346 protein-coding genes, 2 tRNA genes and 2 pseudogenes (1 of these 350 running past the window's edge) are annotated in these 362,875 nt (G+C 34.4%); 179 read left to right on the top strand and 171 right to left on the bottom strand.

Annotation, left to right across the window (positions count from 1 at the left end):
• A partial coding sequence (locus H5V42_RS03595) for an HYR domain-containing protein (RefSeq protein ID WP_185781749.1) occupies positions 1-1,758 on the top strand: 1,758 nt, incomplete at its 5' end.
• Here H5V42_RS03595 and H5V42_RS03590 read toward each other — a convergent pair.
• The 3 genes from H5V42_RS03590 to H5V42_RS15190 all read right to left on the bottom strand — a co-directional run bounded on the left by H5V42_RS03590 (position 1,755) and on the right by H5V42_RS15190 (position 3,484).
• Complete coding sequence (locus H5V42_RS03590) at positions 1,755-2,498, bottom strand: tyrosine-protein phosphatase (protein ID WP_185781748.1); 744 nt, start codon at positions 2,496-2,498, stop codon at positions 1,755-1,757. The two genes, H5V42_RS03595 and H5V42_RS03590, sit on opposite strands and share 4 nt — an antisense overlap.
• A gap of 322 nt (positions 2,499-2,820) precedes the next feature.
• Complete coding sequence (locus H5V42_RS03585; protein ID WP_185781747.1) at positions 2,821-3,183, bottom strand: helix-turn-helix domain-containing protein; 363 nt, start codon at positions 3,181-3,183, stop codon at positions 2,821-2,823.
• Between the two features lie 4 nt (positions 3,184-3,187).
• Positions 3,188-3,484, bottom strand: coding sequence for a type II toxin-antitoxin system HigB family toxin (locus tag H5V42_RS15190; RefSeq protein ID WP_185781746.1), 297 nt, complete (start codon positions 3,482-3,484; stop codon positions 3,188-3,190).
• Positions 3,485-3,568: 84 nt separating this feature from the next.
• On the opposite strand from H5V42_RS15190, the gene H5V42_RS03575 reads away from it, so the two are divergent.
• From H5V42_RS03575 to H5V42_RS03565, 3 genes are all read left to right on the top strand, one after another.
• Positions 3,569-3,718: a hypothetical protein gene (locus tag H5V42_RS03575; RefSeq protein ID WP_185781745.1), complete on the top strand. Its 150-nt coding sequence runs from the start codon at positions 3,569-3,571 to the stop codon at positions 3,716-3,718.
• Positions 3,719-3,853: 135 nt separating this feature from the next.
• Entirely contained in the window at positions 3,854-4,465 is a 612-nt protein-coding gene (locus H5V42_RS03570) for a hypothetical protein (RefSeq protein ID WP_185781744.1), read from the top strand.
• Positions 4,466-4,500: 35 nt separating this feature from the next.
• Positions 4,501-5,550 (top strand): helix-turn-helix domain-containing protein, encoded by a 1,050-nt coding sequence (locus tag H5V42_RS03565; RefSeq protein WP_185781743.1) that lies wholly within the window; start codon positions 4,501-4,503, stop codon positions 5,548-5,550.
• A 146-nt stretch (positions 5,551-5,696) separates the two neighbouring features.
• Here the strand turns inward: H5V42_RS03565 and H5V42_RS03560 are convergent, their stop codons facing one another.
• The 4 genes from H5V42_RS03560 to H5V42_RS03550 form a co-directional block, all read right to left on the bottom strand.
• Positions 5,697-6,152, bottom strand: coding sequence for a DUF6730 family protein (locus tag H5V42_RS03560; protein ID WP_185781742.1), 456 nt, complete (start codon positions 6,150-6,152; stop codon positions 5,697-5,699).
• Positions 6,153-6,156: 4 nt separating this feature from the next.
• Positions 6,157-7,029, bottom strand: coding sequence for a relaxase/mobilization nuclease domain-containing protein (locus tag H5V42_RS03555; RefSeq protein WP_313792120.1), 873 nt, complete (start codon positions 7,027-7,029; stop codon positions 6,157-6,159).
• A gap of 5 nt (positions 7,030-7,034) precedes the next feature.
• A complete protein-coding gene (mbpA, locus tag H5V42_RS15330; RefSeq protein WP_313792119.1) occupies positions 7,035-7,331 on the bottom strand; it encodes a mobilization protein MbpA in 297 nt (98 codons plus the stop codon).
• Positions 7,332-7,550: 219 nt separating this feature from the next.
• Entirely contained in the window at positions 7,551-7,838 is a 288-nt protein-coding gene (locus H5V42_RS03550) for a helix-turn-helix domain-containing protein (RefSeq protein ID WP_185781740.1), read from the bottom strand.
• Between the two features lie 1,273 nt (positions 7,839-9,111).
• Between H5V42_RS03550 and H5V42_RS03545 the strand changes: the two genes are divergently transcribed.
• The 13 genes from H5V42_RS03545 to H5V42_RS03485 all read left to right on the top strand — a co-directional run bounded on the left by H5V42_RS03545 (position 9,112) and on the right by H5V42_RS03485 (position 25,382).
• Positions 9,112-9,534, top strand: a complete 423-nt coding sequence (locus tag H5V42_RS03545) for an HYC_CC_PP family protein (protein ID WP_185781739.1) — start codon at positions 9,112-9,114, stop codon at positions 9,532-9,534.
• 103 nt (positions 9,535-9,637) lie between these two features.
• Positions 9,638-13,417 (top strand): efflux RND transporter permease subunit, encoded by a 3,780-nt coding sequence (locus H5V42_RS03540; protein WP_185781738.1) that lies wholly within the window; start codon positions 9,638-9,640, stop codon positions 13,415-13,417.
• Positions 13,414-14,628, top strand: coding sequence for a TolC family protein (locus H5V42_RS03535; RefSeq protein WP_185781737.1), 1,215 nt, complete (start codon positions 13,414-13,416; stop codon positions 14,626-14,628). The genes H5V42_RS03540 and H5V42_RS03535 overlap by 4 nt, the downstream gene beginning before the upstream one ends.
• 4 nt (positions 14,629-14,632) lie before the next feature.
• A complete protein-coding gene (locus H5V42_RS03530; RefSeq protein WP_185781736.1) occupies positions 14,633-17,017 on the top strand; it encodes a multicopper oxidase domain-containing protein in 2,385 nt (794 codons plus the stop codon).
• A gap of 39 nt (positions 17,018-17,056) precedes the next feature.
• Positions 17,057-17,653 (top strand): DUF3347 domain-containing protein, encoded by a 597-nt coding sequence (locus H5V42_RS03525; protein WP_185781735.1) that lies wholly within the window; start codon positions 17,057-17,059, stop codon positions 17,651-17,653.
• Complete coding sequence (locus H5V42_RS03520; protein WP_185781734.1) at positions 17,654-18,112, top strand: heme-binding domain-containing protein; 459 nt, start codon at positions 17,654-17,656, stop codon at positions 18,110-18,112.
• Positions 18,113-18,137: 25 nt separating this feature from the next.
• Positions 18,138-18,656, top strand: coding sequence for a YybH family protein (locus tag H5V42_RS03515; RefSeq protein ID WP_185781733.1), 519 nt, complete (start codon positions 18,138-18,140; stop codon positions 18,654-18,656).
• Positions 18,657-18,662: 6 nt separating this feature from the next.
• Positions 18,663-19,220: a helix-turn-helix domain-containing protein gene (locus tag H5V42_RS03510; RefSeq protein ID WP_185781732.1), complete on the top strand. Its 558-nt coding sequence runs from the start codon at positions 18,663-18,665 to the stop codon at positions 19,218-19,220.
• 74 nt (positions 19,221-19,294) lie between these two features.
• On the top strand, positions 19,295-21,796 hold the full coding sequence (locus tag H5V42_RS03505) for a heavy metal translocating P-type ATPase (protein WP_185781731.1): 2,502 nt from the start codon (positions 19,295-19,297) through the stop codon (positions 21,794-21,796).
• 46 nt (positions 21,797-21,842) lie between these two features.
• On the top strand, positions 21,843-22,400 hold the full coding sequence (locus H5V42_RS03500) for a DUF2911 domain-containing protein (protein WP_241731820.1): 558 nt from the start codon (positions 21,843-21,845) through the stop codon (positions 22,398-22,400).
• A gap of 3 nt (positions 22,401-22,403) precedes the next feature.
• Positions 22,404-23,120, top strand: a complete 717-nt coding sequence (locus H5V42_RS03495) for a PepSY domain-containing protein (protein ID WP_185781729.1) — start codon at positions 22,404-22,406, stop codon at positions 23,118-23,120.
• A gap of 17 nt (positions 23,121-23,137) precedes the next feature.
• The gene (locus H5V42_RS03490; protein WP_185781728.1) at positions 23,138-23,629 is read left to right on the top strand and encodes a DUF305 domain-containing protein; all 492 of its coding nucleotides are present in this window, start codon (positions 23,138-23,140) and stop codon (positions 23,627-23,629) included.
• Entirely contained in the window at positions 23,619-25,382 is a 1,764-nt protein-coding gene (locus tag H5V42_RS03485) for an efflux RND transporter periplasmic adaptor subunit (RefSeq protein WP_185781727.1), read from the top strand. The genes H5V42_RS03490 and H5V42_RS03485 overlap by 11 nt, the downstream gene beginning before the upstream one ends.
• Positions 25,383-25,415: 33 nt before the next feature.
• On the opposite strand, the gene H5V42_RS03480 is transcribed toward H5V42_RS03485, so the two are convergent.
• Complete coding sequence (locus H5V42_RS03480) at positions 25,416-26,543, bottom strand: tyrosine-type recombinase/integrase (protein ID WP_185781726.1); 1,128 nt, start codon at positions 26,541-26,543, stop codon at positions 25,416-25,418.
• 183 nt (positions 26,544-26,726) lie between these two features.
• A complete protein-coding gene (mnmE, locus tag H5V42_RS03475; protein WP_185781725.1) occupies positions 26,727-28,085 on the bottom strand; it encodes a tRNA uridine-5-carboxymethylaminomethyl(34) synthesis GTPase MnmE in 1,359 nt (452 codons plus the stop codon).
• A gap of 84 nt (positions 28,086-28,169) precedes the next feature.
• Between mnmE and H5V42_RS03470 the strand changes: the two genes are divergently transcribed.
• Entirely contained in the window at positions 28,170-28,529 is a 360-nt protein-coding gene (locus H5V42_RS03470; RefSeq protein WP_185781724.1) for a DUF4870 domain-containing protein, read from the top strand.
• 48 nt (positions 28,530-28,577) lie between these two features.
• On the opposite strand, the gene dnaN is transcribed toward H5V42_RS03470, so the two are convergent.
• The 4 genes from dnaN to H5V42_RS03450 all read right to left on the bottom strand — a co-directional run bounded on the left by dnaN (position 28,578) and on the right by H5V42_RS03450 (position 33,328).
• On the bottom strand, positions 28,578-29,696 hold the full coding sequence (dnaN, locus tag H5V42_RS03465; RefSeq protein WP_185781723.1) for a DNA polymerase III subunit beta: 1,119 nt from the start codon (positions 29,694-29,696) through the stop codon (positions 28,578-28,580).
• Positions 29,697-29,816: 120 nt separating this feature from the next.
• Entirely contained in the window at positions 29,817-32,198 is a 2,382-nt protein-coding gene (gene gldG / locus H5V42_RS03460) for a gliding motility-associated ABC transporter substrate-binding protein GldG (RefSeq protein WP_185781722.1), read from the bottom strand.
• Positions 32,199-32,201: 3 nt separating this feature from the next.
• Positions 32,202-32,498 carry a putative quinol monooxygenase gene (locus tag H5V42_RS03455; RefSeq protein WP_185781721.1) on the bottom strand — a complete coding sequence of 99 codons (297 nt, stop codon included), beginning with the start codon at positions 32,496-32,498 and terminating at the stop codon, positions 32,202-32,204.
• A complete protein-coding gene (locus H5V42_RS03450) occupies positions 32,498-33,328 on the bottom strand; it encodes an SAM hydrolase/SAM-dependent halogenase family protein (RefSeq protein ID WP_185781720.1) in 831 nt (276 codons plus the stop codon). The genes H5V42_RS03455 and H5V42_RS03450 overlap by 1 nt, the downstream gene beginning before the upstream one ends.
• 120 nt (positions 33,329-33,448) lie before the next feature.
• On the opposite strand from H5V42_RS03450, the gene H5V42_RS03445 reads away from it, so the two are divergent.
• From H5V42_RS03445 to cls, 11 genes are all read left to right on the top strand, one after another.
• The gene (locus tag H5V42_RS03445; protein ID WP_185781719.1) at positions 33,449-34,408 is read left to right on the top strand and encodes a PhoH family protein; all 960 of its coding nucleotides are present in this window, start codon (positions 33,449-33,451) and stop codon (positions 34,406-34,408) included.
• On the top strand, positions 34,409-35,368 hold the full coding sequence (locus H5V42_RS03440; RefSeq protein WP_185781718.1) for a phosphoribosylaminoimidazolesuccinocarboxamide synthase: 960 nt from the start codon (positions 34,409-34,411) through the stop codon (positions 35,366-35,368).
• 144 nt (positions 35,369-35,512) lie between these two features.
• Positions 35,513-35,926: an IS1/IS1595 family N-terminal zinc-binding domain-containing protein gene (locus H5V42_RS03435; protein WP_185781717.1), complete on the top strand. Its 414-nt coding sequence runs from the start codon at positions 35,513-35,515 to the stop codon at positions 35,924-35,926.
• A 95-nt stretch (positions 35,927-36,021) separates the two neighbouring features.
• Positions 36,022-37,233 (top strand): hypothetical protein, encoded by a 1,212-nt coding sequence (locus H5V42_RS03430; RefSeq protein ID WP_185781716.1) that lies wholly within the window; start codon positions 36,022-36,024, stop codon positions 37,231-37,233.
• Positions 37,234-37,244: 11 nt separating this feature from the next.
• Entirely contained in the window at positions 37,245-37,508 is a 264-nt protein-coding gene (locus H5V42_RS03425; RefSeq protein WP_185781715.1) for a DUF4212 domain-containing protein, read from the top strand.
• 26 nt (positions 37,509-37,534) lie between these two features.
• On the top strand, positions 37,535-39,229 hold the full coding sequence (locus H5V42_RS03420) for a sodium:solute symporter family protein (RefSeq protein WP_185781714.1): 1,695 nt from the start codon (positions 37,535-37,537) through the stop codon (positions 39,227-39,229).
• 262 nt (positions 39,230-39,491) lie between these two features.
• Positions 39,492-42,146, top strand: coding sequence for an ATP-binding protein (locus H5V42_RS03415; RefSeq protein ID WP_185781713.1), 2,655 nt, complete (start codon positions 39,492-39,494; stop codon positions 42,144-42,146).
• Complete coding sequence (locus H5V42_RS03410) at positions 42,143-42,508, top strand: response regulator transcription factor (protein WP_185781712.1); 366 nt, start codon at positions 42,143-42,145, stop codon at positions 42,506-42,508. The genes H5V42_RS03415 and H5V42_RS03410 overlap by 4 nt, the downstream gene beginning before the upstream one ends.
• A 9-nt stretch (positions 42,509-42,517) precedes the next feature.
• Positions 42,518-44,425: an acetate--CoA ligase gene (locus H5V42_RS03405; RefSeq protein WP_185781711.1), complete on the top strand. Its 1,908-nt coding sequence runs from the start codon at positions 42,518-42,520 to the stop codon at positions 44,423-44,425.
• A complete protein-coding gene (gene acs / locus H5V42_RS03400) occupies positions 44,422-46,332 on the top strand; it encodes an acetate--CoA ligase (protein ID WP_185781710.1) in 1,911 nt (636 codons plus the stop codon). Before H5V42_RS03405 ends, acs begins: the two co-directional genes overlap by 4 nt.
• A gap of 184 nt (positions 46,333-46,516) precedes the next feature.
• Complete coding sequence (cls, locus tag H5V42_RS03395) at positions 46,517-47,923, top strand: cardiolipin synthase (protein WP_185781709.1); 1,407 nt, start codon at positions 46,517-46,519, stop codon at positions 47,921-47,923.
• On the opposite strand, the gene H5V42_RS03390 is transcribed toward cls, so the two are convergent.
• The 18 genes and pseudogenes from H5V42_RS03390 to H5V42_RS03305 form a co-directional block, all read right to left on the bottom strand.
• Positions 47,918-48,925: a 2-hydroxyacid dehydrogenase gene (locus H5V42_RS03390; RefSeq protein WP_185781708.1), complete on the bottom strand. Its 1,008-nt coding sequence runs from the start codon at positions 48,923-48,925 to the stop codon at positions 47,918-47,920. The genes cls and H5V42_RS03390 overlap by 6 nt on opposite strands.
• Positions 48,906-49,568 carry a hypothetical protein gene (locus H5V42_RS03385; RefSeq protein ID WP_241731818.1) on the bottom strand — a complete coding sequence of 221 codons (663 nt, stop codon included), beginning with the start codon at positions 49,566-49,568 and terminating at the stop codon, positions 48,906-48,908. The genes H5V42_RS03390 and H5V42_RS03385 overlap by 20 nt, the downstream gene beginning before the upstream one ends.
• Positions 49,569-49,601: 33 nt before the next feature.
• Positions 49,602-50,084: a hypothetical protein gene (locus tag H5V42_RS03380; protein WP_185781707.1), complete on the bottom strand. Its 483-nt coding sequence runs from the start codon at positions 50,082-50,084 to the stop codon at positions 49,602-49,604.
• Positions 50,085-50,184: 100 nt separating this feature from the next.
• On the bottom strand, positions 50,185-50,604 hold the full coding sequence (locus tag H5V42_RS03375; protein WP_185781706.1) for a hypothetical protein: 420 nt from the start codon (positions 50,602-50,604) through the stop codon (positions 50,185-50,187).
• A gap of 70 nt (positions 50,605-50,674) precedes the next feature.
• Positions 50,675-52,045, bottom strand: coding sequence for an MBL fold metallo-hydrolase RNA specificity domain-containing protein (locus H5V42_RS03370; RefSeq protein ID WP_185781705.1), 1,371 nt, complete (start codon positions 52,043-52,045; stop codon positions 50,675-50,677).
• Position 52,046: 1 nt separating this feature from the next.
• Positions 52,047-52,892: an ATP cone domain-containing protein gene (locus H5V42_RS03365; protein WP_185781704.1), complete on the bottom strand. Its 846-nt coding sequence runs from the start codon at positions 52,890-52,892 to the stop codon at positions 52,047-52,049.
• Between the two features lies 1 nt (position 52,893).
• On the bottom strand, positions 52,894-53,793 hold the full coding sequence (locus H5V42_RS03360; protein ID WP_185781703.1) for a mechanosensitive ion channel family protein: 900 nt from the start codon (positions 53,791-53,793) through the stop codon (positions 52,894-52,896).
• A gap of 29 nt (positions 53,794-53,822) precedes the next feature.
• A complete protein-coding gene (locus H5V42_RS03355) occupies positions 53,823-54,227 on the bottom strand; it encodes a hypothetical protein (RefSeq protein ID WP_185781702.1) in 405 nt (134 codons plus the stop codon).
• Positions 54,228-54,242: 15 nt separating this feature from the next.
• Positions 54,243-55,085, bottom strand: coding sequence for a universal stress protein (locus H5V42_RS03350; protein ID WP_185781701.1), 843 nt, complete (start codon positions 55,083-55,085; stop codon positions 54,243-54,245).
• 62 nt (positions 55,086-55,147) lie between these two features.
• On the bottom strand, positions 55,148-55,996 hold the full coding sequence (locus tag H5V42_RS03345; RefSeq protein ID WP_185781700.1) for a universal stress protein: 849 nt from the start codon (positions 55,994-55,996) through the stop codon (positions 55,148-55,150).
• A gap of 10 nt (positions 55,997-56,006) precedes the next feature.
• On the bottom strand, positions 56,007-56,843 hold the full coding sequence (locus H5V42_RS03340) for a universal stress protein (protein WP_185781699.1): 837 nt from the start codon (positions 56,841-56,843) through the stop codon (positions 56,007-56,009).
• A gap of 336 nt (positions 56,844-57,179) precedes the next feature.
• Positions 57,180-58,016, bottom strand: coding sequence for a universal stress protein (locus tag H5V42_RS03335; protein ID WP_185781698.1), 837 nt, complete (start codon positions 58,014-58,016; stop codon positions 57,180-57,182).
• Positions 58,017-58,220: 204 nt separating this feature from the next.
• On the bottom strand, positions 58,221-59,066 hold the full coding sequence (locus H5V42_RS03330; protein ID WP_185781697.1) for a universal stress protein: 846 nt from the start codon (positions 59,064-59,066) through the stop codon (positions 58,221-58,223).
• A gap of 18 nt (positions 59,067-59,084) precedes the next feature.
• Positions 59,085-59,930: a universal stress protein gene (locus H5V42_RS03325; protein ID WP_185781696.1), complete on the bottom strand. Its 846-nt coding sequence runs from the start codon at positions 59,928-59,930 to the stop codon at positions 59,085-59,087.
• A gap of 98 nt (positions 59,931-60,028) precedes the next feature.
• Positions 60,029-60,880: a universal stress protein gene (locus H5V42_RS03320; RefSeq protein WP_185781695.1), complete on the bottom strand. Its 852-nt coding sequence runs from the start codon at positions 60,878-60,880 to the stop codon at positions 60,029-60,031.
• Positions 60,881-61,077: 197 nt separating this feature from the next.
• Entirely contained in the window at positions 61,078-61,911 is an 834-nt protein-coding gene (locus H5V42_RS03315; protein WP_185781694.1) for a universal stress protein, read from the bottom strand.
• A gap of 490 nt (positions 61,912-62,401) precedes the next feature.
• Positions 62,402-62,785 (bottom strand): annotated as a pseudogene (locus H5V42_RS03310) (response regulator transcription factor); the annotation flags it as partial.
• A gap of 12 nt (positions 62,786-62,797) precedes the next feature.
• A complete protein-coding gene (locus tag H5V42_RS03305; RefSeq protein ID WP_185781692.1) occupies positions 62,798-63,937 on the bottom strand; it encodes a PAS domain-containing sensor histidine kinase in 1,140 nt (379 codons plus the stop codon).
• An 89-nt stretch (positions 63,938-64,026) separates the two neighbouring features.
• Here H5V42_RS03305 and H5V42_RS03300 point away from each other — a divergent pair, with 89 nt between their 5' ends.
• Positions 64,027-64,431, top strand: coding sequence for a hypothetical protein (locus tag H5V42_RS03300; RefSeq protein WP_185781691.1), 405 nt, complete (start codon positions 64,027-64,029; stop codon positions 64,429-64,431).
• Between the two features lies 1 nt (position 64,432).
• On the opposite strand, the gene H5V42_RS03295 is transcribed toward H5V42_RS03300, so the two are convergent.
• Positions 64,433-65,257 (bottom strand): universal stress protein, encoded by an 825-nt coding sequence (locus H5V42_RS03295; protein WP_185781690.1) that lies wholly within the window; start codon positions 65,255-65,257, stop codon positions 64,433-64,435.
• A 1-nt stretch (position 65,258) separates the two neighbouring features.
• Positions 65,259-65,570 carry an HPF/RaiA family ribosome-associated protein gene (locus H5V42_RS03290; protein ID WP_185781689.1) on the bottom strand — a complete coding sequence of 104 codons (312 nt, stop codon included), beginning with the start codon at positions 65,568-65,570 and terminating at the stop codon, positions 65,259-65,261.
• 122 nt (positions 65,571-65,692) lie between these two features.
• On the opposite strand from H5V42_RS03290, the gene H5V42_RS03285 reads away from it, so the two are divergent.
• From H5V42_RS03285 to H5V42_RS03260, 6 genes are all read left to right on the top strand, one after another.
• The gene (locus tag H5V42_RS03285; RefSeq protein ID WP_185781688.1) at positions 65,693-66,145 is read left to right on the top strand and encodes a DUF2267 domain-containing protein; all 453 of its coding nucleotides are present in this window, start codon (positions 65,693-65,695) and stop codon (positions 66,143-66,145) included.
• A gap of 56 nt (positions 66,146-66,201) precedes the next feature.
• Positions 66,202-66,837: a WG repeat-containing protein gene (locus tag H5V42_RS03280; RefSeq protein ID WP_185781687.1), complete on the top strand. Its 636-nt coding sequence runs from the start codon at positions 66,202-66,204 to the stop codon at positions 66,835-66,837.
• Between the two features lie 3 nt (positions 66,838-66,840).
• Positions 66,841-67,602 (top strand): SDR family NAD(P)-dependent oxidoreductase, encoded by a 762-nt coding sequence (locus tag H5V42_RS03275; protein ID WP_185781686.1) that lies wholly within the window; start codon positions 66,841-66,843, stop codon positions 67,600-67,602.
• Positions 67,603-67,887: 285 nt separating this feature from the next.
• Positions 67,888-68,355 carry an Hsp20/alpha crystallin family protein gene (locus tag H5V42_RS03270; protein WP_185781685.1) on the top strand — a complete coding sequence of 156 codons (468 nt, stop codon included), beginning with the start codon at positions 67,888-67,890 and terminating at the stop codon, positions 68,353-68,355.
• 505 nt (positions 68,356-68,860) lie between these two features.
• Positions 68,861-70,477, top strand: a complete 1,617-nt coding sequence (locus tag H5V42_RS03265) for a sensor histidine kinase (protein ID WP_185781684.1) — start codon at positions 68,861-68,863, stop codon at positions 70,475-70,477.
• A gap of 10 nt (positions 70,478-70,487) precedes the next feature.
• On the top strand, positions 70,488-71,558 hold the full coding sequence (locus H5V42_RS03260; protein ID WP_185781683.1) for a response regulator: 1,071 nt from the start codon (positions 70,488-70,490) through the stop codon (positions 71,556-71,558).
• A 699-nt stretch (positions 71,559-72,257) separates the two neighbouring features.
• Here the strand turns inward: H5V42_RS03260 and H5V42_RS03255 are convergent.
• Entirely contained in the window at positions 72,258-72,635 is a 378-nt protein-coding gene (locus H5V42_RS03255) for a response regulator transcription factor (RefSeq protein ID WP_185781682.1), read from the bottom strand.
• Positions 72,636-73,124: 489 nt separating this feature from the next.
• Between H5V42_RS03255 and H5V42_RS03250 the strand changes: the two genes are divergently transcribed.
• The 7 genes from H5V42_RS03250 to H5V42_RS03220 all read left to right on the top strand — a co-directional run bounded on the left by H5V42_RS03250 (position 73,125) and on the right by H5V42_RS03220 (position 78,830).
• Positions 73,125-73,679 (top strand): nicotinate-nucleotide adenylyltransferase, encoded by a 555-nt coding sequence (locus H5V42_RS03250; protein ID WP_241731816.1) that lies wholly within the window; start codon positions 73,125-73,127, stop codon positions 73,677-73,679.
• Positions 73,680-73,699: 20 nt separating this feature from the next.
• Positions 73,700-73,912, top strand: a complete 213-nt coding sequence (locus H5V42_RS03245) for a dodecin family protein (protein ID WP_185781681.1) — start codon at positions 73,700-73,702, stop codon at positions 73,910-73,912.
• A gap of 95 nt (positions 73,913-74,007) precedes the next feature.
• A complete protein-coding gene (locus tag H5V42_RS03240; RefSeq protein ID WP_185781680.1) occupies positions 74,008-74,472 on the top strand; it encodes an archease in 465 nt (154 codons plus the stop codon).
• A 147-nt stretch (positions 74,473-74,619) separates the two neighbouring features.
• A complete protein-coding gene (locus H5V42_RS03235; protein ID WP_185781679.1) occupies positions 74,620-75,702 on the top strand; it encodes an efflux RND transporter periplasmic adaptor subunit in 1,083 nt (360 codons plus the stop codon).
• A complete protein-coding gene (locus tag H5V42_RS03230) occupies positions 75,699-76,961 on the top strand; it encodes an ABC transporter permease (RefSeq protein ID WP_185781678.1) in 1,263 nt (420 codons plus the stop codon). Before H5V42_RS03235 ends, H5V42_RS03230 begins: the two co-directional genes overlap by 4 nt.
• Positions 76,961-77,647, top strand: a complete 687-nt coding sequence (locus tag H5V42_RS03225; protein ID WP_185781677.1) for an ABC transporter ATP-binding protein — start codon at positions 76,961-76,963, stop codon at positions 77,645-77,647. The genes H5V42_RS03230 and H5V42_RS03225 overlap by 1 nt, the downstream gene beginning before the upstream one ends.
• Positions 77,648-78,008: 361 nt before the next feature.
• Positions 78,009-78,830, top strand: coding sequence for a universal stress protein (locus tag H5V42_RS03220; RefSeq protein WP_185781676.1), 822 nt, complete (start codon positions 78,009-78,011; stop codon positions 78,828-78,830).
• Between the two features lie 365 nt (positions 78,831-79,195).
• Here H5V42_RS03220 and H5V42_RS03215 read toward each other — a convergent pair whose 3' ends face one another.
• The 4 genes from H5V42_RS03215 to H5V42_RS03200 all read right to left on the bottom strand — a co-directional run bounded on the left by H5V42_RS03215 (position 79,196) and on the right by H5V42_RS03200 (position 81,956).
• The gene (locus tag H5V42_RS03215) at positions 79,196-80,173 is read right to left on the bottom strand and encodes an MlaD family protein (protein ID WP_185781675.1); all 978 of its coding nucleotides are present in this window, start codon (positions 80,171-80,173) and stop codon (positions 79,196-79,198) included.
• Positions 80,174-80,177: 4 nt separating this feature from the next.
• A complete protein-coding gene (locus tag H5V42_RS03210) occupies positions 80,178-80,960 on the bottom strand; it encodes an ABC transporter ATP-binding protein (RefSeq protein WP_185781674.1) in 783 nt (260 codons plus the stop codon).
• Entirely contained in the window at positions 80,957-81,739 is a 783-nt protein-coding gene (locus H5V42_RS03205) for an MlaE family ABC transporter permease (protein WP_185781673.1), read from the bottom strand. The genes H5V42_RS03210 and H5V42_RS03205 overlap by 4 nt, the downstream gene beginning before the upstream one ends.
• A 143-nt stretch (positions 81,740-81,882) precedes the next feature.
• Positions 81,883-81,956, bottom strand: a tRNA-Met gene (locus H5V42_RS03200).
• Between the two features lie 128 nt (positions 81,957-82,084).
• On the opposite strand from H5V42_RS03200, the gene H5V42_RS03195 reads away from it, so the two are divergent.
• The gene (locus H5V42_RS03195; RefSeq protein WP_185781672.1) at positions 82,085-82,468 is read left to right on the top strand and encodes an START-like domain-containing protein; all 384 of its coding nucleotides are present in this window, start codon (positions 82,085-82,087) and stop codon (positions 82,466-82,468) included.
• Positions 82,469-82,521: 53 nt separating this feature from the next.
• Positions 82,522-83,349 carry an aminotransferase class IV gene (locus H5V42_RS03190; RefSeq protein ID WP_185781671.1) on the top strand — a complete coding sequence of 276 codons (828 nt, stop codon included), beginning with the start codon at positions 82,522-82,524 and terminating at the stop codon, positions 83,347-83,349.
• Here H5V42_RS03190 and H5V42_RS03185 read toward each other — a convergent pair.
• The 5 genes from H5V42_RS03185 to H5V42_RS03165 form a co-directional block, all read right to left on the bottom strand.
• On the bottom strand, positions 83,346-83,906 hold the full coding sequence (locus H5V42_RS03185; protein WP_185781670.1) for a YqgE/AlgH family protein: 561 nt from the start codon (positions 83,904-83,906) through the stop codon (positions 83,346-83,348). The genes H5V42_RS03190 and H5V42_RS03185 overlap by 4 nt on opposite strands.
• A gap of 111 nt (positions 83,907-84,017) precedes the next feature.
• Positions 84,018-84,290, bottom strand: a complete 273-nt coding sequence (locus tag H5V42_RS03180) for an HU family DNA-binding protein (RefSeq protein ID WP_185781669.1) — start codon at positions 84,288-84,290, stop codon at positions 84,018-84,020.
• Positions 84,291-84,460: 170 nt separating this feature from the next.
• Complete coding sequence (gene fmt / locus H5V42_RS03175; RefSeq protein WP_241731813.1) at positions 84,461-85,438, bottom strand: methionyl-tRNA formyltransferase; 978 nt, start codon at positions 85,436-85,438, stop codon at positions 84,461-84,463.
• Positions 85,410-87,305, bottom strand: coding sequence for a RecQ family ATP-dependent DNA helicase (locus H5V42_RS03170; RefSeq protein WP_185781667.1), 1,896 nt, complete (start codon positions 87,303-87,305; stop codon positions 85,410-85,412). Before H5V42_RS03170 ends, fmt begins: the two co-directional genes overlap by 29 nt.
• Complete coding sequence (locus H5V42_RS03165; protein ID WP_185781666.1) at positions 87,305-87,865, bottom strand: AAA family ATPase; 561 nt, start codon at positions 87,863-87,865, stop codon at positions 87,305-87,307. Before H5V42_RS03165 ends, H5V42_RS03170 begins: the two co-directional genes overlap by 1 nt.
• 85 nt (positions 87,866-87,950) lie before the next feature.
• Between H5V42_RS03165 and H5V42_RS03160 the strand changes: the two genes are divergently transcribed.
• The 3 genes from H5V42_RS03160 to murA all read left to right on the top strand — a co-directional run bounded on the left by H5V42_RS03160 (position 87,951) and on the right by murA (position 90,285).
• A complete protein-coding gene (locus H5V42_RS03160) occupies positions 87,951-88,238 on the top strand; it encodes a DUF493 family protein (RefSeq protein WP_185781665.1) in 288 nt (95 codons plus the stop codon).
• Positions 88,239-88,309: 71 nt separating this feature from the next.
• Positions 88,310-88,954 (top strand): DUF4290 domain-containing protein, encoded by a 645-nt coding sequence (locus H5V42_RS03155; protein ID WP_185781664.1) that lies wholly within the window; start codon positions 88,310-88,312, stop codon positions 88,952-88,954.
• A gap of 23 nt (positions 88,955-88,977) precedes the next feature.
• Positions 88,978-90,285, top strand: coding sequence for a UDP-N-acetylglucosamine 1-carboxyvinyltransferase (gene murA, locus H5V42_RS03150; RefSeq protein WP_185781663.1), 1,308 nt, complete (start codon positions 88,978-88,980; stop codon positions 90,283-90,285).
• Here murA and H5V42_RS03145 read toward each other — a convergent pair.
• The 7 genes from H5V42_RS03145 to H5V42_RS03115 all read right to left on the bottom strand — a co-directional run bounded on the left by H5V42_RS03145 (position 90,282) and on the right by H5V42_RS03115 (position 96,501).
• A complete protein-coding gene (locus H5V42_RS03145) occupies positions 90,282-90,734 on the bottom strand; it encodes a BLUF domain-containing protein (RefSeq protein ID WP_185781662.1) in 453 nt (150 codons plus the stop codon). The genes murA and H5V42_RS03145 overlap by 4 nt on opposite strands.
• A gap of 617 nt (positions 90,735-91,351) precedes the next feature.
• Positions 91,352-92,350: a pirin family protein gene (locus tag H5V42_RS03140; protein WP_185781661.1), complete on the bottom strand. Its 999-nt coding sequence runs from the start codon at positions 92,348-92,350 to the stop codon at positions 91,352-91,354.
• Between the two features lie 12 nt (positions 92,351-92,362).
• Entirely contained in the window at positions 92,363-92,524 is a 162-nt protein-coding gene (locus tag H5V42_RS03135) for a Lacal_2735 family protein (RefSeq protein ID WP_185781660.1), read from the bottom strand.
• 17 nt (positions 92,525-92,541) lie between these two features.
• Complete coding sequence (locus tag H5V42_RS03130) at positions 92,542-93,969, bottom strand: amidohydrolase (RefSeq protein WP_185781659.1); 1,428 nt, start codon at positions 93,967-93,969, stop codon at positions 92,542-92,544.
• Between the two features lie 40 nt (positions 93,970-94,009).
• A complete protein-coding gene (locus H5V42_RS03125; RefSeq protein ID WP_185781658.1) occupies positions 94,010-95,314 on the bottom strand; it encodes a cryptochrome/photolyase family protein in 1,305 nt (434 codons plus the stop codon).
• Positions 95,314-96,006, bottom strand: a complete 693-nt coding sequence (locus tag H5V42_RS03120; RefSeq protein ID WP_185781657.1) for an SDR family NAD(P)-dependent oxidoreductase — start codon at positions 96,004-96,006, stop codon at positions 95,314-95,316. The genes H5V42_RS03125 and H5V42_RS03120 overlap by 1 nt, the downstream gene beginning before the upstream one ends.
• Before the next feature lie 3 nt (positions 96,007-96,009).
• Positions 96,010-96,501, bottom strand: a complete 492-nt coding sequence (locus tag H5V42_RS03115; protein WP_185781656.1) for an SRPBCC family protein — start codon at positions 96,499-96,501, stop codon at positions 96,010-96,012.
• Positions 96,502-96,627: 126 nt separating this feature from the next.
• On the opposite strand from H5V42_RS03115, the gene H5V42_RS03110 reads away from it, so the two are divergent.
• Positions 96,628-97,785, top strand: a complete 1,158-nt coding sequence (locus H5V42_RS03110; RefSeq protein WP_185781655.1) for a T9SS type A sorting domain-containing protein — start codon at positions 96,628-96,630, stop codon at positions 97,783-97,785.
• A gap of 86 nt (positions 97,786-97,871) precedes the next feature.
• The gene (locus H5V42_RS03105) at positions 97,872-98,717 is read left to right on the top strand and encodes a DUF2911 domain-containing protein (RefSeq protein ID WP_185781654.1); all 846 of its coding nucleotides are present in this window, start codon (positions 97,872-97,874) and stop codon (positions 98,715-98,717) included.
• A 74-nt stretch (positions 98,718-98,791) separates the two neighbouring features.
• On the opposite strand, the gene H5V42_RS03100 is transcribed toward H5V42_RS03105, so the two are convergent.
• The 7 genes from H5V42_RS03100 to H5V42_RS03070 all read right to left on the bottom strand — a co-directional run bounded on the left by H5V42_RS03100 (position 98,792) and on the right by H5V42_RS03070 (position 106,642).
• Positions 98,792-100,495 carry a sodium:solute symporter gene (locus H5V42_RS03100; RefSeq protein WP_185781653.1) on the bottom strand — a complete coding sequence of 568 codons (1,704 nt, stop codon included), beginning with the start codon at positions 100,493-100,495 and terminating at the stop codon, positions 98,792-98,794.
• A 99-nt stretch (positions 100,496-100,594) separates the two neighbouring features.
• Positions 100,595-103,135 (bottom strand): PIG-L family deacetylase, encoded by a 2,541-nt coding sequence (locus H5V42_RS03095; protein ID WP_185781652.1) that lies wholly within the window; start codon positions 103,133-103,135, stop codon positions 100,595-100,597.
• Positions 103,136-103,208: 73 nt separating this feature from the next.
• The gene (locus H5V42_RS03090; RefSeq protein WP_185781651.1) at positions 103,209-103,751 is read right to left on the bottom strand and encodes a mechanosensitive ion channel domain-containing protein; all 543 of its coding nucleotides are present in this window, start codon (positions 103,749-103,751) and stop codon (positions 103,209-103,211) included.
• A 4-nt stretch (positions 103,752-103,755) separates the two neighbouring features.
• Positions 103,756-104,712 (bottom strand): septum formation inhibitor Maf, encoded by a 957-nt coding sequence (locus H5V42_RS03085; protein WP_185781650.1) that lies wholly within the window; start codon positions 104,710-104,712, stop codon positions 103,756-103,758.
• Between the two features lie 86 nt (positions 104,713-104,798).
• Positions 104,799-105,392, bottom strand: a complete 594-nt coding sequence (locus H5V42_RS03080) for a Maf family nucleotide pyrophosphatase (RefSeq protein WP_185781649.1) — start codon at positions 105,390-105,392, stop codon at positions 104,799-104,801.
• Positions 105,385-105,912 (bottom strand): KdsC family phosphatase, encoded by a 528-nt coding sequence (locus H5V42_RS03075; RefSeq protein ID WP_185781648.1) that lies wholly within the window; start codon positions 105,910-105,912, stop codon positions 105,385-105,387. Before H5V42_RS03075 ends, H5V42_RS03080 begins: the two co-directional genes overlap by 8 nt.
• A complete protein-coding gene (locus H5V42_RS03070) occupies positions 105,896-106,642 on the bottom strand; it encodes a Rossmann-like and DUF2520 domain-containing protein (RefSeq protein WP_185781647.1) in 747 nt (248 codons plus the stop codon). The genes H5V42_RS03075 and H5V42_RS03070 overlap by 17 nt, the downstream gene beginning before the upstream one ends.
• A gap of 96 nt (positions 106,643-106,738) precedes the next feature.
• On the opposite strand from H5V42_RS03070, the gene H5V42_RS15325 reads away from it, so the two are divergent.
• Positions 106,739-106,876: a hypothetical protein gene (locus H5V42_RS15325; RefSeq protein WP_313792117.1), complete on the top strand. Its 138-nt coding sequence runs from the start codon at positions 106,739-106,741 to the stop codon at positions 106,874-106,876.
• A gap of 345 nt (positions 106,877-107,221) precedes the next feature.
• Positions 107,222-110,395, top strand: a complete 3,174-nt coding sequence (gene ccsA / locus H5V42_RS03060) for a cytochrome c biogenesis protein CcsA (RefSeq protein WP_185781646.1) — start codon at positions 107,222-107,224, stop codon at positions 110,393-110,395.
• Positions 110,396-110,425: 30 nt separating this feature from the next.
• Here ccsA and H5V42_RS03055 read toward each other — a convergent pair whose 3' ends face one another.
• A complete protein-coding gene (locus H5V42_RS03055; RefSeq protein WP_313792116.1) occupies positions 110,426-111,586 on the bottom strand; it encodes a M14 family metallopeptidase in 1,161 nt (386 codons plus the stop codon).
• A gap of 307 nt (positions 111,587-111,893) precedes the next feature.
• Between H5V42_RS03055 and H5V42_RS03050 the strand changes: the two genes are divergently transcribed.
• From H5V42_RS03050 to bshB1, 3 genes are read left to right on the top strand one after another with little or no spacing between them, the layout of a single operon-like run.
• Complete coding sequence (locus H5V42_RS03050) at positions 111,894-113,300, top strand: MATE family efflux transporter (RefSeq protein WP_185781645.1); 1,407 nt, start codon at positions 111,894-111,896, stop codon at positions 113,298-113,300.
• A gap of 43 nt (positions 113,301-113,343) precedes the next feature.
• Positions 113,344-114,510, top strand: a complete 1,167-nt coding sequence (locus H5V42_RS03045) for a trans-sulfuration enzyme family protein (RefSeq protein WP_185781644.1) — start codon at positions 113,344-113,346, stop codon at positions 114,508-114,510.
• Positions 114,510-115,232 carry a bacillithiol biosynthesis deacetylase BshB1 gene (gene bshB1 / locus H5V42_RS03040; protein ID WP_185781643.1) on the top strand — a complete coding sequence of 241 codons (723 nt, stop codon included), beginning with the start codon at positions 114,510-114,512 and terminating at the stop codon, positions 115,230-115,232. Before H5V42_RS03045 ends, bshB1 begins: the two co-directional genes overlap by 1 nt.
• On the opposite strand, the gene H5V42_RS03035 is transcribed toward bshB1, so the two are convergent.
• The 3 genes from H5V42_RS03035 to H5V42_RS03025 all read right to left on the bottom strand — a co-directional run bounded on the left by H5V42_RS03035 (position 115,229) and on the right by H5V42_RS03025 (position 121,474).
• Positions 115,229-117,319 carry a tetratricopeptide repeat-containing sensor histidine kinase gene (locus H5V42_RS03035; RefSeq protein ID WP_185781642.1) on the bottom strand — a complete coding sequence of 697 codons (2,091 nt, stop codon included), beginning with the start codon at positions 117,317-117,319 and terminating at the stop codon, positions 115,229-115,231. The genes bshB1 and H5V42_RS03035 overlap by 4 nt on opposite strands.
• A gap of 145 nt (positions 117,320-117,464) precedes the next feature.
• Positions 117,465-119,453, bottom strand: coding sequence for a tetratricopeptide repeat-containing sensor histidine kinase (locus H5V42_RS03030; RefSeq protein WP_185781641.1), 1,989 nt, complete (start codon positions 119,451-119,453; stop codon positions 117,465-117,467).
• The gene (locus H5V42_RS03025; RefSeq protein WP_185781640.1) at positions 119,450-121,474 is read right to left on the bottom strand and encodes a tetratricopeptide repeat-containing sensor histidine kinase; all 2,025 of its coding nucleotides are present in this window, start codon (positions 121,472-121,474) and stop codon (positions 119,450-119,452) included. The genes H5V42_RS03030 and H5V42_RS03025 overlap by 4 nt, the downstream gene beginning before the upstream one ends.
• Positions 121,475-121,605: 131 nt before the next feature.
• On the opposite strand from H5V42_RS03025, the gene H5V42_RS03020 reads away from it, so the two are divergent.
• Positions 121,606-121,681, top strand: a tRNA-His gene (locus tag H5V42_RS03020).
• A gap of 43 nt (positions 121,682-121,724) precedes the next feature.
• Here H5V42_RS03020 and H5V42_RS03015 read toward each other — a convergent pair.
• Both H5V42_RS03015 and H5V42_RS03010 read right to left on the bottom strand, forming a co-directional pair.
• Positions 121,725-123,290 (bottom strand): M28 family peptidase, encoded by a 1,566-nt coding sequence (locus H5V42_RS03015; RefSeq protein ID WP_185781639.1) that lies wholly within the window; start codon positions 123,288-123,290, stop codon positions 121,725-121,727.
• 45 nt (positions 123,291-123,335) lie between these two features.
• Positions 123,336-124,190, bottom strand: coding sequence for an AraC family transcriptional regulator (locus H5V42_RS03010; protein WP_185781638.1), 855 nt, complete (start codon positions 124,188-124,190; stop codon positions 123,336-123,338).
• A 131-nt stretch (positions 124,191-124,321) separates the two neighbouring features.
• On the opposite strand from H5V42_RS03010, the gene H5V42_RS03005 reads away from it, so the two are divergent.
• From H5V42_RS03005 to H5V42_RS02980, 6 genes are all read left to right on the top strand, one after another.
• Positions 124,322-125,230: a dihydrodipicolinate synthase family protein gene (locus H5V42_RS03005; protein ID WP_185781637.1), complete on the top strand. Its 909-nt coding sequence runs from the start codon at positions 124,322-124,324 to the stop codon at positions 125,228-125,230.
• Positions 125,227-126,810 carry an aldehyde dehydrogenase (NADP(+)) gene (locus tag H5V42_RS03000; RefSeq protein ID WP_185781636.1) on the top strand — a complete coding sequence of 528 codons (1,584 nt, stop codon included), beginning with the start codon at positions 125,227-125,229 and terminating at the stop codon, positions 126,808-126,810. The genes H5V42_RS03005 and H5V42_RS03000 overlap by 4 nt, the downstream gene beginning before the upstream one ends.
• A 40-nt stretch (positions 126,811-126,850) precedes the next feature.
• Positions 126,851-128,563 (top strand): DUF885 domain-containing protein, encoded by a 1,713-nt coding sequence (locus tag H5V42_RS02995; protein ID WP_185781635.1) that lies wholly within the window; start codon positions 126,851-126,853, stop codon positions 128,561-128,563.
• Positions 128,560-129,567, top strand: a complete 1,008-nt coding sequence (locus tag H5V42_RS02990; RefSeq protein ID WP_185781634.1) for a 4-hydroxyproline epimerase — start codon at positions 128,560-128,562, stop codon at positions 129,565-129,567. Before H5V42_RS02995 ends, H5V42_RS02990 begins: the two co-directional genes overlap by 4 nt.
• Positions 129,568-129,569: 2 nt before the next feature.
• Positions 129,570-130,820: an NAD(P)/FAD-dependent oxidoreductase gene (locus H5V42_RS02985; RefSeq protein ID WP_185781633.1), complete on the top strand. Its 1,251-nt coding sequence runs from the start codon at positions 129,570-129,572 to the stop codon at positions 130,818-130,820.
• 85 nt (positions 130,821-130,905) lie between these two features.
• On the top strand, positions 130,906-131,835 hold the full coding sequence (locus H5V42_RS02980) for a hypothetical protein (protein ID WP_185781632.1): 930 nt from the start codon (positions 130,906-130,908) through the stop codon (positions 131,833-131,835).
• Here the strand turns inward: H5V42_RS02980 and H5V42_RS02975 are convergent.
• Both H5V42_RS02975 and H5V42_RS02970 read right to left on the bottom strand, forming a co-directional pair.
• Positions 131,822-132,379, bottom strand: a complete 558-nt coding sequence (locus H5V42_RS02975; RefSeq protein WP_185781631.1) for a GNAT family N-acetyltransferase — start codon at positions 132,377-132,379, stop codon at positions 131,822-131,824. The two genes, H5V42_RS02980 and H5V42_RS02975, sit on opposite strands and share 14 nt — an antisense overlap.
• On the bottom strand, positions 132,376-133,020 hold the full coding sequence (locus H5V42_RS02970) for an alpha/beta hydrolase (protein WP_185781630.1): 645 nt from the start codon (positions 133,018-133,020) through the stop codon (positions 132,376-132,378). Before H5V42_RS02970 ends, H5V42_RS02975 begins: the two co-directional genes overlap by 4 nt.
• A gap of 59 nt (positions 133,021-133,079) precedes the next feature.
• Between H5V42_RS02970 and H5V42_RS02965 the strand changes: the two genes are divergently transcribed.
• The 9 genes from H5V42_RS02965 (at position 133,080) to H5V42_RS02925 (ending at position 142,352) form a co-directional block, all read left to right on the top strand.
• A complete protein-coding gene (locus H5V42_RS02965) occupies positions 133,080-133,505 on the top strand; it encodes a PaaI family thioesterase (RefSeq protein WP_185781629.1) in 426 nt (141 codons plus the stop codon).
• A complete protein-coding gene (locus tag H5V42_RS02960) occupies positions 133,483-134,532 on the top strand; it encodes a chorismate-binding protein (RefSeq protein ID WP_185781628.1) in 1,050 nt (349 codons plus the stop codon). Before H5V42_RS02965 ends, H5V42_RS02960 begins: the two co-directional genes overlap by 23 nt.
• A 38-nt stretch (positions 134,533-134,570) precedes the next feature.
• Positions 134,571-136,310 (top strand): 2-succinyl-5-enolpyruvyl-6-hydroxy-3-cyclohexene-1-carboxylic-acid synthase, encoded by a 1,740-nt coding sequence (menD, locus tag H5V42_RS02955; protein ID WP_185781627.1) that lies wholly within the window; start codon positions 134,571-134,573, stop codon positions 136,308-136,310.
• 31 nt (positions 136,311-136,341) lie between these two features.
• Entirely contained in the window at positions 136,342-136,683 is a 342-nt protein-coding gene (locus H5V42_RS02950) for a DUF2853 family protein (RefSeq protein ID WP_185781626.1), read from the top strand.
• A 61-nt stretch (positions 136,684-136,744) separates the two neighbouring features.
• Positions 136,745-137,575 (top strand): CvfB family protein, encoded by an 831-nt coding sequence (locus H5V42_RS02945; protein ID WP_185781625.1) that lies wholly within the window; start codon positions 136,745-136,747, stop codon positions 137,573-137,575.
• Positions 137,576-137,672: 97 nt separating this feature from the next.
• Positions 137,673-138,266: an SPOR domain-containing protein gene (locus H5V42_RS02940; protein ID WP_185781624.1), complete on the top strand. Its 594-nt coding sequence runs from the start codon at positions 137,673-137,675 to the stop codon at positions 138,264-138,266.
• Entirely contained in the window at positions 138,266-139,174 is a 909-nt protein-coding gene (gene menA, locus H5V42_RS02935; RefSeq protein ID WP_185781623.1) for a 1,4-dihydroxy-2-naphthoate octaprenyltransferase, read from the top strand. Before H5V42_RS02940 ends, menA begins: the two co-directional genes overlap by 1 nt.
• Before the next feature lie 32 nt (positions 139,175-139,206).
• On the top strand, positions 139,207-139,965 hold the full coding sequence (locus tag H5V42_RS02930) for a LytR/AlgR family response regulator transcription factor (RefSeq protein ID WP_185781622.1): 759 nt from the start codon (positions 139,207-139,209) through the stop codon (positions 139,963-139,965).
• A 431-nt stretch (positions 139,966-140,396) separates the two neighbouring features.
• On the top strand, positions 140,397-142,352 hold the full coding sequence (locus tag H5V42_RS02925; RefSeq protein WP_185781621.1) for a sensor histidine kinase: 1,956 nt from the start codon (positions 140,397-140,399) through the stop codon (positions 142,350-142,352).
• Here the strand turns inward: H5V42_RS02925 and H5V42_RS02920 are convergent, their stop codons facing one another.
• Positions 142,353-143,147, bottom strand: a complete 795-nt coding sequence (locus H5V42_RS02920; RefSeq protein ID WP_185781620.1) for an SDR family oxidoreductase — start codon at positions 143,145-143,147, stop codon at positions 142,353-142,355.
• Positions 143,148-143,178: 31 nt separating this feature from the next.
• Here H5V42_RS02920 and H5V42_RS02915 point away from each other — a divergent pair, with 31 nt between their 5' ends.
• The 8 genes from H5V42_RS02915 (at position 143,179) to H5V42_RS02880 (ending at position 153,373) form a co-directional block, all read left to right on the top strand.
• On the top strand, positions 143,179-144,231 hold the full coding sequence (locus tag H5V42_RS02915) for an o-succinylbenzoate synthase (RefSeq protein WP_185781619.1): 1,053 nt from the start codon (positions 143,179-143,181) through the stop codon (positions 144,229-144,231).
• A complete protein-coding gene (locus tag H5V42_RS02910) occupies positions 144,222-145,184 on the top strand; it encodes a CPBP family intramembrane glutamic endopeptidase (protein WP_185781618.1) in 963 nt (320 codons plus the stop codon). Before H5V42_RS02915 ends, H5V42_RS02910 begins: the two co-directional genes overlap by 10 nt.
• Positions 145,162-146,211, top strand: a complete 1,050-nt coding sequence (locus H5V42_RS02905; RefSeq protein ID WP_185781617.1) for an AMP-binding protein — start codon at positions 145,162-145,164, stop codon at positions 146,209-146,211. Before H5V42_RS02910 ends, H5V42_RS02905 begins: the two co-directional genes overlap by 23 nt.
• A gap of 104 nt (positions 146,212-146,315) precedes the next feature.
• Positions 146,316-148,433: a VWA domain-containing protein gene (locus H5V42_RS02900; RefSeq protein WP_185781616.1), complete on the top strand. Its 2,118-nt coding sequence runs from the start codon at positions 146,316-146,318 to the stop codon at positions 148,431-148,433.
• A 67-nt stretch (positions 148,434-148,500) separates the two neighbouring features.
• Entirely contained in the window at positions 148,501-149,847 is a 1,347-nt protein-coding gene (locus tag H5V42_RS02895) for a M24 family metallopeptidase (RefSeq protein WP_185781615.1), read from the top strand.
• Between the two features lie 80 nt (positions 149,848-149,927).
• Complete coding sequence (locus tag H5V42_RS02890; protein WP_185781614.1) at positions 149,928-151,724, top strand: carboxypeptidase-like regulatory domain-containing protein; 1,797 nt, start codon at positions 149,928-149,930, stop codon at positions 151,722-151,724.
• A gap of 4 nt (positions 151,725-151,728) precedes the next feature.
• Entirely contained in the window at positions 151,729-151,917 is a 189-nt protein-coding gene (locus H5V42_RS02885; protein WP_185781613.1) for a hypothetical protein, read from the top strand.
• 310 nt (positions 151,918-152,227) lie between these two features.
• Positions 152,228-153,373 (top strand): carboxypeptidase-like regulatory domain-containing protein, encoded by a 1,146-nt coding sequence (locus H5V42_RS02880; protein ID WP_185781612.1) that lies wholly within the window; start codon positions 152,228-152,230, stop codon positions 153,371-153,373.
• Positions 153,374-153,376: 3 nt separating this feature from the next.
• Here the strand turns inward: H5V42_RS02880 and H5V42_RS02875 are convergent, their stop codons facing one another.
• Positions 153,377-155,005, bottom strand: coding sequence for an acyl-CoA carboxylase subunit beta (locus H5V42_RS02875; RefSeq protein WP_185781611.1), 1,629 nt, complete (start codon positions 155,003-155,005; stop codon positions 153,377-153,379).
• Positions 155,006-155,114: 109 nt separating this feature from the next.
• On the opposite strand from H5V42_RS02875, the gene H5V42_RS02870 reads away from it, so the two are divergent.
• Together H5V42_RS02870 and ettA are read left to right on the top strand one after the other, a co-directional pair.
• A complete protein-coding gene (locus tag H5V42_RS02870) occupies positions 155,115-155,291 on the top strand; it encodes a CAL67264 family membrane protein (RefSeq protein ID WP_229665654.1) in 177 nt (58 codons plus the stop codon).
• Between the two features lie 45 nt (positions 155,292-155,336).
• A complete protein-coding gene (gene ettA / locus H5V42_RS02865) occupies positions 155,337-157,028 on the top strand; it encodes an energy-dependent translational throttle protein EttA (protein WP_185781609.1) in 1,692 nt (563 codons plus the stop codon).
• Position 157,029: 1 nt separating this feature from the next.
• Here the strand turns inward: ettA and H5V42_RS02860 are convergent, their stop codons facing one another.
• On the bottom strand, positions 157,030-157,614 hold the full coding sequence (locus tag H5V42_RS02860; protein WP_185781608.1) for a hypothetical protein: 585 nt from the start codon (positions 157,612-157,614) through the stop codon (positions 157,030-157,032).
• A 184-nt stretch (positions 157,615-157,798) separates the two neighbouring features.
• Here H5V42_RS02860 and H5V42_RS02855 point away from each other — a divergent pair, with 184 nt between their 5' ends.
• Complete coding sequence (locus H5V42_RS02855; protein ID WP_185781607.1) at positions 157,799-158,686, top strand: hypothetical protein; 888 nt, start codon at positions 157,799-157,801, stop codon at positions 158,684-158,686.
• Positions 158,687-158,758: 72 nt separating this feature from the next.
• Here the strand turns inward: H5V42_RS02855 and fumC are convergent, their stop codons facing one another.
• A complete protein-coding gene (gene fumC / locus H5V42_RS02850; RefSeq protein ID WP_185781606.1) occupies positions 158,759-160,156 on the bottom strand; it encodes a class II fumarate hydratase in 1,398 nt (465 codons plus the stop codon).
• A 158-nt stretch (positions 160,157-160,314) separates the two neighbouring features.
• Here fumC and H5V42_RS02845 point away from each other — a divergent pair, with 158 nt between their 5' ends.
• Both H5V42_RS02845 and H5V42_RS02840 read left to right on the top strand, forming a co-directional pair.
• Positions 160,315-161,205: a DUF2167 domain-containing protein gene (locus H5V42_RS02845; protein ID WP_185781605.1), complete on the top strand. Its 891-nt coding sequence runs from the start codon at positions 160,315-160,317 to the stop codon at positions 161,203-161,205.
• A 57-nt stretch (positions 161,206-161,262) separates the two neighbouring features.
• Positions 161,263-161,451, top strand: coding sequence for a hypothetical protein (locus H5V42_RS02840; protein WP_185781604.1), 189 nt, complete (start codon positions 161,263-161,265; stop codon positions 161,449-161,451).
• A gap of 55 nt (positions 161,452-161,506) precedes the next feature.
• Here H5V42_RS02840 and H5V42_RS02835 read toward each other — a convergent pair whose 3' ends face one another.
• The 3 genes from H5V42_RS02835 to prfB all read right to left on the bottom strand — a co-directional run bounded on the left by H5V42_RS02835 (position 161,507) and on the right by prfB (position 165,741).
• Entirely contained in the window at positions 161,507-163,942 is a 2,436-nt protein-coding gene (locus tag H5V42_RS02835) for a TonB-dependent receptor domain-containing protein (RefSeq protein WP_185781603.1), read from the bottom strand.
• Between the two features lie 164 nt (positions 163,943-164,106).
• The gene (locus H5V42_RS02830; protein ID WP_185781602.1) at positions 164,107-164,592 is read right to left on the bottom strand and encodes a hypothetical protein; all 486 of its coding nucleotides are present in this window, start codon (positions 164,590-164,592) and stop codon (positions 164,107-164,109) included.
• A gap of 53 nt (positions 164,593-164,645) precedes the next feature.
• A protein-coding gene (gene prfB, locus H5V42_RS02825) for a peptide chain release factor 2 (RefSeq protein WP_185781601.1) occupies positions 164,646-165,741 on the bottom strand; the annotation gives its coding sequence in 2 pieces (ribosomal slippage) (positions 164,646-165,677 and positions 165,679-165,741; 1,095 coding nt in all).
• Between the two features lie 84 nt (positions 165,742-165,825).
• On the opposite strand from prfB, the gene H5V42_RS02820 reads away from it, so the two are divergent.
• The 3 genes from H5V42_RS02820 (at position 165,826) to H5V42_RS02810 (ending at position 170,608) form a co-directional block, all read left to right on the top strand.
• The gene (locus H5V42_RS02820; RefSeq protein WP_185781600.1) at positions 165,826-168,207 is read left to right on the top strand and encodes a zinc-dependent metalloprotease; all 2,382 of its coding nucleotides are present in this window, start codon (positions 165,826-165,828) and stop codon (positions 168,205-168,207) included.
• 4 nt (positions 168,208-168,211) lie between these two features.
• A complete protein-coding gene (locus H5V42_RS02815; protein WP_185781599.1) occupies positions 168,212-169,234 on the top strand; it encodes a threonine aldolase family protein in 1,023 nt (340 codons plus the stop codon).
• Between the two features lie 273 nt (positions 169,235-169,507).
• The gene (locus H5V42_RS02810) at positions 169,508-170,608 is read left to right on the top strand and encodes an OmpA family protein (RefSeq protein ID WP_185781598.1); all 1,101 of its coding nucleotides are present in this window, start codon (positions 169,508-169,510) and stop codon (positions 170,606-170,608) included.
• A 50-nt stretch (positions 170,609-170,658) separates the two neighbouring features.
• Here the strand turns inward: H5V42_RS02810 and H5V42_RS02805 are convergent, their stop codons facing one another.
• Positions 170,659-171,102: a thioredoxin family protein gene (locus H5V42_RS02805; protein WP_185781597.1), complete on the bottom strand. Its 444-nt coding sequence runs from the start codon at positions 171,100-171,102 to the stop codon at positions 170,659-170,661.
• Between the two features lie 21 nt (positions 171,103-171,123).
• Positions 171,124-171,450 carry a YbaB/EbfC family nucleoid-associated protein gene (locus H5V42_RS02800; RefSeq protein ID WP_185781596.1) on the bottom strand — a complete coding sequence of 109 codons (327 nt, stop codon included), beginning with the start codon at positions 171,448-171,450 and terminating at the stop codon, positions 171,124-171,126.
• 128 nt (positions 171,451-171,578) lie between these two features.
• Between H5V42_RS02800 and H5V42_RS02795 the strand changes: the two genes are divergently transcribed.
• The 3 genes from H5V42_RS02795 (at position 171,579) to H5V42_RS02785 (ending at position 176,114) form a co-directional block, all read left to right on the top strand.
• The gene (locus H5V42_RS02795) at positions 171,579-173,636 is read left to right on the top strand and encodes a S9 family peptidase (RefSeq protein WP_229665637.1); all 2,058 of its coding nucleotides are present in this window, start codon (positions 171,579-171,581) and stop codon (positions 173,634-173,636) included.
• A 60-nt stretch (positions 173,637-173,696) separates the two neighbouring features.
• Entirely contained in the window at positions 173,697-174,737 is a 1,041-nt protein-coding gene (locus tag H5V42_RS02790) for a PLP-dependent cysteine synthase family protein (protein WP_185781594.1), read from the top strand.
• A 117-nt stretch (positions 174,738-174,854) separates the two neighbouring features.
• Positions 174,855-176,114 carry an aminotransferase class I/II-fold pyridoxal phosphate-dependent enzyme gene (locus H5V42_RS02785; RefSeq protein ID WP_185781593.1) on the top strand — a complete coding sequence of 420 codons (1,260 nt, stop codon included), beginning with the start codon at positions 174,855-174,857 and terminating at the stop codon, positions 176,112-176,114.
• A 32-nt stretch (positions 176,115-176,146) separates the two neighbouring features.
• Here H5V42_RS02785 and H5V42_RS02780 read toward each other — a convergent pair whose 3' ends face one another.
• Both H5V42_RS02780 and H5V42_RS02775 read right to left on the bottom strand, forming a co-directional pair.
• The gene (locus H5V42_RS02780) at positions 176,147-177,265 is read right to left on the bottom strand and encodes a GTP cyclohydrolase (RefSeq protein WP_185781592.1); all 1,119 of its coding nucleotides are present in this window, start codon (positions 177,263-177,265) and stop codon (positions 176,147-176,149) included.
• A gap of 67 nt (positions 177,266-177,332) precedes the next feature.
• Positions 177,333-178,277, bottom strand: coding sequence for a transporter (locus H5V42_RS02775; RefSeq protein ID WP_185781591.1), 945 nt, complete (start codon positions 178,275-178,277; stop codon positions 177,333-177,335).
• Positions 178,278-178,358: 81 nt separating this feature from the next.
• Between H5V42_RS02775 and H5V42_RS02770 the strand changes: the two genes are divergently transcribed.
• Genes H5V42_RS02770 through H5V42_RS02755 form a run of 4 tightly spaced genes read left to right on the top strand, consistent with a single transcriptional unit; the run spans position 178,359 to position 183,814 of the window.
• Positions 178,359-178,619, top strand: coding sequence for a DUF4834 family protein (locus H5V42_RS02770; protein ID WP_185781590.1), 261 nt, complete (start codon positions 178,359-178,361; stop codon positions 178,617-178,619).
• 25 nt (positions 178,620-178,644) lie between these two features.
• Positions 178,645-181,095 carry a YfhO family protein gene (locus H5V42_RS02765; RefSeq protein WP_185781589.1) on the top strand — a complete coding sequence of 817 codons (2,451 nt, stop codon included), beginning with the start codon at positions 178,645-178,647 and terminating at the stop codon, positions 181,093-181,095.
• Positions 181,095-182,378, top strand: a complete 1,284-nt coding sequence (locus H5V42_RS02760) for a glycosyl transferase family 1 (RefSeq protein ID WP_185781588.1) — start codon at positions 181,095-181,097, stop codon at positions 182,376-182,378. Before H5V42_RS02765 ends, H5V42_RS02760 begins: the two co-directional genes overlap by 1 nt.
• Positions 182,366-183,814 carry a lipopolysaccharide biosynthesis protein gene (locus H5V42_RS02755; RefSeq protein ID WP_185781587.1) on the top strand — a complete coding sequence of 483 codons (1,449 nt, stop codon included), beginning with the start codon at positions 182,366-182,368 and terminating at the stop codon, positions 183,812-183,814. Before H5V42_RS02760 ends, H5V42_RS02755 begins: the two co-directional genes overlap by 13 nt.
• Before the next feature lie 61 nt (positions 183,815-183,875).
• On the opposite strand, the gene H5V42_RS02750 is transcribed toward H5V42_RS02755, so the two are convergent.
• Both H5V42_RS02750 and uvrA read right to left on the bottom strand, forming a co-directional pair.
• Positions 183,876-185,063 (bottom strand): hypothetical protein, encoded by a 1,188-nt coding sequence (locus tag H5V42_RS02750; protein ID WP_185781586.1) that lies wholly within the window; start codon positions 185,061-185,063, stop codon positions 183,876-183,878.
• A 197-nt stretch (positions 185,064-185,260) separates the two neighbouring features.
• Positions 185,261-188,041: an excinuclease ABC subunit UvrA gene (gene uvrA, locus H5V42_RS02745; protein ID WP_185781585.1), complete on the bottom strand. Its 2,781-nt coding sequence runs from the start codon at positions 188,039-188,041 to the stop codon at positions 185,261-185,263.
• Between the two features lie 255 nt (positions 188,042-188,296).
• Between uvrA and H5V42_RS02740 the strand changes: the two genes are divergently transcribed.
• Positions 188,297-188,878: an RNA polymerase sigma factor gene (locus tag H5V42_RS02740; RefSeq protein WP_185781584.1), complete on the top strand. Its 582-nt coding sequence runs from the start codon at positions 188,297-188,299 to the stop codon at positions 188,876-188,878.
• A gap of 241 nt (positions 188,879-189,119) precedes the next feature.
• Here the strand turns inward: H5V42_RS02740 and H5V42_RS02735 are convergent, their stop codons facing one another.
• Positions 189,120-189,785 (bottom strand): endonuclease III domain-containing protein, encoded by a 666-nt coding sequence (locus H5V42_RS02735; protein ID WP_185781583.1) that lies wholly within the window; start codon positions 189,783-189,785, stop codon positions 189,120-189,122.
• 40 nt (positions 189,786-189,825) lie between these two features.
• Here H5V42_RS02735 and bcp point away from each other — a divergent pair, with 40 nt between their 5' ends.
• Positions 189,826-190,281: a thioredoxin-dependent thiol peroxidase gene (gene bcp, locus H5V42_RS02730; protein ID WP_185781582.1), complete on the top strand. Its 456-nt coding sequence runs from the start codon at positions 189,826-189,828 to the stop codon at positions 190,279-190,281.
• Positions 190,282-190,288: 7 nt separating this feature from the next.
• Here the strand turns inward: bcp and H5V42_RS02725 are convergent, their stop codons facing one another.
• The gene (locus H5V42_RS02725) at positions 190,289-191,764 is read right to left on the bottom strand and encodes a TonB-dependent receptor (protein WP_185781581.1); all 1,476 of its coding nucleotides are present in this window, start codon (positions 191,762-191,764) and stop codon (positions 190,289-190,291) included.
• Between the two features lie 74 nt (positions 191,765-191,838).
• Here H5V42_RS02725 and H5V42_RS02720 point away from each other — a divergent pair, with 74 nt between their 5' ends.
• Together H5V42_RS02720 and H5V42_RS02715 are read left to right on the top strand one after the other, a co-directional pair.
• Positions 191,839-192,615 carry an MBL fold metallo-hydrolase gene (locus tag H5V42_RS02720; protein WP_185781580.1) on the top strand — a complete coding sequence of 259 codons (777 nt, stop codon included), beginning with the start codon at positions 191,839-191,841 and terminating at the stop codon, positions 192,613-192,615.
• A 2-nt stretch (positions 192,616-192,617) separates the two neighbouring features.
• Positions 192,618-193,112, top strand: a complete 495-nt coding sequence (locus tag H5V42_RS02715) for a hydrolase (RefSeq protein WP_185781579.1) — start codon at positions 192,618-192,620, stop codon at positions 193,110-193,112.
• Here H5V42_RS02715 and H5V42_RS02710 read toward each other — a convergent pair.
• The 9 genes from H5V42_RS02710 to H5V42_RS02670 all read right to left on the bottom strand — a co-directional run bounded on the left by H5V42_RS02710 (position 193,109) and on the right by H5V42_RS02670 (position 201,763).
• Entirely contained in the window at positions 193,109-193,768 is a 660-nt protein-coding gene (locus tag H5V42_RS02710; RefSeq protein ID WP_185781578.1) for an alpha/beta hydrolase, read from the bottom strand. The two genes, H5V42_RS02715 and H5V42_RS02710, sit on opposite strands and share 4 nt — an antisense overlap.
• 9 nt (positions 193,769-193,777) lie before the next feature.
• Positions 193,778-194,107, bottom strand: a complete 330-nt coding sequence (locus H5V42_RS02705) for a hypothetical protein (RefSeq protein WP_229665638.1) — start codon at positions 194,105-194,107, stop codon at positions 193,778-193,780.
• Positions 194,104-195,360, bottom strand: a complete 1,257-nt coding sequence (locus H5V42_RS02700) for a dihydroorotase (protein ID WP_185781577.1) — start codon at positions 195,358-195,360, stop codon at positions 194,104-194,106. The genes H5V42_RS02705 and H5V42_RS02700 overlap by 4 nt, the downstream gene beginning before the upstream one ends.
• Positions 195,357-197,273 carry a BatA domain-containing protein gene (locus H5V42_RS02695; RefSeq protein WP_185781576.1) on the bottom strand — a complete coding sequence of 639 codons (1,917 nt, stop codon included), beginning with the start codon at positions 197,271-197,273 and terminating at the stop codon, positions 195,357-195,359. The genes H5V42_RS02700 and H5V42_RS02695 overlap by 4 nt, the downstream gene beginning before the upstream one ends.
• A gap of 62 nt (positions 197,274-197,335) precedes the next feature.
• Positions 197,336-198,331, bottom strand: coding sequence for a glycosyltransferase family 2 protein (locus tag H5V42_RS02690; protein WP_185781575.1), 996 nt, complete (start codon positions 198,329-198,331; stop codon positions 197,336-197,338).
• Positions 198,332-198,355: 24 nt separating this feature from the next.
• Positions 198,356-199,048, bottom strand: coding sequence for an SGNH/GDSL hydrolase family protein (locus H5V42_RS02685; RefSeq protein ID WP_185781574.1), 693 nt, complete (start codon positions 199,046-199,048; stop codon positions 198,356-198,358).
• A 20-nt stretch (positions 199,049-199,068) separates the two neighbouring features.
• Complete coding sequence (locus H5V42_RS02680) at positions 199,069-199,695, bottom strand: CatA-like O-acetyltransferase (RefSeq protein ID WP_185781573.1); 627 nt, start codon at positions 199,693-199,695, stop codon at positions 199,069-199,071.
• Positions 199,695-200,273, bottom strand: coding sequence for a hypothetical protein (locus H5V42_RS02675; protein ID WP_185781572.1), 579 nt, complete (start codon positions 200,271-200,273; stop codon positions 199,695-199,697). The genes H5V42_RS02680 and H5V42_RS02675 overlap by 1 nt, the downstream gene beginning before the upstream one ends.
• 2 nt (positions 200,274-200,275) lie before the next feature.
• The gene (locus tag H5V42_RS02670) at positions 200,276-201,763 is read right to left on the bottom strand and encodes a S10 family peptidase (protein ID WP_185781571.1); all 1,488 of its coding nucleotides are present in this window, start codon (positions 201,761-201,763) and stop codon (positions 200,276-200,278) included.
• Positions 201,764-201,862: 99 nt separating this feature from the next.
• Here H5V42_RS02670 and H5V42_RS02665 point away from each other — a divergent pair, with 99 nt between their 5' ends.
• From H5V42_RS02665 to H5V42_RS02655, 3 genes are all read left to right on the top strand, one after another.
• On the top strand, positions 201,863-202,996 hold the full coding sequence (locus tag H5V42_RS02665) for a Gfo/Idh/MocA family protein (protein WP_185781570.1): 1,134 nt from the start codon (positions 201,863-201,865) through the stop codon (positions 202,994-202,996).
• 224 nt (positions 202,997-203,220) lie between these two features.
• Positions 203,221-204,771: a phosphatase gene (locus H5V42_RS02660; protein WP_185781569.1), complete on the top strand. Its 1,551-nt coding sequence runs from the start codon at positions 203,221-203,223 to the stop codon at positions 204,769-204,771.
• A gap of 77 nt (positions 204,772-204,848) precedes the next feature.
• A complete protein-coding gene (locus H5V42_RS02655; RefSeq protein ID WP_185781568.1) occupies positions 204,849-206,681 on the top strand; it encodes a cytochrome-c peroxidase in 1,833 nt (610 codons plus the stop codon).
• On the opposite strand, the gene H5V42_RS02650 is transcribed toward H5V42_RS02655, so the two are convergent.
• The 3 genes from H5V42_RS02650 to H5V42_RS02640 are packed head-to-tail and all read right to left on the bottom strand — an operon-like array spanning position 206,678 to position 208,664.
• Positions 206,678-207,442 carry a TIGR02757 family protein gene (locus tag H5V42_RS02650; RefSeq protein ID WP_185781567.1) on the bottom strand — a complete coding sequence of 255 codons (765 nt, stop codon included), beginning with the start codon at positions 207,440-207,442 and terminating at the stop codon, positions 206,678-206,680. The two genes, H5V42_RS02655 and H5V42_RS02650, sit on opposite strands and share 4 nt — an antisense overlap.
• Complete coding sequence (locus tag H5V42_RS02645; protein WP_185781566.1) at positions 207,439-208,008, bottom strand: CPBP family intramembrane glutamic endopeptidase; 570 nt, start codon at positions 208,006-208,008, stop codon at positions 207,439-207,441. Before H5V42_RS02645 ends, H5V42_RS02650 begins: the two co-directional genes overlap by 4 nt.
• Positions 208,005-208,664 (bottom strand): ABC transporter ATP-binding protein, encoded by a 660-nt coding sequence (locus H5V42_RS02640; RefSeq protein ID WP_185781565.1) that lies wholly within the window; start codon positions 208,662-208,664, stop codon positions 208,005-208,007. The genes H5V42_RS02645 and H5V42_RS02640 overlap by 4 nt, the downstream gene beginning before the upstream one ends.
• Before the next feature lie 142 nt (positions 208,665-208,806).
• On the opposite strand from H5V42_RS02640, the gene msrA reads away from it, so the two are divergent.
• The 3 genes from msrA to H5V42_RS02625 are packed head-to-tail and all read left to right on the top strand — an operon-like array spanning position 208,807 to position 210,324.
• Positions 208,807-209,370 (top strand): peptide-methionine (S)-S-oxide reductase MsrA, encoded by a 564-nt coding sequence (msrA, locus tag H5V42_RS02635; protein ID WP_185781564.1) that lies wholly within the window; start codon positions 208,807-208,809, stop codon positions 209,368-209,370.
• A 1-nt stretch (position 209,371) separates the two neighbouring features.
• On the top strand, positions 209,372-209,971 hold the full coding sequence (gene folE, locus H5V42_RS02630) for a GTP cyclohydrolase I FolE (RefSeq protein WP_185781563.1): 600 nt from the start codon (positions 209,372-209,374) through the stop codon (positions 209,969-209,971).
• Positions 209,972-210,021: 50 nt separating this feature from the next.
• Positions 210,022-210,324, top strand: a complete 303-nt coding sequence (locus H5V42_RS02625) for a hypothetical protein (RefSeq protein WP_185781562.1) — start codon at positions 210,022-210,024, stop codon at positions 210,322-210,324.
• Between the two features lie 34 nt (positions 210,325-210,358).
• Here the strand turns inward: H5V42_RS02625 and H5V42_RS02620 are convergent, their stop codons facing one another.
• The 9 genes from H5V42_RS02620 to H5V42_RS02580 form a co-directional block, all read right to left on the bottom strand.
• Entirely contained in the window at positions 210,359-210,922 is a 564-nt protein-coding gene (locus H5V42_RS02620; protein WP_185781561.1) for a type 1 periplasmic binding fold superfamily protein, read from the bottom strand.
• 16 nt (positions 210,923-210,938) lie between these two features.
• Entirely contained in the window at positions 210,939-213,338 is a 2,400-nt protein-coding gene (locus tag H5V42_RS02615) for a TonB-dependent receptor (RefSeq protein ID WP_185781560.1), read from the bottom strand.
• 41 nt (positions 213,339-213,379) lie between these two features.
• The gene (locus H5V42_RS02610; RefSeq protein ID WP_185781559.1) at positions 213,380-213,682 is read right to left on the bottom strand and encodes a hypothetical protein; all 303 of its coding nucleotides are present in this window, start codon (positions 213,680-213,682) and stop codon (positions 213,380-213,382) included.
• Positions 213,683-213,736: 54 nt separating this feature from the next.
• A complete protein-coding gene (locus tag H5V42_RS02605; protein ID WP_185781558.1) occupies positions 213,737-214,252 on the bottom strand; it encodes a DUF6787 family protein in 516 nt (171 codons plus the stop codon).
• Between the two features lie 28 nt (positions 214,253-214,280).
• Positions 214,281-214,733: a DUF6146 family protein gene (locus H5V42_RS02600; RefSeq protein WP_185781557.1), complete on the bottom strand. Its 453-nt coding sequence runs from the start codon at positions 214,731-214,733 to the stop codon at positions 214,281-214,283.
• Positions 214,734-214,805: 72 nt separating this feature from the next.
• Entirely contained in the window at positions 214,806-215,438 is a 633-nt protein-coding gene (locus H5V42_RS02595) for a DUF937 domain-containing protein (protein ID WP_185781556.1), read from the bottom strand.
• Positions 215,439-215,506: 68 nt separating this feature from the next.
• A complete protein-coding gene (locus tag H5V42_RS02590) occupies positions 215,507-216,454 on the bottom strand; it encodes a D-2-hydroxyacid dehydrogenase (RefSeq protein ID WP_185781555.1) in 948 nt (315 codons plus the stop codon).
• A 3-nt stretch (positions 216,455-216,457) separates the two neighbouring features.
• Positions 216,458-217,522, bottom strand: a complete 1,065-nt coding sequence (gene serC, locus H5V42_RS02585; RefSeq protein ID WP_185781554.1) for a 3-phosphoserine/phosphohydroxythreonine transaminase — start codon at positions 217,520-217,522, stop codon at positions 216,458-216,460.
• 72 nt (positions 217,523-217,594) lie between these two features.
• Complete coding sequence (locus tag H5V42_RS02580) at positions 217,595-218,641, bottom strand: acyl-CoA reductase (RefSeq protein ID WP_185781553.1); 1,047 nt, start codon at positions 218,639-218,641, stop codon at positions 217,595-217,597.
• Between the two features lie 67 nt (positions 218,642-218,708).
• Between H5V42_RS02580 and H5V42_RS02575 the strand changes: the two genes are divergently transcribed.
• The 6 genes from H5V42_RS02575 to H5V42_RS02550 all read left to right on the top strand — a co-directional run bounded on the left by H5V42_RS02575 (position 218,709) and on the right by H5V42_RS02550 (position 227,086).
• On the top strand, positions 218,709-219,062 hold the full coding sequence (locus H5V42_RS02575) for a 4Fe-4S dicluster domain-containing protein (protein WP_185781552.1): 354 nt from the start codon (positions 218,709-218,711) through the stop codon (positions 219,060-219,062).
• Positions 219,063-219,381: 319 nt separating this feature from the next.
• Positions 219,382-220,476, top strand: coding sequence for a redox-regulated ATPase YchF (gene ychF / locus H5V42_RS02570; RefSeq protein ID WP_185781551.1), 1,095 nt, complete (start codon positions 219,382-219,384; stop codon positions 220,474-220,476).
• A gap of 67 nt (positions 220,477-220,543) precedes the next feature.
• Entirely contained in the window at positions 220,544-221,455 is a 912-nt protein-coding gene (locus H5V42_RS02565) for a DMT family transporter (RefSeq protein WP_185781550.1), read from the top strand.
• A 103-nt stretch (positions 221,456-221,558) separates the two neighbouring features.
• Positions 221,559-223,412, top strand: coding sequence for a DNA topoisomerase IV subunit B (locus H5V42_RS02560; protein WP_185781549.1), 1,854 nt, complete (start codon positions 221,559-221,561; stop codon positions 223,410-223,412).
• A 29-nt stretch (positions 223,413-223,441) separates the two neighbouring features.
• Entirely contained in the window at positions 223,442-226,069 is a 2,628-nt protein-coding gene (locus H5V42_RS02555) for a DNA gyrase/topoisomerase IV subunit A (protein WP_185781548.1), read from the top strand.
• Positions 226,070-226,129: 60 nt separating this feature from the next.
• Positions 226,130-227,086, top strand: coding sequence for a sterol desaturase family protein (locus H5V42_RS02550; RefSeq protein ID WP_185781547.1), 957 nt, complete (start codon positions 226,130-226,132; stop codon positions 227,084-227,086).
• Position 227,087: 1 nt separating this feature from the next.
• Here H5V42_RS02550 and H5V42_RS02545 read toward each other — a convergent pair whose 3' ends face one another.
• From H5V42_RS02545 to H5V42_RS02535, 3 genes are read right to left on the bottom strand one after another with little or no spacing between them, the layout of a single operon-like run.
• On the bottom strand, positions 227,088-227,906 hold the full coding sequence (locus H5V42_RS02545; RefSeq protein WP_185781546.1) for a TerC family protein: 819 nt from the start codon (positions 227,904-227,906) through the stop codon (positions 227,088-227,090).
• A gap of 2 nt (positions 227,907-227,908) precedes the next feature.
• Positions 227,909-228,289, bottom strand: coding sequence for a DNA topoisomerase IV (locus tag H5V42_RS02540; protein WP_185781545.1), 381 nt, complete (start codon positions 228,287-228,289; stop codon positions 227,909-227,911).
• Between the two features lie 26 nt (positions 228,290-228,315).
• Positions 228,316-228,711 (bottom strand): helix-turn-helix domain-containing protein, encoded by a 396-nt coding sequence (locus H5V42_RS02535; protein WP_185781544.1) that lies wholly within the window; start codon positions 228,709-228,711, stop codon positions 228,316-228,318.
• A 270-nt stretch (positions 228,712-228,981) separates the two neighbouring features.
• On the opposite strand from H5V42_RS02535, the gene H5V42_RS02530 reads away from it, so the two are divergent.
• Both H5V42_RS02530 and H5V42_RS02525 read left to right on the top strand, forming a co-directional pair.
• Complete coding sequence (locus tag H5V42_RS02530) at positions 228,982-229,461, top strand: Lrp/AsnC family transcriptional regulator (protein ID WP_185781543.1); 480 nt, start codon at positions 228,982-228,984, stop codon at positions 229,459-229,461.
• A complete protein-coding gene (locus H5V42_RS02525; protein ID WP_185781542.1) occupies positions 229,451-229,990 on the top strand; it encodes a DinB family protein in 540 nt (179 codons plus the stop codon). Before H5V42_RS02530 ends, H5V42_RS02525 begins: the two co-directional genes overlap by 11 nt.
• Here the strand turns inward: H5V42_RS02525 and H5V42_RS02520 are convergent.
• Together H5V42_RS02520 and aroB are read right to left on the bottom strand one after the other, a co-directional pair.
• On the bottom strand, positions 229,987-230,283 hold the full coding sequence (locus tag H5V42_RS02520) for a hypothetical protein (protein ID WP_185781541.1): 297 nt from the start codon (positions 230,281-230,283) through the stop codon (positions 229,987-229,989). The two genes, H5V42_RS02525 and H5V42_RS02520, sit on opposite strands and share 4 nt — an antisense overlap.
• 93 nt (positions 230,284-230,376) lie before the next feature.
• Positions 230,377-231,417, bottom strand: coding sequence for a 3-dehydroquinate synthase (gene aroB / locus H5V42_RS02515; protein ID WP_185781540.1), 1,041 nt, complete (start codon positions 231,415-231,417; stop codon positions 230,377-230,379).
• 104 nt (positions 231,418-231,521) lie between these two features.
• On the opposite strand from aroB, the gene H5V42_RS02510 reads away from it, so the two are divergent.
• Positions 231,522-232,688 carry a proline dehydrogenase family protein gene (locus tag H5V42_RS02510; protein ID WP_185781539.1) on the top strand — a complete coding sequence of 389 codons (1,167 nt, stop codon included), beginning with the start codon at positions 231,522-231,524 and terminating at the stop codon, positions 232,686-232,688.
• 5 nt (positions 232,689-232,693) lie between these two features.
• Here H5V42_RS02510 and H5V42_RS02505 read toward each other — a convergent pair whose 3' ends face one another.
• The 5 genes from H5V42_RS02505 to porX form a co-directional block, all read right to left on the bottom strand.
• Entirely contained in the window at positions 232,694-233,056 is a 363-nt protein-coding gene (locus H5V42_RS02505; protein ID WP_185781538.1) for a DUF4258 domain-containing protein, read from the bottom strand.
• Positions 233,057-234,256, bottom strand: coding sequence for an alanine dehydrogenase (locus tag H5V42_RS02500; protein ID WP_185781537.1), 1,200 nt, complete (start codon positions 234,254-234,256; stop codon positions 233,057-233,059).
• A gap of 30 nt (positions 234,257-234,286) precedes the next feature.
• Positions 234,287-234,766, bottom strand: a complete 480-nt coding sequence (locus H5V42_RS02495; protein ID WP_229665639.1) for a hypothetical protein — start codon at positions 234,764-234,766, stop codon at positions 234,287-234,289.
• Between the two features lie 454 nt (positions 234,767-235,220).
• Positions 235,221-235,640 carry a tRNA (adenosine(37)-N6)-threonylcarbamoyltransferase complex ATPase subunit type 1 TsaE gene (tsaE, locus tag H5V42_RS02490; RefSeq protein WP_185781535.1) on the bottom strand — a complete coding sequence of 140 codons (420 nt, stop codon included), beginning with the start codon at positions 235,638-235,640 and terminating at the stop codon, positions 235,221-235,223.
• A 4-nt stretch (positions 235,641-235,644) separates the two neighbouring features.
• Complete coding sequence (gene porX, locus H5V42_RS02485; RefSeq protein ID WP_185781534.1) at positions 235,645-237,189, bottom strand: T9SS response regulator signal transducer PorX; 1,545 nt, start codon at positions 237,187-237,189, stop codon at positions 235,645-235,647.
• A gap of 42 nt (positions 237,190-237,231) precedes the next feature.
• Here porX and H5V42_RS02480 point away from each other — a divergent pair, with 42 nt between their 5' ends.
• The 21 genes from H5V42_RS02480 to hisIE all read left to right on the top strand — a co-directional run bounded on the left by H5V42_RS02480 (position 237,232) and on the right by hisIE (position 256,566).
• The gene (locus tag H5V42_RS02480) at positions 237,232-238,449 is read left to right on the top strand and encodes an HD domain-containing protein (RefSeq protein WP_185781533.1); all 1,218 of its coding nucleotides are present in this window, start codon (positions 237,232-237,234) and stop codon (positions 238,447-238,449) included.
• A 28-nt stretch (positions 238,450-238,477) separates the two neighbouring features.
• The gene (gene lpxD / locus H5V42_RS02475; protein ID WP_185781532.1) at positions 238,478-239,509 is read left to right on the top strand and encodes a UDP-3-O-(3-hydroxymyristoyl)glucosamine N-acyltransferase; all 1,032 of its coding nucleotides are present in this window, start codon (positions 238,478-238,480) and stop codon (positions 239,507-239,509) included.
• The gene (locus H5V42_RS02470; protein WP_185781531.1) at positions 239,493-240,905 is read left to right on the top strand and encodes a bifunctional UDP-3-O-[3-hydroxymyristoyl] N-acetylglucosamine deacetylase/3-hydroxyacyl-ACP dehydratase; all 1,413 of its coding nucleotides are present in this window, start codon (positions 239,493-239,495) and stop codon (positions 240,903-240,905) included. Before lpxD ends, H5V42_RS02470 begins: the two co-directional genes overlap by 17 nt.
• Positions 240,906-240,911: 6 nt before the next feature.
• Positions 240,912-241,697: an acyl-ACP--UDP-N-acetylglucosamine O-acyltransferase gene (gene lpxA, locus H5V42_RS02465; RefSeq protein ID WP_185781530.1), complete on the top strand. Its 786-nt coding sequence runs from the start codon at positions 240,912-240,914 to the stop codon at positions 241,695-241,697.
• Between the two features lie 3 nt (positions 241,698-241,700).
• The gene (gene efp, locus H5V42_RS02460) at positions 241,701-242,267 is read left to right on the top strand and encodes an elongation factor P (RefSeq protein WP_185781529.1); all 567 of its coding nucleotides are present in this window, start codon (positions 241,701-241,703) and stop codon (positions 242,265-242,267) included.
• A 5-nt stretch (positions 242,268-242,272) separates the two neighbouring features.
• On the top strand, positions 242,273-243,208 hold the full coding sequence (locus tag H5V42_RS02455; protein ID WP_185781528.1) for a UDP-3-O-(3-hydroxymyristoyl)glucosamine N-acyltransferase: 936 nt from the start codon (positions 242,273-242,275) through the stop codon (positions 243,206-243,208).
• A 60-nt stretch (positions 243,209-243,268) separates the two neighbouring features.
• Complete coding sequence (gene sucD / locus H5V42_RS02450; protein WP_185781527.1) at positions 243,269-244,141, top strand: succinate--CoA ligase subunit alpha; 873 nt, start codon at positions 243,269-243,271, stop codon at positions 244,139-244,141.
• 101 nt (positions 244,142-244,242) lie between these two features.
• Complete coding sequence (gene fabG / locus H5V42_RS02445; protein WP_185781526.1) at positions 244,243-244,989, top strand: 3-oxoacyl-[acyl-carrier-protein] reductase; 747 nt, start codon at positions 244,243-244,245, stop codon at positions 244,987-244,989.
• Positions 244,990-245,000: 11 nt separating this feature from the next.
• Complete coding sequence (locus H5V42_RS02440) at positions 245,001-247,022, top strand: vWA domain-containing protein (protein WP_185781525.1); 2,022 nt, start codon at positions 245,001-245,003, stop codon at positions 247,020-247,022.
• An 11-nt stretch (positions 247,023-247,033) separates the two neighbouring features.
• Positions 247,034-247,846 carry a prohibitin family protein gene (locus tag H5V42_RS02435; protein ID WP_185781524.1) on the top strand — a complete coding sequence of 271 codons (813 nt, stop codon included), beginning with the start codon at positions 247,034-247,036 and terminating at the stop codon, positions 247,844-247,846.
• A 221-nt stretch (positions 247,847-248,067) separates the two neighbouring features.
• Positions 248,068-248,922: an ATP phosphoribosyltransferase gene (gene hisG, locus H5V42_RS02430; protein ID WP_185781523.1), complete on the top strand. Its 855-nt coding sequence runs from the start codon at positions 248,068-248,070 to the stop codon at positions 248,920-248,922.
• 1 nt (position 248,923) lies between these two features.
• Positions 248,924-250,210: a histidinol dehydrogenase gene (gene hisD, locus H5V42_RS02425; protein ID WP_185781522.1), complete on the top strand. Its 1,287-nt coding sequence runs from the start codon at positions 248,924-248,926 to the stop codon at positions 250,208-250,210.
• A 2-nt stretch (positions 250,211-250,212) separates the two neighbouring features.
• On the top strand, positions 250,213-251,259 hold the full coding sequence (gene hisC / locus H5V42_RS02420) for a histidinol-phosphate transaminase (RefSeq protein WP_185781521.1): 1,047 nt from the start codon (positions 250,213-250,215) through the stop codon (positions 251,257-251,259).
• Complete coding sequence (gene hisB / locus H5V42_RS02415) at positions 251,260-252,396, top strand: bifunctional histidinol-phosphatase/imidazoleglycerol-phosphate dehydratase HisB (RefSeq protein ID WP_185781520.1); 1,137 nt, start codon at positions 251,260-251,262, stop codon at positions 252,394-252,396.
• The gene (hisH, locus tag H5V42_RS02410; protein WP_185781519.1) at positions 252,393-252,971 is read left to right on the top strand and encodes an imidazole glycerol phosphate synthase subunit HisH; all 579 of its coding nucleotides are present in this window, start codon (positions 252,393-252,395) and stop codon (positions 252,969-252,971) included. The genes hisB and hisH overlap by 4 nt, the downstream gene beginning before the upstream one ends.
• Before the next feature lie 2 nt (positions 252,972-252,973).
• Positions 252,974-253,393 carry a GNAT family N-acetyltransferase gene (locus H5V42_RS02405; RefSeq protein WP_185781518.1) on the top strand — a complete coding sequence of 140 codons (420 nt, stop codon included), beginning with the start codon at positions 252,974-252,976 and terminating at the stop codon, positions 253,391-253,393.
• Between the two features lie 43 nt (positions 253,394-253,436).
• The gene (locus H5V42_RS02400; RefSeq protein WP_185781517.1) at positions 253,437-253,787 is read left to right on the top strand and encodes a four helix bundle protein; all 351 of its coding nucleotides are present in this window, start codon (positions 253,437-253,439) and stop codon (positions 253,785-253,787) included.
• A gap of 52 nt (positions 253,788-253,839) precedes the next feature.
• Positions 253,840-254,619 (top strand): 1-(5-phosphoribosyl)-5-[(5-phosphoribosylamino)methylideneamino]imidazole-4-carboxamide isomerase, encoded by a 780-nt coding sequence (hisA, locus tag H5V42_RS02395; RefSeq protein WP_185781516.1) that lies wholly within the window; start codon positions 253,840-253,842, stop codon positions 254,617-254,619.
• Positions 254,609-255,133 carry a DinB family protein gene (locus H5V42_RS02390; RefSeq protein WP_185781515.1) on the top strand — a complete coding sequence of 175 codons (525 nt, stop codon included), beginning with the start codon at positions 254,609-254,611 and terminating at the stop codon, positions 255,131-255,133. Before hisA ends, H5V42_RS02390 begins: the two co-directional genes overlap by 11 nt.
• Before the next feature lie 23 nt (positions 255,134-255,156).
• The gene (hisF, locus tag H5V42_RS02385; protein WP_185781514.1) at positions 255,157-255,912 is read left to right on the top strand and encodes an imidazole glycerol phosphate synthase subunit HisF; all 756 of its coding nucleotides are present in this window, start codon (positions 255,157-255,159) and stop codon (positions 255,910-255,912) included.
• 57 nt (positions 255,913-255,969) lie between these two features.
• Positions 255,970-256,566 (top strand): bifunctional phosphoribosyl-AMP cyclohydrolase/phosphoribosyl-ATP diphosphatase HisIE, encoded by a 597-nt coding sequence (gene hisIE / locus H5V42_RS02380; protein ID WP_185781513.1) that lies wholly within the window; start codon positions 255,970-255,972, stop codon positions 256,564-256,566.
• A gap of 2 nt (positions 256,567-256,568) precedes the next feature.
• Here hisIE and H5V42_RS02375 read toward each other — a convergent pair whose 3' ends face one another.
• Positions 256,569-257,369 (bottom strand): DUF1853 family protein, encoded by an 801-nt coding sequence (locus H5V42_RS02375; RefSeq protein WP_185781512.1) that lies wholly within the window; start codon positions 257,367-257,369, stop codon positions 256,569-256,571.
• 166 nt (positions 257,370-257,535) lie between these two features.
• Here H5V42_RS02375 and H5V42_RS02370 point away from each other — a divergent pair, with 166 nt between their 5' ends.
• From H5V42_RS02370 to H5V42_RS02350, 5 genes are all read left to right on the top strand, one after another.
• The gene (locus tag H5V42_RS02370) at positions 257,536-258,702 is read left to right on the top strand and encodes a vWA domain-containing protein (protein ID WP_185781511.1); all 1,167 of its coding nucleotides are present in this window, start codon (positions 257,536-257,538) and stop codon (positions 258,700-258,702) included.
• A 67-nt stretch (positions 258,703-258,769) separates the two neighbouring features.
• On the top strand, positions 258,770-260,233 hold the full coding sequence (locus H5V42_RS02365; protein WP_185781510.1) for a magnesium chelatase: 1,464 nt from the start codon (positions 258,770-258,772) through the stop codon (positions 260,231-260,233).
• 35 nt (positions 260,234-260,268) lie between these two features.
• Complete coding sequence (gene corA, locus H5V42_RS02360; protein ID WP_185781509.1) at positions 260,269-261,351, top strand: magnesium/cobalt transporter CorA; 1,083 nt, start codon at positions 260,269-260,271, stop codon at positions 261,349-261,351.
• A 171-nt stretch (positions 261,352-261,522) separates the two neighbouring features.
• Positions 261,523-262,023, top strand: a complete 501-nt coding sequence (locus H5V42_RS02355) for a Dps family protein (protein ID WP_185781508.1) — start codon at positions 261,523-261,525, stop codon at positions 262,021-262,023.
• A gap of 38 nt (positions 262,024-262,061) precedes the next feature.
• Positions 262,062-262,583: a hypothetical protein gene (locus tag H5V42_RS02350; RefSeq protein WP_185781507.1), complete on the top strand. Its 522-nt coding sequence runs from the start codon at positions 262,062-262,064 to the stop codon at positions 262,581-262,583.
• Positions 262,584-262,634: 51 nt separating this feature from the next.
• Here the strand turns inward: H5V42_RS02350 and cysM are convergent, their stop codons facing one another.
• Both cysM and epsC read right to left on the bottom strand, forming a co-directional pair.
• Entirely contained in the window at positions 262,635-263,519 is an 885-nt protein-coding gene (gene cysM, locus H5V42_RS02345; RefSeq protein ID WP_185781506.1) for a cysteine synthase CysM, read from the bottom strand.
• The gene (epsC, locus tag H5V42_RS02340) at positions 263,512-264,303 is read right to left on the bottom strand and encodes a serine O-acetyltransferase EpsC (protein ID WP_185781505.1); all 792 of its coding nucleotides are present in this window, start codon (positions 264,301-264,303) and stop codon (positions 263,512-263,514) included. The genes cysM and epsC overlap by 8 nt, the downstream gene beginning before the upstream one ends.
• A gap of 97 nt (positions 264,304-264,400) precedes the next feature.
• Between epsC and H5V42_RS02335 the strand changes: the two genes are divergently transcribed.
• A complete protein-coding gene (locus H5V42_RS02335) occupies positions 264,401-265,072 on the top strand; it encodes a DUF2461 domain-containing protein (protein ID WP_194336933.1) in 672 nt (223 codons plus the stop codon).
• On the opposite strand, the gene H5V42_RS02330 is transcribed toward H5V42_RS02335, so the two are convergent.
• On the bottom strand, positions 265,069-265,476 hold the full coding sequence (locus tag H5V42_RS02330; protein WP_185781504.1) for a glyoxalase: 408 nt from the start codon (positions 265,474-265,476) through the stop codon (positions 265,069-265,071). The two genes, H5V42_RS02335 and H5V42_RS02330, sit on opposite strands and share 4 nt — an antisense overlap.
• A gap of 271 nt (positions 265,477-265,747) precedes the next feature.
• On the opposite strand from H5V42_RS02330, the gene H5V42_RS02325 reads away from it, so the two are divergent.
• Positions 265,748-266,179, top strand: a complete 432-nt coding sequence (locus H5V42_RS02325) for an acyl-CoA thioesterase (protein ID WP_185781503.1) — start codon at positions 265,748-265,750, stop codon at positions 266,177-266,179.
• On the opposite strand, the gene H5V42_RS02320 is transcribed toward H5V42_RS02325, so the two are convergent.
• Positions 266,157-267,440 carry a dipeptidase gene (locus H5V42_RS02320; protein ID WP_185781502.1) on the bottom strand — a complete coding sequence of 428 codons (1,284 nt, stop codon included), beginning with the start codon at positions 267,438-267,440 and terminating at the stop codon, positions 266,157-266,159. The two genes, H5V42_RS02325 and H5V42_RS02320, sit on opposite strands and share 23 nt — an antisense overlap.
• 157 nt (positions 267,441-267,597) lie before the next feature.
• Between H5V42_RS02320 and H5V42_RS02315 the strand changes: the two genes are divergently transcribed.
• From H5V42_RS02315 to H5V42_RS02290, 6 genes are all read left to right on the top strand, one after another.
• Positions 267,598-269,355 carry an ATP-binding protein gene (locus H5V42_RS02315; protein ID WP_185781501.1) on the top strand — a complete coding sequence of 586 codons (1,758 nt, stop codon included), beginning with the start codon at positions 267,598-267,600 and terminating at the stop codon, positions 269,353-269,355.
• Complete coding sequence (locus H5V42_RS02310) at positions 269,345-269,722, top strand: response regulator transcription factor (protein ID WP_185781500.1); 378 nt, start codon at positions 269,345-269,347, stop codon at positions 269,720-269,722. Before H5V42_RS02315 ends, H5V42_RS02310 begins: the two co-directional genes overlap by 11 nt.
• Positions 269,723-269,872: 150 nt before the next feature.
• Complete coding sequence (locus tag H5V42_RS02305) at positions 269,873-271,720, top strand: HEAT repeat domain-containing protein (protein ID WP_185781499.1); 1,848 nt, start codon at positions 269,873-269,875, stop codon at positions 271,718-271,720.
• On the top strand, positions 271,713-273,146 hold the full coding sequence (locus H5V42_RS02300; RefSeq protein ID WP_185781498.1) for a glycosyltransferase family 2 protein: 1,434 nt from the start codon (positions 271,713-271,715) through the stop codon (positions 273,144-273,146). Before H5V42_RS02305 ends, H5V42_RS02300 begins: the two co-directional genes overlap by 8 nt.
• The gene (locus H5V42_RS02295) at positions 273,143-275,464 is read left to right on the top strand and encodes an alkaline phosphatase family protein (protein ID WP_185781497.1); all 2,322 of its coding nucleotides are present in this window, start codon (positions 273,143-273,145) and stop codon (positions 275,462-275,464) included. Before H5V42_RS02300 ends, H5V42_RS02295 begins: the two co-directional genes overlap by 4 nt.
• A gap of 5 nt (positions 275,465-275,469) precedes the next feature.
• Positions 275,470-276,678 (top strand): YaiO family outer membrane beta-barrel protein, encoded by a 1,209-nt coding sequence (locus tag H5V42_RS02290; protein ID WP_185781496.1) that lies wholly within the window; start codon positions 275,470-275,472, stop codon positions 276,676-276,678.
• A 414-nt stretch (positions 276,679-277,092) separates the two neighbouring features.
• On the opposite strand, the gene H5V42_RS02285 is transcribed toward H5V42_RS02290, so the two are convergent.
• Positions 277,093-277,956 (bottom strand): sigma-70 family RNA polymerase sigma factor, encoded by an 864-nt coding sequence (locus tag H5V42_RS02285; protein ID WP_185781495.1) that lies wholly within the window; start codon positions 277,954-277,956, stop codon positions 277,093-277,095.
• Positions 277,957-278,200: 244 nt separating this feature from the next.
• Here H5V42_RS02285 and H5V42_RS02280 point away from each other — a divergent pair, with 244 nt between their 5' ends.
• Positions 278,201-279,712, top strand: a complete 1,512-nt coding sequence (locus H5V42_RS02280) for a DEAD/DEAH box helicase (RefSeq protein WP_185781494.1) — start codon at positions 278,201-278,203, stop codon at positions 279,710-279,712.
• 1 nt (position 279,713) lies between these two features.
• A complete protein-coding gene (locus H5V42_RS02275; RefSeq protein WP_185781493.1) occupies positions 279,714-280,949 on the top strand; it encodes a glycosyltransferase in 1,236 nt (411 codons plus the stop codon).
• A 15-nt stretch (positions 280,950-280,964) separates the two neighbouring features.
• On the opposite strand, the gene H5V42_RS02270 is transcribed toward H5V42_RS02275, so the two are convergent.
• The 31 genes from H5V42_RS02270 to H5V42_RS02120 all read right to left on the bottom strand — a co-directional run bounded on the left by H5V42_RS02270 (position 280,965) and on the right by H5V42_RS02120 (position 307,935).
• Positions 280,965-281,801, bottom strand: a complete 837-nt coding sequence (locus H5V42_RS02270; RefSeq protein ID WP_185781492.1) for a formate/nitrite transporter family protein — start codon at positions 281,799-281,801, stop codon at positions 280,965-280,967.
• Positions 281,802-281,947: 146 nt separating this feature from the next.
• Positions 281,948-284,017, bottom strand: coding sequence for an ATP-binding protein (locus H5V42_RS02265; protein WP_185781491.1), 2,070 nt, complete (start codon positions 284,015-284,017; stop codon positions 281,948-281,950).
• Positions 284,017-285,288: an SIR2 family protein gene (locus H5V42_RS02260; protein ID WP_185781490.1), complete on the bottom strand. Its 1,272-nt coding sequence runs from the start codon at positions 285,286-285,288 to the stop codon at positions 284,017-284,019. The genes H5V42_RS02265 and H5V42_RS02260 overlap by 1 nt, the downstream gene beginning before the upstream one ends.
• 399 nt (positions 285,289-285,687) lie before the next feature.
• A complete protein-coding gene (locus H5V42_RS02255) occupies positions 285,688-286,251 on the bottom strand; it encodes an NADPH-dependent FMN reductase (RefSeq protein WP_185781489.1) in 564 nt (187 codons plus the stop codon).
• Positions 286,252-286,268: 17 nt separating this feature from the next.
• Positions 286,269-286,910: a hypothetical protein gene (locus tag H5V42_RS02250; RefSeq protein ID WP_185781488.1), complete on the bottom strand. Its 642-nt coding sequence runs from the start codon at positions 286,908-286,910 to the stop codon at positions 286,269-286,271.
• Positions 286,911-286,954: 44 nt separating this feature from the next.
• On the bottom strand, positions 286,955-287,557 hold the full coding sequence (locus H5V42_RS02245; RefSeq protein ID WP_185781487.1) for a Crp/Fnr family transcriptional regulator: 603 nt from the start codon (positions 287,555-287,557) through the stop codon (positions 286,955-286,957).
• Positions 287,558-287,594: 37 nt separating this feature from the next.
• Positions 287,595-288,377, bottom strand: coding sequence for a DUF6090 family protein (locus H5V42_RS02240; RefSeq protein ID WP_185781486.1), 783 nt, complete (start codon positions 288,375-288,377; stop codon positions 287,595-287,597).
• 98 nt (positions 288,378-288,475) lie between these two features.
• Positions 288,476-289,243, bottom strand: a complete 768-nt coding sequence (locus H5V42_RS02235) for a DUF6090 family protein (RefSeq protein WP_185781485.1) — start codon at positions 289,241-289,243, stop codon at positions 288,476-288,478.
• Positions 289,236-290,006, bottom strand: coding sequence for a DUF6090 family protein (locus H5V42_RS02230; RefSeq protein ID WP_185781484.1), 771 nt, complete (start codon positions 290,004-290,006; stop codon positions 289,236-289,238). The genes H5V42_RS02235 and H5V42_RS02230 overlap by 8 nt, the downstream gene beginning before the upstream one ends.
• Before the next feature lie 286 nt (positions 290,007-290,292).
• Positions 290,293-290,760, bottom strand: a complete 468-nt coding sequence (locus H5V42_RS02225) for a DUF2306 domain-containing protein (RefSeq protein ID WP_185781483.1) — start codon at positions 290,758-290,760, stop codon at positions 290,293-290,295.
• A gap of 187 nt (positions 290,761-290,947) precedes the next feature.
• Positions 290,948-291,886 carry a DUF5694 domain-containing protein gene (locus tag H5V42_RS02220; RefSeq protein WP_185781482.1) on the bottom strand — a complete coding sequence of 313 codons (939 nt, stop codon included), beginning with the start codon at positions 291,884-291,886 and terminating at the stop codon, positions 290,948-290,950.
• A 487-nt stretch (positions 291,887-292,373) separates the two neighbouring features.
• Entirely contained in the window at positions 292,374-293,258 is an 885-nt protein-coding gene (locus tag H5V42_RS02215) for a DUF4382 domain-containing protein (RefSeq protein WP_229665641.1), read from the bottom strand.
• Between the two features lie 172 nt (positions 293,259-293,430).
• Positions 293,431-294,135: a hypothetical protein gene (locus tag H5V42_RS02210; RefSeq protein WP_185781481.1), complete on the bottom strand. Its 705-nt coding sequence runs from the start codon at positions 294,133-294,135 to the stop codon at positions 293,431-293,433.
• 10 nt (positions 294,136-294,145) lie between these two features.
• Positions 294,146-294,352 (bottom strand): hypothetical protein, encoded by a 207-nt coding sequence (locus H5V42_RS02205; protein WP_185781480.1) that lies wholly within the window; start codon positions 294,350-294,352, stop codon positions 294,146-294,148.
• Positions 294,353-294,621: 269 nt separating this feature from the next.
• Positions 294,622-295,314, bottom strand: coding sequence for a DUF2490 domain-containing protein (locus tag H5V42_RS02200; RefSeq protein ID WP_185781479.1), 693 nt, complete (start codon positions 295,312-295,314; stop codon positions 294,622-294,624).
• Positions 295,304-295,888, bottom strand: coding sequence for a hypothetical protein (locus tag H5V42_RS02195; protein WP_185781478.1), 585 nt, complete (start codon positions 295,886-295,888; stop codon positions 295,304-295,306). The genes H5V42_RS02200 and H5V42_RS02195 overlap by 11 nt, the downstream gene beginning before the upstream one ends.
• A gap of 70 nt (positions 295,889-295,958) precedes the next feature.
• A complete protein-coding gene (locus H5V42_RS02190; RefSeq protein WP_185781477.1) occupies positions 295,959-296,543 on the bottom strand; it encodes a hypothetical protein in 585 nt (194 codons plus the stop codon).
• Positions 296,540-296,746, bottom strand: a complete 207-nt coding sequence (locus H5V42_RS02185) for a VOC family protein (protein ID WP_185781476.1) — start codon at positions 296,744-296,746, stop codon at positions 296,540-296,542. Before H5V42_RS02185 ends, H5V42_RS02190 begins: the two co-directional genes overlap by 4 nt.
• A 120-nt stretch (positions 296,747-296,866) precedes the next feature.
• Positions 296,867-297,223, bottom strand: a complete 357-nt coding sequence (locus H5V42_RS02180) for a helix-turn-helix domain-containing protein (protein ID WP_185781475.1) — start codon at positions 297,221-297,223, stop codon at positions 296,867-296,869.
• Between the two features lie 149 nt (positions 297,224-297,372).
• The gene (locus H5V42_RS02175) at positions 297,373-298,242 is read right to left on the bottom strand and encodes a YitT family protein (protein ID WP_185781474.1); all 870 of its coding nucleotides are present in this window, start codon (positions 298,240-298,242) and stop codon (positions 297,373-297,375) included.
• 12 nt (positions 298,243-298,254) lie between these two features.
• On the bottom strand, positions 298,255-298,674 hold the full coding sequence (locus H5V42_RS02170; protein ID WP_185781473.1) for a DUF2147 domain-containing protein: 420 nt from the start codon (positions 298,672-298,674) through the stop codon (positions 298,255-298,257).
• A gap of 54 nt (positions 298,675-298,728) precedes the next feature.
• Positions 298,729-299,478 carry a DUF6090 family protein gene (locus H5V42_RS02165; RefSeq protein WP_185781472.1) on the bottom strand — a complete coding sequence of 250 codons (750 nt, stop codon included), beginning with the start codon at positions 299,476-299,478 and terminating at the stop codon, positions 298,729-298,731.
• Positions 299,479-299,654: 176 nt separating this feature from the next.
• Positions 299,655-300,206: a hypothetical protein gene (locus H5V42_RS02160; RefSeq protein ID WP_185781471.1), complete on the bottom strand. Its 552-nt coding sequence runs from the start codon at positions 300,204-300,206 to the stop codon at positions 299,655-299,657.
• Positions 300,196-300,684 carry an RNA polymerase sigma factor gene (locus tag H5V42_RS02155; RefSeq protein ID WP_185781470.1) on the bottom strand — a complete coding sequence of 163 codons (489 nt, stop codon included), beginning with the start codon at positions 300,682-300,684 and terminating at the stop codon, positions 300,196-300,198. Before H5V42_RS02155 ends, H5V42_RS02160 begins: the two co-directional genes overlap by 11 nt.
• Positions 300,685-301,536 (bottom strand): alpha/beta fold hydrolase, encoded by an 852-nt coding sequence (locus tag H5V42_RS02150; protein ID WP_185781469.1) that lies wholly within the window; start codon positions 301,534-301,536, stop codon positions 300,685-300,687.
• A gap of 172 nt (positions 301,537-301,708) precedes the next feature.
• Positions 301,709-302,191: a hypothetical protein gene (locus H5V42_RS02145; protein WP_185781468.1), complete on the bottom strand. Its 483-nt coding sequence runs from the start codon at positions 302,189-302,191 to the stop codon at positions 301,709-301,711.
• A gap of 21 nt (positions 302,192-302,212) precedes the next feature.
• The gene (locus H5V42_RS02140; protein ID WP_185781467.1) at positions 302,213-304,480 is read right to left on the bottom strand and encodes an aminotransferase class III-fold pyridoxal phosphate-dependent enzyme; all 2,268 of its coding nucleotides are present in this window, start codon (positions 304,478-304,480) and stop codon (positions 302,213-302,215) included.
• A 57-nt stretch (positions 304,481-304,537) separates the two neighbouring features.
• The gene (locus tag H5V42_RS02135; protein WP_185781466.1) at positions 304,538-305,029 is read right to left on the bottom strand and encodes a GNAT family N-acetyltransferase; all 492 of its coding nucleotides are present in this window, start codon (positions 305,027-305,029) and stop codon (positions 304,538-304,540) included.
• Entirely contained in the window at positions 305,030-306,427 is a 1,398-nt protein-coding gene (locus H5V42_RS02130) for a serine hydrolase domain-containing protein (protein WP_185781465.1), read from the bottom strand. It abuts the gene before it with no gap.
• 168 nt (positions 306,428-306,595) lie between these two features.
• Positions 306,596-307,276 carry a type 1 glutamine amidotransferase domain-containing protein gene (locus H5V42_RS02125; RefSeq protein ID WP_185781464.1) on the bottom strand — a complete coding sequence of 227 codons (681 nt, stop codon included), beginning with the start codon at positions 307,274-307,276 and terminating at the stop codon, positions 306,596-306,598.
• A gap of 74 nt (positions 307,277-307,350) precedes the next feature.
• Positions 307,351-307,935: a Crp/Fnr family transcriptional regulator gene (locus H5V42_RS02120; protein ID WP_185781463.1), complete on the bottom strand. Its 585-nt coding sequence runs from the start codon at positions 307,933-307,935 to the stop codon at positions 307,351-307,353.
• Positions 307,936-308,032: 97 nt separating this feature from the next.
• Here H5V42_RS02120 and H5V42_RS02115 point away from each other — a divergent pair, with 97 nt between their 5' ends.
• Positions 308,033-308,875 (top strand): 1,4-dihydroxy-2-naphthoyl-CoA synthase, encoded by an 843-nt coding sequence (locus H5V42_RS02115; RefSeq protein ID WP_185781462.1) that lies wholly within the window; start codon positions 308,033-308,035, stop codon positions 308,873-308,875.
• 48 nt (positions 308,876-308,923) lie between these two features.
• Here H5V42_RS02115 and H5V42_RS02110 read toward each other — a convergent pair whose 3' ends face one another.
• Both H5V42_RS02110 and H5V42_RS02105 read right to left on the bottom strand, forming a co-directional pair.
• The gene (locus H5V42_RS02110; protein WP_185781461.1) at positions 308,924-309,325 is read right to left on the bottom strand and encodes a hypothetical protein; all 402 of its coding nucleotides are present in this window, start codon (positions 309,323-309,325) and stop codon (positions 308,924-308,926) included.
• 951 nt (positions 309,326-310,276) lie between these two features.
• Positions 310,277-311,611: a serine hydrolase domain-containing protein gene (locus H5V42_RS02105; RefSeq protein WP_185781460.1), complete on the bottom strand. Its 1,335-nt coding sequence runs from the start codon at positions 311,609-311,611 to the stop codon at positions 310,277-310,279.
• A 53-nt stretch (positions 311,612-311,664) separates the two neighbouring features.
• Between H5V42_RS02105 and H5V42_RS02100 the strand changes: the two genes are divergently transcribed.
• Positions 311,665-312,321 (top strand): peptidoglycan recognition protein family protein, encoded by a 657-nt coding sequence (locus H5V42_RS02100; protein WP_185781459.1) that lies wholly within the window; start codon positions 311,665-311,667, stop codon positions 312,319-312,321.
• 4 nt (positions 312,322-312,325) lie between these two features.
• Positions 312,326-313,795, top strand: a complete 1,470-nt coding sequence (locus H5V42_RS02095; RefSeq protein ID WP_185781458.1) for a M14 family metallopeptidase — start codon at positions 312,326-312,328, stop codon at positions 313,793-313,795.
• A 69-nt stretch (positions 313,796-313,864) separates the two neighbouring features.
• On the opposite strand, the gene H5V42_RS02090 is transcribed toward H5V42_RS02095, so the two are convergent.
• Both H5V42_RS02090 and H5V42_RS02085 read right to left on the bottom strand, forming a co-directional pair.
• Entirely contained in the window at positions 313,865-314,701 is an 837-nt protein-coding gene (locus tag H5V42_RS02090; protein WP_185781457.1) for an OmpA/MotB family protein, read from the bottom strand.
• Positions 314,702-314,838: 137 nt separating this feature from the next.
• Positions 314,839-315,945, bottom strand: a complete 1,107-nt coding sequence (locus H5V42_RS02085; RefSeq protein ID WP_185781456.1) for a vWA domain-containing protein — start codon at positions 315,943-315,945, stop codon at positions 314,839-314,841.
• Positions 315,946-316,118: 173 nt separating this feature from the next.
• On the opposite strand from H5V42_RS02085, the gene H5V42_RS02080 reads away from it, so the two are divergent.
• From H5V42_RS02080 to H5V42_RS02040, 9 genes are read left to right on the top strand one after another with little or no spacing between them, the layout of a single operon-like run.
• Positions 316,119-316,373: a MoaD/ThiS family protein gene (locus H5V42_RS02080; RefSeq protein ID WP_185781455.1), complete on the top strand. Its 255-nt coding sequence runs from the start codon at positions 316,119-316,121 to the stop codon at positions 316,371-316,373.
• 2 nt (positions 316,374-316,375) lie between these two features.
• Positions 316,376-317,014 (top strand): transglutaminase-like domain-containing protein, encoded by a 639-nt coding sequence (locus H5V42_RS02075; protein WP_185781454.1) that lies wholly within the window; start codon positions 316,376-316,378, stop codon positions 317,012-317,014.
• Between the two features lie 9 nt (positions 317,015-317,023).
• Positions 317,024-318,010, top strand: coding sequence for a GTP 3',8-cyclase MoaA (gene moaA / locus H5V42_RS02070; RefSeq protein WP_185781453.1), 987 nt, complete (start codon positions 317,024-317,026; stop codon positions 318,008-318,010).
• A 24-nt stretch (positions 318,011-318,034) separates the two neighbouring features.
• Positions 318,035-318,625: an NTP transferase domain-containing protein gene (locus H5V42_RS02065; RefSeq protein WP_185781452.1), complete on the top strand. Its 591-nt coding sequence runs from the start codon at positions 318,035-318,037 to the stop codon at positions 318,623-318,625.
• Positions 318,618-319,691: a HesA/MoeB/ThiF family protein gene (locus tag H5V42_RS02060; RefSeq protein ID WP_185781451.1), complete on the top strand. Its 1,074-nt coding sequence runs from the start codon at positions 318,618-318,620 to the stop codon at positions 319,689-319,691. Before H5V42_RS02065 ends, H5V42_RS02060 begins: the two co-directional genes overlap by 8 nt.
• A complete protein-coding gene (locus tag H5V42_RS02055; protein WP_185781450.1) occupies positions 319,681-320,454 on the top strand; it encodes a sulfite exporter TauE/SafE family protein in 774 nt (257 codons plus the stop codon). Before H5V42_RS02060 ends, H5V42_RS02055 begins: the two co-directional genes overlap by 11 nt.
• Positions 320,451-321,647: a molybdopterin molybdotransferase MoeA gene (locus tag H5V42_RS02050; protein WP_185781449.1), complete on the top strand. Its 1,197-nt coding sequence runs from the start codon at positions 320,451-320,453 to the stop codon at positions 321,645-321,647. Before H5V42_RS02055 ends, H5V42_RS02050 begins: the two co-directional genes overlap by 4 nt.
• Positions 321,648-322,655: an XdhC family protein gene (locus H5V42_RS02045; protein WP_185781448.1), complete on the top strand. Its 1,008-nt coding sequence runs from the start codon at positions 321,648-321,650 to the stop codon at positions 322,653-322,655.
• On the top strand, positions 322,648-323,229 hold the full coding sequence (locus tag H5V42_RS02040; protein WP_185781447.1) for a nucleotidyltransferase family protein: 582 nt from the start codon (positions 322,648-322,650) through the stop codon (positions 323,227-323,229). Before H5V42_RS02045 ends, H5V42_RS02040 begins: the two co-directional genes overlap by 8 nt.
• Positions 323,230-323,379: 150 nt before the next feature.
• Here H5V42_RS02040 and H5V42_RS02035 read toward each other — a convergent pair whose 3' ends face one another.
• The gene (locus tag H5V42_RS02035) at positions 323,380-324,063 is read right to left on the bottom strand and encodes a GntR family transcriptional regulator (RefSeq protein WP_185781446.1); all 684 of its coding nucleotides are present in this window, start codon (positions 324,061-324,063) and stop codon (positions 323,380-323,382) included.
• Between the two features lie 257 nt (positions 324,064-324,320).
• On the opposite strand from H5V42_RS02035, the gene H5V42_RS02030 reads away from it, so the two are divergent.
• From H5V42_RS02030 to H5V42_RS01955, 16 genes are all read left to right on the top strand, one after another.
• Positions 324,321-325,244 (top strand): EamA family transporter, encoded by a 924-nt coding sequence (locus H5V42_RS02030; RefSeq protein WP_185781445.1) that lies wholly within the window; start codon positions 324,321-324,323, stop codon positions 325,242-325,244.
• A gap of 23 nt (positions 325,245-325,267) precedes the next feature.
• The gene (locus H5V42_RS02025) at positions 325,268-326,362 is read left to right on the top strand and encodes an adenylate/guanylate cyclase domain-containing protein (protein WP_185781444.1); all 1,095 of its coding nucleotides are present in this window, start codon (positions 325,268-325,270) and stop codon (positions 326,360-326,362) included.
• Between the two features lie 43 nt (positions 326,363-326,405).
• Complete coding sequence (locus H5V42_RS02020) at positions 326,406-326,942, top strand: DUF4251 domain-containing protein (RefSeq protein ID WP_185781443.1); 537 nt, start codon at positions 326,406-326,408, stop codon at positions 326,940-326,942.
• Between the two features lie 92 nt (positions 326,943-327,034).
• Entirely contained in the window at positions 327,035-327,826 is a 792-nt protein-coding gene (locus H5V42_RS02015) for a hypothetical protein (RefSeq protein WP_185781442.1), read from the top strand.
• 109 nt (positions 327,827-327,935) lie between these two features.
• Positions 327,936-329,114, top strand: a complete 1,179-nt coding sequence (locus H5V42_RS02010; protein WP_185781441.1) for a PQQ-dependent sugar dehydrogenase — start codon at positions 327,936-327,938, stop codon at positions 329,112-329,114.
• 134 nt (positions 329,115-329,248) lie between these two features.
• Positions 329,249-331,186 (top strand): hypothetical protein, encoded by a 1,938-nt coding sequence (locus H5V42_RS02005; RefSeq protein WP_185781440.1) that lies wholly within the window; start codon positions 329,249-329,251, stop codon positions 331,184-331,186.
• 3 nt (positions 331,187-331,189) lie between these two features.
• Entirely contained in the window at positions 331,190-332,014 is an 825-nt protein-coding gene (locus tag H5V42_RS02000) for a DUF2490 domain-containing protein (protein ID WP_185781439.1), read from the top strand.
• A gap of 13 nt (positions 332,015-332,027) precedes the next feature.
• Positions 332,028-332,948, top strand: coding sequence for an MORN repeat-containing protein (locus H5V42_RS01995; RefSeq protein ID WP_185781438.1), 921 nt, complete (start codon positions 332,028-332,030; stop codon positions 332,946-332,948).
• A 66-nt stretch (positions 332,949-333,014) separates the two neighbouring features.
• Positions 333,015-334,655, top strand: a complete 1,641-nt coding sequence (locus tag H5V42_RS01990; RefSeq protein WP_185781437.1) for an N-acyl-D-amino-acid deacylase family protein — start codon at positions 333,015-333,017, stop codon at positions 334,653-334,655.
• 6 nt (positions 334,656-334,661) lie between these two features.
• Complete coding sequence (locus H5V42_RS01985; protein ID WP_185781436.1) at positions 334,662-335,792, top strand: NAD(P)/FAD-dependent oxidoreductase; 1,131 nt, start codon at positions 334,662-334,664, stop codon at positions 335,790-335,792.
• Positions 335,789-336,496 (top strand): class I SAM-dependent methyltransferase, encoded by a 708-nt coding sequence (locus H5V42_RS01980; protein ID WP_185781435.1) that lies wholly within the window; start codon positions 335,789-335,791, stop codon positions 336,494-336,496. The genes H5V42_RS01985 and H5V42_RS01980 overlap by 4 nt, the downstream gene beginning before the upstream one ends.
• Positions 336,493-337,548, top strand: a complete 1,056-nt coding sequence (locus H5V42_RS01975; RefSeq protein WP_185781434.1) for a type III polyketide synthase — start codon at positions 336,493-336,495, stop codon at positions 337,546-337,548. Before H5V42_RS01980 ends, H5V42_RS01975 begins: the two co-directional genes overlap by 4 nt.
• A complete protein-coding gene (locus H5V42_RS01970; RefSeq protein WP_185781433.1) occupies positions 337,542-338,327 on the top strand; it encodes an SDR family NAD(P)-dependent oxidoreductase in 786 nt (261 codons plus the stop codon). Before H5V42_RS01975 ends, H5V42_RS01970 begins: the two co-directional genes overlap by 7 nt.
• Entirely contained in the window at positions 338,327-338,776 is a 450-nt protein-coding gene (locus H5V42_RS01965) for a 3-hydroxyacyl-ACP dehydratase FabZ family protein (protein ID WP_185781432.1), read from the top strand. The genes H5V42_RS01970 and H5V42_RS01965 overlap by 1 nt, the downstream gene beginning before the upstream one ends.
• Positions 338,769-340,040: a beta-ketoacyl-[acyl-carrier-protein] synthase family protein gene (locus tag H5V42_RS01960; RefSeq protein WP_185781431.1), complete on the top strand. Its 1,272-nt coding sequence runs from the start codon at positions 338,769-338,771 to the stop codon at positions 340,038-340,040. Before H5V42_RS01965 ends, H5V42_RS01960 begins: the two co-directional genes overlap by 8 nt.
• The gene (locus tag H5V42_RS01955) at positions 340,041-340,286 is read left to right on the top strand and encodes a phosphopantetheine-binding protein (protein ID WP_185781430.1); all 246 of its coding nucleotides are present in this window, start codon (positions 340,041-340,043) and stop codon (positions 340,284-340,286) included.
• Between the two features lie 30 nt (positions 340,287-340,316).
• Here the strand turns inward: H5V42_RS01955 and H5V42_RS01950 are convergent, their stop codons facing one another.
• From H5V42_RS01950 to H5V42_RS01890, 14 genes and pseudogenes are all read right to left on the bottom strand, one after another.
• A complete protein-coding gene (locus H5V42_RS01950; protein ID WP_185781429.1) occupies positions 340,317-342,542 on the bottom strand; it encodes a carbohydrate binding family 9 domain-containing protein in 2,226 nt (741 codons plus the stop codon).
• Positions 342,543-343,634: 1,092 nt separating this feature from the next.
• Entirely contained in the window at positions 343,635-344,003 is a 369-nt protein-coding gene (locus tag H5V42_RS01945) for a VOC family protein (RefSeq protein ID WP_185781428.1), read from the bottom strand.
• Complete coding sequence (locus H5V42_RS01940) at positions 344,003-344,212, bottom strand: GDCCVxC domain-containing (seleno)protein (RefSeq protein WP_185781427.1); 210 nt, start codon at positions 344,210-344,212, stop codon at positions 344,003-344,005. The genes H5V42_RS01945 and H5V42_RS01940 overlap by 1 nt, the downstream gene beginning before the upstream one ends.
• Positions 344,212-344,799, bottom strand: coding sequence for a mercuric transport protein MerTP (gene merTP, locus H5V42_RS01935; RefSeq protein ID WP_185781426.1), 588 nt, complete (start codon positions 344,797-344,799; stop codon positions 344,212-344,214). Before merTP ends, H5V42_RS01940 begins: the two co-directional genes overlap by 1 nt.
• Entirely contained in the window at positions 344,796-345,176 is a 381-nt protein-coding gene (locus H5V42_RS01930; protein ID WP_185781425.1) for an ArsR/SmtB family transcription factor, read from the bottom strand. The genes merTP and H5V42_RS01930 overlap by 4 nt, the downstream gene beginning before the upstream one ends.
• Before the next feature lie 162 nt (positions 345,177-345,338).
• Positions 345,339-347,291 carry a heavy metal translocating P-type ATPase gene (locus H5V42_RS01925; RefSeq protein ID WP_185781424.1) on the bottom strand — a complete coding sequence of 651 codons (1,953 nt, stop codon included), beginning with the start codon at positions 347,289-347,291 and terminating at the stop codon, positions 345,339-345,341.
• Positions 347,288-347,650, bottom strand: a pseudogene (locus tag H5V42_RS01920) (DUF3703 domain-containing protein). Before H5V42_RS01920 ends, H5V42_RS01925 begins: the two are co-directional and overlap by 4 nt.
• 56 nt (positions 347,651-347,706) lie before the next feature.
• On the bottom strand, positions 347,707-348,120 hold the full coding sequence (locus H5V42_RS01915; RefSeq protein ID WP_079738441.1) for a Fur family transcriptional regulator: 414 nt from the start codon (positions 348,118-348,120) through the stop codon (positions 347,707-347,709).
• A gap of 2 nt (positions 348,121-348,122) precedes the next feature.
• Positions 348,123-350,309 (bottom strand): TonB-dependent receptor, encoded by a 2,187-nt coding sequence (locus H5V42_RS01910; RefSeq protein ID WP_185781423.1) that lies wholly within the window; start codon positions 350,307-350,309, stop codon positions 348,123-348,125.
• Between the two features lie 49 nt (positions 350,310-350,358).
• Positions 350,359-350,676: a DUF6660 family protein gene (locus H5V42_RS01905; protein WP_185781422.1), complete on the bottom strand. Its 318-nt coding sequence runs from the start codon at positions 350,674-350,676 to the stop codon at positions 350,359-350,361.
• Positions 350,677-351,417: 741 nt separating this feature from the next.
• The gene (locus H5V42_RS15280) at positions 351,418-351,543 is read right to left on the bottom strand and encodes a hypothetical protein (protein ID WP_262889901.1); all 126 of its coding nucleotides are present in this window, start codon (positions 351,541-351,543) and stop codon (positions 351,418-351,420) included.
• 213 nt (positions 351,544-351,756) lie between these two features.
• Complete coding sequence (locus H5V42_RS01900; protein WP_185781421.1) at positions 351,757-355,305, bottom strand: SIR2 family protein; 3,549 nt, start codon at positions 355,303-355,305, stop codon at positions 351,757-351,759.
• A gap of 539 nt (positions 355,306-355,844) precedes the next feature.
• Entirely contained in the window at positions 355,845-357,146 is a 1,302-nt protein-coding gene (locus tag H5V42_RS01895; RefSeq protein WP_185781420.1) for an aspartate aminotransferase family protein, read from the bottom strand.
• 57 nt (positions 357,147-357,203) lie between these two features.
• The gene (locus H5V42_RS01890; protein ID WP_185781419.1) at positions 357,204-357,929 is read right to left on the bottom strand and encodes an AraC family transcriptional regulator; all 726 of its coding nucleotides are present in this window, start codon (positions 357,927-357,929) and stop codon (positions 357,204-357,206) included.
• 296 nt (positions 357,930-358,225) lie between these two features.
• Here H5V42_RS01890 and folE (H5V42_RS01885) point away from each other — a divergent pair, with 296 nt between their 5' ends.
• On the top strand, positions 358,226-358,930 hold the full coding sequence (folE, locus tag H5V42_RS01885) for a GTP cyclohydrolase I FolE (RefSeq protein WP_185781418.1): 705 nt from the start codon (positions 358,226-358,228) through the stop codon (positions 358,928-358,930).
• A 105-nt stretch (positions 358,931-359,035) separates the two neighbouring features.
• On the opposite strand, the gene H5V42_RS01880 is transcribed toward folE (H5V42_RS01885), so the two are convergent.
• The 3 genes from H5V42_RS01880 to H5V42_RS01870 all read right to left on the bottom strand — a co-directional run bounded on the left by H5V42_RS01880 (position 359,036) and on the right by H5V42_RS01870 (position 360,988).
• Positions 359,036-359,494: a cold-shock protein gene (locus H5V42_RS01880; RefSeq protein ID WP_185781417.1), complete on the bottom strand. Its 459-nt coding sequence runs from the start codon at positions 359,492-359,494 to the stop codon at positions 359,036-359,038.
• Positions 359,495-359,592: 98 nt separating this feature from the next.
• Entirely contained in the window at positions 359,593-359,784 is a 192-nt protein-coding gene (locus tag H5V42_RS01875) for a cold-shock protein (RefSeq protein WP_185781416.1), read from the bottom strand.
• A 151-nt stretch (positions 359,785-359,935) separates the two neighbouring features.
• On the bottom strand, positions 359,936-360,988 hold the full coding sequence (locus tag H5V42_RS01870; protein ID WP_185781415.1) for a leishmanolysin-related zinc metalloendopeptidase: 1,053 nt from the start codon (positions 360,986-360,988) through the stop codon (positions 359,936-359,938).
• Positions 360,989-361,181: 193 nt separating this feature from the next.
• Between H5V42_RS01870 and H5V42_RS01865 the strand changes: the two genes are divergently transcribed.
• Entirely contained in the window at positions 361,182-362,084 is a 903-nt protein-coding gene (locus tag H5V42_RS01865; RefSeq protein ID WP_185781414.1) for an EamA family transporter, read from the top strand.
• Between the two features lie 4 nt (positions 362,085-362,088).
• On the opposite strand, the gene H5V42_RS01860 is transcribed toward H5V42_RS01865, so the two are convergent.
• Positions 362,089-362,875 carry the 3' end of a hypothetical protein gene (locus tag H5V42_RS01860; RefSeq protein WP_185781413.1) on the bottom strand. Its footprint extends 818 nt past the window's final position, so the window shows 787 of its 1,605 coding nt (coding positions 819-1,605); its start codon lies off the right edge, out of view; the stop codon is at positions 362,089-362,091.

The raw sequence follows: 362,875 nt of genomic DNA, 5'->3' as shown, positions 1-362,875 counted from the left end.
TTGTTCATAGGCATAGATGGTAATGATGGCACGGGTAATGCCCGAGTAGAAATTGTACAAAACAACACGCCCAATAGTGCCTTAGGTTCATCAAATTTTGGAAGTAGTTGGAGCAGGTATGAGACCACGATAAGCGTACCATCCGGATTAAGCAGTATAGATATTTGGATGTACAGTAACTATTTGTCAAGTGGTTCAGGCGGAACAGCGTACTACGATAATTTGGTTGTTCGCAATTTAAGTGCAGTTCCACCGAGTAGTTGTAAAGACGTTACCTTAAGTTTGGGTGAAGATGGTACTGTAGGGCTATCGCCAACAGCAGTATTGGCAGACGGATTAGATGCCTCAGATTACAGTAGTATAGTTTTAGATGTATCGGAGTTCGATTGTAGTTCACTAGGAGCCAATACGGTAAATGTGACTTTAACAGCCACCGATGGTAGTGTAACAAGTTGTAGTTCTGTAGTTACTGTAGTAGACACTATAGCACCAGTAATCAGCTGTGTTGAAGATATAGTGGTATCAGTATTACCAGGAGAATGTACAGCAGTAGTAGCAGTAGCTGAACCGAGTTTTAGTGATAACTGTGGTTCAGGATTAAGTATAAGCAGTAGTGGTTTACCAACAGATGGTATTTTTCCCGTAGGTAGCACTGTGGTTACTTATACCGCAACAGATGCATCTGGTAATAGCAATAGTTGTAGCGTAACGGTTACGGTAAATGATAGTGATGTACCAACAGCAGTTTGTACTGATATAAGTTTAGAGGTATTCCCAGAGGGTAGTGTAAGTATCACGGCTTCAGATATTGATGGCGGTTCAACAGATGCCTGTGGTTCGGTAAGTTTATCAGCAAGTAAGTTAAGTTTTAGCGCAATAGATGAGGGAGCCAACGCAGTAGAATTAACTGTGACAGATGCCTCAGGTAACACTAGTAGTTGTACAGCTACAGTAACAGTAACGGTAAGTGATGTACCGTTAAGTTGTCCAGATTATTTAGAAAATGATGACCCAATTATAGTATTACCAGAGGGCCAATTAGTAGCAGGCATGGATGAGGTATCAGGTACTAATGAAGAGACCAATGGTAGTTATTGTGGAGTAGTGGTAACCAATACAGACACCGGTCAACCATGGTCACGTTATCGTTTACCTATAGTATTAGCCGACCATGGCATAAGTGCTGGAGATGAGTTGTTCATAGGCATAGATGGTAATGATGGCACGGGTAATGCCCGAGTAGAAATTGTACAAAACAACACGCCCAATAGTGCCTTAGGTTCATCAAATTTTGGAAGTAGTTGGAGCAGGTATGAGACCACGATAAGCGTACCATCCGGATTAAGCAGTATAGATATTTGGATGTATAGTAATTACATTGATTATGGTAATGGGGGCACAAGCTATTATGATAACTTAACTGTTATCAATTTAAGTAATACCATAGTTCCTCAACGTATGGAACAACCAAATACCAATTTGAATTCTAATCTTCAAACAGATTTTATTAATCTAATAACGGTTTCACCAAACCCTGCAAGTGAGTTTATAGAAGTTGCTTTGAATGCTTCGATAAGTAGTGGTAGTTTGACAATTTTTGATTACACCGGACGACGTATTACTGAAATACAATATACTCAGAATCAATCTAATCCGATTAGAATTGATGTAACCGATTATCAAGATGGTATTTATATGATTAATCTAAATTCTGATGGATATCAAGAAACGAAACAATTTATAATTAAAAAAAACTAAATTTTCTTAAAATCTTGAATAGTATTTAATAGGAGAGGTTTTATCTGCTGTATAAGTTTTGATGAAACCTTTCCTTCTTTTAAACTACTTACGTGTCTTAGATTATGCGCATCAGAAGATATGTAATCAAACATATTTTCATTTAGTAATGTTTGCGCACATTTTTGAATTCCTTTACCATAGTATCCTAAAATAGAAAGCATGTTTAGTTGAAATTTGATTCCTCTATTTTTGTATTCTATATATTTTGAAAAATCGTTATGTAAATAACCATAGCGTTCAGGATGAGCTAATACCGGGAAAACTTGTTTGTCTAAAATTTTGCCAATCGAAGAGTCAAAATTAATTGAAGGTTGTAAATAAGACATTTCAACCAAGATATGCTGCTCTCCAAGTTGTAAAGCTTCATTTTTCTCAAACAAATGTTCAAAATTATCATCAATCATATGCTCAGCAGCATAATTGATGGCTATAGATAGCTCAGTATCAGCTAACTCTTCTTCTAATTCTTTGAAAGCCTTAGAAATTGTTTTTTTAGTATTCTCATAATAGTTGTGCATTATATGAGGAGTACAAACAAAATCTGTAACACCAAATTCTCCAAAAGCCTTAATTATTGCAATAGATTCTTTTACGTTTTTGGCACCATCATCTATTCCTGGTAAAATGTGATTATGAATGTCAATAAAACCATCTAAGTGGTCAACCAAAAATTCCTTTTTGGTGAAGAATTGAAGCATAGTTCAAAATTTGGATATGCGAATATATGAATTGGAAACAGTTTATGTTGTTTATTTCCCGATACAGTATTTTCTTTTTCCCGTAAACATTAGAGGGGCCTTCGGGGTGGAAAATAGGTGAAAACCTTTGGTTTCTTTTGATAGGATTTTGTTTTCCAGAAATTATTTATTGGTATTTAGAGAACGCCTTTTTGAATCAATAATATCTTGGACAGTTCTATTACTTTTACCACTGTTCCACCCTTTTTCGATTTCTTCTCTAAGCTTTTGAAGCTTCTCTTCGTTTGAGTTTGAGTCTTTCTTTTCGGCCATAGTTCAAATATTATTGTAAAATTATATCGCTGTCTATGTTCAATTTTTGATGTAAAGCTTTGGCAACATTTAAGGTTATTTCTCTTTTTCCGTTCAAGTAATCGCTGATTCTTGAAGCACTTGTATCCAATAATGCAGCTAAATCTTTACGTTTCAGACCCATCTCGAACATACGTAGCTCAATCATTTCCTGTAAGGTAGGTAAACCGATAGGGAAATGGATTTCTTCATACTGCTCAATAATATCGGTAATCTCAAGAAACTCTTTTGCTAATGGGTCATCAGTTGGGGTATTATCATCCACGACATCTATCAACTCTTCTAAGCGAAGATTCGCTTTTACATATGCTGCGTGTGTTATTAATTTTCCCATAATCTTATAACTTATCTATATTCTTTATTTTGTCGTAATCCCGGTGATTGCCCACCCATCGTATCAATACTTTCTTGAACTTAAATCGTACTATGGCAATAATTCGGTAATGGTTTCCCTTGACGTTAAAAACGAATCTACCATTTCCAACGCTGTCAGCTGAATTGAAAGTGTTCTTTAAATCGGCAAAACTATTCCATTCAGCTTTATTTGCTTTTTTATACCAATCTTGTAAGGCCACTTTAGCATTGGTTTCTTTCGAAAAATACTCTCTTAATTTCTTGAATGAAATTACATGCACTAGATGATTGGTATTTATTTAGAACGTAAAGATATGATAAAAATTACATATAATGTAAAATTATTTCATTATATGTAAATCGAAATGAAGTTGTTTGATAGACTTAGAGACACCTATCAGAATGATTTTAAGTTTTTGGTTTATGGTGAGTTGCCCGATGAAGAAAGCGTTTTAACTTCTATTTTGAAAATATCAACTCAATTGGCTGCATTAAAATGGACAATAGTGTCTTAAAATGGACAATAGTGCCTTAAAGTAACTAGAAGAATAGTACTAAGTATTCAAAATAAAATACAATTATTTTAAAAAATTATATACAATAAAAATTAATTATTATATATTTGCTTTATGAATGTATATAATTAGAATATGACCCAGAATCCACAAAGACCCCGTGTAAAAAGAAAGTTGGCAACCAAAGAAGGTGTTGAGTACGACCTTTCAGAGTATTTATCCAAGCTATTCATGGCCTTTTCAGGAGCTGTTAAAATGTTTGAAGAGGAAATAGTAAAAACGCCTCCACAATCAAGAGCTAGAGCTTTTGAAGCTTCGTTACTTAATTCTAAAATGATTCAATCTATTCAAGAGCATTTTCCTAGTAATTGGAAGTTTGGAAAATATAAAAGATTTCTTTTGAATCTAAAAGGATATACCGTTCTATTCAAAAAACTGAATAATAAAAATATGCCGATGAATATTAAGACTTCACACACGTTGGCAATTTCAAACCAAATGCAAACGTCGCTATTTGACAATGAAAGTATTTCCGTAGACCCAATTTTATTTTTTGGATACAGAAAAGATAAAACTGGTCGTATATTTGACCCAAAATTGGTATACATTGACGAAAACAAAATTCAATGGACACTTACCGATGAAAATGAAGAAGTTACTGTTACACCTAGTCTAATCACTCAAAAAGCAGAAAAAGCTGTTCCAGTACTAAAAGACGGTTTAAAAAAAGACAAAAAAACCTCTTAAAACTTACTCCCAACTATATGACAATTTAATTATTGATGCGCTTTAACCATAAACAAATAACCTTTGCTCGTGAGTACAGAGGTTATTCTCAATCTGACCTAGCTTCTAAAATATCAGGACTTTCGCAACCTAACTTATCAAAGCATGAGAAAGGCTTTGATGTCTTGTCGGAAGATATGGTCGTCAAGGTAATAGAGTATTTAGGCTTTCCAAAAGATTGGCTATTTAAGAATATTTCTAATTTTTCAGAAAACACACATTATAGAAAACGAGCAACTTTAACCAAGCGAGACAAAACATCTATTGAACTTGGAAACCGTTTGATAGGGTATTTGATAGATCAAATGTCAGATTCTTTGGAGTGGCCTGAATTTAAGCACGTCCCTTTAGATATTCAAGAAGGTCATACTCCTAAAAGTATTGCTCAACACGCCAGAAAAGTGCTAGGTCTCAACAATGGTGTTCCTGTTTTAAATATCTTTTCTTTATTAGAATCGAAAGGTATTGTGGTGGTCGAGATAAACGCTCATCCTAAATTTGACGGTGTCTCATTTATCACGGACGGGGGAACTCCCATTATAATAATTAACAAAGGTTTTAGTAATGACCGAAAGCGAAGGACATTGGCTCATGAATATGGGCATATATTAATGCATTGCTATTTTGCAATACCTTCGCATAGAACCGAAAAGATACGAGAACAAGAGGTTGAAGAATTTACCTCAGAATTTCTTATGCCTGAAAAATATATCGGTCCAATGATAAGAAATTTGCGTATTGGTGATTTAGCAGAACTCAAAAGGTATTGGCTTACTTCAATGTCATCAATTGTTAGAAGTGCAAAAGAATTGGGTTTTATTACTAATGACCGATATGTTTATTTCAATATAGAACTAAGTCGAGGAGGTAGAAGTGACGATAAGTTAAGTGTGTTTATAGATGAGCCAAACTTATTTGCAGAGGCATATAATATTCATAAAAAATCTTTGGGCTACTCTAAAGAGGAATTGGCAACTGCTTTTAGTTTGCCAATAGATATTGTTCAAGAATTTTTAGAACCTAATACTTTTAGGATCATAAAATGAATAAGCCACTTTTGATTCATAAAGTTCTTGGTATGTTGTCGGAATTTTGCCCCAAATCTTACCCAAAAACTTTGCGCGTGGATCCTGTCCGGTTTTTGTAGTGTTCCGGCAGATAAGCGTGAAGCAAAAACCGGATAGGGGGCACCCTACTTTTTGGTTTGGGGTTTTCGCCACTTTTCGTAAAGATCACTGGCCTCCGGGCTAGCCTCGAAGAATGCCCTAAAATGGGCAACAGCTTTTTCCTCTCCCTTTCCATAAGCTTCTTGCTTGATATCGGAAATTCGAGAAACTTTGTAAATAGAGAAGCCCAGAATCAAGAAGATACAGACCAGTAGCCCCCAGAACAACTTAATTGCCCATTTCGGAAAAGTCATGGAATTCTTGATATAGTATACCACATTAGCCATTAATTTATGCTGTTCCTCAATAGCCTTTTTCTGATGGTCGTTGTACCGTTTCAGGATAAAATCAATGCCCGAGGTGTCCGGTTCTATTCGAAAGGTTTTTAGTTCACCTTGTAATTTTTCCAACCGACCGACCGAGTTTTCAAAACCTCTGATTTCCTCGGTCAACAATTCCGCTATTTCGTCCAATTTTGCCATTCTTCTAGATTTCTATTCCGATACCCATTCCTTTATCGATGGTTCTTTTAATAACTTGTTTTAAAACTTTGGTTGCAATTTTGGCCGCAAGATTTGGTGTAACATTTACCGTTTTACCTAAAAGCTTCATCACATTTTCTGTCTTGGCCCGTTGAATGGTGTTCTTATCAAATCCCATTTGTTCTGCAATCCTTCCCATTGACATGGAGCGGTGTACTTCGCTTCCCTTTAGGTTCTGTCCTGCAAACTCAAACCGGAATCCCTGTAACCGGTTCTGTTTGTTGATACTGGGAATGACCTTAACAGGATAAGCCTCCATGGTCTTGATATAGTGGTCAAAATTTTTAGGCCGCACCTCATCGATAACTCTATCGTGGATACGTTTGAGTATCATCCTGACCTCCTTGGTCTTGTCCAGCTTTTGTTGTTGTACTTCACGAACCGTTGTTAGGCCCATTTGCTTGGCAACCCTTTCGGCCACCTGTTGGCTTCGTTTTCCGATAAAACTGTCTTTGTAGGCTTGGCCTTGAAAATTGATGCGGTTTACATATAAATGGATATGAGCGTGTTCTCTATTTCGATGCACAAATGCAACGGCCTGGTTTTCCCGGAGCTTCATTTCCTTTAGAAAGCGTTCCGTGATTTCTTTAAGTTTCTTGTTATCAAGTTTCTTTCCATCTTCAATGGTCGGACTCAATACAAAGCTCAAAGTATTTTTCTGGCATTTGTGATTCTGCTGTTGGATGGTCTTGAACTCCTGTGCAATTTGTCTTGGGGTATCCCCGGCCACATATTGGCTATGGATAATCTCCGGTTTCTTTTCTTTCCGAAGACCATAGGCCATTGAAGCCGATGTGTGCGATATGGATTTTCCCATTCCTATCATTTTCTGAAATTCAAAAGATGTTGTCGTATCTCGTTTGCCAACCTGACCACTTCATCCGAAAGCTTGGGGTTTCTTTTTCGGAACATGTTCCCGATAAGCTTAAAATTGTTCTGATACTTGGAAAGCATTTTATATATCTCGATTTGTTCTTCCGAAAGACGTTCCACTATCCGATCGTTAAAGGCAGCTCGCCGACAATATTCGCTTATGGAAAGTCCGCTCTTTTTGGCCTTGACCCTGAGCAGTTTCTTCTCATAAACAGAACATCTGAATTGTACGAACTCCTTTTTCACTTTCAGTATTTCTTTAATCTGAACAAGTCATTTTTTAAATAATCACATCAAAGACCTCATTTTAAATCGCACCTCGAAAACTCGATTAACAGTTCCTACCCTTTTGCGACCGAAGGGAGCAAAAGCAAGATTTGTCATGACAATGACACATCTTGAATTCTTACTCAGACGGATTTTTTCGCTTCACTTCATTTCGCTCTTTTTTCTCCCTATCCATAATTAATTTTTCTTATTTCTAAGGCTATGTTTGAGTGCTTCCGTTTCAATCTCGGCTTTTGATTTTCTCCTGTTCTGCAACAACCAAATATTGATTTTCTTCTTTTCAAAGTATATCATTTTACCATTGGGTTTTGAATGTGGAATTTGTCTTCTGGAGGTAAGCTTGTATAAAAAGCTTCTTGATACTCCCATGTATTCGCAAGCCTCCTCAAAAGTTAACACGTCCTTGCTATTGGTCAATAACCGTTCTATACGGTCAAGCCGTTCTTCAATTTTGAAATAATCCATTATCTGTAATTTTCTAGTTTAACAATGGGCACCTTTTGTACTTTTTGGTAGAATTCTTGAACTAATCTATAAAGGGAAAGAAAAGGAAATGTGTGCATTGCAAGCAATGCATACTTTCTGGCACAAAATGCAAACAAACGAAACTAGAGAGTGGAAAAGATATTCTTCAAGTCATCACTGCGCTTGGAAATTGGGGTTCTCGATTTGGCATCCTTCACGGTGGAATAGGTGTAAGGGCTACCGTCTTCTCTCCTTATGGTATCGGACCGCTCGAAGAAATCAATCAATGTCAGTGAATTGTTAGGGAAATTGATTTTGAACAATTCATAGAATTCCCTACAATTGGGTGCATCAAGCTTGAAATATATCTTGGAATCATGGGAGCCCCAGTCAGCCGTAAAGACCTTTATGAAATCATTTCTTTTTGTTCTTTCGCCGATAATCAGATCATAACGCGACAATCCATTATAAAGGATTTTCAATTGTTCGTCGGTAATCGAGACATTGAAGTTTTTCTTGCGCTTAAGCTTTTCTTGAATTTTGGGAATAAAAACATTTTTAAATTTTTTAGTCCAGGTCAATTGAGTAAGGGCAATGCCGCAAATAAAAACGAACCAATTGAGTGCATAGAAAAGTTAGGGCAAGATCTCTATTTGCTCCAAAAAAGTCGGATAACTTCCATGCATCAATGCCAGACCAAGTCCATAAAATACCAATCGGGGTTTCTCAATGTACTTGTCCCATCCAACACGTTCGTTGAACATGAATCGAGTAAAGAATCCGATATAGGGAATCAACAACCGTACATAGACATATGCGAAACTGGCCGGCAATAGATATTTAACAAGGATTTCCATGTTTCTAAATTACTACTTTACAAGGGTTAAGGCACGAATTGTAGATGTATTGAGAGATTTCCGGGTTATGGGGACAGTCTGATACTTATTCCAATTGTGGGTAGGGAGAAGAAAGGTCAAGCGGCCTTTCGCCGCTTGTGCTTTTGCGTGGTCGCGAGGGGGTCGGGAAAACCGCAACGGAAAGACTTTCCTAGCGGACCGGCGAAGCGTGTCCGAAAGGGGAGGAGTGGAGTGAAAGGTTTGCCCGACTTCCGCAGGGCTTGGGCTAATTTATTGGTCACATATATAAAGAATGCAATGCCCTAATATTCTTTTCATAAAACACCCCATTCTATTTTTCATTTTACTAAATGAATTACTTAAACATTCCTTAAAGCTCATATACGAATCTTTAAATTTTGTAGTTTTACATTTAGATGAAGGAACTTCTTCACCGTATATCATCTTTTTTAATGGCACTTTTAGTGCTGTTCTCCACTATGTCTTTTAGTGTAGATATGCACTATTGTGGTGACCACTTAGTTGATTTCAGTTTTTCCGATAGCGCAGATACCTGTATGATGAAGGCCGAGATGTCCAAATCATCAACAGAATGTGCGGTAATGGAGATGAAGATGGATTGTTGTACCGATGTTCAAATCGTTTTGGAAGGTCAGGACGACTTAAAGGTTTCATTCGACCAACTCACCATTGACCAGCAACTTTTCGTTGCCTCTTTCGTTTACTCCTATATTAACCTTTTTGAAGGATACGATGATATCATAATCCCCTTTAAAGACTATTCTCCTCCTCCCCTGATACGGGATGTGCAGTTACTGCACCAGACCTTTTTAATTTGATTTTTAGATAACTACAAATGTGCCCAGCGGTTGACCGCATTGGGCCGAACGTGCTATGCGCTATTTCTGAGAAGTACTTGTAATTATCTAATACTCGAATTATATGCTGAACAAAGCAATCAAATTCTTAATAGAAAACAAATTGGTGGCAATCTTGCTACTGGCCCTCTTTGTAGGCTGGGGTATTGTACATGCCCCCTTTAAATGGGACACGGGTGTTTTACCGAGCAATCCCATTGCCGTGGATGCGATACCCGATATTGGTGAGAACCAACAAATCGTCTTTACCAAATGGGATGGCCGCTCCCCTCAGGATATTGAAGATCAGATTACCTATCCGCTTACCACATCATTATTGGGAATACCGGGTGTAAAAACCATTAGAAGTTCCTCGATGTTCGGTTTTTCCAGTATCTATATCATCTTTGAGGAAGATGTGGAATTCTACTGGTCACGAAGCAGGATTCTCGAAAAACTGAATTCCCTTCCCGCTGGACTGTTGCCCAATGGGGTGAATCCTTCATTGGGTCCTGATGCCACGGGTCTTGGACAAATATTTTGGTATACCCTTGAAGGTCGCGATGAAGACGGAAACGTCACCGGAGGTTGGGACTTACACGAACTGCGGAGCATTCAAGACTACTATGTGAAGTATGCGCTGTCATCAGCAAGTGGGGTCTCTGAGGTGGCCTCTATCGGCGGATATGTTCAGGAATACCAAATTGATGTCAATCCTGAGCTGATGCGCCAATACAATATTGGCCTTCACCATATCGTAAAAGCAGTAAAGCAATCCAACCAAGATATTGGGGCACAAACCCTGGAAATGAACCAAGCGGAGTATTTGGTCCGTGGCTTGGGCTATGTAAAATCGATTGGGGATATTGAGAATGCGGTTGTCGATGCGGAGAACTATACTTCCATCCGTATAAAGGACGTTGCCAAAGTGAGTTTGGGTCCAGCGACCCGTCGTGGCCTATTGGACAAAGAAGGTGCCGAAGTGGTCGGTGGTGTGGTGGTAGCCCGATACGGTGCAAATCCCATGGAGGTCATCAATAATGTCAAAGACCAGATTGCGGAGCTTTCTTCGGGCCTCCCTTCAAAACAGTTGTCAGATGGAAGAACCTCTCAGGTAACTATTGTTCCTTTTTACGACCGAACCGAACTTATACAAGAGACCTTGGGAACCCTCAATGAGGCACTTACCCTTGAAATTCTGATTACCGTATTGGTCATTATTGTCATGGTATTCAATTTACGAGCTTCCATTTTGATTTCAGGTTTGTTACCCGTTGCCGTGCTAATGGTTTTTATTTCCATGAAATTATTTGGGGTCGATGCCAATATTGTTGCCCTTTCAGGTATTGCCATTGCCATAGGTACCATGGTCGATGTTGGGGTCATACTTTCAGAAAATATCATTCGTCATCTGGAGGAGAACGATACTAAACCAGAAAATGAACGGTTACACACCAATGACGTGGTCTACAATGCCACTGCCGAAGTTTCAGGAGCCATTCTGACAGCCGTACTCACCACTATCATCAGTTTTATCCCCGTGTTTACGATGGTGGGTGCCGAAGGGAAATTATTTCGCCCATTGGCATTTACCAAGACCATGGCGTTGACTGCATCCATAATCGTTGCCCTTTTCTTGATACCACCTTTTGCCGCTATTTTCTTCAAAAAAAGAAGAAGCAAAAGTATCGTGGGGTATGTTTCTAGTGCAGTATTGATTATTACAGGAGTAGCGGCTGTTTTCTATGGTTATTGGCTAGGCTTGGTGTTAATAGCCTTTGGAACCATAACATCCCTAAAGAACAAAGAACTGGCTTCTCGTCTGTTCAATGGATTTTCGCTTTCTGAAAAACAGGCGACACGTCTAAACATTATTATTTCAGCAACAGCTATCATCTTCCTTTTGGCCACTTACTGGCGACCTTTGGGATTTGATAGAAGTGTCTCGATGAACCTGCTTTTTGTGGGAATAATTAGTTTCACTCTTTTGGGCACTTTTTGGGTATTTAGAATGTATTACACCCGAATACTCCGTTGGGCATTGGGGAACAAGCTTTTATTTCTTTCCATCCCCACTGTGATTGTGGTTTGTGGAGTTCTCATAATGAACAATACGGGAAAGGAATTTATGCCTTCCCTAAATGAGGGCTCTTTTTTATTAATGCCCACATCATTGCCACATTCTGGTGTAGCTGAAAACAAACGGGTCTTGCAGCAGTTGGATATGGCCGTAGCCAGTATCCCAGAAATCAAAACTGTGGTGGGTAAGGCTGGACGAACCGAATCTGCCCTTGACCCTGCGCCGCTATCCATGTATGAGAACGTTATCCAATATCGTTCGGAATATGAATTGAACGGGGAGGGCGAACCACAGCGCTTTAAGGTAAACAAAGACGGTCTGTTTGAACTGAAGAACGGGAAGTTGGCAGCCAATCCGAACCTAGCGTTTGCCGAGAACGCTACTTATTCCGAAACCAAAGTAACGGATCCCTATCAGATTGAACGAAGTCAATTGATTGCAGATGAGGATGGGGAATACTTTCGCAATTGGAGGCCTGAAATTGAATCACCCGATGATATTTGGAATGAAATCGTAAGGGTGACCAAGTTGCCCGGGGTTACCTCCGCACCTAAGCTGCAACCGATAGAAACCCGACTTATCATGCTTCAGACTGGAATGCGCGCACCCATGGGCATCAAGGTAAAGGGACAGGACTTAAGAGAAATAGAAGCTTTTGGCCTACAATTGGAAGGGATATTAAAAACAGCTGAAGGTGTTAAGGAACAGGCTGTTTTTGCCGATCGTATTGTAGGAAAACCATATCTGCTTATTGATATAGATAGGGAACAATTGGCACGTTACGGCATTACCATTGAAGACGTGCAAAGTGTTTTGTCGATTGCGGTGGGAGGAATGCCTTTGACCCAAACCGTTGAAGGTAGGGAACGTTACGCGGTCAGGGTTCGTTATCCAAGGGAGTTACGTGCCAATCCAGATGATTTAAAAAATATCTATGTGCCCGTTTCCAAAGGGAGTCCGGTACCGCTGGATGAACTGGTTACCATACGTTACGAGCAGGGTCCACAGGTCATCAAAAGTGAGGATACATTTCTTGTGGGCTATGTCTTGTTCGATAAGCTGGACGGTTACGCGGAAGTAGATGTGGTTGAAAATGCACAAGCTGCGATTCAGGCCAAGATTGATAGTGGCGAGCTCCTAGTCCCCAAAGGGATAAACTATGCTTTCACGGGTACTTATGAAAATCAGCTACGGGCTGAAAAGACCCTGGGTGTAGTGGTGCCCTTGGCACTGGCAATCATCTTTCTGATTCTGTATTTCCAGTTTAGGAGTGTGGCCACTTCGTTGATGGTATTTACCGGGATTGCTGTCGCTTTTGCAGGTGGATTTATTATGATTTGGCTATATGGACAGGATTGGTTCTTCAATTTCAATCTATTTGGCGAGAATTGGCGGGACCTTTTTCAGATGGATGTCATCAATTTAAGTGTTGCCGTCTGGGTAGGCTTTATCGCCCTCTTTGGCATAGCCACTGATGATGGGGTGGTAATGGCCACCTATCTGACACAGACTTTCGATAGAAATAAACCGATGGATCTAAAAGGGGTCCGCGATTCCGTGGTTGAGGCCGGTGAAAAGCGTATTCGACCTTGTTTGATGACCACGGCGACCACTATACTGGCCTTGTTACCAATCCTAACATCCACGGGGAGGGGAAGTGATATTATGATACCGATGGCCATTCCATCTTTTGGGGGAATGCTCATTGCCTTGATTACGCTCTTTGTTGTTCCAGTGCTATTTGGATGGCGGAAGGAAGTTCAACTTAAAAAGGTAAGCAAATGAACAAGCTGAAAATTATTATCGGTCTTTCGTTGGTTTCCGCTATGGGAAATGCACAAGGATTGCAGTCATACATTGAGGAGGCACAGGCCAATAATCCGAAAATTCAAGCCTACGAACTGCGATATACGATTGCTAGGGAAAAGGAAAACGAGGCCAACTGGCTACCCAATACCGAATTCGGGGCGGGGTATTTTGTCAGTGAACCGGAAACCAGGACGGGGGCGCAGGTTGCCCGTTTTTCCGCCAAACAAATGCTGCCTTGGTTCGGGACAGTTGCTACACGTCAAAAGTACGCCTCTGCAATGGCCGAAACAGATTACGTGGACTATGTCGTTGCAAAGCGAAAATTGGCACTTGCCGTGGCCCAATCGTACTACGAACTCTATAGCTTATGGGCCAAACAAGGGGTCTTGGATACTAACATTGAACTGCTCCACACCTATGAGACCTTGGCCTTGACTTCGGTGGAAGTGGGCAAAGCAAGTGCCGTGGATGTGTTGCGACTGCAAATTCGTCAGAATGAATTGGAGCAACAAAAGCAAATGCTCAGGGAGCAATTTAAAGGAGAGCAGGTCAACTTCAATAATCTATTGAATCGAGATACGGATCTCACAGTTGATTTGACCGTAGCTATGGACATCCCTGATAGGGACCCTGTCACTATGGACAGTCTTGAGTTGAATCCTGAACTTCTTCGTTTTGATAAAATGTACGAATCGGTGACCCAGGCGGAATTGCTCAACCAAAAAGAGGGAGCACCAATGTTGGGGTTTGGGTTGGACTACGTTCCCGTCCAAGAGCGACCCGATATGAGCTTTAACGACAATGGCAAAGACATTGTAATGCCAATGGTCTCGCTTTCCATTCCAATTTTCAATAAGCGGTATACTTCAAAAACCAAGCAGAACGAACTTCGTAAGGAGGAAATTACATTTCAAAAACAAGAACGTTTGAATGTATTGGAGTCCGCTTTTGCCAAAGCGATAGCACAGCGAAATGAAGCCCGCATAGCCTACGATACCCAATCAAAAAACCTAAAACAGGCCAAAGATGCAGAAGACATTTTAATCAAAAGCTATGAAACAGGAACGATTGATTTTAATGATGTATTGGATATTCAAGAGTTGCAATTAAAGTATCAGTTGAACCAAATAGAATCTGTAAAGACGTACTATGTACAAAGCACGGTAATTAACTATTTAATTCAGTAAAACAATGAAAACATTTAAAACAATACTTCTCTTGTTCCTAACTTCAATGGCATTTGCCCAAGTAGGTACAAATGGTGAAGACAGAAAAGAAGAAGGACGCCCAATTAGAGAATATAACCTTACCATAGAAAAAAATGAAATGACGCTTGGAGGTGTCACCGCCAAAGCAATGACTGTAAATGGTAGTATTCCTGGGCCAACGTTAGAATTCAACGAAGGAGACCTTGCCATAATTAACGTAACTAATAAAATGGATGTGGAAACATCGGTACATTGGCACGGGTTAATACTTCCAAATTTCTATGATGGTGTTCCTTACTTAAATACACCACCAATAGAACCTGGAGAGACGTTTCAGTACAGAATACCTATTAATCAATCGGGTACATATTGGTACCATTCCCATACAATGTTACAAGAACAAAAGGGAGTTTATGGTTCAATTATCATTCAACCCAAAGAAAAAACATTGGATTATGACAAAGATTTGGTTGTAGTGCTATCTGACTGGACCAACGAAAAACCAATGAATGTGTTGCGAAACCTTAAACGGGGAAACGAATGGTATCAGGTTAAAAAAGGGACAGCAGTACCATTAAGCAGAGTTATAAAAGAAGGAGCATTAGGCGCACAATTTAAGTTTTGGCGTGATAGAATGGAAGGTGCAGACATTGCGGACGTCTATTATCCTGCTTTTTTATCCAATGGTGAAAAAGTTGCAGAATACCCAGAGTTTAAAGCAGGCGAAAAAGTAAGGCTTCGATTTATCAACGCCGCTGCATCTACTTATTATTGGATGGATTTTGGTAGTGGCAATCCAATGATAGTTTCTAGTGATGGTATAGATGTAGAGCCTGTATTTAAAAGTAGATTTCTTTTTGGAATTGCCGAAACCTATGATGTTATAGTAACTATCCCAGAAGGTACATTAGAGATTACAGCCACAACGCAAGATGGTTCTGGTAATACTTCAATCCTTTTGGGAAGCGGACAACTTTTTCCAGCTGCAGTAATAAACAGACCCAATAAAGTGGCTATGATGAAGCAAATGGCAAAAATGGATATGAAGATGGGCGCACCTGCAATGGTGGGAAATCAAAAGAAAAAAACGCCGGAAGTTTTAATGCAAAAATATGGGATGAAGATGGATATGAAGAATGGGCAGATGAAAATGAACAATAATATGTCGATGGATGAGGATTCAATGAAGAAGCAAATGGTTATGAAGGGGAACAAAATGAATATGAGCAGCACGATGGAAATGAAAAAAGATTCGATGCCTATGAACCATAACGAAACATCGGGCATAATGAAAGACCATATGAATCACGATATGTCCAAGATGGAAAAAGATTCAACAGCATTTGATTACAATACACGTAAAACCTATTTCAACTATGATTTTCTAAAGGCAAAAGAAAAAACCACATACAAGGCAGATATACCTGTAAATGACATTCTTCTCAACCTCACCGGAAATATGCAACGCTATGTTTGGAGTATGAATGGCACACCTTTATCCGAAACAGATAAGATTAAAATTAAAGGTGGAGAGGTTACAAGAATTACTTTGAATAACATTACAATGATGCACCACCCAATGCATTTACACGGACATTACTTTAGGGTAATCAACGAAAATGGAGAGCGTTCGCCATTAAAACATACCGTAAATGTACCACCGATGAAAAAAGTAATTATAGAGTTCTATAATGAAGAAGTTGGAGATTGGATTTTTCATTGTCACGTACTATATCATATGATGGGTGGTATGGCAAGAGTATTTAGCTATGATACACCACGAGATGAAAGGATGAAACCTTATCCAGTACAAAACCTAATTGACGAGACAGACCATTACTATTCGTGGGGAATGCTTCGTGGAGGTTCAAACTTTAATGAACTTTTATTGATGTCGAGCAACATTCGTAACGAATTTGGACTACGTGCCGAGTTTGATTATAACCAAAATGCCGAGATAGAAGTAAATTATAATCGATACCTCAATGATTGGGTACGCGTGTATGCAGGCGTAAATACCGAAACTTCAACACCAGATTCTTATGATACATTTAATACTGTTGGATTGGTTGGAGTTAAATATTTCACGCCTTATAGGTTTAATGTGGATGTGAGTATGGATAATCAACTACGCCCAAGAATACGTTTGGACAGAGAACTATTGATTTTTCCTAGAATTTTTCTCGAAGGAGAATACGAGTATAGAGCGGATTTTGGATGGGTCAATGATTTAGAAAATAACAAATCTTATCAAGGAGAAACGCAATGGTTAATTGGAGCATCGTACATCTTATCTAGAAATTTTTCAATACAAGGTAATTATAACAACCGATATGGTTGGGGTGGTGGACTTTTAGCCAGATTTTAAATAATAATTAATACATAATAATCTTTAAAACCAAAATTTATGAAAACAGTACAAAGAACAATAGGTACAATGGCACTTGCTGCCACAATGATGCTAACAATTTCCTGTAAAGATGGAAATAAAAATGAATCTGTTACAAATGATAATAATCAGGTAAATCAAGAATCTGTAGGTGACAAGGAGGATATGGCAATGATAGACAATCAAGACACAAGAGCAGAAGCAATTTTAAAAGATTATTTCAACTTAAAAGATGCCCTCGTAGGCGATGATAATGATAAAGCAAAGGAATTGGGAGGCATATTGGTTAAATCTCTTAAATCTTTTGATGCATCAAAATATTCTGAAAGTGAAAAATCAGAATTGAATGACATTATCGAAGATGCTACGGAACACGCAGAGCATATTTCAGAAAGTGACATCAAGCATCAGCGTGAGCATTTCAAAGTATTAAGTAAAGATGTTACAGATATGGTTGCCATTACGGGAACAGGGATGAAGATATATGAGCAATTCTGCCCAATGTATGATAACAATAAAGGTGGTGCTTGGTTAAGTATGAACGAAGAAATTAGAAACCCTTATTTCGGTGACCAAATGTTGAAATGTGGTAAAGTACAGCGAGAAATTAATTAAATGAAAATTGTAAAAATCATAGCAATAGTATTGTTGGTGGCGTTTGTGGGTATTCAATTTATACCCACAACACGTAATCATAGTGAAGTTGTTCCAAAAACCGACTTTATATTGGTAAATGATGTTCCAAATGACATCAAGAACAAATTGCAAGTCTTTTGCTATGATTGTCACAGTAACAATACAAAATACCCTTGGTATAATAAGGTGCAACCGGTAGCCTGGTTTCTTGAAGACCATATCAAAGAAGGCAAGGCAGAATTAAATTTTAATGAATGGGATGATTATTCAAATAGAAGGAAGAACAGTAAGCTAAAATCCATCATCAATCAAATTGAAAATGGCGAAATGCCTTTGAATTCCTATACAATAATTCACGGAAACGCAAAATTGTCTGAAAGCGAAAAGAAATTACTCATAGAGTTTATGTCAGATTTAAAAGAAATTTTAAATAATTAAAAGTCAAACATCAAAATATTCGATTATGAAACCACCCTTATTTGTCTTACTACTCACGATTTTAATTGTGAGTTGTAAAGAAAGTAAACAACATGATACAACTATCGAAACTCAAAAAAAGGTCGTTGTTGACAACAATAATGAAAAAGAGGAAGTGTTGAAAATTATGAAGTCTTATAAAGATGCCATTCAAAACTTAACAACCGAAGGCACTTTTCAACTCTTTACGCAAGATGCCACAGTTTTTGAGCAAGGTAAAGTAGAAGGAACTTATAAAGATTATATAGATGGTCATTTAGGTCCAGAACTTGGGCATTTTAAAAGTTTTACATTTTCAGATTATGAGATTGATGTAAATGTAAGTTTACCCTATGCATATACAACTGAAAATTATTTGTATACAATAGTTTTAAAGGCAGATGGAGCTAAAGGAACAAAAGAACGAACCATTGAAAGTAAAGGCGTAGCAACTTCAATTTTAAAAAAAATAGATGGAGATTGGAAGATTATTCATTCACATACTTCATTTAAAAAATTGAATTAAAAAGAGATGAATCAGATTCTTCATATAAAAAATATGGTCTGTAATCGCTGTAAAATGACGATTATAAATCTGTTGGATGATGAAGGCTATGAATTGGAATCTATACAATTGGGTAAAATTGTTGTTAAAGAACAGTCTAGTAATGATTATGCTCAGCTAGAAACACAGTTGAATGCTTTAGGATTTGAAGTAATTAAGGATTCTACAAAGGCATTGGTTGAAAAAATAAAAATTAATCTTATTCAACATATTGAAAAAAATGATACAGATGAAATTCTTGGTAAACTTGAGAATGAAATAGGCAAAAGTTATTCTACATTGAGTAAAACGTTTAGTAAATCAGAAGGGATAACACTTGAAAAGTATTTTATCAACTTGAAAATAGAAAAAGCTAAAGAGTATATTCAATTGTGGCAGCTTAATTTTTCAGAAATAGCCTATAGCCTTAACTATAAAAACAGTAGTCATTTATCGAAACAGTTTAAACAAGTTACTGGAATGTCAATGACAGACTATAAAAATTTACAATATGGAGACAGAAAATCCTTGGATGAAATTGTATAAAAATTAGCCAGAATTAGAATAATATCACAAGGTAAGCCCTTGTATTTTAGCCTAATAAATCTAAAACTAAAAAAATGAAACACACATATCACATACACGGAATGACCTGTAATGGTTGTCGTAGTAACGTTGAGGAAACACTCTCTAAAGTAGAAGGTGTTTTAAAAGCAACAGTTGATTTAGATAAGGCAGAAGCAACCATCGAAATGGAATCTCATATTCCTATTAAAACTTTTCAAGAAGCATTAAAAAAGGATGGTGACAGATACAGTATTCATAAACAAGGTGAACAGCATCACCATTCCGAAATTAAAAAGAAAGAACAACCCAAAGGCAAAGGTACAGGCACATTTTATTGTCCTATGCATTGCGAAGGCGATAAAACCTATAACAAACCTGGTGATTGTCCTGTTTGCGGAATGGATTTGGTGGAAGAACAAAATCTATCCACATCAACAGCAGAACAATGGACTTGTCCTATGCACCCAGAAATCATTAAAGACGAAGCAGGTTCGTGTCCAATTTGTGGGATGGATTTAGTACCGATGGAACCCGACCTGTCCGCAGAGGAAAAGACCTATAAAACACTACGCAAAAAATTCTGGATTGCAGTCGTATTTACATTGCCCATTTTCATAATTGCAATGTCTGAAATGCTGACCAACAATCCCTTATACGATATTCTGGAACAGGATTATTGGAACTGGATTCAGTTCGTGCTTTCCATTCCAGTAGTGTTTTATGCTACTTGGGTGTTTTTTGAACGTGCCTACCGCAGTATAAAAACCTGGAACCTCAATATGTTTACGCTCATAGGCATTGGTGCTGGTGTCGCATGGTTATTCAGCGTAATAGGTATGCTCGCACCCGATTTTTTCCCAAACCAGTTTAAGACCGAAGCAGGTGCTGTCCACGTCTATTTTGAAGCAGCAACGGTAATTCTAACCTTAGTGCTTTTAGGTCAATTATTAGAAGCTCGTGCGCATAGTAAAACCAATTCGGCAGTGAAAGAACTGTTGAAATTAGCACCCAATAAAGCCATAAAAATTGTAGATGGTGAAGAAGTTGAAGTCAGTATTGACGAAATAGAACTTAATGATATTCTAAAAGTGAAACCGGGTGATAAGATTCCTGTAGATGGTGTCATCACGGAAGGCAATACCAGTATTGACGAATCGATGATTACAGGGGAACCTATTCCTGTAAATAAAGCTGAAGATGATAACGTAAGTAGCGGAACAATCAATGGGAATCAATCCTTTTTAATGAAAGCTGAAAAGGTGGGTAGTGACACTTTGCTATCTCAAATCATTCATATGGTGAATGATGCCAGTAGAAGTCGTGCACCAATTCAAAATTTAGCAGATAAAGTTTCGGGTTACTTCGTGCCAGTCGTAGTAATCATATCGGTAATCACATTTATTGTATGGGCAATTTGGGGACCAGAACCTGCTTACGTCTATGCGTTGGTCAATGCAATTGCAGTCCTAATTATAGCCTGTCCTTGTGCTTTAGGTTTAGCAACACCAATGTCTGTAATGGTTGGTGTGGGTAAAGGTGCTCAAAATGGTGTATTGATTAAAAATGCAGAAGCACTTGAAAAAATGGATAAAGTAGATACGCTTATCGTTGATAAAACAGGAACAATTACGGAAGGAAAACCAACGGTAGAAACCGTTGGTGCTTTTAATGGTGTTTTAAGCGAAAAAGAAGTGCTACAGTATATTGTTTCATTAAATACGAATAGCGAACATCCTTTGGCAGAAGCAACGGTTAAATACGGAAAGGAGCACAATGCCGAAATTCTAAAGTCTGAAGATTTTAGTGCTGTTACGGGAAAAGGTGTTGAAGCTAAAATAGAAGATAAAAATGTTGCATTGGGGAATTCCAAAATGATGGAATATGCTAATGCAAGCATTACATCTAAAATGAAAGATGAAGCCAAAACTTTCCAAAAACAAGGTAAAACAGTTTCTTATTTAGCGATAGATAAAACCGTTGTAGGCTACGTGGTCATTGGCGATAAGATAAAAGAAACAAGTGCCAAAGCTATTAAAGCACTTCAAGATAAAGGCATTGATGTAATAATGCTTACAGGCGATAATCACGATACCGCACAAGCAGTAGCATCAGAATTGAATCTGGCAGACTTTAAAGCCAGTATGTTACCAGAGGACAAACTCAAAGAAGTTGAAAAATTACAAGAAAACGGAAAAGTAGTTGCTATGGCGGGTGATGGTATTAACGATGCACCAGCATTGGCTAAAAGTGATGTGGGTATTGCTATGGGAACAGGAACAGATGTAGCAATTGAAAGTGCTATGATTACACTGGTAAAAGGTGATTTACACGGCATTGTAAAAGCAAGAAATTTAAGTGATTCAGTAATGAAAAACATCAAGCAAAACTTGTTTTTCGCACTTATCTACAACACATTAGGCGTACCTATTGCAGCAGGTGTTTTGTTTCCATTTTTTGGAATATTACTCTCGCCAATGATAGCAGCTTTAGCAATGAGTTTTAGCTCTGTTTCGGTAATAGCAAACGCATTACGATTAAGAACAATTAAAGTATAACACAAAAAACAAACTAATGAAAAATCTAACCCTATTACTTGTAACAATGCTTACTATAGTCAGTTGCAAAAACGAAAAATCAAGTTCGGAAGAGCAAAATCACAATCATAACAACGCAACTGAAAAAATAGAAGAGCCAAAGAAAAAATCGTTAAGTCCACATACCGAAACAATGGCAATGATTGGTGATGCTCATATTCATATTGATTATTCATCACCAGGGGTAAGGGGTAGAATCATCTTTGGTGGTTTGGTTGGTTATGACCAAGTATGGCAGGCTGGAGCGCATATGGCTACTTGGATGGAAACGAATAAAGATTTAATCATAAATGGAGAAACGCTTCCTAAAGGGAAATATGGTTTTTTTACAATTCCATCAAAAGGGGACTGGACTGTGATGATTAATAAAAACTGGGAGCAACACGGTAAAGATGAGTATGACGAAAAAGACGATGTTATTCGATTCAAAATCACACCAACATTATCAGAGGAAATCGCAGAACATTTAGAATATAAGGTCAACAAAATAGATGATAAAAGAGGAACTATTTCGATGGCTTGGGAAAAAGTTAAACTCGAGTTTCCTTTTGCAATTAAAAATTAGAAAATGGTAAACAGGCATACAGCTTTAAAAATTAGAAAAACCCACAGGTATTTGGGTCTCTTTTTAGGGATTCAATTCCTGTTTTGGACCATTAGTGGTTTATACTTCAGTTGGACAGACATCGATGAAATACACGGAGACCAATTTAAAAACTTGGAGTATCAACCTAAAGCCTTTAGTAATTTAATAAGTCCTTCAGAGATGGATGTTCCAAATGGTATAAAGACTATTGAATTAAGAGATATTGATAATGCACCGTACTATTGGATAAATAAAGAGCAATTGTACAATGCTTTAGATGGAATGCCAAAAAATAGTATTACGCAGGATGAGGCACTCTATATTGCCAAAAACCATATGAAGAGTGGTTTAGAGGTAGAATCTGTTGAGCAAATTACTGAAACTGGAAAACACCACGAGTATCGAGAAAAACTACTACCTGCTTATGTTATCTCATATAAAACAGATGAAGCACTAAAAGCATACGTTTCTGTAAGCGACGGAAAATTTCAAACCGTAAGACATCGTTCTTGGCGTTGGTTTGATTTTTTATGGATGACACATACTATGGACTATGAAGGCAGAGACAATTTTAATACCCTTGTTTTGAGAGCATTTTCACTATTAGGGTTAATAACCGTATTAAGCGGTTTCTTATTGTGGTTTACCTCTTCACCTTCAATTAGAAAAATATTTAAAAACAGAAAAAGTAAAGTTTAACTATAAAACCAAAGATTATGAATTCAAATGAACACACTAATAACGACAAAGGAATGAGCAATTACACAAAGTTCTTTTTAATGCTAGGGTCATCATTTATAGCAATGTACATTACTATGTATCTCAATACCTATGAATTTGACCATGTCTGGTTTAGCTTAACCAGATTTTATATGGTTTGTCTGGGTATTTCGACTATGGCATTAATCATGTTTTTCTTTATGAAAAATATGTATAATGATAAAAAGAAAAATATAGGCATTGTAATAGGTAGCATTGTGCTCTTTCTTGGCGCATTGGGACTGGTACGAGACCAAAAATCAACTGTTGGCGATATCCTTTGGATGAAAGGAATGATACCACATCATTCTATTGCTATTTTAACAAGTGAACGCGCAGATATTAAAGATCCGGAAGTTAAAAAATTGGCAGAGGACATTATAAAAGCTCAAAAGAAGGAAATAGAAGAAATGAAAGCAATGATAAAACGATTAGAGAATGAAAAATAATAAAATAGTCATATACGCAGGTTTACTGGTAGTAGGCGTGGTATTGGGGTGGTTGCTTTTTGGTGGCTCATCAAATAAAGAAACAGACCATAATCACAATGCGGTTGCAGAAACCAATCAAATGTGGACGTGTTCTATGCATCCACAAATTATGAAACCAGAACCGGGTGACTGTCCTATTTGTGGAATGGACTTGATTCCTGCTGAAGTCGATACTGGAGGTCTTTCGCCTGAACAATTCTCAATGACGGATAATGCGCTTGCCTTGGCGAATGTACAGACCATTGTGGTCGGCACTAAATCCGCAGGTGACGACAATTCCATTTCCCTATCGGGTAAAATTGCAGTAAACGAAGAAGCTGTTGCCGTACAGGCCAGTTATTTTGACGGAAGGATTGAGCGATTGAACGTTAATTATGAAGGGCAAGAAGTTCGAAAAGGACAATTACTGGGAACTATCTATTCTCCTGAACTGGTAGCGGCACAGCAAGAACTATTGACCACGGTATCTTTAAAGCAGTCGCAACCGCAATTGTACCAAGCTGTCCGTAATAAATTGAAGCTCTGGAAATTATCGGAAAATCAAATCAACGCCATAGAAAGCTCCACTAAGGTAACGGAATACTTTCCTGTTTATGCAACGGTTTCCGGTACGGTTTCCGAGGTCATGAGCGCGGAAGGTGATTATGTAAAGAAAGGGCAGCCTATTGTAAAGGTGAGTAATCTGAATACGGTTTGGGCTGAGTTTGATGCCTATGAAACTCAGTTGTCGCAATTAAAAAAAGGTCAAAGAATGAGTATAACCACCAATGCTTATCCAAATAAAACGTTTAATGGTACAATTTCGTTTGTGGACCCTGTACTTAACAATACCACTAGAACCATAACAGTACGTGCAACACTTGCAAATCAAAATGAACAGTTCAAGCCGGGGATGTTCGTAACTGGGAAGATTCAGAACGATAAAAATTTTAGTGATGAATCGAAACTGTGGGTCCCTTCCTCAGCTGTGATGTGGACAGGAGAACGTTCTTTGGTCTATATAAAAGTAAAACCAGATGAGCCGGTCTTTAAAATGAGGGAGGTAATGTTAGGGGTAAGAAATGGAGAACAATTGGAAGTTATTTCTGGCCTTAATTCAGGCGAAGAAATTGTCGCAAATGGAACTTTTTCAGTTGATGCTGCTGCCCAATTACAGGGCAAAAAAAGTATGATGAACAAAACGGGCGGAAAGACAATGACAGGTCATGAAGGCCATATCGGAATGCAGGAAAACAACGTTTCAGATAATTCAAGTGCAATATTGAAAATGGAATTTTCAGATTCATTTCAAGAACAATTCGAAATGGGTTTATCTGCTTACCTTAAGTTGAAGGAAGCTCTGGTTGCCAGTGATACCAAACAAACTTCCATGGAAGCAAAAGCGATGACTGAAGTATTGCAGAAAATGGACAATTCTAAACTAGGAAATATGGAAAAGGCCCATTTGAGCAAAATAATTGAAATGCTAGAGGCAATTGCCGAAAATCAGGATATAGAAAATCAACGAACCCATTTCGTAATCCTAAACGAAAATATGGTGGCTATCACAAGCAATTTAAATTCTTTGGACAAGATCCTTTATATACAGCAATGTCCTATGGCTAACAGTAATAAAGGGGCGGTTTGGTTAAGTGCAGAGGAAGAAATTAGGAACCCCTATTATGGGGATGCCATGTTGACCTGTGGAAGTGTGATTGATTCCATTAAATAACTCTTGGTTCAATCCAGCTTCAAAGAGTGGTTTTTAAAAATCAAGTTCAGGTATCATATTGGCAGCCTCTTTCATTTTCTTATCTATAATCTTGGTGTAGATCTCAGTAGTTCGAATTTCTCGATGTCCTAATCTTTTAGATACCGTATAAATATCTGCTCCGTTTTCAAGAAGTAATACGGCATTAGTATGCCTCGCACTGTGGAAAGTTATGTGTTTAGTAATTCCGGCCTTCATACACCACCTAAGGATTTCAGTATTATAAACAGCACCATATTTTAGTCCTTTAAAAACCCTTTCATTTTTAAGGGTTCTTTTTCCTAATAAGTTTCTAGCCTGCTTGGAAATATAAAGGTATTCAAGTCCATCAGTTTTTTTCTGCCTAAAAATAACCCTCGAGGTTCCATCTTCATCCCGGACTTCTGCCCAGGTCAATTTATTTATTTCGCTCCAGCGCAATCCAGTAAGACAGCTAAAAATAAAGGCGTTCTTTAAGATGGGGTATTTACACTCGGTTTGTGTTAGAGCTTGCAATTCAGAATAGGTCAAATATTCCCTTTGTGATTCTGCCTGTTCAAAACCTTTGACCGACTTGATAACATTGATGTCTATGTAATTCTCATTATAGGCTTCCCTAAGTGCAGCTTTCAGTTTATTGAAGTAGGTGTATTTGGAATTTTGTGATAGGGGAGTATTACTCTTGGTTCTGGCCTTAGAATCTAGGTATCGTCTGAATCCCTTAACGAAATCTGTATCAATATCCTTTAATTGAATATGTGCAGGAGCATATTTTTTTAAGTGTTTAAAAGCGGCGTCCCAATTACCATAATTTCCTTTTGATTCATAACGTTCTTCTTGAAGCGTTTTATAAAAATCCAAAAGCGGTATATTCCCTTTTTTGTTGTCCTTTAGTTTATACTTACCCTGATAGAATTCTGATTTGCGTATGGAAAGGATTTTCTCGGCCAGTTCATAAATCTCTTTGTTCTTTCTTTTTTCATCTGGTGTTGATGGATTTTCTAAAGGGTACATCTTTAAATACTCAAAATCCCTATTGTACTTGTTGATTCCATTTTTATCAATAAAGTGGCCTTTATAGTATTCTATAAAGAGACTCAACTTTCCATTTTTAATCTTTTTACTTTTTAGACTTATTTTCATTTCGAGGTGAAATTTTTTTCACCTCGAGGGTAAAAAATAGTGTCGAGGTGAAAATTAGGTGAAATAAATGTATGAAAATAGGTTATCAAAAGAAACCAAGAAAAGAAATAGTTTTCAACAACTTATTGATAATCAATTAAATGAAAATAAATGAATTCAAATGAAATTAAAAAATTAACTTATTTATTTCCCAATACAAAAGTTTGAAAATATATTACCTAAAAGGTCATCAGTTGTGACATTTCCGGTGATTTCACCTAGGTGATAAAGCGCTTGCCTTATATCAATAGCAAGTAAATCACTACTTAAATCTTCATCTAAACCTTCTTTAACCTTTTCAATTTCTTCTAAAGCAGATTGCAAGGCTCCAAAATGCCTACTATTAGTCACAATAGTATTGCCATCATTAATATTGGTAGCAACAGATTTATTTAACAACGCTTTTTTTAATTCTTCTATACCATGACCTGTTTTTGCGGAAATCTGTAAGATATTGTTATGTTCTGCAACAATTTTTGAGGACTCTTTATCTATCTTATTTAAGACAAATAACAACTCCTTTTTAGAGAATTTCTCCTCTAATTCTTTAAAAGGTATATTCTCGATATTTTCTGCATCAAACATATATATAATTAATGATGCTTCTTCAATTTTCTTGAAGGTACGCTCTATGCCTATTTTTTCAATTGTATCTTCAGTTTCTCTAATACCTGCGGTATCGATAAATCTAAAGGCAATACCATTAATTACAATTTGGTCTTCAACGGTATCTCTTGTTGTTCCTGGAATATCACTAACAATAGCTCTTTCTTCATTAAGCAAAATATTTAGTAACGTAGATTTACCAACATTGGGTTCACCAACTATAGCTACAGGTATACCATTTTTAATTACATTACCAAAGGCAAAAGAATCAATTAAATTTTTTAAAACTTCTGTAATTCTGTTGAGTAATTCATAAAATTGTTTTCTATCTGCAAATTCAACATCTTCTTGAGAGAAATCTAATTCTAACTCTATAAGCGATGCAAAATTGAGTAATTCTTCACGCAATGAATTTATCTGATTACTAAATCCACCACGCATTTGTTGAATAGCAATTTTATGAGCGGCCTCGTTTTCACTAGCTATCAAATCAGCAACTGCTTCGGCCTGACTTAAATCCATTTTTCCGTTTAAAAAAGCTCTCAAAGTAAACTCCCCAGATGTTGCCATTCTACACCCGTTTTTTAAAAATAATTGAAGAATACGCTGTTGAATATACTGCGAACCGTGGCAAGAAATTTCCACAACATTTTCACCCGTGTATGAGTTTGGATTTTTGAATATTGACACTAAAACTTTGTCAATTATTGTATTGTCATCTACTATATGACCTAAATGTATGGTGTGCGATTTTTGTTGCTCTAAATTCTTTCCAGAAATGGACTTAAATTGTTTACTTACCAAAGAAATAGCGTTCTCTCCAGATATTCTAATAACTGCAATTGCGCCGGTTCCTGAAGGTGTAGCTAATGCAATAATGGTTTCGTCATTCATCATGCTGCAAAAATACAAATTACCGAAGCTGTAACAATTTGCATAAAGTTGCGACGTATTAGGTACATCATTCAAAAAAATAAAATCATGGAATTAGTAAATCAAAAAGTTTTACGTAAGGATAGTTCTTTACTGGCGATTACCCATTTAACACAATTATTATACTATGTTACCGGCTTTGGAGGATTTTGGGTGCCATTTGTTATTTGGTTAACCTCTAGAAATTCAGTAGAAGGTATGAACGAACATGGTAAAGCAATCGTAAATTTTCAATTGAGCATGTTACTTTATATTATTTTGAGTATTCCGGCAATTCTTTTATTAGGCTTAGGAATACTAACGCTGATAGGTGTTGGTATTTTGGGTTTTATTATGCCAATCGTAAATGCTGTTAAAGCGGCTAACGGTGAGTCACCAAGTTATTTTTTAACTATACGATTTATATAAAAAAAGCCAGTTCAAAAGAACTGGCTTTTTTAATTCAATACTGATATTTTAGTTGTTAAGCATTACAGGCATTACTAACATCGTAACTTTTTCACCTTCATCTAACCCATCTGTTGGTGTTAAAATTCCAGCTCTATTTGGTAAACTCATTTCTAAAGAAACATCATCAGAAGAAAGGTTACCTAACATTTCTAGTAAAAAACGAGAGTTAAAGCCAATTTGCATATCATCACCTTGATAATCACAAGTAAGTCTTTCCTCAGCTTTGTTGCTGTAATCAACGTCTTCGGCAGAAATGTTCAATTCTGCACCAGCTATTTTTAAACGTATTTGATGGGTTGTTTTATTTGAAAAAATTGAAACTCTACGTACAGAGCTTAAAAATTGATTTCTTGCAATTGTTAGCTTATTTGGATTTTCTTTCGGAATTACAGCTTCGTAATTAGGATATTTACCATCAATTAAACGGCAAATTAATTCTGTATTATCAAACGTAAATTTGGCATTACTTTCATTGTATTCTATGGTAACGTCTGATTCTGATCCAGCCAAAATTCCCTTTAACAAGTTTAAAGGTTTCTTAGGCATTATAAATTCTGCTACTTCAGAAGCTTTTAAATCTTCACGCTCGTATTTTACAAGCTTATGTGCGTCTGTTGAAACAAACGTTAGTTTTTCTGGTGAAAATTGAAAGAATACTCCGCTCATTACGGGCCTTAAATCATCATTACCAGCAGCAAAAATTGTTTTAGAAATTGCAGTTGCTAAAACATCACCCAAGATAACCGTAGAACTAGGATTGGCTAATTCAACTGCTTTCGGAAACTCATTACCATCCGCATAGGCTAAGGCATATTTACCATGGTTAGAGCTTATTTCAATAGTGTTATTATCTTCAACCGTAAATGTTAAAGGTTGTTCAGGAAATGTTTTTAAAGTATCTAATAATAATTTTGCAGGAACTGCGATTAGTCCCTCAGCATCTGATTCTACTTCCAATTCAGAACTCATAGTACTTTCTAAGTCTGAAGCAGATACCGTTAATTTGGTCTTTTGTAAATCAAAAAGGAAATTATCTAAGATAGGCAGCGTATTGCTGCTATTTATAACCCCTCCTAATACCTGAAGGTTTTTCAACAAATACGTGCTTGATACGATAAATCTCATTCAACTAAATTTTAGCTTACTATTTTGCTTTATAAAGATAAGTGTAAACTACGCCAAGGCAAAACAGTTAAACACAAAGATATTTTAAATGCGCTTGCTTAGAAAACTTATTTATTAACACTACTTTGCATATTTGCGTTTACGAATGGTATTAAAAGTTAGGCCTAAAACTAAACTTAAAACTATTGGTAATAAGACGGTTATTAGCTGCCATTTGGTTTTTTGTTCACTTATTTTTTGAGGGTCTAGCATTGGTATTTCAACATTCTTCGACCTAATGTTTATAAGTTGATCATCATCTAGCAGATAGTTTAGGCTGTTCATCAAAAATTCTTTGTTACCATAAAAGCTATTGGTCCATTTATCGTAGCCAAGTTCAAGGGGTTGACCATTTCTAATTTGATTTTTTATAACATCACCATCAGCAATCAGAATCATTTTATTTAGCCCGCCTTCTTCTTTTGCTTCACTGTATTGAAAAGGTTTAATTCGATTCTTAAAGGCTGAAGAAAAGGCACCTTCAATTAGAACAGCTAAAGGTAAATTTCCTTTTCCTACATAGGTTTCTTTAGGGTTGGGATTAGAAATGGTTTCTAATGAAATCTCAGTAGGTATACCTTCTGCCATCGAAAGCGGTGAAGATTCTAAAAGCACAGTTTTTTTATTGGTGTTACTTAGCGTGTCTATAATATTGGCAAATTGAAATTGGACAGCTTCAATATTTGTATTTATGGGATGATTGTTTTTTGAAAACACCATAGGATGATAGGGCCAAGGTAACGGATTATACGTAGCGCTTTGGTCCTCACCAGATGCCAAAACTATTGGCGTATTGTATAAATCATTTACTAAAACAGGATTAATTCGAACACCGTACTTAAAGAAAAAGTCGTTTAAATTTAAGTTTATACGCGTAGCAATGTTGGAACCTGTTTCGTTGAACAAACTATCCAACTCCATGGCAACTTGGTCTATTAACCAAATAGATTTACCACCATTTATTATGAATTGGTCTAAAACATATTTTTCTTTATCTGTAAATGCGTTATTGGGTTTAGCAATTAATGCTAAATCATAGTTACCTAATTGTTCAAGGGTTTGTTGCGGATTTGTAGCGACTGAATCAAGTGTAAAAGCTCCAATATTATAGTAGTCTTTAATACTCGTAAGAAAGTCTGCTAAATAAATATCTTCTAATTCATTATTACCTTTTATAACGGCAACTTGTTTTTTGGTAGTGATAGCTAATTTAGAGAAGGCGTCTGCAAAAACATATTCCAATTGCTGTACAGAATTATTTACTCTATCTGCTGTGGTAGCACCAAGTTTATTTTTGAGTAAAGGAACTTTTACGGTTCTACTCCCTGTATTAACCATTGCCCATGGGAATACCAATTCTTGAGAAACTTTACCGTTCTCTTGGGTAGTAATATTTGCTGGTGTTAAACCAATATTTTGTAATTCGGTAACTATCTGTTGCTGGTTTTCACCTTCTAATGGGTTTATTAGATTGAAAGAGATTTTATTATTTTCAGCCTTAAACTGTTCTAATAACTGAAGCGTTTCATCTTGTAAACGAGCAAATTCTGGTGGAAGTTTCCCATCTAATAAAATATCAACAATTACAGGAGTTTCTAAATTTTTAGCTGAATTTTTAGACTGTTCTGACAACGTGAATCTTTTATCTTCTGTAAAATCAATACGATAATCTAAAAATTTAGCGCCTGTTACAGTCAAAAATAAGGTTAGTAAAATGGGTAAAAACGCTTTTTTATGCAGTTTACCATCTATTACTAATTTGGTAAGCAATAAAAATGTTAAGGTCAGTCCAACAAAATAAATACTGTCTTGTATTTTAAAAACACCTTTTGCAATACTTTCAAAATGGTAGAGTGCTCCAAACTCTTTTATTCCCCTTTGTGTTGAACCATTAGAAACTAAAGAACTTACAGCATCAAATCCATAAAAAAAGCAAAAACTTAATAAAACAGCTAAAAGGAAAGCTAAAATTTGATTTCTTGTTATGGAAGAAGAAAAGACTCCGATAGCGGTATATAACGCCATTAAAAATACCAATCCAAAGTAAGAACCAAGAACAACACCAGAATCAAAATTTCCTTTGGTAGTACCAAGATTAGAGATAGCCACCACATAAATTAATGTTGGCAGTATGGCAAAAATGCATAAAACTAAAATTCCCCAAAACTTGCCCATCACCAATTGTAATGTGGAGATGGGTTTTATTTTTAATAACTCAAGTGTACCAAGACTTTTCTCTTCAGAAAAACTCTTCATACTCAATGCCGGAATTAAAAATAAAAACACCCAAGGTGCCAATAAAAAGAATGGTGTTAGGTCAGCAAAACCATAATCAAAAAGATTAAAAGCCCCCTTAAATACCCATAAAAAAAGGCTTGATAGTAATAGAAATAAACCAATTATTACGTATCCTAATGGTGATGAAAAAAAAGACTGAATTTCTTTTCTAAAAATTGCTAACATAAATCAATCTAAAATGAATCTTTTTTGAACACTCCAAGCATTTGGTTTATCTGCAAACAAAGCTTTGGTTTTTGCCCATGTTTTTTGAAAAAAGTCAGAGTTTCTATAACTATTTAGTGCTTCCTCATTATCCCAATAACTGTAGGTAAAAAAAATAGCATTGTTATGAGTGTCTTGAAAAAGCTCTAAACGATTACAACCTTTAAAATTTCGAATTTGCGCTTTACTTTCTTCAAAAATGGTTTCAAAGCTAGAAATATTTTCAGGTTTAAAGGTCAGTTTTACAATTCTAACAAGCATTATAAAAAGTTTATAGTAATAAGATCTTGGTATTTAAGGCCAATTAATGTAGCTGCACTACCGGCTCCTTGTAGATTACTTTTGTAAATAGCCAATTCAATCATTCCAGTAGTATTAAAAAGGGCAATAAAATCACCGTCCCCTTTTCTTTGGTTGGTTGATAAATCAAAATCTATAAATTCATTATAGCTATTATAAATCTTTTTCAATTTTTCTCGCCTAGCAATGATTTCAAATTCGCGACCATTTCTATAGGCCTCAAATAGTGTTTTGCTAATGTTAGTAACTACGTTACCGTACGCATCTATATAAATAATATTTCCACTAATACTATTGCCATTATTGGTGATTCTAGGTTCAAAATCTTTAACATCTTTAAGCTTAGTTATAGGTTTACCCACAACTTCTAATTTTCCGCCCCTGGCCAAATGGCACGCTACCACACAAAAATTGTTTAATACTGGAAATGAATTACGAACTAAGTTAGGAACATTAAATTCTGCTATATTATCTGGTGAATTATTCTCTGCAATTAAGGAGATAATACCATTATCTCCACCAATAAAATAATGCCCATTTAAGGCTACTATTAACGATTTATTTTCAGGAGAAGGTTCTGAATCTACTCCTATGATATGTATAGTTCCCGCAGGAAACTGGTGGTAGGCATTTTTTAGAATATATGCCGCTTCTAAAATATTAAAGGGCGATATGTTATGTGAAATATCAACAATGGTAACCGCTGGCATTTCACTTAAAATACGCCCTTTAACCGCGCCTACTGAATGGTCTTTGGTGCCAAAGTCAGTTGTTAAAGTAATGATTGCCATTAAACAGTGTTGATAGTTTTTTCAGTTCTCGTACCGAAATTTGGTTAAGTTTGTTTGTAAAAGTAGCTAAAAAGCAGCAACTGAAATGTCAAAATGTAAACAACTAAAACACAAGTTTATTTGAACGAATTAATAATAGAACTTACAGAAATAAGTCCACGTGAATTTTTTGGACTTCAGAACGAGAATATTGAGCTTATAAAAAAATATTTTCCAAAACTTAAAATAGTTGCAAGAGGTAATAAAATAAAGGTCTATGGCGATGAAGAACGTTTAGAAGAGTTTGACAAACGTTTTGATATGATTACCGAGCATTTTGCCAAATACAACAAGTTAGATGAAAACGCCATAGAACGTTTACTTACAGTGAATGGTGCTGAAGACGTTAAGGCATCGGCTGTTAGCAGTGAAGTCTTAGTTCATGGAGTAAGTGGCCGTTTAATAAAAGCGCAAACTGTAAACCAAAGAAGGTTAGTTGATGCGGTATTGAAAAATGATATGGTTTTTGCTATTGGGCCAGCAGGTACTGGTAAAACGTATACGGGAGTTGCTTTAGCCGTAAAAGCATTAAAAGAAAAACAAGTCAGAAAAATTATTTTAACAAGACCAGCTGTTGAGGCTGGAGAAAATTTAGGTTTTTTACCGGGCGATTTAAAAGAGAAATTGGACCCTTATATGCAGCCATTATATGATGCTTTAAGAGATATGATACCATCAGAAAAACTAGAGAAATATATAGAGGATGGTACTATACAAATAGCTCCTATGGCATTTATGCGTGGGCGAACTTTAGATAACGCTTTTGTAATTCTAGATGAAGCGCAAAATACCACGCACGCCCAAATGAAGATGTTTTTAACTCGTATGGGTAAAAACGCAAAGTTCTTATTAACAGGTGACCCAGGTCAAATTGATTTACCAAGGAGAGTAATTTCTGGACTAAAAGAGGCGTTACTCGTACTTAAAAATATTAAAGGCATAAGCATTATTCATTTAGATGATAAAGACGTAATTCGTCATAAATTGGTAAAGAAGGTAATTGATGCTTATAAAAATATAGAACACCAAAATCAATTTTAAATGGCGACAAATACGTTAATGGAGACCAATTTTCATTTCCCTGGTCAGAAATCAGTGTATCGCGGAAAAGTAAGAGAAGTATACCAATTAAAGAACGATATTTTGGTGATGGTGGCTACAGACCGGCTCTCAGCCTTTGATGTAGTAATGCCAAAAGGTATACCTTACAAAGGGCAAATTTTGAATCAAATTGCCACGAAAATGATGCAGGTTACCGCTGATATTGTACCTAATTGGTTAACAGCAACACCTGACCCTAACGTTGCGGTTGGTAAAGCCTGTGAACCATTTAAGGTAGAAATGGTTATCAGAGGTTATTTATCAGGGCACGCAGCTAGAGAATATAAAGCTGGTAAACGCTTACTTTGTGGAGTACCCATGCCTGAGGGTATGATTGAGAATGATAAGTTTCCTGAACCTATAATTACACCTGCTACTAAAGCAGAGAAAGGTGACCATGACGAAGATATCTCAAGAGAAGATATACTAAAGAAAGGTATTGTTTCTGAAGAAGACTACTTAATTTTAGAAAAATATACTCGTGCTTTGTTCGAAAGGGGAACAAAAATTGCAGCCGAGCGCAATTTAATTCTTGTGGATACTAAATATGAATTTGGTAAAACAAAAGAGGGTAAAATTGTATTGATAGATGAAATACATACTCCAGATTCTTCACGCTATTTCTATGCTGAAGGTTATGAAGAGCGTCAAAAAAACAAAGAACCTCAAAAGCAACTTTCAAAAGAATTTGTACGTCAATGGCTCATAACTAATGGTTTTCAAGGGTTAGAAGGTCAATCGGTACCAGAAATGTCAGATGACTATATTACTTCTGTTTCTGAACGTTACATAGAGCTTTATGAAAATATTACGGGAGAAAAATTTCAAAAAGCGGATGTTTCTAACATACATGAAAGAATAGGAAACTCCATTTCAGAATTTATAAACAAAAACAGCTAAATTTTATCGATAATCTAAAGTAAAATGCTGTGTAGATATGATATTGTCATATTTATACAGCACTTTTTTTTAAATTAATAATTGATAGATTGTTTGAATAATAATGCTAAATAGATATATTTATGCTAAATAAATATATATTTAATGAAACAGTGTCCTAATTGTAGTTCAGAAAAATATATTAAGGCTGGTATTGTAAGCAACAGACAGCGTTATAAATGCAAAATATGCAACTATTATTTTACGGTTGATAAAGTTGGTAAACAAATAGATGATTATTATGTGAATAAGGCATTACAGCTGTATTTAGAAGGACTTACCTATAGAGAAATTGAACGAATTCTAGGGGTTTCTCACGTGTCTGTTTCTAATTGGGTTAAAAAATACGGAATCAAAAGACCTTACAGCGCAAAGTACCATCCTACTTACAAAATTCTAAATCATAACGAACTGCAAAATTATTTCTTAGATACTAAAAATATTACCGGTGCTGGAGTGTTGGTAACTGAATTGGGTGATAAGTTTATGCTTATTAAATGGGAGCGATTCAGAGATTAAGTATATTAATTTAACAAATAAGTATATTAACTTTTTGTTATGAATACTTTTTTTAGAAGTTCGTAGTGCATGCAACTAACTATAAACTTCTAAAAATGAGAAAACTAAATTTTAGTATAACAGTATGTTTGTTATCCTGCTTTTTCACTTTTTCACAAGGTAACACTGAATACACGGGTGGTTACAAGGTAAAGCTGAATGAAGAAGGTACAAAATACATGCGTTTTATTGCTTGGGGCCAATTTTGGGCTCAATACAATGATAACTTGCCAGATGATGCAAGTGCTCTTAATATGAGTATAAGAAGAGCTAGATTTCTAACTTTTACACAGCTTAATAAGAAATTTTTAATACTCACCCATTTTGGATTAAATAGTTTAAATGGTGGTAATACTAGTCCAATTGGTACTGGAGAACGTTCTCAACTATTCTTTCATGATTTTTGGGGAGAATGGAAAGTTGCAGATGATTTTCATGTAGGTGCTGGGTTACATTATTGGAATGGTATTTCTAGATTGAACAATCAAAGTACACTTAATATGATGACCCTTGATAATAACAGACAATCTTGGGCTACTATTGGTTTGTCAGACCAATTTGCAAGACATATAGGAATTTATGCAAAAGGTAAAATTGGAAAACTACAATATAGATTCGCAATAAATGAGGCTGGCACTAGTACTTTAGATAATAGAGACCCTGTTGCAGATGGTGTAACCGTATACGGAGGCAGAAGAATACTAGGCTCTGCCGATGCAGGAAAAGTATTTCAAGGTTATGTAGATTATAATTTTTTAGACCAAGAGTCCAATTTCTTACCCTATAAGGTGGGAACTTATTTAGGTAGTAAAAAAGTCTTTAACATTGGTGCTGGGTTTTTTACCCATAAAAATGGTGTTGTGGAAGCTGATGGGGAAGGAGCAAATGTTAACATTTTTGCTATTGACGCATTTTATGATGCACCCTTGGGACAAGATGGGTCTGCTATTACTGCATATGCAACGTATCAAAATAATGATTATGGTGAAAATTATAATCTTGGTGCTTATGGTACTGGTAATATGCTCTACGGGCATTTAGGTTATTTGGTACCTGGGCCTTCAGATAAATGTCGTTTTCAACCTTATTTGTCATATCAAAATAGGTCAATAGATGCAATTGACGATAGTGCCAATAGAGTTGGTCTTGGTGCAAACCTATTTATGACGGGTCATCATTCTAAATTGAGTCTAGAATATTCAAATACCAAAGTTGGTGATGCTGACGGTACAGGTATATTAACCCTTCAAGCAATGATTTATTTATAAAACACAGGAATATGAGCGAAAAACAGAAAAAGGCAACAGCCTATTGGAAAGAAAATTTAAGATATCTGGTCATACTATTAACTATTTGGTTTTTAGTATCCTATGGTGCTGGAATTCTTTTTAAAGATGCACTTAACTCCATAAGAGTCGGTGGTTTTAAACTAGGATTTTGGTTTGCACAACAAGGATCAATTTATGTTTTCGTAATACTCATTTTTGTCTACGTAAGGTTGATGAACAAACTGGACAAGAAATATGGATATGATGAAGATTAAACTAACTAACTACAAAAAATAAAATTATGAGTGTACAATTATGGACATGGATAATAGTGGCCTTAACTTTTAGCCTATATATAGGTATTGCTATATGGTCTAGAGCTGGTTCAACTAAAGAATTTTACGTTGCAGGTGGCGGAGTTTCGCCATTGGCTAACGGTCTTGCTACCGCGGCTGATTGGATGTCGGCAGCTTCATTTATGGGTATGGCAGGTATTATTGCTTTTGCAGGTTATGACGGCTCTGTTTATCTAATGGGATGGACAGGAGGTTACGTTCTATTGGCCTTGCTTTTAGCTCCTTATCTAAGAAAGTTTGGAAAGTTTACCGTTCCAGATTTTATTGGTGAAAGATATTATAGTAAAACTGCACGTGTGGTAGCCGTGGTTTGTGCTATAATCGTTTCATTTACCTATGTGGCGGGTCAAATGAGAGGAGTTGGAATTGTTTTTTCTAGATTTTTAGAAGTTGAAATCAATACTGGGGTAATTATTGGTATGATAATCGTTCTTTTCTATGCCGTGCTAGGTGGAATGAAAGGAATTACATACACTCAGGTTGCACAGTATTGCGTATTGATATTCGCTTTTATGGTTCCAGCCATATTTATTTCTATACAAATGACTGGTAACCCGGTACCTCAATTAGGTTTTGGAAGTTCATTGACTGATGGTTCAGGTATGTATTTACTAGATAAATTAGATGGTTTATCAACAGAATTAGGCTTTACAGAGTATACTAATGGTTCTAAGAGCTTGATTGATGTTTTTGCTATAACCTTTGCTTTAATGGTTGGTACAGCAGGTCTACCCCATGTTATTGTAAGATTCTTTACAGTTAAACGTGTAAAAGATGCTAGAAAATCAGCCGGCTTAGCTTTATTATTTATCGCTATTCTTTATACCACTGCACCAGCAGTAGCAGTTTTTGCTAGAACAAATTTAATTGAAACTGTTAGCAATAAAGAATATGCAAATATGCCAGAGTGGTTTAAAAAATGGGAAACTACAGGTCTAATAGCTTTTGACGATAAAAATGAAAATGGTACCATACAATATGTTGGTGATGCCGAAAAAAATGAACTTACTGTCAATAGAGATATTATGGTTTTGGCTAATCCTGAAATTGCAAATCTACCAGCTTGGGTTATTGCATTAGTTGCAGCTGGTGGTTTAGCTGCTGCACTTTCAACTGCAGCTGGTTTATTATTAGTAATTTCTTCAGCTGTTTCTCATGATTTAATCAAGAAAGTTATAAATCCAGAACTATCTGAAAAAGGTGAATTAGTAGCGGCAAGAATTTCAGCAGTTGGAGCTGTAGTAATTGCAGGTTATTTTGGAATTAACCCGCCAGGTTTTGTGGCTGCGGTAGTTGCACTAGCGTTTGGTTTGGCTGCGGCATCATTTTTCCCAGCTATTATTCTTGGCATATTCTATAAGAAAATGAATAGTAAAGGTGCAATCGCTGGAATGATAGTAGGTATTACCTTAATGCTTTTCTATATGTTAAAGTATAAACTACAATTATTTGGTGGAGGCACACAAGAAGATTGGTGGTTTGGTATTTCACCAGAAGGATTTGGTACAATAGCCATGATTGTAAACTTTGTGGTTTCGTTAGTAGTAAATGCTTTTACTGAAGAACCTCCACAAGAAGTTCAAGATATCGTAGAAGATATTAGAATTCCGAGTGGTGCTGGTGATGCTGTTTCACATTAAATATTAGTTGGTTACGCAAAGTGGTGCGTTTTTAAACGCACTGCTTTGTATTTTTAAGAGCATGTAATTATGAATATGAAAAAAAGGCATCAACAAAAGCTATTTTTAATTTCCATATTTCTTTTTGTTTTATGGAATGTGCCTTTGGTTACTATTTATAATTATCCGGATTCTATTCTAGGAATTCCCATATTCTACTTGGTTATTTTTTGTAGCTGGTTAGTGGCGGTAATTATCTCATATATCGTATTAAAAAGATTTTATGAGTAACTATCTGCTTTTTACCATTATTATTTGCTATTTAATAATGCTCTTTATTTTAGCTTATAGAGCAGAGTTAAAAAGACATAGTAAATGGATTAACAACCCCTACGTATACACTCTTTCTTTAGCGGTTTATTGTACCGCATGGACCTACTACGGTAGCGTGGGTATTGCTTCAAAATCAGGTATAGATTTTCTTCCTATTTATCTTGGGCCAGTAATAGCATTGCCACTTTGGATTGTGCTAATGCGAAAGATTATCAGAATTTCAAAACAACATAAAATTTCAAGCATAGCTGATTTTATTTCAATGCGTTATGGCAATAATAGGGCCATTGGGGCTCTTGTTACAATAACATGTTTGATTGCAGTTATTCCTTATATAGCTTTACAACTAAAAGCCGTTTCAGAAACTTTTTCTATAATGTCAAGTGAGGAAAGCTATGTGTCAACTGGTTTTTTAGATGATTCTACATTCTATATAGCTTTAGTTATTGCCATTTTTGTAGCTTTTTTTGGAACCTTATCTACAGATACTTCACAACGTAGAAAAGGCATTATTGCAACAGTTGCTATTGAGTCTATTATTAAGTTAACCTTCTTTTTAATAGTGGGTATTTATATAACCTTTTATCTATTTGATGGTACAGAGGACATTTACCAACAAGCCTCTGCATCAGTAAATTTTAAACAATTAGCAACTTTTGGAAAATTAGAAGATGGTTTTAATTGGTTATTCACCATTTGTTTGTCATTCTTCGTCCTATTTTTATTACCAAGACAGTTCCATGTGGCTGTGGTGGAAAATGATAATCAAAAACACCTAAAAACCGCAATTTGGTTATTTCCACTTTATCTTTTGTTATTTAATGTTTTTGTGATTTTTATTGCTTGGGCTGGTAACATTCGCTTACCTAGTTCTTTAAATCACGATTACTATACGTTGTTATTACCGCTAAGTAACCAGCATTTAATTTTGAGTGCTTTAGTATTCATAGGTGGTTTTTCTGCCGTTATTTCAATGATTGTGGTTTCTACTTTAGCCTTGTCAACTATGGTTAGTAATAACATTATTATTCCTTACGGGTTTATAAAAAAGTTAGTTGAAGGAAACCCTCTTGAAAATGAGAAAAGAATCAAAGCAATTAGACGTCTATCTATATTTATTTTAATAATAGTATCTTATTTTTTCTATGATACGTTCTCTAAAGAACTTTCACTGTATTCTATTGGACTTATTTCTTTTGTTATAATTGCGCAATTGGCTCCTTCGTTTTTTCTCGGTTTGTTTTGGAGAAGAGGTACAGCTAAAGCAGCTATTTTAGGAATACTTATAGGGCTTTTAATTGTTTTTTATAAACTATTGTTGCCCATTATGAGTCAAGTAATAGGTATTGCTAATATAACTTCAGACTCCATTTTTTCAATACAATTTCTCTCTCCAGAAAGTAATGCTTTTATGTGGAGTATTCTTTTTAATGGATTTGCTTTTGTCACATTTAGTTTGTCAGCTAAAGGAAATTATAGAGAAAGAAATTATGCAGAACTTTATGTAAATGACCAGAACTATGCTAATCTTCAAGAGGGAGCATTTGTTTGGAAAGGAGAGGCCTATGTAGACGATATTAAACGATTATTAAATCGTTTTTTAGGGGAGACAAGAACCAATAGAGCGCTCAATATTTTTAATAAAAAATATAATATTTCAGAAACTGAAGAAAAAGCAGATTCCCGTTTAATAAATTTTTCTGAAAAATTACTTACCGGAAGCATTGGAAGTACGTCAGCAAAAATATTGCTCTCCTCAGTTTCGAAAGAAAAGCCCATTGGTTTAATTGAGGTTCTTAATATTTTAGAAGAGAGTAAAGAAACCAAAGCTTCGAATAAACTTTTGGTTGAAAAATCTGAAGAATTGGCTAACTTAACTAGTAAGTTGAGAGAGGCTAATGAAGAGTTACGTAAACAAGATAAACTTAAAGATGAGTTTTTAGACACCGTTGCACACGAATTAAAAACGCCCATTACTGCCATAAAAGCTGCTTCTGAAGTTTTAGAAGATACAGATATGCCAGATGTTTTAAGACAGCAGTTTTTAAAAAATATTGAACAAGATACAGAAAGACTAAGTACCTTAATTAACAATATTCTTGATTTAGAAAAGCTATCAAATGACCGAACAGAATTAGAAATAAAAAGTTATTACATCGATAGTACAATAAAGAAATCTATTAGTGCAATTTCTCATTTAGCCAACAAAAACACCATAAAAGTTATTTATGATAAAAATGAGGATATAATTGCTGAATATGATGAAGACCGCATAATACAAGTACTAATAAACCTATTATCAAATGCATTAAAATTCACCAAACCAAAAAAGGGAATTATAAAAATAAGCACAATAATTTTTAAGGATTTTATAGAAGTTTCTGTGGCAGATAATGGGAAAGGAATACCAAAAGAAGACCAAAATTATGTGTTTGAAAAATTTTATCAATCAAAAGGTCAAAATACCAAAAAACCACAAGGCAGCGGTTTTGGATTAGCCATTTGCAAAAAAATTATTGAAAGTCACAAAGGTGATATTTGGATAGATAAGAAATATAAAAAAGGAGCTCGTATAGCGTTTACAATTCCAAAAAAGGTGAAATGAAAAAGAAAATTTTAATAGTAGATGATGAGCCAAACATAGTAATGTCTTTAGAATATGCATTTAAAAAGAAAGACTTTTTGGTTTATATAGCTAGAGACGGATTTGAAGCATTAGAAATAACAAAAAAGCACATTCCGGATGTAATATTATTAGATGTTATGATGCCACAAGTAGACGGGTATGAAACTTTGAAAATTTTAAAATCTAATAATGATTTTAATAAAACTAAAATCTTTTTTCTTTCGGCTAAATCTAAAGAATCAGATATAGAAAAGGGTCTGCTTTTAGGTGCCGACGGATATTTTACTAAACCTTTTTCAGTTAAAAAGATTATACAAAATATAGAAGAACAAATAGCGTAAAACCCTGTCATGAGTTACCAAGATTTATACAAAGAAAGTATCGACAATCCTCAAAATTTTTGGAAAAAACAAGCGCAGCAGTTGAACTGGTATACATTTCCAAAAAAAATATTGAAGGCTAATGATAAAGGCAGTTTTGATTGGTTTTTAGATGGTGAACTTAACATGAGCTACTTGTGTATAGATAAACATGTTAATGAAGGATATGGTAATCAAGTTGCTATTTATTATGATTCTCCAGTAAGTGGACGTAAGGAGCAAATTACCTACCAAAAACTGTTGGAAGAAGTATCTAAATTAGCTGGAGGTTTAATTAGTCTTGGCTTAAAAAAGGGAGATACGGCAATCATCTACATGCCAATGATACCACAAGCAATATATGCTATGCTTGCTTGTGCAAGAATAGGTGTAACCCATTCTGTAGTATTTGGTGGTTTTGCCCCTCATGAATTGGCTATTAGAATAGATGATTGTGAACCAAAATTGATAATTACTGCTAGTAACGGTATCGAAATTGAAAGAATAATTCCTTACAAGCCTTTTGTAGATCAAGCTATAGAACTCGCAAAATATAAACCAGAAAAAGTTGTGGTTTATGATAGAAAGCTTGGAGTAACTTACACTACAAATAAACGTGATTTTGATTATGAAAATTTGGTTAAAAATGCCCAAGCTACGCCACCAGTAAAATTAAACGCTAATCATCCTTTATATATTCTATATACTTCTGGTACAACAGGTACTCCTAAAGGTATTGTAAGAGATACCGGTGGATATGCAACTGCATTAAAATTTTCTATGAAAAATGTTTATGCTGTTAATGAAGGTGATGTGTATTGGGCTGCCAGTGATGTAGGTTGGGTTGTTGGGCACAGTTACATTGTTTACGGTCCACTTTTGAACAGAAATTCTACTGTTCTCTTTGAAGGCAAACCTATTAAAACACCAGATGCTGGAACTTTTTGGAGAGTTATACAAGACTATGCTGTTAATGTAATGTTCACGGCACCTACTGCTATAAGAGCAATAAAAAAAGAAGACTCAGAAGGAGAACTAATTAAAAAGTATGATTTATCTAGTCTTAAGTATCAATTTTTAGCCGGTGAACGCTGTGATGTTGCTACCCTTAGATGGACAGAACAAAAACTCAAAGTACCTGTAATTGACCATTGGTGGCAAACAGAGTCTGGGTGGCCAATGTTAGCAAATATGGTGGGTGTAGAACCTTTACCAGTTAAACCCGGTTCAGCTAGTTTTCCAGTATGTGGTTATGATATAAAAATTATAAATGAACAAGGAAAAGAGTGCAAGCCTAAACAAGAAGGTTATGTGCTTGTTAAATTACCTCTTCCGCCTGGTTGCTTATTAGATATTTGGAATAACACGGAACGCTTTAAGGCGGGTTACTTAGAAAAATTTCCTGGTTACTATTTCTCAGGTGATGGAGGATATTTTGATGAAGATGGATACCTATACATTACCGGTAGAGTAGATGATGTTATAAATGTGGCTGGCCACCGTTTGTCAACTGCAGAAATGGAAGAAATCGTAGCCTCGCATCCTCATATTGCTGAATGTGCTGTCTTTGGTGTTCACTGTGATATTAAAGGACAAAAGCCTATGGGGCTTGCGGTACTAAAGTCAGGTATTTCTAATGATGTTCAAAAATTATCAGAAGAGGTTGTTCAAATGGTTCGTAATGAAATAGGTGCGGTTGCCTCATTCAAAGATGTATTGGTAGTAAATAGATTACCAAAAACACGTTCAGGTAAAATTTTACGAAAATTATTGAGAAATATCGCTGACAAAACAGAATATGCAATTCCATCGACAATTGACGATGTAGCAATTATAGAAGAGATTAAATCAATTTACATATCAAATAATATAGGAATACATAAAAACCAATTAACATGAGTAATTACCATATTAAACATTTAGAAGAATACTTTCAGGTTTATCGTAAATCAGTTCGTAATCCAGAAAGTTTTTGGGAAGAAGTTGCTGAAGAACACTTTTTATGGCGAAAAAAGTGGGATAAGGTTTTAGATTGGGACTTCTCTAAACCAGAAATTAAATGGTTCCAAGGGGCTAAATTAAATATTACTGAAAACTGTATAGACAGACATTTACACGTTAGAGGTGATAAAACTGCCATTTTGTTTGAGCCTAATGACCCAAAAGAAGAAGCTGAACACATTACTTATAGGCAACTACACGAAAGAGTGAGCAAGTTTGCTAATGTTCTTAAAGAAAAAGGTATTAAAAAGGGAGACAGGGTAATTATATATCTTCCAATGATTCCAGAATTAGCAATTTCAGTTTTGGCTTGTGCACGTATTGGAGCTATCCACTCTGTTGTTTTTGCAGGGTTTTCTTCAACCGCATTGGCAACAAGAGTAAATGACTGTGAGGCAAAAATGGTAATTACATCAGATGGGTCTTATAGAGGCAGTAAATCAATTGATTTAAAAGGTATTGTTGATGATGCTTTAGAACAATGTAAAACGGTAGATAAAGTATTAGTGGCAAAGCGTATCAACTCTGATATTTCTATGAAAGAAGGCAGAGATGAATGGTTACAACCTTTACTTGATGCTGCTTATGGCGATTGTGTGCCTGAGGTTATGGATGCAGAAGACCCCTTGTTTATATTGTATACCTCTGGATCTACAGGTAGACCCAAAGGCATGTTACATACTACAGGTGGGTACATGGTTTATACAGCATACACCTTTAAAAACGTATTTCAATATAAAGAAGAAGATGTGTATTGGTGTACTGCAGACATTGGTTGGATTACTGGTCACTCTTATATAGTGTATGGTCCATTGGCAAACGGTGCCACCACAGTTATGTTTGAAGGTGTGCCTTCTTATCCAGATTATGGTCGTTTTTGGGAAATTGTAGAGAAACATAAAGTAAATCAGTTCTATACCGCACCAACAGCAATTAGAGCTTTAGCTAAAGAGAATATTGATTTTGTAACCAAGTATAATTTAGATAGTTTAAAAGTTCTAGGTACAGTAGGGGAACCCATAAATGAAGAAGCATGGCATTGGTACAACGACCATATTGGAATGAAACAAAGCCCTATTGTTGATACTTGGTGGCAAACAGAAACAGGAGGCATACTAATTTCTCCAATTCCGTTTTCGACGCCTACAAAACCAACCTATGCAACCTTACCTTTACCAGGAATTCAGCCGGTATTAATGGATGAAAATGGAAATGAAATAAAAGGAAACCCTGCTGATGGTAGACTTTGTATAAAATTTCCATGGCCATCTATAGCTAGAACAATTTGGGGTAATCATCAACGCTACAAAGACACTTATTTTTCTGCATTTGAGAATAAATATTTTACAGGTGATGGTGCTTTAAGAGATGAGGTAGGCTATTACAGAATAACTGGTAGAGTAGATGATGTAATCATAGTTTCTGGTCATAATTTAGGTACAGCACCAATTGAAGATGCTGTTAATGAACACCCAGCCGTAGCAGAATCTGCAATTGTTGGTTTCCCTCATGATATAAAAGGTAACGCTCTTTATGGTTATGTAATCTTAAAAGAAACTGGTGAAGTTCGAAACAGAGAGAATTTAAGAAAAGAGATAAATCAACAGATTTCTGATAAAATTGGACCTATAGCTAAATTGGATAAAATTCAGTTTACTCCAGGCTTACCAAAAACAAGAAGTGGAAAAATAATGCGTAGAATTTTACGTAAAATTGCTTCTAATGATACGGGTAATCTTGGTGATACTTCAACGCTACTAAATCCGGAAGTTGTTGAACAGATTATGAAAGAAGTCATAAAATAAAAAAAGGCCGTCTGAAAATGACGGCCTTTTTCTTTTTATAAAGAATAGTATAACGCTAACCTAAAGGTTATAATTTTATACTAGTCCTATTTTTTCTTCCCTTACAAAACTGATTAAAATCATATTGAAAGATTAAATGATAAGGTAATTTGTAACATCATTCTTTTGTTAAATAGATTTGCGCGTGACATGGCTCGTAATAATTCTAATTTTTTATTCCACCCTAGCAATTGCTATTGTCATTAGTCTATTGATTTATGGTGCTAAACCTTCAAAAACACTTTCTTGGCTGTTAGCCATTTTCACTATACCTGTAGGAGGCATTCTTCTGTATTTGGTCTTGGGAAGAAATAGACGGAAGAACAAGCTATTAAGACTTAAAAAAGACTTTTTAAGGCTACCCCAACCAGCTATATTTAATTCAGAATTTACAGACAATACGTATCAAAAATTAATCAACCTTGTTCAAACCAACACAAATTTATCTCTGACTTATAATAATACTTTAGAGGTTTTAAATGATGGCAAATCCACATTCGAATCTATTTTCAAAGCCTTAAATGGAGCCCAAAAATTTATTCACCTGCAATATTACATTTTTGAAGATGGTGAACTTGCGAACAAACTACTTTCTTTATTTAAACAAAAAATTGACCAAGGTGTAGCTATACGGTTGATTTATGACGGTATTGGTAGCTTTTCATTAAGCAAAAAATATTTAAAAAAGCTCAACGATATTGGTGTAGAGGTCTATCCTTTTCTTCCTTTTAAGTTTGGAAGATTTCTTGCCTCGTTAAACTATAGAAATCACAGGAAAATAATAGTTGTAGATAACAAAATTGCATTTACAGGAGGTATTAATATTTCTGATAAATACCTAAAGGGCGACCCCAAACTTGGTAATTGGCATGATATGCACTTAAGAATAGAAGGTAGTGCTGCTGCACAGCTTAACTATGTTTTTGCAATGGATTGGTATCTTGTAAGTCAAAAGGTTATCACATTTTCCTATGTTCCTGATACTAATTTAAACGGTAAGGCAAAGAAACTTGTTCAAATTGTTTCAGGAGGCCCAGATGATGATTTTCCGGTTTTAGAACAGACCTATTTAAATATCATCTATAGTGCAAAGAAGTATCTGTACATTATCAACCCTTATGTAATTCCAGGTCAAGCCTTGTTGCAGGCATTACTTATGGCTGCCTTAAGTGGGGTAGATGTTCGAATGCTGCTCTCTGAGAAATCAGAAAGTAAAATTGTCAACTGGAGCGTACAATCATATTTTGAAATCTTCCTTAAATCGGGTATTAAAATATACATATACCCTGATGGCTTTTTACATAGCAAGATGATAGTGAGTGATGATGCAATCTCGACCATAGGCTCTGCTAATTTAGATGACCGAAGCCTTGAACATAACTATGAAGTAAATGCTTTGGTTTATGATGAAGAATTTGCTAAAGCATTAAGAAAGGACTTTTTGAAGGATGTATCTCTTAGTAAACAGCTTTCTTTAACTGAACATAAATCTAGGTCATCAAAAGAAAAACTAAAGGAGGGTATAGGTAGAGTATTAAGTCCAATATTATGATTCTATAAGCTCGAGACCTAGTTCATTTTGGCAAATACCTACTTCTTCCCAATCATCTATGTTTTCAAAGGTGATTTGAGCAATATTTTCTAAAGCTTCTTCTGTAGCAAAACCAGTATGGGGTGTAAGAAGCACATTTGGTAAAGAAAGTAGTCTTATGAGTTTTTCATCTGTAATTCCTTCAGTTGAGTGGTCTTTAAAGAATATGCCTTTTTCCTTTTCATAAACATCTGTGCAATATCCTGCTATATTTTTGGTTTCTAACGCTTTTAGTAGCGCATTGGTTTCTACGATTGCTCCACGTGCAGTATTAATTAAAATAACGTTTTGCTTCATCATTATAAACTTACTTTTATTAATAAGCTGGTAATTTCTGCTATTTAGAGGTATGTGTAAGCTTATTATATCTGCTTTTCTGCAAATGTCATCTAGAGAAGTATATGTTACACCGCAGTTCTCTACAAGGTCATCATCTGGTTCAAGATCATTGCCTAGTATGTTGCAACCAAAACCATGCATAATTTTTGCCATAATACTACCAATTCTGCCTGTACCAATAATACCCACAGTTTTGCCATGCAGGTTAAAACCAATTAAATTATTCTGTTCAAAATTGTATTGGTGTGTTTGAGTATTGGCCGTTATTAGCTTACGATTAAATGTAAGCAGCAGAGCAACAGCGTGTTCTGCTATGGCATGTGGGGAATAATTTGGGGTATTGGCAACTTTAAAACCAAGACTTTTTGCCCTTTTAAGATTGATGTTGTTATAACCCGAAGAGCGTAACGTAATGTAACGAACTCCTAAATTCCATAAGATTTCTAGTACAGTAACCGAAGCATCATCACCAGAAAAAATAGAAATTGCCTTATGGCCTACTGCATTAATTGCGGTTTCACTATCAAGAGCTTCGTTACAAAAGGCTATTCTATGACCTTTCTCGTTTGCTTTTTTAAGATAGGGTATCTCAAAATCTTTTGCACTATAAACCAGTAATTTCATCTTCAGAATCTTTGTAAAATATTAAGTCTTGCTCTTCTAATGCTAATACGACAAGCTTAATGTAGTCGTTTACAGATTTTTCTATATTACTGGGATCGGTAACATCTAAACTACCCCTCCAAATCATGGCCCGTTCTTTACCTTCACAAATACAATAGAGGGTTGTTTGGGCATGATATACCTTAAAGGTCTCATAATAACTCTCATCGTAATAAATGTCTTGACTTTCATAGTAGTCTTCATTGAACCTACCTTTGTAATTATCCCATTGAGAAAGGTTTTTTATAAAACTCTGACGGTCTTCTGAACCTATTACTTTGGTAAACAAAATAGCGTCAAAATCTTTGTCTAAAAGGCTCTGTTCAACCTCGTTTAGTTCTTCTTCGGTTCTTTTAGTATCTGTAAATTCTACATCAAAAATATCGAGGCTACGCATTGCTTCGACATTTCTTTTGGTAAATTCTTTTTTTAGATTGGTCTCAAAACTTTTCCGTGCCTTTTCATTTTGTGTCATACCCACAATCAATACTTTATTGGCATGAAACTGTACAATCTCAGGGTTTTTCCAATTTTCAACCAAACTGGCCGATGAGCATCCCATGAAGGCAACTGTAGCTAATAGAATTAGTTTTCTCATTTGCATTACATCAATATTTTAAATAGTTATGTTTTAGCGTTACTTTTCTTCTTGAATCTTACTTAATTTATATTCTGGATTACCAATAAAAAATCTTCCTTGCTCTTTCTTTAAAATTGATGATAAATTCATAAAACCCTTTTCTTTAACTGAGCTATAGTTCAAGAGATATTTATTGACATTGCTAAGTAGTTTTTTGTGAAGCTTTGTATAGGTCTTTTCCTTTTCCAATTCATCAACCTTATCTATCATAATTTCAAGTTGGTTCATTTGTTTTTGCACTTGCTTAATAATAGGGTTTAACATTTTCTGGGTTTCAACTAGTGCTTTTTTAAATTCTTTTATTTTTTCAAATTCTTGTTTCCTAAGCGTTTTAATTGCAAAAGATTGTATGAGATTGTTCAAAAACCGATGCTCATCTTTTACAAATGAAAGTTGAGAAAACCACGTTTTTAAGTTTTCGTGCATTTCCTCTTTTGTAAACCATTCTGTGTATGTGTATTTTGGAACCTTGGTATTCATAATTTTTAAATATTCTTTAAGCTATAATAAATTTATACTACACACTTAATAGTAAAAATGATATTAATCACCTGTAATACAATGTGTTATTTTTTTTAATTTAAGGCCTTCGGTTTTTTAAAATACCTTGAGCATAATTAAAAACACTAGACTTTAGTTCTCGAAATTTGTTGATAATTTCATCAACTTCACCTTTTAAGGTAGTATGTTTTTGGTAGGACCATTTATCACAAGAAGAGTTAATAGAATCATACATTCCGGCTAGATTATTCTCGTGTTTAGAGATATTGTTAATTAACTCTAATCTAATTTTATCAATTCTTGTAAGCTCTCTTTTAAAAACTTCAAAACGTTTAAAAAGCTTAAGTGTATTAGGTTCAAAAACATAAGATTCTAACAGTCTTTTCAAAAAAAGAACCTCATTATCTAAAAACTGAATTTTTGACTTTAAATGCTGAATCTCCCAATGCAGGTCTTCAACCTTTTGTACTTGATTAGTATTAGTTACGACTTGCCACATTGTACTTATTATTTAATGTAAACTACATTACAATTAGTGAGGGTACAATGATATAGGTCATACCAGAAAGCTAAACCACTATAGTTTTTATTTCTTTAAGTTTTGGAATATGTACATGCCAGCCAAAAACATCTTTAACTTTAACTCGTAAAGTGTCTAATGCTAAGGGCTCACCGTGAACAAGAAATACCGATTCAGGAATATTTTTAATATTTTCTATCCAAGACAATAACTCGTTCTGGTCTGCATGAGCAGAAAAACTATCGAGGTGCCTAATTTTAGCCTTAACGGGCACATATTTTCCAAATATCTTAAGTTCATGTGCGCCTTCTAATAATTGTCGACCCCTTGTGCCTTCTGCTTGATAGCCAACCAACAAAACGGTGGTAGTAGATTTATGCATGAGTTGTTTTAAATAGGTCAGCACTCTACCACCCGTAACCATACCACTACCAGCAATGACTATTTTGGGTCTAGGGTCGTCTATGGTTTTCCAAGTATCAGCATAAGAGCCTATGATGTTAAAATGTTCACGCATTGAACGATATTCGTTCATAGACAATTGATGCCATTCTGGAAATTGCTCAAAAACCTTTAACACATTATTACCCATTGGGCTATCTATGAATATGGGAATATTTGGTATCTTATTTTGTTTGTATAATTGCCATAAAGTATACATTAAAGTTTGTAAGCGTTCTACTGCAAATGATGGTATTATAAGGGTTCCTTTTTCATTTACCGTATTTGCTACAAGCTGGGCAATGATTTTATTAACGTTTTCTACAGGGTGTAATTTATTACCGTAAGTGCTTTCTAGAAAAAGATAATCAGCCCAATCTGGTTTATCTGGTGGTGCCAACAACACATCAGCTGTTCTGCCGATATCTCCAGAGAAAACAAATATTTTTCCATAGCTATTCAACTCAATAAAAGTAGCTCCTATAATATGGCCATTAAAACGAAATTTAAACTGAATATTTTCGGAAAGCGAAATCCATTCGTCTTTATTTTGGTACTGAAACTTTTCTATAGTTTTTTCAGCTTCTTTAATGGTATAGAAGGGTAGGGCAGGCTGGTGCTTGCTATACCCTTCGGCATTTGCCCGTTCTGCTTCTTCTTCATGTATTTTGGCACTATCTAACAAAATAATACGGGCTATTGCTAGAGTTGGTGCTGTGCCAATAATTTTACCGCCAAAACCTTCTTTGACCAATCTGGGAAGGTAACCGGTATGGTCTAAATGCCCATGAGTAAGCAATACAACATCTAATTTTGAAACATCAATAGGTAAGGGTTTCCAGTTCAATTCTCGAAGCTCTTTTAAACCTTGAAACATACCGCAATCAACCATTATTTTTAACTCGGGCGTGTCTAGATAAAATTTGGAACCCGTAACGGTACCCGAAGCTCCTAGAAAATGAATTTTAACCGTGTTCATATTATTGGTAGCAAAGTTGTTGTATCTCGTTCATAATTTTTTCTTTTCGCGTTTGCGAAATTCCTAAATGGTCTAAGAAAAATTTGTCTTTCCAAAGCTGTCTGCACAACACCACATCACGACTAAGTAAAAATTGTTTTTCTCTATTGTTTAAAAGGGTGGATACTGTAATAGGATATAGCCCCAAACGGTCTATACGGTCTTTTATGCCATCGTTAGTGGGATAATCCCAACTTAATAAATAAAGACCTACACATTTGCCATACGTAATGGCATCTTGTGTAAAACGTGTATTGGTAACCACCCAACCCACATCTAGCTTTTTAGATTGGTTCTTCTTGCTTTCCCAATGGGCCTTTATATCATTGTAACGGGAATGTATATACAGTGGAATTTTTACATTGCAATTACGGCCTTCCTCACTATGAAATTTACATTCCATTAGAATTACGATATCGTTTTTTTCAGCCATCACATCAATTTCGTGGGATACGCAATTACCATTAACCGTTTTATCTACACTTACACTGTAGCCTGAGTATTGAACTAGCGCACTTATAAACCGTTCGAACGGAAATCCTGTTGGGCCTAATTCGTAAATTGCTTTTTTTAGTTTGTATTTAGAGGCAAATACCGATTTCTTTTTCTTTAATAGGGCAAAGGCTCTGTTATAAATTTCTTTTGTAGAGATACCTTCATAAATCTCTTCATTTACCTTATCTACTATTTGTTCCACTAAATCATGGTCGGCACCGCTATGTTTTAAAGAGTTTCTTAGTTTTTCTAAAGAAAACATGGCCTTTTCACCAGATGACTTTATAATCTTTATTAGTTGTTCTTTGCCCATATCATTTTTTTAGTTGTACATCAATTTCTGGTATTTTTAGTAGTTGAAGGGTTTGTGAGGCTAAGGTTACTGTACCCTGGGTCTCTAAAATGGCTTTTTTTATCTGTTCAAATAATTGGTGTTTGGTATTTCTTCTTAATTTATAATCAGTGATATATCTTAGGTTTAATGCTACCCAATTATCAGTGAGGCCTACGGCTAAAGTTGGTTCTAATTGGGCATTTTCTATGTAATACCTTTCTACCATTTCTTTCCATTTAGTTGCAGAATTTATAGTGTATGCTGATAAAAGTTCGTTTGCCTTAGCAACTACTATTTCTTTGGCAATCTCAATGTTAGAGTCATAGGTTATAAGAATGTTTAATTCGTCCCAAACAAAAGGGAAGTCCATAGAATAATTTTTAATTGGACCCTTGAATACAAAAGCATTGCTGATTTTCACTATGCGTCCAGAATAATTATCACTGCTTACCCATTCTCCCATTTCCATAAGGGTTGTATAAATACTGTCTATGTCGATAACATCTCCTTTAATACCATTGATTTCAATTCTATCACCTGGTTTATAGACACGTACAAAAAAAATATAAAAAGATCCGGCAATGCTAAGTATTAACTCTTGTAGTGTAAATGTTATACCTGCAGTAAAAAGGCCTATGATTATGGTATAGTCTTCTAAATTTTTTACGGTGAACGATAGTAAAACCATTAGTACTATAAGTACATAACCGGCAACTTCTACACCTTTTTGAGCTTTGTAGCGTATGGCTGCATCATTTATTCTTTTTTTAAGAAGTTTACGCAGAAAGGCTATAGCCACAACAATAATGATAATCCACCCCAGTAGTATTAGTACTTTGATAATCAATGGGTCTTTTAAAAAGTCTAGGAGTGAGTTCATGTATTAGCGTATTTAGCCAATTAAACTTGCTATTGAAAAAAGTCTCGTACTAGTGCAATAGTTTGCTTTTCTGTCATACTATCTGCTTTGTTGATTGCTATTACTTTCTCGGCAAGTTCTTTATGGTTTTGCAGTAATTCTTTGTGATACTTTTCACAGGTTTCAGCAGGGCCAAAAAGGGCTATAGAATCAGCGTTGCTGATTACTTTAGATAGTTTATCAAAATAGTTTTTTAGCTGATGCTTTTCTCGCTCTAAATATTTACTGTCTTGTACAACGTCTTGCGGACCCCATTTTGCGGAGGGGGTTCTAGATCCACCCTTTGGCTTAAAAAACTCCAATTCAGAGTTTATGGTTTCAAATTCTTCTCCTTCTTCTTTTAGATGAATTATGTGTGCTTTTTGCTTGTCCATCCAAATACCTATTTTTTTCATTTTTTCTGTATTTATTTAGTGTAGGGCCAATATTGGCACTGTTGTATCATAACCAATTTCTTTGACTAATGGTTTTGAGAAAACACTTCCAAAAAAGAAATGTTTTCGGTTTATAAAGGCAATCATATCACTCTTTCTACTTTCAACAAAAGCGGTAAGCCCTTCAGCCACACTGTTGTTGGTGAGGGTATGAAAACTATGGTTTAAATCACCTAAAATTTCTTGTAGTAGTATTTTATTGTCTTTTTGTTTTGTATTGAGTGAAGCATCCTTCTTAGAAACATGCAATACGCTAACGGCAGCATTATGCCATTTAGCAATTTCCATGAGATACTGTAACTCTTTACGTTTAAAAACATCTTTAAAATCTGTAGGAAATACTAATTCTTTCAGCGTGGTAAATTGGTAATCTGCTGGAACGGCAAGTATGGGGCATTCTCTAATTTTTTCTATGGTAAGCACGGTATTGCTTCCGAAAATTATTCCTTTAGAACTTGTTGCGCCTTGGGTTCCCATTACGACCAAATCAATGTCTTTTTTTGCGATTAAATTTTTCATTGATTCAGAGAGATAATTGAATTCTATAATGGTTACAAAGGTTTTGTTAGAGCTACTACCATGTAATTTTAGCATCTCAATAAACTTTTTCATTCCATTTTCTGCTTTGCTTTTGGCCGTTTCGTATTCTTCACTACCTACTTCAGGTATAAATAGCTTACTTGTGGTAAAGTTTCTTGGATAAAAAACATGTAAAAAATAAAATTCACACTGCTGATTCAGATACAAGTCTAGAGCAAATCTGGCGGCATTCAAGGCATTTTTTGAAAAGTCGGTAGGTATCAATATTCGCTTTGTCATGTTTAGGTTATTAAGATTTTTAATAAATGTTTACGCCTTTAAAAAAGTCAAAAAGACTATTGTTAATCCATATTGTTTAGAATAAGAAAAGGAATGTGAGTATATAGGTTCACATTTTTAATTACAGGTTCTTTAACCAATTTTTCGAATAAACTTCTTTTATGATATATCATGGCGAAAAGGTCAATATTCTCTTTCTCTAAAAAGGTGTTGATTACCTCTGCTTTATTTGCATAGTCTTGTACTTTAATAAATTTGAACTTAAAATTAGCAAGGCTTAGGGTCAACAATTTCTTATAAGATTCTTGTAAGCTGCTTAATATTTCTTCTTCGTTAATATGCATTACAACTATAGTTGCATTGGTAAGCGATGCCAAAAAAAGTAATGGTTTAAGAGTTTCTTTACCACACCCATTTTTAAAGTCTGTTACAAAAGCAATGGTCTTTGGAGTCTTATAATCTATTTGCTTAGGAACTGCCAGAATAGGGCATTGTGTTATGTTCTTGGCTACTTTAATAGTGTTACTTCCTAAGAAAATTTCAGCTGCACCTGTAGTACCTTTACTGCCCATTACTACCAAATCAATAGCATAGGCGTCAATAATATTTTTTATAACCTTAGTTAAATTTCCATATTCAGAAATAATTTCTAATTGATGTTTAGAATTACCATTTTCTAATACTATTTTATGTCTTGTTTCTGTCAGCATTTCTTTTGACTGTATTTGCAGAAACGTTAGATTATTTTTACTTCCAAATAGTTTTGATTTTTTATTTTTCAATGTTTTGTTCTCTTCATACACATTTAAAATGTAAAGAGTGCAAGGGTTCGATGCCATTAATCTGGTAATATAGAAAAGTGCGTTGTAGGCATCGTATGAGAAGTCTGTAGCAACTAATATGTTCTTCATTACTTCAATATTACAGATGAGGTATTACCATAAAAGGTACATTAATATGAAACCCTATTTTCTTAATTACAGGCTCAATGAACATTCGCTCAAAAAACGTATGCTTGTTTTGAACCATAACCAAAAGGTTAATTTTTTCCCTTAATTGAAAAGTATTTATCGCTTGTATAATCTCGTTATTGGGCAAATCATGGAATAGTCCTTTATCGCCTAACAATTGCTGGAGACTTTCTCTATTTTTAACTTGTTTTGGAGAAAGTTCGTAGCCAGTGGAAACATGCATTACATTGATTCTTGATTTAAATTGATTTGCAAGTTGGAGTAAAGGGTCAAATTTTCCTTTAGGGTATTTAATTTCATAGTCTGTAGGAAATAATATCTCTTTTGGAGCTTCAAATGAAAAATTAGGTGGTATTGCTATCACAGGCCGTTTAGCCCTTTTAATAACATGAACAGTGTTTGTGCCAAACAATATTTCTTTTGCTCCTGTAGCACCTTTGGTGCCCATAATTACATAATCAATATTCTCATTTTCTATAGTTTCTTCTATTTCATTAACTAGGGTGTTGAAGGCAGAACGAACAATAAATTGGTGTTTAGGGTTTTTAAAATTCTGGTCAAGCTTTTTCTTTAACTTATCTAATTGGGTTAATGAGGCCTCTTTCAATATATCAGCCAATTCTAATTGGTTTGGGCTACCCATTATATATTCCATTTGGTATATAGGTGGCGTATAAATATTTAATAAGAAAAAGGTACATTCTACATCTTTAAAGAGTTCTAAGGCATAGTTAATAGCGTTAAAGGCATTATCTGAAAAATCAGTAGGCAACAGAATGCGTTTCATAGTCATTCATTTTTAAATTTGATTGTTAAATCTACTAGAGGAAGACCATTTAAACCATGATATAGGTCAGTAGGTAACTACACCTATTATAAAAGCCTTGAGAATTGATTTACTTTAAAAGAAGAAAGAGGGTTTTGCAGACATCACTGCTATAAATATCTTTTTTGAGCCTATGAATTTTACACTGGTACGGTCTGCATGCGTAATACTAATCAGGTTTGGTGATTACTATTAATGTTTAAAATGAAAGATATTTCTAAAAGTGTTAGAATAGCAAAGAAACGGATATTAAAAAACCATTAAATCGTTTAAATTTTCATAGTCCTATAAACATCTTTATTCATGTACTACAAAAAAAGGAACATTAGTGTGGTAACTAATTTTTTCCACCGTTGGTTTAAATAAAATCCGTTGTAAAAAGTTGAGATTTTTGGCAACCATAACTATAATATCGATATCTCTACTTTCAGTAAAACATTGTACTGCAGTTTCTAGTTTTTCACTGGTAACTTGGTGAAACGTGCTCTCAAACTCTGAAAAATAATCGTACAAGAACTCTTTGTTCTTTAGTTGTAGTTCAAGAAGTTCTTCTCCCTTTTTAGAAATGTAAAGTACCCTTAAAGAAGCATTGTGTGTAACTAGTAATTCTTTTATGTCATCCAATACTTTTAAATCGTAGTTCAAGTTAAAGTCTGTAGGAAAAGCAATTTCTTTTGGTTTTTTATAGTGGGCATTTTCAGGTATGGCTAAAACAGGACATTTAACTTTGGTAAGTACATTGCCTGTATTACTACCTATGATTGTAGCTTTTAAACCGCTGGCCCCTTTTGTGCCCATAATTATTAAATCTATTTTCTTTGCTAAAACCACTTGCTTTATGGTATCTGAAAAATAGCCATAATGAACTAAGGTCTCAAAAGTATGTTTTGTGTTGAACGGAAGACTTTCAATTTTGTGTAAAACATTTTCTATTTTTTCCCAGCTATCTTTCAATAGGTTATCATCTAAAACCTCTTTAGGTGCATGTTTAGCGGCCTCACCAATATTTGGCGAAATTGGACTAACATGCAATAAATAAAAAGTACACTTCGACTTTTTAAACAGCTCCATTCCATAACGGATTGCGTTCCATGCGTTATCGGAGAAATCTGTGGGGATTAGAACATGTTTCATCTACGTTGGTTTTAAATTTTTTCTAAAAGTAAACTTTGAGTCTATGACTACTTATGATTTAAATCATACAGGCAACAAAGCGGGTACTCAATTTACTCTAATTTCAAAAATTAATGACAAAACACTAGCATCATAAGCATTCTCAGAGAAATCTGTACACACTAAAATATGTTGTGTTTTTATTTTAAATAATGTAATTACTCTTTAATCTTCAGGAAGCATTAAAACGGGCACTGAGGTATGAAATGCTACCTTTTTTATTACGGGTTCGCCAATGAGCTTTTCCCAAAATGAATGATGGTGTCTTATTATGGCCATCAACTGTGTTTCATTATCTACCAAATATTTCTCTAGGCTATGAGCAATATTAGAATTAAACGCTACATTTTCGAAGCTGTTTTGTAAAGAAAACAAACGCTCTTGCAAGATTTTCTTATTCGTTTGTTGTGTGGCATTTAATACATTTTCACTTGTAATGTGAAGAATATGCAGTTTTGACTTCCAAAGGGTTACTAGTTCTATTAGTGGATGCAAAGCAAACTTTTCGTAGCTCTTAATATAATCTGTAGGAAAGATTACCTTTTTGAGCTTTTGAAAATTGTAAGCTTCGGGTACTACTATGATAGGAAGTTTATTTATTTTTTTAAGCACTTTCACGGTATTGCTTCCAAGAAATATTTCTTTTGCGCCTGTTGCACCTTGTGTGCCCATTATTATCATGTCTATATCGCTATTTATTGTACTATTAACCACAGCTTCTTCTAAAGAACTTGCAGTTGAAATAGATTCAAATGTATGTTTTGCATTCTTATGATTTTCATGTAAATAGGCTAAGATTTTTTTTAACTCTTTTTCAGAACTCTGAGAAAGTGAGTCATAGATAAAACCTAATCTTTTTTGGCTTTTTCGCCCCAACAGGTTAATTGACTTTGGTTCATAGGCATGTAAGAGATAAAATTGACACTCCATGTTAGCATATAGCTTTAACGCCGTAAAGATGGCGTTCCAGGCATTGTCTGAGAAATCTGTTGGTAGTAAAATTCGTTTCATAATGGAATGTTTTAATTGCTAGCGGGGTAAATTTTGCATCACTAGAAACGGAGTTTTTATATTCAGGCCCAATTCATCTACTGTAGAGCGGTATAGCATATCTTCTAAAAAAGAATGACGAGAATTAATCATTACCAAAATGTCTATTTCTTTGTTTGTAACATGCTTTAATATTGCTTCAACCCTATGTTTTGATGGAATTCGGTCAAAAAACAGGTTGGCATCATACAACACATCTAGAATATACTTTTGGTTTTTTAATTGTCGCTGACTCAAATTCTCAAAGTCTGAGATATAAAGGCAGTGTACTTCTGATTTAAATGCTACCGCAATATCACGTAACAATTTTAGTTCTCTAAGCTTATAGGGTAACATATAATCTGTTGGGAATAAAACTTTTTTAGGTTGTTCAAAAATGTAATCTTCTGGAACTGCTAATACAGGGCATTGTACGTACTTAAAAACCTGTACGGTGTTACTGCCAAAGGTTATTTTTTTGTTACTCGTTTGGCCTTGAGTACCCATGATTATTAAATCTACATCGATTTGTTTTACAAAATCGTTTACCACATCAACTAATGACTCAAAAGCTAAAACAGCTTCATATGTATGTTTTGGATTATTTGTCTTTGATTTAATTTCGGTTACTAGCTTATTTAACTTAAGCTCTGTATGTTGCTTAATTACTTTTTTCTGTGTTACTATATTACCATTTCCATCACTTTTTAAAGTGCTGTAGACTTTGTCTGCATAAGCATGCAAAAAATAAAAAATAGTTGGTTCATTCTTATGTAAAAGCAGTGCATAATCAATAGCATGTCTAGCGTTGGTGGAAAAATCAGTAGGAATCAAAACTGTTCGCATATGCGTTGATATAGATTTAACCAAATGTATTTTGTACTTAACAGTTATACTATGACGTATATCAGTAGAAGGCTTCTGGGTCAGAGAAATATCTTAAATCATGATTGAAGAGATAGCAAAGGAATTTTAGTTTCAAAACCTACCTCTTCAACCGTAGTGTCTAAAAATTGTTTCTGGAAAAAACCATAATTTTTAGATACCATTACTATGAGATTTGCATGCACACTTTGAGAAAAAATACGGATGGCATCCTCTACATTTTTATGATAAACAGTGCTAAAATTGACCGTTTTATTGAAAAGGTTTGATAACCTATCAATTATTGCTGCTTTGTTAAGATTTTGTTTGTTTGTTAAGGTTTTGTTTGGGTAACTTACATGTAATAAATGAATATCTATTTCTTTGGAATCTAGAAAATTCTTCAGGTTTTCATAAATTTTATCAGGATAATCTAAGGTTAAATCTGTTGCAAAGACCACAGTAGTAAACCTTTTGAAACTTACTTTATTTGGAATTGCCAAAACATTGCATTCTACTTTAGTTATAACATCTCCTGTTGAACTTCCCATAAATAATTCTTTTAGTGTTGAAGCTCCTTTTGTACCCATTAAAATAAGGTCAATTTTATGGGTATTTATAAGATTTCGAATTGAATTAAGAAAGGTATTCTTTATCTGAAAAACAGACAATTGATGATTTTTATGCAATGTAGGTAGCGTTTTTAAATCGGTTTCAAGTTCTAACAACATTTCATCCACAGAAATTGAGCTTTTTTCAACCAATAAATTGGTACCAAGAAGATGAACTGGTTTCTGAAAATATTGCAGACCATTACTATTTATAAATACTATAAAGAAATTACAGGGTTTATTAGGGTATAATTTTGTGGCGTAGATTATCGCATTTTTTGAAGTCTCTGAAAAATCTGTAGGTAAAAGAATGTTAATCATAATTAATAATCTTAAAGAATTCTATTTGTTATTCTCCAAGACCTAAATGAATTTCTCCCGGCAAATAAGCAATGATTACATTTTTATTTTTGGTCTAGGTAATTTTTAAGCTTTTCAATAGAATTTAGTGTAAATCTATATAGCCTAACATTTATAGATTATGATTAGGGTCAGTTAGATTACCCTTTTGATAGTATTTATTCATGCAATACCCATAAAGGAATCTTAATTTGAAAACTTAATTTTTCTATGGTAGAGTCAAAAAATAATTGTTGTAGAAAATTTAGGTTTTTTGCTGCCATAATTAACAGACCAATGTTGTGCTCAGCCATAAACTCTTGAATTCCCTTAATGGTATTTTCGTTGGTGATTTCATGACTTGTTATTTTAGGCACCGTTTCATTTAGAAAATTGAAAAGAAAGTCTTTGTTTTCCTTTTGGTTTTTTAAAATGGTTTGTCCAGATTTTAGAATTTGAAGCACTTGAAGTTGTGCGTTTGTTGTATTCAAAATATCAGTCAAGCATTCAAGAATTGCATTGGTATAAAACAAGTTGTAATCTGTAGCAAAGGTAACTTCTTGTATTAGGTTGAATTCTGCTTTTTCAGGAATTACAAGAACATTACATTGTATCTTGGTGATAACATCCCCTGTGTTACTACCAACAACAGTTTTTTTTATGCCAGAAGCTCCTTTAGTGCCCATTACAATGAGGTCAATTTTCTTATCTGACACTACTTTTCTTAAGGCATTAACAAAATTGCCATATTCCTGTAAAGCTATAAATCGATGATTTTTATTTTTTGGTAGTTTACGTATTCGCTGAAACAAGGCATTCAACTTTTTTCGTAAATCAGGCGATATAGGTTCGTTAGGAAAAGCGAAGGAATTACCTAATGTTGATGATTGAGCTATAGAGCCCACATGAAGTATGTAAACTATACATTCATAATCTCTGAAAAACTTAAGGGCGTATACCAAGGCATTCCATGAGTTTTCAGAAAAGTCTGTAGGGATTAGTATGGTTTTCATGCTTAAAATTGCACTTCGCTACAAATTTATTAGCCTCATTAACGATTATCCATGACATTAATCATAAACGAAAAATAAAATAATTTTCAATTATTTCGTATTGTTACCTTAAATATTTTATAATCTATTTTTTGATTATTAAACTTTTTTAAATCTTCTTTGATTTTCGCTATTAAGCACAAATGATACTTCTGAGAATTAGGATACTTAATTTGGTTGGGTAATACCGTAAAGTGAATGCGGGTTTTTCGTTTATACGGTTAAAGTGCGAAGAAATTGTAATTACGTTTTAGGTTTTTTTTGCGATGCGTTGAGGCTATTGCTGTAGTTGACACTTTATATTAAAAATGCTCTTATAGCGTACATCTTTCACACTTACCTAAAGCCTTTTCTTAAGTTTTATTAAATAGTAGGTTAGTTAAAAGACAATTTCAATTTATTAAATGTGCTAATTTCTTTAGAGAATTACTTTGAAGGGTAGCTGTTTTAATTTTTTTGATAAAAGTTTTGTTTTGGATAAACAGTTTTCAATGGCATTAAGTAAGTCGTTTTCATCAAACGGTTTAGTTAAGTAGTCGTCTGCGCCTAAGTTTATTCCTTTTCTAATCTCTTTTAGCTCTGTTTTTGCAGAAAGAAAAATGAACGGAATATGTCTAGTATTATTATCAAAAGCTAACTCTTGCAATACACTGTAACCATTCATTTTGGGCATTAAAATGTCACATAAAATAATATCTGGAGGTGATTCTTGAGCATACTTTAAACCATCCATCCCATTCGCTGCTGTACGTACCTTGTATCCATAAAGTTCTAAGAGTTCAGCCGTGTTTTCTCGTAGGGCACGGTCATCTTCTATCAACAGAATTTTTTTCATTTTCCCAAAGGTTTAAATTTCTAGTGGAATAGTAATGGTAAATGTAGAGCCTTGGTTTTCTACGCTAGAAAAATCAAGTGTTGCGTCAAGATTTTTCAAATGCTGTTTTGCAATGTTTAAACCAATACCAGTACCTTGTGTTAGAAGAGCGTTTTCTGCTCTAAAATACCGGTCAAAAATGTGTTTCTGGTCTTTTTTGGGGATACCAATACCTTCGTCTTTTACACAGATTTCTAAGTTTGTTGTTTTCCTGTTGACGATTACTTCTATCGTGGTATCTTCAGGAGAATATTTTATGGCGTTGTAAATAAGATTTGACAACCCCAATTCTAAGGTTTTTTCGTCAAATTTGATTATTAAGTCGTCTATGTTTTCAGGATACTTAATTTGCTGCCCCGGTTTAAGTAACATGTTGGCATCATAAATAACTTCGTTGACCAATTTACTCAATGGAAATTCTTCTAACTTGTAGTGCATTTTCCCTGAATCTAATCGTTCTATAGAAAGAAAGTCGTTTAAAATAGTATCTAGATACATGACCTTATTACGAATGGTGTTAACATGTTTATCACGCTTTTTTTGTTCATCGGTTTTGGTGTATTTGCCTAATAAAGTAACAGAGGTTAAAATACTACTTAGCGGTGTTTTAAATTCATGAGAAACCAAAGACAGAAAACGGGTTTTTAGTTCACTGAGCTCTTTTTCTTTGGCTAAGGCTTCAGTTAGTTGTTTAGTGCGTTCTTGAACTATTCTCTCTAGATTTTCTGTGTAATTTTTGCGCTCGGTTATATCTGTTATTAACGCCATAACATAGGTAGAGCCATAGAGTTTAAAAGGGTTTAACCCAGCCTCTACAGGGAATTCTTGTCCATTTTTTTTTACCCCGTAAAGTTCTCGGCCTTGCCCCATTGAACGCTTTTCACTTTTAAGAATAAATTTATCTACGTGTTTGTTATGGTCTGTATGGTATCTTTTGGGAATAACGGTGTCTATAGATTTGTCTAATAGTTCTTCTTTTTCATAGCCAAACATTTCGTTGGCAGATGAGTTAGTGGCCACAATTTGTTGTTTGGTGTTTACCACTATAATGCCTTCAGATACCCCTTCTGATAGCAAATGAAAAATATTGCTGTTTTTCTGAAACACATGCATAGTTTAAAGTTAAGGTTAATTACTGATTTTAATCATATTGAGGCTAATAACATCATCTTATTTTTGAGTAGTTTTTAAACATATCAGTTATGGAGCATTTTCAAAAAGTAGGTATTGAACTTTACCAAAATCTCGGCAAATTGTTCTTTGCAGTTGCTATGGCTGATGGTACAGTTCATAAAAAGGAGCTCGAAAAACTTAGACTGATTGTAAGAGACAATTGGCTTGATGTTGATGATATTGAAGACCGTTATCATTCTGATGCTGCCTATCAAATAGAAACCGTTTTTGATTGGGCTATGGAATATGACATGAGTAGTGCACAAGGTTTTGAATTTTTTAAGGAGTTTTATAAAGACCATCCCAAGCTTTTTCCAGTACATATCAAGAATTTAATTCTATACACGGCAGATGCTATTGCAAATTCTTTTTCTAAAACCAATAAATCTGAATTAGTTCTTTTAGGAAACATTAAAATTTTATTTAGAGATTAATTTAGATTTTAATAGTCAAAACTGGTAAGGTGGCGTGGTTTGCTACATCTTCACCAATACTTCCCACGAAAAAATGTGAAAGGCCTTTACGACCGTGCGTTGGTATAGCAATAGCATCAATACCATTTTTTTGACTGTAATTAAATAGGCCTCTCTCTACATTGTAATCGTTATAAATTGCAACAGTTGTATCTGATTCACCAGCCTTAAATAGGAAATCAGATATGTGCTTTTCACTTTCTAAAGTACTTTTAAAACCTTCGCTTGGTAGATTAATGTAAATGGGTTTAAAAGCTGCAGAGAACAGTTTAGCAAGTTGCTTAGCTTTTTTAAAAGCGAGTATGTTTTCCTCATCAAAATTGCATCCAAACAATATCTTATTTAAGTTAAAGTCTGGCATTTGCTCTTTAATAACCAATACGGGTACATCAGAAGTTCGTACAACTTTCTCTGTATTGGATCCCACAAAAAAGCCACTAAAACCACTTGCACCGTGTGATCCCATTACTATAAGATCTATTTTATGTTCTTTGGCTACATTATTTAGTTCACTAAATATTTTGTAGTTCTGTACTATTTCATAGACTTTAAGACCTTTTAAATAGGGCTTATTTAGAAATTCTTTAAATCTTTTTTTAGCAAGCTCCATATAATATTTGGCCTCATCATATTCTTGTGTTTCGTCTTTAGTAAGTACTGCTTCAGAAAGACCTAGCATGTGTATTACAGAAAGGGTCGCCTTTTGTTTTTTGGCTATTGTAGCCGCTACTTCAAGGGCGTATGCAGAGGTTTGCGAAAAATCTACAGGCACTAGTATATGTTGCATGTTAATTAATTTTTTTCTTTTTGCTGAACGTTTCTTTTCGTTTTCTCAATTGCCTTTCTAATTCTTTTAGCGTTTCGGCGGCAGCTTTTTCAAAATCATCAGTATCTGATTTGGCAAATAGTCTTGGACCGGGTCCGCTTAGCTCAATCTCACATATTTTTCCTTTTCCTTTTGAATTGTTCTCTTGCTTAAACAATACTTGAGCATTAATTATAAAACTATATCTATTAGCCAGCTTCTCTAAGTTTAGCATTATGCGATCTCGTAAAGATTCACTTTCCGGCATTTTTTGGAATTGAATATTAAAGGTCATTCTTCTTAATTTTTAAATTAAAACTCTAAACTATTATGGATTTACTTTTTTTAAAATGATCTAGGTCATTTCAGCTTGCATATTGGTTCACCAATTTTATAGGTACTTTAAAAGCAGTAGTTATGGCACTTGATTTTAATCAATATGCAACGCAGGGAAATACCTTTTTAAAGGATTATGCCAAAGAAATGAACTTTGGTGAAGACACTGAAAAAGCAGGTAGAATATTCATTGCAATTATGCATGCCCTTAGAGAAATTATTCCGCCAGAAGAATCACTACAATTTATTGCACAACTACCAATGTTTATTAAAGCTATTTATGTGAACGGTTGGAATATGACAAAGAAAAAACCCAAGGTTAAAAATATGGCAGACTTCCTCAATTTGGTAAAAGAACGCGATTGGCCAGTTGCCGTCAATGATTTTGGGTATACTAATGAGGCAGCCGAACTTTATGTGAATACCACCTTTATTTATTTGCGAAAGTATGTATCGTTTGGTGAATTAGAAGACATCCGAAGTGGACTTCCAAAAGACTTGAAAAGAATGATTTATCCAGATGTAAAGTTTTAATCAAAGCCAACATTATATAATATCTATAATAACTTTTTTACGAAAAATAAAACATCATGAAAAAAATACTTCTCCTTTCAATTACAATTGTAATCTCTGGTTTTTTACAATCACAAACTTTAGATGGTATTGAACAAATAGCTCCTTTTAGTGAGGGTATGGCCGCCGTTCGTAAGGGAAATCAATGGGCCTTTATTAATAAAGATGGTAATATGGTTATCGATTTTAGAGATGATATTTACTGGACCAAGAATGCGGATTCAACAAAAACAGATGTTTCTGCAATTGCCTACCCAATGTTTAAAGATGGTAGATGTATCATCACCAAAAAAGTTGAAGATGGCGTTTCTGTATTTGGTTTTATAGACACAGAGGGTAATGTTATACTTGAACCTACATTATTGAATGTTTATCACTTTAAAGACGGTTACACTACTGGTGTTTTATTTGATAAAACACTTAGAGGCCAAAATGAGTTTAAATTGAATATTTATGATTTTAAGTTCTTTGATGTGTTACTCAATACCTCAGGAGAAATAGTGGAGTATTACGACAGAAGACAAGGTATTCAAATGACCAAAAAACGTTACAAGCTCCCTTTTATTGGTGCCAAAATGCTGAATGCAGGACTGGTAGCCGTTTATCATGTAGACAGCGGATGGGAAATTAGAAAATTGACATTAAACAACTAGAGTATGAATAGCTTAAAAGGTAAAGTGGCCATTATAACTGGTGGTGCTAATGGTATTGGGTTGGCAACAGCAAAACTATTTTTAGAAGAAGGTGCTAATGTAGCCTTAGTTGACATTGATATCAAAGGCTTAAAAAAAGCAGAAAAATATTTTAATACATCTAAACTTCTAACCTTTAAGGCTGACGTTTCTAAATGTTCAGAGGTAAAAAAATATGTTAGTTATGTACTGGATGCCTTTGGTAAAATTGATATTTTTTTTAATAATGCCGGGATAGAAGGAACATCAAGACCAATTTCTGAATATCCAGAAGAAATATTTGATAGGGTAATGGCAATTAACTTAAAAGGAGTGTGGCTGGGTTGCCAAGAAGTAATTCCTAAAATGAATGATGGGGGTAGTGTAATCATCACTTCATCTGTAGCAGGTTTAAAGGGTTTTGAAGGTTTAGCACCCTATGTAGCAAGTAAACATGCTGTTGTTGGTATAATGCGTTCTGCAGCTCTAGAATTTGCATCCAGAAAAATACGTGTTAATACCATACATCCAGGTCCAGTGAATAATGAGATGATGAGGAGAATTGAAAAAGATATTTCTCCAGAAAATCCTAATCAGGCAAAATCGGGCTTTGAGTCGGCAGTACCTTTTGGGCGTTATGCAGAATCAAAAGAAATAGCCCAAACCGTACTATTCTTAGCTTCTGAGCAAAGTAAATTTATAACAGGATGCACTCACTTGATTGATGGTGGAATGTTGGCCGGATAATGAAATTAGATAATAAGCAACAGTAATTATCTACTATAGATACTTAGAGTAAATTTTATTCGATTTCAAAAATCTATGACCACGGTGAAAACCATTTACAATACAGTTGCACCTAATTTGTTTAACTCATATGGTTTTGGTACTAATAGTATTTTACATAAGCTTTTAAGGCCTAAAAATTAGCACTAAACAATGTTTTCTACTGACCCAAATCATTGTTGTGCCTATTACTCAAACGTACATTAGACATAATAAAAATATGTTTAACCTTTAAATAATACTGTTATGTCACTTGTAAAATTTAAAAGGAGAAGACCTTTTAGCAATCTAATTTCTCAAGATTTTTTTGATGTGGATAACTTCTTTGATAATCGTGGTTGGGGGCAAGATATTTTGCCAGACGGTTTTTGGAACGGAAACGTTTCTGAACCCGCCTTAAATATTAAAGAAAGTAATGACAAATTTGAAATTGAATTAGCGGCCCCCGGATTTGCCAAAAAAGATTTTGAAGTGACCATTGATGATGGTTGCCTTAACATTACGGCAGAAAGATCAACTTCTGAAGAAGAAAAAGATGAAAATTTTACTCGTAGAGAGTTTAGCTACAATTCTTTTGAACGCTCTTTACAACTGCCTAAAAGTGTAAAGCAAGAAGCTATTGAAGCCTCTTATAAAGACGGTATCTTGAGTTTTAATTTAGAAAAGAAAAAAGAGGCTAAAAAGTTACCTCCCAAAAAAGTACCGATTGTATAAAAGCAAAATGGTATAACGCTATAGCAAACCCTCCAACCAATTGCCTCAATTTTCCATATATCAAAGCAATTGGTAGAGGGCTTTGTTTTTAAAATTTTTAGTTCAGGGACGCCTAGTTTACTGTAAAAAATTGTAAACCTCTTTTGTTTTAAAAACGTAATGCTATGCCATAGAATGGGTATTTAAAAAACCAAAGTTTCAGTATTTTTAAATAATCAATTTTTCGAGAGAATTTTCTTAATAAACTCTTCTTGTGGTACTATACTTTTTGAGAAAAATATTGCTGCAAAGCGTTAAATAAAGTTTTTTATTGCTATTGAAGATAGCCTGACAAATGTCATATCAATACTACAATAATTAAATTATCTTTAAAGGAATACCACCGATTATAGACACTCCACGTATTTAAAATTACAAAAAACGGTATTCGTAATATAACTCGTCATTGTAGAAAGAGAATTGAAATACTATTTATTCATGAAGCCTAAGGGTAATATTCGTAGCAATGGAAATAGAAGACCGTACGCTTTTTAGTTATTTAGATACAGCAGCCTGTTTATTTGTGGTAATTAATTCTGATTACGCTGTAGAATTAATTAACCAAAAGGGCTGCGATATTCTTGGATATGCGCGCCATGAAATCTTGGGTAAGAACTGGTTTTATCATTGTATTCCAAAAAATGAGCAAAAGAAACTGACCTTTCTTTTTGATCAAATTATAAAAGGCATAATTAAGCCACCGGCTATTTATGAGAATTGGATAGTAACAAAAGAAAACAATTGTAAACTAATTCAGTGGAGCAACTCTTTACTTAAAGATGTAGACGGCAACGTTAAGGGTATTATATGTTCTGGGACAGATATTACTGAATTAAAGAAAAACCAAAAAAAGCTCGATAGATTACCAAAAACATTAAAAGCAAAGGTTAAATACCACACTCAAGAACTACAAGATACCATTAAAAATTTGGTCGAAACTAATCTAGCTCTTGAGAGCCAAATGGCCATTACTCAGAAAGCGGAAAGTAAGATGCATGAAAGCAGAATGTTTTTGACCGCAATTGTACAGAAATTTCCTCGGAGCGCAATTATGGTATTTAACAACAGTCTAGAACTTATTTACATTGATGGTGAAGAGCTTGATAGAATGGGACTCAAGAAATCTGAATTCATTAACCATAATTTGAGCCAAATCACAATATTTTCAAACATAGAACTTGCAAAAATCAAAAGAGATGTTGAAGCTACCCTTAAAGGAGAATTGGTTGAGGATGAAGTATCGTTTCGAGGGCAGCATTACTCTTTACAAACAACCCCGCTGCAGACTCAAGAAAAAGAAAATCAGCGGGCACTTTTGGTTTTTAATAACATAACTCATCAAAAAAGACTTCAAGAGAAATTAGAAGCGGCCTTGTATGCTGAACAAAATTTAAACGAATTAAAATCACGATTTATCGCAATAGCTTCTCATGAGTTTAGAACGCCTTTAAGTGCTATACTATCGTCAGCTATTCTTATAAGTAAACAAAATGAAACCGGTAAAGAAAAAAGAAGACTTAAGCATGTAGAACGTATTCGATCTAACGTAAACTATCTGGTTGTAATTCTCAACGATTTTTTATCGCTTGATAAATTAGATGAAGGCATTATCCGCGCAAAACCAAAATCTTTTGAGTTATTTAATTTGGTAAAATTGGTCATACAAGAGGTTTTGCCTACAAAAAAGTTAGGACAACAGATTCAATTAAAACACAGCAATACAGAACTTATGTTGTTTCAAGATTCTAAACTTTTAACGCATATTCTTATTAATCTTTTATCTAATGCTATTAAATACTCTGAAGAAGGACAAAAGATTTTTATCAAAATACGGCAACAACTAGATAGGGTTTTAATTACCATTACAGATAAGGGTATGGGTATACCACAAGATGAACAATATCATTTATTCGAGCGGTTTTTTCGTGCATCTAACGTTATTAACTTACAAGGTACCGGCCTTGGTTTGCACATTGTAAAGCAATATACAGAGTTGCTAGGGGGAAAAATTACATTCAAAAGTGAAATAGGTACAGGCAGTTCATTTCAACTGGCTTTGCCGTTATCACTGAACACGCCATAATATTATTATCATGAAAAAAATATTACTAATTGAAGACAATATTGATGTTAGAGAGAATACGGCAGATATTTTAGAACTTGCAGACTACCAGGTATTCACGGCTGAAAATGGTAGTGTAGGTGTTATTCGCGCTAAACAATTCAAGCCTGACTTAATTCTTTGTGATATTATGATGCCAGAAATGGATGGTTATGAGGTTTTGCAAAATTTAAGTCTAGACGATGGTACGTCTAGTATCCCTTTTATTTTTTTAACCGCAAAATCTAACCCTTTTGATATTAGAACAGGAATGAATCTTGGGGCTGATGATTATTTAACCAAACCTTTTCAAGAGAAAGAATTGCTTAATGCTATTTCGAGCAGATTAAAAAAGAATGAGTCTTTAAAAAAGACAATTACAAGAACACTTAAAGGTCTTAATTCATTTCTTGAAACGGTATCTGATTACGTTGAATTAGAAGATCTTTCTAAAGATCACGAAGTAAAATCTTATGAAAAAAAAGAAATAGTATTTTGGGAAGGTGACCGTGCTAATGCTCTATATTTTATTGAAAGTGGCAGTGTTAAGACTTATAAGGGTACAGAAGCTGGAAAGGAATTGGTAACCGGACTCTTTGGACCAGGAGATTTTATTGGCCAATTATCACTTTTAAATACCAATGGCCAATATGTTGAAAATGCTGTTATTTTAGAGCATGCAGAGTTATGTGCCATTCCAAAAGAAGATTTTTTAAAATTACTTTATAGCAGCCCAATGGTTAGTAAGAAATTTATTGAAATGGTCTCTAACAATCTAATAGATGTGCAAAAAAAATTAGTAGCTATGGCCTTTGCACCAGTAAGACAAAGGGCAGCCAGAGCACTATTAGATCTTTATGATAAGGGTATTATATTAGACACACCTGACGGAGGAGCCGGAATACCGCGAGAAGATTTTGCCGGTCTCATAGGTACTGCCACAGAAACAGCAATTAGAACTTTATCTGAATTTAAAGATGAAGGTATCATAACCACAGACAAGGGTAGAAAAATTATTCTATTACGTAAAGATGATTTAGAAGCGATTGCCGAATTTGGATAAGGTTTTCTTAGTTGCAGAATAGTTCACCAATACCTTTCTATTTAAAGGTAAAGTTCAAGTTATGTTGTTTTCTAGGAGAAGTTAAAATATACAACTACATAATTCAATAAAGGGTTTACTAAAAATATAAAAAAAAACAGGAAGTTTCAACTTCCTGTTTTCCATAAAGCGTTAGAAATTGTCAATGCGTTCAATTAAGCCTTTACGACAAATTATTGCTAAAATATTATAAAAGTTCAATAGGTAGATTGCCAAAACTACTCGCTTTACTTAGCCTACATGCCTAATGGTATATAAACTTATATTACTTAGTTTTTTGAAAAGAAACCAGGGCTTAAATGCCCTGGTTCCAAGAAGGTATTGCATTTGTATATTTCACTTAAAGTAGCTCACTCAAATCACCTATTGCTGGGTAAACTGGCTTACCACAAGATTATACACATTTGTGATACCTTCTTTGGTGCTTCAGGGTATTGCTACATTAAAACACCTATTTTTTATTTTCAAAGAACTAATACTTTAATAACTATAGAGCGAATATATGCCATGTATACAACCTAAAAAATGACCTAGGTCATTTTTGGAGTTTTTTTCTTTGAATAGTGTTAAATAAGAGTAATAATTAAAATTGGTTTACATACATGTAGATTCAAGTAGAATGTAGCGTATTTTCTATTTATACATGTATTAGTATACTACTTAACTAATTTGGTTTTGTTGGAAACATTTTTTTATTGAAGCTAGTAAATCTTCTAAATCAGATGGCTTAACTATATAATCATAAGCACCAAAATCCATACCTTTTGAAATATCCATTTTCTCGCTTTTAGCACTAAAAATTATTACTGGTATATGTTTAAGTTCAGTATGAGAGCCCAATTTCGTAAGTAATTCTAATCCTCCCATTTCAGGCATTAGTAAATCACAAACAATTAGATCAGGCTTATATTTACATATTTTGTCAAAACCATCTTTACCATTATTGGCTGTAATAGCGTAAAAGCCTTCCATTTCTAGAAATTCAACTGTATTCTCCTGTATGGTTCTATTGTCGTCAATAACCAATATAGTCGGCATAATTACGATATCAAATTTCGGGTTACTGAAAGTACTAAATTTTTCACATAATCTCTGTAAGAAAAGTATTTCAAAATAGTTGACAACTACCTATTTTTTTTAGCATAGATTAAACTAGATGAATTCAAAAATCAATTTTAAAACTGAGCATATTTAGAGCAAATTATGTATTCATTTTTAACATGAATAATTAACTCTAGAAGAACTAAATAACTCAAATTTAAAGTGATGTAATTAGAATTTTTATACGCTACTAGAGCTGAGGAATTGATTGAAATCAGAAGATTTTTTCAATAACAATTTTCACTATCCACATACTTGAAATATTCCAATGTTAATTTTTTAAAATAAAAGATAAAATTAAACATGAGGTACTGCTAACCAACACTATTTAAGTCAATTACTCTCATAATTTCTTCCTAATGTCTGACTGATTCAAGTCATTGTAGTGCCAGCTCGTTAGCGATAATTTAGCTTAAAAGAACCAGTATGGGTTCTATGTTACGTCTAATTATTAATCTAAATATTGAAATAATGAAAAAAATGGTTTTAGGTCTTATTTTACTTGGGCTGACCACTCAAACTTTTGCACAAATCATAAAAACTGAACAGTTATCGGAGGTTACGGTTTATGCTACGAATTACAAATATTTGAATAATATGAACACGGGTGAGGTAGCTTCACTTCCGGTTGAACTATTGCAGCGTAAAGTTGCTGCTTTTAATGTTAAAGACTCAGAGTTCTATCAAGATGACTACGATTTATACCAGATTAATTTCTTTATTCCTGAAGGTAAAATTCTTGCCGCCTATGATAAAGATGGGAAGTTGCTACGTACAGCCGAAAAATACAAGAATGTCAACCTTCCTGATGTAGTAAAGAAAGCTGTATTAGATCGGTTCCCAGAGTGGACAATAACTAAGGATATTTACTTAGTACAGTATCATGATACAAAAGGCTCTACTAAGAAGTATAAGCTTAAACTAGAGAATGGTGACAAAGTATTAAGGGTCAAAGTGGATGAAACAGGAACATTTTTATAATCAATAAAAAACTAAAAATCATGTCAGTATTAAAAGTAATAGAGGTCATGGGTAATTCAAAAATCAGTTTTGAAGACGCCGTAAGAAACGTTATTAAAGAGGCCTCAAAAACTGTAAAGAACATAAAATCTGTCTATGTACAAGATATGCAGGTAGTGGTAGAAGAAAATGTCATTGTTCAATACCGGGTAACTACTAAGGTTACTTTTGGTATAATGGATCCACATATTTAATTAAGCTTTTAATAAGAATATTCGTGAAATTGTTTTTCACGAATATTCTCTTTGTATACACAATTTTTAAAGGCACCATATAAAGTTTTAATAAGATGGGTAATAAAGCCATTACAAAACCAAGTTTTAAGAAACGTAGGTTGCATCAGCATCGAAAATCTAAATTACCTTTACTACAAATTGAAATTGGAGGTAACACCTTACAGCATCTTTTTAATAGGGCACTGGAAGAAATGGCTCAAATAATTAAACCCGGTGCTTGTAGTGCGGCTTGCCACTCAGATTGTATTGTTAACCTAGAACTAACCGCAAATAATCCGGAAGGCTTATTAATATCCTTATTAAATGAGGTGTTAAAGATAAATACGCTATATAATTCTATTTTTTATTATATAAATATTAAAGAGATAAATAGTAACAGACTTGTAGGGCAACTATTCGGAATTTGGTATGATAACGTTGCTACTAGAATACAACCTGTTACTAGCAAGGATTGCAACTTAATAGCCAAAAATGGTGAATGGAAATGCACGCTTATTTTTCATAGAAAAATTAACTAAGCACAAGCTTGAAAATTTAAGTTTAGCAATTTCACCACAATAATACCTCAGCTTCGAGTACCTAAATGGTAAATTTTGGTAGCATGATTTTGCTCATAGTTTTTAAAAAAGGTTTTGTCGTATTTTGATTTTATATCACACCATTTTATGACTAAAGTCTTTTTTGTCCTCTTTATAGTGTTTTTAGTTTCCTGCGGAAATGCTGAAGAAAGTATTTATCCCACCAGAACCAGATTGGTAGAATCTGTTTACGCTTCGGCTACCATTCAACCAGATAGTTTATATCAGGTACACTCAGCTGTGGCAGGTATTTTAGATAAAATATATGTGGAGGAAGGAGATACCATAAGTAAGGGGGCACCACTTTTTCAAATCATAAATACTACTCCAAAACTCAATACAGAAAATGCGAAACTTGCCTTGCAACTTGCTCAAGAAAACTTTAGTGGTAATGCTGCGGTATTAAGTTCTTTAGAAGATGAAATTAAAACAGCATTATTGTCGCTTACTAACGATTCGTTGAATTTTTACAGACAGAAAAGATTGTGGGATCAGCAAATAGGCTCAAAAACACAATTTGAAAATCAAAAACTCGCTTATGAAATTTCTCAAAACAATTTAAAGTTGCTGAAAAGCAAATATGAGCGAACCAAGAATGAACTTTCTACGCAGATAAAACAGGCGCGCAATAATTATTTAACAAGCCAAGTGAACACCCAAGATTTTACCGTTACCAGTAAAATTAGTGGAAAGGTTTATGCTATAAATAGAAATCCTGGAGAATTGGTAAGCACTTTAGAACCCATAGCTATTATGGGTAGTGCCAATCAGTTTATAATTCAACTATTGGTAGATGAGGTAGACATAGTTCGCATTCGTAAAGGTCAAAAAACACTTTTAGTATTAGATGCATATGTTAATCAGGTATTTAGGGCAACAGTGCATAAAATATATCCTAAAAAAGATGAACGCTCCCAAACCTTTACTGTAGAGGCTGTTTTTGACAACCCACCCAAAATTCTATATCCTGGTTTGGCAGGCGAGGGAAATATTATTGTTGCAGAGAAAGAAAGTGTACTCACCATACCAAAAACTTATATTATCGGGGGTACACAGGTAAAAACAGAAAATGGATTGGTCGAAGTGCAATTAGGACTTCAAGATCTGGAAAGCGTTGAGATAGTTGCAGGTATAGACGAAAACACAAAGATTTTAAAACCCAAAGAATGACGAATTGGAGTGTGATACTAAACATAGCCAAGACCCATCTTATAACCAAGATGAAATCTACTGTAACCGCTTCTTTGGGAGTTACCTTTGGTATTGGGGCCTATATTACTTTGGTAAGTTTTATGACCGGACTCAATGAAATGCTAGACGACCTTGTTTTAAATCAGACTCCTCACATACATCTTTATAGCGAAATAGAACCCACCCTAAACCAACCTGTAAGCCGTTACCAAGCATATGAAGATGCTTTTAACATTGTACATTCTGTTAAACCAAAACTGAGTCAAACAAAAATCCATAATGCATTACCTATACTAAATTATTTAAATACAGATGAAAACGTTTTAGGGGCTACTCCAGAACTAAGGGCACAAATCTTCTATCTCTCAGGTTCTTTAGAACTGGGCGGTAATCTGGTAGGTGTAGATATTATGGAAAGTGTACGGTTGTATAATATGAGAGACTATATTGTAGAAGGTACGCCTGAGGCTTTAAAAAATACTGAGAACGGTATTCTTCTGGGGGCTGGTTTGGCAAATAAAATGTCACTTTCTATTGGAGACCGCGTTCAAATTAGCACCGTAAAAGGAGATATATTTCCTTTAAAAATTGTGGGAATCTACCAGAGTGGTATTGCAGAAATTGATGATATACAAAGTTTTGCCAATTTAAATACCGTGCAGCGCATACTGGGCGAACCTCAAAATTATATTACAGACATTAATATAAAATTATACAACTTACAATCCGCACCCACCATGGCAAGGTCACTTGAAAAGCAATTTGCAGTAAAGGCTACCGATATAAACGAAGCCAATGCACAATTTGAGACCGGATCTAATATTAGAAACCTAATCACGTATGCCGTATCCATAACCTTATTGATTGTTGCCGGTTTTGGTATCTATAACATTTTAAATATGCTTATTTATGAGAAAATGAAAGATATTGCCATTTTAAGAGCCACTGGATTTTCGGGAAAAGATGTGCAGTTGGTTTTTATGAGTCAGGCAATGATTATTGGAGCCGTTGGTGGAATTTTTGGACTTATTATTGGATACGGGCTATCGCGTTTAATAGACAATATAGCCTTTGAAACACAAGCATTACCTACCATAACCACGTACCCCATCAATTATAATCTTGGATATTATCTTATTGGTATCACATTTGCCTTAGTATCAACCTTTATTGCAGGTTACCTGCCTTCTAATAAAGCCAAGCACATTGACCCAGTACGAATTATAAGAGGAACATAATGGAAGGGGACAATTTTGTTTTAGAAACTAAAAATATCAATAAATACTTTAGAAAGCCTGTAGATTTCCATGTGTTAAAAGACATATCAATTAGCATAAAAAAAGGAGAATTTGCCTCCATAATGGGCAAATCAGGTTCAGGAAAATCAACTTTACTTTATATACTATCAACTATGGATAGGGACTATACCGGTGCGTTATATTTAAATAACGAGTTGGTTACCGGTAAGTCTCAAAAAGAATTATCCAGAATACGAAATAAGCATATAGGCTTCGTATTTCAGTTTCATTATTTGCTGTCTGAGTTTAGTGTTTTGGAAAATGTAATGTTACCCGCTAAAAAACTAGCTGAAAAATCATATATCCAAATAAAAAAAGATGCTCTTGAAAAATTAGAAATGTTACATATAGGACATTTGGCAAAGCAGCGGGCCTCCCGCATTTCTGGTGGTGAAAAACAGCGGGTTGCCATTGCTAGAGCGTTAATTAATAACCCAACAATTTTAATGGGAGATGAACCTACCGGAAACTTAGATAGCCATAATTCAGAAAACGTATTTAGTATTTTCAAACAATTAAAAGAAGAAGTTGGTCTTTCGCTATTGGTGGTTACCCATGACGAGGATTTTGCCAAAAGAACAGACCGTATTATACAAATGGAGGACGGCCGAATTGTAAAACAATGATTGATTACCCAAACGAGCCCATTTCTATTTTAAATTGAATGCTAAAAATTGTGGTAAATTTTTAAACAACATACTACGCTCTACTTCTTCTTTTAAGTATTTATAAATTATTTACTTCGGTACACTAATGACGGATGTCATTGTAAAGGTAAATGTTGTTATGTAGTTTCCATATTGTATTCTAGAGCACCATAGATGATATCCTTATTTTAATGAAGAAGTAACCAGATGAATTTCATTTAATTAATCGGTAAAAAAGGGATAAGACCAGTGTACACATTTTTAGCCTTTACAAAATTGTAAAGGTACAAGTGCTCTACTTTATAGATTGATGTATTAAACAATTCTAAAAATTTGCATAATGAAAATAATGGTTCCCACAGATTTCTCAAAGCTTTCTAGAGTAGCCGTAGATTATGCCATAGATATGGCCAAAGCAATAAATGCCAACATAATACTCTTACAGGTGATTGTATCTGATACTCCAGGAATGGTTTCTATGGCTAGACACAGGTTGCATGACGCTGTCAAAAAAAGTAGTAAGGTTAAGATGGAAAGACTCTTGAAAGAACTTAGTGATTATGTTGGTGATGAGGTAAAGATAACGGATGCCACAGTAGCAGGAGATTCTTTCGAAAAGGTAATTGAAAACTTTGGAGTTAAGAACAGTGTTGATTTAATTGTGATGGGTACTAAAGGTGCTACAGGTCTAAAAAAGACATTGTTCGGCAGTAATGCTGCTGCCGTAATGGAGAATAGTACCATTCCTGTAATTGTTATTCCAGAATTAGCTAGGTTTAGAGGTATTACAAATACGGTACTGGCAACTGAAACTATAGACCACTTTGAACAGCTAGAAAAAATTAGGAATTTTTTGGTTGCTTTTAAGACCAAATTGCACCTATTGCATGTGTTTAATTCGAGTACTAAAGGTTTAGATGTTGAGGGCATCAAATCAGAACTAACAAAAACTTTTAAGGATAATAACTTCACTATAACCGTGCTTCAAAATGAAGACGTTGTTGAAGAAATAGAAGATTATTGTGCCGATATTAACGCTGATATTCTTGTGCTGTTCACAAGAAAGCATACAATTTTCGATAAAATATTTAATAAAAGTGTGGGAAGAGAGCTAGTAATGCATGCCAGAATACCTTTGCTAGCCATTGCAAACCAATCCTAAATATTGAGACAGTTTTTTAGAGAAAATGTCAATTACTCAACTTACTAGGGTAGGAGGTAAGAGACATTACTACAAGAAATGTTTAATCAATTAAGTTTTCTAGGCAATACTATTAGGTAAATATCTATGTATTGAAGAAAACCTTGTAGTAAAAGCATTGGTGAGTAAAATAATTATGGTAGTGAGAATTGAATTGAAGTAGAAAAAGTAGCGTGCTAAGCCATAAGAATTGGGTTAGAAAATAAACTCCTTCGGGGTTATTAAAAAAAGAAAGACCTTATTACTTAGTCTGCTCATACCCTTAGTTATTCCCATGCTTTTTAAACGTGGTAAAATGTTTTTTGAAATCTGTAGATAGCAGTTCATTAATTATCTTTCTTTTTATTTAATTTTTCCTGTTTTTTAAAATAGCCACGGGTTAGAAAATTATGTTTTAATGCTTCCATATTTTCATTAAAACGCTCTGTTCCTTGATCAATATGTTTCATAGTGTTTTTTAGTTGTTTGACCAATACGGTATCTTTAGCAACATAGTACAACATTCCTTTTTCATCATTTAAATCACTGATAATACTACCCAATTCTTTAGACATGTTATTAATTTCAATACTAGAAGCTTCTAGATTATAGATGACAGTCTTTATTTTTCTCGCAGATAACGTATCGTTAAGCAATACCCCAGCCGCGCTTTCTTGTAAATTAATCTGACCAAGAATGTTATTTATCTGATACATAGAGGTATTTGCTTTTGAACTAACTTGGTTTAGATTTGCCATAGTTTGTTGCAAGTTTTTTGCCATTGTAGTATTATTTAGTAAGCTACCTAATGTACCATCACTTTTTGTTAACGATTGTGTTACTTGCAATAAATCGGCTGTTAAAAGAGCGGCATTCTCGTTAGTTACATTTAAAGTATTAAGCATGTCTTGTGTTGCAATTTTGCTGAAAGATTGTAATTCATCACCCGCTTTAATAAGTGGTGCCTCCCCTTGTCCTGGTACAATATTTACAAGCATACTACCTACAAGACCATCAGAGCCAATAGTTGCCACGGCATTATTTTTAATATGGCTTTGCATTTTTTCTTGTATAGCCATAAAAACTTGTATAGTAGTATCATTAATCATTTCTATTTTATTAACGGTACCTACATTAATTCCTGAAAATCTTACGTTGTTTCCATTTTGAAGTCCATTGGCGTTTTTAAATATTGCTGTTATTGTGAAGTTTTTAGTAAACATGTTCTGACGATTGCCAATGAGATAGGCCGCAATTAGCAATAACAAGGTTCCAAGAATTACGAAAATGCCTAATTTTAAATTTTGTTGGGCCGTTTTTGCCATGATATTACTTTTTAAAAAATGCTTCTACTTTTAAATCTTTCGATGCTGATAGCTCGGCGTAAGTACCTTCTGCGTAATTAATACCATCGACCAAAAGAATCATGCGTTCAGATATGACCCGTGCGCAATCTACATCATGAGTTATAATCAATGATGATGTACCATATTTTTTCTGTATGGTACGCATTAGTTCAATGATTTCTTTAGAGGTAATAGGGTCTAGGCCACTTGTTGGTTCATCATATAAAATAACTTTAGGCTTCAAAATTAATGTTCGGGCTAAAGCAACCCTTCTTTTCATACCCCCAGAAAGTTCAGCAGGCATTAAATCTAGGGTATGAGCTAAGCCCACATTTTCTAAGGCTTCTAGTACTAAAGGTTCGGTATTGGTTACTTTACCCAATTTTTGTTGATGTCTACGCATTGGAAACTCTAAGTTCTCACGAACAGTCATTGAATCGTAAAGGGCGCTACCTTGAAATAGAAATCCAATATTTGCGCGCAACGCATCTAGAGACTTTTGATTCAAAGTTGAAATATCTTTTCCAAGTACCTCAACATATCCGCTATCTGGAGCAATTAGCCCCACTAAACACTTAATCATAACCGATTTTCCTGAACCTGATTTGCCCATAATAACCAAATTCTCACCCTCATAAAGGGTCATGTCAAACCCCTTAAGAACGTGGTTTTCACCAAAACTTTTTCGAAGCCCTTTAATTTTTATAATTACCTTGTTATTGGTTTGTTTTTTTCCATTTGCATTAGTGTTATTGGGTACTTTCATAGCTCATAAAAAATATCAGAAATAAAAACCGCAATAAAATCTACCATAAATAACAGTAAAGAAGCCATCACAACAGCTGTATTAGCAGCTAATCCCACGCCTGCTGTACCTTTTTTACTGTTGTAACCCTTGTAACAACCTACCAGTCCAATGACAAAACCAAAAAAGAACGATTTCACCGTCGCGGGTATTAAATCACCAAATGATAGTGCGCCGAAAACCGTGTTAAAATAAAGTTGAAAAGACACATTTCCTTTAAGGTTTTCAACTAAGGCCGAACCGTATAGCGCAATTAAATCACCAAAAACAACCAGTAATGGCAACATTAGGGTTGTAGCTAAAATTCTGGTTACCACTAAGTATTTAAAAGGGTTGGTGCCTGAAACTTCCATGGCATCAATTTGTTCTGTAACACGCATTGAACCCAGTTCTGCTCCAATACCAGAAGCTATTCTACCTGCACATATTAGGGCAGTAATTACAGGACCAATTTCTCTTACTATGGATATTCCAACCATATTAGGCATCCAAGAAACAGCACCAAACTCAATTAGGGTTGGTCTAGATTGCAAGGTCAAAACTAGGCCTATGATAAAGCCAGTCAGACCAACCAAAAATAGTGAGCGTACCCCTAATTGATAGCATTGTCTTAGTAGTTCTTTAAATTCAAAGGGCGCTTTAATTACTTCTTTGAAGAAACGACTGGCAAATGTAGAAAGCTCTCCAATCTCTATAAAGAATTGTTTTGTTCTGTGTAACGCCTCTGTTGCAACAGCCATTTACTAAATTCTTGGTTTTTCCCTTAAATATAGTTAAGGTGTACAATGCTGAAAATGATTTTGGTCATACATAGTTTTAGCTGAAGCAAAACATAAAATCAAAAAAACCCAAGGTAAATACCTTGGGTTTTTAAAATATAAAGTAGCGAGAGGGGGACTTGAACCCCCGACCTCAGGGTTATGAATCCTGCGCTCTAACCACCTGAGCTACCTCGCCGTGGTTTTTTTAGCGGCTGCAAATATACGAGTAAATTTTCTGCACTTCAAAATTCATTTTAATTTATGTAATGCGATTAATTTTTTTATATTGACGGCTTATTAATGAAAAACACAATATTTAATTAGATGGGGGATAGGATTAAGTTTGAAATAGAGTTTGTTATTCAATCTTCACCTCAATTGTTGTATCAATATATTTCCAACCCTTCAGGTTTGTCTGAGTGGTTTGCTGATAATGTTAACTCAAGAGGAGAAAAATTTATATTTATTTGGGATGGCACCGAAGAAAACGCCAAACTTTTAAAACGCAAATCAGACGAATTTGTTCGCTTTGCTTGGGAAGGAAGTGAACCAGGTAATTATTTTGAAATGAGAATAATTGTAGATGAAATTACCAAAGATGTTTCTTTGTTTATTACTGATTTTGCAGAAGAAGACGAAATAGATGAAGCTAAAATGCTTTGGGAGAATCAAATAACCGATTTAAAACAAGTTTTAGGTTCAACCTAAGTAAACAACTGCTTTAACGTATCTTTGCCCCGAATTTATATTCGGGGTTTTTTATGGTCAATTTTGACGGCAAATTAATAGACACAACAGGTTCATTTTTATCTACGAATAATCGTATTTTTTCTCATGCTGATGGTGTAAAAGAAGTTGTTCGTTACAGCGGTGGTAAACTCTTTTTTTGGGAAGACCATTATTTTAAATTAATGTCAGCTATGCGTATTATGCGCATGAAAATTCCTATGTCTTTTACCATGGAGTTTTTAGAAGAAGAAATTCAGAAAATTATTCCGAAGGCAGAAAAAAACAACACCTATTTAATAACGTTAACCACTTTTAGAAAAAACATAGCAAATGAAGTTGGTTATGTTATTGAAAATAAGGTGGTAGAAAATCCATTTTATAGTTCACAAGAACAATTCTTTGAAGTTGATTTGTTTAAAGACTTTTACGCAAATGCAGGTCTGTTTTCAACTATAAATGTCTTAGATAGAACATTAGAAACCGTTGCGAGTGTTTACGCCCAAGAAAATGGTTTACATGCTTGCTTATTGGTTAATAACCTTAAACATGTAATAGACGCTACATTAGGAACATTATTTTTAGTAAAAGATAATAGTATAAAGACACCACCTTTGAGTGACGGCTGTAAGAATAGTATACTCAGAACAAAGCTTATTGAAGTTATAAATAAATCGGAAGACTTTTCAATTGAAGAAGCAAGTATTTCTCCTTTTGAGTTACAAAAAGCAGACGAGATGTTTATACTAAACCAAGAAATTGGAATACAAAGCGTATCTAAATACCGTAAAAAACAGTTTACTAGTGAATGCGGAACAAAATGGATAGGTAAGCTAAATACTTTAGCACGTTTGGGTAGCTAGTTTAAAATAGGGTTTTCTGGTGCGTTAGACCATATAAGATAATCGCCTCCAAGTTCCATCATCTTTTCTTTCCAAAATGCAGAAGAAGATTTTTGAATGATATCACTCTGATAAGCGTTTGGTACCACCACCCAAGATTTTGAATCTAATTCTTTATCTAATTGTAACGATGACCATCCAGAATAACCTAGAAAAAAACGTATATCAGTTTCATCTATAACTTTATCATTTAAAAGGTTTACTATTTTTTGGAAATCTCCTCCCCAAAAAATACCATCAGATATTTCAATACTATCGCTTATAAGGTGTGGTACTTTATGAATAAAGTAGAGGTTATCTTGTTCTACAGGGCCGCCATTAAAAACTTTAAATGGAACAGATATATCATTAACCAAATCGTTTATTTTATAATCAAGAGGTTTATTTAAAATAAAACCCACAGAACCTTGATCATTGTGCTCCGCAAGAAGAATTACTGATCTATTAAAAGAAACATCGCCTGTAAGCGTTGGTTCAGCAATTAATAGAATACCTTTCTGTGGGTCTAAACGTGTCAATTAATGATTGTTTTTATCTAATGTAGTATTTAAACTGATAAAAACAAAAGGCTATAAAAAAATAAAGCGCCCTTAAAAAAGGGCGCTTTTAAAATTTTGTTCTGTAAAAGTTTAGTTTACAGCATCAGCCAATTCAGCTCCGGCTTTGAATTTTACTACATTTTTAGCAGCAATTTTGATAGTTTGACCAGTTTGAGGATTTCTTCCTTCTCTTGCATTTCTTCTTGAAACAGACCATGATCCAAAACCTACCAAAGAAACTCTGCCACCTTTTTTTAGGGTGCCTTCAACATTACCCAAAAAAGATTCCAATGCTTTTTTAGCAGCTGCTTTAGTGATACCGGCATCTGCTGCCATAGCATCGATTAATTCTGTTTTGTTCATAATTGAATTTAATTAATTGTTAAAAATCTTTAGTGCTGGACAAATTTATACGTAAAACATAACGATGCAAGTAAAACCTACTGAAATCAGGGTTTTTGTTGATAACTTGGGTGGTTTGTTAATAAAGAAGGCATTTTCTGATACTTCCAAAAGACCAATAAACAATGGGCCTAGCAAAATTTTGCATTTTCAGCCAAAGACAAACCGTTTAAAATTTGACTCACTTTCATTCGTTTTTTACCCGCTAATTGAATTTCTAATAAATTCAGATATCCATCAGCAACAGCAACTTTTAAACTTTTTTTAGAACCAATTAAAACACCATTAGGGTGATTATGGTCTTTAAGTTCTTTCTCTACTGAGAAAATTTTTAATGTGGTAAGTACATCTCCATTTTCAAATGCTGTCCAAGCCGCCGGATACGGGCTCAAGCCTCTTATGTGATTATATATTTTTTCTAAAGGCCAAGACCAATCTATCTTACAGGTGTCTTTATGAATCTTATGTGCAGGTTTAAGTTCACCTTTTTCTGATTGTAAAGTAGTGGATACAGTATTGTTTTCAATTTGCTTAACTGTAGACAAAATAGCATTTGCACCTAATTGCATTAATTGGTCATGTAATTCGCCAGCTGTTGTTGTTGAGCCAATTTTAATTTTTTCTTGTAAAATCATTGCTCCTGTATCTATTTTTTCATCAATAAAAAAAGTAGTTACTCCTGTTTCTTCTTCGCCATTAATTATAGCCCAATTTATAGGTGCCGCTCCACGATACTGCGGCAAGAGAGAGGCATGCAAATTAAAAGTGCCATATTCTGGCATTTGCCAAACCACTTTTGGTAACATTCTAAAAGCTACAACCACTTGTAAATTGGCTTTTAAGCTTTTTAATTCTTCAACAAATTCTTGAGCTTTTAAATTGGTTGGTTGTAATACCTTAATATTGTTTTTTAAAGCAAATTGTTTAATTGCTGATTCTCTTAATTGTTGACCTCTACCTGCTGGTCTATCTGGTGCCGTAATTACACCTACTACATGGTAATTATGTTCTAATAACGATTTTAAGCCAGCAACTGCGAAATCTGGCGTGCCCATATATACTATTCGTAACTCTCTTTTTTTACTTTCTGACATATTGATTTTTTTCATCAATTGTTATTAATTCATCTTCAAGCAATTCTCTTATTATTTGTAAAATTCTATCTCTAGAAAAACCAGTTAATTCAATTATTTCCTTAGAACTAAGTGGCTTTTTAATCAATAAATCAAGAATACTTTTTTTATAGGTTTTGGGTGAAATATTAGTCAATGATTTTGATAGGCAAACATCACAAATACCACAATCTTTTGAGCTAACTTCATCAAAATACAACAACAATTGTTGACTTCTACAAATAGTAGTATTTGAAATATAGTCTAGCACGGCATTGAATTTATCTGATTTTAATTGATTTAATTGTTCAAGTTTTTTGGTGATTGTGTTTATAGTATTATCATCTTCTCTTGGTACTAAATAAGTAATCTCTAAATCTTCGTTTCCGAAAGCAAATTCAGCTAATCCCTGAACTTGAAGATTTTCAAAAGTCTTATGTATCAAGTTGTAAGTGCTTCCAGTTTTTCTTACAATTAAATCTAGGTTAATCTTAGTTTCAAAATCAAAAAGTCCACCGTACGTTCTTAAGGTGGTTTTTATAATATTTTCAGTGTTCGGGTTCTTAGTAAAATAGTTAAAAAGTTGCTCCTTAGTTGCCGTAAACATTAAAGTGGTTTTAACTTTTAAGTTATGTGACAAGCTTATAATACTGTTTTGGTCCAAGATTTTAAAAACTTCAAAAGTGGTACCCTTATTAAAATTGTATTTGGTACAGAACTCTCCAAAGTTTAATTGATATATTTCTCCAAAACCATCACCATAGGCTATTTGTAAATGATTGTTAAGTTTTTTATACACCTCTTTAACTAGTTTTGAAGTAGGAAGGTTGTCTACAAATTGTTTTTTACCAGCAAACTTATCTTCTTCATTGGTTAATAAAATGGCTAATGCCTTACTACCATCTCTACCAGCTCTCCCAGCTTCTTGAAAATAATTTTCAATATTGTTAGGAAGTTGATAATGAATAACCACTTGTACATTTGCCTTATCTATTCCCATACCAAAGGCATTGGTAGCCACCATCACTGGTTTTTTACCAGAAATCCAAGCATCTAATTGTTCTTTTTTTTCTATCTGTTGCATGCCGCCATGATAAAATGCAGCGCTAATTCCAATAGCATTTAAATGGGTACTTAATGTTTTTGAAGCTCTTCTATTTCTAACATACACAATTGCACTTCCTTTTAATTTTTTAAGTTGATGCTGAAGTATACTGTACTTGTTTTCTGTATGAATTACTTGATATGAAATGTTATGACGAGCGAAAGAATCTTTGAAAATTTTGACCGATTGTAACGTTAGATTTTCAATAATTTCTTCACTAACTTTTTTAGATGCTGTAGCTGTTAAAGCTAGAATAGGCACTTTTGGTTTGAGCTCTCTTAAGATATTACATTCTAAATATGACGGTCGAAAATCATGACCCCATTGCGAAATGCAATGTGCTTCATCTATAGCAATGAGGTTTACATTCATTTCTAAAATTCTATTTCTAACAATTTCTTGTTGTAATCTTTCGGGTGATAAGTATAGAAACTTGTAGTTACCAAAAACACAATTGTCTAATAAATCAATTAATTGGTTTTCACGAATGCTGCCAGTTAAGCCAATTGCTTTAATACTTTTTTCTTTTAACGCAGAAACTTGATCTTGAATTAAGGCAACTAAAGGAGAAACTACAATACAAATACCTTCTTTTGCCATAGCCGGAATCTGAAAACAAATAGATTTTCCTCCTCCTGTTGGCATTAAGGCTAAAACATCTTTATTGTCGAGTACACTTGAAATAATAGCTTCTTGAGACCCTCTAAAAGATGTGTGGCCCCAGTATTTAGTTAAGATGTTCAGGGCATTTAAATACACTAATTACCTAAGTTTTCTAATACAAAGTTAACTCTATCTGTAATACTTGCAGGGGGCACAACTAGGGGATTATAATTGAATTCCTCATAAGTATCAAACAAATGTTTGTGTAACTCTTGAGCTTGAGTAAAAGTTTCTAATCGCTCATTATCTCTTACATAAATTTCTTTCCATGGCGGAAGTATAAAAACCTGATCGTACCTATAATTTTTACAGGTATCTATAAACGTTTGCCCATATTCTTGGTTAAAAAAATTCATGTAAGCCAATACATCAGGGGTACCGCGATCAAAAAAACTTACTGGTTCTGTAATGGTTTTTGCTTTTTGATGATGTTTTAAACGTTCTTCTAACAAAAATGTATTAAACGCCATAGGGTCATCAACAAAAACTAAAGGATTTGATTTTATCTCTTTAGTAGTGCCCGTTTCTTTTGCCTCAGCAGTCATAGTTCGAATAACTTCATGAAAACAAACATACCCTTGCTCTTCTAAAGCTTTAACAACAACTGTTTTGCCGGTACCAGGCGCTCCTGTAATAACAATTCTTTTCGTAGTCAATATTTTACTAATTGTTTGCAAAGTAAAGAAATCAAAGTAGTAGAAAAAAAGTAATGCAAAAGCTATCTTTGCATAAAACATTCAAATGGATAATCAAAAGCCAGAAGAGTTTTACACTAGGCTTAAAGAACAATTAGAAACTACAACAACTTGGCCTTCCAATTATTTATATAAATTTATAATACCTACCAACGAGGCTAAAAGTGCTGAAATAAATAAAATTTTCGATAATTCTGGAGCTGTAATTGAGTCTAAACTATCTAAAAACGGAAAGTATACAAGTCTTTCAATAACGGTAAATCTTAAAAACCCAGATGAGGTTATAGCCAAGTATAAAGAAGTTGGTAAAATAGATGGTGTAATTTCACTTTAAACAAGAGTAACATATTTTTAGTATTTTGCGTACAATTACTACACGCTAACATTTAGTAAAACCCCTACATTTTGACAGGATTAGATATTTTAGAGTACAATACAGAAAGATCACATTTACATATTCCAGAATATGGTCGTCATTTTCAAAAAATGGTTGATTATGCCGTAAGTATTGAGGATAGAGACGAACGTAATAAAGTAGCTAATAGTATTATTAGTGTAATGGGTAATCTTCAACCACACTTAAGAGATGTACCTGATTTTCAGCATAAATTATGGGATCAATTGTTTATAATGTCTGATTTTAAATTAGATGTAGATTCTCCTTTTCCTATTACTGCTAAAGAAGTCTTACAACAACGCCCTGAGCCATTAGATTACCCCCAAAATCATCCTAAGTATAGATTTTATGGTAACAATATTAAAAGAATGATAGATGTTGCTGTAAAGTGGGATAAAGGTGATCTTAGAGACGGTTTAGAATATGCCATAGCAAATCATATGAAGAAGTGTTATCTAAACTGGAATAAAGATGTTGTAGATGATGCTGCTATTTTTGAACATTTAAAAGAACTGAGCAACGGTGAAATAGATTTGGCCCCAGACGGTGAAACGCTAACCGAGAGTACTCAATTTTTGAAAAATCGTAATCAGAAGTCAAACAGGGCTGGCAAAAAGAACCACAGAAGCAATAATCGCAAAAAGCGTTATTAACCAATTTACCTTTCAAAAAACTTATGGGAACATTTAGAATTGAAGGAGGTTTACCATTACAAGGTGAGATTACTCCTCAAGGCGCCAAAAATGAAGCGTTACAAATACTTTGTGCCGTATTGTTAACACCTGAAAAAGTTACTATACATAACATTCCAGATATTGTTGACGTAAATAAATTAATAGCTCTTTTAGAGGATTTAGGTGTTAAAATTCAAAAGAAAGGTAAAGGTTCTTACACTTTTAAAGCTGACGATGTAAATCTAGACTATTTACAATCAGACCAATTTAAGCAAGATGGTAGAGGATTAAGAGGATCTATTATGCTAGTAGGCCCGCTCTTAGGTAGATTTGGGAAAGGTTATATTCCAAAACCTGGTGGAGATAAAATTGGTCGCCGCAGACTAGATACACATTTTGAAGGTTTTATAAAACTAGGTGCTAATTTCAGATACAACAAGGAAGAATACTTCTATGGTGTTGAAGCTGAAAAATTAAAAGGCACTTATATGCTACTAGATGAGGCTTCTGTAACGGGTACAGCTAATATTGTAATGGCTGCAGTTTTAGCAGAAGGTACAACTACAATTTATAACGCAGCATGTGAACCATACTTGCAACAACTTTGTAAGATGTTAGTTAGAATGGGAGCAAAAATTTCTGGTATTGGTTCTAATCTTTTAACTATTGAGGGGGTTGATAGTTTAGGAGGAACAGAACATACCATGTTGCCAGATATGATTGAAATTGGTAGTTGGGTTGGTTTAGCGGCAATGACTCAAAGTGAGTTGACTATTAAAAATGTGAGTTGGGAAAATTTAGGTCAGATTCCCGCTGCATTCAGAAAATTGGGTATTACCCTTGAACAGAAGGGCGACGATATTTTTATTCCAGCTCATAAAAATGGGTATGAAATTCAAAATTACATAGATGGTTCAATACTGACCATTGCAGATGCTCCTTGGCCAGGTTTAACACCAGATTTGTTGAGTATATTATTGGTTGTTGCTACACAAGCTAGAGGAGAGGTAATTATTCATCAAAAAATGTTTGAGAGCCGCTTGTTCTTTGTTGATAAATTATTAGATATGGGGGCAAAAATTATTTTATGTGACCCGCACAGAGCAACGGTTATTGGTCATGATTTTAAATCTACCTTAAAGTCAACTACAATGACTTCTCCAGATATTAGAGCAGGAGTTTCGCTATTAATTGCTGCATTGTCAGCAAAAGGAACTTCTACAATTCATAACATAGAACAGATTGATAGAGGTTATGAAAATATTGATGAAAGGTTAAGAGCTATCGGTGCTGATATAGTTCGTGTTTAGTTTTTTGTAAAGAGTATATCGTTTACATTTTTAAAAAAATCTAGAGCCATATCACTTCCTTTATCAAAGGCTGAAGATTGTTCAAATATTTGATCAATCTTTTTTAGCTTTTGATGCTTAGCATTTCCGTTTTGTTGAAAGTCATGAAAAGCCATGCTCCAATCTAAAAAAATAGGTGCATTTATCTGCTTTTCTTTTATAGTGGCTATGTTTCTATGTCTTGAATCTTTAAGGATTTTCTCATAAAGAGAAGTAATCACATTTTTCTCTCCTTCTAAGAGTTGAATAAATTGATTCTGATGATACAATAGACAGCCAGTTACACCATTTTCTTGATTGTTGTCTCTTGATCTACTAAGCATTTGGTAAATGTCTATAGTTGAAAAATCTGGGTCCGCAATGGACCGGTAAATAATCGAATACATATTGATTGGTAGGTAATTACTCAAATATATCGATTTTGTTTAACTTAAAAAATGGTGATTTTATGAGAATTTGATGATATATCCTCAAATACCAGTGATTTAGGTAGTTAATCGATGATTTTAACTATTAATTACTAGTTAAACAAAATACTTTTACCAGTAAATTGAATCTATTTTTAGAAAAAATAAAACTCGCCAAGGTTTAGCACGTCAGAACAGTTTAAATGATTTGTACTTTAAAAAGACAAAATTCAATAAGAATATAATAGTCCACAAAGCTGTTCTTAGCCAATTGAGTTTAACTAAATTTTCCAATGTTGACTGTTCAATTACCCCGGAACTGAGTTGGTTATGTATTGGAACAAATATTAAAAAAGTAAGTAACCAAACCATTAGTACGCAACCCAAACTTAAAAAGCCATATAACTTTTTAACTTTCAAGAATTGCATACCAACAATTGTTAATTGAGCTAGCATTAAAGGTATTACTAGTATTGATATGGCTTTAGTGTATACTGGGTGCCAAATTTCTAAATCAGCAGTAGTATAATATTGGAAACTAGGATAGATAATTAGTTGAACCATCCAAATAAGAACAACTAACCCAAAATCGAACAGAAGGCGTAGCAAGAAAAGTTTTCTCACTTCTCAATTAAATTTCCGTTCGGATATTTTGCAAACCGCCCTTTATCTTTAGCATGCACATTGTCTGTATATGGCCAAGGCCAGCCTCCAAACTGGGTTAAACGGTATTCTTCAAATGCTTTTTGTAACTCCTCATGTGAATTCATCACAAAAGGTCCTTGTTGAACAACAGGTTCATTAATAGGTTTTCCTTGCAACAACAAAAATTTAGCTTCAACATTTTCGGTTTTAATAATGGTAGGTAGTGAAGCATCTAAATCTACTCCAGATTCTAAAGGAATAGTTGTTTCATTAATAGTAACTTTCTCACCTTCAAAAAAGTATAAGTTTCTATTTACATGATGTGTAGTTGTTGGCAGTTCAAAAGTAGAATTTGGTTTCACCGTAATAATCCATATTTGAACTTGATTAACTTCAGTATTGGCCCAAGAATCTGGAGCAGGATTAATGGCCTTATTATCGTTAAATTGCCCTGCAATTAGTTGAATTCTACTATTATCATCTGCTATTACAGGAATGTCTTCGTGCCACAACATTTTAAAATGTGGGTCTACAAATTTATTTGCTTTAGGAAGATTTAACCAAATTTGAAATAACTCAAGGGTGTTTTCATCTTCAGTATTTACTAAAGGAAACATTTCTGAATGTTGCACACCACTACCTGCTGTCATCCATTGCACATCACCTTCACCAAACCTACCCGCTGCCCCCAAGGAGTCACTATGGTCGCAGTATCCTTTATTTACAATAGTAATGGTTTCAAACCCTCGATGCGGATGTGCTGGAAATCCTGGTATGGTTTGACCATGATACATGCGCCAACCATCTTTTTTTACAAAATCATTACCAAGTGCTCGACCTTTTAACAGTGAAGGTGAAGGCCCCATATTCTCTTCACCTTTTGGATAGTGATCTAAATGGTAAACACAAAACAAAAATGGGTCTTGGGTTTGCCAAGGAAAACCAAGTGGAAAAATATGTTTTATTGGGTTCATTATTTGCTGTAATTACAAGGCATCAATTTGCTGTTGTATAGCGTCTGCTTCTGCATATTTGCTATCACTTTTACTTCTGTCAATTTTAGAAAGCTCAAAGGCTTCTTTCATTAACTTTTGATATTTTTCTTGTAATTTTTCTTTTTCAGTTTTCTTTTTAAATAACTTAAACATAGCAATTTTTTTAGTATTTAATTCTTTCCAATTGGTGGCGGACCATCAATCATAGCTTCATATTTCTCGTCTCCTTTTCTTGTAGTAAATTCTTCTTTTACCTTGTCGATAAGTTTTTGATTTTCAAATAAATCTGTCATGGTCATTGCCATTGCTTTTGAGGCATAGACCATACCTTTATGACCAACACTCATACCGCCACATGCTACAACTGCCCAAGAGTGCCATGGTGTATCTTTAGGAGCAACAGTTACACTAAGGTTGATATTAGGAACATTCCAACTAACATCGCCAACATCTGTAGAACCCCCACCCGGAAATTCTTGTGTAGGTAATAACGGATTAATTTCACTGTCAAAACCAACCTCTGGTTTACCAGTTGCTTTTTGTATAGCTTTACCAAAAGCAATTTCTTCATTAGTGTAGGTAATAGGGCCGAGTAATTCTAAGTTACCCTGCATAATTTCACCGCCAGCTCTGTTAACCAATGTTTCATAAATACCAGAAACTAATGATATTTTATAGTCCACATTGGCCATGATTGCAGCACCTTCTGCCATTTTTTTAACTTGTTCATAGGTAGGCAGCATTACTTTTCTTTTTGGGTCTCTAACTCTTACCCAAATTTTAGAATAATCTGGTACTACATTTACTACCTGACCCCCATCTTGAATGTGATAATGAATTCTAGACGTTGGTTTTATGTGTTCACGATAATAATTTATACCTGTGGTATAAAGTTCTAGAGCATCAGAAGCACTTCTACCATTCCAAGGGTCTGCAGATGCGTGTGCAGCCTGGCCATAAAACTCAACTACAAAATCTATAAGTGAAAGCCCACTTTGTACGTCAGCTTCAATATTTGCACCAGGATGCCAACTTATGTTTACATCAACATCATCCCATAAACCAGCTTCTACCATCCATACTTTTGCAAAGTATTTTTCTTCTGCAGGTGTACCTAAGAATTTAACCGTTCCTTTTAAGTTACCTGCTTCTATTTGTTCTTTAATAGCAATTGCAGCTCCTAAACTTGCAGCACCAAACATGTTATGACCACAGCCATGACCCGGTGCTCCTTGTTCTAAAGGATTTTTTGTTGGTTCTGTTTTTTGTGATAAACCAGGGAGTGCATCAAATTCACCAAGTATACTTATAACTGGGGAACCAGAACCATACGTTGCAGTAAAAGCTGTAGGTATATTGGCAACACCTCTTGTAACTTTTAACCCATTTTTTTCTGCATAGCTGGCTAAAACTTCAGCTGACTTTGACTCATCAAATGCGGTTTCTGCATAAGCCCATATAGAGTCACTAATTTTTATCAGGTCTTCTTTATGATTATCAACAGAATTAATTACTGCTTTCTTGTTTTTGCTCATTTTCTGAGCCATACCAGTAAAACAAAGAGAGAAACCTAAAATTGCTAAAAAGAGTTTTTTCATTTTTAAAGTTATTTAGTTGAATACTCTAATGTACAAAAGATTAGTCTAAGGCTTTTTTGTAAGTTTCTAAGCAACGTTCACGTGCTTCTTTATGTGCTACAATTTTATCTGGATATGATGCTGAGTCAACTTCTTTAACCCATTTTTTGATATAGTTTCTATTCTTATCAAATTTATCTATTTGAGTAATGGGGTTGAAAATTCTAAAATAAGGTGCTGCATCGACTCCGCTGCCTGCTGCCCATTGCCAATTACCTACATTACTGGCCATTTCATAATCCAATAATTTTTCAGCAAAATAAGCTTCTCCCCAACGCCAATCTATGAGTAAATGCTTACATAAAAAACTAGCTACAAGCATGCGAACTCTGTTATGCATATAACCCGTGGCATTTAATTGTCTCATGCCGGCATCAACAAATTCATAACCAGTTTTACCATTTTTCCATTGGTCAAATTGCTTTTCGTTATTTATCCATTCTATTCTATCATACTTGGGTTTAAAGGCATTATCAACCGTTTTTGGAAAATGCCAAAGTATTTGCATAAAGAACTCTCTCCAAATAAGTTCACTCCAGAAAACTTCATTTTCTGAATCGATTGCTTTTTTAACCATTTTACGAATACTTACCGTTCCAAAGCGTAAGTGCGGTCCTAACCTAGAGGTTCCTGGATCTTTAGCAGGAAAGTTTCTGGTATCCTCATAGTTTTCAATTAGGTCTTTAGTTACCGTATAGTCTGGAATTTTGATAGATGATTTCTTAAAACCTAAATCTGACAAATTTAAATTTGGTAATCGTGTATGTTCAATAAAATTGCTGCTATTTAATTTAAAATCAATTAGATGTGTGGAGGGGTTAAAGTTTTCTTTCCATTTGCGCATGTAGGGAGTATAAACCACATAGGGGTCACCGTCATCTTTTACAACTTCATTTTTTTCAAAAATTACCTGGTCTTTGAAAGTTTTGAAACCAATGTTATTTTTCTTTAGAACATCAGCAACCGTGGTATCTCTTTCTTTTGCGTATGGCTCATAATCATGGTTGGTAAAGACCGTTTCAACGGCATGTTCCTCAATTAAGGTTTTAAATATTTTAAGTGGTTTACCATTATAAATTGCTATTGAACTATCATATTTATCTTGAAGCGTTTTACGTAGGTGTTGAAGGGTTTCATAAATGAAGGTAACTCTTGCATCATCTTCTGGAAGATGGTCCAAAATTTCAGTATCAAAAATAAAAATTGGTAGTACGCTCAAATCTCCTTTTAGTGCATGATGTAGCCCTACATTATCTTCTAAACGCAAATCTCTTCGAAACCAAAATACATTTATTTTCTCTGCCACTAGTTTACATTTAAAGTAGATATACCGCCGTCAACGCCAATAATCTGACCAGTAATCCAAGAACTTTCATCGCCTAATAAATACACCGTAACATTTGCGATATCTTCCGGTTTTCCAAACCTTTTTAAGGGGTGACGCTCTGCCATTTGTTCACGCTTTTTATCATTGTTTAATAAGCGCCCAGCTAAAGGGGTATCTACTAATGATGGGGCCACACAATTAACTCTAATTTTTGGTGCATATTCAGCGGCAAGAGATTTTGCAAATCCTTCAACGGCCCCTTTTGCCGCGGCAATACTGCTGTGAAAAGGCATACCAGTATTTACGGCAACAGTACTAAAAAAAACCATACTAGAACCTTCTGCCATTCTAGAAATAACTGATTTTAATGCAGTTACCAACCCAAAGAAATTAATCTCCATGTCTTCTTTAAAATGATTTATAGAAAGCATTTTAAAGGGTTTTAGGTTTATACTTCCTGGACAATAGACAAAACCGTGAATTTCATCGGGCATATCGTTCTCGTCAAGTGTGTCTGTAATGGCATCAAAGTTGATGTAATTAACATCTAAATTGCCTAACTTTTCATTGGTTCTAGAGGCTACATAAACTGTATTTTCTTCATGTAATTTTTTGGCTATTTCAAAGCCAATACCATGAGAACCACCTATCAATAATATATTTTTTGTCATTTCTTATTGGAATTTTATTTCTGTTGATACATCGTTAATTTGGCCAAAACGTTCCATTAATTTTGACTCACGATATTTAAATATTGTCTGTAATTGTTTTTTAACCAATAAAGGGTGAGCTAATTGACCCAACCATCCTAACGGCAGTTTGTAATCAATGATATCTTCCATTAAAACTCCACCATCAATTTCAGTAATAAAATGCTTATGGTGCCATAGACTGTAAGGTCCAAAACGTTGTTCATCAACAAAGTATTCACCTTCTTTAACATGTGTAATTTCTGTGACCCATTTTGTGCTAAAACCAGGAAACGGTTTTACAATGTATTGAATTATTTGACCTTGATACATAGGTCTATCTGTTCCTGATAGTATAGTGAAACCCATATGTTCAGGCGTAATTTCTTTTAAGTTCTTTGGGTCAGATAAAAACTTCCATGCCTTCTCTTTGGAAATTGGTAATCCTTGCTTAGCTTGTAGTCGGTATATTTTCATTTATTGATTTTAACAAAGGTAAAAGTAATAGTGTTTAATTAATAATAAAAAAAGTTAAACAAAAATTAATTCATTACAGATAACATTCTAATACTATCTTTCGTTTTATAGGTATTGATATAAAAAATGAAGAATAATTTTATCACCATCTTTTTCGTATTCTTTTTTTCTGGGGCAATTGGTCAATCAGATATTATCTCCTTAGGTAATTTGCCAGCTGAACTACCAGAAAGTTCGGGTTTAATTTTGATAGGCGATAAAGTAATTACGCATAATGATTCTGGTGATGCTCCAGTTTTGTATGAGTTAGATACAACTAGTTTACAGGTTACAAGAACGGTTGAGATACAGAATGAGAGCCAAATAGATTGGGAAGATATTGCACAAGATGATAACTACATTTACATTGGTGATTTTGGAAACAATAATGGCGACCGAAGAGATTTAGCTATTTTAAGAGTTTTAAAAAGCGAATTTTTATCTAGTACAACGGTAAATGCTGATAGAATTGATTTTGCTTATGAGGACCAAGAAATTTTTCTAACCTCAGAACAAACAGATTGGGATGCCGAGGCGTTGACTGTTCAAAATGATAGTCTTTTAATTTTGACTAAACAGTGGGTAAATAATGGTACAGTTGCTTATAAATTGCCCAAGACGCCAGGTCAATACCTTGCTAAGCGTAAAGATTCTTATGATGTTAATGGTTTGGTTACCGGTGCAGACTTTAATGCAGCAACCAACGAGTTGTATTTGTCAGCATACACCACTTTTTTAACTCCTTTTTTCGTTAAAATTGAAGAGGTGCAAACAGATACCATATTCAATGGTGCTAAGGCTAAAACTAGCTTAGATATTGGTTTTGCCCAAGTGGAAAGTATTGTGAATTTTACGAATAACAAGTTCTATGTCTCTTCTGAAACATTTAATCGAACTTCACCAAATATTAATTCACCAGCCCAACTCTACTATTTTACTCTTGATACAGAATTTAATGAGGAGGAAGAAGAAAATGAAGAAACACCAGAGTTGCCAGAGGATCAACAAGAAGCATTATTATTGTTTAAGGAATTTGGTTCCAATCAACTCAACTTTCAATTAAATACTAGTGAGCCTATTTTTGGTCTTGCCATTTACAATATTAGCGGGCAGCGTGTTTGGTATAGACCGCTAGAATTTATGCCTCAAGAATCTGTTGATATATCAACATTATCTCCTTCCATTTATTTTTTAAGTTTTAGTCTTAAAGATGGGTTTTTGTCTAAACCGTTTGTAAAAAATTAGGTTTTGTTTTTAAGGGTTTCTTAACAAATCTGGGATAGCAATATCAGTAGTTTTGTTTTCTAACATTCAAATTAAAAACACTGATAATGAAAAAAGTAATCCTTTTTGTGGCTGTAGCATTTTCTTTTGCTCTAGTTTCAGCTCAGCTGCAAACACCAGCACCTAGCCCGGCAGCAACTTTAACCCAAGTTGTTGGTTTAACAGATGTATCTGTAGAATATTCAAGACCTGCCATGCGTGGCAGAACCATTTACGGGGATTTAGTTCCTTATGGCAAATTATGGAGAACTGGTGCAAACGCTAGAACAGCAGTAACATTTAGTGATGATGTAAAAGTTGCTGGTAAAGACTTAAAAGCTGGTACATACGCTATCTTTTCTATTCCACAACCAAATACTTGGGAAGTTATTTTTTATACTGAATATCAGGGTGGTGGTGCTCCTGCTAAATTAGACGAAACCAAAGTAGCCGCAAGAGTAACGGTTGATGTTCAAGAAATTCCTATGAACATTGAATCTTTCACCATCACAGTTGATGATATTACCTCTAGTGAAGCTGTTCTAGGTATTATGTGGGAAAAAGCCTATGTTGGTGTACCATTTACAGTGCCAACAGAGAAAAAGGTTTCTACAGCTATAGACAAAGCTTTGAGCGGGCCTGGTTTTGGGGAATACTATGCCGCTGCTACTTATTATTTAGCTGAAGGTAAAGATGCCAAACAAGCTAAAGAGTGGATAGACAAAGCAATGAGTATGACAGATAAGCCTCAATTTTGGCAATTACGTCAGCAGTCTTTAATCTATGCCGCTGCTGGTGATAAAAAAGGTGCTATAGCTATTGCTAAAAAATCGTTAGCAGCTGCGGAAACTGCGGGTAATGCTGACTATATTAAAATGAATAAGGATTCTTTAAAAGAATGGGGTGCAATGTAAGTTGTAATTACCCTTACAAAACAGAACCCTAGCTTTACGGCTAGGGTTTTTTATTTTCAATTTTGATTTAATGTCTAGTTTTCTTGAACTCCTTTCATCATTCTATCAAAACCTTCAATTAAGATAGCAATAAGAATTACCAAACTACAACCAAATGCATTAAGCCATAAATAAGACATCCAGTCTTGATACCATCCTATAATCACAATAACCTGGGTGAATATGGCCGCAATAAAAACTGCATTACCTTTTACGAATTTTATAAAAAAGGCTAGTAAAAATATGCCTAATACGTTGCCATAAAATATAGAACCAATAATATTTACCAACTGTATTAAATTATCAAACAAATTTGCTACACAGGCAATTAAAATAGCTATTATACCCCAAAGAAGAGTAAATGCTTTGCTCGCGTTTACATAATGCTTTTGAGTAAGGTCTTTTTTTACGTTTCGTTTATATAAATCTAATGCGGTAATAGTACCTAAAGCATTCAATTCTGAAGCTGTGGAAGACATTGCTGCAGAAAGAATTACCGCTAATAAAAGTCCAATAAGGCCTTTAGGTAAATTGTTTAATATAAAATGAATAAACACATAATCTTTGTCATTAGTTTCAATAACCGGGTCTGCTTTTTCGATAAGTACTCTCGCCGCTTGTCTATTTTGTTCTTCTTTTTCATTAAGCGAAACCATTTCTAATCTGGCTTGTTCAATAGCATCGTAATCTTTAAGATTAAGCGCCGTAGAGAAATCATTTTTAACCATGCGCTTTTCTCTCAAAATAGCATTGTGTTCATTTTCAAGAATTACAAAATCTTCTTTAAATTCAGAATTTTCTATTGCTTCTGTTGCAGCCGGATTAAAATTAATAGGTGATGAATTATACTGATAGAAGACAAATACCATTACACCAACCAACAGTATAAAAAATTGAAGTGGTATCTTAAGTAGGCCATTAAAAATTAGCCCTAACTGACTTTCTCTTATGCTTTTACCCGATAGATAACGTTGTACTTGACTTTGGTCTGTACCAAAATAGGAGAGGGCTAAAAAGAACCCACCAGTAATTCCGCTCCAAAATGTATATCTGTTTTTGGTGTCAAAATCAAAATTGAGAATGTTTAGCTTTTCATTTGCCCCTGCAATTTTTAAAGCTTCTGAAAAAGAAATATCAGAGGGTAAACTACCTAGAATAAAAAAGAACGTAAAAAACATTCCCAAAAGAATTACAAACATTTGTTGTTTTTGGGTCACGCTTACGGCTTTTGTTCCACCAGAAACCGTATAGATAATAACTAGCACCCCAATTATTATGTTTAGTGTTCTTAAATCCCACCCTAAAACGGCTGATAGTATTATTGAAGGTGCAAAAATGGTAATGCCTGCAGCTAATCCACGTTGAATTAAAAACAGAATAGCAGTTAAGGTTCTCGTCTTTAAATCGAATCTTTTTTCTAACAATTCATAGGCTGTAAATACCTTTAAATTTTTATAAATAGGTATAAATACCATACAAATGACTATCATGGCTAAAGGCAATCCAAAGTAGAATTGCACAAACCCCATACCATCATGAAAAGCTTGACCGGGAGTTGATAAAAATGTAATGGCACTGGCTTGAGTTGCCATTACAGAAAGGCCGATAGTCCACCACTTAGCATCATTGCCGCCAAGAACGTAATCATCAACACTTTTGCTACCTCTAGTTTTCCATACCCCATAGACAACAATAGAAACTAATGTAACCTGAAGAATTATCCAATCAAGAGTTTCCATAGTTAGCTATTTCCCTTCATTATAAAATAAAACGCGATTATATAAAGGGCGTTTAACACAAGAACAAGGGTATATTCTTTTTTCCAAATGTATTTTGAACTATGGTCTTCCTTTGCCATTAGTGTTAGTATTGTTTGATGAAAGCCCAATTGACAGCATGTTTGCAAATAATTTATATGCACCTGGTACTCCTGCTGGCAATTCTCTAAAAAAACTAAGTCCTGTATATATATAGTTTCCCTTACCATAAGGGGCCACTAAAAGACTTCCTTTTTTAGGACTTTCACCTTTATCATTCATTGCAAAAATAGGTGTAAACTCTTTACCCCATTCATTTGGAAAATATAGCCCTCTTTCTTGAACCCAATTGTCAAAATCAGATACTTCAATTTTATTAGGATAATTAACTAACGGATGAGTAGGGGCAATAAACTCTACTTCTGCAAATTCATTAGTAACTCTATCTCTAGAAATAGTTAAAGAATATGGTGCAATATTTTCAAATTGGCCTCGCCATCTATTGGCCGTGTTGTACTGTACAATTAAATTGCCTCCATTTTTTACGTATTCTAATAAAATTGCTTGTTTAAACTTTAGGGCTTCCACAACGTTATATGCGCGTATACCCATAACTATACCATCGTATTTAGATAGTTGACTTAATTGTAGGTTATCAACATCAATAGTCTCAACGGTATATCCAATCTGAGCTAAACTTTCTGGTACTTTATCACCAGCTCCCGCGATATACCCTATTAGCTCTCCTTCTTTCTTAATGTTTAATCGAACTATTTTGGCTTCCGCTGGTAATAAAACAGATTGTTTTGGAATATGGTCATACTCAATTTCTACCAAAGATTTTGAGAAGGTTTTTCCATCAATTTCAGCCATAACAGCTATGGTGCCAATACTTTCATTTTCTGGCGGAGTTATTTCAAAATAAAAGCTTCTAAGGTCACCTTTCTTGATATTTGAAAACGGTATTTCTTTTGGGTTAGCTACCCAGCCTTCGGGTAATTGTGGTTTTAGGTAACCTTGTACATTATCTCTACCTGGTTTTAACTGTACCTCAAGCTTTTTTGAAGAATCATCAGAAAAAACAAACACATCTTCATTAAAAGACAAGGTAATTTCTGGAAGCATTACAAAAGGTTCATTAAGCTCTCCTTTGTCGGGTCTTGAAAATGTTCTAACTACTGGTTTTTCAAAATCTATTTTTATTCCGTCGACATTTAATGAAAATGTAGCTGTCATAGCTACTGGTGTTTCTGGTAAACCAATAAGGTTTTCATTGGTTACTTTGTATACTCCTAAATCTCCTTTTTCCTCTAGCCAATAAGGAGATGTATATGCCATTTTTTTTGCGGTTTTTAACTGAATATCAAAATTTATTTTTTGATTCTCTTTTAAGTCTGTATTGTACATTTTAGAGAACAATCCATCACTTAAAGCTATTCTATTCAGTGTTACTGGGGCATTACTTCTGTTTAAAATTTCAATAGCCAATTGTAAAGAGTCCCCTGGAATTACCGCTGCTTGAGCAGGATTAGCATTTAAATAAATGCCCCCACACCAAAGAATTATATCTTTTAAATGTTTTGATTTTAATTTTTTCCAGTGTTCATCTTCAATATTTTGAAGTAATTGATAAGCTTCAGTCAATTTTTTAAGGTGTATAGCAGGATTTGAAAAGTTGAAGTTTTCTTCAATTTCATTTAAAATAGCCCCAATTTCTTCACCACCCTTAACTCTGCTCCAAGTGGTAGTAATGCCTTCAAATAAATTTGACTTGTTTTGTAGTGGTTCTCCTTTTAAAAACTCTAGATATTCTTCTGTTGAGCCTCTAGAGGTTAATTGTCCAAATCCTTGACATTTATGTTGACTACGCGCCATTGCGGCAATTTCATTATTAGACAAACCTAATTCAGGATAAAAAACACCAATATCGACTGCAGAAAGATTTGACTTGTCAGCATTTTCAAATTTTTCTCGGCTACCATAGAACCACCAAGATGTGTTGAAAAATATTCTCTTAGGTTGCCAAGGTGCCAACGTATTTAGCTGGTCAGGATATACATTATTATTATTTGATAAATCAAAAGCTTCATAACTTAACATAGCCGAGGAGGTATGATGGCCGTGCGTTGATCCAGGGCTTCTATGGTCAAATCTATTTATTATAATATCTGGCTTTATTTCTCTTATAACTCTAATAACATCTGACAATACTTTTTCTTTATCCCAAATTTCTAAAGTTTCATCTGGATGTTTTGAATATCCAAAATCAACTGCCCTAGTGAATCGTTGTTCCCCACCATCAATACTTCTGGCTTGTAATAATTCTTGAGTTCGTAATACACCTAATAATTCTTTTAATTCTGGACCAATTAAATTTTGACCGCCATCTCCTCTTGTAATTGAAAGATATACTGTTCTTGCTTTTAGATTATTATCCAAATAAGAAATCATTCGTTGATTTTCATCATCTGGGTGTGCAGCAACGTATAATGCGGTTCCTAAAAAGTTAAGTTTCTGAATCTCATGATGAATCTCTGCAGAAGTTTTAACATGAGTATTTTGGGCACTTAGGCCTAGTACTACTAAAAAAAATAGTGTAAAAAGAGCGTTTGCTTTACGCATAGTTGGTTAATTTGAATCTCAAATATAATAAGTTTAAAACGGGATTATTTTTGTTTAGAACTTCTTTAACACCCTAAAGATGAGGCTCAAAATCTTCATCTGTAGCTACTTGCTTTTGTATAAGTACTACACCTTTTTGCAAAAGAAGGTTGTTGGGGTAGATTAACAATTCGCCATTCTCTTTTAAAAGATTAACGTTAAAGGCTTTAATGTCTACGATTATAGCTTCTTCTGGAAAGTCTTTGTCTTGTATACGTATTCGGTCTCCTATTTTATAGGGAAAATAAAAAAACAATATTATCCCTGAAGTAATATTACTTAATACTGACCAGGTAGCAAAAAGAGCTACACCTAAGACCGCAAATATGGAGGAAACTATTAAACCAATTTCCCTAATATTTACGCCCCAAATGAGAACAATTACAATAACCAAAATGGCAAATAGTGCAAAGCTGATATAAGTGATAACCAAACGGGTACGAACTTGGTTTAAATCACTTATTCGTCCTATTCTCCTAATGGTTTTAACGGTTATAAACCTTAGAATTAAAAAAACTGCTAAACAAATTAATGTGCCTAGCAGTTCAGATTGATATTGAAAAACGTATTTTTCCATGTATTTACAAATCCAAGTCTTTTCTCAACTTAGTGTCAATTATGCTGTTTTGTCTCCAATACGGAGTTTTTAGGCTTTTTAATTTAGTAGCTGTTGACTTCATTAGTTTCGCCTTTGGACCAAATCCGCTTATGTATTCTTCTGTCCACCCTTCAATTTCATATGGAAAGTTAGAAGAAAATGTAATACTAAGCTTTCTTTCTATGTTTTTATAATCTATGGTATATGTGGTTAATCCGTTTACTTCTTCTAAGTTGGCAAGAGCTTCTTGTGCTTGAATTTTTACATGTTTTAACCTAAAAAATTCTAATGAGGGTAAAAGTTTAATATTTCCTTTAGGTAGGTCTTCTGGGTTTATTCTAATCTTATTCCAAATTTCGTTTTCTAATACTACTTTATCTAAATTTAAATTTTGGTCCGCTTCATTCTCAAAATACGAATGCGAAGTTATCTCAAACTGTTCTCTATTGTTGAGTTGCGCATATACATGACCACACCATTCTTGCATAGATAAGCTTGTTTTAATGGCATGTTGATTATCATATACTGGGTAAAACGTACTGCTCATTATTGAGTACGGATAAATACCTGTTAGAAAATTCTTTGTAGCATTTAGTTTGAGTACTGGAATATTAGTTTTTGAAGCCTTGTCTGCTTTAACTTGAATTTCTGGTAAGAAAGGCTCAGTAACATAAATAAGTACAGCATTGCCTTCTCGAAGTTCACCATAGCGGGCTTGCTCCAATTTATAAGATGTTATTTCAGCTTCACCCGCATACCAATATGATTTAAATTCTTTAGAAAGTGGTTTTTTGGGCTCTGTTTTCTCTTCAACTTTGAGAATTTCGGCAGATGCTATTTCTTTATGCTCTTCCTTCTTTTGCTCCATGCAACTACTTAAAAAGGTAACTACAAAGCTTAACACTACTAATTTGATAGTTAATTGTATATGGGTTTTCATAATTCAGTTTTTAACAAAGTTAGAATAGCCTTCCCAGCAATGAATACATCTTAACGTTTTATAACATTTGCATGAACTTTACAAAATTAAAGCTCTAGTAAGGTTTTGTAAACAAGATGGGTAGGTAGACCAACAACTGTATTATAGGCACCATTAATTTCTTCTATACCTATAGCACCTATCCACTCTTGTATGCCATATGCACCTGCCTTATCAAAGGGTTTATACTTTTCAATATAAAAGTTGATTTCTTGGGTAGTTAAGACTTTAAACTTAACTTTTGTTAAAGCATTTACGGTTTGCCGTTTTGTAGTTGTTGTAAAACATACTGACGTAATTACCTGATGCCATTGCCCAGATAGTTTATGGAGCATCTTAATAGCTTCTTGTTCATTCGAAGCTTTTGCCAAAGATTCGCCATTATGCCACACAACAGTATCAGAGGTGATGAGGATTTCATTTTTTTTTAATGTTCCTTCGAAAACAGATGCTTTTAATTCTGCAAGAAAATCAGAAATTTGAGCAGCTTTTAAATTTTCTGGATAAACCTCTTCAACAGATTTTAGTCGAATTTCAAAATCAACGCCAAAATCTTCAAAGAATTTTTTTCTTCGAGGAGAACCAGAAGCAAGTATTACTTTCTTACCTTCTAGGTGTTTTGCTAATGGGTTTTTAGTCATTTTTTGCACTAAAATTTGCATTCCAGTCGCCTCTAACTTTCATTACTTGTTCTATGATATCTCTAACACAACCATCGCCTCCATTTTTATGCGATACATAATCACAGATTACCTTAACTTCAGGTATAGCGTTTTGCGGGCAAGTGGCTAATTTTACCATCTTCATGGGCGGTATATCAGGCATATCATCACCCATGTAAACCACATTTTCTGGGTTAATGTCGTAGATATCTAAATATTCATCTAACTGGTCTTGTTTGTGGTGGGCACCCATGTAAATATCGGTTACGCCAAGACCCTTAAGTCTTGTTTTTACACCTTCATTAGTACCACCAGTAATTATGCAAACATTATATCCTTTTTGAATTGCAGTTTTTAGCGCATACCCGTCTTTTACGCTCATTTTTCGTAACAATTCTCCCGTTTCTGTAATTAATACTGAACCATCTGTAAAAACACCATCTACATCAAATACAAATGTGGTAATGTCTTTTAGATATTCTTTATAGTTTTTCTTCATAGGTTTTTTGAATAGACTGGCTTAAAAGCTGGTATATTTTCTTATTATTTTCTGCTGTTAATTGCTGTAAATGCCGATGCATTGTTTTTTCGTCATTTCGTTTTGCAGGACCGGTTTGGGCTTTTTTAGGAGATAAATCCTGAATTTTTGCCACTGTTTCTTCTATAAGCGGTTTCAGCAAATTAAATTCAATTGCATCTTGTGCACAAATTTCTTCTGCTAAATAAAAAAGATGGTTACTAAAGTTATTCACAAATACCGCTGCAACATGCAAGGTTTGACGCTGCTTGGTAGAAATTTTTCGAACTAAATTAGAAATACTACCACCTATTTTTTCCAATAACTCATAATCTTCTATACGTTGTGCTTCAATACAAAGAGGTATGTTTTTAAAATCTAGCTTTTTACCTTTAGTAAAGGTTTGCAACGGATAAAAAACGCCTTTTCTAGAAGTAACAATAGCGTTTATGCTAACACTACCCGAAGTATGAACAACTAGACCAGATTTTGAGGTTAGGAGTGTAGAAACCTCTTCTATAGCATCGTCATTTACCGCAATAATGTATACATCGGCATCGGCAATTTCATTCTTTTTAGTAGTGGTTTTTACTTGTGAAAAAGACTTTAGATTTTCTGCATTTCTTGCATAAACCTGTATAATATAAGGTTGTAATACTGCAAATAGGTGATGTGCAACATTTCCTGAACCTAATAAAACAATTGAATGCATGCTCAAATGTAAAATTTGTTTTGAGAGTAGGTAACTTTTTTCAACACTAAAACACGTTAGTTAGTAAATTTAATGCGCCAAGAAAGCAAGGATACTATGTTGAAAGACCTAGAAAATAGAGCGGATGTTTATAAATTGGTGAACACTTTTTACGCTGAGGTTAGAAAGAATGATTTGGTGGGGCCAAATTTTAATAAACACATAAATAATTGGCCAGAACATTTGAAGGGTTAGACTGATTTTTGGGAAACCAATTTATTTTTTGTAGCTAAATTTTAGGGTAATCCCTTGCAAGTGCACAAAAAAGTAGATGCTGCAGAAAATTATACGATAAATGAAATGCACTTTGGAGTTTGGTTAAATCTATGGTTTAAAACACTAGACTCCCTTTTTAAGGGTGAAAAACCAATATCGCCAAAAATAGAGCTCGCATTGTGGGCACCTTTTTTTATATCAATCTTTTTCAAGCTAGACCTCACTAATTTAAAGGTCTCAAATAATTTAAATTTCTTTTATATAATTTGGTATTAAGAACTATCATTCTATGCCTTATTTTTGCATGCTGATAGAACAAATGTCATGCTTGATTTTCTGAAGAAGTACCTTTTCTCTACACGTTTAATGGCCCTGCTTTTTATTGTTTTTGCTGCTGCAATGGGTATAGGCACATTTATAGAAAGCAAATATAGTACTGAAACTGCAAGAATTTTTATCTACAACGCAAAGTGGTTCGAAGCTATAATGCTCTTTTTTGTAATCAATTTTCTAGGTAATATTTCTAGATATAAATTGCTGCAATGGAAAAAATGGCCAGTACTAGTACTACACCTCTCATGGATTTTAATAATACTTGGGGCATTTGTAACCAGATACATAAGTTATGAAGGCGTAATGCCAATACGTGAAGGGCAATCAGAAAACATTTTTTACTCTGATAAAACCTACATTTCTGCTTTTATTGATGGTGATATAGATGGGCAATTAATGCGTAAAACACTACCCGAGCAACCCGTTATTATTACACCAGAAGGTAAGCGTGCTAATTTTCCGTATAAAGGTGAGTTTAATGGTATTGACTTTAGTATAGACTATGTAGATTTTATAGAAGGCGTAAAAAAAGGAATGGTGCCCAAAGAAGGCGGCAAAAAGTATCTAAAAATTGTTGAGGCTGGTGATGGTCAACGTCATGAACATTATTTAGAAGATGGTCAGGTAAGTTTAATCCACAATATTTTATTTGCTCTAAATAATGAAACTCAAGATGCCATAAATATTTTTACTTCTGATTCTATTTATCAAATTAGAGCCCCATATCAAGGTGGTTTTATGCGAATGGCAGACCAATTTCAAGGAGAAGTTATTGCAGATAGTTTACAAACGCTACAGCTACGTTCTTTATACAATATGGCCGGTATGCAATTTGTAATTCCTGAACCTGTAGTTGAAGGAGAATACGGTATAGTTGAAGTTCCTAAAAATGAAATTACTGAGGAGACAGCAAATGGTTTAGTGGTAAATGTTACTGTTGGTAATGAATCTAAAGAAGTTACCATTTTAGGCGGCAAAGGTCCGGCAAATTTTACTGATAAAATAAAAGTTGGTGGGCTAGAGGTAGCATTGAAATATGGTTCTAAAGAATACGAATTGCCTTTTAAGGTAAAATTGAACGACTTTATTGCAGAGAAGTATCCAGGTACAGTAAGTAGTTACAAGTCTTTTATGAGTAAGGTTACCGTTGAAGATGAGCGTTCTTTTGATTATGATATTTTTATGAATAATATCTTAGACCATAGAGGGTATCGTTTTTTTCAAGCTAGCTTTATGCCCGATGAAAAGGGAACGGTACTATCTGTAAATCACGACCAGTGGGGTACTTGGATAACCTATGTAGGCTATTTTTTACTTTACATTGGCTTAATGGGTATTATGTTCTTTGGAGATACTCGTTTTAGAAAACTAGCAACATCTTTAGAAAAAGTAAAATCTAAAAAAGCAGTTTTAGGTGTTATGGCCTTTTTGTTTTTTGGAATTACAATTGCACAACAAGGTGATGGCGTAGAGGCACATAATACCATGCCTACAGATGTTCAAATTGATAGCATTTTAAAAGCAACCACGGTTAGTGAAGAACATGCAGATAAGTTTGGTGCTTTAGTTGTTCAAGATGAAGGTGGTAGAATGAAACCGCTGCATACGTTTACTTCGGAATTGTTACGAAAGTTAAGCGGTAAAGACAAATTCAAGAATATGAATTCTGACCAAGTTTTTATCTCTATGATGATGAATCCTGCTGCTTGGTATAACACTAAATTTATTAGTATAGATTTTAGACAGAATGATAGTATTAGAGAAATTATAGGAGTTGATAAAACTGAAAAATTTATAAAGGCTACCCAACTTTTTGATGCCACAGGTATGTACAAATTAAAGCCTTATTTAGAAGAGGCCACTGCAACTACAAACCCAAGTAAATTTCAAAAAGATTTCATTAAAACACATGAGCGTTTTAGCTTATTGAATATGGCGCTTAGCGGAGAAATTTTAAAAATATACCCGCTATTAGATGATGAAAATAACAAATGGATATCCCCGATTGAGTATCGTTCGGGCCAATATACAGTTCAAGATTCATTGTATGCCAACTTTATGCAGAATTCCATTCCTTATTATTTAAACTCTGTACAAGGGGCAATTAATAGTAAAAATTACGCAACACCAGATAAGCTTTTAGAAGCGTTTAAGCAAAATCAAAAAAATCATGGTGCTGAAGTTTTACCTTCAGATAAGAGGATACAAACAGAAATACTATATAATAAGCTAGATATCTTTAATAGACTTTATCGCTATTATGGTTTAATAGGGGCACTTCTATTTTTTGTTCTAGTATTTAGAATTTTTAAGGATAGAGAGTTGTGGAAAGCAGCTACCTATGTTTTAAAAGGAACAATAGTACTCTTCTTTATTTGGCATACCGCCGGATTACTGCTTCGTTGGTATATATCTGGGCACGCCCCTTGGAGTAATGCTTACGAGAGTATTTTATATGTTGCTTGGGCCACAATGGGTATGGGCTTACTTTTTATGAAGAAAAGTGATTTAACCCTTTCTGCTAGTGCCTTTGTTGCTGCAATGTTGTTATGGATTGCTCATCAAAGTTGGGTAGACCCTGCGATTGCAAATCTTGTTCCTGTTTTAGATAGTTATTGGTTAATGATTCATGTAGCTGTAATTGTAGGTAGTTATGGTCCACTTACCGTAGGTATGATATTAGGGGTTACAGCGCTCTTACTTATAATTCTTACCAATAAAAAGAATAAAAAACGAATGGATTTAAACTTACAAGAATTAACCATTATCAATGAGCTTTCTTTGACTATTGGTTTGGTTATGTTAACTATTGGTAACTTTCTTGGTGGACAATGGGCCAACGAAAGTTGGGGCCGTTATTGGGGTTGGGATCCAAAAGAAACCTGGGCATTAGTCTCTATAATGGTTTACGCTTTTGTTATTCACATGCGTTTTGTTCCTGGACTTCGCGGAAAGTGGATTTACAATTTTATGAGTGTAGTTGCCTATGGTAGTATTATGATGACGTATTTTGGAGTAAACTTCTATCTGGTTGGTTTACATAGCTATGCCCAATCTGGTTCTGCTGCTATTACGCCTGACTATGTAAAATACATTGTTTTAGGTGTATTAATTCTAGGAGGAATTAGTTACTGGCGATATAAAGCCAATTACGTTAAGAGCTAGAAGATTATTACTTCCATTTTTAACGTTTTATTACTCCATAAGTAAGCGCATAAGTTCTTCCGCTGCTACTTTTCCCTTTTCTTTCAAAAAGTCTCTTGGCGTATTATCCCCCAGTTCAAAGACTATTGCGGGCATTTCATGTGCAGCATAAAAGTGATTACGAGATACCATAGTTGGGTGTAATTTAGAAGAAGCACTCACATTTGTTTGTTTTTTTGGTAATCTACTGCTAATACTAGTAATCCAATCAAATACTATTTGTCCTTTCTGGCCAGTGATGGTCGAATCTAAGGGATAATAAATGTCATCCCACGTTGAATGAAAGTCAGCTCCAAAAACAAATTCAACTCCTTCATCGGCTTTGGAAGCTAAAAAATCTCTAACCGCCCTTGTCTCAGGTTGATTAAATTTAAACCAATCTCTGTTTAAGTCAATTCCACCCATATTATGGCGCCAATTACCATTGTCAACGCCATCAGGATTCATCAGTGGTACATTATAAACCGTAAACTTTTTTCTAAAAGATATAGCTTGTTCAGAATCACCAGCTAAGGTTTCTACAAATGATTTCATGGCTAAAAACCCTGTAACTTCTGGTGGGTGTTGGCGAGAAATAATAACCAAAGCTTGTTTGGTATCGCTTTCAGAAATCTTCATTAAATTCATAGGTCTACCTTCTCTACTTTTTCCAATTTCATAATTAGAAATAAATTCTTTTTGAGAAAGTGTATCTATCCATTGCTTTACTCGTGATGAGGTGTATAATTCTTGAGCGGAAACCAAAAGAGGTTTTTTATTTACTGCTAAGCTAATTTCAATTTGTTCAGGAGCAGCCTTTATACCAAATTCGCCTTCACCAGGATTGATAATTTTATATTGCGTACTATCCAGTTTTTTAAAATTAATACCATCAGAACTTATTTTAGGATAGTACCTACTTCTACTTTCTTGATAAGTAAAATTTACCGTTATATCCTTAGCTTCTTTGCTCCAAACTTTAAATGCATACCAAGGACTTGGATTAATTGGGGTATTTTCGGCTGTTATCCAAATAGTGTAAGAGTTACCACCATTATGAGCCACCCCGTTTAGTCTAGCTCCATCAAAGGTATTACTAAAGAATACAGTACTATCTTGAAATGCCCAAATACCTTTCCACTGCTTTTGTACCGGTTTAGTTTTTGTCGACACAATAGGGTTTGGCCCTTGGCCTTGATAGCCACTAACGTTTTTACTGTTTTTACATGCTAAAATTGAAATGAATACTAATAAAATGAGGGTAAATCGAAGTTTCATGATAGGAGTACAGCTAAATTGAATTTTGAAATTTATCCATTTTTGTAGCAATGGCATGAATTTTTTTTGCATTTTTATGTCATCATGAAGTAAAAAAATTATGTACAGCAGCGCAAACATAGCACTGGACCTATAAAACCAGAACTTGAGTTTTGGTTTTGAGTTTGCACTTTTCTTTCATTAATTACATAATTTACACATCATGTCATCACAACCTTTTTCAATAAAAAAACTATTCAACTATTTCTGGATTGCCGTTACAGGCAAAGAACAAGAATTCACTAAAGGAAGCATTAGGAAAGCAATTTTTATGCTTTCAATACCAATGATTTTAGAAATGCTGATGGAAAGCATTTTTGCCTTGGTAGATATTGCTTACGTTTCTCAAGTAAGTGTTAACGCAGTAGCAACAATAGGTTTAACAGAGTCGGTAATAACCTTAGTCTACGCTGTTGCAATTGGTTTAAGCATGGCTGCAACAGCTATTGTAGCTCGCCGGGTAGGAGAGAAGGATTTAATGGGTGCCCAAACAGCAGCTGTGCAGGCTATCTTGTTAGGAGTATTAGTTGCAGTTAGTGTTGGTGTTATTGGTTTTATCTACAGTAAAGAAATCTTGGGGTTAATGGGTGCTGAATCTGATTTAATTGCAGAAGGCTATGGGTACACCAAATGGCTTATAGGTGGTAATATTACCATTCTATTACTCTTTTTAATTAATGCAATTTTTAGAGGAGCTGGTGATGCTAGTATTGCTATGTGGGCATTAGTGTTGTCTAATGGATTAAATATTATTCTTGATCCTATTTTTATTTTTGGCTGGGGTCCCATACCAGAATACGGTGTTATGGGTGCAGCAATTGCAACCAATATAGGGCGTGGAACAGCGGTAATATTTCAACTTGGAATTTTGTTTTTTGGATGGAGTAAAATTCGTTTAGCCCTATCAAATTTTGTTCTGAATTTAAAAGTGATGAATAATCTAATAAAAGTTTCAATAGGAGGTATTGTTCAGTTTTTAATTGGTACTTCTAGCTGGGTTTTTTTAATGCGAATAATGTCTGAGTTTGGTAGCGAGGTCTTAGCTGGTTATACAATTGCCATTCGTGTTATGATGTTTACTTTAATGCCCTCTTGGGGAATGAGTAACGCAGCTGCCACGTTAGTTGGGCAAAACCTTGGTGCTAAACAACCTTCTAGAGCAGAAAAGTCTGTCTGGCTTACGGGTAAGTACAATGCTTTTTTTATGGGGTTAGTATCAATCATCTATCTATTACTAGCAAAACAAATAGTAAGTATGTTTAATGATACCCCAGCAGTTGTAAATAATGGCGCGTTGTGTTTACAAATTATTGCTGCGGGCTACATTTTTTACGCTTATGGTATGGTGGTAACCAATGCCTTTAATGGTTCAGGTGATACAAAAACACCCACTAAGATTAATTTAATTTCATTCTGGCTTTACCAATTACCATTGGCGTATATTTTAGCGCTTGTACTTGAACTAGGAGCGGTAGGTGTTTTTATAGCTATTACAACAGCTGAAGTTTTACTCGCAATTTTAGCCATTGTGTGGTTCAAAAGAGGAAAATGGAAAACGGTTGAGGTTTAAGATTGCTTTCATTTTTCTTACTTTTAAAAATCAATAAAATTTCATGAAAAAGACTAAAGGAATTAATACCATATGCACTCATGTTGGTGAGGTAAAAGACGAACAGTTTAAAGGGGCAGTTTCTCCAATTTACATGTCTAGTTCATATGCATTTGAAGATGTAGATGTAAAGCGATATCCTAGATATTACAATACGCCAAACCAAGAGGCATTAGGTAAGAAAATTGCTGCGTTGGAACATGCAGAAGCAGGAATGTTATTTGGTAGTGGTATGGCAGCTATTAGTCACTGTTTAATGGCGTTTTTAAAGGCTGGTGACCACATTGTTTTTCAACAAACGCTATACGGAGGCACTTACAATTTTGCGGTTACACAGCTCGAAAAATATGGGATATCGTATTCGTTTACTAACGGCTGGAAAGTTGAAGATTTCGAAAAAGAAATAAATTCAAATACAAAAGTTATTTACATAGAAACACCGTCTAATCCTTTACTAACGGTAACTAATATTGAAGCTGTGGCTAATTTAGCTAAGGCCAATGGTATTGTTAGTATGATAGATAATACATTTGCCAGCCCTGTTAATCAAAACCCAGTTGATTTTGGAATTGATATTGTTTTACACAGCGCTACCAAGTACATGGGGGGGCATTCAGATATTTGCGCAGGTGCAGTAGCTTGCTCTGAAAAACATATGAAACAAATTTGGGAATCTTCTATTTGTTTTGGAGGTAGTTTAAGTGATCAAACCGTATGGCTTTTAGAACGTAGTTTAAAGACTATGGGGTTACGAGTAAGAGCACAGAATCAAAATGCCTTACAAATGGCTAGCTTTTTAAATAAGCACACAGAAATTGATGCTGTTTATTACCCTGGTCTAGCAGCGCATCCAGAGCACGATTTAGCTAAAAAGCAAATGAATGGTTTTGGAGGAATGTTATCTTTTGAGTTGAAAGAAGGTTTAGATGCCTCTTTGTTTTTAAGTTCCTTGAAATTAATTAAACCGTCAATGAGTTTAGCTGGTGTAGAAAGTACTATGTTACTACCTGTTAAAACTTCACATTCGCTAATGAGTCCAGAGGATAGAGCTAAACAAGGAATCAAAGATGGTTTAATACGCTTTTCTGTTGGTATTGAAGAAACAGAAGACCTTATTTACGATATTGAGCAAGCCTTAGAGGTGGTAACTGCTAAAACAGCTTTAGTTTAATGAAATTAGATATTCTTGTTTTTGGAGCGCATCCAGATGATGCCGAATTAGGTGCTGGTGGTACTATTGCCAAAGAAGTAGCTAATGGTAAAAAAGTTGGGGTTGTTGATTTAACCAGAGGAGAATTAGGAACCAGAGGTTCGGCGGCCTTAAGAGATAAAGAAGCAAAAAAGTCAGCAGAGATTTTAGGTTTGACCATACGTGAGAATTTAGAATTTGCCGATGGTTTTTTTAGTAACGACCGTGAACATCAATTGCAAATCATTAAAATGGTTCGTAAATACAAACCAGAAATTGTTCTCTGTAACGCTGTTGATGATAGGCATATAGATCACGGAAAAGGGTCAAAATTGGTGAGTGATGCTTGTTTTTTAAGTGGCTTAATTAAAATTGATACCAAACTAGATGGTGATGATGAATGGCAAAATCCTTGGAGACCAAAGTTGGTGTATCATTACATACAATGGAAAAATCTAAAACCTGATTTTGTTGTAGACATTAGCGGATATATTGAAAAGAAAAAGGAATCAATTTTAGCCTACAGTTCTCAATTTTTTGATGCAGATAGTGAAGAACCTGAAACACCTATTAGTAGTAAAAACTTTTTAGATAGTGTGTCTTATAGAGCTCAAGATTTAGGAAGATTAGTAGGGGTAGACTTTGCAGAAGGTTTTACAGTAGAAAGGTTTGTTGCCGTGGATTCGATAACAAACTTAATTTAACTAGCTTTTTTAAGTTTTTCTTTTTTAACCTTTTGCAATGTAAAAAAGAATGCTGTTCCGTGGTTAATTTTACTTTCTACCCATATTTTACCATTATTGCGTTCTACCATTTGTTTGCAGAGTGATAAGCCTAAGCCGGTACCTTTTTCATTATTAGTACCAAAAGTGGTGACATTGGTATCGGTATTAAATATTGATTCACGAATATCATCTGTCATACCAACCCCAGAATCTTTTACTTGAATTTCCCAACCAGTATCACTGCAACAAGCACTTACGCTAATATTTCCGTTGTTAGGAGTAAATTTAATAGCGTTACTAATTAAGTTTCTAATAATAATATCTAGTTGGTTGCTATCTACCCAAACGTAGGCGTTCTCTGGAACCAAATTGGTTAGTTTAATCTTTTTTGCTTTTGCATTTTCAGCTAAAAGCTTAATACTGTCTTCTACTTGATTTTTTAACGGGATAATAGCTGGCTGCGTAATATCATTCTTTAATTGTGATTGGCCCCAAGAGAGCAGATTATTCAAAGAAAAAAGAATATGGTCTACATCTGTCTTAAGCTTAGGTACATATTTTACAAATTCATTTGTTGGAATATCATTATTGGCAAATAAACGCAGTAAACCTTGTAACCCACCAATTGGACCTCTTAAGTCATGACCTATGATTGAAAACAGTTGGTTTTTAGTTTTATCAATTCGTCTTAATTCTTCTTCTCGCTCTTCGAGTATTTTAGTATTAACCTTTAATTCTTTATAAAGTCTAACTAATTTCTTTTGATTAAAATATAGAGGTATGCTAGTACCTAGAAGAATAATAAAAACAATGATGGCTGCATAAATGTAATTTCGCTGTTTTGCCAATTCTTCTTCGTTTTTAGCAATAATTTCAGCTTTTTGTTTTTCATATTGCATTTCTGTCTTGAGTAGATTTATACCATTAGTTAAATCATCTTGAGAAAGGCTATCTGATAGTTGTTGATGTATTTCTAGAAAAGTAACGGCTTGTTCAAAGTCTCCTTGATTTTTATATATTTTATATAAAGTTTCTGAAGAATTTTTTTGACCTTCAAGTGCGGCAATTTTCTTTGAAACGTTAAAACATTTACTGGCGTAAATCTCTGCTAGCGAGTCTTCTTCTACAGCTAAATAAGCTTTTGAGAACCCATCAAAAATCTCAATACTATTTCTAGGGTCATCAATAGTTTTATCTAATTGAGAGGCTTGGTCATACCAATACAAAGCCCATTTAAATTTATTTTGTTTAAGGTATATTTTTCCTTTTACGCCGTAAGCAAAGCTCAACCAGTCACTTATATTGTTTTTCTCAAAAATGGCTATACTTTGATTAACATTAAACATGGCGTGTTCAAATTTTCCTAAATCAGCATATAAAGAAGCTATGTTACTCATTGTTTCGGCTGAAATAAGGTCATTGTCTAACCGTTTATTTATTTGTTTTACCTTTTCATAGAAAGTTAGCGCATGTGTAAAATCGTTTTGTTCAATATAAAGGTTAGCAACATTTTCATTTAAGATGGATAACATATTATCATCTTTATACTCTGTACTTATATCAATTGCTTTTAAGTATAGATTTAGTGCTTTAGAAAATCTACTAGCATATTGGTGCTCTAAGGCTAAACTATTCATTATTAGCGTAACCGTTTTTATATCTTTTCTTTTTTGAGCTAATGCTAGCGCATCGTTATAATAGGTAATAGATTGTTTGGTATTACCAGAATTGGAGTAGTAATCACCCATGCTTCCTAAGGCTAACATTTTTCCTTTTTCAAATTGCGTAAGCTCGCTGAGAGTTAATGCTCTGGATGCGAAAAAATGAAGACTATCAGAATTAAAATATCTATACTCCTTGGCTAAATCACAGTGATGTAATATGTAAGTAGTATCTCTTTCGTTAAAAGATTTTTTGGCTTCAAATGTTCTGATTTTTTTTAATAAATCAGATTTAAAGTTATTTTGAGCACTTACTGAAAAAAAGGTAAGAAATAACCATAGGTATGTTACCTTAGTTAGAAATGGGACGGCTTTGAACCAGTAAGATTTTTGTTTAGTAGGCATTATCTATTCAAAAACAATATCAAAGAAAAAATAGAATAGTCTGAATTCTTAATTAATGTTGTGAACAGATGAAAAATGTGTGTTTTACCGATTATACAATGCATTTTGTCGATAAAAGGAAAGAAATTCTAAGAATTATATTGAGTTAGGATTTTACAAACGTTAGGGTAATTTTGGTGCCAACCTTGCTATTATTTTCAATTTGTAATTGACCACCATTAAGTTCAATAAGCTCTTTACAAAGTTGTAACCCCAAACCGGTTCCTTTTTCATTAAGCGTGCCCCTTTTGGTAGGAACTGTCTCTTTTTTATTTAATGAATTAATAACAGCATCAGATATTCCGATGCCATTATCTTCTATTGACAGTGAAAGATTTTCCTGTTCTTCTTTTGATTTCAAATAAATACGCCCATTCTTATTGGTAAATTTAATTGCATTTGACAACAGGTTTCTAAGAATTATTTTTAAATGATTAGAATCTATTAAAACAAAGTGTTTTGAATAAATTTCTTGGGTTAACATAATGTTCTTTTTTTCAATATTTTCTAAAAATATGCTGTGAACATTTTCAAAAGTTTCTAGCAAATTTGTTTTAACTGGTGTAGCCGTAAAACCATTCATTTGTGAATTTGCCCAGATTAACAAATTACTCAGCATGTAAGAATTCTGGTCTACATTATCTTTTAATCGTAATGTGATTTTCGCAATTTCTTGGTCAGAAATCTCCTTCTCTTTGTAAAGTTCTAAAAGCTCTTGTAGGGTACTAATAGGGGAGCGTAAGTCGTGCCCAATAATAGTAAATATTTTGTCTTTAGTTGAGTTTAACTCTTGTAATTTAAGATTCGCCTTTTTTTGATTTTTTACATTATTCTTTATTAACCATAAGATTGCTAATAAGGCTATAATTAGCAGAAGTGTTATAGTTATGATTTGATTTCTGCGAGCTAACTTTTTTTCGTTTTGAATAGTTATCAAAGCTCTTTCAGAATCAAACTGTTGCTTAGCACGTAAAAATTTAAGTTCCCTGGCGGCCTCTGATTCATTAAATATTTCTTTTAAATTATCTGATAAATCAAAATATTCTAACGCCTTATCAAATTGCTGTTGTTCAACTGCTATTGTTTTTAAATTGTCTAGTGCTGCAATTGTTTTAGAAGTATCCTTTAATTCTTCTGATTCTGTATAACTTAAAGTTGAATAGTGTAAAGCTTCATCATAATCTTTTTTAGCTAAAGCAATTTTAGATTTTAAAAGATAGACCTCTAGATTTTCTCTTCTGTTTACTAAACCACCAATTATACTATCAGCTTTTTTCATCCAACTAGTTGCTTTAGAATAAGACTGTTTTGTTAAATAATATTCTGCTCTAGCCCTATATATTCTAAAAGCCCAAAGTGGGTCTATTTTTGGATTTAAAATCTTAATTCCCAAGTCATTATATTTAATAAAATCCTCATATTTTTGAGCTCTTAAAGAATTTAATGACATATTAGAAAGTGCAGAAACACGTCTGGTATTTTCTTGTAGTAAATTCCAAATACTATCTGCAATAATGTACTCGGCTTCAGCTTCATCAAAAAGACGATAATTGGAATATAAAAAGCCTAAGTTTTGTCTTAAAATAGCTTCATCTTTAATTAATTTATTTTGTTGAGATAGCTCAATTGCTTCGTAAGTATTTCGCAACATATTGTTCAATCTACCTTCAAAATAGCTATTGATAGCTTTGGCTTTTAATAAGTCAATTTTAACTTTAAACTGCTCTGGTTGAGTTATTAAACTATCAGCAGTTTTATATAATTTATCTACTTGTGTTTGATTGCCTTTTTCTATATAGTAATCTGCTTGCTTTATTAAAGAGTTTATATATCCATCTAGATAGGTTTTATTACGATTTAGCTTAATAGCTTCATCAGCATAAAACTTAATACTATCAGGATTTCTGAATATGTAAAGGCTGGCAATATTATTTAGAATGTCTATTCTTTGTTTAACTGGGAAACCTTCAAAAGTTTCAGAATCTTGATAAAGGGTTAATAGGCTATCTTTTTTGTTTTGTTGTGAAATAACATCCTCTGGTAACGCCAAAATGAGTAACGTTAAGAAGGTACTTATAACTATGCTAACTCTCATTTAAAATTTGGAAATTTAAGGGTAACGGTAGTTCCATTTTCATCATTACTTTTGATATCTATTGAACCTTTATTAAGTTCCACTAAGGCTTTAGTTAAGTGTAAACCAATACCAGTTCCTTTTTCATCATTGGTTCCTAACTCTGGTTCAACTACTTGGCCATTTTCTATGGCCTCTAACGTTTGTGTGCTTATAACAGGACCAACATTGGAGATGGAAATAAAGGTATAATTTCCTTCTTTAAAAGAACTAAATTTTATTGTTGAATTCGTAGGCGAGAATTTTAAGGCGTTAGAAACAAGGTTTTTTAAAATTATTTTTAAGTGTTCAGCATCACTGTAAACTGTAGCACTTTCTTCAACTTGTTTTCTACATAGTTGTTTTTTCTCTCTATTTAAATTATTAAAAGAGTCGCATACAGTATTTATTGTCGTTAGCAAATACACTTCTTTTGGATTGGTTGGTAAACCATTCATTTGAATTTTTGCCCATAACAAAAGGTTATTCAACATAAACGAATTGAGTTCAACATTTTCTTTTAGCTTTGGCGTCATTGAATGAATATCTTCATCTGATATATTGGTGTTTTTATAATGCTCTAAAATTTCTTGAAGCGTATTTATTGGAGCCTTTAAATCTTTACCAATAATTGAAAAAATTCGGTCTTTAGTAAAATTTGATTCTTTTAGTTTGTTAAAGGCTTTTTTCTGATTTCTTGCATTTCTACTTATTAAATAAAAGAGTAATCCGAGGACAATTAAAATACCTATAGAGAATATTAAGACTATATTTCTTAGGCTAAGTTGTTTTTCATTTTCTAGCTTTAATCTTTCTTTATTTAATAGATGTTGGTTTTGCGTTTCTAAAAGTAGAAATCTGGTTTTGTTTTCAGATTCTAAAATTGAGTCAGAAAGGTGGTTTGCTAACTGTAAATTCTCTAAGGCCTCAACGGTGTTATTTTGTTTTGATGCAATACGATATATAATTTTTGAAGCACTTACAATACCCTGATGATAATCAATTTCAGAAGCTGCTACCTTAGCTTTTTTGGCATGTTTATAACTCTCATCCAAGTTATCTAACTCAAAGTAAACTTTGGCATACCCAATTTCATTTTCAGCAAGTCTTTGATTATCTCTTACATTTTTGAGTAAATTACTTGAAGCATCAAAATTTTCTAGTGCTTTTGAATATTTTTTTTCTTTAATATGAACCTCTCCAAGTGTGGTCCAAGTAAAAGCTTCCCATGAATAGAAATTAGTCTTTTGAAATGTTTTAATTGCTTCTTTACTGTAAGCCTTTGCATTTTTTAAATTTCCGGTTTGTAGATTCAAATAACCAAGATTGCTTAATACCTCTGCTTTAAGTTCTTCGTCTTTATAACTTTCTAAAACGGCAAGTGCTTTTTGGTAATAGGGCTGTGCTTGTTCATGGTCTTTTAAAATAGAGAAACTTGTGGCTAAATTCATTGCAAAAAGAGCTTGCATTTGTTGATTTTTTGAGCTATCTGCCTCCTCTTCTCCTTGTTTGCATAGGAGATAAGCTTTAGGAAAATCACCCATCATAAAACGCCCCATGGCATTTGAATTTAGACTTTTTAATTTAATAGTATCAGCACCTACACCTCGTGCTAAATTTTCAGCCTTACTTACCAGTTCAAACCCTTTTTCAAACTCTGCATTTAATATATGATACTCACCAACTGATAAGTTACCACCCGCTAAACCTTTTTGGTAGTTGATTTCTTTACTTAACTCAATAACGCGGTTTCCATAGAACCTTAAGCTATCATGGTTGTGATAAATGTAGCTTCTAGAAATTTTAAAGAGTAAATCAATGTAGTTTGTATTTTGAGGGTTAAAATTGTCTTGTAACTCAATGGTTACAATCTTCTGATGTAAACTGTCTATCAGATTTTTTTGTCCGAATGCAGAAATTGAAATACAAAAAAATACAAGAAAAAATATCAGGTATAAACATGAGAATTTTCGCTGCAAAATGGGGATGAATCTGCTTGTCAAATTAGTGGTGTTGATTGAATATTCTTAATTAAGTTACTTAAAATTCTTTATAGTTGATTTAAAAAAGAAATTAGTGAATTTAACTTTGACAGGTTTAATAAAAAGAATTACCTTTGCATCCGCTGAAAAACGGTGGTTGTAGCTCAGCTGGTTAGAGCGCCGGATTGTGGTTCCGGAGGTCGCCGGTTCGAACCCGGTCTTCCACCCAAATAAAAAGCCGTTCATTTGAACGGCTTTTTTTGTTTTATCTTCAGTTTATAACGGGTTTATCTACAACAATTTTGTTAGCTCTATTGGCTACTTCCCAGGCTGTATGAAAAACTAACCTTGTTCTATTCTGTAGTAAATCGTAATTTATTTTATCAGGGGTATCTCCTGGTCTATGATAATCTTCGTGAGTGCCATTAAAATAAAAGATTATAGGAATATTGTTTTTAGCAAAATTATAATGATCACTACGGTAATAAAACCTATTGGGGTCGTTCTCATCATTATACGTATAATCCAATTCCAATTGGGCATATTTACTATTAACTTCCTCCGATAATTCATGTAGTTCAGTACTTAATTTATCTGAGCCAATTAAATAAATGTAATTTCTATCTCCTTCTCGGTTTGGGTCAATTCTACCTATCATATCTATATTCAAATTGGCTACCGTTTTTTCTAAAGGAAAAATGGGTTCAAAGTCAGTATAATACTTAGACCCTAAAAGACCTTTTTCTTCACCTGTAACATGCAAAAATACTATGGAACGTTTTGGCCCATTTCCTTCATCTGCCGCTTTTTTAAAGGCTTCGGCAATCTCTAAAAGAGCAACGGTTCCAGAACCATCATCATCTGCACCATTATTTATTTGGCCATCGTTAGATATACCTATATGATCTAGGTGAGAAGAAATTACCACATACTCTTCTGGCAACTCATTCCCTTTTAAAAATGCCACTACATTTTCAGAATTTATTTTCTTGTTACCGCTTTTAATATTTAAGTCAAGGTCTACCTCAATTTCTTTAGAAGAAGTAGCAGAACCTACTATCTTTTTAAATTGATTTCCAAGATTTTGGTTAACCATAATCATTGGTAAATCTGCACTACTATTAGTAGCTAATTTTAAAATTTCTCTTGAACTATTGGCAATGTATTCAAATCTTGATAATAATCTGGAATAATTATTATTTTTAATAAGTAGTATGCCTTTCGCCCCTTTGTCGTAGGCTATTTTTAAACGGTCAGATAAAGATTCATTAAAATTGCCCCATTTAGACGGTAGCGCAGTGCCACTAATTACGTACGTTCCATCTGTATTTTTAGGCTCACCAAAGTTGATAAGAACTACTTTGTTAGTAACATCAATAGTTGAATAATCAGAATAGCCATCAGTTTCAATTCCAAAATTGGCGTAAACAATTTTGTCTAAACTGGTTTCCATACTAGAAAATGTAATAAAATCAGTTCCTATCTTATATTCTTTACCATTCAAAACTATAGTGCCTGTAGGGACTTTACTTATTTCTAAAGGAACATCTTGAAAATAATCTCCATCTTCTTGAGCCGGTTGTATATTCAAACTTTCATATTCATTTTTCAAATATTCCACAGCCAATTTTTGCCCTTTGGAACCGGTATTTCTACCTTCAAATTCATCAGAAGCATAGGTGTACAAATGTTCTTTAAGTTCAGTTTCAGTTATAGTGTTTGCATAAACTATAGGTGAAACCGTTTCTTTTTCTGTTTTTGAATTTTCTGTAACGGATTTTTGAGAAGAGTTACATGCCAGAAACCCTAGGGTTACTGCTAGAAGAATTTTCTTCATTTACTTATTTTTTATGTTATAAAAATAGGTATAAGATGTTAATAATCAATTCAAATAATTAGAGGCCGATTTTCTGTAGTAGATTGGATTCTTACCGGTAATTTCTTTGAACTGTTTATTAAAATTAGATATAGAGTTAAATCCACAATCTAATGCAATTTGGTTGACACTTTTATCTAGTTGTGTAATAAGTTTTTGTTTGGCATGGTGTATTCTAACTTCACTTAAAAACTCGAAAAACGTTTTGTTGGTACGCTGTTTAAAAAAACGACAAAATGCATTTTTACTCATATGCACTTTATTAGATACCTCTTCTAATTTTATGGGATTTGCATAATATTCTAGTACATAATTCATAACAGTTTGTAGGCGTTCACCTTGATTTTTTGGTATTTTGGATAAACCTCCAAATAACTGTATTGATTCGCTTTGAAATTCGGCAATACTATTTAGTAATTGTAAAAGACCTAAAACGTTTAGAAATTTTGAATTCGTTGTAAATGAAGTAAAGATTGCCTTTATTTCTTTGGAGGGATTAGCGCATTTAAATCCGTTTTCAATATAGTTAAAGCTATTTTCTACTACTTCCATTTCTTCAAGATTGAAAAAAGATGTTCCGAATCCGTTTTTTAAAAAGAATATGGTAATCATATGACTTTGCTTATCCTTACCATCACTTTTGAATAAATGTGGAAGATTAGAACCAATACCAATTAAATCCCCTTTAGAAAAGGTACTTACGTTGTTCCCAATCAACAGTTGACCAGAACCTGAAACAATTAGACTTAATTGAATTTCTTCATGCTGATGATACCTATCATAAAATTCTGGAACCTTGTCTATTTGAATTGTAATGTTCTGATGCGGTGGTTTAGGAATGGTAAACGGATATATCTTCATTGACTATAAAATTACCTCAATATTTAAAATTATGATTAAATAATGGGTAATATAAAGGCAAAAATGGCGAATATCTATTTATCTTTTTATTTAGAAGCAGTATAATTTTATACCAATTCAAATTAGAACTTATGAAATGGAAAGGTGTAATGCCCGCAATCACTACAAAGTTTACAGAACAAGATGAGTTAGATTTAGAAATGTTTACTGTAAATCTCAACGCTCAGGTTGAAGCAGGAGCAAGTGCAATTATTTTAGGAGGAAGTTTGGGAGAGGCAAGTACCTTAACTAGGTATGAGAAACAACAATTGGTTGAACATACCAAAGCGCAATTAAATGGCGCTGTACCTGTAATTATGAACATTGCTGAACGCTCAACTAAAGCGGCAATTCAACTTGCTCAAAATGCTAAAGATTGGGGTGCTGAGGGTTTAATGTTATTGCCTCCAATGCAATATAAAGCCACAGATTTTGAGGTGGTAGCATATTTTAAAGCTATTGCTAGCAGTACAGACTTACCTATCATGATTTATAATAATCCTGTTGATTATAAAATCATGGTAACACTAAAAATGTTCGAAGAATTATTGAAATGCAAAAATATTACTGCGGTTAAAGAGTCTACCAGAGATATTTCTAATATTAACCGCTTACGAAACGCTTTTGGAAACAATTTAAGTATTCTTTGTGGGGTAGATACCTTAGCTTTAGAAAGTTTATTAATTGGTGCAGACGGTTGGGTTGCAGGTTTGGTTTGCGCTTATCCTAAAGAAACGGTTGCCATTTATAAATTAGCAAAAGCAGGTAAGGTTAAAGAAGCTATAGCAATTTACAGATGGTTTTTACCTTTATTAGAATTAGATATAAATCCTCAACTTGTACAAAATATTAAGTTAGCCGAAGTAGCTACGGGAATTGGTACTGAAAATGTGCGCTCACCAAGATTACCATTACAAGGAGAAGAAAGAAAACGAGTTCAAAAAATTATTAATGATGCTATGGCCTCTAGGCCTGTATTACCAGATTACAAATCTTTATGATAACAGGAAAAAATTATATAGGGAATGCTTTAAAAGGAAGTGGTTCTAAAACTTTTAAAACGTTTAATCCACAGCTAAACAAAGAAACCAGTTGGCAGTTTATTGAAGCTACTGAAGAAGAGCTTAAAGAGGCCGTTACCTTAGCTTGGGATGCTTTTAAAGAATTTCAGAAAACAACTGGAACTCAAAAAGCAACATTTTTACGTGCAATTGCTGATGAAATAGAAGCTCTGGATAACGAGTTAATAGAAACCTATTGTGCCGAATCTGGATTGCCAGAAGGTAGGGCAAAAGGGGAAAGAGGTAGAACCTGTTTTCAACTTCGAATGTTTGCAGATTTGGTGGAAGACGGTTCTTGGGTTGATGCTTCAATTGATATAGCTAATAAGGACAGGCAGCCAAATCCTAAACCTGATTTGCGTAAAATGCTAATCCCAATAGGACCCATAGCTGTTTTTGGAGCAAGTAACTTTCCTTTAGCCTATAGTACTGCTGGTGGAGACACCGCCAGTGCTCTGGCGGCTGGTTGTCCTGTGGTTGTTAAAAGTCATCCCATGCATGCTGGTACAGGTGAACTTGTGGCCTCTGCAATACTAAAAGCTGCTAAAAACACAAAAATGCCGAATGGCGTGTTTTCTAATTTAAACAGTAGTGGCATTGAAGTGGGTAAATTATTGGTAAACCACCCTTTAATTAAAGGAGTTGGATTTACAGGTAGTATAGGTGGTGGTAGGGCCCTTTTTAATATGGCTGCAGAGCGAGAAGAACCTATTCCTGTTTTTGCTGAAATGGGAAGTATCAATCCGGTTATAGTGTTACCTAAAGCTTTAAAACAAAAGGGAAAAGAGTGGGCTAAAAAGTATGCTTCTTCAATAACCCTAGGTACGGGTCAATTTTGTACCAATCCAGGATTAATCCTTGGAATTGCGGGTGAAGAGTTAGAAGATTTTATTTCAACTTTAGGTGAAGAAATTGAAAAGGTGGAGCCCATGTGCATGTTAAATCCGGGTATTCTATCTCGTTATGAAGAGAACAAGAAAAAAATGTTAGCAGAGAATGATGTGAGCATTGTTACAGATTATTCTAGTAATGTTCCTCAAAATTATGCTAAGCAGGCTGTTATAACGGCAGATGGAGAAAGTTTTTTAAAGAACCCTCAACTACATCAAGAAGTTTTTGGACCATTTTCTCTAGTGGTTAAGTTCCAAAATAAAGAGCAATTAACAGAAGCAATAGCAAATTTAGAAGGACAATTAACAGGAACTTTTATTTCAGAAGATAATGAAGTTGAAGACTACGGTGATGTTGTGCACGCTTTACAAAATAGGGTAGGACGTGTAATTTTTAATGGAGTTCCTACTGGGGTTGAAGTTTGTACCGCAATGCAACATGGCGGCCCATATCCTGCTTCTACAGATAGCAGGTTCGGAGCTGTTGGTGTTCAAGGTATTCAACGTTGGGTAAGACCGTTAAGTTTTCAAGATTGGCCAAACCACCTGTTACCCGATGCTTTAAAAAACGATAATCCCTTGCAGATTTTAAGAACTGTAAATGGCGATAAAACAAAAGATGCAATCTAGGTTTTGAATTATATGTGGTTAACTAGCTAAATTCCGATAAATGAAAAAGATTGTTCTTACGTTAGTGGTCTTGTTACTTTTTCAAGGTGCCTTTTCTCAAAGTAAGGTGCTTAAAGAACTGGTATCAGAATATGAATCTTTTAGCGCGTACGATACTAACGTATTTCCATTAGGATTACATACAGATAGTATTGAGCTCATAAAGGCAAATTTTGCTCAAAATTTGCTATCAAAACTTAAGACTGTAACCGTATCATCTTTATCCGAAACTGAGCTGATTACAAAGGAATTATTGCAATTTAGATTACAGAATCAAGTTGATTCGTACAAGTATGGTATGCATTTGAATCCACTATTAGCAGATGCTGGTTTTCACTTAAATTTAAATTATCGAATAAGGCCATTGTTAAATAAGAAAAATGCAGAACAGTATTTAAAAATGCTGAAATCCATACCAGATTTTACAGAGCAACATTTTAAACTTATAAGACAGGGGGTAGCTCAAGGTATTTCGCAACCAAGTGTAATATTCACTGGTTATGAAAGCACCTATAATGACCATATTGTTTCTGAACCGTCTGATAGTCCATTCTTTCAGCCTTTTAAAGATTTACCAAATACTTTTTCAGAAATAGAGAAAAAACAAATGCAAACAGAGGCAAAAGCCATAATTGCACAATACGTGATACCCTCTTTTAAAAAAATTCAGCAATTTTTTGAAAAGGAATACCTACCACAAACGCGTAAAAACATTGGTGTATTTAACACACCAAACGGTGAAGCCTTTTATCAAAATAGAATTAACTATTACACTACTAGCAAAGCTTACACCGCTGATGATATTCATAAAATAGGACTTAAAGAAGTAGCAAGAATTAGAGCTGAGATGGAAAAGATTATTTCAGATTTGAATTTTGAAGGTTCTTTTGATGACTTTCTTGTTTTTCTACGTACAAATGAACAATTCTATGCCAAAACAGGTGAAGAATTGTTAATACGAGCTCGTGATATTGCCAAACGAATAGATGCCGAATTACCCAAATTTTTTAAAACCTTACCTAGAACTCCGTATGGAGTTAAAAAGGTTCCAGATGCGATAGCTCCAAAGTATACAGGTGGGCGCTATTCAGGACCAAGAAGTAAAACAGAACCGGGCTATTACCTAGTTAATACGTACAAATTGAGCAGTAGACCGCTTTATGTATTACCATCCTTAACAGCTCATGAGGCTGTACCTGGGCATCATTTACAAGGTTCTTTAAATAGAGAGTTAGGAGACAGTATACCAAATTTTAGACGCAGAACTTATCTTTCAGCTTATGGCGAAGGCTGGGCTTTGTACACTGAATTTTTGGCAAATGAATTCGGTATCTATACTACACCTTATGAGGAGTTTGGAAAACTAACCTACGAAATGTGGAGAGCATGCAGATTGGTTGTAGATACGGGTATACATGCTAAAGGTTGGTCTAGACAACAAGTAGTTGATTACATGTTAAAAAATACCGCTTTATCTGAGCACGAAGTTAATACGGAAACGGATAGATACATTTCTTGGCCTGGTCAGGCATTATCCTATAAAATGGGCGAACTTAAAATTAGAGAGCTTCGAAAGAAAGCCGAAAAAGAATTGGGTGATAATTTTAATATTCGTGCCTTTCATGAGGTTATTTTAGAACAAGGAACAGTTACCTTACCTACTCTTGAAAGGCGAATTAACGCATATATCAACAATAACAAATCTAAAAATTGAAATATACATTTGATTGCATAGATGCCCATACTTGCGGTAACCCTGTTAGACTTGTAAAAACCAATAAACCTGAACTTATTGGGGTAACTATGAATGAAAAAAGGCTCCATTTTATAAAGGAATTTGATTGGATTAGAACAGGATTAATGTTCGAACCCCGTGGGCATGATATGATGAGTGGTAGCTTACTTTATCCTCCCCATAATCCGGAAAATGATGTTGCTGTTTTATTCATAGAAACTAGCGGATGTTTACCTATGTGCGGCCATGGAACTATAGGCACCATTACTATTGCTTTAGAAGAAGGTCTAGTAAAGCCTAAAGTTGAAGGTAAGTTAAAAATGGAAGCTCCTGCTGGTTTAGTAGAAATAACGTACCAAATGAAACATGGGAAAGTGGAATGGGTAAAGCTAACTAATGTAAAGAGTTATTTAGCGGCAGAAAGTCTTATCGTAGAAAATTCTAAGCTTGGACCATTAACATTTGATGTGGCCTATGGGGGTAATTTTTATGCAATTATTGATCCTCAAGAAAACTTTTCTGGGTTAGAAAATTATACGGCAGACATTTTGGTAAGTATGGCAAGAGAAATTAGGACTAAAATAAACGCTAAATACCCAAATAAATTTATACATCCGGAAGAAAGTTCTATAAATGGAATTTCTCACATAATGTGGACGGGTAAAACAATTGATAGTAATTCTTCTGGCAGAAATGCTGTTTTTTATGGTGATAAAGCAATTGACCGTTCCCCGTGTGGTACAGGAACTTCGGCAAGAATGGCTCAATTATTTGCTAAAAACGAACTTAGAGTTCAAGAAGAGTTTATTCATGAAAGTTATATAGGTTCCAAATTTGTTGGAAAAATAGAATCAATTACAAAATTGGGTAACAAAGAAGCAATTGTACCAAGTATTCAGGGTTGGGCTAAAATATATGGTCATAATACCATAACCATAGATACAGAAGATGACCCGTATGCTCACGGTTTTCAAGTAATTTAATTATGGCAAAGAAGGTTGTAGTTATCGGTGGTGGCATAATTGGTCTTTGTTCTGCGTATTATTTACAAAAAGAAGGTCACCAAGTAACGGTTATTGATAAATCTAGTATGGATGCTGGTGCTAGTTATGTAAATGCCGGTTATCTTACTCCAAGCCATATTATTCCATTAGCCTCACCTGGAATGATTTCGAAAGGATTGAAATATATGTTCAATTCGGCAAGTCCGTTTTACATGAAACCTAGATTAGATTATGACTTTTTAAAATGGGCTTGGGCATTTAAAAAATCATCAACGCCTAAAAAAGTAGATAAAGCTATGCCGTTAATTCGAGATATTAATCTACTGAGCAGAGATTTATATGATGAATTAAAAACGGATATAGCCTTCAAAGATTTTCATTATGAGCGTAAAGGTTTACTCATGTATTTTCAGACCCAAAAAGAAGGCGACCACGAAATTAAAGTAGCAGAAAGTGCAAAAAGGTTAGGTTTAGCTTCTTCGATTTTAGATATGGAAGGTATTTCAAAGGTTGAAACTGGTATTTCAGTTAATGCTTTAGGTGCAGTTCACTACCATTGTGATGGTCATACCACTCCGCTTAATTTTATGAAATTATTGAAAGCTAACTTAACTAAAAACGGAGTAAAAATTCTGAAAAACGAAGCTGTCATTGATTTTAAAATTACCAAAGATAAAATCAAATCGATTCAAACTACAACTACAAATTATCATTTTGATGAGGTGGTTCTAGCCACAGGTTCATGGTCTGGAAATTTAGCTAAAAAGCTCAAACTAGATTTACGTATTCAGGCAGGCAAAGGGTATTGTATAGATGAATTAAATCCAACAAATATTACCATGCCTGCCATTTTGTTAGAAGCTAAAATGGCAGTTACTCCAATGATTGGTTTTACCCGTTTTGCTGGTACTATGGAGTTTTCTGGTATAAATCATCAAATCAATAAAAAACGCGTTAACGCTATAGCTGATGGTGCTAAACGTTTTTATAACGGTTTACAAATTAACAGGGCTAGTAGTGCTAATGCTTCTTGTGGATTGAGACCGGTTAGTCCAGATGGTTTACCTTACATTGGTCGGGTTAAACACTTAAATAATTTATCAATAGCTACAGGGCATGCTATGATGGGTTGGAGCTTGGGTCCGGCAACAGGCAAACTAATTGCTGAACTAATTTCTGATAAAGTTACCTCTTTAAACATCTCTTCTTACAGTCCATTACGTACATTTTAAAGGTTACTGCAATTATTTTCTACATTTTCGATAACTAGACATGCGTAATGTTTAAAATAGTAGATAAACCAACTAACTTTGTACTATGATGAAATTTTACGGCTGTATACTATCATTTTTGCTAATAAGTTTGAGTTTTCAGGCTCAAGAAATAAGTACGTTATCTACGAAAGATTTCGACTTAAATGGGCAAGTAAAAACCTGTACTGTAGTTACAGATTATGGTCGTGAATTGTTTGAGTTTACTAAGGATGGTAAACTAACTAAAATAGTTACGCAGTACAATGAAGAAGATCAAGATATTACACACTTTGTATTTACGAATAATCTGTTAATAGAAAAGCGCGTAGAAAGCTATAAAAACGGTAAAATAGACATGAAAACCTCTATGGGTAATTTTTATGAGTATGATACTACTGGAACACAGCCTAAAATAGTTGAAAAAATAATTTCTTACGATAAAGCATTCTTTGAGAAACAGGAGCATTTGTTAAATGAAAATGGTGATATTTTTAAAATCATAGTTTCTCATGAAGATGGAGTGGATGAAAAACGTATTGAAAAATCAGAGTACAAGGGAGAATCAACCACAACATATTTTACAAATGAGGTAATCGAAAAATCAGTTCGGGTGTCATCTCAAAAATTAAAATCTGGTAAAACCTTAAAAATAGAATTAACCAAAGATTTTGTTGACGGTCAGCCAAGTGAAGCAAAAGAACTGCGTTATGCGGAAAACGGAAATTTACTATCCGAGGAACAATTTATATTTGATACCAAAACAGAACAGTTTGCATCTGAGATTAAAAGAACGTTTGTTTACAATAAAGAAGGTGTTTTGGAAAAAGAAATTATTCAACGCCAAAATTCAAAGTCAGAAAAAGGATATATTTTTCAGTATGATGCTAATCTTCAACCAAATTGGGTTAAGAAGATAATTACTCCTGATAATTCTTTTGTAACTAGAATTATCGAATATTACGAAGACCAGTCCGCTGACATTAAAGTTGAGTAGCTTGCCATTCTCGTTTTAGTAAACCATAACAACAGGTATTTCGTTTAAAACCATCGAGTAGGTAGACATCTTCTCGTAAAATACCTTCTAATTGAGCGCCCAGTTTTTCAACGGCTTTTCTAGATTTTACATTACGTTCATCCACCCTAAATTCTACCTTTTCAAATTCCATAGCTTCAAAAGCATGGTCTAGCATTAGCTTTTTCATTTGAGTATTTAAACCTGTGCCTTGAAAACCGCTTCCTATCCATGTAGAACCTATATGTAGTACCCTGTTTTTCCAGTTAATATTCATATACCGTGTACTGCCAGCATATAAGTTTAGTTGCTTGTCATATATTAAAAAAGGGATTGCAGCTTTCTTCTTTTTTAATTTTAAGGCAACCTCTACATAGTTTTGTAGCGCATCAACAGTTTCAATAGCTGAGGGTGAGAATTGGACCAATTTATGCTCAGAAGCCACAGGTATCAATTCTTTAAAGTTTACCAATGAGAGAGGAGTTAATTTAACTCGTTCGTTTTCTAACGTAAAATCTAGTATCATTTAAGTAAGGCATTAATAATTTCTGGCTTCATCTCATGACCTCCATCAAATTTTATGATTTCAGTTTCATTGGGAAAAAAGTTCTTTATTTTTTTTGTCTCGCCTACTAATCGTTCTTCATTTAAAAATACATCTTCGTTTCCATAAATAACTTTAACAGTGGTCTTGTTTTTAAGATGTAAAAAATCATCTGCCTTAAGTTCGTTTGGAATACCTCCGGCATATAAAAACAAATAGTCTATAACTAGCTTTCTTCTTGCGACCCAACGTGTAGCAATAGAAACGCCCTGAGAAAAACCAAAAAGAACTAATTTCTTATCCTTAGGTAAATTTTCTTTAATAAGAACAGCTTCTAAATACGCCAGCACATTTAAAATTTCTTTTTCGGTATTTTCTTTGGTCAACCAAGAAGCGCCAACATATTTATATTCATCTTTTAAGTAGTATTTAGAAGGTGCTTGCGGGGCAATTATATAGTGTTTATCTGACGGTAACGATTTAAAATGTCTAAGAAAATATTTTGATAAATAGCCAATACCGTGTAAAACTATCCAAATATGTGTGGTGTTTTTGGTTAATTCATTTAAAGTCTCATAAGTATTGGTAGTGGTATAACTCACTTGTTTGATTACCTGCTGCATTAAATGTGGTTTGGTTTCTGCTAAATTTTTCTATGCGTAACTTTGGTAAAAATATAAGAATGGAAGAACACAAGGCAAAGATTTTAGAAGTTTGTAATAGCATTTGTAAAGGCACCTTAATGGAAACCTTAGAAATAGAGTACGTTGATGTCGGCGAGAACTTTTTAATTGCTAAAATGCCTGTAAATTCTAGAGTATATCAACCAGATGGTGTGCTACATGGTGGTGCTACTGTTGCACTTGCCGAAAGTGTAGGTAGTGCAGCATCTTATATTTTTTTAGATAGAAACAAGTATGAGGTTCGGGGTATTGAGATTGCAGCTAATCATGTTAAGGGTATACGAGAAGGTTTTGTGTATGCAAGGGCTTCATTACTACATAAAGGAAGAACTACACAACTCTGGGAAATAAAGGTTACCAATGAAGAAGGTGCGTTAATTTCTAACTGTAAACTTACTACAATTGCACTTGCAAAAAACGAGTAATATTTTAGAACAGGCAGTTAAACATTCTGAAAGAAAACTGCCATTTGTTTTGTTCAGAAAACCTGGAGAAGAATTGATTCTTGGTGTGTTTCAAGATTCTAAAGAATTGTTTTTTTTTAATGATTACAATGCATCAGGATTCATTTTTGCACCCTTTGATATTGATGAAGCCGCTATTAAAGTTTTACCCGATAGGGTTTTACAAGAAAAGTATAAAGAAGTTGCGCCTTTAACGTTGAATGCTATAAAAGTTAACCAAGATGGTAAAGCCTCTTATTTGCAAAAAGTTGACAAGGCAATACATCAAATTGCTAATGGAGCCTTTAAAAAAGTTGTCTTTTCTAGAAGAATCGATGTTAGTACAAAAAGAAAATCTTCTGAACTCTTCCAAAACCTTTTGGCAAACTACGGCAATGCTTTTTGTTATTGGTTTTATCATCCTAAAGTAGGAGAGTGGTTTGGTGCAACTCCAGAACGTTTTTTACAGATAAAAGAACAAAAGCTACAGACCACTTCTTTGGCAGGAACTTTGCCCTTTAAAGAAAATGAGCTGCCAGATTGGTCTTCAAAGGAATTGGATGAACAACAAATTGTCACTGATGATATTGTTGGTAAACTTGCTAAACTAAATCTTAAGGCAACTATTAAAGGTCCCGTAAATACTAAAGCTGGAAAATTATGGCATTTAAAATCTACAATAGACGTTGATTTAAATTCAGAAGAAGATATTGCTGAAATAATTAAAAGCTTACATCCAACTCCAGCGGTTTGTGGTATGCCCACCCAACCTACAAAAGCATATATTTTAGAGAATGAAGGCTACAATAGAGGTTATTATACTGGTTTTCTAGGAGACTTGAATGTATTCAATAATACTGTTGATTTGTATGTTAATTTAAGGTGTATGTCTAAACACGATTCAAAAGTGAATATTTATGTAGGAGGCGGTCTCACCAAAGATTCTATTCCAGAGAAGGAGTGGCAAGAGACAGTTAATAAAAGTAAAACTATGTTGACACTTCTTTAATATAGTTTTTAAGACCCACAGGTTGTATTTTTGCAATAATGAAGTATTCTACTATTCCCACAGCTAAAAACTTAGTACAGCTTTTTAAATTAAAGGGAATTAAAGACATTATTATTTCTCCAGGTTCTAGAAATGCGCCTTTAATTTTAAGTTTTACAGCAGACCCTTTTTTCAATTGTTTTAGTATTGTAGACGAACGCTCGGCGGCTTTTTTTGCAACAGGTATTGCACAAAATCAACGTAGACCTGCTGCTGTTTTGTGTAGCTCGGGTAGTGCACTGTTAAATTACTATCCGGCAGTTGCCGAGGCATTTTACAGTGAGTTACCATTAATAGTAATTTCAGCAGATAGACCGCCTTACAAAATTGATATTGGTGATGGTCAAACTATACGGCAAGACAACGTTTTTTACAGGCATATTGGGTATTCTGCCAATTTAAAGTTAGATGTATCTCACGCTTATAATACCATAGCTCAATTTTCTCCTGAATTATTGGCAGAAAGTCAAGATGAGATAGACAGGTTTAACAAAAATCAAATTCTTGAAGCTTTGGGTACAGCATGCAGCAAATCGTTACCTGTACACATAAACATTCCGTTTGAAGAGCCTTTATATAACACTATTGATGATGATTCACCAATACTAGACACCGCTATTGTTACTGATAGCATTCATTTAGATGTTTCTGAGATTGAAGACTATAAAGCAATCTGGAATACAGCCTCAAAAAAATTGGTTTTGGTAGGGGTGAGTCACCCCAATGAAATTAATGTTGAGGTTTTAAATTCATTAATTGCAGACCCTTCTGTTTTAGTTTTTACAGAAACTACTTCTAATCTAAATCACCACGAAGTAATTTCAAGTATTGATAGTGTTATTTTTCCTATAGAGAAATCTACAAATAGTGAACATAGATTTAAAGAATTACAACCTGAGATTTTATTGACTTTTGGCGGATTGGTGGTCTCAAAAAAAGTAAAAGCATTTTTAAGAAAATATAAGCCTAAGCATCATTGGCATGTAGACATCACAAGAGCTTTTGACACCTATTTTTCGTTAACAAAACATTTTAAATGCCCGCCTCAAGAATTTTTGGATGCCATGCTAACCAATTATTCTTACGTTTCCAGTGATTATAACCCCAAATGGAAAAAAGTCAAAGAAAACTATTTAAAAAAACAACAAGAGTATCTTCAACAAATACCTTTTTCAGATTTCCTTGCATTTGATTTAATATTTAAAGCAATACCGAATAATTACCAAATGCATCTTTCTAACAGTTCTACCGTTAGGTATGCGCAATTATTTCCTATTAAGTCGAATCTAAAAGTTTATTGCAATAGAGGTACAAGCGGAATAGATGGTAGCACCTCTACGGCGGTTGGAGCTGCTTTTTATGAAAAAAAGCCAACCTTGTTAATATCTGGTGATTTAAGTTTTTTCTATGATAGCAATGCTTTATGGAATTCTTACGTTAAAAAAAATTTTAGAATAATTCTTATAAATAATTCAGGAGGTGGAATTTTTAGAATTTTACCAGGTAATGATGGTTCTGAAACTTTTGAAAAATATTTTGAAACAAAGCAAAACACCAATGTAGAGCATTTATGTCTACAGTTCGGAGTTGAATATTACGCTGCAAAAACTAAAGTTGAATTAGAAAATAATTTATCCGGATTTTTCAAAAATTCGGATGCTACTAGACTTTTAGAAGTATTTACACCTAGAGAAGTAAATAACAAAATTTTGCTTGGTTATTTTGATTTCATATCTTAGACCAAACACTAAACTCTAACATTATTTTATTATGAGCAAGAGAGACGAATTAATTGAAAAATACGCTGCCGATATCAAAGAAAAATTTGGCGAAACTCCAGACATGGATTTATTAACAAAAGTAGCAATAGGCTTGGGGCCAGCTATTTATAACGTTGACGCTTCTAAAGTTTCTGGAAGTGATGAAAAAGAATTAGAAACTGTTAAAAAGAATTACCTAATGAAAAAGTTAGGTATGGATGATAGCCCAAAATTAATGGAAGCTATCAATACAGTGATTGAAAAGTATGGTAAATCTGAAAGAAATAAGCATAGAGCTGTTGTGTATTACCAACTTTGTAAACACTTTGGTAAGCAGTCTATTTACAATTAATAAGTAAAATATTATTTTAAAACCGCTTGGTTCTTAAACTAAGCGGTTTTTTTGTTTTTGAATGATAGCATTAGGAAAATACAATAAACTTAAACCTGTGCGCAATACAAGCGTAGGTGTTTTTTTATCAGATAAAGAAGGCGTAGAAATTCTATTGCCTAATAAATACGTACCCAAAGAACTGGATTTTGATGCGGATTTAGAGGTGTTTTGTTATTTAGATCATGAAGAAAGACCAGTAGCTACAACTTTAACACCAAAAATATGCAGAGATGAGTACGGGTTTCTAGAAGTTGTTGATGTAAATGATTACGGGGCCTTTCTAGATTGGGGGTTAGAAAAACATCTTTTTGTGCCGTACCGAGAACAGGTTGAAAAAATGCAAGTTGGCAACTCTTATTTGGTTCATTGCTATTTAGATGAAAAAACGTTTAGGTTGGCTGCTTCATCTAGGTTAGAAAAGTTTCTTCAAAAACATGAAAATCAATTAGAGGAATTAGAAGAAGTTAATCTGAACATATGGCGTAAAACGCCATTAGGCTGGGAGGCCATAATAAATGACACCTATAAGGGATTACTTTATTCAGACACTATTTTTAAAGCAATTAAGGAAGGTGATACTCTTACTGGTTATATTCAAAAAATAAGAGAAGATGGTAAAATAGACCTTTCACTGCAACCACTTGGGGCAAAAATGTTGGAGCCTACAGCAGCGTTAATTCTTAATGCTTTAAAAGAAAACAATGGTTTTTTAGCGCTACACGATAAATCTTCACCAGACGAAATAAAACAGCGTTTAGGCTTAAGTAAAAAGGCATTTAAAAAAGGGGTAGGTGTATTGTATAAAAGTAAAAAGATTACGCTAGAAAATAATGGTATAAAACTTACCTAAGTAGCTTATTTAAAATACTTTATGCATACTTGTTTTGTCAAATTACTTTTATCGATTAGATTTGTTGAAATACATTTAAAATTTAAAAAATCAACATATGCCGTTTATTGATGAGAATGATTTATTGGATTTGCATAAAGACGTTGAAAAAGCACAAATAATAAACGAAAGATTACTAGACCAAATAAACTTTAAAAATAAAGACTTAAAACGTTACAAAATTCAGCGTAACGTTCTTCTAGGTGTTTTGGGTTTAATTATAATTGGTGTTTTAGGTATTGGTTCGTATTCTGCTGGTGTAAATACTAGTGTAAGTTCACAAGACAATTATTTGGTTTCTATTGACAGTTTAGAGGCCATTAAAGCACGAATAAATAACCTTAAACAACAGAATCAGGAGTTGAGTTTGGTTAAAGAGTTTTATTTAGCTAAACAATTTTTAGAAAAAGATAAAGTATATTCTGTGCAGATAAAGTCTTTTGTTGATAATAATGTTTCTTTGGCTTCTAATGCATTAACAAATACCTTGTTTTCCAAAGCTAATCCTTACTATTCATATTCTATAGGTACGTATTCTACTTTAGAAGAAGCACAAGAATTGCGAAAGGTATTAATCGATGCCGGAATTAAAGATGCATTTGTAGCTAGTTATAAAGACGGTAAAAGACTTAAAATAGAACCTGCTAATTAGTGAGTAAATTCAAGGTTTGGTTAAATGCGGCAAGACTACGGACGCTTCCGTTATCTTTGGCAGGTATTATTATGGGTACTGCTATAGCCAATTATAAGGGTTTTTCAAACACTTTCGTTTTTGGTTTAGCACTCTTAACAACCGTATTATTTCAAATTACTTCCAACTTTGCCAACGACTATGGTGATGGTACCAAAGGTACAGATAGCACAGACAGAGTTGGGCCAAATAGAGCATTACAATCCGGACTTTTATCGCAAAAGGAACTTAAAAAGGGAATTATCCTGTTTAGTATACTCAGTTTACTAGCTTCAATTTTATTATTAATAGTTGCTTTTGGTAAGGCATATACCCTTTACTTTATATTCTTTTTAATTTTAGCTGTATTGGCTGTTATAGCTGCTATAAAATACACCATGGGTGATACGCCCTACGGATATAAAGGGTTGGGAGATGTATTTGTTTTTATATTTTTTGGATTAGTGGCTGTTTTAGGAACTGAATTTTTATATACCAAAACTTTTGATGTAATATCTATATTACCAGCTATTGTAATAGGATTGTTAAGTGTTGCAGTGTTGAATTTAAATAATTTACGTGACCACGTATCAGATTTTAATCATGGTAAGATTACGCTTGTAGTTAAGATGGGTTTCCAAAAGGGAAAGGTATATCATTTTTTAATTGTTGGTTTAGCAATTGTTTTACTATTATGGTACAGTTTTTTATTAAAGCAGCCAATTACTAACCTGTTCTTTCTACTTTCATTACTCCCTTTAATCTTTAATTTGATAAAAGTTCAACGTACTAAAGAACCAAAAAATCTTGATTCTGAACTTAAAAAGGTTGCGTTAAGTACTTTTTTGCTCGCAGTAACGTTCTATATAGCAATAAATTATTTTTTTTAATTTTGAAGTTATAACTCAAACCCAAAACCATTTTGGAACACCCCATAAAAATTTTAATCGTTGAGGACAACGTCATTATCGCTGATGATATGCAGTCTATGTTGGAGGAAATTGGCTATGAAGTAGTCGATAACGTAATTGTTTATGAACAAGCAATTGAAGTTTTAAAAAACAATCACGTTGATTTAGTGTTGATTGATATTATTCTTGCTTCGGATAAAACAGGTATTGATTTAGGTAGACATATTAGAGAAACCTATAATATACCTTTCATATTTGTTACTTCAAACTCTGATAAAGCAACTGTAGAAAATGCGAAACTAGTTAAGCCAGATGGTTATTTAGTTAAACCTTTTGAGCAGCAAGACTTATATACGTCTATAGAAATAGCATTATCAAACTTTAATTATTCTCAAAAGAGTGGTAAAACTCCAGAATATGAAAATAATGAGGTTGATGAGATTACATCTAACTCCGTTTTAAAAGATTCAATTTTTGTTAAGAAACAACATTTATATTATCGCATTCAATTTACAGATATACAATTTATTAAAGCGGATAATGTATACTTAGAAGTTAATACAGTTGACAAAAAGTTTCTTGTTCGTTCGCCATTAAAAGATTATTTAGAAAAATTACCTAAGAATAAATTTTACAGAGCCCACAAGTCGTACATTGTAAATGTTGACCATATAGAAGCAATTAATTCTAAAGACATTTTAATAAATGATACGTTGATTCCGATTTCTAAAGATTTTAAAGAATTTATTATTTCATCTATGAATTCTTAAAAGTAATCTCCTTAAATAATGAAATAAAAGTGCCCCTTTCGGGCACTTTTTTGTTTTTAAAGCTCTCTAGTTTCAAGCTTTAATACCTACACCACACTTTTTATCACTTTCACAACATTAATTACTCATAGGCCTAATGTAGATGTACATTTATATTGTATTTGATTTAGCTATTAATACAAAACAAAGAGTAATTTTTTCATTTTCATATAGTGTTCTCGTAGAAGGGCCTTGTTTTCAGAACAAGGCCTTTTGATTTTAAACCAAACATTTTAAAACGAGTACAAGTTTTAACTAATTACTGTATAGTTGAATTCAAATCAAATAAAAATGAGATAATTTAGTGCTGATTTTTATGGGTAACGGTAAATTAAAATCTAGGATTTAACGTTACATATTCAGTGCGAAAAAAGAAGACACTATTTAGACCAATGACTAAAGTAAGTTTTGTAATACTTTTCTTTTTTTTGACCCATTCTTTTGGTCAAGATATCGATTCAATTGTGGTAAAAGATGATCCACTAATTGAGTTTCAGGAAAAACAAACTTCTAAAGCAAAATTCGATTATTTTAATAATACCCCAAATCCGTTTTCTGAAAGCTCCGCTTACGACTGGCTAGAAACTGTTACAGTTTACAAAAATTCTGCTGAGAAAATGAGAGATTCATTAACACTACGCAGATATCAATTAATCGAATCTAAAATTTATCAGCATCTCGGAGATTATCCAATGAGCCTTTCTTTAGCAAAAGAGGTATATGTAGATAAAAGTAAATTAGATAGTGCAGAACTTGCCGAAACCCTAAATATTTTAGATGATAATTATCATGCGCTCCGTATGTTTGATAATCAAATTACCATTAGAACAGAAAAGAAAGAGAATGGTTTTTCTGATAAAGTAGAGTTCTATGATGTTTATGAAGATATGGGTATGTACCGCCGTGCTATGGAAGAGTACATTATTTCAGAAAAGAGCAAAATAGATGAGAACAACTTTTTTGAAAAAGCCCAATACCACAATAAAATTGGTAATTACTTAAGATTAGACAATTCTGCATCAACAGCTATTGCTGAACTTAACAAAGCGAACGGATTTCTAGAAATTTACAATAATGATATTGAAATTGAACGTACTGAGCAGATAGAATTTGATACTAAATTATTAGCTGCAAAAATTAAAGGAAATATTGGTAAAGCAATGGTTTCTTTAAAGAGTTACAAAGAATCTATAACGTATTTAAACCACGCTATCTCAGCATTTAAAGAATTATCTCCTTTAGCTTACAATGCTATGATTACAGATAATGAGTTAGCATTGGCTGAAGCACATTTAGAATTAAATAATTTAAATACGGCACGCCGTCTACTTAACAGTGTTGATAAAAATCTAACCATCTCTCAAGAAACATTACACAATAGATTGTTGGGCAATTATCATGATAAAACCGGAAATTTTCAAAATGCTTTACAGTATTATAAGCGTAACGACCAAATTGCAGATTCTTTAAAGAAAAATGAACAGTCTATTATTAAGCAGCAACTTGCGGTTACCATTGGTAGTTCAAATCTTGAAAATCAACTACGTTTATTTGATGAACAAAAAGCCGAAAATGATGAGATAAGAAGCCAACTACAGACAAAAAGTGAGAGCTTCAATTTAGTTATTATTTCTTTGGTCTTTACCTTATTAGGTTTTGCTGGTTTAATTTATGCTTACCTCAATAGTATAAAAAACCAACGTTTAATCGAACGTCAGAAATACATAATTGAAGATTCTTTAAAAGAAAAAGAATCGTTATTAAAAGAAATTCATCATCGTGTAAAAAATAACCTTCAAATGGTATCTAGTTTGTTAAGCTTACAAACAAAGAACACCAAGAGTAAAGCTGCAATTCTTGCTTTAGAAGAAGGCAAAAGTAGGGTTAAAGCTATGGCTTTGATTCATCAAAAATTGTATCAAAATGATGATTTGTCGGTTATAGAAATGCAAGGCTATATAGAAAGTTTAATTAATAGTGTACAGTCTGTCTACAAAAAGGGCGGTCATAATATTTCTATTACTATTGATGCAGAAGGAACAGAACTAGATATTGATAGAGCCATACCTTTTGGACTTATTTTAAATGAGCTTGTTTCGAACACCTTCAAATATGCTTATCCAGATTCTGATGAAAACGGTAAAATCTATATTCATTTAAGAAAAAATGGAGACCAAGGTTATTTTGAATACACAGATAACGGTATTGGTCTACCAGAAGAAATAGATGAACGCACAAACGCCTCTATGGGTATACGCTTAATTAATAGATTGGTAAATCAATTACAATCAAAATTGAATATTGATAAGAGTGTTCAAGGAGTGCGTTTTTGGTTTACGTTTTCTTAATTAACGTACAGCACTTTTCATGACTACATTATGCAGTAATTTGGGAAAAAATCGTTTTAGATAAATTCCAAAGCGTTCAGATTTACCTATGTAAGCTTCAAATTTTCGTTGTTCCATAGCTTTTATCATTTGCTTTGAAAACTCTACAGTAGTTAGTCCATTTTGCGTTTTTTCATCATCTATATTTTGAGCATTACCGTCAGCAGTTAAGGCATTTTTGGCTACGTTAGTTTGAACAAAACCTGGACAGATTAGCGTAACCTCTATGTTATCTTTTTGGTGCTCCATACGCAATACATCAAAAAAACCGTGTAGCGCATGTTTTGCTCCACAATATCCAGAACGATAAGGTGAACCAAACTTACCCATTAAGCTAGTAATGGTAACAAAATATCCTTTCTTATTCGCAATAAAATAGGGTAGTAGCGCCTTTGTTAAGGCCAAAGTTCCTATATAATTAATATCCATTAACTTTTTATAGACTTCAAGAGTTGTGTTTGCGATTAATGAACGTTGACTTATTCCAGCATTATTTATCAAAATATCAATACCATCAAAGCTTTCCCAAGCTTTTTGTGCTAACAAAGACATTTCTTTATGGTTTGCTAAATCCAAGGGCATAATAACAACGTTTTTAGGGTTTTTACAGTTGTTTTTAACTACTAATAGTTCATTTTCTCTTCTTGCAGATAAAATTAATTTGCAATCTAAATTAGCAAGTTGTAAGGCCAATTCTTTACCTATACCAGAAGAAGCTCCAGTAATCCAAATGGTTTTTTCGTTTAGTTTTCCCATAGTTTGAAATATAGCTAATTTTGATGTCTTCATGGAAGCACGATATAAAAAGTATATGCTAAACTTTAAACGTCCAAGTGGAACATCACGGGGCGTAATGACAACCAAGGAAACCTGGTTTATAACAGTTAATGATGGTAGCAAAATAGGTATAGGAGAATGTGGAATTTTACGTGGTTTAAGCGTTGATGACGTTGATGATTATGAACAAAAAATACATTGGGCTTGTAAGAACATTGCTAAGGGGCTAAGTTTTTTGTACGAGAATTTAATAGCTTATCCTTCTATACAATTTGGTTTAGAACAGGCTTTTCTTTCATTAAACTCAGACAATTCTTTTCAGTTATTTTCTTCTGACTTTGTAGAGAAGGAAAAACCAATTCCTATCAATGGCCTTGTTTGGATGGGAGACGAAATTTTTATGCAAGAACAAATTCAGCAGAAATTAGAAGCCGGATTCAACTGTATTAAAATGAAAGTAGGTGCTATAGATTTTGAAAAAGAATACAATCTTTTAAAAGTCATTCGGAAAACATTTTCCAAAGATAATATTGAATTGCGTGTTGATGCTAATGGAGGTTTTACGGCTAAGGATGCCTTATACAAGCTCAAAAAACTTGCTGAACTGGACTTACATTCAATTGAACAACCCATTAAGCCAAAACAATGGAAAAGTATGGCAAACTTGTGTTTGGAGTCTCCACTACCTATTGCTTTAGATGAAGAACTAATTGGGGTGTTTGCCATTGCCGATAAAAAGGAAGTTCTAGAACAAATTCAACCACAATATATAATTCTAAAACCGAGTCTCGTGGGCGGTTTTAAAGGTTCAGAAGAATGGATTTCTATTGCCAATGAACTTGGTATAGGTTGGTGGATTACTAGTGCATTAGAAAGTAATATTGGGCTCAATGCAATAGCACAGTGGACAGCTACATTAGATAGTACAATGCCGCAAGGTCTAGGCACAGGGAGTTTATTTACTAATAATTTTGAATCTCCTTTGCAAGTTGCTGACGGTCAATTGTTTTATAGAAAAAACCTATCTTGGCAACCAAATTTAATTGAAGACTTATGTTCATAGAACAAGCGTATAAAGGTTTACATGAAGGGTGGCGCTATATAGTTGGGTTTATAACAGTTTTTTTTGCTTGGCAATTTTTAGGAGGTATTCCCTTGATTGTAGCAGTTATTTTTAAAACCAAAAACTTTGATTCTTTTTCTGCTGACTTAGGTGTAATTGCACAAACTTTAGGTCTAAATTATTTTTTCTTCTTAATTATGTTGACCTTTTTAGCTGCAATGGTTGCATTGTATGTTGTGGTCAAATACCTGCATAAACTATCGTTTAAAAACTTTACTACTTCTAGAAAGAAGGTTGATTTTGGAAGAATATGGTTTGCCTTTATTTTATGGGGTGTAATTTCTTCTTCTATTGCCATTGCAGATGTGTTTCTTACACCAGAAAATTATGAATATCAATTTAAACTCATGCCTTTTTTGGTATTATTAGGCCTGTCAATTTTATTGTTGCCAATTCAGACCAGTTTTGAAGAATATTTTACACGAGGCTATCTTATGCAGGGCATTGGTGTAGCTGTTAAAAATAGGTGGGTACCTTTAGTGATTTCATCAAGTTTGTTTGGTTTATTACATTTATTTAATCCAGAAGTAGAAAAACTGGGTTATGGTATCTTGGTCTATTATATTGGTACTGGTTTTTTTCTAGGTATTCTTACTTTGATGGACGAAGGTTTAGAGTTACCCATAGGTTTTCATGCTGCAAATAACTTTTTTACTGCCATTTTAGTAACTGCAGACTGGACAGCTTTTCAAACACATTCTATCTACAAAGATATTTCTGAACCCGTTTTAGGTTGGGACGTTTTAGTTCCGGTATTAGTAATTTATCCTATTTTACTTTTTATAATGGCCAAAAAATACAAATGGTCTAATTGGAAAGAAAAACTTTTTGGTAGCGTTAAAACCGAAGCAGAGTTTTTAGCTTTGCAAGATGCTGATTCATCCGAAATTTAAACTAAACGGTCAATCCTATTCTAAAAAGGAATTAATAGCTCATGCGACTGATTTAAGTTTAAAAGACCAAGCTTTTGAAAAAAGTATAGGTAAGTTTATTTTAGATTTTTTATCAGAGAGTTCTACCCTAAGCGTTTTTACATCGGGCTCTACAGGCACCCCAAAAAAAATTATATTAAAAAAGGCCCAAATGGTGAATTCTGCCATGGCAACAGCTTCTTTTTTTGATTTAAAAGAAGGCCATACGGCGCTCCTTTGTTTACCTGCTGAATTTATTGCCGGTAAAATGATGATAGTGCGGGCTTTAGTAATAGGTTTAGCGTTAGATTATGTGGCACCTAATGTTTATCCCCTGAAAAATGTGGAGCGTACCTATGATTTTTGCGCTATGGTGCCTATGCAAATTCAAAATTCACTAGCAGAATTAAAAAAGCTAAAAATACTAATCATAGGAGGTGCACCACTCCCCAATAATTTAAAGGAGCAGTTACTAGATGCTCCCACCCGTTGTTTTGAAACCTATGGTATGACAGAAACCATAACCCACATTGCCATTAAACCAATACAAGTTGATTATTTTGAAGCCTTACCACATGTTGACATTTTTCTAGATGAACGTGACTGTTTAGTTATTGATGCACCACAAATAGCGGACGATAAAATAGTTACCAATGATATGGTAGAGCTTATCGACAGAAAAAGATTTAAGTGGTTAGGTAGGTATGACAATATTATAAATTCTGGAGGTATAAAATTGATTCCAGAAATTATCGAGGCTAAGCTAGCAAAGAGCTTTAAGGAACGTTATTTTGTATACGGTACACCAGATGAACAGTTAGGTGAGAAATTGGTTTTGGTAATTGAAAGCAAGTTAAGTGTACAAGAAATTCAAAAGAAACTGGCAATAAACGCTAAGCTAAAACGGTTCGAAAAACCCAAAACTATTCTAACTACTCCTAAATTTATACTAACCGATTCTGGTAAGGTAGATAGGCATAAAACAATGGCTAGCTTAATTAAAAACTAATTCATATTGGCATTTCCCTAATTACATTTATTAGATAACTCATTAACATTTTTAGTACGCAGTATTGATAATTAGGTTTGAAAATAACCTAAAAATCAACTGTTATGAAAAGTCTATTTTCTTTTTTCTTTTTACTATTATTTATTCATTTACAAGCACAAACGGTTACAATTTCTGGAACGGTAACTGATTCTAGTGGGCCTTTACCTGGGGTAAGTGTTGTAGTTGAGGGCACCACAAATGGTACGCAAACAAACTTTGATGGCCAATATAATATTCAGTCCAAAAAAGGACAGACTCTAGTATTTACATATTTGGGATATGAGTCCGAAAAAATTAGAATTAATGATTCAAAAGTAATAGACGTTGTTCTTACAGTAAGCTCTGAAGCCTTAGATGAAGTTGTTGTAACTGGTTATGCAACTAAAACGGTTAAAGCGTTAACAGCTTCAGTAACAACTGTAGGCACTCCTACCAAAGCGCAATTGGCAAGAAATAAACGTAAACAGTACCATAATTCAATTACCCATGCTTTACAAGGTAAAGCTGCTGGTATACAAATTACAGGCGCTAATGGTCAGGTTGGAGCTTCCACAAATATTACAATTAGAGGCGTTAACTCTATAAACGGCTCATCACAACCGTTGTATATAGTAGATGGTACGCCTATCCATACCATTAATAATACAGTAGTGGCTAATTTGAAACCAGAAACTATCGAAAAAATTAACATATACAAACCGGCTAAGGCTAGAAAGCTATTTGGTGTTTCAGCTAAAAATGGTTGTGTAGTAATCTCAACTAAATCTGGTAATTATCAAATACAAAAAGACGAGCAGTATGCGCAAATAACCGAGAATAAATTTGAAAGAGTTCAACTTAGTCCATTATCTACTTTTTCTATTGATGTGGATAAGGCAGCTTATAGCAACATAAGACGAATGATTAATAATGGACAGCAAGTTCCTGTAGATGCTGTGAAAATTGAAGAAATGATTAATTATTTTGATTACCAATATCCTCAACCAGCGAAACATCCTTTTTCTATAAACACTGAAGTCGTTCAAACCCCTTGGAATTCAGCTACTCAACTAGTTCGAATTGGTTTGCAAGGTAAAACCTATGAAAATACAGACTTGCCAGCCTCCAATCTAACATTTTTGATAGATGTTTCTGGTTCTATGAGTAGTGCAAATAAACTTCCATTATTAAAATCTGCATTTAAATTATTGGTAAATCAACTTCGAGAAAAAGATAAGGTTTCAATAGTGGTTTATGCAGGTGCGGCAGGTGAAGTTCTATCACCAACTAACGGAACTAATAAAGAGCAGATTCTTGCAGCCTTAGACAATTTGAAAGCTGGCGGTTCAACAGCTGGTGGCGCCGGTATTAAGTTGGCATATCAATTAGCACAAAAAAATTACATTAAAAATGGTAATAACAGAGTAATACTTGCTACTGATGGAGATTTTAACGTTGGTGCGTCTAGCGATAAGGCAATGGTTGAACTCATAGAGGAAAAAAGAAAAAGTGGAGTTTTCTTGTCAGTTTTAGGATTTGGTATGGGAAATTATAAAGATTCTAAACTTGAAAAACTTGCAGACAAGGGAAATGGAAACCACTCTTACATAGACACCATGCAAGAGGCGCAAAAAGTATTTGGAAAAGAGTTTGGTGGAACACTTTACACTATTGCAAAAGATGTAAAAATCCAAGTAGAATTTAATCCTTCAGTGGTTCAAGCTTATCGTCTAATTGGTTATGAAAATAGAATATTGAATGATGAAGATTTCATTGATGACACGGTTGATGCTGGTGAATTAGGTAGCGGTCACACGGTTACTGCCCTTTATGAAGTAATTCCCGTTGGCGTATCAAGCCCTTATTTAAAAGATATTAATAGCCTTAAATACACTGTTAAAAATGAAGGAATTGCTACAAATGAATTACTTACGGTAAAATTTAGATATAAAAAACCAAATGGAAATAAGAGTATCGAAATTGAAAGTGTTGTTGCCAACCAAAATACAACCATATCAGCCGATGGTTCTTTTGCAGCTTCTGTTGCTTTGTTCGGATTACATTTAAGAAAATCTCAATATTTAAATAATTCAAATATTGAAGACATTTTAAAATTAGCAGAAAATGGCTTACAGCAGGATATAAATGGGTATAAAGCTGAATTTATTCGGCTAGTAAAATCTTATACAAATGTTTTATAGAAAAGTGCCTTAGGGCACTTTTTTTTATGCAACGCTTAACGTAATTTAAGCCAAACAAATTAGTTAAATGAAAAATTTACTTTCTATTCTATTTCTTACCATTTTTATTCAAGTTAATGCACAACAAATTTTACCTGAAATTGAACGAGCTAGAGTCATAGATGAAATTCTAGCGGAGCGATTTAACGACTTATTACCCAAATTAATGGATCAAACTAATATTGATATGTGGGTAGTTATTTCTAGGGAGTATAATGAAGACCCAGTTCTAAAAACAATGCTGCCTGCTACTTGGTTAAATGCGCGTAGAAGAACAATTCTTGTTTTTTATCGAGATAAAAAGAAGAATACCATTGAAAAATTAGCAGTGGCAAGGTATAATGTGGGAAAAAACATTGTATTGGCATGGAATAAAGAAAAAGAACCTGACCAGTGGAAACGATTAATTCAACTCATAGAGGAACGTAAACCAGAAAAAATTGGTTTGAATTTTTCTAAGGATTTCAACATAGCAGACGGATTGGTAAAAACAGATTATGAAGAATTTTTATCCTATTTACCTAAAAAATTTCATAAGAAAGTAGTTTCTGCAGAACAACTCGCGGTTAGATGGATAGAAACTCGCACTACTAGAGAAATGATTATTTACAATCAGTTAGTAGATATTACGCATGACATTATCGCCGAAGCATTTTCTGAAAAAGTAATTACTCCCGGTGTAACCACAACTTCTGAGGTAGAGTGGTTTATGCGCCAAAAGGTAACAGATTTAGGTTTAGAAACTTGGTTTCACCCCACAGTTGATGTGCAACGAACAAGTGAAGAGTTGGTTTCTTATTTATATTCTTTTTCTGGAAGACCAGATGATATGGTAATTATGCCAGGTGATTTAGTTCACTGTGATTTTGGAATTACATATTTACGTTTAAATACAGATTGCCAAGAATTAGCCTATGTACGAAAACCAGGAGAATTAGCTCCTCCTAAATTTTTGGTAGATGCTTTAAAAGATGGTAATCGTGTTCAAGATTTACTCACTACAAATATGATTGCAGGTAGAACTGGTAACCAAATTTTGGCGAAAGCTTTAGCAGATGGTAAAGCTGAAGGATTAAGACCTGCAATTTATACACATCCTTTAGGTTTATATGGTCATTCTGCAGGTACTACCATTGGCATGTGGGATGCTCAAGGAGGTGTCATGAAAGATGATGGAGAAAACTACCCTTTAAACCCTAATACGGTTTATGCAATTGAATTAAATACTACGGTAACAATTCCAGAATGGAAAAGAGATATTAGAATTATGTTAGAAGAAGCAGGATTCTTTGGTGAAAATGGGTTTAGATACGTTAATGGTCGTCAGACAGAGTTATTAGTCATACCTAGGGTTAAAACGCATCAAGGCAACTAGTTAGCTTTTAAATATTTGTGAATATTGTATTTAGTAATTCATTTTTTTAGTAACTTAAGAGAAAATAAAATTATGCTGCTATGAAAAATGTGTTACTCCTCTTTACCCTTTGTTTTTCCTCCTTTTTAATAGGACAACAAACAGAATCTAAAATTATTTCAGGAACTATTACTGATGGTAGGGCTCCAGTAGATAATGTTACCATACGTATTTCAGACAAAGCAGCTAATGCGGTTTCTGATAGTAATGGTAAATACCGTATTGAAGCACAAACAGGTGATGTAATAACCTATTCATATCAAGGTCTTAAAACGGTTCGTATTCGTGTTGAAGATGTAACTCGAATTTTAAACATCACTATGGTTCCAGATATTCAAGAGTTAGAAGAGGTTACTGTAGAAGCAAGCAAAAGACGTTCTCAAAAAGACCTTAAGGCAGACTACGTAATTAACAAAAATATAATACGCACCGCTTGGGGCTTTTTAGATGCAGAAAGGGCTTCTGGTAATATTCGTATTCTTAATGAAGAAGAAATAAATCCTATATCCTTGTGTATTTTAGATTTATTAAGAAATAGATTTCCTGGTGTACAAGTGACAGGTTCTTGTCTAACAGGTGCTACAACACCCGGTATAGGAGCTGTTGGTAACTTGCCGCTTCAAATAGGCGGCCAAGTTAGAATTAGACCTGGGAATAGCTTAACAAGTGCATTACCTGCAGTTTTTGATATAGATGGGCAAATTTTTACTGATACACCAATTTGGCTTGATGTAAATAGAATTAAAAGAATTGCAATTCTAAATAATTTAGCTACTACTGCATCTTATGGTAATCTTGGGGCAGGAGGAGTGGTTGTTATAAATACAATAAATGGTAGTCCTAATAACAATGATTTTGTTGATCGCGCTCGATTAAAGAACAATTACGCTGATGGTAAAGAACTCAGTAGGGCGGAGGTCGCTACAAATGCACCCACCTATTTGAAGGAATTTATGGCAAGTTCTTCATTTGAAGACTCTAAGGCCATTTTTGAAAAGTACCACAAGATATATTCGAATTCCCCCTACTTTTTATTGGATGCCTACACCCATTTTGCAGAAGCCCACAACGAATTAGATTATGCAGATACCATAATCGAAGATAATTTTCAGCCTTATACTAACAATCCTGTATTGATGAAGGCCTTGGCCTACACCTATGAATCACAGCAGCGATTTGAAATGGCCAACGAGGCGTACAAAGAAGTATTTATTCTAAGGCCAAACTATGTACAAAGCTATATGGATATGGCCAATAGCTATCGTAACATCAGGGAACCAAAACAAGCGGCTTCAATGTATGCACGTTATGAATACTTGATTGATGAAGGATTTTTAGAGCTGGACACCATCGACTTTGGACCGATTATTTCGAGGGAATTTAATAATTTACTAATGTTAGAGAGGGATGCTGTAGTTGATAAAAGAAAGGCCAAAAAATTGTTCATCGCTCAAGAAGAGTTTAATGGTAACCGTTTGGTTTTTGAGTGGAACGATGGAGAGGCCGAATTTGACTTGCAGTTTGTAAATCCAGAAAACCAATACTATAAATGGAAGCACAATATGTTCGATAGTCCAGATGCCATAGAGCGTGAGAAGGACTTTGGATATAATGTAAAAGAGTATCTTGTTGACGGCTCTTTGCCCGGCACATGGCAGGTAAACATTAACTACCAAGGCAATAAAAGCCTAACACCAACGTATTTAAAGGCCACCATTTATTACGATTATGGCTCTAGAACACAGCGAAAAGAAGTTAAGGTCTTTAAGCTCACGCTCAAAAATGTCAACCAAGTGCTGTTTAAGTTAAAGTCTTCTTCAAGGGTGGCGATGCAATAAGCCATTGAAAAGCATTTCCATAATATTGTTACTTTTTGCTGCTCATGTTTTTGGGCAGCAAGACTTTATGGGTAAAATTATTGATTCAAAAACTGAACGACCAATACCCTTAGTCAATATAGGATTTGTTGACAAAGGTATCGGGACAACGACTAATGATGAAGGTGAATTTATTCAGAATTTTAGGTTGTGAGAGTTAGGCGATGAGGCAATTTTACAAATTGAATCTTTAGGGTATCTTACCAAAACATTTCTCTTCAAAGAAATCAAAATTTTTGCTTGTAATACAATGAACATTTATTTAAAGCCATTAGAAATTCAAATTATGGTGGTGCAGCTAAAAAAAGGAAGTAAAACTTTTTAATCTTCGTCTTACTAATGTCAATCAAAAACTATTCACCGTTTGGAATTCGGGCCGTATCATATCTAATTAGCCTAAATTGAAAACATTTTTGTTTATCAAGTTTTTTGATTAAAAACGTGATTTTAAAAAAATTGAATTCATGAAGAATAGTATTATACCGTATGTGTTACTACCTATATTTCTTTTTACAATTGCGGTTAGCGCACAAAAAGACTATAAAGGTCGAGTAATCGACGGTAAATCTAAAGAGCCAATACCTTATGTCAATATTGGGATAAAGGAAGCTGGTGTGGGTACAGTCAGTGACGAAGATGGACTTTTTCACCTATACTTAGACCTCAACAAATACGAACCTACTGCCAAAATTCTTTTTTCAGCTTTGGGGTATGAAACCTTGTTTATTCCTATTGCTGATATTAAACTGGTTTATAATGAATATCCAGATATTGTCTTGAAGCCCAAAACTGTAGAATTAAGTGAAGTGGTGGTTTCCAATAAAGGTGAGCGCTTTATACCGGACAATATTGGCTATCGAAATTATGGTGATAAAATATATGGGTATTGGAAAGATAATATAGCCTTGGGAGGTGAGTTGGCTACACGAATTATTGCTAAAAGTGGATTAAGAAAACTGAACGAGTTTGAATTTGAAGTATGGTATAACCCATCTGATAGTCTTTTGGTAAGAATCAATATTTATGAAGATGATGGTAAAATTGGTAAACCGGGAACCAATTTGAATACATCAGGGAAAAATATTATCACGACCATTCGTAAAGATGATAGAATGGTAAGGGTTGATTTACGACCTTATGAAATTTATACGAAAGACGATTTTATAGCTAGTGTCGAACTTATACAGGTATATGGAGAAGAGGATTTAGGTCTCATTCTGTCTGCTACAATTGCCAGAAATGGTTCATATCGCAAGTATGCAAGTCAAGATGCCTGGGAATACTTATCACCTACTAATATGGCATATAATGTGAAGTCAGATTTAATGGTCTCTGAGAAACAAGCCCAGCGTTTTGAACGTAGAACGGAGAAAAAGAAGATGAAACAACCTACACTTTCTGGCTTTGTAATAATGCGTGGTAGAATGATTTCTGAGGTCAATGTTTTGAATAATACCACCAAAGAATCCGTAGTATCTGATGCAAATGGCCGTTATGTAATTCGTGCTAAAAAAGGAGATATACTTACCTTTTCAAAAGATGGGTTGAAAGATTTTAGTTTTAGGGTAACTGATAAAATCACCCAGAATGCAGTCATGAAAAGCAAGTAGCAACTACACTTGCAATACCCCTAAATTAAATTGCTTCTCAATTGGTGCATGATTGGCTGCATCAATGCCCATTGAAATCCATTTTCTCGTATCTAACGGATTAATAATAGCATCGGTCCATAAACGAGCGGCAGCATAATACGGAGATACTTGATTATCATAACGGGACTTTATCTTATTAAAGAGCGCTTTCTCTTTCTCTTCATCAAAGGCTTCGCCTTTTTTCTCTAAAGAAGCTTTCTCTATTTGCATTAAAACTTTTGCTGCCGAATTACCACTCATTACCGCCAATTCAGCGCTTGGCCAAGCAAAAATTAATCTTGGGTCGTAGGCTTTTCCGCACATAGCATAATTGCCGGCTCCATAACTGTTACCAATAACCACAGTAAACTTTGGCACTACTGAATTACTTACCGCATTTACCATTTTTGCACCGTCTTTTATGATACCTCCATGTTCACTCTTACTACCTACCATAAATCCGGTAACATCTTGTAAAAACACTAGGGGTATTTTCTTTTGATTACAATTAGCTATAAAACGGGTGGCTTTGTCTGCAGAATCTGAATAAATTACCCCACCAAATTGCATTTCGCCTTTACCACTCTTAACCACTTTTCGTTGGTTAGCTACAATACCAACAGCCCATCCATCAATACGTGCGTAACCAGTTAGCAGCGACTTACCGTAATCTTCTTTGTATTGGTCAAATTCTGAATTATCCACTAATCGATGAATAATCTCTAACATATCATATTGGTCACTTCTTGATGCTGGAAGAATTCCAAATATCTCCTCCTGTTTTTTAGAAGGCATAGCTGGTGTTTTTCTATTGTAACCCGCTTTGTCAAAATCACCTATTTTATCCATTATTTTTTTAATGGTGTCTAAGGCATCTTTATCATCTTTTGCTTTATAATCTGTCACTCCACTTATTTCGCAATGGGTTGTGGCACCACCTAGAGTTTCATTATCAATACTTTCACCAATTGCCGCTTTAACCAAATAACTACCTGCTAAAAAAATGCTTCCGGTTTTATTTACTATTAGGGCCTCATCACTCATAATAGGCAAGTACGCTCCGCCAGCAACACAACTGCCCATTACAGCTGAAATTTGTGTGATACCCATACTACTCATCACAGCGTTGTTTCTAAAAATACGACCAAAGTGTTCTTTGTCTGGAAATATCTCATCTTGCATGGGTAAGTATACCCCTGCGCTATCAACTAAATAAATAATAGGGAGCTTGTTTTCAATAGCTATTTCTTGGGCACGTAAGTTTTTCTTTCCAGTTATGGGGAACCACGCTCCAGCTTTTACAGTAGCATCATTAGCTACAATTATGGCCAATTTACCTTGAACTTCTCCAATTTTTATGACCACACCACCAGAAGGACAACCGCCATGTTCTTCATACATACCTTCACCTGCAAAAGCTCCAATTTCAATAGCATTTTCTTCATCATCTAAAAGATAATTAATGCGTTCTCTAGCCGTCAATTTTCCTTTAGAATGATGTTTTTCAATACGTTTTTTACCGCCACCCAATTTTACTTGGGCAAGTCTGCGCTTAAGTTCTGAAAGTTCTAGTTTGTTATGGTCTTCGTTCTTGTTAAATTTTAAATCCATTCAATTAGTTGCTTTGCGAGCCTAAAGATACCATTAGAAAACCGAATGTATGCGGTAGTAAAGTTCATTTTTACGATATTTGACTCCCACAAAATTTTGGATTATGTCGATGACTAAAAATACGGTTCTGGCTTACGCTACAATTATTATGATACTTGTTGGTATTGGAATGATTGCTTTAGGAGCTTTTAAATATGATGAAGTAGCAGGATATGGATTTGCAGCAGTTGGTGTTGGTTTTTTTGCTATTGCTTGGGTTTTTAATGCTTTAAAAGGTAGAGTGTAAACTTATCGTAAAACTATTTTATAACTCTTAACTCACTAACAAAATATGTCTGATGATAAGAAAGTAATCTTTTCAATGTCTGGGGTTACTAAAACGTATAAAAACGCAAACACCCCTGTTCTTAAGAATATATATTTAAGTTTTTTCTACGGTGCTAAAATTGGTATTCTTGGTTTAAATGGTTCAGGTAAATCTACCTTATTAAAAATTATAGCTGGTGTTGATAAAAATTACCAAGGCGATGTGGTTTTTTCTCCAGGATATACCGTTGGTTATTTAGAACAAGAACCAAAACTAGATGAAGAAAAAACAGTTTTAGAAGTAGTAAAAGAGGGAGTTGCTGAAACTGTCGCCGTTTTGGATGAATACAACAAAATCAACGATATGTTTGGTTTGCCAGAGGTTTATGAAAACCCTGACAAAATGCAAGAGTTGATGGACAAGCAAGCCAAGCTTCAAGACCAAATTGATGCTAGTAATGCGTGGGAATTAGATACCAAGTTAGACATTGCTATGGATGCCTTGCGCACACCAGATGGCGATAAGAAAATAGCTGTATTATCTGGTGGTGAGCGTAGAAGAGTTGCACTTTGTAGACTCTTATTAAAAGAACCAGATGTATTATTGCTAGATGAGCCAACTAACCATTTAGATGCTGAATCTGTTCATTGGTTAGAACATCATTTAGCCCAATATAAAGGTACAGTTATTGCTGTAACACACGACCGCTATTTCTTAGACAATGTTGCTGGTTGGATATTAGAATTAGATAGAGGAGAAGGTATTCCCTGGAAAGGAAATTATTCAGGTTGGTTAGACCAAAAGGCAAAACGTTTAGCTCAAGAATCTAAACAAGCTTCAAAAAGACAAAAAACACTCGAGAGAGAGTTAGATTGGGTAAGACAAGGCGCAAAGGGTAGACAGGCCAAACAAAAAGCGCGTTTAAAAAATTATGATAAGTTAGCGAGTCAAGACCAAAAGCAATTAGAAGAAAAATTAGAAATCTACATTCCAAATGGTCCCCGTTTAGGTACCAACGTTATTGAGGCTAAAGGAGTAAGTAAAGCTTTTGGTGATAAATTATTGTATGAAGATTTAAATTTTAATTTACCACAGGCAGGTATAGTGGGTATAATAGGTCCAAATGGTGCTGGTAAAACCACCATATTTAGAATGATAATGGGCGAAGAAACTCCAGATAAAGGAGAATTTACAGTAGGTGAAACTGCTAAAATTGCTTATGTAGACCAAACCCATTCCAATATTGACCCTGAAAAAACTATTTGGGAAAATTTTAGCGATGGTCAAGAATTGGTGATGATGGGGGGTAAGCAAGTAAATTCAAGAGCCTACTTAAGTAGGTTTAATTTTTCCGGTAGTGAACAAAATAAAAAAGTAAATATGCTGTCTGGTGGTGAACGTAACCGTTTACATTTGGCAATGACATTGAAAGAAGAGGGTAATGTTTTGTTACTAGATGAGCCTACCAACGACTTAGATGTAAATACGTTAAGAGCGCTCGAAGAAGGATTAGAAAATTTTGCTGGCTGTGCGGTTATTATTTCTCACGATAGATGGTTCTTAGATAGAATTTGTACGCATATACTAGCTTTTGAAGGTGATTCACAAGTGTATTTCTTTGAAGGTTCTTTCTCAGATTATGAAGAGAATAAAAAGAAACGCTTAGGTTCAGATATTATGCCTAAACGTATTAAATACAAAAAATTAATACGTTAGACTATTTTTCAAGCTTTAGTAACGCGGCTTGCAAAAGTGCTTTGGTTTTTTCTTGATAGATATCTTGTTGCGCTTCTGTTAGATTAAGATTAGAAGGTTCTTGAAGTAACTCAATGATTTGGTCAACAGAGGTGTTTAAGGCTGCTAAGTTTTTATTCATTTCTGTTGATTCTTTAGTGTTTATAGATTGCACTGTTGGTTCTACATAATTTTCGCTTGAACAATTATCTAGTGCTAATAGAAGTTCATCAATTTCTGAAAGAGCTTTTTGGGTATAAAATCGGCCTGCTTTCCAATCCTGGGGGTCAACAGCCTTTTTTAAATTTTCTTTGGCTTGATAACTTTTTTCTTCTGCAACTAAACAGCCGCAATCTGCTATTTCGTTCTCAACATTTTCAAACATAGCTAATGAACGTTCTGAATAGTATACCTGATGGTCAAACCCAGTTACTTTAAGGGCTTTTTTAGCATGCGCTAGTGCATAGGTTGTGTTGTTATACAATTTTTCGCAAGCGTCAAGGTTTATTTGCGCCTTTACAACTGTAGTTATTGAGAATAGAAATATAAATAGATATGTAGGTTTCATAATAAGGTAAATACTAGGGATTTGGGAATCTAAATATTCATAATGCAAACGTCTAAAAATGTGTATTAGTGCTATTTATGAAAAAAAAATTAACAAGAAAAACAATCTGAAAAATCCAAATGTCTAGATAAGACGTATATCTGGTATATGCAATCCAACTAAAGGCATTATTAAATTAAAAATTATGACAGAAACAAAAAGTAACAACGGGTTAAAAGTAATAGCTGGCCTTTTAGGGGTTATCTTACTTGGTACAATAATCTACACTGTTAGTTTATATCAAGACAAAAAGAAAACCACTAATGCACTAAAACAAGAAAAAGATTTAGTGGTTGAAGATTTAAATAGTCTTAAATCTGAATACGATAAAGCTATTTTAGAAAGTAACGCAACTAATGAAGAATTAGTAGCAGCAAGAGACAATATTGCAAAGTATATAGACTCTGTAAATACTATGAAAGCAGATATTTCTTCTTTATCTAGATATAGAAGACAAGTTTCTGTTTTAAAAGCAGAAAGAGAAGCATTATTAAAGAAAGTAGATTCACTTTCGCAGTCTAATACTTTGTTAGCCATGGAGCGTGATAGTACGTACGCCGAATTAGAAAAACAGACTGTTTTCAATGATTCTTTGGTAGTACAAAACACACAATTAGCAGACGCAGTAGAAAGAGGTTCAACTTTAGGCTTAACTAAGCAAAGCGTTGATGCTGTTAAGGAAAGAAACAGTGGTAAACTGGTTTCTACTTCTCGCGCAAGAGCTACAGATAAAATTAAAGTATGTTTTACTGTTGGTCCAAATAGTATTGCAAACGCTGGGGATAGACAATTCTTTATAGAAGTTTTAGACCCACAGGGTAACGTTTTAGGTGATAGCATGACAAAGTCTAACGATGATGGTGCTTCAATTACGTATACTAAAGAGACAAACTTTTACTATGAAAACACTTCTTTAGATGTTTGTGATTATGTAAACAAACCAACTTCTGATTTTAAGGAAGGTAACTACATGGTTAATGTTTATGATGATAGTTTAAAATTATTGGGAACTTCTAAGTTCGCATTAAAATAAAAAGGGAATTCCCCCCGAACAAAAAAAGGGCGAACCATTTGGTTCGCCCTTTTAATATTGTAGCTTTTTAATTTATTTAAGACTACCCACCATATCTTTTGGTTGTACCCAAGCATCATATTCTTCTGCGGTAACATAACCTAAATTAATAGCTTCTTCTTTTAAGGTAGTTCCATTTTTGTGAGCTGTATTAGCTATTTCAGCAGCCTTATAATATCCTATTTTAGTATTTAATGCCGTTACCAACATTAAAGAGTTATTTAATAACTTATTTATAGTTTCATGATTTGGCTCAATACCTGAAGCACAATTATCATCAAAACTAATGCAGGCATCACCAATTAATTGAGCAGACTGTAGAATGTTTGCCGCCATCACTGGTTTAAAAACATTTAGCTCATAATGTCCTTGAGTTCCTCCTACTGTAATAGCCACATCATTACCCATTACTTGGGCACAAACCATAGTAAGAGCCTCACATTGAGTTGGATTTACTTTGCCAGGCATAATTGAACTACCTGGTTCGTTTGCTGGTATTATGATTTCTCCAATACCAGAGCGTGGCCCAGAAGCCATTAATCTAATATCGTTAGCAATTTTGTTTAATGAAACTGCTAGTTGTTTTAATGCTCCATGACTCTCAACTATAGCATCATGTGCAGCTAAAGCTTCAAATTTATTTTCAGCAGTTATAAAAGGTAATTCTGTAAATTCTGCAATATACTTAGCAACTAACACATCATACCCTTTTGGTGTATTTAAACCTGTACCAACAGCAGTTCCGCCCAATGCCAGTTCTGATAAATGTGGTAAGGTGTTTTTTAGTGCCTTTAAACCATGATTAAGTTGCGATACATAACCTGAAAATTCTTGGCCAAGTGTAAGTGGTGTGGCATCCATTAAATGCGTACGACCAATTTTTACGACATCTTTAAATTCTTTAGATTTTTTTTGTAAGGTATCTCGTAATTGTTCTACACCAGGTATTGTTACTTCAACTATTTTCTTGTAGGCGGCAATGTGCATACCCGTTGGAAAAGTATCGTTTGATGATTGTGATTTATTTACATCATCATTAGGTTGAATGGTTTTTTCACCTTCACCAATAGTTTTACCAGCTATTTCGTGAGCTCTATTAGCAATAACTTCGTTTACGTTCATATTGCTTTGTGTTCCAGAACCTGTTTGCCAAATAACTAATGGAAATTGGTCATCATGCTTGCCTTCAAGAATCTCATCACAAACCTGTGCAATTAAATCTCTTTTATCTTCACTTAAAACACCTAATTCAGCATTGGTATATGCAGCTGCTTTTTTAAGGTATGCAAAGCCATAAACCACTTCTAAAGGCATAGATGCCGGTGCTCCAATTTTAAAATTGTTTCTAGAACGTTCTGTTTGCGCTCCCCAATATTTGTCGGCGGGTACTTTTACCTCACCCATGGTATCTTTTTCTATTCTAAAAGCCATTTGTAACGTACATTTTTAGGTGGTTAAAGATACGAGAACACAAAAACATAACCGTTTTTAAGGAGCAATAAATCTCAATTTATTAAGAATTATACTTATTCGATAAACGGTTAAATAAAATCTGAAAGTAGCACGTTTACTTAAACAAACCTTTACTTATGAAAAACCTAACTATTTTATTTCTCTTTTTAACCTACACATTTGGTTTTAGCCAACAAGATAGCCTAGCTATTGAAGAATTTTCAGAAGCCGACATTCAAATTCTAACAGACAGCATTAATAACTCGTACCAATTTGAACGTGGAACTATTGCTATCGCCGACGGATTAGCCACCATTAACGTTCCTGAAGGATTTAAATATTTAAACCAAGAGCAAAGTAAAGAAGTACTTACAGACCTTTGGGGTAATCCACCAGCAGAAACATTAGGAATGTTGTTTCCTGAAGATTCACCTGTCATAGGTGAAGATTTTACCTATGCTATAGAAATTACGTACTCGGAAGAAGGGTATGTAGATGATGAAGATGCTAAGGATATTGATTATGACGACTTATTAGATGAAATGAAGTCTGATATGGTAGAAGCAAATAAAACACGAACCGCCATGGGTTATGAAACCGTAGAAATGGTAGGTTGGGCCTCAAAACCTTATTACGATGAAAGTTCAAAAAAATTACACTGGGCTAAAGAATTACATTTTGAAGGGGAAGATGAAAATACGTTAAACTATGATATCAGAATTTTAGGAAGAAAAGGTTATTTAAGCATGAATGCAATTAGTGAAATGAATCAACTTCCATTAGTAAAAGAAAACATTGATTATGTTTTAAACAGTGTAGAATTTAATCCTGGTAATAGGTATACAGACTTTAATCCAGATTTTGATGAAGTTGCTGCTTATGGCGTTGGAGGACTCGTTGCAGGTAAAGTTTTAGCTAAAACCGGATTCTTTGCGGTAATCTTAAAATTTTGGAAGTTTATTGCCCTTGGTGCAGTAGGCTTCTTTGGCGCATTTAAAAAACGATTATTTGGAAGTAAGGAATCTTAAAATTGGTTTTAATTTTTAAAAGAGTTACTATATCTTTGCATGTAAATAACATTTCTGATGCACGAAAATTTAGTAGAATTCGACCAATATTTAGGATTTTTAGCGTTTTTAACCATTTTAACGATAGGGTTTTGGTTAATGATTTTCTTAATCACTTTTGTTGTACCTTATTGGTTAGGAGGCAACTTGTTAGAAATGTGGAAAGAACGTAAAGAAGCAAAACGCGCAGCGCGTAACGAAGCATAAAACAAAAAAGGAGCTATTTAGCTCCTTTTTTTTTGATATCTATTTTAATCAGGTTTTATCCCTGAAATTCCTCATCTCCGCCTTCGTAATCTCCTCTTCCGCCTCGTTCTCTTTGTTTTTTCTGATTAAATCTATAAGTAAAAGCTAAATTAAAGCTTCTAACTCTCCATTGAAATTCGCTATAACTATCAAAGAATGGAGTAGAGGTATCACTTCTTCTTTTTCTACTATTGAATACATCACTTACGTTAAACGCTAGCGAAGCCTTTTCATCAAGAAAATCTTTACTAAATGCTAGGTCGAGTGAAAATATACCTTGAGACCTGGTTTGCGCATTTTCTGTTGGACCGCGATAGAAAACTCTTGTTTGCCAATCTATACTAGCTGGTAACGTTACTTTATTGTTTAATCTAATAAACCAACTTAAATTTTCTGCATCAAAATTTTGACCGTTAAAGTCACCTCTAGTAACTAAGTTAAAGAAGTTGGCACTTAGGTTGGTATTCCACTTCCTAGTAGGCCGGTAATTCACATTGGCGTCTAAACCAAATCTATCGTTTCTGGCAAGATTCACAGGTGTTCTTCTTAGAATACTTACAATTTCGCCATCAAATAAGGTATCATCTCCTGTGTCTTCTTGAATAAATGTGATGACATCTGTAGCACGCTGAAAGTAAACAGATGCATTTACGGTTATCTTATCAAATCGTTTTAAATATCCTAAATCAACTTGGTTTGAAAATGAAGGGGTTAAGTTAGGATTACCCTGAAATAAGTTTGTAGGACTTGTTCTAGACGGAAACGGATTTAAAAAGAAAGACCTAGGTCTTCTAATTCTTCTGTTGTAACCAAATTGAAAGCTTTCTGTTTCGGTTACTTCATAATTTAAGTTCAGCGTGGGAAACAAGCCATCAAAATTATTTCGGTTGAAATCATTAGTTTCAATCTGATTGATAATTAATCGTGTTGCTTCATATCTTAATCCAGCTAAAAAGTTAAACTTACCTAATTGCTGGCCATATTGGGTATAAACCGCATTTATGGTTGCTTTATAATCTAAAACATTACTTGGGTTTGAGATGCCTAATTCTTCCTCTGTAGGCGAAATAAAGGCCACATCATAGTCTGTATTCAACGTATTAAAATCACCACGATAACCAATTTCAAATTGCCCTGATTCACCAATTGGTTTTACATAATCAGTTTGCATAAAAACCCTTCTTTGGTCTTCTGCGGTGCGCACACTTTCACTATCGAAACCATTTTGAACAATTAAAGATTCTTCAACTTCATCACTTTCTTCATATTGAAAATCAAAAGTTAGTTTGTGACTAGAGTCACCATCAAATTGTTTATTAAAATTAAATGCGTATTGAAAAGTGTTATCTAATTCATCTTCGGGGTCAAAGCGTATGCCTGTACTAACATTACCTTCAGCATCGGTTTGTCTAAAATTATTTGTTGTTTCATTTGACTCATCAGATTCTCTAAAGAACAAAGTTTGGGTGATTGAGGCTGTTTCATTCACATACCATTCAACACCTACATTGGCATTGTAGCGATCACTAAAGCGTTCTCTAGATTCATCTTCAAATATGGAATTGGTGAAATTTCTATTTTCATCAAAAAAGCGAGTATCTACCAAACTATTTCCGGGTCTTTCTCTATAATTATAGCCAGCATTTGTAAATATGTTTACGTTACCAGTTCTGTAATTTAAATTACCATTTAAGCCATATTGATATGGATAACCGCCGTTTGCTGTAATTGCTCCGTTTAAACCTTGTAATTTACTTCTTCTAAGTATGATGTTGATAATACCTCCTGAGCCTTCGGCATCATAACGTGCAGAAGGTGAGGTTATTACCTCTACTTTTTCTATAGATTCTGCTGGTAATTGTCTTAACGCATCTGTACTATTTAAACCAGTAAGTGCTGATGGTTTACCATTTATAAGTATTCTAACATCATCATTACCTCGCAATTGTACGTTGCCTTCAACGTCAACTGCTACAGAAGGTACATTGTCTAAAACATCACTTACGGTACCGCCTCTAACGGTTAAATCTTTACCAACATTATATATTTTTTTATCTAGTCTAAGTTCAACAGTAGTTCTTTCTGCCACTACTTCAACTTCATCAAGTTTAGCCACATCTAAAGCTAATTCAATAGTACCAAGGTTAGTGTTTTCTCGATATAGTTGGTTTTCTAATCTGTATGTTTTAAAAGAAATAAACTCTACACTAATGTTATATCTACCCGCTGGGGCTTCTACTTCAAAATTACCTTCTATATCTGTGATACCACCTGTTACTTGGTCTGGATTGTTGGCATTTTGTAAAACAAAAGTGGCGTATTCTAAAGGAGCACCATTGTCTTTGTCTATAACCTTACCAGTAATCTTTATTGTCGGCCGTTGATTAGATGGTCGTTGTGCATTTACGTTTAAACATAATCCTGTTAATAGTACAATAAGTAATAACCTCATGTATGTTGTTTTGATAATTTGAGTTTATACAAAGTTCGATCACATTACAGTTAAATAAATTTTAAAAGATGTGAACGACACAAACTACCATATGTTCAACAGAATTAAAGGGCTCAAAAAAATCCTATAAGATTTGCTTAACAATTAAAACAAAAAAGGTGATTCTATTCTGAACCACCATCTTTACTTTTTCGTTTTCGCTTTTTTTTCTTTTTAGCTTCTCGCTCTGTTTTATTTGGGTTTTCTAAAAGCGATTTATACAAATTGAATTTTTCTTCTGGTAAGCCAGCTTTCATTTCTTCATCTTGTAATTTACCTAGCTTATCAAATTCTTCTTTCATTTTTTCTGGTGGAAGTTTAAGAATTTGAAGTTCCATTCGCTTTTGAACATACTTAACTAATGTAGAGCGAACAACAGCTTCTTCAAAAGGGTCTAATTCTAAGGTCTCAATAATTCTAGGCATTTGTTTTTCTACTAATTCTTCTGCAGTGAGTGGCTCAGGTTCTTTAGCTGGAGTTTCTGCTTGTGGTATACCGCTTCTTTGTCTTCCATATCTATTATAGCCATTGCCATAACCATATTGCGCATATATTTCAGAGGTTAACCCTAAAAAAGTAAAGAGTAAAACTAGTTGAAGTTTTTTATTCATCTCAAGTATAGTTATTTAGTGTTTCAATATAGTCAACATAAACCATTCCAAAGTTATTCTTCTTTTTGACCCATCATCATTAAAAAAGATTTTAAGAATTGGTTAATGTCACCATCCATTACAGCATCTACATTACCGGTTTCTTGTGCTGTTCTTACATCTTTTACCAATTTATATGGATGCATAACATAGTTTCTTATCTGAGAACCCCATTCAATTTTCATTTTTGAAGCCTCGATTTCTGCTCTTGCTTCTTGTTTTTTTCGAAGTTCAATCTCATAAAGCTGAGACTTAAGCATTTTCATTGCTGTAGCTCTATTGTCATGTTGCGATCTAGAATCAGAACAAGAAATTTGAATTCCGGTTGGTTTATGAACCAATTGAACTTTAGTTTCTACTTTATTTACATTTTGTCCGCCAGCACCACTAGACCTTGCTGTGGTAATTTCAATTTCTGAAGAATTAACTTCAATTTCTATGGAATCATCTACTAGCGGGTAAACATATACTGAAGCAAATGAAGTATGCCTTTTTGCATTGCTGTCGAAGGGTGAAATACGTACTAACCTATGCACCCCATTTTCTCCTTTAAGCCAACCAAAGGCATAGTCACCCTCAATTTCTAACGTTACTGTTTTGATGCCTGCAACATCACCTTCTTGATAGTTGAGTTCTTTTACTTTAAACCCGTTTTTCTCAGCCCACATTAAGTACATACGCATTAACATTGAAGCCCAGTCACAACTCTCTGTACCACCAGCACCTGCAGTTATTTGCAACACAGCGTTTAATTCATCTCCCTCATCAGAAAGCATGTTTTTAAACTCTAAATTTTCAATAAGGTCTGTGGCTTTCACTAATTTTTGGTTCACCTCATCTTCTGCGACTTCACCCAGCTCTAAAAATTCTATTAAAACCTCTAAGTCATTTACCAAGGTCTTAGCTTCATTAAAATCTTCAATCCACTTTTTTTTAGATTTTAAAGATTTCATAAGCAGTTGAGCTTTGATAGGGTCATCCCAAAACCCGGGAACTAAAGTTTTTTCTTCTTCGTTCTCAATTTCAATAAGTTTGGCATCAATGTCAAAGATACCTCCTTAACGCACCAAGGCGATCTATAAGATCTTTATGCTGATCTGTAGTTACCATAAAATAAGTTTCGCGCAAAAATACTATTAAAGCATGGTAGCGCAACGTATTTTCTCTATTTTTAGAAATCAAATTTTTCTCATTATGAAAAGAATACTACTCTCCCTAGTTGCACTATTTTTAGTTTTATGGGCACCTGCTCAGAATTTTGAATCCACCAAAGACTTTCAAAAGTTTACGGGTTATTTTGATTTTTATTATGATGATGCCAAAGACAAATTGTTTTTGCAAGTAGATGATTTAGACAAAGAGTTTTTATACGTATACTCTCTAAGTAGCGGAATAGGTAGCAATGATATTGGTTTAGATAGGGGACAGCTTGGAAATGAGCAGGTTGTTTTATTTAAAAAAGCCGGTAATAAATTATTACTTGTACAGCCAAATTTAAAATTTAGAGCATTAACTTCTAATGAGTTGGAACGAAAATCAGTTGAACAGGCTTTTGCAAAATCTGTTTTACAAGGTTTTACGATAACCGAAGAATCTAGAGGGAGCTATTTAATTGATATTACTGATTTTTTAATGCGAGATGCTCACGGAGTTTCTCAACGTCTAAAACGTACAGATCAGGGTAATTACGCATTAGATAAAACTAAAAGTGCATTTGCTTTTGAACGAACAAAAGCTTTTCCAAAAAATATTGAGTTTGACGTTACCTTAACGTTTAAGGGTGAGCCAAAAGGTAGTTTTATACGTTCTGTTGTACCTGACCCTAGTTTAGTAACTGTTGCTCAGCATCATTCTTTTATTGCCTTGCCTGAAGCTGGTTTTGAAAAACGAAAGTTTGACCCACGTTCGGGGAGTTATCCTTTTTCTTATTATGATTATGCAACCCCTGTTGAAGACCATATTCTAAAAAAATATATTCCAAGACATCGCTTAGAAAAGAAAAATCCTAACGCAGAAGTTAGTGAAGCCGTTGAACCAATTATTTATTATTTAGATAATGGTACTCCAGAACCTGTACGTTCAGCGTTACTAGAAGGTGGAAGCTGGTGGAATCAAGCTTTTGAGGCCATTGGTTACAAAGATGCTTTTCAGGTTAAAATATTGCCAGATGACGCTGACCCTATGGATGTAAGATTTAATGTAATACAATGGGTGCATAGATCTACAAGAGGATGGAGCTACGGTGCTAGTGTAAGAGACCCAAGAACAGGAGAAATAATTAAAGGGCATGTGAGTTTAGGTAGCTTACGTATACGTCAAGATTTTTTAATTGCACAAGCATTAATGAACGAACCTTTTAAAGATGACGATAAAAACAATAAGCCAATGCTAGATCTTGCTATAGCAAGAATTCGTCAACTTTCAGCTCATGAAATAGGGCACACCTTAGGTTTTGCTCACAATTTTGCTGCAAGTACCAATAATAGGGCATCTGTAATGGATTATCCTCATCCGCAATTTGAAGTAAAAGGGAATAAAATTGATTTTTCTAATGCTTATGATTCTGGTATTGGTGAGTGGGATAAGGTAACAGTTGCTTACGCTTATTCAGATTTTCCAAAAGGTACCAATGAAAATGAAGCACTAAATACAATACTTAAAAATGCGCAAGATAAAGGCTTACGATATCTTTCTGACCAAGATGCAAGACCAAAAGGCAGTGCTCATGCACTAGCTCATTTGTGGGATAATGGAAATAGTGCAGCTCAAGAGTTAGAAGATATTTTAAAAGTTAGAGCAACGGCAATTGCTAATTTCTCAGAAGATAATATCAGAAATGGTGAGGCATATTCTACATTAGAAGATGTCTTTGTGCCGCTTTATTTTCTTCACCGTTATCAAGTTGAAGCTGCGACTAAAGTTGTGGGTGGACAAGATTACAATTATAAAGTAAAAGGTGATGGGCAGTTCGCTGTTAAGAGTGTAACCAGGCTCTCTCAAGAAAATGCATTAAAGCAAGTGCTCAAAACGCTAGACCCTAAAGTTCTAGCTATTCCAGAAGATAAACTAGAATTGTTTCCACCACGGGCCATTGGTTTTTCTAGGTCTAGGGAGTCTTTTAAAAGCAAAATGGGTGTTTCTTTTGACCCGTTTGGGGCCGCTGAGACAGCAGCTGCAACAACTTTAGGCTTATTACTTCACCCAGAACGGGCAAATAGGCTTATACAACAAAAGTCTATAGATAAGGGGCAATTAGGTTTAGAAGATGTTATAAAGCAACTACTAGAAGTAACTCTTGAAGAAAATGTAAATTCAACGTACCATAAAGGTTTAAAAGATGTAATTGATTGGCAAGTGCTTCAGCACTTAATGAATTTAGTGGCATCAGATGAAGTTTATCCACAGGTTAAAGCTATTGTATTAGAAAGTCTACAACAAATACAATCTAGTAATACCAATAAACTTTATAATGTTGCACTTACCAAGTTTTTCGAAGACCCTTCAAAATATAAAGTAGAAAATAGTGCACCAAAAATTCCAGATGGCTCACCAATTGGAATGGACTGTATGAATTAATGCTATGGAAATAAATCTTATTAGTGATACGGTTACAAAACCGTCATCAGAAATGTTAAGCGCAATGTTTTCTGCAGAGGTGGGTGATGACGTTTTTAAAAAAGACCCCACTGTAAACGCATTAGAAGAAAAGGTGGCATCACTTTTTGGTATGGAGGCGGCTTTGTTTTTTCCTAGCGGTAGTATGGTGAATCAGACGGCTATAAAACTTCATACCAATCCAGGAGAACAACTTATATGTGATAAATACGCCCATGTTTTTAATTACGAGGGTGGGGGAGTTAGTTTTAATAGCGGTGTTTCTTGTAGATTGGTAGATGGTCATAGGGGAATGATGACTGCCGAACAAGTTGAAGCCGCTATTAATCCGCCAGATTTTTATCATAGCCCATTGACAAGTTTAGTTTGTATCGAAAATACCACTAATAAAGGCGGTGGTGCTTGTTGGGATTTTGAAGAATTAAAAAAAATAAAAGCAGTTTGTAGCAAACATAATCTAGCTTACCATTTAGATGGTGCTAGACTTTGGAATGCACTTGTAAGAAAGGGAGAGAATCCCAAGCAGTATGGTGAGTTATTTGATACTATTAGTGTTTGTTTAAGTAAAGGCTTGGGTTGTCCTGTAGGTTCTGTTTTAGTGGGTACCCAAACTCATATTAAAGAGGCGATTAGAGTACGAAAAATTTTAGGTGGAGGAATGCGACAGGCAGGATACTTAGCTGCAGCAGGTTTATTTGCATTAGAAAATAACATTGAACGCTTAGCGGAAGACCACGCTAAGGCAGAAGAGATTGGTAAAACCCTTACCAAACTCAATTTTATAAAAAAGGTGGAGCCCATTGAAACAAATATTATCATTTTTGAGCTCGATGAAAGTAAAATCACCCAAGAGAAATTTATGAATATTCTTGAAAAGCATGCAATTTCTCTGATAGGAATGGGACAGGGTAAATTGCGCTTAGTTACACATTTAGACTATACTCAAGAAATGCATAAAGTATTTTTACAGGTTCTAAACTCCATCTAATAGAGGTTCAACCAATTGTAAAACAGTAACATAACAATATTTTTAACTTTTTTTTTAGTTTTTTTTAATAAAATAGGATACATTGCACGCCCTTTTAACAAAACTTAGGTTTAAGTGAAAAAATTAAAATGCTTTAACACAGCAGTTTAAATTAGAGATTTAAGAGAAATTTGTCACCCTTAAAATTTTATTGTGACTTTTTTAAAAATGACGTTTCTAAGTTTTTGTAAGAAGTGATAACACTCTTGTAAATAATTAACTAAGACTATAAAAATGAAAAAAAGTTTATTTTTTGCCGCTTTTTTAGCGACTGCAACTATTTGGGCACAAGATTTGCCATCGAATCCAGAACCTGGAAAATGTTATGTACGTTGTACTACTCCAGATGTTTATGAAAATCAAAGTGTTTCTGTAACAGTAAAACCAGCTTACGATGTTTTAAAGGTAGTACCTGCAACATACAAAACAGTTACAGAAAGAGTACTAGTAAAAGAAGAAAGTAAGGTATTAAAAGTTATACCTGCAAAATGGGGTACAGAAACTGTATCTTATGTTTCTAGAGCAGCTGCTGAATCTTTAAGAGTTGTTCCAGCTACTTTTAAAAGAAGTTCAGAAACTATTGAAATTAAGCCAGCATATGCTCAATGGGAACTTGGTTCACCAGCTCCTGATTGTGCTTCTGGTAATCCAGATGATTGTAGATACTGGTGTTATAAAGGGTATCCTGCAGAATTCACAACGGTAAGTACTGAAGTTTTAGCTTCTGCTGCTTCTGTAGAAACTATTGCTGGTACAGCTAAAAATTCAACATACACCAAGAGAGTTATGTTAGAGCCTGCTAAGGTTGTTGAAGAAGTTATACCTGCAGAATACCAAACAATTACAAAAACCGTAATTGATCAGCCTGCAAAATCAATTAAAGAAACTATACCTGCTGTTACTAAAACGGTAACTAAAGAAGTTCTTAAATCTAAGGGTGGTTTAACTTCTTGGAAAGAAGTAGAGTGTGCTTTAGTTGAGTACCAAGCTTTACCAATTAACTGGAATTTAGGTAGCGCTTCATTAACTTCTGAGGCTAAGAGTATAATCGATAGCAGATTAATGCCAGTTTTAGAAAAAAATCCTGGTGTAAAATTAGAAATTGCTTCTCATACAGATTCTAGAGGTACTTCAACTTCTAACCAAAGTTTATCTGAAAGAAGAGCTAAAGCTGTTGCTGATTACTTAATCACTAAAGGTGTAAACTCAAGCTTATTAGTAGCTAATGGTTATGGTGAGCGTAGATTAAAGAACAGATGTGCTGATGGTGTTTCTTGTACAGAAAGAGAGCACGCTTCTAATAGAAGAACTGAGTTCCGTTTAATTAATAACTAAAAGAACGCTTTCAAATAAAAAAAAGCCCTGAGTTGTCTCAAGGCTTTTTTTTATTGATTTCTTTTAAGAAAGTCTAGATGATAACCAATTTCACCATTCATACTATAACCAGAATATTCATCTAAAACATTCCCTTTTCTGTCTAAGGCAACAAACAGTGGAAAAACACCTTTTTTATTTAGTTTAGAAAAAACAGCTTTGTTATGTTCCATTTGGTTTTTAGAAACTAAATCTTTGTTACGAGGAATATCAATATAGACTAAAACATATTCACTAGATAGCTCCTGAAATTCGGAAGTTTCAAATAAATCTTTCTTTAATTGAATACAAGGTCCACACCAATCGCTACCCGTAAAATATACCAAAATATTCTTTTTTTCAGAACCGGCTATCTTTTTGGCTTTTTCCAAATCTGTATGCCAATCTAAAGATTTTTCAGTATCCGTTACTGGTACTAAAACAAATAGACTTATGATTAAAACAACTAGTTTCATAAATAAAGTTTTTATGTTCTACTATTTCATAAACGCATCCATTCCCGGAATATTGGGCATACCATCTTTGGCAACTGCAGCTAATTCTGCTTCTTGTATTTTAGTGGCTTTGTCGATAGCTTTATTCAGTGTTAAAATTAAATAGTCTTCTAGTTGTTCTTTATCACTTAAAAGCTCATCAGAAATATGTATCGATTTTATTTCTCTATTTGCAGTTAAGGTTACTTTGATTTTATCATCATTGGATTTTTCTTCAACAGTAACCGTTTTTAAACGTTCTTTGGTGGCTTCTACTTTTTTTTGAGTTTCTTTAAGTTTACCCATCATTCCCATTAGGTCTCCAAACATATGCTTCAATTTTAAAATTCAAAAATACTACATTGCATTCATAATCAATTATTATGAACACTACTTCACTTTTAAAATGTATTCTCGTAAACTGTCTTATTTTTGCATCCTCTTGCAAAAAAACGCCTATGAAAGTTCAACCACCTATTGCTAAAAAAAATCCTAAAGAACTGGTTAAGCATGGTGATACGCGTATAGATAATTACTATTGGTTAAACCAAAGAGAAGACCAAGAAGTTATCGACTATTTAAACGCAGAAAACGAATATTACGAAACACTTACGGCACATACTAAAGATTTTCAAGAAGCATTATATTCAGAAATGCGGTCTAGAATAAAGGAAGATGATACCTCAGTACCCTATAAATTAAACGGATATTACTATTTAACGCGTTATGAAAAGGGAATGGAATATCCAATTTATGAACGTAAAAAAGAAAAATTAGAGAATTCCGCCGAGTTACTTTTTAATTGTAATGAATTAGCTAAAGGGCATGATTTTTTTAACCTTAGAGGTATTTCTATAAGTCCAGACAATACATGGGCAGCTTTTGGTTTAGATACTGTTTCTAGAAGACAATATTACATTCAATTCAAAAATTTAGAAACCAACGAAATTCTTGAGGACAAAATAGAAAACACAACAGGTAGTTCAGTTTGGGCTGAAGACAACAAAACCTTGTTTTATACCAAAAAAGACCCTGTTACTTTACGATCAGATAAAATCTTTAAACATGTTATTGGTACCCCTGTTGAAGAAGACGTTTTAGTTTTTGAAGAAAAAGATGAAACTTTTACCACATTTATTTATAAAACAAAATCAAAAAAGTATTTAGTTATTGGTTCGGCTAGTACTATGACAACTGAATACAGAATTTTACCTGCCAATACGCCTAATCAAGAATTTAAGGTCTTCTCTCCAAGAACTAGAGGTTTAGAATATTCCATATCTCATTTTAATGATAGTTTTTACATCCTAACAAATAAAGATGGCGCTACCAATTTTAAATTGATGAAAACAGGAGAGAATCTAACCGCTATGGATAATTGGGAAGAATTTATTCCACATAGAGATGATGTACTCTTAGAAGACATTGAGATTTTTAAAGACTGGTATGTACTCTCAGAAAGAGAGAATGGTTTAAATAAAATGAAAGTTATTCGTTGGGATGGCTCTAATTCTTATTATTTACCAATTGATAGTGAAACCTACGTCATGGGGCCAACAACCAATCTTGATTTTGAAACCAATAAACTCAGATACTTTTACAACGCCATGACTTCTCCTTACTCCATAATAGAATTTAATATGGATACCAAGGAGAAAACCATATTAAAAGAGCAAGAGGTTTTAGGTGAGTTTACTAAAGAGAATTACAAATCTGAGCGTATTTGGGGCACTGCTAGAGATGGAAAAAAAGTGCCCGTTTCAATTGTTTATCATAAAGATACTCCAAGAGATGGTACAAGTCCATTATTGCAGTATGCTTATGGTTCCTATGGTTCTACAATGGACCCGTATTTTTCAACGGTGCGCTTAAGTCTATTGAATAGGGGATTCATTTACGCTATTGCACATGTAAGAGGAGGTGAGTATTTGGGTAGACCTTGGTATGAAGATGGTAAACTACTAAATAAGAAAAATACATTTACAGACTTTATTGATGTTTCTAAACATTTAATATCAAAAAAATACACAAGCCCAGAACACTTATATGCCATGGGAGGTTCTGCGGGCGGTTTATTAATGGGAGCTATTGTGAACATGAATCCAGAATTATATAACGGTGTAATCGCAGCTGTACCCTTTGTAGATGTGGTAACTACCATGTTAGATGATACTATACCATTAACCACTGGAGAATATGATGAATGGGGAAATCCCAATGAGAAAGAATTTTATGATTACATAAAAAGTTATTCTCCATATGATAATGTTGAGGCTAAAGAATATCCAAACATCTATGTTTCCACAGGATTGCATGATAGTCAAGTACAATATTGGGAACCTGCTAAATGGGTAGCTAAATTGAGAGCTCACAAAACAGATAAAAATTTATTGTTTTTAGATACCAATATGGATGCTGGCCATGGTGGTGCCTCGGGTCGCTTTGAAGCACTTAAAGAAACCGCAAAAGAATTTAGTTTTATATTAGATTTAGAAGGAAAGATTCATACTCAATAATTTATACTATTTTTGCCTTGCGTTATGGCGTTTTTTCAACGCTCTAAACAAAACTTAACTATGGAAAATAAGATAAAGGCTTACAACAATATCTTAGAATTAGTTGGTGAAACTCCCCTAATTAAATTAAACCGAATTGCAGATAACCTTAGCGGTAACTTTTATGCAAAAGTTGAAGCCTTTAATCCAGGACATTCAGCAAAGGATAGAATAGCAAAATTCATAATTGAACAAGCCGAAGCAAAAGGCATTCTAAAACCAGGAAGTACTGTTGTTGAAACAACCTCTGGTAACACCGGCTTTAGTATTGCAATGGCTTGTATGGTTAAAGGTTACAGTTGTATTTTAGCGGTAAGCTCAAAATCATCTCCTGATAAAATAGACATGCTTCGTTCTATGGGAGCAGAGGTTTACGTTTGTCCAGCTCACGTTAGTGCAGATGACCCGCGTTCATATTATGAAGTAGCCAAAAGAATTCACCAAGAAACACCAAATTCCATTTACATAAACCAGTATTTTAATGCCTTAAATATTGAGGCACATTATAAAACTACTGGTCCAGAAATTTGGAATCAAACTTCCGGAAAAATAACCCATTTAGTGGCATGTAGTGGCACAGGTGGAACTATCTCTGGTACAGCTCGTTTCTTAAAAGAACAAAATCCAGAAATTAAAATATTGGCAGTAGACGCTTATGGTTCAATATTGAAAAAGTACCATGAAACTGGTGAGGTTGATGAGGAAGAAATTTACCCTTATAGAATTGAAGGTTTGGGTAAAAATCTAATTCCAGCTGCCACAGATTTTAACGTTATTGACCGTTATATTAAAGTTACAGATGCAGAAAGTGCCCATATGGCTCGTAAAATTGCTCATTCTGAAGGCTTGTTTGTGGGTTATACTAGTGGGGCGGCAATGCAGGCAACACTTCAATACAATTTAGAAGGCGAATTTGCAGCAGATAGTAACGTTGTTATAATTTTTCCTGACCACGGCTCTCGCTACATGAGTAAAATTTATAGCGATGATTGGATGGAATCTCAGGGCTTTTTACAGGAAGAATCTAAGACAGAAGCTAAAAAGATAGAATACATAAAGTAATTAACTTTGTGGTGAAATTTTGAAACACCTCCAATGAGGTGTTTTTTTGTATAAAAATTTAATTGCAACTGCATGTTCTAATATATACTTTTGCAGTTCATACAATTAATAGTGCAGATGAGGGATTTATTTGATAGAATCATTGAAAACAAAGGACCATTAGGTAAATGGGCCTCCCAGGCAGAAGGCTACTTTGTTTTTCCAAAATTAGAAGGACCTATTTCTAATAGAATGAAGTTCCATGGTAAGGATGTTATTACTTGGAGTATTAATGATTATTTAGGTATTGCCAATTTACCAGAAGTTAAAAAAGTTGACTCTGAAGCTGCGCTTGAACACGGTTCGGCTTATCCAATGGGCGCACGTATGATGAGTGGTCATACAGATTATCATGAGCAGCTAGAGAAAGAATTAGCAGCTTTTGTTAATAAGGAATCTTCGTACCTGCTAAATTTTGGGTATCAAGGATTCATGTCTGTAGTTGATGCTTTAGTTACCAAAGACGATATTATTGTTTACGATGTTGATTGTCATGCTTGTATTATAGATGGAGTGCGTTTACATATGGGTAAACGTTTCACTTTTATGCATAACGATCCAGAAAGTTTAGAAAAGAACTTAGAAAGAGCTACCAAAATGGCTCAAGAAACTGGTGGCGGTATTCTTGTTATTTCTGAAGGAGTGTTTGGTATGCGCGGAGAACAAGGTATACTTAAAGAAATTGTTGCGCTTAAGAAAAAATTTAAGTTTAGACTATTAGTTGATGATGCACATGGTTTTGGTACTTTAGGTAAAACTGGTGCGGGAGCAGGTGAGGAGCAAGGCGTACAAGATGATATTGACGTATACCTAGCTACTTTTGCAAAGTCCATGGCCAGTATTGGCGCTTTTGTTGCTGCTGATAGAGAAATTATCGATTATCTAAAATATAATATGCGTTCTCAAATGTTCGCAAAATCGCTTCCTATGGTTTACGTAAAAGGAGCATTAAAGCGATTAGACATGTTGAGAACTATGCCTGAGTTAAAAGCAAAACTTTGGGAAAATGTAAATGCACTTCAGAATGGTTTACGTGAAAAAGGTTTTGATTTAGGTACAACTCAAAGTTGTGTTACTCCTGTGTATTTGAATGGTAGTATCCCTGAGGCAATGGCACTAGTTAAAGATTTAAGAGAGAATCACGGTATTTTCTGTTCAATTGTAGTATATCCGGTTATTCCTAAAGGTTTAATCTTACTTCGATTAATACCTACTGCTACCCATACCATGGAGGACATTGCTGAAACCCTTGAGGCTTTTTCTTCTATTAGAGAGCGTTTGCAAAACGGTACTTACAAAAGATTATCTGCTGCAGTAGCTGCGGCAATGGGTGAGTAAGTATTAACTTTTTATAATTTATAAGTAAGAACCTATAGATTTTTTCTGTAGGTTCTTCTTCTTTTATGGGTAATAGGATTAAAATGTTTCCACATTTGTCTAATAGCGGTATTCTCTTCTAATTCTGGTGTTCGTATACAATTCTCAACACCACGTTTTTTAAATGTGTGATAAAACTCGTTAAATATAATAGCAGTAACCCCCTTACTTTGGTATTCTGGTTTAATTCCTATGAGATAAAAAATAGCATCCTTGCTGTTTTTTCGTGCATGTAATAAGTGAAAAATTCCAAGAGGAAATAGCTTTCCGTTAGCTTTTTGTAAAGCCTTTGAAAATGAAGGCATAACAATGGCGAATGCAACTAAACCATCATTCTCATCAACAACAAATTTGATGTATTCTGGGTTTATAAAGCTGATGTATTTCTTTTTAAAATACTCTTTTTGAATATCGGTTATCTTTACAAAGGAGGAAAGTTTAGCATAAGACTCATTGAATAAATCAAACATTTTGTCTACCCATGGCATAATATCCTTACTGTTCGTAAAATTTAGTTCTCTTAACTTAAATCTCCTTTTAATAAGTAGGTTGGCTTTTTCAAAAAGCTTTGGGTCAGCTGCAGCTGCTTTAAACTTATTTTCTAAATATTCTTTTTCCTTAACAAATTCATGGGTTTCGTAATGATTTTTATAATAGGGATGGTTATACCATGTAATCATGGTACCAATCTCGTCAAAACCTTCTGTGAGTACACCAACTTTATCAAGATTTGAAAACCCCACAGGACCTTCCATAAATTCGAGCTTATGTGTATGGCCTATTTCTGCAACTTTTGCAAGTAAAGCTTTAGAAACATCTAGGTCATCAATAAAATCAAACCATCCAAAACGCATTTTTTTAAGTCCTTGTTCTTTAACTTCTAACCAGTTAATTATGGCCGCAACTCTACCAACAATGGTATTTTCTTTGTAAGCTAGAAAAAAAGTAGCTTCTGCATTTTTAAATACGGGATTTACATCTTTGTTAAAAGACTCCATTTCATCTTTAATTATTGGAGGTACCCAAAACTTATTGTTTTTGTACAATGAAAATGGAAACTTTACAAAGTCTTTCAGACCTTGTTTTGTAGTTACTTCAACAACTTTAATCATGCCCAATATTTATGACACAATATTAGGGATAATACTTATAAAGCAGGTGGATTTTGTACAAGAAAAACTAGAAGTCTTTTTTCTTTTTCTTGCGTTTCATACTTCCTTTTTTGATTCGGTTTTCAGGGTCTTTTTTACGTTCAGGTATTAATCTATCTTTATGCATATCAAACCTGTAAGACAATCCTGCTGAAGCAAAATAGCGTGTTGGTGTAGTCTTTATACTGCCGCCAAAATTAATATCTACTTGAAAATCTGGACTAAATAAATGTGCAATACCTGTTCTAAATAACAAATCAGAATAACGGTCGCTATTAAATCCCTGATGTTCTATAAACATACTCCACTTAGGATTTCTAAAAGCGTGGGAAAATGAAATGGAATAATTGAGTTCAGGAAAATCAGTAGTAATTCTGTTGTACGCAAAATTGGTGATTAATACAGATTTTGGAGTTAATTTACTTTGTGTGGCAATCATGGCTCTATAAGAAAGTAATTCGTCTTCAGGGTAAAACGGATTATCGCCTAAATTAAAGTTTACACCTCCGTAAATTGACACGGCTGGTAATAAGTTTTTAAATTGGAACTTGTTGTTTGCGCGCCAGCTGTAAAGATTTGGCTTATTTGCCTTTTCATTTTTAAAAGGGTCAAATACTAAAAATTTAAGTCCTAAGCGATTCTGTCTAAAATCTGTTCTAGTTTCATTTATATCGAAATTGTTGAAGGTAATATCTTGATTGATATAAGTGCCTTCATAAACAACTTCAAGCGTTTCAAAATACAATCCGTACCTAATTGCTAAGTCTGCACCAATTACATTAGAATCTGTATTGTTTTCGGAGTGATTTTGATTTTCATAGAGTCCACCAAACTCAAATTGTAATACATTGCTGCCCAATGCATATGCGCTAACTGCTTTGCCAGGTCTGTTAGAATTAATAACATCTGTATACTGAGCAGTAACTGCAGTTGAGAAAAAAAGTAGAATTAAGAGTGATTTTAGGTTCACCATAGCTTTTTAATACTATTTTATGAAACGAATTTTAGTTTTTAGATACTTACAAAGTAATTTTGAATCAATAGCGAAAGCAAAATGGTTTTATTACAAACGATATTAATAGTACTAATCGTATACTACGGTTTCAAAATACTTTGGAAATGGTTGGGACCCCAGTTATTAAATTTTGCTGTTAAAAAAACTGAAGAGCGTTTTCAACAGCAATTTAATGGCTACCATAATAATAGTCAAAATGCAGATAATGAAGGTGATACAACAATTGTAGACAACCCCTCAAAAAGAACAAAATCTTCAAAAAAAGTGGGTGAATACATAGATTTTGAAGAAATTGACTGATATTTAAGGCTTCCAATAAAATTCTATGAAGCTTACATTTCAAACAGTTGTTAAAAACGCTGTAGTCTTACTCGTATTTATAGTAGCATCATTAGTCTATTTCAATCCTGTTTTACAAGGCAAAGCAATCTTTCAATCAGATATTGCCCAATACAAGGGCATGGCAAAAGAACGCGATGATTATAAGCGAACTACAGGGGTAGAATCCTATTGGACAAACAGTGCTTTTGGGGGTATGCCCACCTATCAGTTGGGTGCTAATTACCCCAATGACTATGTAAAAAAACTAGACCGTTTAATTCGCTTTTTACCTAGACCCGCAGATTATCTTTTTCTTTATCTATTGGGTTTTTACATTTTAATGCTGGCCTTAAAAGTAGATTATAGAATAGCAGTTTTAGGAAGTTTAGCTTTTGGTTTTTCAACGTATTTAATAATTATTCTTGGGGTAGGGCATAATGCAAAAGCACATGCTTTGGGGTATATTCCTATGGTATTGGCAGGTATAGTGCTAACCTTTAGAAAAAAATATATTCTTGGATTTTTACTCACCGCTATTGCTATGGCTTTAGAAATTAGCGCTAATCATTATCAAATGACCTATTACTTTATGTTATTGGTTTTGATTTTAGGTGCTGTTTATTTGGTGTATGCAATTAAAGAAAAAAAAATACTTCATTATTTTTCTTCAGTAGGTCTTCTGATTTTAGCAGTGGGTTTAGCAATTGCCACAAACGCAACAGGACTTTTAGCTACAAAACAATATGCTGATTGGAGTACAAGGGGTAAATCTGAACTCACTATTAATGCCGATGGTTCCGAGAAAGTGGTTCAAGAAGGATTAGATAAAGAGTACATTACTACATATAGTTACGGTATTACAGAGTCTTTAAATTTATTTGTGCCAAGGTTATTTGGTGGTTCTAATAGTGAAAATTTGGGTAAGGACTCAGAAACCTATGAGTTCTTAACCGGTCAAGGTCTACCACCAACAAGAGCCGCGTCTTTTACAGAAAGCATGCCATTATATTGGGGTAATCAACCCATTGTTGCGGGTCCAGCTTATTTAGGAGCTACGGTATTGTTTTTATTTGTTTTGGGCCTATTTCTAGTTAAGAATAAACATAAATGGTGGCTATTGTTTGGAGCTATAATAGCACTATTACTCTCTTGGGGTAAAAATTTTCCGGCCCTTACTAATTTTATGATTGATTACTTTCCACTTTACAATAAGTTTAGGGCAGTATCTTCCATACAAGTTGTATTAGAACTTTGTGTGCCTGCACTAGGTATTTTAGGACTTAAACAATTTCTTAAAAAATCAACTTCAAATACAGAACGATTGGGTGCACTTAAATGGACGTCAATTATAATGATTGGTTTGGGGGTAATTTTGTTTTTGGTTAACGGAATGTTTGCATTTGAAAGCCAAAATGATGTACAGTATCTTCAATACTTTGGAGAAGAGTTAATGGAGATGATTCGGTTAGACAGAGAAGCTGTATATACGAGTGATACTATAAGAAGTTTAGTCTTTGTGCTTTTAACAGCCGCTATTTTATGGGTGTATACCCAAAATAAATTGAAAAAAAATTACTTATTTCTAGTTCTCGCTGTTTTAATTTTAGTTGATTTAGTTGGTGTTGCCACCCGTTACGTAAATACAGAAGATTTTGTGCGAGCTAGAGAAGTAGAACGACCTTTTAAAGCCTCAGGATTAGATGAGCAGATACAACAAGATAATTCTGTTTTTAGAGTATTTGACCCAAATGAAGGTGTAAACGGTGCTCGAACATCCTATTTTCATAAATCCATTGGTGGATATCATGCAGCTAAACCAAAAAGACTGCAAGATTTATTCGAGTTTCATTTATACAATAATAATTTGCAAGTGCTTAATATGCTTAATGTTAAGTATATAGTTCAAGAAGACGAACAAGGCAAACGTTTTCCGGCATACAATGATGCTACAAATGGAGCTGCTTGGTTTGTAAATACCATAAAGATGGTAGAATCTGCTGATGAAGAAATACAGGCGTTATCAGATTTTGATAGTAAAACGGAAGCAATTGTTAATCAGCAAAAGTTTCCGAAACTAACTAAAAGTAGTTTCGAACAAGATTCTTTGGCTTCTGTTTCTGTTATTGATCACCGCCCAGATGTGGTTAAATACCAATATTCATCTAAAAATGATGCATTTATTGTGTTTTCTGAAATGTACTATGCTCATGGATGGCATTCTTTTATTGATGGTCAACCTGTACCACATTTTAGAGTGAATTATGCTTTAAGAGGAATGCGCGTTCCAGAAGGAGAACATGAAATTGAATTTCGATTTGAACCAGAAGTAGTTGAGCAGGGGAGTCAGATAGCTCTAGCTAGTAACATTCTTCTTGGGGTATTAATTTTAGCGGGTGTGGTTTTTGGTTTTGTTAGGTCTGAAAAGCAAAAGAACAAACTAAATACTGAAGCTTAATGCAAAAGGTGTTAATTATCACCTATTATTGGCCACCTGCAGGTGGGCCTGGAGTACAACGATGGTTGAATTTTGTAAAATATTTACCCAATTATGGTATACAACCCATTGTATTTATTCCAGAAAACCCAACATATCCTTTGGTAGATGAAAGCTTAGTAAATCAATTACCTACAAACATCAAGATTATAAAAGAACCAATAATTGAACCTTACTCTTGGGCATCAATTTTTTCAAGAAAAAAAACCAAACGTATTAGTTCAGGCATTATTCCAAAAAAGGATAAACAGTCAGGTTTAGAGCGATTGTTATTATGGGTTAGAGGTAATTTTTTTATTCCAGATGCTAGAAAGTATTGGGTAAGACCTTCAGTAAAAAGTATTGAAAATATTCTCGAAAAAGAGGCCATTTCTACATTGATTACTACTGGTCCACCGCACAGTCTTCATCTCATTGGTTTACAGTTAAAAAAGAAATATGCTATTAAATGGGTAGCAGATTTTAGAGACCCTTGGACAACTATAGGCTACCATAATCAATTAAAGCTTACCAAATGGGCTCAAAAAAAACACAAAACTTTAGAGAAATCCGTTTTAGATAATGCGGATACTGTTGTAGTTACTAGTAAAAATACTAGAGATGAATTTAAAGTTTTAACCCGTACCGGTATTAACGTAATTACCAATGGTTTCGTTGGTGAAAAACCAGAAATGGAGTTAACCAAAAAATTTACGCTTTCTCATATAGGTTCTTTGCTAACAGATAGAAATCCAGAGGTTTTATGGGAGGTTCTTAGCGAAATGCTTGTTGAAGTTGACGGATTCAAAAACGATTTAGAAATTCAATTAATTGGAATCGTTGGTGACGGTGTAAAGGAGTCTCTCAATTCTAACGGATTACAGCTATATCTTACTGAAGTAGGGTATGTAGGGCATGATAAGGTAATCTCGTATCAAGCTTCATCTCAAGTACTGTTATTGCTAGAGATAGATGCTAAAAAAACCAGAGGCATAATTCCTGGTAAATTGTTTGAATATTTAAAAGTTAAAAGACCCATTTTAGCAATAGGCCCTGAGCTTTGGGAAGCAGGTAAAATGGTGGAAGACCATAATGCAGGATATTATTTTAAACGAAATGATAAAAAGGCTCTACGGAACATTTTGGAAAAGTGGTATTCCGATTTTAAAAAAGGAGAATTAATTTGCAATTCTATAGCTATAGAACAATACCATAGAAAAGCGTTAACAAAGAAATTGGCAGAAGTCTTGCAATGGGAATCGTAGTAAAACAGTCAATTGTTAATACCCTTACAACGTATGTGGGTTTTGGATTAGGTGCAATAAACACCCTATTTCTCTACACTCAAATTTTAGAACCAACATATTATGGATTAGTAACCTTTATTTTGGCTACCGCTGCTATTATTATGCCTTTACTGGCACTAGGGGTTCATAATACCTTGGTAAAATTTTATAGCGAACAAAAGGAAGAGAGAAACGGATTTTTAACGCTACTGTTACTTAGCCCATTACTGGTAATAGTTCCGTTGGCGTTGCTGATTTACTTTAAGTATGAAAATATTTCAAATTTTTTAGCCCAAGAAAATGCCATTGCCAAAGATTACGTTTGGTACATATTTATTATTGGGCTTTGTATGGCCTATTTTGAGATTTTTTATGCTTGGAGTAAAGTGCAATTAAAGTCAGTTTTTGGCAACTTTATGAAAGAAGTTTTTGCCAGACTCTGTGTTCTTATTCTGCTAATTTGTTTGTCTTACGAGTGGTTAACCCTTGCACTTTTTTTAAAGGCACTAGTTGTGGTGTACGTAATGCGAACAGTACTTATGAAACTGTATGCGTATAAACTTAGAAAACCGGTTTTAAATTTTAATTTTCCAACCAATACCAAACAAATTTTGAACTATAGTTTTTTAATGATTTTAGGGGGCTCCGCGGCTTTAATCTTATTAGAAATAGATAAGTTTATGATTAACCAGTATGTAGCTATTGAAAATGTTGCTTTTTACGGAGTAGCCGTTTACATTGCTACTGTTATTATAGTGCCTTCTAGGGCTATGCATCAAATTACTTACCCGCTTACAGCGAAGCTTCTGAATGAAAAAAATTTAAGAGGCCTCAAAGAATTGTATCAAAAATCTTCACTTACTTTATTTATTGCTTCAGGTATTGTGTTCCTTTTGATTGTTTTGAATCTTAAAGATTTATATACTTTACTACCCAAAGAATATAGTAAGGGATTTTATATTGTTTTTTTTATTGGTCTCGCTAAGGTTTTTGATTCGGTTTTGGGAAACATAAATTCCATTTTATACAACTCAAAATATTACAAAATCACTTTAATGTTAGGTGTTTTGTTGGCAATAACAACCATTGTATTAAACATATGGTTAATTCCGAAAATGGGTATAGAAGGAGCTGCAATTGCTAGTTTTATTTCTATCTGCATTTTTAATTTGGTAAAACTATTTTTTGTAAAATTCAAGTTTGGTTTTCATCCATTCACAAAAGCAAGTTTTAAGATACTGTCAACCTTGGTGTTTTTGGGTTTACTTTTTTCTTATTTACAATTTCCTTTTCATGCCATTGTAAATATTCTAATAAAATCTATTTTGGTTACAGCCATGTATTTGGGTTTACTGTTCAGGTTTAATATCTCAGAAGAGGTTAATCAACTACTGCATAGATTTATAAAAAAGTAAAACCCCGCGATAAGTAAGACTTACCACGGGGTCAAACAACTAACCAACCTAAAAACAATCTTTATTGAACTCTGCTATTTCTTGTTCTTGTTTGAGCAGAACTTCTATTATTAGAACGAGAAGTTGTACTTCTGGTTACCGTTCTTCTTTGTGTTGTTGTACTTCTTTTTACACTAGAAGTGTTATTTCTTGAACGGTTGCTTACTGTACTTCTACTTGCTGGCTTATTATAAGTTTTAGTACTTCTACTAACTGTTCTACGCTCAGGAGTTCTTGTAATTTCTCTCTTAGTAACTGTAGTTCTATTTGGAGTGCGAGTTACCGTTCTTTGTGTTACCGCTGTTCCTCTATTATTAGTTGAACTTCTCGTAACATTGTTACGCTGACTTGCTGAACTTCTACGTTCTACAGTTCTATTATTTGCATTAGAATTACTTCTATTAACTTTTGTATTGTCACTTCTATACGCCCTAGTATTACTACTTCTATCAATACTTCTATTTTGTGCGTAGTCTCTACTAGTTCTACCAGAATTTCGTTCTACGGTTCTTCTTTGGTCTCTTACAGCAACACGCTTATCGTTTCTATAAATTTTTGCTCTTCGGTTACGATTATAAGTATATCTTTTACCAACATGAGCATAACTTCTTCTAAGGTTATTATTATAAGGTCTATGCCATGTGTATCTCACCGGGTTATAGTATCTTCTATATGGTGAGGTCCAAACGTTACAAAACCCTACTGCTGGTCTGGCAAACCATCTATGAAATGGTCTGTATATATATCTTCTATTGTACACATTTATAAAACCGGTATAATGACTTATAACACCACCGTTATAAAATACATTTAATCCTCCTAGTCTACGAACTCTACCGTTTCTATACCAAACATCTACATCTCCAATTTGAGAAACTCTTCCATAGAAATCATAGAAAATAGGAACGTTTTCTACTTGTATAACAGCACCATAATCATCATACTGAACAAAAGGGTTGTAATCCCAACCGGAATTAAACGTTATACCCACATCACCGATTCGTGCGCCAACCCCTACATTTACGCGATTGTCTATGTAAAAATCAAATTCACCATCAGGATAAACGGCAAACGTTATACCACGTTCCGTAAAAATAAATGAGTTGCCATTGTAGTACCTATTTGCAGTGGTACTATTTTCAATCGTTGCAGCGTTCGCACTCGAAGCTCCGAATACCAGTGCTGCCATTAAGAGTACTAACTTTTTCATCTTATTAAGGTTTAATTCTAGGTGCAACTATTTACATCCCACCCAGTTTAAAACAAACAGCGTGCCAAAAATTCAAAAATGAAATTAAATGTCTGATAATCAATAAACTAAATATACTGGTAGAAGTACAAGTAATTTTAACCTTGAGTGGTTATACTAACTAAACATGTATACAGATTTAGAAAATCAATGATTATTTATAACTTTTCTTTTAAATACTTAGCGGTAAATGAAGCTTTACTTTGAACAATTTCTTCAGGAGTGCCTTCAGCTAATAGCTGACCACCTTTTTCTCCACCTTCAGGGCCGAGGTCTATGATGTAATCAGCAGATTTTATCAATTCAATATTATGTTCAATCACTACAATAGAATGGCCTTTTTCTAATAATTCATAAAATGATTTAAGAAGTTTTTTTATGTCATGAAAATGGAGACCAGTTGTAGGCTCATCAAAAATAAATAGGGTTTTATCTTTAGTGGTTCCCTTAACTAAGAAAGATGCGAGCTTAATACGTTGGGCTTCGCCGCCAGATAGGGTAGAGGAACTCTGACCAAGGGTTACATAACCTAAACCTACATCTTGCAAGGGTTTTAATTTTTGAACAACTTTCTTTTGATTGAATTTTTCAAAATGCGCAACAGCATCATCAATAGTAAGGTTTAGAATATCATTGATGTTTTTTCCTTCAAATTGAACTTCTAAAACTTCTCTTTTAAATCGTTTTCCTTCACAAACATCACATTCTAAATGAACATCTGCCATAAACTGCATTTCTACAGTAATTTCTCCTTCACCTTTGCATTTTTCACACCTACCACCATCTACATTAAAAGAAAAGTGTTTGGCTTGGTAACCCCTTAATTTGCTCAATTTTTGAGAAGCAAAAAGGGCCCTAATGTCATCATAGGCTTTAATATAAGTTACTGGATTAGAACGAGAAGAACGACCTATAGGATTCTGGTCTATAAATTCAACATTTTTAATTTGCGTGTATTTTCCGTCTATTTTGGTAAACTGACCTGCTTTTTCACCATAACCACCTACTGCTTTTAACATAGCAGGATAAAGAATTTTTTTTACCAGGGTACTTTTTCCACTACCCGAAACACCGGTTACCACGGTCAACATGTTTAGCGGAAAAGTTACATTTATGTTTTTGAGGTTGTTCTCTCGGGCCCCTATAATTTGTATGTAGTTTTTAGAATTTCTTCGGTTTAAAGGTATTTCAATTTCTAAATTGCCATTAAGATACTGCGCAGTTAATGAATTAGAATTTAAAATTTCTGAGAAGGAACCTGTTGCTACCACTTGCCCTCCGTGTGTACCAGCTTCTGGACCTATATCAACTATTTCATCAGCAGCTTTCATAATATCTTCATCATGTTCTACAACAATAACCGTATTACCTAAATCTCGTAAAGATTTTAAAACTTCAATTAAATTCTCTGTATCCTTAGGGTGGAGGCCAATACTTGGTTCGTCTAAAATATACATGGAGCCAACAAGGCTACTTCCAAGACTTGTAGCCAAATTTATACGCTGGCTTTCACCACCAGATAGGGTATTAGATTTTCGATTTAGCGTTAAGTAGTTTAAACCAACCTTATTCAAAAATTCAAGACGTGTAGTTATTTCTTTTAATAATCTGTTTGCTATAGTTTGGTCGTGTTCAGTTAACGTGAGTTTTTCAAAGAACACAATTAAATTTTCAATTGGTAGTTCTATTAAGTCTGAAATGGAATTACCATCTATTTTTACATAATTAGCTTCTTTACGCAATCTTTTACCATTACAAACTGAGCATTTAGTTTTGCCACGGTATCTGGAAAGCATTACTCTATTCTGAATTTTATAGCTTTTTTCTTCTAATTGCTCAAAAAATTTGTGAATACCTATAAAATGGTTATTACCATTCCAAACTAGTTGTTTCTGCTCTTCTGATAATTCAAACCAAGGCTTGTGTATTGGAAAATCAAATTGATATGCAGAATTTACCAATTGATCTCGGTACCAACTCATACTTTCTCCACGCCAAGGAAAAACGGCCTCTTCATAAATAGAAAGCGCGGTATTTGGAATTACTAAATCTGGGTCTATACCAATAACATCTCCGTATCCTTCACATTTAGGGCAGGCACCATAAGGATTATTGAAACTAAATAGATGTACATTTGGTTCTAAGAATTTCATACCATCTATTTCAAAAAGGTTACTAAATTCTTTTGTATTACCTGAGTTTAAATCTTCTATAATACAGGTGCCCTTACCTTCAAAAAAGGCATTGTCAACTGCATTACCTAATCTATTTAAAAAGTCTTCATCATTCTTTTTGACCACTACACGGTCGACAACAAGACTAAACTCTTTGCCAATGTCTTCTGGAGTTTCATCTATACGTATAACCTTATTATTATACTTTATACGAGCGTAACCTTGCTTTGAAAATAATTGCAAAGACTTTATAGTGTCTCTTTCTTCTTTAATAGTAACCGGTGCAAGAAGTAATAGCTTACTTCCTTCATCAAATGTTTTTATATAGTCAACTACATCTGCAACGGTATGCTTTTTAACTTCTTTACCAGATAGGGGTGAAATAGTTTTTCCAACTCTAGCAAATAATAATTTTAGATAGTCGTAAATTTCTGTTGTAGTACCTACAGTAGAACGTGGATTGGTTGAGTTTACCTTTTGTTCAATTGCAATTGCCGGCGCTATACCTTTAATATAGTCGACTTTTGGTTTATCTAATTTGCCTAAAAATTGTCTTGCATAAGATGAAAGGCTCTCTACATAGCGTCTTTGACCTTCAGCATACAGTGTATCAAAAGCTAATGATGATTTACCAGAACCCGATAATCCTGTAATTACTACAAGCTTATTTCTAGGTATTACTACATCTATGTTTTTGAGGTTATGTAGTTTGGCACCTTTTATGATAATATTTTTTTTAGGATTTATGTCCGTTTTTAGCGTCATTTGTCGAAAATATGTTTACAAAGATACTGTGCAATGTGCTTTATATATATATTGCAGCACTTTACATCTAAAAACCAGTAGATCACAACAATGTTTTCACCTCGGTAGTACATTTACATATATTTGGGGTGTAATTAAATAACTGATAGGCCTATACAGCGATAATTACTTTTTTAAAACTTAATAACTAAATATCATCTTTTGCAGACTATTATGCTATGGTCTGTGGTGGAGATAACCAAAAAAGTAATTTGTATGGAACTACAAATCGATGACTCGATACTGGTAAAAAACTATATCAACGGAGACGAGAAAGCTCTAGAAGTCTTAATTAATCGTCACAATCAACGTATTTCAAGCTTTATCTATTCTAAAGTATTAGATAAAGAAGTTACCGAAGATATTTTCCAAGATACCTTTATTAAAGTGATTAAAACTCTTAAAAAAGGTAGATACAGTGAAGAAGGTAAATTTCTACCATGGGTAATGCGTATAGCGCATAACTTAATTATAGATCACTTTAGAAAGAACAAAAGAATGCCAAAGTTCGAAGGTAGTGATGACTTTAATATCTTTTCAGTAATTAAAGATGACAAGTTAAACGCTGAAAAACAGTTGATTAAAGAACAAATTGATACGGATTTAACGTATTTAATTGACGAATTACCTGAAGACCAAAAGCAAGTTTTGATGATGCGTATTTATAAAGACATGAGCTTTAAAGAAATTGCAGAAAACACTGGAGTTAGTATAAACACAGCTTTAGGTAGAATGCGTTACGCTTTAATAAACCTTCGAAAAATCGTAGAAAAGAATAATATCGTTTTAACGAATTAATCTGCATTAGGTCGACTCTTGCAATATTTCCAATTTAGTGGCGTTAATGATAAAGAATTAACAATGCTAGAATATGGAAAAAATTTACTCAGAAGAACAAACATTAGGTTTAACAAAGGTTGGTAAAGGAACAATCCAATTTTTGTTGAATTATTCAAAAGCCTTGAATATTTCTGATTTTCAAGGAGGACAATTCGAGACTATCTTGAATTAAAAAAGCATTAATTATCATTAAAGGCCGCTATTTAGCGGCCTTTTTTGTTTTGTAGTATTGATTAAGTACCGTTTTTCTACCTATAGTCATGGTAATGATATCGTTCTCTAAATTCCAACCCCTTGCAGGTGAATAGTCTCTACCATACCAAATTATTTGTAGATGTAAATCATTCCATAATTCCTTTGGAAACAATCGTTTGGCATCTTTTTCAGTTTGTACAACATTTTTTCCGTTAGAAAATCCCCAACGATACATTAATCTATGAATATGTGTATCTACAGGAAAAGCTGGAATACCAAAAGCTTGAGAAACTACTACGCTCGCCGTTTTATGACCTACTGCCGGTAATTCTTCTAAAAGTTCTAATTCTTTTGGAACTTCACCATTATATTTATCTATTAAAATTTTAGAAAGTCCATAAATACCTTTCGATTTCATGGGAGATAAACCAACTGGCTTAATTATTTCTCTAATTTCTTCTACGCTCAATTTTACCATATCAAACGGATTGTCTGCACGTTCAAAGAGTAATGGCGTAATCTTATTTACTCTTACATCTGTACTTTGAGCCGATAATAATACCGCTACTAATAGGGTGTATGGGTCTTTGTGGTCTAAAGGAACTGGTATTTCAGGATACAGCTCTTGTAGTTTGTCAATAGTGAAATTTACTTTCTCTTGTTTAGTCAAAATTGTCTAATTTTGATTTAAAATAGTTAAACAAAATATAATGAATACTTTAAAAATAGGTGATAAAGTACCAGATTTTTCTTCAATTGACCAAGACGGTAACACAATTAGTCTTTCTAATTACTCTGGTAAAAAGCTAGTAGTTTTCTTTTATCCAAGAGCAAACACTCCTGGTTGTACTGCTGAAGCTTGTAATCTTAGAGATAATTATAAAGCATTACAGGATAAAGGATTTAATTTGTTGGGAGTTAGTGCAGATTCTCAAAAAAAACAAGCAAACTTTAAAGCCAAATACGAATTTCCTTTTCCACTTTTAGCAGATGAAGACCGTACTGTTATTGAAACTTTTGGAGTATGGGGACCCAAAAAGTTTATGGGTAAAGAGTTTGACGGTATACATCGTAAAACATTCATAATCAATGAAGAAGGAGTAGTGGAGCGTGTAATCGACAAGGTAAAAACCAAAGATCACGCCGCTCAACTTTTAGAAGAATAAGTATTTCTTATTCATCGTCTACTTCTTGTGTTATTTGAACCTCTTCATTCTCTTTTCGACTGAAGAGGTTTTTATCTTTTATCATTTTTGCAATACCTTTTGGAAGCATTTCTTCCCAACCTTTTTCTCCATTACGTAACCTTTTAAGTACGTCTCTAGAAAAAATATGCATAATGTCTGGGTCATAATCAATAATGTCCATAACCTTACCATTATACTTAAAGAATTTATAAAGTTCTTTCATTCTAGGGTGTACCCTCAAATTGTTACTCGTCATAATTTGACCTGTTTCAGGGTCTTTCATGGGATACAAATACACCTTTAAATCTTTAAAGAAAAGTTTACCAAATGCTTCGAGAATACCTCCACTTAAATGTCTGTAATATTTCTCATCAAAAATGGCTACGAGGTTATTTACCCCCATGGTTAATCCAATTCTATTTTTGGTGTATTTATTAAAGTATTCAACTAACTTATAATATTCCTGGAATTTAGAAATCATTACAAAATGGCCCATTGAACTTAACAATTCTGCCCTATCTAAAAAGTCTTGCTCGTCAATTTCTCCAGATGCTGATAAATTCGATAACGTAATTTCAAAAATCACAATAGTATTCTCTTGATCTACAGTTTGCTCTCTTACAAAAATGTCGTAAGATTTTTGAAACATATCTAAATTTACCTTAGTAACTGGTCTAAAACTTCCTCTAAGAGCTAAGATGTTTTTCTTATAAAGTACGGCGGCAGGTAAAAGGTTGTTTCCATCAGGACCAAACATAACTGCATCTGTCATGTTATTCTTAATTAACTGCAAGCTAATTAGTCTATTATCAACATTTCTAAAGTTAGGTCCTATAAAATTTATCATATCAATTTCAACAGTGTCTTTATCAATATGATCGTACAAGTATTTTAATAATTTTTTGGGTTTGTCATGCTTAAAATATGCCCCATAAATTAAATTTACACCAAGAATACCTAAGGTTTCTTGTTGTAAGCGTGCTTCATTTTGTTTAAATCTTACATGAAGAATTATTTCATCGTATTCTTTCTGGTCAGGATCTAATTGAAACTTAATTCCAACCCAACCATGTCCCTTGTATCGTTTAGAAAAGTCAATGGTGGCAACAGTATTTGCATAAGTAAAGAATAGATAGTCTGGGTTACTTTTTCTATCAATACGCTCTTCCACCAGGTCCATTTCGTATTTAAGCATTTGCTTAAGCCTTGGTTGCGTAACGTATCTATTATCTTTTTCTACTCCATATATAGCATCACTAAACGCTTTATCATACGCACTCATTGCCTTTGCAATTGTACCAGAAGCACCACCAGCTCTAAAAAAATGCCTGGCAGTTTCTTGACCTGCACCAATCTCGGCGAAAGTACCGTAAATATTAGGGTTCAGGTTAATACGTAAAGTTTTTGCTTTAATTGATGGAATATTCTCAAATTCGCGGTCCTTATTCAAAGGGTTACCCATAAGACTTAATTTATGTTAACAAAGTTAACAAGTTCACCAATTTCATTACACAAATAAGTCATAATTTTGAATAAATGATGAATAAACTTTCAATTACATTTTTAGGAACGGGCACATCTCAAGGTATTCCTGTAATTGGTAGTAAACATCCTGTTTGTCTTAGTGATAACCCAAAAGACAAGCGATTACGGGTTTCTGTTCTGGTTTCTTGGGAAGATAAAAATATTGTAATTGACTGTGGGCCAGATTTTAGACAGCAAATGTTGTCGAATCCAATATCTGATTTAGAGGGTATTTTATTTACACATGAACATGCTGACCACACTGCTGGTATAGATGATATTCGGCCTTTTTTCTTTAGACAAGGAGATATTTCTATATATGCAGAAGATAGAGTGGTTAAAGCTCTTCAACGTAGATTCGATTATATTTTTGCTGATGAAAATAGATATCCGGGAGCGCCAGCTGTAAAAGTTCATACCTTAAAAGAGGACCAACAATTTAAAATAGGAAAACAATTAATTACCCCTATTAGGGTATATCACAATAGATTACCGGTAATGGGATATCGAATTGGTGATTTTGCGTATTTAACTGATGTTAAACAAGTTGAGGAGGATGAAATTCAAAAATTGCAAGGCCTAGAATGTTTAGTGGTAAACGCTTTACGGATAGAGCCCCATCATTCTCATTTTAATTTGGAAGAAGCTTTAGCGTTTGCTAAAAGAATAGGGGCTAAGGCAACGTATTTTACGCATATTAGTCACTTACTTGGTTTTCATGATGAAGTACAGGCTAAATTGCCAGATGGGATATTTTTGGCTTATGATAATCTTAAAATAGTAGTTTAAAAATGAAGAAGAATATTTTTTTATATCTATTTGTGTTTTCTGCACTAATTGCGCTATATCTGGCTATGAGAGGTAATAAAACAGCGACTTCAAGTGCTGAAACCATAAAAGAGCTAACAGAATCAAATGAACTATTAAGAGATTCTATTAGAAATGTTCAGTTACGCTATTTAGATATGCAATATTTTTCGCTGGAAAATAATGATGATGCCCTTGCATATTATGACCATTTAAATCTTGAAAATCCTAGCAGATATATTGAAGACCAGTTATTAGAAACCAATTTTGAAAAGGGTGATAATAAATTAATTCCTTATGAAGGAATGGAAAGTGATTTTAAGATTAACAAAATAAAAGTCTTAAATCACAAATGGATACTTGCTGATTTTTCTGATGGAAAATACTGGGGAGATTTGGTAATTCAATACCAATTAAATGATGATTTAAGTATCGATTTTACCTTATTAGACCATCTTTTATATGCTCGAAGCAATTAAATTTTGCTTTGCAACCAATTTTTAAACGAATAGAAATTTTGGGGAGCCACACCGTGCCCAACTGGGAATTCTTCAAACACATAGTTTACTCCTAGTTTTTTTAATATTTCTGGTGCCTTTTGTGCCCATTCTATAGGAATTACAGCATCTACTTGACCATGTGATGCATATAAATTTAAACGTTCATGTTTTTTTTCTTGATAATCCTCCGCTAAAATTGCAGTATTTATATATCCGCTTAAAGCGATAACGTTTTTAATTTTTTCTGGATAAGATAGTGCTACTGCGTAGCTGAGAATGGTTCCTTGGCTAAATCCTAAAAGCGAAACAGCATTGGTGTCTAACTTTAAAGCTTCACAGGCTTCATCAATAAAATTTACAATTTTTTCTCTAGATTCAATTGCTTGTTTATCATCACTCCATTTACCATGTTCTGCATCAAAATTAATGGCATACCATGCGTAACCAAAGGGTTCTAATTTATAAGGTGCTCGTACAGAAATTACAGCTAATTCTTCTGGCAATTCTGATGCAAAAGAAAACAAGTCTTCTTCATTACTACCATAACCATGAAACATGAATAATGGTTTCGGATTTAAAATTCCTTCTTTGGCAGGTCTTATTAAATATTCTAGGGAGAGAGAAGGTTGGGACATCGTAAGTATTTATTGAATAAATGTAAACCACTTTTGAAAATAAGTGCCTAATACTGGAATTAAGTTTTTATTACCATTTATAGCAGCCCAAAAACCGTAACCCCATAGAATTAGGTAAAAAACATAAAGTCCGGCCCAGGCAAACGGAATGTTTGAATAATTAAAAAAAATAGCTAAGGCATGAAAAGTGAGGTGTGTACCAAAGGCCTGCCTAATATGGAATCTGGCAAAACTATTTTTTGGTTCTAAATTCATGAAAATGGCTATGATACAACCAATCATAGTTAAGTAACTCACTATTGCTGCTGTTTTACCAGTCTCAACTTCTGATTTTTTCAATGTAGTTCTATTTTGTTGTTATTGATACTGCCATATACAATACCCTTCATCTTTTTACCTATAAATGCTGAGTTCTTGGATGTAGAGAAGATATGTGAAGTAGAAAATTCAAATTCTTCATCCGGATTAAATAAACTTAAACAAGCTGGTTCACCTTCAGCAAATGTTGGAATAGCTATACCAAAACGGTTTCGGCCCTTGGTTAAAAATTCTATAGTTTCTTCTGTTGAAAAAAGCTTGTTAAGAACTCCAAAAGCACTTTCTAAACCAATAGTACCATATGCAGCATGGTCAAATTCTACTTTCTTTTCCTCAATATCAATTGGTAAATGATCACTAGTAACAAAATCGATGGTACCGTTTAGCAATCCTTTTTGCAATGCTTTAGTGTCTTTTTTAGTTCGTAAGGCTGGTTTAACCTTGAAATTACTTTCAAAACCAATTAATTCTTCATCACTAAAAAATAAATTGTGAATTGCTACACTGCAACTTACATCTAACCCTTTTTTCTTAGCCTCGGCAATAAGCTTTACAGAATTTGCGGTAGATATTGTAGGTACATGCAACTTGCCACCTGTATATTCCAACAAGTATAAATCTCGAACTAATTGTAGCTCTTCAGCTAAATTTGGAGTACCTTTTAAACCGAGCTTAGTTGAAACCTCGCCTTCATTAATCACACCTTTAGGAGCTATACTTTTATCATCAGCAAATGAAAGTACAAGCCCATCAAAATTCTGAGTGTATTGCAATGCAATTTTTAAAAGATTGGTGTTTTTTATGCTGTGCTTAAAGTCGGAAAATGCAATGGCACCAGCATTTTTCATATCAAAAAGTTCGGCTAAAGTTTCACCCTCACTATTTACGGTTAAACATCCTAATGGATGTAGATTGGTACAGTGATTCTTTGATTTTTCTTTAAAAAAAATGATATCTGAACTGCTATCAGGTTTTGGATTAGTGTTGGTATTTAAAACTACATCTGTAAAACCACTCTTTGCAGCTGTAACTAGTCCGTTGGTTATAGTCTCTCGTTCTTCAAAACCTGGTTCTCCAAAGCTTACACTACTATCAAACCAACCCAGGCTTACATGTAAATTTTTAAGTTTTAGTTCTTGCGTTTTTTCTTTGGCATCAATTTTTGTAGCAATTGACTTTATTATGCCATTTTCTATTAAAATATCTCGTTTTTTAAGATGAATTTTTGGGTTGCTTTTATCAACTATGGTAGCAGATTTAAGAAGTATTTTCATGCAAGAAATTTTTGAATCAGCAACTCTGCAAGTGCAAAGACCATGGCAAAAATAACAAACCATTTCCAATAGGCATCTATAGAATTTTCAGAAGCTATTTTTGAAAATAATTCACTTACAGAATTGTTGATAGTAGCACTTGTTAAAGAAAGGGTTTGATAGGTTAGCTCGCTTTCATTTCTAGGATAATTAAAACTTACATGTTGTAAGGTATCTTCGCTTTTTACAATCGAAAATATTCCTGCTTTTGTGGGATTATCTATAAAAGATAATTCGGTTTTATTTGTGTACGATTGTTGAAAAGGAATAAATTCTTCTTGTTTATTTTTAGCTGTTATTATCTGGTCTTTTTCAAGGGTAGTAACTGTTGCCATACTATTTTCTTTACCCATGGTATAATACATTGTTGGCATTTTTAAACTATTGACACCAAATTTGTAAAAAGTTGGAACAATTAAAGGCGATTCTTTAAAATCTGTATTCTCTTCAGAGAACCAAGCGGTAAAAAGGTAATTATTGTTTTTACCAATTAAGAACGCATTTTCATTAGATAAGCTTAATATTTTTGAACTGCTGTTAGCTAATACGTAGTGTTTTTTCACATAAGGAAATTCAAAGTTTTCCACTTTTCTTTCAAAAACATTGGTATACAAAGGATGTTCAAAACTAATCTTGTTAACGGATACTTCGTTAGCGTAGGTGTCCAAAATATTAACTCCGAATAGTTGTGTTAATAAGGTGTTGTAAGAACTGCTATTAATAGATTTCGAAGGTATAATTACAATGGAGCCTCCATCTTTTTCAAAGGCGTTTAGCGATGCTTGTAAATTTAAGGGTATGGTAGTAAGTTCATTTAAAATTACCAAGTTTTGGTTTGCAATATTGCTATAGTCTAGTTGTTCAATTTTACTTTCTATAAAATCAAATTCATCTTCAGTAAATATTCTATTTAAAAAGTTAGCATCATTAGCAGTAATACTTAACACCTTAATTTTAGGTTGATCATCCAGATTAAAATAAAAGGAATTGTCGTAAGACAATGAACCATCTTTAATTTCTAACTTTCCTTGAATAGCCGTTTGAAGCGGTAAACTTAAAATGGCCTTAGAAATAGCTTCTTTTTTAGACTTAATGGCGTTTTTAGCAATTAGTTTTTCCTTATTGTAAAGTGATATGGGTACGGTTTGGTCTTCTTGCAACCCCTTAACAATAACAGCTAACTCTAACTGATTACCTTTCTGGCTTTCTACGTAAACAGAATCAATGGCCAAGTTTTGGTTGGAATCTGGTTTTAATTGAATTAGATTTAAGTTAAAATTGTCGATATTCTTAGGTAGTGAACCTAACGAATTTTGAAAATCTGAGATAAGAATTAAATTTTTAATGCTCCCTTCATTTTTGGTGAATAGGGTGTTAGCCTTTAAAAGTATATTTTCAATAGACAATTGTTTGGGCACAAATTCTGTTTGCAATAATTGATTTTGAATTTGAGCTACATCAATATTTTTAAAAGATTCGGAGTTGGTAAATAAACTAAATGTTGAAGTTTCAGGTACAGATTTTAGAAAATCTTGAATTGCACGCTCTAGTAAAGAAATTCCGTTTTGTTTTGCCTGCATGCTAAAAGAATTATCTAAATACACCACGGTTTCTCTGGGAGAAAAAGCGGTCTCTTTTGCACTAAATGGTTGTGCAAATGCAAATACTAAAGCAGCTAATAGTAATAGTCTGGTGCTTAATAACAACCATTTTTTCAATGAATTACTTTTACGAGATTCTGCAATTACCTTTTGTAGCATAGCTACGTTGGTAAATGGTGTTTTTTTAAATTTTCGTAATTGTAAAAGATGTACCAATATTGGTATAAGCAGTAAAAGAAGAAACCAAAGAATTTCAGGGTGTTTGAACTGCATTAGCGATTTTCTTTTCCAAATATAAAATAATAGTGCTTGGTGGGTTTCGGTTTTTATTTCCCTTAACAAAAGAAATAATAATCTGTCATTTCTTTTTGTTGTAGTCCAGTTAAATAGGCTCTAATTTTTTGTTGCGCTTCTTCATTAGCCACGGTCACTATACTTTGAGGATTGTTAAGCGACTCTAACATTGAAAAATGATTCATTTTTTTATCATAAATAGCCTTATTAATTTTTTTAGGATTATCACATAACCAAATAAAATCAATATCAATTGCTATTAATTTTTTTGCAATGGTTTTTCCTTTAAAACCTGCGCCCCATATTACAAGAGGTCTATTTGAATTATAGGATAGTTTTAAGAAGTAATCTATTTTAATATCTAGAAAATAATTTTGGGCATAGTGTTCATGTGTGCGAGAAGTTCGGGTATCATAATCTCTCCAATAGTGAAGCAACTTATCACAGGGAATTATTTTTAATTGGTTTTCAAAAAACCTAAATGTTAAATCATAATCTTCAGGATATCGTTGCGGTTCAAAACCCCCACAGGCGTCAAAATCTGTTCTATAAACCATCCAACAGGGAGAGGGTATTACGCACTCTTTGTAGATTTCAGAAAAGTTAGTTCCTAATTGGGTTAAATTGTTCAACCATTTTTCATACCTGTCATAACCATCACTAATACCACGGTTTGAAAAATACTTTACCAAACCAACAGCAATATGACCGGTACCATGTTCTTCTAATTTTGTCACCATATATTCCAAACGGGTCGGAAGCATAATGTCATCAGAATCCATTCGGGTAACAAACTTTCCAGAAGCATTTTTATATGCTGTTTGTAACGCAGGAATAATACCGTTACCTTCATTTTTAAAGATTTTAATTCTAGGGTCTTTAAGTGAATAGTTTCTTACTAATTGCGAACTAGAATCTGTTGAACCATCATCAACAGCAAGAACCTCCCAATTATTGTACGTTTGAATGCAAATAGAGTCTAAGCAATCTGCAAGAAAAGCTTCTGTGTTTTTAAATGGGATAACAATACTTACCAAGCTAGTGCTTTAAATTTTTGATAATTACTTTTGAAGTTGGGCTAATAATGGCTGTACTTGTTTTTCTAATTCATTGTATCCAGCTTTGGTTAGGTGCACTTCATCTGTAGTTAAGGCTTTGGGCAACCCATTTCTTTCATCTGTCATGGCTGCAAAATAATCTAAGTATGGTATATTTTGAGCTCTTGCCATTGCCTTTAAAAGTTCATTTAATGCCGGTATTTTAACATTTGGTGCTAACCCTGGTCTCCAAGGGTAATCATATGCAGGAAGTACTGAGCAAACCACTGGTACTATGTCATTAGCTTCAGCCAATTGCACCATACCTAGTATATTATCTCTAATTTGTTCTAAAGTCATTGGTCCTGTATTACCAGCAATATCATTTGTGCCTGCTAAAATCACTACAATTTTTGGCTTTAAATCAATAACGTCTTGTTTAAAACGAAGTAACATTTGTGGGGTTGTTTGGCCGCCAATACCTCTATTTATATACGGATTTTCTTTAAAAAAATCTGGATTTGCATTGCTCCAACCTTCAGTGATGCTATTGCCCATAAAAACAACACGATTACCCATATTTTCGGTTTCTGCTAATTGCATATTGGCTTCTTGATATTTTGCCAAGTTAGGCCAATCTTGCGCATTTGTTTTTTTTGATGAAAAAAGACCGAAAGCTATCATTGTCAATACTATTGATTTTTTTAAAAAGTTCATTTATGTTTAGTTTATTAGAGTTAAAAGGAATTTATATATTCCTCAAAGTCAGTAAAAAATTTACCCATATGATTACCATCAACAAGGGCGTGATGTGCTTGCACTGCCAATGGCATTAATTTTTGACCATCACTTTCAAAAATCTTACCCCAACTAATTCTTGGAACACTATCATGAGGATGATAACTCATTGCATGTTGAATACTTGTGAAACTAATCCATGGTATGGCAGACATAAATAGATAATCAGCTCTATATTCTTCATCTTCGATTGAAGGATTTGTCTTCATTTTTTCTCTTACGTTTGTAGCATCTTCTATAAAAGTTTTTAATTCTTTAGAAAAGTCTACAGTACAAAAACTAAATACGTCTGTTTCTTTTGTTGGAACAGTAAAAGAAGGATGAATTGTATCATATTCAAAAACTTCATTTTCATGTATTCGCCATCGAAATTCCTTGATATTGTTAGCTGTTAAGGCCAGTGCGTGTACAATTGTAAAATTCAAGGGTAAACTTTCACTATCAACTTTATTTAATAAAGGAGTTACATTGACATTGGCAGTTATATTAAAATGTGGATGATTCATCCCATTAAAAAAATCAAAATGCTTTTGTCTGTGAGCATTAGAAAATTCTACCTTTTTCATTATTGTTGTGGGGGAGTAATCATTATATGTGCCCTATGAGTCCCTGGGTTCATTAACCATGCATGACCAGGCGGTGTTGGGGTAGTGGGTAGACCTGTACTTTCTCCTGTAGCAAATGGAATATAAAACACATAACGCACATACGGATTATCAATTTCTTTCGTAGTTTCATTAATGGTACCTGTAAACACACATAGTGTAGCTTTATCAGGCATAGTTAATCGACCTTCTCGTACTTCTTGTTCTCTTATATCGAAAATTTGATTTCCATCTTTACCTTCTTTTCGTAATTGTCTACCACGTGCCATAAATTCATCCAAAGATTTATGATAGGCAGCTGTTGAAAACTTATCGTCACCAGGAGTATCTGCCAAAGCAATATAATCGTTAGTTCCTTCCTTTAAGGTTACAAAGTTGCCTTTTTGGTCATAGCCATAGACTTTAGCACCATCTCTAAAATCAGTTGGCACGGCCATTAAGGCAGTATTTATTTGCCATTCTTTCGAAGGTATATCTTGTGCATTGATAATGCCAATAAAAAGGATAAGGAATAACGTTGTTAATTTTGGTGTATTCATAATTAATATTTTGCTGATTCACCATTGGTTAGGGTTCTTTGAATAAAAGCTCTAATGTCATCATTAGCTTGTTTTAAATCTTCACGGCGCAAGTACATCATATGACCAGACCTGTAACCTTTAAATTCCATTCTATCTTTCATTCTACCACTTGGGTCTATTTGCCACATGGTATATTTTGCGTTAAAATACGTGGTGGCACCATCATAATATCCAGACTGTACTAATACATTTAAGTACGGGTTTTGTGCCATAGCTTGTCTTAAATCGTCTCGCACATTATCGTTTTCATTATTCCAAGGTCTCACAGGGCCAAACATATTGTACTTAATATCTGTTTTGTAGTTTAACTCTTCTTGTAAATAGTAATTGATAGCTGGCGTAAAACTATGCAGCCAAGAAGTGATTTCAGCATTATAATCTGGTCTTGAACCAAATAATTGTTTATCCATACCTAAATACCTACTGTCTAATCTACCAACTGTATAACCCCCATTTTCTTTCAATAAATGCTTCCAGAAAAATGAAGTTGGAACCACTAAATTTTGGTCGATGATGTCTTTTTGATTCAATCCAGAATAACGGGCCATTGCTTGCGCAATTTCGTTTCTTTCATTATCAGAAATAAAACCTCCCTTCGCAATTGCTGGTATAAGTTTATTAATTGTGAATTCTTCTGCCTCTGGTAAGACATCGGTTAGGTCTTTGCTTTGTAAGTCTGATGGTAATCTTTTGTGATGCCATGCTGCCGCGGTATAATAGGGTAAATTTAGTGCACTCGAAACTGGTCCTCCAACTCTAATTACTTTGTAATCTGCAGGCGAAACCATGATTACACCGTTTAAATACATCCATTGTTGGTTTTGTAAGGCTAGTGATAATCCCATTACACGTGTACCCCCATAACTTTCTCCAATAATATATTTTGGAGAACGCCAGCGGTTGTTTCTAGTTACAAAGGTGTTCATCCATTCCGCTAGATATTTAACGTCAGCATTAATACCAAAGAACTTTTCTCTATCTACTTCTTTTCCACTTTCAGGAATGGTTCTAGAGTATCCTGTATTTGCCGGATTTATATATACAATGTCTGTAACATCTAATACCGAGAACGGATTTTCTTTAACCCCATAAGGTTGTACAGGATATCCTTCATCATCAATTTTTAATACCCGCGGGCCAGTATAGGCTAAGTGCATCCAAACAGAACCTGAACCAGGACCTCCATTAAAAGAAAATAGTAACGGTCTTGAAGCACGGTCTTTAATATTGTTTCGAGTGTAATACGTGTAATGTAAAGCTGCTGTTGGTTTACCATGTTCATCCCATACAGGTTGCGTACCTGTAGTTGCGGTATAAGAAATAGATTGTCCATTAATAGTAACGCTATGTTGTGTGGTTACGGTAGTGTCTATTGGCAATTTACGCTCTTGACCAAAGCCTGTAATGGTGAAAAGAAATACAATGATTAAAGTGATAAATTTTTTCATTTGTTGGTTTTTGATAGTTCTAAAAATAATGAATTTTAAAGCATTACACTTTTGTTCTATAACTAATTGTATTGGCTATCTTTAAAGAAACTATTGGGGATGAAAAAAATTAACAGAAGAAGTTTTAATGCCAAACTAACTCAAGGTTTAGCAGGAACAGCTTTAATTTCAAATATGGTAATGGCAAATACTAAAAATAACAAACAAGATAGAAAATTGGGAATTGCCTTAGTGGGTTTAGGTAGTTATAGTACCTACCAATTAGCTCCTGCACTACAAGATACTAAACACTGTTATCTTGCGGGCATTGTTACTGGAACACCAGAAAAAGAAGCTATTTGGGCAAAAAAATATGGCATACCCAAAACCAACATATACAACTATTCAAACTTTGATGCTATAAAGGACAATAATGATATAGATATTGTTTACGTAGTATTACCAAATTCAATGCATGCTGAATTTTCAATACGAGCAGCGAGAGCTGGCAAACATGTTATTTGTGAGAAGCCAATGGCAATGAATGTTACTGAATGTGATGAGATAATTGATGCTTGTAAAAAGGCGGGTGTTAAATTGGGTATGGGTTACCGGTTACATTCAGAGCCCTACACACAAGAAGTAAAGCGTTACGTAAAAGAAAAAACATTTGGAGATATTTTATATGTTTCCGCCGATGCCTCGTATCGTTCAACAGGAAATCCTGAGCAATGGCGTTTAAATAAAGAGTTGTCTGGTGGAGGTGCATTGGTAAACATGGGTGTTTATGCTTTTCAAAGTGCCATTTACGCTACAGGAGAAAATCCTATTGCGGTTTCTGCCCAAGAATTTAGTACGAGACCAGATTATTTTAAAGCTACTGATGAAACTATTACAGCGCAGTTTAAATTTAAGAGTGGAGCTGTAGCAAATATGACTACTTCTCATAATTTTGGCGGTAATAGATTACATGCTGTAGGTACAGAGGGTTGGTTTGAATTAGAACCAGCTAATAATTATGGACCTTTACATGGTAATTCTTCAAAAGGTGAGTTTAATTTTCCGCATGAAAGCCAGCAAAAACTACAAATGGATGATTTTGCAAGTCATATTCTATTTAACACACCCAATTTAGCTCCAGGAGAAATGGGGAAAAGAGATATGATTATCATTGAAGCTATTTACAATTCTATTGCAAATAAGGGCAGTGAAGTTATTTTAGATTTGCCGGCCAATTATGGTTTTGGAGATTAATTAATAGCTATGGTGTTGATGTTAAATAGGTTAAAAGTATGTTTAGTTCATTATTCATTATACCCTTATTAAGAATCAATTTAATTAATAACATTTCGTTAACTTTTTAACGTTTTTTTGATCTTTAGTTCAATTTATGACCATGTTTAATTTACACGAGTAAAGAGTCTTGAAAGGTATTTTTGTTAAGAATCCTTTAATATTTTTTCAAACGTAAAATTAACATGAGAACACTAAAAAATTTATTGCTTTGTGCAAGTGCAGCTGTTTTAGCAACTTCTTGCCAAGAATTAGACGATTTCATCGGCGGCGGCGATGATGTAGATCCAGGAACTGAAGAAAAACAGGCGTTAACTAGCTCTGTTATTCCAAATTCAGTATTCGAATTAAAAGGAGATTTTGCTAGCTCAGCAAAATTAGAAATGATAATGTCTTCTGCTGATATATTGCCTGCAGATTCTTCATTTGTATATGGCTCATATATGGATGGTGCTGCATTATATCCTAACGGTGACGGTACTTATGCCTTCATCAACAACTTAGAAGCAGACTACTCAATTGCCAGAATTCAAATGAATTCTGATTTACAGCCTATTGAAGGGGATTACATTGTTAACGCTACTGCAACAGCATTTACTGCGCAATGTTCTGGATCTTCAGTAACTTTAGAAGAACATGGTTTTGGCCCACTTTATCTTTCTGGTGGTGAATGGGGTGGTAATGCTAAAGGTGTATACAAGGTTAACCCTTTTCGTCCTACAGAAGATAGAGTTGAAGCTGAAAGACTACCTTCTTTAGGTGAATGGTCTACAGAAAATGCGGTAGTAATTGGTAAAGATGCTTATGCTTCACAAACTGTGGTTTTCATGGGTGATGATGATAGCAGCAACACTTACCCAGAAGCTCACTTTGGAATGTATGTTGGTTCTAGAGGTGACCTTTACGGTGGTAAATTGTACGTATTAAGAGGTAAGAATCCTGTTGAAACTGCTCCAAATGAAGGTGGTCAGTTATTTGAAATGGGTATGGCCGAAGACGTAACTTACGATGTTGAGTGGGTTGAGGTAACAGAAAGAACAATTGCTGAACTTAACCAAGAGGCAATTGATTCTTCTGCAATTGGTTTCCAAAGAATTGAAGATATTGATTGGCAAAGAGGTTCTGCTGAGAACCAAAGAAACGTGTTTTTCAACGCTACTGGTAGAATTAGAGGAGATAACCCTGATTTAGCTAATAGAGGTACTTCTTTTGGTCGTGTTTACAAATTAGAATTAAACCCAGAAGACCCAACAGGTGATGCTAAAATAACTGTAATTATGGATGGTGATAAAATTGGTGGTAAAGCTGACGGTATGCATTCTCCTGATAACATTGTAGTTACAGAAAACTATGCATACGTACAAGAAGATCCAAATGGTTATGCTGATTTAAACCCAGCTATTTCTGGTTACGCTAAACTATGGCAGTATGATCTTGCTAACGGAACAGTTAAAGAAGTTATGGAATGTAACCAAATTGTTGCTTCTGGTTTAGGTTATGGTACAACAGAAAATATGTGGGAAATTACTGGTTTAATAGACGTTACTGATATCATTGGTGCTTCTGAACCTACATTTATTGGTGGTGCTCAGGTTCACGGATGGAATTTTTCTACAACTCCAGATTCAGCAGTTAGAGCTGATGGTCTAAAGTTTGTTGATCCAACAGCTATTTCTGAAGATGCGGCAAGATTAGAAGGTTCATTCTTGTTTAAGATTACAGGTCTTCCAAGATAGTTTTTAAATAAAAGTTTAAACAAAAGGGTTCCCTGAAAATGGGAACCTTTTTGCATCTAAAAAAACCTATGATTTCTATGTGTAAAAAAGGTCTATTTGTATTGTCTTTAGTAGTAAGCTGTACATTGCTATCATGCAAAAAGGAAGTTGCTAAACCTGCAAGGGTAGTTTCTGAAAAATCTACTTCTTTATTCAATGAGGATATTAGAAACTATTATTTTGAGACCCTAGATAGCGCATCTTATTTTATTCAAAAATTAGATACTACGCTTAGTATCGAAGAAAACCAGAAGTATTTTCTTAAAAGTAGAGAGTGGTATAAACGAGTTGAACCAATGCTCATTGCTTATGATTATGAAAATTATTTGTCAATGAATGCTCCTAATTTGTTAAAAGTAGAAATCGATGATTATCAAGATATAAAGGTTTTAAAACCAAAAAGTTACCAAGTATTAGAAGAAACGCTTTTTGCTGATGAAGCAGTAGATAATAAAACACTCCAGAACACTTTAGCATATCTTAAAGTTAGAATACCATACATTAGAAAAAATCATATTTTAATTCGGCAAAGTGACAGGCACCATCTTAAAATGATAAGAGATGCTATTGTTAACGTTGCCACTAAAGGCATTACAGGTTTTGACTCGCCGATGTTAGCCAACTCTTTGCAGGAAGCTATATACAATTATCAAACACTACAAAAAGTTTTATTCATCTATGAAGAAACATTCGTAGATACCAGTATTTATAAGGATTTTCAAAAAGAAATTGAATTAACCATAGCTACTTTGAAAGCAGGTAATTTTGATAGTTTTGATAGGTATTCGTTTATTAAAAATCATACCAACAAACAGCTATCATTAATTAATAAAGTGGCCAATCATTGGAAAATTGCTTTAAATACTTCACGAGAATTAAATCCGACTGCGGAGAATCTTTTTGATAAAGATTTTTTTAATATTAAAAAGTTTGCATTACCACGTTCACCAGAAATAACAGCTGAACGTATTGCTTTAGGCAAGCAGTTGTTTAATGATACTAATTTATCAGTTTCAAAATCAATAAGCTGTGCTACTTGTCATGTGCAGTCTCTAGCATTTACAGATGGTAACAAAATTGCCAAAGGTGCAAATGGTAAAGCTTTACAAAGAAATTCACCTACTTTAACCTATGCAGTTTTTCAGAAAACCATGTTTTATGATGGAAGAGCTACAGGATTAGAAGACCAAATTGTTAATGTGGTTAATGACGTGGACGAATTTCATATGGATTTGAGCTCCATTGAGCAAATAATCAACAATAGTACAGAATATACATCTGCATTCAACGAGTTGTACGATGGTAAGGCAACCAATTGGAACGCTAGACACGCCATTGCAACCTATATAAGGAGCTTGGCACCTTTTGATTCTAAGTTTGATAGAAATATGCAGGAGAAGGAAGAGTCTTTAACTAAAGAAGAAATACTTGGTTTTAATTTATTTATGGGTAAGGCTGCCTGCGCAACCTGCCATTTTCCACCCGCATTCAACGGTACAGTTCCACCAAAATATATGGAAACTGAATTCGAGAATTTAGGAGTTCCTATGAACGCTAGTTTTGAACATCCGGTATTAGATGATGACCCCGGCCAATATTTACCATACAAGGTTGAAGAACGTAAAAACTTTTTTAAAACTGCTACAGTTAGAAATATTGAATTGACGGCTCCATACATGCATAACGGGGTATACAGTTCTTTAGAAGAGGTAGTAAATTTCTACAATGTTGGTGGTGGTGCTGGTATGGGCTTAGATGTTCCGCTACAAACGTTACCGCCAGATTCTTTACACTTATCAACTACAGAGTCTAAGGCCCTAATTGCTTTTATGAAAACATTGACAGACAAACAATTTGAAAGTAGTAATTAAAATCTTTCAAATACCCCTAATCCAAATAATGCAAAATCATATTTAACAGGGTCAACGGGGTCAAATTTGCGTAAGCTTTTATCTAGCTCTAACAGCGCTTTGGCATCATTCTGCTTTCGTTTCAAAAGCTTGAGTTTTCTAGCTACATTGCCAGAATGTACATCTAAGGGACAAGAAAGTTGGGAGGGTTTAATTTGTGTCCAAATACCAAAATCTACTCCGTTTTTTGAGGGTCTAACCATCCAACGTAAAAACATATTAATACGCTTGGCAGCAGAGCCTGTAGCAGGATTAGAAACATGCTTTGCTGTACGAGCTGGGTGTTCTAATTCAAAAAAAGTAGACTTAAATTTTGTTATGCTTTCTTGTAAGTTTTCAGCTTTAGAATGTGGCGTTAATACATTTTCTAAACCATTATGATTTTGATAAATGTTTTTTAATGCTTTTATAAAATATGTAAGGTCATCGTCATTAAATGTTCGGTGCACAAATGATTCTAAGGCCTTTAAATCTGCTTTCGAGTGGTTTAGTATAAAGTCATAAGGTGCATTGTCAAATAACGCCATTAATTTTGTGGCATTAGTAATAATACTTTTTCTATTTCCCCAAGCAATTGTAGCGGTTAAAAATCCGGAAATTTCAATGTCTTCTTTTTTAGAAAAATGATGCGGTATCTGAATGGGGTCAGTATCTAAAAAAGTGCGGTTTTCGTAATACGCAGCCTTTTCATCTAAAAATTCTTTTAACTCTTGTAATCTCATTCAATAGGTATTCCTAATAATTGTAAAATTACTACGGGCAAAAACAATATACCATTATAACAGGCATGTAATAGTATTGACCAATGAAGACCTAATCGTACTCTAATATAGCCTAATAAAAATCCTAAAATTAATTGTGGTAAAACTAGTAAAGGAGTTAGTAGGTAAACCGTGGTAGAGGATTCAAAGTTTGTAATATGAACTAAGGCAAATAACACTGCACTAGCATAAAATATCCACTTAAAATTAGGATTATTTTTAAACAGAGATAAACCTCCTCTAAAGAATAATTCTTCAAATAAAGGAGCAACAATTACAGCTAAAAAAAACACTAGTAGTAAAGAACTATTAGCTAATAACTCTTCCATCTCATGTCCACCAAGGTCTATTTTAAGAATTACCTCTAGTAGAATACTGGTAAACATAGAGGTTAAAATCCCTAGCACTAGGCAAAGCACCAGAATGTGTGAAAACAACTTCCATTTATAGCCGCCAGGAGCATCAGAATAAGAAACGTATTTTGGATTCTTTATAAAATCTAGGATTCTTTCAAATGTTCTTTTCATACAATTAAACCATCTACCATAGTTAGTTTTCTATCTGCCAAATCAGCTAATTCTTTGTTATGTGTTACTATGATAAAAGTTTGGTCAAAATCATCTCTTAACTTTAAAAATAGTTGGTGTAAATTTTCTGCGCTTTCTGAATCTAAATTTCCAGAAGGCTCGTCAGCCAAAATTATAGAAGGATTGTTAATTAAAGACCTAGCCACGGCTACCCGTTGTTGTTCACCACCAGATAGTTCGTTGGGCTTATGATGAAGTCTATGCGATAATCCTAAAAATTCTAATAATTCTGATGCTTTTTCTTCCACCTCTTTTTTAGGTCTTTGTTGAATAAAACCAGGAATACAAACATTTTCTAAAGCATTAAATTCTGGTAACAGCTGATGAAACTGAAAAATAAATCCAATATGTTCATTTCTAAATTTTGCTTGTGCTTTATCATTAAGTTTTGTGACATCAATACCATTAATTTCTAACACACATTCATTGCTATTACTTGGCTTGTCTAGGGTACCTAAAATTTGAAGTAAAGTAGTTTTACCCGCACCAGAAGCTCCAACAATAGAAACAATCTCTTTTTTTGCAATAGTTACATCAACGCCTTTTAACACCTCAAGCTCGCCATAAGACTTTCTAATATTTTTGGCTATTACCATATAAGAAATTTAAATAACGAAAGTAGCCATAACTTACTTAGGTTAAAAGTAATTTGTGGTAATCAAATACGACTAAAAGTTATAAATCAAAAGTTAAATACTAGCTTTATAATTTTAAAAGCTATTGAAGAAAGAAAATCTAATGAATAAAAACAATACTACAGCACTCGAGACCGCTATTTTTGCAAATGGTTGTTTTTGGTGTACAGAAGCTGTTTTTCAACGCTTAAATGGTGTACAAGAGGTAATTTCTGGATATACCGGAGGACATATAAAAAATCCTCCGTATAGAGAGGTGTGCACTGGTAGAACTGGCCACGCAGAGGGTATTCTAATTACTTTTGACCCTAATCTCATTTCTTATACTGAATTGTTAGAGGTGTTTTTTGCGACACATGACCCAACTACTCTTAATAGGCAAGGTAATGATGTTGGCACGCAATACAGAAGTGAGATTTTTTACACTACAGATGAACAACGTAAACAAGCTGAAGCTTTTATAGCGCTTTTAACAGAACAAAAAGTGTTTCAAAATCCAATAGTTACAGCGGTTAGTGAAGAAAAAACGTTCTATAAAGCAGAAGAAGACCATCAAAATTATTATAATGAGAATGCATCACAACCGTATTGCCAAGTAATTATAAATCCAAAATTGAAAAAATTAAATACCTATTTTTCAGACAAATTAAAATCCGTTACAAAATAACATGGCAGCATATCAGAATTTAGAAGAATATAATATCAACTTAACCAATGAGGTAAAGGAGCGTTATAAAACAATTATAGATGAAATAGGGGAGGACGTTGAACGCGAAGGTTTATTAAAAACACCTGAGCGTGCTGCTAAAGCCATGCTTTTTTTAACTCAAGGCTATAAACAGAGTGCTGAAGAAATTTTAAAAAGCGCCATGTTTAAAGAGGATTATGATGATATGGTTATCATCAAAGATATTGAGTTATACTCGCTTTGTGAACACCATATGTTACCATTTTTTGGCAAGGCACATGTGGCGTATATTCCTAATGGCCAGATAGTAGGGTTGAGTAAAATACCACGTGTAGTAGATGTATTTGCAAGAAGATTACAAGTGCAAGAACGGTTAACGCATGATATTTTAGAATGTATAAATAATACCCTAAAACCAAAAGGTGTAGCAGTGGTCATTGAGGCGTCTCATATGTGTATGATGATGCGCGGAGTTCAAAAACAAAACTCAGTAACCACCACATCAGGATTTAGAGGACAGTTTGAAAAAATTGAAACAAGAAACGAGTTTTTGAAATTGATTAGTGCTGATTTACACTAAATAATTGGCATGGCTATTGTTGAATACAAAATGAATTTTTAAATTTCATCATGGCAAAACGTAAAGACGAAAAATATAAAAACCTGTTATTATCCTTGGTATTTGATGGTATTGGTATGCTATCTTTTACTGTACCCTTTATAGGGGAGTTTTCTGATGTAATTTGGGCACCACTCGCAGGTTGGTTAATGACTAGGTTATATAAGGGTAAAGTGGGTAAAGCAGCCGGTGTATTTACTTTTTTAGAAGAGTTGATACCTGGTATGGACGTAGTTCCTTCTTTTACCATTATGTGGATTTACACCTATTTTCTTTCAGATAAAAAAACAAAAAAGACCATAATAGATGTTTAAAAAAAGGGCGTTGTTTTTACAACGCCCTTTTTTGTTATTGTGTAATATTAAAATTAAAAGTAACTGCGATATCTGTTTCACCGCCAGCACCAGATAACGTGCCGTCATTTGGCTTAGTTGGCTCGTGGCGTAGGGTAACTGTTAAACTACCAGAACCCGCAGTGTTAGTTTCTAAGTTGAATTCTATTCCAACAGGATTTCCATTTCCATCTTGATCAGTAGCAACAGCACTTGCAACTGAACCTCCTATTTCAAAAATAAATTGGTGTTCATCTGCTTCCTCTTCCACTTCTTCTGTAATGTTTTCTGCTGGGTTTTCAGTTTCATTTAATAAAACAATAGTTGCATTGTATGTAGTATTACCCGCAAGGTCACTAACTGTTACTACAGGAGCATTAGGTCCATCACCATCTAAATCTTGTGATTGGAATGTTACCGTGTCTCCACCACCTTCAGGAACCAAAGTTATGGTCATAGTGGTTATGGTTTCTTCTTCATTCACCGGTTCTGGATTGTTATCTCCACTGTCGTCGTCTGAGCAAGAGACAAAAACGGTTGCCGCTAGAAAAAAGATAGCTAAGAATTTGAACGTTTTCATAAATTAAGTGTTTGTGTTAATAATTAAATTTTAATTGAATAATAATGTTTCGACCTAAGTCATCAGCGAAATATCGTTGTCTATTTAAATAGTCTCTGTATACTGTATTCGTAAGATTATTTATTAGTAATGATGTTGTTAGATTATTGTTTTTACCCAGATTAAATTGCAGTTGTGTTTGTATATTAATTAGATGATAGGCATCTGGTGCAGAATTAATATCTAATTCTACTTCTTGATTTTGTTCAGGAGAAAAAATGATAATATTTGGTGGTGTTTCATTTTGTTCAAATACATAGTTGCTAGTCAAAGAGAATTCAAAATTGTTCCATTCTGGTTTTAAAAAAGTAATACTGTTTAACGTATTTGCTGCAGGAATATTAATGATTGGAATATCATTTTCAGTATCTGTTCCTTTTACTATCGAAAATTGATGAGCGGTATTTAAATTTGCTATCCAATTAGCATTGGCATTAAAATCTAAACCAAAAAGTCTGGCATTAGTTTGGCGATAACTCCAAACCGGGAATGCACCCCTAAGTGTGAACTCAACGTTGGTTGGTTCTAAAAGAATAAAATCATCAATATAATTAGCGTATGGTGCTAAGGTAAAACTCCAATGTTCAAATTTTTCTTCCCATGAAAAGGAGACTTTATGAGAGGTTTCACTTTTAATTCGTAAATCACCTAACTCTATCCGGGAGGCTGAATGATGTAAACCATCACTAAATAATTCAGAAGGATTAGGAGCACGCTTGGCTAACGCAAAATTTAAACGAAGTTTTCTATTTGAGTCTTTAGCATATGCTGCTCCAAAGGTGGTTGAAATATTATTGAAATCAAGAATAGGATTTACAAGTAATTGTGTTCCAAGGTCTTCAATAATTAAATCATTGAATTCTTGGTCATAGCCACGTTCTTCCCAACGAGAGGTTATGTAGAATTTCTTCGCATCAATTCTTGAAAAATCATATCTAAAGCCAGCATCAAAAGTTAAATCAGCTGTCGCTTTATATTCGCCAATTAAAAATGACCCAAAATCGTATTTTTCATAATCTGGAATAAGCCTTCTAACACCTGTGTCAGGATTTGGGAAGTTTTCTTGATATCTGGCTAAAAGTCCAACAGTTACATCTAACTTTGCATTGGCATCCCATTTAAAATCGGTAGAAAGCGTATGCGTAGTAAGCCTTAAATCTATTGATGCTCTATCGTCATCTTCACCTCTTCGTATATCATACTCAAAGCGTTGATTTTGCTGAAAATCGTATTGTAGGCTTAGTTTACCCAATCCTTCAAAACGTTTATAAAAAAGACCTTTAGCTAAATGATGACCAACTTGTTGTCTAGGGTTAAGTAAATCGTAAGTAAAGTCTCTAATTACCAGAGGCTGTCTACTATTTATACTTCTTATTAAATCATCTGTGTTACCAATATGAGATGCCCTCAAAATTGCAATTTCTGTATTGATATAAGAGTAATAAGCTTCCCAACCCATTTCAAAAGTTCTTTTACCCGCATTAAAATTCACACCAAAGTTTTGGATTCCAGTGTTAGATAACACATAATCTGGAGCTTCTTGGTCTCCTAAACGTTTATACGAAACTTGTCCTCTAACATACCAACCAGATTTATAGCTTTTTGTTAACTCTGTATTGATGTTTCCTCCCCGGCCATTAGTGGCTCCGCTGATAACGGTTTTACCAAATAGTGAATCTTTATTAATTACGGTTAACGGTTCAACTAAAATAACCCCACCTATAGCGTCACCACCGTATTTTAATGCTGATGCTCCTTTAACTACAGTTATTTTACCTGCAGCGTTAATATCTATGTTGGGTGCATGCTCGTCTCCCCATTCCATGTCTTGCATGCGCACACCATTGTTTAACAATAATACTCTGGAGCCATTTAAACCATGAATTGCTGGTTTTGAAATAAATGCACCTGTATTTAAGGTAGATACGCCAGAAAGTTCTTTTAAGGCATCACCTAAAGACCCAATTGTATATTGCTCTATTTCTGCCAATTTTAAAGTTGATTCTTGTGCTGAATTTGTTTGTTTTCTAGTGGAGTTGCCAACTACTTCTACTTCTTTTAGTTCTTCTAAATGATGTTCTAATTTTATTTCTATAGTTCTATCTTCAGTTATTTCTATAGGTATAAATACAGTTGAACATTCTGGATGAGAAACTTCAATTTCATAATTACCAGCACATAAATTTTTGATTAAAAAAGTTCCATCCAAATTTGATAATGTTGCTTTATCAGAATTTAGAATAGTTATCGTAGCACCCGGTAACATCGATTGATCATGATAATCGATTACGGTACCAGTAAGTTTAAGGTCACAATCTTGCCCAAAAATTAAAAAGGGCAAGAACATTGCTAACCATATGGTTTTCAATGAGTTCATAAGAATATTTTAGATAAAAAAAGTAGGTGTAAATGGGTTAACTACACCATTGGCGGGGGGCGACTTTCGAGCCGTAATAAGTGCGGAATGTTAATCTCAAAAATAGAAGTAAACGATACTACTTTATTTTGATATGGAATTGCTTCAGAAGTGATAACAACTTGTGCCGGACTAGTAATTGAGAATTCTGCTTGCTGGTTTTCAATAGTGAATAAACAACTTGTACAATTTTCTATGCTATCTTCTGTACCATCATGGTGGGTGTAAACATGTAGAGAGGAAATCTTAAAGCATAAAATTGCTAAAAGAAATACTGTAGTAAGTAATGTTCTCAAATTACCCATAGCAACAAAGCTAAAATTATTAATGCTCTAATGTATGTTAAGAATATTATAAAATTAGTTGAATAGAAATCCTAAACCCATTCTTTTCAACATTTTTTTCTCAAAATTCCAGAAAAAAGAAAATTGACCAAATAGCCAACCAATTGCCACTAATAAGATTTGGTAAATAGGAAATATAAGTAGCACTCGTAATGGCCAATAAATCCAACCGCTTGTTGTTTCATAGTCAAAACCTAGTAAATGGGTTAGGGGAGCAGCTAATCTACCCGCCAAACTACCTGTAATTGCAAATACTATGAAAATCGCAATCATTTCCCATCTGTACTCTGTTATCCATTTATTTTTCAATTTTTGAAAACACCATAAAAAGAACTTAAGTAAAATTATGTAGAACAGTGTGGTTAATACTAGTGTTATTGGCCACTCTAAAAATGTATTATTACTATTGAATAGATGAACTAATTTTCTTGCGATATAATAACCCGTTGCTAAAGTCAATAAAAAGCCAAGTACTGGAAAAAGTAATTGCCAATTTTGAACAATATCCCAGCGTTTTTTTAATCTTTCCATAATTCTAATAACCGCACAAATGTACGTATTAGATCCTAGGTAAAAAGGGTCCTAAACGTTGATTATATTTTCTTTGAAAATAAATAAAGTAATTGTAGAGTTTGTAATTTACTTCGTACCCATAGTCAATGTTGGGGTCGTAATTTATCTGTAATTCATACAAGTTTGGATTGTATTGTTGAGGCTGTAGAACTCTATTATTCCAATTAACTACAAGAATTTGATTTCGAGTTTCTAACCATCCTTGGGTATAATAGCCTACTGGCCTGGCTACACTATTTAACCAGGTGTAAAAGCCAGGTTCTATAATAATTATCTCATATTCCGTTTCTTCATCAATTAAAGCTACCTCAGTGTCGTCTTCAGATTTGAATATTTCTTTTTCAGTATCAGTAACATCTGCAAGTTCTTTTTGAGAACTACAATTGCTTAAACTGATAGCAAAAAATATTAGGAATAAAGAATTAATTAGCAATTTCATACAGGTAATTTAAAAAGAAAAGCCATTCCTTTTATTGGAATGGCTTTATTTTAAAGCTATTTTAAGAATATCTTATTTTCCAAAGAGACCTCCAAGTAAGCCTCCTAGGCCTCCTTTTTTCTTATTGCTTCCTAAAACCATACCAGCTACGTCATCTAGTACACTACCATCACCGTCAGCATCAATCAAACTCTCAATAAGGCTTTGATTTTGTTTTGGCTGACCACCAAGCATACTGCCCAATAATGCATTCATAGCATTACCGTCATTAATATTGTTTTGTCTAGTTTGTTTACCTAAAAAGCCCATTAAGATTGGGGCTGCAATTTTTAATATTTGACCAACAGAACCAGCATCTAAACCAGATTTTTGGCTTAGTGCATTTTCTACAGCTGGTTGTTTAGCACCTAATACATGACCTAAAATGCCAGCACCATCATTCATAACAGATTCATCAACTCCGCCACCAAAGAGACCACCAAGGTTGTCTAAAATACTACCATCATGTTTTCCTGATAAAGCTCCCATAAGTCCGGCTGCACCTTCTGGTGAAGATACATTCTTCTTCATTGCACCCATAATAAGAGGCATTGCCATGCTAAGTACGTCTGCTGTTTTACTTTCAGACTGTCCTGTTTGCCCAGCAACTCCGCTAATCATTTGCTGACCCATTGGGCTATTTAATAAATCTAATAATCCTGCCATTTGTTTTAGTGTTTATAATAATTTGTAATGTACGAAATTCAAAAGTTAATTTTAAATTTTCTTAACAATTAACCTTTTTCCACAATTTGATTAGCAAGTTCTATGCCAATTCTTTCTTGAGATTCTTGTGTGCTTCCCCCAATATGTGGAGTTAAAGAAATACTTGGGTTCATTAAGACTTTAATTTGAGGATTGGGTTCATTTACAAAAACATCTAAACCCGCAAAACTAACTTTACCACTTTCAATTGCTTCTAATAAATCGTCCTCGTTAATATTTTCTCCTCTAGAGGTGTTAATTATACCAACACCATCTTTCATTAATTCAAATTCTTTTGAGGTAAATATTGGATTTTTTTGTTTTGGAATGTGAATACTGATAAAATCTGATTTTTCAAGAACCTCCTCAAAAGCCATTGCTATAATAGTAAAGGTAATGGTTTGACCATCATAAAAATCTAATTCTAATGAATAGGTATTGTTGGTTTTGTTGTGGACCAAAACCTTCATTCCTAGTCCTATCGCAATTTTAGCCACAGTTCTACCAATTTGGCCAAAACCTATTATACCTAAAGTTTTATCTTTTAATTCAGTAGCTGAAGCATATGATTTCTTTAGTTTTTTAAAATTACTATCACCTTCTAATGGCATATTTCTATTGGCATCTTGTAAATGTCTTGCGCCAGTTAACATATGTGCAAAAACCAATTCAGCAACAGCATTAGAAGAAGCTTTAGGAGTGTTAATTACTCGTATTCCTTTAGATTTTGCATACGCAACATCAATATTGTCTAAACCTACACCACCGCGTCCAATTAGTTGAAGCGTTGGACATTTATCAATAATTTTTTTATCGACTTTCGTTGCGCTTCTCACTAGTAAAGCTTGAATTTGATTTTTTGCGATGTAATTAGCTAATTGTTCTTGGGCAACCTTAGTTTCTATTACCGTGTTACCTGCTGCCTCGAGTATATCTTTGCCCGCCTTAGCAATGCCATCATTGACCAATATCTTCATGGGTTATCCTTTGCGTTCCAACTCACTCATTATATCTACCAAAACACCTACACTTTCTAAAGAAAGCGCATTATACATAGAAGCTCGATAACCACCTACAGAACGGTGACCATTAATACCACTAACACCTGCTTCTAAACACATTTGGTCGAAAGTTTCTTTAAGGGTTTCATCGGTAATATTAAAAGTTGCATTCATGTAAGATCGGTCTTCTTTTGCTGCAATACCGGAAAAAACTGGATTCAAATCAATTTCAGAATAGATAAGATTGGCTTTCTTTTCATTAATTTCTTCTATAGCCGAAATACCTCCTAAATCTTTTAACCATTGTAGTGTAAGCATAGAAACGTAGACTGCAAAAACAGGTGGGGTATTAAACATACTTTCTTTAGCAATATGAGTTTCATAATTCAACATTGAAGGTATTTGGCGCGAAACTTTTCCAAGTATATCCTTTTTTACGACAACTAAAGTTGTTCCTGCTGGTCCCATGTTTTTCTGAGCGCCTGCATAGATTAAATCAAATTTTGAAAAATCTAATTGTCTTGAGAATATATCGGAACTCATATCACATACCAGAGGAACATCTGTTTCTGGAAACGCTTTAAACTGAGTACCAAAAATGGTGTTATTCGATGTTAAATGCAGGTAATCTAAATCCTTTGGAATGTTATATCCCTTAGGTATATATGTAAAGTTGGCCTCTTGCGAAGATGCAATTTCAAAGACCTCTCCAAAAAGGCGGGCTTCTTTAATTGCCTTTAAGCTCCATGTACCCGTATTAATATAACCGGCTTTTTTTTCAAGAAGATTATACGCCGTGGCTAAAAACTGCGTACTGGCGCCGCCTTGTAAAAACAATGCTTCATATCCTTTGTTTTCCAGGTTTAAAAGCTCTAAAGCTAATGCTCTTGCTTTTTCTATGATTGCGACAAATTCTTTACTTCTATGAGATATTTCGATAAGTGATAAACCTATATCATCCAATTCAATAACTGCTTCCGCAGCCTTTTGCATTACGGTTGAGGGCAAAATGCAGGGACCTGCACTAAAATTGTGTTTTTTCATTAAGTTTTTTGATTTAGCTCAGCAATTTTACAATTGCCTTGCTAAGGTCTTAAATTTTTATGGAAGGAAAAATTATAGATTGGTAAGAAACTGCATGGTATCTATACCATCAGCATAGTCACTTAAATTAGGTTGTTGGGTTTCTCCAAAATTGATGAATTCATCAGTTTTACTGTTAGAAACTATGCATTGAATATCTTCTTTTTTTAGTTCTAATTTTTGCAGTAATTCTTCTTTATCTGAGAAGTATTCATAATAAAGCGTTGCAATGGGTGAAGCTAATGACTCTTCTTGTTTCAACAGTAAAAAGCCATTGTCAAAAAACTTAAAATCAGACATTAAATAAACAGCCTTGTTGTAAGTGTAGTTATTGTTGTATTTATGATTATCTAGAACATGTTTGTACTCTTCAAAAGCTTTGTATAGTGTATCAATATCATAATTATCGGGAATGTAAATTTTAGAAACACTTCTACAACCTAAACCAAAGTATTGAAATACATCTATAGCTAAGTTTTTTAACTGTTCTGTGGTTTCTTCACCAGTAAGAACTGCCACAGAATTTCGGTTCTTTCGAATTATGTTGGGGTACTTACCAAAATAATATTCAAAGTAACGACTAGTATTGTTGCTTCCAGTAGCAATTACCGCGTCAAAATTGGTCAATTGGGTAGCGGTAAACGTTATTCTATTTTTAAAATCGATATTTTCTTCAATTAAAAATTCGGCAATAAATGGTACTAACACGTTATCATTAGAAGATAGTTTTATAAGTGCGTTATTTCCTGAAAGTAGAACGCACAAAAAATCATGCAAACCTACTAATGGAATGTTACCTGCCATTACTATACCAACAGTTTTTGCTTCCTTCTTTTGTTTTAAATTATACGCTGATAACCACGCTGTTAAATTTGATTCTGTAAGTTGTTCACCCCATTGTGCTACTGCATATTCTAAGTTGCTTAGAGTAAACCAGCCATTTTGTTGATTAGCAGTTACTAGTGCATTTTCAAAAGCTAACTGTTTTTTGTCTTTCAAAACAATTTTGTTGGTAATGTATGCTCTAAAAAATGTTCCCAGTTTAACAAAAGGGTAATAAATAGATTCTTCTAGTGTCATTAAATTTGTATACTGATTGAGTAGGATTTAATTTTGTGTAAAATTAAGCATTGAAAAAGGAATTGATATGGCAATTATAATAACAGATGAGTGTATTAACTGTGGAGCATGTGAACCAGAATGCCCAAACACTGCAATTTATGAAGGCGCAGATGAATGGCGGTACAGTGATGGTACTTCTCTAGAAGGTAATGTTGTGCTACCTAATGGAAAAGAGGTTAATGCTGAAGAAGTTCAAGAGCCTGTTAGTGATGAATTATACTACATAGTTCCAGATAAATGCACCGAGTGTAAAGGGTTCCATGAAGAGCCACAATGTGCCGCTGTATGTCCTGTAGATTGTTGTGTGCCAGATGAGGATGTAGTGGAGACCGAAGAAGAATTACTGGGGAAGCAACAATTTATGCATCCTGAAGGGTAAATTTTAAAAATGATAACTTGTACCCGAATCTTATACTGATTCGGGTTTTTTTATGAAAAAACAAGAAGAATATAACGGTATTTGGATGAAAATAGGCTGTTTTTTATCCGCACTAGCCATTTTGGGTATTTTATTTCTTATCGGCTACTTTGCATACTCTTTGTTTAATAGGTTGTAGTATTAATTGTTTTCTTCAACTTATCTTTGCAGCTTCATTTTAATCGATAGCATGTTGTAAGTTGTAAGTGGAATGGCAATACTTCCTCTCACAACTAATTTAGCATCAATTTTTTATCGTTTAACTACTAACATTTTTTAAATGAAAGCTGGAATTGTAGGATTACCAAACGTAGGTAAATCAACTTTATTTAATTGTTTATCAAACGCAAAAGCACAAAGTGCAAACTTTCCTTTTTGTACAATTGAGCCTAATATAGGCGTAGTTAATGTGCCAGACCCTAGATTAGAAAAGTTAGATGAACTTGTAAATCCACAACAAGTAATCCCGGCTACTGTTGAAATTGTTGACATTGCTGGTTTGGTTAAAGGCGCAAGTAAAGGTGAAGGATTAGGTAACCAATTTTTAGGCAACATTAGAGAGACAGATGCAATTCTTCATGTTTTACGTTGTTTTGATAATGATAATGTAGTTCATGTTGATGGCTCTGTAGACCCTATTAGAGATAAAGAGACTATCGATATGGAGTTGCAGTTAAAAGACTTAGAAAGTGTTGAAAAAAAGCTTGATAAAGTTAAAAGAGCTGCAAAAACAGGGAACAAAGAAGCTCAAAAAGAAGCCACTATACTTACGACCTTAAAAGAAGGTTTAGAGGCAGGACAATCTGTACGTGCAATTGAGCTTTCAAAAGAAGACCACGCAGAGTTTGTAAAACCACTACAACTAATTACAGATAAACCAGTAATGTACGTTTGTAATGTTGATGAAGCTGCTGCCGTAGAAGGTAATACTTACGTTAACAAGGTGAAAGAGGCTGTAAAAGATGAAAATGCAGAAGTTATTTTTTTAGCAGTAGGTACAGAGGCTGATATTAACGAGCTAGAAAGCTATGAAGAGCGCCAAATGTTCTTAGAAGACCTAGGGCTTTCTGAACCAGGGGCTGCAAAACTCATTCGTGGTGCTTATAATCTACTGAACTTAGAAACCTATTTTACCGCTGGCGAAAAAGAGGTTAGAGCATGGACAATCAAAAAAGGTGCAACCGCACCACAAGCCGCGGGGGTTATTCATACAGATTTTGAAAAAGGATTCATTCGTGCAGAAGTAATTGCCTACAATGATTATGTAAATTTTGGTAGCGAAGCTAAGGTTAAAGAAGCTGGTAAAATGCGTGTTGAAGGTAAAGAATACACCGTAAAAGATGGTGATGTAATGCACTTTAGGTTTAATGTCTAAGTCTTGAACGTTGTAGTTCTCTCGTAAACTTGTATTTAAAATTTTAAGAACGCTTTACTTTGGCTTTATGGCAAAGCTTAAAGAAGGTAAAGGTCTTGGTATATGTTACGGAATTTTAGGCGTTGTTCTTTTTTCATCAAAGGCGGTAATGGTTAAAATGGCCTACGAGTATCAGGTGCCAACCCTAGACCTGCTTCTTTTTAGAATGTTTTTTTCAGTACCATTTTATATCTTAATTGTTTTATGGGTTTCTAAAAATAATACTGAAACTACCGCAACTAGAACAGATTTTTTATGGATAGTTCTTTTTGGATTCTTAGGCTATTATTTAGCAAGCTATTTTGACTTTTTAGGGCTTAATTACATTAAAGCAAGTTTAGAACGTATTATCTTATTTACCTACCCAACTATAGTAGTACTATTGTCTTGGTTGTTTTTTAAAAAGAAAATTTCTATGGTACAGGTAGTTGCCATATTAATAACCTATGCGGGTATTTTGCTTACTTTTTTTAATGAATTAGATTTTAGTGGTAATGAAATCTTACTAGGTGTTTTTTTAATTCTATTAAGTGCTTTGACTTATGCTTCTTACCTCGTTGGTAGCGGTTGGTTAATTCCCAAATTTGGAGTTCTTTTATTTACTAGCTATGCCATGATTATTAGTACATTATGTGTGCTAATTCATTATGCTTTAATGGGCGATTGGAATTTATACTCCTATCCATGGCAAGTTTATGCATTGGGTTTAGCAATGGCTGTTTTCGCAACATTAATTCCATCTTTTTTGGTATCCAAATCAATACAAATTCTAGGAGCATCTAATTTTTCTATTTTGGGAAGTTTAGGTCCAATTTCGACTATTATTCTTGCTTATGTCTTTTTAAATGAACGCTTAACCTTTTGGCAATTTGTAGGAATGGCGATTGTAATTTATGGAATCACCTACTTATCTCTGCGGACAAAAAAGCAGGCAAACTAAGCTATCAACAACTTATAAGATGTATTTGTTGATTACTTTCTCTTAAAGTCATTTTGATATTTCCGCCATAATTCTATATTAGTCGGGATAATCCCACGAGTTTATGGCTTCTACAACCCAGTATACTGAAGATAATATACGTTCGCTCGATTGGAAAGAGCACATTAGAATGCGCCCAGGTATGTACATTGGTAAACTGGGTGATGGTTCTTCCGCAGATGACGGTATTTATATTTTATTGAAAGAAGTAATCGATAACTGTATCGATGAATTTGTTATGGGAGCTGGTAAAACCATTGAAATTGCAATCAACGAAAATTCTGTTAGCGTTCGTGATTATGGTAGAGGTATTCCTTTGGGTAAAGTGGTAGATGTGGTATCCAAAATGAATACTGGAGGTAAATACGATACTCGCGCTTTTAAAAAATCAGTAGGTTTAAATGGTGTAGGTACCAAAGCGGTTAATGCACTTTCAACATTCTTTAAAGTAGAATCCACTCGTGATGGTCAAACTAAATCGGCAGAATTTGAGGCCGGTAATTTAGTTGCAGAAGATTTAGCAGAATCTACCAAGCGTAAAGGAACTAAAGTAATTTTTGTGCCTGATGCTGGTATTTTTAAAAAATACAAGTACCGTAATGAGTATGTAGAGCGCATGCTCAAAAATTACGTGTACTTAAATCCGGGATTAACAATTGTATTTAACGGTGAAAAGTTTCATTCAAAAAACGGATTAAAAGACCTTTTAGAAGATAACAATAATCAAGAAGATTTTCTCTATCCAATTATTCACTTAAAAGGGGATGATATTGAAATTGCGTTGACGCATAGTAGAACGCAATACAGTGAAGAATACCATTCTTTTGTTAATGGTCAAAACACCACTCAAGGAGGTACACACCAAGCTGCTTTTAGAGAGGCAATTGTGAAGACTATACGTGAACATTTTGGAAAGAATTTTGACCCCTCAGATATCAGAAAATCAATAATTTCAGCCATTTCAATTAAAGTAATGGAGCCGGTATTTGAAAGTCAAACAAAAACCAAGTTGGGTAGTACAGATATGGGTGGAAATTTACCTACTGTTCGTACGTATATCAATGATTTTGTTGGCAAGTATTTAGATAATTATCTTCACAAGAATCAGGTAACTAAAGATGCACTTTTAAAGAAAATATTACAAGCCGAAAAAGAGCGTAAAGAATTATCTGGAATTCGAAAATTAGCTAGAGAACGTGCAAAGAAAGCTAGCCTACATAATAAAAAGCTTAGAGACTGTCGAATTCATTTAGGTGATTTAAAAAAAGATAGAAGACTAGAAACCACTTTGTTTATTACAGAAGGTGATTCAGCGTCAGGTTCTATAACTAAATCTAGAGATGTAAATACTCAAGCTGTTTTTAGTTTGCGAGGTAAGCCGTTGAATTCCTACGGTATGAGTAAAAAAATTGTTTATGAAAATGAGGAGTTTAACCTACTGCAAGCGGCTTTAAACATCGAAGATTCTTTGGAGGATTTACGCTACAATAACATTGTAATTGCAACAGATGCTGATGTGGATGGAATGCACATCAGATTATTATTAATTACTTTTTTCTTGCAGTTTTTTCCTGAACTTATAAAAGAAAATCACTTATATATATTGCAAACCCCATTGTTTAGAGTTCGTAACAAAAAACAAACTTTTTATTGTTATTCAGACGAAGAAAAAAGGACTGCAATTGAGAAATTAACGGGTAAGCCAGAAATAACAAGATTTAAAGGGTTAGGTGAAATTTCTCCAGATGAATTTCAACATTTTATTGGAGATGACATTAGACTTGAACCGGTGATGTTAGATAAAGCAATGTCAATAGACCAATTGCTTCAATTTTATATGGGAAAGAACACGCCAGACCGACAAAAATTCATTATAAATAATCTTAAAGTAGAACTAGACTTAATAGAAGAAAAGTAGTTCTTAAACAGACTATTACGTTTTAATTAATGGAAGATAACCAAGAATTAAATTCTGATTTTTCAAATGAAGGGCCAAATAGCGAAGAGGCGTTAACCCGGGTAACGGGTATGTATAAAGATTGGTTCTTAGATTATGCTTCTTATGTAATTTTAGAAAGAGCTGTTCCTGCAATAGAAGATGGGTTCAAACCTGTGCAGCGCAGAATAATGCACGCTTTAAAAGAATTGGACGACGGCAGGTATAATAAGGTTGCCAATGTAGTAGGGCATACTATGCAATACCACCCTCATGGTGATGCTAGTATTGGCGACGCTATGGTTCAGATTGGGCAAAAAGACTTATTAATTGATACTCAGGGTAACTGGGGTAACATTCTTACGGGTGATGGCGCAGCAGCTTCGCGTTATATAGAGGCTAGGTTGTCAAAATTTGCTTTAGATGTGGTTTTTAGTCCAAAAATCACGGAATGGCAACTTTCCTATGATGGCAGAAAAAAAGAACCTATTAATTTACCGGTAAAATTTCCTTTATTATTAGCTCAAGGTGCTGAAGGTATAGCCGTTGGTCTTTCTACTAAAATTCTACCTCATAATTTTCTTGAACTTATAGATGCTTCGATAAAACAATTAAAAGGTCAACGATTCACAATTGTTCCAGACTTTCCTACGGCTGGTATTATAGATGTTACTAACTATAATGACGGCTTAAGAGGTGGAAAAATAAGAGTTAGAGCAAAAATTGAAATAGAAGACAAGAATACACTGGTTATTAGAGAAATACCTTTTGGAACAAACACCTCAAGTTTAATAGATTCCATACTAAAAGCTAACGATAAAGGTAAAATTAAGATTAAAAAAATCGAAGATAATACTGCTGCAGAAGTTGAAATCTTAGTGCACATACCAAGTGGTATTTCTCCAGACAAAACTATTGATGCTTTGTATGCTTTTACGGCATGTGAATCTAGTATTTCGCCATTATGTTGCATTATTGAAGATAATAAACCTGTTTTTCTTGGGGTAAGTGAGGTTCTACGGCGTTCTACAGACCATACCGTCCAATTATTGAAGGCTGAGTTAGAAATTCAACTAAATGAATTGGAAGAGCAATGGCATTTTGCTTCTTTAGAACGCATATTCATAGAAAATAGAATCTATCGTGAGATTGAAGAAGAGGAAACCTGGGAGGGAGTTATTAAAGCTATTGCTGAAGGTTTAAAACCTCATGTCAAAAATTTAAAGCGAAAAGTAACCGAAGAAGACATTGTTAAGCTTACAGAAATTAGAATAAAGCGTATTTCAAAGTTTGATATAGATAAGGCTAAGCAACTAATTGATAGTCTGGAAGATAGAATAGAAGAAACCAAACATCATTTAGATAATATTATCACTTTTGCCATTGATTATTTTAAGACGTTAAAAGCGAAATATGGTAAAGGAAGAGAGCGTAAATCAGAAATTAGAATATTTGACGACATTGAAGCCACTAAAGTGGTTATTCGAAATACAAAACTATACGTTAATAGAGAAGAAGGCTTTATTGGCACATCCTTACGAAAAGAGGAATATGTTACAGATTGTGCAGATATAGATGATATCATTGTTTTTACTCAAAGTGGTAAAATGATGATAACAAAAGTGGATAGTAAAACATTTGTAGAAAAAAATATAATACATGTAGCGGTATTCAAGAAAAAAGACAAACGAACTACCTATAATATGGTCTATAAAGACGGTAAAGGAGGCCCTAGTTATATTAAACGGTTTAACGTAACTAGTATTACTAGAGACAAGTTGTATGATTTAACCAATGGTAAGGCCAATTCTAATGTTCTTTACTTTTCTGCTAATCCAAATGGTGAAGCAGAAATTATTACTGTGCTCTTGCGACAATCTGGTAGTATTAAAAAACTGAAATGGGATATTGATTTTTCAGATGTGCTTATAAAAGGTAGAGGATCAAAAGGTAACATTGTAACTAAATATCCAGTAAAGCGCATAGAGCTTAAAGAGAAAGGGCTTTCTACGCTGAAACCACGAAAAATTTGGTTTGATGACGTAGTACAGCGTTTAAACGTTGATGGTAGAGGAGAACTACTTGGAGAATTTAGAGCAGAAGATTTATTATTGGTTATAAATCAACGCGGTTTTGTTAAAACAATAGCACCCGATTTAAATACACATTTTGATAATGATGTAATTGTCTTAGAAAAATGGAAACCAAACAAACCTATTTCTGCAATCTATTTCGAAGGTGATAAAGAACGCTATTATATTAAGCGTTTTTTAATTGAAAATACTAATAAAGAAGAATTGGTTATAACCGAACATAATAAATCTAAATTGGAATTATTATTGACAGATTGGCGACCACAGATAGAAGTTTCATTTGTAAAACCTAGAGGAAAAGAAGTTAAACCAAACTTGCTTGTTGATGTAGAGTCTTTTATTTCTATTAAAGGAATTAAAGCTCTGGGCAATCAGCTTACTTCTGACAAAGTTAAGAGCGTAGAACGCTTAGAACCTTTACCTTACGAAGAACCCGAAAAAAAGAAAACAGATGAAATAGAGGTAGTTGATGAAGAATCTATCAATGGAGATAATAGTGATATCAAAACTAATGATGATGAATCAGACCAACCCACCTTGTTTTGATAGATTTTAACCTTAATTTCACACTTTAATTTAACACAAACCATTGCAAAACCCACTTAAATGGATTTTACAAACCCACTAGTTTACGGAGTACCCGTTTTTATCGCTTTTATTCTTGTCGAATTAACCTACAGTAAAACTCATGGAGATGATGAGTTGTACCATTGGAAAGATTTATTTGCCAGTGGTTTCATGGGAGTGGGTTCTGCTATTCTCGGCCCATTGTTTAAAGTTATTTTTATGATTGCTTTATTCGAGGGGGTTTATGAATTATGTAATCCACTTGTTGAGGGTGTACGCACAAATTTTTTAGGTTACGAGTCTTTTGGCTACGCTTGGTACGTTTGGTTGTTGTGTATGTTGGCAGACGATTTTACCTATTATTGGTTTCATAGAGCTAATCATGAAATTAGAATTTTATGGGCTGCTCATATTGTTCACCACTCATCTGATAATTTTAATCTAGGAACAGCCATTAGAAATGGTTGGTTTACAATTCTGTACAAACCCTTATTTTACATGTGGATGCCAGCTATTGGCTTTCCAGTAGAAATGGTTGTAGTTTGTCTAGGTATTGAAGCATTATGGCAATTTCAATTGCATTCGCAATACGTACCTAAATTGGGTTTTTTAGAAAAGTTTTTGAATACGCACACTATGCATCAAGTACATCATGCGCAGAATGTAGAATATCTAGATAAAAATCATGGTGGATTCTTAAATATTTTTGACCGTATTTTTGGTACCTGGAAAGAGTTTGATGAAAGTATAGAAGTTAAGTACGGAGTAATTCATTCCCCTGAATCTTATAATCCAATTGTAATTTTAACTCATGAGTTCAAAGATATTTGGAAGGATGTTAAAAAATCCAATAAACTTTCACATAAATTAATGTACATATTTGGCCCTCCAGGATGGAGCCATGATGGTAGCACATTAACCGTTAAACAACAGCAAGCACTATTTAGGTCACACAAAAACCTTAATCCAGAAATAGTTTATCAAAGGCCAAATTAAATTAGTCTTCGATAACTTCTGTTTGTGCTTTCTTTTTACGGTTTTTTGCCATTCTCATATCAAAGAATTCAACCATTAATGAGAATGCAATGGCAAAATACAAATAGCCTTTAGGAATACTACCTACTTCATTATCAAATACAACTAGGTGAGATAAATGAGCAGCTTCTGCTATAAGCATAAATCCAATTAAGATTAAAAACGAAAGCCCAAGTACTTGGATTGAAGGGTGTCTATTTACAAATTCACCAACCGGATTGGCAAATAGCATCATTATTATAACAGAAAGTACAACAGCAATTATCATTAGTATTAAGGCATCGTTTGGGTTTGGAGAAATACCATTTGTCATACCAATTGCCGTTAAAATAGAATCAAAAGAAAAAACAATATTAATTACTGTAATCTGCACTATAGCGTTGGTTAAACTTGTTGAACGTTGTTTTTTAACTTCACGCTCATCATGACCTTTATCTTCAATTTTCTCATGAATTTCTTTTGTGCTTTTATATAACAAAAACAGACCTCCTAAAAATAAAATAAGGGCTTGCCAACTAATACCTCCATGTATCCAATCGTGGTCAAGAATTAAAAATGGCTTTTTCAAAGAAATTAACCATGAAATTGCAAATAACAAGACTATACGCATCAGCATTGCTAGAACCAAACCAAGGTTTGTTGCCTTTTTACGGTCTTTTTGCTCTAATTTACCTGCGGCAATCGAAATAAAAATAATGTTATCTATTCCTAGAATTATTTCTAAGAAGGTAAGGGTTAATAATGCCATCCAGGCATCAGGATTACTTAAAATATCGAACATGGTTAGTTAGTTTTTATAGCGGTTCCTCTTAGTTTTTTGGGTTCACCAACAATATTGTATTCAAATGTATACGAACTATCTGTAGTTGTCAAAATTTTTATTTGAATAGGTCTTTCTTCAGCCTTGCTGTTGGGGTTCTTTTTCTTTAAAATGTATTCACAATCATTAATCCATCTAACAGCACTGGTGTCGCGATTTCCGTTAAAAAAATCGATTTCTATTCCATCTTTGCGAATAAATTTTGTTGTTAAGGTGTCACCATCAATAATTTCAGAAAAACTAAATGTTCCTTCTTTAAAATTAGTACAGTTGCGTTCTGGCGGAGACTGACAGCTTGTCCCTATAAGAAGAATAACTAGTGGAAATATGAAAATATGTTTCAAGTAGTAGAATTTTTGGCCTAAGTTAATCAATTAGGTATATACAACTCAAAACTACCATCCTCGTAGAAGAAAACAATTTTTTTCACTTTTTTATTTTTCACAGTTTCTGTAGACTTTGATTTACTTGTTGTGTCTTTTTCTTCCTTTTTGATTAATGGGGGTTGTATAGGTGGAGTAGAAGATTCTTTAAGCGATTTCTTTTCTAATTTTTTTTCTTTTGGAAATGTTCCTTTCCCATTTAAAAACCAATACAGGTCAATCTCTGGATATTTTCGAATTAAACGTATAACAAAATCCAAACTAGGTTTGTTTCTACCTGTTAACAAATGTGAAATACTGGATCGTGGAATATCTAATGAATCCGCAAGTGCTGAAGGAGTAAGTTGATAATAAGACATAAACTCTTGTAAGCGTTCTATCATAATAACACTATTTATGTTTACAAATGTATACAATATAAATTCACAAACGTAACCTATGTTAATTTATGCATTTTACATTTGTATACTACTATATGTTGAACTAGACCCTTGTAAACCATTTCTTTTGCCACTTCTATAAATGAATTTTTATTCCTAATTACATTTGTGAATATGTCGTTTCAACACGTTATTTTGCTGTTTTGTCAATATTTCTATATTTTTTCTGTACTATTTTATGTTAATGTTTAAATTTGTTGCAAAATTTTAAGTATGAGTAAGGTAAAGCTTGATGAAATAGACCACCAAATCCTTGATATGTTGATTGATAACACAAGGACGCCTTTTACTGACATTGCCAAGAAATTGCTTATTTCTGCTGGTACTGTACACGTAAGAGTTAAAAAAATGGAAGAAGCGGGTATAATTAAAGGTTCTTCTTTGACTTTAGATTACGTAAAACTGGGCTATTCTTTTATAGCTTACGTAGGCATATTTCTCGAAAAAACACACCAAACTAAATTTGTTTTAGAGCGGTTGAATCAAATTCCGTATGTTACTGTAGCGCATATAACAACAGGTAAATTCAATATTTTCTGTAAAATTCGCGCTAGAGATACTACACACGCTAAGAATATCATATTTAAGGTTGATGATATTGATGGTATTAGCAGAACAGAAACCATGATTTCTTTAGAAGAAAGTATCAACGATAAAAAGCGTCTGATGCATACTATATTCAATGAGCTATAATACATTAACAATAGCCGACATAACTGATTCTGAGTTTAATTCGTTTTATCAGGTTTATATTAATAAATGTAAAGGTAAAACGTTAAGTGAGTCATTTCAACACTCTTTAAATCAATGGATTACGATAGGTGAAAAAATTTCGTCTTCCAAGTTGAACTATGCCTATGCTGTTAATAAGTGGACGTTGGCAGAAGTTCTTTTACATTTAAATGACGCAGAGAGAATTTTTCAATATAGAGCCTTACGCTTTGCAAGAAATGATAACACTTCGCTTCCAGGTTTTGATGAAAATAATTATGTAGTAGCATCAAATGCAAACCTAAGAACAAAAATAAGTTTAATTGAAGAGGGTAGGTTGTTACGACAATCTACTCTTTCTTTGTTTCAACACTTTTCTACTAGTGATTTAGCGCGAATTGGTACAGCAAGTAATTCTCAAATGAGTGTTAGGGCTATTGGTTTTGTTATCTGTGGACATCAACTACATCATATAGATATCATTAAAGAACGATATCTGAATCTTATTTAGTCACTATCATCAGAATTAAGGTCGCTAGTTTCTAAATCCTCAGCTTTTGATTCTTCGCGTAGTTCTTTCCCTATAGCAGAATCAAAATTGGCAATAAAGTTTGATAAGCTTTTACTAATCTTTACCAAAAAAATAGTGTCTGGAGTTTTTAATTCCACAGCTTCTATAATATCACCGTTAGGTTTTTTTAGAATAATGATGTCATCATCTCCATAACCATGTGGATAGGCATCAATCAATAAGCCTGCTGTATAATTGTCTAGTCTTTTGTAATCAATAATTGCACGTTTCATAGTAGGTTAATTTTGATTCGCTTAACCTAAACTATAAATTTTTTGCAAGTGCTTTTTTAAAGAGTTGTGTAATTCAGATTTTAGTAGGCGAAGTTATGCTTGGTTGTAGTAAGAAAATGCCTCTTTAAATAATCTCTCATCTACTTTCTTGTCAAAAACAGCATGACCAATTGCCGTAAGTAGTGTAAAATTAACGTTGCCGTGAGAGTTCTTTTTGTCATGCTTCATATAAGACAATATTTCTTCATGTTCCATGCTGTCTATATTTACTTTTGAATAAAATGAAGTAATTACTGTCTTGATTTCATCCATCTCAATTTTTGATAATCCACATAGTTTGTGAGAAAGGTAAGCCTCTAAAATCATGCCTACAGCAATAGCCTCACCATGTAGTAAATCGTTTTTAAAATTTTTCTCTAAAAAATACGATTCTATGGCATGACCTAAGGTATGTCCAAAATTGAGTTTTTTACGCTCTCCTTGTTCATAAGGGTCGTTAGCTACTATCGCCGCTTTAATGGCGACAGAATTTTTTATTAACTCTTCATTTATAGCTAATTTTTTTTGCTCTAGGGTAGTCCAGTGTTCTTCATTTGCTATTAAACCATGCTTTAGCATTTCTGCATAACCACTTATGAACTGTCTTTTCTCTAGGGTGCTTAAAAATTCAGAGTGAACAATAACTGCTTGTGGCGAATTTATTACGCCTATCTGATTTTTTAACATTCCAAAATCTACACCTGTTTTACCTCCTACAGAGGCATCAACCATTGCTAATAGGGTTGTGGGAATATTAATAAAATCAATTCCTCTTTTATAGGTAGATGCTACAAAACCTCCTAGGTCAGTTACTACACCCCCTCCAATATTCAATAAAAGAGATTTACGGTCTGCTCCAAAATCAGCAAGTTTCTGCCAAACCATACAGCAGGTTTCAATGGTTTTATTAATCTCACCTGCAGGCATTTCAATTACGTTCTCATCTACGAGCGTTATCCACTGTAAAACTTTTGGTAAGCAGTGAATCTTCGTATTCTCATCAACTAATATGATTATTTTGGAATAGTTCTTTTGACTTAAAGCCAATTTTAAAGCAGCTATTCCTAAATCTTCAAAATGAACGTTTGAATCCATGTAGTTTTTAAACTGAAAAAAATTTGGGGTGAAAAATAGTTACATTTTTAGCAAATCAATACCAAATCCCGATTTATCTTTGAATCTTTAAATATTTGATAAAAATGAAAAGGATTTTTGAGGATACTGCAACGGCATTTCGTTTAAAAAGCGATTCTGAATTGGAACGTGCATATTTCCTTTTTAAGCTAATTGCTAATCAACCCTTAGTTCGAATTGGAACCGCGGTTACCAACTTTGCAATTAATGCCAATTTACCCGTAGATGGGTTAATTAGGGCAACTGTTTTTGACCATTTCTGTGGTGGAGTTAATGAAGAAGATTGTTTACCCGTAATTGATAAAATGTATACGCAAAAAGTACATTCAATTTTAGACTATTCTGTAGAAGGTAAAGTTATTGAGAATCAATTAGATCATGCGTTTGAAAAAATCCTGAGAGTTCTTGATTTTGTAAAAGAAAAAGAGGCTATACCATTTGCTGTTTTTAAGCCAACGGCATTTGGTCGTTTTGAATTATTAGAGAAAAAAAGCAATGGTGAAAAACTCACTACAGATGAAGAAGCGGAATGGGGTAGAGTAGTGAATAGGTATGATAAGGTATGTAAAAAAGCATATGACCTTGAAGTTTCATTACTAATTGATGCCGAGGAAAGCTGGATACAACTTGCCGCGGATGAATTGGCTTTGGATATGATGCGCAAGTATAACAAAGTAAGACCTGTGGTTTACAACACAGCACAGTTATATAGATGGGATAGATTATCATTTTTAGTAACCTTGCATGAGATTGCTGTAAAAGAGGGTTTTAAAGTAGGAATAAAGGTAGTGCGTGGGGCTTATCTTGAAAAGGAGAATAATAGAGCAGAAGAAAACGGATATACCTCACCTATATGCAAGTCTAAAAAGGCCACAGATGATAATTTTGATGATGCTTTGCGCTTTATGATTGAGCATACCAATGTTTTTACCATTTTTGCGGGCACTCATAATGAAAATAGTAGCTATCTATTAATAGATTTAATGAAACAACGTAATATGCCAAATAACCATCCTAATATTTGGTTTGGACAATTATACGGTATGAGTGATAATATCAGTTATAATTTAGCTGACCAAGGTTATAATGTTTCAAAATACTTACCCTACGGTCCGGTAAGAGACGTAATGCCTTATTTAATAAGAAGGGCAGAGGAAAACACTTCGGTTGCTGGACAAACCACTAGAGAGTTAGATTTGTTGAAAAAAGAGCGAAAACGAAGAAAAATATAGCTTTCTCATTCTGTTATCACTGTTGCTTTTTCAGGGCAATTTTCTACAGTAATAACAAAATTTTCATTGTCATCATCCACTATTAGATATGTTTTGCAAGGTGATGTTTTGGTATTACTTTCTCTAAAATCAATGTTACCATCTTTAAGAATAGCCTGTATGTTTTCAGGTAAGTTGCTATACTTTAAATTTTCTTTGCCATTAAACTCAAAACTCTTTGACCTAATGTCTTTTAAAACGCGGCAATTAGGTAAATAACAAAAATCAATTCCGTTTTCACCGCCTTTTTTCTTTAAAATAAATGCTAAAAATATAAGGCCTATGGATACTCCAACCATATACCAGCCTAAACGCTTTAAAAACGCCATTTAAAAAATTAAAAAGTTAATATCATTCGAAGATAGGTCAAACCAATTACCTACAGACTTATTGGTTAAAATTCCATGATACATGTATAAACCGCTACGCAAGCCTTTGTCAAATCGCAATGAATTCTCAAGCCCTCCATCTTCACCAATTTTTAGTAAATATGGGGTAAATATATTACTAATTGAAATGGAAGAAGTTCTTGGATATCTAGCCGGTATGTTGGGAACTCCATAGTGGATAACCCCATATTTGTCAAAGGTAGGTTTGTCGTGAGAGGTAATTTCTGAAGTTTCAAAACAACCACCCATGTCTATGCTGACATCAATAATAACAGCTCCTTTTTTCATATGTTCAACCATAGTACTTGAAACTAAAACAGGTGAACGGTCTTGTCCGCGAACCGCACCAATAGCTACATCGCAGCGTTTTAACGCTTTTAATAAGTTTTTTGGTTGAATGGTAGAAGTGTAAATTGTTCTGTTTAGATTGGTTTGTATGTTTCTTAATTTAGTTAACGAGTTGTCAAATACTTTAATGTTTGCTCCTAAACCTAAAGCTGAACGCGCAGCAAATTCGCCAACCGTACCTGCTCCAAGAATAACTACTTCAACAGGCGGCACTCCACTAATATTACCAAACATTAATCCGTTACCTTTATTGGTAATGGCAGTAAGTTCAGCAGCAATTAATATGGAAGAAATACCAGCAATTTCACTTAAAGAACGTACCGCAGGATATTTACCTTCATCATCTTGTATAAATTCAAATGCTATGGCGGTAACTCGTTTTTTTGCTAACTCTTCAAAGTACCTTTTTTCTTGAGTTTTAATTTGAAGCGCAGAGATTAGAATTGTTTGCGGATTCAACAACGAAATCTCAAATAGGGTAGCGGGCTCTACTTTTAAAATTATGGGGCAACCAAAAACCTTTTTCTTATCGTTGGTTACCTCAGCACCTGCATCTACAAATTCTTTGTCAGTATAATTAGCGCCTTCACCAGCCCCAGCTTCTATTAAAACTCTGTGACCATTTGAGGTTAAAGCGTTTACTGCATCTGGTGTTAGGCAAATACGTTTTTCTTGGTATTGATTTTCTTTGGGTATACCTATGAAAAGCTCCCCTTTTTGCTTTAAGATTTCAAGGGTTTCTTCTTGCGGAAGCAATTGTTGTTTGCTAAAAGGTGAAGAAGGTTGGTTCATTAACGTTGACGCTATTGAGTTTTGCCAAAGTTACATTTTTTTGGCAAGGGCTTCTTTTTTACGTTCCAATTCCTCTAATTGTTTTTCAAGGTCTTGTTTCTGTTTTAATAAACCAAGTTCTGTTTCCATGGCTTTTAAGTCAATACCATGCACATATTTGTCAACCAGTTTTAATCGAACAAAATATACTACGGGTGTAATTACCATAGCGACCACAACTATATATAGAATTTCATTTTCATCTGTTACATTTGATTCCAATGTCAAAACTGAAAGTAATTGAAAACCATACATTGTTATAGGAATAATTATGGCATGATACCACCATTCTTTGCAGGTAATAAACCAAATGAACAATAACATTAAAGGGATGAATTTAAGTAGGTAGTAATAAACAGCATTGCCTACATCGTCAAATCCATTTGCATCCAATACTATCCATAGAAATTTTATTTCTTGTTCTCCATATGGGATATATTTCCAGGCATAGTGTAAAATAGGTGAAATCACTATTAATATGGAAATTAACCCCTCAATTAAAAACTTTTGTTTAAGAGTAGTTTTTTTCGACATATTAATACAACACCAACCTTTCAAAATTATTGCATAAAAAAAGACTCCTAATTTAGGAGCCTTTTTAATTGTTGAACAGATTAAATTACTAGAATCTTTTCTGCCCCTTTTTCTTGATACTTGTTTCTTGTTTAACAGTGTCTTCGTTAAGAACTGTAGTTGAAACAGTTGCCATTGCTAAAAATGCTACGGCCATCAAGCCAAAAAATACTTTTTTAGTGTTCATCGTAATTAAAGTATTTGGTTAATAAATGAATTCATTCTGAACAAACATAACCAAAAAAAGTGTAGTACACCGATAAAAATTGCATTTTAACGGTTAAAGGGAACTTTTAATCGATTTTCATGCGTGCTCTGTTATGAATGTAAGAAAATATGACTTAACGAATTTTTAAGAATTTACAGTTTCGATAAAACGTATGTTTTTATCGACGAAATGCACATTAAAATGTAATGTATCGGTTGGTAAAATCGATGAAATGTGTTTTGGCCATTCTATAAATACCCATTTGTTGTCGTATAAATATTCCTCTATACCTAGGTCTAATGCTTCGGTTTCGTTGTTTAGCCGATAGCAATCAAAATGAAAGGCAAATATGTCGCCATCTTTATTTAAATATTCATTTACCAAACCAAAAGTTGGGCTACTACCAGAATCTATAGCTCCTAATTCTTTTATTATTGCCTTAATTAAGGTGGTTTTACCGGCACCCATATCACCATAGAACGCAATTACTTTAGAATTTTTAGCTTGTCTGAGAACAAGTTTTGCGGCTTCTGAAATCTCTTTCTCCGTATACTGAAATTTCATGTTTCTATTTTGGTTCCAAAACTACAAAAGGAATAATCATTTCCTCTAAACTAACACCGCCATGCTGATAGGTGTTTCTGTAATAACTTACATAATGATTGTAGTTGTTTGGATAAGCAAAAAACATATCATTCTTTGCAAAGATAAAAGAGCTGCTAACGTTTAAAGTTGGTAATTGTATCTTTTTAGGTTCTGTAGCAGCCAATACTTCTTTATCTTCATACGTAAGGCTACGGCCAGTTTTGTACCTGAGGTTTAAACTAGTTTCTCGATCACCAATAACTTTAGAAGGTTGCTTTACGTTTATGGTGCCGTGGTCGGTGGTTAGCACTAGTTTAAGCCCTAAATTTTGCGCTTGTTGTATAATTTCAAGTAATGGTGAGTTTTTAAACCAACTTAATGTTAAAGATCTATAAGCTTTATCGCTACCTGCCAATTCTCTAATTACCTCCATTTCGGTTTTAGCATGAGATAGCATATCAACAAAATTGTAAACCACAACGGTTAAATCATTGTCTTTATGTGATCCAAAATTTTGAGCCAACTGTTTACCTTTTTTCAAACTGCTTATTTTATGGTAATCCCACTTTAAAGTAAGCCCAAGACGTTTTAATTGCGCTCCCAAGAACTCGGCTTCAAAAAGATTTTTACCACCTTCATCGGTGTCGTTTTTCCACCAATTGGGGTGTTGGCGTTCCATTTCTAATGGTGTTAAACCAGAGAAAATAGCATTTCTAGCATACTGTGTTGCCGTTGGTAAAATGCTGTAATAGGGTTCTTCTTTTGTTTTTTTGTAATGAATTCCAATAACTTCTTCAATAGCTTGCCATTGATCATACCGTAAATTATCTATAACCACAAGCAGCGTTTTGGAATCTTTTAGCTCGGGTTTAATTAGATTTTTAAATAGCGTATGAGACATTATAGGGCCTTCTGCATTTTGAAACCAATCACGATAGTTTTTGTCTACAAACTTGCTAAACTGTGTGTTGGCTTCCGTTTTTTGAGACTCCAGAATTTCAAACATACCAGAATCTTCAATTTGTTCTAACTCAAGTTCCCAGTAAATTAATTTTTGATACAACTCAGCCCATTCTTCAAAGGTATTTACCATAGCCATGTCCATAGCTATCTTACGAAATTCTTGTTGGTAACTAGCTGATGTTCTTTCAGATACCAAGCGTGAATTTTCTAGCGACTTTTTAAGTGATAGTAGAATCTGATTAGGATTAACAGGTTTTATTAAATAATCGGCTATTTTGCTACCAATAGCCTCATCCATTAAATATTCCTCTTCGCTCTTAGTAATCATAACAACTGGTAAAGAAGCATTTATTTGCTTTATTTCTTGCAAGGTTTCCAATCCGCTGATACCTGGCATGTTTTCATCTAAAAAAACAATATCAAATCTTGTATTTCTAATTTCCTCTAGCGCATCTTGCCCACTTTGTGCAGTGGTAACTTTGTAATTTTTCTTTTCTAGAAATAAAATATGAGGCTTTAATAGGTCGATTTCATCATCGACCCACAATATTGAAGGTGTTTTCATTTTCATACAGGTGTTATCTTTGCCGTTCTTAAGAAATAAGCTTTGACAAATAAGTTCAAAATATTTAACGACCCAATCTATGGTTTTATTGGCATTCCAAACGAATTGATTTACAATTTACTGGAACATCGCTATTTTCAGCGTTTGAGAAGAATTTCTCAAATGGGGTTATCTTACTTGGTTTATCCTGGAGCCCATCACACACGTTTTCATCATGCCTTAGGCAGTATGCATTTAATGAAAGATGCCATTGCTCAACTAAAATTTAAAGGAGTTGAAATTACTACGGAAGAAGAAAAAGCCCTTTTAGCAACTATTCTATTGCATGATATTGGTCACGGACCCATTTCTCATGCGCTTGAAGGACACCTGGTAGAAGGGGTTGGTCATGAAGAAATTTCTTTGCTATTTATGAAAAAATTGAACACCGAGTTTAATGGTGAATTAGCCATGGTGATTTCAATTTTTCAAGGGACTCATCCTAAAAAGTTTTTAAATCAATTGGTTTCAAGTCAGTTAGATATGGACCGATTAGATTATCTTAAACGAGATAGTTTTTTTAGTGGTGTTACTGAGGGTAATATAAGTTCACAGCGCTTGTTGTCTATGCTTAACGTTAGAAATGATGAGCTCGTAGTAGAGGAAAAAGGAATTTATTCTGTGGAAAAATTTCTGATGGCTCGTAGATTTATGTATTGGCAGGTGTATTTGCATAAAACAAGCTTGGTTGCTGAATTGTTACTTGGTAAGATTATTAAACGCGCTAAGTTTTTAATTTCAGAAGGAACGGAATTAAAGTGTAGTAGTTCGCTTATGTATTTTCTTAGAAAAGATACGTTTGCTACTATTGATTTTGATTTGGATGCTTTTGCAAAACTAGATGATATAGATATTATGATGGCTATAAAAGAGTGGCAATATCATGATGATAAAATTCTTTCTAGCCTTTGCAAAATGTTGATAAATAGAAAACTGCCAAAAGTGAAAATAAAGAAAAAACCCTTTGAAGAAGGTGCTTATGAAGCTAAGTTATTAGAGGTGATGAAACTATTTAATTTTAATGAAGACGAAGCAAAATACTTTGTAATAGAAGGAACAATTGGCAACAGGGCTTATAATGAACGTGAGCAAAACATTAATATACTTAAGAAAAATGGAAAAGTTATTGACGTAGCAAAAGCTTCTGATCATTTAAATATTAAAGCCCTCTCAAAAGAGGTAACTAAATATTATATGTGTTATCCTAAAGCATTAGTTTGACCAAAAAAACGTTACTTTTGCCGAAATTATGAAGTTTACAGCTACTCAAATTGCCGGAATTTTAGAAGGGGAAGTACAGGGAAATCCTGAAGTAGCCGTTCATAAACTTTCTAAAATTGAAGAAGGGGAGAATGGTTCATTGACTTTTTTAGCCAATCCCAAATACACGCAATACATATACTCTACAAAAGCTTCAATTACTATAGTAAATAAAGATTTTGTTCCTGATCAAGATTTAAGCACTACCTTAATTCGTGTAGAGGATGCATATAAATCGTTTTCTAAATTATTAGAATATTACAATCAAGTTAAAAACAATAAAGAAGGTATTGAATCACCTTCATTTATTTCTGAGAATACAAAATATGGCGCTGGGTTTTACCTAGGTGCTTTTTCTTACTTGGGTAATAATGTAACTATTGGTACTAATGTTAAGATTTATCCGAATGTATATATAGGGGATAATGTTACCATTGGTGATAACGTAGTAATTTTTGCTGGTGCAAAGATTTATTCTGAAACCTTGGTAGGTAATAATTGTGTCTTGCATAGCGGGGTAATAATTGGTGCTGATGGTTTTGGTTTTGCTCCAAATGAAAAAGGTGAGTTTTCTAAAGTACCTCAAACCGGTAATGTTATTATAGAAGATAATGTAGATGTAGGAGCCGGTACAACAATAGACCGTGCTACTTTGGGTTCCACAGTATTAAGGAGAGGTGTAAAACTGGATAATCAAATACAGATAGCGCATAACGTTGAAATTGGTGAGAATACGGTAATTGCAGCCCAAACCGGAATTGCAGGTTCAACTAAAATTGGAAAAAATTGCATGATTGGCGGCCAAGTAGGTATCGTTGGTCATATCACAATAGGGAATAGAGTTAGAATACAAGCACAATCTGGTATTGGCAGAAATGTAAAGGATGATGAAGTGCTTCAAGGTTCTCCCGCTCTTAATTATGGAGATTATAATAAGTCATACGTTCATTTTAAGAACTTGGCAAAAATAGATTCACGAATTTCTGAATTAGAAAAACAGAATAATGGTGACAACAACTGACATCAAACAAAAAACATTACAAAATAAAGTAACCCTAGAAGGGGTAGGTTTGCATACTGGCGAAAATGTTACCATGACATTTTTACCTGCGCCTGAAAATCATGGTTTTGCTTTTAAACGTGTTGATTTAGAAGGAGAACCCATTATTGAAGCAGATGCAAATTATGTGGTAAATACGCAAAGAGGAACAAACCTGGAAAAGAACGGGGTTAAAATTCATACCTCTGAGCATGTTCTAGCTGCTTTAATAGGTTTGGATATTGATAATGTTCTAATAGAGCTGAATGCTCCTGAACCACCAATAATGGACGGTTCTTCAAAATTCTTTGTGGAAGCATTAGAAAAAGCAGGTATTGCGGAGCAAGAGGCATTTCGGGAAGAATTTGTGATAAAAGATGTGATATCTTATAAAGATGAGAATACAGGTAGTGAAATAACTATCATCCCGTCAGATGAATATCAAGTAACCACAATGGTTGATTTTGGAACCAAAGTTTTAGGCACACAAAATGCTACTTTGGAACACATGTCTGATTTTAAAGATGAAATAGCTTATGCCCGTACATTTAGTTTTTTACATGAGTTAGAAATGCTTTTAGAGCATGGGTTAATTAAAGGTGGTGACCTTAATAACGCTATTGTTTATGTAGATAAAGAGATTTCTCAAGAAACTCAAAAAAAGCTAGAAAAGGCATTTAATAAAGAGAAACTTTCAGTTAAGCCTAATGGTATTTTAGATAACCTTACGCTGCATCAACCAAACGAAGCAGCAAGACATAAACTCTTAGATGTAATTGGTGATTTAGCGTTAATCGGAACCCGAATAAGAGGAAAAGTAATTGCTAATAAACCAGGGCATTTTGTTAATACTCAATTTGCTAAAAAGGTTTCTAAGATTATAAAAATTGAAAAACGGAATAAGGTTCCAAATTTTGATTTGAATCAACAGCCATTAATGGATGTGGTAAAAATTATGGATATGCTTCCACATAGACCCCCATTTTTATTGGTAGATAAGATTTTGGAACTTTCTGATTCTCATGTTGTTGGGGTAAAGAACGTAACCATGAATGAACCTTTTTTTGTAGGTCATTTTCCTGGTGCTCCAGTAATGCCAGGTGTTTTGCAAGTTGAAGCAATGGCACAAACAGGTGGTATATTGGTGTTGAGTACCGTTCCAGACCCTGAAAATTACCTTACGTATTTCATGAAAATAGACAAGGTAAAATTCAAGCATCAAGTAGGCCCGGGAGATACACTAATTTTTAAGTGCGACTTAATTGCTCCTATCAGAAGAGGTATTTGCCATATGCAGGCCTATGCTTATGCTAATGGTAAGTTAGTTTCTGAAGCTGAACTAATGGCTCAAATTGTAAAAGTTAAGGGTAACGAATAATAAATTATGAATCAACCATTGGCATATGTGCACCCAGGTGCTAAAATTGCAAAAAACGTTGTAATTGAACCGTTTACTACAATTCATAATAACGTTACCATAGGTGAAGGAACATGGATAGGTTCTAACGTTACCATTATGGAAGGCGCTAGAATAGGAAAGAATTGCAGTATTTTTCCTGGCTCAGTAATTTCTGCTATGCCTCAAGACCTAAAATATCAAGGGGAGGAAACTACGGTAATTATTGGCGATAATACTACTATTAGAGAATGTGTTACCATTAATAAAGGAACTTCTGACCGTATGAAGACAGTTATCGGAGATAACTGTTTAATTATGGCATATTCACATGTTGCACATGATTGTATAGTTGGTAATGGATGTATTTTTAGCAACAATTCTACTCTGGCAGGTCATGTAACTATTGGAGAAAATGTGGTTTTAGCAGGTATGGTTGCGGTTCATCAATTTGTCTCTGTTGGGCATCATGCTTTTGTAACGGGAGGTTCATTGGTAAGAAAAGATGTACCACCTTTTGTTAAAGCCGCTAGAGAGCCTTTGTCTTATGTAGGTATTAACTCTGTTGGTTTACGTAGAAGAGGATTTGAATCCAGTAAAATTCGTGAAATTCAGAATATTTATAGAATCTTATATCAAAATAATTATAATAACTCACAAGCCGCAGAAATCATAGAAGCTGAAATGGAGGCAACTCCAGAAAGAGATGAAATACTTCAGTTTATACGAGATTCTCAACGTGGTATTATGAAAGGTTATTTTAGCTCAAACTAATATATGGCAAGTACTTCAGACATCAGAAAAGGGTTGTGCATTCGTTACAACCATGACATTTACAAAATCATAGAATTCTTACACGTTAAACCTGGTAAAGGTCCTGCATTTGTTAGAACAAAGTTGAAGAGCGTAACTTCTGGTAAAGTTATTGATAATACTTTCTCAGCGGGTCACAAAATAGATGACGTGCGTGTAGAGACACGTTCCTATCAGTTTTTATACCCAGAAGGGGACACTTTTCACTTTATGAATACTGATGATTACAACCAGATTACCCTAGAAAAAGATAGTTTAGATACACCTGAGCTTTTAAAAGAAGGTGAAGTTGTTTCCATTATATTTAATACTGAAGACCAAATGCCACTTTCAGTTGAAATGCCAGCAAGTGTTGTGTTAGAAGTAACGCATACAGAACCTGGTGTAAAAGGTAACACCGCCACCAATGCTACTAAACCAGCTACCGTGGAAACTGGTGCAAGAATTAATGTTCCTTTGTTTATTAATGAAGGTGATAAAATTAAAATTGATACTGCCACAAGTTCTTATCAAGAACGTTCTAAAGAATAAGATTCATGAAATTTCCTAGGGAATACACCCTTGAAGAAATAGCTTCGCTTTTAAACGTTGAATTTGTGGGCGACCCAAATTTTCCTGTGCTGGGTATGAATGAGATTCATGTGGTAGAAAAAGGCGATATTGTTTTTGTGGATCACCCCAAATATTACAACAAAGCACTTGAATCTGCTGCAACAACAGTGCTAATCAATAAAAAAGTAGATTGTCCTGAAGGTAAATCGCTTCTAATTTCAGATGACCCTTTTACACACTTTAATTCGTTAACAAAATTTTTTAAACCATTTGTAGCTGCTGATGCAGTAATTGCTACATCTGCTAAAATAGGGGAAGGAACTGTAATTCAACCTAACGCTTTTATTGGTAATAATGTAGTTATTGGTAGCAATACAGTAATTCATCCTAATGTTACCATTTATGATGATTGCGTTATAGGTGATAATGTTACTATTCATGCAGGCACAATCTTAGGTGCAGATGCCTTTTATTATAAAAAGAGAACTACCCACTTTGATAAATTATTATCTGGTGGGCGAGTAGTTATCGAAGATGGTGTAGATATAGGTGCTGGTTGTACAATTGATAGAGGTGTTACTGGTGATACTACTATTAAAAAAGGAAGTAAACTTGATAATCAGATTCAAGTAGGGCATGACACCGTTATTGGTGAACGCTGTTTAATTGCTTCCCAATGCGGCATTGCAGGTTGTGTTGTTATTGAAGATGAAGTAACCCTATGGGGCCAAGTAGGAATTATCAGTGGAATAACTATAGGAAAAAAAGCAGTAATATTAGCGCAATCAGGAATTTCAAAGTCTTTGGAAGGAGAAACTACCTATTTTGGTAGTCCTGCTGAAGAAGCAAAAAGTAAATTAAAACAATTGGCTCAAGTGAGGCAAATTCCAAAAATTATTGAAAAATTAAACAAGTTTTGATTTTGGAGGTTTTTATCTTCTTAATTGAAGCAGTATTTTTACGACCAAATTGAAAATTATATGAGTGTTTTAGTCAACAAAGATTCTAAAATTATAGTTCAAGGCTTTACAGGTAGCGAAGGAACCTTCCATGCCGAACAAATGATTGAATATGGTACCAACATCGTTGGTGGTGTTACACCTGGTAAAGGTGGTCAAGAACATCTTGGAAAACCAGTTTTTAATACCGTACAAGAAGCAGTAGAAAAAGTTGGAGCTGACACTTCTATAATTTTTGTGCCTCCAGCATTTGCTGCTGATGCCATTATGGAATCTGCAAATGCAGGTATTAAAGTTATTATTACCATTACTGAAGGTATTCCTGTGGCTGATATGGTTAAGGCATATGATTACATACAAGATAGAGATTGTACACTAATTGGTCCTAACTGCCCTGGTGTAATTACTCCAGGTGAGGCTAAGGTTGGTATTATGCCAGGTTTTGTTTTTAAACAAGGTAAAATAGGCATCGTTTCCAAATCAGGTACATTAACTTACGAAGCTTCTGACCAGGTAGTTCGTCAAGGTTTAGGTATTTCTACCGCTATTGGTATTGGAGGTGATCCTATTATTGGAACTACAACAAAAAAAGCGGTTGAGCTATTAATTAATGACCCAGATACAGATGCTGTTGTTATGATAGGTGAAATTGGTGGTCAGTTAGAGGCTGAAGCTGCTAAGTGGTACAAAGAAAGTGGAAGTACTAAACCAATAGTAGGTTTTATTGCTGGTGAAACTGCACCTGCAGGTAGAACAATGGGCCATGCTGGTGCTATTGTAGGTGGTAGTGATGATACCGCGCAAGCTAAAAAAGCCATTATGCGAGATTGTGGAATTCACGTAGTGGATTCTCCTGCAGAAATTGGATTAAAAGTAAAAGAAGTAATGGGATAATCGTCCTGTTAAACCTATTATAAATCCCGAAGTATTCGGGATTTTTTTATTCAATACAATTTCCATTACGTTATATTTGATAGTTAACAACCAATATAAATATGAAGTTACTTCAAGATAAAAATGTCATTATTACTGGTGCCAGTAGAGGCATTGGTAGAGGTATAGCAGCAATATTTGCTGACCATGGCGCAAATGTTGCGTTTACTTATAGTTCCAGTGAAACACCTGCAATAGAATTAGAGAAAGAACTAACTGCTAAAGGCGTTAAGGCAAAGGCATACAAAAGTAACGCTGGTAGTTTTGAAGAAGCTGAGAAACTTGTTGCTGATGTATTAGAAGATTTTGGTGGTATTGATGTGTTAATTAATAATGCGGGTATTACCAAAGACAATTTGCTAATGCGTATGGGTGAAGCTGACTTTGATACGGTTATTGAAATAAACCTTAAATCGGTTTTTAATATGACCAAAGCAGTGCAACGTACTATGCTTAAACAACGTAAAGGCTCCATTATTAATATGAGTAGTGTTGTTGGTGTAAAAGGTAATGCTGGTCAGGCAAACTATGCCGCCTCCAAAGCTGGTATGATTGGTTTTACTAAATCAGTAGCCTTAGAACTAGGTTCAAGAAATATTCGTTGCAATGCTATAGCACCTGGGTTTATTGAAACTGAGATGACAGACAAACTCGATGAAAAAACGGTACAAGGTTGGAGAGATGGTATTCCTTTAAAAAGAGGGGGAACACCAGAAGACGTGGCAAATGCCTGTTTATTCTTAGCCTCTGATATGTCAGCTTACATTACAGGTCAAGTTCTTAATGTAGACGGTGGAATGTTAACCTAATCGATTTTTAAATGGCGATAGAAACCCTTTTATTAATCGTTCTGGCTGCTATTACAGCTTTAGGGTTAGCCATTTTTCAATACTTTTTTAGAGCTAAAAGAGCTAAAATCAATTGGGTTTTGGCTCTTTTGCGCTTTTTAACATGGTTCTTTGCCTTCTTACTATTAATCAATCCTAAGTTTACAAGTTCTGAACCTTATGTTGAAAAATCAAACCTGGTTGTACTATTCGATAATTCTTCTTCTATTTTAAATAATGGTCTAAATGAATTAAACGTAATTAAAGAACAATTTAGTAAAACTGATTTTTCAGAACGATTTGCTTTATTCTCACATCATTTTGATGATGGCCTAAATCAATTAGATAGTTTAGCAAACAATGGAAGTATCACCAATATTTCAAAAGCTTTAGCTGATATAGGGGAGATATATGCTACGAATCCAACAAAAGTAATACTAGTCACAGATGGTAACCAAAACGTTGGTGCTGATTATGAATTTTATAGGGCCAAGTCTGATGTATCTATTTATCCTATAATTATCGGAGATACAACAAAATATGATGATTTGTATGTTTCCAGGGCTAGTGTAAATAGATATACTTTTTTAAATAATTTCTATCCTTTTGAAGTTACCATAAATTATTCTGGACGTAGTTCTGAAAATACCAACTTAAATGTTTATGTCAATGGCAAAAGAGTCTTTAGAGAACACCTAAGCTTTAGTAAAAAAAATAATTCTAGAAGTATAGCTGGACAAATTGAGGCCACTTCAGTCGGATTTAAAACTGTTCGTTTTGAGGTAGAACCCTTGTCTTCAGAAAAGAATAAGGTGAACAATTCAAAAGAAGTTGCTATTGAAGTTATTGATGAACAAACTAAAATTGGTTTAGTTTCTTCTTTATTGCATCCTGATTTAGGAGCACTCAAAAAAGCAATAGAAACCAATGAGCAACGGTCAGTAACCCTAGTGCAGCCTTCAATTTCTAGTAAAGATTTAGATGACTTTGATTTTTTAATACTCTATCAACCCAATTCAACGTTTATGAATGTTTTCAATCAGGCTAAACAGCGAAAAATTGGACATTTTATTGTTACGGGTTCACAAACAGATTGGAATTTTTTAAACTCAGTTCAAAATAATTTTCAAAAAGAAAGTTATCGTCAAACGGAAGATGTGGAGGCTTCAAAAAATGAAGCTTTTGACGCTTTCGATATTAGTGAACTTAATGTGGAAAGTTTCCCTCCGTTACGCTTTCAGTTAGGTGACTTTGCTGTGAATACACCATTTAGAGTCTTATTAAATCAAAAAATAAAGGGTAGCCAGTTAAATACTCCTTTATTATTTACAGCCAGTTCTGATGATGCTAAGTATGCTGTATTACAAGGTGAGAATATCTGGAGATGGAGAGCAAAAGCCTATCAAGACACCAAAAGTTTTAGTCAGTTTGATGATTTTATTGGTCAGCTAATCCGCTACTTATCAGACACTAAGCCTAAAAACAGATTACGATTAGATTATAATCCTATATTCGATTCCCCTGCTTTAGCTACTATTTCTGCCTCTTATTTTGATGAAGCATACAATTTTGACGCTAAAGCTTCTTTAATGTTAACAATAACCGATGATTCAGGGCAGGTATCTAAAGTGCCTATGCTATTAAACAATTCAAATTACCAAGCAGATTTGAGTAATTTAAAAGCAGGTGAATATACTTTTATGGTTAGTGTTGAAGGAGAAAATTTTAATAGGTCTGGTAAATTCAAAATTGTTGCTTTTAATTTAGAAAATCAATTAGCATCATCTAACGCAGAAAAACTTCTGGCGCTAGCCAACAATAATAGTGGAGAAGCTTATTTTTCTAATCAAGTAGATGAGTTAATTAATAATTTACAAGTTAATCAAGAGTTTACACCCATTCAAAAAAGCATCAAAAATGTGGTATCTTTAATCGATTTTCGATGGTTGCTTCTCGCAATAGCCTTTTGCTTAGCCACGGAGTGGTTTATTAGAAAATATAACGGATTACTTTAAAAAACATTAAAATGGATAGATTACCCAAGATTGCGCTTCCGGCAGTTTTTATTGCAATTGTAGCAATAATCTTAATTACAAAAACAATAGTTCGCATTGGCCCTGGTGAAGGAGGGGTATTATTTAAACCTGCAGGTGGCGGTGTTGTAACAGACAAAACTTATGGTGAAGGTTGGCATGTAGTAGCCCCATGGAATGATATGTTGATTCATAAAGTACGTCAACAATCTATTTCTGATCAAATGAATGTATTGTCAGTAAATGGCTTAGAAGTAAGTGTAAATGGTACAATCTGGTTTGAACCAGTATATAGTAGTCTTGGCTTACTTATAAAAACAAAAGGTGAAGATTACGTACAAGAATTATTAGACCCTGCTGTAAACGCGGCTGCACGTAGTGTAGTTGGTAGATATACACCAGAGCAATTGTATTCTAGTAAACGAGATGTCATAGAACAAGAAATATTAGACGAAGTTCGAAATGAACTAGAAGGCCAATTTCTTAATGTTAAAAGAGTTTTAGTTGAAGATGTAAAACTGCCTCCAACGATAAAACAAGCTATTGAAAGCAAGTTACAACAAGAACAACAGTCTTTGGAATATGAATTTAAATTAGTGACTGCTCAAAAAGAAGCCGAAAAGGTTCGTATTGAAGCGCAAGGTAAAGCCGATGCAAACCGGATTTTGAGTGCATCGTTAACTGATAAAATCCTTCAAGACAAGGGTATAGAAGCTACCTTAGAATTGTCTAAGAGTCCTAATTCCAAAATAGTTGTAGTTGGCTCTGGTGATGACGGATTACCATTAATTTTAGGAAATAACTAAAATTTTCTTTTTTGTAAAATTATTTCGTTTTACTTTTACACTGTTATGACAAAATATCATGTACATCATCATACTTTTACAATCGCTCAAGCGAGGTAACTGTATTTTGTGTATGTCAAAATAAGATTAGACCCGTTTGAGCAATCAAACGGGTTTTTTTATGTCTTAAACTGAAAAAGAAAAGTAAAACCGGTGTAACGCAAAACACGTAAACTTAAAAAATGAAACTAAGAATTGCTATTCAAAAAAGTGGTCGTTTAAATGAAGATTCTCTTAACATCTTAAAAAATTGCGGCATATCTATAGACAATGGTAAAGACCAGTTAAAAGCAGATGCTCGAAATTTTCCAATGGAAGTTTTTTACCTGCGTAACGGAGATATTCCGCAGTACCTTAAAGATGGTGTAGTTGATATAGCTATTATAGGGGAGAATGTGCTTTTTGAAAAAGGAGAGGGCATTACCGTAGCCGAGAAGCTCGGCTTCTCTAAATGTAAAGTAAGCATGGCTATTCCAAAAGAGAAACAATACAATTCCTTTAAAGATTTTGAAGGAAAACGTATTGCGACTTCCTATCCAAATACGGTAAATAAATTTTTAGAGCAAAACGGTATCAATGCAGATATTCATTTGATTAATGGCTCCGTAGAAATTGCACCAAATATAGGACTTGCAGATGCTATTTGCGATATTGTTTCTAGTGGTAGTACCTTGTTTAAAAACAATCTTAAAGAGGTAGAGGTGCTTTTAAAAAGTGAAGCAGTTCTAGCAGTTTCTCCAAAAATTGATGTAGAGCGTAATGCAATACTAGACAAATTGTTATTCCGTATACAATCTGTACTTAAAGCAAGAAAGAACAAGTATGTTCTAATGAATGTACCTAATGCTAATCTAGATACTATTCTCACTATTTTACCTGGTATGCGCAGCCCTACGGTTTTACCTTTGGCAGAAGAGGGTTGGAGCTCCGTGCACACCGTGATTAACAAAGATACTTTTTGGGAAGTGATAGACGAATTAAAACAGGCGGGTGCAGAAGGTATTTTGGTTTGCCCAATAGAAAAAATGGTGCTTTAAAATGAAAAGATATACGAATCCGGCTAAAAGTGAGTGGTCTACCATTTTAGCAAGACCCACACAATCTTATGAAGCTTTAGAGCCTATTGTGAAGGAGATTTTTGATGCCGTACAAGCGCAAGGAGATAAAGCGTTAAAAGCTTACACCGAAAAGTTTGATGGTGCCAAACTTGACAATTTATTAGTTTCTGAGGAAGAAATTAAAGAAGGAATGGCACTAATTTCTAAAGAATTAAAAGAAGCGATTAAAGTTGCTAAAAGTAATATTGAAGCTTTTCACCAAGCACAAAAAACAGAACGTGTAGCGGTTACTACCATGCCAGGCGTAGACTGTTGGCAAGAAAAACGAGCTATTCAAAAAGTTGGTCTTTACATTCCTGGTGGTACAGCACCTTTGTTTTCTACTATTTTAATGCTTGCCTTGCCTGCAAAAATTGTAGGTTGCCAAGAAATTGTACTATGTAGCCCGCCTGATAAGGAAGGGAAGTTACATCCGGCTATTTTATTCGCTGCTCAATTATGCGGGGTTACCAAAATTGTAAAGGTTGGTGGTATACAAGCTATTGGCGCAATGACATTTGGTACAGAGAGTGTGCCCCAAGTGTATAAAATATTTGGCCCGGGTAACCAATACGTAACTACTGCCAAACAAATGGCAACCAAATTTGGAGTAAGTATAGATATGCCGGCGGGTCCTAGCGAGTTGTTGGTCGTAGCAGATGACACCGCAAATGCTGATTTTGTAGCTTCAGATTTATTGAGTCAAGCCGAACATGGTGTGGATAGTCAGGTAGTTTTAGTTACTACTTCAGAGGCCTTTGCTTCTAAAGTAACTGTAGCTTTAGAAAACCAATTGGCCATTTTACCAAGAAAAGATATTGCAACCCAAGCGATTGAAAATAGTAAACTAATTATTGTAGATAACGACGAAACCGCATTAGCTATAATTAACCAATATGCACCAGAACACTATATTGTTTGTGTGGAAAATGAAGATTTCTATGTAAACAATACGTATAATGCTGGTTCGGTTTTTATAGGTAATTACACACCAGAGAGCGCAGGAGATTATGCCTCTGGAACCAACCACACTTTGCCCACAAACGGTTATGCAAAACAGTATAGCGGTGTTAATCTAGACAGTTTTACTAAAAGTATGACTTTTCAACGTTTGAGTAAAGAAGGTATTAAAAATCTAGGAAAAAGTATAGAACTAATGGCAGAGGCAGAAGGCTTACAAGCGCATAAAAATGCGGTTACCTTACGCCTTAAATCCTTGGAAGAATAGGAATGAATACACTATTTAATTTGGACCTTTTGGTTCGTGAAAACGTAAAGGCATTAAAACCGTATTCGTCTGCTAGAGATGAGTATGTTTCTTCTGGTGAACAGATGGTATTTTTAGATGCCAATGAAAACCCATTTGAAAATGGTTTAAATCGATACCCAGACCCGCATCAACGTAATTTGAAACAACTGATTTCTGAGGTGAAACAAGTGGAAGCTAGTCAGATTTTAGTAGGTAACGGTAGTGATGAAGTACTCGATTTAATTTTCAGAGCTTTTTGTGAACCAGGTAAAGACAATATAATAACCTTGCCTCCTACGTACGGAATGTATAAGGTACTATCTGGCATTAATAATATTGAGAATAGGGAAGTGCTGCTAACGGATAAATTTCAGCCTAATGTTGATGAGATTCTAGCAGCCACGGATGAAAACACCAAGCTACTTTTTTTGTGCACGCCAAACAATCCTACAGGGAATAGTTTTGATTTTGAAGCGATAGAGCGCTTATTGTTCGAGTTTACGGGATTGGTAGTAGTAGACGAGGCCTATATCGATTTTGCAACAAACGGTAGTTGGAGTTTTCGTTTAAACGATTTTCCTAATCTTATTGTAACACAGACACTTTCTAAAGCTTTTGCTATGGCGGGTATTCGTCTGGGCTTGTGTTTTGCTTCAGAAGAAATCATAGCGGTTTTAAAGAAAATTAAACCACCCTACAACGTAAATGAACTTACACAACAAAAGGCATTTGAAGCCCTAGAAAATTACGCAACGGTAAAAGAGCAAGTGCAAACATTACTTCAAGAACGTAAGCGATTATCCGAAGCCATTGCTACCATTCCGTATATCGAAACAATTTACGATAGCGACGCTAATTTTATTTTAATTAAAGTTGATGATGCCAATAAGCGGTATAACCAATTATTGGAAAAAGGAATCGTAATACGAAACCGAAGTACCCAACCACTGTGCGAAAATACGCTTCGATTAACTGTTGGTACGGTTAACGAAAATGACAAACTAATTTCAACCTTAAAAGCCCTATAAATGGCTAAAAAAGTATTATTTATAGACCGTGATGGCACCATCATCAAAGAAACTGTTGATGAGCAAATAGATGCCTTTGAAAAAATGATTTTCTATCCAAAAGCATTCACCTATTTAGGTAAAATTGCCAAGGAACTAGATTATAGCTTGGTAATGATTACCAACCAAGATGGTTTAGGTACCGAAACATTTCCTGAAGACACCTTTTGGCCAGTGCACAACTTTATTATTACCGCTTTTGAGAATGAGGGTGTTCATTTTGATGCGGTTTATATAGATAGAACTTTCCCAAACGAAAATGCCGATACGCGTAAGCCGGGTACGGGGATGTTAACGGAATATTTTTCGGATGCGTACGACTTAGAAAATTCGTTTGTAATTGGCGATAGGCTAACCGATGTAGAGCTGGCTAAAAATTTAGGTGCAAAAGGGATTTTCATTAACGATAACACCAATTTGGGTACTGGAGAAATTACAGTTGAACGTAAAGATTTGGACGATTTTATTGCTCTAGAAAGTAATGATTGGCAAGCCATTTACGAATTTTTAAAGGTGCAGGATAGAGTTGCGGAAATTAAAAGAGAAACCAAGGAAACCAAAATTCATATCAAAGTAAATCTAGATGGTACTGGTAAAGCCAATATTGATACGGGCTTAAAGTTTTTTGACCATATGTTAGACCAAATTGCACGCCATGGTCAAATGGATTTAGATATTAAGGTGGATGGCGATTTGGAAGTAGATGAACACCACACCATAGAAGATACGGGAATTGCCTTAGGCGAAGTCTTCCATAAAGCCCTAGGAAATAAGTTGGGTATAGAACGCTACGGATTTTGTTTGCCTATGGATGACTGTCTGGCTTCTGCTGCTATAGATTTTGGTGGAAGAAATTGGTTGGTTTGGGAAGCCGATTTTAAACGTGAAAAGGTAGGAGATATGCCTACAGAAATGTTTCATCATTTCTTTAAATCGTTTACGGACGGGGCTAAGGCCAATTTAAATATTAAGGCAGAGGGCACTAACGAGCACCACAAAATAGAGGCAATTTTTAAAGCGTTGGCAAAAGCGATAAAAATGGCGGTAAAGCAAGACAAAGAAAAAATGATTTTACCATCTACAAAAGGAATGTTATGAGTTTGGTAATTATAGACTATGGCGCTGGAAATATACAGAGCATCAAGTTTGCCTTTCAACGTTTGGGAGTAGAAGCTGTTCTAAGTAATGACACAGAAGTTATTCGTAATGCGGATAAAGTAATTTTCCCAGGGGTAGGGGAAGCAAGCTCTGCTATGCATAAGCTAAAAGAAAGTGGTTTAGACTCCATCATTCCTACGCTAAAACAGCCAGTTTTGGGTATTTGCTTGGGTATGCAGCTCATGTGTAATGCTTCTGAAGAAGGCAATACTAAAGGATTAGGCATATTTGATGTGGATGTTGTTAAGTTTGAGACTAGTGTAAAAGTGCCTCAGATTGGTTGGAATAAGATTGAAAACTTGCAGTCGCCCTTGTTTAAAAACTTGGAGAACGATTTTATATATCTGGTCCATAGTTTTTATGCTCCAAAATGCGAGGCTACTATTGCAACAAGTACCTACGGACTTGAATACAGTGCCGCTTTGGCAAAAGATAATTTTTACGGTGTACAGTTTCACCCAGAAAAGTCGGGCGAATATGGCGCTCAGATACTTAAAAACTTCTTGAGTTTGTAGTAATGATTGGTTACACCATTTCCAAGGACAAAAATTTGTTGCAATTTGATAAAATTCATAAAGCGATTAAAACATCGTATTGGGGTGGTTATAGAACGGAACAGCAAACTAAAACTACCATTAAAAACACCATTTGTTTCGGTGTTTACAAGGAAGCTATGGAACAGGTAGGATTTGCAAGAGTATTAACGGACCATGTTGCTTTTGCTTATATCATGGACGTTATCATATTTGACGATTACCAAGGTAAGGGATTGGGCAAATGGCTTGTAGCTCATATTTTGGAAGATGCTTGTATCAAAAATGTGTTGACCATTAGTCTAAAAACAAAAGATGCGCACAAACTTTATGAAAAATATGGTTTTAAAGCTGTGGGTAATTCAGAATTATGGATGGCTATAGATAAAGCAAAATTAGATTAGCTGTTTTAAGTACTAAGTAAAAAGTACAAAGAAGTAAGAAAAAATGAACAAGTTCAAAGATTTAATAATTTGGCAAAAGTCAATGGATTTAGTAGAAAAAATTTATAAAGCCACTGATAATCTACCTATTGATGAAAAATTTGGAATCACCGCTCAAATAAAAAGAGCAGCTATTTCAATACCTTCCAATATTGCGGAAGGAGCAGGACGAAAAGGTAATAATGAATTTCGTCATTTTTTAAGTGTTGCAAATGGTTCTTGTTGTGAAGTTGAAACACAATTACTATTGATTAAACGTCTAAATTTTGGAAACTCTATTGCCATCGAAGAGTTATTAAACCTTATTGAGGACATCAAAAACATGAATTATGCCTTACAGAAAAAACTAACTTAAATTTTCGTAGTAATACTTAATACTAATTACTCAGTATTTTATACTATATAAAATGAGAATAATCCCAGCAATAGATATTATAGACGGTAAATGTGTTCGTTTGTCTAAGGGCGATTACGATACCAAAAAAATATACAATGAGAATCCGTTAGAAGTAGCTAAAGAGTTTCAGGACCGTGGTATTCAGTACCTGCATTTGGTAGATCTAGACGGTGCAAAGTCCAAACACATTGTAAATCATAAGGTTTTGGAGCAAATTGCTACAAAAACCAATTTGAAAATTGATTTTGGAGGCGGATTAAAAACCGATGAAGATTTACACATTGCCTTTGAAAGTGGGGCCAATCAAATTACAGGCGGTAGTATTGCGGTGAAAGACCCCGACACTTTTTTAGGATGGATTCAGCAACACGGTAGCGACAAAATTATTCTTGGCGCAGATGCCAATAATGAAAAAATAGCAGTCTCGGGATGGCAAGAAGAATCGGACCAAGAATTAATTCCCTTTATAAATGAATATCAAGCCAAAGGCATTTCTTATGTTATTTGCACAGATATTTCTAAAGATGGTATGTTACAAGGGCCGGCATTCGATTTGTATCAGAAAATATTACTACAAACTAAAACGGCTACTGCAGATAACACGAATAGTGTCGCACAAAATATTGAGCATCAAATAAAATTGATTGCTAGTGGTGGTATATCTACTTTTGATGAACTCCCAAAATTAAAAGAAATAGGCTGTGAAGGAGTTATAATTGGCAAAGCCATTTATGAAAATAGAATTCGTCTAAAACAACTAGAGCACTATATTTTAACTAATGAATACTAATAAATTTAAAGAAGAATTTATTTCTAATGCTAATTACCGTTTAGATGAAAGTCTTCGGATGATTGAGATTTCTTTAGCTAAAATTACAGAAGAACAACTATGGCAAAAGCCAAATACGAACACGAATAGCATAGCTAATTTAATTCTACATCTTTGTGGTAATTTAAGACAGTATGGTATTTCGTCTTTAAAAGAGATTGAAGACATAAGAAATCGAGATTTGGAATTTTCCATGGAAAAAGGATTCACTAAAAAAGACATATTTTCTAAATTAACTAGTACCGTTTTAGAGGTGAAGAATGTGCTTAAATCAATATCAGATGAAAGGCTAGTTACTGTAAAACCTGTTCAAGGATTTGAATTTTCTGGAATCGGAAATATTATCCATTTGGTTGAACATTTTTCGTACCACACTGGGCAAATTGCCTTTTGGGTAAAATTTCTCAAAGATGAACAATTAGGCTTTTACGATGGGCAAGACCTAAATATTTTAAACAACGATAAAGCCAATTAATACTTTAATAATTACTAAAAATTTTGCTTACAAAAAGAATCATACCCTGTTTAGATATAAAAGACGGTAGAACCGTTAAAGGCGTAAATTTTGTGGATTTGCGTGATGCTGGTGACCCGGTAGAATTAGCCCAACGTTATGCGAAAGAAGGAGCAGATGAACTGGTGTTCTTAGATATTTCTGCAACCGAGCAAAAACGTAAAACGCTTGCGAAATTGGTGTATCACGTTGCAGAAAAATTAAATATTCCATTCACTGTAGGTGGCGGAATTTCTTCTGTAGAAGATGTAGATATTCTACTCAAAAACGGTGCAGACAAGGTTTCTATTAACTCATCTGCGGTTAAGAATCCTGACTTAATTAACCAATTGGTTGCTAAGTTTGGTTCGCAATGTATTGTCGTGGCTATTGATGCACGTAAAACTACTTATGGCTGGAAAGTACATTTGGTTGGTGGTAAAGTACCTACAGAGTTAGATTTGTTTGATTGGGCAAAAGAAGTAGAACAGCGTGGCGCAGGTGAAATTTTATTTACCTCTATGGACCATGACGGCACCAAAAATGGCTTTGCTGATGCAGAATTGGCTAAACTATCTAGTTTGGTAAACATTCCAATAATTGCTTCCGGTGGTGCAGGAGCGGTGTCTCATTTTACAGATACTTTTAGAAACGGTAAGGCAGATGCTGCTTTAGCGGCAAGTGTATTCCACTTTAAAGAAATAGCAATTCCAGATTTAAAACAACAGTTGAAAGAAGAAGGAATTCCGGTACGAATTTGATAGTTAGTTTTCTATTTAAATTCAAAAAGTTTAAAAACAATAAGAGATTACAACAAAATGAAAATCGATTTTTCAAAAGATAAAGATGGTTTGGTACCAGCAATAATTCAAGATGCACGAACAAAAAATGTGTTGATGTTAGGGTACATGAATCAAGAAGCTATAAATAAAACCAAAGAAACAGGTAAAGTCACTTTTTTTAGTCGTTCTAAAAACAGGTTATGGACCAAAGGTGAAGAAAGCGGCAATTTTTTGGAATTGATTTCTATGAAGGTGGATTGTGATAATGACACACTATTGATAAAAGTGAAACCAGCCGGTCCTACTTGCCATATGGGAACAGATACTTGCTGGGGTGAGGAAAATACGCCAAACTTCAGTTTTTTGTCTGATTTAGAAAAGGTAATTGCTTCGCGTAAAGCAAATAAAGAAGATGAAAAAAGCTATGTAGCTTCGCTTTTTCGTAAGGGGATTAATAAAATAGCTCAAAAAGTAGGGGAAGAGGCTGTAGAAACCGTTATTGAAGCGAAAGATGATAACGAAGAGCTGTTTTTAAATGAAAGTGCTGATTTACTTTTTCATTATTTAATCTTATTGCAAGCTAAAGGCTACACCTTAAAAGATATTGAAAAGGTTTTGATAGATAGACATTAAGCCTACCACCATACCACGAACCATTTTTTAAGGGTATGGCCATCTTTTTTTACCCAAATCATTGGTGATTGTTCTTTTAGCATTCTCATATTAATATCAAGTAAGGTTTCATAATGGGAAGACCAAGGAACCTTGTTATGTGGGTTTATCACCCATTCTATTTTTTTAGGAATGTAGTATTGAAAACTTTTATACTCAGGTCTAGTAAACGCATCAAAGTTTAACCATTTACCAACGATGCAATCTGTATTTAAAGGTCGAATAGATGTAACGGAATCTATAGCTTCAAACAATTGTGCTTTAAAGCAACATTGCTGTTCTATTTCAAAGGGATTGATACCTGATGCTTCCCAATATTTTTCAAGGCTGGGATGGTGTAGTAGTGGAATTTGCTTTTCTTTAAGCTTATCCAGTTTCGTAAAAAACATGTCGTGCTTGTTTGGGCCAACCAAACGGTAAATAGGTTCAGATTTACTTTCATCTATTACATAAAACTTATAGGCCAATTCAACATGAAGGTGTTTTTGCGTAGGACTATCTCTTAAAATAAAGTCCAATTCCCCTATTCTCAGTTTACCCTCATCAATCAATAAATTACTAAAGACCATTTTAAAGTTTTCAGAGCTAGAAATTAGGTGCTTAAATAATAATTCCATTTGGTGGCCAAGCCGAAGGTTATCGGGTAGATTTAGAGGAGTGGAATCTAAAACTGAAAGATTAGGAAATTCAAATTGCTGTAGCCCAAATTGTTGTTTTTTCCAAAGCGGTGGAGTATTTAAAAAACCATACAAAAGTGAATTCATTACATAAATATAAAGCGAGGGCTGCTAAAAATAAAAGAATACTAAATCGATTTCTCTATAAAGGAATTTTTAGATATGGCAGTTATTATCTCAAGAATAAAATTTGGTAAGCGTTAACTTTTCTTAAAAGATTTTGTTGCTCCCCAGAATGCCGTAATTTTAACATATGGCTATGAATTTGAAAAAAGGATTTCGTTTTACTACCTATGAAGCTCCTAATCAATCTCCTTTTGAAAAATTATTTGAAATTTTTCAAGAATTAATTACGCATACTTCGGGCGATTTTGATGAAGCTATTGATTGGCTTAGACAATTAGATGAAGAATACCAATTAACAGATGAAGATTACACTATTGAAGACTTTATCGAAGACCTAAAAAACAAAGGTTATATACGAGAAGAGTTTGAAGATGGTGGTGGAAAAATGGGAGAAGAAGGTGAAGAAGGCGATGAGGGAAATGGAACTGGCGGAAAAGTAAACATTACCGCTAAGTTGGAACAAATGCTAAGAAAAAGAGCATTAGACCAAATATTTGGAAAAATTAAACGAAGTGGTTCGGGTAACCATAAAACCGGAAAACTTGGGCAGGGTGACGAAAGTTCGGGTGAGTTTAGAGAATACCGTTACGGTGATAGTTTAGAGCGAATTTCAATGACCGAAAGTTTGAAAAATGCACAAATTAATCACGGTATTGGTAGTTTTTCATTGGACGAGGGTGATTTGGTTGTAGAGGACACAGAGCATAAGGCGCAAATGAGCACCGTATTAATGATTGATATTAGTCATTCAATGATTCTCTACGGCGAAGACCGAATTACTCCTGCAAAGAAAGTAGCCATGGCATTGGCTGAACTAATTACTACACGTTATCCAAAAGATACCTTAGATATTTTAGTTTTTGGTAATGATGCTTGGCCTATATCAATAAAAGAATTGCCCTATTTAAAAGTAGGTCCGTACCATACCAATACAGTGGCTGGTCTGCAATTGGCAATGGATATGCTACGGAGAAAACGTAATACCAACAAACAGATTTTTATGATTACAGATGGTAAACCAAGTTGTTTGCGTTTGCCTAACGGCGATTATTATAAGAATAGTGTAGGTTTAGATGAGTACATAGTAGAAAAATGTTATAACATGGCTGCTCAAGCGCGAAAACTACATATACCTATCACCACTTTTATGATTGCACAAGACCCGTATTTAATGAAGTTTATTAGAGAATTTACACAAGCAAATAGGGGTAAAGCATTCTATACTGGACTTAAAGGTTTAGGTGAAATGATATTTGAAGATTACGAAAACAATAGAAAAAAAAGAATTCAATAAAACCTTCTTCCCATTGGTAGAAGTACTACTAAATTGAATTGATTTGGTAGTTTAGAAAAAGATGAAAATGAAAATAGAAAATAGTAAAACACTAGGTCAGCTTAAAGCAGCTGGCTACCAACCAAAAAGTATAAAAGACGAATTACGAGATAACTTAATTGCTAAAATTAAAAATGGAGAGCAGGTATTTGAAGGTATCTGGGGTTACGAAAATTCTGTAATTCCTGAACTAGAACGTGCCATTTTATCTCGCCATAATATAAATTTATTAGGGCTTCGTGGTCAGGCAAAGACTCGTCTTGCACGTTTGATGATAAATTTGCTGGATGAATATATTCCCTATGTAGAAGGTTCAGAAATACATGATGACCCTTTACAACCCATTTCTAGATTTGCTAGAGAAATCGTTGCTGAAAAAGGTGAAGACACACCAATATCCTGGTTGCATAGAGAAGATCGTTTCTTTGAAAAGTTGGCAACACCAGATGTAACTGTTGCTGATTTAATTGGTGATGTTGATCCTATAAAAGCTGCAAATTTAAAATTGAGTTATGCTGATGACAGGGTAATTCATTTTGGTATGATACCCCGTGCTAACCGCTGTATTTTTGTTATCAACGAGCTTCCAGATTTGCAAGCAAGAATACAGGTAGCTTTATTTAATATTTTACAAGAAGGTGATATTCAAATTAGAGGATTTAAACTTCGATTACCCTTAGACTTACAATTTGTATTTACCGCTAATCCTGAAGATTATACCAATAGAGGTAGTATTGTTACACCTTTAAAAGATAGAATAGGTTCACAGATTTTAACGCATTATCCTGAGAATGTAGCTATAGCCAAAAAAATCACACACCAAGAATCACAATTAGATACTAGACAAAGTAATGCTATTTATGTTCCAGAAATAGCAAAAGATGTATTGGAACAAATAGGTTTTGAGGCTCGTAACAGTGAATATGTAGATGCCAAAAGCGGGGTTAGTGCTCGTATGAGTATTACAGCATATGAAAACCTCTTAAGTGCTGCTGAACTTAGAATGCTCACTGCAAAAGCAGCTAAAACAACCGTACGGTTAAGTGATTTTATGGGAGTAATTCCGGCAATAACCGGTAAAGTGGAACTAGTATATGAGGGTGAACAAGAAGGCGCCTCTTTCGTAGCTGAAACCTTAATTGAAGAGGCCGTAAAATCAATTTTTCCTGAGTATTTTCCTGGTATATCTAAATTAGAACGTAAAGATGCAGAATCGCCCTATGATGATTTAATTGCTTGGTTCTTTGAACAAAACGGATTTGAGCTATTGGATGAGGATACTGATGCGGAATATCGTAAAAAATTAGATGCAGTTGAGCCATTAAAAAACTTAATTGCTGATTACGGTGAAGATGTTGCCAAGGAAGATACTTACTTCTTAAAAGAATTGTTGCTATGGGGCTTAGTGGCGCATAAAAAATTAAGCAAACATCGTTACCAACAAGGTATTCAGTTTAAAGACCTTTATGGGAGCTATATTAGCGGTTTATAGGGTAGTCAGAATATTTTTGCTACTTTGATATATCTATGCCAAAGAAACCAACCAAAATTAAGTTACCTAAATCCTTTAGGTCTAAATCTAAATTGGGTAAAGCACCTGGCGCCATCAACTATGTTGGCGCCAGAAAAGAGCAGCTTACTCAAATTGCGGCTATTGAATACAATGATTCAATTTTAGAAGGTTTTGAATCTCATTATAGTGACCTTAAAGAAAGAATATCGCCAGAGCTTACTTCTTTTGTAAATATTGTAGGTCTTGCAGAAGAATCTACCATAGATGCTATTGGTAAATCTTTTGGACTAAACAATCTTTTGTTAGAAGATTTGGTAGATACACTTCAAAGACCTAAAGTAGATGAGTTTGATAAACATATTTTTGGTGTTTTTAAAATGCTCTATCTCAACCCAAAAGATGAGCTAATTATTGAACACGTTGCTTTAGTTTTAATGGAAGGTGTGGTTCTGGTATTCCAAGAAACTAAAGATGATGTTTTTGATGGTGTTAAAAACAGAATAGCGCAAAAATTTGGTAGAATTCGAAGTAGGGGAGCAGACTATCTATATTTTGCATTAATTGATGCCATAGTTGATAATTATTATGTGGTATTAGATGAAATGCGAGACCGAATTGAATTGCTTGAAGAAGAAGTTTATGAACGACCTACCGAAGAAACTGCAAAAAAAATTCAATTACTCAAAAAGGAAATCATTCGAATTCGAAAATGGATTTTTCCTGTAAAAGATTTAATCAGTCGACTTATAGAGACTGAACATTCACTTTTTACAAAAGACACCAAACTCTTTTTAAAAGATACCCTTGACCACTGTATTGAAATTAATGAAGATCTTACCTTGAATAGAGAAATGTCTACCAGTTTAATGGAAATGTATATGACCAGTGTCAGCAATAAAATGAACGAAGTCATGAAAGTACTTACTGTGATAGCGGCAATATTTATTCCGTTGACATTTCTAGCAGGTATTTATGGTATGAATTTTGAATACATGCCTGAACTTCAATACAGAAACGGATACTTTATTTTATGGGGTGTATTTCTTTTAGTTGGTATTGGGTTGTTAATTTTCTTTAAGAGAAAAGGCTGGCTTTAACATATCGTTTTGTTAAGATATTCCACATTCCGTTAAGAGCCGTTAAAGCCCTTGACAAAATTCATATTCCGCATACCTTTGTTGTGTAATTAATTGATAATCAATTATATAAAATTATTTTTTATACCTAATTGACGCAATTAATATAAAGTTTAACACAAAAAATACGATATGAATTATTTAAATCTAAATGAAGATAAGTTATCTAATGTAGTAATTGAATTAAACCAATTATTAGCTGACTATCATCTATACTACCAAAATTTAAGAAATTTTCACTGGAACATCAGAGGCGAAAACTTTTTTGACTTGCATAACAAATTTGAAGAATTATACATTGATGCAAGAGGAAAAATAGATGAAATCGCAGAGCGAATTTTGACCTTGAGATTTCATCCAATGAGCAACTACAGTGACTATTTAAAACTATCAAAAATTAAAGAAACTGAGTCGTCATTAAGTGACCATGAGATGGTAGCCAAAATTCTAGAAAATCACTCCATTTTAATTAAACAAATGAATGAAGTTGTAGAAGTGGCAGAAGCAGCAACAGATGAAGGTACTATTGATTTAATTGGAGCTTATATTAGAGAATTAGAAAAAAGTAGCTGGATGTTAGATGCATGGAACAGAAAACAAACTGAGCAATTAAAAGCAGTATCTAACAAGTAATAACAAAAAAAGAAGTTTAACCTTAAAAATTTTATACAATGAAAAATATATATAAAGTAACACTACTAACTGCATTTTTTGCCGTAATCGGATTGAATGCACAAGATATACCAACTGAAAGTAATAGCGAAGTCACTGAAAAAACATACACCTTATATAAAAATGGTGAAAAAATTACAAATTCAGTTCGAATTACAACTGAAGTAAGAAGAGCAGTGGCCACAGACCCAAAGGATGAGGGTATGGTAAATGGTGATAGAATTTACCCACCAAAAATAGTAGTAAAGACCGTTGAAATTGATAACGATAGTGACATGAATTATGATGAAAAAATTAAGTTTAGTTACATGGCACAAGAAAGAACAGACTTTACTTTAGTAAGTAGAGAAAAAGATTTAGTGTTAGCGGTAGAAGACGGAAAAAACATCACAGTGCTAGAAGACCAGAAAAAGTTTAAAAGAAATGAAGCTGATAAAACTTCATACGTTTATACTGATGATGATGGTAACAAAATCAACTTTAAAGTTGAAGAAGAAAATAAAATGAATACTAGTAAATAATATAAATCTTGCTTTGGAAAAGAAAAAGGTCTGCAATTTGCAGACCTTTTTTTATTTAAAAATATCTGATGATAAATACCGGTCACCACGGTCACAAACTATAGAAACTACAGTGCCACTTTCTAGTTGTTTGGCAATGCGCAACGCTACAACCGCAGCACCACCACTACTCATTCCAGAAAATATACCTTCTTCTTTGGCAAGTCGCTTTGCCATAGCAATTGCTTCTTCTTCAGAGACATAACGTATATCATCCACCTTTTTTGAATTGTAAATACTTGGTATATATTCTGGTGACCATTTTCGAATACCCGGTATTCGCGCACCTTCTTCGGGTTGAACGCCAATTATTTTAACCTGACTATTTTGTTCTTTTAAATAGGTTGAAGTACCTGTAATGGTACCAGTAGTGCCCATACTACTCACAAAATGAGTAACTTCTCCATTGGTGTCTCTCCAAATTTCAGGGCCGGTAGTTTTATAATGCGCTTTCCAATTGTCTTCATTACCAAATTGGTCAAACATAAAATAGCCTTCTTTTTTCACCTTATTTTCAACATAATCACGCGCACCTTCAATACCAATATCTGCAGGTGTAAGGGTTACTTTAGCTCCAAAAGCTTCCATGGTTTGCACACGTTCTTTTGTAGAATTTTCGGGCATAACGAGCTCAATTGATAAGCCAAATATGCCAGCAACCATAGCTAAACCAATACCAGTATTGCCACTAGTGGCTTCTATTAGTTGGGTGCTTTTATCAAAATCACCACGTTCTAATCCACATTTAATCATATTATATGCAGGGCGGTCTTTTACACTACCTCCAGGATTTTGACCCTCTAGTTTAAAAAGCACATTTACATTCGGATTGGTATTTAAAACCTTAGAAGCAACTAATGGAGTATTGCCAATGAGGTCAAGTATATGTTTAGGCATCCGTAGTAGTTTTTATTTTTATTTCTGGGGTATGAAATACAGTAGAGTTTGCAGGTATTGAAGCCGTAACCCATGCATTACCCCCAATTATGGTGTTTTCTCCAATAATGGTATCTCCGCCTAAAATTGTAGCATTTGCATAGATAGTTACGTTGTTTTCAATGGTGGGGTGGCGCTTAATTTTTTGAAGATTTTTTGCAACATACAATCCGCCTAAGGTAACCCCTTGATATATTTTTACATTATTTCTAATAACTGCGGTTTCGCCAATTACTACCCCAGTGCCATGGTCTATATGAAAAGATTCACCTATTTGTGCACCTGGGTTAATATCAACACCTGTTTGTCTATGCGCATATTCTGTCATTAATCGCGGAACTAGTGGAAATCCTTCAGCATATAACTCATGTGACAAGCGATAAATTGCAATAGCGTAAAAACCAGGATACGCCATATAAACCTCTTCAATGCTTAAAGATGCCGGGTCACAGTTAAGTGTAGCTTCTGCATCTTTATTCAACAATTCTAGAATATTTGGCAGTTTAGCAACATATCTATCCCAAATTTTACTACAAGGTTTTTCAGCTTCCCAGCAAGCCAAGTCAACTAATTGTTTAAAATCTTTTTTTAATTGATTTAGATTTTCTTCTAAAGGTGTATTTATATCAAATAAAGTGTTGAACAACCTATTTGTGAATTCTTCAGTCTTGGACTTTAACCTAAAATCTAAGAAAGGTTGTTTTTTGTGTTTTTTGAGTTGGTTTATTATCTCTGTCTTGTTCATTATATTGATGATTGAAACACGAAAAGTTAAAAATAGTCAATTGACAAACTGCCATTGGTTAACTTTAGCATAAAATCAATGAATTAATCGTATTCGAATGCATATCATTACAAAAGAAATCTTTGAATTCTTAAAAGAATTAAACCAAAACAACAATCGAGAGTGGTTTAATGAAAACAAATCTAGATTTAAAACAATTCAAGCAGACGTAAAAGAATTTTATAACGCAGTTCGATTAGATTTAGATAAGCATGATGCTATAGAAAAAACAAAGTTGTTTCGAATTTATAGAGATGTAAGATTCTCAAAAGATAAAACGCCTTATAAACCGCATTTTGCAGGCTCTTTTTCTAGACTTGGAGCTGCGTTGCGCGGTGGATATTACGTAAGAATAAAACCAGGTGAAACTTTTATTGCAACTGGGTTTTGGGGACCAGAAAAAGAAGATTTGCTTAGAATTAGGAAAGAATGGGAGCTAGACACCTCAGAATTAGAAGCTATTATCACTAATAAAGCCTTTAAAGATATTTGGGGTGAAATGCAGGGAGACGAATTAAAAACTGCTCCGAAAGGTTTTGACAAAACCCATGAAAACATTGCTCTTATTCGTAAAAAGCAGTTCATTTTCACTCGAAATTTTACAGATGCTCAAGTGTTGTCACCGGACTTTAGCAAAGAAATTGACGAATCTTTTAGAGCCATAAGACCTTATTTTGACCTTATGAGTTCAATTTTAACCACCAATTTAAATGGGGAGTCATTGCTTTAAACAAGTACTTCTCGCTCTAATAACTGAACTTGGTCTTTAAGTCTTTCAATTACCATATTCATCATACGCTTATTTAGGGCAGATGAATTTTCAATATAGACTTGGTATTCCTCAACAGTGAACTGGCCGATTATCATTCCTTTTAAAGCGTTTCTAAACTTGATATCTTTTTGAATAGATTTCTCAATATACTTTAATCGCCCCTCTGTATTTAGTTCATAAAACTTGTCTTTATGCTTTCTAATATAATTTTTAAAAGCTTCTAAAAGCAAAAAGTTTTGAAATTTAATTACAGGTCTTAAAGTTACATTTTGAAAGTACTCTTCGTCCGAGGTATAGCTGTCTACTTTTGCAGACCTCAATGTTGGACGAATTTTTAGCAGGTGGGATGACCTCGTGTCCATCTTTGTAGTTTTAATAAAGGTAACGATAGATTAGAATAGGTAGCGTAGTGTTTAACATAGTTTTCAACTATGATATGAACAATTTAATCTTATTTAACCCTGCCTTAATCAACTACAAGCTTTTCAATTTCCTAATATCATATTCCATTTTTTATGGATTTGTCATTTTAAAGTTATCAAGAATTTTTTATTGAAAATTGTTAATCTAAACTTGTCATAAAACAAATTGCTAACGTTTATAATTGAATAATTTTGCTGCAAACACTAAGACATGAAGTTTCATTCGAGAAGATGGGTAAAACCCGAAGATTTAAATGCTAATGGCACCTTATTCGGAGGTAGAGTGCTGTCTTGGCTAGATGAAGAAGCCGTTATGTATGCCATGATTCAATTAGAGAATAAAAAAGTGGTTACCAAATACATATCAGAGATAAACTTTATGAGTACTGCGGTTGCTGGTGATGTTATTGAAATTGGTATTGAAGCTGTAAAATTTGGTAAGTCATCTTTAAACCTCAATTGCGAGGTTCGAAATAAGATGACTCACGAAACTATACTTACCGTAGACAACGTTATAATTGTTAACCTTAATGAAGATGGTCAACCATTACCTCATGGCAAAACAAAAGTTGAATATGTTGAAGAAAGGTTAGCTAAGGCAGCAAAAGAACAAAATGCAATTAGTTCATCTCAGAAGCAATAGCTTGAACTTCATCTAATACGCGTAAGAGATTTTCACCCCAGAGCTTGCGTATTTGTTCTTCAGTATACCCTCTTTTGACCAGTTCAAGCGTTACATTGAAGGTTTCAGAAGCGTCTGACCAACCTTCAATTCCGCCACCACCATCAAAATCTGAGCTTATGCCCACGTGGTCTATGCCCATTTTTTCGACCATATAATCTATGTGGTCAACAAAATCGCTCACATTTACTGCTGGTGGGGCCTCTGAACTGTTTTTAACCAAATCTTTTCCAATGGCCATTACCTTTCTATAGTTGCCAAAAAATGATTTACGTTCTTCAGGCGTTAAGTCTTTTAATTGAGAGCGTTCGTACCAGTTAATACCTAAACTGTCTGCTACTTTTGCGTAGATATCTTTCATGTAAGCGGCTCTTGCTTCGTGTTTTTCGGTATTTAAATACGCACTAAATGCAACTGTTTGTACTACACCACCGTTTTCTTTCATCAAATCTAATTGCTCATCTGTTAAATTTCTACTGTGGTCACATAATGCTCTTGCTGAAGAATGTGAAGCTATAATTGGGGCCTTAGATAAAGCTATCATTTGTTTCATAGATTCTTCAGATGGGTGTGAAACATCTATCATAATACCTAATCTATTCATCTCATTTACAGCTTCTTTTCCTAGTTCACTTAAACCGTTGTATAACCAAACATCATCTTCTTCACCTGTGTTAGAATCACAAAATTGACTATGACCATTGTGTGATAATGAAATATATCTTGCCCCTAAATCATAGTATTCTTCAAATTTTGAGAGGTCTTCACCTATGGGATACGCGTTTTCCACTCCAATCATAGCTACTTTTTTGCCGCTTGCATGTATTTTGCGAGCTTCCTCAGCGGTAACTGCTAAATTGATTTTATCAGGAGCAAAGGTTTCACACAAATCATGTATAGCTTTAAACTTAGACATAGCATTTTCTGACGCTTTTTTGTACCCTTCGGCAGAAAGGGTATCCTGACCGGTATAAACAATAAACCAAGCAACATCAAGCCCTCCTTCAATCATTTTAGGCAAATCTACCTGTGTTTCAAGGTTTTGGGCATAATTGATACTATCTGTAAAGTTGCTTACATTAATATCACAATGCGTGTCTAAAGTAATTACTGCTTTGTGAATTCGTTCTGCTTTTGCGACAATGTCTTCTTTCTTTTCTTCTTTCTTTTCAGCACAGCTTATAGCAAAGGCTAGACTAGCAAGGAGTAGTATTTTTTTCATGTTCTAAGAATTACACCTACAATTTAAGGCATTATACAACATATTAAAGCCATACCGAAACATTTTATTGGAAATGCTTCATCAAATAGGCAGTTTTAAATGGTAGAAAACCAGATTGTTAACAGTCTGTAGTTGATTACTTGTTAAAATTTTATTTTTGGAGAGTAGAGATTTATTAGCGCATTTAGAAAAACTAGAGAAGGGATTAGAGCATTTTTCATTCTCAGAATTGAATGGTTCTGAGGCTACTAATTTGAAAAATTCATTCTTAGATTTTAAGAATCATTTAGAGGCCAAAATGTTTGGTGATGTTATAGTTTCTTCTTCATCGTCATCAACAGCAAAATCTAACAAAAAATCTATTGATGCCTATGCTAAAGAAACTTCTCTAATTGCCAATGTAAGTCATGAAATAAGAACCCCATTAAATGGTATTGTAGGTTTTATTGATTTACTTAAAGATACGCAACTAGATGCTATTCAAGAAGACCTTGTAAGCGCTCTATCTTCAACGTCTAACAATCTAATGGTGATTATTAATGAATTGCTCGAATTTTCTAAAATTGCAGCAGGCCAAGAACGTTTTGAGGCTATCCCATTTCGTTTAAAAAACATGGTTGAAGAAATTAAGTTTTTAAGTGAAACTTTGATTGTTGACAAAGCGGTTACGGTGCATACTTTGGTTGATTCCAAAATCCCAGAAATTCTTATTGGTGACCCATCTAAGCTAAGTCAAGTATTACTAAATCTTATGGGTAATGCTGTAAAGTTTGTTGAAAAAGGTAACATTACCTTGAATATCAAATTTAAGCATGCCAAAAAAGGTAAGGTTAGATTACAGTTTGATGTTATTGATACGGGTATTGGAATTTCTGAAGAAAACATTAAACGTATTTTCGAAACCTATCAACAAGCTGAAGACACTACGGCAGCAAACTACGGTGGTACAGGCCTCGGACTTAGTATCGTAAAACAAATCATAGAAAAACAGGGCGGCTTAATTAAAGTAGCCAGCATTCTTGGAAGAGGCACCACTTTTACTTTTGAACTGGACTTTGAACATAATGATACGATTTCTGATGCCGAAGTGCGCAATCATTTTGAACCTAAAACTGCCGTTGAACTTTCACAAAAAAATATTTTAGTTATCGAGGATAACTTGCTGAATCAGAAGTTATTCAAACAACAATTAGAAATTAATTCGTGTAATGTTGCCGTGGCAAGCAATGGGGTAGAAGGACTTAAATTTTTGGAGGAAAATCCAGTTGATTTGGTACTTCTAGATTTACGTTTACCCATTTTAAATGGCTTTGAAATAGCAGAGAAGATTCGTAGTCACAAGAATACCGTAATTAAAAACCTACCCTTGTTAGCTGTTTCTGCAGATATATCGGTTACCGATAAAGAAAAATGTGTAAACGCTGGTATTAACGATTATTTGCTAAAACCCTATTTAATCAATGAGCTTAAACAAAAGATTGTTGATTTAACCACCGATAATATACCGAATACTTCAAACACCAAAATTATTGAAAGCCAATTGGTAAGTGGTGCTACGGTAAATATTTTGCCCTTGTATAAAGAATGTCTAGAAAATGCAGACTTACTGGGAGAATTCCTTGGTATTTTTGAACAGAATATAATTGAATTCATTGGTGCCATTAGGGTGCATACCCACGAAAAAAACTATAAAGGAATTGAGTTCGCCACCCATAAAATAAAATCTAGTTTACAACTAGTTCATGCAGACGGATTATTTGATCTTGCTGTGGAAATGGAAAACTTGGCAAAATCAAAAGACAAATTTGAAACTATAAAAAAAGTATATCATGCTTTTTTAGATGAATATCCCCAAATTCAACATCAAATTAATACAAATCTTAACCTACTAAAGCCCCCAAAAAGTGGAAAATAAGAAAATTTTATTCGCAGAGGATGACCAAATGTTAGCCTCATTATTGGTTTATCGCCTTAGAAAAGAAGGCTACCAGGTAAACCAAATTCACGATGGCAAAGCTGTTAAAGAAGCCCTTGAACAAGGTATTCCAGACGCAATTGTCTGCGATGTTATGATGCCCTATTTCTCGGGTATTGAACTTATCGACTATGTTAGAAACGAGCTAAAATCAGATGTGCCTATTATTCTAATTTCAGCAGCTTCTAATGATGAGAATATTCTTAGCGCCTTTAAAATGGGTGCTAACGATTTTATACCTAAACCAATAAGCCCTAACGAACTTTCTATACGGCTTGCTAAAGAATTAAGTAGGGTAAGCGTATGAAATAAGTTAATTGTCCCAAAACCTTTTTAATATACCTACAACATAGAATTACCAAATCCACATATAGACCTACTTTGGACCCTGACCTATTTATTTTTAGTGTTGGGTGGTCTTTATTTTATCTCGGTTTTTCTGTATCGAAAGTTCTATTTGAACCTTAAAAAGAAAAGAGAAGCCTTAAGAGAAGAGCTAGCTCCCGTTATTAGTAATTTTCTTTTTCATACCAATGAAGACCCGGTAAACGAACAAAAGGAGTATATTAAATTGAAGATTGCTATCAGAGAAAAACTACGTTACCCGGAGTTTAGAAAAACCTTGGGTGAAATTCTGTATGACCTTCAAAAAGATGTTTCTGGTGAAGTTCGTGAACGCTTATTAATATTGTATCGCGAGTTAGAATTACATCACCATTCGTTAGAGCGATTAAACAGTTGGCGATGGGAAGTTGTTAGCAAAGGTATTCGTGAACTTACTGAAATGGAGGTGGAAGAAACCTTCTTACTAATTGCCAAAAAAATAAATCACCGTCTTGCTGTTGTTCGCCGCCAGGCAGAATTAGCCACAGTTAAGCTTAGTCCAAAGGGAATTAATAAGATTTTAGACACTGCCAAATATCCTATAAGTGAATGGCAACAATTAAAAATTATTGAAGCTTTAGGAACCATCGAAAATTTTGAGCCACCAAGATTTAAATCGTGGTTGCTATCTCCAAACAATGATGTAGTGCTCTTTGCGTTACGGCTAATGCGCCATTACAATCAAAATGATGCTGAAACAGCTATTATTGAATTGGTAAAACATAAAGAGGATATCATTAAAAAAGAAGCTCTTGAATGTATAAAATACTTTGGGTTCACAAGAAGTTTAAGTTCGTTAAAACAAATTTTTTCTGGCTTAAGCAATGGTGTTAAAATAGAAGTGCTCAACGTTTTTGGCGAATTAGGTACAGATGCTGATTTACCTTTTTTATATCACATCAAAGGCATTGAACAAGAGTATTTTGTTCATAGCAAGGTATTGGCGACTATTAATTTAATTCTACCAGATTCAGAGTTGCCAACAAGCGATATTGAAAAATTTAAATCAGAACTACCAAAAAATTTAGAAGAGGTAACTGTAAAGGGTGACGATGAAGAAATATACAACTTTGTAGAATGGTCAAAATCTATAACACCCACAAAAGAGACCCCAATTGAAACTGAAGATGTTACTGATGATATAGCTTCTAGTGTAAGCGAATTGGATAAAGAAACATCAGATACGCTTGATGAACATTTAAGTTTGGTTTCCACTTCAGAAAATGATAATACAGCTGTTCAGCCTAAAAGTTTTGAAGACAATTATTCCAATCTCGATTTAGATTCTCGTGAAAAACTGTTGGATTCGATTGAAGATTTTGGCGATTCAAGAGAGCAAGAACATTTAGAGGTTATTGTTGAAAAAGAAGAAAACAGCGAGCTTAGGTTTAGAGCGTTCCATATTCTTAAGAGGCTTCAAGATTTTAAAAATCGTGTCAATTCAAATGATGTAGAAGAGAAAGCTTCAGAGGAGGAAGAATCATTCAATGCTAATGAAGAAGGCTTTTTGCATGAAAGTATGCACAGCATATTCTATCGTTTGTTCCAAAAAGCAGCAGATGATAATGCCAAAAAAATATTACTGGTAGAAATGCAACCAGTTGGTGATGAAAAGGAAATTCCTTTTTTAAAGCGATTATTACGTACTGAAGCAAAAACACTGCATTCTACTGTAAAAGAAACCCTAAGTATAATTGAGAAAAGACTTGATTATGAAAAGGATGAACCCAAAATAGAAGAAGAACATTCTCCAGCAAAAGAACCGTCTGCAAATGAAAACCGCATTTCATTAGAAATGTTCTCTTTGTATGAAGAAATCGGGATTTCTCCCGCTCAAGATACCCTTGACTTTGAACCCGATTTTGAACTGTCTGGTACAATAGCTGAAAGAATAGAACCTAAAAACCCAAAAGATGTTTAATGCAATTTCTTTTGATGGTATTCTAGATTATATAAACATCATTTTTTTGGTGTTTACCACGGTATTATTCTCCATGTTTACCCTAATGGGGTATTTATCCACCAGAAATTCAATTCACTATAAAAATAAAAACAGCTTTGTTGACCTTTCAAAAGTAATGGCATCACCTTTAGCGCCTTCTATTACCATTATTGCTCCTGCCTACAATGAGGGTATGACCATAGTTGAAAATATACGCTCGTTACTTTCGCTTAGGTATGTAAATTATGAGGTGATGGTGGTTAATGATGGTAGTAAAGACGATACGCTAGAAAAAATGATTAAGGCGTACGATTTAGAAAAAATCAATTTTAAAGTTGCTCCTAATCATAAAAGTAAGCCGATAAGAGGTGTGTATAAATCTAAAATCGCCGCCTTCAATAAACTTACTGTAATTGATAAAGAAAACGGGGGTAAATCAGATGCTTTAAATACTGGCGTGCAATTATCTACTGCGCGTTATGTTGGTTGTATAGATGTGGATTGTCTGTTGTTGCCAGACGCTTTGTTACACGTAGTTAAATCGTTTTTACAACGCTCCGAAAAACGGGTAATTGCTGTTGGTGGGGTAATCAGGGTGGCAAATTCTTGTCGTATTTCTGGCGGACAGTTAGAAGAGATTAATCTGCCCAAAAACTGGTTAGCCAAATTTCAATTGTTAGAATATACACGTTCTTTTCTGTTGGGCAGAATGGCTTGGGGGCGCATAGATAGTTTGTTAATCATTTCTGGAGCATTTGGCTTTTTTGATAGAGAAATTGCCAATGCAATTGGGGGTTATGATACCGGCACAGTAGGGGAAGACATGGAAATCGTCTTTAGAATGCGCCGTTATATGCATGAACGCAACTTACCCTATACGGTTGAGTATATACCAGACCCGCTTTGCTGGACAGAAGTTCCAGAAGATTTAAATGTATTTGTTAAACAGCGCGACCGTTGGTCTAGAGGTAACATAGAGACTTTAAAAAAACACAAAGACATGTTTTTAAATCCTAAACTAGGTAGGTTAGGGTTATTGAGTTACCCGTACTGGTTTTTTTATGAATGGATGGCGCCGCTACTGGAGTTTTTTGGTTTCTTTTCTATTCTATTATTCTGGTACTTAGAAATATTAAACTGGCAGTTTTTTTTAGCCATAACTATGTGCGTGTATACGTATAGCGTTATGTTTTCATTGTATGCTATTTTATGGGATACCCTGTCTTACAAGCAATACACCAAACCTAAAGATATTTTAACCCTAGTTTTTTGTGCCTTAATAGAACCCGTGGTTTTTCACCCTATTGTGGTTTGGTCTTCGGTTAAGGGTAATTATAAAAAGTTATTTAAAGTACAATCTGGTTGGGGCTCCATGACCAGAAAAGGATTTAGTAAAGCAGCATGATAACATCAGCAAAACAAATACAACGGTATGGACTTCCGCAATATGCAGGCTTACTTATTGCTTTTGCATGTAGCTTACTTGTTTTAGGGCTGTACCAGCACTTTCGTTTGTACTTAAACGGTATTCTAGATAGCGTGTTTGAATGGAGTATGCTAATGCTTTTCATTAATCAGATTGGGTATGCTGCTATTGTAGGTTTACTTTTGGTTTATCCATACCGTTGGTTAGAAGCTAACAAACCTAGCCACGGCAAAAAAATAGTCTCTTTTTTACTAACCCTGTTGTTAGCACTTGAATTTGTACTTATTGAGTATTTCTTGCAACACCTAGACTTAATTGGCTCTGATATTGCAACCACTTTAAATCATGTAAACTTTAGGGTTACCGAGCTTTTTTATGCGGGAATTTGTTTTCTTATCTGTTTAGGAATTTTTCGTTTTGTATCTAAAAAAGGAACAAAACTGTACAATTTTATTCAAAAATTATATCCCTTTACCATTATTCTCGCGCTCTTGTTCGCTGGAATGTTGTTTACAGATAAACGCGCTATAAACGTTAATAAAACGCAGTATTTGGTAGCGGAATTATTCTCTGGTAAAATTGAAAAAACAACATATGACGGTGAGGCGGAATATCCTTTAGTGAAACCTACTACTGTAGAGACAGACTGGGCAACTTATTTCAATTTTACAAACCAAAAACCCAATATTGTAGTTGTGATGATAGATGGCTTAAGTAATGAGTTCATTGGGTCTTCAGCTAAATTTAAGGAGTTTACACCGTTTTTAAGTGAATTATCAGAGCAGTCCTTAGTTTTTACAAATCACCTTAGTACATCTTTAGAAACACCAACCGCCTTAACGGCTTTACTATCTAGCACTCCTTTTCCTTCGGAAGGAAACGAGCATTTTTCTAGTAAACTGAATAAAAACAGTCTCTTTGCTTATCTCAAAAGTCAAGGTTACAAAACTGGCTTTTACCATGGCGGTAATTTGGCTTTAACAAAGCTAGACAGCTATTTGTTTAATGAACGGGTAGACATGGTAGTGGATAGGTCTAACTTTGGAGACCATTTTAAAACTTATGAAACCGATGCATCTGGTGCCATTTTAGGTTTTCCTGACGAAGAGCTATTTAAAAAATGGGAAGAAATTTACCTGCCATCTGGTAAACCTAAATTCGAGGTTTTTCTGAATCTTAGTACAGAAACTAATAGTTTGCATTACCCTGCCGAACAGTTTGTTACTGCTGCAGAAAAGCAAATTAAAATGGTGGGTTATGAGCCTAGTTTAAAACGAAGATTGGATAAAAACATTCCGTTTTTTGCCAATTTAATGTATACAGACAACGCCATAAAAGGATTTTTAGAAAAACACAAAAAAACCAACGAATTCAACAATACCATTTTTGTCTTTGTGGGCTCTAAAAATGCACCAGCTATTGAAAAAACAAATAGTCTTAGTTTTTATAGAACGGGAATGTTTATCTACAGTCCGTTAGTAAAAGAGCCTAAAGAATTTAAGCACTTAACGTCTCATTTTGATGTTGTACCTTCTATTTTAAGTTTGGTTAATACCGTAAAACCGAAAACTACAATTACACACAACAGTTGGTTAGGGCAGGGTCTGCTTACTGCTACCCCTAAAACCATTCCGCTTTTAAAACGAGAGGGCCGCTTTACCGAGTTAATTACGGGTGAATCTTTTTTTAATGGGGGTAAGGTGTATACGCTTAACATTGAAAACGAAATGGCGCTGGTTAAGAATGAAGCAAATACAAAAAAGGTTTACAAACAATTTCAAGAGTTTAAGGCTATAGCGAATTATACCTTAACTAAAAATAAATTAATGCCTGATAGCCTTGCTATTTTTCCGGTAGACCGCTACAATTTTAAGAAAGAAGAGTTAGTGTGGCTCTCTAGTGTTTTTGATGGAGAAGATTATGATAAAGCGTTTAGAGAGGCTACTAAACTAGCCCACAAAGGTAATACCAGCCGTGCCCTGCTGCTTTCTGAATATATAATACATAATGTGCCAGGCCATGTAGATGCTATGATATTAAAAGGTCGTATTTACGGCTGGAATAAACAATATGCGAAATCAAAAGATGTTTTAGAGGTGGCCCTTGGGCTAAATCCAAAATATCAAGACTGTTACGCTGCGTTATTAGACGTATGTTATTGGTCTAATGATGTTGGCCTAGCTTCTGAGCTGTATCAAAAACTAAAATCGAACGGAGTGGGTTCTGTGGAACTCGATGAAAAAGTAAATCGTTGCCTGGGGCAGCAAACGGTTTCTGAAGTAATACTTATTGATTAATGCTAATGAAAAGACTTTTTTTCATCTTAATAACATTGTTTTTTCTTTCCAATGCGTTTGGACAAGAAACGGTTGCTTTTAATGCCGATTCCTTGTTTTTAAAGGCTAGAAGTTTAGCATTTAACAATCAGCGCGTAGAAGCTAGAGATTCACTTCAAAAGTTGTTAGAAGTATATCCAGAATACGTAGATGCCGAACTTTTACTAGCTAAAACCTTAAGTTGGGATGGCGACTATGCTCAAGCACGTAAACACTTTAACAGGCTTACGTCTAAAGAAAAAAAGTCACAAGAATTATGGGTGGCAGCCGTTAAGAATGAAATCTATGCTGAAAATCACGCAATTGCATTGGGGCTGGCCAATAAAGCCCTTACACATATTAAAAATGACCCAGAATTAACTTCGTTAAAGCATAATTCCGTTAGTCAAATTTATAAGGATTATGAGATTTACGAGGTCTTAAAAACTGAGAATGCCGAAACTGACGAGAAAAACAGCTTTTCAGTAACGTCAACAGCAACGGTATTTGACAAGACTTTTGACCCTTTTTATGAAATGAAAGTGGCCTATGCTCGTAAAGCAAAATGGGGAGTGCTAATACCAAGAATCACCTATGCGGAGCGTTTTGATATTCAAGGCTATCAATTTGAAGTGGATGCGTATCCTACCTTCTCTAAAAAGCTACATGGTTACCTAAACTATGGTTTTTCTGACCAAATTATTTTTCCAAAACATCGGATAGGAGCAGAGCTGTATTCAGAGTTACCTAAAGCAAGAGAAGCATCGTTAGGTCTTCGCCATTTGCGGTTTAATGAAGTAAATACCACCATCATAACGGGTTCATATGGCTTGTATACTGGTAACTGGTATTTTTCGGGGCGGCCTTTTGTCTCTTTTGGTAATGATGATGTGGGTTTTGCAGGCAGTCTACTAGCACGTAAATACTTTAAAGATGCTAACAATTACTTAGATGTAAATTTTACATATGGTATAGATGTTGATAACAATCAGTTTTTTGCTAGAGGACAATTATTGGCAGAGTCGGTTACTTATTTAAGTACTCAAAGACTTCGTTTTGCCTACCAGTTTACGTTGGTCGATAAGGTCAACAGTATCAATACTTCACTCAACCTTTCGCGGCAAGAATTGCCATTTTCGCCTAACGATTTTGTCTTTTCGGCTACCGTTGGTCTACAATATAAGTTCCAATTTTAACTTTGTATTAGCAATTCGCTTTTTGACAACAAAAATTACTGAGTTGACATCATTTTATTGAAATAATACAACTAAAAAAATATGTTTACGTTGTATTATTAAGATACCCGAATTTATAAATCTTAATCTACCTAATTAATTATGTTATACGATACTTACGGCGAAGAATATTTAGCCTTTTTGCAAGACCTAAACGAGATTTTAAGCTTAAATCAACTAGCAGAATTAGATTACCTATAACCTAAAACCTATGCTTATGGAGTTCCCAAAAAACGAAAATACAGCCTACTTAAATTTTGTTCAGAATCTGAACCAAATTTTAGTAAATTACAATATTACCCAGTTGAATTGTTCTTAAGTTTAAGTGTTATTAAGTAAAAGGGGGAACTTGAACAAAGCTCCCCCTTTTATTTTTTAACCTAAGTACATTTTTAAGATTTTGCTTTTAGAGCTGTGGCGTAGCTTTCGAATAGCCTTTTCTCTAATCTGTCGTACCCGTTCTCGGGTTAAATCAAAAGTGCTTCCTATTTCTTCTAAGGTCATAGAAGGGTATTCGCCAATACCATAATACAAACGTACTACATCTGCTTCTCTAGGTGATAGCGTATCTAAAGCCCTATTTATTTCTGTTGTTAACGATTGATGCATTAATTCGTTGTCTGGTTTAGGTGATTCTCCAGAACGTAATACATCATATAAATTAGAATCTTCACCCTCTTTTAACGGCGCATCCATAGATACATGTCTACCAGAGTTTTTAAGTGATAATTTTACTTCGCTAACCGTCATATCCAATTCTTTAGCAATTTCTTCTGCTGAAGGTGGTCTCTCATGCGCTTGCTCTAAATACGAAAATGTCTTTTTAATCTTATTAATAGAACCAATCTTATTTAAAGGTAGTCGTACAACTCTAGAATGTTCTGCTAAAGCTTGTAAGATAGATTGTCTAATCCACCATACGGCATAAGAAATAAATTTAAATCCTCGCGTTTCATCAAAACGTTTGGCGGCTTTTACCAGCCCCACATTACCTTCATTAATTAAATCAGAAAGTTTTAAACCTTGATTTTGATATTGCTTAGCTACAGAAACCACAAACCTTAAGTTTGCGTTCGTCAATCGCTCTAAGGCCACTTGATCACCTTCTCTAATACGCTGCGCTAATTCCACCTCTTCTTGTGCGGTAATTAACTCAATTTTACTAATGTCTTGTAGGTATTTGTCTAAAGATTTGGACTCTCGGTTGGTAACCTGTTTTACGATTTTAAGCTGCCTCATTCAGGGTGAAATTTAATTATTGTACTAGCATACATTATACATTTAATTATGCCAAAATCCAAATGGTTTGTACTTAACTTATCAAAACTTTATGAATAATTCCTACAAAAAGGTAAGAGGGATTAACAACTGTTATTCACAATAAATTTTTAGTAATTAAAATTCTTATAACGTTATGGAGCGAATAAATCCACTAAATTTGTAGGGTTTTTTCAGAAAAACTTAACCCATAAAAAAATTGTTTTTGCAAGTTCAAAAAGAAACCAAAAAAAAGAACTTATACGATTATCAACTTGAAGATTTAAACCGAATTTTCAAAGAAATCGACAAACTCCCAGAAGGGGGTAACTTATTGTACCAACTACCTACGGGTGGTGGTAAAACGGTTATCTTCTCAGAGATTACTAGGCGCTATATTGAACAAACTGGTAAAAAGGTGGTGGTACTAACGCACCGTATTGAGCTTAGTGGTCAAACTTCTAAAATGCTTCATGGTTTTGGGGTACCTAATAAGGTCATTAATAGTGATGTTAAAGAACATATAGACCAAGATGAGTTTCAGTGCTTTGTTGCCATGGTAGAAACACTGAATAATCGATTGCAAGAAGAGAAGGTAGTGTTGAATAATGTAGGCTTGGTAATTATAGATGAAGCGCACTACAACTCGTTTCGTAAACTGTTTAAGTTTTTTGAAAAGGCCAATATTTTAGGCGTTACAGCAACCCCCTTAAGTTCCAACATTAAGCTTCCCATGAAAGACAACTATAAAAAGTTGATTATTGGAGAGTCTATAAAATCACTTATCAAACGTGGCTTTTTAGCCAAAGCAAACCTGTATAATTTTGATGTGAGTTTACGGGGTTTAAAATTGGGTATGCATGGCGATTATACCGTAAAATCTTCAGATGAACTGTATAGCAATCAATCCATGCTAGGTAAGTTGGTAACGGCTTATGAAGAAGTGGCAAAAGGCACCAAAACCCTTATTTTTAATAACGGTATTAGCACATCTTACTATGTGTATGAAACCTTTAAGAAAGCGGGCTACAACGTTAGACATCTAGATAATAAGAACACAGCAGCCGAACGTAAAGAAATTCTAGAATGGTTTGCCAATACGCCCGATGCTATTTTATCATCGGTAAGTATTTTAACTACTGGTTTTGATGAACCCTCAGTAAAATCAATAATTCTGAATAGAGCTACGCGCTCTCTAACCCTATATTTTCAAATGATTGGTAGGGGTTCTCGGGTAATGGAGAATAAAAAGGATTTTAATGTTATTGACATGGGTAATAACATTGCTCGTTTTGGCCCCTGGGATGAGGCTGTAGACTGGCAAGAAATTTTTCACTTTCCTGACTTTTACTTAGAGAATATTAAAAATGACGAGGATATTGAGCGCGACTTTGTTTATGAAATGCCTGAGGACTTAAAAGCGAAGTTTTCCAAATCTGAAAACATTCATTTTGATATTAAGGCGGAATACAAAAAAGTTTTTGCCGAAGGCGGAAAATCAAAAATAGTGCTAGAACGAAGCATTGCACAACACGCTCAAATCTGCGTAGAAAATAGTGAAGATGTTTTTGATGCCCGTATTTTGGCCAAAGAACTAAAAGATGAAATACAGTTTAGGGTTCGCCAATACTCGTACTGTATTATGAACAATACCAAAAACTACAAAGAGTGGTTAGAGGAAGACTACGAGCGTAAATTGCGCTCTCATATTTCAAAGATGTTTGCAGCCCGTATGTAGTATGAACAAACTATTGGTCATCGGTTTTGTGTGGCCTGAGCCCAGCACCACAGCGGCAGGCAACCGTATGCTGCAATTGTTAGAACTATTTCTGGCACACGGGTATCACATTACCTTTGCATCTACCGCAGCTAAAACAGCGTATTCTGAAGACTTAACCAAGCTGGGTATTTCAGAACAGCCTATTCTGCTAAACGATGCTAGTTTTAACGCTTTTGTAGCCGATTTACAACCCCATGTGGTGGTATACGACCGTTTTATGGTCGAAGAGCAATTTGGTTGGCGGGTTACCGAAGTCTGTCCGCAAGCACTAACACTTTTAAATACGGAGGACTTACATTCGCTGCGCGATTACCGGGCACATTGTTTTAAAAAGCAAATTGATTTTACGCAAAGCGATTGGCTACAACAAGATAAAACCAAACGTGAACTGACCAGTATTTTTAGATGCGACCTTACCCTATTAGTCTCCACTTTTGAAATTGAATTGCTTACTCGTGTGGGTATACCCAAAAACCTACTGTACCATTTACCTTTTTTATTACCAGAAATTACCGAAACAACCCAACACCAATGGCCCAGTTTTGAACAGCGGCAACATTTTATTTGCTATGGCAATGGTAAACATCAGCCTAATGTAGATGCGTACAACTATTTAAAAACCCATATCTGGCCGTTAATCCGTCAACACTTACCCACGGCGGAGCTACATATTTACGGGGCTTACCTACCACAACAAGTTGTAGAAATGCATAAGCCTACTAACGGTTTTCTCGTAAAAGGTTGGGTAAAAGACCTTAAAAGTAACGTACAACAGGCTAGGGTAGTGCTTGCCCCATTGCGCTTTGGAGCGGGTATTAAAGGTAAACTCACCTTGGCTATGCAAGCGGGCACGCCATCAGTAACTACACCATTAGGTGCTGAGGGTATGTTTGCGGTTTTACCGTGGGCGGGTAATTTGGCGAATAGCCCAGAAGATTTAGCTAAAAGTGCTGTGCATTTGTATACCCACCAAAATAGCTGGCTAGTAGCCCAACAACGGGGAATTGAGCTGATTCATCAACACTATAACAAAGGTATTTTGCAGGCACTTTTCTTAGAAAAATTGACAACACTTCAACATGAGTTACCAACGCATCGTACGCAGAATTTGGTGGGACAGTTGTTACAACACCAGAGTTTGGCCGCCACCAAGTTTATGGGCAAATGGATTGAAGCTAAGAATACCTTACCTTAAAACGATTTACCTCTACTAAAAATTAGAAGCAAAGGCTCGGTAGCGCAGTCCCGCTACAAAAACCACCCCGCCGATAGCATTACCTAAAAGGGCAATGGCCTGAAAATTAAGGTAATCGCCCATCGAAATTTTATCAGTAAACACCAAGCCGGCAAATACCTCAATATTACCTACAATACTGTGGTGAAATCCGGCAAAGCCCACCGTAAAGGTTATAATGTAGACAATTAAAATGCGACTTATAGTATCTCTAGAGGAGCTTAACAACCATGACAATACGGCCATAAGCCAACCGGCCAACACCGCGCTTCCTAAAATTAACCAACTATTTGCTTTGGTAACATGATGCGCAATTTCTGCCATGGTATCCCTGGTAAATAAGTCTAGTGCTAAGGCCATATTACCAGCAAATAGGGTGAATACATAGCCTCCAATGATATTTCCTAAAATAACAATGCCCCACAATTGCGCCAACTCTAGTACAGAACGTCTTTTATGTAGTACCGGCAAGGTAAGTAAAGAGGTTTGTTCTGTAAATAAAATGGAACGCCCTAGCACCACAATTATAAAACCAATGGGATAGGCAAAAGCCAATAACGGATACAACACATCTTTACCCACACGGTCTTTTAGAATGTGATGCAGCATACCCAATAGTAAAAAACTAAAGCCAATTTCTAAACCAGCAATTAGGGCGCTTAAAAACACGTTGGTTTTTTTGTGTTGGTAGGTTTCTAAACCCTCACACAGTTGGTCTACTAAGATGTCTTCATCTGATTTTACGGCGCCATTATCAGATTGGTTATGGACTTCCGCAATCTTTTTATCAATTTCTTCTTGGTTTTCTTTCATAGCAGTAACAAATTTAGCAAAACTGCTGGGGTAAGGTAACTGCATTGCTTTAAATACTAACTGTTTAGGGTAGTAAGTAAACGTAGTTTTAAATGGGGTATTTGTATTGATTTTTTATATGAAGATTATTCCCTGTATTATAACTCTTACCCATCTGTATTTGCTGTTAATGAAAATCCTTTTTGCCTAAACCAATTTTCACTTATTCTATTGTTGTCACTTTTCGGTAATGGCTTTGCTTCGTGAACCTTAAAAGTTGTCGGAAGATTTACTGAATGACCAAAAATCAAAGCGTGTTGAGTTGGAATAGAAGGCATTCTTCTCAAAATTGTTTCGGAAATGTGTGGCGTAATTTGTCGAATGTGTGAAAGGTCTTCGGGATTTTGTATTCTGTGGACGATGAAATTACTGCATTGGGATAATACTGTTTTAGATAATTCACTTGGTCTTTGTGATGAAACTAAAAGTAATAATCCAAATTTTCTACCTTCTTTTGCTATTGAATCAAAAATTTTATTCGCTTTAAGGAATGTGCCCATGGGGTTTCTTGAAATATATCTATGTGCTTCTTCCAAAATTAGATTTACTGGATATGAATTTCTTGGGTTTATATCCTTAACACTTTCATAAATAATACGAGAAATAACACAAGATATTACTTCCACAATTTCATCTTCTACTGCACTTATATCAATAATGATTATTTGACTAGTTTTTGATTTTTGAGCTTCTACTTCATTTAGTCCAATCAAGGTGTTTTTATACTCACTTATATTACCATCATCTTTTTTCAAAAAATTAAAATCCTTTCTGTCTTTAATACTTTTTACTCTAGTGATTAAAGAAGAACAGTAGTCTCTAATATGTTTATTTCCGTGTGCTTCTTCATATAAAAGAGCTAAATCGAGAGCATTTTCTATGATGTCAAAATTGAATTTTTGATATTTTTGATAAGAGGGCATTTGAAATTTTTCTTGAATAAAAACTGATAATCCGTCCTCATTAGTTTGCTCTAGAAAGTGATGCAGTTGCTCTGTACCAACTATATTTCCATAATGCACAAATAAGCAATTTCTTATATTTAATGTATTGGACTGATTCCCGATATATAAAGTGTTGTGTTTTCTACCTTTTTGGTCAGTAAAAGTGAATTCTGTTGTTAATGATATTTCGGCTGTATTAAATTTTTGAAGTAATGATAATATTCTGTCAGACTTTGACGGACTGCTAGTTTCATCCCTTAAAATCTCGCTAATACAGGTTGCTAGAATATGATTTTTGATTTCATTTACATTTTCTCCAATTGAAAATATTGACGCTAAACCTAGTGCATTTCTTAATATTGGTATTTGAGTTTTTTCTGTTGCCTGAAGAAGTAGAGCCCATTCATCAATAGACAAAAACCAATGAGGTAGTGTGAATTTCTTTATGTCTTTGTTAGAACTCTCAATACAGAAATTTTGTACTTCAATATCAGTGTTTTGAGATACTTCACTAAATGCTTGGTTGTATTCTCCATTTACATCAAAAATAACAAACGTACTTCCAACAGCACTATGATTTGATAACTTATAAATAGATTGAAGAATTGAAGAAATTGTACAAGATTTACCACTTCCTGTATTTCCTAATACAGCAGAATGACCAGCAAAGAATTTATCTATATCAATTTTAACTTCATAATCTGGAAATATTGTAGATGTACCAATTGAAAGCGTTTTATATCGTCTTTTTTCACAATCACATTTTTCTTTGTGTTCGCTAGGTTTTTCACATACTATTTCAATTTGTTCTTTAACATTAAAAATCGCATCAAGTTCTTTTTCTTTTATGTAAAGAACGTCTGTATATAACGCAGGATAGACGCTAACTCCGAATTCAAATTTATAATAATCAGGATTTTCATCAACTGGTTTGAGAGTACCGATAGGAAGTATTTCTAAATACTTACCAGTTGTACTTTTACTTAAAATTTGTTCTTTAGGATTACTGAAAGGTACATTTAGCTCTTTTTCTCTGACTCCAGATACTTCCGATACAATAAAGTAATTTTGATAGGGTAGAACAACGTAGCTATTTAGTTGAGCAAAATAATGTATGTCATCAAATCCACTTATATTAAAATTGTCAATTCCACTTAATAATTCGACAGTAAATCTATCTGAATTAATTGCTACTACTTTACCAATGACTCTTTGTTTATCTTCTCTATTCATTATCTTGGAAATAGAGTTTTTATGGCGTTGTCGATTTTGTCATCAATTTCGTCATTGCTTAAGTCTGGTAAAATTTGCTCAATGAAACCTTTAAAATAATGTAGGCTTTCTCCATTTTCTAATTTACCACCTACAATCCAAATTCTTGGGTCATTTAGGGATTTTAGCTTTTTAATTTCATCACTTTTCGCAAAATCTCCAAATACGATTAATCGGAAAGACGGTATTGTAAATGCTTGATAAATAAGATTGTTTATATGCTCGTCACTAAAACTGTAACCAAGAGAAATAAGTATGTTATTATTTCTCATTAGTCTTTTTTGAAACTCTCTAAACAAATCTGAATATGGACTTCCCATACTTGCGTTTTGTTTTAGAGGTGTAGGATGAATCATTATAACATCCTTTTTTTTGAGGTTTTCTAAACTTGTTTCTTGAATTTCTCTTACTCTAAAAAGTTTTGTCTGTTCTTCGTCCTGAATCCAGTTTATAGAACCGTGTATTTTGTATAAGTAAATGAAATTATCGATTACACTCCATTTACCTTGTGATAAGTCCATTTTTTCAGCTAGTGCATAATTAAAAATGGTTGGATTAAAATATTTTTTTATACCACCTGAAAATCCATTTACGTAATGTATTCCCAAACTGTCAAGTGCGATTTCAGAATACAAATCGTAATTCGTTGTGAAAATGCTAGGTTTTGGAAGATTTGCATTTCTGTATAAAAGTTTGCGATAAAACATTTTATAAAGATTTACCAAATCTATGTCATCTTCGTTACTACGTTTAGTCTCATTCAGACATTGTTCTAAAAGGAAGTTTCTTGCTTTATCTATGATGCCTTTGACCTTTTTAAATTCTTCTGTTCCGTTTTGATTGGTAGTTTCATAGAAATATATAAGACTGTGAAGTGTGCCTAAAAAAGTTTCTAAATTGTTTTGGAATGTTGTTGACGTAATATCAAGTTTTACATCGTCTTTTAGCCAATTTCGGTCATCTTCTGTTAGTATGTTGGCATAAAAATCTTTAGCAAGAGGTGCCATTGTTGGTATGCCTATTTCTTCCCATTCTTTTTGTTCATTTTCAATGTAATAGGAGGAACATCCAGAACCTAGAAGAAATGACAAATTCTTTCCGTCAAGAACTTTGTTAAATGAATCTTGAATTTTATTCAAAAGAGCTGTTTCAGTCTTTTCGTTAGATTTGTCTTTAATCTTTTGTAGAACTTCTTCATCTCCTTTGTAAAAATATAATTCAGATTTTGTCATTTACTTTTCTTTTATGGCGCTTATTTAGAATTAGCAATAAACAGCTCTTAGGGTTTTTAAACGTTGGCTTTTGCATCATCAAAACCAAATAAGCTGTTTATCCAGTTGGCTTTTCATAGCTTGTGCACAACGATTAATTTTCAATCCGTTTTACTAATTTTTAGGGGGAGTAGCTCAAAAATAATAGAAGTTAACACCCCCAAAAAACCAAATATATAAGAGGTTTCAACGGAGTTATCAACAATACCCTAAAAAACCAGAAAAACCCCAATTTTACTGGGGTTTTGGTGCAAAAATGTAGGTAGTTGGCTACAAAATATTTTGCGCGTCTAATTAGTTACAAGAGTTGTAACCACAATAGCAGTAGAAATTTTACTAAGGTGAGCATAACGTTTACATTTAAAGGGTTGCTGTTGTAGTAGTATTTTGGGTAAGTACCTGAGCTTCAAAAGATTGGGTCTTTTGGTGCAATTCATTCGCCAATTTTGTATCAGAAAGCTGTCCATTGTTATAATGGTCATAGAAATTGGGTAGGGCAAAGGTGCCAGTAATCTGTGCTCCCATAAACGGAAAATAATTATTGGCATTTTCTAAAACTGTAGCTCCACCACGTCCACCTGGTGAGGTGGCTAGTAATAGCATGGGTTTGTTTCGCCAAACTTCAAACTGTACGCGAGATAGCCAGTCCAGCACATTTTTAAATACCGCCGTATATGACCCATTGTGTTCGGCAAGGGAGATAATAAACCCATCGGCTGTTGCCATAAGCGCATCGAGTTTTTTTACGGCTGTGGGAATACCGTTTTCGGCTTCAAAATCTACCCCGTAAATGGGTAATACATAATCGTTCAAATCCACCGCAAGAGTTTCGGTTTGGGTAAGCCATCTGCTGGTGTAAGAAATAAGCTGTTGATTTATAGATTGTTGACTGTTGCTAGCGGCTAGCGTGATAATTTTTTTCATGATGATGTAATTATGGTTTATAAATTTTTTCGGTAATACAGGCCAATGGTGGCCTTGGTTATCGGTTTGGGTCCAAATTGGTCTAAGTCAATTCCCAAGCCTAATTGGTGACCGTTAAGGGCTATACCGCCACGTACTTGCTGAAAACTTCTGGAGTGGGTAGTGAACTTATCCCATACTGATAGTAATTGGGCGTTTAGCTGAAGCGACACTTTAGCACTAATTGGAATAGTGTAATGGAACTGCGTAAAAAGTTCGGTATAGCTGGCTTTCTTTTGTTCGGAATAGGCTATAGAGGGAATAAGCACTAGGGTTAGCCTAGAATTTTGCTGCACATATTTTACAGATAACCGCTCCGAAAAGCCACCAAAACTGTTGTAATACAGCGAAGAGCCTACCGCAACATGCGTATTCAAATTGTAATACAGTGTAGGTTGTACGCCAATCTCGTTAAACTGTTGGTTTTCTTCATTGAACTTTTGAAAGAAAGCCATGGTGGTTAGGCTTAAGGTTTGGGTGGTATTGAGTGGTTGATTAGAGAGTAGGGTAATGTCTGTTTTAGCATAGCCCGCAAACAGTTCTACTTGGGTAAACTGCGCTTGTACAGTACAGAATACTAAAGTAGTTGCACTTATGAGGATGAAAACTATTTTTTTCATGCTTCAAAATTCCGCTAGTGAAACCTGAAAAAAAATGAACTAGTTTAAGACTTTTCGCTTTTATTGACTTTGGTGATGATTTTACTCATAAACTCGGGAGTAATACCAATATAACCGGCCAAGTCTTTTTGGGTTATGCGGTTGACTACTTTTGGGTACTTCTTTTTAAAGGCTAAATAGCGTTCTTCGGCAGTTAAGGATATGCTGTTATTGGAGCGCCGTATGTAATTTACCAGCGACTTTTGGTAGAGTAGGCGGTAGAAGCGTTCAAATTTGGGGATTTCTTTAAAGAGTAACTCGTAATTAGTTCTAGAAATGCCTAACAAGGTAGCATCTTCTGTAGCCTGAATAAAATAGGAGGTAGGCTCTTTGCTTAAAAAACTAGCCATATCACCTGTCCAATAGTCTTCAACAGCAAACATAGAAATATGTGCTGCGCCATTTTCATCTAAGGTGTATACTTTTAAGCAGCCTTTAGTAACAAAATATTCATAGCTGGTTTGGTCTCCAGCTTTTAATAAAAACCTACGATTTTTAACGGTAATGGAGGTGAGTAACGATAGGTATTTCTGTTCTTCTAAAGGGGTTAAATCAATATAGCGGCTAATATTTTTAAGAATTAAAGTATGTGCTGGATTTTCCTTCAATTTTGCGCGCTTTAGATTAGTTGTTGTTGTACTTTCGTCATTCTTTAATCTCTGAGTTTACGATTTCCAAAATATAATCTATTCTGTTCTTTAAAGTTTCTGATTCTTGATTGTTAAACAAGTTTAGCGTTAATGACCAAGCAATGTTACCTTCTAATTTTGAATCGCTTAAAATTTCAGTTGTAGTTCTTGTAATGAGTTTTGATTTTCCAGGTATAAGGTTTTCAACTTGTTTAGATTCTAATAAGTTTTTAGGGGCGTCTTTCCAATAGGTATAAACCATATCACGTTGTATATCTATTTTATTTAAATGAGGATAAAATTCTTGGTCACAAAACCTCATAAATATTTGCTCTACTTCTTGTAGTTGAATCACATCGGTACTCCAATTAACGAGTAGTTGCTTTAATTCTTCATTCTTTAAAATTTCAATAGTTCCAGAACTCACTAAGTCGTTTTGAATTGGGTCGAACGTTGGTGGTTGAACAGTACTTAAATACACCAGAATACTATCTCGTGAAGCACTTTCTGGATTATCAAAGTATACTAACAATTGCCTGCAATTTTCTATTAAATTATTTCGTAGTTGAATCTTAGTTAGTAGTTGTTCTCTATTGGAAACAAATTCTTTTTCTAGCCTTTTTAGAAGGGCTTGTTCCTTTATATTTTCTTTACGTTGCTCATTCCAGTTATTTATTTGAAGTGCTATGAGAATACCTATTACCACAAGAATAATTTCGCCGATTGCGTAAAGTAAGTACTTAGAAAACCTATTTTCTGATAGTAAGCTTTGGCGTATTTTTCTAAAAAATTTTATCATGGCTTGGTCGTTTTAAAAGTACTGCCCAAGGTGCTGGGTTTTGGTAATTGCGCGGGGGAAGGGGATTAGTAGCAACTACCTATAGCCAATATAACACTTTAGTTATTACAATTTTTGTTTTGTAGCAGTTGTAACGGTTCTTGTAGTTGCGTTTTTAGATTTGCTAAATGGTGTTTTTGTCTTATATACATGGCAACTAGAAACACCATATTATCCTGAAATTTTAAAAATGTTTCGTCATTTTTAGTATTGGTCCAATCGCTACTTGGTAATAATTGAACAATTTCTTTACCAAGCTCTTTTTTTAAATAGTCAAATTCTTGCATCCCAACTGCTGTTGTTGACTCATAATTCACCATTCGTTTATTGATTTCGTCTCTATTTTCTTGTAATAACCCCAATGTATTCTTTAAAGCAGTGTTGTATTGTATAAGTTCATTTTTCAATTGCATGTCGGTAAGTAATTTTAAATTACCCGATGCTATGAGGTCTTCAAAAGCAATGGTGCTGGGTACAAAAACATCTTGCCGTAAGGTGTTTAAAAAATTGTTTAGAATTTCACCTTTTTTGTTAGGGGTGGTATTTAAATCAATTATAATTTTTTTACTGATTTCAATCCGTGTTGTTATTTCTTCTAGTGATTTGTCTATCAACCTTTCGGTTAGTACCAAGTCTTCTAAAATTCTACAGTAATATTCTGCTTCAGCAGCCCTGTTTTTTCGGTTTTCATTCCAATTGTTAATCTGCAGTGCAATCAGGATTCCTATGACAACTAGGATGATTTCGCCAAAGGCATAGAGTACATATTTACTAAAACGGTTTTCAGCCAATAGACGTTGACGAATTTTACGAAAGAATTTAATCATTGGTAATGTTGGCTTCTATTAAACTTAATGTTTCTTTTAAAAAATCCATAATAACATTTTCATTTATGGTAACATAAGATTGATTCATATAGTAATCAAACATCATATTATTTACTTCTAAATCTGACAGTAAAGCCACGTAATTCTCTTTAGGAACTTCCATAGGTTGAATACTAATATTACGTTTATAATCAGATCTGTTCATTGATGCATCTACATTTCGTAATGGGATATACTTGTACAATATTCTGGGTAAATTGTTTACCCAATATTCTCTTCTAACTATAATGTCTTCTTTGTAATCATCGAGTTCACCTGTCCACTGGTTTAAGGCATATTTTAATTTTGCATCTCTTATAAGTTCTAGATTACCAGAAGATATAATGTCGTTCATAACGCCTAAACGAGGATCAAATGTGGCATAATTATACATTTGGCCTATTAAACTATCAATTGTTTTGGTATTAAATGCGTTTGTGTGGTCAAAGTTCATTAGCGTTACAATGGCATTTACACTCCCTTCATTTAAAGCATGGTCAAATTCGAGTTCTTGTATATTTTGCTTGAATTCTTCCCTTAAACTCAAAAGAATTTGTTGTTCCTTTTCTATATCCTTTTGCTTTTCATTCCAGTTATTAATCTGAAGGGCAATCAGTATTCCAATAACCACAAGGATAATTTCGCCTATGGCATACAATACATATTTACTAAAACGGTTTTCAGCCAAAAGACGTTGACGAATTTTACGAAAGAATTTTATCATTGGTTTCAAGGTTGGTCAAACTGAAAGCTATCGATTAGTTATACAGCTGATTTAAGGCTAACTATTAGTTCTTTATGAATTTCGCTGAAATTGATTTAAAATGCCATATAGGCAACCATTTAACTTTAAATGAATTGTCAACAGCATTTTGAAAAAACAACCCAACACCAACTTTTTAAACTTTGAAATTGGGTCTTGTGGGGGAAGTGTATTGTTTAGAACACAATATACGGGTTAAAACTGAACCAAAATTGGAGATTACAGTAGCGCTAAATGTATAACGGTTCTATTTGGTACTATTTTGTATTGCTTTTTTAGCTGTAGAAACTTTATTTCTAATAATAATTACCGTTCCTAAAACATAAGGAAAAACCCAAAACAACGTTATTCTTAGCCAACTTGACCATTCTGGAAAAACAGCAAATAAATGGGAACCTGCCGCCATTACTAATCCTACATAACTATACCCCATCCATAATAAATGATATTCGGCCCATTTTTTTATATTTTTTCCTGCAATTGGAAAGTACAAGGCCATTGCCAAGGTCAAGAAACTCACAATCGATAGGGCATGGTATACGCCAAATTTATTCCATAGATTAAAAAGTCCAAAAGAAGTAATTAAGCATACTACCATACTAAAAACATATACATAACCAAGTTGTTTATGTCTTTTTGTCCCTTTAGGAATCAGAAAAATAATTCCGGCTAAAAGGGCAAAAATTGAAAAGATGGTATGTATAATTAGTATCATGGATTCATTTTCTTTTTTGGTTAATACTATCTGCTTTCTTCGATTGCTTGTTACTAACCATTACTTATAAATTCATTGTTATGCAAACTATGGGTGTTTCACGAATTTCGCTGATTTACATGTAGCATTCAATAACGGCTCCTACATTCATTAGTTAATATATTAAGCGTATTCACAAGAAGTAATTTTATAATTCATCAAATAAAATAACTTTAATATCGGGAAAATGAGTGCTTAATTCTTTTTTTAAACCTATAATATGAGCAGCCCCAACAAATAGAATACTCTTTTTAAAATCATTTTCATTGATTTGTTTACCAAGGTTATAAGCAAAACGTTCATTTCTTTGATTAAAATAATCAACTGCCTTAGCACAATCGAGGTTTTGTTTATTTGTGAATTTAAGTCCACTTAAGCTATCTAATAGTTGAAGGTGTTTTATTTTATTATTTACAATTCCATATCTCCCAACAATAGAAGGAAAAATTTCTCGAAGTATCATTTTTCGAATTAATTTTTTTTCTATTCTTTTAACTGATGTAGTGTCCATAGCGTTGTCACAAGCCGTCCAATGTTTGTGAAATTCTCCGTTGGTTTGTTGGTCATCAGCTGCAAATATTTTTTTATGACGTAGCCTAAGTGCTAACTTTCTAGACAACTCAAAGTTTTCGTGCCTTTTAGATTTTTTATGTCCATCAGGAAAATAATCTTGAATGTATTGGTAATAATAATAATTTGGAACGTCAAGTTGATAGGCAAATGAAAGCTTGATTTTTTTAAAATCTTCTTTGGTCAAATCATTAAAATCTTTGCTTAATAGATAATCTAATGAATCTTTATTGAATGTAAATTCTTCTTTAATTTTTAAAGAATAGTTGTAGAACTCTTGAAGGTTTTTATTGTAACCATTTTTCAAATACTTCCAACTTAAAGAGTCGTTAGGCATAGCGGTTTCAACAAAAATAGCATCTGGTTGGTAAACTAATGCTTTCTTATATATCGGCTTGTAGCTGTTTTTTAAAATTTTTGGAACTACATGCATTGTCCCAACTAAAACAATTTCCTTTTGTTGTCCTAATACAATTGAATAAAAAATAATATTAATAAAAAAAAGAAAGTTCTTCATATACGTTTACTCAAATTACCAAACTTAAATAGCACTGAATATATCTTAATAGTTTTAACGATTTGAATCGAATTTTGTTGATTTTGATATAAAATACTATAGCTGTGTCTACTTAACTTTAAATGAATTATCAACAACCAATTGTAAACACAAAATATCTGCATAATCTAGGGTTTTAATCCATGTGTTGGATTTTAGAGGATAAGAATATCATTTAAAGCACGATGTACCAGTTCATACTTAGCCAAAAACGATGGGAAGGACTGTTGCTAACAAAGGAATTTACACTATAGTAAAGTTTAATTTTTCAAGTTTGGAAATTCTTAAAAATTCTTATGATTTCCAACATAGATTATTATACTATGTTAATCAAAAAAGTTTTGTCGAGGATACAATTAATATTACATCTCTAATATCTTTTAAATAAAAAGGTCTTCAATGGTATTGAAGACCTTTTATCGACAGAACTATTATTTTTTATAAATACCTAATCTCCGCTTTCAGTGGTAGTAGCCTCTAAAACAAAATCTTGTATCGAATTATTTGCCGCACTAATAGTTACCTCTAAGGTATCGCTAGAAGCATAACCTTCACGTTCTGCAAAAACTTTATAGGTGCCTGAATCAAGTCCCATAATAGCATAGTTACCATCACCATCAGAAAAGGCTGTGGTATTTAAGGTGTCTGCAGCAAAAATAGAAATTTGAGCTCCTTCTAGTACAACTGCCATATCGTCTTCCATACTACTTACATTTCCCATTAATGTTCCCGTAGTAGACATATTACTCACTTTGATTACTGGCTTGAAATTAAAACCGTTGATGTTTTCGACACGGTTAATATTTCCCTTGGCCACAAAAGATCGGCTTACATCGAAATCCAACAATAAATCTGAGGATAAACCACCAACGACCGTTATAGCAGGCTTAATGAATAATTTGATTCCAGTTTGTTGTCCGCTTGGAACTTTTAAATCAAAAACACGTTCATCAGTAAGTACCACATTGACTCCTTTAACATATACTCTAAATAAATCATAAGTACCCGCTGGCACCTCTGCATCAGCAAGCATTTCGGTTGTACCGTTAGTCAATTCCAAAAGGTTGACATCAATATCGGTTTCCATAAGCGTAATAAACGGAGACCCTTCGTCCATTTCGTTAGTTTCCATATCATCTTCTGCTCTTCTTGCTTCAACTTTAAAAATTGTCACATTAGCCTCTCTTACTAAATCATAAGGAAAAGGAGCATCGGTGAGTCTTAAGGTCAATTTGCCGTTTTCATCTGTGGAGGTGTTGCCATCTTCAGAACATCCAATTAATAATAAGGTAATGATAATAAAGAATGTTACTACGTATGAATTTTTCATCATGTGTTATTTAAAATTTTTGACTATTCTATTAATTATAATATCAAGTCTAAAAACAATTATTAATTTGAAAACCCTACTTTAAAATTCATTTTTTCGATTAAATACACCCTTTTTTTAAAATGCAATGAAAAAGCTGTGCCAATAGCTATGACACAGCTTATAAAGCTAAAGCTTAAAATTTTAAAGAATATTGAACTTTGGGGGAAACCTTTTCAAGATCTTTAGCTTTTTCTCGTAGTTTTTCCTTTCCTTTTTTAATAGAAACCTCTAAATCATTTAAGCGCTCTTCAACTTCTTTGATTTTTTCTTCCTTTTGGGCTACCACTTTGGGGTTCTCGCCGTTTTTCTTGGCATCTTCTACACGTTTCTTGGCCTCTAAAACTGCGCGTCTACCTCGTTCCAAGGTTTTTTCATCATTTTCTAGCGTTTCGTTGGAAGATTCTAGTTTTTCTTTTGCTTGGGCTGCACGATATTGGCCAAATTCTTTTCCCTTTAAGTCACCTTTGTATTTACCATAAGCATTACCCTTATCTTCCATTTCGTTTATTAATCCACCACTTTCCATTTGGTTATCATCATCTTCATATTCAGCTTCTTCATCACCTGCTATCTTGTTTTTGGCTTCTTTGGATTTTTCTTTTCCTTTTTGCTTCATTTCTTCAGCCTTAGCTTTACCATTGCCCTTTACTTTCTCCAATTCTTTCTGGGCTTCTTCAAGCTCAACCTCTGCATCATCCTGAGTCTTTTTTACCTTAGATTGGCCTTTCTGCTTCATTTCATTGGCCTTTCCTTTAGCTTTGACCTTTGTTTTTTCTTGAGCGTTGCCAACTACTGTAAAAGCAAATGACACTAACATTACTACTACTAGTTTTTTCATTTTTTAAAATTTAAATACTATCCAACTCTTTGATTAAATCTTCAACCGATTCTGCCTTTTGATGAACATCATTTACAGTTGAATCAATGGTCTGTTCAACGGTCTCAATCTCTTTAAGTTTTTGATTGAGCTCCTCTTCTTCTTTTGTGGTGTCCTTACAAGCAACCATAAAAATGGTGCCTAAGAGAACAAATGCTAAAATTGTTTTGGTTTTCATATAAATATGTATTGATGATCTATAGTTTGGAAACAAAAAATTAAATATGGTCACAATGATAAAGCACTTCCAATTTTTAAAAACTATCAACCAACTTATATTGGCTAAATAATTTGGATACATTTCATCGATTAGATGACTAAAACATATAATCTAATTCAATGTGGTACTACTCATAGTTAATTAGCGGTAAATTTTTTATCTAAATTATTCTAAACCGGCATTTTTCAGCTTTCTTGAAATTATCTGTACCCCTAAATGAAACTATTTTAAATTACAATATACCAGTTGATACTTAACCAAAAACTATGAGATGGACTGCCGCTAACAAAAGAATTTAATCGATAGTTGAGTCCCATTTCAACGCGTTGACTTTCACTGGCGGTAAATCCTAATAAGGGTACTAAACGTACCTCTAAATCGTATACGGCATCTTGTAGACTATTTAAATACTCATTACTGAGTTTTAGGTACAATTCGTTTACATCTGCAGATTGTCCATTAAGAGGTATTTCTGTAGCCAAGCGATAGCGTAAACGGAATTCGGTTTTCTCCTTCGGAGACAGGGTTTGGTCGGTTACCACCCTATGCGCTAGCCTTAAGCTGGGTAAGCGTTGCGTGATGGTGTATTGTTGAATTAATCGGTGTACCATTTGGTTATCTCGAAAGCGTAATAAATACCCGCCCGATAATTTACTGTTGAGTCCGGTTTTTTTAGCAACTATAGCAGAATAATCGGTTAATACATAGCTATAGCCCGATGCTTTTTCAGCACCAAAATTACCTTCTTGAAATTGCTGACGCGATTCTATTTTAAAGTTGGTAGACCAGTCGTTTTTGAGTTTTACATTTAGGTTTACCGAGGGTAATGCGCCGAATCGATAGCTACTTTGTGCAAGAAGCACTAACGGAAACAGTAGTACTACACCAAAAACAACCCAAAAACTATGCTTAGTACTCAAGATGACTCGAATTTTTAAACACAATTTTAGAAGCGGATAGCTTTTGACCTTGATCGTTAAATAAGTATTCAAACAAGGCAACGTTTTCTGATGTACGGCATTTAACTACCAGCTCAAAGCGTGTGGTATACTTGAATGTGGTGGTACCCATAACTATTTTCTGGAGTAGGGTAGAAGGCTCCCCCGTGTATTGCACTTGTATTCTACGCACCTTGTGTTTTTTGCATTCGTTAGCTAAATACTGGGTAATGCCCTCACGAGTGGTTGGTGCAATTTCTGACCATTTTAATTGGACTTCCACATCTTCTAAAGTGCCAATAGAATCAAATTCTATACTGTAGTTATGGTCTTTATACTCAAATTTAGCTTCTATACTACTACGGTCTAAACCTTCTTCTAAATACCATTTTACCTTTTTGCTGGTAGTGATAGCCTTTATAAAATTCCGTGCTTGTTCTGGCACCTCTTCAACCGCTAGGCGACTTTCTTTTTCATATTTTAATTGTGCTGAAGCAGGTAACGCAAAAGTGCACAAAAGCACCCATACTAGTTTACTGAACTTATTTTTAAACATTAGAAACGTTTTAATAGCATATACGTAAGCGCCGTAAAAAATGTTTTTGATTTAACGACTACCACCTAATTTATAGCGATTTTTCAGCTAGATTGATATATTCGAGTAATTGTGCTTCTCTAGTAACTACCTCCCGCATTTGATTTTTAAAAGCTACCAAATTGGTTTTGGCTTTATCAGGTGCATTAAAATCAGACGCTAATAGCAAATCTATAATTTTATTAACCGGTTGGTAGGTTAGTTCTTGTTGGTTGTAAATCTTGGAAAGAAGCAATACATCTTCATAATCAAAATGTACAATAAGCGGATGATTTTTAGCTATCTCCCAAGCATTACTTGTAGGGGAGTCAGACATTAAATTACCTTGTGTAATTACGGCTTTAAACAATACCGATTGGTCAGCTTTAAATTCTTCCACAAAACTATCATCCGACAGTGAACTATCTAAATTTTTTACCACCTTAGCATGATAAGGCACATAATGGTCTAACAATTTTTTGTTACTAGTTAGTTCCGATTTAAGCTTCGAAAGTAAAAGGTCAGCCTCTTTTTGGTTCTTGCGTTCTTGTATTTTTTCGCTGAGTAAAATACCTAAAACCACACTAAAGACAATGAGAACTAGCTGCTTAAGGTATTCTAAAATTGACTTTTTCATTCGCTTTTAATTGGTGTACAAATTTCAATAAGAAAACCATTGTTGTCTCTAACATAACCTGCTTGTTGGCCCCAAGGTTTCTTAGTAAGCGGTTCAAAGAGGGTAGCGCCATTTTCTAAAGCCCTTTTAAAATCACTTTCAATAGTCTCCGTTACAAAGGCAAGCTCTATACCAAAAGGCTTTTCTGTTGTTGATGCCGGCAAAATGCCGTTTACAAAATTAGAAGACCCTATGTTTGTTATATATAATTATTGTTAAACACATAATACTTAATAATTATTTTATTTAAATGAAATTAATAAAATAAATTTTATAATCATCCCTTAATTGGACAGCTTCCTTAATAAGGCATCTTTTACCTCGGATTCTATTACGCGTCTATACAGCGCACTTTCTTTTATTAGTCTTTCATGATTCTGGTCTACAAAACTAGCTACTTCATCAATATCTAAATCAAAGTTTGATGAAGTCATAGAGCCTTTTCCTGTAATTAACCAATGGGTATTAAAGCCTCCTACCTTAGTCACTAGGTTTTGTATAAAATCAAAGCCCGGCATAACTCTGCCAGACAAATAGTTCCCAATACTAGCAGGAGTGAAATCTACATCTTTAGCTAGTGTCCTGTTGTTGTAGTTGTGTAGATTCATAACCGCCTTAATTCTTTCTTCTAGTTTTTCCATAAAAAAAATAAATAATAATACAAATATGGTAATAATATTTTATATTAAAAGATATTTGGTAAAAAATGTTTTGTTTTATTAATTCAAACTAATTATACTAACATTTATGTTTTGTCAATTCTAAAAATAGAATTCTTAGGGTTGTGTTTTTACTTCGTTTTAGCTAAAAAGCGACGAATTTTTCCGCCTTTGATATGATTTACATCAAATTCAGTAATAAAAGCATCTTTATCTATGGTTTCAATTAGACGGTGAATTCTACGAGTATCTATACGAGTGACCACAATATGAATGATTTCGGTAACCTCCGAAGCACCCGATTTTCCGTGACCTTTCACACCTTGATAAATGGTAATGCCCTGGCCAATTTTGTCTAGAAATGCTGCTTGTATGGCTTCACTCTTTTTAGAAACAATCATTAATCCCACATAATTCTCAAAACCTTGAATAGTAAAATCTATGGCTTTACTGGTTACCAAATAGGTAAGAATAGAATACATGGCAATTTCGGGCGTAAGAATAAGGGCTGTGATTCCGAAGAGAATTATATTGAAAAACAGAATTATGGAACCTATAGAAAACCCGTAACGTTCATTTAGGTATAAACCCAAAATTTCTGAACCATCTAATACCGACCCACCGCGAATGGCCATGCCAATTCCACAACCAAGAAAGAGTCCGCCAAACGTTGCTATTATTAGTTTGTCATCTGTTATGGAACTAAAATTTTCAAAATGAATGACCAGTGCTAACAAAATAATAGAAATCACTGATTTGAAAAGAATACGCTTGGTAATGGTAAAATACCCAATGATAAAAAACGGAATGGAAGCAAGTGGTAAGACCAGTGAAATATCAATATGAAATAATTCACTAAGCAGAATAGCAATACCAGTGACCCCGCCATCTAAAAAACCGTTTGGAAGTAGAAAAGCTTTTAATCCTATGCTCGCTAGAATTACTGCAAAACCAATTTGCAGCCCTTCTGAAAGCGTTTCTTTAACTATGTTTCTACTCATATTTAGTTTTGCTTACTTCTTACGTACCCAATATTGTGTTCTACCAATGAGTGCAAAACCTAAATACCCACGAACCTTAAGTTTATCGTCACTTGCTAATTCTACGTAGCACTTATAGGTTTTACCATTTTCGGGGTCTAGAATAGTACCGCCGTTATATTCGTCACCATCTTCTTCTAGCCCTTCGATAATTACCAAACCAGGAATCGGTGCATTTTTTTTATCGCCTTTACATTCTAAACATACAGCATCTTTATCGCTGATATAGCTTTTTACAATTTTTGCGTAGTATTTATCATTGGTCTCATAAATTTCAATGAGTGCCTTTTTTTCATTGGTAGTATCGTCTATGGTTTCCCATTGGCCTTCAATAGTTTGTGCAAAAGTTACACTGCATACTAGCGCTAAGAATAAGGGGAATAGGTGTTTCATTAGTTTCATTTTTTTGTTTTCAAGATAAACTTTTCTAGTCTAGTTACTCAAAACTTATTTGTTAATTTCAGCTTCTAAATCGCTTAGTAAGCCTGCATATTCTTTTTGTAATTCACTTCCTTTTAGGATTATTACATTCATTTTATTTAGTAGTAAAATGTACATATTCTTGGCCTTTTGGCGGCTGAAATTTTCAATAAAAAAAGCTTTGTCTTTCACCTTTTCTTCTGGTGTACGTTCACTAAGCCCCGCAAGAACCATAGGATTGATGGTAAATTTTTCGATAAATGAGGTTTCTAAATGTTGTTTGGTATAATCAGTTACCTCGTCTTCACTTTCTTGATAATCAGATACTCTATCTAGTAATCTAGATATTCTGTTTTTTAAATTATCATTAGAAATTAATTCAATTTTACCTGAATTGATAATGGAATTATAGATTCCTGTAGATGGGTCAAAAGTATGGTTATCCACGTTTTTTGTAATTAACGAATCTAATTGCGGAAGCTCAAGACTAGATACATCTCTAAACAACACGTACTGCAAGCTTTGATTGCGTTGCAATTGCGCTTTAAAAATAGAATCAAATTCTGTACTATTAATACTGATAGCTTCTTGCAAGCTTTTTAAGGTTTGTAGTTCCTCTTTTTTAAGCTGTTGCTGCTGATTCCAATTGTTAATCTGTAAAGCAATTAAAATACCTATTACCACCAAAACAATTTCGCCTATAGCATATTTTAAATATTGCCCAATTTTACCTTTTGCCATTTGTTCTTGCCTAATTTTTCTAAAAAATCTAAACATTTGAAGCTAGTTTAAATTGTAGTCACCATTTTATCACCTACTAAGTTCTAAGAATTGAATTTTAAATACTATCGCAATTGCAACTGTTAGTACAGGAGTTATTAACAGAAAAAACGGCTTGGAATAGCGTACCCAAACCGTTTGAAATTTTTTTTAAGCGACCCTAATTTTTACATTTAGCTGCCTTTTAATTGTTTTATGATGCGATTTTCTCTTTGAATGTCTTTAACAATAATAAAAGCCAATACTACCAAAGAAAAGATGCCTGATAGTAAAAGATAGGTGTAAAAACCAGATGAAAATTCAGCCTTAAAATAGGGTAGTAGTAAAGTGAAACCATAACAATATAACCCAAAACATAGCGGGGTAATGGTATAGTTTATAATTCGTCTTCTGTTATGGTGTTTTTTAAGGTAGGTTGCAAACGCCTTATTAGCTAAGGTGACCAACTGTTGTTCTTTTTTGTAGAGCGAAATAAACTCTAACAGAATTCTAAAGGTTAAACTGCCTATCATTAGCAATAAACCTAAGTTAAAAGTATTCCATTCTGTACTCCAAAAATACGAGGCGTAAAACACAAGAACGGCTGCTGTTACGGCCATTACCACAATACCAATAAACTGTTTACGACGTTGATTTTTGGCTTTACTTATGATTTCTTCCGGATTAGAAAGCGATGGTTTTTGCTGTTGTAGCTTCCAGGTTTCTGTTAATTTATCATTTTCCATTTTGGATACATTTTAAAAGTGATTGACGAATACGGGTTAGGCGGGTTCGTAAAGAACCGTGAGCCATCCCAAGGGTTTCTGCAATAGTAGCTTGGGGTATATCTTCCAATTCCATCAAAATAATGGTCTTGTTGTTTGCGGTTAATTGTTCAATACAGCTATACATTTTCTGAATTTGCGCGTTTGTGTTTTGAGATTCTGAAGATTCAGTTGCTGCTAAATAAGTTTCATTTAAAGGCACTTGTTTCTTAGCCTTTCGTAAATCGCCTAGACAAGTGTTTACGGCTATTCTGTAAATCCATGTGCTGATAGCAGACTTTTCTTGAAAAGACTTTCGGTGTTTCCAAACTTTTATAAAAGTCTGCTGCTGCCATTCTTTAGCAAGGTCTTCATCACCAGCAGCATACCCCAAGCAAAGACGATATACTTTTGGTGCATGAGTATTGTACAGCTGTGTAAACTCCTTTTCTATATTCATTTAGTTAGTTGCTAAGAGTTCTAGGAGTTGTGTTGAAAACCATTCTGGCTGGTCGAACATTACAAAGTGAGCCGAATTTTCAGCAATACGTAGCTCGTAATTTTCTAAATTTTGGTACTGTTTGCTATACGTTTGCTGCACCATTTCTTTTCCAAAAGGTTTATCGGCCGCCAGAATGGTTACCGGTATCGAAATTTTATTGAGGTCTGCTCTCATATCTAGCTTTAAATAGTCTGTATACCCATACACATAGGTTTCACGGTCTGCGGCAAGCATCCACTCCTTAATTTTTTGTTGTGCTTCTTTATGGCTACTCATACCTAACGCCATGCCACCAGCCATTTGTTCAAATTGGGTGGAACTCATTGCCAATTGTTGTTGGTTAAACGGACTATCATACGCCAAATCTTCTGGATTAAAATTAGGGAACATTAAGTCGCCCGCAGCCGGTAAGGCATCTATTAAAATAAGCTTTGAAATGGTATTGTTTTCTCTACTAGCCAGCCAAGTAGCTATGGTGCCACCCAAACTATGGCCAATAACGGTTAAGTTCGTTAGTTGGTTCTCGTGAATGTAGGTATTAAGAGCATCATTCACTTTAGGTAACCAAGGAAAACCAATAGGCGCCTCACCACCGAATCCTGCTAAGGTAACTACATGACATTCGTAGGATTTTTCTAATTGTTTTACTGTGGCTTCCCAACTTTCTCCGGGAACGGTGAAACCGGGAATAAATAAAATGGAGTTTGCATTACCTTCTCCGGATACGCTAACGTGAATAGGTTGAGGCGTTTTTTGTGATTGCAAAGCAATAGTCACTAAAAGTGTTACAAATACAAAGTACGTTTTCATGATTTCTGTGTTAATTTTTGCTTTAGATGCAGAAATCTAAAAATGTTACATGACGAGGTTACAATAGTTAGAATTTCACCTGTTATGCATATTTAGGTTGTAAAAAAAATGCGAATTAACTATGTATTACGCCATTGAAATTTACAAGAGTTATCCTTTTAAAAAGACAAGGCTATTTAGAGTTAGTGAAAGTATCTTCAAAATAGGTAATCCATTCACCATCAACTAGTTGTTCTCCGTGTTCTCGAAATCCGCCATCAGTGGTTTGGCTAAAAGTGAAACGTCTAGCATCATTAGGTTGTACAACCAGTTTGCCATCTATAAAACTTGCAGGATAACGCGAAACACCATTCTTAGAGAAAGGATAGTAATAGTAGGTTTCGTCTTTGGCATCGTAGTATATAATGGTGTGGAGTAGTAAAAATTCGGTATTCAATTCAATAACTAAAATCGATTTTTCCAAATCGTACTGTATACGTTGAAAAGCAGCTCCTTCTTTGGTGACTTTGCCATTTTCGTAGCTTTTAGTGGTGCCAATCCATTCCCCAACCATAAAATTGAGCTGTTCCATTTTTTCGTTTTGACAGAAAACAATACCGCTCATTAAGAAGAATGCTATTATGATAAGGCTTTTTGTAGCTGTAGAGAATTTCATTTTAATTATTTTTTTGACTAGTTAGGTTGAAGGTAAAGCTTCTAAAATACGTTCTAGATTAGAAACTACGGTATCAACGTTTTCTTTACTAAAACACAGTGGTGGTTTGCTTTTAATCACATTATCAAAAGGCCCATCTGTACTGAGTAAAATATGGCTTTTGCGCATTTGGTTTTTAAGGTGTTTGGCTAAAGCGGTATCCGGATTTTTAGTACCTATTTGAACAATTTCAATACCAATAAACAAGCCGTAACCTCTAACATCACCAAGGCATTTGTGTTTTTTTGCCAATTGTTTTAATTGATTTTGGTAGTATTCACCTACTTTTTTGGCATTTTGTTGCAGGTTTTCTTCTTCGATAACTTCTAATACTGCGGTAGCTATTGCACAAGACACTGGGTTACCACCAAACGAACTAAAAAACTCAACGCCTTTTTCAAAAGAATTGGCTATTTCTTGGGTACATACCACAGCGCCCATTGGATGACCATTGGCTATAGGTTTGCCAAGAATAACCATATCTGGTATAACACCTTGCGCTTCATAACCCCAGAAATAATCACCCAAACGACCAAAACCTGTTTGCACTTCATCACTAATACAAACTCCACCTTGCGAACGTATGGCAGGATAGACTTCCTTTAAATATCCTTCAGCTAAGGGTATTTGGCCAGCACAACCCACAACAGGCTCACAGATAAATGCAGCAATAGGTTCTGAGGCTTTGCTAATTTGCTGTACAGCATCTTTACCATACAATTCTCCTGCATTTTTTACTTCTGCATATTTACCTTGATAGGTATTGGGTAAAGGCGTTTTTAAGATGTGATTTTTCTGACCTTCGCCTTTGGGATTATTAAACTTATAATCGCTTATTTCAATCGCGGTTTGTGTATTACCATGGTAACCAGATTCCATAACCATTAGTTGTTTGGCTTTGGTATGGTATAAGGCCATACGTATGGCTAAATCGCTTGCTGCACTACCAGAGTTCACAAAAAATACCTTGTTTAATGAATCTGGAAAATAGGAACGTAGCTTTTCGGCATAGTCCGCTAATTGGTCATACAAATAACGCGTATTGGTGTTTAGTTTAGCCAATTGCTGTTGACCCGCTTTAACTACTTTAGGATGCGAATGTCCTACGTGGGGAATGTTATTGTAGGCATCTAAAAAAGTGTTACCAGCAGTATCATACATATATTGAAAAGCAGAACGAGACATGTGAATGGGATGCTCGTAACTCAGCGATAGACTATTACTTACATATTGATGTCTTCTTTGGATAATAGTTTCAATAGCTGGAGTGGTAATTGCTGTAAAACCAGCAGCTTTTCTAAATGTATTTTCCGCTTTTATAGGATTAATAGCTAGCCATTTATGAAGCATTTGTCGGGCATTTACCTCACTAATTGAAGCATAACTGTTCGCAGGGTCTATTTTTTTGGCGTAGGCAGAATTACATAAGCTTGTACACAATCTTGCTGCTATTAAATAGTACAATACCTGCAATTCTATTTCTTCTAAAGGAAGTATTTTGTGATACGATTCTATAAGTATAGTTGCCCAAGGTAGGGGGTCTTCTTTATCGTAACAGGCGTAAGTAATGGCAATAGCTAATTCATTAATCAGAAAAGAATGGGCTAAGTCGCCAAAATCGATAATACCTATTACTTCTTCATTCTTAACTAGAATATTCCATTCGTTTGCATCGTTATGAATAACTTGTTTTCGTAAGTAAGGCATAACATGACGTACATTTTCTTCGAACTGAAGAAAAAAGTATTCAATAACCTTTTTGTCTAAAGTATTGGTAACGGCATTTAGGTACTTTTTGTTTAAATCGAAATACTGTAAATCCCATTCCCATTGTCGGGCTTTTAGGGTGTCATTTGAAAACGTGCTTAATTCTTGGTCTAAACGAGCCATAAAAGCACCTAAAGATTGCATGAGTTTTTTAGAAGGTGCAACATCTCCTAGAAAATCACCCTCTAAATAAGACAGCATTCGGTAAATCTTTTGCGTACCATTTTCAGATACAAGTTTGCTATTTTGTTGGTCTGCAAAAGGAATGATTCTAGGTATTTTACCTGCTAACTTATCAGCCAAATATAGCAAAGTGGAATTCTCTGCATTTATGATGGCATGAAGTTCAGAATTGTAGCGATACGATTTAAAAATATATTCTGAATCGGCAGTAGACACCTTGTAATTTTGATTGTCATAACCATTTAAGAGTTCCACCGATGTAATAGGAAAACCGAATTCATTTTCTAGTACCGTTTTCATTGTTTTTGTTTACAGGTATTGCACTAGAATGCGCATTTGCACATTTAAAAAGTGGCACTACTTTAAGCTAAAATAAGATAATAATTCATCATTTTTTTGAAAGTTGCCAGTGTATTGTAAACCGAGCTTTTTTAACAATTGAATTGACTTTGCGTTTGTTGGTTTCGTAAATGCAATTATGTTCTCATGTTTCTCTTTGTTACAATGCGCTTTAAGAAATGCTTGGCTTGCTTCAAAGGTATAACCCTTGCCAGAAAATTGTGGAAGTATAGAAAAACCTATGTCAGGATGCGACTCTTCTTTTCTTTGAATTAAAGAAACAATTCCTATGGGTTTTTTTGTTGTTTTTAATATAAAGACCGTGTAATTAATAGCCGGATTTTCTAAAAGCGAATTGATATACTTTTGGGCGGTAACTTTATGGGTAATTTTTCTATCACCAATGTATTTTAACCATCCGGGTGAATTGAATAATTCAACAATAAAAATTGCGTCCTCTAGTTGCAAAGGTCTTAATAGGAGTCGCTCTGTTTCAAGAATTGCGTGCATTTAAAACAAATCATAACTAGGCCAATTGTTGCGGGCTAGTATTTCTTCTCTGAGAATGTTATTGAAATTATCGAGAATGGATTTTATGGGTATTGTTCTGGTATTGGCTAAAATTACGTAACTGTATTCATCATCAACTCTAGAGATTGCGGTTGACGTACCGGGTAATGACCCGTAGAACACCCAGTTTTGGAAACCAAAATACAACTCTTGTAATCCCCCAGCACTAACAATGTCAGGCCTACTTGAGTTCCGGTCTACAACAGTAATAAATCGGGCTAAATCGGTTGCCGAAGCAAGCCATCCGCCGTGGGAATCCATACGGGTGATGTTCATGGTTCCGTACGGACTAAATCCTTCTTGGTCTAAATACACTACTTCATTTGCATATTGCTCCTCTAAAGTGTTGCCACCCAATTCCATTTTAGAAATTCCGGCAGGACTCAATACAGCAGATTTGATAAAAGCTTCATACGATTGACCCGTTACTTTTTCTATAATTCGCCCTAAAACGGAATACCCAAAATTAGAATAGTAATAGGTGGAGCCTGGGGTAGTTTCTAAGGGTCTATTGTCTAACATATCATCAATAACTTCGCTTTGCGAAAAATCAATATTTGCAAACATGGGGTCAAACGGATTATTGGTCCAACCCGAAGTATGTTCAAGCAAATGCCTAACGGTAATCTGTTCAATGCCGGCAGCATAAGGCGGTGTACCGTAATCAGTTCCTAAAACACCACCTGTACCAAAAACCCGCTGGTTTAAACTTAAACTGGTGTCATCTACCAGTTTTAAAATACCAATGGCCGTAATTGGTTTTGAAATGCTTGCAATTCTAAATAAGGATTCGTTTGTTACCGCAGTGTTATTAGCAGGGTCTGCTAAACCAAAACTATGTTGATAAACTAATTTTTCATTCTTAACTATGGCCAATTGTATACCCGGAATGTCATAGGTATCCATAAGCACATTCATCTTTTCTGTCAAAGAAGTAATAGCAGTAGTAACAGTTACCTCATAATTTTTAGAGGAACCATCTTCGGCAACAACTTTTAAGGTTGCTGGTGCTGTTAAATCGATACTGGTTTCACCACTTACAAGTTCTTGAGACCCTAAATAAAGGCTTGCCTTACTAGAAATGGAGAAATTTGGAATAAGGCTGGAAAGTTCTGTATTTACAGGTAAAAATAGGCTCGCGCTATTAGATGATAGTGTTGCTTCTGAATTTACAGGAATGGAATTGGTATTGGAACTAAAAGAAAACGAAATGAGTTCTTTAGCACTGGATTCGCTATTGGGTTGTTCGGTACTAATTTCATCATCAGTTATTTCTGAATCACTACTACAACCCCAAAAGAGTAGTATTACAATAAGTAAATAGCTTAACTTTTTCATGCGCAGTTTTTTAGCACTTAAAGCTATCGTAAAAAATGCTGTAAAACAATACCTGCTAGCGGGTATGCAACAGCAATCGTTTTTCTTGAGATATTAACACAAAAAAAACGGCCTGAAAAATTTTCAAACCGTTTCTAAAGTTTACCAAAATAGGGGGGAGGTAAACTTTTAATTTAACTGATGCCATAAAAGTTCTGCAACTTTTTCTGATGATGCTGGGTTTTGACCCGTAATCAATAAACCATCTGCTATAGCGTGGGCACTCCAATCTTCTTTTTTGAAATAAATACCTCCATTTTCTTTAAGCATATCTTCAACTAAGAACGGAACCACATTTGTTAATTGTACGGCTTCTTCTTCGGTATTGGTAAAACCGGTTACCTTTTTACCTTTCACTAAAAAGCTACCGTCAGTGTTCTTAGTGTTTTTGAACACTGCTGGAGCATGGCATACAGCAGCTACAGGCTTACTGTTTCTGTAAAAATCTTCTATAAGTTTAATCGAATTTTTATCCGTTGCTAAATCCCATAACGGACCGTGGCCACCAGGATAAAAAACAGCATCAAAATCTTCTTGATTCACGTTTTCTAGCTTTATAGTATTCGCTAATTTCTCTTGCGTTTCTTTGTCTTGATTAAAACGTTCTGTGGCTGGTGTTTGAAAGTCTTCCATTTCACTTTTGGGGTCGATTGGTGGTTGTCCGCCTTTAGGTGAAGCCAGTGTGATGTTTACTCCCTTATCTTTTAAAAGGTAATATGGTGCTGCAAATTCTTCTACCCAAAAACCTGTTTTTTCGCCCGTATTTCCTAACTCTTCGTGACTTGTAAGTACAAATACTATAGTTTTCATCGCTGTGTTTTTTTGTTTTGAGCTACAAAATTATGAGACACAGCTTAGGTAAAAATTGATGTATGATAAGAAAGCTATGTATTAGCCAATTCTTTTCGAATTCTACTTAAACTTTCTGTAGTGATACCCAAATATGAGGCAATGTGGTAATTTTTTACATGCTGCTCTATATTGGGATAGGTATGCATAAACTGAAGATATCTTTCTTTGGCAGGTAAAGCTAAATTGGCTAAAATTCGCTTTTGAAAACTAGCGAAAGCCTTTTCTAATTTCTTTCTGAAAAAGGCCTCTAATACAGGAAATTCTTCATAAAGCCTATCCAGATTTGCTTTCGTAATTTTAAGTAAGGTACAAGCTTCAATTACCTCAATAGTCATTATTGCTCTAGAACCTTCAAAATAAGCCGTATAATCGCTTATCCACCAATCGTTAATGGCAAACTGTAAGGTGTGTTCTTTTCCGTTAGGTGCCAAATAAAACGTTCGTAAACAACCTGTTAGTACATAGTATTGTGTGGTAACTATATCATTCGCCGTTATCAGAACATCATCTTTTACCAATTCAATTTTAGCAAACTTACTGCCAATGTGTTCAACCGCAGTTGCAGGTAGACTTACGGTATTAAAAACTTGTTTTATTTCGGCTGGCGAAGGCTGCATTGAATGAGTACCTATAAGATATTTGGTAAGATAGCAAATTGACCCTAAGTTTTTTGAATTTTACTTTCTAAGTATCTTTGAAACTAAAATTTTTAGCATGCAAGAACCAAATTGGCAAACAGCCATTGAATTTGAAGATATTACCTATAAGAAATGTAACGGCGTTGCACGAATAGCATTTAATAGACCTGATGTACGTAATGCTTTTCGACCTAAAACTACAAGCGAATTGTACAAAGCATTTTATGATGCTCAAGAAGATACTAGCATTGGTGTTGTTCTACTTTCTGGAGAAGGTCCCTCTAGTAAAGATGGTAAATGGGCATTTTGTAGTGGGGGCGACCAAAAAGCGCGTGGTCATAAAGGCTATGTAGGCGAAGATGGATATCACCGTTTAAATATTTTAGAAGTTCAACGCTTAATTCGTTTTATGCCTAAGGTAGTTATTGCTGTGGTGCCTGGTTGGGCTGTGGGTGGTGGCCATAGTTTACATGTTGTTTGTGATATGACATTGGCGAGTAAAGAACACGCAATTTTTAAGCAAACAGATGCTGATGTAACCAGTTTTGACGGTGGATATGGTTCTGCGTATTTGGCAAAAATGGTAGGGCAGAAAAAAGCTCGTGAGATTTTCTTTTTGGGTAGAAATTATTCTGCTCAAGAGGCTTATGAAATGGGAATGGTGAATGCTGTAATTCCACATAATGAGTTGGAACAAACCGCTTATGAGTGGGCCCAAGAGGTATTAGAAAAATCACCTACTTCAATTAAAATGCTAAAATTTGCTATGAATCTTACTGATGATGGTATGGTGGGTCAACAAGTATTTGCAGGTGAAGCCACACGTTTAGCTTATATGACAGAGGAAGCTATTGAAGGTAGAAATGCGTTCTTAGAAAAGCGAAAGCCAGATTTTGGAAAAAATAAATGGATTCCTTAACAAAAAGGAATCCATTTTATCAATCAATCAACCAAAAAATATACTAATCTATAGTTTCTTACGAAGCTTCTTAAGCTTTGCTTTGTTCTTTGCTGTCTTCATCTCAAGCTTGGCAATTTTAAGTTCAAGCTTTTCTCGTTGTACATCTGACAGTTTGTTATTTGTGCTAGAATGACGCTCCCTTAATTTTTCTAGTTTAATACCATCTGTTTTAATAGTATTTTCTAAACCTAGAATTGAACGTTCTAGTTTGTTTTGTTTTTTGAGCGTTTTTATTGTTTTCTTAGCCTCTTTTTCTTCAATTTTAAGTTGCTTATCCGACTTTTTTCTATCAACTTCGGTAGTTTCAACACTAATTTCTTCAACATCTTCAGTGTTTTCAACTTCCTGAGCTTGAGCAACTACAAGTGGTGCAACAATAAAGGCAAGCAGTAAAACAATTTTCTTCATGGTTCTTATTTTATCTATAAGACACCAAACTATGAAAAAGTCACATCTTTTGTAAATAACAAGAAGAATTTCATGTAGCAAAAAATATTGACATAGCACGGTAGTACCAACAAAATTGAAATTCAGTAGTAAAAAAAATAACGTGTAATTAAGGAAGGTAAAAGAAGTAAACAATTTAAAAAAGAAAAGCATACCACAACAAAATGATTTTATAGCGCTTGAAAATCCTTACTAAGTATTATAAGATTTTCTCATTTAAGTCATTAACCATAGTACTGTTCTAAATAGAAAAGAGCCTTGTCTTACGATCAAGGCCCTTTTACGAGAACACTATATGAAAATGAAAAAATTTACTTTCTGAATTATTACATGGTAAATGTACGTTGGGTGTTATGGCAAGAGAAATTATTGTTGTGTAGCTAGTAGACCTTGTGGTTTGGCGCTGTTAAATTGTAATTATGATTTTTTCTTATGCCTTAATCTTTATGACTATTTGGCAATATGTAGTGAAGTATACGTAAGGAATAGAAACAAAAAAGAGCTTTGTCTTGCGATCAAAGCCCTTTTACGAGAACACTATATGAAAATGAAAAATTTACTTTCGTTATTATTACATGGTAAATGTAGGTTGGGTGTTATTGCAATAGAAATTATTGTTGTGTAGCTAGCGTAGCTTGTGGTTTTGCACTGTTAAACTGTAATTACGATTTAGGTTATTACCAGAATCTTTATAACTATTTGCAAATGCATAGTGAAGTACACGTAATGGGTAGAAACAAAAAAGAGCCTTGTCTTGCGATCAAAGCCCTTTTACGAGAACACTATATGAAAATGAAAAAATTTACTTTCGTTATTATTACAGTGTAAATCTATATTAGGTGTTCTCGCAAAGAAAAATATTGTTGCGTAGTAAGAAGAGATTGTGGTTTGGCCCTATCAAATTGTTATTTCCTAATTGATTGCTGCTACTAAAGCGCTTAAAAAGGCATTAACATCAAAAATTGGATTCTCAGCAAGACCAGTTCTAACAACCACCAAGTCTTTAGACGGTATTATAAACACAAACTGTCCTTGAAACCCATTCATGCTATATAAGTCTTTTGGAACATCTGGATATACCCCTTCGGCATTTAACCAAAATTGACCGCCGTAAGTTCCATTACTATTTGCTGTAGGTGTGGTAATATAATCTACCCAATTGGTGTCAAATAGCTGTTCTCCATTCCAATTACCTTTATTTAAATACAATTGTCCTAGTCTTGCCCAATCTCTAGTAGAGGCCCAACCATAAGAGGAGCCCACATAATTACCTGCATAATCAGCTTCAATTAAAAAACTGTGTGCACCTATTTTGTCGAGTAGATTAGCGTATGGATAATCTAAATATTCTTGATGTGTTCTAAATTGTTGGCGTAAAATTCCTGACAATAAATTGGTTGTCCCCGAAGAATAATTCCAAATTTCTGTTGGATTAGCAATTGCTTCTTTTTGTTTTTGAGCTAACGTCATATCATCATCTAAAAACAGCATTTTAGTAACGTCAGAAATAGCGCTGTAATCTTCTTCCCAAGCTAAACCACTCTGCATACGTAGTAAATGGTTAATAGTTATGTTTTTGCGGTCATCATTTTCCCATTCCGTTATTGGAGCCGGCCAGTTCACGTCTATTTTTCCTTGATGTTGCAGAATTCCAAAACAAGTAGCAAGAACACTTTTGGTCATAGACCAACCTAAAACCGGTGTGTCTTTGGTAAAATCATCTACATAATTCTCATGAACTAGGTGGCCTTTATATAGTATTAAAAGTGTTCTTGTTTTTTGAATTTCATTATTAGCAAAGGGCAAAGCAACAGCTCTGTTAAATGCTGCTTGGTCTATTTCGGGAAAAATGGAATCTTTAGCCGGTAAATGCCCAAAAGGGTAGGGAAGAGAATCAAATTTTTGGTTGCGTTGTGGTTGTAAAAAATTCTTTTCTTCTTTATAATCATCACTCACCAAAACTGCACCTAAGCCCTGTCTGTCTATTGCTTTTCGTTCGAGCAAGCCGTATACATCAGCAGACGCTTGTTGCACGGTTTTATCATAGCTAGTTGTGGCCAATTCTATAAGCGGCATTTGCAAATCGGTTTGATTTACATAACCGGGTTGATGACCAGCAATTAAAACACTAGAGGCCATATATTTTGAGGCATAACCAGATATAATATTGAGTTTAGGGTAGTTGAAGTATAATAGGACTCCCACAATTACTACTAAAAGCAGTAGAATTCTCTTAATCCATTTCATTAACGTTGGTTTTATAGTAACTTAAACGCTCTAAGTTATACCAATTATTACGAATGAAAAAGTTACTTTTTTTACTTATGACCATACTGTTTTGGTCTTGTTCTATAGAAAAAAGAATAGTAGATGACCCTATTGTTTTTAATAAGCAACGTACAACCTTGACTCAAGAATACCTAGAAACCCGCTATGATTTAAAACGTGATAGTATTACCATTACACCAAAAATGATTGTATTACACCATACTGTTTTACCAACCTATAATGAAACATTTGCTGCTTTTAACCCAGCTACGCTACCAGGCTGGCGCCCAGATTTACAAAATGTTAGTGGATTAAATGTTTCCTCACAATTTGTGGTTGATAGAGATGGTACTGTATACCGTTTAATGCCAGAAAACTTTATGGCAAGACATGTTATTGGGTTAAACCACTGTGCCATAGGTATTGAAAATGTGGGTGGAACGCCAGACTTACCATTAACCAAGGCTCAAGAAAAAGCTAATATTAAATTGGTAAAATATCTTGCTAAAAAATATCCTATTCGTTATTTGATTGGACATAGCGAATATACCCAGTTTGAAGGTCATAAACTGTGGTTAGAAGTGGATGAAGGATACCGTACCGAAAAAGATGACCCGAGTGAGGAATTTTTAAATGTAGTTCGTAATGCCACTAAAAATTTTAATTTTGAGGCCGTTCCTAAAAACTAGACCAATGAAATACTGTCTGTTATCTTTTTTTCTGTTGCTTTTTATAAGTAATACTGCGCAAGAAGATTTAACCTCTCAACTTTATGAAACTTATGATAAGTATAAAGAAGATGCGTTAGATAAGCGTAGAATAAAACCGTATCAAGTTCAATTATTAGTTAATGAACTTAAAAAGAACAAAAAGTTTACGGTAACTAAAGTTGGTGAGTCTATACAGGGTAGAGACTTAAATCTAATAAGTATTGGTAAAGGTTCTATTGATGTGTTTTTATGGTCTCAGATGCATGGTGACGAACCCACAGCAACACAGGCAATTTTTGATATTTTCAATTTTTTAAATTCAGACGATTTTGTTAAAGAAAAAAGAGAAATTTTAGCTCGTGTTAAGCTTCATTTTCTACCAATGCTGAATCCAGATGGGGCGCAACTATTTACTCGTAGAAATGCTTTAGGTATTGATATTAATAGAGATGCGCTTCGCTTACAATCTCCTGAAGGTAGAACACTTAAAAAGGTTAGAGATAGTTTAAATCCAAAATTTGGGTTTAATCTTCACGATCAAAGTCGCTACTACAATGCAGAACGTACAGCTAAACCAGCAACGATTTCATATCTAGCTCCTCCTTTTAATTATGAAAAAGACATCAATACAATTAGAGGAGATGCCATGAAGGTCATTGTATTTATGAATAACATCATTCAAAAATATGCGCCAGGCCAGGTTGGCCGCTATTCTGACGATTTTGAACCTAGAGCCTTTGGTGATAACCTCACTAAATGGGGAACAGGGGTAATTTTAATTGAGTCTGGAGGATACCAGAATGATAGAGAAAAGCAAGAAATTCGAAAACTAAACTATGTTTCTATTTTGTCTGCTTTATACACTATTGGAAAAAACACTTATAAAGATATCCCTATAGAAGATTACGAGAAAATTCCCCATAACGACCGTAAAATGTTTGATTTAAAATTGACTAATGTAACCTACCATATAGATAGTATACCGTATCAATTGGATTTGGGAATTTATAGAAATGAAGTTGATGATAGAAATCATGATAAATTCCACTATGAAAGTATCATTGCTGACCAAGGCGATTTATCTACCTACTACGGTTATGAAACATTTGATGCTACTGGATATACCTTAGTAGCCCCAAAAGTAACTGAACAAATTATTGAACTTCCAGTGAATTTTGAAATGGTGACAGACTATGAAGACTTTGTTACTTCTGGTTTTGCCTATTTACGAGCCAAAGGTATGGAAGAGGTAAAACCCTTTCAAAAGGCACGAATTAATCTGGTGCCAGAGGAGTTTGAATTACCTGAGTTTAATCTACGACCAGGAATTACACCAAATTTCTTCTTAAAAAAGGATGGAAAATATACCCATGCAGTACTAAACGGTTTTCTTTTAGACTTGAGTAAACCTTTAGACGCGCAAGAGTTTGGTAACGCTTTGATTTACAAATAGAAACCAACCAATTTAAAAAAAAAGGGACGCCTTATTGTGCGTCCCTTTTCTATTTAATATGGTTACTTTTTAAGGCTGTGTTTCTGCTTCTGAATCTAAAAGCGCAAAGAACTTGTCTAAATCTGGAATTATAACAATTCTAGTTCTTCTGTTTTTTGCCATACTGTCTTTGTCAGTATTCTCAACCAAAGGCTGATACTCACTTCTACCGGCAGCAATTAATTGGGTAGGGTCCACGTTAAAATCTTTCTGTAATTTTCTCACTACTGAGGTAGCACGCTTTACACTTAAATCCCAGTTGTCTTCTAACATAGGAGTGCTGATTGAGCGGTCATCTGTATGCCCTTCAACCATTACCTCCATACTTGGTTCAGAGTTGATTACTTCTGCCAACTTACCCAAAATACCGTCAGCTTTTTTATTAATGCTGTAGCTTCCTGTTCTGAATAAAAGATTATCAGAAATATTAATCATTACTACAGTTTTATCAACAAATACATCTATATCATCAGCATCTTCACCAGAAATAGATTTCTTAAGGTTATGAGATATGGCTAAATTCACTTTATCTTCCATTGTTTTGGCTTCAGCAACTTTTGCTGGGTCAATTTCTTTTAAAGTGTTTTCTAGCTTCGCTTTGGTATCGTTGCTCATTACCTGACCATTTTCTATGGTATATTGGCTATCACTAATTTCTTTTAACGAATTAATTTTAGCATTGTATTCAGCAACACGAGCTTCTATTTTAGAAAGTTTAGTTTCTAGTTCTTCTTTTTCAACTTGCGTCTTAGATAATTGTGATTGTGTTTGCGCTAAGTTCTCCTCTAAGGCTACATACTTCTTCTTTGATACACAAGCGGACAACAATAGCGTTGCGGCAACACCTGTTAAAATAACTTTTTTCATTCTTCTAATTTTGTGTTCTAAATAGTATTCGGTTTTATGTACGTTTGGTTTTGGTGTATTAGATGTTTTATAATTTTTAGGCATAAAAAAAGGACTCCGTTAGGAATCCTTTTAAAATCTTATTTCTCTGATATGTATTATTCACAACCACCGGTAAAACCGTTAGCACTAAATTTTGTTTGAACCGCACCTTGTTGCGCACCATCAGTTAATTGAATAACTAAATTATTTTCACCACTACCATCTCTTTTTGGCGTACAGTATTCAAAAAGATAAAAGCTATTTGCTTGTTCTGTTACCCGTGCTGAGATTTGATTGAAAGTGGTTTCTAATTCTTCTTTATTTGCGGCAACAACACTAGCTGTTTTACCTATTTCTCTTAATACTTCTTGGTCAATTTCTGCACCTAAACCAATAGTGAATAAAGATACGTTAGGGTCGGCATTATCCACTGCGTTTAAAGCGCTACTTTCAGTATAACGAGAGGCTTGGTCTGTACCATCTGTAAAAATGGTAACAGATGTTGCTCCAATAATAGTGTTGTCTGTTTCTTTAATTAAGTTGTTAGCAATCTCTGTTGATTTAATAACCGCACCATACAAATCTGTAGAAGGGTCATTACTGATATCTGCAGTAATACCCTCTATAGCTCCAGATAATTCAGCAATTGAAGAAGTTAACGGATTTAATAAGTGGAGTTCGTCTTCACCATCAAACCAATATATAGCCATTTGAAACGAATCGGTTTCATTAGCTGGCATAACATTATTTACAAAACTTACCGCCGCTGTTTTAAGTTCTTCTAAACTACTTTCTAGTACAGAATTACTTAAATCTAACACCAATAGTGCATTGTTATTAAATACTTGAGCATTTGGTGATATACGTGCTTGTGATTCTGATGAAGATATTACATTGAAACAATCATCATTTCGTCCTTGTTCGTAAATCGTAAACTGGTCTGCAGTTAGACCCGCTACCGGATTACCTAAATCATCTGTTACTTTAAAAAGAATAGAGATTTTTGCCGGTGCTTCGGCTTTTTGTGATTGTATAGAAAGAATTAAATCGTTTTCATCAAAACCAAGGCAGTCATCTGGTTCTGACCCACTACCTAATCCGCCGCCATCAGTATTACCACCATTTCCAAGATTAAAATTTACGTCATCATCTGAATTACCACAAGAAGTTGGTAGTAATACTAATGCAATGATAATAGGAACTATCCTTAAAACGTTTTTCATTTTCAATTTTTATAGGTTCTGCATTAGCAACGCAAATTTGCAAAATGTAGTATAAACGTAATCTTAAAAATTTCCCATAAAATTTGGTTAAAGCCCTTCTAAGAATGGTTAAATTCTAGAAAACTCCATTCTATTTAAGTAATTTCATTGCTCAAAAAATTAGAATTTTTCTCATGACTATATTACTTTTTGGTGTTACCAAGGATATTATAGGTACCCCACAACTATCTATACCTACAAGTACCTTTACGGGCAAAGAGTCTCCAAAAACTGTAGGTGATTTGCGTTCTTTTTTGCAGAACGCCTATCCAGAATTAAAAAAATTATCATCTTTAGCTATTGCTGTTAATAACAACTACGCTGAGGATACCAAACCTATAAATTCGTTTGACGAAATTGCGTTAATTCCACCGGTAAGTGGAGGATAATTATGAAAGAATATTTAGAACCTACACCCTTTATTGACTACAATTCAATTGAAATTCAAGATTTAATTACACCTTTTAATACCAAGAAACTAACTGCTATTGAAAAAGCGCAAGGTTTATATATAAAAGTTAGAGATGGCTGGCGTTACAACCCTTACCACATAAGTGTTGACCCTAAAAATTTTGTTGCTAGTACCTTATTCCTAAAAATAGATGGGCATTGCATAGAAAAAGCAATACTTTTAATTGCAGGTCTACGGGCGTTAGGTATACCTGCGCGTTTGCGTTTAGCAAAAGTTACCAATCATATTGCCGTGGAACGTTTAACGGAGCGTTTTGGAACTAACGTTTTAACACCACACGGTATGGTTGATGTTCATCTCAAAGGCAAATGGGTTAAAGCCACACCTGCTTTTAACAAGGAGCTTTGTGAACTAACTAATGTTGAGCCCTTAACATTTGATGGTGAAAACGATTCTGTTTTTCAGGAATTTAATTCAGATGGCCATCGATTTATGGAATATTTAGAGGACTATGGTCATTTTGCTGATGTACCTTTAGACTTTATGAAAATGAATATTCAAGAGCACTATCCCACAATTTTTAAAGAAGATGATGGTATTCTCGATTATCGTTTTTAACTTAGAGCTATGTTGATAGATAATCACGGTAGAAAAATAGATTACTTACGACTCGCAGTTACAGACCGATGTAATTTACGTTGTAATTATTGTATGCCAGCAGAAGGCATAAATTTTGCGAAGCCTACGCAATTGTTATCAACAGAAGAGTTAAAGCGTGTTGCCACAAGTATGGTTGAATTGGGTGTAAATAAAATTCGCTTGACGGGTGGTGAACCTTTTGTTCGAAAAGATGTGATGCTTTTACTCAGGCATTTGTCAGATTTAAAGGGTTTGCAAGACATTTCAATTACTACCAATGCCACGCTTATTGGTAAACATATCAATGAACTCAAAGAGCTTGGCATTCAAAACATTAATGTTAGTCTAGATGCTATTAAAAAAGAAACATTTGAGAAAATTACCCGCAGAAAGACGTATGATATTGTTCGTGAAAATCTAAATAGATTACTTGAAGAAGATTTTAATGTTCGTATTAATTTTATTGTGTTAGAGGGTCAAAATGAAACAGATATTATTCCGCTTTTAGAGGAAATGAAAAATTATAAGGTTGGGGTTCGATTCTTAGAGGAAATGCCTTTTAATGGTGGTTCCAAAAGTTTTGGCAGTATTAAATGGCATCATAAGGCCATTTTGGAATACATTTCTAAAACGTATCCAAAATATCAAAAACTAGATTCACCTGCCACATCAACTTCAATGAATTATAAAATTGAAGGGCATCTAAGTACATTTGGTATTATACCTTCTTTTAGTAGAACATTTTGTGGTTCTTGTAATCGTTTACGTATCACAGCAAAAGGTGATGTTATAACATGTTTATACGGTAAACCTAAAACAAATATAAGAACGCTATTACGCACAGCAACAACTGATATTGCCTTTAAAGAGGCTATTATGGAAGCTATTTCAACACGCGCTAAAACCGGATTTGAGGCGCAAAGCGAACACCAAGAAACTATTTTTGATAACAGCATGACGTCTATTGGCGGTTAATGTTTTGAAATACGAATAGAACTTATGTTACATCCTAAGCTTTATGGTTTAATACTTTCTGGCGGTAAAAGTACCCGTATGGGTTCAGATAAAGGCATGTTAGAATACCATGGTAAACCTCAACGTGATTATTTGTTTGAACTTTGTGAGCAATTGTGTGATGGTGTTTATTATAGTATTCAAGAATCGCAAGAAAAGGCTTTTGCAAATAAGCCTACAATTGTAGACCAAAATGAGTTTCGAGGCCCGTTTAACGGTATGTTGAGTGCACATAAAAAACATAAAGATGCTGCTTGGTTAGTATTGGCTTGTGATTTACCGCTTATAGATAAGCTAACTATTTCGCAATTGATAAAAGAGCGAGACACCACAAAAAATGCCACATCATTTGCTACCAATAAAACAAAACTACCTGAGCCTTTAATTACAATATGGGAACCAAACGGATTAGCAAAAGCCTACGAATACATGCAAACAGCCGAAAGTTCTTGTCCCAGAAAATTCTTATTGAATTCAGAAATTAAATTAGTCTTTCCTAAAGAGGATACGGTACTTTACAATGCAAATTCGCTCGAAGAATATAATTACGCCAAAAAGCTATTGAACAATGGCTGAAAATAGGTACATACGGCAGACTACTTTACCTCAATTTGGCAAAGAAGGGCAACAAAAACTAAAATCAGCAAAAGTGCTGGTGGTGGGTTTAGGTGGTCTTGGTATTCCGGTGGCAACCTATTTAAACGCTATGGGGGTAGGCACCTTGGGTTTAGTTGAAAATGATGTTATAGCGCTACATAATTTACAACGACAAGTTTTGTATGCAGAAACCGATGTAGGAAAACAAAAATTAACAGTTGCCATAGAAAAGCTAAAGGCTCAAAATAGTGAAAGTAAACTAGTTCCTTTTGCAACCTTTATTTCGGTGACTAATGCCATAGAAATCATTTCTCAATTTGACCTTATTGTGGATGCTACAGACAATTTTGCTACTCGTTATTTACTTAATGATGCCTGTGTTATTGCAAAAAAACCACTTGTTTATGGCGCCTTACACGGTTTTGAAGGGCAATTAACGGTTTTCAATTATAAGAACGGACCAACATTACGTTGTTTGTTTCCAAGTCAACCCAAGCAAGAAGAAATTCCTAGCTGTAACGAAAATGGCGTTTTGGGTATTTTACCCAGTATTGTGGGCTCTTTGCAGGCACTAGAAGTAGTAAAATTAGTAACCGGAGTAGGTGAGGTACTCTCTGGTAAACTATTACTATATGATGGATTAAGTCAGTCCACACAAAAGATTGGTTTTCAAGTAAAACCTGAAAACCTTGAAATTCAAAAATTGCTAATTAGCTATCAAGATGGAGGATGTAATACGTTGAATAGTATTGCATCAGAAGAATTTTTAGCACTTTTACGTGAAAAACAACCTCAAATAATTGATGTTCGTACAACCTCAGAATTTAAAGAAGATCATTTAGACCGTTCTATAAATATTCCATTGGCTGAAATCTCAAATAATTTGAATAAAATAGATTTCTTAGCACCAGTATATTTACTTTGTCAATCAGGTAAACGTAGTATTTCGGCCTATAATCAATTAAGCGAGCTATATCCAGAAGCTGAGCTTTGGAATATAAATGGTGGACTCAATCAACTAAATCTACACATTTTTGCAAGTTGAACTATTTGGCTTAGCCTTAGCATTTTTCTTAATTGCCTTGCTGTATTCTAGTGTAGGTTTTGGTGGGGGTTCAAGCTATTTAGCTTTATTAACATTAGTCTTTACTTCGTTTTTTGTGATTAGAAGCTCCGCCTTGTTATGCAATTTAGTAGTGGTTTCTGGCAGTAGTTTTTTGTATTACAGAAAAGGACATCTAAAGCTCAAGAAATTCTTACCTTTTTTGATTACTAGTATTCCACTAGCATTTGTTGGAGCCACTTTTCGATTAAATGAAAAAGTATTTTTTATACTGCTAGGCACATCCCTTATTTGTTCAGCAATTGCACTAATTATACAAACGTTGCAGCTGAAATCTGAAATTCAGATTAAAAAGTATCCTAACTATCTACCTTATGTTTTAGGGGGAGCAATTGGCTTACTTTCTGGTTTAGTAGGTATCGGTGGTGGTATATTTCTTGCACCAATTTTAAATCATTTAAAATGGGAAAAACCAATTGTAATTGCCGCTTTAGCTAGCTTTTTTATCTTAGTAAACTCTGTTTCGGGTACTGTTGGCTTGTTAACCGCTGGAACTTTTGAAGTACCCTTGCCAGAACTGTTTATCTTAATTGCTGCAGTTTTGTTGGGTGGACAGATTGGAGTAAGGTTAAGTCTTGGAAAATTAACAGGTAAAACCATAAGATATGTTACCGCAGTATTGGTTTTTGTTGTAGGCTTTAAAGTACTACTAACTAACGGATTACAAATTTCATTTTTTGTATGATTGATTTTGAAGAAGCTTTACAATTAGTTCTTAATAACACTACGGAATTTGGCGTAGAAAAAGTTGCTATTCAGCAAGCTACGGGGAGGTGTTTGGCTGAGGACATTTTTGCTGATACTGATTTTCCACCTTTCAATAGGGTAGTAAAAGATGGTATCGCCATAAATTATGAAGGCTACCAAAAACAACAACAGCCATTAAAAATTGAAGGTGTAGCAGCCGCTGGCGACCCTCAGAAAACGTTAGAAAACTCTTCTCATTGTTTTGAGGTAATGACGGGGGTCATTTTACCCAAAGGAACAGATACCGTGGTAATGTATGAACAGTTAACCATTTTAGAAGGGTATGCTAAAATTGAAATTCCACCAAAACCTAATCAAGAAATTCATACTAAAGGTTCAGATGAAAAACAAGGAGCTTTATTAGTTTCTGCCGGTAGAATTATTACCGCTGCTGAAATTGGAGTATTAGCTTCGGTAGGGAAAGAAGAAATCGTAGTTAAAAAACATCCTAAAATTGCCATTATCTCAACAGGAGATGAATTGGTTGATATTCACCAAAAACCGGAGCCTCATCAAATTCGAAAATCCAATTCGTTTTCCTTACAATCGGCATTACAAACTTTAGGGATATCATCTAATTTATTACATTTTCAAGATGTGTTTTCTGAGGTCAAACAAGGTTTAGAAGATGCGTTAATTACCTATGATGTTGTTTTGCTAAGTGGTGGCGTGTCTAAAGGAAAATTCGATTACTTACCAAAAGCGTTGGAGGAATTGGGTGTGGAAAAGCTTTTTCATAAAGTAAAACAACGACCAGGAAAACCTTTTTGGTTTGGTAGGCATTACAACTTAAAATGTACGGTGTTTGCGTTACCAGGAAATCCAGTATCTACTTTTGTGAATTTCCATATTTACGTTTTAAGTTGGTTTTATAAATCTATAGGGTTACCATTTCCTGAGAATTTGGTAACTTTAAAAGAAGACTTTGAAAATAAAACCGATTTGACTCTTTTTGTACAAGTTGCTATTGTTGTTGAAGGGGCAAACTTAACAGCAACATTTGTTAAGGGTAACGGTTCTGGAGATTTAACCAGTTTAGTTAGGTGTAATGGATTTGTGAAAATTCTACCAAAAGTTATAGTATATGCAGGAGAGATGGTTTCATTTTATCCAGTTAAAAACATTGTATAAATGACACATGAACTAAAGAAAATTATAACTGGTTATGAACAGGCAGCGCAAAGCGGAATTAAAACTGTTCTAGCTACTGTGGTTGCCTTAGACGGGTCATCTTATCGAAGACCAGGAGTTCAAATGTTAGTATTAGAAAATGGCACCATGGTTGGCGCCGTTAGTGGCGGCTGTGTTGAAAAAGAGGTGTTTCGCCAAGCGGAAACCGTATTTAAAACTACTAATCCTAAAATGATAACCTATGACGGTCGATATCGCTTAGGATGCGAAGGTATTTTGTACATTCTTTTAGAACCCCTTCAATTAGAGTCTAAAGTTATTAAAGCGCTTAAAACGGCTTTTCAAAAAAGACAATCATTTCAAATGGCGAGTTATTATGAACAAGCTGAAGGAGAAAGTGTTCATTTTGGAAGTATACTAACTATTGACGGTCAAACATATCCTGTTAATACTTTTTTTCAATTAGATACCAAAAAGCCTGTTTTTGAGCAAGAATTTAGCCCTTGCTATAGTTTAATCATTATTGGTGCCGAGCATGATGCTGTTCAGTTAGCAGCTATGGCTTCACAAACAGGCTGGGATGTTACTGTGGTTGTTAATCCAAGGGAAGAAAAAACACTTTCCTATTTTATTGGTGCTTCAAAACTGGTAGCAAGTGATGGTGATGGGCTTGACTTACCAATAGATGCTCAAACTGCCGTTGTAGTAATGACGCATAGCTATGCTAAAGACTTAAAATATCTATTGGGATTAAAAAAATACCAACCCGGTTACTTAGGTTTATTAGGACCCGCAAGACGCAGAGAACAGCTATTTAACGAATTGTTAGCGTTAGATAGTGATATAGCATACGAGTTTATTGAAAATATTAATGGTCCGGCGGGTTTAGATATTGGTGCTGAAACTTCCCAAGAAATTGCCATTGCTATTTTAGCTGAAATTATTGCACTGCGGAATCAAAAAACTGTCAATTCACTTAAAAACAAAGAAGGAAAAATTCATGCCTAAAACTGCAATCTTAATTCTTGCAGCAGGGGCTTCCACACGTATGGGGAGGCCCAAACAGTTACTACCCTGGAAAAACACAACTTTAATTGGTAATTGTATTAAAACCGCAAAAGCAATTACAGCAGATGTGTTGGTAGTTTTAGGGGCTAATGCAACTATAATTTCAGATGTTTTGCCAAGTTCTGTAGAAACCGCAATTAATATTGGCTGGAAAAATGGTATGGGAACCTCAATAGCTTTTGGAGTACAACAAATCGAAGAAAAATTTCAACCTGAGCAACTTTTGGTTTTATTGATAGACCAACCATTGATAGATGAAGCATATTTAAAAAAGCTTTTACGGCAAAATTCAAACAAAATAGTAGCTACTAAATATGGGAATAGAGTAGGGGTTCCTGTTTTATTCCCTAGAACAGTTTTTAAAGAATTAAAAAACTTATCTGCGGACCATGGGGCTAGACACCTCTTAGAAAAGTTTAAAGACCAGCTATTAATTCTAGAAGCTAATGGAAAAGCAGTAGACTTAGATACCCCAGAAAACTACGCTAATTATTTTGATACTTATGGCAAATAAGTTTCTTTAGAGACTTGGGTTTTGTTGGGTTCTAAATCTTGAAAGATACCGCAAGCAATCTGCTTTTTAACCAACGTCTTTTTCTTTTGCTTAGCCAAACGCGCAATTTGAGGATTCAAATGTTTCATGTCATTACAAACGTATTTTGGTCTATACTATTGTATGTTCTGGTGTAGCTGTAACTTCCTCAGCATCAATAACAGGGTTGTTTTTAGCCATTTCTATACTCAAATGGTCTAAAATCTGCATCCAATTCATTTTTAGAATTAATTCAGCTGTAGGTAAGTTATCTTCTTCTATGGCTTGAATGATAGCTTCGTTCTGATTATCTACATTTTCATAAAAAGCACTTTTGCGGATGTAATGCTGCTCATAAAACAACATACGTGTTCGTAGATTATTTAAAATATCTAACAAAATCGGATTCGCTTTATGAGTTAGTAACCGATGAAATTCAAAATGTTCTTTGATTCTAAAATTTATGGTATGTGTATTCACTAAAGCAGTCAATTGTGTGCGCAATAAATTATAATCATCGGTATTAAATTCAGATTTACTTAATGCTAATGCCTCTAATTCTGCTATAGTTTGATAAAGATGTCGGGCTTCGGCTAATGTTAATTTGGCAATTACAAAACCTCGATTAATTTCAGCTTTAATTATACCAACATGTTCCAACTGAGTTAGCGCTTCTCTAATGGGTGTTACGCTAATACCTAATTCTCTAGACAAACGTGCTAGATTTATAGTCTTATCTAATTTTAAATGTCCGTTCTGTAATTGCTGCATTAAATGCATTCGAACCTTATCTCTTAAAGCAATTTTTTTCGCCATAAAACAAACCTACAAATCGTATACGATAAATATAACACTTTATTGTGCTATTCGGTGAATACCTAGAAATCCTCTTTAAAACAAATGATTCCAAGCCCTTTATCGATAAATACGATAGTTTTCTAGAAAAAACCTATTTCTATAACCCCATTAAAGCTTGGGTTACCTTTATTTATTTTTACTGTTATTTATAGTAGTGGTTCATAATTAAATTCAGAAGTTTGTTTGGAAATAAAATCCAACCAAAAAAACCAAACATGAGTAAAAAAGATTCCGCTTGGTTAATACTTCTTGCTTTCTTTTCCATTTACGTGATTTGGGGCTCTACTTATTTGCTGAATAAAATTGCGGTTGGTGAGATATCTCCCTTCTTTTTAGCAGGTATTCGTTTTATAACGGCTAGTATATTAATCTTCGTAATTGCAGTTGCTACAGGTAAAAACATTAAGATAACCTTCAAACAACTAAAAAATACAACGCTAGCGGGTTTTCTTTTTTTAACTGTTGGCAATGGTTTAGCGGTTTGGGCCTTAAAATATGTAGATAGCAATTTTGCTGCTTTAGAAATATCTGCACAACCTTTGGTTATACTGCTATTAATGTGGATTCTACAAGGCAAGAAAATTCAACCTATGTCTATGCTGGGTATTGCGCTTGGAATGTTAGGTATTTACTTATTGGTGAGTCAAAAAAACATTTTGGATCAAGAAAATGCATTTGTGGGTATTCTTATGATTTTTGGTGCCATGTTAGCTTGGGCTTACGGTAGCCTTTTTATTGGAAGTGCCGATTTGCCCAAAAATTATTTTGTAAATACAGGTTATCAAATGCTCACAGGCGGCGTGTTATTGATGCTAATGAGTTTACTTTTTGGTGAACAATGGTCTTGGATTACTTCATGGTCTTCAGAAGTACAAATATCAATGGTGCTGCTAATAATCTTTGGAAGCATTGTGGCATTTACATCGTTCAATTTTTTGCTAAAAAAGGTGTCTCCAGAAAAGGTTGCTACCAACACCTACGTTAATCCTATAGTTGCCATGTTTCTGGGTTGGTACTTTTTAGATGAAAATATAAAACCCCAAGCTATTATTGCTGCTGTTATTTTACTTACCGGTGTATATTTTATCAATTCTAAAAAGAGAATAGTGCTACTCGCTCGATTTAGAAAACGAGTTTAAATAGAAAACGATTAATTTTAAGCATGCCAACCTTATCACCTAGTGCAAAAAGACTTTTAGCTAGAACCTTACCGCATGCCTTTATATGGCTGATAACAGGTTTGGTTTTTATGATTTCTGATAGTTTAGCCATTGGCAATAGCAAAGTTTCTGAAGGTACTATAGTTCTAAATCCACAAGTTATGCTCTTTGCAAGCCTGTTGATATTTTTGGTCGGATTTATTGTAGGTCTATTAGAAATAACCTTGGTAAGCAAATTATTCTCTAAACTAGTTTTATGGAAATCTGTAGTTTATAAAATCATTTTTTACGCTTGTTTTTTTGTGGTTATCATGTTTATATCTTACCCAATAGCTGCTAGTCTAGAACTACAAAAACCAATTACAGACCAAGCGGTATGGACAAAGTTTTGGAAATTTTGGGGTGATACTGCGTTTTTAGGAACCGCTATTCAGCTCTCATTTTCCTTGATGCTGTCTTTATTTTATTCTGCTGTTAGTGAAAATTTAGGTCATAAAGTGCTTAAAAACTTTTTTACTGGCGCTTATCATCGACCTATGCAAGAAGAGCGAGTATTTATGTTCGTAGATATGAAAGCTTCTACAACTATAGCTGAACAACTAGGTCATGTTGATTATTTTAAGTTATTACAAGACTATTACAATACTTTTTCAAAATCCATTGTCAATCATAAAGGAGAGGTCTATCAATATATTGGTGATGAAATTGTAATTACCTGGAAAACAAAAAACCTTAATCTTTCAAACTGTGTTCAATGTTTTTTTGAAATGAAAAAAGCGCTTCAGATTAAAAAAAACTATTTTAATAAAACGTTTGGTATCGTACCCGATTTTAAAGCAGGTTTGCATTTAGGGCAAGTTACAACAGGAGAATTAGGGGCTTTAAAAAAAGAAATTGTTTACACCGGCGATGTGTTAAATGTAACTGCCCGTATTCAAGGATTATGTAATGAAAATCAAACTGATTTTTTGCTTTCTGAAGACGTGGTAAATCGTATACGAAATTTAAAAAACTTCTATTTTAAAGAGGTTAGCGGGGTATTTCTAAAAGGAAAGCAGACACAAACTAAAATTTTTAAGGTTTCGCTAAAACCTTAGGAATATGGTATACTTTTTGGTACTTTAAGGAAAAGTTACCGCTATGAAAAAGTTATTTCCGTTACTATTTTTTTCTATACTAATTGGTTTAGGATGCAAAACTAATTCCAGAACGGTAGACCCAGAGCAAGTACAGGCACTTGCAAATTCTTTAGAATCCAACCCATTAAAAATTGAATTTGATTTTGCCTTACCCTTAGTTACTACTAGCATGGCTCAGCTGGGCAACGCACAACTTTTTCCGTATGGTAGTAATGCCAGTAGAATTTCTTTAAATGGTTCAAATGCAACAATGGTAATCTCAAAAGATTCCGTTGAGGCACATTTACCGTATTATGGAGAACGCCAAATTGTTACCACGACTAATCCATCCAACGCCGGAATCCAATTTAATGGAGTGCCAAATAATTTTAAAGTGAATCAAAATTTAGATAAAGGAATGGTACTTGTCACTTTTGATATAAATAACGCTACTGAGAATTTCCAAATTGACCTTGAACTATTTCCGAATAAGAGAGCTATGTTACATGTTTTTAGCACGCATCGTAGACGTATTAGCTATCAGGGGAACATAGAATAGACTATTTGTTAATTTCTATGCAGTTCAACGAATTTAAGTACTACGCCTCTACAATACACGTTATGCAAGCATAAACTAATAAATACTATTACATGAAAACTTTTAAACATTTTGCTTTCAGATATGTTTTGATAGCAATAGTTGGTTTCACTGTATTTTCTTGCTCAGATGAGTCAGATGACCCCCAAATACCAGAAGATGCCCAATTATCTCAAACAGAAGTACAAACCGTACTAGAAGTTGAAGACCTTAATTCGACAGTCGATGTTGCGTTAGCAGAGTTATTTAATAGCGAAACAAATTCGTTAAAAGCTACTAACAGTAAAAACGATTGTTATACTGCAGAATACACTGATACTGGTTTTACAGCAACGTTTAATAATTGCCAACTTAATGGCACTGATAATATTAACGGTACTGTTGTTGTAACTTATAACGAGTCTGCAACCGGTGCATCATACAGCGCAAGTTATACCGATTTTTATATAGGTACCATTAAAGTTAATGGTACTCGAACTTTTGTTTTAGATATTGAGGAATCTGAAATGGGAATTTCATACACAGTAACTAGTGATATAAGTGTGGAGTTTGAAGATGGTGAGGTAATTTCAGAAACGGGTACCAAAACCTTAGCCTTGGTATTTGAAGATGGTGAAGATACCCTTTTCCACTTATCTGGAACATGGACAATTGTTGAAGGCGGTGATACTTACGTATTATCGGGTAACATTTACAAACAATTAAACTGTGAGTATTGGAGCTCAGGTGTTCTAAACCTTTCTAAAAATGGTTTAGCAGTAGACTTAGACTTTGGAGATGGTTCTTGTGACAATAAGGCTACCATAATTTATCCTAATGGGGCTACACAAGAAATAGACATATAAAAATCTTATGATATTTTAAAAAGCCCAAACAATTGTTTGGGCTTTTTTTATGCTTTAGAACTCTTTACTAATATCGTATTTTTACGTTCATCATAAATCTATGGGCAAAATGTACAAAAAGTCACTTTTTTTAATCGCACTAACCTTAACATTAGCTTTTACTAGCTGTAAAAATGCTACAGATTCTAATACAGAGACTGCTCAGGCAGCCTCTACTATTGAAAAAGATTCGCTTTTACCACTAGAGAAACTAAAATTACCAGAAGGATTCAAAATTTCACTTTTTGCTAAAGGCATTGATGGCGCACGTTCTATGGCCATGGGTGATAATGGAACTTTATTCGTAGGTACTCGTACCGAAAACACCTTGTACGCTGTTGAAGATAAAAATGGCGACTTTAAAGCAGACCGTATTGTTGTATTAGATACCAGTTTAAATGTACCTAATGGAGTAGCTTTTAAAAATGGTTCGTTGTACGTGGCAGAGGTAAACAGATTATTACGTTATGATGATGTTGAAAATGCCATTGACAATTTACCAGAACCTAAAGTTATCTATGACGATTACCCAGAAGAATTTCACCACGGGTGGAAATACATTGCTTTTGGACCTGATGAAAAACTTTACGTTCCTGTTGGAGCTCCTTGTAATATTTGCGATAGTGCTGTAGTTGATAAACGTTATGCTTCAATAACCCGAATGAATGCTGACGGAAGCGATAGAGAAATTTATGCTCACGGTGTTCGCAATACAGTAGGTTTTGATTGGCACCCTGATAGTAAGGAACTCTGGTTTACAGACAATGGGCGTGATATGCTTGGCGATAACATTCCACCTTGTGAGCTTAATCGTGTTGAAGAAATGGATCAACATTTTGGGTATCCCTTTTGTCATGCAGGTTTAATTGCTGACCCAGAATTTGGCGACCAACGTTCTTGTGATGAATTTATAGCACCTGTACAACAATTAGCACCACATTCTGCTCCCTTGGCAGTAAAATTTTATACGGGCGATATGTTTCCGGATGCCTATAAAAACTACGCTTTTATTGCTGAACACGGGTCATGGAATCGCACACAAAAAATAGGCTACCGTATTATGTTGGTAGAATTAAAAGATAATAAAGCAGTAGCGTATAAAACGTTTTTAGATGGTTGGTTAGACGATAGAACTCAAGAGCGTTGGGGTAGACCTGTAGATATTTTGTTTTTAAAAGATGGTTCTATGTTAATTTCTGATGATTTTGGTGATGCCATTTATAGAGTTACCTATGAGAATCCTGCATAAATTTTCATAATATTTTATAAAATTCTTAGTAGTTAACATACAAACACTTATATCTTCAATTGGTATAAATTAGTTTGTGTGTTCGGCTAAATATCTGTTAAGTTTGCAGCCTTGCAGAACTATAAAAAGGCGTTATGCCACAACCAAAAAGAACACTAAAAATTACCCTTTCTGCTTTGCTATTGTGGAGTGTAGTAGGTTTACTTACGCTATCAGCACAAGAAAAGCAGCATTTTTCTGGGCCTTACCAAATTGGAAAATACAAGGGAGAAGCCGATTTTACATTTACCATTCAAGAAAACGATTCCATTTTAGAAGGGTCGTTTTTAATGCAAAAGTCCAGTGCTAAAGCCTTGTTGGCTGATGGTGATGATTCCTTTTCTTTTGTTGGTAATTTTACTAAAGGTAAACCTACTGGATTCTGGAAATTGCAGTCTGGCAGTTACCAATCGGGTAATGGAGGTCAGGTGGTAGATTACCAATACCAACTAAATTTAAACGGAGTTCAAAATTTAGCCTCCGGTACTATGATTGCTGGTAAACCTGATGGCGAGTGGATTATAACTGTTGATTCCATTGAAAATTCTAAGGTTAAGACCAATCTTTTTAAAAGTCAAATAGAGTTTAGCGAAGGAAAACCGGTAAGTAATTTCAAATTAGAAAATGAAAACTACACGCTTATTGGCCGAGTGCTTCGTAACGGCCTAGCCCATGATGAGTGGACCCTTTTTGCCAACGATGCTATTGATCCACAAGAAACTTGGACCTTTGAAAATGGAACTTTAGTTAAGGTATCTGTTTTAAATAATTCCGAAACTGTGTCCACTCCACTGTTTTCAACCAGTGAAAATGAATTGGTAGAATCCAAACTCAATAAACCCTTCTTAGCGTTTGTTTCTGGATTAATTGCTAAAAAACAAGGAAGTAGTAGTGCAATTACTTCGGTTTTAATTAAAAATAGCACGTATTATAAGGAAGTAGAAAACATCTTTACCGCTCTGGGTACTGCTGAATTTCAACCCAATTTCAAAATAAAAGTTCCTTACTACCCTATAGATACTGTAGAAACAAGGTTAGCAGCATCAATTACGAAAACATATCAAAAGGCAGATTCATTAACATCCAGCATTGTAACCAATTCGCATTTAAACATTGTAAAGCGTTCCAATTCAAGAGTACAGTTTTTGTATGCAGTAGTAGAACAATTAAAGAGTACGTTCCTACAACCGTTAGCACAAGTAGTACAGTTAGAACAGAACGAACTCTTACCTTATGTAAATCGAAAGAATTTAGTTGCTACCTATTGGGTGAACCCGCCAACAAAAACCATAACTACAACTATTTCTGGTAGTACCGAAACGTTTTCTGCACCAAATACGGATATGCTAGATTTTACGGGTGGTGATTTACAAACGGTTGCTAACTATTCAGAATATACATTAAAAGCGCTACAAGCTATCTACGATGAATTAGCGCAAGATATTAAGCAAGGTGAGCAATTAGCAAGTTTAGCAGCGCTAGAAGAAAAATTACTTTCTAGAACCAATGTAATTGAACAGGTATTAAAAGCAACAGAAGGAGAATTACCTGAAACGCACACTAAGGCCATACAAGCCTTAAAAGATTTTGCAGAAAAAGAACTTAGTATTTATGCTGCAATGCCCGAGGGTGGTAATAAACTTAGGTTTGGTCAACAATTAGAACAGTGTTTAGCACAACTTGACCAGCTTGCAGAATACATTGCTGATGAACCTGCTAGCTATGCCGAAGTGCAACAACTGTATACAGACCAGGTGTGGAATCCGTTTATGTATATCATCATGGATGAAACGGTGAAAAAAAGATTAACCGGGGCTTATGAGAGTGTACTTAGGCCGTATTTTTTTGAAACTATAACTACGAATTTAGATTGTTCTAAAACTGAAAATTTGCTCTCGCAATTCAAAGGTTCAATAGTAGCGTTAAAACGTCTGAGAAAAGAAGATACGCGTAAACTGGAACGTAAATTAAAAAGAGAAAAAGACCCAAAGGTGGTACTGCAATTGTTTAACCTTGAAAACAACGCAGAGTAAGCCATGAATAGTATTTTTAAAACCTTTGGATGTCTATTGTTGTTGGTTTTTACTAACATTTTAACCACATACGCACAAGATAAAACTGAGCTTCCAGAAGAAGCAGTATATAAAGACCCAAAAACGAAAGTTTGGTTAAATACCTACGGTAATATTCGTATCTCTAAACGCCTTTTTTGGGATGCACAAACCCATTTTCGCTTTGAAGAAACTAAAAACACCCCGTTTTTAGGTCAAGTAGGACAAATATATAATCGCCATGCAATTGGCTATATCTACTCTAAAAAAGTTAGTTTCAGAGCTGGTGGGGTAGTTCGTATTAACTTCAATACAGACGAAAGTTCAACTGATAGAAACGTGGTGCCCGAATGGCGTATTTGGCATCAATACCAGTTTGCACAGCCTGTTTATACGGCTATGATTTACCATCGTATTCGTATTGAACACCGATGGACACAAGGTTTTGCAGAAAATAGCGAATACATCTTCAGAAATCGTTGGCGGTATATGTTTAGAGCTAAAATTCCGTTAACGGGTCACAAATTAGAACCTAAAACCTTCTACGTTTCCCCAGAAGCAGAATTGATTATGCAAAGCGGTAAGGCTGTAGTTGCTAGTCCAATGGAAGATTTACGTTTAACCACTACCATAGGATACATTCTAACACCACGCTTAACCTTTGCTGCGGGTGCTATGTATTCGCAAGGACAAGATTTAGCTAACGGTGGGTTTTATAAACAAAACTGGACCCTGCGTTTTCATATGTATTACTCCCCAGACTTTAGAAAAGTTAAAAATAAGTTACCTGCCATCCATTTCGACGATTAACGCGTATATGTAAATGAGAACACCAGAAAAACCACCAATGAGCAGAAAAGCATTTTCTATTGTTACTACCATTTTACTCGTAGGGGCCATTGCCTATGGCACTTACAACCATTTACAGGTAAAAAAATTAGAAACTACGCTAGCAGAAAAAGAAATGGCTAATAAAGTTGCTTTAACAGCAATGACTGAGGCCGGTGAGCTTAATACTATTGATCAAATGTTGGTAGATGGTGAGGAATACAGTAAAGCCTTAGAAGCTTATCAAAATAAATACCAATCAGAAGAAGCTATTCAAAAAGAACAATTAAAATGGCGTATGGCTCTAGCAGAAAAAATGCTCGCGCTAAAACGTATTGCTAAAAACGAAGCACTAGCTGCCAAAGATACTAATGTTGATGATGCCGAAGCGAATGCCCTAGCCAATGAATTGCAATTGAACCAAAAAGACTCCCTTAAATTTGCGCTAGAAAAGACTAAAATGCAGCTAAAACGTCTTCGAAAACAATTGAACAACAAGTCAGAAGGCGAGTACCTTACGTTTAAAACACATAAGGGTAGTAAATTACATTATGTAGGGCACGTTAACAACGGTAAAGCTAATGGCTATGGTGTGGCTATTTTAAGCACTGGTAGTCGTTACCAAGGCTACTGGAAAGATAATTTGCGACACGGCGAAGGTACTTTTTACTGGTCTGATGGTGAATATTATGTTGGCGAGTATAAAAACGATAAACGCCACGGCTTAGGCACATATTACTGGCCAAATGGCGAAAAGTATGTAGGCTCTTGGCAACAGGATAAACGTTTTGGTCTTGGTACATTCTATGCAAAAGATGGTAGTGTTGTGGCCAAAGGCACTTGGGAAAATGATAAACTAATTAGTGAAGTTAAAAAAACTCGTGCTGATAAAGAAAACGCCGTAGCTACCCGATAGTTTCCTATTATATTTTACAGCTTCCTTTTACCTAGAAATTAATACCTTAGGAAAAATCAATTTTCCATGAGAGTATTGTTTTCTTTTTTCGCACTTATTTTCATTTTTGGCTGCCAACCAAAAACCACCTACGATATTGTTTTACAAAACGGACAGTTATATGATGGGGAAGGGGGTGAACCCTATATTGGCGACATTGGTATTAATGCCGATACTATTGCATTTATTGGTGAAGCTAAATCTTTACAAGGCAAAGAAATTGTGCCTTTAAACGGCTTGGCAGTTGCACCAGGTTTTATAAATATGTTAAGCTGGGCTAATGTTACTTTATTAGAAGATGGTCGTTCGCAAAGTGATATCCGCCAGGGGGTTACTTTAGAGGTTATGGGTGAAGGGCGTTCTATGGGGCCTTTGAACCCAGCAATGAAAGAAAATATGCAAAACGACCAAGGCGATATCAAATTTGATGTGTCATGGACAACCTTAGGTGAATATTTACAGCATTTAGAGGACAAAGGGGTAGCTACAAATGTGGCTTCTTTCGTAGGTAATGGTACGCTGCGTACGCATGTGATTGGATTTGATAACCGTGAAGCCACCGAGGCTGAAATGGAAGAAATGAAACGCTTAACCCAACAAGCTATGGAAGAAGGTGCCGTTGGTATTTCTAGTAGTTTACTGTATGCTCCTAGCATGTATGCAAGCACTGAGGAGTTAATTGAATTGTCAAAGGTGGCTGCGCACTATAACGGAATGTATATTTCGCATATCAGAAATGAGGGTGACCAATTATTAGAAAGTCTAGAGGAACTTATTCAAATTGCTAAGGAAGCCGATGTTAGGGCAGAAGTGTATCATTTAAAAGCATCTTCTAAACAAAATTGGGCTAAACTAGATACCGCCATTGCAAAAATTGATTCCGCGAGAACAGCAGGTTTACAGGTTACTGCAGACATTTATACCTATAACGCCAGTTCAACCGGACTACATGTACAATTACCTGATTGGGCTCGTGAAAACGGGGTAGCGGCTATGTTAGAACGCTTAGAAGACCCTAAAAATAGAGAACGTGCTATTGCCGAACTAGAATTTAGAAACGGACCCGAAACCATTCTTTTAGTAGGTTTTAAAACGGAAGAAATGCGTAAGTATTCAGGTATGTATTTGCATGAAGTCGCCCAAGAATGGGAAAAATCGCCTCAAGAAACACTAGTAGATTTATTACTACAAGACCAGAGTAGGGTGCAGGTAGTGTATTTTTCTATGGATGAAGAAAATATTAAAAAGAAAGTGGCGCTACCCTGGGTAAGTTTCTGTTCTGATGCTGGCTCCTACACCAACGAAGGTGTTTTTATAAAGCAAATGACACACCCTAGGTCTTACGGGTCATTTATAAGGGTTTTGGGTAAGTTTGCTCGTGACGAAGGTGTGATTACATTAGCAGAGGGTATTCGTAAACTAACTTCACTTCCTGCAGATAATTTAAAACTTAAAAATCGTGGCCGATTACAACAAGGTAATTTTGCTGATATTGTTGTTTTTGACCCTGATAAAGTTACTGACAAAGCAACGTTTACAGCGCCACACCAATATGCGGAAGGGATTGTGCATGTATTTGTTAATGGTGGTCAGGTATTAAAAAATGGAGAACATACGGGAGCTACTCCAGGTAGATTTGTAAAAGGACCTGGTTATGTTGCTAATTAAATACGTATGACGATTTACGATGTTATCATAATTGGTGGTGGCGTAGCTGGTTTATCTGCCGCATTAACGTTAAAAACCCCTAATAACAACATACTGCTACTAGAAAAACAGCACTACCCAAGACATAAGGTCTGTGGGGAATATATATCTAATGAGGTATTGCCTTTATTAGACTATTTTGAAATTGATGTTTTTGAAAAAGGTGCTGTGGCTATCTCTAGAATGGGGATAAGCTTAAAGTCTGGTAAAGCTATTCAAAACGTTGATTTACCCTTAGGTGGATTTGGTATTAGCAGATATTCTTTAGACTTGGCTATGTATGAAAAGGCTGTCGCCAAAGGTGTGCATTTTGAATTTGATACGGTAACTGCTGTAAGTTTTGAGAACAACTTGTTTAGTGTTAATTCTGGCACTAAAACGTTTACGTCTAAATTAGTAATTGGCGCTCAGGGCAAAAGGTCTAACCTTGATAAGCATTTTAATAGAGATTTTATTACTCAAAAAACAGAATGGATTGGTATAAAAGCGCATTACACTGCCAAGAATTACGACCCTAGTTTGGTGAGTTTACATCATTTTGAGGGCGGTTATGCCGGTTTGTCAATGGTGGAGGGTAACAAAGTTAATTGTTGTTACCTCTGTTCTACGAATAACTTTACCGCATCGGGTTCTATTGCTAATTTTCAAGAAAAAGTAGCAGCACAGAACCCCTATTTAGATTCATTTTTTAAGTCGGCCGAAATGGTGTTTGACAAACCAATTAGTATTGCCCAAATTTCCTTTGCACCAAAAGACTTAGTTTATAATAAAATTTTGTTTTGTGGTGATGCGGCCGGTTTAATTCATCCGCTTTGCGGTAATGGTATTGCCATGGGGCTTCATGGTGGGTATTTGTTAGGTAACCTTTGTCTCTACTATTTAAATGGTAGTATAGATAGCCAGGAAGCTTTAGCCAATACCTATACCCAGCTATGGAAAAAAACCTTTTCAAAACGGCTACAAGAAGGGAGGCGACTCCAAAACCTATTACTTAATAAGAACATAAATTCAGTGCTCTTAGAAAGCTTTAAAACCTTTCCAACTTTACTTCAAAAAGTGATTAAAAGAACCCACGGAAAGCCTATATTTATAACATGAGTTTTTCGCAACGAAGCGAAGAGTTAGAAATTTTGGACCGCACCAGTCCTCCTGTTTTCGAACTCGGAATTATTTATAAAGATATTTCTACTTGCAATCGTCTGTTAGGGGCCCATAACGCCTTACTAAAAGAGATTAAACGATTAAACATACCAAAAAACGAAGCCTTTATTATTCAAGATATTGGTTGTGGTAATGGAGAATTACTTCGGTATTTAGCGCATCATTTAGCCACTGAATTTCCTTTAATCAAATACCATGGAATTGATTTGAGTGCTACGATTATCGAAGAGGCTAAAACATTAGCTTCAGAATTTAAAAATATTTCTTTTAGTCAGTTAGATGTTTTGAAGGTTGAGCCCCCTGTAGCAGATTTAGTATTGATTTCGCTTACCTTACATCATTTTTCATCAGATGTTATACCTCAATTAATTCAAAATATAGCTGGTACTGTAAAAAGGTATATTCTCATTGCAGATTTACAACGCAGTCGCTTAAGTTATTTTTTGTTTGGACTTTTTGCTGCTGTTTTCTTAAAACACCCTATTGCCGTGGCAGACGGAAAAACATCCATAAAAAAAGGCTTTATCAAAAAAGAATTAGTAGCTTTTAGCTTGAAACTTCCCAATTATAAACACGACATAGCTTGGAGATGGGCATTCCGTTATCACTGGCTCATAACCCTTAACACGACAAATAAATGAGTGATGCAAAACTAATAGCGGTAACCCGTACATTACCTAAATATCAGCGAAAAACTGCTGAAATCATTCCTTTTGTTTCTGATTGGCTAGCTTCAGAAGGGGAGCGGTATACCCGTAAGGCCATCAAAATATTTGAAGGGTCTGGTGTTGAAACGCGCTACGGAATTATGGATGTGCAAGATGTGTTTACACCAACAGATATTGAAGAGAAAAACGCACGTTATATGCAGGCATCTAAAGAAATGGGTGCTAAGGTTTTAAAAGATGCACTTGAACAAGAATCATGGGACCCGCAAAGTTTAGATTTTATAATCACGGTTAGCTGTACGGGTTTTATGATTCCGAGTTTAGATGCGTATCTAATTAATGAACTCCATTTAAATACAGCTGCAATTCGTTTACCTGTAACTGAAATGGGCTGCGCTGCTGGTGTTTCAGGACTTATTTACGCTTTACAATTTTTACAGTCTAATCCAGAAAAAAGGGGTGCAATTGTGGCTGTAGAATGTGCATCTGCCACGTTTCAACATAACGATAAGAGTATGGCCAATGTGGTAAGTACTGCCTTGTTTGGTGATGGGGCTTCTTGTGTACTTGTTTCGAGTAAAGAAGAGGATAAGGGTCCTAAAATTAAGGCTGGTGGTATGTATCACTTCCCGGATAGTACACATCTTATGGGTTTTAAATGGTCTAATACCGGATTACAAATGATATTAGACCCAGATGTTCCAGAAATGATTGCGAGTCATTTTCCTAAGATTATTCCGCCATTCTTAGAAGCCCATGGTTGGGATATTGCTGAACTAAATCATTTAATTTTTCATCCTGGAGGACGTAAAATTGTAAGTACTGCGGAAGCTATTTTTAAAGCTTACGGTAAAAATTTAGACCAGACCAAAGCGGTTTTAAAAGACTTTGGAAACCTTAGTAGCGTTACAGTACTTTTTGTACTTTATGAGTTTATGCAACTAAAAAACCCTGCTGGCACTAAGGGACTAATGCTCAGTTTTGGACCCGGTTTTTCTGCACAACGAATTTTATTAGAATGGTAAAGCTTAAGAATAAATGGATTCTAATTTTAGGCGCAAGTAGTGGACTTGGCCTAGCTTCTGCTCAAAAATTAGCTGCAGAAGGCTATCATTTGCTTCTTGTTCACCGAGACCCCAGAATACAATTAACTGAAATTCAAAAGACTTTTGATGCGCTGAAAATCAATGGTATTAAAGTGATTTCTTTTAATAGCAATGCTATGGATAAGAAAAAATCGGAAGCCGTTATTGCAGAGATTTCAGCAGCATTAGGAGCACAACAAATTTATGGGGTATTGCATAGTTTGTCTAGAGGTAATGTAAAACCTTTAACAATGCCCAACGCAAAAGGTTTATCTGTAGAAGATATGGAACTCACGCTAAACGCCATGGCGCTCAGTTTATACCAATGGACTCAAGCACTTTTGGCGAAAAACTTATTTAAAAAAGAAGCCCGTATAATTGCTTTTACAAGTGAAGGCGCTCGTAGACTAACTAAAGGGTATACTGCGGTGGGCATGGCAAAATCGGCTTTAGAAACCCTAATAAAAAACATGGCGGTACACTATGCGCCATTGGGTATACATTGCAACTGTATTCAAGCTGGGGTGTGTGACACCCCTTCTTTACAGCGACTGCCAGATTATGCGAAAATCGTTTCCCATACCAAAGAACGCAATCCGCATAAGCGATTAACAAAATCAACCGAAGTTGCCAATGTGGTTTATTTGTTATTGCAACCTGAAGCCTCATGGATTAATGGCACCATACTAACTGTAGATGGTGGAGAACACTTATGTTAATGGATACTAATTATATACGCGACTTATTACCTTTTGACCATCCGTACTTGTTCGTGGATACCATAACTAGTGTTACTCAAGAAAATATTGTTGGTTCGTATACCTTTAAAAAAGATGAGTTTTTTTATAAAGGACATTTTAAAGATAATCCGGTTACTCCGGGTACGATACTAACAGAATGCTGTGCGCAGCTTGCTTTGGTTTGTCACGGTTTGTTTTTAAGTAACGCGAATTCTGATATGGTAAAATCAAGACTGTTTTTTCTAGCTTCTTCTGAAATGGATTTTTATTCGGTAGTGCTTCCTAATGAAAAAGTAATTGTAACCGCAGAAAAAATCTATTTCCGATTTGGAAAACTAAAATCTAAGGTTAAAATGACCAAAGAGGACGGTACCTTAGTCTGTAAAGGTGTACTTTCTGGAATGCAAAAAAATACTGAAGATGGGTAGGAGAGTAGTAATAACAGGTATGGGCGTCTGTAGTCCTTTAGGCAATACATTATCGCAATTTACCACTAATCTTTACGAAGGTAAAAATGGTATTCGCTTTTGGGAGGAGTTGGCAGCACTCAATTTTTCTTGTCAGTTAGGAGGGAAGCCAGACCTATCAGAAATTGAGCTTACCAACTATTTTGCGAAGAACCAATTAAACGGTCTCCAATCTACAGGTATTATTTATGGGATGATTGCCGCCACAGATGCAGCAACTCAGGCACAAATTCAACCAAGTGATTCAACCAACTGGAATTTAGGCGTACAATTTGGAACGGGAATTTCTGGTGTTGCTAAATTCAGAGAGGCCATCTATAAAATTGATGAAAGTAATGTACGTCGATTAGGCAGTACCTCTGTCTATCAAACCATGAGCAGCGGAGTGAGTGCCCTTATTGCCGGTAAATATGGGGCTGGTAATGTCGTAGCTACCAATTCTTCTGCCTGTTCTAGTGGCGTAGAAGCGCTGTTATTGGGTTTTGAACGTATACAACACGGAAAAGCCACCCAAATGTTGGTTGGTAGCACAAGTGATAGCGGCCCTTATATTTGGGGCGGATTTGATGCTTTACGGGTCTTACCCAGAAAATACAATGCGGAACCTGAACAGGCGAGTAGACCCATGAGTGCTTCGGCAAGTGGTTTTGTGCCGGCTAGTGGAGCTGCGGCCTTTGTTCTTGAAGATTTGGAAACTGCACAAAAAAGAGGGGCTACCATACTGGCAGAAATCGTAGGCGGAAATGTAAATTCTGGCGGAATGCGCAGTGGTGGTAGCATGACTGCTGCCAATCCGGAAGGTATTCAGCGTTGTATACAGGCGGCTCTTAACAATGCACAAGTAGAAGCTCACCAAATTTCTAGTATTAATGGGCACCTTACAGCAACCACAAAAGACAGTTTTGAAATCGCGCAATGGAAAGAAGCACTTGGATTAGCAGCAGCTGATTTTCCGCCTATAAATTCATTTAAAGGGCATTTTGGGCATGCATTAGCGGCCAGCGGAGCTATAGAATGTGTAGGGGTAGTGCAACAATTGGTGACTCAGCAACGCTTTGGGAATCGGAATATTGAAGAAGTACATCCCCAAATTGTACACTTGGTACCTGAAGAAAAAATTACCTTTTCGTCTTCAACCTATCCTCAAAATTATATAATTAAAGCAAGTTTTGGTTTTGGCGATGTCAATGCATGTATTATTTTTAAACACTATCAGAATACCTAAATGGAACACCTTACAAAGCTCAAAGCTATCATAGAAAAATACCTACCTGAAGATGTTGATGTTGCATCAATACAATTGGAGAGTAAATTTATTGAAGAACTCAATATTAATTCAGCGCATTTAGTGGACATTGTTTTAGATGTTGAAGATGAATTTGATATTATGCTTGAGAATGAAGATATGGACAAGATGAAATCTGTACAGGATGCCTTATCCATAATTGAAGCCAAAATCAAAGCGGCTTAATTTTTAGTATAACTTAGAATCTTTTCTTCGCTAGCGTAAAATATCAAACCGATGCGTATATTTTATGGTAAGCGTTTGATTGTTTAAAAAGTCTAACGGATTATCGTCTTTAACAATATTTAAAACCACAAACAGTCCCGTATTCGCATTTTGTAACCAACCAAAACGTGCGTTTACCGAGGTTATTTCAGAAACATTATTACGCTGAATTAAACTCTGCAGAAATATTCGTGGAGTAAAGCTATACGCCAAACGCAGTCCGCCAACAAGCGCTGTGGTATTGCCGGTTTCCAACTGAATATCATTATGACTCATAGTAAGTGAAGACACAAACTTATTACCAATTCTAAAGTTAGCTGTACCACTGTTAGAATACCGTTTACCGTTAAAATAGCCACCAATAAATGTTCGTGTACTTAGTGAAAATGCATTGTTTGGATTCGTTATAAGAATAAACTGCAATTCTTCATTTTTGTACTCACCAATAGGTACCGATACATCAGAAATATTGAAAGGTGAAAACACCCGCTCTTGTGTAAAATTGATTCCGGTATGGATTTCGAATCCGCTTCGCCACACCCAGTGATTATCTACATGTAAAAATCCAGTAACCTGTTCATCATTAAAGTTCCAATAACCCCGATAGGAGACGTGCGGACGCATTTCTAAGAAATCGCCGTCACCTTTAACCCGATGTGCTTTAAAGATTAAAAACTCTGGTTTTTTAAAGGCGGAACGCTGTAAAAAGCCGACTTCCGGATTAAATCCTGGAGCAACTTCGGTATAACCCGCTCTAAGATTCCAGCCGTTCCAGTCGTAGTTTGCTAACAATTTAAAAGCATGGTCTTTTTCACCAATAGATGGGGTAGTGCTCTTGGCGAAAAATCCGTTTACTTCTGCTTTATTGCCAATGCCCCATTTACCATCAACCGCAAAAACACGATTATAATCATCGTCTAAACCTGCTAGTCCTTGCCGATTTACAAAAATACCACCCAAAGAGCTTCGGGAATTGCCAAAATTATGATTAACCCTAGCTACTGAGAAGTTGTTTTCTGTAATGCCAACAGACTCAATATCTTCTGTAAACATGCTCAGTAACCCTACGTTGGTTTGACCAACTTTACCTGAAACCCGAGCACCACCAATGATAGGAACAACACTACCGTCTGGACCTAAACCGATTCGGCGACTAAAAAACAAATCCACTTCGCCAGGACTTCCTACGGAAAACTGCCCTGCATTTTCTAAGAAAAAGGCACGTTTTTCAGGAAAAAAGAGGTTAAAACGGTCTAAATTTACTTGTTGGTCGTCTACTTCAACCTGAGCAAAATCAGTATTATAGGTTAAATCTAAAGTGATACTAGGGGTAATACTGTACTTAACATCTAAACCTGCTTCAGCATTGGTTTCTGTCTCACTAGGCGAAACCGATTGGTCATTGATTCCTTGAACTAGGGCATAGGGTATCAATTTTAAATTTCCTGGATTACGCAAATTGAGTCCCGTAAGTTTCCCCGCTAAGGCCAAGCGTTTTAAGTCAAATCCTAATGGGAGAGAAGTCCAATAGGCCGTTTCAGTATTTTTACTAATGTTGCGTTGAAAATTGAGTCCCCAAGTTTTATTGTCACCAGCGGCAAAACGCAAGGAGCGAAACGGTATAGCAAACTCCGCACTCCAGCCATAATCGCCTAATTGGGTTTTTACTGACCAGGTAGCATCCCAGTTAATATTGGTACCCCCAATAACGCCGCCTTGCTGACGATTGGCATTAAAATTTCCTTTGCCTTCGTTGTCTATTTGCGCATCGTATTCCATGCCTTGGGCGTTGGTGCCAAAGAGGAAGCCATTCTGCTGGTCGTTATAGGTGTCAATGATAAAAAGAAAGCTATCCTCATCATTTAAATCGGCATCTCGGCGAGAGTCAGACACTACAATTTTCTGAGGTTCTGAATCGTAACACACTACAGCCACATAAAAGGTAGTTTTGCTGTAGGCTACACGTATTTCTGTCTTTTCAGACACCGGTTTACCAAAAGACGGCTTTAGTTGAACGAGCTCTTGAGCTAACGGAACAGTGGCCCATAAGGCCTCTGAACGAATTTCACCATCGATAACTGGTTCTTGTTCTAAAAAGGTAGCTTGGTAATACGGGCGATTAAAATTTTGGTTACTAGGAGTAGACTGTGAAGTACTCTGTACACTGTATAGTCCTGCAATTACCAAAAGTAATTGCTGAAATTGGTAAAATTTCATGTGGTTTGGTATTGGTTGACTAAATATACATTTCTTTTTGGTGTACTTGGCTTAATTAATTTAGAATGAGAATGCGTTACCTTATAAAGTAGTTTAATGTTAAACTAAACATAAAGTGGATAAAGAAGAAGAAGTAATTGAATAAAAAGTAGTGAAAGGTAAAGGGGTTTGACTATAAAGAAATATTAATATTTGACATAATATAAATTATGATACAAAGTTAAGCGTAAGTATTTAAGGGTCAACATCTTGGTTGTAATTCATAATTCTATATTATGTAAAATATCCCTTAACTCTCTGAGAATCAATTAAAATTTAGAACAGGGTCATTAAACTTTTTTAAGCGGTGTCTGCGACGCATATTTTCATTTGTACCATAATTAGCCGTTATGTAAAATAGCCGCTACCAAGCGCTCGATTGCTTTTTAAAATCAAATTGCTCAGGCAATTTATTTTAAACACAATTTGCCATCGCTTGCCAACGCCATTAAAAGCTCAACTTTACGTATTTATTGAAGCCTTTGATTTACTTGAATATTTGGAGAAGAAAAATTTCAGGGGCGTCATGTCAGCTTTCCGCAACAGCTAACGGCAGTATTTTTAAAGGTCTGGTAGACCTTTTAAAATATGAGCGCGTTGGAGCGCTGGCAAAACGAGATAATTTCTTGGCACTTGCTCACATCCTCCTCCGAATCAGCATTTTTTTGTTGGCGTCCATAACATTATGTCAAATAGAATTTCAGCATTGTAACCTGTAAGCGTTTAGTTTTATCTTTTTTTTCTTGATACGGCAAAGTATACTTTGAGCGAGATGATGCGGCTGCGAAACAAAAAAATGCCAACGCTCCAACCCGCCACCAAAAGCAATCAGCCACTGGCTAATTTCTTTTGTCACGTAGATAATTTTGGAAACAATGTACGGCTCAGTCGCTATATTTTAGGATCCATTGTAACTCTTAAGACCTAGAATATTAAGAAATTTACTTATTACAAAAAGTGCCTTCCTCTCTCTCGTGCCTCGTTCGTCGGAGGCAATAAAAATATGGCCGCTCCCCTCACCTATTGTTTTGCCAAAATTCTCTTAGGCCAAGGTTATTCATTAAATTGACAAAAATGCCATAAAACACCAGAAGGGTCATGCATAAACAGTTCCCTTCCCCAATCAAAAGTTTTTATTTCAGTAAAACGAACATATTTATATTTGTTGTGAAGACCTTTTGCAAGTAATTCTTGCTCACAAGATTCTATATCGTCAACTTCCAAAAATATCATTGAATTGTGCAACCATTTTTTGACGTAATACTTTTGCAAATAAAACGCCAAACTTTCATTGACTTTAAATAAGGACATTTTATCATTTAAAATGATTTCTTCAAAACCAAGCTCTCGATAGAACGTTCTAGATTCATCATATCTCTTTGCACCAATAAACGTTCTTATATTTTTAGCCTTATAGCCCATTAATTACAACAACTTTTGTTTTCTTGAATTGGAGGACAAGCTACGGTTCCATAGGAGCAAAATACACAACAATCACCTTCTTTAGGTCTTAATACTTCTTTGCAATTTTCACAATCATAAAAGAATTGACAAGCCGTTATAGGCATCTCTTCCTCTTTTTCATGACCGCATTTTGGGCAGGTAATTGTGGATTTCAGGAGCACTTCCATTATTCTATAATTTTATATCCAGTTTTGCCAACGGCAACTTCAATTTGATTATTGGTAACTTTTCCTCTATCAAATTTTACTATTGTATTACCATTTTCGTAGTTAGCTTTAACTTCAATTATTCCATCGAGCTTATTTACTTCACTTTCTATATGTACTTCACACCCAGCACAAGTCATTCCGCTTATCTTATATTCGACCACGTTGACATCTGATTCGCTTACGTAAACAACTTCCTTTTTATCGCTTGGAAAGAATATTTCTGAATAATTAGGAAATGCTAACATTAACCCTGTAAAAAGAGTAATTAAAAACAGAAACTTTTTAGAGCTAATAAATTTTGGATTATCATCTTCACATTCACAATCAATCTCTTCTTTTTTAGGCTTTAATTTTTGATACCAAACTATTGCTAAGAGCAAAATTGTAATCGCTATTAAATACGGTCTAAATGGTTCAATCCACGAAAATGTTGATGCAATTCCGCTGGTTCCCGCAATTAATGCCAATACAGGTGTAATGCAACATAATGAAGCTGCAATTGCAGTAATAATGGTTGTTCCGATTAACTTCTTTTCTGAACTCATAATTCACTATCTTCTAAAACTTTACTCTTATCCAATATTTCAAAAAATGGAGTTAACAATGTTAGTTTGTCTTCCGAAACTGAATAAAAGATTGTTTGCGCTTCCTTTTTAGAATAAATAAGGTTTCTATCCTTAAGCTTTCTCAAATGCTGTGATATAGCCGAAACATTCATTTCTAAAACGTCACTTAAATCACAAACACATAAACGACCTTCTTTATTCAGCAAATACAATAGTTTCAATCTAACCGAATTTCCAGTTAAACTTAAAATACTTGAAAGGTCTTGAAAAGAAGTATCTAATTTTTGAACAACTTCTCTACAATTCATTATTTGTTTGGCATCGGCTTCTAGCCTTATGCAAATGTCATTCTTCATAAATCAAAAATATAATTATTTTCTTATTTAAGCAAATACTAAAATATTGTAGATATTTTGGACTAGTATTCCATTTTATACAGATTGCCACTTCGCTCCCCTCGCCTATTGTTTTGCCAAAATTCTCTTAGGCCAAGGACAAAATAGTAACCGATATAAGTGCTAACTCCAACTCATTCGTTGTAATCGAACTGCATTTAAAATTGCTAATAATGCTACTCCTACATCTGCAAAAACAGCTTCCCACATTGTGGCTAAACCACCTGCTCCTAAAATCAAGACAATAACTTTAACACCAAATGCTAAAATGATATTCTGCCAAACAATTTTACGTGTAGAACGACTAATCCTAATAGCCCTCACTACTTTTGATGGTTGGTCTGTTTGAATAATGACATCTGCTGTTTCAATAGCTACATCACTACCTAAACCACCCATTGCAATACCAACGTTACTTGCTGCTAAAACAGGTGCGTCGTTTATACCATCACCTATAAAAGCTATTTTGTTTTCAGGATTTTTCTTTAAAATTTCAACTTCGTTTAACTTATCTTCTGGTAATAAACCACCTTTAGCATTTTCAATATTTAGTTCTTTAGCGACTTGTTGAGTAATGGAATCTTTATCACCAGAAAGCATCATAATATTTTTAATGCCTACTTTGTGTAATGCTGTAATAGTTTCTTTTGCATCTTCCTTTAATTCATCTGCTATGACTACATAACCTGCAAATTGATTATCGATTGCAACTAATACTATCGATTCTACAATAGATTCCGTTTCAGATGGAACATTTATATTATTCGCAGTCATTAAGGCTTTATTTCCTACTAAAACTGTTTTATCATTAACAACGCCTTTTAAACCTTTACCTGCAATTTCAGACACTTCGGAAGCTTCATAATCTTCACCTTCTGCTTTATACTCTAAAATGGCTTTTGCAATTGGATGCGTGGATTGCTCTTCCATCGCCATTAAGTATCGCATAAATTCGGTTTCATTCCAACCGATTGCTTTTACTTCTTTAATTTTAAATACACCTTTGGTAACGGTTCCAGTTTTGTCCATTACCAAAGTATTTATCTTGGTCATTGCATCTAAAAATGAAGCACCTTTAAATAATATTCCATTTTTGGAAGCTGCTCCCAATCCACCGAAATATCCTAATGGAATTGAAATCACTAACGCACAAGGACAAGATATTACCAGGAAAATTAATGCTCTGTATAACCAATCTCGAAATACATAATCATCTACAAAAAAGTAAGGTATAAAAGTTACGCCAATAGCTAAAAACACAACAATTGGTGTGTAGATACGAGCAAACTGCCTAATAAATAATTCTGTTTTAGATTTACGTGCTGTAGCATTTTGAACCAAGTCTAATATTCTCGCAATAGAACTATCTTCAAAGGTGTTGGTTACCTCAACTTCAATAACACTTTCCAAATTGATACTACCTGCGTAAACCTTTGCATCTTTCTGAATAGAATCTGGTTTGCTTTCTCCTGTTAAAGCTGCTGTATTTAACGATGCTTTTTCGGATAATAAAATACCATCCAATGGAATTTTTTCACCTACTCGAATTTGTATTTTCTCGCCAATATTTACAGCTTCTGGCGACGCACTTATATAATCACCATCACGAAATACATTAGCTTCTTTTGGTCTAACATCCAATAAGGCTTTAATGTTTCCTTTTGCTCTATTAACTGCTGCGTTTTGAAATAATTCTCCTACTGCATAAAATAGCATTACTGCAACACCTTCAGGATATTCACCAATAATAAACGCACCAATTGTGGCAATAGACATCAAAAAGAACTCGGTAAAAACATCGCCTTTTATAAGGCTTTTCCATCCTTCTTTAATTACAGGAAACCCAACTGGAATATATGCTAAAGTGTACCAAACTACTCGAATCCATCCTTGAAATTGAGGAATCGCATCAAAATAATCTACAGCGATACCTACCATTAACATAACAAAACTTATAATAGCAGGAATGTATGTTTTGAATGCACTTCCATTTCCGTGGTCGTGACCATCATCGTGAGAATGTTGTTCTTCTGAATTTGGTTTTAAATCTCTTAAATTGACTTTCTTTTTTTTCATTTAATATCTAATAATTTTTCAATGTCATTGGGAATAGGCATCCGTTTTAATGGTGGCACGTTTGCTCCACCTGTATTACCAAGTGGAACGTGATTTATAAATGATTTCCAGCCACCCACAAACAACCTAACTATTTGACCTATTACTTCTTTAGTATCTTTTTGTCTAAATCCAAATTTTAGCATTAACCAATGTGAATAGGTATGTTCTATTGGATAAGATTGCCCTATGATATGACTGCGTTCTAAATGATACCAAGCATTGCCAAAATGCTTATTTTCTTAACAGAAACTGTATAGTTTTAATTCTTCGTTATACGCCTGTTTAAGATGTTTAGGTATTTTAGTATTAAACTTCATATCCACTAATTTTGGATAAATGTACTTTAATAGTAAGTGCAATGGAAGTGCAATTATTAGCCACTACACTTATCGCAAATACCTTTTACCACCAAATTTACATTCTCTGACACAAAACCATCAGGTACTTTAATTTGCGGTATTTTATGTTCTGTTAGGCAAATGGTTTCATTGCAATTGTTACAATGGAAATGTAAGTGTAAATCGGTTTTTATATCACAATTACATCCCTTTTCGCATAACGCATATTTTGTTATCCCTGTGCCATCGTCTATTTGATGCACAATATCCTTTTCTTCAAAAGTTTTAATAGTTCTGTACAAGGTAGTTCTATCTGCTTTTTCAAAAGCATTTTCAATATCACTCAATGTTACCGCTATCTCTTTTTCTGCAAGAAACTTATAAATTAACATACGCATTGCTGTAACACGAATATTTTTTGACTCTAATACTTGTTCTATTGTTTCCATATTTAATCGTGGTCTTCGTTTCCAAATGGTTTAATAATAAGACCTACACTAAATATAAAACCATCTGTTGGCGCATATATTTCTGGGAAAACAGGATTTTCGTGAGGTGGTAAAACCAAAGGTGAAAACCTGCTTTGTCTTCTATCTGTAAAATTCTCAAAATTCACAAATACACTTCCTAATTTAAAGTTACGCATCACCAATAAACCCATAGTTACAAAGTCTGTAGTCTCTGTTCCGTTAGATAAAAACTGTTTGCCTGTATAAAAGGTTTCATAACCAATACGCCATTTTTCAGATTCGTACATTAAAACACTACCTGCGTTATGTTTTGCGGTTAATGGCTTCTGTGGATTGCCAGGTAAATAATTTAATTTGGTATCAATTAGTGCATAGTTTAAAAACCATCTAAAGTCTTTGTATGTAAATTTTATATTGGTTTCTGCTCCTTTACTGAATATTTCATCTGGTGCATTTTCAAACTGAAATAAACCGTTATCTGTTGAATTTAAAAGCAATCCATCATTTATTGCAGTCACATAGAATAATTGGTTTATGGAAAAACCAATTTCATCCGATAATCGTGTTTGATAGTTTACATCGAAATTAACACCATAAGAACGTTCTGCATCTACTGTAGATTTATCTATAGCAAGCACATTTTCAAAATTGATATATTCTGCTTCTTCTGTAAAAATATCTGGAATCTTATATCCTAAACCTCCACCAATTCTACTTGAAAATCCACTATTGTTTTTATAAAGTAATGAAATTCTTGGAAGTGGGAAGAAACCGAAATCCGTATTATAATCTGCTCTTAATCCTGTTTCTAATATCCAATTATCTGATAAGTCATAAATATTATTTGCAAATGCGCCAAAGGTTACATCTTTTTGGTCTCTCTGTAATGGTGCGTTATCATTTTCATCAAAATTTGAGGTATAAAGATTAGCTCCAACTATCCAATCCGTTTTTTCTGATGCTGTATTATATGTGATTTCAGTAAACGTATTTGTTTGTTTGCCATCAAAATTAAAATCTGGAACGGTTAAATTCCTATCGAAAAAAGAGACACTATTTTTAAACTCTAATGAACTGACAGCATCTAATTGTGTTTGATATACCAATTGACTGCTTAATCGTTTTGAATTGTTTTCTTCTGTATATTGATGAATACCATCCTCACCACTTTCAATTTTGGTCATATCTCCACCAATTCTATCATCGTACGTTCCGTTTAATCCAAACCAAAGTGTTGTTTTATCTGATGGATAATAAAATAATTTTGGATTGAATGAAATTGATGTTGTTTTTGGTAGGTTACTAAAGCCATCATCTTCTGGGTCGTATGCTTTTTGATAATGACCAGAACCATAAAGTGATATACCGAATTTTTCATTTCGTTTGCTATAAAATACATTGGCTGTACTTCCTAACGCTTGGGTTTGAGTTAGCATAATATCTAATGCAGGTTCTTCATATGGTGTTTTAGATACCATATTTACTAATCCTGCAATAGCACCGCCACCATAAAGTGTTGACGAACTTCCTTTAATAATTTCAAATTGTTGTAAGTCTAAAGGTGGGATTTGTAAAATACTTAACCCACTTGAGAAACCACCATATAATGGAAATCCATCTCTTAAAAGCTGTGTATACCTACCATCTAAACCTTGAATACGAATATTGGTACTCCCACTACTTAATGATGTTTGTTGCATTTGTATTCCTGTGCTTTCTCGAAGCACCATAGAAATATTAGTAGGATTCATTATTGCTTTCTCCCCTAGTTCCTCGACGCCAATAAACTCAATACGTGTTGGTATCTTTTTTACAGTCCTTGTACTACGTGTAGATTGAAGTACCACTTCATCTAATACGTTAGCATCTACTTTAAGTTTAAAAATATAATCCGCATCACTAGGTACTTGAATTGTTGTTTCTAATGTTTGAAAGCCTAAAAATGAAATTACTGTTGAATGTTGACCGTTAGGTATTTCGGTAAATTCTGCTATACCATCAAAATTGGTAATAGCTCCTTTTTCTAATGTTTCAAAGTAAACTGTAGCACCTATTAAGGGTTCGTTTTCATCCTCTGAATAGACGGTTATTTGAATATCTGATTTTTGTGCCTGTAGCGATAGGCATAGCAAAAACATGAGCTTTACGCTCAAAATGTGTTTGTTCATTGAATATGATTGTAATTAACTAAAAAAGTGATTTAAAAATCTAGAAGTCTTAGCTAATTACTTGGGGCGGTTGCCAAATGTTGGAATGAAAATCAAATCTATAAATTGACTGATAGATAGCTATTGATTGTGTAGAAATGCTGGTGTAAAAATTGAGTTCAAATGTGGGTAAAGGTTCATAGGCTATCGACATACCACAACAATTACAAATACAAGTTATAGGACAAGAATCATCATTATCTTCTTGATGATTATGGTCTATGCTCAGCTCTTGCTGTTGTTGGTCATCAAAATTTTGACCATCAGAACATGGCTTCGCGGTCAAAGTGAGCATTGTAAAAGCTAGGATGATGCTTAAAAATTTCATTGGTACAAAGATATTAAATTCTAGATGCAATGGCTGTGCAAAGGCATATTGACCATTCCATACACATTACCACTTCGCTCCTGTCGTCGCTTCGGGCAAAGAGTACTCCATTACCTTTTAAGAAGAAAATTTTAAGGAAGAAAAAAATCAATAAAAATGGTAACAACTTTCGCTTTTAACCAAAGCTCAAGTTACATAACGCGGAACATTATAGTACATTTTGTAATTAATTCCTGAATAGCGCATTTCCGCGCTATTTGCACAAAATTCAGTTATAGTAAAGCTTGCCTGTAGTATAACGTCCAGAATTATGTCAAGGAAATTACGGTATTAATAGCATGAATTATCTGAAAACAAGAATTTAGTTTGCCACCGCTTCATCTCGCCACCAAATAAAATCAGCCGCTGGCTAATCATTGTTCTTGCGTATGTCAAAAGGAATTTATGATTCTAATATTTTAAAATATTTCTATAATTTCCCGTGCTACCAAAATTCTCGTATTCGAGGAAATGTATGCAAGATTTTTTTCTACAACATTCTTGTCAGCTTGCCGCAACAGCTAACGGCAGTATTTTGGAAGGTCTAGTAGACCTTTCAAAATATGAGCGAGATGAAGCGCTGGCAAAGCGAGCAAAATTCTTAGCCCTTGCTAACCTCTAGTCATGTTTGAAGTTTTTCTTTAGGTGTTTCTAACATTATGTAAAATAGGATTTCAACATGGTAACCAATAAGCGTTTCTTTTATCTTTTTTTCTTGATACGGCAAAGTATACTTTGAGCGAGATGATGCGGCTGCGAAACAAAAAAATGCCAACGCTCCAACCCGCCACCAAAAGCAATCAGCCACTGGCTAATTTCTTTTGTCACGTAGATAATTTTGGAAACAATCACGGTTTAGTCGCTATATTTTAGGATCCATTGTAACTCTTAAGACCTAGAATATTAAGAAATTTACTTATTACAAAAAGTGCCTTCCTCTCTCTCGTGCCTCGTTCGTCGGAGGCAATAAAAATATGGCCGCTCCTCTCCCCTATTGTTTTACCAAAATTCTCTTAGGCCGTCTTTCGCGGATTCAAATTGTCACTTCCTTTTCTTTCCTTTTTGTTTTTGTTTAAATTCCTTTACATAGTTTTCAATCTCGTCTTTTTTTAACTGAGGTAATTTCTGGAATATTTCATTTTCATCATACTTTAAAGAGCTGTCTTCAAACTTTAGGAATTTATGTTTGAGATAATAAAAACTAAATTTGGTTGATTGTTTTAAACCTATTTCTAAATATTTAGTGAAATCCTTTGTTTTACCCGCCATTTTCAAAAAACTACAATACTGAAATATGGCTTCTACATAGTAATATCTAATATGTTGTAAATGGTTTAAAGCATTTAAAAAGTGCTTATTTTTTAAATCAATATCCGTTTCTTTTATAGCTTTAATTAAATATACCATACCTTGAGTATAAGGATTTGTAACTACGAACGACGATGTATCAATTTCGATTTTCGGATTTAGTTTTAATCTGGTATAAGTAGTTTGAATTAATTCCAATGTTTCCTTTTTATATAACCTCTTTAGATAATTAACTAAATCATCTTCAGAAAGACAATCGTTTGCAAGCATTATTTCATAATTTCCAAAATCTGGGTCGGATTCATATTCAATTAATTCTAACGCGATTTTTTTGAAACCAACGCGATATATTTCATTAATTATATTAGGCTGTAAATATTTCCTTTTTATATAATCCTCGACCAAAAATAAAGAATCTCCTTCACAGGTGTTTATAGACATTGCCTTCCCATAAATCATTTTTTCAACTTTATCTTCTAGGTCTAAAAGTTGAATTTCTTGTTTTGTAATTAAACCTTTTACCTCGTTTGAAACACCGCTAAATCTTTTGCACCAAAAAAGAAGATGAAGCTTTATTAGTTTTATCAGCTTTACTCCATTTTCATTTTCACTAAAAAGGTGCTCAATTTTATTAAGTTTAATTGTGAACTCTGTATGTTGATTTATATTTCTAAAAAAATTCGCAAGACAATCGATATAATCTAGCTTTTCCTCATCTTTCTTATTGATAAACTCCATATAATCAATACATCTTAGATAGTTATTTATATTATCATCTTGCGCTTGTAAAGAATCTGAAATTTTCAAATAATTTTGTAGAAAATCTATGAAGAAGTAGTTATACTCAAAACATAAAGTGTAAAAACTTCGTTTAACCACTTTGTCTTTTAGATTAAATTGATGATTGGAAAATCTATTTACTATTGATTGAAGTTTAAGAAAACCACTGCTATTTTCTAGTAAGGATTTGTCATTTAATGATTTTATTTCCTTGTCCGTAATTTTTATTGGAGAAGTCTTATTTTGTTTGGCAAACTTTTTAAGGTTCTCTACATGAATTCCATCAGGAAATAATGAAAGTAATTCAAAAGATAATTTTTCTTGGGGGTTTAACTTGTCGTACGAGTACTTTATAGAATAGTATAAGGACTTTGATTTTTCAATGTTAATATCTTCTGGTTTTTCAAAAATTCTATCTAAGTTCTCATTGCTAAATATATTCTCTTTCAACTCATCACATAATATTCGCATACTTTTAGAATGAGGAACTCCTTTTGATACTATCTTAATTGCAAGTGGGTTATTATTCAATAATTCTTCTACAATGTCATACCTTAGAATTCTTTGTTCTTCTTCATCTAATTTACCTTTATAATATGTCGTGAAAAGTTCTAAACCTTCTTCGGTAGTAAGTCTTCTAAGTTCATAGAGTTCTTCAAATTCCAAGTCTAACAATTGTCTACTTGTGGTTACCACCAGGCAATAATCACATACAACTGATACAATTTCAAGCATCTCTAAGCTCTCCGGCAGGCTAAGTAAAGTTTCAAAATTGTCAAGTATTATAATCGTATTTTTCTCTTTCCCTAATGCGTGCAATTGGGAGATTAAATCAGAACTGGAATCTAAACCTAGACAATTTGAAATTTGATACTTTAGGTTTTCCAAAGATGATATCGACTGACAGGATATGTATTCAATTGAGTTGAATAACTCCCTTTTCGCTAACTCTATAGCTGCTTTTATTATTATTGTGGTTTTACCTATTCCACCAGAGCCTTTAATTGTGAGTATTTTATCCTCAAATTCTAAATCAATAACTTTTCTTATAATATTTTCTACATCAGTTTTTCTGCCAATAAAATGTGATAGTAATTTTTTGTCTATATATCGAGAAAGACTATGCTCCGCGCTTACATTGGTTACTTTACCTTTGACAAGGGATAGTACTTCAAATTGTGCATCATTGAAAATTTGATTTGAGTCTTTATAAAAATCCTCTCTCCCTCGGCTTATCTTATAAAGCAAAGAATCTATACGTTTTTTTTGTTTTGAGGAATTCTCTTCGATTAGATAAGAACAGGGTATTCTACCCGTCGAACTTTCTTTAAAATTTGGCAACTTATTTGTAAAAACGAAGACCCCAGATATATTTTCCGATATATTATCCATTAAATCCTCATGAGATATCTGTCTGGAGCACAAATACTCATCCTCGATAACTAAACTCCCTTTGATAGTTTGGGTAAATAGAAAAAGGTATCCATTTTCGACATTGCGCAGTTTGTCCATGTTTAAAATGGATTGTTGAAACAGAGCCTGATAATTACCGATAGATTTAAAACTTATCTCTGGCTTAAAATCAAAATTTTTATCTATTGGATCTGCAAATAGGAGAGTTGTTTTGGTTTCTGATGCCTTATTTGTAGAATCTACATCATTCAACTCCACTTGTGTTTTAGAAATATCTCCTGATTCAACTTTGCTATCAGTAATAACTTTTAAGGCCTTAATAGTCTCCAAAACATGGGCGTAACTTTCTAATACAATGGGCTCTATAAAAGGAAGACTAAAATCCTCTTGAGTGGTAATCAAATAATGCTTATCCATCATACCACCAGTTAATTCATTCATTTTACTAAAAACTTCCTTAACGTAGGGGTCGGATAGACTGAAGCCAATAAAAAGTATTGTTCTATCAAGAATCAAACTTCTCAATCTAGTTAAAAATAAATTTTCCTGATTTTCTTTATAAAGTTTATTATAGTCCGATTGAAACAAAATACACTTATCAGGATTATCAATATCACCATGAATTTTAAATATGTAATTGCTCTTTTTTGATAAATTGGTCATTCCATGGATGCTCTCATATCCTATTTTGTGAACCTTATCTCCTAGTGCATGTTCAAAAGCGTGATCATAATTGGTTGTTATTATTTTAGGGCATAGTTCAAAAAGCTCATTTTGTAATGACAAATCTTCATTGGAAGCAATTCTTAGATTTTTTTCTAAATAATCAAAAGAATTCTTTCTATATCCTTGTTTTTCAATTTGAGTCAAAACGTCAATTGCTTCCATTGCACCTGTTTCCAGAACCCCTTTAAATGCATTTAACTTTTTATCTCCAGTACTTGTAACTATTGAGTCGATAATCTGAATTACAAGTTCATTCCAAGAAGGGAATTTTAAATTATGTGATGTTCCACTACCGGCAAAAACAATTAATTTATTGCCCGCAATAGCTTCCAAGAGGTGTTGTGGAAATTTTTGGCTACTCATTCTATTTGTAAGAATTTTAGTGATAATAGTATAACAACCAAATATAGTTAAGAATTATCTTATTAAAACCCATTCCGCACACATTGCCCTCCCTCCTACCGTCGGTCAGTTAATAAGTACTCCATTACCTTTTGAAAAGAGAATTTTTAGAAAGAAAAAAATCAATGAAGATGGTAACAACTTTCGCTTTTAATCAAAGCTCAAGTTACATAACGCAGAACATTATAGTACATTTGTAGTGATTTCAGTAATAGCGTGTCTAACGCTATTTGCACATAATTCAGTTATAGTAAAGCTTGCCTGTGTTATAACGTCCAGAATTATGTCAAGGAAATTACGGTATTAATGGCATGAATAATCTGAAAACAAGAATTTAGTTTGCCACCGCTTCATCTCGACACCAAATAAAATCAGCCACTAGCTAAACTTACTTTTCACGGGTTATGTATAATAGTAGCTGGAATTTTAGTAATGAAGTTTTTATAAATTTTTCAGAGAATTCTAATCAGCTTGACGCAACAGAAAATTTCACTTAAAAACTATGAGCAACACTCCGCTATGGCCTGATTCAAAATAGCAATTCCGCTATCCATTTCGGCATAACTTATGGTTAGTGGCGGCGCAATACGAAAAACGCTGCCATAGCCTTTCATACGCACAATATTCATATTTAAACCGAGCTCAAAACAACGACTGCAAATTTGTTGGCCTAAAGCATCATCGGGTGCTTTGGTTTCGCGGTCTTTTACAATTTCTACCCCTAACAACAAGCCTTTGCCACGTACGTCTCCAATACATTGGTGTTCGTTTTGCAATTGCAACAATTGTGACTTTAAATAGGCTCCTTTTTCTTTGGCGGCTTCGGCCAACTGCTCTTGGTATAAAATTTCAAAGGCTGCTACACCAAACGAGGCGGTAAAGGGGTCTGATACATGAGAGGTTACATAGACAAACCCGCTACGATAACAGGCTTCTTCAATGGCTTCTGAGGTAACGGTAGCTGCTAACGGTAGACCGCCACCAAGGGTTTTACTGAGCGTTAAAAAATCGGGCACCACATCATAAGCTTCAAAGGCAAAAGAGGTTCCTAGTCGCCCCAAAGCGGTTTGGGCTTCGTCAAAAATGAGGAGTAAACCACGTTCTTCACACAGCTCTTTAAGGCGTTTTACATAATGGGGTGGTAACACTAACATTCCCGCTGCACTTAACAAGGGTTCTGCAATTAGTGCCGCATACTCCCCTACTGATTGTTGGTCGGCCATTTGCATGCCTACCTCTAAACAACTGTTATCACAACTGCCCTTACAATGTTGTATAGGGCACCGGTATTCGTAGGGTGCAGGTATCATAATATTACCCGGCATGGCCGGACCGTAGCCTTTTCGGGTTTTGGAATAGGTGTACGACTGTGCTCCTGCGGTCATCCCATGCCAAGAGCCCGAAAAACCAATAACTTCATGGCCACCCGTAACCAGTTTAGCCATACGTATAGCGGCTTCGTTAGACTCTGAACCGGTATTTAAAAAGAGACATTTTGACAAACTTTTGGGTAATTCCTGGGTAAGCCGCTCGGCTAATGCTAGTACTGGTGGGGATAAAATAGCGCTTAATAAGTGTATGGCTTTACTACCCGCATTTTCTAAGATTTCAACAAACTTGGGGTGATTGTGCCCAAAAACCGAACACATTTGCCCTGAGGTAAAGTCTAAAATTGCCTTGCCGTCTTTATCGTAGATATAACTGCCCTTGGCTTTCTCTGCAATAAAGGGTACAAATTCTCCACAGTAACGAATTAAGTTTTTTTGTACGTCTACTAGTTCTTCGGCTTTAGAGGTGTCCATAGTTGTTTCTTTCTCCGAAGAACCGATTTTAAACCGTCTAAAAATTGTAAAATCCTATCATTTTTTAACAATAGCGGCGTAACGTTTGGGTAGCATACCCACATTTATTTTAAAGTATTTGGTAAAATGACTTTGGTCAAAAAAACCGGTATCGTAAGCAATATTGGTAAGGGAGTCGCTTTCTTTAATTAATTCTTTTGCCTTTTCTATTCTTAGGTTGAGTAAATACCGTGTAGGCGAAATACCCATGGTATTTTTAAATATACGCTGAAAACTACTTTCGCTTAAATGGGTTAAATCTGATAACGCTTCTACCGCTATTTTACGTTGAAAATTTTGATGTAAATGCGTTAATGCCACTTTTACTTTGTTGAAAGTAGGATGGTTGGATTCTTGCTGACCTCTTAAAAACGACTGAAAAGCTAAAGGAATGGGTACAGACTGGTGATTGTGAGATTGTATAGCTTCAAACCATTGCTGAAATTGCAGTACTATTGTTGGCTGGTTTTTTAGGATATGAATGCCTTGTTTTTCCTTCGCATCGCAAAAAACAAACAGATTAGGAACCCGAATTACTTGGTAATGAAAATAGTCTTCAATTAAGGTTTGATGAGCGATGTATGGCGGTATTACGACAATATCACCTTTAGTTAAGGTATACAGGCGTTGTTGGTGTATAAATTGTGCCCCGCCCGATAAAATATAAGAAAAGGTATACCTATCCGGATGCAAATGCATCGGAAAAAAGTGGGGTTGCTTGTAATGTATAGTAGCACATTCCATATGTATACTATCGTCTTTTAAAAATACAGCTATCTAAATGTAAATGTGGTATTGTATTCGATTTTATCATACCAAACGAAAGCTACTTACCATTACTGCTTATAGATGCGTACACCTAAACAAAATTTATATAATCTTTTACTACTGATATTCAGTTTGTTACGGTAATATCCTTAGGTGAAATCATTATTTTGTTTAATTATTAACAAATATTATTAAACAAAACCTGTATCTTTCGAATATAAAATTAATTGAACTGGGAATTCGGAAGGGAGTTCCACTGGAATTAAAAAACTATGAAAGAAAAAGAATTAGTACTTGAAAGCTTAGTTAACGGTAACGGAATATTGAATGGTCACAATCATGATGAAATTGGTGATGACCACATGTACACAGGTGTTGAAACACCTATGAAAGAAGGTGCCTTTAACATAAGTGATTTAGAGAAGAAAGAACGTATAGCCGATTTATTTGCCCAAATTATGGATGTCATGGGTTTAGACCTTGCTGATGATTCTCTACAGGGTACCCCAATGCGTGTGGCTAAAATGTATATTGATGAGATTTTCTCTGGCTTAGACCCGCTTAACAAACCTAAAGTGGCGTTATTTGAAAACAAATACCAGTACAATCAAATGTTAGTGGAAAAGGATATTACCTTTTATTCTAACTGCGAACATCATTTTGTGCCTATTATTGGAAAAGCCCATGTGGCTTACATTTCTTCTGGTAAGGTAATTGGGTTATCAAAATTGAACCGTATAGTGCAATATTTTGCCAAACGCCCGCAGGTGCAAGAACGATTAACCAATCAAATTGCCTTAGAATTACAATCTATTTTAGAAACAGAAGATGTTGCCGTAATTATTGATGCTAAACACCTTTGTGTTTCCTCTAGAGGAATAAAAGATGATACGTCAGCTACGGTAACTTCGTTTTACGGGGGTAAATTTAATTCGCCTGAAAAAATACAAGAGCTTTACAATTATATAAATAACTAAACTGTTGGCGGTACGCCGCAGTTGATGCAATTCAGACATGCATAAAAAAGCACCTACTATTTTTAGTAGGTGCTTTTACGTTATACAGGTTTATAAAACCAATTATTATTTATCAAGGTTTACACGAACGGCGTTCATACCGCGCTGCCCTTTTTCCAATTCAAAAGAAACCTTATCGTTCTCGCTTACTTCGTCATTAAGACCAGAAACATGTACAAAATGTTTCTCGTTGGTTTCAGTATCGATGATAAACCCAAAACCTTTGGAGTGGTCAAAATAGGATACTTTTCCTTTTCTGATTGGGTCAAATTTATCTTCGTCTGTTTCTTCTTTTTGTGGAATACCCAACACAATATCTTCCGCATCAACTTTTACCTTATCTGCCGGGTCTGGTGGAGTATCTGTAAGATTACCAAATTGGTCTACGTACGCAAAAGGAATTCCGCCATCGCTTTCTTTAGCCTCAGCTCTGCGTGCCTCTTTTTTCTTTTGCTTTTCTTCGCGCTTCTTTAATTTCTTCTTTTCTTTTTCTCTTTTACTAAATGTTTGTTGTGATTTTGCCATATATGGATTTAGGCCGATAAGGTACGGCTTTACTAGATTTAAAACAAAAAAGCCTATCCGTTTTCGGATAGGCTTTTAAAAAAATTGATACTATATACTTAGATAACTCTTACGTTCACTGCATTCAATCCTTTTTTTCCTTGCTCAAGTTCGAACTCAACTTCATCACCTTCGCGAATCTCGTCGATTAAACCTGTAACATGTACAAAGTGCTCTTTACTTGCACCTTCTTCTGTAATAAAACCAAAACCTTTGGTGTCGTTGAAGAACTTAACTGTTCCTTTACTCATTATAAAATATTAAAAAATTTAAAGTGCAAATATGGGGCTAATTATTGAGTAATTGGCTAAATATTTGATTTTATTTTAGTTAAGATAGGTAATTGACCAAAAAAAAAGCCCAGAATCGCTATTCTGGGCTTTTATATTTAAAAAAGTGTTATTATTTCTTCTTGCTAGTCACAAAACCGATTGGACCAAGAATCTCTTCCATTTTAGCAATATGAATACCTTGCATATCTTCTGGACCTTCTGTACTTAAGGTTTCAGCATCAACACCCGGAGTTCCTTTAGGTAAATCATAAGACTCACCTACACTTGCTGCGCCGTAGCCTAAATCTTTCATAGAACCTGCAGTAATTCTACTTAACGGGTTTTCACCAAGGTTAAGGAAACCTGTCATTAATTCGTTATTTAAAGTAGCTTCATCCCAGTGACCAAACGCGGTTCCAGGACCAAAATCTGCTTCGATAGGTAATTCACCTGTACCACCTTCTGCATTCCAGAATACATTAGCCTTACGTCCTGTAAAATAAGGAGTGTCTGGTAAACCAGCCATTAAGGTTCTTGGGAAACCAAAGTCAGCTACATTCCAAAGCGTACCTATACCTAAAACGTGTCCCATTTCATGTACAATTACTTCTTCAAACAAATCTAACTCTTCTAAAAAGTCTAAATCGTCTACATCAAAAAACATAACCCCAGATAAGGTTAAGAAATCATCTGTGCGCACAAATCTTGGACCTGCTTGACCTAAAATACTACCTGGCCCATCTATAGGTGCTAAGGCAACTTCGATTACAATATCATCTAAGGTGCCATCTACAGCATCTGGAAAGCCTTCGAAGGCAGATGGAATACTCCCAGTAAAAGATGGTACATCTTTAATAATTATACGTTCCCAACGAGCAGCAGCAGCTTCAAAAACAGCTTGTTGTCTTTCTGTTGGCGGTAAAACGTATTTAAGTGTAATATTGAACCGTCCGCGGTCTACGCCAGGTGCCTCAGTGGTTTTTAATTCAGCCGTAGTTAAATCTTCAATAATAATTGGCTCAGTAGGATTAGCTTTTAGTTGTACCATCATACCTTGAGAAGCTGAAGGAGTCTCTAGGGTTTCTGATTGAATGGTGTCTTCAGAACAAGAAGATAAACCAAATACTAAAGCTAAACACCCAAGTGAAATTAACTTGGTGTAATTCGTGATAGTGTTCTTCATTAATTTGAGTTTTTAGTTAAAATTTTGTTTAAAATAACACAATACTAACAATATGTCAATAATTATTTAACAAAATCGATGAATAACCATTAAAAAATTCAGTTGCTAAACTGTTCGTATGTAGCTCCTTGTATAGAGCATTTTATTCACGGTAGTTTTTGGCTAAAACAATACTCTTATCTTCGCGCGCATTATGTGGATGTACTTGGGCTTATTAGCAGCACTTTTTTTAGGATTACACAACCTATGTAAAAAGCATGCCGTTCGTAATAATGAAGTGTACGGCGTGTTATTGGGCACTATTACTGCTGGGTTTTTGGTATTACTTCCGCTCTATTTGGGTTCGCGTTGGTTTCCCTCCTATTTTAAGGAAGCTAATTTATTTGTGTATCAAATTTCATTACAGACCCATTTGTTAATCGTGATAAAGGCGCTCATCATGGCTACATCTTGGGTATTGGCTTATCAGGCGCTAAAACATTTGCCCATTACTATTGTTACCCCCATACGCTCAGCCGGACCGTTTTTTACTTTTTTAGGTGCCATGCTTATCTATCAAGAACGCCCAAATCCTTACCAATGGATAGGATTTTTTATTATTATTCTTTCGGTTTTTTTGTATTCCCAAATTGGTAAGAAAGAAGGCATTATTTTTAAAAGCAACAAATGGATTTACGCTATCATCGCTGCAACTTTCTTAGGGGCAAGCAGTGGTTTATATGATAAGTATTTGGTACAAACAGTAAATCTGAACCCACCTACCCTACAGTTTTGGTTTTGCACCTATACCATGCTAATTGTAGGCCTAATAGTTCTAATTAAATACCGAAGCACTTTGGGTGAAAAGCTACAATTTGATTGGCGTTGGAGCATACCTTTGGTAGGTGTGTTGTTGCAATTTGCCGATTACTTTTATTTTAAAGCTTTACAAGACCCAGAAGCGTTAATAATGTTGCTTTCTGCCATAAAAAGAAGTCAGTTACTCATAGCCGTGCTTCTTGGTGGTGTCTTATTTAAAGAGCAGAACAAACGAAAAAAGTTGGTTCCACTCTTTGGAATTCTATTGGGTGTTTTCTTGATTTTGTATAGCGGATAGTAGCCTATTTTCCACCTAATAATTCTGCCTTTTGGCGTGCTTGCTGAGCTGCTTCTGTTTGGCCAACTACTTCTAACATATGCGCAAACTTAGACCAGACTTCTGCATGTTCTGGATAGCTTTCGGTAAGCAATTGGTAAATGAGTAAAGCCCCTTCATGCTGGCCTTGAAACTCTAAATTTTCAGCGGCTTTCATAAATTGCACATCAAAAGGTATAGCAGCATATAAAGGGTCGCTTAGAATGCGAGCAGCATCTGTACGCAGTTGGTCTACTTTACCCTGCATAAACAATTGGGTAAAATGTTCCATTGGGTCAGTTACTATATCACTCATATCTTGAGTTAAAATAAATTCTAGCACCGGGTCTTGATTATTTTGGTATTCCTCAAAAGTGGGTTCAATTCCGATTATAGGAAAAGTAGCATCTGCATTCTCCCACTGCGGTAGGTCTTGCCACCAAGCAAAAGATAAATACATATTTATTTTAGAGTTGGGCAAGGTTACCTTCTTATTGTCTCCGTAAAAATTCTTGTTTTCTGCCGTAGGTTCCCCTACCATTATCGCATTGGTATAATTTTCAATTTCATTGGTAAGATTCTGGCAGGCAGAAAAGGTTTGTCGACCAATAATAAAAAAGAATTTACCTTCTATATTTAATTCGGGACGGGCTAAAATTCCTTGTATTAACCCTTTATTATTATAGTTGTTTCCACCTCCATTTAAACGTACATCATAAATGAATTTTGAGATTTCATTAGTATCAGCAAAGGCAAATAAACGTTGGTAGAAT

It is taken from the genome of Croceivirga lutea, assembly GCF_014235875.1.
Classification (GTDB): Bacteria; Bacteroidota; Bacteroidia; order Flavobacteriales; family Flavobacteriaceae; genus Croceivirga; species Croceivirga lutea.
This window is presented reverse-complemented; position numbering and strand designations above follow the sequence as displayed.

Bases quoted from the DNA above. Each gene is read 5' to 3' on its own strand.
- H5V42_RS01880 (WP_185781417.1), bottom strand. From the start codon at position 359,494: ATGGCAAAATCACAACAAACATTTAGTAAAAGAGAAAAAGAAAAGAAG.
- H5V42_RS02750 (WP_185781586.1), bottom strand. From the start codon at position 185,063: ATGAAAAAGTTAGTACTCTTAATGGCAGCACTGGTATTCGGAGCTTCG.
- H5V42_RS03115 (WP_185781656.1), bottom strand. From the start codon at position 96,501: ATGAAAATATACCGACTACAAGCTAAGCAAGGATTACCAATTTCCAAA.
- H5V42_RS01950 (WP_185781429.1), bottom strand. From the start codon at position 342,542: ATGAAATTTTACCAATTTCAGCAATTACTTTTGGTAATTGCAGGACTA.
- acs (WP_185781710.1), top strand. From the start codon at position 44,422: ATGAGTAATTACCATATTAAACATTTAGAAGAATACTTTCAGGTTTAT.
- H5V42_RS02295 (WP_185781497.1), top strand. From the start codon at position 273,143: ATGATAACATCAGCAAAACAAATACAACGGTATGGACTTCCGCAATAT.
- H5V42_RS01960 (WP_185781431.1), top strand. From the start codon at position 338,769: ATGGGTAGGAGAGTAGTAATAACAGGTATGGGCGTCTGTAGTCCTTTA.
- H5V42_RS01945 (WP_185781428.1), bottom strand. From the start codon at position 344,003: ATGGGCTATAAGGCTAAAAATATAAGAACGTTTATTGGTGCAAAGAGA.
- H5V42_RS03110 (WP_185781655.1), top strand. From the start codon at position 96,628: ATGAAGAATAATTTTATCACCATCTTTTTCGTATTCTTTTTTTCTGGG.
- H5V42_RS02510 (WP_185781539.1), top strand. From the start codon at position 231,522: ATGAAAAGGATTTTTGAGGATACTGCAACGGCATTTCGTTTAAAAAGC.
- H5V42_RS02390 (WP_185781515.1), top strand. From the start codon at position 254,609: ATGAATACTAATAAATTTAAAGAAGAATTTATTTCTAATGCTAATTAC.
- H5V42_RS02250 (WP_185781488.1), bottom strand. From the start codon at position 286,910: ATGAAAAAAATAGTTTTCATCCTCATAAGTGCAACTACTTTAGTATTC.
- H5V42_RS02900 (WP_185781616.1), top strand. From the start codon at position 146,316: ATGAAAAGTCTATTTTCTTTTTTCTTTTTACTATTATTTATTCATTTA.
- H5V42_RS02290 (WP_185781496.1), top strand. From the start codon at position 275,470: ATGAAAAGACTTTTTTTCATCTTAATAACATTGTTTTTTCTTTCCAAT.
- H5V42_RS03505 (WP_185781731.1), top strand. From the start codon at position 19,295: ATGAAACACACATATCACATACACGGAATGACCTGTAATGGTTGTCGT.
- H5V42_RS02725 (WP_185781581.1), bottom strand. From the start codon at position 191,764: ATGGGTAACCCTTTGAATAAGGACCGCGAATTTGAGAATATTCCATCA.
- H5V42_RS02025 (WP_185781444.1), top strand. From the start codon at position 325,268: ATGCCAACCTTATCACCTAGTGCAAAAAGACTTTTAGCTAGAACCTTA.
- H5V42_RS02835 (WP_185781603.1), bottom strand. From the start codon at position 163,942: ATGAGGTTATTACTTATTGTACTATTAACAGGATTATGTTTAAACGTA.
- H5V42_RS02920 (WP_185781620.1), bottom strand. From the start codon at position 143,147: ATGGGAAAACTAAACGAAAAAACCATTTGGATTACTGGAGCTTCTTCT.
- H5V42_RS03100 (WP_185781653.1), bottom strand. From the start codon at position 100,495: ATGGAAACTCTTGATTGGATAATTCTTCAGGTTACATTAGTTTCTATT.
- H5V42_RS02830 (WP_185781602.1), bottom strand. From the start codon at position 164,592: ATGAATAAAAAACTTCAACTAGTTTTACTCTTTACTTTTTTAGGGTTA.
- H5V42_RS02120 (WP_185781463.1), bottom strand. From the start codon at position 307,935: ATGCAGCCTTCGCCAGCCGAAATAAAACAAGTTTTTAATACCGTAAGT.
- H5V42_RS02535 (WP_185781544.1), bottom strand. From the start codon at position 228,711: ATGATAGAACGCTTACAAGAGTTTATGTCTTATTATCAACTTACTCCT.
- murA (WP_185781663.1), top strand. From the start codon at position 88,978: ATGGGAACATTTAGAATTGAAGGAGGTTTACCATTACAAGGTGAGATT.
- H5V42_RS02780 (WP_185781592.1), bottom strand. From the start codon at position 177,265: ATGATTAAAGTTGTTGAAGTAACTACAAAACAAGGTCTGAAAGACTTT.
- H5V42_RS02600 (WP_185781557.1), bottom strand. From the start codon at position 214,733: ATGAAATTGCTAATTAATTCTTTATTCCTAATATTTTTTGCTATCAGT.
- H5V42_RS02140 (WP_185781467.1), bottom strand. From the start codon at position 304,480: ATGAAAACGGTACTAGAAAATGAATTCGGTTTTCCTATTACATCGGTG.
- H5V42_RS02810 (WP_185781598.1), top strand. From the start codon at position 169,508: ATGAAAAAAAGTTTATTTTTTGCCGCTTTTTTAGCGACTGCAACTATT.
- cysM (WP_185781506.1), bottom strand. From the start codon at position 263,519: ATGCCTAAACATATACTTGACCTCATTGGCAATACTCCATTAGTTGCT.
- H5V42_RS02020 (WP_185781443.1), top strand. From the start codon at position 326,406: ATGAAAAAGTTATTTCCGTTACTATTTTTTTCTATACTAATTGGTTTA.
- H5V42_RS02840 (WP_185781604.1), top strand. From the start codon at position 161,263: ATGCACGAAAATTTAGTAGAATTCGACCAATATTTAGGATTTTTAGCG.
- H5V42_RS02715 (WP_185781579.1), top strand. From the start codon at position 192,618: ATGAAGAAGAATATTTTTTTATATCTATTTGTGTTTTCTGCACTAATT.
- H5V42_RS03410 (WP_185781712.1), top strand. From the start codon at position 42,143: ATGAAAAAGAAAATTTTAATAGTAGATGATGAGCCAAACATAGTAATG.
- H5V42_RS03510 (WP_185781732.1), top strand. From the start codon at position 18,663: ATGAATCAGATTCTTCATATAAAAAATATGGTCTGTAATCGCTGTAAA.
- H5V42_RS02110 (WP_185781461.1), bottom strand. From the start codon at position 309,325: ATGAAGAAAATTGTTTTACTGCTTGCCTTTATTGTTGCACCACTTGTA.
- H5V42_RS02720 (WP_185781580.1), top strand. From the start codon at position 191,839: ATGATGAATAAACTTTCAATTACATTTTTAGGAACGGGCACATCTCAA.
- H5V42_RS02985 (WP_185781633.1), top strand. From the start codon at position 129,570: ATGGCAAAGAAGGTTGTAGTTATCGGTGGTGGCATAATTGGTCTTTGT.
- H5V42_RS01980 (WP_185781435.1), top strand. From the start codon at position 335,789: ATGAGTTTTTCGCAACGAAGCGAAGAGTTAGAAATTTTGGACCGCACC.
- H5V42_RS02010 (WP_185781441.1), top strand. From the start codon at position 327,936: ATGTACAAAAAGTCACTTTTTTTAATCGCACTAACCTTAACATTAGCT.
- H5V42_RS03385 (WP_241731818.1), bottom strand. From the start codon at position 49,568: ATGCAAATGAGAAAACTAATTCTATTAGCTACAGTTGCCTTCATGGGA.
- H5V42_RS02160 (WP_185781471.1), bottom strand. From the start codon at position 300,206: ATGGAAAATGATAAATTAACAGAAACCTGGAAGCTACAACAGCAAAAA.
- H5V42_RS03220 (WP_185781676.1), top strand. From the start codon at position 78,009: ATGAAAATAATGGTTCCCACAGATTTCTCAAAGCTTTCTAGAGTAGCC.
- H5V42_RS02350 (WP_185781507.1), top strand. From the start codon at position 262,062: ATGAAAAATATATATAAAGTAACACTACTAACTGCATTTTTTGCCGTA.
- H5V42_RS02230 (WP_185781484.1), bottom strand. From the start codon at position 290,006: ATGATAAAATTCTTTCGTAAAATTCGTCAACGTCTTTTGGCTGAAAAC.
- H5V42_RS02105 (WP_185781460.1), bottom strand. From the start codon at position 311,611: ATGAAATGGATTAAGAGAATTCTACTGCTTTTAGTAGTAATTGTGGGA.
- H5V42_RS03455 (WP_185781721.1), bottom strand. From the start codon at position 32,498: ATGCTTGTTAGAATTGTAAAACTGACCTTTAAACCTGAAAATATTTCT.
- H5V42_RS02770 (WP_185781590.1), top strand. From the start codon at position 178,359: ATGGTTTTATTACAAACGATATTAATAGTACTAATCGTATACTACGGT.
- H5V42_RS01910 (WP_185781423.1), bottom strand. From the start codon at position 350,309: ATGAACAAACACATTTTGAGCGTAAAGCTCATGTTTTTGCTATGCCTA.
- lpxD (WP_185781532.1), top strand. From the start codon at position 238,478: ATGAAGTTTACAGCTACTCAAATTGCCGGAATTTTAGAAGGGGAAGTA.
- H5V42_RS02575 (WP_185781552.1), top strand. From the start codon at position 218,709: ATGGCAATTATAATAACAGATGAGTGTATTAACTGTGGAGCATGTGAA.
- H5V42_RS03500 (WP_241731820.1), top strand. From the start codon at position 21,843: ATGCTTACTATAGTCAGTTGCAAAAACGAAAAATCAAGTTCGGAAGAG.
- H5V42_RS02170 (WP_185781473.1), bottom strand. From the start codon at position 298,674: ATGAAACACCTATTCCCCTTATTCTTAGCGCTAGTATGCAGTGTAACT.
- H5V42_RS03335 (WP_185781698.1), bottom strand. From the start codon at position 58,016: ATGAAACATGTTCTAATCCCCACAGATTTCTCCGATAACGCATGGAAC.
- H5V42_RS01955 (WP_185781430.1), top strand. From the start codon at position 340,041: ATGGAACACCTTACAAAGCTCAAAGCTATCATAGAAAAATACCTACCT.
- H5V42_RS02040 (WP_185781447.1), top strand. From the start codon at position 322,648: ATGCCTAAAACTGCAATCTTAATTCTTGCAGCAGGGGCTTCCACACGT.
- H5V42_RS02240 (WP_185781486.1), bottom strand. From the start codon at position 288,377: ATGATAAAATTTTTTAGAAAAATACGCCAAAGCTTACTATCAGAAAAT.
- H5V42_RS02625 (WP_185781562.1), top strand. From the start codon at position 210,022: ATGGCAAAACGTAAAGACGAAAAATATAAAAACCTGTTATTATCCTTG.
- H5V42_RS03495 (WP_185781729.1), top strand. From the start codon at position 22,404: ATGGTAAACAGGCATACAGCTTTAAAAATTAGAAAAACCCACAGGTAT.
- H5V42_RS03550 (WP_185781740.1), bottom strand. From the start codon at position 7,838: ATGGATTATTTCAAAATTGAAGAACGGCTTGACCGTATAGAACGGTTA.
- H5V42_RS02075 (WP_185781454.1), top strand. From the start codon at position 316,376: ATGAAAGAATATTTAGAACCTACACCCTTTATTGACTACAATTCAATT.
- porX (WP_185781534.1), bottom strand. From the start codon at position 237,189: ATGAAAACACCTTCAATATTGTGGGTCGATGATGAAATCGACCTATTA.
- H5V42_RS02800 (WP_185781596.1), bottom strand. From the start codon at position 171,450: ATGTTTGGAGACCTAATGGGAATGATGGGTAAACTTAAAGAAACTCAA.
- H5V42_RS03535 (WP_185781737.1), top strand. From the start codon at position 13,414: ATGAACAAGCTGAAAATTATTATCGGTCTTTCGTTGGTTTCCGCTATG.
- H5V42_RS03325 (WP_185781696.1), bottom strand. From the start codon at position 59,930: ATGCGAACAGTTTTGATTCCTACTGATTTTTCCACCAACGCTAGACAT.
- H5V42_RS02335 (WP_194336933.1), top strand. From the start codon at position 264,401: ATGCATATCATTACAAAAGAAATCTTTGAATTCTTAAAAGAATTAAAC.
- H5V42_RS02100 (WP_185781459.1), top strand. From the start codon at position 311,665: ATGAAAAAGTTACTTTTTTTACTTATGACCATACTGTTTTGGTCTTGT.
- H5V42_RS03140 (WP_185781661.1), bottom strand. From the start codon at position 92,350: ATGAACCCAATAAAACATATTTTTCCACTTGGTTTTCCTTGGCAAACC.
- H5V42_RS02860 (WP_185781608.1), bottom strand. From the start codon at position 157,614: ATGAAACCTACATATCTATTTATATTTCTATTCTCAATAACTACAGTT.
- H5V42_RS03340 (WP_185781699.1), bottom strand. From the start codon at position 56,843: ATGAAACGCATTCTGTTGCCTACTGATTTTTCAGATAATGCCTTTAAC.
- H5V42_RS02700 (WP_185781577.1), bottom strand. From the start codon at position 195,360: ATGAAAATACTTCTTAAATCTGCTACCATAGTTGATAAAAGCAACCCA.
- H5V42_RS03270 (WP_185781685.1), top strand. From the start codon at position 67,888: ATGTCACTTGTAAAATTTAAAAGGAGAAGACCTTTTAGCAATCTAATT.
- H5V42_RS02435 (WP_185781524.1), top strand. From the start codon at position 247,034: ATGGATAGATTACCCAAGATTGCGCTTCCGGCAGTTTTTATTGCAATT.
- H5V42_RS02255 (WP_185781489.1), bottom strand. From the start codon at position 286,251: ATGAAAAAAATTATCACGCTAGCCGCTAGCAACAGTCAACAATCTATA.
- H5V42_RS03275 (WP_185781686.1), top strand. From the start codon at position 66,841: ATGAATAGCTTAAAAGGTAAAGTGGCCATTATAACTGGTGGTGCTAAT.
- H5V42_RS02915 (WP_185781619.1), top strand. From the start codon at position 143,179: ATGGAAGCACGATATAAAAAGTATATGCTAAACTTTAAACGTCCAAGT.
- H5V42_RS03530 (WP_185781736.1), top strand. From the start codon at position 14,633: ATGAAAACATTTAAAACAATACTTCTCTTGTTCCTAACTTCAATGGCA.
- H5V42_RS03450 (WP_185781720.1), bottom strand. From the start codon at position 33,328: ATGGCAATCATTACTTTAACAACTGACTTTGGCACCAAAGACCATTCA.
- H5V42_RS02405 (WP_185781518.1), top strand. From the start codon at position 252,974: ATGATTGGTTACACCATTTCCAAGGACAAAAATTTGTTGCAATTTGAT.
- H5V42_RS02145 (WP_185781468.1), bottom strand. From the start codon at position 302,191: ATGAAATTCTCTACAGCTACAAAAAGCCTTATCATAATAGCATTCTTC.
- H5V42_RS02760 (WP_185781588.1), top strand. From the start codon at position 181,095: ATGCAAAAGGTGTTAATTATCACCTATTATTGGCCACCTGCAGGTGGG.
- H5V42_RS02765 (WP_185781589.1), top strand. From the start codon at position 178,645: ATGAAGCTTACATTTCAAACAGTTGTTAAAAACGCTGTAGTCTTACTC.
- H5V42_RS03280 (WP_185781687.1), top strand. From the start codon at position 66,202: ATGAAAAAAATACTTCTCCTTTCAATTACAATTGTAATCTCTGGTTTT.
- H5V42_RS01925 (WP_185781424.1), bottom strand. From the start codon at position 347,291: ATGAAAAAAAAGAAAGTCAATTTAAGAGATTTAAAACCAAATTCAGAA.
- H5V42_RS02080 (WP_185781455.1), top strand. From the start codon at position 316,119: ATGACTATATTACTTTTTGGTGTTACCAAGGATATTATAGGTACCCCA.
- H5V42_RS02210 (WP_185781481.1), bottom strand. From the start codon at position 294,135: ATGAAAAAACTAGTAGTAGTAATGTTAGTGTCATTTGCTTTTACAGTA.
- H5V42_RS03265 (WP_185781684.1), top strand. From the start codon at position 68,861: ATGGAAATAGAAGACCGTACGCTTTTTAGTTATTTAGATACAGCAGCC.
- H5V42_RS03585 (WP_185781747.1), bottom strand. From the start codon at position 3,183: ATGGGAAAATTAATAACACACGCAGCATATGTAAAAGCGAATCTTCGC.
- bcp (WP_185781582.1), top strand. From the start codon at position 189,826: ATGAATACTTTAAAAATAGGTGATAAAGTACCAGATTTTTCTTCAATT.
- H5V42_RS02790 (WP_185781594.1), top strand. From the start codon at position 173,697: ATGGAAAATAAGATAAAGGCTTACAACAATATCTTAGAATTAGTTGGT.
- H5V42_RS02905 (WP_185781617.1), top strand. From the start codon at position 145,162: ATGCTGATTCATCCGAAATTTAAACTAAACGGTCAATCCTATTCTAAA.
- H5V42_RS03010 (WP_185781638.1), bottom strand. From the start codon at position 124,190: ATGAAGATATATCCGTTTACCATTCCTAAACCACCGCATCAGAACATT.
- H5V42_RS02150 (WP_185781469.1), bottom strand. From the start codon at position 301,536: ATGAAAACGTACTTTGTATTTGTAACACTTTTAGTGACTATTGCTTTG.
- aroB (WP_185781540.1), bottom strand. From the start codon at position 231,417: ATGGATTCAAACGTTCATTTTGAAGATTTAGGAATAGCTGCTTTAAAA.
- H5V42_RS02285 (WP_185781495.1), bottom strand. From the start codon at position 277,956: ATGAGGCAGCTTAAAATCGTAAAACAGGTTACCAACCGAGAGTCCAAA.
- H5V42_RS02400 (WP_185781517.1), top strand. From the start codon at position 253,437: ATGAACAAGTTCAAAGATTTAATAATTTGGCAAAAGTCAATGGATTTA.
- folE (WP_185781563.1), top strand. From the start codon at position 209,372: ATGGCAGCATATCAGAATTTAGAAGAATATAATATCAACTTAACCAAT.
- H5V42_RS02180 (WP_185781475.1), bottom strand. From the start codon at position 297,223: ATGGAAAAACTAGAAGAAAGAATTAAGGCGGTTATGAATCTACACAAC.
- H5V42_RS02550 (WP_185781547.1), top strand. From the start codon at position 226,130: ATGGATTTTACAAACCCACTAGTTTACGGAGTACCCGTTTTTATCGCT.
- H5V42_RS02440 (WP_185781525.1), top strand. From the start codon at position 245,001: ATGGCGATAGAAACCCTTTTATTAATCGTTCTGGCTGCTATTACAGCT.
- H5V42_RS03295 (WP_185781690.1), bottom strand. From the start codon at position 65,257: ATGCAACATATACTAGTGCCTGTAGATTTTTCGCAAACCTCTGCATAC.
- H5V42_RS03160 (WP_185781665.1), top strand. From the start codon at position 87,951: ATGGATAATCAAAAGCCAGAAGAGTTTTACACTAGGCTTAAAGAACAA.
- H5V42_RS03005 (WP_185781637.1), top strand. From the start codon at position 124,322: ATGAAATGGAAAGGTGTAATGCCCGCAATCACTACAAAGTTTACAGAA.
- H5V42_RS02940 (WP_185781624.1), top strand. From the start codon at position 137,673: ATGCCGTTTATTGATGAGAATGATTTATTGGATTTGCATAAAGACGTT.
- H5V42_RS02910 (WP_185781618.1), top strand. From the start codon at position 144,222: ATGTTCATAGAACAAGCGTATAAAGGTTTACATGAAGGGTGGCGCTAT.
- H5V42_RS03255 (WP_185781682.1), bottom strand. From the start codon at position 72,635: ATGCCGACTATATTGGTTATTGACGACAATAGAACCATACAGGAGAAT.
- ychF (WP_185781551.1), top strand. From the start codon at position 219,382: ATGAAAGCTGGAATTGTAGGATTACCAAACGTAGGTAAATCAACTTTA.
- epsC (WP_185781505.1), bottom strand. From the start codon at position 264,303: ATGAACAAGACAGAGATAATAAACCAACTCAAAAAACACAAAAAACAA.
- H5V42_RS02660 (WP_185781569.1), top strand. From the start codon at position 203,221: ATGAGAACACTAAAAAATTTATTGCTTTGTGCAAGTGCAGCTGTTTTA.
- H5V42_RS02190 (WP_185781477.1), bottom strand. From the start codon at position 296,543: ATGAAAAAGTCAATTTTAGAATACCTTAAGCAGCTAGTTCTCATTGTC.
- H5V42_RS03480 (WP_185781726.1), bottom strand. From the start codon at position 26,543: ATGAAAATAAGTCTAAAAAGTAAAAAGATTAAAAATGGAAAGTTGAGT.
- hisG (WP_185781523.1), top strand. From the start codon at position 248,068: ATGAAACTAAGAATTGCTATTCAAAAAAGTGGTCGTTTAAATGAAGAT.
- H5V42_RS03370 (WP_185781705.1), bottom strand. From the start codon at position 52,045: ATGAACACGGTTAAAATTCATTTTCTAGGAGCTTCGGGTACCGTTACG.
- H5V42_RS03520 (WP_185781734.1), top strand. From the start codon at position 17,654: ATGAAAATTGTAAAAATCATAGCAATAGTATTGTTGGTGGCGTTTGTG.
- H5V42_RS02785 (WP_185781593.1), top strand. From the start codon at position 174,855: ATGAGGGATTTATTTGATAGAATCATTGAAAACAAAGGACCATTAGGT.
- H5V42_RS02975 (WP_185781631.1), bottom strand. From the start codon at position 132,379: ATGATACTAGATTTTACGTTAGAAAACGAACGAGTTAAATTAACTCCT.
- H5V42_RS02065 (WP_185781452.1), top strand. From the start codon at position 318,035: ATGTTACATCCTAAGCTTTATGGTTTAATACTTTCTGGCGGTAAAAGT.
- fabG (WP_185781526.1), top strand. From the start codon at position 244,243: ATGAAGTTACTTCAAGATAAAAATGTCATTATTACTGGTGCCAGTAGA.
- H5V42_RS03365 (WP_185781704.1), bottom strand. From the start codon at position 52,892: ATGGGCAAAGAACAACTAATAAAGATTATAAAGTCATCTGGTGAAAAG.
- H5V42_RS02300 (WP_185781498.1), top strand. From the start codon at position 271,713: ATGTTTAATGCAATTTCTTTTGATGGTATTCTAGATTATATAAACATC.
- H5V42_RS02365 (WP_185781510.1), top strand. From the start codon at position 258,770: ATGAAAATAGAAAATAGTAAAACACTAGGTCAGCTTAAAGCAGCTGGC.
- menD (WP_185781627.1), top strand. From the start codon at position 134,571: ATGAAGTATTCTACTATTCCCACAGCTAAAAACTTAGTACAGCTTTTT.
- H5V42_RS02820 (WP_185781600.1), top strand. From the start codon at position 165,826: ATGAAAAGAATACTACTCTCCCTAGTTGCACTATTTTTAGTTTTATGG.
- H5V42_RS03035 (WP_185781642.1), bottom strand. From the start codon at position 117,319: ATGCCTACTAAACAAAAATCTTACTGGTTCAAAGCCGTCCCATTTCTA.
- sucD (WP_185781527.1), top strand. From the start codon at position 243,269: ATGAGTGTTTTAGTCAACAAAGATTCTAAAATTATAGTTCAAGGCTTT.
- H5V42_RS03190 (WP_185781671.1), top strand. From the start codon at position 82,522: ATGGTCAATTTTGACGGCAAATTAATAGACACAACAGGTTCATTTTTA.
- H5V42_RS02135 (WP_185781466.1), bottom strand. From the start codon at position 305,029: ATGCACGCAATTCTTGAAACAGAGCGACTCCTATTAAGACCTTTGCAA.
- H5V42_RS03070 (WP_185781647.1), bottom strand. From the start codon at position 106,642: ATGCATTCAATTGTTTTATTAGGTTCAGGAAATGTTGCACATCACCTA.
- H5V42_RS02130 (WP_185781465.1), bottom strand. From the start codon at position 306,427: ATGAAAAAGTTAAGCTATTTACTTATTGTAATACTACTCTTTTGGGGT.
- H5V42_RS02815 (WP_185781599.1), top strand. From the start codon at position 168,212: ATGGAAATAAATCTTATTAGTGATACGGTTACAAAACCGTCATCAGAA.
- H5V42_RS01905 (WP_185781422.1), bottom strand. From the start codon at position 350,676: ATGAAATTTTTAAGCATCATCCTAGCTTTTACAATGCTCACTTTGACC.
- uvrA (WP_185781585.1), bottom strand. From the start codon at position 188,041: ATGACGCTAAAAACGGACATAAATCCTAAAAAAAATATTATCATAAAA.
- H5V42_RS03305 (WP_185781692.1), bottom strand. From the start codon at position 63,937: ATGCATGTGTTTCAGAAAAACAGCAATATTTTTCATTTGCTATCAGAA.
- H5V42_RS03345 (WP_185781700.1), bottom strand. From the start codon at position 55,996: ATGAAGAACATATTAGTTGCTACAGACTTCTCATACGATGCCTACAAC.
- H5V42_RS02375 (WP_185781512.1), bottom strand. From the start codon at position 257,369: ATGAATTCACTTTTGTATGGTTTTTTAAATACTCCACCGCTTTGGAAA.
- H5V42_RS02950 (WP_185781626.1), top strand. From the start codon at position 136,342: ATGAGCAAGAGAGACGAATTAATTGAAAAATACGCTGCCGATATCAAA.
- H5V42_RS02805 (WP_185781597.1), bottom strand. From the start codon at position 171,102: ATGAAACTAGTTGTTTTAATCATAAGTCTATTTGTTTTAGTACCAGTA.
- H5V42_RS03485 (WP_185781727.1), top strand. From the start codon at position 23,619: ATGAAAAATAATAAAATAGTCATATACGCAGGTTTACTGGTAGTAGGC.
- H5V42_RS03330 (WP_185781697.1), bottom strand. From the start codon at position 59,066: ATGAAACGAATTTTACTACCAACAGATTTCTCAGACAATGCCTGGAAC.
- H5V42_RS03300 (WP_185781691.1), top strand. From the start codon at position 64,027: ATGGAGCATTTTCAAAAAGTAGGTATTGAACTTTACCAAAATCTCGGC.
- H5V42_RS02270 (WP_185781492.1), bottom strand. From the start codon at position 281,801: ATGAAAGAAAACCAAGAAGAAATTGATAAAAAGATTGCGGAAGTCCAT.
- bshB1 (WP_185781643.1), top strand. From the start codon at position 114,510: ATGAAATTAGATATTCTTGTTTTTGGAGCGCATCCAGATGATGCCGAA.
- H5V42_RS02035 (WP_185781446.1), bottom strand. From the start codon at position 324,063: ATGGCGAAAAAAATTGCTTTAAGAGATAAGGTTCGAATGCATTTAATG.
- H5V42_RS01985 (WP_185781436.1), top strand. From the start codon at position 334,662: ATGACGATTTACGATGTTATCATAATTGGTGGTGGCGTAGCTGGTTTA.
- H5V42_RS01870 (WP_185781415.1), bottom strand. From the start codon at position 360,988: ATGAAGAACACTATCACGAATTACACCAAGTTAATTTCACTTGGGTGT.
- H5V42_RS03045 (WP_185781644.1), top strand. From the start codon at position 113,344: ATGAAAAAGACTAAAGGAATTAATACCATATGCACTCATGTTGGTGAG.
- H5V42_RS03120 (WP_185781657.1), bottom strand. From the start codon at position 96,006: ATGACAAAAAATATATTATTGATAGGTGGTTCTCATGGTATTGGCTTT.
- H5V42_RS01940 (WP_185781427.1), bottom strand. From the start codon at position 344,212: ATGGAAGTGCTCCTGAAATCCACAATTACCTGCCCAAAATGCGGTCAT.
- H5V42_RS03215 (WP_185781675.1), bottom strand. From the start codon at position 80,173: ATGGCAAAAACGGCCCAACAAAATTTAAAATTAGGCATTTTCGTAATT.
- H5V42_RS03355 (WP_185781702.1), bottom strand. From the start codon at position 54,227: ATGAAAAAAATAGGTATTTGGATGGACAAGCAAAAAGCACACATAATT.
- H5V42_RS01965 (WP_185781432.1), top strand. From the start codon at position 338,327: ATGGATACTAATTATATACGCGACTTATTACCTTTTGACCATCCGTAC.
- H5V42_RS02125 (WP_185781464.1), bottom strand. From the start codon at position 307,276: ATGAAAACTATAGTATTTGTACTTACAAGTCACGAAGAGTTAGGAAAT.
- H5V42_RS03425 (WP_185781715.1), top strand. From the start codon at position 37,245: ATGAGCGAAAAACAGAAAAAGGCAACAGCCTATTGGAAAGAAAATTTA.
- fumC (WP_185781606.1), bottom strand. From the start codon at position 160,156: ATGGCTTTTAGAATAGAAAAAGATACCATGGGTGAGGTAAAAGTACCC.
- H5V42_RS02115 (WP_185781462.1), top strand. From the start codon at position 308,033: ATGCAAGAACCAAATTGGCAAACAGCCATTGAATTTGAAGATATTACC.
- H5V42_RS03430 (WP_185781716.1), top strand. From the start codon at position 36,022: ATGAGAAAACTAAATTTTAGTATAACAGTATGTTTGTTATCCTGCTTT.
- H5V42_RS02740 (WP_185781584.1), top strand. From the start codon at position 188,297: ATGGAACTACAAATCGATGACTCGATACTGGTAAAAAACTATATCAAC.
- hisC (WP_185781521.1), top strand. From the start codon at position 250,213: ATGAATACACTATTTAATTTGGACCTTTTGGTTCGTGAAAACGTAAAG.
- mnmE (WP_185781725.1), bottom strand. From the start codon at position 28,085: ATGATGAATGACGAAACCATTATTGCATTAGCTACACCTTCAGGAACC.
- H5V42_RS02645 (WP_185781566.1), bottom strand. From the start codon at position 208,008: ATGAAAAGAACATTTGAAAGAATCCTAGATTTTATAAAGAATCCAAAA.
- H5V42_RS03205 (WP_185781673.1), bottom strand. From the start codon at position 81,739: ATGGCTGTTGCAACAGAGGCGTTACACAGAACAAAACAATTCTTTATA.
- H5V42_RS02965 (WP_185781629.1), top strand. From the start codon at position 133,080: ATGGAAGAACACAAGGCAAAGATTTTAGAAGTTTGTAATAGCATTTGT.
- H5V42_RS02655 (WP_185781568.1), top strand. From the start codon at position 204,849: ATGTGTAAAAAAGGTCTATTTGTATTGTCTTTAGTAGTAAGCTGTACA.
- H5V42_RS01900 (WP_185781421.1), bottom strand. From the start codon at position 355,305: ATGAGTAGCCAAAAATTTCCACAACACCTCTTGGAAGCTATTGCGGGC.
- H5V42_RS02605 (WP_185781558.1), bottom strand. From the start codon at position 214,252: ATGGAAAGATTAAAAAAACGCTGGGATATTGTTCAAAATTGGCAATTA.
- H5V42_RS02980 (WP_185781632.1), top strand. From the start codon at position 130,906: ATGATGAAATTTTACGGCTGTATACTATCATTTTTGCTAATAAGTTTG.
- moaA (WP_185781453.1), top strand. From the start codon at position 317,024: ATGTTGATAGATAATCACGGTAGAAAAATAGATTACTTACGACTCGCA.
- H5V42_RS03230 (WP_185781678.1), top strand. From the start codon at position 75,699: ATGACGAATTGGAGTGTGATACTAAACATAGCCAAGACCCATCTTATA.
- H5V42_RS03030 (WP_185781641.1), bottom strand. From the start codon at position 119,453: ATGAGAGTTAGCATAGTTATAAGTACCTTCTTAACGTTACTCATTTTG.
- H5V42_RS02870 (WP_229665654.1), top strand. From the start codon at position 155,115: ATGACTAAAAATACGGTTCTGGCTTACGCTACAATTATTATGATACTT.
- efp (WP_185781529.1), top strand. From the start codon at position 241,701: ATGGCAAGTACTTCAGACATCAGAAAAGGGTTGTGCATTCGTTACAAC.
- H5V42_RS02500 (WP_185781537.1), bottom strand. From the start codon at position 234,256: ATGAACCAACCTTCTTCACCTTTTAGCAAACAACAATTGCTTCCGCAA.
- H5V42_RS02320 (WP_185781502.1), bottom strand. From the start codon at position 267,440: ATGAAAAAAATACTACTCCTTGCTAGTCTAGCCTTTGCTATAAGCTGT.
- H5V42_RS02895 (WP_185781615.1), top strand. From the start codon at position 148,501: ATGAAAAATTTACTTTCTATTCTATTTCTTACCATTTTTATTCAAGTT.
- H5V42_RS03210 (WP_185781674.1), bottom strand. From the start codon at position 80,960: ATGAAAGTACCCAATAACACTAATGCAAATGGAAAAAAACAAACCAAT.
- H5V42_RS03575 (WP_185781745.1), top strand. From the start codon at position 3,569: ATGAAGTTGTTTGATAGACTTAGAGACACCTATCAGAATGATTTTAAG.
- H5V42_RS02085 (WP_185781456.1), bottom strand. From the start codon at position 315,945: ATGAAAAACGTTTTAAGGATAGTTCCTATTATCATTGCATTAGTATTA.
- H5V42_RS03290 (WP_185781689.1), bottom strand. From the start codon at position 65,570: ATGACCTTTAATATTCAATTCCAAAAAATGCCGGAAAGTGAATCTTTA.
- H5V42_RS02175 (WP_185781474.1), bottom strand. From the start codon at position 298,242: ATGAGTAGAAACATAGTTAAAGAAACGCTTTCAGAAGGGCTGCAAATT.
- H5V42_RS02795 (WP_229665637.1), top strand. From the start codon at position 171,579: ATGAAAGTTCAACCACCTATTGCTAAAAAAAATCCTAAAGAACTGGTT.
- H5V42_RS01915 (WP_079738441.1), bottom strand. From the start codon at position 348,120: ATGGAAACAATAGAACAAGTATTAGAGTCAAAAAATATTCGTGTTACA.
- H5V42_RS03075 (WP_185781648.1), bottom strand. From the start codon at position 105,912: ATGAAGAAAAACTATAAAGAATATCTAAAAGACATTACCACATTTGTA.
- H5V42_RS03260 (WP_185781683.1), top strand. From the start codon at position 70,488: ATGAAAAAAATATTACTAATTGAAGACAATATTGATGTTAGAGAGAAT.
- H5V42_RS03250 (WP_241731816.1), top strand. From the start codon at position 73,125: ATGGGTTCTATGTTACGTCTAATTATTAATCTAAATATTGAAATAATG.
- H5V42_RS02045 (WP_185781448.1), top strand. From the start codon at position 321,648: ATGACACATGAACTAAAGAAAATTATAACTGGTTATGAACAGGCAGCG.
- ccsA (WP_185781646.1), top strand. From the start codon at position 107,222: ATGCTTGATTTTCTGAAGAAGTACCTTTTCTCTACACGTTTAATGGCC.
- hisA (WP_185781516.1), top strand. From the start codon at position 253,840: ATGAGAATAATCCCAGCAATAGATATTATAGACGGTAAATGTGTTCGT.
- H5V42_RS03590 (WP_185781748.1), bottom strand. From the start codon at position 2,498: ATGCTTCAATTCTTCACCAAAAAGGAATTTTTGGTTGACCACTTAGAT.
- H5V42_RS02370 (WP_185781511.1), top strand. From the start codon at position 257,536: ATGGCTATGAATTTGAAAAAAGGATTTCGTTTTACTACCTATGAAGCT.
- H5V42_RS02880 (WP_185781612.1), top strand. From the start codon at position 152,228: ATGAAGAATAGTATTATACCGTATGTGTTACTACCTATATTTCTTTTT.
- H5V42_RS02970 (WP_185781630.1), bottom strand. From the start codon at position 133,020: ATGCAGCAGGTAATCAAACAAGTGAGTTATACCACTACCAATACTTAT.
- H5V42_RS02640 (WP_185781565.1), bottom strand. From the start codon at position 208,664: ATGGTAATAGCCAAAAATATTAGAAAGTCTTATGGCGAGCTTGAGGTG.
- H5V42_RS02355 (WP_185781508.1), top strand. From the start codon at position 261,523: ATGAATTATTTAAATCTAAATGAAGATAAGTTATCTAATGTAGTAATT.
- H5V42_RS01995 (WP_185781438.1), top strand. From the start codon at position 332,028: ATGAGAACACCAGAAAAACCACCAATGAGCAGAAAAGCATTTTCTATT.
- ettA (WP_185781609.1), top strand. From the start codon at position 155,337: ATGTCTGATGATAAGAAAGTAATCTTTTCAATGTCTGGGGTTACTAAA.
- H5V42_RS01865 (WP_185781414.1), top strand. From the start codon at position 361,182: ATGTGGATGTACTTGGGCTTATTAGCAGCACTTTTTTTAGGATTACAC.
- H5V42_RS02205 (WP_185781480.1), bottom strand. From the start codon at position 294,352: ATGAAAACCAAAACAATTTTAGCATTTGTTCTCTTAGGCACCATTTTT.
- H5V42_RS02650 (WP_185781567.1), bottom strand. From the start codon at position 207,442: ATGAGATTACAAGAGTTAAAAGAATTTTTAGATGAAAAGGCTGCGTAT.
- H5V42_RS02155 (WP_185781470.1), bottom strand. From the start codon at position 300,684: ATGAATATAGAAAAGGAGTTTACACAGCTGTACAATACTCATGCACCA.
- H5V42_RS01875 (WP_185781416.1), bottom strand. From the start codon at position 359,784: ATGAGTAAAGGAACAGTTAAGTTCTTCAACGACACCAAAGGTTTTGGT.
- H5V42_RS03195 (WP_185781672.1), top strand. From the start codon at position 82,085: ATGGGGGATAGGATTAAGTTTGAAATAGAGTTTGTTATTCAATCTTCA.
- H5V42_RS02325 (WP_185781503.1), top strand. From the start codon at position 265,748: ATGAAGTTTCATTCGAGAAGATGGGTAAAACCCGAAGATTTAAATGCT.
- gldG (WP_185781722.1), bottom strand. From the start codon at position 32,198: ATGTTAGCAATTTTTAGAAAAGAAATTCAGTCTTTTTTTTCATCACCA.
- H5V42_RS03360 (WP_185781703.1), bottom strand. From the start codon at position 53,793: ATGAACTCACTCCTAGACTTTTTAAAAGACCCATTGATTATCAAAGTA.
- H5V42_RS02685 (WP_185781574.1), bottom strand. From the start codon at position 199,048: ATGAACTTTTTAAAAAAATCAATAGTATTGACAATGATAGCTTTCGGT.
- H5V42_RS02030 (WP_185781445.1), top strand. From the start codon at position 324,321: ATGAGTAAAAAAGATTCCGCTTGGTTAATACTTCTTGCTTTCTTTTCC.
- H5V42_RS03080 (WP_185781649.1), bottom strand. From the start codon at position 105,392: ATGACTAAAAACCCATTAGCAAAACACCTAGAAGGTAAGAAAGTAATA.
- H5V42_RS02710 (WP_185781578.1), bottom strand. From the start codon at position 193,768: ATGTCCCAACCTTCTCTCTCCCTAGAATATTTAATAAGACCTGCCAAA.
- H5V42_RS02615 (WP_185781560.1), bottom strand. From the start codon at position 213,338: ATGAACTCATTGAAAACCATATGGTTAGCAATGTTCTTGCCCTTTTTA.
- H5V42_RS02225 (WP_185781483.1), bottom strand. From the start codon at position 290,760: ATGATACTAATTATACATACCATCTTTTCAATTTTTGCCCTTTTAGCC.
- H5V42_RS02090 (WP_185781457.1), bottom strand. From the start codon at position 314,701: ATGAAAAAAGTTATTTTAACAGGTGTTGCCGCAACGCTATTGTTGTCC.
- H5V42_RS01895 (WP_185781420.1), bottom strand. From the start codon at position 357,146: ATGGACACCTCTAAAGCCGAAGAACTAGTAGACGTACAAAAAAACTTA.
- H5V42_RS03050 (WP_185781645.1), top strand. From the start codon at position 111,894: ATGTCATCACAACCTTTTTCAATAAAAAAACTATTCAACTATTTCTGG.
- H5V42_RS03380 (WP_185781707.1), bottom strand. From the start codon at position 50,084: ATGAATACCAAGGTTCCAAAATACACATACACAGAATGGTTTACAAAA.
- H5V42_RS03420 (WP_185781714.1), top strand. From the start codon at position 37,535: ATGAGTGTACAATTATGGACATGGATAATAGTGGCCTTAACTTTTAGC.
- H5V42_RS03555 (WP_313792120.1), bottom strand. From the start codon at position 7,029: ATGGGAAAATCCATATCGCACACATCGGCTTCAATGGCCTATGGTCTT.
- serC (WP_185781554.1), bottom strand. From the start codon at position 217,522: ATGAAAAAACACAATTTTAGTGCAGGTCCCTGCATTTTGCCCTCAACC.
- H5V42_RS02995 (WP_185781635.1), top strand. From the start codon at position 126,851: ATGAAAAAGATTGTTCTTACGTTAGTGGTCTTGTTACTTTTTCAAGGT.
- H5V42_RS03375 (WP_185781706.1), bottom strand. From the start codon at position 50,604: ATGTGGCAAGTCGTAACTAATACTAATCAAGTACAAAAGGTTGAAGAC.
- H5V42_RS02505 (WP_185781538.1), bottom strand. From the start codon at position 233,056: ATGGCGTTTTTAAAGCGTTTAGGCTGGTATATGGTTGGAGTATCCATA.
- H5V42_RS03105 (WP_185781654.1), top strand. From the start codon at position 97,872: ATGAAAAAAGTAATCCTTTTTGTGGCTGTAGCATTTTCTTTTGCTCTA.
- H5V42_RS02670 (WP_185781571.1), bottom strand. From the start codon at position 201,763: ATGAAAAAATTTATCACTTTAATCATTGTATTTCTTTTCACCATTACA.
- H5V42_RS02050 (WP_185781449.1), top strand. From the start codon at position 320,451: ATGATTGATTTTGAAGAAGCTTTACAATTAGTTCTTAATAACACTACG.
- H5V42_RS02755 (WP_185781587.1), top strand. From the start codon at position 182,366: ATGGGAATCGTAGTAAAACAGTCAATTGTTAATACCCTTACAACGTAT.
- H5V42_RS02470 (WP_185781531.1), top strand. From the start codon at position 239,493: ATGGTGACAACAACTGACATCAAACAAAAAACATTACAAAATAAAGTA.
- H5V42_RS02525 (WP_185781542.1), top strand. From the start codon at position 229,451: ATGAGCTATAATACATTAACAATAGCCGACATAACTGATTCTGAGTTT.
- H5V42_RS03130 (WP_185781659.1), bottom strand. From the start codon at position 93,969: ATGAAAAAACTCTTTTTAGCAATTTTAGGTTTCTCTCTTTGTTTTACT.
- H5V42_RS02005 (WP_185781440.1), top strand. From the start codon at position 329,249: ATGCCACAACCAAAAAGAACACTAAAAATTACCCTTTCTGCTTTGCTA.
- H5V42_RS02875 (WP_185781611.1), bottom strand. From the start codon at position 155,005: ATGGATTTAAAATTTAACAAGAACGAAGACCATAACAAACTAGAACTT.
- fmt (WP_241731813.1), bottom strand. From the start codon at position 85,438: ATGAAAAAAATCAATATGTCAGAAAGTAAAAAAAGAGAGTTACGAATA.
- H5V42_RS02775 (WP_185781591.1), bottom strand. From the start codon at position 178,277: ATGGTGAACCTAAAATCACTCTTAATTCTACTTTTTTTCTCAACTGCA.
- H5V42_RS03435 (WP_185781717.1), top strand. From the start codon at position 35,513: ATGAAACAGTGTCCTAATTGTAGTTCAGAAAAATATATTAAGGCTGGT.
- hisIE (WP_185781513.1), top strand. From the start codon at position 255,970: ATGAAAATCGATTTTTCAAAAGATAAAGATGGTTTGGTACCAGCAATA.
- H5V42_RS03470 (WP_185781724.1), top strand. From the start codon at position 28,170: ATGGAATTAGTAAATCAAAAAGTTTTACGTAAGGATAGTTCTTTACTG.
- H5V42_RS02945 (WP_185781625.1), top strand. From the start codon at position 136,745: ATGATAGCATTAGGAAAATACAATAAACTTAAACCTGTGCGCAATACA.
- H5V42_RS02610 (WP_185781559.1), bottom strand. From the start codon at position 213,682: ATGGGTAATTTGAGAACATTACTTACTACAGTATTTCTTTTAGCAATT.
- H5V42_RS02015 (WP_185781442.1), top strand. From the start codon at position 327,035: ATGAAAACTTTTAAACATTTTGCTTTCAGATATGTTTTGATAGCAATA.
- H5V42_RS02590 (WP_185781555.1), bottom strand. From the start codon at position 216,454: ATGAAGATATTGGTCAATGATGGCATTGCTAAGGCGGGCAAAGATATA.
- H5V42_RS02845 (WP_185781605.1), top strand. From the start codon at position 160,315: ATGAAAAACCTAACTATTTTATTTCTCTTTTTAACCTACACATTTGGT.
- H5V42_RS03000 (WP_185781636.1), top strand. From the start codon at position 125,227: ATGATAACAGGAAAAAATTATATAGGGAATGCTTTAAAAGGAAGTGGT.
- H5V42_RS02595 (WP_185781556.1), bottom strand. From the start codon at position 215,438: ATGGCAGGATTATTAGATTTATTAAATAGCCCAATGGGTCAGCAAATG.
- H5V42_RS02265 (WP_185781491.1), bottom strand. From the start codon at position 284,017: ATGAATAGAGAAGATAAACAAAGAGTCATTGGTAAAGTAGTAGCAATT.
- H5V42_RS01930 (WP_185781425.1), bottom strand. From the start codon at position 345,176: ATGAAGAATGACATTTGCATAAGGCTAGAAGCCGATGCCAAACAAATA.
- H5V42_RS02060 (WP_185781451.1), top strand. From the start codon at position 318,618: ATGGCTGAAAATAGGTACATACGGCAGACTACTTTACCTCAATTTGGC.
- H5V42_RS03540 (WP_185781738.1), top strand. From the start codon at position 9,638: ATGCTGAACAAAGCAATCAAATTCTTAATAGAAAACAAATTGGTGGCA.
- H5V42_RS02235 (WP_185781485.1), bottom strand. From the start codon at position 289,243: ATGATTAAATTCTTTCGTAAAATTCGTCAACGTCTATTGGCTGAAAAC.
- hisB (WP_185781520.1), top strand. From the start codon at position 251,260: ATGGCTAAAAAAGTATTATTTATAGACCGTGATGGCACCATCATCAAA.
- H5V42_RS02330 (WP_185781504.1), bottom strand. From the start codon at position 265,476: ATGGACACGAGGTCATCCCACCTGCTAAAAATTCGTCCAACATTGAGG.
- H5V42_RS03225 (WP_185781677.1), top strand. From the start codon at position 76,961: ATGGAAGGGGACAATTTTGTTTTAGAAACTAAAAATATCAATAAATAC.
- H5V42_RS03440 (WP_185781718.1), top strand. From the start codon at position 34,409: ATGGCGACAAATACGTTAATGGAGACCAATTTTCATTTCCCTGGTCAG.
- H5V42_RS03235 (WP_185781679.1), top strand. From the start codon at position 74,620: ATGACTAAAGTCTTTTTTGTCCTCTTTATAGTGTTTTTAGTTTCCTGC.
- H5V42_RS03515 (WP_185781733.1), top strand. From the start codon at position 18,138: ATGAAACCACCCTTATTTGTCTTACTACTCACGATTTTAATTGTGAGT.
- H5V42_RS03135 (WP_185781660.1), bottom strand. From the start codon at position 92,524: ATGTTTAAGTTATTTAAAAAGAAAACTGAAAAAGAAAAATTACAAGAA.
- H5V42_RS02695 (WP_185781576.1), bottom strand. From the start codon at position 197,273: ATGCAGTTCAAACACCCTGAAATTCTTTGGTTTCTTCTTTTACTGCTT.
- H5V42_RS02555 (WP_185781548.1), top strand. From the start codon at position 223,442: ATGGAAGATAACCAAGAATTAAATTCTGATTTTTCAAATGAAGGGCCA.
- H5V42_RS03315 (WP_185781694.1), bottom strand. From the start codon at position 61,911: ATGAAAACCATACTAATCCCTACAGACTTTTCTGAAAACTCATGGAAT.
- H5V42_RS03180 (WP_185781669.1), bottom strand. From the start codon at position 84,290: ATGAACAAAACAGAATTAATCGATGCTATGGCAGCAGATGCCGGTATC.
- H5V42_RS03525 (WP_185781735.1), top strand. From the start codon at position 17,057: ATGAAAACAGTACAAAGAACAATAGGTACAATGGCACTTGCTGCCACA.
- tsaE (WP_185781535.1), bottom strand. From the start codon at position 235,640: ATGAAATTTCAGTATACGGAGAAAGAGATTTCAGAAGCCGCAAAACTT.
- H5V42_RS02565 (WP_185781550.1), top strand. From the start codon at position 220,544: ATGGCAAAGCTTAAAGAAGGTAAAGGTCTTGGTATATGTTACGGAATT.
- H5V42_RS03085 (WP_185781650.1), bottom strand. From the start codon at position 104,712: ATGAAAACCCATATACAATTAACTATCAAATTAGTAGTGTTAAGCTTT.
- H5V42_RS02455 (WP_185781528.1), top strand. From the start codon at position 242,273: ATGAAATTTCCTAGGGAATACACCCTTGAAGAAATAGCTTCGCTTTTA.
- H5V42_RS03570 (WP_185781744.1), top strand. From the start codon at position 3,854: ATGACCCAGAATCCACAAAGACCCCGTGTAAAAAGAAAGTTGGCAACC.
- H5V42_RS03320 (WP_185781695.1), bottom strand. From the start codon at position 60,880: ATGATTAACATTCTTTTACCTACAGATTTTTCAGAGACTTCAAAAAAT.
- H5V42_RS03545 (WP_185781739.1), top strand. From the start codon at position 9,112: ATGAAGGAACTTCTTCACCGTATATCATCTTTTTTAATGGCACTTTTA.
- H5V42_RS03560 (WP_185781742.1), bottom strand. From the start codon at position 6,152: ATGGCAAAATTGGACGAAATAGCGGAATTGTTGACCGAGGAAATCAGA.
- H5V42_RS02560 (WP_185781549.1), top strand. From the start codon at position 221,559: ATGGCTTCTACAACCCAGTATACTGAAGATAATATACGTTCGCTCGAT.
- corA (WP_185781509.1), top strand. From the start codon at position 260,269: ATGCCAAAGAAACCAACCAAAATTAAGTTACCTAAATCCTTTAGGTCT.
- H5V42_RS03415 (WP_185781713.1), top strand. From the start codon at position 39,492: ATGAGTAACTATCTGCTTTTTACCATTATTATTTGCTATTTAATAATG.
- H5V42_RS03095 (WP_185781652.1), bottom strand. From the start codon at position 103,135: ATGCGTAAAGCAAACGCTCTTTTTACACTATTTTTTTTAGTAGTACTA.
- H5V42_RS02680 (WP_185781573.1), bottom strand. From the start codon at position 199,695: ATGAAAAAGGTAGAATTTTCTAATGCTCACAGACAAAAGCATTTTGAT.
- H5V42_RS02675 (WP_185781572.1), bottom strand. From the start codon at position 200,273: ATGAATACACCAAAATTAACAACGTTATTCCTTATCCTTTTTATTGGC.
- H5V42_RS02530 (WP_185781543.1), top strand. From the start codon at position 228,982: ATGAGTAAGGTAAAGCTTGATGAAATAGACCACCAAATCCTTGATATG.
- H5V42_RS15325 (WP_313792117.1), top strand. From the start codon at position 106,739: ATGTTGAAAGACCTAGAAAATAGAGCGGATGTTTATAAATTGGTGAAC.
- H5V42_RS03565 (WP_185781743.1), top strand. From the start codon at position 4,501: ATGCGCTTTAACCATAAACAAATAACCTTTGCTCGTGAGTACAGAGGT.
- H5V42_RS02195 (WP_185781478.1), bottom strand. From the start codon at position 295,888: ATGTTTAAAAATAAGTTCAGTAAACTAGTATGGGTGCTTTTGTGCACT.
- merTP (WP_185781426.1), bottom strand. From the start codon at position 344,799: ATGAGTTCAGAAAAGAAGTTAATCGGAACAACCATTATTACTGCAATT.
- H5V42_RS03015 (WP_185781639.1), bottom strand. From the start codon at position 123,290: ATGAAGAAAATTCTTCTAGCAGTAACCCTAGGGTTTCTGGCATGTAAC.
- H5V42_RS02215 (WP_229665641.1), bottom strand. From the start codon at position 293,258: ATGATGAAAAATTCATACGTAGTAACATTCTTTATTATCATTACCTTA.
- H5V42_RS03245 (WP_185781681.1), top strand. From the start codon at position 73,700: ATGTCAGTATTAAAAGTAATAGAGGTCATGGGTAATTCAAAAATCAGT.
- lpxA (WP_185781530.1), top strand. From the start codon at position 240,912: ATGAATCAACCATTGGCATATGTGCACCCAGGTGCTAAAATTGCAAAA.
- H5V42_RS03285 (WP_185781688.1), top strand. From the start codon at position 65,693: ATGGCACTTGATTTTAATCAATATGCAACGCAGGGAAATACCTTTTTA.
- H5V42_RS02220 (WP_185781482.1), bottom strand. From the start codon at position 291,886: ATGAAGAACTTTCTTTTTTTTATTAATATTATTTTTTATTCAATTGTA.
- H5V42_RS02165 (WP_185781472.1), bottom strand. From the start codon at position 299,478: ATGTTTAGATTTTTTAGAAAAATTAGGCAAGAACAAATGGCAAAAGGT.
- H5V42_RS02095 (WP_185781458.1), top strand. From the start codon at position 312,326: ATGAAATACTGTCTGTTATCTTTTTTTCTGTTGCTTTTTATAAGTAAT.
- H5V42_RS02890 (WP_185781614.1), top strand. From the start codon at position 149,928: ATGAAAAATGTGTTACTCCTCTTTACCCTTTGTTTTTCCTCCTTTTTA.
- H5V42_RS01890 (WP_185781419.1), bottom strand. From the start codon at position 357,929: ATGGAATGTGCTACTATACATTACAAGCAACCCCACTTTTTTCCGATG.
- H5V42_RS02665 (WP_185781570.1), top strand. From the start codon at position 201,863: ATGAAAAAAATTAACAGAAGAAGTTTTAATGCCAAACTAACTCAAGGT.
- dnaN (WP_185781723.1), bottom strand. From the start codon at position 29,696: ATGAGATTTATCGTATCAAGCACGTATTTGTTGAAAAACCTTCAGGTA.
- folE (WP_185781418.1), top strand. From the start codon at position 358,226: ATGAAAGAAAAAGAATTAGTACTTGAAAGCTTAGTTAACGGTAACGGA.
- msrA (WP_185781564.1), top strand. From the start codon at position 208,807: ATGAATAAAAACAATACTACAGCACTCGAGACCGCTATTTTTGCAAAT.
- H5V42_RS02520 (WP_185781541.1), bottom strand. From the start codon at position 230,283: ATGAAACGTGCAATTATTGATTACAAAAGACTAGACAATTATACAGCA.
- H5V42_RS02855 (WP_185781607.1), top strand. From the start codon at position 157,799: ATGACAGAAACAAAAAGTAACAACGGGTTAAAAGTAATAGCTGGCCTT.
- H5V42_RS03405 (WP_185781711.1), top strand. From the start codon at position 42,518: ATGAGTTACCAAGATTTATACAAAGAAAGTATCGACAATCCTCAAAAT.
- H5V42_RS03390 (WP_185781708.1), bottom strand. From the start codon at position 48,925: ATGAAATTACTGGTTTATAGTGCAAAAGATTTTGAGATACCCTATCTT.
- H5V42_RS03350 (WP_185781701.1), bottom strand. From the start codon at position 55,085: ATGACAAAGCGAATATTGATACCTACCGACTTTTCAAAAAATGCCTTG.
- H5V42_RS03090 (WP_185781651.1), bottom strand. From the start codon at position 103,751: ATGGAAAAATACGTTTTTCAATATCAATCTGAACTGCTAGGCACATTA.
- hisH (WP_185781519.1), top strand. From the start codon at position 252,393: ATGAGTTTGGTAATTATAGACTATGGCGCTGGAAATATACAGAGCATC.
- H5V42_RS02000 (WP_185781439.1), top strand. From the start codon at position 331,190: ATGAATAGTATTTTTAAAACCTTTGGATGTCTATTGTTGTTGGTTTTT.
- H5V42_RS02260 (WP_185781490.1), bottom strand. From the start codon at position 285,288: ATGACAAAATCTGAATTATATTTTTACAAAGGAGATGAAGAAGTTCTA.
- H5V42_RS02545 (WP_185781546.1), bottom strand. From the start codon at position 227,906: ATGTTCGATATTTTAAGTAATCCTGATGCCTGGATGGCATTATTAACC.
- H5V42_RS02580 (WP_185781553.1), bottom strand. From the start codon at position 218,641: ATGACACTAGAAGAATCTATTTATTACCCTTTTGTTAAACTGGGAACA.
- H5V42_RS01975 (WP_185781434.1), top strand. From the start codon at position 336,493: ATGAGTGATGCAAAACTAATAGCGGTAACCCGTACATTACCTAAATAT.
- H5V42_RS02620 (WP_185781561.1), bottom strand. From the start codon at position 210,922: ATGAAAACGTTCAAATTCTTAGCTATCTTTTTTCTAGCGGCAACCGTT.
- H5V42_RS02925 (WP_185781621.1), top strand. From the start codon at position 140,397: ATGACTAAAGTAAGTTTTGTAATACTTTTCTTTTTTTTGACCCATTCT.
- H5V42_RS03490 (WP_185781728.1), top strand. From the start codon at position 23,138: ATGAATTCAAATGAACACACTAATAACGACAAAGGAATGAGCAATTAC.
- H5V42_RS01970 (WP_185781433.1), top strand. From the start codon at position 337,542: ATGGTAAAGCTTAAGAATAAATGGATTCTAATTTTAGGCGCAAGTAGT.
- hisD (WP_185781522.1), top strand. From the start codon at position 248,924: ATGAAAAGATATACGAATCCGGCTAAAAGTGAGTGGTCTACCATTTTA.
- H5V42_RS01990 (WP_185781437.1), top strand. From the start codon at position 333,015: ATGAGAGTATTGTTTTCTTTTTTCGCACTTATTTTCATTTTTGGCTGC.
- H5V42_RS03240 (WP_185781680.1), top strand. From the start codon at position 74,008: ATGGGTAATAAAGCCATTACAAAACCAAGTTTTAAGAAACGTAGGTTG.
- H5V42_RS02275 (WP_185781493.1), top strand. From the start codon at position 279,714: ATGAACAAACTATTGGTCATCGGTTTTGTGTGGCCTGAGCCCAGCACC.